Source organism: Brevibacillus brevis (assembly GCF_001039275.2).
Classification (GTDB): domain Bacteria; phylum Bacillota; class Bacilli; order Brevibacillales; family Brevibacillaceae; genus Brevibacillus; species Brevibacillus brevis_C.
Genome location: NZ_CP030117.1, coordinates 4,430,172 through 4,870,000 on the forward strand (window position 1 = coordinate 4,430,172; position 439,829 = coordinate 4,870,000).

A 439,829-nucleotide genomic window follows, 5' to 3' on the forward strand; every position below is an offset into this window, starting at 1 on the left:
CAAAAGCCGTCATTGCCAAGGTATACGAAGCTGGGGGAAATCCGTTTGTCCAACTGATCGACCAATCCGTTCAGCGCGAACTCTTGATGGGTGCCAACGAAACACAATTGGGTATCATGCGTGAAGCAGATGTGGCTTTCATGAAGCAAATGGATTGCTACATTGGCATCCGCGGTGGCGATAACATTAGTGAGCTCTCTGATGTGCCTGGAGATAAAATGCAGCTACACTCCAAGCTGCTAGCCCGTCCTGTACTGGACATTCGCGTACCACATACCAAATGGGTCGTGCTTCGCTATCCAAATGCATCCATGGCTCAGTTGGCTAATATGAGCACCGCTGCTTTCGAAGATTTCTATTTCAAAGTGTGCACGCTTGATTACGGCAAAATGGATAAAGCCATGGACAGCTTGGTCGAGCTGATGGAGAAAACCGACAAGGTACGTATCGTAGGGCCAGGCACCGATCTGACCTTCTCCATCAAAGATATTCCGGCAATCAAATGTGCAGGTGAAGCCAACATCCCTGACGGAGAAGTATTCACTGCTCCTGTCCGTGATTCCGTCAACGGTACGATCGCGTACAACACGCCATCTCCTTACCAAGGCTTTACCTACGACAATATCAAGCTGACCTTCAAGGATGGCAAAATCATCGAAGCAACTGCAAACGATACAGAGAAGATTAATGAAATCTTTGATACCGATGAAGGTGCTCGTTTCGTTGGGGAATTCGCGATTGGCGTGAATCCGTACATCCAAAACCCAATGAAAGACATCCTCTTCGACGAAAAAATCGATGGAAGCTTCCACTTTACACCAGGACAGGCATACGATGAAGCGTTTAACGGAAACAAATCCTCCGTGCACTGGGACTTGGTTATGATTCAACGCCCTGAGTGGGGCGGTGGAGAAATTTGGTTTGACGATCGCCTGATCCGTAAAGACGGACGTTTCGTTGTTCCTGAGCTCGAATGCCTCAATCCAGAAAATCTTAAATAAATGAAAAAAACGAAGGGCTCATTGTTCACAAGACATGAGCCCTTCGCTTTATGTGGTTAAACGGAATAAGCTGGTTGTTTCAACAAGGAAGTCATTTTTTGTTCCATAAAGGAAATCGTTGACTCCAGATGATGAATGGTATACTCCCAGCAAAAACGTTGATATTCGTCAAAATTCACTTCCAGCTTTTTATAAGAGGCCTTACTTTGTTGGAGCAATTGACGTTGCGTATCCAAACAGCCCTCTAGTAAATCCTTTTGCTCGTCGAACGTGCGGCTCTTGCCGAAGAAAATCTTAACCAGCATGTCTGAACGCAATACTGGCGGCAAGATAGGCGTCTGTATTTCTTGACGGAAAGATTGTTTTCCGGCTTCTGTAATACGGTACAAAATCTTGTTCGGCTTGCCAGACTGAATGATTTCTTGCTTCGTTACGAAGCCTTCTTCCTCCAGTTTGCGCAATGCTGGATAAATAGCACCAAAGCTAGCGTCATAAAAGAATCCAATACTGTTTGTAAACGCTTGCTTAATATCGTAGCCACTCATTTCCCCATAGCTCAAGAAACCCAGTATGATCGTTTTTACATCCATCTCGTTGCATCCTCCGTTACCGTTCTTTTTCTCTCTCTAGCGGCTAGGACTTAGCCTTTATGTTCAAAATATTCTTTAACTACATGTTATTATAAATGCATTCAAATAATTATACCAATGCTATTTCTTTATTATATCAATCAAAATTAATGATATATCCATACACTCGACTAGAAATTGGGCGTCCCTTCCCTCTCCACTCCCCATAAGATGATACATACCTATCTGCTGTAGGGGGAGAGATCGGTGAAAAGTAAAAAATGGTCCCAATATACGCGGGTAAAGTACCCTGTGAGCAGCAGCAGTCTGCACCCATTCAATTTCTTCGTTCCCATTGTCGAGCGCGTTCAAGAGGGAGTAGTCTCCATCGTAACCGAGGATACTCCCCATTCCAAAGACGTGGATTCGTTAATTCGCAGCCTCATTGATCATGAAGATAATTCTCCACCCATGGAACGAAGCTTTGGCTCCGGATTTCTTTTTCATCCGAAAGGGTATATCTTGACGAGCGAGCATGTCATCGGCAAATCCAAGAACATTTTCGTGAAGCTATATAACGGTAGAGTGTTTGAAGCCAAGCGCATTATAGCTGATCGAGTCCGGGATTACGCCGTCATCAAAATTGATGCAGACTGCAAGCTATATCCGCTGCCACTAGGCAACTCCTCTCATACAAAAGTAGGAGAATGGGTCATTAGCGTCGGTTCTCCACCTGTGTTCAAAGAGACAAAAAACGAGCCTAGTTCCGGGCCAAATACAGCGCAAATTGAACGGGACGAGCTATCGCCTTCTTGTATAGCGCTATGTCACCCATTTGGCGAAATACCTCTCTCCCCGGCTTGGGGTTCACCTCGATTAACCACGCACGTCCGTCCACATCCACCCCAATGTCCAGTCCGAATTCCATCATGCGGCCGAAATAGTCCTCTAGCGTGTTTGCTACATCGAGCGCAAGCCGATAACATTCCTGTTTGATCAGCTCTCCCCGCTCCCCTCCAAATCGTCTGGACATAAACCATTCAAAGGGAATCGCTTTGCCTCCCCCATGCAAATTGGAAGTAGCACTGCCGTTCTCTCCCATACGTACTGCGCAGCCTGTCACTGCCCACTCCCCATGCTCGTCTTTTTGAATCAATAGCCGTACATCGACGACATGTTTGCGTAGCAGTCCCAGGTCCAATCCTTGCTGCACCAGGAAATTACCATCGCGAATGCGCTGTTTCTCCACCCACGTTTGAACCCATTTTTCCACGCCTTCCACTGTATCAATCCGAGCCGCATGATATTTATGCTTTTTGTCACGTCCAGAGAGGCTATACTTCTTACCGCTGCTCTTCACTCTAAGGATACTTCTTCCCCCTGTACCATTGCCTGGCTTAATATAGACGAGCCCATGGCGTGCGAGCATGTTTCGGACCAAGCCTTTTTCGTAAACATGCGTCTCCGGAATCCAGTGTTTGACTCGTTCATCCGAGGCGAGCAGATTCGTTACTCTCCATTTCTTACTGAACGGACTGTTCGCAAAGAAAAACAGATCGCTATTTCGCAGCCGGATATACTCCTTTACCCTGCGGCGGTACCGATCGATTACAACTTCTGGCCAAGGGAATGATTTACTCATCCAGCCTCCGTCCGGTTTGGGGATGAAACCTTTGATCTTTCTGGCAGGAACATTGACGTCCTGATGCGAAAACAGGTAGATTTCTGCGCCTAGCTTTCGCCCTGTTTGAACCAGCCTTCGCAAATAATCTGGTTCCTCAAAGCGTACACCCTCCCGCCAGGTTAAAATGCCGATTACCCGTTTTGGAAGCATCGTAACACCCTCTTCGCTTCTTTTCTTTCGCGATTAGTGTATGTGTGGACACCTTATAGGGAAACATTTGTCCATAAAAACGGGCTTGACTTCTCCGCCATTGACAAAGTGTCATTCCAACTTTTCGTTACTTACTTTTTTCAAGCTAATCTGTTAGAATAAAGGGCAACAATAAATGCTGCTAGATAGAGGTGACGCCGATATGAGTCAAGATTTTGCTGGCGAACACATGTGTCCAAAATATGAATGTGCAATGAACGTCCTTGGAAAACGCTGGACCGGCCTGATTATTCATGTGTTGCTACGTGGAACTGTACGATTCAAAGATATCCGCGAAATGGTTCCGCATATGAGCGATAAAATGCTCTCTGAAAGGCTGAAAGAGCTGGAGGAGCTCGAGATTTTGGAGCGCAAAGTGTATCCGGAGATCCCGGTTCGCATTGAGTACGAATTGACCGAAAAAGGAAAAGATCTGCGTCCTGTCATTGATTCCATTCACGAATGGGGCCAAAAATGGATGTAGCATAACCCCACTTGTCCAAGACGGATAAGCGGGGTTTTTTATTTGCGGTCAGGCATAAGCTCCTCCCTTTTGCTGTACACTCTAGCAACCCATGGTGAAGGGAGGACGGGTGATGCGAACGGCCGTCTACATTCGTGTCAGTACGGAGGATCAGGCACGCGAAGGATTTTCGATCCCCGCCCAAAGGGAAAAGCTGCTGGCGTATGTTCACTCCCAAGGATGGGAAGTCCATGCAGTCTACGCGGATGAAGGCGTGAGTGCCAAAGATACGAATCGCCCCGCACTCGGTCAGCTTCTCCAGGATATCCGAACAGGTGAAATCGATGTCGTCCTCGTCTATCGACTTGATCGACTCACTCGCTCTGTCCTTGATCTGTATCAGCTCCTGCAGGAGTTCGATCGACATGCGGTACACTTTAAAAGCTGCACAGAGGTATACGATACGACTACGGCAATCGGGCGACTGTTTATTACCTTAGTGGCAGCCCTCGCACAATGGGAACGGGAAAACTTGGCAGAACGGGTCAAGCTGGGAATGAGCCAGATGGCAAGAGAACGAAAACGACCAGGAGGACCTGCACCGTATGGATACAATCTGGTGCGAGGAGCCTTGGTCGTGAATCAAAGGGAAGCTGCTGGCGTACGCAGCATGTTCGAGCGCTATGATCGAGGTGAATCCCCTCGCCAAATCGCTGAATGGGCGAATCATTCTGGATTGCGCGGGAAAAATGGTGCTTCATGGAGTGCTAGTGCCGTACTTCGCTTGTTAAAAAATCCGGTCTATCATGGTGCGTTGCGCTGGAATTACACCGACGCTGATCAACAACGCAATGACCCTGAGGAATGGATTGTCGAAGAGGCGACTCACCCCGCTATCATCGATCAGTCATGTTTCTCGCGGGTGCAGGAGCGGATGAGTGCTCGCGGCACAAGCCATCCTCGCGTTCTGAGCTCCCGCTATCTCTTTTCAGGATTGCTGTACTGCTCGCGTTGCGGTTCCTCCATGCGTGGGAAAACAACCACAATCACAGGAAAAGGAGAAAAACGTTACACGCACCGCTACTATTTATGTAAAAATAAGCTGGCTGGTACGTGTAATGCTCCCGCCATACGTGAGGATCGCTTGGAAAAAGCCATTGTGCACGAGCTGATGCAGCATTCGCCTGAGTCAATCGCTGCGTTGAAGGAAGTGTATCAGACTGTATTACAGGCGAATTCCCGTGCTCCCGCGAAAGAAACCGAGCAACAGCTGCAAATTCGGAGGCAGCGCTGGGAGCAAGCTTATGAAGAGGGATTCCTTACTCTCCCTGCCTTACGAGAGAAAATCAGTGCGTTAGAGCTGACTGCAAAAGAACAGGAACGGACTTACTCTTCATTTTCAAAAGAACAGCCGCTTGATCTAGAAGCGCTTTCCAATTGGAATCTCATTTGGACGCATGCAAATGAAAATGAACGGCGATTTCTCGTATGCACGCTCATCCAACGTGTTGACGCGGAAGCAATAGACCACGCTGCCTCTGGTCAGAAAAATCGAGAGGTCTGCCTATATCTGTTGTTATTTCACTAAAATTACCCCTGATTTTGCCTGTATGACGACAGGTGGTTCCCCACTTGGTTTGGAAAATTCTGTGACAGCGGGGATCATTAGTGCCAAAAACCGCCGCTTACAGGTTGCGAAGCGAATGTACGAAGAAATTTTTCAGACGGATGCTGCGATTAACCCAGGAAATAGCGGAGGTCCACTCATTAATTTGAATGGGGAAGTCGTTGGTCTCAATGCATTCATCATTCAATCGAGCCAATGCTTGGGCTTCGCCATCGGGATTGACGCCCTTAAAATGCAACTGGAGCAATACGTATTTAAGTGAGAAGCAAACGATTCAACAAAAAAACCCCGTCTAGGAGGACGGGGATTGCTTCTCTAATGCAATAAGATATACATTTGGACCTTCTGTGTTGATTTGTTCTTCTGCCTGTTTTAATTGTTGCAGCTGAGCGGCCGTAAGCTGTGCGATAGGCAGTTCACTCAAACGATTCTGTTCCATACGCGTCATTCCTCCGTTGTGTCAGACTCACGATCGTAGTCTGCCCAGCTTGGAGAATATGTATTTACGCAGTGAGATCAAAAGCTTTGGCAATCGCAGAACACGAACGCTTGCAGAAAACGATGGGCAGCTCGCGATCTTTGGCTTGGTTTTTCACCGTTTTGGCCAAGTTGTGATTGACGAAATCAGTCAACACCAAAATCATGTGGATACCAGCCGGAATTTTCACTCCCGTTTGCGAGCTTTTCCGTCCAGTTACGTGGTGAATATCCTTGAAGCCTTGCCCTTGCAGAAATTCGATAATATTGCCCAGGCGATCTCCGCCAATTACTAAAATAGATGACATAACTTGTTACCTCCTTAAATTTAGGTGCTTGCAGGATTTATGTTTTCTTCTCAGAATGCGCTAATTGATAATGAATATCACTCTTATTGATAAATATTATCATTCCCAATTGCCTTTGACAATACTCTCCATGATAACTTTTTTGTCAAAAAACAAAACTAGAAACGAAGCCGATAGGCAAAGCCACGGCGCTCTAGCGTTTCTGCCCCCTTTTCCAAATTGCACCGCGCCATATTCTTCGTAATCATAGGAAAATGTACATAGGTGTTGCCCGGGTGTTTTTTCCAACGGTATAATGAAAAAATAGATTGTGAATGAGGAGGTGGCGTAGGGTGCAAGAAATTACACAGCTGCACGCCATTTTTGATCGCACTAGAGGTTATATCAACAGCTTCATGGGCGTTATCCAGCCGATTATCGACGCGGCCACGGACGAGCATACTCGTCTTTACTACCATCATATTTTGGAAGAAGAAGAACAGCGTATGGGTCGCTTGCAGGAATTGGTTCCCTACCTGGAGAAACTGTCCTCAGGAAAAAGCCTGGATCAGCTCAGTGATCGCGACCTCTCGCAAATGCTGTCTGATGTGAATCTGGAACGTTTTGGACTGCACAATTTCCGCGAGCATCTGGAGCTGTCTCTGTATGAATTCAAGGATGACGAAACACGTCAGCTCCTGGATGGCATGCGTGAAAAGACGCATACAGACTATTTGACAGTCAAAGAGATCATGGCAAACATGAGCCAACGATTCTCTGATGCGGCTCATCCTGATCTCACTGATCACGATGAGGGGCACGACATTCACCAGGTAGATCATTTGAAAGCTTCGGCTTCCGCTCCTCACGGTGTTGCTTCCGTGATCAAGCATTCCGCCCCTGCAGTTTCTGGCAAAAAAGGGCTGACAGTTGGCAGCTTGAAAGGAATGTAAAGAACCGGAAATCCTGAAATGACATGGAGGTTACACGATGGACAAGCTTCGTAAATACCCAGACTCTCCCTTGACGACTGAAGAATGGAACCAACTGGACGCAACTGTCGTTGACATGGCTCGCCGCCAACTGGTAGGACGGCGTTTTATCGATATTTATGGACCATTGGGTGAAGGTATCCAAACCATTACCAACGATGTATATGAGGAATCCCGTTTTGGCGGTCTCTCCCTCCGTGGAGAATCACTGGAGATGACACAGCCTAGCCGCCGTGTCAGCATGACGATTCCGATCCTGTACAAGGATTTCATGCTCTACTGGCGCGATGTTGCCCAAGCACGCACACTGGGCATGCCTTTGGACATGAGTGCGGCTGCAAACGCAGCTGCTGGTGGTGCATTGATGGAAGACGATCTGATCTTCAACGGTGCTGCGGAATTCGACCTACCAGGCCTGATGAACGTAAAAGGCCGCCTCACTCATCTGAAGAGCGATTGGATGGAATCTGGCAATGCATTTGCCGATATCGTGGAAGCGCGCAATAAGCTGTTAAAAATGGGCCACAGCGGTCCGTATGCACTGGTTGTTTCTCCTGAGCTCTACTCTCTCTTGCATCGCGTGCACAAAGGCACCAACGTGCTTGAGATCGAGCATGTTCGCAATCTCGTTACAGATGGTGTCTTCCAATCTCCTACCATTAAAGGCCGTTCCGGTGTATTGGTAGCGACTGGCCGCCACAATCTCGACCTGGCGATTGCAGAAGACTTCGACTCCGCATTCCTCGGAGACGAGCAAATGAACAGTCTGTTCCGTGTCTATGAGTGCGTTGTATTGCGCATCAAGCGTCCAAGCGCCATTTGCACCTTGGAAGAAACAGAAGAATAGGAAGCTCTTTGACACACCCATTAACGACTCTCGTTATGGGTGTGTTTTTTCGTCCTTGAAATATGTAACAGATCACTTATAATAAGAACGTACGTTCCAAAATTTCAAAACAATCTGACACAAATGTCGTTGGGGGGCTTTTTATGAGATGCGAGGTCAATGGCGTCAACCTTTATTACGAGGAGATCGGAAGCGGTTTTCCTATCGTGTTGATTCACGGTTTTTCACTAGATCACCGTTGTATGACAGGTTGTCTGGAGCCAATTTTTGAGAAACGTCCGGGATACCGACGACTTTACATAGACCTGCCTGGAATGGGACAAACGGAAAACTACGAACATATCCACACCACGGACGATATTTTAGAGGTTGTCCTCGCGTTCATCGATCAACTCATTCCAGGTGAGCCCTTTTTCCTTGCAGGTGAATCATACGGCGGATATCTTGCACGAGCGGTTATCGAGAAGCACCGGGATCAAGTGAAGGGCGCCCTTTTCATCTGCCCGAACATCATTCCTGATAAACAGATGCGCACACTGCCGGATAAACCCCTCTTAGTAAAGGAGCCTTCTCTCTGGGAGCAGTTGAGTGAGGCGGAACGAGTGGAGTTTGAGTCGATGGCGGTAGTCGCTACCGATTATACGTGGAACCGCTATAAAAAAGAGATTGTCGACGGCTACATGCTGTCCGACCCTTCTTTCCTCAGTAAAATCAGACAGTCATACGGCGTGTCCTTCCCATTGGATACGGCCCCCTTCCCCCACCCGAGTCTTTTTGTTGTGGGCAAACAAGATCATTCAGTCGGCTATCGCGATATTTGGGATATCATCGAAGGCTATCCCCGCTCTTCATTTGCCGCACTCGATTGTGCCGGACACAACTTGCAGATTGAGCAGCCGCTTCTGTTTTCAGAACTTGTGAATGAATGGCTGGATCGGGCCCAAAGAGAGCTCTCCCTGTAAACATGCATGAAAAAAGACAACCAGCTCCATGAGAATGGTTGTCTTTTTCTTCCATTAAACATTTGTCACCAGAGATTCGCTGTACGCATGGAATGCTTTGCCCAGTCGTGAAATGGCAAGCTCTGTGTCTTCCCGGTTCAGAAGTGTATAGTTCAAGCGCATCGTATTGAATTGCGGCTCTGCTGCATAAAACGGCTTTCCTGGTACGAATGCCACGCCTTCCTGTACGGAGCGGGCCAGCAGCTTCTCTGCATCAACGTGCTCTGGAAGATTCACCCAGAGGAACATCCCGCCCCTTGGTTTTTCCCACTGTACACCCTCCCAGTTTTGCGCAACCAAGAGCTCATGCATCCATTCCATGCGCGCCTTGTAGGACTCGCGGATTTTCTCAATGTGACTCTCCAGATCAAAGCGGGACAAAAGCTCATACAAAGCGTACTGATCGATTGTGCTCGACTGCAAATCAACAGCTTGCTTCGCCTTCACCATCATTTGAATCACGCGTGTATCTCCAATGGCCCATCCGGTACGCAAGCCTGGCGCGACAATTTTGGAAAAGGTACTGGTGTACACCACACAGGAATCAGTCGGATGCTCATCCAGTGAGAAAATCGAGCGATACGGTGCTTCCCCATCGAATTGGATCTCTCCATATGGATCGTCTTCCAGAATGAGAATGTTTTGGGCCTTACATTGACGAAGCAATCCGAGACGGCGTTCGAGGCTCCATACCTTTCCTGTCGGATTGGCAAAGGTAGGAATGACGTACACCATTTTCGGACGATATTGGGCTATTTTTTTCGCCAGATCGTCCAGATCCATCCCATCGGCATCACCGTCTACGGGAATCGCTTTGATTCCCCGAAATTGGAACAACTGAACGGCTGCCAAATAAGTAGGGTTTTCTACGAGAACGACATCGCCTTCGTCTAAATATACACGGCACAACAAGTCTACTGCTTGCTGAGAGCCCGTAGTGATGATCATATTATCTGCACCGACGTTCATATGCTTTTGCTTCATGCGGGATGCAATCCACTCACGAAGCGGCAAGTAACCATCAGTCAATCCGTACTGAAGAGCTTTTGCTCCTTGTTCGAATGCGCGGTTGAACGCTTCGCGCATCTCTGCGATTGGAAAAGAATCCTCTGCTGGCAGTCCACCTGCGAGCGAGAGCACTTGATTGCCTTGGGTCAGCTTCAAGATTTCCCGGACAGCCGAGGAGGATAGTGCTTCAACAGATTTTGAAAATGAGTACTCCATGTTCCGTTCCCCCTTGATTTTGCTTATCCTTGTTTTATCACTCTCCCTCTCGTAAGTCCAATCCTTGGTAGCTATGAGCGGATAGGTTTTGACTATGTCGAGCGGTTGTTCAATCGTTAGTCTTGACACACTTCATGCAAAAAACCCCTCTTCGTATCAAACGAAAAGGGGTCCATATGTATGGGCTATATCTTCCTAGGCGATTCGGAACACACGTGGTTTCTCTGTGTGTGGGAGGAAAGAGAGGTCTACATGCGCGGACGCTTCTTCCATACCAATATCGCTTGCCAACAGTAACGCCTCTTCCTGGAAGGTCGGCGTACAGCTGCCTTCATTCAGTTCACAGAGACGCTTCAATCGCTTCAGTCTCTCTGCGGACTTCTCCACTCTCATGCATTCGTTCGTCAGCTCACAAACGTTAACGTGACGAGCATCAGCGATCATGCTGATATCATTCACATGGACAATCAGTCTTTTGCCTTCTTCTGTTACAAATCCGATCGAGCAAAAATGCGCACCTGACATTTCCAACCGAGTGAGAACAGCATTGGCGTAAACTTCTCCAGTCCGCAAGCGAATCTGGCCAGCTTCAATGGCTCCGCCGATTTTCCGCTCGTTGGCGATCACCGTATACATATCCGTGTAACCGTTAATCTGATAGCGCATGGTACCCTCCCGCTCTCGCTGAGACTAATTATCATTAACAACAATGACATCGTATAATGAAAATCATTATCTGTCAATAATGAGAATGATTTTTATTCTAGAAGAAAAAAACCACTCTCCATTTATATGGTAGTGTGGCCAATTTGACTCGCTTTCATTTGGTTTTCGTAAATAACCCTAACCGCTCAATCCGTTGGACCGCTTCTGCGAGACGATCTTCATTGGATAACAAAGCCGCTCTCACATAGCCCTCACCTGTCGGACCAAAGCCATTTCCCGGCGCTACGACAACATGCGCTTTTTCCAAAAGCAGGTCAGAGAACTCCACGGATGTGAAGCCGCTTGGAACAGGAAGCCAAGCAAAAAACGAACCTTGTGATGGTGGAGCCTGCCAGCCAATCCGATGCAGATTGGAGTACAAGGCATTGCGGCGGCTTTCGTAGACAGCGACGAGGTCGCGAACGCACTGCTGCGACTCCGTCATCGCTTTGGCTGCCGCCATCTGTACCGCTCCGAACAGACTGACGAAGTAATGGTCCTGAATGAGATTGATCAGACGAACCAGCTCGCGATTCCCTACCATGGCACCAACACGCCAGCCTGCCATGTTGTACGTTTTAGACAACGTATAGAATTCTACGCCCACTTCTTTTGCTCCCGGAACCTGCATGAAGCTGACCGGCTTTTTCCCGTCATAGCTGATCGCCCCGTAGGCGAAGTCGTGGCAGACGACGATTTCATGTTTTCGCGCAAAACGAATCGTTTCCTCATAAAACTCGAGTGGTGCGTTGACTGCTGTCGGATTGTTCGGATAGTTGAGAAACATCAGTTTCGCTCGATCCAAATCAGCTTGGGAGAGCTGGCTGTAGTCTGGCAAGAAGTCATTTTCCGCCTTCAGCGGCATCATGACCATCCGTCCGTTTACGACAGCAACCCCCGACCAATAATCCGGATAGCCTGGATCTGGAACCAGTGCAACATCGCCTGCGTTCATGAGTACTTGGCAAATCTCTACGAGTCCGGTTTTGCTGCCGAACAATATCGCTACTTCTTCCTCCGGATCGAGGTCCACATCAAATTCTTGCTTATACCAATGAGCCACTGCCTGCTTCAGTTCCACGCGTCCCTGAAAAGGCGGATATTTGTGATGGAGTGGTTGTGCCGCTTGTGCCTGTAATTCCTCAATAATGTGCGGCGGTGTCGGCAAATCGGGATTGCCCTGCCCCAGGTTAATGACGTCATGGCCTTGCGCTATGACCTTGTTTACTTTTGCCACCAGGGTCGCAAAAAACTGGGTAGGGAGTCGATCAATCATGTCGGAGGGTTGAATGCGCATCTTTCTTCCATTCCTTTCTTGGGGCCCAATACAGTAAAACCCCCTTTTTCCATACAGAAAAAGGGGGAGATCAGCTTGGTCACGTCCTTATCTGTCAGGAAAAAAATCCTGCTGGAATTGGCACAGCATCTGTCCATCACATGGAACAGATCCGCTGCCGGGCTTCATAGGGCCAGTCCCTCCACCTCTCTGAATAAGTCAAACACACGGAATATACTGTTTTTTCGTCTATATCATACTACTTGAGCACGTATACCGTGTCAAGATGCTTGATTCTGTACGGGTACTTGATGCCTTCTTTTTTGAAAAGAGGTGTGGAAGGCAAAGAATGCGACAGACACCAACGACAAGCCTGCCATCACGAACAATAGTCCCTGCGCATGAATCGATTGGAAAATGAATGCGCCAAGCAATGGTCCGAGCATCCGTCCAGCTGATCCAGTCCCTGCAATCAGCCCTTGAATGAAGCCTTCTCGTCCCTCTGGCGTAAACTGTGCAGCAACAGCCGGCACCGCTGGCCACACGAGCATTTCTCCCAGCGTCATGATGAACATGCCTGCCACAAAGCCTGCATAAGCCGTTGATTGAGACAAAATCAGCATCGACAAGGCAAAAATATAAGCGCCCAAGAGCATTTGTGCCTTTAGCGTACGGGCAAAGCGTCGAATGACCCACGCAATCAACGGCTGACCGAACAGGATCAAGCCGCCATTCAGCGTCCACAACAGACTGTATTGACGGAGTGTAATGCCCAGGGATTGCATGTAAGTCGACAGCACCGTCGTCCACTGTACATAGACAATCCAGCTAATTAATAGCCCCCCGCATAATAGCAGCAAAGCCCCCCATACCACCTTTGACTCTTGCTGTGGTTGTCGCAGCACATCACCAGTTGCTTGCTCAGGCATGCTTTGTCCAGTCGTCGAGTTTTGGCTTTGTTGTTCCACCATTTTTAACTGACGCGGCAAAATGAGCATGAACATGGCGAGAACGACCACTTGCGAAATGGCATTACCGAAAAACGTCCAGGCAAATGACACACTTGCCAAGAAGCCGCCCAACGCAGAACCGGCAGCTACCCCCACATTGAGGGAGACATAAATCAGATTGATTCCTTTCCGTCCTCCGTCCGGCCATAACACTACGGCCAGTGCATTCATCACAGGAGAAAGTGTTCCGTAAAAAAGTCCATTCAGCAGAAGCAAGGCAACATAAATCGTAAAATCTTGCGTAACACCTAAGCCGATCGATATCAGAATAACGCCAATGGAACCGACAATGATGGTGCGCATTTTGCCCCAGCGGTCAAACATCATCCCGCCGACAATACTCCCGATCAAGAATGCGCCTTGATTTAAAAGCAACAAGAAGCCGGCTACAGTCAGCGGCTTTCCGAGATGGTTGTGAATATAGATCGTAACTAGCGGCCAAATACACGCCATTCCGGTAGAAAAAATGACGGCAGCAATCGCCAATAAACGAATGCTGCTCGGATAGGATTCCCACTTTTGCCTCATGCCTTACTTCTCTCCCCGATGGAAATCGCCGCTTTTTCCGCCTGTTTTGGATTGCAGACTGGTTGGACCGATTATCATTTCTTTATCCATGGCTTTGCACATGTCATACACCGTCAAAGCCGCTACGCTGACAGCGGTCAACGCCTCCATCTCGACGCCTGTTTTCCCTGTCGTCTTCACGGTTCCTGTAATCGCAAGCGTCGTTTCATCTACAAAAGCAAATTGTATGTCGATGCCAGTCAATGGCAGCGGATGACACATCGGGATGATTTCCCACGTCTTTTTGGCAGCCATGACACCTGCTACCTGCGCAACGGCGAGTACATCGCCCTTTTCGATTCGACCTTCGCGGATTCGGGCGAGGGTTTCGGGTTTCATGCTGATTTGGCTCTCGGCTACAGCCACCCGTTTTGTGACGTCCTTTTCAGACACGTCCACCATCCGCGCTCGATTTTGTTCATTAAAATGTGTTAATTGATCAGTCATACTCGCATCGTTCCTCCTCTATCTCCTCCTACCTTACTCCCGCCGCTGGATAAAAGCAATGGGAATGTAGAGGACTTGTTTCGTTATCTTGCTCATCCACTCCTTAAAACGTACGAAGAGCAGGTGCTGGAGGTTATACTGTGCGTACACAGCTCAAAGGAGGCGTATGGAAATGGAAACGATGAAGGATCAGACGGTACGTTGGTCAATGCTTGTGCATGGTGATTGGACCATTTATTTGGCTGCTACGGCTGCCGGACTTTGTTATGTTGGCTCGGTCAACCAGCCTTTTGCCGAATTGGAATCGTGGGTTAGAAAGCATCGCCCACAAAGTGCATTGGTGCAAGACGATCAATGGCTAAAGCCTTTTACAACAGAACTGATGGAATATTTGCAGGGAACGCGCGAGCATTTTCCCATGGATTGCGACCTGTCTGGAACGCCTTTTCAGCTCGCTGTCTGGGAGGCACTGCGCCAAATCCCATACGGTCAAACGGCATCGTACACCGACATTGCGAACATCATTGAAAAGCCTGCTGCTGTTCGTGCTGTCGGTGCCGCAATCGGTGCCAATCCGGTTCTCATTACAATCCCTTGCCACCGCGTTGTCGGTAAAAACGGTTCACTAACTGGCTATCGTGGTGGACTGCCCATGAAGACAACTCTGCTTGATTTGGAGAAAAAGACGAATCGGAGTGTGAAGCATGGCTAAATCGGTGACAGAAAGGATCGCTGCACTTGACTGGCATTCCATACAACAGGAGCTGGACGAACAAGGGTATGCTGCTTTTCCTTCCTTAATAAGTGCAGATGCGTGCAAAGAATTAATCGCTACGTATGGACAGGATGACCTTTTTCGCAATACGATCCAGATGGCACGGTACCGTTTCGGTGAAGGGGAGTATCGTTATTATCAGGCGCCCCTTCCCTCGCTCTTGCAGGAGCTTCGCGAAGGCTTCTATCCGATGCTTGCGCAGACTGCGAATCGGTGGCTGGAAATGCTTGGACGCGAAGCCATCTATCCTGCCACCCTCCCTGAATTTTTGGCGCAATGTCACGATCAGGGTCAGCTACGCTCCACTCCATTGATTTTGAAATACGAAACGGGCGGCTACAATTGTTTACACCAGGATATGTACGGGGAGGTGTTCTTCCCGTTTCAAGTGGTTTTTGCCTTGAATCAGAAGGAGACGGACTACAGGGGCGGAGAATTTCTGCTGATGGAGCAACGACCGCGCGCGCAGAGCCGGGGACATGTGATAACCTTGGAGCAAGGCGCTGGCCTGATTTTCCCGACATCCTATCGTCCTGTGCAGGGAACACGAGGCTACTATAAAAACACGCTGCGCCACGGTGTCAGCACGATTACCTCGGGCACGCGCTACAGCCTCGGGATTATTTTTCATGATGCAAAGTGAGGAACGCCCAATATGAAAAGCATCCTTTCCTATAAAATGCCGAAAACCCTCCTCAATAAAGGAAGCGGATTTCTTGCGGATTACACCCATTCACTCAATCCGTATACGGGCTGTTCTTTCGCCTGCTCCTATTGCTATGTTCGGCAAATGCCTGTCTCTTTGTTTCGCAACGAGCAATGGGGCACGTGGGTTGACATTAAGCAGCAAGCTGCCGACTTATTGCGCAAGGAGCTAATGCGGGCAAAGAAAAAAGGAAAGGTGACCATCTTCATGTCTTCGAGTACAGACCCTTATCAGCCCGTCGAACAAACGGAAAAGGTAACGAGGTCTTTACTCGAAGTCATGGTAGAGAATCCACCCGATTTTTTGCTGGTGCAGACGAGAAGCCCCTTGGTTTGGCGGGATGCCGATTTGTTGCTCCTGCTGGGGGATCGCGTCCGCGTCAGCATGACTGTCGAGACCGATTTGGAGGAGATTCGCAGGCACTTTAGCCCACAGGCTCCCCCCATTCAAGCGAGACTCAAAACACTCCAGCGTTTGGCGGAAGCAGGCATCCCTACACAAGCAACAATTGCCCCTGTTTTACCTAGCAGTGAGTCATTCCCGGAGATTTTGCGCCCCTTGGTCACACGTGTCTGTGTCGACGATTTTTATATGGGAGATGGCAGCGGCGGTAACCGAACGAAAAGAAACGGCATACCCGCACTCTATGAAGAGCTTGGACTGGAACAATGGTATGATCCTTCCGCCTATCGAATCGTCTATGATCGGCTAGTACGTATTTTCCCCCCGGATCAGATCTATTTGAGTCAGGAAGGCTTCGCCCCTTAGAAGTAACCGCTGATTGTAACACCCCATTCATTGGCAACTTTGATCGGTTTATGATATCGTCTAGCCTAGAGAGTAGTATCATCCAGGGAAATGAGGAATTATCTTGACCATTACGATCTTGTTATTTGCCGGACTCGCTGAACGTGCGAATGCCCGGGAAGTACAGTTGACCCTATCTGAAGGCGCGACCGTTAGCGATCTTCTGCAAGCAGTGGAAAAAGAATATCCTGCGCTCTCTGCGCTTTTAGGCAGTTGCTTTGTCTCCATCAATCATGAATATGCAGTGAAAAATCAGATCATTTCAGCCGAAGACGAGATTGCCCTCTTACCTCCTGTAAGCGGCGGAGAAGAAGACCCGCGCTTTGCCATTACCGAGGAGCCAATTTCTGCGGACAAGCTCGTTCGTCTGGTGAGCAACCCGCATGCAGGCGCAATCCTTACTTTTGTCGGAACTGTTCGGGAATTTACCCATGGTCAGCGCACCGTGTATTTGTCCTATGAAGCTTATGCCCCTATGGCTGTTGAAAAAATGAAGCAGGTCGCAGCAGAGATCGAGGAACGCTGGCCGGGAGCGCAAGTCGCGATGCACCATCGTATCGGTCATTTGGCTGTGGAAGAGATTGCGGTTGTTTGTGCCGTTGCAACAGCGCATCGCAATGAATCATTTGAAGCAGGCCGTTATGCCATCGAGCGACTTAAACAGATCGTCCCCATTTGGAAAAAAGAAATGTGGGAAGATGGCAGCGAATGGAAGGGACATCAGCAAGGACCATGGAATCCGCTTGCGATGCCAGAAGGAAAGGTGGAGTAACGCCTTGGATACTCGCTATTCCCGTCAGATATTGTTTCATCCAATCGGGCGCAGTGGACAAGAAAAGCTCGGGCAAAGCCGTGTAGCGATCATCGGCATGGGAGCGCTCGGAACCGTTCTTTCCAATCATATGGTCCGTGCTGGAGTAGGTTTTGTCCGCATCATTGACCGCGACTTCGTCGAGCCGAGCAACTTACAGCGTCAAATGCTCTACGACGAATCCGATGCAGCCGAACATTTGCCAAAAGCAATCGCCGCTCACGCCAAGCTGACAAAGATCAACTCAGCCGTCACCATCGATCCGATTGTTGCAGACCTCACCGCTTACAATGCGGAGGAATTGCTGGCAGATGTCGATCTTGTTCTGGATGCGACGGATAATTTTCAGGTGAGATATCTCGTGAACGATGTTTGCGTTAAACATAGCATCCCGTGGGTATACGGTGGCGCCGTGAGTGCGACCGGAACATTTACCGCGATTCGACCGGGGATCACACCTTGCTTGCGCTGTCTTTTCCCTGAAGCGCCAAACCCGGGTGAGATGCCTACGTGTGACACGGCTGGCGTCATCGGACCAATCATTCACATCGTCGCCTCCTATCAGGCAACCGAAGCATTCAAGCTGTTAGTAGGCGCAACGGATGAGCTAAATCCGAATCTGGAGCACTTTGAGATTTGGCATAACCGCCATCAGCAAATCAAGGTGGTCAATGCCCGCCGAGACGACTGTCCGACATGTGGGCACAAGCAATTTTCGTTTTTGCAGCCGGATACCCAGGATGGACAAGCCGTTTCGCTTTGCGGTCGAGACACCGTACAAATCTCGCCCGCCACTGCAATGACACTTGATTTGAATGCATTGGCTGATCGACTTTCCCCTTTGGGACAAATCGAGCAAAACAAGTTTTTACTGCGTTTCCGTGTTGATACGTACACGCTCGTCATTTTCCCGGATGGTCGCGTACTCGTGCAAGGCACAGATGACATCAGCCTGGCACGTTCGCTCCATGCCAAATATATCGGCGCGTAACTGGTTACTCGTCATGAAAAAAGCTGTCCCAGACCGTCAACCCGGACGAAGGGGCAGCTTTTTTATGCTGATTGAACAAATGTAATCGTAATCGTGGTACCTTTCCCGACTTCACTCTCAACGGCGATTGTGGCATGATGCAAATCGATTATTTTTTTCACGATTGCCAGGCCCAGGCCACTACCCGAATTGGCTCGGTTCCGCGATGGGTCCGCCTTGAAAAATCTTTCGAAAATGCGCTCCCGATTTTCTTTGGATATCCCGATTCCCGAGTCGATTATTTTCACGAGCACTTCTCCGTTTACCGTCTCCAGCTTTACGCTAATTTTCCCGCCTGCCTCCGTGAATTTGATGCTGTTACCAAGCAAGTTGGTCCAGACTTGACTCAGCATATCTTCGTCGGCGACGATTTCAACTTTTTCCAAGTCTATGTCCATTTCAATCTCTTTCGCCATCCATTGCGGCTCGCATGCGAGGATGATTGCGCGTAGCTGCGTGTCCAACCGATACGGCTTCCGCTCCAACTCATGCTGGATGCCCTCTAACGCAGTGAGCTTAAGCAGGTTGTCACTGATCTTGGACAACCGTTTGCTTTCCGACTCGATAATCTCCAAGTAACGATGACGCTCTTCTGGGCTTAGTCTTTCATTATGCAGAGCCCGAGCAAACCCGCTGATCGACGTCAAAGGCGATTGAATTTCGTGGGAAACATTGGAGATGAACTCCTGCCGCAGCTTCTCCATTTCATTTAATTGCTCCGCCACGTGGTTAATGCCATCCACCAACTCCCCCCATTCGTGCGCCAGCTTGATATCGAGATTGACCCGAAAATCCCCCATGGCAATCCGTCTGAGCGCATCAATCAATGGTTGAAACCTGCCTCGATGCCTTGGCATGGTGAAAAAAGAAATAATCATGCCTACCCCAATGAACAATATGCAGTTCAAAACAGAATGGACCAACACTTTTACAAAATCATTGGGATGATAGTCCATATAGCCATAAAAGAGCGAGGTAATCGCGTATGCACCCAATCCGCACAAGGCAAAAACAGCACATATGCCCACCACGCCTACGAGTTTCAGCAAAGCATGGGAGTGTTTTTGTCGCCTCATTTTCATACGACAATCTCCAAACGATAACCAAGTCCCCGGACCGTCCGGATCAAAAAGCCGTACATCGCTTCCGGAAAACGTTCCCGCAATCGGTTGATATGCACGTCTACCGTACGCTCATTTCCTTCAAAATCATAGCCCCATATTTGTTCGATCAGCTGCTCGCGGGAAATGGTCTGCCCGGGATAGCTTGCGAGTTTGAACAACAGCTCGAACTCCTTGAGTGGAATGGTCCATGTTTTCGTCCCACTGGCGACTGCAAACGTTTTACGATCAAGTAGCAGCCGCCCTGCTTGAACCTGATGCGAAGCGGCAATCCGGTAACGCTTGAGCAGCGCTTTTACCCGGACGACCAGCTCCTGCGGATCAAACGGCTTCACCAAATAATCATCTGTCCCTAGCTCGAAGCCTTTGATTTTTTGCGACGTCTCACCCTTTGCAGTCAGCATGAGCAAGGGAAAATCATAATACTTGCGAAGCTTTCGACACAGCTCCCAGCCGTCCATGTTCGGCATCATGATGTCAAGAATCACCAGTTGTGCGGCAACCGACTCCAATTTGTCCAGTGCCTCCTGTCCGTCTGCGGCTTCCACTATCGTAAGCCTTCATTGCGCAAGAAGACGCTGACGAGCTCGCGAATATGCGGATCGTCGTCGACTACCATAATCGTGGTCACGTTCTACACCCTCTCTTTTACGAGCAATTGCTGACTAGCCAATTCCCGGTACATTCCATGTGTTTGAAAAAGCTCTTCATGTGTACCCATTCCTGTGATTTTTCCCTTTTCCAAAAAGATGATTTGATCTGCTTCCACCACGGTCGACAACCGATGGGCAATCACGAGGGTGGTGCGTCCCTTCATTAAATTTTGCAACGCCTTCTGGACGATCATCTCGGAATTACTGTCCAAGCTAGAGGTCGCTTCATCCAACATCAAGATTTGCGGGTCCCGAAGCAGTGCTCGGGCAATGCCGATTCGTTGGCGCTGTCCTCCCGATAGCTTCATGCCTCGCTCCCCTACTTCTGTCTCATAGCCATTCGGCAATTCTTCAATAAATTGATCCGCATAGGCCATCTCTGCCGCTTGCTTCAGTTCCTCGTCACTAATCGTCCGTGAAATCCCGTAGCAAATATTTTCTCGGATGGTTCCGGCAATCAATGGACTTTCCTGGGACACGTAGCCGATTTGGCTTCTCCACGACTTCAAGGAAAAATCTGTGATGGGATCATTGCCCAGCCTAATTTCTCCACTCAGTGGCTGGTAATACCTTTCAACCAGGGAAAACAACGTCGTCTTGCCGCTGCCGCTCGGTCCGACAATCGCATTTACTTTTCCGGCCCCTATTGTAAAGCTGACATCATCGAGTATCGTTTCCCCGTTCTCATACGCGAAGCCCACATGGTTCAAATGAATGGGCAGGCCTGCATTTTCAAGCGTCCGTCCTGTCAAAAGATCTTCTTCTTCGGCGTCCAGTGTCGCAATGATTCTTTCAGTTGCCCCCATGGCTTTTTGCAAGGAGGTGAAAAACTGTGTGAATTGCCCCAGCGGTATGACAATTTGCACCAGATACAAAATAAATGCGACCAGCTCACCAGCTGTCAATGCTCCCGTGGACACGCGCATGCCACCATAGCCGATCACAACCACGAGCAGCACCATCAGGATAAAGGACATTAACGGTCCAATGACCGCTTGGACTCTTCCTTCTCTCAGCCCGAATCGGAATAGATTCCCGATTGCCTTTGTTCCCATTCCCAGTTCGTGGGTTTCGGCATTGGAAGATTTGACGAGCCGCATCTCTTGGAGCACTTGATTCATAATCGTCGTAAAGCTGGCGGTCTCATCTTGCAGACCTTTCGAAATTTTGTACATTTGACTGCCAAGCGGTATGAGAATCCCGATGCACAGCGGCACAGCAACGAGCATGGTTAACGTCATTTGCCAATCGAGGTAGAGCAAAGTCACCACAGAACCAATGATCGTGATTAATCCTGTGAAAAAGCTGGACAGATGATCACTAATCAGGCTTTTCACGACACCTGTATCGTTGGTCATTCGACTGATCGTCTCACCAGTCCGGTTGCTATCATAATAAGAGATCGGCAGGATGAGCAGCTTTTTCCAGAGTCTTTCACGGAGTGAGGCCACCACACTCTCGCCGACATGATTTAATAAGTAGATGGACAGCCCTCCCGCAATGGCCTGTGCGATAAAGGCAACAATCAAAAGAATGATTTGTGGTGTCGTGATCGTAGATAGGGAAAAGCTGTCCACCAAATCCTTCGTAAACAGCGGAATCACTAAGCTCACCAGCGTGGTGGCGATGCTCATGAACAACGCGACACCGATTTTTAGCTTGGATGGCTTTGTTTCCCTTATTAATCGAAAGAAAGGCCGCCAGTTTCCCCATTTCGCTACACTATTGGTTTGTTCCATTCGTTCATTTCTCCCCTTTTTCCTCCACTCATTCACTTCCAAGTGATAAGATACTGCATGAATGTAAACGAAATATAAACGGGATAATATTGAAGTGCGTGCAATTTTCTTCTTTCTAGTAAGAAGACGTTCGTGATCCAATTTTCTTTACCTATGATTTTTGTATATAAATGATGAATTTGGGGTAGAAGCCGGGAAACAAATCGTATATAATAGGTTCGTAATGAAGAAACGAAACAAAGTTTCATCAGATGAAACTCCAAGTTATTATAGGGAGGTTGTATACATTGGCTAACAAAGATGCTTACAAAGTAAAGTCTTCCCTGCAAGTAGGCGACAAGTCTTTTGCTTACTATCGCCTGCAAGGGTTGGAAGAACAAGGATTGGGCGATGTTTCCAAACTGCCGTTCTCCATTAAAGTTCTGCTCGAGGCTGCTGTCCGTCAGTTCGACGGCCGCGCGATCACGAAAGAACACGTACAACAATTGGCGACCTGGACAAAAGGCCGCGACGAAAACCAAGAAGTACCTCTCATGCCAGCTCGTATCGTTCTTCAAGACTTCACCGGTGTACCGGCTGTAGTTGACTTGGCAGCGATGCGCATTGCGATGAAGCGCGCTGGTGGAGATCCAAAACGAATCAACCCGTTGGTTCCAGTTGACCTCGTTATCGACCACTCCGTCATGGTTGACGATTTCGGTAACGCGTCCGCTCTGGACAACAACATGAAATTGGAATTCGAACGCAACCAAGAGCGCTACCGCTTCCTGCGTTGGGCACAAACTGCGTTTGACAACTTCCGTGCGGTTCCTCCAGCTACTGGTATCGTTCACCAAGTAAACTTGGAGTACCTCGCAACTGTAATCGCTACTCGTGAAGTAGATGGCGAATTGGTTGCTTTCCCTGACTCTCTCGTAGGTACTGACTCCCACACCACTATGATCAACGGTCTTGGTGTTCTTGGATGGGGTGTTGGTGGTATCGAGGCAGAAGCAGGAATGCTCGGCCAACCTCTGTATTTCGTAACCCCAGAAGTAGTTGGTTTCAAACTGACTGGCACACTGAATGCTGGTGCAACTGCAACTGACCTCGCTCTGACTGTTACACAAATGCTGCGTAAAAAAGGCGTTGTAGGTAAATTCGTGGAGTTCTACGGACCAGGCCTGTCCAACATCTCGCTGGCTGACCGCGCTACCGTAGCAAACATGGCACCTGAGTACGGCGCTACAATGGGCTTCTTCCCAGTAGATGCTGAGACACTCAACTACATGCGTCAAACCGGTCGCGAAGAAGACCTCATCTCCTTGGTTGAAACTTACACCAAAGCACAAGGCCTCTTCCGTACTGACGAGACTGTTGACCCAGTATTCTCCGAAACATTGGAACTGGATCTGTCCACTGTCGTACCTAGCTTGGCTGGTCCAAAACGTCCTCAAGACCGCGTAGAACTGACTGCTATGAAGGAATCCTTCAATAACAGCCTCCGTACGCCGATCGACAAAGGCGGATTTGGTCTCTCTGAAGAGAAAATCGCAGCTAGCGCACCAGTTGCTTATGCAAACGGTGAAAAAGCTACGCTGAAAACTGGTTCGGTTGTAATCGCAGCGATCACTTCCTGTACCAATACATCAAATCCTAGCGTAATGCTGGGTGCAGGTATCCTGGCGAAAAAAGCTGTGGAAAAAGGCCTGAAAAAGCCTGCTTTCGTAAAAAGCTCCCTGGCTCCAGGTTCCCGCGTAGTTACACAATACCTGACTGACGCTGGTCTGATCGACTCCTTGGATGCTATCGGATTCAACGTAGTAGGTTATGGTTGCACCACTTGCATCGGTAACTCCGGTCCATTGCCAGAGGAAACCAGCAAAGCTATCGCAGACGAAGATCTGACAGTTGCAGCGGTACTCTCCGGTAACCGTAACTTCGAAGGTCGTATCCATGCACAGGTAAAAGCGAACTACCTCGCTTCTCCTCCATTGGTTATCGCCTATGCACTGGCAGGTACTGTAGATATCGACCTGGCTACAGAGCCAATCGGCACTGGCAAAGACGGTCAACCTGTATTCTTGAAAGACATCTGGCCAACTCCACAAGAGATCGCAGCTGCAATGGACAAAGCGATGAATCCTGCTCTGTTCCGCGCTGAGTACGGCCAAGTGTTCACGCAAAACGAAGCTTGGAATAAAATCGACGTTCCAACTGGCGACCTGTACGAGTGGGATGAAAAATCCACGTACATCCAAGAGCCGCCATTCTTCCAAAACCTGGCTGGAGAAATCGCTAAAATCGCAGACATCAAAGCAGCGAACACCATCGCACTCTTCGGTGATTCTGTGACAACTGACCATATCTCCCCAGCTGGTAACATCTCGCCAACTAGCCCAGCAGGTCTGTATCTGCAAGCAAACGGCGTAGAACGCAAAGACTTCAACTCCTACGGTGCTCGTCGTGGTAGCCACGATGTAATGATGCGCGGTACATTTGCAAACATCCGTATCCGCAACCAAGTAGCTCCTGGAACTGAAGGTGGCGTAACCAAATACTTGCCAACTGACGAAGTAATGTCCATCTACGATGCTTCCATGAAGTATCAAGCAGACGGTACTCCACTCGTTGTACTGGCTGGTAAAGAGTACGGTACTGGTTCTTCCCGTGACTGGGCAGCAAAAGGTACATTCCTCTTGGGTATCAAAGCGGTTATCGCTGAGAGCTTCGAGCGTATCCACCGTGCTAACCTGGTTGGTATGGGCGTTCTGCCTCTGCAATTCGCTGGTGACCAAAGCTGGAAGTCCCTTGGCATCGACGGTACTGAGTCCTTCAACATTGTGGGCCTCTCCGATGATGTTCAACCTGGCCAACGCGTAAAAGTAGAAGCGACGAAGAAAGACGGCAGCACTTTCGAATTCGAAGTAATCGTGCGCCTCGATTCCATGGTAGACGTAGACTACTACCGCAATGGTGGTATCCTGCAAACGGTTCTGCGTCAATTGCTGGATGAAGGTAAACCAGTAACTGCGTAAGCAAACGAATAAAAAATAAGTTCGTATCAGCACCCACCCAACGAAAAGAGCAGACTCCGAGTATTCGGCAGTCTGCTCTTTTTTTACGTTTCCAGCCAGACGCATGATTGTCGTTGTGGTTGTCGTTTGCAGGATCAGCGATGGCCTGCTTTTTGTTTTCTCTTCCTGATGGGCCACGCTTAAGTGGGAGATGCGGTGAATACGCATGGAAGAGGGAAGTGTTTCCCAGAAAAAGGGAGGAATTCGTGATGAAACAGTTGTTTCGCGAAACCTGGATTGAGGTAAATCTCGATGCCATCAAGAAAAACATTCGGGCGATACGCCAGCATATTCCTGAACAGACGAAAATCATGGCGGTTGTAAAAGCGAATGCCTATGGACATGGTTCTGTCGGAGTAGCACGCCATGCCCTCGAGTACGGGGCTACTTCCCTCGCAGTCGCCATCCTGGAAGAAGGCATCGTCTTACGAAAGGCGGGCATTGTAGCACCTATACTCGTGCTGGGATTCACTCCCCTTTCACGTATCAAAGAGGCGGTCGCCTGGAATATTGAGCTGTCCGCGTTTCAGGCCGATTGGATCAAAAAAGCAGATAAAATTGTCAAATCAACGGCTTTCTCCAATCGTCTAAATATCCATATCAATGTAGACACCGGCATGGGCCGATTGGGCGTACGAACAAAATCTGGGTTGCTTTCAGTCGTAAAAGCGTTAACGTCAAGCTCTTCCCTTGCATGGACCGGAATCTTCACTCATTTTTCCACTGCGGATGAGCCTGATCAGAGATTGACCAAAGCGCAACACGAGTTATTTGTTCAGTATCTTCGCTATCTGAAGGAAAAAGGGTTCGAGCTTCCGACTGTACACATGTGCAACACCGCTGCTACCATTGCTTTTCCCGAATTCAGTGCCGATATGATCCGCCTCGGAATCGGCATGTACGGGCTGTATCCATCCGCTTATATCCGACAACTCAATCGTGTGAAGCTCGTTCCGGCTCTCAGCTTGAAATCGCGCTTCTCCTATGTAAAGACAATGCTGACGCCACCGTTTACCATCAGTTATGGTGCTACATACATAGCAAAGCGCGGAGAGGTCATCGGGACGATTCCAATCGGTTATGCCGACGGTTATTCGCGCGCACTCTCTAACCGTGGATTCGTCCTCTATCGAAGCAGACGGTTGCCGATCGCGGGGCGAGTGACGATGGATCAGATGATGGTCAGCTTGGGAGAAGGCGGGAATGGAAAGCAAGGCGATGAGGTCGTGATTTACGGAAAGCAAGGAAACCTCGAGATTCCTGTCGATGAGATTGCCGAAATGCTCGGGACGATCAACTATGAAGTCGTTGCCACCCTCAGTAATCGCATCCCTCGCTTGTTTTTGGAAAAAGGGGTCGTTGTAGAGATCTCTCATCTGTTGCCGGAAGGTTAAATGGGGCAGGCTTGGAGAATAATTTTTCCGCGAAAACAAAAAATAAGGAAAACCAAATTCGCAAAAAAAAGGAATGGAAACATGAAGTTGCGATTCACATACACCATCCTTCTCCTGTTGGCGCTGAGTCTGACTGTGATCAGCTGCAAGCCAGACTCAGCTTCCCAAATTCGTCCGCATAGCCTTAAGACTCAACCCTTAGCTGAGAGAAATGAATCACAAAAGCCTGTCCTGCTCATTCTCATTGATTCGTTAATGGACAAACCACTGCAAGAAGCAATCCGGCAAGGCCGAGCTCCCGCTTTGGGTTATTTGCTTGCAAACGGGCGCTATTACCCGCAAGTTGTGAGCTCATTTCCCACCATGTCGGTAACCATCGACAGCACCCTCCTTACAGGGACGTATGCCAATGAGCATCATGTACCGGGATTATCCTGGTTCAGCAACAAGGAAAAGCGGATGATTTATTACGGGTATGGTCCCAAAGAGGGGCTCAAGATCGATCAGCCACAAGTGCTGCTAGATATCCTTCATCAATTAAACCTAGCCCAGCTCAATCCGCATACGAAAACCATCCATGAAGAATTGGCGGAAAAAGGCAAGGATACCGCCTCCATCAATGCGATTCTATGGCGAGGAAAAACGCCGCACTCCTTACAAATCCCCCGTCTCATTGATTTCGGCACACGTTTGCCGAGCGAGATAAATGTGACCGGACCCAAACTGATGTCGTATGCGGCATTTGCCCAGCTTGATCCGAATCAAAAGAGTGAAAAGCGCATTTGGCGAAAATACGGGATGAATGATGAGTTTTCCGCGCAGGAGGCTGCCTATCTCATCGCCCACAAGAAGCTCCCCCCTCTAACCATCACCTACTTGCCGGAAAATGATATGGAAGTACATAAGAAAGGACCCGCTACGATCGAAGGGATTGAAAAAGCGGATAAGGCACTTCAAGGCGTACTCGATGCATTTGGCTCGTGGGATAAGGCAATCAAAGAAGCGCGGTGGATCGTCATGGGGGACAGTGGCCAGAGCGCTGTTCTGGATGATCGCAAGGCCGCTACCATTGACTTGCGCAGCTTATTGACCGACTATCAAATAGCCAAAATCAGTAAGCCTGTCACCCCTGCTGACCAAGTCGTGATTTCGACCAACGAACGAATGGCCTATATTTATGCCTTAGACTCGCGTATTCCGTTATCCGATATTGTAAAACGCTTGCAACGTGAACCTAAGCTGGACATCATTGCGCGTAAGGAAGACGAAAAGATTGTCGTAACAGCAGGCAAAATCAGCCGACAGTTTTCCTACCAGCCAAACGGTGCCTATACTGATCCATATGGTCAAACATGGACCTTCAATGGTGATCCGCGTCTGCTCGATATGACCATCAAGAACAACCGGATCACGTATGGGAAATACCCGGACGTTTTGGCGAGGCTCTACGGTGCGCTGAATTCGCATGAAGGCAGATATGTGGTCGTTACTGTTCGGCCTGGGCATGAGCTCATTACGGAAAGTTCTCCAACCCATATCGGCGGAGCGGCACACGGTTCCTTGCACGAGGTGGACTCACTCGTTCCACTGGTAGTAACCGGGACCACCACGGGGCCGAAAACTTTGCGTATCGTTGACTTGAAAGACTGGCTGCTGCGCCTGACAACCGAATGAGTGAGGCAACTATTTACTGATGAGGAGGAATGATGCATGGATCAACGGAGCTTTGAACAAATTTATGAAGACTACAAAAATGCTGGAGAACAACAGGCGATCCAGGAAAACGATGATAACAGTCCACTGACGAATACAGGAAAAGAGCAAATCGTGGCCGTCAGAAAAAACGACGATGGAGACTTGATCGCCTTTAAAACAGACTCCGGTCGTGAGCTCGACTATATCACTGCACTCAACGACGCAAAGGCTGGCAAGCTGGCTCATGTAGACGTGTTTCATAAGTATGGGAGAGACATTCTGCGGAGTGAGCCAGACGGGATCAAGGAAAACAATTTGGATCGTCTTCCTGACTTTTGACGGCAAAAAGGTCGCCCACAGCAGAAACGGGGCGACCTTTTTGTATCGACGCGTATTGGATTAGTGGATAAACTTTCCGGTAATCGATTCTCTCGTAGCAGCTACTTCTTTTGGCGTTCCACTCGCAACCACGTTCCCTCCAGAGGTCCCCCCTCCTGGTCCCATATCAATCACCCAATCAGAAGCAGCGATCAGTTCTGTGTTGTGCTCGACCATAATCACGGTATTTCCAGCGTCGACCAATTTGCTCAAGAGTACATGGAGCTTCTCGACGTCAATCGGATGCAATCCTGTCGATGGCTCATCCAGTAGATACAGCGTATGCCCTGTCGAAGATGCACTCAGTTCCCTAGCCAGCTTCAACCGTTGTCCTTCACCACCAGACAAGGTCGTCACGGACTGTCCCCATTGCAAGTAGCCGAGCCCTACTTCACACAGCAGGATCAGCAATTGCCTCATCTTCTTTTGCTCGTTGAACAGGGAGAGGCTCTCCTCCATACTAAGCATCAAGATATCGGAAATGGTATAGCCTTGGTACGTTACCTCCAAGACCTCTGGACGAAATCGTTTTCCGCGGCAATCCGGGCAGACGACCTGCAAGTTGGATAGAAAATGCATGTCCACTTCCACTCGCCCTAGTCCCTCGCAGCGCTCACATCTTCCGCCCGGCGTATTGAATGAAAAGTGCTTGGCATCCAAACCACGCTTTTTGGCTGCTGGCAAGGCAGCGTATATTTTCCGCAACAGCGTATACAAGTCGACGTACGTGGAGACATTGGAGCGTTGCATGCGTGATAGCGGCGACTGATCCACTGTAATGACGCTTTGAATGGCTTCGAGTCCCGTAATCGCACGGCATCCTGCTGCTTTTCCGGTGCGCTTCTCGGCAGCCGCTGCCAGCAAATCGTAGACGAGTGTCGACTTACCCGAGCCAGAGACACCTGAGACTGCTACCAGCCTTCCCAGTGGGAACGATACCGTCACATCGCGCAAATTGTGCAACGTTGCCCCTTCAATCGTGATCCACTCACCTGTTCCGTTGCGCTCTTTGGACGACAGTACTCTCTGTTCTTTCAAGTAGCGGCCTGTGACAGAATGCGGTTGGTTCAGCAATTCTTTCAGCGAACCTTGCCCGACGATTTCGCCGCCAAAACGTCCTGCTCCTGGCCCCACATCAATCACGTGATCCGCTTCTTGAATGACTCGTTGGTCATGCTCGATGAGCAGCACCGTGTTGCCCAAATCACGCAGCTCCTTCATGACCTTCACGAGTCCATCCGTGTCCTTTGGATGTAGACCTGAGGTTGGTTCATCCAGCAAATAAAGAACGCCAGTCAAGCCAGAGCCGAGAATGGAAGCGAGCCGCAATCGCTGTGCTTCACCGCCAGAAAGGGAGATGGCCTGTCGATCGAGGGTCAAGTAGCCCAGCCCCACATGGATGACGCGCCTGATCTTGATGAGCAAATCATGTAGAACAGCCTCCAAAATCGAGTCTCCTTCACGGGCAGCTCGTACATGCACACTCTCCACCCAGTCCCCCAGCTCCTCCAACGAGCTCTTCGATAGGCTCGGCAGCGTCCTGCCTTCGACTGTAACGAGCCGACTCTCCTCCTTTAACCTCTCACCATGGCAGTCGTGACAAGGTTGGGTCAGAAAGTAAGCAGCTTCGCCAGATTGTCCATCTTTTTCTCTATATCGTTGCCACATGCCTGTGATGACACCTTTGAACCTTCCCTTTCCTACCGTTTTCGGGGGCTGAACAGAAGGGAAGTGTTTAGAAAACTCCTCGCTCTCCACGCCATATTTGAGCAGATCCCACTGCGCTTCGTTGTACGCGTTCAATGGCAGATTCATCGGCAAGCCGTAGTGTTTTCCTGCCGCCGCAAGCACGCTAGCCTGATATTCATTAATCGCCTCGTACCAAAAAGTAATAGCTCCTTCCCGAATGCTCTTTGTTTCATCAAACACGGCTTCCACATCAATATCGACGACCGTTCCCAATCCACTGCAAGTCGGGCAAGCACCTTGGGGGGTATTAAACGAAAAATCTGCTTTGGTCAGAGGGAGATGGACATAGGCACATACCGGGCACGTGACGTCTTCTGTTTCTCCTCCATTGGCAGGAGGTGCTATTGGTGCGTGACACTTCTGGCATCGTCTCTCCCCCTTCTTTTCATACACTGTCCGCAGATAGGTATACATGTCTGTGACGGTTCCAACTGTCGATCTGGGATTACGGTTGGTCACATGTTGACTGATCGCAATGGAGGGAGACAGTCCTTCGATCGAATCCACACGAGGCTTCGCTAGTGATTCAGATGACATTCCACTGGACTCCATATATTGTCGTTGGCATTCTCGTTGCAGAATATCAAGTGCTAGCGTCGATTTACCCGATCCAGATGGTCCGGTTACCACTACGAGACGATGCTTGGGAATCTCGAGAGAAATGTTTTTCAAGTTGTTTTCTCTTGCTCCCCGAATGCGAATCAAGTCTTTCATGCAAAAAACCTCCTTCATGATTGAAATGTCAGTCCCTTTCAATAACGAAGACTGACCTGCATGATCAACTTTACAACATTCATGCAAGTGCCAAGGTTATTGCAAAAATGCCCCTTTGACTACTGTTAGAAACACGAAGCATTACGTCATGGAGCTTTAATGTTTTTCTCGAACAAAACGGCCCTCTTCTTCCTTAGAGCTTGCAACAGTTGGACGATTGGTCCAATGCTGCATCGCTCTAAAAGGAAGAAAGGGCCGCTAGTTTGCAACAAAAATATAATAGCTTCTGAGGTATCTTCTCTTATTGTGTAGGAGTAGGAACCGCTGGCTCATTCTCACCGCCCAAACGGCGGCGTGCCGTCTCCCTTTTTCCCACTGCCGGTAGATGCTCACCTGCCTTGGCCAATCCCCAGACAGGCATATTTCCGTAAAGACATTCGTATTTTCCCGCATCGACCAAGTACGTCTCGTGAAAAATCCCCACCGTTCCATCCGTTCCAACCGCTTGGTTGAACTTCCTCCACGCGCTCAGATGATTGTGGCTTTTTCTTGAATAATTTTCCAGATGCTCATAGGACCGCCAGTACTGGATTTGAGTGATTTCACGCAGATTAAAATGCGAAGTGTGACCTAACAATCCGAGCTCCGGGTGCTGATACAATTCTCGCATCATGCCTCCCATGGCGTTGGCTACTGGCATCCACTTGTGAACCGCAAGCATACGGTTGATTCGCATCCCGATGATAAATACGACGAAAGGTCCTTCCATTTGTGCTGTAAAACGCCCCGGAACTACTTTTGCCATCCGACTCCCCTACCTTATCAAAGAATTGAGGTGCAGCTCGTAACACGCCATATAATCAGACACATGAAACAAATGTGCCGTCAGATAAGCTCCGTAAAACATCGAGAATAACAGAATTACGGCCTTCTCCTCCGACAGATGAAGGGCAAGCTGACCATCTTCGGCCGCTTCTTGCACGCACTTTTGCAATATTTGATGCAGATTAGTAGCTCTAATCTCTTCTCTCTCCTCTTCCTTGGGGAAGCGCAAATACAATTCAGCATCAGATAAGAGTGGAACACACGGGTGCATTTTTTGCTCGGCTAAAAAGCTGATAAGGCTAAGCATGATTCCTGGTTGCTTCTGGCTATCGCGCGTAACCTTGGCAAAAATATGCCGCACGCCTTCCCAGCCCCTCTTGCCAGTACTCCGCAACTCAACAAAGCACTCTGCTTGCCATATGCTCATGTAATAAATCAAGAGCTCTTCCTTTTGCGGGAAAAATTTAAAGAATGTGACCTTCGACACCTCTGCTCGTTCACAAATGTCATCCACCAGTACATTCCGGAAGCTCCCGTCGCCTATTAGCTCCAGGGCAGCGTCCAGAAGGGCGAATTTGGTTTTTGCTTTCTTTTTCTCGCGTAGTGATAATGCTTCTGCCATCTTGTACTCCTTTTTCCATATTTCTACTTGTGTTTATCATAGTATATAAGTTAACTTAAGTAAAGTTTATTATTTGAGTAAGAAAAAAACAGCTCTCCTATTCAAAAAAATGAAAACTTTAATCAAATGACTCCGTATAAAATAGGAAAACAGCCAAGGCTAATTGGAGGGCGAAGAGATGAAAGCGATCGTATACGAGCAATACGGGCCGCCCCATGTCCTACAGCTCCGGGATGTCGCCAAACCGGTACCGAAGGACGACGAGGTATTAATCAAAGTCTATGCTGCAACTGCCGCAGCGGGGGATTGGCGTTTACGCAAGGCAGATCCTTTCCTGGCACGTCTGTTTAATGGTCTGTGGAAGCCGAGGAAAATCAAGATTCTCGGCTTCGAATTAGCCGGGGTTGTCGAATCAACGGGCAGTGGTGTTTCTCAGTTTAAACCGGGGGATGCCGTCTATGCTGCCTGCGGAAACGGCTTCGGCGCGTATGCCGAATACAAATGCTTACCTGAGAACGGTTGTATTACACTGAAGCCTGCGAACATGACGTTTGAGGAAGCAGCCGCGGTTCCGGTCGGTGCCTATACTGCCTTGCAATTTCTCCGGAAGGGCAATATCCAGCACGGCAGGCGTGTGCTCATATACGGTGCTTCTGGCAGTGTCGGGACGTATGCGGTACAGCTCGCCAAGCATTTCGGTGCGGAAGTGACCGGAGTATGCAGCACATCGAATGTGGAGCTGGTAAGATCGTTGGGGGCCGACCGAATCATCGATTATACAAAAGAAAACTTCGAGGACGAGACTGCGGTCTACGATATCATTTTCGATACGGTCGGAAAGAGTCCGTTTCAGGCATGCATCGAGCGACTGACACCGAACGGTTACTACCTGCGAGCGGTCCATTTCAGCCCTTTGCCAATCGTTCGCGGGTTATGGACGAACATGACGAGTGGTAAGAAGGTGATTGGTGGAACCGCGAACGAAAAAGCGGACGACTTGAGGTATGTAAAGGAGCTAATCGAGGCCGGCAAGCTGCGTGCCGTCATCGATCGCATTTATCCGCTAGAGCAAGCAGCGGAGGCCCACTCTTATGTGGAGCTGGGGCATAAGAAAGGCAACGTGGTGTTAACCGTGCGCCAATGATTACGCATCGATCGTTCAATAAATAAAGCCAACCAAAACACATTCTCTTTGTGTTTTGATTGGCTTCTTCGTTATTTCATCATTTTGCCCATCCGATAGGCTGCTTCCATGATGTAAGGTGCGTATTGGCTCATTTTTTCAGGAGTCAGGCGGTTAGAAGGACCTGACGCCGCAATAGACGCTACCAATTGTCCGTTGCGGTTGAATATCGGGACGGCAACGGCTGCCGTCCCCAGCTCCCGTTCCTCCACACTTGTCGCGAAGCCTTGCTTCCTGATTTGATCCAATTGCTCAATAAAAGACTCCTTGTTCACATAGTCAGGCCAATTCGGGTCGCTGATAACTTCCTGCAAAATGAAAGGCTCTGCATATGCAACAAGTACTTTGCTGGATGCCCCCACCGTGAGTGGCATACGCGCCCCGATTGGCGCCACCCTGCGAATCGGTTGCTTGCTCTGGACTGCCTGTACGCGTATCCGCTCGTTTCCATCTCGTACGTACAAACTGATCGTTTCCTCCACCAAATCCCGCAGTCGCTCCATCTCTGGCAGTAGCAATATGGCTGGATCATCGTTTTGCGACAAATTGGCGGATAACTCCCAAACCCGAAACCCAAGTCGATACTTCTCTGTCTGAACATCTCGTATCAGAAATCCTTTGTTCTCTAGCGTTGCCAGCAAACGATGCACGGTACTTTTATGCAAGGAGAGTCGACTCGCTATCTCACTCAGGCCTAGATCCGTAGCGTCCGTAAAACAGAGCAGGATATCCAAAGCCCGATCGACTGCTCGAACGTTTGCTTTTTGTTCTTCTTCCATAAGTGTTTGACACCTGCTTCCTACTTTGTTCCGATCGTTTCATCTGATGAAACGAATATGCTACTTTTCAGTATACGAAAAAATAAAGCATAGTAAAGAGCGAATCCGAGGTCCGCACAAAGACAGGAATGAAAAAAGGGTAGCCGACCTGTTGCGGCTCCCCGTTTATGCGTTATCCGTGTCCCTTTAAAAATCAAAATCATCTGGGTCTGGCCCAAAACGCTTGTTGTCATTTAGGGCAGTGATTTTTTCTACATCCTCTGCACTGAGGGTGAAGTCAAAAACATCTGCGTTCTGGCGAATCCGCTCTGGTGTGATCGACTTAGGAATCGTGACCACTTGGTTTTCCAAATCCCAGCGAAGCACAATTTGTGCAGGCGACTTGCCATATTTTTGTCCCAATTCTACCAAGAGAGGATGATCGAGATTTCCTTGCATCAACGGGCTCCATGCTTCTAGTTGAATTTGGTGCTCTTTGCAATACGCATGCAATTCTTTTTGAGTAAGCAATGGATGATACTCGACTTGGTTGACAACTGGAATGATCTCGCTATGTTGGCGTAAATCCTCGAGGTGGTGGCTATGAAAATTACTGACGCCAATCGCACGTACATATCCATCGCGGTACAGCTTTTCCAAGGCCCTCCATGTATCGACATACTTGTCTTTTACGGGCCAGTGAATCAGGTACAAATCCAGCGTATCGGTACCCAATTTTTTCATACTTTCATCAAAAGCCTTCAGCGTTGACTCGTAGCCTTGATCCGCATTCCACACCTTTGTCGTGATGAACAATTGATCGCGATCAATCCCGGCTTGACGGATTCCTTCGCCTACTCCGGCTTCGTTGCCGTAGATAGCTGCCGTGTCTATACTGCGATAACCCGCCTCAATCGCGGATCGGACGGCCAACGTTTCGTTTCCGTCTTTTGCCTTCCAGACCCCCAGACCCAGCCAGGGCATCTTCACCCCGTTGTTCAAAACGGAATGATCTGTGATATGTGTTGCCATTGGATCTCCTCCCGTCTTACGCTGATATGTACTTACATTCAGATAGTGTAGCATATTTACAAAATGAGGAAAACCTTGCTACTCTTGCGAATCTTGAAACACCACGTCCTCTGTCCCTGCTGCCAGCGGTTTGATCGCCCACCATCTGATCCTTACCCGATCTGTCTGAACAGGTCCCTTCACCTGAACACCGATCCGAAACGTTCCTTTCTGCGGATAAACGATGACCCCTACGGCAAAATGCGCTGCATCTGTCGCATACTCCGAATCATCAAACACACTGCTATGCCCGTACATCACTTGCTCATGTTGGGAAAGCAACTCATCGATCACATCTGCATGAAAATCCTCGATTCCTGCACTGACATACACGTTGCCTTTCCCGAGGGAGTGCTTGAGCTCCTCCGAAAAATAACGATTGCCGATCTTGACCCCAAACGGCCAGTTGGACAAGTACGGCTCAATCGGTATTTCTACCACACCTGTTGCTACTTGTTCATTTGCCTTTCCAGGCCGGGGCAGTCCAAGCTCAAACTGGTAGACAGACGCCAGATTATCGTAGCTCACATCGAACTGCGGCTTATCACCTGCCGCTATTTCTTTCACGCGCGTGGTCACCCGAAAGGAATCTGCATGGGAGCCTTGCTCGACTGGGTTTCCCTTCTGCGCACGCAACGCAAGCTTTTGCAAAAGTGCTGGTGTATACACGTACTCCCCAAACGGAACAGGAACAACCTTCTCAATCACATAGGTCGCATTCATTTGCAGCAAGCATACTTTTGCCAAATAAAGAAAAGGCTGTTCGTTCGCATGTGTCACCTGATCCAGCTTGCGACTGTAGTAATCGGACACGAGCCGCTCTACCAGATCGTCTGACGTGATTTCGATTTTCCCTACAGAAACGAGATCGGTATGCAGCAAGCGATCGCCGAGTCGAACCTCTGCCTTGCCACCCAGCACTGCCAGCTCTACCGTACCGCGATCCCGGCCAGCCTTGATCGGAATGGAGACGACATAATCCGTCTCTCTTGCGTCAACAGGCTCTATGAAGGATACACTACCATCACTGCTTTCCATGACTGTCAGCCCTGGTGCATCCAGCTTGTATTGGAACTGCACGCGTGACGTTTGTACCGTCTTCTCGATGTGCAACTGCAATGAAAATACTTCACCTGGATTGACGTATCGTGGGGTAGCCTGCCAAATGCGCACCTGTGGATCTGCATAGAGCAGCACTCTTTGCTCTACCAGTTGCACCCCTTCGATGGAAGCAGGATGTGGTGCCTCCTCTTTGATAAAAAGCCGATATCCTTCTGCCACTCGGTTGTATTCAGCCATTTCCTGCTCGACGGTTTCAGAGACGGAGAAGACCTGTTCCTTGCCTTTTTCATCATAGGCTAAGCAGACGTACACATTTTTCGCATAGTCGTTGTTGCTAAAGCCTTCCATCATGGACAGCTTCAGCTTCACAGGCTCAGGAAGCACGATTTCCCTCCCGAGATAATCTAGAGCGACTCCAGCTTCAACCGAAATCTGCTTTTCGTCCACAGCGATCACCTGCAAACCGCATACCACTCCACCCCCGTGAAGCAATCGATTGGTGAGTCGGCGTTTGTCATTGAAATAGCGCTGTTCTGATTCGAAATCTCTGACGGTCAACAGCTTCCCTTTGAAATACACATTCCGTTCATGTGGAAAATAACGCAGATTCTTCATCTCGAACACCTCACTTTGCGTAAAAATCTCGGCTTCTTACTCCAGCTCTGCATCCAGGCCAATCCTGGTGTCATAATCGATTCGTCTGCTGCGGTCGTTCCCGCTTAGCACCGTGTTGTGTGGCATGGATAAATTTTGATCAAGTGTAAGGAACGATGGCTCCGTCAAATAAGAATTAATCCCCACGTAGCTATGGATGTCGGCGTAGATGCCCGGGCGCAGAACGATGAGCTTTGCCTCTGTAAAAGCAGGCTTTTGATCTTCCAAAATCTTTTGCAGAACCGACTGCTCCCGTTCTGTTTTCGCGCATTCCTGCGAAACGATCAGGCAAAATTGGTACGGATGATCCATGTACAAGGAAGAGATCAGCTCGTGCAGCTCCGGGATCGCCTTCATGTCCCTGATTTGAAAATACTCAACGATCATCGGGCGCTCCCCGGTATACAGCTCTACCATCTTTTCCAAGCCCGCACGAGTGCCCCGCTCTGCATACAGCTCCGGTGCGCGACGAATCAGCTCTCGTCGCTGTACCTCTGTCCAATGCTCGTCCCTGCCCATCCCCAACCAGGAAGCGAGCCAAGGGACGAACTCTCCAGGTGTCGTATCAGGATCGAACAACCGCGAGATGGTACCAATCTGTTCCTCCAGCTCCAAGTAAAACGTCCCAAAAAGGGAGAGGAAACGCTCCAAAAAATCAGCACTGGCAGGATCACTTTGATAAGTCGCTGGTAGATAACGCAAAAAGGTGTCGCGCGGCGAGTAAATCCGCATTTGCCTGAGCAACGGGGAATGGCGGTCAGTACCGAGCCATTCGATTTTGAGCCATAAATAACGGCCTTTTGCTGAATGAAACAACGCATCTGAGGCGTTGATTACCGGCTCCGACCATAGATTGGCCGTCCTTTGCAGCTTGGTTTTCCAGTCCATGTCGTCTGCCAGCAAAAAATCATCCAGATTGTGGACGGCTCCATGAATCACATGCTCTTTTCGATCAGAAGAAAACGTCGAGATGAGTAATTGCGTTTCTTCCGGTATGTCTGCATCCAGCTTGATTTTATGCCACACCGTCTCAAATTCCGCGCTATCCAATGCACGAGAGAAGTAGATGCCCATCGGTATTCCCGTCTCATCCAGGTTCGACGTTCGCGAGACGAGTCTCAACATGGTCAGAACATTTTTCTGTGCGTCCCAAACATACAGCTGCTGTTGATTGTCAAAAACGAGCTTGTCTGCACGTCCGTGATAGTTGGTCAATGGCGCAAGTGCTTCTCCCGTCGGTTGAAAACGCAAAATGAATCGGGTATGATCATGAGCCGAATCGATGGAACGACTATCACCTACGTAGAGAATAGGACCTGAACCCACTGCAAATCCCGTGGGCTTGGTTCCTGGCGGGATCGCCAGCGTGCACACATCGGAGCCTTCCGAAGAGAACCGAAACACTTGATTCGTCTGTGTCCAAAATAGATAGACCTTGCCTGCTTCGGCAACGGAGAGGCGAAACAACCTCCTTCGCCTGATCTCACAAAGGGTCGCTGTCTCTGTTACTTTCAATTCCGTATGTGTGTATGTAGCGTCAATCTTACCTGCCCGATTCAATCGAAGGACGACGACTTGTGTTCCCGCCGCGATTTCCTTCCGTTCGTCGTCTCGATCCACGCCCACGGGTGTCGTGATGTAAAGATGTCCTTCTTCATCCAACCCTGCATCCAAAGGAAAAAGCTGCTGTCCCTCCCCCTCCTCCCAGCTCCAAACGCACTGGCCGTTGGCTATGGAATACGCTCCGACTTTTCTCCTCGCTTCGGCGTCGATAATGTACACGTATTCATCGTTAGCGACGAGAAACGAGTCTTTGGAAAACAGCCCGCGTCCAGCGCGAAACACAGTCTCCTTGAAGTTGTTGCTGTCATCATAATGCGTGATATGACCGCTTTCGTCCAACCAAAGCAACGAGCCAACCCGTGCAATGGCAAAATCCAAGAGGCGAGAGTGATGTGTCGTCCCAGCCAGATGCACATGATCGATCACATATTCGGGCGATTTGTTCAGCGCGATCCCCTCGTTGGAGACGTGAAGGTTATACCAGACCCCCCGCTGCCAATCGGACGGATTGTTCAGGGAAAAGAAACGATTCATTGTATCCACGCCCACTCCTCCGTTTGTTCCCGTCTATCTTTCTCTATCCACAATGAGCTCCAGAACATGCTCTCCTGAGTACACCAGCGCATGAAGTGGTATCTGAATATCTCCCCCTTCATCCCTGATGATGCCTGTGCCCTCCGCGGAAACCCACAAATCCGTCACGTACAGCACACCCTCGATCTGGTTTAATACCTCGTAGAGATCGCTTTTATAAACAGGCCGTCCAAATTCCCATCCTTTTCCTTGAAAAGTCGAAGAATCTTGGACATTCAATGGTGTTAAATACTGCTTCAGTGCCTGTAGCACGATCTGCTTTTTGTCTGCAAACGCAGGCTCTACCACGATTGTGGAGAAAACGGTCACTTTGATATAGGCGGGAGCGGCCACATGGACTTCTGTCGTCAGCAGCCTTCGCTGTTCCAATTGGTGGCGAACGGTCCTTAAGGAGCCTTCACTTGGCAGTGGTGTCGGCTGGTCGCTGAACGGGACGATGACGACGGTCATTTGAGCGGCTGCACTTTGCTCGGATACTCCCATTTCCCCTACTTTATACAGGGGGATTGCCTTCGCGCGGGCCACTCGCAACCCGGGAGTCGCTAGCGCAATGGCCTCATAATCTTCTGCTGTAATGGCCCGCTGTGGTTTTTTCCATTCCATTCTCATCCTGCGTTTGGCTTGATCGATCGTTTCGCGCTCGCTTCCCCCACTGGCTGGACGGGGATTGGTCACCTGCGCGTGGGTTCGCTGCCGGGCAAGCGGGAGGAACCGAGTAATTTGGCCACCCTGTACATTCCCCTTCGCACCTTGGCCTGTCTGACAAGATATGATCCGAATGCCCGCCATGCCTTCCAGCCTTTCAGGAATGGCTCCGTGCTCATTGTTACCAAACGCAATTTCTGCTCCGTCCGCATCATACAGTATAAAATGGCGATCCTTTGGCCCCGATCGGTCAAAATCAGTGACCAGCGACCAGTCTTCCCAGACCGGAAACGGACTGCCTTCGACCTGACGTGCCACCTGAATGACAAACGTTTCTGGCAAGATCGATTGGACATTCAGCCGAAACACTTGATGTGGCAATCCACTGCTTACTCCAAGCAACCGCTGCCCTGCAAAGTCACTCCGATAGGCGATGACCCGAATATTTCTGCGGCCCTCAGGCATTGCACTCCCAAACCGAATCATCGTTGCGCCCTGTTCTGGGTCCCGCGAAACGCGATATGAAAATACACCTGTATCAGCTTGGTCTGGTTCATCTTGATTCCATCCACTTTGCCAATCATGCCCCTGTTTGCATTGAACCTCTACTGTGCCTTCATATGGTAACGAGCTTACAAGGACGATCTGCTGATCCACTTGACCCGTTCCATCGTACTCCCACACTTGGCTGAAGGTTTCGCGTTGGATGGCGTTCACGGTGTTTAGCTCGATTTTTTCCATGCGTGGAGCCAATTCGAATCGACCTGCACGCAATGTCGCACAGAGCCAGAATCGAGGCCGATCATTGGCGGGGTAAAGCATGATTGGCTTCATTGTCCCTTCCAGCTCAATTAGGACTCGTCCCGAAAAGGAGAGATTCATCGTTTCATCCGAGACCCGTGGCAACGGACTCCAACCTGTTTCTTTCATGACTTCGTTCTGTCCATAATACTCCCACTCGAGAGTGGCCGATGGAACGAAAAGCGATGTGGGCGTAAGCGGGACGATTGGGACAGGATAGTCTTCAAACAGGCGCAAACCGATGGAGACTGCCCTCCCCACTGGCAATGGCCGATCAAAGCCTAAATAAATCTTGTTCCCTATCTTTGGTTCCTGACCAAATGCGTAGTAGGAAACACCGTTATGCGCATTGGATGAACTCACATCGGTCGTCCCGCTTTCTGTATGAACCAGAACACGCTCCAGGCTGGCTGGTACCAGAACAAGCGAATGTTCCGTCTCGAAAGGAAGATTCCCCGCGAACAATCTCGTCTTCTCCGGAAGGATCGCTTCTTCTGACACGTCGAAAAACGTTACATCCGTCGTCGCACATGACTGGTTCTTTGGGTGTACACCCATGAGCTGCAAAAATTTGCGTTCGTTCTTTTCTGTGATCCGGTTGAGATAGTATTGCTGCATTTCCATCAACCACGCGAACATCTCCAAAAGCGTAATGCCCGGATCGTGATGACGGTGATCACCCCACTCTGGCTGCAGCTTGGGGATCGCGTTTTTTGCTTGTTCGACGATCTCCTCAAAGTGGCGATCATCCAGATTCTTGGATGGAAGCATAGCGCGCACTTCCTTTTTCAATGTTTGGGTGGGGAGAAAGCCTGGCCTTCGTGAACGCGGACGCTGATTCGATGGGCTCCCTCTGTGACAATCCCATGTACGATCGTTTCGTATTCAGAAGCGAGTATTTCCTTTCGTTGCCCATTTTCCGTTCGAAATACGGCCAAGGTCAGATGATCCACAAAGCGGACGCCCTTTACGGATTTCAACAACGCAAATAAGAGCGAAGGATGCACACGCTGGCCTATTTCCCAACCCCCACCGTGCAGATTTCCTGTTATCGGGTCAAGGAATCGTGCGAGCTTGCCGAGTGTCTCCAGCTCCACCTCAACGATTTCGTCCAAAGCCCCCACTGCCAGCTCTGCCGTCACTGCAATTTCCAAGTAGACAGGCTCCCTGACATGAATCCGCTCGGGAGAGGCTACCGTCGCTGCCGCATGTGTAAGCAAGTAGTTCGTGACAGAACGCCGAAGCTCCAAAAATTGCGTACCGGAGCAGCCCGCTGCGGGTAATACGATCACAGTGACATGCCCTGCTTCTCTTTGCAGGCGGCTGTTCCGATTCGGCAAACACTTCACTTTGGGTATCTCCGGATGCGCTTCACGGACGAGCCATTCGAAATCTTCAGCCGTCACAGCTCGATAGCGATGCTTGATTGTTTGAGGACCGCGCTGTAAGGCTTCCGTCAGCAACTCCCGATCACTTCCCCCAATCGCAGGCACCGGATTGCTGACAGCTTGGACAAATGGAATCGATTGTTCCAGTTGATTCAACTGCCCAGCAGGAAGATTCCCTGCTGTTCCCCCTCCAACCTTATACGTCACCCTCACGGAACCGAGTCCGGATTGAGGAAGCTCCCTCCCGTGTCGACCATCGCCAAACAAAATTTTTCCGGTAGCGCTCTCCAAGCAGTAATGGCGATCATCCGGGCCAGAATCGTGCAGATGCTCTACTCGCTTCCAGAGAACCCAGCATTTTTGCTCGTTTCCCTCAGAATCATAAAGAAGTTCCACCCGATTTTCTGGATGTTCCAACCAGCTCTTTCGTTCACTCGGTAAAAAGAAGCCTGTTTCATCTACCCATACCTCTTCGCCCATGACGGGAGGGCGGATGAGTCTGTACTCGGCTTGTGGCCCCTCTGTTATCCGCTCTGCCATTTCATTGCGAATCGTCTCCTGTTGAATGGCTCGTATCGTATTCGGATAAAAGCCGCTTAGCACAGGAAGTCTTGCATCCAAAGCGCCTCCTCCAAGACGATTGTCTACGTTGACGGCGCGAATCCAATAACGCTCCCGCTCAAACATTTTGCTTTTTTCCATATCAAAAGGACCAGCGAATCGGACGGTACCACTTTCCGTAAAACCAGCGGTCTGATCAATCGTTTGCAGCTTGGCCCACGACGTTGTTCCTGTTTCTTTGCGCTTGTATTCCCATTGCACAACCGGAGTAGCACCCAGGGATTCTTCCATAGGTAGAAAAGAAAAGTAGAAAGAGAGCGGTCCTTGTAAAGGCGGCTGCTCAAATCCAAAGTAGACGGCGGGATGCAGGCATTCGGACGGCCAAAACGGCTGGAAGCTAGCCTGATGATGGCCTGTACTGACAGGGTGCTGCCAATCCAAGTCGTTCTGTATGAGAATCACTTCCGGTTGTTGCAGCGACTCTCGGTACGAGTAGGTCAGGCGCATGTCTTCCAGCCATGGGGCCATGTATACAGGATTCGGGCCATATAAGCCTTCCACCTGAAGAATTCTCACACGAATCCAATAACCTAACTGTGATTGGACGGTTGTCGGCTGCAAATCATCTGGACACGTAAAGGCAACCTCAATCTCTTCATCCGAATCGCTGCCAGCAAACAGCTTCTCACGATCCTCTCCTGACAGGAGCACTATCCATCCGCTGCCATTCCAGTATTCCCATACCACCTTGCTGACCGTGACGGGTGTCGTCGCAGGAGGGTCAAAGGAAGATTCCTTCATGATCCATTTCCATTTCGGTTCCGGTTGTGAGAGATGCGTAGCGGGATAAGGCACCGTTTTCATCCGAAAACGCAGGGCGACTGTACTACCAGGCTTCGTCAACGCCTCTTCACAGGACAAAAAAAACATGCCATACGGTGCGAGCTGCTCGCCAAATGCAAGGCAACCACTCCCGGAAACCTGCACATCATTGGAAAAAAGCATGTCGGGTGCAAGGCCGTTCGAATCGTCTGTTGGCAAAAAATCCGTCTTCATCTGGATTTGGGTCAGAGAGGTGCTCCCGCCATTTTTCATCCATTCATGAATCCTATCTGGCTTCACTCTACAACGGAGCCAACGATTTTCGATTCCTTGCACTTGGCTAGACTCCCATTTTTTCCGCTGCTTTTTTTCCAAGCGCAGTCGATTTTGATCAGCCTCGATCTTGTCGAACAAAACCCATTCGCCCTCTGAAAGATACGTCCACTCGACCAGCTCTGGATTCGCCAGCTTCTCTGTCAGCAAGGATTCCAAATAGCGTTCCTGATTGGAAACCATCGTGAGCTGGATCGAAGCACGATCTCCTAAACAAAACAAGTCCTCATGTCCCAAATACCAGCAATGCTCCTGATGATTAGGCAAAGCCTTGCAGTCCAAGAGAGAGAGGGGGGCATTTGTTCCAAGCCAACTCGTTACATCTGTTAAAAAGTCTCGACTGCCATTGGAAAACAACAGATCTGTCGGGAGAGAGGGGGTAGCCAGCATAGGCTGATCTGTTTCGAAAACCACTTCATCGCCAAGGGCAGACTTCCCCGAAACTTTTGTGCCCGCCGGAATCCAAACTGGCTTTTGCACACCTGTACTCAATTCAAATGTCAAGAAGGTTTCTGCCGGTCGTGCCTGAGCCATTCCGACACCGAGCATATTGAGAAAAGCGATAAAATTTCGCTCGGGCACTTGGTTCAAACGCTCACGATTATTCATCAGCATGTCTGCGAAAAGGAGAAATAAAGCCGTACCCGCATCAGGATCTTCTGGAGTGAATCGCCACTCCGGGGTATAGAATGGCACCATTTCGCGCATTTTTCGGATGACTGCTTGCATGTCCCGCGGATCGACCAAAGGTGGTTTCACGTTACCCACCTCCCTTCCTTTTTTCTTCACGCGGCTGGGACTCTTGCGCTATCCACGTGGACCGAGACGATGGACAGGATACAACAACTGATAGCCTTTGTTTGTCGCACGTACCGTATAGCTGATCGTAACGTTCACCATTTCAGAATGAGTCTTGTCGACCTTGGCCTCCACCTGCACATCCCGCACACGCGGTTCCCAGATCATGATCGCTTCTGCGATGTCCGACTGGAGCAAAGCCAGGCTCGTTCCGTCCGTACCATCAAACATGAAGCCTTGCAATCCGCTCCCGAATTTCGGTCGCATCACACGCTCTCCCTTTGCTGTGGAAAGAATGATGCGAATGGCTTCTGCGATGTCATCCTCGTAATCGGACAAACGAATACGACCTGTAGCCTGATCCACCTGAATAGGGAACTTCCATCCTTTTTCACCGAATGGCTGCTGCATGGAATCCCCCCATGAATTAATTCAATTTGATCACCGAACCGTTGACGGCAACAATTCCGTCAGATTTGATGTTTAGGGACGCTCCTGCTTTAATCGACATGGCTCCCTGCGCCTCCAGATTCAACTGCGTGGACTTGATTGTCAGCGATGTGTCTGACTGAATGGTTACTTGCCCTTTTGCATTCAACGTGATCGTACTTGAGCCGCTCTTCACCGTAACCTCGCCCGTGCTGCCGCCTTTGATGGAGATTTGGTTGTTTCCACCGCTCTCCGTAAGCACAATGCTTTCATCCTTGTCCGACAGCTCCACCTGTTGTCCTTTTTTCGTGGCAATCGTGATCTTCCCGTCATTCGGATCATCGCCAAAAATCACTTCGTGGCCTGCACGGGTCGTGATTTTTCGGATGTTGTTTTTTTCTGCCATTTCCGGACCTTTGTTTTCCTGATTCCAGAGCATCCCGATTACAAACGGCTCGCGTACATCTCCCCAGTGAAACGCGACCAGCACCTCGTCGCCTACCTCTGGAATAAACAGGCTGCCGCGATCTTTTCCTGCAAAAAGCGTGGCGATTCGCACCCAATCCGTCTCCCGCTCATTATCAACCAGAGGCAGCTTCAGCTTCACACGAGAGAGCTTTTCCGGGTCTTCATTGTTCGTTACAATACCGACAATGACACCGTGGATTCTTGCCCGTTCTTCTTCTGTTATTTCATCCTGGTAGAACCAATGATCAAAGCTCATATCGTATTTCCCTTCACATGAAACGTCGTAACATAGCCAGATGCCACATCGATGGTATGTGTGACAGATGTGATGTAATAAGGCTGACTCAGCTTTTTCCCCATGCCCTCTAGCATGATATAGCGGCCAGCACGAATTTCTGGCAGACCGACTGCCTCACAGTTGCCATCGAGAAGGTTCATGGCGAGTTGATTCAAGCGTGCTTTGGCAACTGCTTTTATTTCCTCAGGTGAGTCCAGCTTTTTCGTAGACTCGTATTTATCAAAATAATCACCGATTGCTTTCAGCAGATCAGCGCTTGTCTTCGAATTGGTCCCGAGCTTCCCGATATCTGTGCTTGTTGCTTTTGCTTCCTGGAGCACCGTTGTTTTGTCATTGTCTACCCATCTCACCGTATAGGAGGAAGCTTGGGAAGCAATGTTGACATCAACGGAAAAGCTGCGCAAGGAAACTCCCCAGACCAAGGTGAGGACCGGCGTCATGTTGCTCAGTGGCTTACGGAAATATAAGTTCTTCCCAACGATAAAAAAGTCGTAGTTACAAATTTTTGCAAGACGATTTAAAAACTGAAAGTCAGTCTCGGAGACCGTCTTTGTAATGGTCTCGATTGTATGAACCGTATCATCCACATGTGTCGACAAGCCGTATTTCTGTCCCAGCTCTTTCACGACATCGCTGTATTTCTTTTTATTCCAGGAAGTAGACTTGTTATCGACCATAAGCAGGAACGATTTATCCATCCCTTTTACCGTAATGGTTGGCGTCTCCTCACAGGCAAACGAAACGGCAGTAATATGCCCGTAAAAGAGGCTGGATAACTCGGTTCCATAGCCCAACTGAATCTCGATTTCGTTGCCAGGAACCAAATAATCATCTGCCCAGCGAAATTCCCACTTTACCGTATCAAAAGCATTGATTACCGAAAACGAGAACGTATCCGCTTTGCCTTCCAAGCTGGAATTGATCGTCGCTTTGGTAATGGCGACACCTACTTGGCTGATCAGTTTTTTCCCTCCAACGAGTATTTCCAAGGCTGGGGAATGAAAGTTGTTGTACGTTTGGCGCAGGTCATCGAAGGTATGGCGGTCTGTCGTCAATTTCAATTCGCTCATGCTTTGTCACCTCACAAGTGGCACATGCAGGGTACTAGCCGGTTTTAGCAGTCTGGGATTGTCGATCTGATTGGCGTTCGCAATGTTTCGCCATTTCGACGCATCACTGTACGAGTGATACGCCATCAAATACAACTGGTCTCCTTGATTGACTGTTTGTTGTGCGACCTTTTCTCTTGCAGCCCCGATATCGTCCGTAGACTTTTTCACGCTCGTGCCTTTAAAGGTGACGCCTAACGTAGCTCTTACCGGTGTCCCTTGGTCGAGAAACATCGTAAACCGCTGCGAAACCTTCTCGACAACACCGGTGAATTGAAAGCTGTCCCAGACGAATTTGCAAAGGGGTGGCGTACTGATTTTCTTTTCTACGGCCATCAATCCCAGCACCTGATTCGTGAAGGCACGCACATCCACTCCAGCCTCGTATGTATCAAAAAACAAGTCGACCGATAATGTCTCGATATCACCGCTCGTGAACATTCCGACTGGTACCGATTGCCCCAATATCTTTTGCCAAGAGTAGTTATTGGAAGCATCTACCTTGTATTCCGAAGGGTTAAAGAGAACGGAAATACTCTCCTTGAAGTCTCCTTGCCCGTTGCGATCCACTAAAATCTTGGCCTTTTTCTCCTGACCCATCATTGGCTTTTGCCTCTCTTTACCGAAGAAATAGTCGTCTGTGAATGCGGCGATTCCTGCTTATAGACCTCGTCGCTGCCGCTCTTGAGTAAGGCGCTTATCCAGCTCCTTCATCATTTTATCCATCAATCGATCTACCTCTTGTGGGGATAACGACGTCTGATTGCCAGCCCTCTCTTGGACGTGTAGATCGACTTGTCGTTGGAGTGGAAGTGTTGTCGTCTGCTGCACGGCGGTTTCTTGAGACTGGTTGCTTTTTCGCAGATAATCCATGGATGGCGGTGACTGAACGGTAGCAGCAGGGCTTTCGTGACTGTCCACTGTACGTAACGCTTGTCGATGAATATGGGTTGTGTTTTCAGACAGGGAGCGCTGCTCGGATTCTCCAGGCGCTCTTTGAGCTTGTTGCATTCGTTGCAGGAGTGGAGGCTGCATTGTCATGGCAACCATTGACTTTGGAACAAGTGTTAGGGATGTGTTTTTTTCCGCCTGTTTCACTTTTTCCGTGGCCATTGGTGTTGACCCCAGATTGAATAGCCTTGGTCTTTGCAGGGGGGTGAGTCGAGCGTCTTGAATCTCGACCTCCTGTGCCTCATTAGGAGTTAGCTGTTTAATCGTCTGTGCCTTCGAATTGACTGTCAGAATCTGCTCATGGTTGCTTTGTTGAAAACGGCTGCGGCTACTACGCTGTCGTGAATGCAATCTATCCAAGACAAAATCAATGGATTTTTCTCTCGCAAATGAACCAGATTTGATTGGACGGTGGTGAGAAAATGGCTCCAAGCTGTTGACTCGACCTTTTTGTGGTAGTCGCTCTGCTGCACGTTTGCTTCTGTTCTCGTGAACGGAACTGTCGAGCATCCCTATGCTTTGACCATGCACATGGCTAGGGAGTGGTCCCCATCGTTTCTGAACAACCATTTGTGTATCGTGTCGGTTCAGAACAGCCGAGAGTGAGTGATGGTTATTTTGGACATATGCTGCCGTCCGAAAATCAGTCTGGATAGCCTTTCTGATTTGCTCCATGACTTGAAGATAAGCGTGAGCACGTAGGGCAACTGAGCTTGTCCAAAAGCTGGTGGTCTGCTGCAAGAAGCGGGAGCGGCTTTCACGGGATTGACGGCTTTCTCGTAATGAATTGCTATCGCCCATGCGAGACCTTGACTGATCATTCGATTGCTTTTCACTGCTCGGGGGAGCTTTCCCACTTGTGCTTGTTGCGCCTATCTTTGCAAACTCGCTCATCGCTGCGAGCTTCGCGCTTTTTTGTAAGAGGATCGTGAGTCCTAGTTCCGCACTCCATCCAGCAGCTATCCGTCGCATTGATTTTCTATCAGAGGCGTTCTCTGTGATAGACAACGGCTTCACAGACGTGTCGTACAATCGCTGATGATCGGCTTCTCCAAGTCCAATCCACTCTGTGGCACGACGTATTGCAGAATCAAAGCGGTTCTGCCTGAGGAATACGGCTTCCCGCTCATGGCGATGAGTATGAACGAATGCTCGACTTGTACTCTGTTCATTTTTTAGGAAGACGGTGTTCCGTATTGGACGATGCTCATGCTCGTGTACCATCGAGATCGTCGCTATTCGTTCGAGCAGGCTGAACTTTTCTTGATTCTTGGAGAAAGAGAAAGCAAAATCTGTCTGCTTGTCCTTCCCACCCTGAAGCAATAGTAGCTGACGTACCAACTCGTATGACATCTGTATAAGGTGCATATTTTGCAGAAAATGAATGGTTGGCTGGGAAAATGGTTGAGAGATGCCTTGGGATGCGCTCTCTTTGGTCAGAACATTCCGCAGGTGCATCAACCATCTACTAGGCGTATTTAATGCCGCAGGATACGGAGATTGGTTCTCCGGCTCATTCAGAAGGTTCCTTGCATGAGTGCTAATAGCCAGGAGCTCCCTTGCTCTGAGCTGTTCTGCCACCAACTGTTGAAGATGCACCCACGCCATCACAGACTTCTCGTTCGTCTCTTGACGGGTAGAACTTGCGATACGATTTTGTAGCTTCTGCCAGTGTTGGCGATTCGTATGGAAGACAGGCACGAAGCGATTCCATACAAACCGTGCAGTACTAGCTATACCGGCTGGCTCACGCTCGATTTCGTTATGAGTTTCAAGATATTCGTTGATCCAAGGCTGGTTCAACCATCCTCGTTTTTCAAAGAAAACAGGAGCATTGGCTGACTGGAAGCTCTGTATCCAATAAGCAGCGATCGACTTCCTGACAACTGACTGCGAGAGAAGCGGAACTATTCGGGAGATGGGGTGTAAAACGTGTAACGCCAAACCCGTCCACCACTCATGCTGTAGCATGTCAAACTGCTGATACGAAGCACGCGAGGCAACCTGGATCATGCTCCTTTTGCCCGGATGAGTTTGCCCATGGTTTGATCTCAAGCGAATGGACTGCTCCCACTGCTCCCTGACAATCTCGTTCAACCTAAGTTCCTGTAATGTCAACTGATTCCTTGTTGCGATGGATTCGGAAGAAAGCAGTTGCAAAGGGTGAAATGTAATGCTACTCAGTTGCTCCTGCTCTACCCGAGATGCAAGCACAGTTGCTTGTCGCTCTCGACTTATGACAAGCTGGCGCAACCAATACATCAAAGTGCTCGACTGTTCTTCCCGCCCGCTCTCTATCTGCTTCAACCTCTGTCGAGAACCAAGCACTGCTAGCCCACGTTCTCCTTCTGCCGTCGAAAACTGTTGAGCTAAATGGACCAGTTGTTTGTTCCTATTGGCATCCGCTCGATGAAGCATGCCAGGCAATACGGACGAGAACACCTTCGAAGCCTCAATGCTTTGAAGTATCTTCCGTTCCAATGAGCTAGAAGAGACTTCAGACAGCGTTTCTAGCATCCACTCGCTTTTCGCTTGCGGATGTTGACGGCTACTCGCGAAAACAATTGGCTGTAAAACACGTGGCCGTAGATTCGTGGTCATCATCCTAGGCAGCCAAGTTGCTCGACTTTCCCGCCAGTACAGACTCAAATTTCCCCACCAACGCCCCCAAAGCTCAGTCTGCTGGGAAGCTACAGACCAACGTGTACTTTCATGAATGATTTGGCTTTCGATTTGTCTTGCGAATTCTCTGCCGTCCATTCCGACTTTCTCTGTCCATACCGAGCGATCCAAAGGTAAGCTTGTAGCCCGTCCTTCTGCTCTTTTTAGCAAAACAGGAAAAGACCACGTCCCAACCTTTGATTCCATCCCTCTACCGATCAACTGCAAAAAGTCGCGAACCCCAAACCGTTCGAATCGGCTAGCTGCAAAACCCGTCGCTCCGACACGTGAAATCGAGATCGCAGCTACTCTTGTCGCTGATTCGAGCCGTATCCGCTCACGTGCTTTTTGCATGGTCTTGAGTCCACCAGGCTCACCAATTCGCGCCGTGTGTACCAAAAATCCCGGCGAACCATAGGAAGTCCCAAGCGTCCAAAATCTTTCACGTACGGCTTCCTTGTTGTCTGAAACTAGTGCTTTCAAAAGAGGCGAAGCAAAATCGACCGTGCTTATCTGCTCGCTGAACCGTCCCAGTGGTTGTGATTTTTCAAGTAAGCTTGCTCGCTGAACCGAAGACTGAACATAACTGGACGAGCGATATCTATCTCTTCCATTCGAGACAACGGTGATCCGAGGCAGGTAGACCTTCTCGATTAATTTGGATGACTCCCACTTCCGCAAAAGCTCATGCATCAAAGTAGCTGGTCGTACTTTTCGTCCTGGTCCCGATGCTTGGATGATCACCGCACGCTCTTTTGTCCCTGGGACGCCAGCCTGGCCGTTCGGCAGCATTTCTCGATTCAATCCGAGGTAGGAGTCCACTTGTACCTGCATGTGTACATGAATAAAGGCTTGATGAAAGTGGTTTTCCTGCCCTCCGATACTCGGCGAAAAATCACGATGGATCAAAGCAAGGTAGGCGGGATCTCGACCTTCCTCGTGCCGATACTTCTGCATGATGCTTTGTGCAAAGCCTTGGCTGGACGCCCTTGGCAGCAGTGATGGACGACGCGAAGGTAGGAGCGCCTTGATCGTTATCATCGTTTCTTTTGCTCCTTGCAGACGGGATAAGGCTTAAAAATACGCTTTTAAGCCGTGGTGCACGATTTCCAATGTCTCAATGGCCACTTCTCCATGCGTGGCCCGGAACTCCGGTCCAACCCACTTAACCGGATACGCCCCTTCAAATGCCCAAGCCCCCACGTCATTTCCGTTTGGGTCCATAAGAATGATCGCCCCCTGCTTGCGCTTGCGCTTTTCTGGCGGGCCAAAGTGGAAGTCCTCATACCATCGCCACAGCTCGTTTGATCTCACAAATCCTCGTTTGAAGACCAGGTTGGGAAACTTGCTGCGTTTCGGCAGCTTGTGGACGAAATGATTCACGCCGCCCTCCTGGTACTCCTCCAGCTCTGTTTCGACGGCCAAACCGGACACTTCACTAAATCCAGCGACCCAGATGCCATCCATCTCCAATCCAAACGGAAGAAAGTCCACACGAAATCGGAGGTTGGTGTAATACGGATTCTCATTGGCGAACACCTGAATCACCTCCGCTTAAACACATCAAAAACATTTTCGGGTTCGTCATTTTGCTTGCGATTGATCGCGGATATCTCCTCGCACCAGCGGCGCCGTTCCTTGTGTTCCATCGACATGATCTCGTCGTGAGGCCAGTGAAAATAGTAGGCGATGAAGGCGGCTTCTTCATAGATCTTGTCGACGGGGTATCCACTCATACTCCCTCCAGCGCCCCTGAAAAAGCCATGTCTACCTGAAATTCATGCTCGCATTTCGGGCAAGATGTCTTGAACATCGAGCTGTCCAATTCATTGATCTGTCGGTACAAGTTTTGCAGATACGCGAGATCCGCCGTAAATAGCCGTTCTACCACTCTTGTGTCAATTCCCCGTACATCTCCCAGCTTCGTAATCACTCTCGTCAGCAAAATAATCGTCAAGTAGCCGGGATTTTGCTGGACACGCGGATCACGCATCGGCAAAATTTCGTCGGCAGCCGTCGCCAAGCGCATGACTCCCCGCTTGTGCAGGTTTCCTTCTTCATCCACATAGCCGCGCGGGAGCTCAAATTCGTATTCCGTTTTAAATGCCATGGTGTCATCCTCCTCATCACCCTAGGCCAGCAAGAGTGACAAAGAAAAGCCTTTTCCTTGCCACTCTTTGGCGTCGGGATCTTCTATTATTTCGTACGTGTCATTCCTTCGTGGGCAATTTCCAACTGTTCAATCGCTACCTCTGAGGACGTACCGTTAAAATCAGGAGCCGTGTATTTGGTCGGCCATGCTTCAATGACCTTCCATGTAGCGACATCATCCCCGGCCTCATTGATAGCAATGATCGTTACCGTTTTTCGTGCGACCTTGCCCTGGATGGTGTCCTGCATCCAGTTGTACAAATCCATCGAATCCGTCACGCCCCATTTCAGCGTGATATTTCCGTACTTCGCCAAGCCCGGGAGCTTGCGCGGTGTAATCACTTCATTGCCTTCGCGATACTCGACTACGTCCACAGACGCATCAAAGCCCGATACCTCACTGAAGCCTGCCTGCTGAATGCCGTCCATCTCTACCCGATACCGAAACTTGCGGTATGGATCCTTGCGATCTGCCATACTGTACCCCTTTCTTCACACTGTTTTTCCTCGTGAATTATTACTGATCAGATGTTTTTTGCGTAATACGGAAGATGACGAACTCTGCTGGTTTGACAGGTGCTACACCAATCACGCAGATCAATCTGCCATTGTCGATATCATCCTGCGTCATCGTGCTTCTTCCGATTTGGATGTAAAAGGCTTCCTGCGGGCTTGAGCCCATCAATGCGCCATCTCGCCAGACACGCGTCAGGAAAGAATCGATCGTGCGTTGGACGCGGGCCCACAGCCTCTCGTCATTTGGTTCAAATACCACCCAGTTTGTCCCGTTTTTGATCGATTCTTCGAGGAAAATGAACAGACGGCGCACGTTTATGTACTTCCATAGCCCATTGGATGACATCGTCCGTGCACCCCAGACGCGAATTCCTTGACCTGTAAATGCGCGAATCAGGTTGACTCCCTTCGGATTCAAAATATCCTGCTCGCCCGTATTGTACTGGCAATCCAGTCCTGTGCAGCCGCGCACGACCTCGTTTGCCGGGGCCTTGTGGACGCCGCGGGTATTGTCCGAGCGCGCATAAATACCAGCCATGGAGCCTGATGGCGGAATGTAGATGTTACGCTTGTCCAGCGGATCGAACACTTGGAGCCAAGGATTGTAGATGGCTGCGTATTGCGTATCGAAAATATTGCGATGCGTCAACACATCGCTTACTTTTTTCTTGTCGCGTGGGATATCGAGGATGGCGAAGCGGCTTTTCAAGTTTTCACAATGAGCCACAAGCGCGAGCTGCACATTCGGGTCTGTCACGCCAGGAATGGCCATAATGCTCACTTCGTCATTATCGATGAAGGCTTGGATTCCGGTACGTTTGCCGGGTCCATGATCCTCCCCCATGTATTCGCCCGCTGACAGATTGGCGACAGAACCGTCACTGCCCCCTGCCAAAGAGATTTGATACAGACCGAATTCCGTCTTTCCGCCCTCGGATTGGGTTTCTTCCGCCATCCCTGAAATGACGGTAAAAGGCGGTATGACTTCCGGGCTCGCTGGGGCAGCTCCCGCTTCGACCTCTACGATATTGCTCTTGGACAACAGCTTGCTGACATGATTAGCAGCAGAAACATTGAGCGAGCATTTGTCGAACTCTTCTGCCTCATCGTTGTAGAAAACTTGCACCGTGAATTCGCATGTGGACAAAATTTTGACCGGCAGCAGATTGTTATCGATGACGTCTCCTGTAAGCACAACTGACAGCTCGATCACATTGTCTTGGGATGAAACCACTTCACTGTACTGTTTGGTTTCACCGTCATAGAAAGAAACGACATCACCTGGTTGAAAGCCTGCACTGTTTTTCACACGGTACTTAGGAGCTTCGCCTAGCTGCTCGTAAATCTGCGTTTTTGCCTTGCTCGACGGAATCAAATGAACGCGAATCTGATTTCCCCATGCCCCCGGATTTTTGGCAGTAATCCGAAGGACAGCCCCTTCGCTGTTGCCTTCATTGGAAGCCGGCTTCGCATCTGCTGGCGCTACCCGCATCACATAGCAACGAGAGCCTCCATTCAGAAAGAAGTGATCCACCGCATAGGCGAGATAGCGGTATTCGCCAAACGCATTCTCAGACAAATAGGAACCGAACAATTTGCGGAAATCATTAACACCTGTAATCAGCTCAGGCAATCCCGCAACGGGTCCTTTTTGCGCCAACCCGATAAAGCCGGCCGTGCTCGTACTCGCTCCCTCCATGGGAACGGGGCCACTATCAAATTCCTCGACATACACCCCTGGTGATAAGTACTCTGGCATCGTAACCTGATTGGAGAGTTCCGCATGTATCAGCAGCAGAAACCTGCAATCAGTCCCTCCCTCCGAATAATTTCATCACTTGCTTTACCACTTATAAAAATGCCGTTTTGATACGTGAGTCTTGCTCTATAATCAGGCAGCAGGATGTCATGGACCAAAGCCAAACAACTGCCGGATCACCCTATTTGGGTCTGTTCAATTGGATGATACCTATGGATTGGGTCGTACCGGCTTGAATGGAAAGCTCGGCAAAACCAGCGGCTTCTTCCCGCCGCACTTCAATTTTTATACCAGCATGAGTTTTTTCCAGAAACAATGGAAGGGCAACTACGAATTCCCCTCTGTCGTCGCAATACGTTTCGAGCAGTGGGAGTAAGACAGTGCCTCTTGGGTAGGCAAAAGAAAGAGGTTCGGTCAAGGGATAAACCCGACCTTTTGGGGGACTTGCAAAACGAATGATCGTCCCTTTACATGTGGGTGTTTCGAGAAGAAAAGCGTCAGCCAAATCGACTTGACCCTTTTTACTGGCTACGATTAGCTCCGTAGCCTCTTTGTCTGCGTCCTCGGCCAATCTCACCGGGGCATCTCGCTCATAAGAGATGACAGCTTGCACATAGGCACCGCCAACTGGGGAACCATCCTCCACACAAGCTCTCCCTCGAATAAGGGAGTCTCCTGCCCGAAATGGATAGGCTGGACTCGGATGCAAGTAGATGACTGACTCCGTGTAAGATGTGCGCCCAGTGATCACGGAAAAGGACACGGAGCGATCGATATACTCCCGGCTGCTTATGGTGAGCGTGTAAATCCCATCAGGCAAGTCAGAAAAGATATACCATCCGTCCCCTTTGCATACGGGGACTTGTGGATGATTTGCCAAGCGAACAGACAAGCTCGATCGAAAAGGGGCTCCTCTTGTATACATGTCCACCAGACGGACGGCATACGAGAAGACGGAACGAATACGCACCCGGAAATGCTGATCCATTAACCATGACCTTCCCCTCGTATGCGAATATCTCGTTCCAGTACACGCTTCGTTGAACGAACTCGGGTTGAATCGATGTGAACCGGCCCTACCGAGTAGCCGATGGATAGCTTGTACGGAACATGTGGAAAGAGTTGGATGAGTTTATCAACGGGAGGCTGCTCCACGACGACACGAAGCTCTGTATCCATGTTGGCAAGGGAGCCTTGAAGCTGATCGCCACGCAAAATGGCGTTGTCGTAGAGAACCTGCATGGCACGCCCGAGGATGCGATGCTCGTCCAGCATGCGGGTATGCTGTTCTGCTGGGGAATGGGCGGTCAATATGTAGGATAGATTGACCGTCATTGGGGGATATCGCAGCTGATCAGTACCTTCACTGATCATCATGTGCTGCCTCTCCTGACTTTCCCGGATTTCGTATAAAAACAAGGCTAACGCTAAATCTCCTGACTGAGCAGGCGAGCTTAGACCAATCAACTCCGGTTGGCTAATCGGCTCCGGCGTCATCTCTTTTCGCAAAAGAGCGAGCAGCGACTCCCCTACTTCAGCAATGGCGGTGTACTGGCTGATCCCCGTTCACCTCGACATTATTTGACAGAATATCCCTATCATAACATTGAAATTAATGGTTTTACATGAATTTTTATCTATTTTTGTAAAATTATATATTCCCCTCGATACGCACTACCCGTTGGCATACTCCCCCAAATCCTCTTTCAATAGCAGCTTACCCGTCTTTTTTAACTCCTGCTTTGCAGCCGCAATCAAATGACTCATGGAAACAGGCGTGCCTTCCGATGCAGCCAAGAAAGAGGCAGCGAGAACCACATTTTTGATCCCGCCCCCAGCAATGTGCAGCTTCGACGCGAGAAACTCAAAATCGATGTCAGCAGCTCGCGGCGTATCGGCCGGGAATATGCTGCGCCATATTTCTTCGCGATAGAACGGTTCGGGAAAAGGAAACTTCACCACGTAGTTGATTCTGCGCATGAAGGCCTCGTCAAAATTTTGCAGGAGATTCGTCGCCAAAATGGAGACCCCCTCGTACTCCTCCATCTTTTGCAGCAAGTAGGCCGTTTCCACATTCGCGTATTTGTCATGCGAATCTTTCACTTCTGAGCGCTTGCCAAAGAGGGCATCGGCTTCATCGAAGAAGAGGATGGCATTGCCGATTCTCGCTTCCGAGAAGATGTGGTGGAGGTTTTTTTCCGTCTCCCCAATGTACTTGCTAATCACTTGCGACAGGTCTATTTTAAAAAGCTCCAGACCCAGTTCGTTCGCCACGACTTCCGCCGACATCGTCTTGCCCGTACCCGGAGGACCTGCAAACAACATGCTGACGCCCTTGCCATAAGAGAGCTTTCGTCCAAAGCCCCACTCTCCCAAAACGACATTTCGATAGGTCACCTGATTGCAGGCGTTCCGCAACAAAGTCAGTTGCTCCTCTGGCAAAATCAGATCTTCCCAGCTGTATTTGGGTCTCAAGCGCGTGGCATGCTTTTCTAGCGCATGTCTCATTTGCAGGAAGCAAGCTTCGTGGAGATGCGTTTTCGTAATGATCCTGTCTTTCGTCTGCATCGCCATCTCATTTGCTCTGTGAAGCGCCTGGTTGATTTGCCCGGCATTCAGCTTGAATTTTCCAGCCAAAACACCTGCGTCAATCTCTTGAGAAAAGCTCATGCCTGCACTGCCCGTCTCCCATAATCGCCTCCTTTCCGTTTCATCTGGATTAGCCACCTCCATTTCCAGCCAAATCCGCTTCCCCAGAGCATTTTCCGGCTTCCATTGACTTTTCGCCACGATGGCAATCGGGCCTAAAAAGCTTTCGAGTTCATCCATCACCAGTTGCTTGCGCCCAGCTGTTTGTACCTCTTCTGTCAGAAAAACCTCGAAATGATGCAAGCACAGCACACCCCGACGCAACTGCACCTCCCGCAAGACCTGCTGTAATCTTCGTGAAAAAGCTTCCTCCCGGATCAAGCGCTCTGCATCGACGAACAGCACTGGTCGCCTGACGCGATGAAACAGATGCTTGACTCGATGCCTTTTGCCAACGCCAGTTGGACCATGCAAATGCAGGAGAAGCTGCTCTGAATCTGCTCCTGCCGTTTCCCACAATGTTTCAAAACGCTCCTGCAAATGAATCGCGTTCTCTCCTACCAACGGTTCCAGCTCTTGATCTGGCAAGCTCCAGGATAGCCACGGCGGCAGACTGGCATCACCTCCATTCCTTGTCGTCAAAAAGTGCAGCATACGTTCATCCAGCTTTAACGGCCGAGAGAGCCAAGATCCGCTGCCCCCCATGTCCCCCTCTGTAAAAAGCAGTAGTCGGCCCAGCTTGCTTTTTTGCGCAAACGCTGTCCAGGCCTCTATTCTCTCTGTGGCTGTCCGGCAAAATAGCTGTATCGCCAATTCGGGAGTAGGTGACTTGCACGTAATATCATCGAGGAGGTAGCCAAACAGTTTTTCGTACTTCCGATCCAGTTCGACTGCCAGGCAAAGAAATAAACATCCCAACTCGAAGCGGTTGAGTGAAAAAGCGTCTGCTACTGCCAGAATCGGTATGCTGCCCGCTTCTTGCATGTGCAGGGCATCCAATCGTTCCTCGCATGCTGCCACCCGCTCTGTGAAAGCCTCCCATAGCTGCGTTGCTGGCGGGGCTGCCTCAAGCAATTGCACGACTTCTTCCTCTGTGACAATCACCCCCCTCATTTGATCAAGCGGATAATCATCCCCCTGCTGTGCTCGTACAGCCAGCAAGCGCATCAGATGAATATCCAGCCATTGAAGCATCTCTTCGTAATAGTTCCACTGGTTGTGATTCGGTTCGGGACTCGTCATTTCGCTTTTTCACCGCTCCTACGATATTTTCAACTCGCCAGACCAATCTCGTTCGGCCCCTTTTTGGGCGTATTCGTCACATAGGTAGAAATACTGTCGCGCCGCCTGATCCCAGCGGTTTTGCTTGATGACGGACAGAAAAGCGGAGCGCGCATCGTGAAACCTCCCATTTTGATACATCGCAATCGCCTGCTCAAACAATTCCTTCGTCTCATCCTTGTGCGCACGAATCTGGTCAGCATCCCCCTCGTATACGTCGTACAAATGCATCGGCTGAGCCTCTCCCTCGATGTGTACCCAGCCTAAATCACGATATCGGTACGGCGTGCTCTCTCCCATCTCGGCAAACAGCGAATCGGACATCAGGATGCAGGCCCCGAGCGTTTCCGCCATCTTTTCCATTTTCTCCACCACGCGGACGTGATCCGATATGATCGCAGCCTCCAGACGCGTCGCCTCACCTATAATTCCGAGCATGAGCGGACCGTGATGCAGAGCAACCCGCAATTCAATCGGATCGTACCCTTTTTCCGCCCGTTGCTCGTTATAGTCCGCTAACGTACGGCGCATTTGTACGGCCGCATCCAGCGCGTCTTTCGCCTCTTTTGGATAAACAGCAAGCACGCCGGGATCGAGATATTCGGTAATCATCCCTTGATTTTCGTTCACAATCGGAGCAAACCGCTTGAGAAACGCATTGATGACGCGGAAGGTCGTCTCTGGTCGCAGACGATGAGAGATGGCTTGAAACGATTGAAGACTCATGCGCATGACGGCCATTTCCCGCTCCACCTGATCACCCAGCTCCACGTCGAGTATGCTTTCCTTCCCAAGAAAATGGATAAACTGCTGCGGTACAAAGCGATTGTTCGCCTCGCTCATCCTCGTAATATTCGAGATGTACTGACGAATGCGCTTTGCCATTTGGTTGAAGCTTTCTGCCAGCTTTTGAATTTCATCCATGGAGCGAACCCTGGCCACCACACTGTAGTCGCCTTTTCCCATATCAGAGACGTTCGTTTGCAGATTGCGGATGTTTCGGTATGTCAGCCACGAGAAAAGGAAGAATAGACTCGCACAAATTGACCAGACCAGCGCAGCTCCACGGCCGAGCTCACGGGACATTTCGTTGTGCTGTATGCGGACCCCGTTCATTTCTCTGCCCAGCTCCAACACACCCGATAGCTTGCCTGCGGAGTTGTAGATCGGGGCCATCGCGTACATCCAGTAGCCTGTCCGATCCTGGGCTTTACCCGAGACGATCTCCCGTTTCATGACCACACTGCGGAACTCGTCATCAATGGACACATTTTCAAACACTTCTGCGCTGTCATTGTCATCCATCATGAGAAACAATTCGCCATCTTTGTATTTATAAATCGTTTTGTACAGCCCCCTGTTCACATTCACATCATCTGGGACCTCCAGTTTTTTCAGGTTGGCCTGTACGGCTTGATAGTCCGCATTCATGTAATCAATCGCTCCATTGATTCCATCCAGCTTGTCCCCTTCGATCAGCGTAGAAATAACATAGGCTTGGAGACGAAGATCGGTTTGATTCTCCTGCTCCATAAACGAGAAGGTCAGCTTCGTTCCCTCCAGTTGAAGGAATACAGGGACAACAATAAGTGGGGCTATCACAATCGTTTGCTTGATAATCAACGGAATCCGGAAGAGGCGAAACAGCAGAAACTGAATGACACAGAACAGGAGAATTTCCACACCCAATCCTGCCCACCAGGTCCATTCCTTCAAGCGGTCTTTTTCGGATACAGACGGGGACGTGAGCTTGGTCATTACATTTCCCTGTTGATCCAGGAAGGCGAGTTGACTATCTGTGGCGACTACGATCTCATATTGGGGAGTTACAGCAAACGCCGTTAAGGCACTGCTATCGCTCGACTTGATCTCCTCGAATGTTTTGGAAGGCACCATCAAGGCGATTTCATCTGGGTGTGCGGGATCGAAGCGTTCAATGACATTTTGATCAGAATTGTAGAAAAGAAGACGACCTGCTGGCCCCACTTTGACATGATCGGGGACGGTACGATTCTTTTCCGAGCGTTCGGAGTGAATGTAGAGCGGACCTTTTACTTGTGCTTCCCTGCTTCCTTGGGGAACATCGACCTGGAAAAACTCTCCACGCTTGGTAGTGACATAGGTATGCCGTGGGTCTACTCCTGTGATTTCATTGACGTATACTTCATTAGGCAATTGGATTTGATAGAGTTGTGTGGGGGATGAATCAGAGGGTACAAATTGATAGGCAATTACTTCAGGATGTTGATAAACATAAAAATAAAGGCGATCTTTCTCGACTTGCAGGGAGCGTACCTTGCCAATTCGCTTGTACGAGCTGTTCGCTCCGTATGCATCTTCATACACGACTTGTACAATTTCTCCATCTGGCGCCATTCGCACGATTCTCTCGGATACGGTCCGCAAGCCAAAGCTATCCAGCTTTGTAATCAACACGTATGCATATCCTTCTTCGTCGATGGCTACCTCTGTGAAATTTTCCAAGCCCTCTTCTGGATTTTGCTCCAGTACTTGCTGATACCTTAGCGTCCGATCGGGGTACAGGCTAGTCAGCTTTTGGTGTCCATCCGTTATGAGGACGACATCCTTTTCACGATTGACCGCGATGCTGTCGATCCCTTGAAACGGTTCGTCCTGCTTCCCGCTCCTATCCATGTTCCAAGCGAGCAGCAAGCCGATCCCAACAAATACAATCAGCAGTCCGGTCAACCAGGAAACCTTCTTGTTATTTCCCATTGTTTGCGGTTCTCCCATCTCTCGAAAACGTATTTTCGAAAATGATACCAAGCAACATTATACTAAAAATTACAAATTTCGCTATACATCTTCTCTATTTGACATTTATACTACTATACAGATTGATTTTCAATATCTTACCAGATGACTTATGAAAAGGAGTTGGCTTCATGGGACAACTCGTCTGCGGAGGAGCCATGCTACAGTGCAGCTTCGGTGCTGCTCCCAGCTCACTCATGGTGCTCCCGGTGAATCGCGTCACAACCAGTATGCCGATCGCAAACATTATGGACAATAAACCAATGGTAAACGTCCTTCCATTCGGGATGTGCAATACGATGTCCAACCCTCAGGTCGCAGCAGCCACAGCGGCGAAGCTGGGCGTTTTCACTCCGGTCCCCTGTGTTCCTGTCACCGCCGCCCCTTGGGTTCCTGGCTCCCCTACTGTTCTCGTGGCCAACATGCCCGCCCTCAATCAAACCTCCAAGCTCATGTGTAGCTGGGGTGGCGTCATTCAGATCACGAACCCCGGACAAGCGACGATTCAGGTTCCCTGACAAATAGGGAGGAAACATATGGACAAACAACTCCAAAAGCTAACGGAACAAACCATTGTAGAACCACTCACCAATCCGCTCAAAAAATGGGTGCAGGATTGGATCAAAAAAGGAGCCGCCCTCCCCAAGCAAGCCCTCGATTGGATCAAGAACGGCATTGCCGGACTGTTCACCAAAAAAGAAACTTCACTCAACGATTACGTGCATATCGGCCGTTTTTACATCGCCAAACGCTTTCTCATTTTGACAGGACTACTGCTCCTTGTCCTGGCCTACTTCCTGTTCATCAATCCTCCCGATGCGCTTAACCGCTTTTTGCAACGTCCTATCGTCATTCATCTAAAAACTCCCAATCAACAAATTTCCGACACGGGTCTGGCGATCATCTACAACCCGGAAGGCACGATGATCTATTCTGGCCAGCTCGTGGATGGTCTCTATGACGGAAAAGGCGAGCTCTATGACGACAAAGGGAAGCTCATTTACAATGGCGAGTTCAAAAGTGGCACTCCGCAAGGCTTAGGCAAAGGATACCGGAAAGGCGTTCTCGTCTATCAAGGCGGATTTGAAAATGGCGTTTACGCTGGTCAGGGGGCGTTGTACAACGACAACCAGCAAGTCGTTTTTCAGGGAGAATTCAAAAATGGGAAGCTGGATGGAGCCGGTCAGGAATTGTACACAAACGGCGCAAGCAAATACGAGGGGGCCTTTAAAAACGGCGTGTACAACGGAGCTGGCCGACTTTTTACAAAGGATGGAAAGCTGCTTTATGACGGACTGTTTGACAATGGCTTCTACGGCGGCGAAGGTACTGATTACTACGAAAACGGGCTCGTGCAATATAAAGGGCAATTTTTGGACGGCAGATACAACGGGGCCGGGAGTCTTTTTGATCGGGATGGCAAGCTCGTGTATGAAGGTCATTTTCGAAATGGGCACTTCAATGGAGCCGGAACCAAATTCTCCACCAGTGGCAGCATCGTCTATCAAGGTGATTTTTTGCTGGGCGTGTATCACGGGCAGGGCGAGCTGAGAGATGCAAGTGGCGTAACGCTGTATAAAGGCGGTTTTGCAGAAGGGCATTATCACGGAACGGGAGAGCTTCGTTCTGCCGAAGACGCTCTGTTGTATCAAGGGCAATTTCGGGCAGGTGCCTACGACGGCATCGGGGTACTCTACGACAAGGAAGGCTTGCCGCTGTACAAGGGGTACTTCCGTGAAGGTCGTATTTATTTGCCAGGATTCATTGGCATCTCCAGAAGCAAGCTGGAAGAGATTATGGGCAAGCCCGACGATGACGCGCCGAAGGAAGTCGAAGATGCTGTCCCTCCTCCTGCCGATCAAAAAGCACCCGAAGTTCCACCAGCGAAGGATACCACCTTATCGCCGCAAAAACTTGCGTATCGTGAAATGAACATGGCTTTTACACTTGAACCAGCGCCAGGACACCCTAGCAAGCAGATTGTCACTGCCGTCCACGTCTATCACCCACAGGTCATCTCGATCGTCAAAGAAGATCGGAACGAGCTCGACAGCAAATCTGCCATTTTGCCCAAGACGTCGACCACGTACACGAATCGTACCGGAGCAATCATGAGCGATTTGGTCGACCCGTATCTGTATCTCTATTTCTATCAAGCACAGCAAAAGGAACCCGTTCAATTGGACGTGACAAAAGCAGAGGGGGTGTAAAAATGCGACGCTATGCATCTAGCAAGCCGTCTATGGATGCGACTCACGAAAAACCGAAAGCACCTGTTTCCAAGCACATGCTCCAACCGAGCCAGGTCCAAAGAAAGGCGAGTCACTCTTCCCACATCCTTTCTCTGCAAAAGACTCTTGGTAATCAGGCGGTGCAACGCATGTTATCAAGGACTCCCTTGCAAAAATCGGAGAATCTCTCTTCCGACAGCGGTCGCTCACTCCCCGATTCCGTCCAAGCAAAAATGGAGCAGGCATTCCACACTGATTTTTCAGAGGTACAGATTCATCCAGAATCGTCTGTCGCCTCCCAAATCGGAGCTGTTGCCTTCGCCCAAGGGAATGACATTCACTTCGCTCCCGGCACCTATCAGCCGGAAACGCAAAGCGGTCAGCAGCTACTCGGTCACGAGCTGACACATGTGGTCCAGCAACGACAAGGGCGGGTAAAGGCGAACGTTCTGGATGCTAGCCTGCCCATCAATGACGATCCCTCTCTCGAAGCTGAAGCTGATCGCTATGGGTCACTGGCAGCCACAGGTACCATGACAGATGGCACAGGTACGGATGCTACTCGTTCTGTATCATCCCCGATTATCCAAGGCACTTGGGACGAAGCCTTGTTAGATGCACGCAGAATGTGGAAGAAACATGTGGCGAAAACCAATGATTTGCATGAAGGAACAATCAATGAACTTTTTGACCAGACAAACTACTTGTCTTACTTTGACAAAGTGCGGTACAGCTACAGTCTGCACTCCAAAATTTCCGACATTTTCTCGGTTACAGGCGGGAACTATACAGAGTTGGAAGAAGCACAGCGTCTTTTCGGAAAGGAGATCACGCCCTATTTCGGTCAAGATAAGGATAACGATCCTGACATCGATTACACCTATTTGGAGAAGCAGGACAACGATGACGACGCGGGAGTCCACATGATGGACGAGGATAATTCCAGCAATTTATACAAGAATAAACGCGTTGCTACGGAGATCAAGACGATCAGCTCCCATGATGATTTACAAATTAACGCCCGCATTCACGAAGCAATCGTTCAATTGGACAAACGGCGTGATACGGATCAATTCGATGAATATGTGATCGTCATTCAAAAGTACCATCCTGAAAACCCTTGGCCTTACACAACCGCTGAAAATAGAGCCGCTCAAGAGCTAGGCGATCTCAAGCAAAGAGTTATTCAAAGACTGAGTAACATGTACAATCTCCCGAACTATAATATCAAGGTCATTTTCCGCGGCATCACCAAAGGTACACCCACAGGTGGAACAGGTGGCGTAAATCCCGCATTCATTATCCCTGAACACATCCGCTATTCGAATATGCAAGCGTATTCGCTGGAGTGTTACTACTTGGGTGAAATCGGTGCAGGGTGGCTGGTTGATGATCCTGTTCGCGAATAACATGACAAAAAGGCAGCCACGCTGAATGGATGGCTGCCTTTTCTCTTTGACATGATTAGTACAACCGCTTCGTATAGCTGTCTTGCAAGCCCTCTGCCACTTCTTTTGCCGTCACACCGGGAAGCTTCACATGGTCCGCCAGCATTTGCGCCACATTAGGAGTCGTCCCCTCTGCTGGCCATGACTCCGGCTTCCATAGACCGGAGCGCATAAATGCCTTCGCACAGTGGACGAAGCACTCCTCTACCTTTACGCCGATCCCAAGCGTAGGCACCTTTCCGTTTACCGCCATCTTCGCCAGTATTTCTTCATCGCGAATAATGCAAGCCTTGCCGTTCACGCGGAACGTCTCTTCCAGCGTAGGAATCAAAAAGATAAGCCCAATATGCGGGTTGACCAAAATGTTCGTGATGGAGTCCATCCGCTTGTTTCCCGGGCGCTCAGGGATGACGAGATGGTGATCATCGATGACATGCACAAAGCCAGGCGCATCTCCACGTGGCGAAGCATCGCAATGGCCATCTTTGTCTGCTGTGGCCAAGATGAGAAATGGCGATTGGGCAATATAATTGCGGCTATGGTCATCTAGCTGGGTTATCGCCTTGTTCTGTACGAGACGACTTGGCTCTCCGACCATTTCGCGCAGTTGCTGCTCTGACGTGACCACGTCACGGAATATTCCGAATCCTGACATGACTACCCCTTCTTTCCTCTGCTTGTTCGAACCTGCCACCATCATACCACTTTTCTTGCTTATGGTAGAAGCAGGAAAGCTAGAGGGGTCACAAGCAGCAGGGTTAGAATCGTACGCTCTACCCAAATCACCAGAAGCTTTGGAATACTAATCGGAATCTCCGTGGACAAAATGCAAGGAATTGTCGCTGAAAAGAACAGAATGGAAGAAACCGAAACGACCGCAATCACAAACTTGGTGACTAGCGGTGCCTTCACTACAAGCAGAGCTGGCAAAAACATCTCGGCAATTTCGATCGCTGACGCTTTTGCAGCCAGCATCGGCTCTGGAATTTGCAAGAGCCATGTAATCGGATAAAACAAGTAACCAAGCCAGTCAAACAAAGGGGTAAATTCGGCCAGCACCAACCCGAGTAAACCGACCGACATGATGGACGGGAGAATACTCATGGTCATGATGAAGCCATCCCGCAAGTTCTCCCAAATGTTCCGTGTTAGCGGCAGCGCCTTTTCCGCCGCTTCCATCGCTTCCGTCCACGCCTGGCGCAACCGCTTTTCCTTGATTACTTTTTCAGGATCTCCGTCGTCCTGGTAATACGCATCGCTCATGCTGGACAGCGGCCAAATACGCACCGTCACTGCGGTTACGAGAAATGTCACTACGAGCGACACCCAGAAGTAGAGATTCCAGTAATTCATCAAATCCAATGTTTTCGCAATGACGATCATAAATGTCGCAGAAACGGTGGAAAAGCCTGTTGCAATAATGGCTGCTTCTTTAATCGTATACTTGCCTTCTTTGAATACCCGATTCGTGATCAAAAGACCGATCGAATAGCTTCCCACAAAGGAAGCCACCGCATCTACGGCAGAGCGGCCAGGTGTTTTCCAAATCGGGCGCATGATCGGTTGTACCAGTACACCGATAAATTCCAAAAGCCCGTAGCCAACCAGCAGAGCCAAGAACACGGAGCCGATCGGAACCACCATACCTACGGGAATCACCAGTTTTTCGAAGAGAAATGGCCCCATATCCTTGTCCAGCAGCCATGCAGGCCCCGCCTGAAAATAGATCAATAGAGCGATAGGTACTCCCAGTACTTTTAGCGCGGAAAAGACAAGGTTTACTTTGCTCTGCTTCCAACTGCCCGTTACAAACGGATAAATGGCCCCAAGCACAATTACAAGCAAGGCATATACCGGTATCGCACTCGGCATGATTTGCCGAACCCATGTCACGATATGATCCAGCATAATCGAGCTCGTGTTATGAATCGTAACAGGGATAAAAAAGACGAAAATGCCAATGAGACTAAAAACAAAAAACTTCCAAGCATGTGTGGTGGATACGGCTTGCTGCCTAGGATGCGGTGCAAGATTGCTGTTCGAAATATTGCCCATACATGTCCCCCCATTTCAAAGACAAGCCGGTCTCCCCCACTTCTATCCGTTTTCTTTTGCTCTCTTTCGTATTACGCCAGTCTGCCCCCAGCGACGACAATATTTCCGTTTTTGATTACCGTGTTTACGTGGTTGATTCCATACCGATATTGCAAGGTCATGAAATCAGGAACGTCAAAAATCGTGACATCTGCTTTTTTTCCAATCTCAAGACTGCCGACTTCATTGGCGCAGCGGATTGCGTGAGCAGCATTGATGGTAGCTGCCGTCAGCACCTCGGCTGGCGTCATCCCCATTTTCAGACACCCCAGATTCATGATGAGTGGGAGCGAAACCGTTGGAGACGAGCCCGGATTGCAGTCTGTCGAAATCGCGACAGCCACGCCACGATCAATCATTTTCCTGCCATTTGCAGACTCTGCCATCAGGAAAAACGCCGTTCCGGGCAGTAACACAGCGATGACACCCGCTTCTGCCATCTGTTCAATCCCCTTGTCGGAGGCGCGCAGCAAATGATCCGCAGATACCGCGCCAACCGAAGCTGCCAGCTCTGCTCCTTCATAGGGTTCGATTTCGTCCGCATGAATCTTCGGCAGCAACCCATGACGGACCCCTGCTTCGAGAATGCGTCGGGACTGTTCCGGGGTAAACACACCTCTTTCGCAAAACACATCATTAAAAACAGCCAGCTTGCGACGGGCGACCTCTGGGATCATTTCCTCGATGACCACGTCTACAAATGCATCCGGGTTTTCCTTGTATTCGCGCGGCACCGCATGTGCACCCATGAAAGTACTGACGATGTCGATGGAATGTTCCTCATGCAACTGCTTAGCGACCTCGAGCTGCTTTAGCTCATCCTCCAATGTCAGGCCGTAGCCGCTTTTCGCCTCGACGGTTGTGACCCCATGCAGCAGAAATTGGTCGAGACGCTGCTTACTCTGGGCAAACAACTCTTCGTGGGTAGCTGCACGTGTCGCTGCGGTAGTCGAGTGAATTCCGCCGCCATTGTTCATAATCTCCATATAGGTCGCACCGTTTAGCCGCATGTTAAACTCGTTTTGCCGACTGCCCGCGTGCACCAGATGTGTATGCGGATCAATCAGCCCTGGCGTGACCAGCTTACCCGAAGCATCGATGATTTGCGCCTCATGCACACGGTCTCGATAGGAAAGCGCCAGCTCTTCATCTGTTCCTACACGCTGGATAACGCCGTCTTCTAACCAGATGCTTCCGTCCTCGATGATCGACAGCTCGTTCATTTGCGCTCCTACTACAGGGGAAGAGGAGCCGCCAGCCAGCGTGGCAAGCTGACTGGCGTGGCGAATCCATACAGGTTTAGTCATGGCTCTTACTCCTTCATCATCGGAATGTGGACGCCTTTTTCCTTGGCTGTTTGAATCGCGAGGTCGTACCCTGCATCGACATGTCGGACGATGCCCATGCCTGGATCTGTCGTGAGAACGCGCTCCAGACGACGTGCTGCTTCTGGTGTTCCGTCAGCCACTATGACCATTCCAGCGTGGAGAGAGTAGCCCATGCCAACGCCGCCACCATGGTGTACCGATACCCAGCTCGCTCCGCCTACCGCATTGATCATGGCATTGAGAATCGGCCAGTCTGCAACCGCATCGCTGCCGTCCTTCATCGCTTCTGTCTCACGGTTTGGCGAAGCGACAGAACCGGAGTCCAGATGATCACGTCCAATGACGATAGGGGCCGATAGCTCACCGCGCGCCACCATCTCATTGATGATTTGACCAAAACGGGCACGCTCACCATAGCCTAGCCAGCAAATGCGGGAAGGCAGTCCCTGAAACTGAATGCGCTCCTGCGCCATACGAATCCAGTTGCACAGATGCGTGTTGTAGGAAAACTCGCGCAGAATGACTTCGTCTGTCTTGTAAATATCCTCAGGGTCACCGGACAGTGCTACCCAACGGAACGGCCCCTTGCCCTCACAAAATTGCGGACGGATGTAGGCTGGCACGAAGCCAGGGAAGCGGAATGCATCCTCCACACCTTCGTTTTTTGCCACCTGCCTGATGTTATTGCCATAGTCGAAAGTAACGGCTCCTTTTTCCTGCATGGCGAGCATGGCGCGAACGTGTTCAGCGATGCTTGCTTTTGCGCGAGATTCGTACGCTTTCGGATCGCGTGTCCGCAGTTCGGCTGCTTGCTCCAGTGACATGCCGATGGGAATGTAGCCGTTGAGCGGATCATGCGAGGAGGTCTGATCCGTCAGCACATCCGGGATAAAGTCGCGAGCCAGCATGGCATTCAGCACTTCAGGTGCATTGCCTAACAGCCCGATGGAAATGCCTTTTTTGTCGCGTTTCGCTTCTTCCGCCAAACGGATCGCTTCGTCCAGACTTTCTGTCATCACATCCAGGTATTTCGTGTCCAGTCTGCGTTGGATACGGGTCGGGTCCACCTCGATATTGATGCTGACACCACCATTGAGCGATACGGCCAACGGTTGCGCACCACCCATGCCCCCCAAGCCTGCAGTCACGGTAATCGTTCCGGTCAGCGTGCCTTCAAAATGCTGGCGTGCCAGTTCTGCAAACGTCTCGTACGTTCCTTGCACGATGCCCTGGCTGCCAATGTAAATCCAGCTTCCCGCTGTCATTTGTCCGTACATCATCAAACCCTTTTTGTCCAGCTCGTGGAAATGCTCCCAATTCGCCCAGGCAGGCACCAGATTCGAGTTAGCCAACAGTACACGCGGCGCATCCGTATGCGACTTGAATACAGCAACCGGTTTCCCGGACTGGATGAGGAGTGTTTCATCACTCTCTAATGTTTGCAATGTTTTGACAATCGCATCGAAGCATTCCCAGTTCCGTGCCGCCTTGCCAATTCCGCCGTATACGACCAAATCCTCTGTACGCTCCGCTACATCAGGATTGAGGTTGTTCAAAAGCATGCGCAACGCCGCTTCCTGCACCCATCCCTTTGTGTGTAATTGGGTACCCGAAAAGGCTTGGATCATTTGCTCAACGGATTGTGTCGTCGTCATCATTCCCACCTGCTTTTCTAAAAGGATGTATTTCTTAGCTCCATTGTAAAAAAGCAAGGAAAGACAAAAAAGGCACCGCGCTTTCGATTTGGTGCCTCTATTTTCGATTCATTTGCAACCGCATTCATGGTTTGACGAAAAAATCTGTCTTTTCTTTCGATTTCTATCTTTTCTTCTGATTTCGTAACAAACGTGGAGTTGTCCCTGTCTTTTCCTTAAAAATTTTACTGAAATAATTGGCGTTAATGAATCCACATCGCTCTGCCACCTCTTGGACAGACAAGGATGTCTCGAGAAGCAATCGGCGTGCTTCTTTTACTCGCAAGGATGTGAGTATCTGGCGAAAAGAGCTTCCTTGCTTTTGTGCGAGCAGTGTACTGAAATAGGAAGGGCTGCGGTCGATATAGCGCGCGACTTCCTCCAAGCGCAGTGCAGGATCGGTGTAACGCCCTTCTATATAACGAATCGCCTGTTCCACGACATCTACGCGGGACTCGTCGACGGAATGATGGGCGGCATCAAGAAGCTGATTAATGAACAGCAGCAGTTCCACGACGATCCGATACAAAATCGGCGAGTAAAGAATCGTTTCGAAAACCCGGTGATACTCCTCTTCCAAAGATGCGGAGTCCAGACCTCGTGATATCATGTAGCGCCTGACTTGGGCCAAAATACTTGTCAGCCGAATACGCAACAGTCCCGGCTCCGGAAAAGGCTCTTCCTTGTAAAAGAAATGTGTATACAGCCACTGCTTCAACTCTTCCCGATTGCCTTCATCCAGCATTTCAACCCACGTGCGCTGTTCGGCTGGCGTCAAAAATGGGTCTATCATCGTCCAATTCACACGATGATCCACGACCGTCACTTGCCGATATCCTTTGAAAAAGCGGACTTGCAGGGCTTGGCTCGCTTCCGCATACGATTCGTTCAAGCTCTGCTCATGGTTGCTTGCGTCATACATAACCAAAAAGAGCGGCGCATCATTGTTTGCTTCCCAATCCATCAGCAAGCGCTTGCCCATTTGGTGGAGCGTAGAAGGCGAGACCGCAGCATCCACTGGAAATACCCCCACAATGGCCTCCCCTAGCGGCAAAAGATCGGGCTTGTCGCGAAACGGATATTCCTCAAAAAAGCGCAGCAGTTCCGGATGCCTTTTCGGCTCCTCCAGTTGAGCCAGCATGAGTGAATAAGACTTGGCTTGTGCATGCCCGGGGAAAAACAGGTCAAGATACGTGACGTCCCTAGCATTGTCCGATCCCGTTCCCTTCTCTTCGCTCATTCGCTTTCGATCCAAGCGCTCCTGGCAGCATCTCGTCAGGATTCTCCTGATGTATTCCGGTGTCTGTGGCTTCAACCATAGATCGCGTGCCAAAAGTCCAATCCCCTGCATTGCCCGCTCAAACGTCGCCTCTGATGTGGTCACCACAACGGTCGGACGATACTGGTCCACCAAAAGCTTCAGCCGGTCCCACTGCCCGCGCCCGATCATGTCCAGTTCAATACAAAGCACTTCGGGTGTATGCGCTTCCAACATTTCGAAAACGTCTTCCATGGTCCCGGCACTATGCACCTTGTCATACGGAATGGCATAGCTGTTGACGAGCCATCCGATCCCGATTCGTTCGTTCTGGTCCCGATCCGCTATCAAAATGCTGGGCATAAGCCGTCCTCCTCGACCATTACCTAATTAAATAGCAAAAGAAATACCAGCCTAAAGAGAATGGGGCTGGTATTAGTTTACCATATTGACTGCTATCAGTCCGTCTTCAAAAGTCTTACATGGGTCTTCCACTCATCGGGATCTGGAGGTGGCATGATCTTGGCGTCTTGCCAGTCAGTTGGTTTCGCGTTCGGGATGAAATGATAGTGGGACCCCGCATTTGAGTTACTTGAAGAGTGTGCACTTACAGTAGTTGCACAAACAAGCATCCCTATTAATAAAAGCTTGGTGAAGATAAACTGTTTTTTCAAGGACTACACCTCTTCCCCTTCGTATTCATTACCCGTAAGACGGGGACAGAAGAGTTTTGTTTCATCGAAAAAAAGGTTGCCCATAAATGGACAACCTTTTCTCCTTCACGTTTTACTTCTTGAGAGGATTTTCGATCATGGTTCCCATCACATGATCCAGCGGAATAAAGCCAATATCGCGGGAATCTGTGCTGTTATTCCGGTTATCCCCCATGACATAAACATGATCGGCTGGAACCGTGATCTTTCCGTCCGCTACGTATTCCATCGTTTCTTTGATGTATGGTTCGTTTAATGCCTCACCGTTTCGATATACCTTGTTGTCTTTGAACTCTAGTACGTCGCCTGGTCTTCCAATGACCCGCTTCACATACATCGTGTGGTCATCGCCCTGACCTGTGACCAGCGATACCAATGGATGCCCCACGATATCGTCCATCAAAGTACGGTCACGCTCTACCCGACTGTCAATCACGACAATATCGCCGTAATCTGGCAAATAAGAAAACGTGTGTGATAGTTTTGACACATATATGCGCTGCTCGTCTTGTAAGGTAGGGTCCATGGAATGCCCATCAACCTTGAACGGTTGAAATACAAAGATTCCGAGGACAAGAGCGAAAACGACAGCAAAAGTTATCGATCGAATCCATCCTAAAACTTCTCTCATTTTCTTTTGGCACTCCTTCCTTTTACCATTCTATTTTCCTGTATCGAAACCATCATAACACATTATCCGCCCAATCCCAAAAAATCGGCCAGACGCATAGATCAGGTGAGACCGTACTCGCGCAGTTTCCGAAACAGCGTTGCCCGACTTATCCCTAATAGCGCAGCTGCTTCTTCTTTTCGTCCGTTTCTATCCCGGATTTGTTGCATCGCGGTATTGATTGCTGCCCGTTCCAATTCTTTCAGCATCAGTCCTTGCTTTTGCCAGTCGAATAGCCCCTGACTTTCTTTTACGGAATGTAGGGAAGATTCTCGTAGAATTCCCGTTCGAATGGGCAAGCTCGACGGCTGAACCCAAGAAGTTGCTTCCATATTGACCGCGTACTCGATTACATTTTCCAGCTCTCGGACATTTCCTCTCCAGTCGTGATGAAACAGGACGTTTTGCGTCTCTTGGGAAAAGCCGTGCATCTTCTTCCCCGCTCGATTCACATGCGCCAAAAGGATATCGTTTGCCAAAGGCAGTATATCCTCTCTACGTTCTCGCAGCGAAGGCAAGTAAATGGGAATCACATGCAATCGATAGTACAGATCCAACCGAAACAACCCCGCGTCTACCCGCTCCTGCAAATCCAGATGGGTCGCTGCAATGATCCTTGCTGTTAAGCGTATGGGCTTGCCGTTACCTCCGATTCGGAACAGTTCCTTTTCTTGCAACACGCGCAGCAGCTTGCTCTGTAAATGCATAGGCATATCCCCGATTTCATCGAGAAACAGTGTGCCTTTTCCTGCGACCTCGAATAATCCCGGTTTTCCACCTTTTCGCGCTCCTGTGAATGAGCCTTCCTCATAACCGAACAATTCGCTTTCTATTAAATGCTCAGGAATTGCCGCGCAATTAATCGAGAGGAACGGTTCGTCTCGGCGCGGGCTTGCCTGATGTATGGCTTTGGCAAAGAGCTCCTTGCCAGTACCACTTTCACCTTGGAGCAGGACAGTCGAATCACTGGCTGCCACACGTTTTGCCACTTCCTTTGCCTGTACGATCGCAGGACTGTTTCCACCGATCATCTGAAAAGGGTCTGGCTCCGAGTATCCACTCACCTGCCTTGCAATTTGCACGACTTCCTGTACATCATCAAGCGTAATCACCCATTCTTTGACCGTTCCTGCCAGTAGAATGGGCTTGATAGCAAACAAAAATGTCTTGTCTTCCTGCCCGATGGACAAAACGACCTGCTTTGGTGCAGATTGCGCGGCATCAGCACGGCGAATAGCATCTATCCATTCTGCTGTTTGACTGTCGTTGTGATCGAGCTGCAAATATAGCCGGGCACGCTGGTTCGCCTGTATGATCCGATTGTCTTGATCGACGAGAAGCATGGCCTTGTCCATTTCATCCATGACGACACGCAGCTTTTCTACCGTATGCATCTGCTCGACGTACAAATAGTGCTCTTTTAGCTTAATGGCAATCAGCTCGGCCATTTTTTGCAAATAGGTCAATATCGCATCCACATCCGCAAACAACCGCTCACGCTGCTCCTCATCGAAAGCGAGCAGGCCGATCACACCTATATTTTCATTGTCTAGTTGTATCGGGCAACAAATCTCTCCCGTCTCCTTGCAATTTCCATAATGTATACAGGGACGGCACCGCTCATCCTGCCCCGGATGCATAATCACAACAGGATGCCCGGCGAGCAACGACTCCCGGTATATATGGTCCTCTCCTGCCATCGTCCGCAAAACGCCAGCCTCATTCTTCCCCGTCCCTGCGATCCGTAAAAACTGACTGTCCGCAATCTCTACCTCTACGCGCAGAACGGATGCAACAGCCGAAGCAATCTGTTGCACACTTTCTTGAATATCTCGCAAGGGCATCTGGCTTCCCCTCCCGTCAATCTCTTGCCTCCATTATAGCGCATCACAGGAGAAGCCTGCCCTTATGCATTTTTTACCTACAAAAATCACAAATCGTCTCCACCAAGATGGCACTCATGTCTACTATGCTATCCACCTCTACGTATTCGACTGCCGCATGCAGGCCAGCTCCTGCTGGTCCAAACAAAACAGTAGGGATTCCTGCTTCCTGCAATAATGCTGCATCCGTCCATCCCGAGAATCCGCATACATCGGGTGTTTTTCCCATCACGCTCTTACACGCCGCCTGAAGGGCTACATAAACGGGTTCATCCAGCCCGACTTCAAACGGCTCTCTCAAAAATGACAGCTCGGCGCTTGCTTGGAACGTCTCATCTTCAGTGTGCAGCTTCTGTAGTAATGCTTTTATTTCATTTGTAACGTCTGCCTCTGTTTCGCCCGGCAACGTCCTTCTCTCCCAGTCGATACGGCAATAGTCTGGGTAGGTGGATAGCTCTGTTCCGCCCTGAATGAGTGAAGCATGGACAGATGCCGCACCGAGTATCGGATGAACTGGACCTTGAGCCAACCTGTCCGAGAGACGCTCCAGCTCTTGCAGGACTCTGCCCGCCCGAACGATTGCATCAATCCCTTCTGCTGGACGACTTCCGTGAGCTGCCTTCCCCAGCACCTCGCATTTGACCCAGGCAAATCCTCTGTGAACGACGCCAATCGCCAGATCGGAAGGCTCACAGCATATCGCCGCATCTGCTTTGTAAGCCTTTACCAGCTCCTCCGTGCCGATGCTTTTATATTCCTCGTCAGCGACAAAAGTCAAAATGACATCTCCTGCCAACGGAACCTTTGCTTGTGCGATTGCCTCTACTGCGGCGATCATGGCCCCCAGACTTCCCTTCATGTCCTGACTGCCTCTGCCGAAAATTTTGTTGTCCATAAGGGTAGGCTCAAACGGGGGAATCTCCATGCGTTTGACGCTTACCGTATCCATATGTCCATTGAGCATCAAGGATTTGCCGCCGCCTGTCCCCCGTAGGATCCCGACGACATTGACCGCTGTGTCGTTAATAGGTGTGACATGGACCTCCAATCCAGCCGCCTCCAAACGCTCGCGAATAAAAGCCGCGATCGCTTTTTCGCCCGGTCCATCCTCATCCAGATACGGGTTCACCGAATCAATCCGAATCAAATCCTGCACCAATGAAATCAGTTCGTCTCGATTGATCGTCACGTTCATTTTGTCATATCCTCCTCTTGTCGACATGCGCCTTCCCAGATGATACGTCTGTAGATATCCCGATCCGTATCCCCTTCCGTACTAAAGCACAAAACAATGGAATTTTCATTCAAGCCAAGCTGCTCACGCTGTTGATGATACATGGGCTTGCTCATTAAGGCAGCGAGTAGTCCTACCCCGACTGCTCCACTTTCCCCGCTCACAATGGAAGGGTCGGTTCCAGTCGGTGCCGCAAGTATACGCATGCCGTTTGCCGCCACGTAATCGGCACAGCTGACGAAGAAGTCTGCATGCTCCCGCAAGATTTCCCATGCCATCGGATTCGGTTCTCCACATGCCAGACCTGCCATGATGGTTCCGAGTTCGCCCGAAGCTGCATGTGGTTGCCCGTCATTTTCTTCTGCTGAAAGGACCATGCAATTGGCGCTATGCGGCTCGACGATCACGGTTGTCAGGTCTTTGTTTGCTTGCGCCGCTACGAAATGTCCCAAGACTGCGGCGGCCATGGAACCGACACCTGCCTGCAAGAACAGGTGTGTCGGCTGTTTGGCGTCGATGAGAGCTGAGAGTTGTTCCATGGCCTCTGCTGCCATTGTTGTATAGCCCTGCATGATCCACGCGGGAATGGTCGTGAAGCCTTCCCATGCCGTATCTTGAATCACTTGCCAACCACGTTCTTTGGCCATTTGTTCAGAAAGACGCACGGCTTCATCGTAGTTTCCATTGATGACGTGAGCCTGTGCGCCGGCCTCGCGTATCGCATCTACCCGTTGCTGGGCGGAGCCTTTAGGCAAATACACAACGGCATGCTGTCCGAGCGCCTTGGCAGCCCACGCAACTGCCCGTCCGTGATTGCCATCTGTCGCAGTGACGAAGGTGACTTCTCCGATTCGCTCTCTCATTTCTTGGGAGCACAATGCTTCAAAGGTCATCTCTTCTGTCGATTTCCCCAGCTTATCGCACAAGAAACGAGCCATCGCGTAAGAAGCTCCCAAAACCTTGAAGGCATTGAGCCCAAATCGTTTGGATTCATCTTTTACCAGGACCTGTCCTACTCCCAGCTCATGTGCTAACGCAGGCAATATAACGAGGGGAGTCGGCTCGTAGTTTGCGAGAGATTGGTGAAAAGCTTTGGCAAAACGGGTTTCTTTTTCGGTCAAATAGGTGGGAATGCGAGAGCTCTCGCTATTTTTTCTCTTATTTTTTACGACGTAGATTGGGGGTTGATGACGTTTTTCCATCAGATGTGTTCCTCCTCGGGTGGTTTCATCCTTATTGATAGAGCAAGGATCGTGCCAACGGTAATGAGGCGCGGATGGCTTATTGTTTCGGTGGTAACCGTATCAAAATGAGATTGAATTGTATCAATTTGATACTTTAAGTCTTGTTTTGATACTCGCCATACCAACTACTGTGGTGGGAGGAAACAGGAGAAAACGCTCCAGCTTCTTGGGTCACCAGCTAGGGGGATTGACTGTACGTCTCCATGGAAAAAGCGAAACCGCGTCCAAAGTAGGGACTCAGGGATGCTTTTCAGAGGTGGACGCTTAAAGGCGTGTTTCGCTTTTTCCATTGCGCCTCGGTAGGTGCCCCAAAGATCTTCGCTTATTTCTCCTGTTTCCTTACGAGCGAATGGGTTTTCAAGTGGCTTTTAAAGATTGAAAACAAACAGTCAGTCCTAGCGACTTTCGAAGTCCAACCTAGCTTCGCAGTGATTTGCGGGCAAAAGAAATACAACGTGCTCACCGCTACGTAGCGGCTACCCCTTTTGCATTTCCCCGCAAATTACTGCGGAGCGGTCAGTCCCCACATCCTAGCAGGACGTAGCCCGGAGCGTAGACTGGAAATATTCTTCTCTCCACCGCGGCCCCGTTAACAAGAATAACCACCTGCATAACTCTCACAGGTGGCATCATGAGCGATAGAAGAACTCTATGCGTTATTCTCTTCATCCTCAGCGGAAGGCCATCCACCCCATAGGTGGTTCACATGCCCATCTGGATCACGAAATCTAAAGCTGTAACCTCCGCCTCGCTTATACGTCATTTCACTTACTTCGATTCCTTTGCTTTTTAACTCCTCATAAACCTCATGGATTTGGTCTACCTGCAAGGAGATGATTGGCTGGGCTTGTCCTGACATATCAGTAAAGTCCAAACGCGGAACTTCTGGACAACGAATGAGCCCGAGACCTACTCCGCCTACGTTCAACCAAGCCTCATTGTCTCCGGGTGAAAATTCAAAAGTAAACGGAATGCCGAGTACATCGCGGTACCACTTTACGGATACCTCCAAGTTTTTGACAGGCAGCTGTACAACCGCAAAATTACGCACATGGATACTCATTTGTGTTCGCTCCTTTATTTCAAATATGTACTTTACCCTCATGAACGAAAGAAAAGAACAAAAAGAAACGGGTACCTCTACCATTTCTGAAAAAAATGCAGCAAATGTCCATCCGGGTCACGAACAGCAAAGAAAAGGCGATCGCCTGCTACCGAAACCTTTTCCACGCTCACGCCCTGTTCGGCGAGGCGCAGATACGTTTGACAAATCGCATAAGCATCCCCCGCACGAAAGGCAGCCAAAAATTGCTCGAACCCTTCTTTTGATACAAATCCGGACGAATCACGACGTCCAGCTTTGTCGATTTTCTTTTTGCTGGATGGGCTTTCATCCTGTCTGGATTGCTCAGCCAACACGAGCAAGCGCTGGCGAGCCCTCTTCACCCCTTCTTTCACTGCCCCTACTGTCGTATGTAGCAATGTGGCTGTTTCCTGCGCCGTAAACGAAAAAATGTCCATCATGAGAATCAGCACCATCTGTCTGGCATTTAGACGATTAGCCAGTTGCTCGAACATCTCTCTCTGCACAAACGTATCGGATACAGTGGATTGATGCAGATAGTTCGCTTCATCAAACAGGACGGGATGCTCATTCGCCTTTACTTTTCGGCAATGATCGATCCAAGCATTCGTGGCAATTTGCCTCAAAAATGCCTTGGTTAGTTCTCTGTCTGGAGCCTTCTGTAGGGAACGATACACCTTCGTCAATGTTTCTTGCAGGAGATCCTGCGCATCCCAGTCGTTTTTCGTGAGGGACAAGCAATGCTTTTGGATATCCGCAAGAAAAGGTTTTACACGCAAAAAGGAAGCCTCATCCTCATCCGCCCCCATACGATCCCTCCGAAACTTTTTCGACTATTCATACTTATTTTCAAAAAAATAAAGAACGCTGTCAACAAAGACCATGTAAAAATAGGAAAGCGACCGTCCAGAACGGATTTTTCCCGCTCAGGACAGTCGCTGCTTTATTTCCTGCCAATCAACACAACCAAGTCTATCGTCATGTCCACTCCTGCCAAGTCAGACACCCGGCTCAACTGCTCAGGTGTCGCCCCCCACGCCAACGGAGTCATCTGGAGCAAAGAGGAAAGATTTCCTTCATCCAGTCGGAACTGATACTGAACCCGTTCCTTGCCGATTAGCTGGAAGCTGGCTTTGAAGTGCTCGATCGTACGATGATTCGCATATTTTGTTTTGGGTGACTCTTGATACAAGACTTCTCGTAGCTCTCGCAAATAGTTGGCCTCTGGAATGACTTTGATCATTCGTCCATCATCAGCCAGGAGTCTATGAAACTCATCCGTATTGGACGGAGATAACAGATTTAAAATGGAGTGGAACTGTCTGTCGGCAAACGGCGCCTTCGTCAAATCACCGACGCACCAAACTACTTCTGGATCGTTCTTTGCCGCAAGCATAACTCCCTCTTTCGCGAGATCGACACCCACTCCGATAAAGGAGGCTCCGCTTGTTTGCATCACCCTCTGCCGAACCTGCGTCAGATGATAGCCCTCGCCACATCCTGCATCCAGTACGTACATCCGGCTTTCCTCAGGTTCTGTCGTGTGCAGGATGACTTCACTCAACACGTCATACAATGGATCAAAAAAACCTTGCTCCATTATCGCCCTTCTCGCTGCAAACAATTGCCTGTCATACTTTGTTTTGTAGGTTCGCGCAGCCAAGTGAACATAGCCGTGCTTGGATAAATCAAAGCAATGATGATTATTGCATACCAAGCTGGTTGCAGGTACGTTTTGCATAGCCGCCTGGCAAATTGGACAACGAAAAATCCCCACATGCTGGGAGATAGCTGTAGACATCAAAAAAAGCACCCCATTCATTCGTATTTCGGTGAATGAAAAAAGGCACAGTCAAATAAACCCCAAGCATTTTCAAAAAAATGCGGGATTACGTTGATCTGTACCTCACATTACCGAAGACGAATGAACTGGATGATCATGGTCTGTAACACTCCTGCTTTTTGATGAAGTCGGCATCACGTGGACGCTCAACTACAATTGTAGCACATTTCAGCAATCTACAGGGAGGATACAATAGGGGGCAGGTTCGCAGTCTTTGTCATGTTTTTAGCTTCCCTGCCCATTCCCGCTCCAAAAGGAATTTTTTGCCCTCACTCCAGTAGCATGACCTCATCGTATTTCATCAGAATGCTACCTTCCTTGTACTCCCCCACTTTTGGCATATTCACCAGACCCTTTATGTTTTGGAGAAGCGCACACACACTGTTCACTCCGCTTTCGTGAGCATGCGGATACCCGCCGCCAAAACGGGGATTGATCTCCGACACAACGTACTGATCTCCCACCAAAAAACAATCGATGTCAATAGGCCCACGCGGCTCTAGGACACGAATGAGTTCCTTCGCTAATGACAGCAAACGCGGATCTTTTACCGCGAGGGAGCGATCCGTCTCCCCTGCCCGCATTCGCAGCTTTTTGCGGGTAAAAAGTGTCACCAGCTCCCCCGAGATCAAATCCACATAGCCATCCACTCCGTACTCCTCTGCCTGTAAGAACGGTTGAATGACGACATCCTCCGTTTTTTCCATGAGCACGGACAATTCTTGATCATTCTCCACACGTGTGATACCCAAACTGGCACTTCCATACCGTGGCTTGACGATTAATGGATACGTAATCTGCCCTGCCAAAAGTGCTGCTTGTACCTCGTCCATTTTTGTAAAAGTGGGAATGGCGGGAATCTGGTGCGCGGACAAAAAATCATACGTAGCCAGCTTATCCAGGCACATCTCGATTACATCCCGGCTGGACACGATCACCTCGATGCCCTGCATGTAGAAACGATCCGCATGCGCAGCCAACAGTGTTAGCTCTGGGTCTATTAAAGAGAGGATTGCCTTGATCTCGTACCGTTGGCACATTTGCAGCAGGGCATCGAGATAACCAGGATCATCGATACGCGGCACCTGCTCATGATGATGGGCAGCGTACAGGGCCGGGGCCGTCAGATCGCAGTCGACTGCTATGATTTTGCCAGTGTCACCCCATTCGCGTACAAAATAGTGGAGCAGCTTGACTCGTCTGCCTACACTAGTCACAAGTACGTTCATTCAGTTCATTACCCCCTGCTTGTCAACCTGAAAACAATAAACCGATTCGGGAATGAATTGTTGGAGAGTCTCTTTTCCCCTCACAACGACCGCTTCCTTTCCGTCGATAGCGAGAACCGGCGGCCTCTCGCGAATAAATGGTGGATTAAAGACGAGCGTATACGCCCCTACGTGTCCGAAGACAAAATAATCCCCGATATCAGGCAATGGCCCCGTGTAGCCTTGAAGCAAATAATCTTTTTCCATGCATGTATACCCGACGACATGGTAGCTCGCTTCGGCAACCGACTTGCGGTTGCACACAAGTCGGGCTGGCAATAGGTGCGCGTGCATCGTCGGCTTAACATTGTGAATGCTTCCATCCACGAGAACAAACCGCTCTCCTCTGTTTTCTTTTACATCGATGACTTGGCAAACGAAATCAAGGGCATCTGCCACGAGTGAAATACCTGGCTCCAGAATCAGCAGCGGCGCATGATCCAGCTCTGCCAGCTCCTCCTTCACGACAGACGTAATCGCTTCGGCGTACTCTTCAAAGGTGGGTACAGCCGTCATCCCGAACGTGGTCGGGAGCTCGCCATAGAATCCGCCTCCAATATCGATAAAAGCAAGCCGCTCGCCCAAATGCTCCTTCCCCAATCGGCATAGATGGCGCGTAATTTGGCGATACACACCCACACTGCGATTGGTGGAAAAGTGTCCATGTAACCCGACTACATGCACATTCGGGACGACAGCCAACTGGCTCAGGGCTTTTTCCAAATTGCCGTTTTCGACGCAAAAACCAAATCGGCTGACCTCGTACCCATTTTGCAGAGGACTCACTCCACCCCTGGCCAAATCCACATTAATCCGCAGCCCGATCCGAAACGTATGCTCGGGATACTGCTTGGCATAGGCCACCACCCACGGTATTTCCGAAAAAGAATCCAGATTGATCAGGCTCCCCTGCTCCAAGGCAAGGAAAATGTCCTCTTCCGTTTTGAGCGGGCCGTTAAAAATGATCGACGCAGGATCGACGCCGAGTTTTCGTGCCAATTCGTACTCCATTCGCGAAACGACTTCTGCATGCGCCCCTAACTGATGCAGCTTTTGGCATAAAAACGGCAAGTAATTGGTCTTATACGAATACGCCACGATTACATGCTCATAGCGTCGAGTAAAAGCCCGTTGGAAACGACGATAGTTCTCGGCGAGCTTTACTGTGTCCAGTACGTAAAAAGAAGACAAGCAGAGACTGCGCCATTTTTCTATCTGCTCATAACTATACATGGCGCACCCCCTGTTGCTGGTTCAGGAGGCAATTCGTGATAACACCGATGACTCGCTCCTGCTGTTCAGCGATCAAGCTGGAACCGGACGGCAAGCAAACACCTTGGGCAAATAGCCGATCGGATACACTCTCATCGGGCTGGTGCGGATAATATTGGCACTGCGCGAACAACGGTTGCAGATGCATCGGCTTCCACACGGGACGGGCTTCGATATTTTCTTTGCCCAGTGCATCGATCAGTTGTGCAGCAGAGAGTGTTGTGTCGGCTGGATTCAGTGTCAGCACGGTCAGCCATCTGGTGGATCGCCCTGTCGCCGGCTCAGGCATGAACGAAATACCAGGCAATGGTCCAAGGGCTTGTTCATAACGCTTGTAAATCCCTCGCCTCGCCTCGATTCGCTCCTCCAAAACGCGTAGCTGCCCCCGGCCAATTGCCGCCAGTACGTTGCTCAATCGATAATTGTAGCCCATCTCTTCATGCTGGTAATGCCTGGCTGGCTCCTTCGCCTGCGTTGACCAGAAGCGTGCCTTTTCGATCGTCTCAACGTCATCGGAGACGAGCATTCCACCACCTGAAGTCGTCATGATTTTATTGCCATTAAACGAAAAGGTCCCAACATGCCCAAAGGCACCGCTCATTCTCCCTTTGTATACAGCCCCTAACGATTCTGCCGCATCCTCCACCACGCGCACCCCATACTGCTCACAAAGCGCCATCAACGGCCCCATATCTGCGCTCTGCCCATATAAATTGACGATGACGACCGCCTTGGGCAACTTGTCCGCTGCTGCCGCTTCCCGCAGGGCTCGCTCTAATGCCAGCGGAGACATATTCCAAGACCCTTCCTCGGAATCAATGAATACTGGAGTCGCTCCCTGATACAGAATCGGATTGGCACTGGCGACGAAGGTGAAGCTGGAGCAGAACACCGTATCACCCGGAGCGACGCCTGCTAGCCTTAGCCCGAGATGGATAGCAGCTGTACCAGAGGACACAGCCAGTGCAGCTTTTACGCCCACATACTGGGCAATCTCTCGCTCAAAAGCATCGACGTGTTCCCCCAACGGTGCGATCCAATTGGAGGCAAAGGCGTCTGCCACCAAGTCCCGCTCGTCCTCCCCCATATGTGGCGGTGATAAAAAGATCCGCTGCTGCGCACTCATTTCGACGTCCCCCCATTGCGATAGGCAGGAAAAAAATCTTGCTCACCAGCCTGATCGACTTGTAATTTCTGGCACAAAGCCAAATACACTTCCTCATCGTGAACTTTCTTGCCCATCCAGTAAGGAAAATGATTGCCATTTGCAAACGAGGACTTGAAACGGAACAAACCATCTCCATCCAGATTCCCTCCTCCAAGGAGAAGCAGCTTTGCTCCATCCAGCTTTGCCTGCTGGATCATGGCGTCGAAGAGGAGGTGATTGACGCCAAGCGCCATGTCTTCCGTATGGGATGCTCCTAGCTGATAATGGGCGAATTGATTTCCACTGAGCAAAAGCACGCCCGCCACCGGCCGTTCCTCATGCATGGCAAGCAGAAGCCGCGGCTTGCACAGCGCTGTTTTTTTCATGAGTCCCACAAAAAATTCCGGTGCATAGTAGTAGATCGCCGCGGCTTGATTGCGATCCATCGTCTCCCGATGTAGCTGGATAAAAGAAGGAAGCCAATCGGTTCCGCCCAATGTAATCCGGATGTCGTTTGCCACTGCCTTCCTCATATTTCGTCCGACGTTTTGCGTATAGCGGGCGCGAATGTAGGCAAGTGTGGGGCGCAAATCCACCGCCGTTACCATCCTCACCAGATCCAGTCGCATTTGACCCGCGAATAGCTCCGCATTCCCCAGCAACGGATGAAAGCGAACCGTTTCCGTCAGATAGTTCTTGTACCGACAGTAGACGTGGAATTGCTCCTGGAACAATTGGGCAGCCGTCTGACCCCCCACAACAAACGGCCCTCCGTATCCTATCGAAACCAAATCGGCATAGCCGGGAATCCACTCATCCAGACGTCTGACCAAATACGGGTAGAAAACCTCATTCTCCCCACTCTTGAAAAAAACAGCTTCTGGCGTGCCCTGTTCCATTTTCGCGTATAGCTGTACGTATTCTTTCGTGTAGGACACATCTAATTTTAAAAACCTTCGCAAATATTCGGTCCAATCATCCTGTTCCGAAAGTACGATCAGGCTCACATGCTTCCCTCCCAGCGCGCTCTCTGTTTTCACTCCCTCTGAAGTCTTCTACCGTGACGCTGCCCTGCTGATTTATGCCTGTCGATTGAAAAACGCGCTTGATCGTCAGACCGATAATCCGCATATCCAGAAAAAAGCTGCCATTTTCTACATACCAGACGTCCAGCTCGAACTTTTGCTCCCAGTCAATCGCATTTCTCCCATTGACCTGCGCCCAGCCTGTAATCCCCGGCTTTACGTCATGTCGCTTCAACTGCCGCGGCGTGTACAGGGGCAAGTACTCCATTAGTAGCGGTCTCGGCCCTACGAGGCTCATTTCACCACGAAGCACATTCCACAATTGCGGCAGTTCATCCAGGCTATACTTGCGCAAAAGTGTTCCGAAAGATCCCAGTCGCTCCTCGTCAGAGAGAAGCCCTCCACTCTCATCGCGTTCATTAGTCATCGTGCGAAATTTATAGATGAAAAATGGTTTTCCGTGCAAACCTGGTCGCTCTTGTACAAACAAAACCGGAGACCCCAGCTTCCAACGGATGAGCAGACTCACCAGCAAAATCAGCGGGGACAGAATAACGAGCATCAGGAAGGAAACGCAACGATCAAACAAGGACTTCATGCCGCACCTCCTGTTGATTCCACTTCGCTGCCGCTTCCTCCATACTGAGGCTCTGCATGCCGTACCTCTCGCGTAACATGGTGTAATGCTGGAGTATTTCCTCCAAAAAGGACAGATTCTCTTCGATGTGGTTCCCAAAATTCTCCGGATGCCACCACAGATGATACAAGCGTTTGTGCTCCGCAGTATGAGTGAGGTCGCATTTGATTCTCTTCATGCGCCATTTTTCCAACCGCTGTAGCCGAGGAGAATAAGGACGCAAAAACCGGCTGGATGCAACATCGACCATTCCCTCTGGACTGCGCTGCAATGATTCATAGTTGTTATGACCAGAGAGATTTACATACGCATCCATGAGTCGCATGGCTCGTTTGAACAATGTCTCTTCGGCAGCCCCTCTTGTGTGATACATCCAAGACTGCTCGTTGCCCCGATAGGAACGGAACCCCTTTTTCTTGCACAAAGATAAGTAGGCAGACTGCACCTGATTTCGTGGAAAAACGATGCTGGAAGGGGAGTATCCTTTTTTGCGCGTCACTTTATGAAAAGAATCAAGGTCAGCAGCAAAAGCTTCGGGAGTCTGCCCCGGCTCTAGACAGTAATAGTGGGAAAGGGTGTGGCTTCCGATGAATTGATGCGGGTAAGAGGATATCAGCTTAATTAAGGAAGGAGCAAAATGATACGGATCGACCTGCTCATGCTCTCCAATCGCATCTGTGTCCAAATAGGGGTAGGGTGACAGTTTTTCATCGGAATACGCCGGGAGATGCCGTGGGACGACGCCTGCTAGCTCCTTGCGCGACTCGCAAAACAAAAAACCGACAGTAGCCCAGGTGACGTGCATTTCATACTTGGCAAACAGCTCCAAAAGTGCGGGGATCACTTGACGAACACCTAACAAATTTTGCTCATAGGACTGAATGGTTCTCTTGTCTCGGACGCCCCAGTAAAGTTCAAAGTCTAGGGAAATGACGAATGCTCCCGTCTTGTCCAATCTTCTCCGCTGCCTCCTTTCTCCTGCCCTCTTTCTTCTCGTACCTGACCAGTCAGTTGGGCAAATAATGTCGCTTGCTTCGCAAGGACCGTTCGCTCATCGAAGTGCTCGAGCGCGATGCTGCGGCTATTCTGCCCGAATGCTTCCCTGAGTCTGGAATCGACTACGAGCTTTTTTAAGGCTGTATACAAGGGACATACCTGTTTCGGTTCTACTAAAAATCCGTTGACACCGTCCCTGACTTCCTCCCGACATCCACGGATATTCGTGGCGACAATCGGTTTTGCCATCGCCATCGCCTCAATGATGGAGCGAGGCAGCCCTTCGCGGTGAGAGGGAAGAACAAAAATATCGCTTGTGGCCATCAGCTCCGGAATGTCAGTGCGGAATCCAGCCAAAATGATTTGCGGATGCTGTCGGCAAAGCTCCTCGAAGTCTTGACCTCGCTGATCGCGTTCACTGGAGGACACGTCCCCCACCAACAAGAGGCGCAGGCGCGGAAATTCACCCGCCAGCTTGCGAAAGGCTTCCAGCAGCTCAAAAATTCCTTTCTCCGAAACCATGCGTCCTACATAGGTGATCACCACATGATCATCTCGCAGCCCCAGTGAGGACTTGATAGTCTGGACCTTTTCTCTCGTTACGTGTCGCGGGTGAAAGCGTTCTGTGAGATCAACGCCATTGCCAATGTGCAGAATCCGCTCCGTCTGGGAGGAGAAGCCATCCTTCACGCTCAACTCATAATCCTCTCGACTCTGAAGGAAAAGATAGTCGGTCATATGCCGGGCAAACCATTTTTCCAGCGTGTAGTACATCTGATACGTACTTTTGCTCATGCCCTCATGAAAGAAGTAGCCGTGCGCTGTATAAATGACATGCGGTACTCTTGCCAGCCTTGCTGCCACGCGCGCGAGAACAGCGGCAATCGGCGTATGAACATGCACGACATCATACTTCTCCCTTTTCAACAGCCGATACAATGCCCAAATTGTCACCAAATTGGAAATCGGGTCGATCTTTCGCTTAATCGGGATTCTTCTGAGCGTCAATCCCTTTGCTGTTAGCACATCAAAGCGCCCCGTATCCGAACACGCAGTATGCACCTCGTAGCCTTCACCCATCAGCTTTTCAATCAAGGGAAACAATAAACTTTCTACAGAGCGGTCAATTGCGCATACTTGCAAGATTTTTTTCAAGCAGATCACCGCCATTTTTGGTCTGACGCGTATTGATTTCGGCTGTCACGAAATACAGCGCGAGCATGATCCAGAAAAACGTTTCGCGAATTCCGTTATGAGTGAGTCCGTACAAAATTTGGAAGATAAGTGGATACCAAGCAACCAATCGATGCCCACGGGCCGCCCCATAAATCACGAGAATGAACAACACTGTGCCCATTACGCCGTAGGAAAAGAACAGATTGGCTAAGGTAGAATGGAGTTCCAACGAAATGCTGCTGTTAAATCGCTCGTACATCCCTTCCCCTGCTCCGAACAAAATGTACTCCGGATGGTTGGCAATCCGGTCATAGCCCCGCGCTGCCAAATTGTCATCCGAATCTTCGCCGAGTGTTACCATTCGTTCTTCAATTTGCGTGTAAATAGAAGCATCGCTCAGCACGTTTTCGTTGGTGTACAAATAGATGAAGAAAACAGTGAAGGACGAAACGAGCACGCATAGCAGATTCATCCAGAACAAGCCCGTTCGTTCTTTGATGGAGAGGAGCAAAAAAACGAGGTACATCCCTACAGCACTAATGATCGCTGCTTTGGACAAGGACGCTGCAATGATGCTGAACGCCGTGCCGATAGCAATAAAGAGAGGAATGGTCTTCACAGACACGAAGCGAGCGCACAGCAGGCATATCCCCATGCACAAAAGCCCAAAATAGCCGAGCTGGTTCGGATTGTTGAAGAACAAGGATTGCCTGAACTCTCCGCTATCCGGTGACAGTCCTGACACGAGAATGAATGCCTGAACGAGCAAGGAGGTGGACGTAGCCAAAAAGACCCATTTGACGTACTCTTGAGGGTTGCGCCTGAACAAAATAGTCAAGGCAAGCATCACGGCTCCGTTGTACAAATACCACTTGGTCGAGCTGAATACATCCATTTCCCCACCGAGTGCAATCGTCCATATGCCATTCACCATCATAATGTCGTACAAAAACAGAAGGGTAAGGAAGAGAAAAAGCCCGAGTCTGCGGTTGACCCGACCCAGCCGAAACAAGAAGCTGTAGGCGATCAAGATAAGCATGATAAAATCGGCGATTTGCGGATTGCCACTTGGGAAGAAGTAGAAGGGCTTAAGCACCACATATAGCAAAAGCAGGACCTTGTCCGGTGAGAGTTTCTCCTTGATCATCATTTACCTGTGCGCCAGTTGGTTGGTGAATTGCAGGATTCGCCGATAATCCTCCCACGTATCAACCTCTGCCCAAAACAATCCCGGTGGTATTTGTGCGACATACACATTCCTTTCGCCCAAAAAAGAATAGAGAACATTTTCCCACCACAAATCATACTGTTTCTCCTGAATCAACCTTTGTAAGCGCGGCAAAAATATCGGCAGAAAACTCTCTTGCAGTTTGGCAATTCCAACGTATTCGCCAGTTGTCTCTTCCAGTGAGAGCTCCTTTCCATGGCGGAGCAGCAATCCGTTTTCATAGCCAAATTTATAATCCCCCTCAAAACGACGGACTGGATCAGCAAACATGACGGGACACGCGGTCTCTTGCAACACGACTTCCAGTACCTTCGATTCAAAGTAAACGTCGGCGTTCAACAGCAAGCAGTCGCTTCCTTGCAAAAACTCGCGGGCGAACCAGAGGGACACCATACTATTCGTCCGATCATAAAAAGGATTGTGATAAAAACGAATAGGTTCATCTCTGAGCAACTGGGTAATCACGTTAGCTTGATAGCCCACCACCATCGCGATCTCTTCAATTCCGTGGCGCCTTAGCTCCGTTATCGTATTTTCAATGAGTGATTGGCTTCCGATATCAACTGTACATTTGGGAATTCCATCAATGTGCTCGTTAATTCGTGACCCGAGACCTGCTGCCATGAGTAGTGCCTTCATCCGACTCCCCTCCTTCTTTCAGAGATGGCATGACGTATTTGATGTTCAGCTTCAGCTTGTACATCGATCTGGCCAGTCCGACGAACAGGTGGTAGAAGGTCCATAGGAGCAAAAATAGCATCTGACCGCTGATTGCCCACAGAAATGCGGTAACAAGCACGCCCAATTGATAGCCCGTTTGGGTAAGAAAAAGGAAGACCAAAGCATCGATCGATTTGCTGCGCTTTCTCATAGAGACTGTTTCGTGAGAGATTTTCCCTTGACTAAAGACGAGATCGGAGCCATTGGTCGCCAAAATCTCTGCAAAAATCGTGAGCAGAATCAAATAGAGCAGCCACGGACCCCATATCGCGTGATGATTCATGATGCCGTATATCACACCGAATGACACCAGGTAGAGCGCATAGTTGAGCCCGATGTCCAGCCATTCTCCTCCCTTGCTCTTCTGGTTGCGCATGCGAGCTACTTCCCCATCGACGCAATCCGCCAAGTAGCACACCTGACAGAAGAAGCAGCCGAGCAGAAAGGATGCCGCCGTTCCGTACATAAATGCTGCTGCGCTAAGGAGTCCGGCGATAATGCCCCCGATTGTAATTGCGTTGGGGGATATTTGTGTTTTGCGGGTCAGCAATAAGCTCACGTAGATGGAGATGCGACGTGTGAAGTAGTACGACCAAAATTCCTCTCTGCTCCACGGCTTCTGCACCTGCACACGGCAATGGCGTGTCTCTTCACTATCCCAAAACATAGACGGATACAGCTCATCCTTCACGGTAAGCCACCTTCTTCATGACCTCGTCTCCTGGAGCGAGACGGAATATTTTTCGGATAAAAACGGGATATACCACGTACGAAAGCCAAAATATTTGGATGCCCAATACGAAGCACAAAGATCTCGACAGATCAGGCTGATTGAAGTAGCAATGGCGGCCCCAATAATTCCATACAGCGGAATGAGACAAGCGTTTCCGATTATGTTTAGTGCAGCTGAACAGACAAGAATATTGCGGGCCGTTTTTTGATGCCCGGTCATCGTCAATAAGGGGATAACACTGCCTGTGCAAAAATTGACAAACTGCCCCATGCACAGGATTACAAGGACGAGGCTCTCGCTCGCAAACTCTTCGCCAAAAAAAGTGAGCAATGGAACGGCACATATCGCCACTAGCAGATTGAGAGGAGCAGAGGTGAAGAAAATGAGCCGATTGGCAAACGCAATCATCTTTTTCAAGCCGTCCATATCATTACGTGCGTACAGCTCAGAGAACTTCGGAGAGAGGATCGTATTGATAGAAATCAGTGCAAAGCCCGTCACCATTGCCAGACGAATGACCACACTGTATACTCCGACTGTTTTTGCATCCGTAAAAATGCCCAGCATGATCATATCTGTCCACGTCATGATCAATTCCATCGACGCACTGAGATACATCGGGAGTGCGACTGCAATAATTTCCCTCAACCCAACACCAGGCTCTCCCGCAGTCGGCTGTACACTGTTACGGAAACCTCTGCTCGTCGCATACCACTGCCCCATCCCATAGACGGCATTCAAAATAACAGCAGCTGCGAGCAGTTGAATCAAGAGCATCGTACTGGGTTCAAAAAAAGGAATGGCGATGAAAAGAAACGCCAAGTGCAGAAAACGCATACCGACGATATCGACAGTGATCGAGATGACAACCCGATGAAGTGCCCGAAATGCAGATGCATACAGCCTTGCGAGTGACACAAACGGGAGCATCCACGCGACGACTCGCAGTGCCTCTGCTGGCAGCTCCCCTGCAAACACGTAGGCAGACACCTGCTCTGAGAACACATGCAAAAGTACCCCAAGCACAATCGAAATCAGTGTCGCCCACAGCACTACTTTGTTGAATACTTCGGAAATCTGATAAAGCGAGCCTTTCGCGCGAAACTCCGAGAGAAAGCGGATGATGGCTGTATCTGTCCCCAAAACGGCCAGCACCATTCCAATGTTCATCAGGGTGATCGTCAGCGAATAGATGCCCAGGCTCTCGGCTCCATACTCTCTGGCAATGTAGAACTGCAAAAGATAGAGCAGTACGAAGCCAAGGAGCCGAAACAAAAACGTGAAGGCCGAGCCGCGAATCACTTCGTGAACATCGCGATCGTTATGCAGACGGTTCCATTGTCGTTGCCAAGCTAATTTGAGGGCATGCATGCTTACAAACGCCCCGCTTTCCGCTATGCGTTGTACCCATATCCGTAGTAGCCTTCTCTCTTCCCTACCTTTTTGTTGTTGAGAACAACACCGAGCAGATTGGCGCCTGCCGCTTTTAACTGCTCTACCGCCTTGACGGCAGAATCCCGCTTCGTCTTGCTTGCATCCACCACCATGACACAGCCGTCCATTTCCCTCGCCAGCACCATTGCATCGCTTACGATTAATGGCGGGCTGTCAACAATCACAAAGTCATAGTTCTGGCGCAGGTATGCCATCAATTCCAAGAGCCGTGGCGTCCCGAGCATTTCCGCTGGATTATGCGGGATTGGCCCTGCCGTAATGATCGACAGCTCTGATACGCCAGATGGTTGGATGATATCGGGAATCTGGCACATATCCGAAAAGTAAGAACTGATCCCGTACAGATTCGGCATATCAAAGGTGAAATGTACGCGCGGATTGCGCAAGTCAAAATCAAGTAGCACCGTTTTTTTGTGATCCTTTGCCATCATTAAGGACAGATTGGCAGCGGTGATCGTTTTTCCCTCAGAAGCCCCTGGACTGGTGACTAAAATCGTTTGCATCAGCTTGTCGCCCATGGAAAACTGAATGTTTAAGCGAAGGGTACGGTAGCCTTCTACCAGCGGTGACAGTGGCTCCCAATGGGCGATCAGCTTTTGGTAACGATCATCAGGCTTCTGCCTTCTCATACTCATTCCTCACTTCCTCCACCTTGGGCTGGCGAAATGCCTTCCGCGTTTTTTTGTCAATCACCGCAATGGTTGCCAGTACAGGTAAGCCTAAATACTCCTCCACTTCTTTTTCCGATTGAAGTCGGGTATCCATCTGTACAAGCAAGAAGACGACGACCATAGACGTTGCCAACCCGAGGACAAAGGCGATCACCGAATTGAGGATCGGTTTTGGGCTTACTGGAATGGCCGCCGGATTGTTTCGGGCTTCCGCCAAAATATGCACGTTGTTCATGCTAAGCATTTTGACGACTTCTCCCTGAAAGGTCGTCGCGATTGTATTGGCAATGAGCACAGCTCTGCCCTGATCCGGGTCTTCTACCGTAATGGAAATGACCTGCGAGTCCTTGACTGGCTCCACCTTCGTCTGAAGCAGCAGATCCTCCATCGTAGCGCCGGCCCCGATCACTTCGAGCACGCGTTCCATTACCCGCGGACTTTCAATAATCACGCGATAGGTCTCAATTAATTTCAGATTGGAATCAATTTCCGCGACAGATAGCATGCTCTCTACGGTTGAATCCAGCGAGCGATTCACTAATATTTCCGTCTTAGCCTGATAAATCGGTGTCAGTAAATAGAAGCTCACGAGCGCTGTTCCGATGGTGCACAAAGAGGTAATCAAAAGGATCAGCTTCCATCGCTTCAACAACATCAGGAGTATTTCACGAAAATTAAGCTCCTCATTCATCCTGCTTCCCCCTTTGCCCCGCTATGCTGTCACTTCCTTCTTTCGGCAGTTGTACGGGAGGTTCGATTTGTTTTTGAAAAGTTGAAAGACTCTCAGTCAACCTCTCACGCTCTTGCGGGCTGACGATATAGTAGTAGATTCCATTGATCATTTGACCCTTTCCTTCCAAACGAATCGTCTCGACGGAGGTAACTGCCGTGCTGTAGCTTAGGGCAAGCTGCTTCATCACATCAAAGGTCATGTTCGTTTTCACGTATTTCCCCATCGTCGTAAGCACATCATTCAATCGAGTAGGCGATGCAAGGGTTACACCTTTATCCAGCAATGCCTTGATGATTTCTTGCTGTCTTTCGTTGCGACCGAGGTCGCCTCTCGGATCTTCGTAGCGCATGCGAGCGTAGACCAAGGCTTGCTTCCCGTCTAACTGGATGGGACCGACCGGAAAGGTGTAATCGGCATAAGTAAAGGCTAGCTTGTTGTTGACCTCCACTCCACCCAGTGCATCGATCACACCTGCGAATCCTTCCATATTCGCAGTCACCACGTAATCAATGGGAAATTGAAGAAACTGTTCCACGGTGTCTACTGCCTGCTGCACGCCGCCGAATGCATAGGCGTGATTGATCTTATCTTGGGTACCTTTGTGAGCCATAGCGGTTCGCGTATCACGTGGTATGCTGATGAGCAACGCCGATTTCGTTTTCGGGTTGACGGAGAGTACGAGGATCACATCAGAGCGCCCCTTGTCATTCTCTCGTTCATCAACGCCAAGAAGCAGCAGGGTGATTGGTTCTTTGGGCAAGATAGCGGAGTGCTCCACTTCAGCCGCAGGTGGTGTAGTTTCTTCTGGGGAATTCACGGTCGGCGATTGCCTCACTGATGCTGGTTCAGTTGCTACAGGTACCTCGACAGATTTCTGTGTGCGGATAGGGAGGTACATTTTGCTTGCCGTTTCTTTTAACGACAGATAGACGTACACACCATAACCACTCAAACTGATGAGACAAATCAACCCTCCCCATACAAACAGCCGCTTCCACTTTATCGTGGCGATCTTTTCCTTCCATTGGCTGACGCTCATCCGATCGCCACTTGATAAGGGACTGGCGTAGACTCTTCCTTCACGTAAGAAGTGGAATGATAGCCTGGAACGATCCCTTGCAAAATCTCGATGATGGATTGTTTGTCCTCCAGCGTCGCTCCCTTGTCTGCAATTTGCTCCAATCGGGCGATCCCTGCCAAGAGTTCATTCCAGGAAAAATCGAGCGGCTTCCCAATGAAGATCCGATTATGGCAAGTAGACGACAAGCCTTCTTCCGCCGTTAAAATTTCTTCGTACAACTTCTCCCCCGAACGAATTCCCGTGAATACAACCGGAATATCCTTCCCGGGCTCCAAGCCTGCCAAGCGAATCAGGTCGAGGGCCATATCGACAATTTTGACCGGTTTCCCCATATCGAGGATGAATATCTCCCCTCCCTGAGCGAGTGCTCCCGCCTGGATGACGAGCTGGGCCGCCTCAGGAATGGTCATAAAGAATCTCTCCATATCTGGATGTGTAATGGTAATCGGTCCACCTGCCCGGATTTGATTGAGAAAAACGGGAACGACACTCCCCCTGCTCCCCAGGACATTTCCAAAACGAACAGCCGCAAACCGGGTAAGTCCGAAATGGTTATAGCCCTGGATTAGAAGCTCAGCGATCCTTTTCGTAGCACCCATCACACTGGTTGGATTCACTGCCTTGTCCGTCGAGATCAGGATGAAATGAGAGACGCTAGTTTCCAGCGCGCATTCCGCAACGTTTTTCGTACCCAGAATGTTATTCTTCAAAGCCTCACACGGGTTGTTCTCCATTAACGGTACATGCTTGTGAGCTGCCGCATGAAAAACAACGGCGGGACGATACTCATGCATAATCGATGCAATTCTTTTTCTGTCACGTATATCCGCAATCAGGCTGACCGTCTCCTGCTCAGGACACAAACGCGAGAGCTCCAGGCTCATTTCAAAAATGCCGTTCTCTTCGTTCCCCAAGAGAAGAAGTTTCCTTGGGCCAAATCTAGCTATTTGTCTGCAAAGCTCGGACCCAATCGAGCCGCCCGCTCCTGTCACAAGTACAACTTGCTGCCGCAAGTACCCCGTAATCTCTTCCAGATTTAGCTGAACAGGCTCCCTCCCCAATAAATCCTCCAACGCTACATCCCGAATCATGTTCATCGTGATTTTTCCACTAATGATGTCTGCTACATGCGGCAAAATTTTGACGCTCGCTCTCGTCGTTTTGCAAATGTCGAAAATCTCCTTAATCGTCTGCCGGGAAGCCGATGGCATGGCAATTACGATGTCTGATATGGAAAGTCGTTGCACCACGCGGGCGATGTCAGCCCGATTCCCCACAACGGGCAGGCCGTACACACGCAGATTTTGTTTGCTGGACTCATCATCGATAAAGGCAACGGGACGCAGCTCCGACAAAGGCGAGGTTTTCATCTCTCTGGCTACGAGCACACCTGCGCTACCTGCCCCGATAATTAATGTGCGCCTGCGATCCTGCGTTCTTTTCTCTCGCTCTTCATACCACCACTTCCATACAAACCGAGAGCCTGTGATCCCGAGCAAAACAAAGGCTAGCGTCATGAGAAAAAGTGAGGTGGGAAATCGGATGGACCAACCAAGCAGGTACGTCATTTTCAGTACGAGGTAGAGAGCCAAGATGGAAATGCTCGTGGCTGAAATAATCGAGACCAGTTCACGAACACTGACATAGCGGTATACAGGTCGATAAAGTTGAGCAAAGTGCATGCCTGTCACGACGAACAGTACGTGGCCCATCATCAAATACATAGGTTGATATTCGCTTATCTCTGTGAAAGAAAAATCAAATCGAACCAGGCAGGCCAACCAGACAGCCAAGCTGATAATTCCTGCGTCCGATAAGCTTAACCAGAATCTTCTCTTCCGGTAGCTCATATTCATCCGCTCCAGGTGATCGTTATTCAAAGAATGGTCATCATAAACGCCACAGACTAATTTCTGCCGGGCATGTTTCGCGGTTTAGCACGCTTTTCACGTCTGCGATGACACCTTGCCCCTGATACAAGAGCCCTGCAAGCTCCTCCCATCCCAGGTGCAGATATTGCTCATGAGGGACGGCCAATACGATTCCGTGGGCAGGCTGCAGGTCTTCCCACTCTCGCAATTGAATCCCGTATTCCTCTCTCGTTCGCTCTGGACAAGCCAATTCATCTGTCACTTGGACCTCTACCCCGAACTCCTTCAGTTCCTGAATAATGTCGATGACCCGACTATTGCGAATGTCCGACACGTTTTCTTTAAAGGTGATGCCCATGATCGTAATTCGCGAGCCTTGAATCGCAATATTTTGCCAGATCATTTGCTTCACGAGTGAGGTCGCGACGAACTTGCCCATACCGTCATTGATCCGTCGTCCAGCCAGTATGACCTGCGGATGATAACCAACACTCTCCGCCTTGTATGTCAAATAGTACGGATCGACGCCAATGCAATGACCACCGACGAGTCCTGGAGAGAACGGAAGGAAGTTCCATTTTGTTCGAGCGGCCTCGAGCACATCTGCCGTAGAAATGCCCAAGCGGTCAAAAATAATCGAAAGCTCATTGATCAAGGCGATATTGATGTCGCGTTGCGTGTTCTCAATCACCTTGGCTGCCTCTGCCACCTGAATCGAGGGAGCTTTGTGAATACCTGCCTCTACTATCAACCCGTACATCTCGGCAATCGTTTCACATGTCTGGCGATCTTGCCCTGAAACGACCTTGACGATCTGGGACAATCTCCGTTCCTGATCCCCCGGATTAATTCGTTCAGGTGAGTAGCCGACGAAAAAATCAGTCCCCGCCAGCTTTCCAGACGCTTGTTCCAATACAGGAATACAAATCTCTTCTGTTGCCCCTGGATAGACTGTCGATTCATAGACGACGATGGTTCCTGAAGCGAGATGTTGCCCAACGCTTTCAGAAGCGAGAATGAGTGCCCGCATATCGGGCCGTTTCGCAGAATCGACAGGAGTGGGTACCGTGATGATGATAAAATCGCACGCTGCGAGACTTGCGGGGTCATCTGTATACGTGATGTTGGCTCGCTTTAGCTCATCCGTCGACATCTCTCCCGTTTCATCCATTCCGCCCTCCAGACTGCGTATGCGACTTTCGTCTATGTCAAAACCAACTACTGGAAGCACTTGCCCAAAAGCAATCGCGACAGGCAGTCCTACATACCCAAGACCTACTACTCCCACTTTATTACGCATGAGCGACACCATAATAGCTGACGTACCAGTCTACAAAGCGAGCTATCCCCACATCGACTGGTGTTTTCGGCCGAAAGCCTGTCGCCTCAAACAGAGCTTCCACTGACGCATAGGTAGCAGGAACATCCCCCGGCTGGATGGGCAAATAGTCGCGAATAGCCTTTTTACCCAGCTTCTCTTCCAGAATCGAGAGAAACGTAAGTAAATCGATCGGCTGGTGATTCCCGATGTTGAACACCTCATGCGGCGCCTTGTCCCCCTCCCTTTGGGGAATTCGATTCATCAGTCGCAGCATCCCTTCGACGATATCGTCCACATACGTAAAGTCCCTTGTCATGTTGCCGTAGTTGAAAATGCGGACAGGCTCTCCCGACAAAATCGCCTTGGTAAACGTATAGAGCGCCATATCGGGTCGGCCCCAAGGCCCATATACCGTAAAGAAGCGAAGTCCCGTTGCAGGCAAGCCGTATAAATGACTATAGGTATAGGCCATCAGTTCATTGGCTTTTTTCGTTGCTGCGTACAAGCTGACCGGCTCATCTACGGGATCGTACTCCGCAAATGGTAGCTTGGTATTCCCTCCGTAGACGGAGCTTGAGGATGCGTAGAGCAAATGCTTGACTCTCGACCGTCGGCACCCTTCCAAAATGTGTAGAAACCCGGTGATATTGGAAGTCGTATAGGCATGAGGATTTTCCAGACTGTACCTGACACCCGCTTGAGCGGCCAAGTGAATGACAATCTCCGGCTTCATTTCTCGGAACAACTCGTCCATTTTGCTCTGATCTGCAATATCCGCTTTGATAAAACGAAAGGTTGGATACGCTTGGAGGATTTCCAGTCGTTTGCTCTTCAAGACCGGGTCGTAATACTCATTGCAATTATCTACCCCCCACACCGTCTGTCCTTGTTCCAAAAGCCGTCGTGTAACATGAAAACCGATAAAACCAGCTGATCCTGTCACCAAAATCGACATACTATCCACCTCTTTGCTTATTCATACGGAGGTTCTAGGACAAATATGCCAGTGGTTGCCCAAAGTTTATGGAACACATTTTTGCGTAGTCCATGCCCTTTTTACTAAATGGTTGTCAACATTTGAGAAATGGTTGAATGAAATGAAAAGAAGACAATCTTGTCTACCCATTTCTTGGAGGAGAATGCTTTTATGTGGATTGATGTAAAAACGTACGGAGCAAAGGGGGATGGAGTGACCGACGATACCCAAGCAATCCAGGCTGGCTTGACTGCTGCTCTAAACCTGCAAATTCCATTATTTTTCCCGGCTGGCACCTATGTCATTGAACCAAACAACCTGGAGGTCATCCTAGGGGCAGGAAAAAGCCTAGTGATGCAGGGAATCGGTCCTTTTTCCGTGTTAAAAAGGAAAGCCAATTCAACAGCAGCAGATTGGCGCTGGCTGTTCTCGATTACGTCCACGGGTGGTGATGCTGATTCCTTTGTAGTCAACAATCTAAAGATTGATTCCAATGCCCGGGCAAACCCGCTGCCTCCCGATCCTTACGATTACGAGCATAGCGCCGACTTCTACATTCGTGGTGCCGGTCCTAGCAGCTATATCAATTACGTAGCGTTACGACAAGTATGGTGTACGGATGGAGTCGCCGACCATTTTTACTTTGCCGGGGAAACGAACTGCTATGTCCGCACTGTGCAAGTTACCGATTTTTATAGCGATAACCGCAAGAGAACACGCTCAGATATTACAGTCACAGGTGGCCTGGAACGTCTAAATGCAGCGAATGTAGCGTGTGATCGTTTTGAGGTCGAGCTCAATAAAGGTTACGATGGAGCCACACCCATGCTCGTAAACCTGAGCAATATCTCTTGCCGTCAACAGCTCGACTTGGAGGGAGATCTGTCCTCCCCGATGGTCGTGCAAGGTAGTCAGCTCGTTTCGCTCGCCAGCTTCAGTCTCACTGGCATGACAGGCTGTATCAGCTCCTCGGTTTTCTATACGGCACCTGATCAGAAAAATCGGGTGAACTTTATGAAAAACATGACCTTCAGCAACTGTCGCTGGGTATTGCATACGACCGCACAAGGAGGTACAAAGACGGTTGGTACCGGTCTGACCGTGGATTACTCGGATGTAGGTCTTGTATTTGATGGCTGTAGCTTCGAGGCCAATGATACGGCGACTTCCATCGGCGGCTACGCCTTGAGCTTGGAGCCATGGGATGTGCTCGCCGAGAGACAAGTTACCGTGAGAAACTGTTCGTTTGACCCTCGGCTGATCCAAAACATTTCGTTGAACCGCTGCGGAAATGTCTCCCTCATAAACAACCGTTATTCCGGTTCTGATCATGCGATCATGCTCTACGGCACCGGAACGTACCCATTGGTAGTCACCGTGGATGGAGGCGACTTCAGCCAGGTTACTGGAAAAATGTTTTATCACAAGTCTTCGGATAAAATAACCCTCTCCATGAAAAACCTCCCTGTTCCTGTTTCCCTCACTAGCGGCTACAAATCCGAAAACTCTTCCTTTATCCCAACTGTTTCGATCAACGAACGTGTGGTGTATGTCGCAGCAGCTCCCAGTGCCTCCGTCAAATACGGCGGTCTCAAAGGCGATACACTACGCTTGATCACTCCTGTAAACAATCAACCATGCGAATGGATTGCGACTACGACAAATAAGACTGCCTGCACCTGGCTAGCGACCAAAACGGCCAAAAGCTAAGGGGAATGAAAAACATCCATCTTGCCCCTCGTTGTGGGATAGATGGATGTTTGTTATTAGGCAATACGCTCCAAATCCGGATTGTACCGTTTCACATAGGTATAAATTTCTTCCCCAAGCAATTGTGTTCTCACAAGCTCATCTGCCTGTTCACTCAAATGCTGGGTGAGTTGATTGGTTCCATTTTCGATGCGTCTTTTGGCAGCCTCAGGCAGTGTCAATACATGCGGTACGAGCAATTGCAGGTACCAAACGCCCTTTTCTTCCTCGGAGACATCGATCTCCAGTTCCATATCCGAACTGTCGAAATCGTACAGCTGGTTAAAGAGCGCTTCCCTTTTTTCCAGCGTCATTGCGGTAATGTCGATTTTTTCCACGCTCAAATAATACTCTTCATTGAACAAGACAATTTTGTCGTCAATCTCCTGATACTTTTTCGCCAGCGGATTCATCGTCATCGTTCCTTTCCCTCTCACATCTATTCCTATAGCATACTACCTTACTGAATATTTAGGCAACTCGTCCGTGTAGAAAGGGCCTTGCTCTATGCAAGACCCTCGTTTTTTACAGGAGTGTCGACCCCTCCACTACGGCTTGTGCGTCCTCCTTGGAAATAAGGACGGCGCGAGCCTTACCGCCGCTTTGTCCTGCGACGTACCCATCTGCCTCCATCATTTCGATGAGACGGGCAGCACGGTTATATCCAACGCGGAAACGGCGTTGCAATCCAGATGCAGAAGCTTGTCCCTGATCAGCCACGAACACGAGCGCTTCCAGATACAACGGATCATCTCCGCTGTCAAACGATGCAACCTGCTGCTCCAAATCTTCTTTGCTGAAAATGTAGGCAGGCTTTCTTTGCTTTTTAATCATGTGCGTAATTCGCTCAATCTCGTCATCCGAAACGAAGTTCCCTTGCAGACGAACCGGAGTCGTGCCGCTCTCAAGGAATAGCATGTCCCCTCTACCCAACAGTCGTTCTGCCCCAGACTGATCGAGAATCGTACGCGAGTCAACTTGGGAGAACACGGCAAAAGCAAGACGAGTCGGTACGTTTGCCTTGATGTTTCCAGTAATGACATCCACGGATGGGCGCTGTGTCGCCAGAAGCAAATGAATACCACAAGCACGTGCCTTCTGAGCGATCCGGATAATGCAATCCTCCACATCCTGCGGCGAGACCATCATCAGGTCAGCCAACTCATCAATGATGATCACGATATAAGGTAGCTGATCATCTGTTGTCTGATTGTAACGGTCGATATCACGAACACCCGCATCTACGAATAGCGCATAGCGCTTCTCCATTTCTTCCACAGCCCACTTGAGAGAAGCTGTTGCCTGCTTGGCCTCCGTCACGACAGGCGTAACCAGATGCGGCAGATGATTGTAAGGGGCGAGCTCTACCATTTTCGGATCGATCAAGAGCAATCGCACCTGCTCAGGAGTCGCCTTGTAAAGCAGACTGACGATGATAGAGTTGATGCAGACACTTTTACCCGAGCCTGTCGAGCCGGCAATCAAACCGTGCGGCATCTTTTTAATATCCGCAATAATCGGCTCTCCGCCAATGTCCATACCGAGTGCGACCGCCAACGGGGATGAATGCTCCTGAAACTTGTCTGAGCTGATAATCTTTTCGATTAATACAGGCTGGCTGGACATATTCGGGACTTCGATTCCGATGGCATTGCGTCCTGGAATCGGTGCCTCGATGCGGATGTCTTTTGCAGCCAAATTCAGCTTGATATCGTCAATCAATCCCGTAATCTTGTTCACTTTTACCCCGGGAGCCGGTTGCAATTCAAAGCGTGTCACGGATGGGCCTTTGACAATCCCTACCACCTGAGCGCTGACATTGAAGTTCGCAAGCGTCTCTTCCAATAACAGCTTTTGAATTTGGGTATGCTCATCGTCGTCATCGCTGACCGGCGGGCTCGGATTCAGCAGTCCCAAATCCGGCAAGGCGTATGGCGGCTGTGCAGACTCTGCTCCTTGGTCAGCTTCAGTGGACGGGGCTTTTACCTGAACAGCAGGCTGCCTAGTTATCGATGCCTGAGACATGTTCACGGACTGTGCAGCGGATGAAGCAGAGACAGGGACATGTACGGTTTCTGGTACGGTTTCTGCAACAGATTCTACAACTGGTTCTACAATCGGTTCCACAACTGGTTGAGCAATGGATTCATGCTCAGTTGGTTCTGATTGCTCTGTTTGCTCTGGCGTCTCTTCGTAACCCGCTCCTGCTGAACTGAGCTCTTGTGGTGAATCAACTTCTGCTCTCTCTAGCAAACGGCTAATTGCAGTTGCATAGGCAGGCTCTTCGACGCCATCGCCCTCTAGCTCCGTTTCGACTGCTTGATTCTCCTCCCCAACAGAAGGAGACTGTATGTTATCGCCATCATTCTCGCTCTCCACCTGCACAACCGCACTGCTTGTAGTGATTAATCTATGCTCGGCTTCCTCATGGGCTAGCCGCTCTTCCATCGGTAGAGTGTCGTCTGCCGATTCTGGTTGCCCAATAGACTCCGATCCCTCTTCTCCGGCATTCACGCTCGCCAATGGTTCTGCAAGTCCTATCTCTTCAGTTTGTGCCTGTTCTTCCTCATGCTCTTCTACTACCGTCTCATCCATTTGTACGGAAGCAGCTACCTCTTGTTCGGAATCTAGTGCTTCTGCGACAGCAGAATCCGAAGCAGTCGCTTCTCTTTCGTTATGTACAGATTCATCTTCAACAACAACATGCTGCGGTTCATTTTGCTCAACAGTAGCAGTCTCTTGCTCCTCTGGAAAATACCGCTCGCTCATTTCTTGTTCCCACTGCTTCACTTGCTGCAAATGTTCTTCTTGCTCCAGACGCGGATAAATGATTCCCGCAGTCGTATGAATCCGATGCTCTGCCTCGCGCGTCGCCGGAGTTATCTTCCCATAAACCGGGGAAACAATTTCAGACGGCTGGTAAACACGCTTTTCTTCTGGAGAAAAAACGGGCCTCGTTACTTTTTCCGCTTCTTTTTGCTGCGGCATACGGTTTGGACGCTGCGGTATCTCGATGTTGTTTTTGACAAGTTCAGGTTTCTTTTTCTCGAAAACAGGCTCTGACTTTGTTTCCAGCACGCGTTCATTTGCTGGCCGCACCGTTTCACGCTTGGATTCGAATCGCTCACGAGGTGCCTGCTGGCGACTGCGTTCATTCGATTCGGCAGGAGTTACGCTTTGATTACGCTTCTTCTCCAAATAGTCATCCGGGACAACTGGAAAACGAAATTGACGGTCTCTTCTTTGACGCACATTGTCTTCTATATCTCGATTGTTTACCCGTTCTTTTGGGTATATACTTTTTGTTTTCGCCTGAGGCTGACGGGGAGCGGGATTACCTATTGGGTTACTGGTACCTGCTGGACGTCCTTCTTCCTCTATTTCTTCTTCTCTTTCTCCCTGAAAAAAGTTCATCAGCTTTTGAAGCCACGACCACATGTTGCAACGCCCTTTCTTCACTAACCATCTTTTCCCCTTCATCTTACCACGAAAAGGGGGCAGAATTAGCTGGATTGTGATTTTTTTCCGTTTTTGCGAAACCTTTTCTCTATTTGCGCGTAGAACAAAGGGGGAATAAAAAATAATATACATAGGGGAGGAACACATCATGTGGAAAAAAGGTAGCGCCCTTCTGGTAGCAGGTACAGTACTGCTGACCGGTTGTGCAGGCGAGGCATCCCTGGTGCGTGATTCTATCGTAGCGACAATTGACAAGCCAAACTATGATTTTGAAGGCTCCTTGAAGCTGACAGGCGACGTTGAGAAATTGCCTGAAGCTTTCGGAGAACCGGCCGACAAAGAAGGACAGGCGTTGTTGTCCGCTTTGAAAGCAGGCGTAACAGTAAAAGGCTCCCAGCTGGATCTGGACACTGTGAAGTTTGAAGTAGAAGTAAAAGACGACAAGCTCCTGCGCGACAACAAGCTCTGGACAGGTGACAAAAAAGCATCTGTTGAAACGATCGTTGACGAAGACAAAGTCTACGTGAAGTCTCCACTGGACAGCAAATACCTGGTAATCGATTCGAACGCATCCAATCCTTTCATGGCTGGGGTTGACTCCGATGCTGCTAACGCTGCAAAGCTGAAAGACTACCAAGACAAAATGAACGACCTTACTTTCAACTTTGTTAAAAAGTATGTAAGTAAATACGGCTATACATTGGCAGACGCGAAAAACCATGGCAAACAATCCGTTACATTGCCGAACGGCGAAAAAGTAGAAGCGACTCACGTAACTGTAAAAATCGACGCAAAAGAATTGGTAAAAATGTTCTTCTTCACAGCTAACGATGCAGTAGCTAGCAAAGAAGTAAAAGATTTTGCGATCGATATGATGGTACTGACCACTTCCATGACAGAAGATCTGTACCCAGAACTGGGCAAGAAAACTACAGAAGCTGAGAAGCGCGCAAATGCAGAAGCAATGATCAACGAAAGCATGGCTGAAGCGAAAAAATGGCTGGATGAAACAGGTAAAACATACACACCTGAAAAAATCGTAGAAGAAATGAAAAAAGAAGGCTTCCACAAGCTCGCTTGGAACCTCGACTTCTACATCGACAGCAACAAAATGCCTGTGAAACAAACAAGCGATCTGAGCGTAACTTTCCAAGCTCCTGAAATGAAGCAAGCTGTAACAATTGGTCTGGCTGCTGATCAATATGCATACAACTTCGGAAAAGCAACCAAGTTCAATGCACCAGCAAAAGATGCTGGTCTGACAGTAGAACAGCTGGTGAAAGATGAAAAAGCAATCAACAGCTTTAGCGACAAAGGCTTTGTTCGTCCAATCGCTGAGAGCATGGTTGATCAACAAAAATGGATGGAAGAATTGACTGAGGATTTGGAAGTTGAAGAAGCAACGACCACTACGAAGTAATATTTTTCCTCACGAAAAAAGCACGGCGCCACTCGCGTCGTGCTTTTTTACCTACCCATAAAACTAGAGAATCTGGTGCTCCTCCAGGTATGTAAGGACAATCTGGACAGATTCTTCAATCGTCTGCTCGTCGCTCTCAATGACCAGTTCCGCTTGAAGAGGCTCTTCATACGGCGCCGAAATCCCCGTAAACTGACCAATCTCTCCGCTTCTCGCTTTTTGGTACAATCCCTTCACATCCCGGCGCTCACACTCATCCAATGAACATTTTACATATACCTCGATGAATTCTCCCGCTTCTACGAGATTACGCGCAAGCTCCCGGTCCTCCCGATAAGGAGAGATAAATGCCGTCAAGGTAATCACACCTGCATCTACGAATAGCTTCGCGACCTCGCCAATTCGGCGAATATTTTCTTGTCTGTCCTCAGCCCCAAACCCCAATCCGCGGTTTAAGCCGTGACGTATATTGTCACCATCCAGTACGTAACTGGCTAGCCCTCTTTGATGCAGTTCGTGTTCGACTGCATTGGCCAACGTCGATTTGCCAGCACCTGACAGCCCCGTAAACCATAAGACACAGCTTTTGTGGCCTGCACGCTTCTGACGGTCTTCTTTGGTTACCGTCGTCTGATGCCATACGATATTCGCGGTGCCCTCTCTACTCATCGTCTCTCTCCTCTCCTATAACCGCATTCTTCTAGCCGATTATACGGACACTGGTCGCAGCCCTTCGATCAGTACCTGCGCGACCTCAGGACGGCTAAATTGAGGTGGCGGAGCCTCCCCGCGCGCAAGCATTTCCCTCACCTTTGTCCCGGACAGCGCGACATGGTGCTCACTATCATGCGGGCACGTTTTGGTAGAAGCCATGTTTTCGCAGCTCCTGCAATAAAAGCTGTTCTCAAAAAATAACGGCGTAATCCCTAGCTCCTCTGGCTGGAACTGGCGGAAAATATGCTGGGCATCGTAAGTCCCGTAGTAGTTGCCAACACCTGCGTGGTCCCGGCCTACAATAAAATGAGTGCAGCCGTAATTCTTCCTTACCAATGCGTGAAAAATCGCTTCCCTCGGTCCTGCGTAACGCATGGCAGCCGGGAACACAGCCAACTCTACCCGGGTAGCCGGATAGTATTTTTCCAGCAATACCTGATAACTGTTCATCCGCACATCAGCAGGGACGTCATCTGCCTTCGTTTCGCCCACGAGAGGATTCAAAAAGAGACCATCGACGATTTCGAGAGCTGACTTCTGGATGTATTCATGTGCGCGGTGGACTGGGTTGCGTGTCTGAAAGCCGACAATCGTTTTCCAGCCCTTTTCGGCAAATCGTTCTCTCGTTTGTGCCGGATCGAAGTGATAGCTAGCAAAGCGACCTTTTTCGGTGCGCTTTACCAACGTAATTGGGCCAGCCAAATAAACGGCGGGACGCTCCAGCAGCTTTTTCACCCCGGGATGATTCGTATCGTCAGTGCCATAAACGAGCCGAGCTTCCCGCTCCTTGTCGGGTGAATAAATATCGGAGATCGCAAGAATGCCATAAACCGTACCTTGATGGCTCAACCGTACCTTGTCTCCGATCTGCAAGGCTCCTGCGACTGTGGTCGAGACCGGAAGCGTGATCGGAATGCTCCAAACGGTACCATCTGCCAGTCTCATCTGCTCTACGACAGAAATATAATCCGCCCGATTCAAAAACCCCGCAAGCGGACTGTAGCCCCCAATCCCGATTAATTCCAGATCTGCGAGTGCAAATGCATCTATCTCTACCTCATGCGTAGTCACCGACAGGTCTACCTGTGGATCAAATCGGTTTACCAGCTCTCCCCCGTGAGGTTTCCCACTCATATTAAAAGCCCCTCCTATCCTTGGTTTGTTCTTCTCTTTTTCGTTACCTAGCGAGATGCAGGCCACATTCCGTTTTCCCCGCTTGTGCCCAGCGCCCTGCTCTCGAATCTTCGCCCTCTTTTACAGGACGAGTACAAGGAGCGCAGCCGATGCTCGGATAGCTCTGGTCGTGAAGGGGGTTGTACGGCAATTCAAATGTCCGAATGTACTGCCATACTTCCTCCGACTTCCAATGAATGAGCGGGCAAATTTTTAGCGACTGGAATTTTTCATCGCGATTAACAAACTCGACATCCGCTCTCGTGGCCGACTGCTCTCTGCGTAGTCCTGACATCCAGGCAACCGCTCCGGTCAGCACACTTTCCATCGGCTGCACTTTGCGGATATGGCAGCACATATCCGGCTGCCTGCTCCACAATTCATCGCCATGGAGGTCTGCCTGCTGTGCCAGCGTGATGTCCGGCTGCTTGACCGTTATCCGCAGCGCGGGATACCTCGCTCTCACCTGTTCAATCAAGCTATACGTCTCGGAAAAGTGGAGATTGGTATCCAAAAAAGTGACCTTGGCATCCTTTTTCACATCGCTGATCATATCGAGCAGCACCATGGCCTCGGCCCCAAAGCTACACGAATAAATCAAATCATCTGAAAACGTTTTATAGGCCCATTTGATTACATCTATGGTGTCGCCCTTTGCGAGACTATTATTGATGGAAGCAAGTTGTTCCTTTGTAGCTGACGCATAATTCAGCTGGCTCATGTGCCCCCTCCTTGATCATTCAGCGTACGATCCTTTCTGCGAAGCAGTCGTCGACAAGACAAGTGTCTGCCCATGCTTGGCATGCTCGCGCCACGCCATGAGCTCATTTGTATGGCTGCTTACGGATTGCCAGCCCATTTCTCTCGCCGCATCTGCTGCTTCCTTTCCGACACATACGATCCGTGTCCTTGACCAGGCATCGCCAGCGAATTGCGCCAGCGCAAAGAGCGTATGGGCGTCATCCGTCGCTAGCCAGTCAAATGACAATTCTGCCTTTTTCGAATCGAGGTGCCTCTGCTCCCATTCGAGCATACCCGCTTGGATCACTTGAATCACCTTGCCGTGGTCCAACATGATTCTTTGCGGCTTTCTTGCCCCTGCGTACAGCACCTTCTCTTCCTTTTCCAAGGCAAGCAGCTCGGGGAATGCCAGCAGAGGTGTGTTTTCATCCAGCACCAAGTCCGGATATATCCCCCGTTTCTCAAAAGCCTCAAAAGCCCGTTGTCCACAAACAGCCAGCTTGCTCGTCAAGCGCCGTACATCATAACGCTGTTGTCGCAAGGCAGAAGTAAAAAAGGATACTTGCTGCTCATTCTCGAAGACGAGCCAACGATAAGTAGCAAGCTCTGCCAATGGTGTGTCAAACGTGCAGCGTTCGATCAAAGGAATCGGCATGACTTCGGCTCCCAACTGCTCCAAGGCAATCACGAGCTCGCTATTTCCTTCCTCGCTTGCTCTTCTTGCAACAGCTACTCGTTGACCGAACAAAGGGCGCGATTCGTACCAGTTCAGCGATTCCCGCAGACGTACGACCTCACCCACGATAATGATAGCGGGTGCGGCAAAACGAGCCTGCTCGACTTCCTTATCTATCGTCCCAAGCTTGCCGATCAACGTCTCCTGTTCACGCACCGTCCCCCAGCGTACGAGAGCAACGGGCGTATGGGCGTCTTTTCCATGTGCAAGAAGGCGCTCCCTGATGCGAGACAGATTTTTCACACCCATGTAGATGACCAATGTTTCCATCGAGGCGAGGGCTGCCCAGTCCGGCTCCTTTCCCGCATTTTTTTCACACAAGTGACCAGTGACAAAAGCGACGGAAGAATTGTAGTCACGATGCGTCAGCGGAATACCCGCATAGAGCGGAGCGGCCATCCCGGAAGTAATCCCTGGGACGATCTCAAACGGAATAGAATGATCGCGGCACATCTGCGCTTCCTCTCCTACCCGCCCGAACATGCTCGGGTCCCCGCCTTTCAGTCGAACGACGCATTTCCCCTTTTGAGCTTCCCGGATGAGCAGGAGGTTGATCTCTTCTTGCGGCAATGTATGATGATCGGCCTCTTTCCCGCAATAGATGAGGGTGGCTCCCTTTTTTGCGTACGAGAGAAGCTGCGGGCTTGCCAGGCGATCGTACACAATCACATCCGCAAGACGAAGTGACTCCATGCCGCGAATCGTCAGTAGCTTGGGGTCACCAGGCCCTGCTCCGACAAAGACGACTCTGCCTGTGTTCATTCCAAATTCGTCCTCCTTGCTGCTTTGTTCCTTCACAGGAAGAGTCTTGGCCGTTTTAAGTAAATGTAGAGGTTTCCACTACGTACCCGACTCCTTGGCGTCCGAGCGGCTTCTTTTCCACCAGGCTCAGCTCCTTGATACGAGGTGGCGTTATCGTATGTCGCAAGAGATTGTTCTCGGCTGAAGAGAAGGCTCGCTCATCCGTTTTTGCGATCACCACAACTGTCAGTAACCGCCCTTCCTCTAGCACAGCTTCCAGCTTGTAAAGGTAGCTCTCTGCTTGTTCCTCTCCCATGACATGTCCCCCCTGACCAGGCTATACCCGCACGAGCATTACGCTGGTTGCAGAATGGCGTCAACCTGTCCTTGGATATGGGAAAGTCCTACCCGCTCCACGTAGCGCCAGTATGGTTCGCCTTCCTGACGATCCGCCTTGTACAATGTGACCAATTGGGCAAGGAACGGACCGAGTCTATCCACAGTAATCCGCGCGTTAAGCTTGCGGTTGAATTGCGGCTCCTCCAGTGTCCCGCCAACGTAGATGTCAAACGCCTCTACCATCCCGTTCGATGTCTTGACCAATGCGCCTTGCAGGCCGATATCCGCAATTTGACGCTGACCACAAGAATTCGGGCAACCAATCATATGAATGCGCAGCGGTGTTTCGAGAACGACTGTATCATCCAAATATTGAGCTAGTGAACGCATCCGCTCCTTGGTCTCCACGATAGCCAGATTGCAATATTCCGTACCTGTGCATGATACGGCATACCCGACAAACGTATTGGGCTGCCATTTGAAGCGGTTCACAATCATCGGCTCTTCGCGGAAAGCTGCGACCTTCGCTTCGGGAATGTTGCGAATCAGGACATTTTGCGTGTTACAGGTGCCAATCGTCCCATCGCCATATTCGTCTGCCAGACGTGCAAGTTCATTTAGCTCCCCTGCATTCATCCGCCCAACGGGAACAGACAAGCCTGCGTAGTATAGTCCTGCTTGGCGCTGCTCGTGAATGCCGTAAAAATATCCACCATTCCAGCCCGAGGTTAAATCGATACCACCCGGCTCAAGCTCGCCCACCAGCTCCAGTAATTGCTCCGTGAACTTTTCCGGTCCCCAGTCAGCGACCAAGAACTTAAGACGTGCATGCGTACGTTTTTGACGGTAGCCGAAATCGCGGAACAAAGTCGTAACTCCTGCCGTTACTTTGACGACCTCTTCTGGTCGCACGAACACATCCAGTTGCTTCGCCAAGTATGGCTTCGCTGACAAGCCTCCACCTACCCATACATGAAAGCCGATTACTTCCTCGCCAGCCATGACTTTTTTGGCCGGAGTGAAAGCCAGATCGTTAATTTGCGCATGCGCGGCGTTATGGATATTGGCAGAAACTGATATTTTGTACTTGCGTGGCAGATTGGAGAAGTCACGATTGAGCAAGAAGAATTTTTCTAACTCCGCTACGATGGGACGTGTATCCAGCACTTCATGCGGATCAATACCTGCCAGTGGGTTCCCCATGATTTGCCGTGGACAGTCTCCACATGCTTCAAAAGAGGATAGCCCCGCTGATGCGAGCCGATCAAAAATGTCAGCGAGTGATTCTACCGTAAGCCAGTGAAATTGCACGGCCTGACGTGTGGTCACATCCACCAGATCACGTCCATAAATTTCCGCGATTTTGGCGAGCACCCGAGCTTGTTCACTGCTCAAAATGCCTCCAGGTATGCGAACGCGCATCATGAAGTGGCCGTCCTTTGGTCGCTGCTGATAAACGCCTGCCCACTTAAATCGATCCATATCAGAAGATTCAATCGATGCGAAGCCTTCTTTGGAATAGGTGTTTACGATCGTTTCGATGACATCCAGTCCGTCTTTTTCCAGCTTCGTAAACTCCATTTTGTTGAGGGATGGATCAGCAGCCCACTTCCACTGCTTTCTCTCTGCCATGCTCGTACATGCTCCTTTGTGTGAAGATGTCAGTTACCAATGCCATTCGAATCGATTGGCTCATCCAGTCTGCAATCAATGGGTGGGGCAAGTACGCGCTGCCTTCATAGCGATAAGCCAACCCCGCAAGCCGTTTTGGGATTGCTTGTCGCGTGAAGTAGCCCTGGCTGACGAACAGAGGAAGCACGAGGACATCCCCTTTTTGTGCCAGTGAACAAGCTTGATCGTACAGGGTATCGGGCCTCAGTGTCGCATATCCGGCAGCGGCAAATTGGTAGCGGTTTTGCAAGCGGAATGTCAGGCGCAAGAGCAGCTTTTCCCAGCGCTCATGGCATCCAGGCAAGTCACTGCCGTGCCCGACGAGCAACAAAGCCTCCTGACTAGGCAAGCGTGATAGACCTGCGATTCGCTCTGCTACGATCTGCTCGACGTTTCCGTGATCCTCCAATGGCGGACACCAGAGAATTCTTGCCTGAACCGGAACGCGAATCAGGTCAGTCTCTCCTGGCGGCCATGGGTCTAGTCCAAGCATCGCGCGGATTTCCCCTACATGATTACTTCCTGCTGTAGCGAATAGCGGGACGACGACAATCGTTGTCGCTCCTGATGCTTCCAGACGTTTTACCTCGTCGCTGATGCTTCGTCCTTCCACTCCTCCCAAGTAAGCTACCCGAATTGGCAAATCAGTGCGGCACTGCCAAACGGCTGATTCCACCAACGCCAACCAGTCAGGATCGGGTGAACCGTGAGCAATTACCAAAACCGCTGTTTTCGCCATCGGATAATCCCCTTATCCAAACTTATTTTGTAATTCATATATGTTTACTCGGAATTATAATTGGGATGGATTGCTCCGTCAATAACAAAATCAATATTCCACTTGAACATAATAAAAAAGCAACCGCTATCTCGTGCGGCTGCTTGCAGCGTTTGTTATTTTGTTGTAAATACATCTTTTAAAAAATTCGAAACCTGAGAACGTGCTTGAACCCCTTTATCCATAATCCCAGCCAGCCAAAAGAATCCATGGATCATTCCCTCATAGCACTTATATTCTACAGGAACTCCAGCTTCCCTCAGACGCTTGGCATATTCCGCACCATCGTCTCTTAAAGGATCGTATTCTGCTGTAATAATAAGTGTCGGTGGTAAATTCTCCAAGTCATTGTTCAATAAAGCTGAAGCAAATATATTGTATCTGTTAATTTCGTTACCTAAATAGTTTTGAGCTGCCCAGAAAACTCCCTTAGTCGTAAGCAAATAACCTTCGGCATTGTCACGGTATGATTGTGCCTTGTCGAAAGTCAAAGTAAGATCAAGGTTCGGATAAACTAATACCTGAGCCGCTAATGAGAGATTGTTATACTTTTGTGCCATCGTGGCAACTCCAGCAGCAAGATTTCCGCCTGCGCTGTCCCCACCAATTGCTATTCTTGTTTTATCTGCATTCAGCATGGAACAATTTTCAGCTACCCATTTGGTAGCTTCATAACAATCCTCTAGAGGAATCGGGAATTTATGAGTAAAAGCTTTGCGATACTCAACTGAAACAACAATACACTCAGCTTCATGTGCTATGTTTCGGCATAAGGTATCCACTTCATTAATGTCTCCTGCCACCCATCCACCACCATGCAAATAAACAAAAACAGGTAATGAATCTCTTTCATTTGGCGTATAAACTCGAACCTTGATATCACCGTTCTTTACAGGAATTTGAAAATCCTCTACTTTCGATACAGCTTTTGGTTCCCCATGCTCTCCATGAAGGGAAGTAACATCATTCACTCGTGTAAGATACGTTTTAGCTTGTGGATCTAAGGTCATAAATTAGTCCTCCTAAATTTTTTTATCAAATCTCGATCTGAAAATAGCGACGAGCCGTTTCCTCAATCTCGTGTTCTTCCAGTTTTTGTTTTGTTTTCTCTTTGCCGTTAACGATGATTAACGTATTTCCTAACAAGGTGATACGTCCATTTTCCGTCACTCTGGAAAGGAAATACATCTTGTTGAACATGGATTCAGGAGATGTTTCCGTTAGAACACAGATTGGATGGATGTTCTCTAAATTCCATTGACGGGAAGGTGTATCAAATCGATATTGATTTTCCCACTCCTCGTCGGTCTTCTTTTGCAAATAGTAAAGGGACTGGGTCTCATCCTTGTATACGCGGTAAACTCCATCACTATCAATAACCTCACCGCCACTCATTGGAACAGGGAGTCGTGGCGAATTACCGCCCATGCCTACATCCACCAAGTATTCCTCGTTATCTAGCGGTACGATGTTGAACAAATGGGCGTTTTCAAGAGCCCAGACCCCATTTCCTACATAGACGGTTCCTGCCATCAGATAAGGCGCAAATCCCAGTTCTTTTAGCAGAAAATAAAATATTCCGTTTAACTCGTAGCACACTCCACCCTTTTTAGCATGGACAATTTTTTGATAGAGGTCTTCTTCACGCAAAGATAGAGGTTTTTTTGCGAGAATGTCGAGATTCTCAAAGTGAACGTTGAGTGCATGCTGTTTTTGGAGATGGGATAAATAGACGAGATTCCGCTCTCCTTTTCTTTCAGCCTGAATGTGGTCTAAATATTTTTGGGTGTCCATGATGTCATTCACCTCATTTTTATACTTAATCATTTAAAATGTTTTCGTTTACGCTTTTATTATAAAGTTGATCATTGATAAATAAAAATATATATTTATTTATCATATTAATAACATTGGATATATCAATTCGAGGTGGGAACAAAAGATGGAATTGCTCCAACTCAAGTATTTTCAAACAGTTGCTCGTACGGAACATATGACAAGAGCAGCACAGGAATTGCGCATAGCCCAACCAGCTCTCAGTGTTACCATCGCACGTTTAGAGGAAGAATTAGGGGTACCGTTATTTGATCGTGTCGGGCGACAAATCCGCCTGAATGTTTTCGGAAAAGCTTTTCTGAACAAGGTGGATATAGCTCTTGGAGCCTTAGACGATGGAAAACGCGAAATTTCAGACCTGGCTGGATTGGAACGTGGAAGTGTTTTGTTGGCTACGACAACCTTGAATCGGGTATCTGAATTGCTAGCACCTTTTCTATCCTTATATCCCCATATCAGCTTTCGCATCACCCAAGCAACGACAGAGGAATTGAAGGTTCAACTGCTCGAAAAAGGGGAAATCGACTTTTGCCTCACTTCTTCCTCGATTGATCGGCCGGGAATCTGCAATCTATCCTTATTGACGGAAGAAATCGTACTGGCAGTGCCAAGTGCGCATCGTCTCGCAGGCCGCCATCGAATCCACCTCAGCGAAGTAGCAAATGATCCGTTCATCAGTCTAAAACCGGGGTATAGCTTCCGTGAGATCACCGATGCTTTCTGTCGAGAGGCTGGTTTTAGACCCAATATCGTATGTGAAGGGGACGAACCTGCAGCCATCAGCGGCTTGGTACGAGCTGGCCTTGGTGTTGCATTTTTACCAATTGCCGCCAAAAAGGAATTACCACCGCTTACGCTCCTTCATATTGAGGAGCCTGTTTGCCAATGGACTCCTCATTTGGTTTGGCATGAAAAGCACTACTTGTCACTTGCTGCACAGACCTTTCGTGAATTTGTTGTACAGCATTACGCTCTCGAAAAAATCACATAAAAAAGCTGCCAGGCCTAATGCCTGACAGCTCTCCCCTTATTCCTCACTCTTTTTCCTCGTTCGACGATACAGCAAATCCATACTTTCCTTGAGTGTCTCATACTCGCGCTCGGTCAAGTTTTCGATCTGTTGGATATTGGCGATCGTCTGCTTTTTGATCTCTTCGGTTAAGCGATCTTTCTCATCCTGGCTTTTGCTTTCATGTGTCTCTGTCCAGTGCGTAGCAAAATTCGCCGTCAAAGCTCCCAGCATCCCGATCCCCGTTATCATCAAGATCGTCGCCATGATCCTTCCACCTGCCGTCACAGGCGAAATATCACCGTAGCCGACTGTCGTGGTTGTCACTATCGACCACCACAACGCATCAGAGAAGCTTTTGATATTCTCGTTTACACCATATTCGAGCAAATAAATAGCAGTCGAGCTCCACAGCATAATGATCGTGACGACACCAAATACTTGACGCATCGGGCCTGATCGAATGATTCCCAGTAAAAATGGCGAAGCACGCACGATGCGCACCAGCCGAAGCACGCGCATGATTCTGGCTAAATACAAATAAGAGTCCAATGGAATCATTGCGATCAGATCGAACCAGTTAGCAAAAACGAATTTTCGCTTGTCTTTCGCCCTCCATAGCCGGAACAGATACTCGGCAATCAGCAGGATGATCAGCCCATTGTCTACCTTGTCCATCAATTCATCAGTCAGCAGAGGATGATTAGAGAAGTCTGCGAACAACAGGATCGCATACGTAATCACGAGCATAATGATAAAAATCTCATACATGACGCGCCAGAACAAAAAGACTCCTCCCTGTGCTCATAAGTGCTTGTTCAAAATATGATCTGTTCCGCATCGAAAAAGAGGCGAGAACCTGAAGCGGGAGGAGCCAAATGTAGAGAACCTACACGAGCACCAGACTTCGAAGGTGAACGCCTCTTTCCATGCTTAGTAGCTGATCAGCGCAGCCATCAACAAGCCCGCAGCAATACTCAACCGCGAAGCGAAAATACCGACGGATACGTTCCCGTTCGGAATTTCAGACACGACTTTAAATGGTGTGACCCATTCGAACAAATAAAAAATGATGACTTGAAATACCATTCCTACAATACCCCAGATGACCAAATCCCACAAGTTAACGGAGTGGTATACAGCCGAAGCGAGGACGATTGCCAAACCGATGATTTTCCCTCCCAAATCGTGCGAGGCTGCTTTTGCCGCTGCCATTTTCTTCGGATCATCAGTCTGTGCTCCCTGCTTGATCAGATCAAACTCCTTGTAAGGAGTCGTAATCGTAAATACAAAAATCCCCACAGCCAATATCGGAATGGTCACTGCCAAATACGCTAAAAAGTTTAATACGTAATCCAATTGTCCCAACATGTAAGTTGTCCTCTCCTTTCGCTACTTGTCTATGCCGACCGGCAAATAATATGACAGGTTGTTTGTAATCGGTCCCCCGACACGGGCTACAATTGCTGATGCCTCAGTGCCGATCCAAAAGGACCCCCAGAGCAGCCGTCCAGCATAAGCTCCCTTCATCGTCTGAACCGTTATCTCTGGAAGCTCCACCCGTTTCTGATAAACCATCGGCTGCTCCCAGTAAAACTCTTCCTGATCCTTCTCTTGCAGCGTACCATCTGATGCAAACAGCATGACACCGCCACCTTCCCGTCCAAAAATCGGCTTCGTGACGTAGTCCTCCCTGCCTGCAAATCGATTTTCAAAATAAGTCGGCAGCATGTAAGCTTCGATGATCGCGTGTTCCTCTTCAGTGAAAAATTCATTCGCCTCATGCAAGTTCCAGATGAGCGCCTGCAAAGCCTTCGTCTGAATGAGAAACGCAGAAGGAGGATTAATAATGGCCAGCTTTTTGCGGGCAATCAACGAAAGCACATGCTCACCAGTCGGGTAGCCATCTTCATCCTGTTCTACCGCCAGCTTTTCCAAAGCATGCAGACGGTACAGCACATCAACTGGCAGTAGCTCCTCATTCTCCTTTACATAGAGACGATCTTGCCAAACACGCAAATGCTCCAAAGCGGCAAACCGGGCAGAAAGACCCGATTGGTTCAGTAAGTACACGGTCGTTCCCTTGTCTTCCTCATGCCAGTCGAGCGAGCTAAACCAGACAGAATCCGTGTCATAGCCCTGTGCCTGATACGCGTCGATCACCTTGCTGAACGCTGACCGCAACTGCTGCTCCATCCCTTCATTCGGGTCCTCACGCAGGAAATGACGACAAGCACGACCGTTCACATAAAAAGCCTCGACGATTCCTGTAGGGGTATCACTGTTGCACTCAAGCATCTTCAAACCTTCTGTCGTCTGGGCAAAATCAAAGCGTCCTATCACAGTCGGCACTGTTTGGGAAACGACGACCCTGACTGCCTGCAATGCCTGCTTTGGCACTCCTAGTTCCAACAACAGGGAGTCCTCTGCTCGCTGCAATACCGGGACGACCTTTGTAAAGATTTGCCCAAGCCGCTCGGTTGCCTTCTTGATTTCCTCACGAAAGGAGGAAGGGATCAGGTGGATATCATAAAGCGCATACTCCTCTCCATACATCCAATCCCAGGTAAAAACGCCCTCTTCCCGCATCGGGCCATACAGTGCCTCTCGTTCTCGTCGGTTATGGTCTTCCACTTCCCTCACCTCACCCGGAGCTGGAATAGCCCGAGCTGCCGATACCGCCCTTGGAGCTGCTCGTGCTTATCCCACTCGATACTCCGGATTTGCCCTTGTAAGACCTGTAAGTAGAGCTCGAACCCCCACTGCTACTGCTATCGTCACAATAGCCGTCATTGTCGTTATCGTAGCAATCATCATCATAGTCATCCCCGGAAGAACAACCGCTGATCGCAAGTGCGGCTGCGACGAACAGACCGACTACTTTCTTCGATTTCGTTTGTGCCATTTTTCTTCCTCCTACACTGGCTTCGCGTAGTAAACATAAACCTGCCGATCTTCATCCACCTCGGCTGATGTCTTCTCCCATTCGCGTCCATTCACGTACAAATAGTCGCTTTGCAAATGCAAGAGAGCATCGTCATCGTCCTTGAAGTAAAACGTGTGTACGAGCGGATAAACGCTTGCATTTTCTTGATATTCACGCATTTCGATCTGGATGCTGCCCCAGCGTGCAGTCACAGCCTCCGCGTAATCGACAGCCTGCTCTTCTGTTGAGCGCTTGACGTAAATGACATACGTGCCGTTCTCGATTGCACAGGACGTCTTTTCATAAACGACATGCCCCTTCACCAAATAATCGCAAGCGAAACGCAAGGAGACCTCATCTTTGTTCACGTTGTCGTAGTAAAACTGAACAGGGTATCCTCTCGCCTCATCCAGCAGCCGATATTCCATTCGTGCCATTTTTCTCACCTCTTTTACCTATCACAGAATAGCAAATCATTCGCAACAATTTTATACGTGCGCTGAAACATTTGGTTGCCAATAAATGAAAAGAAATCCAGCAGAGCCATAAACCGCTACATTAGTCCTGCTTCTTTTGTACCCGTTACTGTCGAATCATACTGCGAATCGTTTCATGCAAAGGTCCGTTGCTCGCCACTAATGAAGGAGTGTGATCTTGCTGGAATGGCTCATGCTGATACGGTTTTCCAGACCAGTCCGTAATCGTTGCACCCGCCTCCTTGGCGATGACAATTCCGGCGGCCACATCCATAATATTGGATCGTTGCATCACGATATAATCGAGCCATCCGTTTGCCAACAAGCACCAGTCCAGTGCAGGCGCAATATTTCGCATGAGACGCTTGGTCTGGAATACAAACGGTTCCGTAAACGCCATCTCTTCTTCCTTCGTTACCGTGTCGCGTCCACGGATGTATGTACCGACTGCACGAGTGAGGTCTTGGCGGTGATTGACATTCAATCGTTTTCCGTTCAAATAGGCTCCTTTCCCTTTCTCCGCCCAAAACATTTGACCCGCTACCGGATTGTAGACGACGCCTAGCACCAGCTCGCCCTTGTGCTGCAACGCAATCGAGATCGAGAAATACGGGTAGCCGATAAAATAGTTATTCGTTCCATCTAAAGGATCGATAATCCACAGATACTCTTCCTCGCGGGAAACCATTCCGACCTCTTCTGAAAAAATGGTATGTGTCGGGAAGTGGCGATGCAGTACCTCAATGATGCGCTGTTCACTGCCTTTATCCTCTGGCAGCTTCACGTCGTTATGCAATTCCTCATCGGGCACGAGCTGTTCGAGAAAACGTTCCTTCAAAAACGCTCCCGCGACACTTGCTGCTTCTTTTGCAATTTCGATCATGACATTTCGCTCCTTTATTACGTTTGGAACACTTTTTTGAACAACCTTCCACTTGCACTTGCCTAGGAAACATTACTAATATAGAAAGACACCCGAAGGAGGGGGGATAAACATGAACACCGACTTCATTCGGCTGAAAAATATGGAAGGTGAACTCAAATTCACCCAAATGAACAATAGCTACGGCTTCTCTGTCACCACAAAGGAGCTCGTTTTTTTCAAGCCACACATGACCTACCATTTGTTTTTGCAGGATATCATCAGCATGGTTCCGCTGAAGCTGGACGCTAGCCCTGTCACGTTTCGGCATCAGAGTGAAACGGTTCACGCCTCGTTTGGTTCCGATTACTACAAGCTGACCGTCAAGTGGGCGCGGATTGTTTCGCGGTCCGGTATCGTCGAAAAAGAAGACATGGAGTTTATCGTGCCGCTTTCCACCAAAATGCTCACGTATATTTCGGAATACAGCGGTCTTGTTATCATCAAATAGCACCGTCAACCCTCGTTCTCACCTGTTTGGTGTAGAGCAAGGGTTTTTTATTTCCGATCATTTTTGGATAGCACAATGAACGTTCCTGTACCGTGGGCGATCCGCCTATCCCGATCATCGTAAACACTACCCTCCATGACGACCAGCGTGTTTCCGCGGTGTAAAAAGCTCGCTTCTGCGCGAAGCCGCTCCCCGATTCCCGGAAGTAAATAATTGATCTTTAGCTCTGTCGTCACTGCATACTGATTGGGTGGCAAGGACCGATTGATCAAGGAGCCCATCGTTGAATCGATCAAGGTCGCGAGAATTCCTCCATGAACAACTCGCCCTGAATTGTGCATAAAAGGGGTCAGAGGCAATTCGAAGCGATACGACTGTCTTTCTTCGTCTATGAATTCTCCCTTTAACCCAAGAAATCCAGAGATAAACGCGCTATTCCGTTCCCGCTTTTGATGAATGGCAGCAACAGCCAGCTCGAGAATGCGGCGCTCCTCTTCATTCCCGTCCGACCAGATGTTTTTTAATTCATCTAACATTTTGTTCACTCCAACCGAAATAGAATCGATTCTTCTATTTTATCCCAAACAAGCTGATTTCGCTATGATTCCTAAGCTTATGGCAATCGAGAGCAGCTGTCCGAATCATTCGAGACTGAGCAAATGTTCAGACTTTTACAGTTGTTTCTGTTATTAAAAATTGATAAGATAGTTCAAAATATAAGACAGGCATTTCCGCATTGGAAGGGAGTTTTTCAAATTGGCCAGACAACGAAGTGACATGATCAAAAAAGGATTCGACCGCGCACCACACCGCAGCTTGCTCCGTGCAGCAGGTGTAAAGGATGAGGATTTCGATAAACCGTTTATCGCCATTTGCAACTCGTACATCGACATTATTCCAGGTCACGTGCACTTGCAGGAGTTTGGAAAGCTGGTCAAAGAAGCCGTTCGTGCTGCTGGCATGGTTCCATTCGAATTCAATACGATTGGTGTTGACGACGGAATCGCTATGGGACATATCGGGATGCGCTACTCCCTCCCGAGCCGCGAGATCATCGCAGACAGCTTGGAAACCGTTGTTGCTGCTCACTGGTTTGACGGCATGATCTGTATTCCGAACTGTGACAAGATCACGCCTGGGATGATCATGGGTGCACTTCGTGTCAACATTCCAACCGTCTTTGTAACCGGTGGTCCTATGAAAGCCGGAAAAACGAGTGATGGCCGCTCCATCTCACTTTCCTCCGTATTCGAGGGTGTCGGAGCTCACCAAGCAGGCTTGATCAACGACCAGCAACTCGAAGAGCTGGAGCAATATGGATGCCCGACTTGCGGTTCCTGTTCCGGTATGTTTACAGCAAACTCGATGAACTGTCTGCTTGAAGCCATCGGTTTGGCTCTGCCTGGCAACGGTACCGTACTCGCTGTCTCTCCTGAACGTCGCGAGCTGGTGCAATCATCTGCTGAAAAACTGAAAAATCTGATTGAACGCGACATTAAGCCACGCGACATCGTGACACTCGAGGCAATCGACGATGCATTCGCACTTGACATGGCGATGGGTGGGTCAACCAATACCGTTCTCCATACACTGGCTATCGCACAAGAAGCAGGCATCGAATACCCGATCGAGCGCATCAACGAAGTAGCGAAGCGTATTCCACATATTTGCAAGCTGGCGCCTTCCTCCGACTATCATATCGAGGATTGCCACGAGGCAGGCGGCGTATCAGCAGTTTTGAAAGAAATCGCGAAAAAAGCAGGCGCGATCCATCCAGACCGTATCACTGTCACGGGCAAAACCCTTGGCGAAAACATCGCTGACGCCGAAATCCAAAATGATCAAGTCATTCGTCGTCTGGACAACCCGTACAGCGCTTCTGGCGGTCTCGCTGTTCTGTTCGGCAACCTGGCGGAGCAAGGCTCGATCATCAAAACAGGCGGTGTCGATCCTTCTATTAAAAAGCACGAAGGTCCAGCCATCTGCTTCGACTCCCAAGAGGAGGCTCTGGCAGGAATCGCTGCTGGCAAAATCAAATCCGGTCATGTTGTCGTCATCCGCTACGAGGGACCTAAAGGCGGCCCAGGTATGCCAGAAATGCTAGCTCCTACCTCACAAATCGTGGGTATGGGCCTCGGTAAAGAAGTCGCTCTCGTTACAGACGGACGCTTCTCCGGTGCATCTCGCGGGATCAGTATCGGCCACGTGTCTCCAGAAGCCGCAGAAGGCGGTCCAATTGCCTTCGTACAGGACGGAGATATCATCTCGATTGACCTCGAGGAGCGCACGATCGAGCTACACGTGGATGAAGCCGAGCTGGCTCGCCGCAAAGAAGACTGGAAAGAATTCGAGCCAAAAGTAAAAACAGGCTATCTGGCTCGTTACTCCAAGCTGGTAACGAATGCGAGCATGGGTGGTATTTTGAAAATCTAGTGTTGCAAGTAAAGGCAAAACCCTTCCTTTGTGAATCACCGTCACTCAGGAAGGGTTTTTGTATTGACTTTTCCATCTATTCCCTCATACAATCAAGTTAATAAATTTTAACTGGTTAAAAGGATTGTGATGAATATTGGAGCAAAAGTCGATTTTTATCATCGAAAACTATGATCAGCTAAAAGTGATCAGTGACCCGTTACGCACAAAAATGCTGATGCGTCTGGTGGAAAAGCCGCACACAGGGCAACAGCTTTCCCAGCTTTTTGGACTGTCCCGTGCGAAGATTCTGTACCACCTGCGTGAGCTGGAGAAGCATGGCATCATCCAGTTGGTTAAAAAGGAAGAAAAGGGCGGCAACATTCTCAAGTACTATCAGGCGGTGGCAAGAGGCTTCATACCTGCTGATCATCTGCTCACGTATACGGAGTCGAAGGAGGCTACCAGACAATCCTATGTCGAAGTGTTGCAACGGGCGAAAACAAGAGCGCTCAGTGCTCCTGAAAAAGCCTTTGCACTGACGTCAACGGAAGTCGAGAAATGGCCGCGCATCTCCCTACAGTCTGAAGTCAGAGTCAGCGAGAAGGCGTTTGTGTCCTTTTTGCAAAAATACCGGAGCCTACTCCACGAATTGCAGCAAAGCTCCCTGGATGACCCCTCTTCGCAGCAAGATTACTACCTAATGATTACGGGATTTCAAATTGATGAACCGTTATTCAAAAAGGATGGACAGGCAAGTATATGAAAAACCTATTCGAGTAGGTTTTTCTTTCGGACACGCGGTTAATATTTTTTAACCGGTTAATATTAAGGAGAGTGAATTTTCATGGAAGCTGTCCCCAAGCAAACTAACCTTCCGTCGGCGGATACATCCCGCTTGTTTTCGAAACCTTTTACCCTTCTTTGGATGTCCGCCCTTTGTTCCGGACTCAGTATCTCACTCTTTCTTTTCTCGCAAACTTGGTATATCATCCAGGTTTTATCTCAGGAGGCCTCATTAGGCATCGTATTTATGGCGGCAACCATTCCCAGGATCGTCTTCATGCTGATAGGCGGAACGCTCGCTGATCGGATGAGCAAAAAGAGTATCCTGTCAATCACGAGCATGTTGAAAGCATTTTTGATGCTGTTGCTTGGAGGAATCATCTTGTGGGGGTATTCCTCGCTTGCCCTGTTTGTTTGTTTCGCTTTCTTCTTCGGTACCATTGATGCCTTTTATTGGCCCGCTCAAAATTCGTTCATACCGTCAATCGTACCCTCTTCTTCCCTTTTGCGTGCGAATTCTGTGCTGCAAACGACAAGCCAAACCTCACAGCTGCTCGGTCCTGTTCTTGCCGGTTTTGTGATTGAGTGGGGAAGTTACCCCGTTTTATACGGCTTTGTGGGGTTACTTCTTCTCGTTGCAAGTGTATCTGCATGGTGCATGCCGAAACAGGAACAAGCTGTTCTTTCCAAGCCACAGCAAAGGCTCAAGGAATCTATACAGGAAAGCTTCTGTTATGTCAAACAATCGGATTTCCTTCCCTTGCTATTGACCTCCATCATCTGCCTGAACGTATTTTTGATGGGCCCCTTATACATCGGTTTGCCGATTTTTGTAGATCAGGTGTTAGCTGGTTCTACCCTACAGTACAGCTTTTTGGAAGGGGCACTCGCTTTTGGCATGCTTGCCGGGGCAATCGTGCTCGCACTCACGACACTGGGTCAAAACAGGTTGCAGATCACCTTTCTTTTCATGATGATGCAAGCGCTTGTCTTCTTTGCTTTTAGTCTCACTCAACAGTTCTGGCTCAGCTTGCTTATTCTATTTACGCTCGGCGTCACGTTTTCTCTCATTAATATTCCGATTCTCTCTCTTGTGCAGGAAAAGGTACCACAAGCCTCGTTGGGGAAAGTCATGAGTTTGGTCTCGCTTTCCTCTCTTGGTTTGCAGCCGATTTCACAGGCGCTGACGAGTCTTTTGATCGCATGCGGACTAACGGCCAAGGAGGTTATGCTGCTTGCCTCCATCCCTCTCTTCATTGCTTCCTGTTTCTTTTATTGGCGGCAAAAGAACGCACGGCCTGCAAAGAGATCCGATTGCGTTTTGCGCGAAAGCAAAAAGGGATGATCTGCAATGGATCATCCCTTTTCTTTCGTATTTACAAGACTTTCCTGTTCACTCATCGCAACTTTACCGCGTGCGAGACGTATTAGTAAGTAGAGAGCCAGACGAGTAGTTTACAAGACTCGCCGTGCCGAAACGAAGCGTTTCTCCCAGGACGTACCCTTAAAGGTCGAATACGTCACTCCCGGTTTTCCATATGTATGTAAGAGTTTGTTGTTGCCTGCATAAATCGCCACGTGTGTAATCCGTTTGGACGTCGTCGTTGTACTCGCCTTGAAGAACACCAGGTCTCCTTTTTTCAGGTTCGACTTGGACACACTCGTTCCTACCTTGGCTTGATCGCGAGAAGTGCGTGGCAAGCTCTTGCCGACTGCGACTTTAAAAACGCGCTTTGTAAAGGAAGAGCAATCAAATACGGCTGTGGTATTACTGCTCGCACCGAATTTATAAGGAGTACCCATATACTTTCTTCCCGTGGCAATGACCTTGTCCGCCTTGGATTGCGTCCACGCTGCCTCGGCTACATTTTGCTCTCCCGGCAGTGGAGCGACAATCGTTGTGACTCCCAATGCTACTCCCATTACGATTCCTATGAGGGCTTTTTGTAATTTCATGCTGTTCATCCTCCCTTTTCTTTTGAAAAAAGATCCCTGCTCAACAAGGGACCATTTTATGCAAAGTTTGGCTGACCTCTCACTTGTTCTCTACTTTACCAAAGCTCACACTCTATGAAATTACCAAAAACTTACCAAAAACTATTTTTCCAACTGGATACGATTACCGCTTGACGCCTTCACGCTTGATTTAACAGGCATTCCTCAAATTTTCAGTCTATTTCCTTACCAGAATGTCCCTCGCAAATTGGCAAAATTTATCCAGCCCCCTTTTGTTAAAACCCGCGTTCCATGCGACTTTTGTCCTAGATCCATTTACAAAAATCCCCTTTTGCCTCCCTTTTCACGTAATCTGCATTTGGAATCTCGCTTCCCTTTCTTCTCTCTCTACTTGCAACTAGCAGGGAGTCATCGTAAAGTAGATAGGAGTTCGTTTTGAAGGAGGCACATATGCGACTGCGTAACATTCCAGGTGCCGAAGCGGCCCTGAGAGAATATCCTACGTTCGTAGACAATCCCCTTTCCTATAAAGGAAATTGGAAGGAACGCTTCGGGAATAACAATCCGATTCACGTGGAGATCGGCTGCGGAAAAGGACGTTTCATTAATACATTGGCCGAGCGTCACCCTGACATCAATTTCATTGCGGTTGAACTGAAGGCGGAGGTCGTTCTGCGCGCTGTCCAGCGTACGGAGTACAAAGCTGTTCCGAATCTGGCTTTTGTCCAGTTCGACGCTTCCAAGTTGACCGAGTTGTTTGCCGATCACGAAATTTCTCGCATCTATCTGAACTTTAGTGATCCGTGGCCAAAAACCCGTCATGCGAAACGCCGTCTTACTTACAAAAGCTTCTTGAACACCTATCGTCAGGTGCTTGTGGCAGACGGTGAGCTTCATATGAAGACAGATAATGAGAACCTTTTTGAGTTTTCACTCAACCAATTCGCTGCGGAGCGCTTCCAGATGCGCAATATCACCTTTGACCTGCACCAGTCCAAGCTGGCAGCAGATAATGTGATGACGGAGTATGAGGAACGCTTTTCTTCTCGTGGGCAGCGCATTTATCGGGTGGAAGCGAGCTGTGTGATTAAGTAAATCTAAAATCCTATTGGTTTGAGTCAACATAGGGGAGGAGAAGAAAAAGCACAGTTCTCTTCGACTCTGACACGCCCGCATGGGGGATTTCACTGTCCGTCTCCACTTCCAAAAGGGGACCGTCGAGCCAAAGCCACCCTACGGGCGGAAGTTTCTCAGGGAAGAAGTGTTCGACAAGCGTGGTCCCCTTTTGGAAGTTCCGACTGGGTAGGCGTTGTCAAGGTCTGCGAGCCCTGCGCTTTTTCTTCTCGCTAGCTTTGTTGGTTCATCGGAACTTTCTAAATACTTGTCAAAAATCATAAGTACAAAAAAGACCCTCCACGCACTCAAGTAAGCTTTGGAACTTACTTGATGACGTGGAGGGTTTTTTATTCTTTTTGCCGCCCGACGCTCTTGTATACGCGCTCTGGACGTCCGACGACACCGTATGAAAGGTCTGCGATGGCGTCTCCTTTGGCTACCAGATATTCTAGGTATCGCCTTGCTGTTGAACGGCTAATGCCTGTTTCTTTGCTGACCAAATCGGTCGTGGCCTCCTGTGTCTGCATGAGAAAGCCTGAAATCTTGTCCAGAGTAATTTGGTCGATCCCTTTAATTGCCCTTGTCTCGGTAGTCTTCTTTTGGCCAGTCCGGGCAATGAGCTCATCGATTTGGGCTTGACTGATCTGATCGGTGTCTTTTTTCCAATCGCTTACCTTTTGCCTGAACTCCTGATAATTCCGTAACGTTTGTTGCAGACGCGCAAAGATAAGTGGCTTGGTAATAAAATCGAATACGCCATAGCGGATCGCCTCTACAACCGCATCCACTTCTTTGGCAGCAGTGAGCATGATGACATCTGTTGTAGGGAACTGCTCCTTTATGATCGATAAAAAATCGAGGCCGTCCATATCCGGAAAATAAATGTCGAGCAACACAAGATCAGGCTGCAAAATTTCCATTTGGTCCTTGGCTTCTTGCCCATTCGTAGCAATGCCAATCACCTCGTAACCCTCTACTTTTTCCACGAAGCGTCGGTTTACTTCTGCAATTCTCAGGTCGTCTTCAATAATGAGTACCCGTATCACCTCTAACGGCCTCCTTCCGTTCTGCCGTACGTGCATCCTTTGGTATCGTCACAGTAAAAATCGTTCCGCCTACCGGATTTCCCGTATGCGAAATACTGCCGTGTACATGTAAAACAGCATGTTTGACTAAGTGCAGTCCGTAGCCATGATTCTGCTGTTGTTTGGTAGAGAAGCCCAGTTCAAAGATTCGTTCAGCATTTTCTTCGGAGATGCCTGGTCCTCGGTCCTCTACCTCTATGAGCAAGACCTCTTCCATATTGAGCAAAAAGATCGTGATTTCTGGTGCAAAAGCGCCTGGTGCTTTTACAGCATCCATCGCATTATCTATCAAATTGCCAAGAATGACAATCAGTTGCGAGCGATCAATCGAGGCAGGAATGTCACGGAAGTTACTTTCCGGATCAATTTTCAATTCCACTTTGCGTTCGTTGGCTTGATTCAGCTTCCCGAGCAACAAGCCACCTATCAGCGGGTCAGGGACTTCTTGCATAATAAACGTCGTATTGTGGACATGCACATTTAGCTCAGCAGAGATCGTTTCAATGGCTTCCTGGTACGATTCAAGCTGGATGAGGCCTGATATGAGATGCAGTTTGTTGGAATACTCATGCGTCTGGGAACGAAGGACTTCCGCATACTCCTTCACTCGTGACAGCTCCTGTGTGACCTCGAACAGCTCCGACCGATTGCGAAAGCTCGCTACTGCACCCATAACATGGCGCTCCTTATCCATAATCGGGACCCGGTTCACGACTAATACATGCCCGTCCACATTTGTTTCGCGGTCAAATTCGGCTTTCCCTGTCTCAATCACCTCATGAAGGCCCAGCGAACGAACCAGCTCGTCCTGTTTGTCCATGATACTGTCTTTATCCTTCGCTTTCCCCAGCATATGGAGCGCGGTCTGATTTGCGAGCGTGATCGCTCCTTCCTTATTGACTGCCACAATGCCTTCGCGAATCGATTCCAGTACAGCTTGATTTTCCTGATACAATCGCCCGATTTGTTCAGGCTCCAAACCAAATATCGCTTTCTTTACATTTTGTGAAAGAACGAGCGTAGCCACCACACCCAAGAGCAAGGTGACGATGCCGATGACGAAGATTCGATTGCGATACGATTCGATCGTTTCATTTATATCCTCAAACAAAAATCCGACAGAAACGACCCCCATCACCTTTCCTTCCTCATCATAGATTGGAGTCTTTCCTCTGAGTCCGGGGCCAAGCGAACCGACGGTCTCCGAGATGATGGATTGCCCCTCAAATACTGCTTCGTTGTCGCCTCCCACCATCTTTTTGCCAATCTGCTCTGGATCAGGATGTGAATAGCGGATGCTTTGCAAATTTCCTACGGTGATAAATGCCGCATTCGTGTCCACACGTATTTTTTCCACGATTGGATTGATAATCTTGGCAGGATCTTCTGCGTCAAACGCCTGTTTGATCTCGGACATCTGCGCGACGGTCTTGGCGGTATGCAGTGCGCGCGTCCCGATCTCATGCTCCAATACGCCTGCCAGCATCTGTTCAAACATCGTACCGAGTATAACAATCACGCCAAAAAGGAGCGAGCAAATAATCAACATCAGCTTGCTGTGAAAACGCACATCGTTCCCTCCTCTTCTTCTCATTGTATCTCATTTCGCTTGATGACGAAAAAAGAGGCCATGAGCAGGCCTCTTTTTTTATTTCTTCCTTTTTATAGTTGACTAGAACGAGATGACTCCGGTAAGAAGAGCAAGCGCAATCATCACGATCGATGTTCCAAACGCCCATTTCAGGATGAACTTTTGGGTTTCCGCATAATCGACCCCAACCATTCCGATCAACAGGTATTGTGCTGCAAACAACGGGCTGAGTACATGCAGCGGTTGACCCAGGATGGAAGCGCGACCAATTTCCGCCGGATCGATTCCGTAAGCTGCTGCTGCATTCGCCAGGATTGGAACGATCCCGAAGTAATACGCATCGTTCGACATGAAATAGGTGAATGGCATGCTTGTCAGCGCTACGAGCAGAGGCATATGGGAGCCAAGTGAATCTGGAATCCAGGAAACGAGTGTGCTCGCCATCGCATCGATCATTTTCGTTTCGGTCAGGATACCTGTAAAGATTCCCGCAGCGAAAACCATGGACACGGTAGCCAGTGCGTTAGCTGCGTGGGCTGCAATTCGCTCTTTCTGATCTTGCATTTTCGGATAGTTAATAAACAGGGCAATGGCAAAAGCGAGCATGAACATTGTCGGCAATGGCAAGAAGCTCGTAATCAGACCGACCATCAAGGCTGCTGTCAACAACAGATTGAACCAGATCAGTCGCGGACGTTTCAGTGCAGCAGTCTCAGCAGTCTCATCCGTCGCCGCTACTTCCTGTCCTGCAAGCGATTGCAAATCTTCATCTGGTATCTCCATAATCCCCAGACGCTTACGCTCTTGTTTGCCCAGAATACAGGCTACGATCATCACCCACGCAATTCCGCCAATCATCACAGGAATAACAGGGACAAAAATATCGGAAACATCCATATGGAGTACACTCATGACACGGGCTGTCGGTCCACCCCAAGGCGTCATGTTCATGACACCGAGTGCGAGCATCGGCATGACTGCCAAAATCATCGGTCTGATTCCCAGCTTGCGATACAAAGGCAGCATCGCCGTAACGGTAATCATATAAGTCGTGGTTCCATCTCCATCCAGTGCAACCAAGGTAGCGAGAATCGCTGTACCTACAATAACCTTCAGTGGGTCACCCTTCACAATTTTCACGATTTTCTTAATTAATGGATCAAATAGACCTGCATCCATCATGACCCCAAAGTACAGAATGGCGAACAATAGCATAATTCCCGTAGGCGCAATTTTCTTGATGCCTGCAAGCATCATGTCGCCAATTTCTGTACCAAATCCGCTAATCAACGCAAAAACAACAGGAACAACAATTAAAGCAACTAATGCCGAAAGCCGTCTCGACATAATCAAGTACATGAAAACGGCTACCATGAGAAATCCAAGTAATGCCAGCATATCCTAGTTCCCCCTTGCAAGAATGCGCTTACAATGATGTTGTAGCAACCATGACGAATGCGCTTTCATATTGTGCTGTCATTATAACAATGTTCGTAAAAATCCGAATAGAATATGCGCATAAACTGTTTTAACCGCATTTCCTCTATTAACATCATAAAAATCACGAAATGCGCATATGGTGATCTGAGCTTGCATGTACATAAAAAAGAGGCCTTTCGTGAAAGGAAGAAAAGAAAAAGAACGGCATCAATCAGCCGTTCCCTCTTGTTTTTCTTATACATCTCGTTTTTGAAACACTCGAATGGACAGCCCCAACGCTACGACGCCATAAAGAATGGTGTAGATGAGCATGGCAGTACTCGGAGGCGAAGTCGTACCGAAAATGCCTTGCGAAGCAAAGGACAGCGGATCGTCAGCCGAATCAAATAACGAAAGTGTCGCTTGCCTGAACAATGAATCTGCTGGGAAGAGCAGACTGGAAATAATCCCGATGTTGGTAAGCGAGCTATTGCTAAAGACCGCACCGAGCTGCTCGATAAAGCCGCCAACGAAGCTGATCCCGTACAGAATGATCAGGATAATACCACCCGTCACCGTGGTGGTGATACTGCTTAAAAGCATAGCTACACAGACAAGAATGATCGGCATGCTAACGAAGAAAGCAGCTGCTTTCAGGATTTGGCTAGCATCCACCTGAACAGCCAGCATACCTTCCCCCACCCATTGGTTGATCGCCAATAATCCGGTAAACATCAGGAGTGCGTACAACCCCAGCATACTCGCTAACCCGAAAAATTTTCCCAGTACATATTTGTAGCGAGGGAGTGCTCGTGCCAGCCACGTATCGATTTGATGGCTTTCGATTTCAGAGGCAATGCTTCCTACACTGCTCAAAATTGCCAGGAGTGCCGTAATGACAGAGCCAAAGTACAAACCCATGCCCAGCATCTGCGTGGAGAGAACCTGCTTTTCCAACAATCTCTCCACGCCCGCGTCCCCTAACATATCCTTCATTTCTTTAACCGCATAGCCTGTGGCAAGTCCAAACAGCAACAGGAAGCCCAGCGACATGATCAGCGTAATCGTGAAAATACGCTTGGAGATCATTTCTCTATACGTGATTTTGATGATCGGCCACATGTCGTTCCCCCTCCTTTCTTTGTACCCAGTACAGGAATACGTCTTCCAGTGATTGCTGCTTGCGCACGACTTCGTGTACCCCAGCCCCGGATGCAATCAACTGTTGCAACAGAGCGGGTACCCGATCGTCCTGATCCAGCGTCATTAACCATGTATCACGCTCTTCCTCTTGTCTTACGAGACGACTCTCTGTGACGAAGGAAGGAAGCACGTTATGAAGACCTGCACTATCCTTGTCCACTGTCAATTCAATTTGTGGTTGGACGCTGCTCAGCTTTCGCCAGTCGCCATGTACGACCAGCTCACTGCGGTGAATGATCCCGACGTAGTTGCACACGCTCTCCATTTCACTCAGTAGATGACTGTTGAGAAAAATCGTCTTTCCCTGGTCACGCAGCCGCGCAATCAGCTCGCGTACTTCTTTTCGCCCGATTGGATCCAGTGCGGAGGTCGGCTCATCGAGAAAGATCAGCTCTGGATCGGACAAGAGAGCGCAGGCAATCCCGATACGCTGCTGCATGCCTTTGGAATAGCCTCGAATACGTTCACGCTCGCGTCCAGCCATTCCAACCAGCTCAACGACATTTTTTATCACGGAATTGCTCTCGCGATGTGTTAATCCACACAACTCGGCATGATGCTCCAAGAGCTGCTGGCCCGTCAACCAATCTGGATAGCGGAACAGCTCTGGCAAGTACCCCACCTTTTTCCTTGATTCTACACTGCCAATCGGCTGCCCAAGCATAACCGCTTTGCCATTCGTTGGGTGCAATAACCCGAGCATCGTTCGGACAAAGGTACTTTTACCCGCTCCATTTTGCCCGAGGAAACCAAATACGGAGCCGCGCGGTACTTGTAGCGTAATATTTTTGCAGCCAGCTTTCCCGTTATATTGCTTGGTCAACTCCCAGGTCTCTATCACATAATCTGACATCTCTTACCTCACTTTCTCCATTGCAAACGGGACAAAGCAGAGCCCTCCCTTTTCAGGAAAACTCTGCCATTGCCCCACTACTTGTTTACTTATTTCAGTTGATTTGCAAAATCCAACAGCCCATCCGCGTTCTTTTCGCTGCCTTCCAGCATGTGAATCTGTCCATCCTGCTGCCACATCAGATGCGCATTGTATTTACCTGTGATCAGCATTCCGTTTTGACCATTCACTTTTACTTCCTTCATCTTGCTCTCGCCGTCTACCATGTATGGCACAGGGAGGGTATGCTGCCAGTCTTCGATGCTAATCATCTGCCTTTTCACTTGATCTGGAATGAACGGCAGGGCCAAAAGTGTCTCGCGAAGCTGTGCCAGATCGATTCCCTCTGGTGCGCTTAGCTCAGGAGCGCCTACGACAAAGTAGCTAATATTATCTTTTCCGACAAGCATCCTGACCTGCTGCATCTGTGGAATCTTCAAGGAGAAGCGTTTGCCACTCAGCTTTTCATCAAAACGCGCCTCTACCTGCAATTGCGCCAGTAGCTTGTTTGCACGATCAGCATCGATTTCCATGTACATAGTGTAAGGAGAATTGACGTCTACGCTATCCACCGTGACATCTTTCGGCAGCTCAGGCAGCTTCACTCCAGCCTTTACAGCGGCTTCTTTGCTGTTGTAATAATGGTTTCTTTGTTCGAGCTTCTCTTGATCGTTTTCATCGATCCAGATTTTCCCGATCCCATTCAGTTCCATTTCGCCCACATTTCCGTTAGCGATCCATTGTTCGATCTCTTGCAGATCCTCTTGCGTCACTTTGACGAATTCAACTTTATCCATGCGGAAAATGGACAGAAAATCGTTCGCTGCTGCTTGTACTTGGGGGAAGGACAGGGACACAGCCAATACTGCTGCTGCCGAAGCACCTGTCACCCATCTTTTAGTTTGCTTGTTCATCTGATTCCAGCTCCTTCTGATTGTTGCTCGATTGGTTATCGCTTGTCGATCTTGTGCATTTGTGTTCGTCGGTTTCTCGATTGTTTGCGAAAAACGCTGCCACGCTGCTTCCGTATTGACCCTCACATCGTTTGTCTCGGAAAAAGCATGCTCCATCTTCTCACGCGTCCAACTATCCAAAGCGGACAGTTCGTCCAGCTGTGTACGGCAGGTTTCACAGTACTCCAGATGAAGCAGGAATTGCTTACTTTCTTTTGAGCTGCTTTCACCGTCCAAGAACGCCTGGACAAAGCCTGTATCGGCACATTTCATTCCTCTTCCCCCCTCATCCGGCCATAGATGGTACGAAATTTACTTTTCGCTCTCGCGAGGAGTGTTCCCACCGAGCTGATCTGCGTGCCAGTCGCTTTCGCCAACTCCGCATAAGGAAATCCGGAATATTTCATGACCAGCAAGGTTCGCTCCCGCTCGTCTAGCTCCTCTAGCACATCACGGACGACACTCTGGGACTCTTTTGCAAGCCACATCTCTTCTGAAGAAGGGCTGACATGTTCTTGCTCAGATGCACTTCGCTCTTGTCTTGCGTACCTGCGTTTTTCTGAACGAAGATAATTGTACGCTGCGTAGAGTGCGGACTTGGACAGCCATGCCGGGATATGTCCGATCACCGTGCGATCGGTATGGTAAAAGGAGAGAAATACATCCTGTGCAATATCTTCTGCCGTCTGCTGATCTTTCACAATTCGCATGATCTGTCTGACCACAAACGGATAATAGGTCGTAAACAATTCTTGAAAGGAATCTGTATGATCCTCTACTCGAGCACGGTTCATCACCAGGTTTGCTTGCACCTCCACTGGATTCCTCCTTCCTGCGTGCGCTATTGACGAATGCCTCTACTGCTTCGTTCATCTAATAGAAACCGCCAAGGAGATTTTTGTGACAGGAAAAATAAAAATTATTTTTCATCGAAAAATAGATCGGGCTTCTCCAGGAAACGACGCGTCAATTGATAGTGCTCTGTATCCCGATATTTCACCTCTTGAGCGGGCGATTCGTCAAAATTGAGGATAGTCGCTCCGGGATAACCCAACAAAATCGGCGAATGCGTCGCAATAATGAATTGGGCTCCTTCTTCTATCAAATCACGCATGAGATAAAGAAAAGCAATCTGCCGCTTGGGTGAAAGAGCAGCCTCGGGCTCATCCAGCAGGTAGATTCCCCTGCCGTTGAAGCGATTGGCAAACAGCGCGAAAAAAGATTCTCCGTGCGACTGCTCATGCAGCGAGCGTCCACCGTAGTTTTTATAGCTTTCGGAGCCCGTCTGATCTATATGACTGGCAAACTGATAAAAGCTCTCAGCCCGTAAGAAAAAGCCATTCGTTATTTTAGGAAGCCAGGAGAGGCGTATGTAGTCACCCAGACTCGCCTCCGAGCGATGCACTTCATAAAAATTGTTACGCGATCCGCCAGCCGTATGGAAACCACATTGATAGGCAACAGCCTCAAGCAACGTAGATTTACCCGAGCCATTCTCTCCTACAAAAAAAGTGACACTGCTATCAAGCTCGATTGCTTCCAACTTGCGCAAGGAGGGCAGGTGAAAAGGATATTCTTTCGTGTTCGGAAAATCCTCTCTCAGCAGCTTGATCGTTCGTAAATAAACCATTTTTGACCTCCACTCTCATTATTTTCCCGACTCCCGCCGATACATCCTTATAAGGGCGCCTTTTTAAACGCTCATTTATTTGGGGGAGAAGTATCCGTGGACAAGGTTTCCTTTCTTCAGGAAAAAAGTACATTTCATATGAAATATCCGGATCAGAGCGACCTCGCCTTTTACCGGTGGTATACGACTCAGTATCCAAACGAAGCCATCGGCTGGTTTCACCTTGGCCAAGAACGAGAAGCACAAGGCAACTCGGAACAGGCTCTCGAAGCGTACAGACGTGGTCTCGTATCCAAGCAAGGCTCGTATTACAACGAGACGCGTGATGCTTATCAAAGACTGCTGCGGGAGCGACAGCGCAATTCCTTGGGCAATCGAACACGTTTACTCTTGGCTTCGCTCTTGTTTCTCTATTTTCAATTCGCTTTTTCGCCCGGACCGTTGAGAGATGCGTCACCCAAGACAACGCCGCAAGCTGCCAAACAGCCCGTACTGACAACAGCCCAAACGCAGCCACATGTCGAGGTCATCGCAGTCCCTCCTACACTCAGTGCCCGTGAGCTATCTGAACAGGTCCGGCGCTATGTAGAGTCCCGGCGCCCTGCTCTTACGCAGCCTTTTACGGTGATGGTTGTCCCGGAAGTACCTGGTTCGCCGTTGTTCCGTCCCTTGCTGTTTTATCAGCCGCGCGAAGTCCGAGGCATCTTGCGTTACAATCCGACGAGTCGGACTGTTCTCAGTGAAAAATGGTGGGATAAACCTGTGCAGTTGGAACGAGAACCGACACTTGCCACAGGTAAGGCAGAACTCAAGGATGAGCAGCTAACCCTCCAGCATGTACTGATCTTGCGAAACGCCTTGTACCGCTATTATCAGCAAACGGGTACATTGCCTGCCCAACTGTCTGATCTGGCTGGCGCTTATCCAGGCAATTATTTGCCGCAAATTCCAGTACCACCAAAGAGACTTTTGTTAAAAAGCTATCCGTATCATCCCAAAGCCTTCTCGCCAGAGTCCGCATGGGACAGCTTGCGCAATGTGCTGCCGCTTCCCGGCTATCCGGAGCCAGTGGCGCCTTTCGAACCGTTACAGCTTCACTTGACTACCTCGACACATACGATGCAGCTCATCAGCGGTTCCCATCTGGTGCGCAGCTATCCCGTCGCCATAGGCAAAAACGGTTCAACACCCGAAGGCTACTATACCATTCAACAAAAAATCAATCAGCCCCGCGGACATGACAATATTTATGGAACGAGGGGCATGGTCTTTCAGGAGAGCGGGTATGCCATCCACGGGACAAATCATCCCGAGAGCATCGGCTCATCTGTTTCACTCGGATGTGTTCGCTTGTACAATGCCGCTGTCGAGGAGCTGTACACCTTTGTTTCATTGGGGACAGAGTTCATTATCTCCAATGCCCCGTCCTCTGCCCAGCCTTGGAGCAATCCTGTTCCATTCGTTCTCCCGGCTGGCCCTGAGGAAGAGACGCCACAAGTCATTTACAATTGGCTCCATTGATTCTTTGGTTACGTAAAGAAAAGACGTGCGGAACGCCATACCGTTACGCGCTGATTTTTACCAGACGCTTATCAAACGAAAAAAGCCCTTCTATCCCGTTTTTAAAAAAGGGGTAGAAAGGCTTTTTCCTTTGAATGGAGAGATTACTCTGCGTTCACGATCACTTTGTACGGAATCTTCGTGTTGTTATTGTTGTAGACCAACAAGTAATATTTCCCTGGTTTTGCCTCAAATTCTCCCGTCAGTTTCTTACCTGTGTTTTCGGGGTAGGCGAAATACGTTTCGAGATCATCTTCATGAAACACCACCCAGTTTAAGCCTTCGTCCTTCTCGCTGCTCACCGTAACTTGAACGATCCCTTCCTCTTCAACCTGAATGATATACGTGTCCTTGTCATCTATACGATCGGTTTGACCACTTATCTCTTCGCCCAACTGTAGCGCATTCGCGTCATCGAATGAATTGTTCGGCTCCGTTTCGGTTGGTTCTGTTTCTTCTTCTGGCAATTCCGCGGTTACTTTGTATGGAATGGTTTCACCGTTAAAGTTGTACACGGACAAATAATAGGTACCCGGAGTTGCTTCAAACTCACCGGAAAGCGTTTTTCCTGAGGTCTTGGGGTAAGCGAAATAATTATGCAGATCATCCTCGTGGTGAACGACCCAGTTCAAACCAGTATCGTGCTCACTCGTTACGTTGATTTTCACCGTTCCGTTGCTCAATACCTTCAAGGCAAAAATGTCCTTGTCGTCTTGTTTGCTTGTTTGACCACTCAACTCCACATTGCTTTTCAACCGATTTGCCTCTGAAAAGCTGTTGTTTGGCTCTTGTTCCTTTTCCCCAATTTCTCCACCCTGCTCCTCGATCGTAATTGTAATCGATTTCGCAGTAACGGCTCCTTTGTTATCCGTTACTCGTAGCTTCACGGTATATTCTCCCTGATTTTCGTAGACATGCATAGGATTGGGATCACTGCTGCTTTTGCCATCTCCAAATTCCCACAGATAAGATACGATGCTGCCATCCGGATCGGAGCTTCCGTTACTGCTAAACGTCACTTCCTCTTTTACGGCTGCTTTTGCCGGGCCGTTCATGACAATAACAGGCGGCTGATTCTCTCCATTTCCTTGTTCTGGAAGTATCCCGTGGAACGTGACATCATATTCAAACTGATTGGACGCATTTACTCTGTAGTTGGTAAAGTAGGCGGTTACGGTTTTGTAGCCGTTCCATGGATGAGAAGTAAGCGTGGTTAAAAACTCGTCTGTGATGCGACTCATCGTCTCCCAGTCTTGCTTCTCCCCTTCTGCCTGCGTACCCGTGTACGTGCCTGTTAACGTAAAGGTTTGGAAGAACTCTGAACCGTGCCTTTTGGTAGATACATTTTGCAATCCGGTGACATCTTCAATTTCCTGAAAGATTTCTGCACTTGCTTTAAGGTCTGGCGGGACCAGATAGTCGTCCGACACCAGCGGCACGGTCAGATCAGGATAGCTGTCTACCAACGATTCCATGGTACGGTGGTAATCCCGATTCAGCTCTGAATCATTGCTGAGCGTACGGATTAACTGGTCATAACCATCCACGTTATTGGCCTCTATGTAATCCATGATATCATCGAGCTTGTTCCAGTCCTCTTTCATCATGTGATACTGCAAGGCGTATGAATACGTATAAAAGTCCCATGTGCCGTAGCGTGCGTGCAAAGTTTGAGAGGCCGTATACCAATTATTTTGTCCAAAGCGAATCAGATTGTTGACCATGGATTTTCGAGGCAGAACACCTGTTGTTCGCGTGGAGCCTGCAAAGAGCTCCGCTCCGCCTTCTTCAAACCATGACAGTCTCTCATCTCTGTAAATCGGGCCTTCATTCCACAAGCCAGGGATAGCGTAGCGCCCCTGCAAATAGTGCGTGAATTCATGGCGGAACAATTCTTCCAGTGTGTACGTACTCTGCTGCGGTGTTCGCTCGTAGGTGAAGAAGGTTCCTTTCCCCTCGATATACATGCCTCCGTTGTCCGTTTCATAGCCGTACAGGGGGTTGTTCATCTTGTACTCTGAAGGACTATTGTAAAGGACAATGGTCAAAATATCGTCGGGGTTCCCTTCCTCCATCGGTTCATCTCGTCCTGCCATCCGATGAAACTGAGCTTTTACCTCTTTTGCCGCCCAATATAACCGTTTGACTTTTTCTTCTGTGACATCACCGCCTGTTTTCATGACGACGCTCCCGTCATCAAATGTGTACTCTTTGGGCAGATACTTTTCCATCGCATCCTCACGAATCTTGTTGAACTGAATGTCCCTTCCCTGCGCATCTTTTCCGCCATAGACCGTCTGGATCAGCTTCGCTACCTGCATATACTGTAGTCCCACATACGGATAAAGCTCTAACGCTTCTGTGAGGACCTCGTTACCCTTATTCGGATTGGAATGGTATTCTCCCAAATAAGCACTGTGATAAAAACCATTGTCGAGGACCCATTCTTTCGCTTCATCTGTATCGCCATGCAAGGCGAGATTTCCCAGCTCGTTCAGATACGTATCTATTTTGCCGTAAAACTCCTGTTGCTTGGTTGGTTCATCCACTCTCCACATCAGAATATAGCTAAACTGGCTCATGATACGGAAAACAGCATCACCCGCACTCCGCTGCGTAATGAAAGTATCCATTTGTTCTTCATATTGACGGATGATCGGTGCAGCTTTCTCCACGAGGGAAGCGCTTACAAAAGTGTTTCCGATGAGTCCACCAAATGCACCTATCACCTCATTTTGAGCATCTGTCCCTAATTTGAAATTCGGATTGTCTGCAATGGCATGCAGAGCAGGGAACACTTTTTGATGCTCACTTCTCTGATTGAGATAGGATAATTCCTGATGGTAGTACCCGAGGTAATATCCAGAGCGAAGCACCTCAACCAAGGTGTCAATTCCTTTAGAATCGCTGCTGGAGTATTGTGTGCCTCTGACTTGCAATGCGTCAATGATGGCCTGAACGCGCTGACGATCGTTATAAAAGGCATACGAATCGGGGGTAAAGTCGAATAGTTCAGGAATCTGCTCCCAGTTGATCGTCACCAGTACATTGACTAATTCGTCGTAGCTGAGCTTGTTCAAATCTGACATCGTGTACTTTTCGACATTTGCCTCCATGCTCCGCTGCTGTTCGTTAGAAGACTCTTGCTCCTCTACACTCCAGATTGGCTCCACTGGATGCGGATATTCCCCTGCTTCATCACTGGATTGATGCTGAAACGAGGTGATTGGGTCCAGCTTCCTCTCCACAGGTTTTCCTGAAGGCGGAACGTTTTGACTCCCATCCCTAGCGAGCGCACTTGAATAATCTTTGACTGCCAAGGCTTGGACAGGAGTTCCAACCGTCCCCAATAGAAATGATGTCGAGAGAAGGACACCAGCCATTATGCGGCCTGTGTGTGCCGTGTGACGCTTTTTCTTCATGAATGAGCAAACCTCCTTTGAATGGAAACCGCATTTTCGTTTGTTGCGTGGAAGCCGTATTTGGATTGGGCAAGTTCACCTTCTCTCCATTTGGAATGTAATAAAATACACGCTGTTAGAATTGCAATTATGGTGCCAATACATATTACTGAAAAGAAGAAGGAGAATGTATACATTTTTTTACAAAAATTCATGAACATGTATGAAATGTTAGACACTGTGACTATCAAAAGTGAGTTTTGCTTCGCGCACGCAAAAAAGCGCGTTCCCGCAAGTGGGAACGCGCCATGTTTTTACGATCACATTTATTTTTCTTCTTCCAATTCTCTCATCGATTCTTCTTGTTCTTCTTCCGGGTTCCAATAATCGAGCACTTTTCCTTGCAGAACCTTGCCTTGAATGAATTCTACCTGCTGCTCACTGAAATCCTCTGTCCACTCAATACCCAATTGTTCAGCTAGACGTACGACGGTCAGCAATTCTGACCAAGCCACGTAACGTTTGTACCAGAAGAACTGTGGCTGTTCGTTCATGTATGGGTAAAGATCATCGAAATCGGTGTGTTTACAGTCAAGAGCTCGCTCAAAATTCACCTTGGTTTGGCGTAACTGTTCTTTGAAAAATGTGGGTAGATCTCTTTGTGCGTAGCCAGACATGGACTGTCCCCCCTGTCTCCCGATTTATTGGTATTGTACCACGCGAAAGAACCTGTGCAAATAGTCGAATCGGTTTTGAATCGTTCTTGCTGGGCTAATCTTTAGCCGTTTGATGCATCTGGGAACTGGTTCTGCCCCTCCTCTTGTGGAGGTGGCGGTAATTGAATTTCATTGGAGGAACCATTTGTCTGACTAGGATCTGGATTCACAATGTCCGGTGGAACCTCACCTGTTCCCGGATTTGGCGATTGCCCACCATCTCCATTATTTGTATGCTCACCAGCTTCTCCGGTACCTTGGTCAGGTGGATTTTCACCGTTTCCATTTTCGGTACCACCCGGATTCTGCCCCTGATCGTTGCCTTCCTCGTTATGACCAGGATCTCCATTAAGCATATTCTCCAGCTTTTTGGAGTCGATTGGGACTTCTTTTGAAGGTGTGCCTTCCTCGCCTTGTGCATTTCGCGGAACGACTTGATAACGATACTGTTTCGGACTATCCAGGACATCTACATAAGAGGTTTCCTTCATACCCGCAGAGATGAGCTGTCTTTCGCCGTTTTCGCTAATGCGGTACAGATCGTACGTATTGCCGTCAGCTCCACCAATCCAGCTAAGCACGACCATCAATTTATTCGTACTTGGGTCCAATGACATGTCTGCAGCCATTTGGAGCTCTGGTTCTACTTCCACCTCTTTATGTTCTACCGCTCCTGCTGGTCGAACGAAGTCCGATGACGGTACACCTTTTAAGGCTGTTGCCAACACTTTGGAGAACATTTGTGCCGTCATGCTACTTCCTTGATGCATCAAATGCTGTTTGTCCTCCGGATCGAAGCCCATCCAAACGGCACCGACATATTCCGGAGTATATCCAACGAACCAAGCATCCTTGTTTGCTTTACTATCTCCTGCAATCGATTGTGTCGTACCGGTTTTACCTGCAACATGGCGGCCAGAGATACGCGCTGCCTTCCCTGTACCTTCCTGAACCGCTCTCTCCAGCATGGTGTGAATCTCCCAAGCTGCTTCCGGCTTCAGTGCCTCAGTTTGTTTAGGCTTATATTCACGGACAACACCCTCGTCCTTGTTCTCCACCTTCGTGATCGAGTGCGTCTCAGACACTACCCCTCCATTGACAAAAGGCGTGTACGCCTGAGCCATTTCCAACGGGGACGTACCTACACTCAATCCCCCAAGGGCGATTGCCAGGTTTCGATCGTTCGGAGTCAGCTCAATACCGACTTTCTTGAGGTATTCCAAGCTTTCTGGTACACCAATTTCATTTAACAGCCATACCGGCGGGATATTCGCGGAGTCGATCATCGCCCGGTTCATGCTCATTGTTTCCGTGTATCGGTTATTGTAGTTGCGCGGCTCATAGCCATTGAAGCTCTGCCTTTTGTTACTCAACTGCGAATTCGAGTTCCATTTGTTAATATCTTTATTTACCGCCGGAGCGAACACCGCAATCGGCTTAAAGCTGGAGCCCGGCTGACGCTTCATGTCTGTCGCATAGTTAAAGCCTTTTGGCGCATAGTTGCGTCCGCCCATCATCCCGGCAATTCCGCCTGTTTTCGCGTCGATGACAATCATCGATGATTCTACACCGCGCTTGGCGCCGTCTTTCGGGAAGTTTTTGGCATTGGCATATTCCTCTACCATGGCATCCTGTACTTTCGGGTCGAAGGTCGTGTAAATGTTCCAGCCCCCGCGGTACAGTTCTTCTTCTGTCACGCCGAACTTGGCTTCGGATTCTTCTACCATATTGTCAAAAAACGCGCGATAGCCTTTTTTCAAGCTCGCACCCGCTACTTCATGCGGCTCTTTCGGCAACGGCTCTGCTTGAGCTGCCTCTTTTTGCTCATCGGTAATGATTCCTTGCTCATGCATCAGTCGAATGACGGTATCTCGACGCAGTTTCGCCTTTTCTGGATTGTTAAAAGGTGAATAAGTGGTCGGTGCTTTTGGAATAGCTGCCAGCATCGCTGCTTCCGCAACGGTAAAGTTCTCATCGCTTACCGATTTACCGAAGTAGTACTGGGCAGCATCCTCTACCCCAAATTCCCCTTCGCCCAAATAAACGCGGTTCAAGTACATCTCTAAAATTTGATCCTTGGAGTACTTGCGCTCCAAGCCAATCGCGATACTCATTTCTTTTGTTTTACGCCAGAACGTTTGGTCTAGGGTGAGAAAGACGTTTCTTGCCAGCTGTTGGGTAATGGTACTTCCCCCTTCAGCTAACGATCCTTTTTTAATATCATTGACGATGGCGCCACCGATCCGAACCATATCGACGCCCTTGTGTTCGTAAAAGCGCTTATCCTCAACAGCGAGGAAAGCATTGATTAAAGTCTTTGGCATTTCATTAATCGGTTTGTATACACGGTTTTTCTGACGAATCAGACTCGTCATCTCTTTCCCGTTTTTGTCGTATATGACAGTTGGTTCTGCTTTCAAGTCCTGTAGCTTTTGTACGTTTTGCTCAATCATCCGGTCTCCCGCATACAACAGGGCGAAGTAGCCTCCGATCACACTAAGGAAAAGGAATATTGCAAACGATACGGCAATCATCAGCAAGTTGTTCTTTTTCTTCCTGACTTTCTTCTTGGCCTTTGTTGCCATTATTTACCTCCTGATTTTCTCTCTCTCCCCCACATCTTATATAGACGGTCCCATTTCAAAAAAGTTTCTGTTTTGGGTTGTAGTCTATCATTCCATACAAAATTCCGTTTGTCACTGGAAAAGCCTATCTCCTGAAACAGAAGATAGGCTTTTTCCTAAAGGTCTACGATTTATTTCAGCAGTTTTTCTGCTTCAGCCACAACATTTTCTACCGTGAAGCCGTATTCCTTCATGATGCGCTCGCCTGGTGCAGATGCGCCAAACTGATCGATTGCGATGACTGTACCGCTATCGCCAGCGTAACGCTCCCACCCCATTGGAGAGCCCATTTCTACCGCCACGCGTGCTTTTACAGCCGGTGGAATCACAGCGTCGCGATACTCTTTCGGTTGACGCTCGAACAGGTTCCAGCTCGGCATGGAAACAACGCGTGTTTCAATACCTTTCGCGAGGAGTTGCTCACGCGCCTGCATCACGAGGGATACCTCAGAACCCGTTGCCAACAGGATGAGCTGCGGGTTGCCGCTTGGCGCGTCTGCGAGAACATACGCACCTTTGCTCACGCCTTCTGCCGCTTTCTCCATGGTCTCAGGCAGAACTGGCAGGTTTTGACGAGTCAGTACCAGAACGACTGGCTCATCTGTACGGGATACAGCATATTTCCAAGCCTCGTTCGTCTCCACTGCATCAGACGGACGAAGAATGGTCAAGCCTGGCATCGCACGCAAGGAAGCGAGTTGTTCAATCGGCTCATGCGTCGGTCCGTCTTCACCAACTGCGATTGAGTCATGTGTAAATACGTAGACAACTGGCTGCTTCATCAGTGCAGAGAGGCGAATCGCCGGACGCACGTAGTCGGAGAACACGAAGAATGTACCGCCGTATACTTTAACGCCACCGTGGAGAGCCATACCGTTGAGGGCTGCACCCATCGCGAATTCGCGAACACCAAACCAAATGTTACGGCCATCGTAAGAACCTGGCAAGAAGTTGCCCGCTTCTTTAATCACTGTGTTGTTGGAATGTGCCAAGTCAGCAGATCCGCCCAGGAAGAATGGAACGCTGTTTGCCAATGCATTGATCGCATTACCGGAAGCAACGCGTGTCGCCAGCTTTGCACCAGCTTCATACGTTGGCATATGGTTGTCCCAACCAGTAGGCAGATGGCCTTCTTGTGCAGTCGTAAATTGCAGTGCCAGTTCCGGATACGCTTTTGCGTAAGCTGCAAACAGGTCACGCCAAGCAGCTTCTGCTTTTTCTCCAGCGTCAGCCAAGCCAGCATAGAAATCAGTCACTTCTTGTGGTACGTGGAACTCACTTTCATGGTGCCACTCGTAGTTTGCTTTTGTCAGCTTCACTTCGTCTTTTCCAAGCGGAGCGCCGTGAGAAGAGCTGGAGCCGCCTTTGTTCGGGCTTCCGTATCCAATGACGGTTTTTACTTCAATCAAGGTAGGACGATCCAAATCTTTTTTCGCTTCTGCGATAGCCGCGTCAATAGCAGCCAGATCATTGCCGTCTTCTACGCGAATGTATTGCCAACCATACGCTTGGTAGCGACCCGCTACGTTTTCAGAGAAGGAACGGGAAAGCTCGCCATCCAGAGAGATATCGTTCGAATCATAGAGCACGATCATTTTGCCCAGTTTCAGGTGAGCAGCCAGAGAAGAAGCCTCGCTGGATACACCCTCCATCAGGTCACCGTCGCCGCAGATTACGTATGTGTAATGGTCAACGATGTCAAAATTGTCGCGGTTGTAAACAGCTGCCATGTGCTTTTCCGCCATCGCCATACCGACAGCCATCGCGATCCCTTGTCCCAAAGGACCCGTTGTCGCGTCGACACCCGCCGTGTGTCCAAACTCAGGGTGACCAGGTGTTTTGCTGCCCCATTGACGGAAGTTATGTAGGTCTTCCAGTGAAACATCGTATTTCATCAGATGCAACATCGAGTATAATAGCATAGAGCCATGTCCAGCTGAGAGGACAAAACGGTCACGGTCAATCCATTTTGGATTGCTCGGATTTACTTTCATAAAGCGGCTCCACAGTACATGTGCCATAGGAGCTGCACCCATCGGCATTCCCGGGTGACCGGAATTCGCCTTCTCGATGGCATCAATTGCCAGCGTGCGAATGGTATTAATGGATAGCTGATCAACAGACGTTTGCTGAGTCATCTCGCAAAATCCTCCCTGCGTTTTCTAGAAATTACTACCGAGAATCAAGTAAAAACACACTGTGCCATTATAGCATAGTTCCCATTTATAATCATGTTCGCTTTGCATGAATTAAGGAGGTCTTTTTCAATGAATTGGCTGTATCTTACTATCGGGATCGTTTTAGGTGTTGCTGGAATTGGTATGCTGCTCTTTGCCTTGACCAGCTCTCCGATTTTGAAAAAAAACAGAATGGAACGCCGTAGACAAGCTGCCGAGAATCATCGCCCGGAAGAATATCATTAATAGAGGAGAATTCGCATGCAAAAAGAGCGCTTCTCGATGCAGGTAGCCGTTCACCTTTTCCTGGTGAAGGATGCGCAGATCTTGTTATTACGTCGCTACAATACCGGCTACGAAGACGGCAATTACAGTGTTCCCGCTGGACATCTGGATGGGAATGAAGAAGTTAAGACTGCCGCGATCCGCGAGGCCAAAGAAGAATGCGGAATTGACATCGATCCAGCGAGCTTGGAGATGGTAGGCGTCATGCATCGCCGCTCTAATGATGAACGTATCGATTTTTTTGTCGCTGCCACAAAATGGCGCGGAGAAATAGTCAATGCCGAGCCGAATAAATGCGATGAGCTCGTATGGGTGGACATGGATAAATTACCCCCGAACATCATTCCTTATGTGAGACAAGCTCTCTCGAACTTTAGACAAAAGCAGTGGTTTGACAGCTTTGGCTGGGAGCCTGCGCTCGAGTTGAAGAAGTAAAAAAAGCAACCAATCCGCCAAAAGCATTGTGCTCGCTTTGGCAGTTGGTTGCTTTTTTTTACGTTATCCTTCGCTTACCTGTAACAGAAGGTGAACCGCCTTGTTCCAACGCCCACGCAGTCTATTCCTCACCGATTCATCAAGTGTCGGTTCATAGCGACGCCCTACCTTCATTCGCGCTTCCAATTCTTTCACCGACCACCAGCCGCACTCTTCCCCGAGTAGAAACGCAATCCCCATCGCTGTTGTTTCATTGATCTGCGGCACCTCTACCGGAACACCCAGCAGGTCTGCCTGAAACTGCATCAAATACGGATTATCCGTCAAGCCGCCATCTACCCGCAAAACGGAAATCTTTTGTCCGACTGCCTGTTCCATTGTGACAAACACATCCGCTACACGGTGAGCGATCCCTTCCAGCATCGCTTTTGCCAGTAGCGGTCGGTCAGTATGCTGGGAGAGTCCGAGAAACACCCCTCTCGCCTCCGAGTTCCAGTACGGTGTGCCGATCCCATTCAATGCCGGGATAAATAAAAGGTTGGTTGGGGCTTCTCCCTTTTGCAGTTCTTCATACCACTGCTCCGACCATCGTTGCAGCTCGTCTATATCCTGATACAGCCCAAGCTGCTCTTTTCCCCATTCGAGAGCTGACCCCGCCGCATAAACCGCGCCATCAAGCGCATAAGTATGTTGCCCCCCGCGTTTCCAGACGAGCGTCGTCAAAAGTCCGCTCTCTTTCGTAGCAGGCGGCTCGTTTCCGACGTTCATGTAAGCGAAGCAGCCCGTGCCATACGTACATTTGGACATACCCGGCTCAATGCAGAGATGACCGTAAAGGGCCGCTGGTTGATCCACCTGGCTGACGAGAATCGGTGCTTGGATGCCGCAAAATTTATCCGGATTCGTCCTACCAAAAGAACCAACTGTTGGACGAACCTGCGGTAGCCAGTCTTCCTCTATTCCCAAATACCGCAATATTTCCTCATCCCATTTCCCCTGCCGATGAGCAAACAACAGCGTTCGAGCAGCAGTGGAAGCATCGGTTACATACGAGGCGCCTCCTGTCATCTGCCAGATCAGCCAAGAGTCAAGCGTGCTGCAATAAGCCTGCCGCTGTCGGATCTTTTCTTGCACCAGAGGCACTTCCTCCATCATCCACCTGATTTTCGTCGCAGAAAAATATGGGTCAATCAAAAGTCCGGTCTTCTCGGCCACCTTCTGTGCCCATTCGCCATCCTCCTTCCAACGCTCTGCGATTTGATCGGAGCGACGGCAGGACCAGACAACAGCCGGATAAAGCGACTCTCCGCTTACCGAATCCCAAAAGAGGACCGTTTCCCCCTGATTGGCCAGGCCTACCGCTTCCACCTGCTCAGGTTCGGTACGTCCCTTGAGCAGCACGTCGGCCACTCCCATCAAGACCTTTTCCCAGATCTCCTCCGGGTTATGCTCCACCCATCCGGACTGTGGATAATATTGTGCGTGCTTCTGATAGCTTTCAGCAGCAACCCGTCCATGGTGATTTACCAGCAGCACCCTGGTCCCAGTTGTCCCCTGATCAATCGACAGCAAATACTTCTCCATACTGCAGGCTCCTTTTTCATTATTCTAGGCGGAATGATCTTCTTTCTCTTCATCAAATCCGAATGTTCTGTCTTTTATACCGATACGGCCCTCCATAATCCCTTTGCGGAACAGCAGATGATACAAAATGACACCTATAGCCAGCAAGGTAGCTGCCACGATCGCTACGCTATGGAAATTTTCCGGAATGGTCAGGATGCCAATTTCAAAGATCAGCCATGCGATCGCAAGGAAAGTGAGCGGTGTGCGCCACTTGCCCAGGTCAAAGTACTTCGATTTGGGCAGTTCCTTGCGTTTCCATGCATAAGCAGCAATCGTTGTCAGATAGAGAAGGGCTGGCAGTACCGAGGTGGCTCCTACCAGAAGGGTCAGGGAATCGGCGAATAATACAGCGAGAATACCTAGCACTAAAACGAGTAAAACGGCGTTTGTTGGTACCGAAGTCTGAGGTGATACCTTCTTGAAGATGGAGGAAGCGAAGAATACATTGTCACGTGACAACGCATAGATGAGTCGGGAAGCGGAAGCCATGATGATCAAGCCGCACGCGAAGATGGAAATGAGGCAAAGCACCAGAAAGAAGCTGGATACAGCGGAGCCAAGACTTGTTTGCAATATGTACGGAATTGGATTCGCTGCACCGAGCACAGTCGGCAGATCCGTAATGGCAACAGAAATCACGATCAACAGTAAGAAACCAATCACACCACTCAGTAATACGGATAAAATCATGGCACGAGGCACCGTTTTCTTCGCATTGATCGTCTCCTCGGAGAGATTCGCAGCAGCCTCGAAGCCTACCAATGTAAAGGAACCCATCAGGGCAGCCATGATAAAAGCGCCTAGGTACGAACCGTCCGATTGAGTCGCAGCCGTACCGATATCGGTCAGCATGCTCCAATTTGCCCCGTTGTACATCACAACTGCTCCCAGCACCACAACGATCCCAACCATACCGATCACTTCCGTGTACACGGCGATATCATTAATGCGAGTAGCCAGCTTCACTCCATAAATGTTTAATAAAGCTTGTACGACTAGCGTACCAATCACGATCCAGACCAGTGTCTTGGAGCCTGTATCCCAGCCAAACATCTCGGCAATAATGGGAGCCAGCGCATAGTCGACAGTTGGAACTACGATAACGAGAAAGCAAAAGGCAATCCAGCCAGCAAACCAACCCAGCCCCGGGTTGGCAAGACGTGTCACCCATTGATAGGAATAGCCGCTCAATGGAATTCGTCCAGCCAGCTCTGCAAAAATAATGGCTACTAACAAATGCCCAATGGTTACAATCGGCCAGGTCCAGATACCAGCCGGCCCAGCTGTACTAAGCACAAATCCATAATTGCTAAAAATGCCTGTGGTAATGGAAATAAAAGAAAACGCGACGGCAAACGAACTGAACAGTTTTAATGTCCGTCTCAATTCTTGCTTATAATGATACGTTTGCATATCTTGCGAATCATTTGCTTGTACCGATTGTTTCACCATGGATTGCCTCCCTCACCATTTGCTTTACACGGATGTCTTAGCAACGATGACTTGCAATCCTTCCTGAGCGAGTCGCCCAGCAAGAGATTGGGGTAGTTCCTCATCTGTAATGACTACGTCGATGTCGGATAACTCTGCCACCCTCATAAAAGCGGTTACATTTATTTTGGAATGATCAATCAGTACATATGTTTCTTTGGCGTTTGTAAGCATCAACTGCCTGATGTCTGCCTCGCCCACGTGGTAATCCGTAAAACCAGTTTCTGCTGCCAATCCCCCCACACCAATAAACGCTTTGTCCACAAACAAGCCCTCGAGGCTTTTCCTGGCGATCGGACCGGACATGGCCAGATCCCCTGCGCGCAATTCACCTCCACTCATGATCACCTTTGCATCCGGGTGATGAGATAGTTCCAATGCCACCAGTAGCGCATTGGTTATCACCGTAATCCCCTTTTTATGATAAAGGTGTTTGGCGAACAATTGTGTCGTCGTGCCCAAATCAATATAGATTGCGTCACCGTCCTCCACCAAGGAGGCGGCGGCGACCGCAATCGCCTCTTTCTCCGCCAAGTTTAATCCACTCCGCTTGGCATAAGGAGGCTCCACGTTGGTTTTATTCAGAATAGCGCCACCATGCACCTTCTTGAGTAGTCCCTGCTGCTCCATTTCATACAAATCCCGCCTGATTGTTTCGCGTGTCACCGTTAATCGGCTGCATAGCTCTGCAATACGAACGGATTGATTTTCTTGTAGCATTTGCAGGATCAGCTGCTGTCTTTCTTCTTGTAGCATGGATGATCACCATCTTCTCTTAATTGTATATCTCTTGACTAGACTGGAACAGGGTCTGGACGTTCGTCGCAAATTCTTCTGCCTTTTTCTTCACAGTCCCCTTCATTAGTATATCTCCTAACGATGCCAGTCGCCCTGTCATTTGCAAATCCATCTCGTACTGCACTCGCGTGGTTCCCGGCTGCTCCTCTTTTAGCTGAAGGTGCAATTGATTGCGGAACACGCCAGCCAACGCTACCGGTTGTCCGGTCATCTCCACTTGCAGCGCTTCTCCGTCTACCGCTTCTTTTAATTCCCCCGTCACTCGGAATTGAATCGTCATAAACTGTATCTTCACTTCCATGTTCGCTTCATAACTGGTGGGACTGCTCATTTTTACTTCATTGCAGCCTGGTACGCAACCTGACAGCTTTTCAACATCCATAAAGACGGACCATACATCTGCTTTACTTGCCTGAATCGTAAACGAGTCGGATAGCTTCATCGTAAACTCTCCCTTCTGATGCTCGTTTTACAAGAGATGCTTGGCTGTTTCTTTTGCCCATTCCATCGAATTCGTGTGATCATCGTCACCAAGGCAGGTACAACTCCCTGCTGCATAAATATCTGGCAGATTCGTTTTCCCTGTGGCATCTACAATAATCGCATCTTGATGATCTCGCTCGATCGGTGTTCCTTTCAAGAAAAACGTACAAGGCACCCGACCCTTTGCAAAAATGAGCGTATCGCACGCCACTTCGTTTATCTCATCCGTCATCCGATTCCGCAGTTGTACTCCTTCTACCCGAGACAATCCCTTGATAGAGGTAAGCTCCCAATCTAACTCAGCATATTTGACCAGATTGCTCGTCTCTTTTTCCAGAAGGGTCGCTGTACTGCGAGAGATTCTGCCATTCTCGATCAACACAATCTTGCGGCCCGGCTGATATCCTCGCTCTATTAGCTGCATCGCCATCATCGGAGTCATGACTCCTGCCGGACGTGTCCCCGGGATTTTATGCGCTTCACGCGGTTTTTCCAGTGAGCCTGAGGCGATCAGTACCTTTTTTGCCTCAATAGAATAGGTGCCCATCGGCGATTGGACGTACAACTGATGCAATTGACCGTTTCCGCCTGGGAAAAAACCGACGACTGTTGATTGTTCGTGAATCTCGTAGGGAAGCGACGCGGCTTTTTCCAGAAGCTCCCGTTCTGGAGCAAACTCGTCTGAGCTCCAATACGGTAAGGTGAAGCCACCTCTTCTCTTCTGGTAATCGATCATCAGAACAGAGCTAACTCCTCCTTCCCACGCTGAAAGGGCTGCCGTCAATCCCGAGATTCCTGCTCCAATGATCACCAAATCATACCTCATGCCTGCTTCTCTCCTTGTACTACAGCTAGATAAGAGTTTCTTACTCCTTTTAAAGGCTGCTTCCCGGTGTGTTCAGGATAGGTCTCGGCCATAACATCGATGATTTTGGGAATACAGCAGTTTCCTTGGCATTCTCCTAAGGTGGCGCCCGTCCGCCGCTTTACTCCATCAATGGTCTGCGGGGTGAGGACACGCTTCAAGGAATGGACGATCTCACTCCGGGTAATGGAGCGGCACAGACAAATGATTTCTCCTGTTTCCTGCTCCTCCGAAAAAAGATCCGGCAGGGCATGCTGTGACTGTTCGTTTACTAGCAGCTCAAGCCCGGCTTTCTGAAGAGTTTCCGCTACCAGCTCTGCGATGCCAGGAGAAGCAGAGAGTCCGGTGGAACGTATCCCGGCGGCATGAATCATGCGTGGCTGTACAGTGGATGGACGGATGACAAAATCTCCCTCGCTGCAAACTGCCCTGACCCCGGCAAACTGACGAATCGTAGAAAACTTTCGAGAGTCGGGAACCAGTTTCTCACAGCCTGCCAGTACCGTTTCCATGCCTGCCTGTGAGGTGGAACGATCCCATTTGTCTGCTTGATCCTCTGCCGTTGGCCCAAGCAGAAAACCGCCGAACACGACTGGCGAAACCAACACGCCCTTGGAGGTTTTCGTAGGAACAGGCAAGATGATTGAGGAGATGGATACCGCCTCTTCAGTCAGGATAAACTGGCCTTTACGTGGTGAAATCGAGAAGCTCTCATCTCCCACCATCCGGGCAATTTCATCGGACCATAATCCGGCCGCATTCACCGCATAACGGGTCGTAACCGTTTCACCATTTTCCAGCGTAAGGAGCAAGTCCTCTCCATCCGGTACAGTCTCGATGCGGGAGACGCCTTGCCCTAGCACAACCTCCGCACCGTTTAGCACTGCTATCTCTCCGAAGGCTCTGGTGGCCCAGAATGGATCGCAGATCGCTTCACCCGGTACTGCCAATCCGCCTGTTACGTTGGTTGTCACAGCGGGATTCATTTCCAGAATCTCCTCAGCAGACATCCAGTGAACATCTACGTCATTCGCCTTTGCATGGGGAACATAGGTGGTTTCGATGATCTGCTTTTCTTCGTCGTTTGTCGCCACCATGACGGCGCCACATGGAAGGAAGGGGATTCTCAGATTCTCAACCAACATCGGCCATAAGCTGCGGGAGCGGCGAAGGCACTCTGCCTCAACCGTGCCTGGCTTTGCATCAAACCCGGTATGAACAATCCCACTGTTCGCCTTGCTCGTCCCTTCACAAACATCAGGCTGCTTCTCGATTAAAAGCAGTCTCAGTTGATAAAACGAAAGGGCGCGTAATATGGCTGTACCGACTACTCCACCACCAATCACCACAACGTCATACTTATGGTTTTGCATTCTGTTCCACCAGCCTCGGATTTTTGTTTGCAAAATATTGCTTTAGTTTGCTTTATGTAGTATTCATTATATTCCGACTTGTATTTTTCTGTCAATAAATGAACTGCTCCCATCGCATGACAGCAGCAGTTCATCATTTTGCATTTTTTTGCAAACAAACAAGTGGTTAGAGAGTGAAACGATTGATCATTTGCTGTAATTCCTTTGCCATCTGGTTTAGCTGCTCTGCGGATGTAGAGAGCTGGTTCATCGAGATGCGTTGCTCTTCCGTTGAAGCAGCCACACTCGATGCACTTTCGGCAGATTCCTTTGCAATTGAGGACAACTGCAAAATAGATGCCGTCACCTGTTCCGTTGCCGCTGACATTTGCTCCGCAACGGAGGAAATCTCCTGAACCTGATCGGCTACATCCTGGGTAGAATCCATGATCCGGCGGAATGCTTCCCCTGTCTCATGGGCGATCTGGATTCCAGCTTCGACCTCTCGCGTTCCCTCATCCATGGCTTGTACCGCTGAAGTCGTTTCCCGTTGGATTTCGGTAATCAGGTTGGCAATTTGGTTGGCCGAGTCGTTGGACTGCTCTGCCAGCTTGCGCACTTCATCCGCTACCACTGCGAAACCTCTTCCCTGTTCACCTGCACGTGCAGCTTCAATCGCCGCATTGAGTGCCAAAAGATTCGTCTGGGAAGCGATGCTTGCGATTACTTCCACGATCTGTGAGATTTCTGCTGAGCGGCTATCCAGCGAACGAACGACATCGGCAGAATGGCTTACAGATCGGTTGATCGAATCCATCTGTCCTGACACCTTTTCTACGGATTGGTTGCCCGCCACCGCTTCGTTTGCCATATGTTTCGATGACTCGGCCATCGTGGAGGAAGCTTCTGCAATACGTTGAATACCGATCGCCATCTCTTCCATGGCCCGCGCACTTTCTTCGGCACTATGCTGTTGATTCTCCGTGCCGGTTGCTACCTCTTGGAACGATGAGGCAACCTGACCAAAGGCAATTCGTGCTTCGTGGGCCTTCGTTGCGGAGGTTTCCGAGACTGTTCCTACTTGACCGGTATAGCCGTTAATATTTTGCATCATTCCGTGCAGATCTGTAATGAATGCATTAACCGCTGTCGCTACGTCGCCAATCTCATCCTTGCGCCGGATTGAGATCGTCTGGGTTAAATCCTTTTTCTCCACCAAGTTCACGATGCCTGCTTTCAGTTGCAACAGTGGACGTGCTACCTGTCGATTGACAAACCAATACAAGAGCACGAGGAAAATACTGATGGAGACACCAAAAATAATCAGGCTGATGTAAAAATATTGGGTAATCGGTCCGTTAATCTCTGCTGCTGGCATGACAGTAGCTAGCGTCATACCTGTTTCCCCGATTGGAGCGAAGGTGACGTATTGCGTTTGTCCAGCTATGGTTGCTTGCGTCATACCCGTAGCGGTTGCTTCTGTTATTTGATTGGCAATATCCCGCAATCCCGTTTCAGACTCGTCCGTTATTTTCACCTGCAAGTTCTTTTGTGCATCGCGATGAGAAATGTAAATACCCGACTTGGAAACGATAAAACCATAACCTGTTTCGCCAACCTTCAGATTTTCGATGCTTTTGTTAAGCTCCGTAAGCCCGATATCCAATGTCGTCGTACCACTGATCTTTCCTCCCACTTTAATGGGCGCAATTGCTGTAACCATAGGAACTTTGGAAATGGGGTCGGCATACGGTTCTGTCCACACATATGGTTTGTCCACCATCCCCGCCTTGTACCAATCCTGTGCGAGATAATCATAGCTGCCGTCGCTGTAAGCCGGATCGAGCTCTACCTTGTCGTTATTGCGGATAGCATACCTGCCATACAGCTTTTGCGAGCTGTCGAAGCTGTATGGCTCCATCCAAAATCCACCGCCCACAATCAAAGGTTCAGATGCTACGACATCGACCAGCGTCCCTTCCATTTGCTTGATTGTTTCCTTGGAGCCATGCGAGACAGAATAAGTGAGTGTTTCCGAGAGCTTGCCTGTCTTGTCCAGCATCCCATTCAGATAAGCCGCCTCTTTGGCTACCTGCATTTGTAGCTTTGCTTCTACTTCGTTCGAAATAATTTGCTCAAACTGGAGAAAACCAAACACTAGCTGAAGAATAAAAATACCGATGGTGATGGCAGCCAAAATGGTTACCAACACATTTTTTATGCTCCTCATGCAAAAGCCTCCAATCACACAAATTGAAAAAATAGAAATCTATGACACGACGACATTTGGTAATCTACCCTATTATTACCATATGTAAACTTCTTCTTTACAAACTTTTTAAAACATCAGAACATAACGACAATCAATCCACATAACAAAAAGGCGCCTGCCATCCGAAAAGTTCGTGGATAGTAGACGCCGTATTCTAGTAATTCGTATCGATTACGAAACAGGTGGTTGCTTATTCGTTCTCGCTTCTTTCATTTCAGCAAGACGCTGCAATTGGCGAATCATGAGGAACGAAAACACTGCGAAACAAACAATCGTCAACGTAATTTTGCTATATTGATAAACGCCCGCAACCATTATTTCCAGTTGATCGAAGAACCAATAGCCTGCCACTAAGTAATGCAAGGTCCAAACGATACTGCTCGGCAAAAAGAATAGGAGGAACTGCCGAAACGGCATTCGGCTGGCACCGGCGAGGATCGGCACGATATGACGAATAATCGGAAGAAAGATACCAAAAGCAAGCAGCCAGCCCATTGACCCGCGTAATGCATACAGCAAATCAGCACGCAAGCCCAGATTCCGGGTCATCCAGCCAAATGCCTTCGCTCCCAGTAAGTACCCCGTGCAAGAAACGATGAAAAAAACGGGGTATATGACGGCATATGCTGTAAAAAAGTCCGCTCCTGTATTAGCAACCTGCGCCCCCACGGTCATGACCGTAATCTCATCAGGAATAAATTTTCCCAGCATGCCTGTAACCATCTCCCAGAATAGCTCGTAATACCCTGTAAGCTCCACCTGTGCCACCTCCTTTCTCTCTGCACTCTATCCTAACGGGTAAACCTTTCAAAAGAAGACAGAAATCCTTAAGAAAAGGATAAGTATTTCTGAAGAATTTCTTACGAAGTACGCAAAAAAGCTCATTCCTCCAAAATGGAATGAGCCTTTTAAGTTTATCAAGTCATTTCATTGAGGAATCAGGATGATTACCCCTCATTCCAAATATAATCCATTAATTCAAGCGTCAGAGAAGAAGTGATGAAGCCTTCCTCCGCTAGTTTGTGCGCTAAAAAGCTAGTTGCTTCATTTGACCTTTTCATTGACTCTTCTTTAAACTTTATATAAAAGCCACTTCTATCATACTCATAATCTGCTATTTTTAGTTCTTTTAGTAATTCTGCCAAATGAAATCCAGAGACTCCGAATAAAAATAACTCCTCTTTGTAATTGATAAATTCTATGTTGGTAGGAATTGATTGGCTGTAAATTTTAATTATGGTGTCTTTCAAATCATTGACGTTCTGTTTATCCTTCATTTTAGAATACAATTCAAAATCGTTAATGATCATAGAATCAAGTGAAATTTTCTGGCCTCTAGATAATATTTGTTTTTGGGCTTCAGGATCCGCTTCCAGGTTCTCTTTAATAATATGTGTGATCTGACTTAGCTTTAAAATAATGCTATCCATGACAATATAGTCAATATTCATGCCCTTACACATATTCTCGAATACAGGTGAAATATAGATTCCTTCAGTGTACTGCTCTATATTCAGCATTATCTTAATCGATAAGCCATTTGTATTCGCAATGAATTTCAATTGTTTTAGATTCCTAGAAGAATTCAAGTTTTTTTCGTCTATGCAAATGATTTGCTCATTTTCACTACAACTTATCATATCTTTTAAATTCATTCTCGAAAAATCAAGAGTGCTCATTATATCCTCCTATTTAAGGCAATAAAGATTCATGCAATGGGTACGCAGTAATTATATCTTTTATATTCGTTCCATCACCAGCCAAATACATTTCAATGGTCATTCCGTTATCTGCTTGTCCTCTATATCTATTAGTCGGTCTACCTAGGGAATCTAATTGCCTACTCTTATTCATATGAGCCTCCATAATCTTGTCTATTACTTCATCTGGCGTATATTTATTGCTAAAAAAAGATGAATACTCCGTTTTTTCTACTCCATTAATTTTAACTCTTCCTATTTTTGTTCCATATTTATCTGCCTCTCGAACAATTTCAATAATCTCGTTTCCTGGCGGGAGAACTTCGTCGGCATAGTGCCATCCCGATGCTTTAGCGTTTTTGACTTCTCCCTTAAATATATGTTCAGCAGTATTATCTAAAAATTCATATGGCTGCCTAACTTTTGGCATTTGCCATCCATTACCATTACCATTTCCAGTCCCCTTCTTCTTTTTCTTAGCCGCATCGAGTAAATTCCCGATGTTTTTACTTCTCCCAAAAGTTAGTGCTTGCAAAGCAAGCCCACCAACCGCAAGTCCGTCCGCGAGATTGATTTTATCATCCCGCAACGTATTCAAGTCCTCCTGCATCGGCTCAATATAACCTTCCCTCACAAACACGTTAACACCCTTAGGTAAATCCTCTGCCGCCTTTTGCAAACCTTTCGGCAAATCATTTGCGGCTTTCTCCAAAGCTCCTGGCAGCTCACTTGCCGCTTTTTGCATTGCAGCAGGAACATCTCCCAGCTTTGATATTCCTTTGACGAAGTTGTCCCACATGGTTGGCTTTTCCTGTGGCTTCTCGCAAGCTGGTCCTTGTCCAAAACTGGCATCTGAAGCTCCACTGTTAGCTGACGATTGAATCCCTATCGTGACACCACCCAAATCCTGCCCATCGTCTTCAATCTTGATCAGTCCGCAATGGAAACACATATTCGTGGATTTGTTCAGCAATGCGGGGTGTCCGCCGACCATTTTGTCCGCTTTACCATCGATCCATGGCATGGTCATCACAGGTGTGCAAGGCATCGGTGTCAATACACCATTATTAACTGAAGTGGCAGAGGCGACGGTGGGATTCTTCAAGTTGCTGCACTTTCCAAATGGCATGATATTGACGTTAGGAACGAAGTCCATGATGTTCATTTGCGGCTTCCCTTTTACAAAAACACCATGACTGAACGGCATTTTCAGCCGACTTAACTGACTTCCGCTACTGCATGATAAAATGGCGCCAACAACCACATAACTCTTGCGTTCCGCATTCGATTGTTGGACGGAGATACCTTCAATATTGGGCATACAGTCTCCTCCTCTCTGTAAGGTTCCTATACAGATGGAAGATGCTCGTGCTAATAGATGAAGACCAATATCCACTCTATATATAAAAAGGAAATAATGCCCATATGCTAGGTATCGGATACTGGACTGATAATAAAAAATAGGTATAAAGTTGCGAAATTACATTCCACGATAGGGTATCGACCACAAAAAAACGCGTTTACCATCTCCCGCATACACTCGGCTTGGTAAACACGTTCTTACTCTTTATTCTATTCTCTTCCCTCAGCCTTACGCTTGCTGCGCAACGCTGACATGGCTTCAATGAACTCTTCCTTGTCAATGACATTCAGCTCATATAGCTCCCGAATTTCATCTTCTATCAACAGCAAATCCCCTTCAGGATCGCCTGTATAAATAACCAATCCGAAACGGTGCAGAAACGCCTTCAAATCGAATTCATTCGGGTTTATTTTCAATGAGCTCCCTCCAGATCGATTTCCATCCTTGCGAGGACGGCATCGTAATCAAACTCGACAGCAAAGCCGGTAATGACGATGATCTTCGCGTGTGGATACGCTTCTTGCCACGCCTCCTCCTCTTCCGGTTTCAATCCGACGATATACAAAGGGTCCGCGGATAACTGTGGGTGTTCTTGACACAGGCGTAAAAACTCCCTGCATCTCTCCTGTTCGACAGCCGCATTCAGAACGAGGACAGCTCGCTCAATTTCTCCGGACTCTCTTTGTTTAGCCAGCAGCTCAAACGTTTTGACTGAAGGCACAATGGCATTGATCTCAGGAAAACGATCGAGCACTTCATCTAGCCAATCATCTTCTTGCCAGGCCAGGTAGTAAAGCATCGCAGTAGACATGTAACAAACACCTCATGGATATATACTTGACAATATAGGTAGCCATTCTTATTTCTTTTCTATTATAGCACGTCTCGCTATAACTGCCCACGTTGCTAGCTTGACTTCGCCTTTTCCTTCACGTAAGGTGGAAAAAGTAAACAATCCGCTTGAACAGATTTTTGTGCGAAAAGAGGTAGACGTAGTGAATAAGAAGCACCTTGCCCTCTTGTTCTTTATTGCTTTTTTCATCATGCTCGGTTTTGGCATCATTATCCCCATTCTTCCCTTTTTCGCGGAAAAATTGGGTGCGACTTCGTTTCAAATCGGCGTGCTTTTTGCCAGCTACAATATTATGCAGCTGGTGTTTGCACCGATTTGGGGAGCACTTTCAGACAGAATTGGTCGAAAGCCACTCATCTCATTCGGGCTGTTCGGCTTTTCCATCACCTTTATCCTGTTTGGACTAGCTGACAGTTATACAGAAATGCTCCTGTATCGCATTTTGGGTGGGATCGTCTCGGCTGCCGCATTGCCAACCGTAACCGCTATGGTGGCGGATCTCTTCCCTTCAGAGGAACGGGCAAAAGGGATGGGAGTCATTGGCGCCGGGATTGGACTTAGCTTTGTCTTCGGTCCGGTAATTGGTGGACTCCTCAGTGAATTCGGCTTTGCCGTTCCCTTCTACGCTTCGGGTATCGTGGCGTTGCTTACGTTTTTCCTGATCCTGTTTGCCTTGCCAGAGAGCTTGCCGAAAGAAAAACGGGCGAATCTGCAAAAAGAACAGCAACAAAATCCACTTGTCTCTTTGTTTGGTTCCATGTCCTTGCTGTACGGTATTTTGTTCACTGTCTCCTTTGCTTTTTCCGGACTGGAAACGACTTTTGCCCTGTACATAAGTGATTTGTACGGCTTTACCTCCAAAGACCTCGGCTATATGTTTCTCGTCATGGGCTTGATCGCTGCTGCGGTACAAGGCGGGCTCATCGGAAGAATGGTCAAGCAGCTAGGGGAAGCAAGTGTCCTCGTCATTGGGATGATTCTTTACGGTATTGGTTTTTTTGCCATTCCACTGTCGGGTAACTTTTGGGTGCTGGCGCTGATCCTCTCGTTATTCGGAGCGGGTCAAGGGATGATCAGAGCGACAGCTACAGCAATGATCACTCAACGAACCACGCAAGGCCAAGGCGTGACGAGTGGGGCAATTAGCTCGATGGACAGCCTTGGACGCATCTTGGGTCCATTAGCTGGTGGAGCGGTTTACCAAGTCTCGCACAGCGGTCCGTTCTTCCTCGGAGGAGTCTTGATGGTACTTCTCCTCCTCTGGTTCGTCAGCAGCTATCGTCGCCTGCCAGAACCAAGCACACAAGCGCAATCGTAAGCCATACAAAAGGCAGCACCGCCAGCATTCTACACTTTGCTGACGGTGCTATTTTTATTGTTCCTGTAGCTCCATCCAAGCCGAAAAGGTTACCTCTATCTCCTGCTGAACCTGATCGATCGCTTGTTGCCAAGCCACTAACTGCTCGTAATCGGCGCCTTCACTCTGGAGCAAGGACGTCAGTTCACCTTTTCTTCCTTCTAATGAAGCTATTCTTTGTTCAAGCTCTGCCAGCTTATATGGATTCGGACGTTTGGCTGTCGCATTCGTCACGGCCGTCTCTTGGACCTGCTTGACGGCTGGCTGCTTTCGCTCTATATCCTCCGGCCTACTGGCACGAGCAGCGATCCGCTGTTTTTGCTTTTCCCTTGCTTCCTCATAGGAACCCACATCATGAACCAACCGCTTATTTTCTACCCAAAACACACCATCTGCCATCTTTTGCAGGAAATAGCGATCATGCGAGATGATGAACAACGACCCGCGAAAATCCGCCAATGCTTCCTCCAATGTTTCTCGCGCTTCAATATCCAGGTGGTTGGTCGGTTCGTCCAGAATGAGCAGGTTGATTTCTTGATGCATCATTTGGGCCAAGCGCAGTCGCATCCGCTCTCCACCGCTCAACTGCCCGATCCGCTTGAAAACTTGTTCGCCGTAAAACATAAACCGTGCCAGCAAATGTCGTGCTTCTGGCTCCGTCACTCTGGCTACTTCACGGAAAACGTCAATCAGCCGCTGATTTTGATCCCCTTCCAAAGCCTGCTGTGACAAGTAACCTACCTTTACGCTGCTACCAATTTTCAGCGTACCTGCGTCTGGCTCTAACTCACCAAGCAGCATACGAATCAGCGTAGATTTACCGCAGCCATTTGGTCCAAGCAGCGCTTTTCGCTCCCCGTAGCGCAATAAAAAGCTAGCGTCCGCAAACAACTGTTTTCCGCCAAATGTTTTCTGTACCCCTGTCGCTTTCAGCACATCCTGCCCGCTTCGGTCGGTCTTCATAAACTGCAAGCCCATGCGATCCGCTTCCATTTTCGGTCGCTCGATCCGCTCAATTCGCGCCAGCGCTTTTTCCATGCTTTTTGCCCTTCGGTGAAAAGCCTCGTTCGGCGGATTGGAGCGATTGCCCCACTCCTTGAGCCGTTTGATTGTCTCTTTCATTTTCTTGATTTGCTTTTGCTGTTCCTGATAAGCGGCAAACTGGCGTAGCAACCGCTCTTCACGCTCCGTAACGAACGCGCTGTAATTGCCGATATAAAATTCGGCTTCTCCTCCGTCCACATGATAGACAGAAGTGACGACGGCATCCAAAAAATAACGGTCATGGGAGATGATCAGGATCGTGCCCTGATAATTTTTTAAAAACTCCTCCAGCCACTCCATCGACTCCACATCCAGATGGTTGGTCGGCTCATCCAAAAGTAGAACATCGCTTTGTTGGCAGAGTAGCTTGGCAAGGCCAGCCTTTGTCTTTTCCCCACCGCTGAGTTGTGCAAAAGGTGTCGCTAACAATTCTGAACTAACTCCCAAGCCCTGTGTCACCTGGGTCATTTTCGTCTCCCACTGATAGCCATCCAGTTGTTCAAATTCATCTTGCAGCTTTTGATAGCGCAGCATGAGGCGGTTTAGCTCTTGTTCATTCTCGTAAAGCAATCCCATCTGTTGCTCGAGCTCGCGCATCTGCTCTTGCAGCTTGATGACATCGGCAAACGCGCTGGCTACGACATCCGCCCCCGTCCATTCAGCCGGATACTGCGGAGTTTGCGGCAGGTACGCCCATATCGTTCCTTTTGCCCGAAAAAGCTCACCAGAATCGGGGCTTTCAATGCCTGCCAGCAGCTTGAACAACGTGGTTTTGCCTGCTCCATTCGGTCCGACGATCCCGACACGTTCTCCTACTTTGATTTCCAATGTAATATCTTGTAAAACCGGATCTGCTCCGTACGATTTCTGCAATTGCTGTGTCGCGACAATAATCATGATTATTTCCTCCTTGAAAAGTTGGTAACGGTTCAAAACAATGGATTTCCTGGTGGCCCCGGCACAATTTTGGAGACCACACCGCACGTGCGAGTGGACGCAAAAAAGCCGCAGGCCATTACCTGCGGCATCGTGAAAGGGACCGACCTTACGTCAGTTACCCATTATAGACAAGAACAAACCGCCCCTGATCGATGCATGGTACGCCTATGGAAACTCCGTTCAGTTGTATGCGCAAAAAAGGACAGACTGGTCCCGTTGAATGCAAAATCATGCGTCATACTGGAAGTTTCTACCACAAACCATGCTTGCAGAGTTCCGAACACGTACACACACCTCCATTTCTCAAGGGATAGGAAATCACAACCATATCTTACATCAGGCGTCACACAAAAACAAGAGGGCCTGCTACGTGCTCCTCACTAGCAGGCCCTGTACGTCTTTTACCCGATTTTTTTATCGACTGCCGTTGCCTTCTGTGGCAAATAGCGGCTTTTTCGTCTCTGCATCCAGGAAGACAATCGTCGTGTAAGGTGGCAGCTTCACTTTTGCCGCCAAATACGGATAGGAAATCACTTGCGGGTACATTTTACCTGGATCAGGCAGCGTTTGTTTGACATACACAAAAACCTGCTCCCAGCTCTGCTCGACTTTGGTTACTTGCAGTCCGTAGCCAGGGTTCGGTGAGGCCCCGCGTGCGATGACGTAAAGATCTCCCTGCTTGTGAATGCCTTGCTGTTCTTTTACCGAGTCAATAAACGTACGTTCCTGTTCCGTCAGCTTATCGGCGTCGACAAGCGTAAACGCACTCTCTTCCCCAGCCATCACAATTTCCACCGCCTTTTTCTCGGCATTCCACGTGATTTGATGTCCGGCCTGCTCTGCCATCCATCTCAACGGCAGATACACTTGCTTGTCACGCACGATTGCGCCTTGCCCATCTAGCAGCCACTTGCCATTCAACGCTACTTTTCCTGTAACGAGGTGGAACGTCAACGTACCTTTTGCCAGCTTCATTTCTCCATTCGTTGCATCTTGTTTCCAAGTGCCTTCTAAAATCCGGCTCGCATCCTCGGCGGAAACATACGTACGCTGCTGGACGAGAATCGGTGCTTTTGCCAAGGAAGATTGCTCTCCGTTTACCAGTATCGGAGCAGTCGTTGTTTGGGGTGTGCTAGACACTGCCGCCTGCACAGGATAAGCCGCCAACACTTGCAGTGTCAGGGCAACAGCCAAAATCGATTTGCCTTTCATTGTTGTTCCTCCATCCCTCATCATCATTTTCGTCATTCTTTACTTGTTAGACATAGGTTTCCTCTGATTCGTTTCACTATGACTGAGATTGGCGAGAGATTAGTGCAAGAGCCAATTCCCCATGACCAGAACAACCGGGATGGACAAGAGCGCCAGCAAGGTGGAACAAACCGTCGTCATGGCACCCATCTCCTCATCTGCCGCATAGCGCCCGAACAAGATCGAGGCCAATGTCAGGGTGGGCATTGCTACTTGCACAAGGGAAACGCTGACAATATCGCTGTCGATTGAAAAAACGGACAAAAGAACCGCCGTCATCAGCGGGAAAACAACTAATTTAAACGCGAGTGGCATACTCAAAAGCTTCAATGACACTTGCGGTTTGTTGCGCAAAAACATCGGCAAGAGCATACCAATGTACATCATGGCTAACGGAGAGGCGAGTTTGGACAGCGTTCCAAACAGCTGCTTCACAGGCTCAGGCGGTACAAACCCGATGATGGCAGAACCGAGTCCAAATACAATCGCAATCATCGGAATGTTGATGAGTGTCTTGAGCCCTTTCAAGGAGAAGCTTCCTTTTTCCTGAAGCATCATCACGCCTACTGTCCATAGCACGACATCCACGCCTGCGTCGAAAATAGCTGCCAAGAGCGCCCCTTTTGGCCCAAACAAGGCGGCACAAAGCGGCAAACCGATGAAGCCTGTATTCCCCAAGCCGGACAAAAGCGCGATTTCCCGACGTTTTTTCACCGGAAGAGGCAGGGCACGCGCACCTAACCAGCCGATAAAAATGCCCAGGCAGTTCAGGATAATCGAAATGAAGAATATTGCAAAAATTTGGTATAAAATTTGCTGATCAATGGTTGTCTGAAAGATCCCGTCTAAAATAATGCACGGCATGGCTACGTTTACAATAATCGTGATGACGAGCTGGCGGGAGTCCGCAGTCAAGGGTTGCCGGTAGCCGATTAAGCTACCGATCCCAATGATGACGGCCATGATGAGGATGGACTGCTGCAACGTTTGTAGTTCCATGCTGCCCTCCTGCCTACATTTCTACCGGAAGCCATTCGAGTTCGGTCGGCTCCCCTTTTTCACATGTTCTGAGCAAATCTCCGCACAAAGGAACAACCTGCTCAAGCGGAACACACCAGGAAAGGGGAAAGGCAACCTCACTACCCTCGATGACGAGCGTGGACATCACCGCCGATTGCTTGTCTGCCGCAAGGACAAAGTGCTGCTCAACCGGCTCGTGTTCTTTCCATTGCACCAATACTTTGCCGTTGTTCCCGCCTGCCACGACCAAATCCACATGGTCTCCATATGCAGCGTGAACTAACGTCCGCGTTACTCCATCCAATTGAGCGATTTCCTTCAACACTTCATGCCAAGCTACATGCTTTTGCTCCATTCCACTTCCATCTGTATACATACGCCAGTCGTTTAACATGATGATTGACTCCTTTTATCGGTGCGCTCTCCTATGAAGAACAAGCACGTCATTGCTTGTAGGCCTTTCAATTCGTACTAATTGTACGCTTCTTGTCGAGGAACCTCAACCACTACTTCTGCGCCAAGTTTCGTCTCATGCACATACCTCCCACATGAATGGAGAATCTTAAAAGAGAGAAGAAGTGTAAACGTTACTGTAGGGGTGGAGAGGAAACAGGAGAAAACGCTCAGCTTCTAGGTTCACCCGCTGTGGGCTTGACTGCCCGGCTCCATGAAAAAAAGCGAAACCCGCGTCCAAAGTCGTCCATTCAGGAGGCGCCTCAGAGGTGGACGCTAAGAGCTTGTTTCTCTTTTTTTCATTGCGCCTCGGTCGGTGTCCCTAAGATCTTCGCTTATTTCTCCTATTTCCTCTACAAGCTGTCAGTTTGATTCGATTTTTTAATGCCTTAATAGACGGAAGATCGTAATCCGTTACGACAGAGAAGAATATTTCCAGACGTAGCGACTTGTGGAGTCCTACCGAGCTCCGAAGCGATTAGCGGGCAAAAGAAACGCAACGTGCCCACACGACGAAGCGGCTACCACTTTTGCGTTTCCCCGCTAATTGCTTCGGAGCGGACAGTCTCAGCCCCCAGCAGGACGGAGCCTGGAGCCTAGACTGGAAATATTCTTTTCCCCACCGCAGCTACATAGAACCTTGTCCCTTCTAATTCTTAGTAATCAAATGGGATTTAACAATTTAAAGATTGACAAAGGCATGAACGACCACTACTATGTATCCATGAAATCCGATTAACATAAAGGGGATTACAACATGAAAAAAGTCATTCTGTCTACCTTACTATCTTGTCTGCTACTGGGAATGGTTGGATGCAGCACTTCCGGTTCTCCTTCTCAGCCAAATCATACAACCCCGCCTGCTGATCAAGCAGCTTCGCAAAATTTGCTGGAAAAAGTGAAAGCCGAGAAGAAGCTCGTTATTGGTACGGAAGGTACATACTCTCCGTTTACGTACCATGATCAGTCGGGCAAATTGACCGGGTATGATGTGGAGGTTGTCACAGAAGTTGCCAAGCGACTCGGTGTAGAGCCTGTGTTCCAGGAAACCCAGTGGGATGCCATGTTTGCAGGACTCGACTCCAAGCGCTTTGACGTCATTGCCAATCAGGTAGGAATCCGTCCTGACCGTCAGGAAAAGTACGATTTCTCCAAGCCATATACGATTTCCCGTGCGGTTTTGGTCACGCACAAGGACAATAACACCGTCAAAGACTTCAAGGATATCAAAGGGTTAAAAGCCGGACAATCCATGACCAGTAACTACGCTGACCTCGCACGCGCCAATGAGGCGGAAATCGTCGGTGTAGACAACTTCAATCAGGCAATTGACTTGATCGCACAAAAACGAGTGGACGTTGTGCTTAACGATAATTTGTCGGTGCTTGATTTTCTGAAACAAAAGCCGGATACGCCAATCAAAGTCGTGGCAAAAAATGCAGATGGCCAACCAACCGCTTTCATGTTCCGTAAAGGAAGCACAGAACTGACCGACGCGATTAACAAGGTGCTCGATGAGATGCAGCAGGACGGCACCCTTTCCAAAATTTCCATCAAATGGTTCGGCGAGGATATCACGAAGTAATACTTACTCATTGACAAAATTGTCTGTCCCTTTTAGTATGATCCTATTCAATTTCACATCGGTTTAGTGGGGGTTAATTTATGAAAAAACTATTATTTTCCCTTCTCGCTTCCACTCTGTTAGTCGCATTGGCAGGTTGCGGGTCGTCTCCAACGGGACAACCACCGCAAAATAGTGCCGCTCCTGCCCCAACAGAAGAGAAAACAGAACCAAACTTGTTGGAAAAAGTAAAAGCTGACGGTAAAATTCTGATCGGAACGGAGGGCACATACGCGCCGTTTACGTTCCACGATCAGTCTGGCAAGCTGACGGGCTATGATGTTGAAGTCGTGACAGAGGTAGCGAAGCGCATCGGTGTTGCGCCTGTGTTTCAAGAAACACAATGGGATGCGATGTTCGCGGGTCTAGACTCCAAGCGCTTTGATGTGGTAGCGAATCAGGTAGGCATTCGCCCTGATCGTCAGGAAAAATACGACTTCTCCAATCCATATACCGTATCCACAGCGGTCCTCGTCACCCATAAAGACAACACGACCGTAAAAGGCTTCGAGGATATTAAAGGTCTGAGGGCAGCACAAACATTGACGAGCAACCTCACAGATATCGCAAAGAAAAACGGAGCGGAAATTGTCGGTGTGGAAGGCTTTAACCAAGCGATTGACCTGCTTGTTTCCAAGCGTGTAGACATTACGATCAACGATGGGATTTCCCTGTTGGACTTCATGAAGCAAAAGCCTGATGTTCCTATCAAAATAATCGCAAAAGATCCGAACGTAGCGAAAAACGGCTTCCTCTTCCGCAAGGGCAGCACAGAGCTGGTTGATGCATTCAACAAAGCACTGGATGACATGACGAAAGATGGTACCCTCGCAAAAATATCAGAGAAATGGTTTGGTGCAGATGTCTCTAAGTAGCTTCTTTGAAAACCCAGAACGCCTGAACCGATGGATCGATATCGCGCAAAGCTCCTTTCTTCCTCTGTTGAAAGGAGCCTTGCTCTATTCTTTGACAATCGCCATCGCATCCTTTTTCATTGGTCTGATCATTGCGGTTCTCACTGCGCTGGCACGTCTATCCGGCATAAAGCCGCTGATTGCCATCTCGCGCTTTTATGTATCGATTATCCGCGGTACCCCTTTACTGGTCCAATTGTTCATTATTTTTTATGGCTTGCCGAGCATCGGCTTGATGATCGATCCGATACCGTCGGCAATCATCGGCTTCTCTCTCAGCGTCGGTGCCTACTCCTCTGAGGTGGTACGTGCCGCTATCTTGTCCATTCACAAAGGGCAATGGGAAGCAGCCTACTCACTGGGGATGACCTACTGGCAAGCACTGCGCAGAGTCGTGCTCCCACAGGCAGCTCGTGTCTCCATTCCTCCTTTGTCCAACTCGTTTATTAGTTTGGTCAAGGATACTTCCCTGGCTTCGGTCGTTCTGGTACCAGAGATGTTTCGCAAAGCCCAAGAAGTCGTCGCTGCTACATATGAGCCGCTGCTGGTCTATGCGGAAGCGGCCCTTATTTACTGGGTGATTTGCTTCGTACTCTCCATTATTCAGGATCGCATCGAAAACAAGCTGGACCGCTATGTCTAAAAAGCAGGTGAAAACGTATGATTACGATTACGGATGTGCATAAACAATTCAACACCTTACATGTACTCAAAGGCATTTCCCTCTCCGTGGAAAAAGGAAAGGTAGTCGTTATCATCGGTCCTTCAGGCTCCGGGAAAACAACCTTGCTTCGCTGCCTGAATGCACTCGAGGTTCCGACTAGCGGCAGCGTCCAAATCGGCGACGTCAAGCTGGACTTTTCCAAAAAAGTAGAGAGAACGAGCATTCCGAAGCTGCGAAAGCAGACCGGGATGGTGTTTCAAAACTACAATCTATTCCCGCACATGACAGCCGTTGAAAATGTGATGGAGGGACCTGTCACTGTCAAAAAAGAAGACAAAGAAAAAGCACGTGCGAAAGCCGCTGCTCTCCTGACAAAAGTAGGGCTCGGTGACAAGCTCGACCATTATCCAGCGCAGTTGTCTGGTGGACAACAGCAGCGTGTAGGGATTGCTCGGGCACTGGCGATGGACCCGCAAGTCATGCTATTTGACGAGCCTACCTCCGCCCTGGACCCGGAGCTCGTTGGCGAAGTGTTAAAGGTGATGAAAGAGCTTGCCCAGGAAGGGATGACGATGATCGTCGTCACGCATGAGATGGGATTCGCTCGGGAAGTTGCCGACGAGGTTATTTTCATGGACCAAGGCGTCATCGTGGAACGAGATACACCTTCCCATTTGTTCGCAAAACCGCGTGAGGAACGCACACGTCAGTTTTTGCAGCATTTGAAGTAGTGACGAGAAAAAGACTCTGTCTCTTGTATAAGAGCACAGAGTCTTTTCTTTACAAGTACCTTAATCATCAATAAAGCAAATCACTAGGAAAATAATAATGAGAATCCAAATGAACCCGCCACCAAAAAAGCCGAAGCCGCCGCGATCGCAACCCATGATCTTCCTCACCTCTCATAGAAATCAGATGGACGCACCGATCTGCTGGCAAGGATCAGTACACATTCAGCTTATGACAGCCGCATCTCTCCTGTATGGATGCCTGTCTATCCCAGCGATTAAAAAGAAAAAAACGGGTGCTTGCCCTCCGTATATATATAAAGCCTAAAATTAACAAATGCTTCATGTTCTCTCTACTCTTCCTTAACATCAGACAACTATCATGAATGTGTCAGACCCTACGATGGACATTACGTCCTCCATTTCCGCCCGAATAGCCCCCTTCTACATCGGGCGGGCTTTTTTTCTTTGCCGCAAACCTATAAAATATGGATAAATAGACCATTTTCAGCGGAGAGAGGGATCATTTGTGGAAGGCTATAAACAGGCGTTAGCGCAATATATTGACGCTACTAATACACATGACTTTGACAATGTAGAAAAAATGCTTCATCCGAATGCCATTTACTGGTTTTCCAACAAGACTTGTACATCCATGAGTGAGATCCGCGCTTATTTTGAAAATGCATGGCATCTGATCAAGGATGAAGTCTATGCGGCTACGGATGTCCAGTGGATTGCTATCGATCAAAGGTCCGCTAGCTGTGTATATACGTATCAATACCAAGGCTATTACAACGGGGAATTCGTCACGGGAAGTGGTAGAGCCACGAATATTTTTACGAAAACAGAGACAGATGAATGGAAGCTCATTCATGAGCATTTGAGCGGCAAAGTTGAGTAAGCCCAAAAAGAAAAGCCTCACTAGGTAGCAAGGCTTTCTTGGTAAGTCGAGACCCCACGTGCAAGGGGTCTCGTATTGTTTTTTATCGATTAGAAAGGGATTCGTTCTGAATGAATCACATACTGATGCTGTGCAGCCCACTCTTGAAGACCCTCCCAGAATGCTTCGCAAGCGCTAACGATTTTTGCTGGATCAGTCAGATCTCCCGTCATCACCAATCTGGCTACCTGATCGAATCCAGCCGGACGATGCGGCAACTCCAGTGCTTCCGGCAAAACCTTGGCCCCAGTCGAGTAAAGCTGTCGGTTATGCAGCCCGATCAACATCGCACCGTATTGGGCAAACTCCATAGCCAAGTAGGGCAGATAGGTATGCGGGCCGTTTAGATTTACGTTTCGCAACTTACCTATAAACTCGTACATTTCCCCTACGAGAATACCGTTGATTCCCTCTGTGAACTCTTCCTTCGATGGTGATTCTGCTGCTTTTTTGAGCGTTTCAAAAAAGCCCTTCGGATCGTACAGACTCAGCGGAGAAAAGAAGGGGCCATGTGTCAGCGGCCAATCATCCTCGACCGTAGCGGCAATGTTCAGCAAAACATCTGCACTGCACACATTCACTTCAGCCTTCCAAGGTCCTGCTGACCATTCGTAGCTAAATTCTATTTCTTCCCCTGATTCTTCTAGTACACAAAACATCTCGATATCCGAGTAAGGGCCGTCTGTCCCTCGAGAAATGGAACCATACACCCCAATGGCCAGAACCTTTTCTTTGTACACTTCCTGTAATCTCGCAGCAATTTCTTGGCAGGTTTGCAATCGTTCACTTCGAGATATTTGTACAGGTCCATTCATGTTCATTTACGTACATCTCCCTTGATATATTGTGGGGTGAGCTGACACAAATACATGAATGGAGGACCTCGGGATTAACGGGGGACTTTTTTTGGATGCATGTGAACTTCCTCCCATCTAGCAGATCGTAACGTTCGTAATGATAAGCATTTTACCAAAGAAAGGAAAACCTTACGAGTGATTTTTATTCGTGGTGGGAGCATGGGCGTTGTCGATGGCCGATTGAATATATGCTTGTAGCGTATCGATGAAGGTACGAGCGGCGAACCCCATATATTTGTCCTTGCGATAAACCAGACAGATATCTTGGCTGGGTGTCGGATGCAAGAGGTTGATGATCGCAATCTCATCGTCGTTTACGTTTTGCAACAATAAACTAGGCAGGATACAGCCCCCGATCCCCTTTTTTACAAGAGTCAAAAGAGACAGGAGCGTGGTCGTTTCGATATGAGGCTGCAAGCGAAAGCCTTCCTGTATGCAATAGCGATTGATGAGCTGTCTCGCTTGATGATCCGGCGGAAACATCACCATTTTTACATCTTGAAGCTGATCAAACTTGATTGCCTTTTCCTTTGCAAGTGGATGTGCGGGATGAACCGCCAATGCAAACTCTTCGTGAAAAAGCGGAATGACAGTGATTCTCTCATCAGGCTCAGGTAACACAGTCACGCCCAAATCAATCTCACCGGATATGATTTGCTCTACTATTCTTGTAGACTCCATGACGGATAAGGATGTTTTGGGATACAAGCGGTGGAATTCTACAAGCAGAGCATCAAACAACAAATCGGCATCGCCAGGCAGGACACCGATTGTGAGCGTGCCCCCTTCGTTGTTTTTCATGGCTGCAATCGCTTCGCGTGCGTAGTCGATATGGGAAAAAACATGCCGACTCTGTTCCAGCAATACCTTTCCTGCTTCCGTCAGCTTGATTCGCTTCCCTAAGCGGTCAAACAGCGGGACACCCAGCTCACTCTCTAAAAACTTGATTTGCTGGCTGAGATTAGACTGCGAGGTACACAGCTTTTCTGAGGCCCGGGAAAAATGCATTTCCTCACATATTGCCATAAAATACTCCAATTGCCTGAGCTCCATTGCTTCACCTCTTGCGACCATTATCATTTTTACTAATCATTCTAATCAGAAAAGCATGATTGTTGCGATTTCCCCTACGACGTACACTTTAGTTGACGGTAAGATTGCTGTCAATCACAGGAAAATGATAGGGAGGTTTTGTCTCATGTCTCAAAGCATGATCACTACAGCCACATCCGTTCGTCAAATTGGCCTGCAACAGATTCCCATGATTCCTGAGGAGCTATTGGATGTTCAATCCCCCGCTTTTTCAAATACACTTCGCTGGAATATCGGGCATATCGTCTTTTGTTTTCAGCATTTCCTGTCCATCGGCTTGCCTTACCAATCTGACCTGCCCGCTTCTTACGCTACTTTTTTTCAGACAGGAACGAAGCCTTCTGACTGGACGACTGCACCACCCTCGAAAGATGAGCTGTTTCACTACTTGTCTGTACAGCTTGAACGGTTGGCCTCCGTGACCCCTGACGAGCTAGAGGCAGCTTTGCCGGCCCCCATTACAATGGGTCCCTTCCAGTTTACGACGGTAGGAGAAGTCTTTAACTTTGCCGTCATGCACGAGTCCATTCATCTGGGGATCATTTCAAGCATGGTAAAAGTCGCAGGACTGGAAGCAGCCAGATAATCACGAAAAAACGAGACCTTCCCATGGTCTCGTTTTCCCATTACCTCGCGATAAAGTACTCGACGCTTTTTACGTTCGCTAGACTTATTTTCCCCGTTGTCCCTTGTAATTCTCTATCCTCGTCTGCATCCCAACTGGAGTCTCGCTTTCTATCCCACGCAAAGATACGTTCCCAGCTTTCCTCTTTTGAAATCATCCCTTTTCCTTGATGGTAATCTTCATACTCTTGTTCACTGTTAGCTAGGAAGTCATTATTTAATACCATGTGCCATTCATCATAGTCAGATAGTAAAACCGATTGTTCGTCCAATTCAACTTTGATACGGACGAACTTTACACCACTTTCAAAATAGCCTGTACGCCTCAAATCAGGTTTGTTCACCCACAACCATATTGGAGATTCTCCCTCATATTTTGACAATCGCTTCTTCATCTGGTGAATCATCCATTCATATTCTTTAGGGAACATCGCGTACTCTCGTTCCCCTTGCAAATATCCCCGATCTTGAGACATATCCCATACTTCTTGGTTTTGGAGCGTCCAAAAAACTCTCATACCATACACCCTACTCCCATATTTCAAGTAGCGCTCATTAAGCAATGATCAAGCAATAGTGTAACCGAAGTCGTGCAGTCTACACAAAAAAAACGAGACCCTCGAATGGTCTCGTTTTTACATTTATTCGAACCGAGTGAACTTTTCTTCGGCGGGTGTGCGAGTGCGTGCTGCTGGTACATTTTCCTGATCGAAAAAACCGAGGTGCAGGAAACCAACGACTTTCTCTCCTGGTGCAACACCCAAGATGGCGTGTGCCTTCGGGTCCCAGTTGTGCGCGTTTGTTTTCCAGACGACGCCTAATCCACGCTCCCATGCGAGCAACTGGAAGTTTTGAATGAGAGCTGCCGTCGCACTGAAATCTTCTTCCCATTGTTTTTGGCGCGGATCTTCTTTCATGATGACAACCAAATAAGCGGCTGGTTGGTTGTACATGTCTCTGCGCGCCTGATGGGCTTCTGGAGGATAGCAGGTGATCAGCTTCTCTACAAACGCTTCTTTTTTCTCTGACGATACAAACATAAATCTCCATGGCTCACGAATACCATGGTTCGGCGCGTACACTGCGTCATTCAACAGCTCCAGAACAAGCTCTTCGGACACAGTATCTGGTTTATAGTCTTTTTTAATAGAGCGGCGCTCTCGAATGATTTTGGCAATGGACACAACGGTCACCCTCTTCTCTTCGACTTTCACACTTTGATAATGGTTATCACTCTTATTCAGAACATATGTTATCGCGTACACTCGGCAAAATCAAGTAAGAAGTAAACGAAACTGCACACCACGCTTACAGGGATATGGTAAACTTTTGGTCGAGGAGGGATGTAGCTTGGACGGACAGCGCCCAGCTCTCATAAAGCCCGGATTTTTCAGTATCGATGCGCCAGCAGACAGGCGACGCAACGAATTTGATTTTCATAATGAAGCGCTGCTCTTCCATCAGCAGCCAGTCGATTTTGTTTTTTTCGGCGATTCCATCACGCATTGGTGGGATCTCGCTACCTTTTTTGGCCGGTCGGGTCAGACGATCGTCAATCGTGGAATCGGCGGTGACACAACCGAGCAGGCCGGCAGACGTTTTGCCGCGGATGTCCTCCAATTGAAGCCACGTTACGTGGTGATCATGATCGGGATAAACAATACGTGGGCGTTGGATACATTCTTGCCTTCCGACCGACTGACACCGCAAGAGATTTGCCAGCAGGTGACCACTGATGTAGAAGCAATGGTGCATGCGGCTCTCGAGCAAGGCATCCAGCCCATTCTTTGTTCCCTCCTGCCTACATGTATGGACCGATACGCACGCAATCGTGAGCGAAACGAGCTCGTCATCACTATCAATGAACGGTTTCAAGCGATTACTGAACAAACAGACTGTCTCTATGTCGATTATCACTCCCGCATGACGGACGCAGATGGCATTACACTGCGCAAGGAATTGGCCGACGACGGACTTCATCCGCATGTCCTCGGTTACCAGCTCATGGCGACCGTTCTGCGCGATACACTTTCTGCACGTGACATCGCACTTGGCACACCATCATGAATGAAAAAAAGGATGCGGCTTCTTATGCCCATCCTTTTTTGTTGCTTATTCCGGTCGTCGGTCCGTCAGCCAATGCCCACCTGCGATTTTGCCTACTGAAGCCATCAAAACAGACAAATGGGACGTGCCATCAATGCCTAAATATTTATTCATATCATGATCCATCCAGTGACCAATCGTCGTTACCCCAAGCCCCAGTCCGTTTGCTACCAAATGCAGGTTCTGCGACACGTGCCCGGAATCCCACCAAATATAGCGGTACGCACGCTCTTTGTATTTGTCTTTCGTGCGATCCACCATGGCTGTCCAAACAAAATTGACAGCGGCCCGTCTTGTCACTTCTTGTTCTTCCGTGAACAGATAGGCGATCTCGGACGTGTCTTCTCTCTTCAGTCCCTCCAAGCACCAATTCTGTACATCCAGGTGATACAGGCCTTTCTCCAGCCCCTCCACGTTGTTGATCATCAGGTACGTCTCAATCGGATACAGGGCGCCGGCAGACGGCGTTGTGCGTAATTGATAGTCTCCCAGATCATCTGTGATGCCCTGTGTACCCCACAGTAGGAGATTCAATTCGTTAAGCGTCATGGGCTGCTTCAAGAAATTACGCTTGGATCTTCGGTTGGCGAGGACCTCCCACAAATCGACGGACGCCGGAAACTGCGGCTTGCCCAAATCAATGCGAATAAATACCTCTTCATAGCGCAAATACGTCGCCGGTCTTTTCGAAAAATCGTAACGAGAGGCCCAGCCTTTTTCCAGCTCGCCTACTCGGTAAGAGGTCGCCTCGATAAATTCATTTGCAATTCGCTGCCATTCGGGATGCATCTATGTTCCTCCTCGTATGTTCTTGGTGGTGATGTCTTTTACTATACGAAGCTCTTTTCCATTAGTAAAACAATGATTTATAATATTTTTCATAAGATAAAACTAATGAAAGGGAACGAGGAGACATGACGCTTACCCAACTGCAAGTGTTTGTCGCCGCAGCAAAAGCTGGTAGCTTCACGCGGGCAGCAGAAGAAATCGGCTTTACGCAATCCGCCGTCTCGCAAATGATTCAGACCCTGGAAAAAGAGCTAGGCGTCAGCCTTTTTCAGCGAAGTCGCAGCGGAATCACTCCGACGAGCATCGGAGAGCGAATGCTTGCGCACGCTCGCGACATTTTGAACATTACATCCTGCATGACGGAGGAAGCAAACGTGGCCCGCGGGATTTCGTCCGGTACCCTGCGTATTGCCTCGATCCCCAGCGTCGCCTCCCGCTTTTTACCCGGACTTTTGGGCAGCTTTCGCAAGCGGTTTCCGGCCGTGGACATCCTGCTTTTGGAAGGCGATAGCGATGAAATTAGCAACTGGCTGCATAGCTCGGTTGTCGACATTGCCTTTACCGTTATGCCTGATAAAGAAATGCAAACGTTGCCGCTCTTGCAAGACGAAATGATGGTCATTTTGCCAGATACCCATCCTTTGAAGGACAGTCAAACCCTTCGTTTTTCCGAAATCGCGGAGCGTTGTTTTATCATGCCAAAGGATGGCTGTATCCGAAAAATGCTGCAAGAGAATCACATCACCCCAACGGTTACGTTTGAAGTACGTGAGGTGTATACGATTCTGACCATGGTGCAGGAGTATATCGGCGTCACCATTATGCCTGAACTGTACATGCCACCTGTCATCCCCAAAGTCGTAGCGATCCCTCTGTCGCCCCCGATTACAAGGGAAGTGGTGCTCGCAGTGCGCAATTGGCAGTCGATCTCCCCACTCACGGCAGAGTTCGCCGTTCACAGCCAGCAATATGTAAAAGGTATAGACTTCACGCCAACGAGCAAGTAGCCACACGAACAAAGCCCTCGCCTATTGGGATTGGCGGGGCTTTTGGTGTGCGAGAAGCTCGGTTAGCCATTTTTCAAATTTGTTGGCACTCATGATTTCATGGGTAATAAACTCACCCTGATAAAACAAGCCAAAGGTCGTCCATATGACAGGCGCGTTCCGTGCTGCTTCCCTCGTTGTCAGCCTATACGCATGAAAGGGGACACTTTTCGCTTCCGCTACTTTTCTCAGCTCTTCCAAAACACCAACAGCAAATGGACACTGCGCTGTGTAATAAATGGTGACGCCTTTCTCCATTGGAGAAGTCGTTCCTATTTTCTTAAAGGACGGCATAGCAGCTTGTTCATTCCATTTCCATGCCACTAATTGAAAATACGGTTCTGCCTGGTCTGCCAGCTCAAACCCCATATGTTCAAAAAAACGCCTCTCACTCAAATACGGGTACTTGTTTTTCCCAACGATATGAACGATTCCGTCCATACCACGTTTGAACGCATCTTCCTTGCAATGATGCAACAATTGTTTCGCATACCCGTTCTCTTTATATCTGCCAGACACCCACAAGCAGTTGATATACATATAATTGGGCGCTTCAATAGGAACCCATGCCATTTCCGCAGGCAAGTACTCAATAAACACTTTTGCCCGCTCATCCAAGCGATAAAAAACCAATCCTTCATCCATTCGCTCTGTCAGCCACTTCTTCTTTTCAGCTACTGCACTCTCGTATTGTTTTGCACCTAATGCACAGCATATGTGCTCCGTTTCTATGTTCTTTTTCGTGATTTCTATATACCCCATTTTTTATCACCTCCACCTTTCCTCTGACTCTGGATAAAAATGGTTGTTTTTTATTGCGTGCGAATTTAAAGCTCTATTTCACCTGCTCGATCTTGCTCCAGATGAACAAGTGGAACAGGAGAGTAGATAAACGTATCCCCGTCGTTTTCAAGCTTGTACATGATACAAAATAAAGCTGAACCTCTATGATCGCCACTCGGTATGGAGAAAATCATGGCTGGACAGCGCAGCTCAGCAGAATGAACGCTTGCACACAGATCTTTATAAGTCACAACAGCAAGGTTGTCGACATCAGCGAGATGCTGTTGACAATCCCCGATAACTTGCCTGTAATACTCTATATTCTGATTATACTTATTCGCAAAGCTCTGCTTATACTCCTCAATGCTAAGAAAGCAACACTCCCAATCCAAAGGTGGGATACTTAACACATAGCGATAGAACTTCAACTTTCTGATTCCTCCTTTTTTGAAATCGAGCTATTATACGCGATCATTAAAGCATATAGGTATTTTCGGAAGGATCCATCCCGAAGTCTTAGACTCCATTGTGTTATTGAGCTATCGTCCGTTCGTTAAATTACAGCTTTAACTGATGATAAGGCTCACCGTAATGGGTGGACGGTCATTTTCTACTGATATGAAATAAGGCTATCACAACAATAGCTCCATGGCTGCGCGTTCTTTATCCGCAATCTCGAGCAACAGCTTAGACGCGTGCACGAGCTCTTGGTGCTCACCTGTTCTTCCTGCATGGTCGATTGAAGCAGACACGCTAACCCACATTGGTGCGATCTCTGTAAACATAGAGTGGGCTTGTTCGATCCTCGGGTCCTCCAGCCGATCAGCACATTCTCTCAAATAATCCCTATACAGATTCCGAAATAAAGCGCCGCCGGTTCCCGCCCGCTCCATTAGCGTCGCGGTAAGACATAAATCATGTTCGAAATTGTTGCTGCGAGAAGGCCACTTCAAGATTTCATTGCTCATTTTAACAACGCCTCTATTGCCAATATTCTGAATGGGCGGGTTCAGATAGTCATGCGCATTCATGGTCAAGGATTCGCGCATAGCAGAAACAAGCGGAAGCAATGCGTCGTTTGGCTCGATCGTAAAGGAACGATTCCGGGAGCTCATGGGTCCCTTTGCATTTCTGGCAGCGGCCAAGCTTGTCAAACTCGTCTTCACTAGTCCACCCTGTTGTCTGGTGTCCGCCAAGTAGGCGTATTCGTCATCTATACCGTAAAGTACCGCATAGTGACCGGCGAAGTGCACTTTGTTCGTAAAATAATCCAAGTAATAGGCATCTAATTTAAGCCCAACCGGAATCCCGTGTTCGATGCTGCTTCGGACGTTCTGCCACGCCTTATTGACGGACGAGGTTTCTTGATATCTGACGTTCAAGCCGAGTCGTTCGGCGAGATAAGCGGTCAGTTTATCCGGTTTTATCCTTCCTCCGATGAAGGGGAAGTCCATTCCCTTCGAATCCCAGTATATGAATCCAAGACCTTGCCCGAGTCCGAACAAAATCGGTTCAGACAGGTGGACTCCCGCATATTGCATTAAATTGCCCATGGCGGTTGTTTCGCAATGTTCGCCTTGATAAGGGATGAAACCTTCAATAAATTTGACCATGGCTACTTGCCTCCTCCAATAATTCATGTATGAAACGTCTAACGAACGCTTGCTCGCTCTCGATTAAGCTGAATGGATGCAAGAACAACGCCCTTACGTTCAGCGGCAAGCTAGCTCCGCCTTGTGACTCGTACTTCTGTCTTATTTTTATCGAGGCTTGTTCAAGAAAATCCAGTCGTTTCCGTAAAGCAATGACGGCCTCTTCCTTCCCGATATGGGGCAAAGCGGCCAAACCGAGATCGAAGCGATTGTCCCGTTCCCGTGTAGACGACAGACTATCAAGAATTTCATTTCTCAGCTTACGTATACCCACTTCGGTGAGGGCAAACCGGGTCGGCGCTGGCCCCTTGCCGGATTTCTCGTCGGATGTCTCAGGTGAGATCCATCCTTTATCGCTAAGTTTCTTCAATCCTGTATATATCGAGGTTGTACCGATATTCGCCCATTCTTTATAACCTCGCTGTTCGACTAACTTCATAATATCGTATCCGGAAGCTTGACGATGTTCCGCGATCATTTGCAGGAGCATGAATTCGACATTCGATAATGTATGCATAGAGAGACTCCTTATCTTTAGTATTTCATATATGAAATATAACGCAGGTGTAATAAAAATTCAATAACCGAATCAGCTAGAAAACTACAGCTTGAGAATGTTCAAATCAGGAACTGACGAACTTCCGAATGTACCGGTCTAGAGGTTGATAATGAAAGCGCAAGATCTTGAAACGTACATTCCCCTATACTAAAAATGGAAATTAGTTGTAACGAAAAATGGGGGAACGAACATGGGTAACAAGGTGGAAGGATTGTTAACTAACGCAGATTTTCGCAGGCTCTAGATTGGGCAAACTGCATCACAGTTTGGGACTCAGGTTGCATTATTAGGAATGCCATTAGTGGCAGCTCTCTATTTAGGGGCCAGTCCCATGCAAATGGGGTTGCTTGGTTTTGCCGAGTATGCGTCATTCATCATTTTCGGTTTGCTCGCTGGTGTATGGATAGACAGATTTCCCCGGCGACCAATTCTTGTCGCCGCTAACTTTTTCAGGGGTGCATTACTGCTCATTGTGCCACTGACAGCCCTAACTGGATTCCTGAATATGACAGTTCTATATTTGGTTGCCTTCATAGTGGGGATCTGTACTGTCTTTTTTGATGTTGCTTATACATCCTTTTTGCCTTCCATTGTGAGTAAGGAGCAGCTTGTTGATGGGAATAGCAAGCTAGAGACAAGTAAATCTACCGCGCAAATTGCTGGGCCGGGTTTATCAGGTGGACTGGAACAGTTAATAACCGCTCCTTTTGCAATATGGTTCACATCTCCCCACTCACGGCAGAGTTCGCCGTTCACAGCCAGCAATATGTAAAAGGTATAGACTTCACGCCAACGAGCAAGTAGCCACACGAACAAAGCCCTCGCCTATTGGGATTGGCGGGGCTTTTGGTGTGCGAGAAGCTCGGTTAGCCATTTTTCAAATTTGTTGGCACTCATGATTTCATGGGTAATAAATTCACCCTGATAAAACAAGCCAAAGGTCGTCCATATGACAGGCGCGTTCCGTGCTGCTTCCCTCGTTGTCAGCCTATACGCATGAAAGGGGACACTTTTCGCTTCCGCTACTTTTCTCAGCTCTTCCAAAACACCAACAGCAAATGGACACTGCGCTGTGTAATAAATGGTGACGCCTTTCTCCATTGGAGAAGTCGTTCCTGTTTTCTTAAAGGACGGCATAGCAGCTTGTTCATTCCATTTCCATGCCACTAATTGAAAATACGGTTCTGCCTGGTCTGCCAGCTCAAACCCCATATGTTCAAAAAAACGCCTTTCACTCAAATACGGGTACTTGTTTTTCCCAACGATATGAACGATTCCGTCCATACCACGTTTGACCGCATCTTCCTTGCAATGATGCAACAATTGTTTCGCATACCCGTTCTCTTTATATCTGCCAGACACCCACAAGCAGTTGATATACATATAATTGGGCGCTTCAATAGGAACCCATGCCATTTCCGCAGGCAAGTACTCAATAAACACTTTTGCCCGCTCATCCAAGCGATAAAAAACCAATCCTTCATCCATTCGCTCTGTCAGCCATTTCTTCTTCTCGGCTACTGCATGTTCGTATTGTTTTGCACCTAATGCACAGCATATGTGCTCCGTTTCTATATTCTTTTTCGTTATTTCTAAATACCCCATTTTCCTCCATCCCCACCTTTCTTCTGCTTTTATCTACGATCGCGGACGATTTGACCCAGTCTTTCGATGCCAGATTCAAAATCGGCGATCGACGAGTACCCATATGACAGCCGCACATATCCTTCTTGGGTCTCCCCGTAAATCTTGCCCGGATTCAGCAGAATACCCTGGCGTTTGGCTGCTGTAAAGAGCTCCATCATCGAGAGATCTCCTTTCATTTTCAGCCAAATGAAAAATCCTCCGGCAGGCACTTCCCACGTCGCGACTTCACTCATGTGCTTCGTAAGTGCCCGGACAGCAGCCGATCGTCTCGTAACCAATTGCTCTCTGACCTTGTCCATATGACTCTCATACAAGCCACTCGACAGCCACTCCTCCGCCACACGTTGCGATAACGAGCTAACCCCGTAATCCGTCTGCATCTTGATATCGGCCAGACGTTCGATTACTGGCTCAGGCCCCACTACCCAACCAATCCGCAAGCCGGGGGTCAGTGTCTTGGACAGGCTCCCGATGTACAGGACATGTCCGTGTTTATCTCTTGCCTTGAGCGGCAGCGGTGGAGGCTCTTTTGTCCACAGCTCGCGGTAAATGTCATCCTCGATAACCGGCAGACGCTCTTCTTCACATACCCGTAGTAGCTCCAACCGACGTTTTTCTGTCATCAGGATGCCTGTTGGATTATGAAAACAAGGATTGGTGTACAGAATCGCCCCATGCTCCTCTTTTCGCCTCTCATAGATCGCCTGTGCAATCATTCCCTGACGATCCATCGGCAATCCCGCAAGCTCCATCCCCGCCGACTGGAACACATGCAAAGAATTGAGATACGAAGGCTGTTCCAAAAACACGGTTGAACCTCGATGCAGTAACCCAACCGAAATTAATTGGAGTGCCTGCAATGCACCAGACACGATTAAGACAGAAGATGGCGAGGTTGTAATTCCGTGTCGTCCGACATAATCACTGACCGCTTGGCGCAAGGGGAGGTATCCTCTCGGCTCTTCATATCCAAATCCGCTTAGGTTCCTCGTCACCCGCTCCATGACTTGCTTCATCGCTTCGACTGGAAACATGTCTGGGGAGAGCTCTCCTTTGCTCAACTGAATCAGTTCGGTCTGGAATTCACGCTTGTTGATTTCTTGAACCGCCGTCATGCTTGGCTTGTGTAATCCGGATCTGACGTACTCACTCCAATCCGGAGGTGGTGTTGTAGCCAGCAGCGTCCAGGTGTTATTGACGACGACAGTGCCCATCCCCAGCTTTCCCTCAATCAATCCGTCTGCGGTCAACTCCTCCAATGCCGCAATGACCGTGCTCCGATTGACTTCGAACGATTGTGCTAATTCGCGTTGGCTGGGGATTTTGCTGCCAATCGGCCATTCTCCGCTCGAAATTTTTCCTTTGATAAAATCAATAATTTTCCGATATTTCGGCAGCCGTTTCTCTCTGTACAACCTGATCGATCCCCTTCGTCTTCCTCATCTTTCTAGGTAAAAGTGGTTGGTTTTTTTGATAGCCGAGTGGTTGCAGATATTTTACCATTTCTTGATTACCATGGAAAAGATAGAAGAAGCAATGAATAGCTGGTTGGTTTTTCATTTAAAGGAGGGAAGTTATCTTGTTTCATCATGTCAGAAGTCGTATTTTCGCTGCACATGCTATCAGCATCTTGTTATGGGCCTCGGCCTTTGCCGGTATTCGCGTTGGGCTGCAAGCCTACTCGCCGGAGCATCTCTCGCTGCTTCGCTTTCTTATCGGCTCTCTTTTTCTCGGGATACTTGCACTCTTTTTCCGCACCCGTCTGCCGGAGTTAAAGGACGTCCCAGCGATCCTTATGCTTGGGGGCTTGGGTTTTGCCGTTTACCATACAGCGCTCAACTACGGGGAGATGACTGTAAGTGCAGGTGTAGCCAGCCTTTTGGTCACGACGACGCCGATCTTTTCCGCTCTCCTCGCTCTCCTATTTTTCCGGGAGCATTTCGGTGTGAGAGGCTGGTTAGGTGCACTGATCAGTTTTCTCGGAGTCGCCATCTGCACGATTGGTACAGGAGAAACCCTGTCTATATCAGACGGAATATTCTTGATTTTATTAGCAGCCATTAGCGAAAGCATTTACTTTGCGTTTCAGAAGCCATTCGTAGAAAAATACGGCGTTTTCGCATTTACCGCCTACACCTTGTGGGCAGGTACCTTATGTATGCTCTTCTTTTTGCCCGGGCTTGGCACAGCGATAGCCCAAGCGCCATGGGATGTGACACTCAGTGTTGTGTATTTGGGGATTTTCCCTAGCGTTGTTGCTTATTTGTCCCTCGCCTATGTGACTTCTGTCGTTGGTACCTCAGAGGCTACTACCTCCCTTTATATGACGCCAGTGCTCGCTTTTTTGATTGCCTGGATGTGGCTGGGTGAAGGTCCTACGCTTGTGACGATGGCTGGTGGCGTTGTGACGCTTGTCGGTGTCCTGCTTGCAACGATGAAGCCTCGGTTATCCAGAAGGACCGTCAAGCACCAAGGCTTTTAGAAACGCTAGTATTTCCATGCTTGTCACTAGCGGCGCATCGATCGGCATCAAGTGCTTGGAACCTGGAATGACTACCGTCTTGCTTTGCGGATGTCTCGTAACCTTTTGAATGAGAGAGAGCTTTACATCGAGCTTGGGCTCTGTCTCCGCCGGGAGAAACAGAACCGGGCAGCTCATTTGTGCGTAGGCATCTTCATAGTGCAGATCACAGACTGTCTCCATGATTTGAAGGTTAATGGCAGTGGGTATCTGATACGTGATCAAACCATCAGACAGAGGGTAGATCGTCACATGCTGAAACCATTTTTCATAATACGGGTCCCACGGCTGCCAATGCTGCCTCGCGTATGGCGCAAACTCTTCTCGATGCTGAAACGCTGGCACTGCACGCTTGCGATACTGCTCCAAAATTTCAGCTTTTGATCCTTCCCGCTCGCCATTTGGGCCCACGAAATCAATCATGCCTGAATCCAGATTGATCAGTGAACGCACACGGTCAGGGTACCTTGCTGCAAAAAAGGTGGTGAAATCTCCGCCGAGAGAATTGCCAATCAGATGCGCTCTATCTACCCCAGCATGATCGAGAACTGCCCGTATATCCTCGCATTGCGTACTGATATCGTAGCCAGTAGCCGCATGCTCTGACTGGCCATGTCCACGCAGATCCATACAAATGATGTGGAAATCCTCTGAAAAATAAGGTAACATGTCGTTCCAGATAGATGAGGTCCCGCCTTGGGGGTGCAAAAACAAAATCGTTTCACCCTTTCGCGCACCTTCCCATACATGTAACCTTGTCCCCTGCTGATAAACTGTCATTGACTTCACTTTGACTCATCCCTTCATTCGTTTTAGCTAAAGCGAGGAATACGTATGAACCGAACAGGTCGTTTACTAGAACTGCTTGCGCTTTTCCACACTGGAAAAACCTTTACCGTGGGTGATTTAGCCAATACGTTGTCCGTGTCCAAACGAACGATGCTGCGTGACTTGCACTTGCTCAGCGAGGCTGGTGCACCCTTGCAAGCTTCCCCCGGTCCTGGCGGTGGTTACAGACTGATTCGATCCCATCAGCTAGCGCCCCTTGCCCTCACGACAGAGGAAGCCGTTGCTCTGATTTTGTCGTATGAAGCCCTTCTCTCCTACACGGACAAGCCATTTGCAAAAGAAACCTTGTCTGTGATCGCCAAGCTGCTTGCGAGTCTTCCAACAGACGCTTTGACTAGGGTAGAGGAGTTGCGCAAAAAACTGCGGGTGACGAACCCGAGCAGAAGTGTGGAGGCGCCGTTTTTGCGACCGCTCTTGGATGCTGCTCTATCACAACAAGCTGTGGAGATTACGTACGACTCCCTGAACCGACGAAGCACCCGCATCATTCAACCCGATTATTTGTACGCCTTCGATGGCTACTGGTACTGCAAATGCTTTTGCTTTCTCAGGCAATGCACGATCAAGCTGCGCGTTGACCGCATCCAAGCCATGACGATTGTAGATGTCCCATCTGTCGTGCCTGGTCCGCATGTCTCGCAGCATGAAGAACCAGTGCAGCTTCCCCTGCGAATTCGTTTGACGAGAAAAGGCTGCAAACTCGCCGAAATCCACCATCAATTCGGCAATCAGATTACGCTTCTGGCAGATGGCTCTGGCTTCATTACTGATACCATCGCTCCCTCCGACATAGATTGGGTAGCCCGGTTTGTACTTAGTCTGGGAAGAGAAGCGACAGTAGAGGAGCCTGCTGAGCTTATCAATTGGCTACATGAAGAGCTTCATGCTCTGTGTCACTTTTATCCCGGTTGAACACCACTCTGTTCGCTCCTGAAATGAGCATAGCAACAAATGGTGTCAATAGATGTCAGTAATAAGAAAAGCCAGGAAGACCCTCTTCCTGGCTAGTGTCAAATGCCGAGCTCTACCGCCAACACGAGAAACATCGCATGCGACCAAAGGAGCGGCACAGCAGGACGGCCTGCCCTCTCCACCCACATCTCATAATGAGCCGGAGAAAGCAAATGCTCCTGCACTTGTTCAGGCAGTCCGCTCGCTTGGCGCTGGGACACAATCCACACAGCTATCTTTTCAGCTTCTTCACGCTTGCCCGTTTTCACGTAATACCAGCCCAACCACGCGGATAACAGCAGCCACTGCCCTCCGCCGTAATACGTATCGGCTGGATAGCGATGCACCCCGTTTCCTGCGCGCAGCTCCTCTTCTATGGCCTGCACGGTTCGGATCATCAGTGGATCATCGACGTCGAAGATCCCATACGGCAGTGCCAGCCAGAGCATACTTGCATCTACAGAATGGTCCCCGACGGATTTTATTAATCGCCCGTTGGCTATGCCATGCTCGCGTATGAACTGGCGAATGGTCTCTCCTTCTTGAGCGAGTTCGAAAGCTCGGTCGGACAAATAAGGCTCCATCGCCTTGATCCCGGCATAAATGGCTCCTAGCGTCACCGGGTGGATTCGGTCTCCTCCCTCTTCCCAGCAATCAAAGTTCGGGAGCTGCCAGCACGCCATTACATAGTCAATCGTCAGTTCAATAGAAGGCTTCAGCTCGTGAATCAAGTCATGCTCCCCACTCATCCGCACATGCTCAGCCAGCCCCCACAGCCATGTCCCGTAGCCATCGAGCTGAAAGCTTCCCCATTCTCCGGCTACTTCTTCTCCGTCCGCTGTATAGCGGGTATGCAAAAAGCGGTCGTTCCCCGCATCATTTTTATCTAATCCTTTTTTTACTGCCGAAATGGCTGCTCTTGCCTTTGGCTCATGCTTTCGGATCACATCATCGCACCATTGGTAAAACTTGCGGGCGCTCTCATGATTGCCCGTACGGTTCATCGCGTAGGCCGTAAATGTTCCATCGCGGAGCCACGCATACTGATAGTGGGCAAATGCGGGTGAAGCGAGATACGCCCCCGTACTCGCTTGATGCTGAAGGATCAACTTTATACTTTCCTCGATCAGGGTCATGGTTATCCCCCTTTATTCGGACAAGCCGACTTCGTAATAAATACAGTCGCTGCTCGTCTTCCGACTATGTTTTATAGCATATGCAACCGCCGTCCTAATGGAAACCAATCTGCCTAGCAAAAGAAAACCCACTGGATGCGTATGTCCAGCGGGTTCTTGTGACATTTAATTTTGTGAAGGTATATCCGTATGTTCGGATTTCAGGTAATGCTGCAGCTCCTCATAAAAAGTCGGGTTGCAAGCCATCACGCTGCTTTTTTGGTCGTACGGTAGTGGTGTCCCCATCATGGTCGTCACCCGGCCGCCCGCTTCCTCTACAATAATGCGAGCTGCCCCGAAATCCCACGCATTGAGCTGCATACTGACGTAGCCATCCAGTCTTCCCGCAGCCACATACGCCATCTCCAGAGCGGCGCTTCCTAAAAGGCGCATACCGCGAACCTTCCCAGCCAGCTTTTTCACGATCAAGTCGATGCCGATTTGCTCAGCACGCTTGTTCCAAAATACGCTCGTGCACAATAAAGCTTGCTCCAGGCTCACTGCTCGATTCACCTGCAAGGGACGATCATTGAGAAAAGCCCCTTCTCCTTTTACCGCATAAAACAACTCGTCTCTGGAAGGATCGTAAACCGCTCCGACCATTCCCTCTCCCTTATGGTAAACGGCAATGGAAACGGAAAAATTGATTTGCTGATGCACAAAATTGGTCGTGCCATCAATCGGGTCGATGACCCAGAGCGTGTCATACTGCTTGTAATCCTCCGCATGTGCACTCTCTTCTCCAAGAATGCCGTGATCAGGGAAGCGTGCAAGAATCATTTGAATGACGTGATTCTCTACTTCTTTATCTACGGCTGTAACAAGATCGGAGGCTGATGTTTTATACTCGACGGTAAAAGGCTCCTTCATTCGCTTCAGACTCAGCTCACCCGCTGAACGGGCGCATTGCAAAGCAAGCTCCTTGAGAGCCGCCAGTGTTGATGCTTGCACACGTATCGCCACCTAAAACTTGACTTATTTTTTCGCAAAGCACGCCCTTTTCTTTTAGAAAGAGAGGCTTCGACGTTTTATTTGATAATGATGAGACAGCTCGTGCTAAAAAACGGTCATGCTATATGATTTAGTGTACCATACTTTACCTGCTGTTACACCACACGTTAGCCATGGGGAGTGCGCCTGAAATATCGTTGCTGCACCCAGCTCCCGAATGATTGAAAAAGGGTCTCTCCCTCGTCATTTTCTGACCGGGGAGACACCCTTTTTTACATGACCACTTTAGCAGCAGCGCGTTACGCCGCCTTTTTCAAATCGTTCGGTCAATGCGTACATGTAATACTCACGCTCTGTCATCGGAAAGATACCCGGTGCCCCATGTGTCTCATACCAATGAGCGAGATAGCGATCATAGTCTGGCATTCCGAAAATCGTTTTAATAGCAGAGCTCACTTTGCGCATTGCCTTTCGCATGGCTCTCAGCTTGCGCCTCATGCTACGTGATGTCCTTTCCCGTCAAATACATTTCCTTTGGACTTGATGTACGGCGACTCCTGCAACGGATAATGCTTGCCGCGGAGAATATTAATCCATACCCTCGCACCGTCGAGAATGATCCCAATCGTAATGACCATGAAGATTGCACATACCACAGCATCGATCTGGTCGTTGAAGATCATTTTTTGAGCAGCTTCTACTGTTTTTACTCCTTTTGGCAGCGTACCGGCATCCAGAGCCTTTTGGAATGATTCTGCATGCGAGAGGAACCCGATTTTGGGATCAGGATGGAACAGCTTTTGCCAGCCCGCTGTCAGCGTAGCCGTCGTCAGCCAAGCCATCGGTACGAGTGTGATCCAGGAGTAAGCAGCTTTGCCCATTTTGAAAATAATCGTCGTTCCCACTGTAAACGCAATTGCAGCGAGCATCTGGTTGGCGATACCAAAGAGCGGCCACAGAGTGTAAATGCCTCCCAACGGGTCCATGACACCTTGGAGCAGGAAGTATCCCCATCCGATGGTAATGATCCCAGAGCCAATCAGATTACCTGGTAGCCAGTTGACTTCCTTCATTTTCGGAATGACGTTGCCGAGCATGTCTTGTACCATGAATCGTCCGACACGCGTTCCCGCATCGATCGTCGTCAAAATAAAGACAGCCTCAAACAAGATCGCAAAGTGATACCAGAATGCCATTAATGCCTTGCCACCGAGTACACCCGAGAAAATTGTCGCCATCCCGATTGCCAGTGACGGCGCTCCGCCCGTTCGGGAAAGGATCGTCTTTTCCTGAATGTCGTTGGCGAGCGTCGTTAATTGGTCAGGGGTTACGGTATAGCCCCAGCCCGTTATCGTCGTCGCAACCTGGACTGCATCCACGCCAATTGCTGCGGCAGGTGAGTTGATCGCAAAATAGACACCGGGGGTCAACACGCACGCTGCAATCATCGCCATAACCGCGACGCCAGACTCCATCAGCATCCCGCCATAACCGATCAATGGCGCATGCGATTCCTTCGCGATCATCTTCGGCGTCGTTCCGGATGATACGAGTGAATGGAATCCTGATACGGCTCCGCACGCGATGGTAATAAACAAGAAGGGAAACAGATTTCCTGCAAAAACTGGGCCAGTTCCATCAATGAACTTCGTCAGTGCTGGCATTTGCAATGGCGGCAGTGTCAGCACAATTCCCACCGCCAATACCGCAATCGTCCCTACTTTCAAGAACGAGCTGAGATAATCGCGCGGTGCCAATAGCAGCCACACAGGCAAAACAGAGGCAATAAAGCCGTACACAATGATCATCCAGGCAAGCTGGACTTTGGAAAACGTGAAGGCTGGTCCCCATGTTGGCGATGCAGCGACGATTTGACCGAGCCAGAGGGAAAAGAACAAGAGAGCAAGCCCGATAATCGAGCCTTCCAATACCTGCCCGGGTCGTATATACCGCATATACAATCCCATCAATATCGCGATAGGCAGGGTCATGAATATCGTGAAGGTAGCCCACGGTGATTCAGCAAGAGCGTTTACAACCACCATCGCCAAAACAGCAATCAGGATAATCATAATGGCAATAATACCAATCAAAGCGAGTGCTCCGCCAACAGGACCGATCTCTTCCTTGGCGATTTGACCAAGGCTTTTTCCGTTGCGACGCATCGATCCGAACAGAATAATGAAGTCCTGCACCGCCCCACCGATCACGACCCCGACGATAATCCAGATCGTTCCCGGCAAATATCCCATTTGCGCAGCCAACGTAGGACCTACGAGCGGGCCTGCTCCTGCAATCGCAGCGAAATGGTGCCCAAACAACACCCATTTGTTCGTGGGCACGAAGTCTTTGCCGTCGTTGTTCACTTCTGCCGGAGTAGCGCGATTGTCATCGAGTGACATTAGTTTTTTGGCTATGAATTTGCTGTAAAAACGATAAGCTACAGCATAAGTGCAAAATGCGGCTGTCAGTAACCAGAACGAGTTGACTGATTCCCCTTGCCAGAGGGCTATCATCCCGAACCCGACAGCACCCAATGCGGCTATCCCGCCCCAAATCAAGAGGGAAAGAAACCATTTCTTCATCCGAGTCGCCTCCTCCTATTCATCAAATATTCAGGCAATAAACCTTAGAAAAACGTATCACATCGGACAGCTTGCCAACATAAAAAATGGCTGAACCGTACAAAAACAGGCACAAGCTGCACCATCCTCGTTTGAGTGTAAGCGCGTTCAATTTTGGGACGTAGAAAGTCTCCGCCCCGAGTCTGATACAAACTCCCCCACAATATGTTAAAGTTATACATAAATTGGTATGGAATTCAAAAAGGAGAATACGCACATGCGACGAATCGGGGGTTACATCATTATCGGAATCGGAGCGATTTTTGTTCTGGCTACCTACCTGAACGTACCGCTCGCAATGGACTTGCTATGGCCAGTCTTCCTTCTCATCCCAGGAATCGGGTTTCATATTTTCTTTTTTATGAACCCAAAGCCAAATCGTGCTGGATTGCTCGTGCCAGGCGGGATCTTGCTCGTTTATGCCCCACTCTTCTTTTTCAGCCAGCTATTTTTTCACGGGGATATGAGCACGACGTGGCCCTTCTTCCTGATCGGTCCTGCCGTGGGGCTTACCGAGCTGTACATATTCGGCAATCGCAAACCCGCTCTCTTGATCCCCATTGGCATCCTCACCGTTCTTGCCATCGTATTTTTGATTGCGAATCTGGCGTCCACCCAAGTGGGCGGCATCCTCGGCCTGATCCTGATCGTATTGGGCGGGATCATGGTGACACGTAAGAAAAACGATGACTATCCCGTGTAGGCAGTCAAAAAAAACAGACCAATCCTCCCCAAACCGGACGCAGGATTGGTCTGTTTCCTTTAAAACCCCAGTCGTTTCTTCAATTCCTTCACGACATTGCGACTGACAGGCACTTCTGTTTTGCGATGATCCTGCATGACGAGATGAATCGAGCCTTTGAACCAAGGGACGAGCTCTGCCGTTTTGGATAAATTGACAATAAAAGCGCGATGCGTCCGAAAAAATTGCTGACGGGACAGTCTGCTCTCCAGCTCCTGCAACGTAAACGTGGTCGCATATTGCTCACCTGCTGTATAAATGCTCGCATACCTTCCTTCCAAGGTAGCATAGACGATTTCGTTTGGATCAATCAGCATGATTTTGCCATTTTTCTCCACCGGGACACGACGCGGCTGAGTATCGACCAGCACATTTTGCAGAAGGGACTGTAGCCTTTCCTCCAGTAGAGGTGACGTGTCCAATGCAGGCTCAATTTTCCGCCTCATTCTTCGTACCCGATTCATCGTCTTTTCCAGACGCATTTCGCTGAACGGCTTGACGATATAATCGACGGCTTCGGCCTCAAATGCTCGAACCGCATGAAATTCATAAGCACTTGCGAAGATGATGACAGGTGGATTGACCATGGATTCCAGAAGCTCCTGCCCCACATCGACGCCATCCCTGTCCTGCAAATGGATGTCCAAAAAAACCGCATCCGGCTCTGTCTGAAGCACCGCTTCCAACGCCTCTTCCCCGCTGCCCGCCTCTCCTACTACGGACACCTCCGAAAACTGCTCCAGCAAATACCGCAGTTCTTCTCTGGCAGGCGTCTCATCATCGACGATGAACACTTTGAGCACTGACGTTCACCCCTATCGGTAATTGTATGGTGCATGTTGTGCCGCTCCCGCTTTTGCTCTCGATCACGATTCCATACGGTTCTCCGTAGATCGACTGGAGACGGCTTTTTACATTGGCAAGACCGATCCCGGATAATTGCCGCCCTGCACTCTTCTCATCTAGGGCTGGCTCGAATGGGTCCACTTTCATTCCTACTCCATTATCTGCCACTGTCAGTTCGACGGTTTGCTTTTCTTTGCGGCGCGCACGAATCACGACGGTTCCCCCTTCGCGCTTGGGCAACAGCCCGTGCTTGACCGCATTTTCTACCAGCGGCTGCAAAATCAGTCCTGGCACAGTAAACCGCTCTACCCCATCCTCGATGTCGTACTCTACATGGAGCTTGTCCCCGAACCTCGCACGTTCGATAGCCAAATACGCTTCGATATGCTCCAGCTCACGCGCCAAACTGACATATCCGCCAGAGTCATGCAAATTACGCCGGAAGTACTCCCCCAAATGAATCAACAGTTCGCGCGCCTGCTCGGGCCGGAAGCGAATAAAGGAAACGATCGTATTGAGCGCATTAAACAAGAAATGAGGATTGATCTGCGCATGCAAGGCTCTGATTTCTGCATCTGCCAACAGACGGGACTGCTTCTCTAGCTCAGCCAGTTCGAGCTGACTCGATATCAGGTTCCCCAATCCGCGTACGAGTTCCAAGTCCACCGCCGATAGTTTTCGTGAGCGATCCTGATACAGCTTGAGCACGCCCGCCACTTCACGTCTTCGCATCAGGGGGACAAGGATCGCATAGCGCAAGGAACAATTCGTCTCCCTGCATCCAATCTCTTCCTTCGTCTGGGCAATCTTTACTTCTTTTGTTGATAAAACTTCACGGGTCGCCTTGGTCGTTATGCCTTCTCCCACTACGTGATGGGATGAGCCTGCGCCAACATGTGCAAGTACAGAGCGCGTATCGGTAATCGCTACCGCTGCTACACGCGTCGTCCGCAATATTTCCTCCGCTACCTTATGGGCAGAGTCATACGTCAGTCCTTGACGCAAGTAAGACAACGTTTTGTCCGCTACTTGCAGCGTTCGCTGGGCTTGGAGCGCGCCAATCCGATCCTCTTCCTTTTTGGCCAAATCAATAATAATGATCAAAATAGCAATTCCGACCGAATTGACGATAGACATCGGTACACTTATGGCCTGCACCAATGCCAAAGCGTCAGCGTAAGGACGTGCGATGAGCAGAACAATTCCCATTTGCAGCCACTCCGCCAAGAAACCGACGACGAGTGCTGTCGTCCACCCGATTTTTTTGCTGCGGTTACGGCGGAACTGATAAATTAATCCCGCAAACAAGCCCTCGCTTATCGTCGAGATGGCACAAGCCACGTCCGTAAAGCCCCCCAATGAATAACGATGAATCCCCGCAATCAGTCCCGTCATCAGCCCTACCCATGGACCAGCCAGCAAGCCCGCCACGACAGTCCCAATCACGCGTGAATTCGCGATCGCATCCTGATACCAGATGCCATTATATGTACCCAGTATGGAAATAGCAGAAAAAATGACGACCATCAGTGCTTTTTCTCGCCACGTTGCTTGCTGGTTCAATATGCTGCGGAATGCACGTACACGCGTAAACAGCAAGGCCACCACGATCAAAACAGCCGTCCGCTCCGTCAACGGAACCATTAATGCCATGTTCATTTGTTTATCCCACTCCTGTCGCTGCCCGATGGTTCCTGTTCGTTTCTGCAACTAATCAAAATATTCACTTTTCATACCGTATTTCCCTCTTGCTTCTCTTCCTTTCCTAGTGAAAAAGGTTGCCGAAGTGATTTCGACAACCCATGGATACCCGTATCGTTTTAGTATTCGAACTCCAGTATTTTCCCCTTTTCTTTCGGTTCAAATCCTAGCTTTGTTGCCAGTCGCACTGACTCCTCATTGGTTTCCAGCGTGGTCCAGTGCGGGGTCAGCCCATGTTCCATGCAATGCTCCAGGTACGCCACACAAGCTAGCGTAGCAAAGCCCTGGTTCATGTCGGTTTCCTCGTAGGTTTCCACGCTAATTTCATGATCAAGCTCATGGACACAGCAAGACAGGCAAGCACTCACAATCGTATTTCCTTTACATACGCTGAAACCTACACCCCACTGCAAAAAATCATCCACCGAATGATAGAATTCCTCTACAACCTCGATCAGGGTGTTGTCAGGGTCGTCTTCTATGACACCTGCATCGATTCTTTTCAACGTGTATCCTTCAGGCAGAGGGCGATAGCTGATCTTTCGCGCTTGGAATTGCTCGGGATTGAACTGGTAGTAATACTCCCAATCCGTTTCTATCTCTCGATGCGAGATAGCTTTGGTCACTGCCTTTTCCCACGCTTCATCAGGCACAACTGCCAAAAAATGAGTGCCCCCGCATGATTCGGTCGTATATCTGCGTAATTCCCCCTCGATAAAGGCACCCAGATCGGCTGTGAACGCTTCATTGGCAGCATCCCCTACGAAAATACTGATCACGCCGGTTTGATCGACCAATGCTGTCCGGGGCTGCTCCACATCATCTACGTAAATCGCTCCTCGATTTGTCCCATTGATAATCGCATGGATGGTCAAATCGTTCACGTTATCAGGTGACAGCAACGTCCTGATTTTTGCATAATCCTTTGGTTCCAATCGATGAATCATCGCAATTTCGTCCCTTTCTCTCTCTTTTGGACATCTGTGTACTTATGCGGCTGACAGCGGAGCGAAGTCATCCAGATTCAGACTCAGCTTCCGCACAATAGTCGGGTCATCGTCCACGTTCCTTTCCTGGGAGGATTCCAGCTCTTCTGCAAGCAGTACGCGAGCCCGGTGCAGCCGGGATTTCACTGTGCCTTCCGGGACACCTACTCGCATGGCGACTTTTTTGATCGGCAAATCCTCGTAATAGTGAAGCCACACGACGATGCGCAGCTCTTGCTCCAACTTCCATACCGCCTCTGTTAGTTCAATCGCTTCGTAGGGGGCTTGTATGGCTATCTCTTCGATTTGCAGTGAAGACAGCTCTACGGTTCGGCTTCGTTTCTTTTTTCGCAGCCATTGTCTGCATTCGTTTATGAGAATTTGGATCATCCATGTTTTGAAATAAGCAGGCTCTCGCAGCGTTCGGATGGCTCTGAATGCTTTCATCATCGTATCCTGCACCACATCGGCACAATCCTCGTCCCGCCCGATATAGGTTCGTGCCAAGCCATACAAGGTACGCTCGTACATTTGAATGACTCTAGCGAAAGCTTCTACGTTACCGTCCTGTGCAAGCTGAATGTCTTGCTGAACGTCCCTCTTGATGATCACATTGCATAAGCCTCCTTTTATCTCCAATTTTTGGTTCCTATTAGTATAGATGATAGAGTCGAGTAAATGGTTCATGAGTTTTTATTTTTCTGCTTCGCAAATAGAAAAAGACCATCCCTTCCGCTTTTTCAGCCTGAGATGGTCTTGTCATGCTCGTTACATCAATGAATTACAGATTACCTCTGCGCTCCTGCTCGCGCTCCAGCGCCTCGAACAGTGCCTTGAAGTTGCCATTCCCGAAGCCGCGTGCTCCTTTGCGCTGGATAATCTCGATAAACAGCGTTGGACGGTCTACAATCGGCTTGCTGAACAGCTGCAAGAGATAGCCTTCGTCGTCTCTGTCAACCAAGACACCCAGCTTTCTCAGCGCCTCGATGTCTTCGTCGATTTCTCCTACACGCTCTTTCAAATCTTCGTAGTACGCATCTGGTACCATGAGGAAATCTACACCGTTATCACGCAGCTTCGATACAGTGTCGATTATGTCGTTGGTCAGGATCGCAATATGCTGCACACCTGGTCCTTTGTAGAACTCCAAAAACTCCTGAATCTGCGACTTGCGGCGTCCTTCTGCTGGCTCATTGATCGGGAACTTGATGCGTCCTGTTCCGCTTTGCATTACTTTGGACATGAGCGCAGAATACTCCGTCGAGATGTCGTCCTCACTGAAATTTTGTACGGCTGTAAAGCCCATGACCTTTTGGTAGTATTCTACCCACTCATCCATGACCTCGACGTTACCAACAATGTGGTCGATGCCGATGATACCCGTACTCTCCCCTTTGACTGGAGATTGGTAAGCTTTAAAGCCTGGGAAGAATGGGCCGTTGTAATTTTTTCGTTCGATAAAGGAATGAATGTTTTCGCCGTACGTACCGATAATCGCTTTTTTGACCGTCCCGAATTCATCGGTATACTCAGTCGGTTCCATGATCGGAATGGCTCCGCGAGAAACGGCCTCCCGGTAAGCCTGCTCACAATCCTCTACACGCAGGGCAACGTCTTTGACTCCGTCCCCATGCTTTTTCACAAAATCCGCGATCGGGCTGTCAGGCGTAAGCGCCCCACTGATCACGAACGTCATATGCTTCTGCTTCAAAACGTAAGAAACCTTTTCCCGAGAGCCTGTCTCCAAACCCGCATAGGCTACTGCTTCAAATCCAAACGCATTTGTAAAATAGTGCATAGCTTGCTTGGCGTTCCCTGTATAAAACTCCAGATAGTCCCAGTCCTGAATCGGGAAAAAATCGGTATTGCTCATTGCCTACCCCTCCGCTTTCTTGTTCAATTATTGACATTATTTTGTGAATTGGGATTATTTTGTCGTTATCTTGAGAGTACATTGGAAGCGCTTCCTCATGCAAGAACACGGAACAACGCGAAAACGCTCAAACGCTTTCATTTATTAAAGTACACATGCGAATAACAACTGGATACCAAAAAGCCACCGATCAAGTTGACCGATGGCTTTCGCTGCGTTTTCCTACTACTTATGTTTGAAAACAAATTGTTTCAGTTCCGCTAGAGGAGCCGCTCCTACGACTTTGTCGATCAATTCCCCGTTTTTGAGCAAAATGGTCGTTGGCAAACTCATAATGCCATACTGATTGGCAATCTCCGTTTGTTCATCGACATTGACCTTTAGGACTCGCACTTCGCTGCTATGCTCCCCATCAAACGATTCGAGTATCGGTCCAAAAAAACGGCATGGCCCGCACCAAGGTGCCCAAAAATTGACGAGGGTGTAGCCTTCGCTTTTTACATCTTGTTGAAAGGTAGTGTCAGTCGTGTGGCAAATGCTCATTTGTACTTTCCTCCCCTTTTTATGTTGAACAGTTATTCAAAATGACCATTAAAGAGCTTTAATATCCTTAATAGGGACAAAAAAATAACTCGCTGTACTTGGATCATTTCAAACAACTTGTTCACAGACTTATTGTATCTATAATATCCTTTAAAAATTTTTTGTGTCAAGTTGCACCACCCAAAAATGGTCATCGAAAGTTCAGATGCCAGCACGAATCACTCTTCCCCTTGATCATGCTTCGCATTCACTTTATGATGGATGTATTAAGTCCATGATTGAGGTGTCTTATGAAGTATTCACAGGCAACAGACTATGCCCTCCATGCGATGCTCTATCTGGTGGCAGAAGCGCCTGATAAACCCGTTAGTGTTCAGCTTTTGGCAGAGAAGCTAGGCGTTTCACAAACGTACCTGTCCAAAATGCTGACGAAACTGGTCAAGGCTGGGTTGATCCACTCTGTCTCTGGCGCAAATGGCGGATACAAGCTCAAACGCAACCAGGATGATATATCGTTTCTGGATGTTATCCAAGCTATTGAAGGGACAACCTCCTTGTTTGAATGCAGCTTCCATCATGATAGTGCGTGTCTGATTCAACAGGTTGTGGCTGACGCCGAGCAGCAAATGATGCAAACGCTGAAGAATAAAAAAATTGCTGACTTGGTCACACATATCCCCAACCGTTTGACGTAAAACAACTTCCTTGAAAAGCTCCGGCCACCTCGACCGGAGTTTTTCTTCATAACGGTATTGCTCAATCGATGAGAAGGGCGTGAACAAGGATGAGCCAATGGACAGAACAAGCGGCCAAGCAATGGGATCAATTTGCAGAAGACTGGCGAAAACGAAGTGAGCACATGTGGGAAAAAGGTAGCCGCAGCACCATCCTCCCCTATTTTATGAAGCATGTACCTGTCGGATCGGGACCTGTTCTCGATGCAGGCTGTGGTGACGGCTATGCCAGTTGCAAGCTCGCAGAGCACGGCTATCAGGTGAAGGGCATCGACATTGCCGGGGAAATGATTCGCCTCGCTCATGACCGGGTCATTTCCTTCCCAGGCTCTGTTCATTTTCAGACAGGAGACATCAGCAACCTTCCTTTTGCCGATGATTCATTCTCCGGTGTGCTCTCCATTAATGTAGTGGAATTCACGCCAGCTCCGCTCAAGGCACTCTTGGAGCTTCACCGCGTGCTCGCTCCCGGAGGAATTCTCGTCTTGGGAATCCTCGGTCCTACAGCTGGCCCCCGTGCACATAGCTATCGCAGACTATACGAAGAGACGACGATCCAAAATACGATGATGCCCTGGGAAGCCAAACAGTTGGCGAGCGAAAATGGCTTCACATTGCTGGGCGAAGAGCCGGTATACAAGGAAGGAATTACGCCAGATATCGCCGGCCGCCTAAGCGTAGAGCTGCGGGAGGCTGTCAGCTTTTTGACCTTGTTTGCTTTGCGGAAAATAGATTAAATGAACTTGCCGGTACATGCAAAAAACCCGCAGGAAAGCCACTCTGATAAAGTGACCTTCCTACGGGTTACCATTCCATATGTTAACGGTACTGAACATTATTCAGTTGCATCCACATCAATTTACTGTCAATCAACAAGGCAAGCGTCATCTCATCCATCCCGTGTAGTTGACGGTACAAGCGCTGGGTTTCGACCAAGTCATTGTAGGTCAAGAACGGATAGTCCGGTCTGCCGAATGTCCCGTCCGGAAAATAAGCGTAATGCAAATCGCCATTTCCGAGAATCCACTGCGATCCGAGGTTTACCACACCGTAGAGCATGATGTCTGCTAAGTCTTTGTCTACCCGGTCCCCGAATTGCATGTAGCTTTTGTAGAGAAAATTGATTTCCGCCAACTGATGATTCAAAGAAACATGTGTCTGAATCATTGGATTCGTTGCTGTCGCGTAGTCAGAAACCAGCCACCCTTGCTGTACTCCAGCGATGACAAAACGGTTCATGGCTGCGTGATTGTGAAAGTAAGAAGCATATTTTTTCGCCGATTGGCAAAAGTCATTTTCTTGATACTGATCACAGCCCCGCAGCATCAGATCAGCCGCTCCTGTGTTGAATCTCGTATCGTAAAAGCCCTCTGGTATCCCGTAATCGCCGCTTAACCACAAGGAGCGCGGCTGTGTCTTCCAGTACCCCTCAGGCTCCTGCTGCTTCAGGCTCGCTTTCAACATCACATAGCCCATATCCCGGGCAGCCTTGCTTCCACCTGTATATAAAAAGGAGCGAAGGACATAATTTTCAGGAATCCGCCAAAAAGAGGACTCCGAAGTCGGCTCGTACGTTGAAGGACTTTGATAGTAATACCCGTCGTACAGCCATTTTGCCTTTTCCGTTACGTCCAAGTTAAGCCAGACGCTGTCAATTGATTGTTCTCCCCAAGGAACGAGCGGATCTCTCGAATCGAGTGCCCACATTTCGCTGATAAAGCCTGCTTTCATCGGCAGCTTGATCACCAACTCGACACCAGATGATGTCTGTTTTACTTCGATTGGCAGCGCCAATGCCGGCTTTTCCTCAATCGTGGCTCTGCCTTTATCCACGTAGGTTATCGGCTTACCTAACCAAATATACCTGCCCTCCGTCTCTACAAAACCAGAGGCAAGCGGAAGGGTCTGGACCTGATCAAGCGTGACGACCTTCCAATACGGTTTCTTCGACTCATCATAGGCTCGATAGCGAAACATCATGTTCTGACTGTTGCCCTGAATCGGGAGGGTGAAAACGTAGGGCATCATATTGCGCTGACCTGTCAGTTTATGCGCCCAATACGTGACACCATCTGGGAAACGAAATTCTTGTTTTTGGTGCATCGCGCCATTCAAGTGGTCAACAGTTTCTGTTTCTGTTGGTTTTTTCCATTCGTTTGCAGAAAGATTGCTCGGAAAGAAACTACTTACGGCGATGGCCGTCATCAAAAGGAGCATTCTGCTGATTTTTCTGACCATGTCATCCCCCTATTCTATTAAAGGAGAACCGAAAGTCCTACTTTAAAATGAATATTTCGTAGCGATTATTATTTTTATAATAATCTGATAAATTAATCATAGGTGTCTACTTCTATTTCGCAGGAGGGAATTTATGGACAAGAAAGTACGCTACGTTGTTTCTACAGCACTCGTAATATCTCTGTTCACCAGCCCCTCAATCATCCATGCCACTCAAGCTGAACCACAACCCCACATTCCTTATTACGGAATAGGGCCAACCTATGTACAGCCTGCACAGATTGAGAGCTTGTTTCCCAAGCCAACTATCCAGTTTGGGACACCCGGCTTCCAAGAAGGAAAAGAAGCTTTTACGTCCCAGGAAGAAATGATGGCTTACATAAGCAAATTGGCAGCAGGCAACAAGGAAATCAAGCTGCTATCCATCGGCACATCATTGGAAGGTCGTGATATCCCCCTGCTGCTATTCAGCAAAGACCACGGCAAGCTCAAACAAAACAAGGAGAAGCCACTCATCTGGCTACAGGCACAAATCCACGGAAATGAACCCGCCTCTGGTGAATCTGCTCTTGTGATCGCCAAATGGCTGGCAGAAGGAAAACTTGGCGCGGACCTCCTGGATCAAGTAAACGTCGCGATTGTTCCTCGCATCAACCCGGATGGCTCCTACCAGTTCAAACGCTACATCGCGACAGAGCTGGATGCCAACCGCGACTACATGAAGGTAGAATATCCAGAGGTCCAAGCAGTTCACCAAGCTCTCAATGCCTATCAACCTGATGTGGTGCTTGACGCCCACGAATACGGTGTCTCTTCCAGCCAACTTCGCGATGTTGGGGAAAAAGGCGCGATCTCTTCCTACGATGTTCTGATCTCCTCTGCGAAAAACTTGAATATCCCCGCCAGCCTGCGCAAAATGTCAGACAACCTGCTCTTGGCTGACGTTCAAAAAGCACTCGACAAGGAGCAACTTTCTCATCACGCATACTATACGCTTGCAAAAGGCAAGGACGGAAAAGTGACCGCAACAGAAGGCAGCACAGAGACGAGAATCGGACGCAATGCCTTGGGATTGAAAAACACGTTGACCTTTTTGGTGGAAACACGCGGCATCGGCATTGGACGCGCCGATTTTGAGCGCCGTGTATACAGCCAGGCCATGACTCACGCTGCTGTCATCCAATCAACAGCGGCCAACGCCAAAGCAATCAAGTCCGCTGTGACCCAGGCACGCGCAGAAATCACGGAAAAAGGCAAAAAGGCAAACGACAACGACAAACTCGTCATCCTGAGTGAGAATAAGCGAGTACCGGGTCAAACTCTCGATGTGGTCGATCTAGCCACCGCAAAAAAAGTGCCTGCCCCCATCGACTGGGTAAGCTCCACGGATGCCTATCCCGTACTCGAACGCGAGCGCCCCACTGCTTATCTCATGCCTCCTGGCTACCATGAAGTCGCAGCCAAGCTGGAACTGCTCGGTGTTTCAGTAAGCAAGCTATCAAAAGAAACGACCATAGCGGTAGAAAGCTACACCATTTTGGAAAACAAGGTGAATACGATTTACGAGAATGGGCATTTCACCAACCAAGTGACTACAAATGTAACAGAAACAACGAAAACCTTTCCTGCGGGTAGCTACGTGTTCAGCATGGCTCAACCAAACGCCAACTTCATAGCATTGGCCTTGGAACCGGAATCGGTAGACAGCTACGTCACGTTTAACTTCTTGCCCGTTGAAAAGGGCGATGAAGTCCCGGTGTATCGCTATATGCTGGAGCAATCGCTACCTACCATCCAAATGAACTAAAGGAAAAATTCCCCTCTCTAAAGTTAGACTCCTGAGAGGGGAATTTTGTTACAGGTATAGGCTTACTTTATTTCAAACACTTCTTGGGCAAGCCCTGCCAGCTTTTGCGTATTGTCGCTCACTTCGACCATCGTCGCAGAAATTTCCTCCGTAGCGGCTGCCTGACTCTCCATCGTTTGATTAATCAATTCAATCGAATTTTGCAGCAGGGTTATCAAATCCCGGATGGAATCTGTGGTTTGCTTGATTTTGTCTGCATTCGCCCGCGAATCCGTCGCCATATTGCGAACTTCATTTGCAACGACAGCGAACCCTCGCCCTGCATCCCCTACTCGCGCAGCCTCAATGCTCGCATTCAGTCCCAAAATGTTACTTTGATCAGCGATTTTTTTCACGGCGAGCGTAATTTGCTCGATCTCAGTCGTACTTTGGCTCACATCATTGGCTTGCTCTGAGATCGCCTTCATTTGCTCGTTTAAATTCCCGATCTGCACAGCCATCTCATGTGTGGTGGCGCTGACCTGCTCGACGACGCTCGAGAGATTTGCCGCAATTTCATACAGCTCATTGGCTCGCTCCATGCTGGAACCAATGCCGACACCACCGATGACTTTTCCCGTGTGATCATGCAGAGGGATCGCCCTTGCGATGAGAGGAAACCCAAATAATTCCTTGGGGACCATCATCGCCTGCTTGGTGTTTTTTCGAATCGCGTTGGTGATCACATCTCCTTCCTGGAGTGGATCACCCGGCTTGACTTGCAGTGCAAATGTTTGGGCAGGCACATTGCGCAATAGCTTTTCCGTGTCATAGACCCCAATGGTAATGTCATCGGAGAGCAAATCATTTAAATAGGGGGCAACCTTGATGAACGCCTCGAGCAGCTCTGCGTTTTTCCCCTCTTCGGAAGCTTCCGTTTCGTTCCATTCTACGTAACCGTTCATGACCCTCTTCACCTCTATATTTTGCTGGCATTAATACGGAAATTGGCGTTGCTTGTGCTGAACCGATATCCATTTCAGCGTAGTAAACTCTTCTAAGCTCCATTGACCGTTCAAACGTCCCAACCCGGAGTGCTTTTCACCGCCAAACGCCACGATTGGCTCGTCATTGATCGTTCCATCGTTGATGTGAATCATGCCAGTCTCAATTCGTTTGGCCATCTGGGCACCTCTCTCCAGATCGCGTGTATGAATCGCCCCGGACAATCCAAATGGTGTCTCGTTCGCCATGCGAATCGCTTCTTCCTCGGAAGCAAACGACATGATGCAAACAGCCGGACCAAACAGCTCTTTAGAAGCAATCGACATGTCTGTGGTCACTCCTGTCAAAACGATCGGCTCGACCAGGTTGCCCTTTACTTCCCCTTTCAATGCAGGAACGGCTCCTTCCCGTATCGCCTCATCAATCGTTGCCATCAGGTTGGCGACTTGCCGTTGATTGATGAGTGGACCGATTACCGTGTCAGGATCATTTGGGTCGCCTACCTTGAGTCCAGATACTTTTTCCACATACAGATCGAGGAATTTATCGTATACATCTTGGTGAACCAGAACCCTGTTAGCCGACATGCAAATCTGACCTTGGTGGGTAAAGCGGCTGAATACCGCTGCATTAACGGCATACTGGAGATCCGCATCCTCCAAAACGATCAGTGCACTATTGCCGCCCAGCTCCAAAATCGCCTTTTTGAAATGCTTCGCTGCCACTTGCGCGATATGGCTTCCTACTTGGCTAGAGCCTGTAAACGAAAGGATGCGCGGAATCGGGTGGGAGACAAAACCATCGCCAATTTCCGCAATATCCGTCACAACAACGTTGATCAAGCCTTTTGGCAGACCTACTTCTTCAAAAATTTTCGCGATGAGCGTTCCACCCGTGATTGGCGTGTGCTCATGCGGTTTAAGAACGACACCGTTGCCCGCGCCAAGAGCTGGAGCTACGGACTTCATCGACAGATAGAACGGGAAGTTGAACGGACTGATGACACCGACAACGCCTGCGGGAATCCGATACAAGCGATTTTCTTTTCCGTCTACGGGAGAAGGAAGAATTTTTCCTTCCATGCGTACGGGGAACGTAGCCGCCTCGCGAATAATATCCTTCACAAGCCCGATCTCAAAAAACGCCTTTAATCGGGTTCCACCCAATTCACGTATGATGATCTGAATGATTTCTTCTTCATTCTCTTCGATATAGTGAACAGCTCGCTCCAACATTCGGGATTTGGTATAGGCATTCACTTCATCCCACTCTTTTTTCGCGTTGGCTGCCGCCTTGTAAGCCGCGTCGATATCCTCCAGATTTGCCATTTTGAATTCTGCGATGACTTCCCCGTTGTAAGGGTTGATATCTTGCAATGTCTTCGCGCCCAGTCCGTCGCGCCACTCCCCATTAATGTACTGCTTGTCCAGTGTTTGAAGGATTGACATGCTTTAACCTCTCCCTTTTGTAAAGGTAATAGGCCCCTTTCGCCTGAAAGGAGCCGTAAAACTAAAACAGCAAAATACACTGCTAGTCGGCAACCCGGCTGCCATCGTAACTTGTACATTAGGCCCGTGGCTTTGCGTCCCCAATTTTCAATGGGTTTGCCCATTCATAGCGAATGCTGGTAGGATTTTGTCGAAAAAAGGAAAGATATGGAGAATCCTACTTTGATTATAGTACTCCATTTCGAATAGTCAAACGAAAACATGTAAATAATTAGTGAAAGAAAGTGAACAAATACCAAAAAGTCCGCATCGCTTGAATACGGACTCCTGATTCTTTTTCCTTATGATCACAATAACTTTTTGACTTCTTTTACGCTCGTCGCGAGCATTTGCTCTACCGCGTTGGCGTCCCTCACATGCTTGGTCAAGCCTTCATTCAGCTCGTCCAGCAAGCTCTTTGCATCACTTACCTGCTGGGACACATCGTCAGCAAATCGCTTTTGGTGCGCGATGATTTCCATCACACCTGACACTTCGACGTTCAGAGCCTGGAAAGCATTCACGATCTGATCCGTCTTCTCCGCAGCATCCTTGCTGATAGAAAGTCCGTTTTTGATCGCACTGCTGCTTTTTTCACTGTTGGACAACGCTTCTTTTGTTTCTTCCTGAATCTTGCCGATCAATTCTGCAATCGTCTTGGTCGAGTTCGCTGTCATCTCGGCCAGCTTCCGTACCTCATCCGCTACGACAGCAAAGCCTCGGCCTTGTTCACCCGCACGTGCCGCTTCTATCGCTGCATTCAGGGCGAGAAGGTTGGTCTGATTGGCAATGTCGCTGATCACCTTGACGATACTCGTAATTTCCGAAGAGCGCTCTTCCAAGCGGCTCATGGATTTGGACGTATGGACCGATTCTTTGTCGAGCAGACTCATGACTTCCACAACGTCCGTCATAGCCTTTTTGCCTTCATCTGCACGCGCTACCGATTGTTTGCAGATATCTGTCAGGCGCTCTCCTCGATCGGACAATTGGCTCGCAGATTCATCATCCCGCTCGTTAATGACCTGGATATTATCTACGACACGCTTCATTCTCGTCACCAATCGCACCATTTGCTCGGATTCGGCGTTCATCGCTTGTTCCGAAGTGAAGATCGCACCCAACTGTTCGTAAATACCGCGAAGCTCATGTTTCCAAGCGTCTTGCTGTCCTGCCATTGTGGTCGTGGGAGTTGCCACTGTCGTCGCTGCTGTCTCTTTTTCTGCCAGGCCTTTGTCTTTTTTCCAAAACATCCGCTTCTCTCTCCTTTGTACCCATCAATTGTCACCTCGGCGGCTATATACGCGGGACTCGATTATTCCCGGATGTTGTTTCGCCAAGCTCAGCAAGTTTTCCAAGAAATAATAGTGACCCTCCAAGAGCTCCACGTCTTTACGCTCAAATTGCTTCGCCTGCAAATACTGCTGCATTTCCAAAGCATAGCGCTCCAGTTTATCGTGAAAATCGTTGGCACGAAGCATTTGCTCCACTTCTGGATATTCTGTTTTCAGGCGATTCAGCTCGCTGTATACACGCCCACCCTCCAGAATCATCTGGTAGGCCGTACGCTCGAGCGTAGCTGTCGTAGCTGCCTCCTGCTCCTCACGCTCCTCGCGCAAAGCTGCCAAGTACGTGATAAAATGGTAGACAGTTAAAAACAATGGTCCTAAAAACAGAATGATCCCTGCTTTGTACACATGCTGATTGGACAAATTGCTGATGAGCAGGAACAAGTGAAACAAGATCGCACCCAACCATACATAGATGATGATTTGGTGATTGATCTTCCCTGCCTTTTGGTGGCGTGAAAAGGCAAAGGTAAGTCCGAGCAGATAAAAGGCAAGTAACGTAAAGCTGGCAGAAAACAAAGCCATCTCCATATCGATCAGCCAATCTGCGTCGGCGGGTATTTCGATAAAGAATTCAAAAGCGAGCACCAGCAGTGAGAACAGCAACCCCATGATCCAAAACCGGCTTACTTCCGAGTCATTCCTCCGCCGGGAGCGGTAGCGTTTTGCACGGGATCCTTCCATAATGCTCTCACCTCATTCTCTATGATTCGCCATGATTCTATGTTTTCCTTTCACATGGGGCCAAAATCTGACATCGGAGGCTGTTATGACAAAAAATTTACCAACAACATTTACCGAGCGCATGCAAACCATGCTTGGACACGATTATGAGGCATTCGTTTCCTCGTATGATCAGCCTGTGACACACGGCTTGCGGGTCAATCCGTTGAAGGTCGATCGTGACGATTTTTTGAAAATCTCGCCGTTTTCTCTGGAAGCAGTCCCTTGGTGCGAAACCGGTTTTCGCTACAAAGAGCCAGATCGTCCCGGCAAGCATCCTTTTCACTCCGCTGGCATGTACTATTTGCAGGAGCCAAGCGCGATGTCCGCTGCCGAAGCACTCGGCGCACAGCCTGGTGAGCGAATCCTCGACCTGTGTGCAGCGCCAGGGGGAAAATCGACGCAGCTTGCAGCGTTTTTGCGTGGACAAGGAATGCTCGTAGCAAACGAAATCCATCCTGTTCGGGCAAAAGCCTTGTCAGAAAATCTGGAGCGCTGCGGCGTGACCAATGCCGTCGTGACCAATGAAACGCCTGAACGCTTACAGGAGCGATTCCCCCAATTTTTTGACCGAATTTTAGTAGACGCTCCATGCTCTGGCGAAGGAATGTTCCGCAAGCTACCCGAAGCAATCGAAGACTGGAGCCCTGCAAAAGTAACCGAATGCCATGTCATGCAAGGCGATATTCTCGAGGCGGCCGCTGCTATGCTGAAGCCAGGCGGAACGTTGGTCTACTCCACCTGCACATTTGCTCCATTAGAAAATGAGCAGTCACTGGTTAACTTCCTGGGAAGTCACCCGGAATTTGAAATCGTTCCGCTGCCACATGCAGATTGCTTTTCTGCTGGTCAACCCGAGTGGGCGTCGCCGCAAAACGAGCAGCTCACCCAGACAGCCAGATTGTGGCCGCATCGTCTCCAGGGAGAGGGGCATTACCTCGCCAAGCTGCAAAAGAGTGAGACCGCTGAAGTTCATGAACCTTCCGGGAAGCGTAAAGAAAAGCGTGCGGCAAAATCGGCTCCGGCAGGTCGAAAAGAAGCCCTGGCAGCCTGGCGTACGTTCGCGGACGAAGCGCTCCCGGCGCTCTCCCAACCATTCGATGATGAATCAGCTTTTCTTTTGTTCGGCGAGCAGCTTTACTACTCACCTGCTCCCGAGCTCGACTTGGACAAGCTCAAGGTCGCTCGCGTCGGTCTGCACCTAGGAACCGTAAAAAAGAACAGATTTGAACCTGTACACGCCTTGGCACTCGCCCTCTCTCCTGCGGAGGCAGCCCGTGTCGCTTCCTATGGCGCAGACGATCCTGAAATGTTGCGATACTTAAAAGGAGAAGCGCTCACGCGTGACGGTGATAGCGGCTGGACGCTGGTTACTGTAGATGGATTCTCCATCGGTTGGGGCAAGCAATCTGAGGGGCAACTCAAAAATCATTATCCTAAGGGTCTACGCTGGTTGTAGTTTTGCTTCAAAAATAAAAAAAGCTCACAAGGCTACACGAGATGCATTCGTGGCTGCTTGTGGGCTTTTCTCTTTTTCTTATGATCTCCCTCTGCGGGACGGATTGTCTACAACGGTCAAAGAGCCATTTCTAATATAACGCAATATTTTTGAAACAGATATCCCTGTTGCGTTGGCAATTTGCATCGCATTCGAATTCGGATACGTTCTCACGTAATTGCGAATCATCTGGTAGTCTTGTATTTCGTTTTCTCCGCAAACCTGGCAACTGTACTCTCCCCGGCCCATCGGACTGCCGCATTTCAAGCACGTATCCGTCGTCATCACTGGTTCTCCTCACACCCTGTACTATGGTACTTTTACAAGAAAGGGTTCTATCTTCCTATCTATTACCCAAATCACATGGGAGGAAAACACTATTTCTATCGCAATTCCTGTATTCTGTTAAAATTCGATGCCGTCATTCCGAACTCCTTCAAAAAAGCCAGTATAAGGCCTCAAACCGCTTTTTGCAGAAGGACAATCGCAAACCCAATTAGAAAGACTCCACTGAGCCCATGAAAAACGATGAGCCAAACCGGGCGAAAAAATCGAGCCAAATACGCGGCCAACAAAGCTACCAGCCCCAGGAACAATAAAGTCGATAGCAGACAACCTGTCGCAAACAAGAACAACTCTGTTGAATGAACAAAAGTGCCAGATGCCAATAGTGCGCCAAATACTCCCGCCCAAAACAGAACGGTCAAAGGATTCGCGAGTGTCAGAAGCACGCCGTGCCAAAAGCTGTTCGACCCGATGGAGCATGCTGGACTGGTGCTTGTTCACGTTCTCCTCTGCCTTTCATGGCACGCAAGGTTTGAATCCCGAACCAAGTCAAAATCAGGGCACCCATCATCAAAACCATCTGTTTGACCCAATGGATTTGTAACAGCAGTGACAGTCCTCCGATCGCCCCCACCATATAAACCGCATCTGCGAGTGCAACTCCCAGTACCATCATGAGTGCATCCCGTAATCGCCGAGTCATCGCGCGATGCAACACCGCCAGACAAACCGGACCAACGGATAGCTGGAGCATCATCCCAAATAATAGACCGTTCCAGATCGCCACGAGGTTCACATCTCCTCTTTCATGGAAGACAGGACGATCATCGTATTCGTCTTGCTTACACCTTCTACTTGCTTCAATGTTTCCGAAATGAATCGTTCCAGATCGGCTGTCCCTTTTACGGCAACCTTCAATACATAATCGTAAGCTCCCGCAATATGATGGCATTCCAGCACACAATCTGCCTGCATGACCGTTTCACGGAAACCGGCGATATGCTCCGTTTTCTCGATTTGCACCATCACAAACGCAATCAGGTGAAGCCCTAGCTGTTCCCGATCCAGCTTCACCGTGAATTGCCTGATGAGTCCTGTATCCTCCAGCTTGCGTATTCGCTCGGAGACCGCTGGCACGGACAAATGAACCTGCTTGCTGATGTCTGAGCTGGTGATTCGGGCATTTTCCCGCAATAAGCGGAGGATTTGTTCATCAATCCGATCCATAGTGGTGCCCCTCCTTTTTATCATGATTATATCAATTTCTTTAGAACGAAAAGGAGTTTGGCACCAACACCGTATTTTTTAAAGAATTGACGTATTTTCTCTTTTATTTTTTCTGTCAGACGATTGATCCTTGAGCGTTTTCCTAAAATCATGCTGCCGCGAGAGACGAGAAGACATCATACGCCATCTTCCTACGCTGATAGCTGCTCCTTCTTTAAAGTAAACAAACGGATCGCGAGCAGCAGTGACAGCAACGCAATAACAAATCCGTACCAGCCTAGATGCTCCACAGAGGAGTGGCTGATCACCAGTCCCCCAACCCATGATCCCAAAGCGAAGCCAAATTGAATAAAGGATGTATTGATGCTAAGCGCGATATCCGGCGAACGGGGCACCTGCGTAACCAGATAGAGCTGTTGGGCCGGAGATGTTGCCCATGTGGCGAGCATCCATAGCATGATGATCACGATATGGGCCGTTATCACTCCATCCATGACCGAAAGCAAAAGCAGCATACTTGCCTGAAGGGAGAGTCCTACATGAATCGTAAATTTCGGCCCCTTGCGATCTGCGATAACTCCCCCCATTTTTGACCCCATAAAACTGCAAATGCCTGCAAGAAACAGAATCCCAGAAATCTCGGATGCCGAGAGCTTTGCCTTGGTTAGCAGGAAAGGCGCAATATAGGTAAACAATGTGGAATAAGCGCCGATGTACAACAGCGTGATAACAACTGCTGCCAGAATCCTTTTATTTTTTAGAACAGCCAGCTGTGCTCGCGGTGTTACAGCCTCCTGCGCTTTTATAAGCGGGACTTTTTTATAAATGACAAGCAGCGGAACCAAGCTCAGTAGTCCAATAAAAATAAACAGCAGTCTCCAGCCAATCACTTCACTTAAAAAAGTGCCAACCGGGAGGCCAAGTACAAGCGAGCTGCTCAATCCCATCAAAATGATGCCAATTGCTCGTCCACGATTACCTTCTTCAACTAGCCGTGTAGATACCGCCATCGCAACAACTGTAGCAACGCCCCCACTGAGTCCTTGGATCATGCGTGTAACCAGCATCATCTCAAATGAAGGACTTACATAGACCAACCAGTTGCTCAAAATAAAAATGCCAAGCACCATGAGTAATAATTTTTTTCGGTCAAGATGGATCGTAACAGCGATGACAATGGGAGCCCCTACTGCCGCAGAAAGGGCAAATGCAGTAACAAGCAATCCGGCAGACGACGTCGTGACCCCCAGATCAACGGCCACCATTTGAATGATGCCGCTTATCAGATACTCCACCGTCCCAATGAGGAAAACTGCCAAAGCGAGAATATAGACAACCCATTTATTTCCCATGCTCACTTTGCCCCCCTTGGTTCAATTGGAATCTGGATTTCTATGAGCTCAACTCCAGGTTCTTCTGATAGGGGAACGTAGATTTCTCTGCCAGGCTGCTCGCTTCGAATACTGTAACCATGCTGTTCAATCCACGTAGCCAGATCCAGGCAAGCTGATTCTTTAAAGGTCGAATCCGAACGGAATAGGAGCGTAGCCATTGTCTCGGCAGGCAAGACACTTCGTTCCATTTGCTCGGGCAGTTTGACAGATTCTGTTTTAATGGCATAACCCACCCCAAATTCGAAAAGCTGGTCCTTCGTTCCGGTTTCCTTCCATAGCACTGTTTTGGGACCAATCAAGGATGATTTCAGGCTGGCATCAAGCAAACTGTCGAATATTTGAAACAGCCAAGGAATATCTTCAGCAGCACCCAATGCTGAATAGAAAATCAAGTGCAGGCCATCTACCTGCTTTAGAACGACCTCATGCTCCTTTTCGATCCTTCCCTCCCGTTCAACAAGCTGCACCCGTTCTTTAATACGGGCAAGCTTCGACATTTCCATCTCCAACAGAGATTGGATTTCATTTTCTTTGAGCCTCAGCATGCCCCGAATTTGTTCGGCTGGTATATTCTCGTGAAGCAATTGCGCAATCTGCTGCAATGAGAACCCCAATTCTTTGAAGATGACAATTCGATTGATCTGCAAAAGCTGTTCGGCACAGTAATATCGGTACCCGGTCGTATCATCGATTTTTGCTGGTTTTAGAATCCCAATCTGATCATAATAGCGCAACGTTTGCAACGGAATACGACTCAGTCGGGAAAACTCGCTGATTTTGAACAATTCCACACCTTCTCTCCCATTACTTCGATCTGAGTATAAACCTTCTAGTCGAGTATAAAGTCAATAACTTCCTTTCATACAGCAAAGGTGTTTCTACACAAAAAAGCGCCCAGATCCTTTTCGAATCTGGGCAGCCTCTTTATTGCTTATCTTCCTCTTGATTTCCCGGCAGATTGACTAAACGGTCTTCCACCCTTCGCAGAGCGAGCCGCTCCACCTTTTCCTGCTTTTTTCGTATCGGCAGGCTTCGCAGATTTACCCGCTTTGCGTGCTGCAATCGCTTCAGCCTTCTTACGGTTTTTCTCGTACTGCGTTTGCAATTCTCCCAGCTCACGCGCCATCTTCTTTTTGTAGCCTGGCTTTACCTTCGTCTTTTTCTTCAAGGCTTCACGTACAGGAGAGAACTCTTTGTCTTTTTCCTTTTGCTGCTCCTTCACCTGTTGCGCTCGCAGCTCAACAAAATGAGCTTCCCGTTCTTCTGCGCGCTGACGGCGTCCGGCATCCAGATGGCGTCCTGCCTGCAAAATTCTTTCTTCGATCGAAGCCTTCGTCGCTTTGGCAAAACGAGCCATCAAGTTTTTCTGACGAGGAGAAATGAGGGAGATCGCTTTTCCTTTTTGTCCCGCACGACCAGTACGACCGACGCGGTGAATGTAGCTGTCCACGTCATTCGGCAAATCGTAGTTGATGACGTGTGTTACACCTTCTACATCGAGTCCACGAGCAGCGATATCTGTTGCGATCAAGTATTGGAAACGTATCTCACGGAATTGCTTCATCAATTGTTCCCGCTTGTTTTGGGACAAATCACCGTACAAGGCTTTCGCCGAGAGGCCATTTTCCTGCAAGCGGGCTGTAAGCTGTTGCACACGTACTTGGGTATTTGCAAACACAATAGTCAAGAACGGCTGCTCTTGCTCCAGCACATCGACGAGAGCGTCTGTCTTATCGCTCTGGTTGACTACATAGTAAAATTGCTCAATGCGCTCAACCGTTTTTTGCTTGCCCTCGATTTTGATATGCGGTGGCTGCTTCATGAAGCGGTGCGCCAGTCTTTTTACCAGATCAGGCATCGTAGCCGAGAACAACAGCACCTGACGTTGAGAAGGCGTGTGGACGATGACTTGCTCCACGTCCTCCAAGAAGCCCATTTCCATCATTTTATCGGCTTCATCCAGCACGAGTGTAGAGATTCGTCCAAAGTGAAGCGATCCGCGTTTCATATGATCCAGTACACGTCCTGGTGTTCCTACAACAACATGAACCGTTTCTTTCAGCTTGCTCAGTTGTTTGTCAATATCCGTTCCACCGTGCAGAGAGAGTACATTCACATTCAGGTGTTTGCCCAGCTTTTCTACTTCTTTTGCAATCTGAATGGAAAGCTCACGTGTCGGAGTGAGGATGAGCGCTTGAATGTCGCGTTTTCCCTCTTCCAATGCGTTGAGGATCGGCAGCATGAATGCAGCTGTTTTACCCGTACCCGTCTGAGCTTGTCCGATTAGATCCTTGCCTTCCATAATGAGAGGAATGGCTTCCTCTTGAATTTGTGTCGGTTCTTTATAATACAGGTCTTGAATCCCTTGCATCAGCTCCGGACGAAAACCAAAAGACGCAAACGATTTTGCCATAACTTCCACTTCCTTTCACAAACGATCCGATTCGCCACACCATGACTGCATGGACAGTGGATGCGATAAATCCGGCTCTCATCAATCAACATTCATCCTAGGCAGGTTGTTGCCCTTGCGAAATCCTATCCTACCTATACTAAAGGAGTCCTTTCGAAAAAACAACTAAACCGTTCAACTCCCGGGTATTTTTCTTCGAGACTTGCAACAACAAAGCAAGCCTAACTGAAATTTTTGCTGACATCATGTGACCATGTAGCGCTTTCGCTGATCTAATTACTGTCAATGTGAAAAACCAACACAGAAAGGAGTGAAAAAGGTGGATCTAAGAGAACAGGTTCTCCTGGCAAAGCAAGGAGATCGTGAAGCTTTTATCACTGTTGTCAAACACGTTGAGAGCTCCTTGTACCATACGGCTAAATCCATCCTGAAAAAAGAGGAAGATATTGCGGATGCCCTCCAGGAAACCATTTTGAAGGCTTATAAATCTCTGTATTCACTTCGTGAGCCCCATTTTTTCAAAACATGGATGTTCCGAATTTTGATCAACGAATGCAATAAGATACTAGCAAATCGCTCCCGTAACGTTCTACTGGATGAATTCCCTATCCAATTGTCACTCTCACATAAAGACGAACTTATTGACCTGCGGGACGCCGTTGAAAAATTGGATGAGCAGCAGCGCCTTGTTATTGTGCTTCACTATTTTGAAGACCTGCCTTTACGACAAGTAGCAGAGATACTGGAAATTTCGGAGAGTGCCGCAAAAATGCGGCTTAGTCGAGCACGGAACAACTTGATGGAAAAATTAAACACATTCCGGGAAGGGAAGATACATTATGGATCAATCTAAATTTGATTTCGAACTAAAAGAGTACAAACGTACAAAGGATACGACGATGTCACCATTGGTACGGGCTCGACTGGATGAAACATACGCCTCTCTCCCAGAAATGTCTCGCGAACGAAAAGTCCAGCGATTACGCAAAGCACCCTATGTTGCGGCCGCCGCAGTCATTCTAGGTGCAACTGTATTCACTTCCGGATTTATCTCGCCGGTCATGGCGCAATCCATTAAGGAGATCCCATTCGTCGGCAGTCTCTTTAGCTTCATCGAAGCGGACCTCGGCTTACGTGCCGCAGGCGAACAAGGTCTTTCTTCCAAGGTAAACAGGAGTATTTCTCACCAGGACATGAAGCTCGAGGTAACGGAGACGGTCTTCGACGGAACACGTGCTGTCTATCTGCTCAGCGTAACGGCTCCAAACCTGAAGGACGGCATGTTTGATACGGGAAAAGAGGTTGTCAAACTCAGTGACGCTATCGAAAATGTCACTTTTACCATCGATGGAAAAGGTCAAGATGACCCAAGTAGTTTGGTAACTGGCGGTAGTTTTTTCTACACAGCGGGCGAATCACACCCAAACTATCTTATCTTCGAAGAAATTTTGAAGACACCTGGGCACAATTCAACGAGCATGATTCCAGACTCTTTCCAAGCGGAAGTGGTTGTTAAGCTTGCTGGAATTGATCAAGCCTTCAAGCTGGACATTCCCTTCCAAAAAGCGACGAACGACACCCTCCGGCTTAAACCGAATGCTATTCAATCAAACGATGGGATTTCTTTCGAAGTATCCGAGGTCAATGTGACGCCAGTGACGACGCGCTTGTTGTATTCGTTCAAACTGAATGGCAAGACATCAGATCCGTTCATCAGAGCTGCCCTGTTTGACGACCAAGGTCGTCAACTGACATCCCTCCACGGAGAAGGAGAGGTTAAGGATAACACGCTCACATTTGACGCCCGCTATGCTTCTTCACAAGGACAGCCGAAGTATTTCATCATCAAGCCTTTCGTCGTAAAAGATCATTCTGCGGAAACAGTCACAGACGATCAGTTTATTAAGGGTCTGGAAATAAAGGTAGACCTCCCCGAGCAGAACAAGTAACAAAACAAATAACCCTCTCCATCGCAATCATACATGCATGGAGAGGGTTTCGCTTCCCTCATCTATCGAGCAGTTGTTGAACCGTTTCCTTATCGAGCTTCTTGATGATAGCTGTAAGCAACTGGGCAGCCTGCTCGAAATCACGTTTTGACATAATTGCATTATGGCTGTGAATATATCGTGTCGCAAAGCCGACGACAATCGACGGGCAGCCAATGCCGCTTATATGGAATTTCGCTGCATCTGTTCCGCCTCCTGCGAGGGCATCCACCTGTACATGGATGCCGAGCTCCTCTGCTGTGTCGAATACGAGATCGCGCAATCCGGTATGCGGAATCATCGTGGCATCAAATAACATGACGAGCGGACCGTCCCCCACATTGCAGGTCATCGGATACGATTCATTTCCAGGCGTGTCATATGCGAGTCCAACATCGACAGCAAAAGCAATATCCGGTTCTACCAGCCTCGCTACTGTGCCAGCACCCCGGGTCCCAACTTCTTCCTGCACGGTTGCACCGGCGTATACCACATTAGGATGCTCTTCCGTCTGCAATCGTTTCAGCACCTCGATTGCCAGCGCACACCCCGCCCGATTATCAAGCGCCTTTGCGACCCACAGCTCTCCGTCGCGCATCGTCGTAAAATCACTGTCAGGGACAATCCAATCACCTGGGCGAACACCCATTTCCTTCGCATCTGCTTCATCTTTCGCCCCGATGTCAATGTACAGCTCCTTGAGCTTCATGACTTTTTCCCGCTCTTCTTTTTCCAGCGCATGCGGTGCCTTCGAACCAATGAGCCCGAGATACTCACCTTTGCGTGTCTTGACCTTCACACGATGTGAGAGCATATTGTGCGTCCACCATCCGCCAAGCTGGATAAAACGCAAGTACCCTTTTGGCGTGATATTCGTCACCATGAAGCCTACTTCATCCAAATGTCCCGCGAGCAAAATTTTCGGTCCGTTTACTGAGCCCGTCTTCTTCCCGAGAACCCCACCCAGTCGATCCTTTACCAACTCGTCGCTGAGAGGCTGTAAGTACTCCTCCATCTTCACCCTGACTTCGCGCTCGTGCCCAGGTACTCCGTCCGTTTCCGTCAAATCCTTGATCAATTTCGTGAGATCGTCCATCATTTATCTCCTTTTCGATACTGACGTATTCCCGTTATGGTTGCCTACCTCTATTTGTTATTGTTTCCCTAACAAATATCCTGAATGCGCTCGAGTACTTCTTCATGCTGTCGCATTTGATTGGGTGGCCTTCGTAATCCGATGAAAGAGCACGAGACAAATCAGCCCCATCCCTGCAAACATTCCGGTGATCGCAACGTTGGGAACCCACGCACTGGCAAGAATAAACATACCTGCACTGCTCACCCCCACAATGCTAAACAGAGAATGTACAGCCATATACGTACTCCTCGCATGATCTGGCACCATATTGGCGAGTAACGCTTGTTTTACCGGGATGTGCATCACTTCACCCAGAGTCGCGAAGAACATGGCAAAGAGCAGGACAGCAGGGGAGCTGCTGAAGCTAATCCACGCATACCCGCAAAAATACAGGACAAGGCCTGACAGGAGCACCACCCTATCTCTCAAGCTCTTCACTACGCAGGAGATCAAAACCGTCAAGCAAACAACCAGCAACGTGTTCTCTGTTTTTAATAGACCTAACAAGTTCATCCCATCTACCTGGATGCCCAAAAACGGAAATAACTGCTCAGGCTCTGGGATTTCTTTCACTAAACGAAGGCCGATGACATTGGTCAATTGCTCCTCTACAGCAATAATGAGCAAATTCGCTATGGTAAACAGCAGAAAAATCCGGTGCTTGAGCACTTCTTGATAAGCTCCCAGGACATCTGCCATAAAACTCGAAACTTTTTGTCTTTGCTTGCCAGACGCCGAGCATGCACGTTTTTCTGGTACATACGTTTCCTTGATAAACAGGATCGTCATGGCGAACGAAATCGCGATGCTTACAGCCACACCGAGAAATAGCGCAAAATAATGCTCATCGAACAAAAAAGCACCCACCAATCCTCCTATCGCTACCGCCAGATTATTCAACCAATAGGAAGCCGTAAAAATCGCTCTCCGATTCTCGGGCTGACTCACATCAATGACGAGTGCTTGGTAAGCAGGCCCCGACGCCCCCAAACAAAAGTTATGAAACAGAAACAAAATAAATGTCACATAGGGCAACTGGAGCCAAGGCGAGTTAACGAAGGCCACACCAAGAAAGCTGATGAAAATGACCGCCTCACATGCAACGATCACTTTTTTTCGCCCGATCCTGTCCGCCACATATCCCCCTGCAAAAGAGCCTGCGACACTCGCTGCCATCACACCTAAAAACATAAAACCCGTTACAACCGTCCCCAATTGCTTGGAGAAAAAAACAATCAAGTACGGGGTCACAGTCATGCTCGCCATCGTCGTCAAAAATTGTAACATCAGTCTGATCTGGATGTTGCTATCGAACTTCCAAAAACTCATCGTGACCACTCCTCTCTTCTTTAACGATTGATTAATCAATCATTTATAATTCAAAAAAAAGACCGGTGGAGAATGCTAGCGATTCTTCGGTCCAAAAAGCTGGATGGCAACCGGAACGAATTTTTCCCACATGTTGCTTTGTGGCCCATCCGTCAAATTCACACGCAGACCAATTAACAGACTCATGTACGCTGTCGCCACATATTTGGGATCTTGGACATGCAAGAGTCCTTTCTCTTGTCCATTGATCAAGAGCTCGGCAATTTTCGTACGAAAGGTATTGTGAAACGCATCTAGCTCAGCAAAAGAATGGGCAAAACGATTGTAGTAGCCGACTACTTGTACAACCAGACGCAAGTAGGAATCGAACGTAGCGAATCTCTTGATGTGATTGGTCACCATTCTCTCCAATTCCAGTAATGGCTCAGATGCTTGGGGATCAAAGTCAAGCAGTTTGACCGAATGCTCTTGTAATGGCTCCGTGACGGCTGCATGAAAGAGCTGATCCTTGTTTTCAAAGTACGTGAAAACACTGCCAAAGCTCACTCCGGATGCCTTCGCGACTTTTGCAATGGTGGTATCGTCATAGCCGTGCTCGGCAAACAAAAGAACTGCCTGCTGGAGAATCGTTTCCCGCTTTTGCTTCATTTTTAGCACTTGTTCTTCTGAAAGTGGCATGGTGTACAGTCTCCTTGCTAATGAATGATTAATCGATCAATCGTTAATTTGCATTATAGTACTGACTTCCAGCATTTGCAAAGAGTTTTGTCTCTTTCTGATTCAGCCAAAATAAAAACGGCTGGCACTTATGTCCAGCCGTTTGCTATTCCTACTTCGCCAATTCATAGATCGCTTGCGCGTAAATCGCTGTCGCTTTGATCAGATCATCCACGAAAATATATTCATCTCGCTGGTGGGCACTGTCAGGACGCCCTGGGAAAAGCGGTCCGAATGCTACCCCAACATCCAACGAGCGGCCGTAGGTAGCGCCGCCAATTGCAATGATGCCAGCCTCCTCGCCTGTTTGTTCCGTATACACGCGTTGCAGTGTCGTCACCAAAGGATGATTCGGGTCGACGCGGTGTGGTGTCAGATGCTCAGCTACTTCGAGTGTAAATGCCCCTTCACTGAATCGTTCAGCAAGAACGGCCGACCATTTTTCGAAGGCAACAGAATGTGGGTAACGGATATTCAGACGGAAAAGCGCATCCTGCTTTTCGTCGTACTCGATCACACCTGTGTTCAGTGTGAGCGCACCCATTTCTTCATCATCATGGGAGATGCCGAGCGCTTCACCGTAATGCTGCTTGTGCAAATAACGATCAGCCAAGCCTACAAATACAGCTCCGCGTTCATCCAAGGACAAGGAGAGCAAAAAGTGAATGAGCTCGGTACCCGCGTTGACACCTTTGCTCGGGTCCATTCCGTGAACTGAGACGCCCTCCATGTGCAGAACCACGAGGCCATCCTGCTCCTCCGCCCTGCCTTTCAAGCCAGTCGCGTCCAAGTGCTGACGATAATTTTGTGCAATCGCCTCACTATTCAAGCCGATTGGCGCAAGCGTTGCTACGGCCTTGTCTGGAACCATGTTCATCCGCAAGCCAGCTTGTAATGAAACGAGCTTTGCCTCCACATTTTCCGCAGCAGATATTCCAAGGCTTTGGAAGGACGCAAGCGTCTGACGCAACGACAGATCAGTCAAGCCTTTTTCCGCATAGATCAGCGGGAAGTCTGCATCTGGCGTAAAGCCCATTGTCGGCATTTCTTCCGTTTCAAAATACGTGTTCACACACTGCCAGCTCGATTCTTCATCCGTACCGAAAATAAAGCGCACGCGCTTCGACAGCGGCAATCCCAGCTCCATCACAATCTTCGCTGCAAAAATGGCAGCCATCGTTGGTCCCTTGTCATCAATCGCACCACGGGCCACCATGCGTCCATCCACGATCTCGGCTGCATACGGTGGCGTACTCCAGCCATCGCCTTCCGGTACGACATCGACATGGCTCAGAATGCCGATCAATTCCTCGCCCTGCCCGAATTCAGCGTGCCCTGCATAGCCGCGGACGTCTTTGGTTGTCATGCCTGCTTTTTCACACACGTCTAGTGCAAAGTCAAGCGCTTGCCGAATCCCTTCTCCAAAAGGGGCACCTTCTCTGGATGTCTCAGGGTCCAAAACGCTTTTAATCTGCAAAAATTGTTGTGTTGTCGCAATCAGTTCGTCCTTGCGTTTATTTGTTTCTTCCAGCCAATTAACGCTTGTCATTCTCTTCTCCAGTCCTCTCATTCATACTTCCTTCGTCCATTGCCGCATCGACGTCGAGATCCAGCTCCACCAACGATAATAATGACTCCATCGGCACTTCTTTTTTCGTAAATTCTGCTTGGGCGTCTTTAATTTCATCCCGGATGTTGTTCATTTCGCTGTCCAGCTTGTAGGACGCCTTGGCAGCCTCGAACAATCTTTGTCGTATATCGGATGGGATAATTCCCTCGTATTTATAATTCAGCGAGTGCTCAATCGTCGCCCAAAAATTCATTCCCAATGTGCGAATCTGAATTTCAACCGGAATGGTCACTTGCCCACCCGCCATCATGATCGGATACTCCACAGCAAGATGATAACCGCGATATCCGCTTTCTTTTGGGGTGGAGACATAATCCTTCTCCAAATACACACGCATGTCTCCGCGATTGCGGATCATCTCAACGACTGCAGGTATATCATCAATAAACTGGCAAATGACGCGGATGCCCGCGATATCACGAATTTCCCAGCAGATATTCTCATCAATCGGAAACTGCAAGCGGTTTGCCTTGTTGTAAATACTCGGGATCGATTTGACCCTGCCCACCGCAAACTCAATCGGTGAATGCTCCTTGCGTTTGCGCAGCTCATTACGGATATTTTTAATTTTGACTTTGATTTCTTCTACAGCTTGTTCGAACGGTAGCAGATATAGTTCCCAATCTAGTTTGTGCACGCTTACGTCCCTCCGGCTTGAAACTCTCCATCGTCCTTATCATTCAACATTTTGTGTGAGATATCCTTCCAAAATACAAAAAGAGACGGGAGAAAAGGCAGTTGTCACCGGCTTTTGCTCCGTCCCTTTTTTCTTAATTTTCGCGCGAAACAAAGGCTGCAAGTGAGCTTCTCAGCTCTTCTGCTAGAATGGCCAACTGAGTCGCAGCATCAGCAATGAGCTCCATCGCTGCACTCTGCTCCTCTACCGCAGCCGAGATGCTTTGAACACCGGCAGCCGCTTGCATCGATGCAGACGATACTTCCCCAGCGACAACGGCTACCTGTTGGGCATCCGGTGCCATACGCCTGAAGGCTTCACTGACACCGTTAATTTCCTGCGACACCCCGAGGATGTTTTCCTCGATATGCTGGAACATCTCTTGCGATTGATGTGCTGTCTTCATGCCGCGGGCGGTCGTTTGGGCACCCTCGACCATCCTGGCGACCGCTTCCTTTGTATCCTTTTGTACGTCTCCAATCATGCCTACAATCTGCTGGGCAGCATTGTTGGTATCTTCTGCCAGCTTGCGAACTTCTCCTGCGACGACTGCAAATCCCTTGCCATGCTCTCCTGCTCTGGCCGCTTCAATCGCAGCATTCAAGGCTAGCAGATTGGTCTGTCGGGCAATTTCTGTAATGACCGAGATAATTCTCGAAATGTCCTTCGAGCGCCCTTCTAATACATGAATGACATCCGTTGCAGCTTCTACCGAACGATTGATTTCGTCCATGCTGTCCATCACATCTGTGATCGCGCGTCTGCCAGCATGTGCATGCTGCTTCATTTCTTCCGCAGATACGGTCACCCGTTCTACATTTTCCGTTACAACCGCCACATCTTTCGTTAAATCAACAGCCAGATTCAAGGTTTGTCCCATTTTTTCTACCTGACTGTCGGCAGATGCAGCCACTTGATCGACGACGAGGACAATTTGCTGGCTGGAAGCGGCAATCTCACTGGTGTTTCCCTGAATATTACGTACGGCACCGGATACGGAAGCGGCTGCCTGCTGAATCTGAAACAAAATTTTGCGCAGTTGCTTCTGCATCGTAACAAGAGACCCTGCAAGCTCCCCTAGTTCGTCTTTTCGTTTTAATAGCTTGTCAGGTATCTCTCGCGAAAAATCCCCATGCCCAATCCGCTCTGCCACGGCAAGCATGCCGCGAAACGAGCGGCGAAGCCAGTTTGCTGTAAATAACGAGATGATGACGATGAGCAAGAGGACGGCACCATTAAAGGCAATCATGGCATCCCGAATGCGGGTTGGGCCCTCCAGTATTTCGGTCATGTTCATCTCTGCCAAAATCGCCCACGTCTTCTTCCCCACTTTGACCTGATCGTAGGATACGAGTACTTGCTGTCCTAAGTAATCCATGCTTTCGACCGTTCCTTCGGATTGTTGGGTGAGCAAGACTTGATCGACGATGGGTGTATCTACTTTTTGCTGTAACAACGTATTTGGTCCACTACCCAGTTGCGAGCGCATGAGCTTGTCCGGACCGCCCACCAAGTAAATCTTCCCGGTTTCCCCCAGCCCTTCCCGTTGGTTGAATATTCTTGAAATATAATCCATGGATACTTCGACGGCTATTTGCCCAATGATGTAGCCTCGTTCGTAGATCGGCGCTGCAATGTATACCCCTGGCGCCCCTCCAGATGGTTCGTAATTGCCGAGGTCTGACATTTCTGCGCTTTGGGTTTTCCTGACTTGCTGCACAGTCTGGCCAAGTACAGAGTCAGCGTGTGGGCCTGTCAGGAGATTGGTTCCAAAATCGGCCTGCGGCTTTGTCTCATAAACGATGTCCCCTTGTGCATTTAACAAAAAAGCATTTACGAAGCCGTAGCGCGCGACCTCCATCTTCAATTCGTTCGTATACTGCGCTTGCACTTCTTCATAAGCTGGCGATTCCAGGCCTTGCCGCCAGACGTCCTCAAACGAAGAAAGGGCAGACATTACTGTTCCCGATGCAGCCAATGTATCCACGTTCCTGGCTCGCTCGCGAAAGTAATTTTCCACCTGTTCCTTATTGCTGTGACGCAGCGCTTCCAGTGTAGCGGCGCTTCCGTTCAACAATTCCTGCTTGGATTCCTGATAAGCAAATACTCCCGCTGCCGTCAACGGTACACTTCCTGCCAGTAGTAGAACGAGCAATATACGAGCGCCTAGCTTCATGGAAAAGCCCCCCATTTTTGCCAATCTCTTTTTCTGGTATACTTGTAGAATATTGTTTATATTTCTACTATTTATATGAATATAGTACCAGAAAAGAAAAAAGGAAGGCTAGACCAAATGTATCAGGCTGTTTCGAAAATCATAGCAATTTCGTCGCACATCGGCAGTTTGGAGCAGTTAATGCAATCCTTCCAAGCTTTTTGCGGCAGTGTTTCCTTGGCAACCACCCAAAACCCGCACTTTTCAAAAAACACTTGTTGATAGGTCAGCGCCAATACACGTTTAATGCCCAAAAGGCGGCATTGCTCAACCAAATGAAGAACCAGATGTTTTCCAACACCCATCCCCTTCGCTTTTTCCGAGATAGCCAAGGAGCGGATCTCAGCCAGATCCTCCCACAAAATATGTAGGCCTGCGACACCTACGACCGAATCTCCATCATGAGCGACAATAAAGGATTGCAAGTTTTCTAAGAAAGACAGCTTCGTACGTGGCAGCATCAAGCCTTGTTGTGCATATTCATTAACAATCTCCAACATGGCATCCACGTCTTTCATCGTAGCCTGACGTACTGCCAGTGCCTTTGCAACACCCATTTTACTCTCCTCCACCCCATGCATTTCGAGCCTGGTATGATTTAATATTTATTCATTATAGTATATAAATATACATTCGAGCTGCGCAGAAGTCTATCCTTTTTTCACCTAATTTATGCTCAATTGCATGAACTATTCTTTTGTTAGGTAACGGTTGTGTTATAATCAAGCGTACGAGTTCATAAGGAGGTGCTACATACTTGACGACGAGACGGGAACGGAAAAAGCGCGAAACCCGCGAAAAAATCTTCAATGCTGCCATCAAGCTCTTTAAAACGCACGGCTTTGAAGCAACCACAATCGACATGATTTCCGAAGAAGCGGATGTTGCACGCGGTACGATCTTTCTGCATTTCACTTCAAAGGAAGCCATTCTCGCTAACTGGGGATATGAGCGTCTGCATGAAATCGAGGAGCGCCGGGAAGAGTGGGATTATGGTAACGAATGCAAATCGAAGGTGCTCCGGATCTACAAGATCATGAATGAAGTCACCATCACCAATTTCGATTTCATCAAAGTCGTCGTAGAATCCTCGATGAAACATCGGAAAGTGCTTGAGAATGAAAAGAATATGTACTTTGAATTGCGTCAACTGTTCGCTGACTTGATTGAAGAAGCGCAAGAAAAGAATCAATTGAAAAGCAAATTCAACCCTCTTGTCGCTGCGAATATGTTGGAAAATATCTACTATAACGCTCTTTATGATTGGGTACGCAGCGAAGGCGCCTGGGCACTCGAAGAAATCATGGAAGAGAAGGTCTCTATCGTATTCGAAGGGCTGGTCGTGGAATAATCCGACTGACCAGCCCTTCGAATGTGACTACTTGTGATTTATTCGAAATACGCCCATTTGTACTGCGCGTGGCCCAAACCTGAAATGACTACGCCTTTCAACTTGGGGTTCTGTGCATACACCGTAGACTTAAAGTAAAACGGTATGACTGGCATTTCGTCCACCAGGATTTTCTCCGCCTCTTGCAAGATCGCTTTTCGTTTGGCAGCATCCTTCTCCTTGGCAGAAGCCGCCAATAGATCGGCATATTGACGATTCTCCCAACGAGTATGGTTGTTGCCTTCCTTCGTTCGGAATATTTCTAGGAAGTTGATCGGATCGTTGAAATCCCCTGTCCACCCCATCCGTGCTACTTGGTACTTCCCGTTTTTCACGTTTTCATAGTAGACATTCCATTCCTGATTCTCCAGCTTGACGTGCACACCCAAGTTTTTTTGCCACATGTCCTGTACAGCTTGCGCGATTTTGGTCTGTGCTTCCTCCGTATTATAGGATAGTGTAATCGGCGGGAGCTGGTCGACGCTGGCATACCCTTCTTCCTTCATGCCTTCCGCCAACAGCTGCTTGGCTTTTTCTATGTCGTTGTCTGTAAACAAGCCTTGCTCGTTCTCAGCAAACATGGTAGGCGGCACTACGGCTGTCGCAACCAATTCCCCTCCCTGAGTGATGTTCTCCACGATGTCTTTCCGGTTGATCGCGTATGAAAAGGCTTGGCGAATTTTTTTGTTGTGGAAAGGCTTTTGCTCTGTGTTGAATTCATACCAATACGTCCCGGCTTTTGGTGTGATTACCAGCAATCCTTTTTCCTTCAAGGTCGGCATCGCGTCGAGCGGAAGATTGCCTGTCGGGGCACCTGCCCAATCGAGATCGCCACCCTCCAGCATCGACAGCTCTGTATTCGCGTCATTGATCATATTCATTTCGATTTTGGTCAGCTTGACAGCGTCTGCGTCCCAATAATGCTCGTTTTTCACAAGCGTCAGCTTGGTTTTATGCTCCCACGTATCGAGCTTGAACGGTCCATTCGAGGTGTAGGCTGATCCTGCTTCTTTCGCCCAGTCCGGATTGTCTTTCACCACTTTGGTATTTAGCGGAAAGTAGCTGTAAAAAGCCGTCAGCTCCAGAAAAAATGGCGTCGGGTTTTCCAGTTGGACGACCAATGTTTTGTCATCTGTTGCCTTGACCCCGATCTCTTCGGGCTTCGCTTTGCCTGCAAAGGCCGCTTCTGCATTTTTTACATAAAACAGCTGATAGGCATACTGGGAACCGTTTTTGGAATCGAGTGCCCATTTCCAGGCGTTTTCAAAATCGTGCGCGGTCACGGGATCGCCGTTCGACCACTTCGCTTTGTCGCGAATCGTGAAGGTGTACGTCAGCAAATCATCTGATGCCTTGATTTCCTGTGCCATGGCGGGCTGTGGAACGCCCTTGTCGTCAATGCGAGTCAGCCCCTCAAACGTCTGAAAAATAACATTGGATGACCAAACATCCGAAATGAGTCCGGGATGAAGAGAAAGCGGTTCTGTAAAGTTATTCAGTCTGAGTATTTGTTCGGATTGCCCAGATGCACTAGCCGGTGTAGCTTCTGTCGTTGGTTGTGTGGCAGGCTTTGCTGCTTCCTGTGGTTGTCCGCATGCAGCAAGCGCTAAAGCAAAGCCTGCTGCGAAAACAGCTTTTCCTGTTTTTTGCCACCATCGGGTTACGTAACGTTGCATGGTTTATTCCCCTTCGTTCGGGAGCCTTCGCTGTTCTTCACGCTGCTGCCATTCTTTCAGCTCGCTTTTGATTTGGTAGAGCTCTGCACGTGTCTCGAGCTTGAACGCTTTTAATTCACTTCTGATGACAGCCAACTCATGAAAGAGTCGCTCCCACACCTCTTGTTCTTTGTCCATGTTCGCCTCCTTTTTCGGTCGTATACACAGCAGGCAGTTGAATCGTCACCTGCGTTCCGTGCCCGTGTTCACTCTGAAAGTGGATCGTCCCTTGCATCGCCTCGATGATCCGGCAGGTTACCATCAAACCGAGACCTGTCCCTTTTTCCTTTGTAGAATAAAAAGGCAACCCAATCTGTTCAATCTGCTCCGGCGTCATCCCCTCTCCCTCATCCTTGATGGAAATCTCATGATAGTTCCCGGCTGCTTGTACGGTGACGTGCAGTACGCCACCTTGTCCCATCGATTCGATGCCGTTTTTCATCAGATTCATCAATGCTTGCTTGAGCTTAACGGCGTTGCTCTCAACGAATAAGCCCGGTTCGGTCTCACAGGCGATTTCCACTCGGTTCATGACGCTGTAAGAGGACATGATGGCGGTCACTTCTTTCACGGTATGCGCAATCTCCAGTCGCTCCAGCGTCTCAGAATGAGGCTTGGCCAGATTTAAATAGTCGGAAATGATAAATTCAGCCCGATCGAGTTCATTTAGAACCAATCGGATGTATTCAATGTTTTTCGGATTCGTCTCCTCACGCAACAATTGGACAAAGCCTCGTACCACTGTGAGTGGGTTGCGCACTTCATGGGCAACACTAGCGGCCAGCTCACTGATCAGGTTCAGCTTTTCCGAGCGTTCGACCTGCTTGCGGATAATATGAGATTCTCGAATAAACTCGATGAAATAAACGGCTCCACCTTGTACGATCAAAGCGAGGTAGCCGATTTCCACTAGCGGCTCCAAATAATCGTTAATGATGGACAACGAGAACCCTTTCCAGATCAAAACAACCATCCCCCCACCGATGATGGATAGCTGCTTCAAGCAGCCGATCAAGAGAACGACCGCTAGTTTTTTTCGCAAAGAGTAGCCATACCAACGAGTGACCAACAAAAACGGTATGATCGCGTAGACCATCGCTCCAAGAATCGTTATGAGAACGCCATCGCCACCCAAAACGATCCTTACGACAAACATCACCAAAATCGTCAAAATACCCGGGATATACCCGGCGTATAAAATGGTAATAATGATCGGTATCGAGCGTAAATCGTACTCCATACCATTACTGAGTTGTACTGGAAAGCTCATGGCAAAAATGACACTGATCGAGCTACAAACGATAACCATGGATGACTTGACGCTCATCTTGTTCGAGGTTGATCGCCCCAGCCAAACATTTCTATACAGCAAAACAGGGACGATAACGAACAGTAACTGTAGCAAAATGTCTTTGATGATTAACATATATCGGTTCCCCTGGCTCTTAGAATATTTCGATTTTTCTTACAGAATAACATCACAGGTGTCTTTCTGGAAGGCACATTTTCAACATCTGGCAGAAAGGATGTTTTTGTTGCGGTGACCAGCACATTTCCCTATGATGAAGAAGAGCTTGTTTGAAGACCTTGGAGGTAATGACATACACATGCGAAATGGTATAAAGCGTGAAGATATCGAGCTATTGGCACCTGCTGGTAACTGGGATTGTTTGAAGGCAGCCGTGGCCAACGGAGCCAATGCCATCTTTTTTGGGGTAGAAAAGTTCAACGCGCGTGCTCGTGCTGAGAACTTCCAAATGGCAGAACTGCCTGAGATTATGGCTTATTTGCACATGTACGGGGTAAAGGGCTTCCTTACCTTTAATATTCTCGTATTTGAAAATGAACTAGAGGATGCACGCGAGCTGATAGACGCCTGTATTCACGCTGGAGTAGACGCTGTGATCGTTCAAGACCTCGGTCTTGTAAAGATGATCCGCGAGATTTCTCCAGACTTCCCGATTCACGGCTCTACACAAATGACGATCACTTCGCCAGAAGCGGTGGAGTTCACGAAGCCGTTTGATATGGAACGCGTCGTACTCGGTCGTGAAAATTCATTAAAAGAGATCAAAAAAATCGGAGAAAAAGCAAAGCTGCCAATGGAAGTATTCGTCCACGGTGCCTTGTGCGTTTCTTATTCCGGACAATGTCTGACCTCGGAAATGTGGGGTGGACGCTCGGCAAACCGCGGGGAGTGTGCCCAAGCCTGTCGTTTACCGTATGATCTGATGGTAGACGGTGTGCAGAAGGAAATGGGGAATATCGCTTACGTGCTGTCCCCGAAGGACTTGGCTGCTATCGATTTGGTTCCTGAGCTGATCGAGGCTGGCGTGACTTCCTTTAAAATTGAAGGCCGCCTGAAAACACCTGAATACGTGGCAAACGTTGTGAGCAAATACAATGCCGCCATCGAGCGTTATTTTGCCGGACAAGATACGGGACCATCCGAGGTAGAAGTTCGCGAGCTGCAACAAAGCTTCTCTCGCGGGTTTACACACGGATTTTTGACCGGGACAAACAACAAGCAGCTCGTAGATGGTTCGTTCCCGAAAAGCCGCGGTGTGTTTTTGGGAACCGTAAAAAAACTGCTTCCTACCGGCGTACTGGTGGACATCACTGCTCCTGTCAAACGCGGAGACGGAATCGTGTTCGACGCGGGTGACCCCACTCAAAAAGAAGAAGGCGGTCGCATCTACGATATTTTGAGCCGCAGTAAAAAAGTAGAAGGCGAAGTTTCCAAAGGCCTGTACGAAATCGTCATGGGACGCAATGACGTGAATCTGAAGCGTCTCCATGTCGGGGACCGCGTATGGAAGACGAGCGATCCTGAGCTGGATCGTCGCCTGCGCAAAACGTTTGAGACAGAAAAGCCTTATCGCACTTTCCCGCTGTCCGTTCACGTAAGCGGAAAGCTGGGTGAAAAGCTCAGCGTCACTTGGGTGGATAAACAGGCAAATCACGCTGTCAGTGTTCCTTCCGAGGTACTGCTGGAGACTGCTTTGAAGCGTCCTCTGACGAAGGAATTGCTGCACGATCAACTCAGCCGTCTGGGCGGAACTATTTTCCACCTGGAAGCTCACGACCTGACTGTCGATCTCGAAGGGGATCTCATCGTACCTGTCAGTGAGTTGAACCGGATGCGCCGTGACGCAGTCGAGCAGCTCGTGTTCCTGCGTTCCAAGCCGCCGATTTACCATCATCACGATATCAATGTATACGCGGACGTACCAACGAGAAAACCAGTGGAAAAGCCGCTCCTGACAGCGCTGTGCCGCTCGCTTGAGCAATTGGAAGCAGCTGCGCAAACAGATGTGGACTTCCTCTACGCTGACTTTGAATTCGTCAAGCAGTATCCAGAGGGTGTCAAGCTGGCTCATAAGTACGGGAAAAAGATCGGGATTGCTACGATGCGCATTCATATGCCAGATGAAAACGGTGTCCTTGCCCTGATCGCAAAAAGCAAGCCAGATGCTATTCTGGTGCGCAATACGGGAGCACTCTATTACTACTTGTCCCGTCGTGATGAAATCGACATTCCGCTGATTGGCGATTTCTCCTTGAATGTCGCGAACCACAAGGCAGTTGAGCTGTTCCTTGCAACAGGTCTTGAGCGCGTAACGCCATCGTACGATCTGAACATCCAGCAGATGGTCGATCTACTCAGCCGCTCAAACGCTGCGAACATGGAGCTGGTCATCCATCAGCACATGCCGATGTTCCACACCGAGCACTGCGTATACTGCACATTCATGAGTGAAGGTACTGATCATACAAACTGCGGAACTCCATGTGAGACCTCCCGCATTTCTTTGAAAGACCGCGTCGGTTTCTCTCACCCTGTACGTGTGGATACCGGTTGCCGCAATACTGTTTATAACGCGATTGACCAGTCCGGTGCTGAGTACTTGAGTGAGTTCCGCTCTCTGAATGTCGGTAGCTACCGCATCGAGTTTTTGGAAGAAGAGCCAGAGCGCGTGAAAGAAGTAATCAGTCTGTATCGCAAGGCATTACGTGGAGAAGTTAGCGGTACACACGTATGGCGTACCCTGAAGGCAACGAACCAGTTGGGCGTCACACGTGGGCAACTGACGAAATAAATACCAGCTTTGTAGAGAGGAGAGAGTAAGTATGGCTGACCTTAATCAACCGACAGTAGAAAACTTGGCCATTATCATTGAGGGCATCAAAGCAAAGCTGAACATGGCGAATACGGCTGTGATGCGCCCGGAGGATTTCGATCTCGTTCATTACGAGGATTTGCTGTACCTGTACAATATGGTGCAGAAAAAAGCGGCGTTTGGCATCAATGAAATGACCGCCATCGTTGAAGAGCTGGGTGCGATGAGAAAGCAATCCTAGTTTTTGCCCTGATCAAGTAAAGAAGCGTCGCTCCAGTACGTGGAGTGACGCTTTTTTGTGTGGTTTTATTTTTGCAAGGAAATTGTAAACGTATTGAACTTGATGTTCTTTCCATGCTTTTGTATCGTCTCGATTGCCGATGGGATCAGTGTTTCTTTTCCTTCGCCATCTATTTCGACACCGCCACCGTTCGTAGGCAATGACATATATGGCGTGATCGTTAATTCTTTTACATCCGCTGTGACCGGGTCGTAACGTCTTGTACCCGTGAGAAACTCTTTGCCGTCGGACTTTTTACCTTGGCTGCCGCCTGAGTACGCTCCCAGCTCGTTCCCTTTTTCATCAACCACCTTGAATTCCAAATAGCTCGATAAATACCCAATTTCCTCGGTTACTGCCTGGAAACTCACAACCAGCCCTGCTGGACCCATTGTGACATCGGAAACGCTCAGGTTAATGCCTCCAGCTTGTTGCTGGTGATTAATCGGAATGCGTTTCGTATCTGTACGTTCACTGATTGGTAGGGAGAAGCTCCACTTCTTGCCGTCCTCCCCCTGGAAGCTCAGCCCTAGCTTGAATTCCTGAGGCAAGCCATTAATTGCGTCGATATCGACAATTCCGGTCGCAAGCGTCGGAGTGATTTGTGTTTGCTTGCTGCTTCCTGCGTATCCAAACGCTTCCCCGTTCACTGTCAAATCTGGTGAGGAGCCTAAATAATGCTCTCCGACTGCCTCCTTCGTTTCTAATGTGTAACCAATCGTAAAGCGTGTCCCATCATAGTAGACTTCATTGACGGTAATCGCATTGCCGCCCACGTCCTGCGACTCGCCGATGACAGTCGTTAAACCTTTTTCACTCGCTTGCTTCAATCCGCTGTCACCGTAAGTAGCGAATATCGATCCGATCAAAGGCACCTTGGAGACGAGGTTCGCCATCGCTGGTGAGACAGTCGCTGAGCTAAACAAGATACCTACAGCAACAACTGCAGCCCCTGTACTGTACACCAGCTTCCTTTTATTTAGGCGTTTTCTTTGTGGCGATGCTTCTCGAACCGTTTTGGTGATAATGTCGTCCAGCTTCTCTGTAGGGACCGGAATGCGATCTACTTGCTCTTTATAGGCATGATTTTTTTCTCTCATTGAAATACTCCCCTTTCAGCTTCTTCCTTAATACAGTTAGACCTCTGTGTATGTTCGTTTTCACGGTACCTTCCGGGCAATCTAGCAAGGCTGCAATTTGCTTCACAGAATAGTCTTTATAAAATCGCAGCAAGAGAACCGTTACATACTTTTCTTCGAGCTCTTCCATTGCTTCCAAAAGGTCGATTCGTTCTTCCAGCCTTACACCTTCTGTATCTCGCATATTTTCGATCATGTCTTTACTCAGCGAAATTACCTTTCGCTTTTTAGCCAAATAGGCAATCGCCGTGTTGATCAAAATTCGCGTCAGCCATGTCGTAAAATATTGATCGTCCTTTACGGTTGGAATGGAGATCAAAGCCTTATAGACCGTTTCCTGAAAAACCTCCAGCGCATCCTCTTCGTTTCGCGTGTACACGAAAGCCATCTTGTACAGATTTGCTTTTTCCTGATGCATGAGCATTTGGAATGCCTCTGAATCACCAGCCTTGGCGCGTGCAACGAGACCAAGCTTTTTGTTCAATCTGTTCCCCTCCTTTTCTCCCCAGTTAGAGAAATCAGGACTGTAAAACGTTTCACAATTTTTCCGAAATGAAAAAAGCCTGCTCTCATAGTCTACCGGAGACTACGGAAACAGGCTCTATCCGTTACACTTTTTTCAATACGATGACTGCGTTATGACCGCCAAAGCCAAAGGAATTGGACATGCCGATGTCGAGCTTGGCTTTGCGTGCTGTATTTGGCACATAGTCCAGATCGCAGTCCGGGTCTTGCTCCTCCTGATTGATCGTCGGGGGAATGATTCCTTCCTGCAAGCTCTTAATCAGGGCGATCGCCTCCGCCCCCCCTGCTGCACCAAACATATGACCGGTCATCGATTTGTTGGCAGTGACCGGTACACGATACGCATGCTCGCCAAACAGCTTTTTGATTGCCAATGTCTCGGAACGGTCTCCGATTTCTGTACTGGTCGCGTGCGCACTGATGACATCGACGTCTGTCGTTTGCACCCCTGCTTCCTGGAGAGCCCATTTCATCGCACGGTAGGGACCGATTCCTTCTGGATGTGTCGCCACCATATGATAGGCATCTGAGCTTGCCCCATAGCCAATCACCTCGGCATACATCCGGGCGTTTCTTTTCTTGGCGTGTGATTCTGATTCCAATATCACAATCCCGGCACCCTCTGCCATGACAAACCCATCCCGCTTTGCATCAAATGGACGACTCGCTCCTGCTGGATCATCATTTCTCGTGGACAATGCCGTCGCATTGCTAAAGCTGGCGAGAGATATATCCGTCACTGCGGCCTCAGACCCTCCTGCGATGACGACATCCGCCGCGCCCGCCCGAATGAGCCGGAAAGCCTCTCCGATAGACGTATTTCCAATCGAGCAAGCAGTAACAGGGGACATCGTCGGCCCGTACAGACCGTACTTGATGCTGATCATCGCTGCTGCCATGTTGGAGATGAGCATGGGAACCAGCGTCGGGCTGATCCTCTCAGGCCCTCGCTCACGCAGGACATCATGCTGCTCAAGCAGTGTCTTTACCCCACCAATGCCAGAGCCTACATATACCCCGATTCGCTCGCGGTCCAACTCGTCCAACCGAAGCTCTGCATCCTCTAGCGCTTCTTCTACAGCAGCAAGAGCGAACTGGCAAAAGCGATCCATTCGCCGCGCTTCTTTGCGCCCAAAACGCTCCTCCGGATCAAAATCTCGCACCAAACCTGCGATTTTCGTTTTATAGCGTGCTGTATCAAAAGTATCAATAGGTGAGATACCAGACTTCCCTTCCACGAGACTGTTCCAAAACTGATTCACTGTATTCCCTACCGGGGAGATCACACCCATACCTGTAACAACGACTTTTTCCATAGTAAGCCTCCAATTCGAGTGCCTTATGGAGATCATCTTGTCACATGGGTTATCCTATTACAAGTTGTTGTTTATCCTAGTATAATGAGTACTAGTCTAACAAACTGAACCAGTTGAGGAAATGGAGAGTGTACCATGAATCAGCAAACGCGTTTGCAGGCACTGTCTACTTTTTTGAAAGCACAGCGGGCCAAAATCCTGCCACAATCGGTTGGACTGGCTCCCGGGACGCGCAGAAGAACCCCTGGACTGCGAAGAGAAGAAGTTGCACAGCTCGCGGGGGTTAGCTCCACCTGGTATACATGGCTGGAACAAGGCCGCGACATCAAGGTCTCGCCTTCTGTTCTGGACGCAGTAGCGAGAGCCTTGCAGCTTACCGTCGATGAGCGAAAATATTTGTATGCGCTGGCACTGGAGACAGGCACGGGAGTCGGGCAAGACGTGCAAAAAGATGAACCGCCGCAGATCAATCCGGCCCTGAAAAGAATCTTGAAAGAATTGCGCTCGTGTCCAGCCATCATTACAGATCGGCGCAGTCATATTGTCGGCTGGAACGAGGCAGCCGCACATGTCTTTCTCGATTTTGAACAAATCCCTTACGAAGAGCGGAATTTGATCCGTCTTGTGTTTACGCGAAAGGAATTACGACGGCTGGCCGTTAACTGGGAGCATTTCGTCAGCGGCTTTCTTGCGATTTTTCGTGCCAATTACGGTCAGTATGTAGAGGACGAATGGTACGAGCAGTTTTTAAGCGAGATGCGGCAGGTTCATCCCGACTTTCACGACCTGTGGGAGCAAAGCCGCGTCAGCTCAGCCCCGGAGGTTTTACTGGAATTCCGTCATGCAAAGGCAGGGAAAATGCTCTTTCATCTGACTTCACTGCAAGTTTCCGGGAATGCGGATTTGCGGTGCAGCATTTACACGCCTGACCCGAATTCTGCCACGGAAACGAAGCTGCGGCAACTGATTGATCGTCCGGTTTCTTCTGCACAACCGTGACCGAAGGTTTTTCTGGTTTGAGTCAACATAGTGGAGGAAAAGAAAAAGCACAGTTCTCTTCGACTCTGACACGCCTGCATGGGGGATTGACTGGCCGTCTCCACTTCAAAAAGGGGACCGTCGAGCCAAAGCCACCCTACGGGCGGAAGGTTCTCGAGGAAGAAGTGTTCGACAAGCGTGGTCCCCTTTTTGAAGTTCCGACTGGGTAGGCGTTGTCAAGGTCTGCGAGCCCTGTGCTTTTTCTTCTCACCAGCTTTGTTTGTTCATCGTTATTTTCTAAACCTTGTATACCAAAGAAAACCAGCCCAACGGCAAATGCTCGGGCTGGTCTTTTTATTAATGATTCACAATCCCTACGCGCGTCCCCGAGGAAGCAAGGCTTCCGACCTCCTCACAGCCTTCTTTCCACAGCAAGTAACGGATACTGTCTGCCAGCGCTTCCCAGCTCGCCTCGATGACGTTGGTGGAGACGCCTACTGTGCTCCACTTTTCGCCGTTGCTCGAGGATTCGATTAGGACACGTACTTTTGCGGCAGTCGCGCCGTTTTCATCCAAGACACGCACCTTGTAATCTTCTAGCTGCATTTTTGCAATGCACGGGTAGTAGCCTTCCAATGCTTTTCGCATCGCATTGTCCAGTGCGTTCACCGGACCGTTGCCATCTGCGGCTGTATGGACAGATTCCCCGTTCACACGCAGCTTCACAGTCGCCTCCGACGTGATTGATTGGACGGCTGCCTTTTCCAGCATGATTTTGAAGGAGTCCAGCTTGAACAGGTTTTTCAGCTTGCCGGAGGCTTCCAGCAGCATCAGCGTTAGCGAAGCCTCTGCTCCTTCGTATTGATAGCCTTGGAATTCGCGCTCTTTGATGTGTGTAATGATTTCTCTCGCCTTTTCCCGATCCAGCGACAGATCGATCTCCAGCTCTTCCATTTTGGCGAGCAAATTGCTTTGCCCAGCGAGCTCTGAGACGAGTACGCGACGTTTGTTGCCGATGTTTTCCGGCTCGATGTGCTCGTACGTTTTCGGATCGCGCATAACGGCGCTTACGTGAATACCACCCTTGTGAGCAAAAGCACTATACCCGACAAACGGCTGGTTGTTCGGCATCGTCATGTTGGCAATTTCCGCTACATAGCGAGACAGCTGTGTCAACTCCTGCAATTGATCAGTGCTCACACAGTGATAGCCCAGCTTGAGCTGCAAATTCGGAACGACTGAGATCAGGTTGACGTTTCCACAGCGCTCACCGATGCCGTTAATGGTTCCTTGTACTTGCTGTGCGCCCGCCTGAATCGCAGCTAGTGCATTGGCAACTGCCACTCCGCTGTCATTATGCGGATGAATGCCTACAGGCGTCCGCAGATGGCCCACAGTCGTTTTGACAATATCATAGACTTCATGCGGCAGTGTCCCGCCATTTGTATCACAGAGAACGATCCAGTCAGCTCCAGCTTCTTCTGCCGCTTCCAGCACTCGCAATGCGTAACGCGGATTCGCCTTGTAGCCATCGAAGAAATGCTCTGCCAAAAAGAGAGTAGTCAGTCCGTTTTCTTTTAAAAATGCGACCGAATCAGCGACCATGCGCACGTTTTCTTCCAATGTCGTCTTAAGAGCATCCGTCACGTGCAAGTCCCATGATTTCCCGAAGATCGCCGCTGCCGAGGCTCCGCTTAAGATCAACGCTTGCAGATTGTCATCATCGGAAGCAGCTACATTTGGTCTACAGGTACTGCCAAAAGCCGTTACCTTAGCGTGCTGCAACGAAATCTCCCGGATACGCTCAAAAAAAGCCATGTCCTTTGGATTGCTGCCCGGCCAACCACCTTCAATAAAATCAATGCCAAATTGGTCCAGCCGCAGTGCGATCTTTATCTTGTCTTCTACCGACAGGCTGATCCCCTCTCCCTGCGTACCATCTCGCAGGGTCGTATCATACAGATACACCTTGCTATTCATGTTTCTTCTCCACCTGTTCTGTTATTTTTCTGAATAATCACATCTTTCTAACCGTTAGACGATTCCCAGTATACCACAGCCCAAATGGATTGAAAACGCAGGAAAATAGAGGTTTTTTCTATGTCCGTGGGGTGCGGACAAATGCGACTGTTTGCTTGATCGCTACTTCCAGTGGAGCCGATGTACCTGCAAACGGATGACGCGTGTTAAATGTATGATCTCCGCCTTCTATCCAGTGCAGCTCGCTATTTTTGGCAGCCTGATGAATTCTTTTTGCACCCTCTACCAGACGGACATAATCTTTTTCTCCTGTGATGATGCACAGTGGTTGATCCATCGCAGAAACAAGTTCCAGAATATCGTATTTCTGGCGATTGGTGTCCACGTCCTCGATCACGGCTCTCGTGATTGGCATGTCTTGACCAGTCCGCGCATTCGCTATGTAGCCCACGCCCGTCTCTTCTATTTGCTGGCGCAGCTTCTCGTCAAACAAATCGACATGAGCGATTCCGTTCCAGGTCACAATCCCTGCCACATGCGGGTTGTTTGCTCCGAATAGAATCGCGTCACCGCCGCCCTTGCTGTGTCCCAATACGTACAGCTTCGTTTTGTCCACATAATCGGGTACAGGAAGTTCGCCTGACAAAATCCGTTCCGTCAACGCTTGCAAATCAGCCAGTTCACGCGCATACGTATTGCGCCCGAATTTCTCCAGCTCGTCGAACTCCGTCAAGCTCTCCCCTACGCCATTGCAGCTAAAATTAAAGCGAATCGTGGTGATGCCTTGCTTGGCCAGCTCATCGGCTACGTAGGGAAAACTTCCCCAATCCTTGAAGCCTTTAAAACCATGGCAAAACAGCAGTAGTGGCTGTGCCAAGCCTGCCGCTTCCTCCGTATGAATGTCTCCTCGTAGCGTCAACTCCTCGTCGAGTTCGATGGAAAAGGATTGCTTTTGCATGAGCGTTTCACCTCTTGTGCATTTTTTTATTATTATGCCGTGTCCCCCTCTTAAAAGAAACGAAAATGCCAAAAAAAAGACCTTCCTCTTTGGAAGATCCCCTTTAGTTAACTGCGCTGTTTTTATTAATAAGATACAACGCGTACTCCAACGGTCGTCGAACCGCCGTCGCATATCGCTTGTGCTGACGTATCTGCTTGAAAATTTCTCTGCCTGGCTTCGGATTGATTTCAATAATCCAAACCTTCCCGTTAACATCAATCCCCAAGTCAAAACCAAACTCCATCATCAGGCCAAAATGCTCTTCAATGCGTGTGACAGTCTTGATCGCGAGCTCCTTGCATTCCAGTACAATCCGCTCCGCCATTTCCGGACCAAATCGTTTGACCAAAAAGGAAACAGCAGGCAAAGCGGTTCCCCCTCCATGCAAATTCGAGGTGGACGATTGCATTGGCCCAACGCGAATACCCATCCCGGTCAAACACCACTGCCCCTTCCCGTCCTTTTGCACGAGCAGGCGAGCATCTACTGTTCGCTTGGGAACCAGTGACAACCGCAGCCCCTGTTGAAGAAAAAACTGCTCGTTTCCGCTCTTCTCATTCTTCATCCAATGCTCCAGCCGCTCGCACACCTCTGTGAGCGTCGCCATTTTTTCGCAGCTTTTGGCTTGCTGCTTGGTCCTGCCATGCAAAAGGTAACGACCTGCTCGTTTCTCCACACGCAGTATGCTTCTGCCGCCTGTGCCGTTTGTTGGCTTGAGATAAACCAGACGATGATCGGCAAGCATCGTGGCAAGCGTTTTTCTGTCGTAGGGGAGTGTTTCGGGAAGCCACCGCTGTAGCTCTGGATCTTGTATCAAAATCTGATGAACGACATATTTGTTCGAAAAGCGGTTATTCGCATAACGGAACCAGTTTTGCTTGCGAAATGGCAAATAGGCACGATGCTTGGGCAATGGATAGTAGCGATAACGATCGATGACGATGTCGGGCCAGGCAAAACGCTTTCGTCTCCACTTCGTGCCATCTGGTACATAACCGTTAATCCGCTTTTCTTCAAAATGGACATCTTGTGGGCTAAATAAAAAAACCTCTGCCCCCATTTCTCTCCCTGCCTCAACCAGCCTTCGCAAATAGCCAGGCTCGACAAAACCTGATTCTCTTCGGTAGGTCAGTACGCCTATCCGTTTTCTCACCGAAAGGCCACTCCCTCCCTTGTTCGATTTTCTAGCTAGCCTCGTATAGCTTATGGTTGAAAGCAAAAAAAAGCGCCTTTGTCCTATGTAGGCAAAAGCGCATCTTTCATGAATGTTCTTATCGTTGCTGTGTTTCCAAATAGTGGAGCGCTGTTCGTCCCAAGAGCTCGCCTGCGATCAGCATGGCATCCTCGTCGATATCAAAACGGGGATGATGGTGGGGATATGTCGCCAGTTTTTCCGGATTGCCTGCCCCAACGAACAAGTAAGCGCCGGGCACCTTTTCCAAGTAGTACGAAAAGTCCTCGCCCCCCATCAACGGCTTCATCGATTCCACACGGCCAGCTCCAAATGTTGCAATGGCTGCTTCCTGTGCGATCGCTGTTTCCTTTTCATGGTTAATGACGGCTGGATACCCTCGCTCGTAGACAACTGTAGCGCTTCCTCCCATCATGGCAGCCGTCCCCTCCGCAATTTCTGTCAGGCGCTGCTCCGCACGATCGCGGACGTCTGGCAAAAAGGAGCGGACAGTCCCTGTTAAACGACAGCTATCTGCAATGATGTTCGTACTGTCTCCGCCGTGGAACGTCCCCACCGTCACGACCACACTTTCTAACGGGCTAACGTTGCGGCTGGCAATCGTTTGGAGATGACCGACGATTTGTGAACCGATCACAATAGAGTCAACGGTTTCTTCTGGAACAGCACCGTGTCCCCCTTTTCCTTTGATCTCGATGGAAAAGTCGTCCGTATTCGCCATGAGCGGACCTGCACTAATGTACACCTTCCCCACAGGGAACATCGACCAGAGATGAACGCCAAAGATCGCATCGACGCCATCTACAGCACCATCCTGAACCATTTGGGTAGCTCCGCCCGGATTTTCCTCTTCCGCATGCTGAAAGACAAAGCGAATTTCACCGGCAAACTGCTCACGATGTGCTGCCAAAACAGAAGCGAGTCCTAAAAGCTGGGAAGTGTGCGCATCATGACCACACGCATGCATGACACCAGGGACAGTAGATTTATACGGCACTTCTTTTTGATCTTGAATCGGCAGTGCGTCAAAATCCGCACGCAACGCGACGACCTTACCCGGGCGCCCTCCGCGCAAAACGCCGATAACTCCTCTCCCCCCCACACCTGTGCGAACCTCATCAAAGTGAAGTCCTCTCAATATTTCGGCAATGAGAGCTGGAGTCTTCTCCTCTTGAAAGGAAAGCTCGGGATGCTGGTGCAGATGACGCCTCCAGCTAATGATTTGCGGCTCCATCTGCTTGAGTAGCTCTTTTAATTGATCCTGCAAGGCCATGGTTATTACTCCTCCCCCTGGATGCACCATTCTTCTCCCATCATAGCAGAATCATGGGCCAAAAGGGGAGCTTGACTAATCCAGAGCGAGCATGCTGCGTTTTCTCTTCTCAAAAACCGCAAAGCTCGTATAGCCTACCCGCTTCAACTGCACTCGAGCCTCGTCCAACTGCTGACCGACTTGATCAGGGGCAGTAGCGCTAGACGCCAAGGTGATGGGCACCTCATTCTGGAACAAAATTTCCAGAAAACGATAGCTGGGCGAAAATTCCCGGAGCTGACTCGCCAGACCGTAGCCTGTATTGATTTCCGTTGCAATACGCCTGCGTCCAAGAGCTCGGGCCACACGCTGATAATACGGCAATAGGGCAGTTTCATCTGGTCGCACACCAAACGCTTTGATGCCATCGATATGGGCAATCACATCGAATAATTGCGATTCGATCGCCTGCTCCAGCTTATCAAAATAAAGGCTGTACAATCCGATTAGCTCCTGTCTTCCAAAGCGTTCTCGTGCATCCTGGATCGAATAGCCCCAGCCTTCCAGAAAATGCACAGCCCCAATGCACACATCCCAAGGATATTGATTGATGACATGCCGCAGTGTCTCTTCTCCACCTGAAAAATAATCCAGTTCAATCCCGACACGCAGCTCAATTCCATCCTCCGCCCAACGAAGCCGCTCTTTTTGCAGGAAAACAACAAAGCTGTCCAGAGAGTCGTTTGCGACCTGACTCAGCCATTTGCGCTGCGCAATCCCCAAGCGATCAGAACCGATATGCACATGCTGCTCGTAGTACGACCGATACTCAAGAAAACGATATAAGTGCTCGACCACGCATACTTGCTGAATCCCCGCCTGTTTGGCACGTAATCGATACAATTCAAGCCAATCTCGTGAATACGGGCCTTGTTGCAGGCGTTCTGCCAACCCATTGGTCAGCATACTTGCCCATTTTCGGCTCCCCTTTACTTCGGCATGCTCCACGAGGGGGCGCAATGATTCCGCTTGCTTGAGCAACCAGTCCAGTGAATACGGCCCTTCCTCCAGATGGACGTGAAAGTCTACCTTCATCCCGATCACCTCCCTTGGGTTCGTCCCTGCTATTTTCTATCGTTATATATGCGTTTGGCTCCATACATATGTCGAGTATTCACATGACGAATGACCTAGTAGAAGAGGTAAAAAAAGAACAAAAAAATGCCTCAGCAACGAGGCATTCTCGATTATCAACTATTTTTTCGCTCATACACGTAAAACGCATGCGGATGAACGTTCTTCTCATCCACGATACCCTCACGCTTGTCCACCAAGCTGTAAGCGTCGCGATTCCAAGCCGGGAAAAACGTATCGCCCTCTGTTTCCAAATCGATCTCCGTAATATACAGACGATCAACGACATCGAGGAACTGGCGATAAATTTCCGCGCCTCCAAAGATGATGACATCGCCCATTGCGAGCACTTCTTCCTTCGTATGGACAACATCTACACCTTCTGGGTGAAAGTCCTGGCTGCGTGTAAGGACGACATTCTTTCGGTTAGGCAGCGGCTTGCCGATCGATTCGAACGTTTTACGTCCCATTACAATCGTTTTGCCTGTCGTTAATTCCTTCACATTTTTCAAGTCGGCAGGTAAGTGCCACGGCATGTCGCCATCTTTTCCGATGACTTGGTTGCGGGCATAGGCAACAATTAGGCTGATCATACGGCCACCTCACCTTTGATGTGCGGGTGGGATTCGTAGCCGATGATTTCAATATCTTCGTATTTGAAATCAAAAATCGAGGTAACCTCTGGATTGAGTACGAGCTTCGGCAGTGGTTTCGGCTCGCGAGTGAGCTGTAGCTTGACCTGCTCGATATGGTTGAGATACAGATGAGCATCTCCGATCGTATGAACAAAATCGCCCACTTCCAGCCCGGTGACATGCGCCACCATATGCGTCAACAAAGCGTAGGAAGCGATATTAAACGGTACACCCAAAAACGTGTCGCCACTGCGCTGATACAACTGGCAGGACAACTTGCCATTGGCTACGTAAAACTGGAACAACAGGTGACAAGGCGGCAATGCCATTTTATCCAATTCAGCCGGATTCCACGCGCTAACAATCAAGCGGCGAGAGTCTGGATTGCGCTTGATCTCATCAATGACCCATTGAATCTGGTCCACTGTTTTGCCGTCGCGTCCAGTAAAGGAACGCCATTGGCTTCCGTATACCGGGCCCAAATCTCCGTTTTCATCGGCCCATTCGTTCCAGATCCGCACGCCGTTTTCCTGCAAGTAGCGGACATTGGTATCGCCTGATAAAAACCAGAGCAATTCGTGGATGATCGATTTCATATGCAGCTTTTTCGTCGTGACCATGGGAAAGCCTTCACTTAAGTCAAAACGCATCTGATGCCCAAAAACACTGGTCGTTCCGGTGCCTGTCCGATCCTCTTTTGTGACACCCTCATCTAAAATGCGCTGGCACAAATCCAGGTATTGTTTCATCGTCCATCTCTCCTTCCATCTCATCTATTTTACCTGACCCAGACAAAAATGAAAGATCGGAATGTCATGATATAATAAATGGATAAATGTAGAAAGCGGGATTCGTGATGGATGGCATATCTTCTGTGGCTACAAAGCCCTTATATAAACAAATAGCAGAGCAAATCGAGCAAAGAATCAGCAGCGGTGAATTCGGTCCTGGCAGCTATTTGCCCTCGGAACGCACGCTGGCCAAAGAACTGAACGTCAATCGTTCCACTGTCGTCGCGGCGTACGATGAGCTGCAAGCAGCAGGCATGATCGAGCGCATACAAGGAAGCGGCACCATTGTCAGCCAAGATATTTGGGGACTGGCACGGACCCGCGTTCCGAACTGGCGTCATTTGACGGAGTCAGGGTCGTTTCGCCCGAATTTACCGTTGATTCGCAAAATCCGTCGTGAAACACAGGAAAATGACTTGATCGATTTGGCGAGTGGCGAGCTCTCGACCGAGCTCGTCCCCAGTCAAACGCTCCAGCAGCTCATGACCCCCGATGACTTCCCGGCTCATCTCGGCTATGAGCATCCGCAGGGCAATTGGGCTTTGCGAGAGACATTGAGTCTTCATATGAAAGCATGGCGAAGCATCGCAGCACCTGCTACCTCGATCATGATCACTTCAGGAGCGCAGCAGGCCCTTCATCTCGTCGTTCAATGCTTATTAAAGCCAGGGGATGCGGTAGCCATTGAGGAGCCCTCTTACTGTTATTCCTTGCCGCTTTTTCATTCCGCTGGCTTGCGTACGTTCTCGCTGCCTGTTGACCGGGACGGAATCGACCCAAAGCACTTGGCCCAGTTGCACCGCCAGCACCGCATCAAAATGGTATTTCTCAATCCGAATTATCAAAACCCGACAGGGACACTGCTTTCATTGGAGCGGCGCCAGGCATTGCTCGCGTTCTCCTATGAAAACGGGATTCCGATTATCGAGGATGATCCATATAGCTTGACCAGTTTTTCGAGAGAGCCCGTCCCAACCTTAAAATCGCTGGATCAACACGGAACCGTACTCTACATCAGCTCTTTGACCAAAATCGTCGCCTCAGGTCTGCGCATCGGCTGGATCGTCGGGCCCCCTACTGTCATGGAAAGACTAGCAGATGCGAAACAGCAGTTTGATTTTGGACACAGCATTTTTCCGCAATGGCTAGCGAATCGCTTTCTCGGATCGCCTCAGTTTGCGAGCCACATCGATCTTTTGCGAACAGAGCTGTCCTTTCGGCACGATCAGTTAGTCTCATCGCTTCAAGACAAGTTCGGTGATCAAGTAGAAATGGTCGGTTCAGAAGGAGGCATTCACCTGTGGTGTAAATTCAAAGGGGAATGGAGCGGCGAAACTCTTCTCACAGAATCAGTCAAACGGGGAGTTGTCTTCGTTCCGGGACATCTTTTCGGGGCAGAGCAAGGATATGTCCGCTTCACTTTTGGCAGAGCTACCACAGATCAGATCCCTGAGGCAGTTTCGCGCTTAGCGGATGCATTCACGGCAAGTGGATGGGCAAAATAATCCCCAAGTGGATGGCAACTTTTTTGTGCGGTCGTTATATGATCGAAGTAAGCTACCGTATGCATCCTTGCGTATATCTAGCAGGATGACTGTGCCATACAGAAAGGACTGGCTGTTATGAGTATTTTGCCTTTCATTATTGCTATTATCGTACTTGTTCTTATAGGTCTCGTCGTTACGATAAAAATCGGAATTAACCCATCCGAATCCAAAGTGCGGGGCTTTAAACAACGTTCTCGCAATCTGTTGATCATCTACGGCATCATTACGATCGCTCTGGTCATTGCGCTGTCAGTCTTTCTCTACAACAACCTTTGATCACTCCCGAACGCTACGTGACATAAATAAGACGCCGTCTGCCTTGTATAGGTATGACGGCGTTTTTGAATCGAAGGAAGTCCTTCGTCATGTGTTTTTAGAAGATGATACCTCTTTTACACGATTTTCTTCGCTACGTTGGCGGCTTGCAGCCCCCGCTGTCCATTCACAATCTCAAAAACCACCTGCTCGCCTTCCTCCAAATTCCGGTAACCTGACCCCGTAATCGCAGAATAGTGTACGAATACATCAGGTCCTCCATCGCGCTCAATAAACCCATAGCCCTTTTCCTTGCTGAACCATTTTACTTTCCCTTGAATCATTGTGTTTCCTCCCTGTAATCAGTGCAGCTCTTACGCTTACCTCATCATATGCGGATGCGAAGTCAGTGGATATACGGTAAAATAAATAAAGTATGAATCGTCACGCCAGAAAGGAGTGAATCACATGAGAAAAGTATGGATAATTGCATGCGCGTTGCTGCTCACTGCCTGCTCCGAAATATCCGAAGGGGTCCAAACCGCTCAGCAAGCAGTAGAAACAGGTCAACAAGCGATTGAGACAGGTAAACAGGCTGTCGAAGCGGGCCAACAAGTTCTCGAAGCCGGCAAGCAAATGGCTGAGTCTGAAGTCGCCAAACAGCTCCAAACATACCTCCAACAAAAATACGAATCCTCTGAAGCATTGCGTAATGCCATGTTCAGTGGAGATGGGCAGTTGCTCGTAGAAGAATTGCAAAAGACCGAGCTAGCGAACTTCAGCTTTTACAAATCTGACATGTTTGGTGTTGAATATACAGGCACGCTCTCTGCCGATGGTACTTTCAAAGTACTCAAACACGATTTGAACAATCAAAGCGCAGAACCTACTGTCGTAAAGGAATTCAAAGTAACACTCGACGGAAGCGGTCAGGTTCAAGTTCAGTAATTTTGGAAAACATTTCAAGAAAAGCCTGCGATCAATCATCGCGGGCTTTTTTGTGTTATTAAAAAACTTTTTATTGAGGCTCTACAAAATTTTCTGTATTTCCTTATAGATTTTTATAATCGGGCATGATAACGTGTAAGATGTTCATATAAAATTCATAAATACTAAACACAACGAGGTGATGCCCATGAATATGCTGCTCACATCTATTATTGTGTACATGGCAGGTATGCTGTTAATCGGCTATTATGCCTACAAACGTACCTCCAATCTGACAGACTACATGCTCGGGGGTCGGTCGCTCGGTCCAACTGTAACCGCTCTCAGTGCGGGTGCATCTGACATGAGTGGCTGGTTGATGATGGGTCTGCCAGGTGCCATGTTTGCTCAAGGTCTTAGTGCATCCTGGATTGCCATCGGTCTGACTCTCGGGGCTTATGCCAACTGGCTTTATGTCGCTCCCCGCCTTCGTTCGTACACGGAGGTTGCCAACAACTCGATTACGATTCCTGCCTTTTTGGAAAATCGTTTCGGGGACGGGTCTCGGATGCTTCGTCTTGTCTCGGCACTTGTTATTATGATCTTCTTTACCTTTTACGTGTCATCTGGTCTCGTTTCTGGAGGCGTGTTGTTTGAAAACACCTTCCACCTGAGTTATCAAACGGGACTATGGATTGTCGGAGTGGTCACCATCGCCTATACATTGTTTGGCGGCTTCCTCGCTGTAAGCTGGACGGACGCTGTACAAGGACTCATTATGGTCATCGCGCTTATTCTCGTCCCGCTCGTGACCGTTCTTACAACTGGCGGATTGGGAGAAACATTTACGGAAATTCACGCTGTCGATCCCTCTTTGCTCGATATTTTTAAAGGGACGAGCCTGCTCGGCATCATTTCCCTGTTTGCGTGGGGTCTCGGCTATTTCGGACAACCGCATATTATCGTTCGCTTTATGGCGATCACGTCCACGAGCGAGATTAAAAAAGCACGCAGCATCGGTATGGGCTGGATGATTTTCTCCGTCGTTGGCGCCATGCTGACAGGACTGGTCGGTATCGCCCTGTACTCCAAGCAAGGCTGGACGTTGAGCGATCCTGAGACGATCTTTATCCAGCTGGGTACGATCCTGTTCCATCCACTGATTACTGGCTTTTTGCTGGCGGCGATTTTGGCAGCGATTATGAGTACGATTTCCTCTCAGTTGCTCGTCACGTCCAGCTCCTTGACTGAGGATATATACAAAACCTTTTTCAAGCGTTCTGCAACCGACAAAGAACTGGTCACCTTTGGCCGCATGTCCGTCTTGCTTGTCTCTGTCGTCGCCTTTTTGCTCGCCTTGAACAAAAATGACACGATCCTGGATCTTGTCGGATATGCGTGGGCCGGATTCGGCGCTTCGTTTGGTCCTGTCATTCTGCTCTCCCTCTATTGGAAGCGCATGAACAAATGGGGTGCTCTCGCGGGTATGGTCGCTGGCGCATTTACCGTTATCATCTGGACTCGCTTTGATGTGCTGAAGGACTTCCTCTACGAAATGGTTCCTGGCTTTGCCATTAGCCTGCTCGCCATCGTGATTGTGAGCCATTTGACCAGCAAACCTTCGAATGAGGTAACCGCTCAGTTTGATGAGTACCAGAAAAGCATGAAATAATTCTTGCTAATAAAAGCCAAGCAGCCTATGCGCTGGACAACTTCCCTGTCCCATGCCATAGGCTGCTTTTTTCTGTTGAAACGATTTGGCCCTCTCATCGTAAATGATCATAACAATCGAAAAAGGAAGGACAAAAAACAAATGATGATGATGTCTGGCTTGATTATTGGGGTATCCCTTTTGATTATTGGCATGCTTGGAATGGCTTGCTACCGCTTTTTTATCCAAAAGAAACCCGTCGAGCATTACTACACCCCGCTAGATCGCGTGTTCGGGCAAACGTCAGTTGAATTCCATGAGCAAAAGCTAGAAAAGAAAGAAGCAGAGGAAGAAGAAGGTGATGACAAGGATAAGAACGAGAAGATCCGGCAAAAGCGTAGATCATAATGAAAACCAAGCTTCTGCCAAACGACTGATTCCTACCGCAATGTCTTGTTCCTCCACTCCACCAAATCCAACGATGATGCGCGGCCGTGTATTCGTCGGATCATTGGCCCAGTTATGGCCGCTCGGATAAACGCGAACATCGGCCGCACACCCCAGCTCGATCAGCTCCCTCTCCGTTCGGGAAGTATCCACCTCCAGCAAAATATGCAGCCCTGCTGACTGTCCCAATACTCGTACTTCCGGGGGCATGAAGGTCTGTATCGCCCGAAGCAATGCATCGTGCTTGCGGTGATAGACGGTGCGCATTTTTCGGACATGCTTTTCCCAGTACCCCTTTTGCATGAACAACTGCATGGTCCGTTGCAAATGACGGGAAACCGGCGAAGGATACGCCTGGAATGCTTCCCAATATCGCTCGAGCAATTGCTTCGGGAGCACCGTGTAATCCAAGCGAAGTGCTGGAGAAAATGCTTTGGAAAAATTGCCGATATAAACAACACATCCGTCCCGATCCATCCCTTGCAAAGATGGCGTAGGGTGTACATTGTAGCGAAATTCACCATCGTAATCATTTTCGATGATGATTCCGTTCCTTCTCTTTGCCCATTGCAGCAATTGCTGACGCTGACCGACTGGCGTGACCATCCCATACGGAAATTGATGGGCAGGCGTCGTGTACACGACCGTTGCTTTGCTTTTTTCCAAGGCTTCAATGGACAACCCATCTTCCCCAAGCGGGATGGACACGACCTCATAGCCGTGATGGGAAAAGACGATTCGTGCATCTGCATAGCCAGGCTCCTCGATCGCAACCACACGATGCCGATCGGCCAAGAGCAGACATAAAAAGCTGAGAGCCTGCTGTAATCCGGTGCCGATGATGATTTGCTCAGGCCGACAAATGAGCGTACGTGCTCTGCGCAAATATTTACTGAGCTCCGCTCTCAGCTCCCACTCTCCTTGATCATCACCGTAAAAAGAAAAATCCTCCGGATAGACAGACAGCGCTTCCAGCATACACGAGCGCCAAGCTCCGTAAGGAAACGACTTCGTATCAATGACAGAACCATGAAAGTTGTAACGACAAGTGAGATGACCCCCTTTTTTCTTTTTCAAGATCGACGAACACAAGGCAATCTCCTCATCCTGATCCACTGGCTCTGACCATCTCTCGATCTCGGCAGCGTAAAAGCCGCTCCGCTCCCGGCTCACAATGTAGCCTTCTGCGAGCAGTTGCTGATAGGCTGCCTCAATCGTATTTTTTCCGACGCCACTTGCTTTCATCAACTGACGGATCGACGGCATCTTTGTTCCGGATGGTATCTCTCCTGATGCAATCCGTTTGCTCAATTGCTTGTATAGCTGCTGATACAGAGGTTCTTTGCTCTGTGCATCCATAATCGGCATGTACTCCATCAGCGGCCCTCCAATCTGTTCCCATCCAACCCTCCCAAACTGTCACTACATATAGGAGCAGTTCTCTTTTACAATGATTGTACCAGATTCACCCACGCGAAAGGAGAACAAGTCATGCGTATTCATTTGCAAGGAGAAAAGGTCGTTCTGCGAGATATTCGAGCAGAAGATATAGATACGATCTACTATTGGAAGTATGAAGCAATGGATCGGGAACATCTCAATTGGAATGGCCCCTACAAACCGCTTGATCCGTACACAAAAGAAGAGTATCGTGCCCTCCCACGCTACCAGGAGTCTCTCGCTCTCGTTGGGACAGATGCACCAAGAACTGAGCTGATGATTGAGATTGACGGCGAGCTAAAAGGTAGTGTCGGTCGCTACTGGATATCCGAGGAGACGAACTGGTGCGAAATCGGAATCGTCATTTACGACTCCCGCTACTGGCAGAATGGTTATGGTCGGGAAGCGTTTCGGATGTGGATCGACTACTTGTTTACCCACATGGATACGGTCCGTTTAGGCATTGGTACGTGGTCAGGCAACGAACGGATGATCAAGCTGGCTGCTCACATGGGAATGGTCGAAGAAGCGCGGGTACGCAAAGCTAGGATTGTTCGCGGTGAATATTACGATGCGATTAAGATGGGGATTTTGCGAGAGGAATGGGAGAATCGGAAATAATAAAGGGCAATCCCTGGTCTAAACAAGACGTAGGGACTGCCCTTTTTACTTGTAGAAAAATTGATTACTCCAACTCAGCCGCCACACGACTCACTTTTGCAGCCAGCTCGTCGAGATCGATGTTCATCTCAAGAGCCGCAAACAGACCTGTGAAATATTCGTTGATCTGGTCGATGACGCGATTGCGCTCACTCGCCACCAGCTCTTGGAATAGCGCAGAAAACTGCTCATCCAACTGCTTGTTTCCGATTTCTACATACGCGCTCACTGGATCTTGCATGCGCTTCTCCAGTTCTTCACGCATTTTCGCTTTGCCATCCTGCTCGAAAAAGTCTTTGGTGTTTTTGAACAAGGAAATCGCTGATGCAAATGCAGATTCGGCTACAGGCAGTTCATCAGCAAAGGACAGTGTTTCCACCTGCCGCTGCTGATAAGGCGCCAAGGTCAAACCTGCTGCATAGCCTTGTGCATCCTTTTGCCACGCCGCAACAAGTGTTGTCCCCTGCTTGTTCGTGAATTTCTCCAAACGAAGGGTAGTCGCTCTCAGCTCCTGCGCCAAGTCGTAGCTGATCGAACGCAGAAGATCAGTCAAGCACCCTTGCAGTGCTTGCTTCATGTTGCGTCCATCGTCCTTGATGACAGCCGGGTTAAAAGCAAAATTGAACAGCTCATTGAAACGGAAGAACAGGCGCTGGCGAACGTAGTAGAGCAGCTCCTCGCGCTCTTTTGCCAAGTCGCGCTCGAACGAAGCGGTAGATAGTGCTTCAACCGCTGACAGAGCCTGTGTCTTAGCGTTGCTTGCTGCTTCTTTGCGCAACAGACGCTCGTCTTCCCCGGACTGTGCCATACGCATGAATTCTGTCATGGTATCATGGGCGCGACGGATTTCACCGATTGCAGCATTCACAGCAATTTGCGTCAGTTCTTCAATCGTAAAGCGGAGGAACTCTGCTTCGAACGATGCCATTCCAGAGAACTTGAATGCTTCATCTGCCGGCATCAGCGGCTCGCCTTCAGCCGTATTCGTGCGCTGGCGGTATACTTTCTCCGCAGAAGCTGCCAGTTTGCCTTTTTCATGCATCCGTGCCAACAGAGCAGTCTGGCTGGACACCGGATAAATACGTGGAAGGCGAATTCCGCACGAGAGGAGGTTTTTCTCTACGTGGGTAATCACGCCCTGCAATTCCTCATCGTTTGCTGCGAGGTCACAAGCATTGACGATAAAGAACATTTTGTCCATTTCAAACGTATCCTTTACCCGTCCCATTTGCAGCAAAAACTCACGGTCTGCCTGTGAAAACGCGTGGTTGTAATAGGTCACAAACAGCACGGCATCCGCGTTTTTCATGTATTCAAACGCCACACCTGTATGACGTGCATTGATGGAATCCGCACCAGGCGTATCGACGAGAACGATGCCCTGGTCGGTCAGCGGGCAGGAATAGAACAGCTCGATATATTCCGCAAAACAAGCTTTTTCTTCCTTGGCTACAAAGCCTTTGAATGCCTGCATATCCACGAGCAGTTCTCCACCCAGATGAGCAGCCATTTCTGGCAAGCCTTTTGTAACAGCTTTCAAAAAGGTGTAGTGAGGTTTTGCCGTAGGCGGGATTTGGGCCACGTCGATCTTGCCCAGCTCAGCCAATGCGCCATCCAGATCAGATGCAATCAGCCCAAACACAGCGAGTGAACGGATAACATCCTGCTCGATTGCTTCGCGCTCCTTCAAAACGACACGCACAGTTCCATGCGGGCGCTCATCTGTAGGCGGCATAATTTTGTTGATCGCCGCAGTCGTCGGATTCGGCGATACAGGGAGTACGAGATCGCCCATCAAGGCGTTGGCAAACGAGGATTTTCCTGCGCTAAAAGCACCAAACAATGCAACAGTAAAACGATTGGCGGTCAGGCGATCTGCTCGATCCAGCATCGCCTGTGCCTGTGCTTGCATCCCCGGTACGGAAACGACTTCTTCACTTGCGCGTCGCAGACGCTCTGCTGCCGTAATTAGTTTGTCTCGTAGTTGATTCATGCTACTTGTTCTCCTCCACGCATAATCGCCAACAGACGACCCTTGGTTTCTTCTTCTCTCGCTGCCAGTCCTGCCAGCTTTTGATGCAGTGCTGCCATTTCACGCAATACGCCAAGGCGCTCACCTTGAGCCGCACTGTCTACACGCACCTGCTCTTTGATCATCTCAACCACTTGTGCAATGAAGGACAGGCCCACGCGTCTGTACTCCAGCTTCATCCCGTTGGAAATATCCGCACAGTAGTTCAGGACGTACTCACTTGAAGCAGCACCCTCTTTGATGTGCTTGCTCAGGAACTCGCCCGTAATCTCGATCTTGGTAGCGTGAACGCTGGCGTGATATTCTTCGCTCCGCAAATCAAATACTTGCGGCTGCTTGCCGAGCCATTCTTTGAAATGGAAGTCGAGATTTCCCGCCACTTTTTCGCGGAACTCAACGAGAAGGGCTTCTTCGCGACGTGCGCGTTCTTCCTCTGTCTTCTTGCCTGCAAACAACAACCCCACCTTGAAGCCTGGCTTGCGGCTCTCCAAGTAGCTTCGTGCTGCTTCGTTCGTGCTGAAATAAGTCAAACGAGCATTGTCCAAAAGTACACTCAGCTCTTTTTCCATCTGCATTCGGGCATCCTCTGCACGCTGCTCTAGAGTCGCTGCTGCCGCTTCCTCCTGCTCAAGCGCTTCCTGAACAACTGCTGCATTACGACTGTCGATGCCTTCCACTTCGAGACCATCCAGCTGGGCTTCCCACTGCTGGCGTTGATCTGCCTGGCTTGTTCTTACTACTTGGATGTGTTCGTCGATCAAATGCTCGGCAGCACTGCGAACGCTCGTGCCAACCAGCTTTTCACGATCAGCGATCAACTGCGCAAGCATGCCCTTAAATTCCTCATACATGTTCTCAGGATGATCGGGTTCTGCAAGCGACGTGTAAAAAATACCATCCGGATGAATGTTCCAGGTCGCGAATGCTTCCTCGACACTTTCCTTATAGCTATCGAAATCCAATTCGAAATCAATATGTTTATCGATCATGTTCACAACCAGATAGACTGGCTTGCCACGGTCCTTCAACGTCTTTGTAAAGTTGAAGTTCTCTTCGGCTTGAACATGGTTATAATCCATCATATAAATGACGACGTCCGCCAAATGCAGCGCAGATTCCGTAGCGATTTTGTGTGCCGCATCCGTGGAGTCAATGCCCGGTGTATCGAGCAAGCTGGCGTATTCGTCAAGGAATGTTCCCGGGTAGGAAACCTCTACGGATTCAACCGTATCTCCGTCAACAGCAAACTGCTTGAGCTTCTCCATCTCCGTATCTGGATCAAAAGTAAGGACACCGTTGTTCATGGTGAAGACGCGAGCCGCTTTTTCTCCGCCCCGAATCTTGACGACATTCGCACTAGTCGGAATCGGATTGGACGGCAGCAAATTGACACCCAGAAGCGTGTTAATCATCGTTGATTTTCCAGCGGAAAAATGTCCGCAAAACGCAATATTCAACTCAGCGCGCTTGGTTTTCGCGGCCAGTTGAATGAGCTTGTGTGGCGTGGTTTCGTCTCCCTGCGATTTCATTTCTTCCGCGAGTTCTTCCCATGTATGTGCCAGTCGGGAAAAGTCCGTTTCCCGGATCAATACTTGACTGTCAAGCACTTCTATTCCACCCTTCTCCATCATTCCTACTCTCTCTACTAATACCCAGTTCAAAAAGTCGTCTTTTCAGCATCGAGAAAGTGGCGAGAACCTGAAGAAGGAGGAGCGGAGTGTAGGGGACCTACATGAGCACCGGACTTCGATGGTGAACGCCAGTTTCGATGTCGAATAAGCTTTCATGACTACTTCATGATCAAAAGACGATTTTTTGAACTACCTTATTCCTACACTCTATTCTACCATGCCGAATGTAACATAGGTCACAGATGAGTTCAATTCAAAACTATGAAAGATTTAGCATTCGCCTGTTCTTCCGCATAATTTTCCTCTCATCTGGAAAAAATCGCACTAACATGATATTCGCTTTCTGAACGGGAGGAACTTCAAATGATGCGCAGATTTTTGTCCCAGCGTCGCCAAAAGAAAACTCCCTCTCTTATTGCGCAACGTTTGCAGCAGCGAAATGATCCTGCGCTTACGCTATCGACCAGTTTGCAGCAAAACATGGAGACGTTCAAGACCGTGCTGGGCAGCCCGCACGATTTGTTAATTCGTTCCTTTACGATCGGCAACACCAATCATTCCTGTGCCGTTATTGCGATTGATGGATTGGCGAACTGCGATATGCTGGATACGCAAGTCCTCGGGCAAATCCAGTTGATGATCTCGACTGCTTCCAAAGTAGTACCGACTGAGCCAGATGAGATTGTCCGGATGCTCTATGAGGAAGTCCTTGCTGTCGTTGAAATATCGAAAGCAACGGATTTGACAAAAATACTCGAAGGCATTCTTTCCGGGGATACAGCGCTTCTGGTAGATGAATCGACCGAAGTCATTATTATCGACAGCAAGGGATGGAAAACTCGGGCCATTGAGGAGCCGGTCTCCGAAGGCTTGGTGCGAGGTCCGCGCGATGGCTTTACGGAGAGTATCCGGGACAACACCGTTCACATACGCAGACGTATCAAAGACCCGAACCTGCGCTTTGAAGGGTCCATCATAGGTAGACGCAGCCGAACAGATGTGATCATCGCTTACATTGAAAACATCGCTGATCCGGAACTACTGAATGAGGTGAGACGGCGAATCTCCACAATCGATGTCGACGAGCTAGAAGAGTCCGGTTTTATCGAGCAATGGATTGAAGATGATTTTCTGTCGCCTTTTCCGCAAATCCATAACACGGAGCGTCCCGATAAAGTGAGTGCAGCATTGTTTCAAGGCCGCATCGCGATATTGGTGGACGGGACTCCCATGGTGCTCATTTTGCCTGTGACGATTGGCCTGCTCCTGCATTCACCAGAGGATTACTACGAGCGGTGGATTGTCGGTTCATTAGCGAGGCTGTTACGCTATTTGGCTGCATTTCTGGCCGTCTATTCGCCCGCTTTCTATATCGCCCTCGTCACCTTTCACCCTGGCTTGATTCCGTCTGATCTCGCCTTTTCGATTGCCGCCACACGTGATGGAGTTCCATTTCCAGCATTCGTAGAAGCGATCATGATGGTGACGACGATGGAGCTGTTGCAGGAAGCCGGGTTACGCTTACCGAAACCGATCGGCCAGACCATCGGAATCGTCGGTGGTCTCGTCATCGGTGACGCAGCGGTTTCTGCGGGCATCGTCAGTCCTGTCATGGTTATTGTCGTCGCCCTCACTGCCATCGCTTCTTTTGCCATCCCTTCTTATCACCTTGCCATTGCCTTTCGAATGATCCGTTTTTTCGCCATGTTTATGGCAGCCATTTTTGGTATTTATGGCGTGGTGTTGAGCTTGATTGCCATTATGATTCATTTATCCAATCTGACTAGCATCGGGTACCCTTATTTGGCTCCTCTTGCCCCACAGATGCCGAGGGATTGGAAGGATATGATTTTACGCGCACCTGTTACCTTCTTGAAAACCCGACCAGATGCCCTTCACACGAAAGATGAAAACAGAATGAGTACAGGAGGGTCGTAAGTGAGTGCACAAACCTTGGCGGAGAAAATGATCAGCAAAAATCATATGGGGATTAACATTGCCTCAGTCACAATCGGCGTCGGCATCCTGACTTTTCCCCGCTCCTTAGCCAAGGCAACCGGAGCATTCGATGGATGGATTTCCGTCGTGATCAGCGGTCTTTGTGCGTGCTTGGTTGGCTGGCTGCTTGCCAAGCTGGCAGCCCGGTTTCCGAGACAAACCTTCTTTGAATACAGCTCGATCATCGTGAGCAAACCGATCGCCTACATCCTGACCTTACTCGTCTGTATTTACACGATGCTGTTTGTCTCGTTTGAAATCAGGGCAATCGGAAACATCGCCAAGCAGTACCTGTTCTACAATACCCCGGTGGAAATGATCACGCTCTCCTTTCTCTTGATTGTTCAGTATTCTGTGGTTGGATCACGTATTGCCATGCTTCGGCTTAACTTGCTGTTTTTACCTGTGGTGCTTGTCGTCATGTTCGTCGTCCTGCTGTTTACTACCCAGTTGTTTGAGATCGAAAATATTCGCCCCTTCTTTTCTTCTGACTGGCGTTCTCTCTTGGAAGGCTCCAGAGTGGTCGGACTGTCTTACTCTGGATTTGAGATTATCCTTTTTTACACCATGCTAATGAAACAGCCTCAGGAAGGTGCAAAGGCCGTGGCGTTAGGTCTCTCGATCCCCATTCTGCTCTACATGACCATCTACATGTTCGCCATCGGTGTATTCTCTGCGGAGGTTGCGACGAACTTGACCTATCCAACCATCGAGCTGGCAAAAGAAGTCGAAATCCCCGGCGGATTTTTTGAACGGGTGGAGTCCATTTTCTTTACCATCTGGATCATGACGATCTTCAACACATGTGCAATGTGGCTCGATATTACCGTGCTCAACTTGTCGTCCATGTTCCACAAGGTACACAAAACGATTTGGGTGCTCATTCTTTCTCCCATGATTTATTTTGTCGCGATGCTCCCGCAAAACCTGGTTGATTTCTTCACGTTTGCAGATAACATCACTTATTTCGGAATGATCGTCGTCTATTTATGTCCGATTTTGCTGCTCCTCATCGCTTTCATACGAGGTGTAAAGGGTCATGAATAGACAACTCACTGCTTTCTGCATCTTCCTGCTTCTTTCGACTTTGCTGGCTGGATGCTGGGATCAGGTTCAAATTGAGGAGCGAGGATTTGTCGTGGGCGTAGCGATTGATAAACCTCGTACGAATGAAGCCGAGCAGCAAGCCAAACAAGAGGCTCCAGACAAACCTCAAGTAAAAGAACGCTTTCTCGTCACACATCAATTCGTCGTCCCCGGTGGATTGATCTCCGGCGGCCAAGGAAGCGGCGGTGGTCAAAACACAGCGAATGAGGCTTACCTCAACCTCATATCCGAGGGAGATTCTCTTTTCGAGATTTCCCGCGAATTAGCTACCCGGACCAGCAGAACTCCGTTTTATCAACACATGAAGATCCTGATCGTCTCCGAAGACATCTCCCGTACGAAAAACGGTTTTGCCAGAGCACTCGATTTCTATTTGCGAGATCCAGATTCCAGACGAAGCAGCAAAGTATTTATCTCAAATGGCCTCGCCAAAGAAGTACTGGAAGTCAAACCGAAAACAGAAAAGCTACCCGCTATTTACGTTAACTCGATTGGAGAAAACGTCAATAAAAATTCCCGCATGCTTCCAGAAGTTCGATTGGGTGATGTCCACGAGGAGCTTCTCAGTTCATACAGTTTTGTGGTCCCGCGCATTAGAGCAGAAAAGCAGGAGGTAAAATTAGCAGGCTCCGCTGTTTTTACCCACGACAATCAGTTGATTGGTTTTCTCGGGGAAGAAGAGACGGAGGGACTGAATTTTCTCACCGGAAAAGTTAAGGGAGGTATGGTAAAAGGCAAGTTTAAAAACAATCTTGTCTCGATGAACATTCAAGGGATCAAGCATGGCATTAAAGCAGATTTACGCGATCAGCAGCACATGAAATTCACGATAAATATCGAATGTGAAGGCACATTAGCGGAGTCTTACGCCACAATCGATTCCTTGAATAACACGGCAATGGGGAAGCTTGAACAAGTGTTTGCCGAAGAAATCGAGCGAATGAGTAATGATACCGTCAAGAAGGTCCATAAGCAGATGAAAGTGGATGTCATCAAGCTTGGCAGCTATCTGAAGCAGCATCATTTTTCGCTGTGGAAAAAGATTCGGCAGGATTGGGAAACAGGGCAGCATCTGTATGAAAAAAGTGAAATAACCGTTCAAGCAAAGGTCTATTTACGCAATATCGGCGCGATCAACCGTACCGAACGCCAAAATAACAGGTGATCCCATGTTCAAATTTTTAGGTGTAGTCCCTCCTTATTTGACCCTCACAGGGACGATCTTGGCGTTTTTGATTCCCTATCTTTTTTTTAAAATCAATAACAAAATTCATGAGTTAGGCGATCCGCCTTGGAAGAAACGGAATAACTCCAATTCGTAGCAAAAGCGTTCTCAACATAAAAAGCAAGGGCCTACTCAGCATAACGAGCCAGCCCTTGCTTATTTCACTTGCCATTAAAAAAAACTTCATACGTTACACGACTATAACTATTTTGCAGATTTTCGAGTCCTTGGATTTCATTTTCTAGAATTTCTAATTCTTTCAAGAGTACTTCCATGCGTTCTTTTGCTTGTATCTTTTTATTTTCTTGATCATCTCTTTTCAATTTCTTTTTGGGGCCTTTTATTTGTTTATCCAAACTCTCCTCTTCAACTCTAAGCTCGTCAACCCTCGCTTTCAGACCTACCAATCTCCGATATTCTATTATCGATTTACTCATGCAATCTTCAAATTTCTCTTTATATACAGGATAGTTTGTATCTACGACTTGCTTGTATAACCGTCTACTTTCTCGGTGATCTTTTATTTTTAAGAGGGTCCGTTTCAGTTCCATTAGCGATAGGATATACTCTTCAATCTGTACCGGACTTGCCTCTTTATTAATTTTCGTGGTTAGTTCGTTCCATGTTTCCTTTCCCAACTCTAAGATTTTCAATTCTTCACGTTGAACGGAAAACAACTCTAACCATTCTTCATTCGCATCACGCAGCTTCTGATATTCGTTTTTGATCTGACAATTATGTAATCGGGTGATAAAGAATCCTTTTTTTGTATCCCCAATCTGCCTATTGATTTCTCTTTTAGGAAGCAGCTCAAATTCTTCTGGTTGTTTTACGTCTTCAATGGCTTCAATATCATGGATCAGGTGTTTGTTTTGCTCCAGCATTTTTTCTGCCTTTTCTAAACTGCTCGCAGAGTTTGCAGCCCGTCCTTTTCGAACATCACCATAGAAGGCTGTTTTCTTGCCTTCCTCTCCCTTCCAATCGATCGGATTCTTATTCTTTTTTCGATCAGTCGGCAGTGCTTGATGCATGGAAAAGTGAATATTTTTCACCCAGTGAAGATCATTAAACTCTTCGGAATCTTTGTCAAAAAGGGACTTGTCGTCTTTCTCATCTGCTAGCCATAGATTGTATCTAGCAGTGGTCTCTGCTTTTGCAGAATCCAAATTCGTTTCGTCCATGGTTTGCGAATATTGATCATAAGAAGCTGTCCCGTTTGTTGGAGAACCAAATTGCCCATCATTGATCATCAACGCTTTCGCATCCCATTTAAACGGAATTCTTACAGGAAGCTGAATTTCCCAAGGTTTATCCGAGTCGATTTCTTTCAATATGCCCCGTTTCTTCAATTGATCCTGATCCACGGAAAAGTTATATTGATCGTATTGCAATTCAACGGTGTACTCATACTTTGTTCCAACCCTTGCCCCACGCAGCATAACCTCGATGGTATTATTATAAGATTCCTGATTATTTTTCTTATCTTGTGGAGCAACATTCCATTGCTGGTCTGCTTGTTCTCCCCGCAGAATCTGATAGCCTACCAAATGGCCCCCATTATAACTGGCCACTCGGTGCTTATCATTCCCATCACGTATGAGCGATTCTTCATAACCAAGATTCCCGATAGCCGGTACTAGCCCAGACGGGTCACGTTCAGAATTCCAGCCGTTTTTTGTGATATCAGCGGTAACAGAATGGGGTCGATCGCATGTATCTCCCAATTCTTTTGTAAAATGGAAAATGGATGAATTCAAATTTTCTTCCCCGTACACTTCCTTTAGCAGTCCCCAAAAGGTAGGGAGCCCTTTATCCGCTTTCACATCCGTAAATTTCCCGTCATCTCCAACGGCATTTTCGAAATCCTTTTTTCCGTATCTATCTGGCTTGTCCGCTTTCATTTTATTGAGACTGTCTGGATCGAGTTTCCTTTGGATGACAGGCATGGAAGGTTGCCTTTGATTTTGCAGAAGCTTCGTCATTGCCTTGTTTCCTACTTTTTTGGCGAGTTGTAAAACGGGTGGCATATTTCGGTGGGAATTGGGTGGGAAAAGCTTATTTTCAGGTAGATGTGCGTTGCTAGCCATCATTTCATTTCCTGGTGGGACTTGATCCCGATTTTTGAACACCTGATCATCCTCCTACTAGAATGAAAATTCTTTCTTTTATGATAGGACTTGCCCGTTTACCCGAGCAAGCCCACTATTATTTTCCCTATTGTTGTGCCAGCAAATCAGCAAACGCTTTGGCGTACGCAGGTAGATCAGGCGGTCTACGGGACCCAACAATGTGACCGTCTACCACAACCTCTTCATCGACCCAAATCGCGCCTGCATTCTCCATATCATCTTTAATGCCTGGCGTCGATGTCGTGGTTACCCCGCGTAGAATTTTTGCAGAAGCAAGCACCCACCCCGCATGGCAAATATGTCCAATCGGTTTTTTCGCCTCGTGCATCGCAACCACAAACGACAGCACTTCCGGATAGCGGCGCAGCTTGTCAGGTGCCCATCCTCCTGGAACGAGTACGCCTGCATAGTCGGCAGGATTGACCTCTGCCATCGCTTTGTCAGCCTCACACGGTACACCGTACTTCCCTATGTAGACGTGATTCGCCTTCGGGCCGACGAAATGGACGGTAGCACCTTCCTCTCTCAATCTCATCACCGGATACCAGAGCTCGAGATCCTCAAATTCACTTTCAACGAAACAAACCACTTGTTTTCCTGCAAGTCTCAACGTTCTCGCCTCCTTTTCCTTCTATACTACGTTATTGTAGCAGGTACAAAAGGAAAAGACAGCAGATAGGAATCGTAAAAAATCTTTGTGTGCTAAGAAAGTATACGCTGTTATATTGTCTTTAAAAACCTGTTACAATCCAACAATTCCATTGTCACACATAGAATAATTGACGTTATAAAAATACTGTACTATATTGTTCTTGTGGTCTGTTTCAAGCGCAAGTCAGATTTCCCTCACGTATTTCCCAATCCATATAAACAGAATCGGAAGGAAGATTTGTATGTCTAACCATGTACCGATCGTTCCATCACTAAGTGATAGCGGCAATCACTATTATCAAACCTATGAAGAAAGCCTTGCTCTTTGGCCAGTTCATTACGAAACATTTTATGTATCTACCCGTTTCGGTCAAACGCATATTATTGCAAGTGGACCAAAGAATGCACCACCACTCGTATTGCTGCACGGAGCAATGTTTAGTTCCACCATGTGGTATCCAAACATTGCTGATTGGAGCAGCGAATACCGAACATATGCAATTGATATCATGGGTGATAAGAACAAAAGTATCCCTGTGGATTTAAACGGTACGAGAACGGGTTACGCCGATTGGCTTCTTGAAGTGTTTGATAATCTGGGTATCAAAAAAGCTTACTTGCTTGGACTTTCGCTTGGTGGGCTTCATGTTATGAATTTTGTTTTGCGTGCGGCCGAGAGAGTAGAAAAGGCAGTTTTACTTAGTCCTGCGGAAACTTTCGTATCATTTCATCCAAATTTCTACAAATACGCACTTGGCCTTTTTGTACCTAACGGAGTTGAGAATTTTTTAAAATGGATGATGGGGGATCGTTACGTATTACATCCAAATTTTGCAAAGCAGTTTCATGCAGGCATTATGTGGCAGGATGAATTAAGAAATCAAAAACCTAAAGCTGATGGATTCCCATATGTTTTTACTGACGACGAATTAAAATCAGTAAAAGTTCCGATTCTCTTATTACTGAGCGAGTACGAAGTCATTTATGACCCGCAATCTGCCTTACATCGTGCTTTGTCTTTTGTTCCCGGTATCGAAGCGGAAATCGTAAATAATGCTGGCCACGTTTTGTCGATGGAACAGCCAGAATACGTTAATGGACGTGTATTGAGTTTTTTAGATAAATGAAAATTGAATTCATAGGTGTATGAAGGACCCGTATACACATAAGTGAGAGTATCTCCATCCAGTCGATACTTCGTAAACCGAATAAAAAAAAGTGAGAAACAGGCCTACTCACTGTTCCCCACCTTATAACGAAAACCATATGTATAGATTGCTGGTGCCGGTAGAGGGACTTGAACCCCCACGGTTTCCCTCACGATTTTGAGTCGCGCGCGTCTGCCAATTCCGCCATACCGGCCTATTCAAATGAAAACATGGTCGGGAAGACAGGATTCGAACCTGCGACCCCTTGGTCCCAAGCCAAGTACTCTACCAAGCTGAGCTACTTCCCGATTGCCAGCCATATCGGAGCTTCTCTCATTCGACAATTTCCGATAAGTATTGCAACACTTACATACTATACAGGCAAATTGAACCAATAGCAATACCGGATTTTTTTGGAATATAGTCATTTTTTCCTAGTTTTTAACTTCTCTCTACATGGTGTACAGATTTTTCCACAGGGTATTTGTCGTTTCAGGAAATCCTGCGGAAGGTTAAACGGATAGTCCAGCGGATGACGTCCGACAACGATCCAACGCCCATTCGGAAGCTTTTTCAACTGGTACACACGGAAAAATCGATCACTTGGATCGAAGGCAAACCATACCACAAGCGTCGCACATCTGCTACCCGAAGACAGGACCTTTGATTTTACAATTGGCGGTGCCCCTATCGTATCACCTACAGGAATCGCGAGTCGTCCGTTTATTCGCCGCAAATCAAGATTGCCGATCACTCGATTTGCCAGACAAGGAGTCATGAATTTTTGCAAGAAACGGCGAATTTTCAATTTGGAATGAAACCGCTTTGGCAAAAGGATTCCGCGATCCCCCACCCGCTTATGGGCCGAAAAGATAATCGTAAAGAACGCTTGCTCTGCCAATCGAATGACTTGCACCCATTGCTTTTTCATATAACGTCCCTCCCCCTGTCAGACTATGCATCGCGGGAGAAAAACGGTTGGACGCGTATCCGCATACATAAACCGTAGCGTGCGGGGCAAATTAATACGGTGTTCCCATTATCAAAACCCGCAGGAGGTATATCATGCCGAGCCAAATTAACACCGACTCGCTTAAAAAAGCAGAGGTAGCCACTACGCTGGCAAAAAATATGATTACGCAAGCGATCGAGCAATCTGCAGCGAATCCACAGCTCGCCGAAGAAGCCCTGAAGCAAGCGTCTCAGGAAATTGCCCAAGCCCAAACGATGGTATCCCAAGTCCAATCCACGCTGCAATCCCAAGCGCAAGCTCAACAAAGCAAATCCTAAACGAAATGCAGGCAGACCCGCACTATACTGGTGGTTTGCCTGTTTTCCCCATACAATAGCAATAGTTGAAGATTATTGCTAAAAAGGTGGGGGACGTATTGCCGCAACTTCAAGGATTGAATCATTTGCTTTTCTCTGTCTCTGATCTGGAGAAATCTTTTTGTTTTTACCGGGATATACTGCATGCCAAACCACTTGTACGAGGTCGCAAGCTGGCTTACTTTGACCTGAATGGCTATTGGTTAGCGCTGAATGAGGAACCAGACATCCCTCGCAATGAAATTGCTCACTCCTATACACACATGGCCTTCACTATCACAGAAGAGTCATTTGATGAGTGGTGTGCTCATTTGGAAAAGCATGGCGTTACCATTTTGCATGGACGGGATCGTTCGGAGCGAGATAAACGCTCCATTTATTTCACCGACCCTGATGGACATAAGTTCGAATTACATACAGGCACTCTCCAGGACCGTCTCACCTATTACCGGGACGAAAAGCATCACATGACCTTTTTTGAATAATCGATGGTGTTGCCCATTTCTTAATATACTTTTCACAAAATCACAATAGTTCCAAAGATTCAACTCCATTCGTAAATGCTATAATCTATAAAGCACTTATGGCCTATTCCTTTAATGAATAGGCCCGTTTTTCGTAAAAATTTGGAGGGATTTTATGTTTGGTAAGCGTGGCGCTCAAACTGTTACCGCCTCAATTCAAAAAAGCGATGTCCAAATGCCCGATCAGCTACAAGGAAAAGTGCATTTTTTGCAAATGAATCAGACAGACCTTGATCGGTTGAAACAAATTGAACCACTCTTAACAGAACACCTAGAGGCTATTACAGAGCGTCATTACCACATGCTTCGCCAATACTCCCATCTTATGCAGATCATCGAAACGCATACGACGGTTGATCGATTGGCCGTATCCTTTCGTCACTATTTGCAATCGCTTCCACATGCCAAGCTAGACGACGCCTATGTAGCCGGACGTAAGAAAATCGGAGAGGTCCACAGCAAGATTGGACTTGCGCCAGAATGGTATACGGGCTCTTACTTGCGGGTCTATGAGTATTTGATTCCCGCAATCGTCAACACCTATTCGAAACGTCCTCAAGAACTTTCTTCCGTCCTGTTGGCACTCATGAAGATCATCACGCTTGATTCGCAAATCGTCCTCCAATCGTATCAGGAGGACAATGATTTCAAAGTCATTGATCGTCTGGGCGAAGTTCTGGAGTTAGTGATTCAGATCGATAAATTCAAGCATGTGCTGGATACGATTGAGGATACGACTGAGGAAGCCGGCAATGTGGGCTCTGCTGCCGAGCAACTAAGCGAATCTGTGCAAAAAGTGGCTCAATCAGCCGTCTCTGTCGCAGAGAGTGCTTCCACTACCATCGAGCAAGCGACGATGGGCAAGGATATTATCCAAGAGTCATTGACCAGCTTTCTTTCCATGGCAGATGAATTCCAAGAGATGCAAACAAAAATTTCACAGCTAATGACATCCATTGCAGAAGTTTCCCAGGTCGTCCAAGTCATACGCAATATTGCGGATCAAACCAATCTTCTTGCATTGAATGCGTCAATTGAGGCAGCGCGAGCCAACGAACACGGCCGCGGCTTTGCTATCGTGGCAGATGAAGTACGGAAGCTCGCCGAACAGACCAAGCAATCCGTGCAAAGCATTACAGCCACAATCAACAATGTCCAGAATGAAGCTGTCCAGGTAAAAGAAACGGCCACTCTCATGAGCGACCATTTTAACGATAAAGTGATTCAGACACGTGATGCGATTGGGATATTAGGAGATATTGTGCAAAATATTGAGACTGTCGGGCATGCTACCGGACATATCGCAGCATTGGCACAAGAACAGTCTGCTGCCACCGATGATATTTCGATGCGCATATCGCAAGTCCAGACGAATATGGAGCAGGTCTCTTCGCACGTCTCGAATGTAGGTAAAAACGTCTATGATGTTGGCGCCGGCATTAACAGCCTGCACAAGTTGAGCATCACGCAAACGAGCCACTTAAAGACTAAGCATTACTTGCGAATCGTCAAAACCGACCATCTCTTATGGAGATGGTGGCTGTACAACTTCATGCTTGGCTATCACCACATTGATGAAAAAGAACTCGTCGACCATCATCAATGCCGCTTGGGGATTTGGTATGACGAGGCCCTGAACAATCCTTCCGTGAGCACCTTGCCCTCTTTCAAGCAATTGGATGCGCCTCATCGACAGTTCCATGAAACGGTTCGGCGAATTTACCACCTCGTCAAGCAAGGAAAACTAGAGGAAGCAGAAGCTGCGTTTGATACGTTAGAAGAAATCTCACAACGCATTCTCCACGTACTGGATCAGTTAGCCAACGAAGTTTCCTAATGCTATTATCTATTCGTCTTTTTCTTGCCCCGCTGCCTTTTGGAGGCAGCTTTTTTTGTTTGGACACGGTTTAACTCAGTGGCGGACAATGGTCTAGTACGAGCGTTGTTTCGCCTGACTCCTTTGGCTTTGGCAACTGATTTGCCAGTTCTCCCTGCTGATCTTGCTACTCCGACGCCAAACGCTTGCAATGCCCAGATCACAGGATACGAAATCGAGAGTCTGCCATTGGATGAACCAGCAAAATTCACTGCTGCAGCATAGTTGCCCGCAGTCAGCCAAACAGAGCCAGAATCTCCAGGCAAGGAGACGGGAACTGTACTTCTGATGACCGTCTGATTCAAAAAACGGATGGTCCCCAGTCCTCCGTAGTTCCCGTAACTGACATCAATATCGGTGTGGATCGATTCAACCGTTCCCCATGCCAGCCCCGATGAACGGCCCACTTTTTTCAATCTGCGCCCGATGCCATACGAACGAATCACTCCTGGTACTCTACCCACTGTTGCATAACGAGGGGCAAGGAGTCGATTGGAAATAGGGATACTAATCGCTGCATCCATTCGATTAGCTGCATTTCTCCGAAGCCGAACAAAGCGATACAAGCGCCCGATTCGGTCTCTTCCTGAACGGCCGCCGTCTGCTCCACCAGGCTGGATGGTCTCGGTATAGCCACTCGTATTGTTACGATTCAGGACGTGATTGTTGCTCAACACGAACCGTTGGCCTCCTCGGGCAACGATTAACCCAGCCGTTCCGGACGCTCCTGGGTAGCCGATGCTATATCCCGCAATCACAGGTCTGATTCTGCTGCGATAATTCGTTGCAGAGGGACGTACAGCAGGATGACAATGGCATCGTCCAGAGGTGACAGTTCGAACGGGAACGGATACATGAGTTGGAGTTGTCGCCACCTGCCTTTTGACAAGGACGCAGCTCGGGCAGCTCTTCTTCACGGCGGCACTTGCATTGACCGTATACATCACAATGCAGGCGCCGCCTTTTTTGTTTTTTCCGTTTGCGTAGCCAATCCCGATGCCAATTACGCCCGGCATCCGCTTCCACCTTTTGACCAAATGATTCTTGGCCAGGAGCGCTTCCTGAAAGGTTGCCATAGCACCCCTTCCTTTCTGGAGGTAGTTTGTTTTACATGGTCATCGTATGTAAAACTTGGCCAGCACTGTTGGACGCTTGTCATTGCGGGGAAGCCTTTTTTACGGATGGGAAAAAACCTCTTGTTCGAGCTGTAGTGGTGGGAGGAAACAGGAGAAAACGCTCCAGCTTCTTGGGCCTCCCGCTGTGGGATTGACTGCCCGACTCCATGAAAAAAAGCGAAACCCGCGTCCAAAGTCGTCCATTCAGGAGGCATCTCAGAGGTGGACGCTAAGAGCTTGTTTCTCTTTTTTTCATTGCGCCTCGGTCGGTGTCCCAAAGATCTTCGCTTATTTCTCCTGTTTCCTCTACGAGCTTTCCGTTTGATCCGATTTTTAAATCCCCTAAAAGATTGAAGAATCTCATCTGTTACGCCAGAGAAGAATATTTCCAGACGTAGCGACTTGTGAAGTCCTACCGAGCGGAGAAGGGATTCGCGGGCAAAAGAAACGCAACCGTGCTCGCGCTACGAAGCGGCTACCACTTTTGCGTTTCCCCGCGAATCCCTTCGGAGCGGACAGTCCCAGCCCCCAGCAGGACGGAGCCTGGAGCCTAGACTGGAAATATTCTTCTCTCCACCGCAGCCACGATAAAAGTAAACCGCCACCTCCTGTCTAACCAGGAAATGGCGGTTCATTATCTGATGATGTTAAGACGCTTCCGAAACAGTTACATTTGCTGGAGTAGTCTGAGATGCTTTTTTATTCGTATGAACCAGCAAGATGTTCAAGATGACGGCTGTCAAAGAACCTGTCACGATACCATTTTGCAGCATCATTTTTGCCAACGTAGGCAGTTGATCAAACATCGTAGGAACCGCAGCAGAGCCTAGTCCAACAGCGATACTGCAAGCAGCGATCAGCAGATTTTCGTTTTTGTTCAGATCAACCTGCGAGAGAATATTGATACCAGATGCAACAACCATCCCAAACATGGCAATCATCGCTCCACCCAATACCGCGTTAGGAATAACCGTTGTCAAAGCAGCCAGCTTCGGCAGTAAGCCGAGAACAACGAGGATTCCACCGGCACCAATCATCACATCACGCGATTTAATGCCAGTCAAGGAAACCAGACCAACGTTTTGCGAAAAAGCTGTGTAAGGGAATGCGTTGAAAATGCCACCAAGTACAATTGCGACCCCTTCCCCGCGCAATCCTTTGACTACATCTTGATCTGTTACTTTTGTATCCGTCACTTTACCAAGCGCAAAGTAAACGCCTGTGGACTCAGCCATGCTGATGATGTTGACGAGAATCATGGTAACAATGGCCACAATACTGAACTGTGGTGTACCGAAGTAAAACGGTTCAACCACACTAAACCAAGATGCTTCCACAACATTCGCAAAGCTGACCATCCCCATCATGTAAGCAACAGCCGTACCGACAATCAAGCCGAGCAATACCGAAATCGCACGAATAAATCCGGTAAAGAAACGATTAATAAGCAAAATAATAACCAGCGTTCCTAAAGCCAAAAGCAAATTGTGCGGTTGTCCAAAGTCCGGCATGCCTTGTCCGCCAGCCGCGTTGTTCATCGCAACGGGAATGAGCGACAGTCCAATGATCGTAACGACCGAACCTTGAACAACGGTTGGGAAAAAGCGCAGCAGCTTACCAAACAGTGGAGCTGCCAAGACAACGAATATACCCGATATGATGATGGCACCATAGGCGGTCGCTAGATTACTCGTAGACGCAATCGCGATAATGGGCCCTACTGCTGTAAACGTACAGCCTAGCACAACAGGAAGGCGTATCCCTGTATAACGTGTGCCAAGGACTTGCAAGAGCGTCGCGATTCCGCATGTAAAAAGGTCGGCAGCAATCAAATAAGCGATTTGCGTAGGAGTCAGATTCAAAGCACCACCGATAATCAACGGTACGACGACGGCTCCTGCATACATGGCAAGAATGTGCTGTAAGCCCAAAGTAACAATCTTATGTTTGGCTAGCATGAGTGAACCCTTACCTCCTATTCATTTTTTGATTATACGCGTGCAGGCTCTTCTTCCATAAAGTGAATGCCTTCTGGTGACATTGATTCAATACGTGCCAATGATTCGATTCGCACGCCAGCTTGCTCCAAAAGACCGCGGCCTTCCTGGAAGCTTTTTTCAATAACAGCGCCAACTCCGACGAGATGAGCACCAGCATCTTTGACAATATTCGTAAGCCCCACCAGAGCAGCTCCCGTAGCCAAGAAGTCATCGACAATCAATACGCGGTCTTCTTTGGACAAATACTGACGGGATACACTGATTTGATACGTTTCCTGACGGGTAAAGGAATGAACAGGAGCAGAGTATACTTCCTCTGTCAGCGTGACAGCTTTTTTCTTTTTCGCGTAAATAAAGGGAACACCCAACGCAAAAGAAGTCGCCATAGCGAAATGAATTCCACTTGCCTCAATCGTCACGACTTTTGTGATTTTTTCACCAGCGAACAGCTCGGCAAAGCGCTGTCCGATCTTCATCGTCAATTGTGGATCTACCTGGTGGTTCAAAAACGCATCCACCTTCAAAACGGATGCCGACAGTACCTTGCCGTCCTGTACGATGCGCTCTTGTAATTCTTTCATCAATTCTTCCTCCTCGGATATGGTTCCGGCCACTTTTTATACCTGTGGCCTGCTGAAATATAGAAAGCCCAGAGCGGACAGTGTCACAAGCGGGCTACGTAACAAACCAACGCCAAGTGAAACTGTCCCTCTGGGCTTTTATCCCTTAGGTGTGACACATCCATGGTGCCTGCGTCGCTCGGACCAGCTTTCTTCCAACCCTATTCTTGGAATAGGAAAGAAAGAGACGGAACCCTAGACGCACTTTCACTCGTAGTCAGGTGATTTACGGTCACCTGGTAGAAACGGTTGGGCCTTATTCCCAAAATTATACGAGCTACCTATTTATTTCGAAGAGTAATAACGAGTATTGACCAAATCTATCATAACTCCCGTGTTGTGAGCAAGCGTTAATTTTTGAAAGTAAAAGGAAGCGCTTACTTGTCCAAATAAAGGAAAGAGCCCTGATTTCTCAAGGGCTCTCGTACTTATCTCTTCGGCTTTTTCTGCCGCATCTGAACGTTGATCTTCTTCCATTTATCCCTTTCAGCGGCTGCAAGCCTTGCATCTTCTTTACGTGCCAAATGGGCCAATTCGCGCTGAAGCTTTAGATAACTGTCAAAGCGTGCCTTTTCCAATGATCCAGCTTGAATGGCAGCTTGAACAGCACAGCCAGGCTCGCGCATATGCTTGCAATCATTGAAACGGCATGTTTCCGCAACGGACTCGATATCGTCAAAAGCACCGCGGAAACCTTCATCTGCCTCCCAAAGCTGCAACTCCCTCATGCCCGGTGTATCGATCATCAGAGCACCACTTGGCAATCGGAAGAGTTCGCGGTGTGTCGTCGTATGGCGGCCACGGTCATCACCTTCACGCACGCCACTGACTTTTTGCATCTCCGCTCCGCTCAATTTATTGATCAACGTGGATTTGCCAACACCAGAGGAACCCATCAAAGCAATCGTCTGGCCCTCGCCCAGATAAGGCGCGAGTTGATCCAGTCCTTCTCCCTGCTCAGCACTGACTACGTGAACAGGTACTCCGATTGCGACTGATTCTATCTCTGCCATGCATGCATCCAGATCGTCACACAAATCCGCTTTGGAAAGCACAATCACCGGATTGGCTCCACTTTCCCACGCAAGAATGAGATAGCGTTCTATTCTGCGCAGATTTAAATCATTATTTAAGGAGTTCACGAGAAAAACGGTATCCACGTTAGCGGCCACAATCTGCTCTTCCACAGTATCCCCGGCTACTTTGCGGGAGAACTTGCTTTTACGTGGAAGGAGGCCGTGGATGGAGGCTTTCTTTTCCTCTGGACGAGCACTGATCACTACCCAGTCCCCGACAGCCGGAAAATCTTCTCGTCCGATAGCTTCATAGCGAAGCTTACCCGTTACTTCGCCCAAGAGTTCGCCATGCTCACTCCACAGACGATAAATACGTTTATGTTCGAGTGTGATACGTCCCACACTGTAGCCTTGCTCGGCATAAGGGGCAAAATGGTTAGCAAAATACTCATTCCAGCCCATAGATTGCAATACTTGTTGATTGGTTAGTTGATTCACTGCGGATTCCCCCTGCAATTGGTTAAATATATGGCTATCAGCCAGAACCAGTCACAGTCGAATCCTCATTTGGTGAACGGTATTACTGTTCGCTTGAAAGGAGGATTCCTGTGACCCCGACTACGACACTCTGAACAAATTTGATGGCTACCATAAAACATCTCTCCTTTAGCAAACCTACCATTCAGGTTTGGAATCATATTTCCCAGTTATTGTACCATAATGAAACAAAATGCAACAGCGTCAATCTCCCCCGCCGCCGCCTCCTCCGCTATCTCCGCCACCACCACTGTCTCCACCACTTCCGCTATCGCTTCCGCTGTCATAGCTGTCCCAGCGATCGCCTGAGTCGTGATTTCGATGATGGTGATTGTGGTTGCTGTCTACATAGAAGGCTCCGCCCCCACTGTCTGAAGAGGAATGAGAGCGCCCACTTCCGCCTTTTGCAGCTTTGGACGCCAAGACAAATACTACGATCAAAAACATGATGACGATGACAATGAAGAACTCCATTGTTTGTCCCCGCCCTTCCGCTTTTTTGAAGTTGTTTACCTAATTTAGTATAACATAGTATGGCTGGAATCGGCTGGGGGCGTAGAGAGTGATTCCTTTTCAACCGGCAAAATGTCCAGACACAGGTGCGATCGCCAAAATGTTATCCAACATAAACACACGATACGCCTTCCTCATATAACAGTATGCTTTCAAGCTCCCTTTGTTCACATCGATTTGCACCACACGGATCGTACGCCTGCTGGTCTCTCCATCCTTCTTCAAATAGATGATCTCCACTGCTTGCTGCCGCGCTGCGTACCTTCTCAACTCCAGAATCATCAGGCTGTCACCACCACAAAATGTGTCTTCTTGTTGTTGAGATCATCATACCAAAAGAGAACAGCCGTTCGCAAGTTTTCCTTTTCGAGGCCCCTGTCCAGAGATGGTACGTAGTGCCGAAGAACTGGCGTTTTCAACCGATTAATCCAGATCGCTAGCCCAACTAACTAGCTCTTCATCTTCAAGATCGTATGGATTCTTGTAAATATTAGAGTAATAGTACTCTGCTTCTAGTACGTCTCTAATTTTATTGAACGTATGATTGGTTGCATTAAATCCATTACTGATTGGAGCAGTAAATGCGAGTGAACCATTATGAAATCCATCTAGAGAGCCTGAAAGTTCTTTTTTGACGATAGTTTCAACTGCTTCTATCTTTTCTTTGATAGGCTGCTCTTTGTAAATTTGAATACAGAAATTTCCACCATGCTTTATTAATTCAAAATCTCCGTTGGGATGGAGTTTTATTGTATCTCCTTTCGCAAGACCTAGAGCTAGCCCAGGAGATGCACATAATTTGAATTTTTGATCGCTTAGGTATTCTGCAGGAAGCTCTTCTAAAACTGTTCCCTGTGAACTTGTGCCAGCAAAAACCTTAATCAATGTTAATTGATCTTCCATATGATGCTCCACACCTATCTCTTTTTTGTGACATACATCAGTAGCTGCTACCTCAGCTTTCCGACTAATGAACGAGTAACCCAATCCGCCAAAAAAGGCATGTACCCTAAAAATGGACACATGCCTATGATTGTTACAACTCAGCGCCTTCTAAGCGCACGTCCGAACACAATGAGAATCGGGGCCAACAAGATGGCCGCCGCAACCAACGAAGCGCGAATCGAAAAACGGGTCCCGATCCATCCGACAGCCGGACCACCTGCCGTTTGTCCCAACGCATTGGACTGGCCCATCATCGACAGAACCGTCGCTCGCACACTGCTCTCAATGTTCAGATTCAGCCATGTATCATACAGCGGACTGCTTAATGACTGGATCACACCGATCAACAGCAATGCTACTAACGCCCAGCTAAAGCTAGGGGAAAAGGCAAACGCAATCATTGCTGCAATTTTGAGCCCCGTCAACATGAACATGCCCACAAGGACAACCCTCTCATTGTTCACATCCAGCCTTTTTTCGACAATACCTACAACGATGAGGCCGAGTAAGCTTGCGAGTGCGGCAATGATCCCGAACCACATTGGCATCGAAATAGCAGCGAGCTCTGGAAAGCCAATTTCAGCGATCAAATGCGCTTCCCACAAACGGTCATACCCTTCAGAAGCTGCACCCGTAAATAGCGTCACGAACAAGATCAGCATCAGAATCGGCTGACTGCGAATCACTTTGGCCCCAGAAGCCCACGTCTGAATCATTTCCTGCACGTGGGAAGCACCACGCTCACGTGGAACAAAACCGGTCTCCTTCATGAACAGAATCAGAAAGACACCAAGCCCCAGATACATGAGGCCTCCTATGAGGTAAGGCAAATGAGGAGCGAGTGTTGCCAATGCCACACTAAGTACAATCCCGAGCAGATTTCCCATCAAGGAGTAGCGCTTGGCCTTCATGAAAATCGTACCGATCTTCTCTTCTCCGACCTCATCCACAATCCATGCAGTATCCGCTCCACTGATAAACGTATACCCGAGACCACTGATGACTTGCGAAAACAACACCAAACCGAAGACAGAAATCAATGGTACCCAAGCATCAAGCGCGGGAACGATCCCCTGCATCGCAAATCCGATTCCCAGCAAAAACATCCCGATAATGACGGAGCGACGGCGACTGTACGTATCCGCCACTACACCTGTTATCCCTTCAAACACCAACACGGATAACTCCAATACCGTCCCAATCAATAGCAATTCAAACGGGTTAAAGCCAAGTGTCACAATATAGTAAAGCGCATAGGTCGTGAACATGGTCGTATTGGCCAGGGAAGTCAAAAAACTTTTGATCGTATATACTTTTGTCGCATTCATGAACATGGAAGCAGTATCCACCTTTTTTTAGGCAGATGACGCGTTCCGTTTTCACATACTGATCGTTACTCTACAATCCTCTACTGTGTAAAATGCGTACGCGTCATGCTGCCACTCTTATTTTTCCTTCCTGTGTACTTGCTTGCTCTGCATAGTGTTTTTAACATGTGATATACACCTCCGAAAGTAATTATAGCTATTATAAAATCATTTCAATTCCCACACAATGGAAAAAAGCTGGGCAGCATGATTGGATACACTGCACAGCTTTTTTATGAAGCACTTACGCTTTTTTTCTAAACAGACCAACGATGGAGATCAACAACGCCAAACCAGAAAGTACTAATGGCAAGGTATTGTTGCTGCCTGCACTCGCTGCTTCCCCGGCAGGAGCGGTTGCCGGCTTTTGTTCTTGTCCATGCTCATGCCCCGCTTCGCCTACACCAGCCTTAATGGTAGTGACAGACGCTGGCGTTTTGGAATCCTTGTCCCCTGTCCATTCCACAACCTCGCCATTTGCGTAGGTCTGATAAGCCTTCCAAGCCACTTGGCCCTCTTCTTTCGGGTTTGCCCCGACAAACGTAAACTCTTGGAATTCATGTGCCTTAATTCCGCCTTCTGTTGCGGTCCACACAAGCGCTGTGTTCACACCGTCTTTATCTTTTTCGAACTCGTAGGTCCAGCCCGGAATCGGTTGTACGGAATTTACCTTCACACCTGCTGGGAATTCCAGCTTCACTTTTGTTGTGTTAACGTCTTTTTCTACTGGGACACGCACCGTGTATTTTTCATAGGAGCCTGTAGTAGCCTCTTTCGGATACACGTTCACATGTGCTTGTGCTGCTGTCGCCAACGTCAAAACTGCACCTGCTACCAGGACACTGCTCATCCATTTTTTCATTTTCATCATATGAAATCCTCCCTAGTTTGAAACTGTTTGAATCACTGCCTGATTATTTGTCGTAGCTGTCGGGTAGTTGATCTGGCTCATCCAAAGTCCAGCCAGAATAGCGATAATCCCGAATACAATCTCCCAACGCAAGTAAGCGGGCTGCAAGGAATTTTTCGTCCGCCAACGTCTGGTTTGCCTAAAGGCTAGAAGTAGCATGAGGCAAACACTTGCTATTTTTCCATATAACAGATAGCTCCATGCCGTTGCACTCTGGATAATATTCATGACATCTGTCTGCACGATGAGCATGACAACACCCGTCACGACGGCAAGCACCGCCGCCACAGCAACTGTCTGCAAGAAGAACCTCTTGAACGACTCCTGTCCTCGTTCAGCCGCTTTGACTGTAAGAAGCAAGTACACAAGTGCCCCCATCCACACGGCGACCGTCAACACATGCAACAGTCTCAGCAAAATGGACAGCCAGACAGGAGCAATGCCCCATGCATGACCACCAAAAGCTTGTGCGCTAATCACGATCACCCAGATTCCCACATACCATCCGGACACCATATTGGGGATCGCGATCAATAACAGTAGTACAAAGGACACCAGCAGCATGATCGCAAACGGAGACTGACTGAGCAAGTTCCCGTCCATCTGCCATAGTGCTTGCGTAAGTGATACAGCGGTTAACGATTCGTCATACAAGAACCACAAAAATATAAGTCCGATGATCGCCAAACTCCATCCGATTTGTCTGCCAATCCCGATGAGCTGGGCAAGGGAAGGCAAGCCATGACGCTGTGCTGCCCACGCTACCAGATAAAAGCCCCCACCTATGAGGATAATTCCTTGTGCCAAATAGCGGTACATGATCAAGTAGCTTGAATCTGCTTTTTGCTCATTTGGCGGAACCACGACCGCACTTTTTTGTCCGATGGAAAACGTGAGCTTCTCTTCGATCGGATGTCCGTCCTCGGAAACGACAGATACGATAACCGAATACGTCCCTTCAGCCAAATCGCTTGGCAGTTTCGCATTCAACTGCGAGGCATCACCTGGCTGCAATGTCGGCCGCTCTAGTTTTATTTCCTTGCCATCCCAGTCAAATAGACGCACGTTAACAAGATCGGGCTCCAATGTTTCGGTAAACCGCGCAGATATTTGTCCTGGATTCGCCTTCAGTACCTCACCATCTTGCGGTGAGCTGCTCATCAAGCCAGCATGGGCGTAAGCAGTTGTCATACCCGTTGTCAGGACAAGTAAGAAGGCGAGCAAAAACACAACCGCATAATGTCTGATGTTGTATGTCACCCTATCACCTGCTTCCTTATTTCGTCCTTAATCCTATCAAAATAGTACGAGAATCTATATGGCTCCATCGGGCTATCTGATGTGGCAAAGTGTTGAAAACAAAAAAAGGCATGAGCGGTAATTCTCTCCGATCCACGCCTTTTCAAACTGTATTAGGATGATCTTACCGTGCTTTGTGCGAGAAATTCCAGGACGAGTTGGTTGAATACCTCTGGTTGATCCATCGGTGGGATATGGGCTGAGTCAGGCAGGATGACTTTTTGTGCGCCTGTAATTCGTTCAGTCAACACATCGGCGATCTGTAGAAAATCGGGATAATCCCGTGCTCCTGCAAGAACGAGTGTTGGGGCTTTGATGTTTTCCAAACGCTCGATTGGTGAGGGAGATAACGTTTCCAATCCAACGCCAAACTCTGGCAACGAAAAGGCGTGTCTGTTGATTTCTTTAAAGCGGTTTCGTGCTTCGAGAGCTTGCTCATTTACCGGCTGACCAGGTCCGTCAAACCACATTTGTGTCGTCATTTCCAACGCTTCCTCTGTCGTGCCGCGCTGACATACTTGATTGAACCGTTCCACATCATGTAGCCTTTGTTCACTTCTTGGGTGACCAAACAAGCCGGATGCGACGAGAATCAAGTTGCTCACCATCTGCGGATAAGCAAGGGCGAACTCCTGCGCGACCATTCCCCCAAACGAAAGCCCAGCCACATGCGCTTTTTCAATACCAAGCCCCAGCAGAACTGCTTTCACGTCGTCATACAAGGTAAAAGGAACGTCAGTCGCCAGTGTTTTACCGAACCCGCGGATATCAAAGCGAACAACCTTATACGTCTGTGCGAATGCTTGTATCTGGTCATCCCATAGCCTTGTATCCAGATTGAAGCCGTGGATCAATAAGAGCGGTTCGCCTTCCCCTGCTACTTCATAGTAAATACGTGCGCCATTGGCTTCGAGAAAGCCAGTTTGTACAGCCTGCCTGTTTTCCATTTTTTCTCACCTCCCCCTCACTATCTCACCCCGGATTGTCGCTTGTCTATGTATTTTTTGTTCCTTTTATCCAATGACGCCTGTACGTAAAATCTTGATCTCGACATCTAGATCAAATTTCGCCCTTTTCATGATTTCCCGACATTCATCTTTACTCAATTTCTTCTTCCCGCTCTTTTGACTGGCTATATTGTAGATTTCCCCAAATCCTACCGGGTCTACATCGTGCTTTCTGAACTTCTCCAGTAAATGTTCCGTCTCTTTTTTAACCGCCAGTTCGATTGCTTTTTGTACCTTATTCAACTGCTCAGGCTTTGATAAATCGATTTTTTCAGCCATTTCCTGAATCTGCGCTGCCATTTTAACCTTCACAGAAAATCTTGGTTTCTCCAAATCCAGAACTTTTATTTGCTTTTTGCTTGAGATATGTTCAATTACAGTAAAAAGACGCTTTTTATCGAGGGCAATGTTTATTTCCAATTCCCCCTTATTGTAACGCTCCCGTAATATCTTGAGGAAAAACCCCTCCCTTGATGTAATCTCTGCCACCAGTTTTTCATCGCGAAATAATCCAATTTGATTAATATGCAATTCATTCTTTACTCTTTCGATATAAGGCATCACGGGATCTTTCCCGACGGCATAATAATCTTTCATGTACTCATGAAGTTTCGAGGAGATCATATTCTCTCCTTCGACGTTTTGCCGTATGGCTTGATACAGGTAAATTCCAATGTTGCTGTTCTCGGGATAGCGATGTGTCAAAATATCATATGCTCGTCCTTTGGCTACCGTTAAATAGACATTGCTACCAATGGAGGCATCACGCGTTAAGTTTTCTACAAGAGAAAGGATTCCTCTACGTGCTAATTCATCGTGATAGACCACGACGCGTATTTGACCGGCTACAATTTTTTTGGAAGACTCCCTGTTCTGTGAAACGGTAAGTCCTTTACTTGTATGCGCTGTGCCAGAAATCACAGTGACCAACTCACGTGCCTCCGGGTCAATTTGATAAAATACCGTGGTACCTAGCAGCTTTCCATCTTTACTAAGATCGTACCCTACGGCAACCGCCAGTCCCAATTTTTCTAATACGTGCTGCTCCCCACAGCCGTTCAATAACACGACCACTACTAAGTAGGAAACAAGCAATCGTAACCTTTTCATGTCCGGACCGCTCCCCTCCGAAACAGCCGAATTACTACATAAAGCACGATGGGATAAACAAAAATGATATAGAAGCCGACACCACCGAAAATATCCGTGATGAGATTAATCGACTGACGTGTTTCCAAAAAATTGCTAGCAAAAAACATGACACCAACAATCCCAATAAGTGCCATTCTCTCCTTGAGCCCACTAATATGGTGAAGCCCCCGCATGGCTACCCATAGGTTCATCAGCAAATTATCTAGCATGATAAGCATCCACAGTGAGATGGACACAAACTCAAAACGCTCCAAAAACGGAAACTCTACAATTTTCATCATCATTAGCGTCGCCCAGATAAGTTGCTTAAGCTGTTCCCCTTGAAAGTACAAGAGTGTAACTAGCATGACTACCACATACAAGCAGGTGGTCATAAACAACCCACCATGTACATAACGCGATAGCAATTCCTTTTCCTTCACAAACGGATAGATGAACAAAATAATCTCAAATCCGATGATGGAAAAAGACATCTTCTTCGCACCGTCAAAAAGCTGTCCAATGTCATGGTGAAATACTGGCTGCAATAAATGAAAATCGGCGTATTGCATGGGATAAACCATGAGCAGTAGCTGCCAAACCGTCAACCCGACAGAAAAAAAGCTAATGCCAGCCAACACCCGAATGCCACCCGTCACTCCATAAACGGCCAGGCAAAGCAAGGAGGCATTTAATAACCAGGAAGGCACTTCCGGAAACATCCATGACTGAATAATCTCGATGTACCCTCTCAAGATCGTTAAGGCAGAGCCCATGATATATACGATAAAGATGAAATTAAGAACGCGTGCTGGCCATTTTCCAAATACACATTGATGAATGTCATACAAATCCATGTCTTTGTATTTCGCTAATATTTTTAGCATGAACCACGCAGCTATATGGGTCATAATGCCTGCTAGTATGACCGCAATCCAGGCGTCTTGTTGCACCCTATCATAAATAAAGCGTTGTACCCCCGCTATGCCGATTCCCACCTGATTGCTATGAACCATAAATAGCGCGAGCGATACGCTGATAGCCATATGACTATTTCGACGAAAAGTGGACTGTGACATTCACATTCAACACCTAACTACTGAACTGGCCTTTTTTCGAATTCATCAGGCATACGGGTATTGTCAGGAGAACGTGTCAAAACCGGACGCTTGCTGAGAGAGGAAAAAGGAAACCGGATCAGACTGTTTTTAAAATCCTGCAAGCGAAAAGGAAAGAAGGGTAGAAAAAACGGACGTCCCAGACTTGATTGACGTAAGATGTGTATTAATAAAAAAGACGCGCCAAGCATAATACCAAAACCTCCCCAAATCCCAGCTAACAGGATAATCGGAAAGCGGAGGATACGTACTGCCGTACTCATCATGTAGGAAGGAAAAGTAAATGAAGCTAATGCACTGAGTGCCACAATCATGATCAAGATGTTACTGGTAAAACCCGCTGCAACGGCTGCCTGTCCAATTACGATACCGCCGACGATCCCTATCGTTTGCCCAACTTTGAAAGGAAGTCTTGCTCCAGCCTCCCGCAAGAATTCAATAATCATCTCAAGCAGCAAAGCTTCAAATAATGGAGGAAAAGGTACCTTGGAACGAGACTTTACGAGCGATACAAGGAGAGCAGATGGAATCATTTCATAATGGAACGTAAGTGCTGCCACATAAGTAGCTGTAAAAAACAAAGAGACAAAAAGGGCCGAGAAACGTAACAATCGAATGAAGGAAGCCATTTGCCACCGGATATAGAGATCTTCATTGGCCTTGAAAAAGTCCACGAAGGAACTGGGACCGACAATAGCAAATGGGCTCCCCTCCACAAACACGACAATCTTTCCTTCCAACAGGGCTTCACTCACATGATCAGGTCGTTCTGTTAGGATTAACTGCGGAAAAATAGAGAACGTATTGTCATCAATCAGTTGAACCAATTTTCCACTGTCAATCACGCCGTCTATATCTAGATCGCTTATACGCTGAATGACGGTTTGAACATTTTCAGGAGCAGCCAGTTCCTCCATATAACATATTTCCACATTCGTCATGCTACGTTTCCCAATCGTAATGGATACGTTGGTAAGCAAATCAGTCGACAGATATCCCTGTAGAACCCCTAAGTTGGTTTCCAATGATTCGCTAAAAGCAACCTGGGGACCGAAAATTTGGGTTTCGACCTGAGCCTCTCCCAAAGAACGACTCGGTATTTTTGCTACGTAGAGAAGAAGCCCCCACGCCATTCCTTCCATTTGAAGGTAAATCCATCCCCTCACGAGATACTCGCTGACTTGTCTGTACTCCATAGTTTTGGTGACATGAGCAATAGGAACATTCTCCAAAATCGTATCAGGAACGAGCTTTTCCTCAGGTAACCTTTCCAAATAGGGAAGCAACGCCTGTTGGAGAATTACCTTATCAACTAGATAGGGTAGGTAGGCTAGCAACAAGCTATTGGTCCCACAAGAAAGGTTACGAAACACCAATCGCGGATTTCGCATGTGATCCCATAATATTTCTCGCGTCTCGCTAACGGATTCAGAAATCATGTTGGTTGTCATCTTATGTTTACCCCAATATATGGTGTCCCCTTATTATTTTTCCAATGTCCTCGCTCTATTCCCTTTCCAGCCGAAGAGTAAGCTCCCAGACAAAATGAAAACAAAAAAACCGAGACGGAAATACTCCATCTCGGTTCGTTTACCACTATTTATCTGCCGCTCTTCATTTCAGTCCAGTAGCGGTCGTATTGCTGCAAGGTTTCTCCTACATCCACCAGCCACTCCGCACGGGCAATGTCTGCTGTATCCAGGAAGACCATCTTGTTGGAACGATATTCTTCACTGTGCAGTGGGTACGCTTTTTCGTTCGGGTTGCTGTAGCCGATAGACTCGTAGTTTTTCACACTGACCTCTGGGTCCATCAGGTAGTTGATGAACTTCTCAGCCATTTCCTTGTTTTTAGCTCCTTTTGGAATTGCCAGCGTGTCTGCCCAGATCGTTGCGCCCTCTTTCGGAATGACGTACTCCACATCTGGATTTTGTGCGTGAATGAAAGCGGCGTCACCGGACCATACCGTTCCAATCCATGCTTCCTCAGCAATCATCTTTTGCTTGATGTTGTCCGTATCAAAGGCAACAACATTCGGTACTACCTTTTTCAAATCAGCAAAGGACTTTTCCAGTTCCTCTGTGTTCGTCGTGCTATTGGAGAAGCCGTTCTTGATCAGTGCCATTCCCATAACCTCACGCGGGTCGTTCAGCATGATGACACGGCCCTTGTAAGCTTCATTCCACAGATCGTTCCAGCTTGTCGGGGTTTCTTTTACATATTTCTTGTTGTAAGCGATCCCGGTAATTCCCCATGTATATACGAGTGAATACTTGTTTTCTTTGTCAAAAGGAGGTGTCTTGAACGTAGACACGATATTGCCCATGTTCGGGATATTGGCTTTGTTCAACTCTTCCAGGAGGCCCAACTGAATCATAGTGCCTACCATGTAGTCGGAAGGTTGAATCAGGTCGTAGCCGGATGCACCCGCTTGAATTTTTGCCAGCATTTCTTCGTTGCTGCCGTATACATCATAGTTAACCTTGACGTTGAATTTTTGCTCAAAATCTTTGATGACGTCTGGGTCAAAGTTGTCTGCCCAGCTATAAATATTCAATACTTGTTGCTCTTGCTCAGATGACGATGAGCAGCCTACAGCAGTCACCGCAAGCACGGCGGTCAAAGCGCCGATCATCAAGGACTTGAAACGTTTCATTTTTTCCTCTCAACCTCCAAATCAGTTATAGGATTGCTTTTATGAAATCTCCATGATGTATCTAAAGGATGGATTGATTATTTTTCGAGTCTTTTCGGCGGAAAATCTCGGCTACCACAACCAAAAGGACTGTACTCACGATCAAAAGTGTCGAGAGTGCATTCACTTCTGGCGAGACGCCTCGTTTGACCAACCCGTAAATATAGAGTGGTAATGTGGTCGAATTCGGACCAGCCACGAAGAACGAAATAATGAAATCGTCCAGCGACAGGGTAAACGCCATCAGGAAGCCTGCGATAATCCCTGGCATGATCAGAGGCAGCGTCACATAGCGCAATGTCTCCCATGGAGTTGCTCCCAAATCTTGAGATGCTTCTTCCAGTTCTTTGCCCATATCAGCCAAACGGCCAGAGATAATGACCATCACATACGGCATGCTAAACGTAACGTGAGCCAGGATCAGGGTCACTTTCCCCAGCTCCATCTGTACCTGGCTAAACAGCACGAGCAAAGCCAACCCCATCATGATCTCCGGGATGACGATCGGCAAGTACATCAGCCCGTTGAAGATGTTGCTCCAACGAATCGAATAATGCTTGACCGCCAATGCGGCAGCCGTACCCAAAACCGTTGCAATAACGCTGCTGATAACCCCAATCGTCAAGCTGTTCATCAGCGCTTGCATGACCTGCCTGTTTTCAAACAAAGAAACGTACCACTTCCACGTAAAACCAGTCCACGTAGCGTTGATCCGTGAATCATTGAACGAATAAAGGACAAGGATCAAGATTGGCAGATACAAAAAGACCAGCATCAGCCACGAGTATCCAGATAGTGCGTTTCGACGTAATGTTTTCATGCTGATCCCTCCTTTGTCTCGCTCGCTTTGGTAGCGCGGAAATAAAGAAGAATCAACAGCATGGACAATAGCATCAGCACGATGGACAAGGCAGAACCAAACGGCCAGTCACGCGCAGACAAAAATTGATTTTGAATGACGTTTCCGATCAGAGCCGATTTCGCTCCTCCCATGACATCCGGAACGACGAACATCCCGATAGATGAAACAAATACGAGGATCGAGCCAGTGACGACACCTGTCTTGGTCATCGGCAGAGTCACATGCCAAAAAGCTTTCCAAGGCGTTGCACCCAGGTCATACGCTGCTTCCAGCTTACGACGATCCATCTGCTCCAGCGACACATAAATCGGCAGTACCATAAACGGCAAGAGTGTGTACACCATCCCGAGCAGGACAGAACCCGAATTGTACAAAAGCGGCAGCGGCTCCGAAATAATGCCCAGCGATTGCAGGAACGTATTGATTACACCTTGCGAACGCAGGATGATTACCCACGCATAGGATCGGACCAAGAAGTTGATCCAAAACGGAATCATCACGAGCAAAAGCCATATTTGCTGCGTCGATTTTTCCAGCCGTGAAATGTAATACGCTAAGGGATAGCCGCACAAGATCGAAAATACCGTTGTTAGAACCGCCACGACCAGCGTATCCCCAAAAATTTGACCATACAGCGGATCGAAAATACGGATGTAATTGTTCAGCGTAAACTCATAGACAACTTGCCCGTACGTGCCTCTTTTGAGGAAAGACAATATGGCGATCATAAGCATAGGCAGGACGAAAAGCGCACCCATCCACAAAAGGGCGGGAAGCGCGAGCAGTTTTACCGGCTTCTTGTTTAACAAGGAAGAATCACCTCGTCCGTCTGTGCCCAGCCAATGGCCACTTGATCTCCCACCTGCCAGTCCAGACCGTCACCTGCGTACTGGTGTGCCATTACGGTCATATCCTGCCCCTCGAGGCGGATAAATACCTTGCGCAAATTGCCGAGGAACACCGCGTCAGCAATAGTGCCCAGCTTCTTGTGCTTGTCCTTGTCGGAGTCAACCGGGTACAACTTGATCTTTTCTGGACGCACGGCTGCATTCGTTCCGTTTTCCCGGAAAATGTTGTTTTCCCCAATAAAGGTAGCCACAAACAGGGTTTGCGGGGAGTTGTAAATCTCTGCTGGAGAAGCAATCTGTTCAATTCGTCCCTTGTTCATAACCGCGATGCGATCGGACATCGCCATCGCTTCTTCTTGGTCATGGGTGACGTAAATGAACGTTATCCCTAAGTTTTTCTGCAAGTTTTTCAGTTCGAGCTGCAAGCTTTTTCGCAATTGATAGTCCAAAGCACCTAGAGGCTCGTCCAGAAGCAGAACGCGTGGGTTGTTAATAATCGCCCGTGCGATTGCTACGCGTTGCTGTTGTCCGCCAGACAGCTGCTTAGGCGTGCGCTTCCGCAATTCTGTCAGTTGGACGTACTGAAGTACTTCCTCCAAACGCTTTTGTTGTTCAGCTGCGTTCACTTTTTTCATTTTCAAACCAAACAGGATGTTTTGCTCCACGGTCATGTGTGGAAACAAAGCATATTGCTGGAACACCATGTTCATATCGCGCTGATACGGTGGCACATGGCTGAGTGGTTTTTCGTCAAGGAAAATTTCCCCAGTCGTTGGCTGCTCAAAGCCAGCAATCATTCGCAGCAGTGTCGTTTTCCCACAGCCACTGGGGCCGAGTAACGTCAAAAACTCCCCTTCTTCAATGGAGAGAGAAAAAGAGGGGACGACGACAGTATCTGCAAATCTCTTTTCAATCGAATCCAGATGTATAATTTTTTTCATTCCGTCATCTCACCATATGTCATTATACTCACAATCTAGGTAACTATATCGTGTATGATACGATTTGTAAACAGTTTCACGAACGATTCCTCCACAAAAACAAACAGAGCCAATGAATAAACATTCGCTCTGTTGCGTATCCCTTTTATTTTCTCATACAGAAGTGGATTTCGGTTGAGACGTGCGATTCTGGTTTTTGGATCTTGCCCCTAGGAAATTCGTCCCAATCACCCCGATAATAATCATCACCGCGCCAATAAGATGGTAGTATGCCAGTTGTTCCTGCAAAAAGATGACGCCTGCCACGATGGTCACCAATGTAGACAAATTGTTAAACACGCTGAGTTTGGATGCTTCCATCTTGGACAAGGCAAAGTTGGTCATAAAAGACGTCATGAGCGAGGACAGTATCCCCAAAAATACAATCGAAATGATAAACGCCGAGCTGGCGAAAGGGGCAAAATACGTCGACAAGGTTCCCTCTGCACTATGGCGAATGACTGACCAGCCATTAAAAAACAAAAATCCGAGCAACGCCACCATATACGTCATGTCTATATAATGAAAGGACTTTGTCATTTTCCTCGCCAGAACACTATACCCCGCTAAAGAAAACGCGGATAACAGGATGAGAATGGTACCGATACTACTCCCTGAGCCTGCGTTTACACCCAGCCCCTTCATTGCAAAAATGTACACGACGCCTCCTACGGATAAAAGCGTGGACAGCTTTTGCAGCCACGTAGAAGACTCTCCCAAAAAGAATGCCGCCATGATCATAGTAAAAATCGGAACGGTTGCTTGAATAATCCCTGCTTCAGAGGAAGTGGTATACACCAGTCCAAACGCCTGAAGGGTAAAGAACAGCACGGGGTACAGCATGGCGAGCGGTATAATCGTGAGCATGTCTTTTGGCTTGATGGACAGCTTGATCCACCCAAACACGATCGGAATGGATGCAGCGATAAATGCCACGGTAAAACGGTGTGCCAAAGTATCAACCGGGTTGGTTACAGCGAGTGCCATTTTCAGAAACAAAAACGACAAGCCGGTAATCCCTGCATTCAGTAATGCCGCAAGAATCGCTTTTTGTTGGTCTTTCATCGTATGTATCTCTCCTACTGGGGACTTTTTACAGACGGCCGTCTTAGGTTAATAGTAATAGGGGATTAATCGTGCTACAATGCAAAAAAGGAGTAACTGTACCGATACAAATCCGGTAGTAAGGGAATGTTTTGGATGCACAAATATTTGCAGCTTCAAAATGAACTCGAAACATTGATTGAAAGCCTCTCCTATCGAGACGGAGACCGGCTTCCCTCCATTCGGGAGCTCGCATCTCGCTACCAATGCAGCAAGAGCACTGTCATCCGCACTTTGAATGAGCTCGAAAAGCGTCACCTCATCTACTCAGTCGACCGAAGCGGTTACTACGTCGTGAAAAAACAAAAGAAGATACAACCCGCAGATACGTCCATGATCGATTTTGCGACCTCTGCTCCCGATCCTGACCTTTTTCCTTATGTCGACTTTCAACACTGCATCAATAAAGCGATTGAAACCTATAAAAACGATCTTTTCATATATGGAACTACACAAGGCTTGCCATCGCTCATTGCCGTCATCGCCAAGCTGCTTGGGAACCATCAGGTTTTTACGGACCCGGGTAATATTTTCATTACCTCCGGTGTCCAACAAGCTCTATCCTTGCTGTGCAGTCTTCCTTTTCCAAATGGCAAGGAAACGATTCTGATTGAGCAGCCCAGCTACCACCTTTTCATTGAAAGTTTGCAAGTACGCAAGCACCCTGTCGTCGGGATCAAACGCACTGCCCAAGGAATCGATTTAGAAGAGCTGGAGTCTATTTTCCGAAAGGGAGAGATCAAGTTTTTCTATACGATGCCTCGCTATCATAGTCCGCTCGGTACGACGTACAGTCGAAAGGATAAACAGCGTATTGTGGAGCTTGCCCAACAGTATGACGTCTATATCGTAGAAGACGATTACATGGCAGACCTTGAGCATGACAGCAAAGCTGATCCCCTCTTTACCTATGATCGCTTTTCTCGCACCATCTATTTAAAAAGCTATTCCAAAATTATTTTTCCCGGGCTGCGTTTGGGTGTAGCCGTTATACCTGACGCGCTTAAGGATTCCTTCAACCAGCACAAGCGACTCATGGATATCGACAGCTCCATGCTCTCTCAAGCTGCGTTGGAAATTTACCTAAAAAGCGGAATGTTCGAGCGTCACAAGCAAAAAATACGCAGTTCCTATCAACGGCGATCCAACCTGCTAATGGCGTCCTTGAACCATTTTGCGGCGAATGAAGAGAATCTGTTCAGCTTTCAGCCCTTTGCGTATCCGGGGATTCATACGCACATTGTTTTGAACGATTCCACCCCGGTCTCTGCTGTTATCAGCCAGCTCAAAAAACGCTCGATCCTTGTGGATGCTACTGACAAAAATTACTTGATGGGCTTTCCGCAAGAAAATATGTTGAAGCTGAATGTGTCCTATGCCAAGGAAGCAGTGATTGAGCAAGGGATTGAGGTGTTGATGGATGTGTTACGCCGCATGCACCGATAACCTATCCGCCTTACGTCGTAGATAAAATCCGGCGAGAGTGCGTTATTGGACAACAACGAAATCTCGATAATGGAAGTATTGGTTCCAAAATGTTGAGTAACCAGAAAACGATCTACATCGTATTATCAGATACAGAAACATGATTTCCCCCGAGGCTTCGTTGGTATTGTTTCAAAATGCATCGATTGCGGTATATCGTTATATAGTAAGTGAATCCCAATCCAAAAAAATTCGTTCCATAGTCGGCCAGTTTGAAGTAGAATCGCATCTATACACATATAATTTGTTGGGCTTACTCGGTGTGATGCTGAACATTCCAATAAAGCGTAAAAACCTGGTACGATCCGACTCGATTAAGTTGATGACTGGCAGTTAACGATAGAATGACAAAGGAGAAATAGATGTTTCAGAACATTTTAGATTTCTTAATGGAATACGGCTATTTGGGAATGTTCATCCATTCTTTTGCAGACGCAGTCATCTTTCCCGTTCCTGCCTTCTTTCTTCAAGTACCACTCAGCCTCGTTGATCCTTCGCAGGCCTTGTGGATTGCAACGGTAGGCTACATCGCTTGTCTGTTAGGGACACCCGTCGGTTATTTTATTGGTAAAGTACTAGGCAAATCCGTTCTCTACAAAATCCTCAAGAAGGAATGGATTGATTCTGCCACAGCGATGTTCCAAAAGAAAGGCGAAGTCGCGATCTTCATCGGTTCGTTTACCCCCATTCCGTTTAAAGTGTTTACAATCATGTCGGGTTGCTTGAAATTCCCGTTGTGGAAATTGATTGGGTACGCGGCAATTGGACGGGCAGTCAAATTTTACGCAGTCGGATTTTTGTTTTATTTTTACGGCAAAATGGCGGAAAATATGGTCCATAACGTTTCTCTCTATATCTTTCTCACCGTTGTGCCGCTCATCTTGGTCGGGCTATGGGTGAAGAAAATCATCGCCAAGCGCCGCCAAGTGAAAATGGAAAGCGCTGGAGTCAGCAACGGCGTCAATGAGAAAGTCATGAATAAATAAAGACGATCATAAAAAGCAAAGAAACCCCAGATCGGGGTTTCTTTTTTTACGACGGTTATCCTTTTTTCACTCGAATGACATCATCCTCAACATCAATGACCATAGCTGTCACATCGTCTTCTTCCATCACCAAATCTGCAATGCCATCCTCGACATATTGCTGAATCACGCGTCGCAATGGACGTGCCCCAAAGGAAGGGTTGTAGCCCAACTCAGCCAGCTTTTCTTTTGCGGCATCTGTCACGGTGATCTCCATTCCTTGCTCAAACAGATTGCCCCTCACATCTTGCAGCAGCAGATCGACGATTTTGACCAAATCCTGTTTTTCCAGATGGGCAAAGGAAATGATCGAGTCGAAGCGGTTCAGGAACTCCGGCTTGAAGTACGCCCCGAGAGAATCCAGCACGGTAGCAGGCTCGGGCGCTTTTGCTCCAAAGCCGACGGAGATTTTTCGCTCGCTCACACCTGCATTGCTCGTAGCAATGATGACCGTCTCTTTAAAATTCACCGTACGACCCTGACTGTCTGTCAGACGACCATCCTCCAGAATTTGCAGGAACATGTGCATCACGTCCGGGTGTGCTTTTTCGATCTCATCCAGCAGGATAATGCTGTACGGGTTGCGGCGTACGCGCTCTGTTAGCTGACCTGCTTCTTCATGACCGACGTAGCCAGGAGGAGAACCGATCAATTTGGATACCGAGTGCTTCTCCATGTACTCGCTCATATCGAGGCGGATCATGGAATCACGGGTCCCAAACAGCTCCTCTGCCAATGCTTTGGACAGCTCTGTCTTCCCTACGCCAGTCGGACCGACGAACAGGAAGGAAGCGATCGGTCTGTTTTTCGGTTTCAGACCTGCCCGACTGCGTCGAATCGCCTTCGCTACTTGAGTGACCGCCTCGGATTGACCAATGACTTTTGCTTCCAAATGTGCGGCCAGGTTTTTCATTTTCATCTGCTCATCACTTTGCAGCTTGGTAACCGGAATCCCAGTCTTTTGCTCGATCAAGGCTTGGATGTCCGTGACGTCAACCTGAACGCGTTGCTCCTTGCCTTCGATTTGATCCAGCTTCTCTAAAATACCCGCTTCCTCGTCTCTCAGACGGGCAGCTCGTTCGTATGCTTCTTGCTCCGTCGCTTCCTTTTTCTCCTGATTGATTTGTGCCAGCCGCTCATGCAGCTCTGCCGTATCAACCGCGGAGGATCTCAGATTCAAGCGAGAGCCCACTTCATCCATGAGATCAATCGCCTTGTCAGGCAAGAATCGATCCTGGATGTAACGATGGGAGTATTCCACGGAAGCACGAATGACATCATCCGAGTAAGCAACTTGGTGGAATGCTTCGTATTTCGGACGCAATCCTTTTAAAATCTCGATGGCTTGTTCTACGGTTGGTTCCTTGACCATAACTGGCTGCAGGCGGCGCTCCAGAGCAGCGTCTTTTTCAATCACGCGATACTCTTTTAACGTTGTTGCCCCAACCAGTTGCAACTCACCGCGAGCTAGCGCAGGCTTCAGAATGTTCCCTGCATCCATGGATCCCTCCGCAGAGCCTGCTCCCACCAAGAGATGAATCTCATCCACAAACAGGATGACATTTTTGCGTTTTTGCAGCTCGGCAATCACTTGCTTCATTTTTTCCTCGAACTGTCCGCGAATTCCCGTCCCTGCAACCAGAGAGGCGACATCTAAAATGTACACCTGCTTGTTTTTCAGCTTGGTCGGTACTTGCCCTTCCGTAATACGCAGGGCGAGGCCTTCCGCAATCGCCGTCTTCCCGACTCCTGGCTCTCCGATCAGAACTGGATTGTTTTTGTTACGTCGGTTCAAAATCTCAATGACACGCTCAATTTCCTGTTCGCGTCCAATCACAGGGTCAATCAGTCCTGCACGTGCCGCATCGTTTAGATTACGACCCAGGTCATCGAGGATGCCTCCACCACGCTCTGGTGCTTGTGGCTGCGGTTGGCTGGAAGATTTGCCAGCGTTCATCGAACCTTGAGCAAAGCCTTGCAGGAACTCATCCAGTCCAGAGAAGGAGGAGAACGGACTAAAGCCCATGCCCACTCCCATTTTGTTGGTCAGCTTTGTCTGGCAGTCTTTGCACAGATCGTATTTCTGTTGCTGATTTTGTAAGCGTATATGAACAGTCACAGTTGCTTCTCGTTGTTTACAGATTTCACAATGCATATTCAATCCCCCCAAAAGCGTTGTTTTGGAATTCAGAAGGTCTTCGATTTTTGATCTTTGACCTTTCCTGACCTTCGATGACTTTATTATAGTTTGACCTTCTTTGACTTTCAAGAGGGATTGTATGGTTTTTTACACTTTGCCCTTTCGCAGATAAGGAACGATCGAAAGTAACCCTATACCAGCTAAACAAGCACCTACCCACAATGGTGATACAAGCCCGTAGCCACTGCTGATCCCGATCCCACCTAAGGAAGACCCAATCGCAACACCCAATGTAATAAAGGAAGTATGCACAGTGTTTACCATCGTCCCACTGCCTGCTGTATTCATAACTCGTGCGATCATGGCCGGATTCATCGCAACACCCGTCAATCCAATCAGAACAATGGACAGCACAGCGATCCATATATTTTCGGCTCCTACGGCAAACAGAACCAATGCCGCTAAGAGTATGCTTAATCCCGTTACAAGGATTCGCATGGTAAAACGATCAGCAAGTCTGCCAATCACAATATTTCCGATCACCGTCGCGATCCCATAAAGGGCAAGCAAATACGGGATACTCGCATCCGAAAATGCCGTTACATCCGTAAGAATCGGAGTAAAATAACTAAACGCTGCGAAGGTACCGCCAATGATCAGCATACTCGTTGCATACGCGGCCCAAAGATGCGGATTATGAAAGCTGCCAAGCTCATCCGCTACGTTTATCTGGTCTTTTTGTGCAGAGGAAGGGAGCAACCATTGAATCAAGATCCCTGATAGCAATACGACAACGGCCACAGCCCAAAAGCTCATTCTCCAGCCGAAAAATTGTGCAATCACGGTTGTCAGAGGAAGTCCGATGACAGTAGCTATCATTAGGCCAGCCAAAACAATCGAAGCGGCCTTTCCCCGTGAATGAGAGGGAACCAGGCTGGCTGAAATACTGACGGAGATGCCAAACGCTGCGGATGAAGCAATACCCGTTAGGATACGCGCAAGCATCATTGACTCGTAATTCCAAGCCAATGCTCCCAACGATTGGCCAAGGAAGAAGACGGCAACCAAAGAAAGCAGCGCTTGTTTTCGGCGAATGTGCAAGAGAGTTGCTGTTAGGATGGGGCCCCCTATCACCATTGCTCCTGCATACGCTGTAATGAAATACCCGATGGAGGGGATCGTCACATCGAAATCATCGGCAAGCTCATTCATCATCCCAGCCACCATAAATTCAGAAGTCGTCATCGCAAAAATCGCTACCGCTAACAAATAAATCATCGACGGCATGAAGAAACACTCCTCGCTTATTATTGTAACACTCGGTACAAAAATCACTCAAAAAAAGAGCGCTTTACGCGCCGAAGATAGATTCCATGGTGCCATTCATGATTTGTTCAGCCAATGCCCGATTTTGTGTGGATGTATTCAACACACGGAAGCCATAGTAACTACTTAAAAATAGGCTAGCCAAATCCACAGCAGATCGTTTTTTGGCGATTTCGCCCGTTCGCAAGCCTTCTTCCATCACTTGTTCCATCGTTTGCTTCAAAAGTTCAACATGTCTGGAGACGATTTCTTCAATCTTGGGATCGTCTTTTGCCCGTTCCAATCCCGCATTGATCAGCAAACATCCCTTTGGATTCGTTGATTCAAAGTCTTCCACCAATGCCCAAGCTAAAAAGTTTTGCAACCGTTCTTTCACGGAACCCGGGCTTTCCAATAATGCCCGCTGTTCTTGAATCCCAGTATCGTGATAGTGTTCCACCACCGCTAGATAAAGGTCCTGTTTGCTGCCAAACGTATTGTACAAGCTACCTTTCCCTAGTCCAGTATCACTGCATAAATCATGCGTAGAACAACCATTGTAGCCTTTTGACCAAAACGTTTTCATGGCCACATCTACGATGGACGTGTAATCAAAATCACGAGGTCTGCCACGTTTACTCAACGGAATCCTCCTTTCGTTTCCAACTGTTATGGAAATCTTACACATTATGTACCGTTCGGTCAACAAATGAAATATCTGCAACTGTAAACCATGCCTATAGAAAAAGCCCATTTTGAAAATCATCTCTCAAAACAGGCTTGATCTTTGATTATATCCTCTCTAAATCTGTTACTGTTTTTTCGTTTACTTGATCTCCAGTATTGAGCGTCGTCTTTGGTTCAAGCAATAATACATGAACCTCTTCCTCTGCAACTGGCATATGCTCTACACCTTTTGGAACAATGAGAAATTCGCCTTCGTTTACCCAAACATCTTTATCGCGAAATTTAATAAGCAGCTTCCCTTTCACAACGAAAAACATCTCATCCTCATTTTCATGCTGATGCCAGACAAACTCACCTTTCAATTTCGCCAGCTTTACATAGGAGTCATTGATTTCGCCTGCAATTTTGGGATTCCAATACTCATGGAATAACGCAAACTTTTCAGCTACATTGACCTTCTCCATCATTCTCCCCCATTAAAAAGAGTATGCTTGTACTTCATCGAAAGTAGGCAGGGATGGTTGAGCACCGTTCCTTGTAACGACAATCGCTGCTACTTTGCTGGCAAAAGTGGCCGCTTCCGTTTCTGTCATTCCTTGTGTGATTCCAACGGCAAAAGCTGCTGTAAAGGAATCGCCTGCCGCAGTTGTATCCACTGGCTCTACGCGGAAAGCCGGGATATGGGTCGCCTCATCGGCGGTTACTAACAGAGCCCCCTTTTCCCCCAATGTCACGATGACGCGCTTTGGTCCAGCAGACAATAGCTTTTTGGCTGCTGTATGTACTTCGTCTATCGTAGATACAGGCATTCCTGTGAGAATAGAAAGCTCTGTTTCATTTGGGGTTAAGGTATGTACATGGGTTAATAGCTCACTGGATAGCTCACGTGCCGGTGCCGGATTTAAAATGACCAGTTTACCGAGTCGGGCAGCCTCTTTGACTGTATATTCCACGACGTGCATCGGGATTTCCAGTTGGAGTAATACGACGTCGCTTTCCTTTAAAATAGACAGATTGTCTGCAAGATGCTCGGTGCTGACGAGCCCATTCGCACCCGGAACGAGCACGATGTTATTTTCCCCATCATCACTTACATTGATAAAAGCCATGCCTGTCGTACCCGAGCATTTGATCCCCTCTATGTGAACGTGCGCATCCGTTAGCCCTCCCAGCATGACCCGGCCATTCTCATCTTCTCCTACCATTCCAATCATGGAGACATGTGCACCCAGGCGAGACGCGGCTACTGCCTGATTCGCTCCCTTTCCTCCCGGGATCAGCTCGAAGTGATGGCTTGCGATCGTTTCTCCTGCTTTGGGCAAATGATGTACATGGGTTACAAGATCCATATTGATGCTTCCTACTACTGCGATTTTCACGACGAACCCTCCTCGTTCCTTCCCGAACATGATCATTCGGTCGGTTACAAAATAGTGCTTTTCATCCGAGAAGTCAACGTATTTTCTCAAGATTGTTCCTAAGACTTGGATCGCAATGCTTCCATTGGTTATAATGAACAAATCTTCTATCATCCGGAGGTAAACAGATGGAGCCGATTATCCACCATCCTTGGAACATTGATGAGCAAGACGCCATCAACTTGCAGCGACAACTAGCCCAGCAAGTAAAAAAAGAAGATCAACTAGCGGACGTACGCTTTATCGCCGGAGTCGATGTCGCCTATCATGCCGAGTCCGATTTGTTAGTCGCTGGTGTCGTCATCCTCGACGCCACTTCCCTGCAAGTCGTCGAGTCTGTCGTCATTCAAGACACCGTCGAATTCCCGTATATTCCCGGATTGTTTTCTTTTCGAGAGCTGCCGCCGTTGGTGAGTGCATTCAAGGAGCTAAAAACAACCCCGCAGCTCGTCGTCTGCGATGGACAAGGAATCGCTCACCCGCGAAGATTCGGACTAGCCAGTCATTTGGGTGTCCTGTTTGACATTCCTACCATTGGCTGTGGAAAAACGAGACTGCTCGGTGAACACGAAGAACCCGCACAGGAAAGAGGTGCGTATTCCCCTTTGATCGATCAGGGTGAAATCATCGGTGGAGTCTTGCGCACACAACCGAATATCAAACCGATATTCGTCTCGATCGGACACGGAATTTCTTTGCCAACTGCATGCGCATGGATCACCAAGCTCTCTCCCAAATATCGTTTGCCCGAAACGACGCGGCAAGCGGATCAGCTCGTGAATAAAGTATTGGCGGAGTTAAATAGCGGCCGCTAATGAAGTGTCGGCCATACATTTTCATCGTGCTCGTCCAAAACTGCTTCGATCTGCTCTCCTTGGAAAACGACAATGTAGCCTCGTGGCAAAGCCAATGCTTGCAAGAGAGACGGACGTAGCTTTAGCAGTTGGTAAACGTAGTATGACTCTAGCTGGTCACTATCTACTTCACCTTCCACAGGCCCAAGATACCACCCGGAGTCACCTTTTCGAACATCTTCTGCACGCTGTAAATAGACATGGTCTTGTTCAAATGCACCTTTTGCCACCACAATTTTATCTTGGAACAAAGCAGCTTCCCCTTCTGCTCGCACGGTTTTTAAACAGTTGTTTTGCGCCATTTGCACGACCAAGGACACAGACAGGTCAGAAGTTGTTTCGGAAAAAGGATTCGTGTCGTAGTTGGGTGCGACGATCTCCATATACCCATCCCGTTCGAAAACCATAAGAATGGTCCAGCCTACCTGAATTTTCGCACCGTTCTTGATAGGACCAATCTCGCCTTCAACATCGGAGAATACGTCCAACAGAAAGTCTGCTTGCTTCACCAAAAACTCTTTGCAGGTCACGACAAACGTGCGGTTATGAATCTGTTTGGAGCGTTGGCAGAGTCGGGACTCTTTCTCATCTGACATGGACCTCTTCCTTTCTGTGTGATCGGAATTGCTGCTATCTTCAGGATATCACGAATAGAGGAAAAGCTCCGTTACACTTTTGCTACAAGGAATAGGTAATAACTGGCTGATGAATGCGTAGCAAAGCTCGGCTTGGCAGGTGGGCTACAACGTTTTTTGTTGGATTTGTTCGACACAGTCTTTGATCGTATCAATGACGACTCCGGGCTCGGTAAATTGAGGAAAATGTCCACTGTTTTTAGCGAGGATATGTTTGCTGGTGCTTGATAATGAAAGCAGTTCCAACTGATGCTCGATTCGTTTTTTGCGTACTTCTTCTGGCATCATACGATTTTCTTTTCCACCTGTAATCACATAAACAGGGATGTCGGGAAAAGAATCGATTACATGGATTTGTTCCACTGTTTTTTTGACAAAATGAACTTCATTGAATGGTTTATGGGGAGACCAGGAATCAAACATGGAGAGTATTTTGTTAATGGTTTTGACTACCTTACCTTGATATTTCTCAAGGCCGATATCTTTCGGATGGCTGGATTCTAAAAAGACAACGCCAGCTACTTCGTCGGGGTAACACCGGGCATATAAATTTGCATATAATCCCCCTAATGAATGTCCGACTAGCAAAAATGGGGGTTCAAAACCTACTAACGTTAATGCCTCCCGTAACGTTTCTACAATCGTGAGTCCGTCTTGGGGTTCTTGCGGCTTATCACTACCCGAAACACCAAGACGATTATAGGAAAAGACAGATGACGTCTCTGAAAGATCCGGTTGTATTTTCATCCAGCCTTCTATCGGTCCTGAGCCACCGTTAATGAGAACGATATTGGGTTGGCCGTTTCCGCTCCAATGATATTGGATCTTCCCTCTTGAAGTACTTACTTTCGATATCTCTATTGCCAATGTACGACACCTCACTTGTAAGGTCTGGATTTCACTGTAGTAATACGTGATGAACAAATGAGGGTTTCTATTTTTTAGGAATGATTCTTGTACGGAGGAAAAAGCACGTCAAAAAAGCAAAGCTGGTATAAAAAACAAGGCATATTCCTCCTCGGTAATTCGAGTTGGAATATGCCTGATCGACGTACTAGCATCGTCCCTTATTGCCCTTCCATGGCGAGTAAAATAAACGTGATAATGGCGATTATCGTACCAAAGACGAAGTATAAACCCAAAAGAATGGCCATTAACAACAAGGTAGCTTTTGACCAGTTTTTACGATTCAGATTCCCGTCTGAACCAAAAGCCCAGACAAATAACAAAACAATATTCGCGATCGGAATCATCATGAACAACGAGACGAGTATCCAATCTTTCATCGTCATGACCTTTTCGTTTTCCGCTACGCTTCCTTCCACATACGTTTGGTGATCCATTCTACACCCTCCATGTTTTTTGCCAATCCACCGTTCTCGCTATTGTTCAACCGCTGCTCCAATGAATGCCAAGATCAGAATCAAAAAGAAGACACTCAAGTACAAACCGATGCAAACACCTATGATCAGCAAGTTCGCTTTGGCCCAGTTCTTTCTGTTTAGATTGCCTTCACTGCCAAATGCCCAAACAAAATACATCACGAGATTGACCACGGGCACCATCATAATTAAAAAAGTAATCATCCATTCCTTGACCGACATAACCCGCTCGTTTTCAGGCACGTTCACTTGCCATTGCTGTTGATGTTGCTGCTGTTCCAATTGGAAACCTCCCTGTTCTGTCATGATAAAATGTTCTCTACCCGCAGCGTGCGAATCAACGCTTGGGCCAAAGGCTGCCACACGAGCATTCCCCAGACTCAAAATGAAAGCTCCCGAGTAGTGCCCGCCCGTTTACCGAGGTCGCGAACAAGATTTGCTAGTAGGTTTTGTCCTCGAACGGGATGATAAATTCGCTGCAAGCAACTCTGCATCCTTCCAGACTCCCCACGATATACGGCTCCAAGATACCTTGAACTTTAAAGAATTGATGTGCCTTTATCTTATCGGTATCTAATACAAGTCTCTTTACCGTTCCTTTCAAATGAACCTCGAGAACGGATATCGGCGGGAGTTGCTCGAAGGCGTTTTCCTTTTGCAGCCCCAGACCCGATGGTACGACCTTTTGAGCATTTCGACCATCATCTGCTAACAAATAATAATCGCGCATGTAATCCCGCCTCCTTTATTCCGTTTTCCACTCAATCTGCTGCCTCTGTGCTACACTCAATGCAAAGCGTTCACGGTCCTTCTCGAAAAAAACGGCATTTCGCATATTCGCTCCATGAAAATTCGCATGATACAGACGAGAATGGCGAAAATCCGCTCCTTCCAAATCAGCATATGCAAATTGGACACCGAGTAAGCCCGGTACACGATGCAGCTCGTCCACACTAACTCCTTGTCCCTCGGCATAAGAGAAGATAGCTCCGCTCAAGTCAGCATGACGAAAATCGGCATCACAAAGAAGCGAATGGCTGAAATCAGTGCGTTGAAATAGGAGGAAGAGAACCTATATGCCGTGCTCTGATCCTGCTGATCATCCATGTCCAGCTTGGCCCGCGCATTGTCCTTGTGAATGGATTCACCTTTCCAAATAAGACCATTATTTTATACACAATCTTACAATCGGTATTATTCAATGGGTCGTTAGTCCTGGATGATATGATTTTGAGGCAAGGAGAGGGGCTTTTTCGCCTCGACTATTCCTGCTATTTGCACTTTGGTTACCATTTATAAGATGATAAAGGAATTAATAGAAATCAAACAAGGGAGAGAAGCTAGGTGAACATAAAGAAAAATCAATTATATGTAGAATTGGAAATAGCGAATTGGGACAACACAGACCTTACATCCACGCTAGATGAAATGTGCTACTCTCATAAAGAGTATGAAAACGATGTAATCGAGGTACATCAAGTTGTCGATCTGGGAAAGCATAAAGGCAAGTCGAGATACTTAATTACCATCAATATTACGCGAGATTTGGATAATCTCGGGGAAGAAATTGATAACCCTTATATCGTCAAAGGCCCTTGAATTTGGTTCAAGGGCCTTTCCTATTTACTCATAACGGCTTCCTGCAATTAAAATGGTAGCAAACAAATTCCAGTCTACATCTTCAAGATCAGCTAACATATTATCACAATCTTCAATCCATGACTCCATCCCACTCAGGAACTCTTCCAGGGACATATTCGCCCACTCTTTTTTATTTTGCTGATAATCCTTAATCAAATGAGAAATGAATTGAACCATATCCTCCCTACTCTCAACCGTATCCGCTCTCTCTAGAATATCCATGCGAAACTCATCCTCCCCCTATGTCTTTATCTTCTATTTTAATATAGTTGTTCCAAAGGAATTTGACGAATTGGGGAATGAAAAAAGCCCGCTGGCGTGCAACGGACTTTCTGTCTCTTATGTGAGAGGGAACATCTGTCTAGTAACAGGATTCGGGCTGTCACTATTCTCGTAGACGTTCCTTATTGAATAATCTCGGAAATCGCTTGCTTTTGCTCCAAAATCTCGCTTTGTACCTCGATCAGTTCTTTCAACAGATCAGCAGCCTCTTGCAAGGATGTCGCTGCTTTTTCCTTGTCACCAGCCTTGAATACTTCTTTTGCTTCTTGCACTGTGTTCTTCTCATTTGTTTTCAGTTCTTTTGCTTGCTCTTTGTTCACTTTCTTTTCTGTACGGATTGGCTTCAATTGTTGGTTCATCTCTTTAAAAGACGCTTTTTTCTCTTTTACCTGAGTCAATTCTGTTTGGATATGCACCAGTTTTTCTTCGATGGCGGTATGGTTCGCGGCGATTTCAGCCTTGATGCTCGCTACCTTTTCTTTATCCTTTGCTTTCTTCGCTTCTTTCAGTTCAGCCGATAGCGCCTTGTTCTCTTCGCGGAGTGGCTTTGTCTCTGCCAGCGCGCTTTTCACAGTTTCACGTACTTCTGGCGTCACATCGCCCCAAAGAATGTCCCATGCTTGTTTGTTGGTCTGAGTTTGAGCCTTCAGTTTATCTTGGAGAGCTTTTTGCTCCACTTGCAATGCTTTTAGCGCTTGAACTTCAGGCAAGCTGCTCCACCCTGCTTCTTTTCCTTCTTTCTCCGCCGCAAAAACTCCTACCGCACTGGTTGCCAACAAGCACGCTGCGATTACAGATACGGAAAGCATTTTTTTCATGTGTGAACACTCCCTGTCTCCTATTGTTTCTTGCAAACAAATCGTACCGTATGAGCGTCAGGAATGTTCGGGATAACCTCGTGAAAAGTAAGGGGAAAGTGTGGGATTTGGGGAAAACGCAAAAGCCCAGGTAAGACCTAGGCTGATCAGGATTGTTACTCATTGGAACCTATTCGATATACCTTTCTTGGTGTAATCTAGTTCCACTTTTCATTTAAAAGGTTAAATGGCAACATCCTGGTAGCCGACTTCCGTTATTTCTTCATTTAAAATCCGAAGTCCTAGACCATTTTCTTCGTCCCAGGCGCAGTCGAAGAGTAATCCGATATCTCGCCCTTCAAAAATATCTCCATAGGGAACAACAATTTCAAGCAAAACGACCCTTTCGAGTAGTTGGTCTTGTGTTTCAATTAGGGGATAATCTTCCTGGTACTCTATATCATACCCGAGCTCATGCCGCTTTTGCATGTAGTAGTCGAGGATCGCTTGCAAAACTCTCTGTTGTATGTGCTCCCAATTTTGCATGAGTGATTGATAAGCCATGTATTGTTCTTCATCAAATTTACCGTCTTCCTCACCCTTCACCGTGAGTGTTATCTCGGTTTCTTTCCCGCAAAAATGAATGGTCATGTGCTTTGACCAAACAAGAAAGTATGAAAGTTCACCAAAAACCGGATCATTTATGATCATGACACAATCTCCTTCCCTGCTGTTTTTCCTCATCATGCTGACAATATTACTCGCTTGAGGTATAAGTAGTACTTATTATACTTTCATTATTAATCTTAATCGGTACCATCATAAGCATCTCCAAGAGACTCAAAATCCTCTTCATACCAATACCATGTTATGCCCTCACCTTTTGTCTCTATAAGTCTATTCATTAAGTCCGTATTTGGAGATACAATGTCTACACCAAAATCTTCATCTTTAAATAATTCAATTCCCCCGCAAAGTTCATAGAACTCTTTCACGTCATCTGGTAATATGTGTGGGTCTTCGATCTTAGGTAAACCTATAGATGGATGTATAATGCAATTATCAAAACCTTTTATTTTGTCGATCATTTCTTTGATATTCATTAATTACTCCCTCCATTTTAGTCTAAATCATATAATGATTTTCTAAGTTTATCTGAATAGTCTCCTTACAATAGTTTCAAAGGAAAGTTCTTCTACAATATCTCCTATTACAAGATTGAACGGTCCTCTTCAAGCAACCTTCTCATTGTTTTAAATGTTTTTTGCATACACTTTTTACCTCTCCACGGTTATTTTAATTCTGGAATCAAAAGGTACGCTCTTCATTTGATTTGCAATATTCTGTTGTAAACCAATCCATTATTGTTATGTTTCGTACTCCATTCCCCTCCATTTGCATTAGTCAACCACATTTTGTGTCGTCTTACCATTCTAGGTCGGTGAGGCTGTCCCCTATTCTACTTAATAGGTGTACATAGCTTGTAATAAATTTCCCACAAATTATGTGTGATCAATGTGAATTCTATGTTGTCCGCAGTTAATACACTGAAACAAATATATTCCTGAATCCTCACTTACTTGGTCCAAAGTATCAATTCCATAATTTTTCTTTATTGTTAATAATTCTTCATCTCGTAAATCTATCTTCATTGCTGATAGCTCACTTTTATTCACGTATCCGATAAAAGCACAAAATTCATCGCAGTGGCTTAGCCATTGTGGTTCCTGCCATGAAATGTAACCAGGGGTACGAAAGAGTAACTCCACTAGTTTATCATCCTCAAACTGTTCAACCTCATCGTATCCCATAAAATACATATACTCATTGGATTCGTCATCATAAGTCATAGACAATAACTTATCTTTATATTCTACTGCTGCCTGTAAGACACCATTATGTTGCTTAGTAGCAGTTCCTTCATAAATGCACCATGGGCAAACATTTTCGACTTCGTCTATTGAATAAAATGGTCCCATGTAGATATAATCCGTTTCTTTATTACAAATACTGCAATTTTGTACAGGTACCTTTTTGAATACTCCAATATTGTACACATTTGGTTGATACTTAAATATTGGTAGGTTATTCATATAAAATATTCCTCCGAATTAGAAGAAGCATATTTAGTATTCAATAAAGTACTAACGAGTATGAAATAGCCTTGCTAAGGTTACAACCTTAACAAGGCTATATTAACTAACTTTAACTTTTTTCCTAATCATTCATTCATAAGTATCAAGTTATCACTTTTTCTCTACCTATATAATCAAGAAATCCTCCTCAACATTTTCGTATTTTTCATCTGATAGATTCACTAAAAATTCACTAAAGGAAACAGCTATTTCTGGAAGACATTGTTCGATTAGAGAATAGGACAAATAATATCCTCATCATCTACAATCTCTATAAATCCGTCTTCGTTTGCCGACTCAATAATCTCCTCTAGTGGTTCAAATTCTTTTATCAACTTCCTACTCAATTCTGCTCCCCTCCAATTCTGTGAGCTTTGCTCGTTGTGACTCCAATAGCTGTTCCGTTTCCTGTATTTGTTCCTTTGCCCGTTGTATCATTAGTACAGCTTCTCGTTCTGTTTCTTTCAGTTCTATCTGTTGACGGGCTAACACGTTTTCGTTGTGCTGGACAGTCTTTCGCAATCCAGATGCTTCCCGTTCCAAGCTATCTATGCGGCGAAGTATTTCCAGTCTGGAATGCCCGTCCTTCTGATCTGCTAGATGGTTATAATAGTCAGCCTGTTCCAGTAGCTTGCTTATTTCTGTTGCTACTTGAGGGTCGGTACTACCAGATCGTCTTAACTCGTCCGCCTGTTGCCGTAACGCTCGTGCTTTCTGACAGTAACCTCTCACTTCCTCTACGATTGCCTGATACTCTGTTTGTGCCTGAGCAATCAAACCCAATGTTTCCTCTACTACCTGTTCACGTTTTGCCATTCGTTTCATCCTCCTTTGATTTTGAGCATGCAAAAAAAGCTCATTCCTACTCATAAAACAAGTGGGAAAGAGCTTTTAAAAGTTTATCAAGTGTTTGAATTGTTTAGTGTTTGATTTGTTGGTTGTATTGTACGATCTTATTGTTGGGAGTGTAAACAAGATTTACACAAAAAGTGTCCAAAGCTTATCTCAAATTCTTTTCCATCTCTCTTGTCATTTCTGTTTTTTTATTTCTGGAGAAAAAAATCACTCGTATCTACTTCCTACAAATAAAATTGTAGCTATTGAATTCCAATTTATATTTTCCGAAAACTCTTCCTTTGATTCTTCAATTAGTTCGTATCTATCCTCAACCCATGATGCAATTCCATTAAGGTAATCTGTAAGGTCTGTATTTGCCCACTGGCTTGGATTTTGCTCTAAATCTTCAGCTAATGCATAAATAAAACTTATGAAACCTTCCACGTCTTTTACATTTGCCAATTTATCATGAATATTCAAAGTTAAGTCCTCCTATTCGATAACTTCCTTCAAGCCCTTGCCAATTTTTAAAGCAATAGATTTGCCATCGACCCTTGTAGAAAATTTCCATGCATCCTGATAAACTTCTGCTTTAGAAGCCCACTGAACTGGAATTTTGTCTAAATCGGCAAGTCTAGCAGCCCCTAACCTTCTATGGTCGAGTGTCCATATGTTCCCCTTCCCGTCCTGCCAGACTCTTATCGGGTTTAATTCAAATATTTTAGAAGGGTTTTCTGAAAATGCCTTAGCATTATCAAGTACCGTATACTGACCAGTTTTATTACTGATAGAACTTTGCATGAATCTGATTTCTTTAGGATTAAGTGTTTTACTTCTGTTTCCAACACTTTCAATCATCCCACCAAATTCATCTGTTATTCGTTTAATGCCTAATTCACGTTCTGTATCATAATCAAACTCAAACTTTGATTTCGAAGATTTACCCGTCCCCTCTTTACACTTCATCAACCCCAACGGATCAATGAACCCAATTGGATCCCCATTCACATAAGCAAAACGGTTAAACGTCTGCCCGTCCGTCATATCCCCTTGGAGCACATCTCGATTCAGGAACCGCTTCAACCCCGGATGGTAATATCGCGCCCGCATGTAGTACAACCCATTCGGATCGGTCATGACTCCATCGCGGCCGTTGTAGCAAAACGGCTGTTTCGTCCTGCCCTCGTGTACTTCCAGTTCCCCGTACAATCCGTAGGTATAACGGTCTGTGACTCGACCATGCTCGTCGGTCAACAGGGTCGTGCTTCCGCGCGTATCCGCGTGATAGGACAAATAATCGCCTTGCGCATCCTCACGACCAATGAGGCCCAGTCCATATACATAATACGCTCTGGCGGTTCCACTTTCCTCCAGCTCCATAAGAACCTGAGTCAAATCGGCGTTTTGGTCAACCACATACCGTGTCGTCTTACCGTTCCAGGTCATGGGGGTGCGGACGTATTCTGCATCGTAGGTGTAGCGAGCTTGTCCGGCGCGAACAAGACGATTGCGGACATCGTACGCATACGTTTCTGGCTGTTGCTTACCCGGGAGCAGCAGAAGGTTGCCGTCCTCGTCATACTGAACCGGTTGACCATCTACTGTGTCCAGTCGGTTGTCCTTGGCGTACGTCATCGCCGTAGCAAGACTCGAAGCTGAATCCCCAATAGCGGTAATATTCCCGCCCTGGTCATAGGTATAGAGAATCTTTCGCCCTGCCATGGCTCCGCTCGTCAGACGCCGCAGGGCATCATAGGTATACTGCTTTTCTTCCTCTTGGATGATCTGCCCGAGCTCGTTGTACACAAACCGATATTGCTGGAGCATGACACCTTGCGCATTTTGATCCCAAAGACGCAGAAGCTGTCCGGCTGCGTCATAGTGACGCTGCTCTACCGTGCCGTTCGGTCGCTCTGTACGGATGAGGCGGTAATTTTCATCATACGTATACCTTGTAATACGACCTGCCCAGTCTGTGACCATGGTCAATTGACCTGCGAGATCGTAGGTATAGCGAACCGTCTTGCCATCTGGATAGACGAGCGTTGCTAGTCTGCCTCCCGCATCGTAGGTGTACTGTAGTGTATTCCCATACTGATCTGTGCTGGAGACGATTCGTCCCAAAAGATCGTAGGAACGGCGCTTGGTGTCTTTTCCATCTTCTTTGACACTTACCACGCGACCCTCGGCGTCGAAAGCCCTGCGAACAGTCCCCGCTTCGTCTTGCTGCTCAATGAGCTGTCCGGCTGCGTTACGTTCAGATAAAAGCAAACCACTGGCATCGTAGGAGAGGGTGGTGGTGGCATTGCCATCCGTATAGCTCGTTAGTCTGCCTTCTCCGTCGTATTGCTGCTTTTAATATTAGAAAAACACGAATTAAGTAGTCTAACTCTAATCCAGAAAAAATGCCTCGTTAAAGGTCTATGAACCTTAACAAGGCGATTGTTTCACATGATTATAAGCTAAGAATAAAGCTATATTTAATTTTTTTATGTTAATAAACTAAACCTCGATAAATTTAAATCCTTTTAAGTTATTTTCTTCTACTATTTCTTTTATTTCATCTGAGACAAAAGTTTCTGTTCCATATACACGTTCATTTAAAAAAACCTTAAAAATATTGTACCCATCAATAACTTCAGGTTTAAAAGCATATTTTTCGAAACCCACTACCAAACCCGAAGGGAGTTTTCGTAGCAAAGCACTTTCATAATCAACTGCTTGTAAAATACTTAAGACGTGAAGTACATAATACTTTCCTTCTTTATGCTGTAGTGGAAGAAACTCTACGCAACTTGATAGCTTCGATTCCAGTACTTTTTTAGCCTTCTCACTCATTACCATTGCTTTTGAGTATCCCCAAAAATGAGGCAGGTCACTCAACTCCCCTTCCTCAATCGTATAGACTTGAACTTCTCCCCAATTCTGTTGAAGTGGTGTTAAAGATTCAAATTTCCCAAAATACCTTTCCTGGTCATCTTCAAAATTAACAAGTTGAAGAGAATTATATCCTTTGACATCACTTTCAATCTTCCATATTCTCACCTAATTCTTCTCCTTTCAATTTAACGGTAAAGTACCGTTAAGTAATTTGCCTCTTATTGTATTTATAGTGTGAACTATGTCAGCCTGAGTACCACCCATTTGCTCGGTCTCTTGTAATGCTTTGGTTACATATTTAATATAGTCAGGTCCATGATTTCCAATATGCAGAGCTTCATCACCCACATATTTAGACGGTTTATTAGGTAAGAAGACTCCATTCGCTGCTGAGTTAAAATCAATACCATACCTTTTTAAAATCTGTTGAGCATCATAAGCCCTAGGGTCATTCCACGGAATAATATGATGTGCTGCATTTGGATAAGGAGGTGTTTCAACCCCAGCTGCTTTAAGTTCATTTCTTAAAATTGTTGAAGCACTGTCTGATGGATTGTGGGTACCATATACTTTTGTTTTATTGCTTACTTTAGTTGCATATCCTTGCGAAGTAAATACACTAGCTCCCTTTTCACAATCCTTCATTAATCCTAACGGATCAATATATCGTATAGGGTCCCCGTTCACATAAGCAAAGCGGTTAAACGTCTGCCCGTCCGTCATATCTCCTTGGAGCACATCTCGGTTCAGGAACCGCTTTAACCCCGGATGGTAATACCGCGCCCGCATGTAATACAACCCATTCGGGTCGGTCATGACTCCATCGCGACCGTTGTAGCAAAACGGCTGTTTTGTCCTGCCCTCGTGTACTTCCAGTTCCCCGTACAATCCGTAGGTATAACGGTCTGTGACTCGACCATGCTCGTCGGTCAAAAGGGTCGTACTGCCGCGCATATCCGCATGATAGGACAAATAATCGCCTTGCGCATCTTCACGACCAATGAGCCCCAGTCCATATACATAATACGCTTTTACGGCTCCATTTTCCTCCAGTTCCATAAGAACCTGAGTCAGGTCAGCGTTTTGGTCGACCGCGTACCGTGTCGTCTTACCGTTCCATGTCATGGAGGTACGCACGTATTCGGCATCATAGGTGTAGCGAGCTTGTCCGGCACGTACGAGACGATTGCGGGCATCATACGCATACGTTTCTGGCTGTTGCTTGCCTGGTAGTAACAGCAGATTGCCGTCCTCGTCATACTGAACCTGTTGACCATCTACGGTATCCAGTCGGTTGTCCTTGGCGTACGTCATCGCCGTAGCAAGACGCGAACCTGAATCCCCGATCGCGGTAATATTCCCGCCCTGGTCATAGGTATAGAGAATCTTTCGTCCTGCCATGGCTCCGCTCGTCAGGCGCCGCAGGGCATCATAGGTGTACTGCTTTTCTTCCTCTTGGATGATCTGTCCGAGCTCGTTGTACACAAACCGATATTGCTGGAGCATGACACCTTGCGCATTTTGATCCCAAAGACGAAGAAGCTGCCCAGCTGCGTCATAGTGACGCTGCTCTACCGTGCCGTTCGGTCGCTCTGTACGGATGAGGCGATAATTTTCATCGTAGGTGTAGCGTGTAACACGACCTGCCCAGTCTGTTACAGTGGTCAGTTGACCCATAAGATCGTAGGTATAGCAAACCCTCTTGCCATCTGGATAGGTGAGCGTTGCCAATCTACCTCCGACATCATAGGTATATTGCACAGTATACCCGTTTTGATCTGTGCTGGAGACAATTCGATCCAAAAGATCGTAGGTGCGGCGCTTGGTCTCTTTTCCATCTTCCGTGACACGGACTACTCGACCCTCAGCATCAAAAGTCCTTCGGACGGTACCAGCTTCGTCCTTCTGCTCAATGAGCTGTCCGGCTGCATCGTAGTGATAAGTTGTTTCCTGACCACGTGCATTAGTTTTGTCAGCGAGCAATCCGCGCTTGTCATACCGGTAGGTCATTCCTTCTCGAGTTGAGTTGCGTTCGGATAAAAGCATACCACTGGCATCGTAGGTGAGGGTGGTGACATTACCATTGGCATCCATATAACTAGTCAGACGGCCCTCTGCGTCGTACTGCTGCTTGTATAACGCTGTTTCGTTTTCCAGTACCTCGATCAGTCTTGCGGCTGCGTCGTAGGCGAATCTGGTTTTCTGACCAACAGCATTGGTCATACCAATGACTTGGTGAAGTTTATTAAATTGGTATTGATTTGTTCGTCCAAGTGCATCTATATGAGAGAGAACATTGCCTACTCCATCATAAATAAGGCCACTAACCTTCTGTCCGGTTGCATCATAGACAGCCTTTAATCGCCCAGCAGCATCATATTCATACCGCTGACGGTTCCCAAAAGGATCAATAACAGATGTAATTCGACCCATCGTATCTCGTTCGAGATTGGTTTTTACCCCTGATCGGTTAACTACTGCAATAACTTGCCATTCCCGGTCGTATAGATATTGAATTCGTTCTCCTAATGCGTTTGTGACTGTTTCGATCTTTCCAGTTATGGTGTAAGTTAGCTCAGTTGCTGTTCCTAACGGATAAACTTCCTTTATTCGCCTATCATGTGAATCGTAAAAAAACTTCTGAATTCTTCCAATGGGATCCGTTGTGCTTACTAGATTATCATTTGAATCAAAAGAACGCTCAATGGTTCCTCCAAATGCGTCCGTAAAACTTACCATACGCCCAGTATTATCGTAACCAACACGGATTTTTCGGCCCTCTCCATCCTGAACCGAAACAATTCGTCCATATCCATCATATTGATAGGTTGTCTTTGCACCTGAAAAATTGATATAAGTGGTTTTTTGCCCATACTCGTTATAATCGATCCGAGAGGTGCAACCATCTGGTCGGGTAATACTGATCAAACGCTCATGTTCATCATAAGCGTAAAAAGTCACTCCACTTTCCGCATCTTCTTCTGCGACCAAGAGGTCATTTTCGTTATACGTATACGTACTCGTATTGCCAAGAGGATCTACGACTTTTACCTTGTTCCCGCGATTATCATAAATATATGTGGTTGTCTCACCAGCTCCATTTGTCTCAGAAGTAGTTTGTCCCCACTCATTATAGGAGTACTTAGTAATAGTCCCATCCTTCTCAGTTTTCTCCAATAAATTACCATTATTGTCATGGATCATGACCTCGGTATTCCCATTGCCATCTGTGAAAGTTGTAACCATTTTCCCAGGTCGACTCTCGGTATCATATTGAATATAACCAGGAATACCTGCTGCATCTGTCTGACAGATTATGCGCCCTTCCTCGTCAAAGGTATTAACATAGAGTTGAGTACCGTCCAAAAATAGTTTTTCCAACTGACCGTCAGCTGTGTATCTCAAGTCACTAGTAATTCCTTTAGGATCAGTAAAGCTAGTCAAATGGCAAGAGGAATCGTATACGAAACTAAGGTACCGAGTCCCATCCGACAAGCGAGACAACAATCCTTTACTATCATACTCCAGAGAAAACGCTCGACGACTCCGCTCTTCTGTCAAGCGATTCAGCCTGCCATGCTGGTCATAGCTGAAGAGCAGCGACATTCCGGCAGCCACCGTATGGCGAAGTGCTTGTCCATTTCTGGCAAAATCGTACGTCTCTCTCGTTTCCTTGACCCACAGCGTATAGCCGTCTTGTCTTTCCCGCAGTTCGTCAAAAAAGACATCCGCATCGCTGGATCGGTATAATCCGCCCTGAACACGGGTAAAGGTATTGGCGCGGCTAGCATTCCACCAAACTGTAATTTCTTCGCGTGTCTCATCCAGGAATTCCAGGCGCATTTCATAATTGTGTGTCCATGCTTTGCCCAGTGCGCCCTCTTGCAAAAGCAGGGAGTTGTAATGCAGCTCAAACGTCCACGTCTCGGCGCCATACAGCTTGAGGGCAGGATGAACGATAAACTGCGCTCCAGTACCGCCATGGACCGGGTCTTTGATGCAGCTTTTCGGTTTTACTTTTTTGACGTTCATCTTTCTTAACTTGTCTGGTTTCTTGTGCTTCCCTTTGATTCTTTTCCGAGCCCAGGCCATTCCCGTTACGGTCGAGAAGACACCGTCCGTCGCATAATCTAATGCCTCAGATCCCGCTTCCTTGAGCACTTCTTTCACAACAGGCTTCTGCATGAACTTGCCGACCATGCTCTTCTTCAGCTTCTGCACAGCAGCAAGCTTGTCCATACTCTCCTGAATATTCCGCGCAGCAGTGACGACCTTGCCTTTCACTGCGCTTGCTGCATTGGCCGTCGCCTTGACCGCTTTTGATACACCCAGTGCTTTGTCCGCTGCCTTGACCGCTTTCGTTGCCTTGGACATCGCTTTTGTTGCCTTCACTGCTTTCGTCGTCAACTTTGCCGCAGTGACTGCCGTACCCGCACCAGGAATCGCGGCTGCAAGGGACATAGCGGCACCAGCATAATCGCCACGTGCGACGGATATCCCCGCATTGACGACGTCTGCCACTTCCCCGATGACAGGGATCATCCCGACGATATCGAGTCCAAGCTGTAAGCTATCGAGGAAGCCCCATCCAGACTTCTCCTCTTCCTGCTCCTCTTCAACGACTTCTTCCTCTTCCTCCTCCTGCGGCAAATCCTCCACAACCACAGGCGCCTTCGTCAGCCCGACCATCTCAATCTTCGGCGCTTGAAGATCCACTTCCCCGTCCAAAATCATGCTGCTGGTGCTGCACATGAGGTAAATGGCTTCCTTGGCCTTGATCTCAACCTTGGTGTCTGACGTAATCTCCATATCCTTTTCCGAGGAAAATACGATCGGATGCATGCTGTGAATCTCGATGCCGTCTTCTTCATGCAGCTTGATAAAAATATTGCCTTCCTTGCTCTCCTTGGCAGTAAGAACGAGCTCCTTGCCGCCCATCATCAGCTCTTTGCCAAAGTTGGTTCCCCAGTACTTGATGCCGGGATTGCCCGTTTTCGCGGTGCTGCCTCCACCTTTTCGCACGGAGCTGACTGCCATAGCGCCTTCTTCATCTGGCGTGGAGAAGTATAGCTTGACGGAGTCGCCCATTTGCGGCATGCAGTGAAAGCCGCTGTTGCCCTCTGCCGAGTAGACCGTGGCATACGGGAACCAGCTCGCTTCTGCCTTGGGCTGCTTCGGATCGATGTCGAGGTGGATTTTGACGGTGTCCTTCTGGATGTCGATGATCTTGCCTTCCAGAGCAGCGCCGCATATGTCATCGTTGCGAATAGGGTTTTGACGGACGCCTGCTTCGGGCATGAGTTGATAGGTGTGAATGAGAAGGGCATGGTCGATCCTCGTTGTTGAACCGGCGACGACCAGCTCTTTGCCTTGGTAGTTCACGCGGTCTCCGAGCTGGAGGACCTGTCCGCTTTCTACTTCATAGGTGAGAAAATCGTTTTCCGACATACCTGCCGCGTAGCCGTTTTCTGTCGTTTCCATAAAGGGAGACAGCCTTTTGCTGATAGTGTAGCTGGCGTCTGTCAATTGGGCGGTACGTCCCTCGGGCAAGCCGAACCAAAACTTTGGCTTATCCGCGACAGCCTCGGCGACGAGAATAGAGCCGAAGCGAGAGGCCAGTCGCTTTAAAAACTGCCAATCTGTCTCCTGATACTGGATGGCGACGGTCCCAAGCGGCGCTCCGTTCGAAGCATGGTCCAAATAATCCGAGCCAGGATAGTCCTTTGTGATTTCATCCAGCAGACTGGCATACGTCATTTGTTTATGCTGAAAAGAGCGCATCTTGCGCTGTCCGTCCATTCGCTGTGTGTGCGAGACCGCTTCCAGCTCCAAATGGTACACACCTCGAACGAAGTTCACACTGACGGAATCCACGAGTCCTTTGAACAATGTCTTCATAAGTGAACCGTTTTCCACCAAATTCAGCGCGACTGTATCCTCGCTCGTCGCCATCTCAATGTAACGGTCGCTTTTTTCCTCCGGGATGATTGCGGTGACGAACAGTCTGGCGTGCTCATTAACTTTCTTCACGATTCTGACATCTTGCAGGCTTTGGATTTCAAAGGGTGAGACCAACTGAATATTTTCGTATCCAGCCAGCTTCTCTGTCGTATTCATACAATCCCCCTCACTATTGCTCCTGTCCGTCGTCTTCGATGCGAATGCAGCCTCCATATATGCACATGTTCGTGCTGGTGTTTAACAGGGCGGGATGGTTTTCCACGAGTACATCTGCTTTGCCATCGATCCAGGGCATAGTGACCACAGGAACGCATGGCATCGGCTTGAGTACACCGTTGTTGGCAGCAGTAGCAGCCGCGACGGTTGGATTTTTCTCGCATTTGCATTTGCCAAACGGCATGATGTTCACTTGCGGCATATAGTCATTCACGTTCATTTGTGCCTGGTTGCGAATGTACACGCCATGACTAAACGGCGTTTTCAGCTTGTTCTTCTGGCTCCCGTAGTCGCACGTGAGAATTGCTCCCGCCACGACGTAGCTTTTCTTCGGAGCCGACGAAGGTACAACATCGACATCTTCAATCATGGGCATGACTCATTCTCCTCCCTGCTTGCTCTGCTTTTTTCAAGCGGATACCGAAAAAGTCCCTGCGCAGCAAAGCTTCCGCCAGCCGCAAATCGATGATGATATACGGTTCACGAATCCCTTCGATTTGAAAAATCGTATGACGTCCAATCTTTTCTGGATCGAGAACCAGCCGTTTGAGTGAGCCGTCCTTGTGAAACTCGCTTTGCTCTGACAGGCAGTTCACACGCGGCAGGATCATCATCCAGTACAAATCCTGCTTGATCCGCTCCCTGTCTACGAGCACGACAGATTTGACAAACAGCTTCGGCGCGAACTTGTGGATGATTGTCTTTAAACGGTTGGAATAGAGCGGGATCGGTCTGTCGAGAAAATCCAGGTAGTCGTTTTCTTTCTTTTGCTTGATGTCGAACTGAATGACGGCCTCGTCCAACTCGTCCTGATATTCTGTGGTGAGCCACTCCTGCCGGATGACGTCAAAAACGCCTGTTGGCTCTACTGCACTCGCGATTCGCTCGTCCTGTGACAAGATGAAATAATTCATACCTGACTCCCCTCTCGCCAAACGACATGTCGCTCCTGAAGTTCGTCCAACAGAATGGACCCCCTGGCCTCCTCCGAGAATACAGCTCTCTCGAGAAGCGCTCCGCTAAAATTCGCACCGGTCAAAATCGCATCTGTAAAGTCTGCTCCGCGCAGATCTGCTCCGGTAAAATCAGTCCCGGTCAAGTCCGCCCCGATGAACAAGACGCCATCAAAACCGGGCATCTCCCACGCATCTGGTTCCAACAGACCCCTTGGCCCGGATGCTTCACGAAAGCTCGCACCTAGCAGATTCGCCCCGGTAAAATCCGCTCCATGAATGAGACTGTCGCCGAAATCAACCGCTTTTAGCTGCGCACGATGCCATCTCGTTCCGACCAAAACACTTTCGCGAAGGGTCGCTTTCGTTAGCTGACTGTCAGAGAGGTCCGAATAACGTAAATCAAGACCATCGAATTGCCCTTGTCCCAGATCGAGGCCAGCCAAAACCTTGTAGCCGTATTCCAGCTCTTGCTTTTCTTCCAGCCAAGCACGGATCATCTCGGAATCTTTGTGGCGAGTATCCAGACAGTACACGATCTCGCTTTGATCCAGATACTCTCCGACACGCACCTCCAACTCCAGCTCCTTGTCCACCTGTTGAAAGACTTCCAACTGAACAGCCTGCACCATGGCATAACGGATCAAGTGAACGACATATTGATGAAACTTCTCTGCCTCCACGAGCTTGATCCGTTCGATATCGGGAAGTCTTACGTGTCCGGCATACGCTCTGGCAGCCTCGTTCCATTCGATTGCGAGTCGATCCAAAAAGTGATACGCCCAGCTCGCATCATAGCTGGTTTGACACTCCACCGGATCGAAAAACCAACTGCTATCCGTAGCTTCCAGCAAATACTGATTGCTTCCCTCCAGAAGCTCCGTCCGCAGCATGGAATAGGTCAAGTACGCCAGTTTGCCCTTTGCCCCTTGCTCCTGCTTATCAACCACGCGTTGACATATTGCTTCAAATGAACGGAGAAATTCTTTTGCGAGCCTTTCTTTATTCGCCTGATAGTAAGCATCCAAGGCATGCAGGCTGGCGATGGTTCTCTTCGGCACCTCGTGCTCCTTGAAATGCTGCAAGGCTTCCTCTCTTTCCATGCCAATCCCCCCTTCTTCTCACCGTTTTTGCATACACCAAACACACGGTTACCCGCGTGGCAACCATGTGTGTCAATTGGTTTTGAGCTCCTGCCCGACGATGCTTGTATTTCCGTCCATCTTGATGTTGCTCTCTTTGCAGGTGAGACTGATCTCCTCTTTCGCCGAGATGATCACCTTCGTGGCTGAGTCCATCAAAATGTCCTTTTCGGAGACAACCTTGATATTTTTCTTGCTGAAAATCTGGATGCCGTCCGCGTCGGTCATGCGAATGAGGATTTCCCCGTCCTTTGCGCTAAGCAATACCTCTGATGGGCTGAACATCAGTTCTTTTCCGTTAGCCGTTCGGAAGTATTTGATATCGGGATTCCCGAGCTTGTTCGTTTCGCCCTCGTCTGAATTTTTCCGGACAGAGCTGATCGCAATCCCGTCACTTTCCTTGTTGCTCGGAAAATAGACGCGGACGTAGTCATCGAGCTCCGGCATGCAATACCAACCGCTGTTTCCTTCGGCTGTATAAACCGAGGAATACGGGAACCAGTGCGCCTCGCTCTTGCTTTGGCTCTCATCGATATCGAGGTGGATTTTGACGTTGTCTTTTGAGACCTCAATGACTTTTCCCTGCACCGATGCCCCTACGATGAGCGAATTGTGGAGCGGCTTTTGGCTCATTCCTTTTTTGGACGCGAGCAAATACTTGTGCTTGAGCAAGCCTTTCTTCATCTCGGTATAGGCCTCATGCACATACAAGCTCTTCCCTTTGAAATCCACACCGTTGCCCAAATCGAGAACGCGATCCGTCTCGACCTCGTAAAAGATGTAGTCATTTTCATCCACGCCCTTGACCCCGTTTTCCGAGGAATGGCGGTATTCACTCAAATTTTTACGCACCCGATAGTGAAAATCGTCCAGCTTACCTTTCGAGGCACCCTCTGGCACACCAAAGCTGAACTTCGGCTTTTCAAAGACGGATGCTGGCATCAGTCCGGTCTGAAAACGCGAAGCAAGCCGCTTAAGAAATTGCCAATCCGTCTCCTGATACTGCATGGTAAAGGAACCAAGCTTCCCACCATTGGAGGCCATGTCCATAATGTCCATGCCTGGATATTCACCTGCGATTGTTTTCAAAAGGGCACCGTAGGTCATGGCTTTGTTTTGAAATGAACGGCTCTTGCGCTTCACGTCGAGATTGTACGTAGGCGAGACCGCTTCGACGTACAAATAATAGACGTCTCGGACGGCTTTGATGCCTATCTCCAGAACGATCCCCGCAAAAAGCGGCGTGGCGTTGCCTTCGTTATCCACCTGGCTGATTTCGATCGGGGTCTGTGCTTCTGTCATTTCTACATAGCTGTCCTTCAATTCTTCTGGTACGATCCCCGTAAATGTCAGGCGAGCGTGCTCATTAATCTTTTTCGTAATCGTCAGTTCTACCAGATGCGTCAATTGATAAGGAGAGATTTGCAAATTGTTGTAGGCAATGACAGGAAGACTCATATTTTCCCTTCTCCCTTCCCATTTTCATCCGAATTGGTGGATACAAGCGTCAAGGAATCCATAATCCCCCAGCCTACTGGCTTCCAATCTGACAGCTCCTGCTCCGTGCAATTAAACGTGCAGAGAAGAGCGCGTCCCTGTAGGGAGACAAAGCTGATCAGGTTGTAAATGTCCGTATCCAATGCTGGTGCAACAAACTCGAAAAATCCAACGCTGGCCCCGGCAATCTCACGTATTCCTTCCTCCTGCCAACGAGCGAGCGGCTGTGTTCTTCGCAAAACCTGCTTCATGACATCCATGAAGGCTTTCAACTGCGCAGGAGAATCGGTCAGCTTGCTCTCGGTATAGGTAAAAGCCAGGTTAATTGACGCTGTTTCGTTGGTAAAAATCAGGGAAGGCCTACGTTCTGATGGATACTTCAAAGCTGCTACTTCTGGACTCATGATGGAAAATGTCTTCGGGAGTCGAATCTGTACGAGATCGTCGAGGACGCGCTTGTCCTCCATGGGAATTCTCTCTTCACCGACTGTAATAAATGTTTTGTTCACTACATCCAGTCGATTTTTGCCCTTTGGACCAAAACGTATTGCTGCTGGCTGTGCATCCTCACCGGAAAGCTCATTCAACATGCCGATAATGCTTTCATCCATACGCGCCATTTCCATTCACCATCCTCTCGTTAATCAACAATAACCCGCTGACGCCCGCCTGTTTTCCATTCCGTTTTTGAGGACTTTCCGCCACTCTTGGCGTCATCCAATATGCGTGCGAGGTATTTGAGAATCTGCAGGTTCGTGTACTCGCGGTAACCAGTCCCCAGTCTGTTGCCTATATAATGAAGAATGAGCCCCCGCTCTACTCTGTCCCCATTCAAGCACTGCATGGCAAAGGTGAGATCATACGGGTGATTGGTGACAGTTTTCAGCATTTCATTCGCAAAATACCGCAGGATGTAGGGAGCAAGGGTTGGCTCGTCTCTCCCAGCATGTTCGACATGCACGATATTCCATGTATTGAATTCAGTCGCCATATCGGCTAAGTCTTGATAATCGCCGCGTAGCCTTGCCCCTTGCTTGAGCTTGAAGCGACCCAACTCTCTTTCATCCTGTCGTGACTCTATGTCCTGATCGAGAACATAAGACGTCTCGTAAACGTAATAGTCGGTCAACGAAGTCTCCTCTTGAAAGCGAATCTTGAGTACCGTCTCCATACCTGTGGCCTCATAAGGAACACGCTCTTCCCGTTCGAACAAGTAAATCCGCCCTTGATGCTTGACGATCCCTCTGCCGACAGTGAGGTGCCCTTCGCCGATCGTTACATCCACCCCGGAAACAATGCCGTCTGTATAATCCTGAAAGTATAAATCTACAAAATGTCGCGGGTAATCACGCAGATTTTCAAGCATCTCTCGCTTGAGAATTCGCCCTTTATGAAAATTGGGATAGAGATGGGAAAACACCGCTGTTCCCCCTTCCTGTTCATTTAAGCTGCCTGGTTATTTGCTCATTTCATCCCGTCAAAGAAATCCAGCTCGGACAAGTCACTCTCAAAAGCAAAGAAAACCTTTTTCCCCAAAGCAAGCTGTTCATTCAGACGAGCTACTGGCACGACATGGAATCCCCACTCGCTGCCACTCGCAAACACGAAGTATTTCGACTCGCCATTTTGAATCGAGTCAGTCTCATCCTGCGGGATATGTGTACCGTACTTGCCCGCAATGTCCTCATACAGCACCGTTTTGTATTGAGCAGGATCATCCATGTACAAGTACCGCTGGCGCAGTTGTCCATCATTTTCCTTGAGATAAAACTCAACCTCGCTCACTCCGTAGGGACGCGAGATAGATCCATGCACGAGACTCAGCTTTTCCTGACTATGAATGAGTACCCTCTCTTGCTTGTTATGAGTGAAGGCGGTCACGGAATACGGGACGATCGGTGCATGATTCGTAATCTGCGCTTCGATGAAACCTGCCTTTTTGGCACTTTGATAGCGCAGTGCTCCACGCAAGCAAGACAGCTTCAGGTCTGGCACCTTGCCCGCCTCCTCCGACTTTTGCCTGAACTCGATACTGCGTCCAGGGACGAACTCTTTGAGTGCTTCACGGAAAACATCAATCCGGCACGACTGCCCAGTCAGCTTGATGATCGAGAAGTCAGCCAGCCTTCCCTGTTGGTAAAAATCGTCCAAGAAGTCTCGCAAAATCTCGTAAATATCCGCCTTGATCAGGTGATTGATCTCTTTGGCGTTGAAGACGACATCAGGAAAATCAAACACATCCCGGAAGCGACCATCCTCCCGTATCGACAACACCCATCGCTCGACTGCCGTCAGCTTTAGATCAGGCTCTTGACGATTTTCCGTATCGGATGTGAAGCGATTGCGCAGAATGCCGGTCTGGCGGAAAAATTCTTTTTTCATATGGTCAGCGAGGTCCCACAAAAAGTGAAAATTGTTGCGGACACGCTGATACTCGTCCCGGCTCTTGTTCTCGTATTCCTTGTAGCGAGTCGGCAAAATCGCCTCAGCTTCCCGATACCTCGCCTCGAAGCGTTCATAGATGGAGTCGACGCCGTATTCATCCACGTACCGGAAAATTTCCGATCCAGGGATATCGATGATCTGGTCGATGTCGGTCACTTGCCGCCCTTTTCCGTAATAGTCCGCGAAGACGATTTTCATAAATTGCATGATGCGATACGTAATGTTATTGCCACCAAAATTGGTATCGCCGTTTTCATAGGTCGTATTGATATCGATACGGTAGGAGATATGTCCGTCCTCGATCCGGAAATGGCACGATGACAGATCCGTCGTTCCTCCGCCGCAATCGATGACGAGCGCTTGATACGTCTCCCCGTCCAGAAAGCTGTTTTTGTCAATTTGATCCGCAATCGTATTAAACAGGACGGCCATTCCTTCATCGAGGGCGTGCTCTGATTCGATGCGATACTCAGGCAAAATCTCGGTGAACATCTCAAGAAACTGCGTTTTCAGCTTGACTGGACTTGTGATATGCAGATGACGAAAGCGGCATTTGAACTGATGCTCGGCCATTTGAATAACGTGAAGAAGGTACTGACGCAGGATGTCGCTTCGTTTCACAGTCGCGGTATTTCCTTGGCTGTCCATGACCTCTTCGATCTTTTGATAGCTGTTCACCCAGCGTTTGATGCCTTGAAACACCGTCGCGTTCGTGCTGTATCCGTTCTTTTTCATGTGCCGCAGTGCTTCATAACCGATGTGAAAGCGAACGTCATGCGGGGAGGAGCAATCCGCCACGCTGACAGCCGTCGGCAGCACCTCGATCCATTCCTCGTTTTTTTGCGTCGTATCGGGGAAAGAAACGTAATTGATCGCATTCAAGCGTATGCGTCCATTCAACAAGTCGTTGCTAGAAGGGGAGCTCACATACTGATGATCGAGAAAAGCACCCGCTGTCGTCGAGGAGGTACCAAAATCAATTGCGAGAACGGCATCTGTTTCTTCCAATTCCCTGATTTCGAGGTCAGTCACCGGTACTTTGTAGTAGTGGAGATTGACAGGCGGCAACGGATGGTCCTGGTGATACGCCTTGTACAAATACTCCGAATCCTGCTTGCGGAAAAAGAGCAGGCTGTAGTTTTGATTGACGGTCTTTCTCAATGGAGCATCTTGGTGAGCGTGCAGCCTAAAATGCCCTGCTCTCCTATCGTCTTTGTCCTTGCGCAGATGCAGAATGCCGCATAGCTCCATATGGTCATTCACCAAAAGCACATTGGATTCAGACAAGCCTTGCGAGGATTCGACGCGATAGTTGTCCAGCCTGTCAATGGCAAGACCCGTGTACAAGTACATCTTCGCTGGAATTTTGATCGCATCTACACCTGGCATCGGTGTGTTTAAATATTTGTGGAGTACGGCTTCTAGGCGTTCAACACCACCTGGAACAGCACGCTCAATCAGGAGGTTTTCTTCTGCGCCTCGAAAACGCAGAATCGTGTGCAGCAGTCCTTCCCGATCGAGATTGTTCACGACAGAGCGGACCAGCTTTTCCTTGTAACAAATATTGCGGAGCTGAAAGGTCGTCATCTCCATCAGCTCGTCCCGTGTGTAGGTCGCTTCGCCTGATTGATTGCGTTGATTTCCATCCCCGCTGCCTTTTTGGAGATGAAGCTTATATGAATAGGTAGACATCCCAACTCTCCTCTCTCCCGACCTTTGTTGGGGTCAATCGGTCAAACCTCTAGTACAGTGCAACACTGTCGATTTGCATCGTTTCCTCGACATCCAAGATGCCGAAATGATTTCGCCAATAAATCTCTGTATGGAACCGAACCGGAAGAAAAATATCCTTGATTAAAGCGAGCTTGGCATGTGCGGTTTCACTCTCCGACTGCCCGACGTAAATCAGTAGCTCATCTTTTTCTTCGCAATTGGCGTAAATGGTAGAGTGAGAGAAAATTTTGCGCATCGTATCCTTGAGCAGGTACACCGCTTCGCCTGTCTCATACAAGCGCAAAATATTGCCGGCGATAATCTCTCGCTCCTCTTTGGTAAAAAGGCGGATATTTTCCTGTACCCGACTGCCGAACAGCCCCGCTTCCAAGTCGCGCAACACAAAGCGGATGTGGTATTCACGCTTATTCATCCCTTGCGACAGATCAATCTCCGCCAGCAAATGGATGATGATATCAAACAAGGTATGCCGAAGCTCTGCATCATCCGAGTAATTGGCGTCAAAAAGGTCACGGAAAATATCGTCGAAGCGGTAGTACGGATTCACTTCTACTGTCTTGTCCACCGTTTTGGCGTTGATGGCCTCATGACTCAGCTCCATGTAGGGCGAATACACTTTGGCAGCCTTGAACTGGATGTCTTTTTTGGCGATCCCGGCGCGTTTTGCACGAATAATCAAATCCCAGATGTAATTCAAGCCCATTCTCCTTCACACTTGTATTCCGGAAAATACATCTGAACCTCGGACACGAGGAAGCTCATCATGTCTTGAAGAAGAAAGCTGTTCGCCCCGCGTCTCCGAAAGCCGAGAGCCATGATCTTCTTGTCGTTTTCTACCCGGACGTTATCGCTAATGAACGGATTCAAGCCGTACGTAGCGGGAGGCCGATTGTTTTTGTCCCGGATTTCTACATTCACTAGCTCTAGCTGCTCGGCGGCCTCAAAGGAATGGACGATTCGGATAATCTCTCCTTTGGCTCGTACGGTCATTGCCTGCTTCCGGGCATAGCTCCCGATGAAGCTGTTTTTGCGTCGATTGGACACTAATTCGTAGTCGAGTCTTCCAATTCGGGTCGTGACAGGCTGCGTGATTTTGCATACGTTCCAAACTCCCGATTTCTCCTGAGGAGAGACAATCGTCAGTTCTTCCGGTGATCGCTTGATGTAGCGAATCAGCTCCTCATCTCCATCCACCAAATATCCGTGCTCACTGCCCGTCTTACGTAACGACAGGACATGCTCGAAGTTCACCCGGTCAATGGCAGGTACGGGAAACCCGATGTTTTTTAAAGCCAAACGCTCGATGTTCCACAACGGGATAACATCCAGCTTTTTGTAAGGCTCCCACTCATCTAGGGTAATCGACATTTCCAATATCTCTTCGTCTTCTGTAAACGTGCCCTCACAGGCAACCAGAATGACATCGAAAAACTTGCTGGCGTAAGGGTGATTCACCGTTTTCCACGGCATCCCGTTCTTTTGAAACATGTTGTACAGCTTTTCCAGCTCATCCATATAGACACGACTTTGTTGCAGGCGCACTTCGATTGGATAGTGATTGCCTGCCGTGTTCAGACGCCCCTTGAAGGTTCGCTTGCTCATCATCAGCGCCTGTATCTTGTCGTACTCACACTCTAAAAAAATCGTCATCATGACCGCTTCTTCCTGGTTGCTGAGCTTGACCGCCAACTCTTTGCGATCACATATCTTCTTTTCCTCATCGCCAGGGATCATCGGGTACAAGTACTCGTGGATCGGATCAAAGTCATCGCGATGACAGAGGGTCACGTAGATGTCATGCTTATCTTCCTTGTCCTCGATCTCGGTAAAAACACGCTCCTCCAGCTTTTTCTGCATCTCCTCCTGATACTCGACCAGGTTGAGGAAGACACCGTTCATGATCTGCTTGAGCAACCTGCGCTGCTCCAGCTCCTCCATTTTGTTCAAACGATCCAGTACGATCTCTTTCATGGCGTTTTCGCTGCCTCCTCCTGTGTCGGATTGGCTATAGCTGGTGGATTAGCTTGCGGTGGCTGAACTGGCTGAGTCGCCGGAGCTGTCGTGGCTGGCGGAACTGCTTGATTGGACGGCACTACTTGAGGTGCCGGAACTGGCTGATACGTTGGAGCCACCGGATTGACTGGGACTGTCTGGTTAACCGGGGCCGTTTGATTTACAGGAGCTGTCTGGTTACCTGGTGCGGTTTGATTAACTGGGGCCGTTTGATTCACCTGAGCTGCCGGTGGTTGACTCGCAGCACCCGTCCCTTGCACAGGCGGCTGACCTGCTGGCGCACCTGCCGAAGGCGGAGCAGCAGGAGGGTTCAGCTTCTCCTCTGCCTTTGTCACCTTGCGCTCCATCGCCAAAACTTTTTCCAGCACACCAATCTCCTGATAAATTTCCTGCGCCATCGTATACGATTGGATCGCTCCCTCGAAGTCTTGCGCCGCATAGCTCTCGTCGCCTTGCTTTTCCAGCTTGTCGCCGTCGAGCGTCTTCTTTTCCTTATCGATGCCGGTCTTTTTGGAAGCTACCTCGTCCAGCTTGGTGCGAAGCTCCTTTTCTCCTGTTACAAAAGACGTTTCCAACGCCAGCTTGCGAGCCTTTTGGTAATAGGCCTCCGCACCAGCGTAATCCTGCGCCTCAAACAAGAGATCTCCTTCCTTTTTCCACTGCATGACGAGCACATACGATTGCGTCTTTTCTTTTTTCTCCAAAATCTCCGGTTCGTTAAAATCATCGCGCCCTTTCATTTCTTTGAGCGCCTTGTCGTACTTATCCAATGCTTTGGCGTACTGCTCATCCTTTACAGCCGTATCTCCATCCACGATCAACTGAGTAATGCGGATCTTTTTGGCCAAGAGAGCAGCCTGAACTTTGTTTTTCACGATATTTGCGGCATTTCGGGCATCGCTGTACGCTTTGAGTGCCTTCGGATAATCGCCCTCCGCAATGAAAGCGTCTCCGGCTGTTTCATGCTCGAACATCCCTGTCGCAGCATCCGCGATGCGTTCCGCTTCCTTCATCTTGTACAGCAGAGCTCCGCCTCCAGCCAAGGCAAGCACGAGAAGGATGAGTGCCACCCTTTTGATAATCCGCCATTTTTTTTGCGGGTCTGTCTTGAAAATTTTGTTCGCAAAAATAGCGGCTGCCGTGTAGTTTTGAACGACATGCTCTTGCTTGCTCAAAAGCACGTCCTCCAGCGTATCGATCCAGGTTTCAGGATCTGTCGCTTCTTGAAGCCCGTCCTGCATTTCGGCCGGATTCACCTTCTCCCACAGACCAGGGGTGGCAAGCAGAAAAACATCACCGTCATAGAGCGGGAGCTTCTTGGAAACAAACGGACGAAATTCATTGGGTGTCCCCAAATAGCTCAGGAGATTATGTCGCTCCTCGTGCTGATCAAGCGTATCCTCTGCGATCTCCTCCCCATCCACCATCTGTTGGGCAAGACTCTGATCCTTGCTCTGCCATTGCAATCGGCCATTCCGAAACTGATACAGTCGGGTGTTACCAGCGACCCCGTACCTCACTCTGGCATAGTCCGTTACGATTACGGTCAAGCTCGCTTTTAGTCTGACGCGATGGCTCTCCGCTTGCAGGACACGATGGGCCTCCTGCAAATAGCGGCGAATGCGATAACGTGAAATGGACGGCTTCTGCAAAAAGTAGCCCAGCACGCTTTTCGCCGCCAACTCCGCGCTTTCTACTTCCTGATCGTTGTCCAATCCGCGGGCGATTACCCAGCACGCGATATCATCCAGCTCGGCGTAGGCAAAGTAATCCTTGTTGCGAACGAAGCTGCCTGATTCGGATAGAAACCCGGTAATGAATTCACTGTTGTCCTTTCTCATTCGTACTACCCGCTCCCCCGTTACCAGCCTTTTTCCAGGATGAGAATGGTTGCGTTGTCCTGATTGGCTTTTTGCTTGCTTTCCACCGCTTCAATGATTTGGTCAGCCGCGTCATGGGCAGCGATATTTTGAAACAAAATCTGCTCCAGCTCCATCTCGGTTAACGTATCGTAGACACCGTCACTACACAGAATGACCTTGTCTCCCTTCTCAAGAGGAAACGGCTCACGGCCAATTTCGATATTTTGAAAACTCTCGTAGCCCAAGTAGTTGATTAGCTGTTTTTTCTGTGGATGCTCCAACGCCTCGTCCTTCGTAATCTCACCGGACAGAAAACGCGCCTCCAGCACCGACTCATAAATGTCTTTTTGATTGATCGGGATGAATTCTCCATTCCGGAAAACGGTAATGATACTGTCTCCAACCGCTCCCCAATACAGCTTGTCCTCTACGATTACGCCAGCTACCAGTGTTGTCCCACCCCGACTTCCTCTCAGTGCCTGCAAAATCTCCGAATTGGCAAGGGAAGCAGCCCGTGAAAAGAAGAGGGACGTATGCTTCGGGTTGTCCAGCTTTGTAAACTCGCGGATAAATGTAGTCACGGCAAGCGTTGAAGCAAGTCTGCCGTTAGCCAGTCCACTGATTCCATCAGCCAAGACCGCAATCGTCCCATGAGATGATGTAGCTGTCGAAAAGTAATCATCCTGTTCTTCTCGCCTGCCGATCGTCTGTCCATTTCCGATCTGGATGACGGGATTCTTTTCTTGCCGGATCAAAGCTGCACGCAGACGAAACAAAAGAGTAATGGCAATGATCACGCCAAGGACGACCAGATACGGGATTGCGCCCTGTTGAAACATGCTCATCATTCCTTGCCTTTGTTGGAGTTGTCCCACTCGAAGTGAACACCGCACAGCGGGATGAAAATAAAGGTACTCTTTCCGAGCTGGAGTACATCGTAAGCAGTGAGCTCGACTGGTGTATACACTGCTTCATTGTTATGATAGGCAAGCCCCGACGCATCGCCCGGGAGCAAGTAAAAGTTGCGTTTTTTCGGATCGTAGACAATCACCGCATGATTGCGACGAGAGATCGTGTTGTCTCCGACGATTCGGATATGCATATCCTCTGCACGACCAATGAAGTTCTTCTCCGCCATAATGCGGTAATCTTGACCTTGTTGCGGCCCCTCAATGCATACCAGCCATCCGGTAACAGGTTCGATCCCTTCTGTTTCCCCCAGGTACGGCATCGTCTTATCGTCGTCCGCCACTCTTGCTGGTGCTTTGTTGTCCGGTTTTGCCCCAGGCTCGACGACCATACTGCAATAAGGGCAGGTGCTTCCGTGTTTTCTGGTACTAAACATGTGACCATTCGCGCATCTTGTCAAACTCATTCTTCTGCTCCCCCGTTTCGTTCCGTGCAAGGACGATATGTATGTGTGTAAAAGTGATGTTTACCCCGTTGTTATTTCAACAACAAGCGGGTATTGGCTATGTAAATGATGTCGCCAGCCTTCACTTTATGCGGCTGTTCAATCTCCAGCTTGCTCTTGTCACGTTTGTTCGGCTGCTTGATGCCTGTGCCGTTTTTGGAATGAATATCCTCGATGAACCAGTCTCCAGACGCTTGATTCAGAACCGCATGCTGCTTGCTGATCAAGGCGGCATATTCCGCGTCGGCCAAATCGATGTCGACCTCGTTTTGCGCGGAGCTTTTCCCGATCAAAAGGGATGTCTCCCCTTGGATGAACCACTCCTTCACGCTCTCTCCCTCTTCATCTAACAGAACCAGTTTGGTGACGCCATCCTCTTTCTTTGGCTCCGGTTCGTCGGGGCTTCCGAACTTGACGATAATGACCCCGAACAAAAAGAGTCCGAAGGCAATTCCCGTAATAATTTTCAGAGTGTTGCTGTCCGTATAACCAAAGACATAAATGAGTGCACTAATCACAAGAATGGAAATCAGCAGCTCTATGAGCTTCACTCTGATGGACTTTTGGTACCCTTTTTTCTTCGCCACATCTTTACCCCCAATCCACTACCTATGTATGCTCGTGATCAAAAGATGATTTTTTGAACTCTTTTTAAGCAAAATGCTCCGAGCTTTGGACGAATGGTGTATGTATAGACATCCATCCAAAGACAGGAGCAGGTTGCAACTACCTCTATGTCATGAAAGAGCTGTCATCCAAGCCCGATTTTTCCCTCTTATTTTTTCTTCATGCGGAAAAACTGTTCAAACATATCCGTCGTATCCAGTGGATTTTTCTTTTCGGATTTCATGGTGTTTGGATTAATCTCGCCTGTCTTCGGATGAAAACCAAAAAATCGTTCGAAGGTGCTCCCCAAATCTTCGAAGTTCACACCCGTTGCAGTCTGTGCTTGCTGTTTGCTTTGCCCTTGTTTTGTGCTGCCTGTATGACTAGTCTGTTGTTGCTTCTTCTGCTGAAAAGCTTCGTAACGCGCATCGTACGCCTCGCGCAAGGCAGGGTCCTGCAATGTCTGATAGGCCTCGGTAATTTCTTTAAAGATTCGCTCTGACTCACTGCTCCCGGCATTGACATCCGGATGATGCTGCTTTGCCAGTTGACGGTATGCTTTTTTGATGTCATTCGTGGAAGCTTGTTTGGTTAGCCCCAGAATCTCGTAATAATTTTTCATGCATGCACCCTCTGTCTGGCAATGATTTTGGTTATTTTGTAGAGCCGTACCTCGAACACGGCTTTCGAGATACGGCTCTTCCTACCTTACTTCATGCAAAACCTAAACAGCGTAGCCGCCTTCGATTTTGGTGAGTTCGGTTTTGTCTTTCTTTTGCTTGATGAAGATGCTGAATGTTCCTACACCCTCGGTATCACCAAAGCTCTCGTTGTAATCCACTACGAATGCGTTCGGGAAGTAGATTTTGCGGATCACTTGATCAGCAGCGATTACTTCCAGTGTTACTTTGCGGTAGCAATCCGCTTTTTCTGCTGGTACCAAAGACCAGAGAGCCAGCTTCATGGTGTCATCCGCACTGTCACCATCTGTTGCAGTGATGATTTTGCCAGTCAGTTTCAGTGTTGCACCCACATCTGTGGAACGCGCGTTGGAATCGTCTGGCGTGTCAGTGTCGTACTTTACTGTCTGAATGTTGTCCATGCCCAGCTCAATTGTTTCAGAACCTTCTACTTTGAGTCGAAAACCCATGAATAAAACCTCCTTGGAATGAAATCTTGCTCTCGAATTACCTGATTGGCTTCGAGGCTTATGTGTAAGGGTGCGTTTTGGGAAACACACCTCTAACCACCTGCGTAATGTGTCAAAAAGTTTCATAAACAGCTCTCCAGGGGATCAATGCTATGCTTTGACCGGAGTCGTTCCTTTGGTGATGGTGACCTCCAGGTTTTTCACATTGCCGTTGAACACCAGATCGATATGGCACAGATTGCTCTTGTCATCGATGATGTAGCTCATGTCATCTCCATCGTGAATGATAGAGTTCACGAAGCCGCGTGTGCCCAGCCATTTGCTTTTTTGGCTGCTCGGATTGTTACTGAAGAACTTCACGATGTTGTCATGTTTGAAATCACCCGTCTGGAAGCGGAGAATCCGCTCGATATAGGTGCTGACCAGTGTTTTGTAGATGGAATCAAAGCCGTCCTCTGCCATGGCGAGGCTGCGTGCCTTGTACACTGTAATGCGCTTGATATCTTTGCCTTGGATTTGTGCATTTTCCGAAGAGAAGACGAATCCAAAGTTTTTACGGTTGATGGAGTCTTTGATGTTGTTGGTAAAGCCAGAGATTTCTTTGGCCATTGTGGTGACAGCGCGGAGTCCATTTTCACCTGCTTCGATGTCAAAGCGCACACCTGGATATTCGCGGCTAACCACTTTGAAGGTCTCGCGCAAGTACTCTGGACACTGGTACGCTGCCACGATACCAGCAGCTACATAGCTGGCACCGACATAAACACCCTCGATCCACAGCTTCAGGATGTCTTCTTTTTCCTGGGACAGCTTCACGCCGTCTTCGGTTTGCAGCATTCTGCTGTCGATGACAACTCCTGATTTATCTTTCGGAATAATCGTGAAGTTCGGAATGCACGGGATAGCGAATTCACTAAATTCTTTGCGCACCAGGATTCCGCACTTGTCGATGTATTTATCAATGCCCGCTGTCGCCATGCTGTTGAAGGTCGTTTCTTCACCTGTACTGAAGCTGAAGAACACTTGTACCTTGAAGTCCTTGACGACTTGGAGCAGCATGGTGAGCGATTCCATCGTATTGCCGTCCTGCTTGACGACTTTTTCGTTCCCACGGAAACGCTCGCGAGTCACTTGTGCTTTTCCGGCGGAATCCATATCAACCGATGGAACGATTCCGAACCAGATTGTATCCGTGAAGTCGTTTTTCGCGTTAACCGTGTTCAGGTAAGTCTCCAGACGTGGAATGTTGCTGGACTTCACGAGCATGTCGAGCTTCGTATTCGTGATCAGCATCGCTGGCTGCATGCCTTTGTTCTTGGTCACGTACTGATCGAAGAACATCTTCACGCCCAAAATCTTCTCAACCAAAGGCTTCACTGTTTTTACGAAGTCGTCCTTGGCGTTTTTGTAAAACTCCAGATACGTATTGTAGTTCTGTACTTCTGTCTCAATGTTGACTTCGGTATGTACCGTCGGCAGCGGGCAGAAGGTGCGCACCACGAGATCTTTTACATAGGTGGATGGCGTCTCTGTGATCGACTCGTAATCCTCTTCGAAAACGTTCATCAGTCCGTTTCCGCTGTTTTCATCGAGAACCATCAGCTCGCGGCTGTCACTCTTCGGTGCCTCGATGATCTTCAGTTCTCCGTCTTCCCCAATCGTCAGCATCCCGATCTGAATCGCTTCTGATTGGTTCTCTTCTTGTGCGCCGCCCAAGAGCAGGCGTGTTTTGATATCTTCAATCGCCAGCGGCAGCATTGCCATGACGTTGTTGTAGTTTTTGCTGGCATCTTCGAACATCGTGTTCAGCTTGTCACCGAGATCGAGCTTCTTCGGATCGCCATCATCGAGCTTTTCATAATGGCCGTACAAGTAGTGAATCTCTTTGCGCACCTGACGGATGTCATCCATCACTTTTTTCGGGGAAATCATATCGAGCAAATTCTCGAATTTGAAATCCACATTGGTGATTCCTTGGCTGCGCTTCGTATCAATCAGGGTAAAGAGCATTTTCAAGAAGTCGTTGCTCTGATCGATCTTGATCTCGGAAATCGCATCCTCTGCAATTCCATCAGGCTTTTTCAAGGTGTACATCACTTTTTGGTTTGCTGCATTGTAGAACGAATACACACTCGGGGAGAACTTGTCCAAAAACTCATCAAAGCTGCGCACGAGGAGATGCTCGTTGATCTCCTTGATTTTGTCATCGCTGAGACTGTCGATGCCTTTTACATCTCCAACAATGGTGATGAGGTCCAATTTTTCCGGGTTGATCTCTTCGAACAGCATGGTTCGGTTGGTCTGGTTAATAATGTCCATAAATGGCCCCTTTCTGTTGTCTGCATAACCACTTAGTCCTACTTGATAAATGATGAGTCCTACTTCACGAATAAGGATACAAATCGTGACATTTATACCAAAAACAAACAAAAAATCTTGCCTCTAAATTAAACTTTGCTCGCATTATTTGTCAACATTCCGCCGATTGTGACAAATTTCCTATACCTATGTGACCATTCTCAGTATTTAGACCCATTTTATTCCACAAATCTTCCTTTTCTTGGATTCCCGTTTTATGCTGAAGACACCGAGTCTCCTTTCCTAGGTCTTCGGAAAAGAAGGGTTAAGCCTCGCCTTGTCCCCTCTCTTACTAGAAAAGAAGCACAAGGACTGATAGATGATTCTCCCTAGTTGCCGCTGGGGAGTATTATGCATTCACCTCATATTTACAAAAATGGGTGTTATTAACTTTTATATACATCGGCAATAGGAAACCGATCTTTTATACGAACAAACATTTATAGGTAAATCGTCCCATTTTAGTAAGTCATGAACTTTTTAAAATTTTTTTCAGAAAAAAGGTGAATGTATGTACAAAAATCGTCAGTCAGCCCTCTCTCTGCCGCCACTTTTTCGAATGGTGGTCATCGGACTGCTCCTCCCCATGCTCTTCTTGTCCGCCCCTCTTGCTGCGGGGGCAAATGGAACAGCAGATGCGGGAGTAGACGCGGTCTTTGTCGTTGATACGAGTAATTCCATGAACAAAACGGACCCCGGCAAAACAGCCGCAGAGGTCATGAGTATGTTCATTGATATGAGCGAAGCCACCCGTACCCGCATTGGCTTTGTCGCCTATAATGATCGGATTGTACAAGCTCAGTCTCCAGCAAGCATGGCCGAAGCAAGAAATCGGGAACAGCTCAAGCGAACCATTCAAGGGTTGCGTTACTCCGGGTATTCGGATTTGGGGCTCGGTTTGCGCAGAGGGGCAGAGATGATAGAAAAAGCAAAGGACCCGGCTCGCAAGCCATTTTTGATCCTTCTCTCAGACGGAGGAACAGATTTGCGGCAAAATGCGGGTGGCAGGAGTGTGGCAGCATCCAACAAGGATGCGGAAACAGCTATCTCGAAAGCAAAAGCGCAAGGCTATCCGATCTATACGATTGGCCTCAATAGCGATGGCTCCGTCCAAAAGGATCAATTGAAAAAAATCGCAGAGGCAACAGGCGGAACTTCCTTTGTCACACAAAGTACGGATGACCTGCCCGAAATCTTCAATCAGATTTTTGCCAAGCATATTCAATCGCAGCTCGTGTCGGTGGCAGCGATGACAGCTACCGGTGGTTTGCAGGAAGTGACCGTGACCATTCCTAACTCCAGTATGCAGGAAGCGAACATCATCCTGTTGTCCAACAATCCGCTGCTGGAATCGCAAGTGTACTATCAATCGCAAAATGTTCATTTTATGAAATCGAAAAAATATTCGCTGATGAAAATCGAAAAGCCGAAGAAGGGGAACTATCTCGTTAAATTTAGAGGCAAACCCGGGGATTTGGTGAAAATCAATTTACTGGGGAATTACAGCTTGATGGCGGGTGTAGAGGTCAAGCCTGAACCTGTTATCAAGGGGAATCCTGCTACGTTTACTACCTATCTCCACCACCTGGAAGGGGGCAAACGACTGGATGACAAGGATGTGTACGCATCCATGCAAGCAGAACTGATCGTAAACGATCTCGCGGGGAAAAAAGAAGAAAAGGTCCCGATGAAGAATCTTGGTGATAGCTTTACGGTCGACTACGTCTTCCCTCACACGGGCAAGTACGAGTGGAAAATCTTTATGAACGGCCCGGACTTTTATCGCGAGACGGCTTCGAGCGTTTTTGATATGACGAATATCGCGCCAGTTGCTGCCTCGGTCAATACCTTGACGATCGAGAAGGAAAACGGCGAGCAGGCTATCGATTTGGGTTCGTTCTTCACAGATGCCAATAACGACAAGCTGACCTATACCATTGTCACCGCTGATCCAGACGAACGATTTGTCGCTACGATCCAAGACGCGGCTCTGAAGCTGTCACCAGAGAAAAGCGGCACATTAGAAATCACCATTACCGCCACGGATGCGGAAGGAGCAAGCGTCACAGGCCCGCTCGTCATTACCGTGCATTCGGTATGGGATCGCTACATTACCATCGGCATAATTGTGTTGCTCGTAGCAGCGATCGGCTACGGTGTTTACCTGCTTACACGTCCTAAACCAGCCTTTGTAGGTCGTCTGGAGGGGTATTTCCTGCACACGGCAAGCGGCCACGACATACCAGTCAAGTTTTGGCCTCTCGCCTCCTTTGGCAAGAAACAACGGATCACATTGCAGGAGCTGTTCACCAGTTTGGATGTGAATGAGCATTTACCCGAAGCGCAGAAGATTTACTTCCAGCCTGGAAAAAATCAGACGTTGCTCTTGGTCAACCATAGTCACTGCACAGTTGAGCGGGGCAAGGAAACCATGCCCCGACATAAAAAGCTCGTCCTCCAATACAATGACAAGGTGTATGTGACCTTCGAGGATCGGATGACGGAGATCGAAATTCGCTTTAAGAAATCGTCTAATGAGGAAGCTTCCTAAGAGAGAAGCGCGTCTTTCCTTTCCAAATCAGATGCTCTGCACGAATTGCTGTCGCAAACAGCTTGAGTGTGGGGCATCTTTTTTTCGAGTCGACAGCCAATCCCCACATGATGACATTCGCCAGCAGCAGCGGAACCTCAGGGTTGATCGTTCGAAGCGATGGCAAGCGATCCTCAATGACTCTTGCCGCCACATCAACGGGACGCTCTTTGGTCAGGCAGTAATACAGCGTGGCAGCCAAGCTATAAATATCCGAGATGACTCCTTGCTTGGATTGACCCGAGTAAAACTCAAGCGGTGAATACCCTTCTGTCGTCACAATCGGCTTGGGTTCATCACTCACAAAATAAATCGCCGAGCCAAAATCAATCAGCACAGGCTGGCCAGCTTCGGTAACCAGGATGTTTTTGGGCTTGATATCGCGATGAATGATGCCTTTTTTGTGCAAATAGTCTAATCCGTCAAATATCGGAAGTACCGTCTGATGCAAAAATGCTCCCAGATCAAGCTCTGCTTGTGCTAATACATACGCATCCAGCGTCTTCCCTTTGCAATAGTCCACGACGAGATAACCTGTGCCATTTTCGGCAAAATGGTCGATGTATCCGATGATATTTTCATGATTCAGTTCTTTGTGTAGAGACGCCTCTTGCCAAAAGCCGTCTAGCAGCATGTCGAATTTGGTTTTTAACGATGGTCTGCGACAAATGACCTTCACGTGATCCAAATCTCGCATCGCCAATGCTTGAGGGAAAAACTCTTTGAGAATGAGTGTCCGCTTGCTTTTCATATGGTAGACCACATACACATTCGACAGCTCACTTGTGGAAATGATCTTTTTGATCCGATAAGCTTTTTGCAGGATCGTGCCTTTTTTCAGACCTCTTTCCCGTTCTACCTGTCCCATGTCATGGCCTCCCCTATCTTTCCTCTCAAAAAATGATAACGAAAGATGGGGGATTATGGCAATATAAAGAAAAAGGATGGAGAGGGGAATGATTGATCATGGCACATTTGGAATCGTTGTTTCACGTACAAGTTCCCGTGAAAAATTTGGAAGAGGCCATTGTCTGGTACTGCAATCACCTTGGCTTTTCCTTACAGGCGCGGTATCGTACTTCCGCTTTTCTTGCCCTGTCTGCCGGACCCACCTTGATGATATGGGAAACGGATGAAGAGACGTCCACAACCTTTACCGTTGATCATCAACCCATGCCTGTCTTTTTGTACACCACTTCCGATGTGCATGCACTCCATGATTATTTGCAGGCCCATGAAGTCTCGATTACCCACTACCAAAACGATGGCTTCGGATGGGTGCTCAAGTTTTTTGACCCGAGCGGAAACATGTGGGGCGTCATTCAAAAGAACAACTAGTCAGTTGGATATGGAAAACAAGAGATCACACCCTATTCAAATCATAACTTGGGAAGATTTCTCACAGCTTTTTCTTTGCTGTTGCCGCTGCTCCCATAAGTATTGGCCGCGTTGATAAAACGGAAGCGCGATAAAGGTCAACAGCATAAGGATCGCGAAAATGAGCGGCCCTTGTCCAAAGCCGAGTACCTGGAGCAACACCCCGCCGATCCAGGCACACACACTCTGTCCCAGGAAGGCAAAACCGCTGGCTCCGTAATACGCTCCACGTAAATGCTGGGGGGCGATTTCCCCGATCAGGATATCTCCGACGACAAAGCACAAGATTTCGCCGATCGTAAATACCACCATCGACACGGATAGCCAAAACAAATTCGTAAATAGCCCGAAACCGAACAGCCCTAATCCAAACAAGAGACAGCCCACCTTCAACGCGGTCATCGATGAGTACCGCTTCATAAACTTGGCGAGCGGATATTGAAGTGCTAAAACCGAGATGGTATTCACTACAAATAAAAAGGAATACGCCTCTATTCGATCATGCCCAATGTACTGCGAGAGTGTGGTGTCCAGATGTGAGTAGGCACCAGCAACGAACAAATTCCCGAGCAACAAGTAAAGAAATACTTTGTCTGTAAAAACAATGCGTGCCATCTGATTCATAGTGACCGGATCAGCAGCCGCGTCCTTCTTCAGCTGTTCCTTGAACATGACCATAAATACCACCAACACAACTGCGTACACAGCAAAAATGATGGCTGTGACGAGGAACGGTAGCAAGGACGTGCTCCCTGCACCCAGTTGCAAGCCGATTAATGGACCGATTGCTCCGCCCAGGTTGATCGCAAAATACCTGGCGTTAAAAACCGCTGCCCGCTGATCATCCGACGTGACATCCGCCAGCAGGGCGCGTGCTGTAGGCTCAAATACGTTTCGAAAAAGACCGTTACAGGCACTTAAAACAAAGAACATCCACGTCTCCGTCGCAAAAACATACCCGATCAAGACGATGCTCCACGCTCCCATCGCAGTAATCATCACAGGATATCTGCCCAATCGGTCAGACAGTGCTCCCCCAGCAAAGCTGCTAATCGTCCCAACCAGCAAGCTGAGTGCGAGGATCGAGCCAACGATCGCCGGATCAATTCCTTTTACCTTTCCTAAATAAATGCCCAAAAACGGCAGCGTCATAAAAAAGCCTGTGCGTGACAAAAATGTTCCGATAATGACTCCCCATGCCACTGGATGAAATCTCATTCTCCCCATCTCTCTTTCCCATTCCCGTTTGTTATCTCTCGTGTTATCTTCAGTATATGGAACTAGAAAAAGGGGAAAAAGGGTTCGATTTGATTGAATCCGATCACCTTTTCGAACATGCATTTTTAACTGAGAAATGAGGGCCTGCATGGTTACCGTTCTGCATTTTTTAGAGCTTCGCTCGTTTTTTCATCAAGAAGAAATCGGGAAACCATTCCCTGTCACTATCGAAAAGCTGGCTGGGATTTGGCACTGTACGCCTCGTTACGCCAAGCTGATTGTCCGTAAGCTAGTCGAGCTGGGGTGGGTCGAATGGAAGGCGGGACGCGGGCGAGGGAATGTCTCGGTCATGACGCTTCATGCTGATTCCGATGAAATTCTTCTGGCCGAGGTCAAGCTGCAAATAGACAAGGGCGACATCAAAGAAGCAATGGAGCTCATGAATCGCTACGGCAAAACAGCCGTCAAAGACCAGATCATGGATTGGCTCTCGGAAGGAATGGGCTTCTCCAGCGACTCTGTATCGAACCGTTCCCAAGATATCCTGCGCTTTCCCGTTTACCGCAGGATTGTGACGCTGGACCCTGGTCTGGTTTATTACCACTTCGATGCACATCTCGCGGGCCAAATTTTCAATACGCTCGTTCGTTACGATCTGAATAGTCGTTCGATTTTGCCTTCCATCGCCCACTCTTGGGAAAGCAGTCCAGATGCCACAGCATGGACCTTTTATTTGAAAAAGAACGTGCTGTTTCATCACGGACGGGAACTATCTGCTCATGACGTCGTTTTTTCCCTGAATCGGCTTCGCTTGCATCCAGACACGTATGAAGCAAGCTGGATGTTTCGTGACATAGATCAGCTTATAGCCATTGACAACAGAACTGTGCGCATCCAGCTTAAAGAACCCAATTACTTGCTTCTGAGGCTGTTGGCGACGATACCCGCAAGCATTGTTCCAGAAGAAATCGTTCGGCAGGATGAGAAAGGCTTTGGAGAAAAGCCAATTGGAACAGGACCCTTTCAGCTGGTCCGACTTAACGAGGGGATCTGTATTCTAGAAGCATTTCCTGCTCATTTTCTGGGGAGACCGCAGTTGGATCGTGTGGAAATTTTGATTTTTCCCGAGTTGGACATGGGGTGCCTAAAAGAACCAAATTGGGCGTCTGTAATGGTGTCGCACGGTGTCCAGTCGAAAGCACTAGCATTGAAGGAAGCCGTCATTCAGGATGGTCAGGACTGGTGCGATACGGAGGCGTTTTTTTCGTGCTGTAATTTGCTTGTTTTTAACCAGTGGGAGAGCGGTCCACACAATCATTTCAAGTTCCGTCAGGCGCTTGATAAGCTGATTGATCGCGATCAAATGATTGCCGATTTGGGCGGTGATCGCATCTATCCCGCAAAAGGCTTCCGCACGTATCACCCTGTTTTAAGGGAGGTAAGAGCGAAAGAGAACGAGCAGCCCTGCCATGCCGAAATCATGTCCCTGCTACAGGAAAGCAACTATCAGGGAGAAACATTGCGTCTCGTGACCACAGCCTACCATGAAGAAGATGCGCTATGGATTCAACAACGATGCCGCGAGTATGGCATTCATCTGGAAGTCGCTGTGAGAGAACCATGGGAATTTTCGAATCGCGACTGTTTGCCCGAACATGACTGCCAGTTGTACGGCAATGTGTTTAGCAGCGATCAAATTAGCGAGCTGGAGATGTATTTGCAAAGAAATTACTTTCTCCCCGCATTTGATGAATCGTTGGCTTTTGCCATCAACGAGGAGATTTGCCTGACGTTTCAGGAGCCAGACAGGCTTGCGCGGGAGCACCATCTCGCCAGGATTGAGGCCATGATTAAAGAAAACTATGCTGTTTTGTATCTCGTTCAGAAAAAGACCCTTACGTCGTTCCACAAGTCTCTACGAGGCGTGTCGATCAATTCGTCGGGCTGGCTGGACTTTCATAAGATCTGGTTTCAGCCGGAGTCGTTGCACCAGCAGTTGTAAGAAGGAGCTGTGGAGGGGGAAGAAGTGCATTTCCAGTTTACGCTTCGGCCTCCGCCCTGCTGTGGGTATAACTGGCCGCTCCGAAATAAATGGCGGGCTCCAGAGGCTCTTGGACTGGAAATACACTTCTTCCCACGCGGCTTTTGTAAAAAAAGGTGATGCTAGAAGCCATTCTTCGAAGGATTATGAAAGCATCCCTGAGTTGACCTCTAAAAATGGGGTAAAACCAGGAAGAAAACGAAAGCTGTACGGAAGTCCGGTCACATGTTTGGAAGGAGACCGCCCGTACGAAGTGAGGTTACAGGCGACTGGAAAACATGTGACAGGGGTTCGCCCCGACCACAGCCGTCCGGGGACATCTTTATTCTTTCATGCTAAAAAAGCAATCCAAGAGCGAGCCTTGGACTGCTTTTTTATTTAGAAACTATTTTGACTGGTGATAGACTTCTTTACCCGCAACAAACGTCATGGTCACGTCAAATTGTGAATTCAATACCGTAATATCTGCATCATACCCTACCGCCAAACGTCCTTTTCGCTCGCCGATGCCAAGGATGCTTGCTGGTGTCAGGGAAGCCATTTCCACTGCATCTGGCAAAGAGACACCACTCAGCGTCACCATATTGCCGACCGCCCGATTCAGCGTCAAAATGCTTCCGGCAAGCGTCCCATCAGCGAGCTTCGCCTGATTATCTTGAACGTGAACCTCTTGTCCACCGAGGTCGTACGTCCCTTCGCCCATCGCGGCTGCACGCATGGAATCGCTGACGAGGGCGAGACGTTCTGCCGTTTTGACCCGATACAAAATCTTCATGACTGCTGGATGCACATGGATGCCATCTGCGATCAGCTCTGTGCTCAACTGCTCATGATACATCGCGGCGCCAACTACGCCCGGCTCCCGATGATGCAGCCCTGTCATGGCATTGAAGCAATGGGTAAAATGGCGTACGCCCGCATCCACCGCTTCCGTCGCCTGAGCGAACGTAGCGCCTGTATGTCCAGCAGACACGATGACATCGCGTTCTTTTAACCAGGCAATCGCTTCAAGTGCTTCCGGTTGTTCAGGCGCAATCGTCACGACCTTGATCAGACCTTCTGATAGTCCGTAGAGCTTTTGCACTGCATCGAGCTTGGGTATCGCGATGTTTTCTTCTTTTTGCGCTCCCTTGTAACGAGGATTGATCCACGGACCTTCCAGATGGATGCCGATCGCTTGTGCCCCCGGAAGCCCTTCCCTGCTGTTCTGAGCGATGTTTACCAGTACCTTCTCTAATTGATCATAAGGAGCCGTCATCGTCGTCGCCAAAAACGACGTCACTCCATGCCGCGCGAGTGCAGTCGAGATGGCCTGAAGTGATTCCGGTGTCCCGTCCATCGTGTCGTATCCGTCAATCCCATGCATGTGCATATCGACGAAGCCAGGGCAAATCCAGCCATCCTCTACTGTCATCACATGATCTGGCAAAGCTTTTCCATACGCATCAGCCTTGCCAGCATAGGAGATCGTTCCATTTCCCACGACGACGAGACCATTATGCAATTCATGTCCATCTGCGACAAGGTTACCCTTGAGAGCGTATTCCTGATTCAATTTGATTTCCTCCGTCTTTCGCGTGGCTTTCTCTGCACGTTTTTATTCTACTGAGGTTGCCCCAGATTGCTGCAAATCCTCGTCGTTTCCGCTGCCAGCTTTTCAACCAGCTCACCCGCGCTAATTTCTTGGCTAAGTGGAGCTGCCTGCCCCGCCCACATCGACATGTACGCACTTTGCTGCTGCTTGCCCGCAGCGGCTCGAATGTCTTTGGTCAGGGCATTTTGTACCGGATAGGTCGGAAGCTCAGGATCAAGCGGGGCGAGTGTTGTCATAAACTCATTTTGAATGCCCCTTGCCCATTTTCCAGAGAAAGCACGTGTCATCACGATGGACTCTTCTTTCGTCTCCAAAATGGCCTTCTTGTGCAGGGCATGTGCTCCGCTCTCCTTGCAGGTCAGAAAAGCCGTTCCGAGCTGAGCCGCCTGTGCCCCTAGCGCGAGTGCTGCTGCGATCCCTCGCCCATCCATGATCCCTCCAGCCGCGATTACGGGAATCTTGACCCGATCCACGATTTGCGGGACGAGCGCCATTGTTCCAATCATATTGCTTGGTGAATCCGGCAAAAAGGACCCTCGGTGCCCGCCTGCTTCGCTGCCTTGGGCGGCAATCATATCGACTCCGCTCGCTTCCAATGCAATCGCTTCGCGAACGGTTGTCGCTGTTCCGATGACAGTGATTCCCCGCTGCTTCAACTCTGCCATCAAGCGATGATCCAGAACACCAAAGGTAAAGCTGAAAACAGCGGGATGTTCCTCCAAGACAACAGCCATCTGCTCAGCAAACGGCTCTGTAAATTGCGTCACCTGCGGATTGTGCGGGATGCCCAATCGATCTCGCACATCATTCATGGCCTGGGCAACGCCTTCTGCGATCGGCTGATCCGCATCGAAATCTTCGGGAATAAACAGATTCACGCCAAACGGTTTGTCTGTTAACGCCCGAATGGACTTGATCGCCCCACGAATCTGCTCAGGAGACATATATGCGGCACCGAGCGTTCCGAGTCCCCCCGCTTCTGAGACAGCGGCTACCAGGGCAGGTGTGGTCGCTCCCCCTGCCATTGGCGCCTGAATAATCGGCCATTTCAAATGGAAACGCGAAGTGATAGGATTGTTTGTCCACATGGTTTTCCCACTCCTCTATATTGGTTTACTTGGTTGATTGGTCGTCGCTGCGAATCCATTCCAGAAACTGAGCCAACACCCGGGCGGTTAACCCCCAGATGACACGCCCGTCCACCTCGTAAAACAAATGCTCGACCGTCCCTTTTCGCCACGGATATCGCTTGCCACCCGGGATCAGATGATAAGGAAAATCCTCTTCGGGCTCGGTCATGACAGAGGAAAGATACTTCGCTGGCTGCGTTGCCAACAGACGATCGAGTGGAAGGATAAAGACCTCTCCGACCTCGTCTGGATTCGGCTTCATATCAGGAATTCCTTCCACGTATCCAATAAAGGGCGTAATGATAGAGGAGCCTGGCCCAATCACCTGATCGAGCTCGCCTACATAATGAATCTGCTCAAGTGGAATACCCAGCTCCTCGCTTGTTTCCCGAGCAGCCGTCGCCCAACGAGATTCGTCGCTCTTCTCAGCTCGCCCTCCCGGAAAACATACCTCATTAGCCTGTCGCCGCATGGTACTGGCTCTTTTTTCAAATAAAATGCCTGTCTGGTTGTCAGCCATGTTGACGAGTGGGAGCAAGACACTGTATGCGCCGATCGTCCCTCGTTCACGTTCTTGCAATCTCTTGGAAATCTCCTTGATAGCAGGAGCAAGGGAAGCCGCCCCTGATTCTAGTGGTAGGTACTGGGAAACCTCGATCAAATTATGGTCCGGATCACGGAAATACACCGAACGAATCGGCCCGATGGCGCCTGTTTTTGGAACAGGTCCTTCCACCAAATGGACGCCGCATGCATGAATATGCTGAATGACTTGCTCCAGTGAAAGCGATGTGACAAGACACAGATCAGCGGAGCCTGCGACTGGATGCATCGCTTTTGGCTCCCGTTCTTGTCCGAGTTGATGCAAATTGATTTTTTGCTGGCCGAAGTGCAGAGCCTTCCTGCCGTCGCCAAAGGTTACAACCTTCATTCCCAGGACTTTTTCGTAAAAGTGACAGGTTGCTTCGATGTCTTTTACCGTCAAAACCAAGTGGTCTAATCGATCGATCATATGCCTTACTCCTTCTCGTCCCGATACATGCTCATGCTGTTATTATAGCAAACACAAGGCGGTTGCTTCTTCTCCCCATTGTCCTCCAACATTTCCCTCTTTTCAATTCCCAAATTGCCTCATCCCCACTTCTCCCTATACAAAAACGAGCGTCTTCCTCGTACCTAAACGGGAAAACGCTCGCCAAATCCACTATTTGCAAAAACTATGCTTTTGAACGTGCCAGCAAGTACAAGAAATACGGAGCACCGATAACGGCTACCACGATACCAGTCGGAATCTCTGACGGCTGCATGATCCAGCGTCCGATAGTATCAGCCACGATAACCAATAGCGCACCCGTCAGCGCTGATGTAGGCAAAAGCATCTCATGCTTTGGCCCCACTAGTCTGCGGGCCAAATGCGGACCGATCAACCCGACAAAACCGATGCCTCCGCTCACTGCCACGCAGGCAGCGGCAAGCCCGACTGCGGCAGCCAGCAGCTTCAATTGCTCTTTGGCAACGGGTGCACCCAAGCCTTTCGCCAACTCTTCTCCCAAATTGAGCACGTTCATAACACGTGCTTTGTAAAAAACATAGGGGATTAAAATGGCGATCCAAGGCAGCAACGAAAGAACGAACTTCCAGTTGGTCCCCCAAATACTACCCGCGAGCCAAGTCGCCACAAACTGGTATTTGTCCGGACTCAGCTTCAGCGTCAAGACGATCATCGCAGCACTCATCCCAGCCGCCACGGCAATCCCCGTCAATACGATACGGGTCGGAGACAATCCCTTGTGCCTTTTATAGGACAATGCGAAGATCAGCGCTGCTGTCACGCTGGCTCCAATCAACGCCAACACTGGCAGCAAAAAAACAGGTGCCGCAGACGTTGATGGGTAAAACGAAATGAACAACATCACCATCAAGCCAGCACCAGCGTTGATCCCTAAAATACCAGGTTCGGCCAACGCGTTGCGAGAAATCCCTTGAATAATACACCCGGATACGGCAAGTCCTGCCCCGATCAAGAGGGAAATAACAATCCGCGGCAGGCGGAATTCAAACAAGATCAAGCTTTGTTTGTCTGTTCCTGAACCGATTAGCGTCAGCAGGAGATCGCTTGGTGACAACCGTATGTAGCCTGTGTTCATACTGATGATAAACGCGATAACAATGAGGATAGCGAGTATCGTCATAACCGCAAAAGCTCTATTTCTTTTACGCGTTTGGTAATGGGAAACAATATGCTGCATGATTACATCTCCCTTCTTTCTTTACGCGCCAAGTAAAGGAAGAACGGTACACCGATAAGCGCAATAAGTGCCCCTAACGGCGTCTCATACGGCGGATTTACCATTCTTGCGGCCAAATCGGCGAAAACAACGAGCAGGCTGCCTAAAATGGCCGAGCAAGGAATGATCCATCGGTAGTCGACCCCAACCAAAAAGCGGGTCAAATGCGGAACAATCAATCCAACAAAGCCTACAGCCCCAACAACGGCGACTGCTGATCCAGCCAAAATCAGGACGATGATCATGCCTGCCAGTTTCACTAACGCCGTGCGCTGCCCCAATCCTTTCGCTACATCTTCTCCAAGACTGAGCATCGTAATGGAACGCGACAGCATCATCGCTCCAATAAGGGCTACGAGAATCCACGGAAACATGACTTCAAGCTGAAACCACTTGGTTCCCGCCACACCGCCTGCATACCAGAAGGCCAAATCTTGTCCGATTTTAAAGTAAAGGGCAATCCCTTCGCTTAACGCAGACAATAGTGCGGTCAATGCGGCTCCCGCCAAAACGAGGCGCACCGGAGTTAAGCCGCCTTTTGCCAAGGAACCAATCCCGTAAACCATACCGGCCCCAACGCCAGCGCCCAAAAAGCTGTAGAGAATCAGATACATGAACGGCAGACCCGGGAAAAAAGCGAAGCAGAGAGCCAAAACAAATCCGGCACCTGCATTCAACCCAAGCAATCCGGAATCTGCCAGCGGGTTGCGTGTCATCCCTTGCATAATCGCACCTGCAACAGCGAGGCTGGCCCCGACCATTGCACCGCCGAGCAGACGCGGCAAACGAATCTCCTGAATAATTTGGTGTTGCGTAATATCAGGATTAAATTGAAAAATAGCTTCCCATACGACAGCAAAGTGGATGTCGGCTGCTCCAAATGACACAGACAAAAACATCCCCAGTATTAATGCGAAAACCCCGCCAGTCAAAATGAGCGTCGCTGCCCAAGGGCGAGAGCGAAACGCAACCGGCTTTCCGTTATTCCCCTCTTTCAGAGAATGTGCGTGTTGACTCATACGTGCCACCTTTTTTTCGTTAGTTTGGAGCTGAGTTGCTTTTGTTGATATTGATTCTTATTATCATAAAAGAATTTTAGGCGATGCATGAAAACTGTGTCAATGGACAATCGCGAACTTGTCTTTGTACATTTACGCTAATACTTTTAGGACTTCATCGACCTTTTTTCCGTTGGCGATCACACCGTGATTCATCCAGGTCATGAAATCCACCTGATACGCCCGATTGCTTTGGACAGCAGGAAGCGCTTGCCACACGGGATGGTTGAGCTGTAGCTGTTCGGCACCTGGTTTTCCCTCATGCCATTTGTCAAAGGCGAAAAAAATATGATCAGCATCCAGCGTAGACAGCTCTTCCCACGATACCCCTTCTCTCACCTGCTTGGCAAATTGTTTTATTACGAAAGGAGCCGGCTCCATTTCCAAATCTTGAAACAACACCTGCGATGTGTAGTTTTTCTCCACGAGGATTTGATCAGCCGAGATGCGCAAGAAGGCTATCTTCTGCCCTTTGAGACTGCGTCCTATCACATTTTTGGCAGCTCTTACTTTTTGTTCATACTGCTCGATTGACTGCTCTGCCAATTCGCTTCGGCCCAACCGATCACCGAGGGTACGCAATGTTTTTCGCCACTCAGGACCGAACTGCCGAATCACGCATGTAACGGCAATCCGGGCACATTTGGCATACACATCCGCCTTCCAGCCTGTACACTCCCGAAGCATAATGACATCTGGGGCACGACTGGACAAGAGCTGCACGTCATCTGTCAACACATCGTACGTCGGTACATCATGTAGGCCCAAATAGTCCTGCTTGCCCCAATATGTATGCGCCCATTGAACGACGGGTCGAATGCCAAGGGCCAGCAAATAATCCTCCATATAAAGAGAGACGACTCGTAAATCATCCCGATGGATGTTGCGATATTTACCTGGCGCTAGCCCTACACGCTGCTTGAAACGACGATTGAAGTAATACTCACTGTTGAAACCGACGTTTTGGGCAATCTCGTTGATCCGATCACCTGTCATGAGCAGGAGTTGCTTCGCCCGATTGATCCGCAGTTGATTCATGTAATCGAGCGGTATCTCTCCCGTCATTTCCTTGAAGAGCTGCGTATACCGCCAACGTGGAACATTCGCTTCCTGTGCTAGCTGGTCTACGGTCAGCGCCTCTTGATAGTGCTCCTCTACATACGCAATTGAACGTTCAACAGCCCGCCTCGGGTCCAAACTTGTTTTGCCTGGTACATTTTGGAGGGCCAAAACGCATAGCAATTCCTCAAACCGCACGTGATTATAGAATCGTTGCAGCGCCTCCGTGGCATCCCGATGCTTGTAAATCTCCGCAATCAATTCAACGACACGTGAAAAAGGAGTACAGGTCAACTCCCCCATACAGAAAAAAGCCTCGGAAGCTTGCTCCTCCATCGGAGCTCCCGTGTGGACGACACGAAAAGTCAGATAATAGTAGTCGAGAACGTGACTCGTGCAACTGATCCAAACGTTCTGACGCGGTGCTGCAATCCAGCAACGCTCCCGAGAGAACCGATATGTCGATGATTCGATTTCAATGAGCCCCTCTCCGTCTGTTGCTACAATCATCGCGTAGTCTTCCGGCTCTTGATAGTCCTGCCATCTTTCCACATTTACTTTTTGCATGGACGTCATTGCGAAAAATGATGGTGGAGATAGCTTGGCCCTGGATGCTTCGTTATTCATCTCCCTCACCCTTTTCGTGAGAATGATTATCATTTACTATTATAATGAGTAAACATCCCGACGACAAGCTCCACAAATGAAAAAGAAAGCGCATCAATCAAAATGACGCGCTTTCTCTCTTGAACTCGATTACTTTACAAACGCTTTGACCAAATCGTCTGCCTTCTTCATATTGGCCAGCATGGCACCAGATTGCCAATGTGTCCGCTCCATTGGGTAGACATGACCTTTTTTCACAGCAGGAACCGATTTCCAGATCGGGCTCTCCAAAATCTTGAGCGCATCCTTGTTTTCTTCCGAAGTCCACGTACCGTTCGACGGGAACACAATGATATGGTCTGCATCAATAGCCGGGATAGCTTCTTCTGATAACACCACGTGCGTTTCTTGATTTTTGGCAGCAGAATACGGCGTAAGTCCCAGCTCCTTATAGAGCATGCCTGTGTAAACATTGCTATCTCCGAAAAGGGCCAAATTCGGCTTATTTCCCACGTTCAAACGAATGACGGCCACCGTTTCGTTGCCAATTGCCTTTTCAAGCTTTGCCTTGGTATCCGCAATTTTCTCATTGTACTTTTGGATCGCTTCGTCTGCTTTTTCTGGAACACCTAGGACCTCGGCGATTTTCTTGAGTCTTCCAATCGTGTCGTTACGGAGTTCATCCGGTAGCTTGTACGTAGGGGCTACCTTGCTGAATTCCTCGTATTTCTTGGGATCAGCGTAGCCATCCACAATGATGATATCCGGGTTGGCTGCAAGTAACGCTTCAATACTTCCTGTAATATCAAAAAGCGGCACGTCCAGACCGAGGTAATCCTGTTTGCCCCACGCCGGGTGATACCACTGGACAACGGGAGTCACACCCAGTGCTGTCAAGAAGTCCTCCTGATAAATCGCCGCTACCCGCTCTGGCTTTACCGGAATCTCTACATCGCCATAGGCGTCTTTCACCACTTTGGTTTTCGCAGCCTTGTTCTCCGTCGATGCTGGTTGCTCTGTCGATGCTTTCTGCTCAGTGGATGTTGGCTCCGCTGCTTTTTCTGTACACGCAGTTAACACGAGCATCATGATCAACATTAATGCTATCATTGCCACTCCTGCATTCCGAACCGTTCTGACCATCTTTCTACCCTCTCTCGCATCTGTTGATGATTATCGAATTGATATTCATTCTCACTATTTGCATTCTGATCATATTTGTTTCCTCTCTATCTGACAATGCATTTTCTCCACTATTTTTTGTCCAAACTCTACAACGGTCCGTGTGAAATCCTTCCCTTTGTACAAAATCAATGATGGGTATCTGACGTTTGTCCATTGAGCTGGTAAGCTATATCTGATAATGATTATCATTGAAAACAAACAGATTCAAACGACTACTGGAGGAAAATGAAAATGAACCAAATGCGCAGTATAAGCGGAACGCTAGGAATCTTCGTACTGGCTGGCAGCTTGCTCATCGGATGCAGTCCATCTGCTTCTCAGACAACGAGCGAAGCGAACAGCGCGGCAAGTCAGAAAAACCAGACGCGACCATATACGGATTATCTCGGGCATGCAGGCAACATCCCGGTCTCTCCCGCACGAATCATCTATTCCGGTGAGACATTTGGCGATATGCTCGCGTTGGGCGTGAAGCCGATTGGGGGATTCGGGTACGCCAACCAAATCTTTGAAGACCAACTGCACGATGTCGAGAATGTCGGTTTTCCCATTAATCTCGAAAAGGTTCTGGAATTACAGCCCGACCTGATTATCCATGCAAATACCGAAGAAAAAGAATATGAACAGCTAGCCAAAATCGCCCCTACCGTCATTTTTGATACATTCGCGCCTTTGGAAGAACGGATGACCCAGCTCGGTGATATTCTTGGGAAACCGGAAGCAGCTACCAAATGGCTTGATGATTACAAGCGTAAATCGGAGGAGATGTGGAAGAAGCTGAAGGAGTCTGGCATCATGAAAGAAGGAGAAACCGCCTCTGTCTTTACCTATTATCCGGGTGATCGGCTATTTGTCATGGCAAGAACAGGGCTTTCCCAAGTCCTCTACGATACAAATGGATTCAAGCCCACCGCGCCCATTCAGGAAATACTCGATGCACAAAAAGGATTTGAACTCATCTCTGTAGAACGTTTGCCCGAAATAGCGGGAGATCGTATTTTCATTCTGAATACTTCGAGTGAGGAAGCTGAGAAATCAACGCAGGAGCTGCTAAAATCACGCATCTGGAGAGACCTGCCTGCTGTTAAAAACGGATCTGTCTACTTTATCGACATCGAAAAATCTAGCAGTGATGCCACAACAAGAGAATGGCTCCTACAAAAGATTCCTGAGATCCTAACGAAGTAATGAAACACGAGAAGCTTTTCAACAATGATTGAAAAGCTTCTTTCTTTTGTATACAAATGATAAAATGAATGATAATGATTCTCACAAAAAAGGATGGTACAACCGATGCTGCATTCTATACCACCTCAGCCCCTGCTCGGTTCCCTTCATTTTCAGTTGTGTAAAGTAGAGCGGACGGCTAGTCCTTTCCCCACTCCCTTCCATACCCTGCTCTTCTTCACAAAAGGTTACGGCAGCCTCCGTATTCACGACCAAACGATTTCACCTTTGGCAGGAAAGTGTTTTTTGCTATCACCGTCTACTCCTTTTGCTATCGAATCCTTGTACGATAGCGCGATTGATTGCTACCAAATTTCGTTTACCGTCATCCAGTTCGATGCAGACAATAGGCCCCAATCTTACCCATACGCACTGCTAGGTGGCCGTATCGAGCTGTCCGCTCACCCCTCTTCCCGGCTTTTGCGCTTATGTGACGCTTTGCTTTTGGGCCGTTCCACTTCTTCTGAAATGGACAGCTTTTGGCAGCAATTGCGGTTCCAGAAGCTGCTCGGTTTTTTGCTGGAGCAAAATCTCTCTCCTGACATGACCCCTAGCAAGAGCAAAGAGGTCGAGAACAGCATTCGTTATATCCAGCAAAATTATCAAGAGAACATAACGGTCAAGCAGTTGGCACAACTGGCCAATGTGCCATCGTGGCAGTACACGCTGCTCTTTCGCCAGTTGACGGGTAAAAAGCCTTTGGAATATGTGACCGAGCAGCGTATTCATCATGCGAAAAAGCTCTTGAAAAGCTCGAACGATTCATTGCGGGACATCGCCTCACAGGTCGGCTTCACGGATGAGTATTATTTCAATCGTCGCTTTCGAAAGTCGACCGGTTATACGCCAAGGCAATATTCCAGGCTGACTCACCGCATGGAGCTCGTGCAGGACTGGGCCGGTCATGAGGTAGAGATCCCCCTTCAGCCACAACGTATCATTTATATTGGGGAGACGTTTAATGATTTGCTCGCGCTCCAGGTGGAAAATATCATCGGTGGGAATTTTACCTGGATGGAACGAACGATCTACCGAGACAGGGTAAGACACATGCAGGATATCGCCTTTCCCGTTGACTATGATCATTTGACGACATTGAAGCCAGATCTAATCATTTTCGCGAACGCGGAAGAAGACAAATACAAGCAGATGAGCCGGATTGCCCCAACGCTCGCCTTTCATTCATTTGCTTCGCTGGAGGAACGGTTACATACACTCGGAGATTGGCTGGGGAAAAAGGATGAGGCGCGAGAATGGCTCAGGAAATATCACACGAATGCTACTACTATGTGGAATCAGCTACGCTCCGAGCTTGTGCCGGGTGAGACTGCATCCGTCTTTATCCATGAGCATGGCGGACGTCTGTTCGTAATGGGCACTTCAGGACTTTCCTCCGCCCTTTACCATCCAAACGGTTTTTCTTCTGTGGATAAAATTCAAGAAGTACTGCAAGCTGGCTACGGTTTTATCGAAATTCGAGAGGAGGACATCCCCCTGTACGCAGGTGATCGGATTTTTATGCTGCTGTCCGAAGACCCCGAATCGCGTCAGGCTACCGCCGCATTCATACAAAGTGAAAGGTGGCACAGTCTGCCTGCCGTTCAAAACGGCTATGTCTATTTTGTAGAAGCGCAAAAATGGAATTACGGCGCTGCTCTTACCAGAGAGAGATTGCTGCATATGCTGCCACGTTTGCTGCGCCATTCTTCCTGAAGCAAACAGGCCAGCTTCCCTGTCGTGGGGAATCGCTGGCCTGCTCACTACTACTCCTCTGCTACCATCCATGCTACATTTTTTGCTTGGAGTCCTTTATTCCATTCTGCTGGTGCTGCCGTATCGCTGATCACGATGTCAACCTCTCCCAAGTCTGCGATCTTGCACAATGTGCTGACCCCGATTTTGGAGTGGTCCGCTAGCACAATACTTTCATTGGCATTTTCGATGAAACAACGGGCGAGTTCCGTTCGATCCGGCTCATAGCAGGTCAAGCCTTTTTGGAGCAAGATGCCGTCTGCCGCGATAAACGCCTTGTCCACATAAAATTGTTTCATCATCTTCTCTGCATAGGTCCCGCTTACCCGATGATGCTTGGCGCTCACCTTTCCACCCAGGAAGTAGATGTCTGCCGCAAGCATTCCATTGTTTTGGTACTCGATTAATCGATTCAGCGCTGTGATCGAGCTAGTGAGGATCGTCAAATCTTTTTTCGTCTCGAGAAAGCTGATCATTTGCAAAGTCGTTGTCCCTTCATCGATGACAATGGTATCGCTGTCTTGCACCAAGTCCGCCGCCAGCCGCCCAATTCGTTTCTTTTCTTCCGCTCGCAAGACTTCACGGGCAAAATGAGAGGGCTCAGAGCGCTCCACTGTCAGCTTTACTGCCCCGCCATAAACGCGCTTCAGTTTTTTCTCCGCCTCCAGCTCTTCCAAATACCTGCGGATCGACTCAGACGAGACTTGCAGCTTTTTGACCAGTTCATTGGTCCGCACCTTGCCATTGGAATTGATCAACTGCAAAATGATTTGCTTACGCTCTTCCCCGAACAACGACACGCCGAATGTCCCCCTATATCGTACTTTACGTCATTTCGATCTTCTCGCCATGGATGTAAATCTGACGTTTTGTCAGCTCGTGAAAAATCACAGCCGGATCAAATGCTTCTTCTGGTGTTATGACGCCAACAGCTTTTACGTTTCCTTTTGCGATCTGCTCAGTCGCAATCGCCAGCGGGATTCCTACGTTGCGGGTATAGGCGCGCAGCCCAGCCCAGTCAGCTACAGAGCCGTCTGATGCCGGATGTGTATGGTACAGGACGTGTCCGACTTTGCGACCGTCCTTGGTACCTGTTACCTCGACATGAAGCGAATACCCGTATAATGCCGTCTCTTTTCCCTCTCTAGAATTGTAGAGGTATTGGGAGATACAATCAAGGATTCCCACCTTTGTTTCCCCTACCATGATGGGGTCGTTCCGCAAAAAGCCATAATCATAGAGGGCTTTGACCAGCTCCATGTTTTGCTTCGGCCATGTTCCCCGCACCTCGATCAGCTTTACCCCTTTTGGAGACAAAGCCTGTGCGAGCGTTTTTGTCTCTGCATGTGGAATGATGTACTGAATTGTTTTTCCATACGGCTCAGGAAGCTTTATTTCGCGTGGGCGAGCAAATGGCGGGACTTGAATGAACGCGCCATTTTCATAGACGACGCGCCCTGGCAAATCTGGATCATACTCATAGGTCGTCGTCTCTGTGATCGATTTGGAAAAGGCAATCGGGCGAAAGGAGCCGTGGCTGACGCGGACTTCGTCGACTTCATCGAGCTGGTTCGCTGCATGTATCGCCATCATTTGGGTCAGTCCAGGCGTCATGCCAAAGCCAGGCAGGCAGGTCTTCCCATGAGCGCGGAAGATCGCATCCGATGCGTTTTCTTCCCCAAACCCGTTCAAATTGATGCCATGGCAGCCAGCCTCCGCAATCGCAGCAGTAGACAGACCGTTCAGTGTGATGGTGGTTCCGTCCATGACGATGTCGTATCCGCGCATTTTTTGGACCGTATCCGCATGATCGCGTACATTTACCGGTACAAAATCTACGCGTGGATCGTTCAGCCACTCGACTACCTTGCGACCTTCTTCTTCATTAAAATCGCCGATCGTAATCTGCTCAAAATCCGAATGCATCACGAGATCGAGCACAGCTTCCCGACAAATATTTCCCGCTCCACCCAAGCAAAACACTTTCATCACGCTAGCCTCCTATTATTTACTCCAGCCAGAAACGATTGTTTTCCATTGCTGCGATTAATCTCTCGATATCCTCTGGGTAAACCTCTCCGATATTGCCAATCCGAAACGTGTCCGCTTGCGAGATTTTGCCCGGATAAATGACGAAGCCTGCCTGCTTTAGCCGCTCATACAGTTGTGCGAAAGTGAATGCTTCGCTATCAGGAAAATAAAAGGAAGTGATGAAGGGCGATTGCGATTCTTTTGGCAACAGGATGCGAAAACCGTTGCGCTCCATGCCTTCTGCGAGTAGCTGCTGATTTCGCTGGTAACGCTCGTACCGTTTTTCAACTCCCCCTTCTGCCTCAAGCTCTATCAGGGCTTGATAAAAGGCGCGCACGACATGAGTCGGAGAAGTATAGCGCCACTTTCCGTTTTGCTCCTCCATCGTCTTCCACTGGCTATACAAATCGAGGGACAACGTACGTGCAATCCCCTTGCATTCGATGAGCGCAGACGTTTTGGCAATGACAAAGCCGAAGCCAGGCACACCTTGGATGCATTTGTTTGCGCTTGAGATCAGGAAGTCGATTGAGAGCGCTGCTGCGTCCATTGGAATGCCACCGAAGCTGCTCATCGCATCTACGATATAGACTTTTCCGTACTTCTTGGCGACTTCTCCAATTTCTTTGATGGGATTGAGCATGCCCGTAGTTGTTTCTGAATGCACGACAGCCACATGCGTGATCGTTGCATCCGCCTCTAATCTCTGCTCCAATGCCTCTGCATCGGCTTTTGTCACTTCGCCAAAATCAATGACCTCCGTCGCGATTCCATGGACTTGTGCCATTTCCACGATCCGATCCCCGTAGGCGCCATTCGTCAAGACGAGCAGCTTGCCGTCTGCGGGAATCGCACTGCTCACCACCGCTTCCACACAAAAGGTCCCGCTGCCTTGCATCAAAACGCTCGTATACTCCTCTACCTGCGAGGTTGCCAATCGGACGAGCTTCTGACGGATTGCCTGTACCAGTTCATTGTAATCACGATCCCACGTGCACCAATCTCGGAGCATTGCTTCGCGAACGGTTGTGGAAGTGGTCAATGGTCCGGGGGTGAGCAACAAGTACGGATTATCGGTTGATCTTGTCTGATTCATGGTCTCTCTCCTCCTGCATGACGCATCTCGATCTTTTTCAGCACCTCATCCAAGCATCCGATCTCCTCGATCACGTAGTGCGCACCCGCCGCCATCAGTCGTTCTGTTGCGATAGCCAGCCTTTTATCCAGCTCTTCCTGTGGCATACTCGTCACTTCCTCCAAGGACAGGCCAAGCTCGCTTCCACCCTTCAGAACGCCAACGGTCCACATCCCGGCGTTTCTTCCTTCTTTCATATCGCTTGTCGTATCACCGACTTTGACCATCTCGTTCATTGGATATACGTCCAGCAGGATCGCATTTTGATAGCACATCCATGGATATGGACGTCCAGCAGGCACTTCACTTGGAGTGACAAGTGCATCTGGTTCGTAGCCCTGTTGTTTAGCCGATGCTGCAACGACGTTCATCATTTCCCTCGTGTAGCCTGTGGTCGATCCGATTTTGATTCCTTGCTCGCGCAGTCGCCCTACCAATTCCATTGCTCCCGGAACAGGAGTGGCATACTCGTGCAGCGTCGCCATCAGCATCGGTTCGAAGTCCGCGTACAATTCGTCCACATCCGCTTCATTCGGAAGTCGACCGTAACGCTCTTGCCATAGCGCTGCTACCCGCTCCATTTTGCACAGCGCCTGGATATGATCGCGCTTGAGCATCCCCATCGGTTCGCGCGCTTCTGCTGCTGTCAGCTTAATCCCCCGTTTTTTGAACACCTGCAAAAAGACAGCTAAAGGAGCGAAACATCCGTAATCTACCATCGTTCCTGCCCAATCAAATACGACTGCTTTCATGCTTTATGCCACCTGACCTTTCTCTTGGTAGGACCCTGTTGTTCGCTTGCGAAGTTTGGATGCGATCCATTCTGCACCAGCACGTGCGATGATGTTGAGGAAGACGATCAATACCGACATCGCTGCTGCTGGAGCCACATCCCCTGCGTCATCCATATTGACGATGGAGACAGATGCCAACTTGAAATCCGCTGCGTACAGAAAAACAACTGCCGAGATCGTCACCATCGAGTTGATGAAAAAGTACACCGCCATCTCGACAATCGCCGGCATACAGACGGGAATCGTGACGCGCCACAATAGCTTTGTCTGCGAGACCCCCATGGACTCTGCCGCTTGCTCGAACTCGGGATCGAGCTTTTTCAACGCGCTCGTTGCTGTGATAAAGCCGACTGCGAAAAAATGAATGACGTTTGCCAAAATCAAAATCCAGATCGTTCCGTACATGCTGTGAAATGGATTCGACGGATTATTGAAGAAGAAAATGTACGCTAGCCCAATGACCATCCCCGGCAATGCCAGCGGGAGAATCGACAGGAAGTATCCAGCTTGGCGAAGCCCCTTCCACACTTGGGATTTTTCAATCGTGTACGCGGTAATAAACGTGACCGCCGTCCCGATCACTGCCGTCAGTAAGGCGACGAGAATGCTGTTCCACAGTGGCTCAATCCCTTCTCCGGCTACGTTGGAAAAGTCATAATGATCCAAGCCGAAAGTCAGATTGTACGGCCATACTTTGATGAAAGAAGCCAGTACCACCGCAGCCATGAGAAGCAGCAAAAATCCGCTGACACTCACACAAAGGATGAAGTAAAACAAGTCGCGCAAACGATTTTCTTTGATTCGATACGGCTTGGATTTGGCTGTTACAGCCGCGTGCTGCTTCCGCTCAACAATCCGGTCCACGACAAACGCCACGAGAGCGGGAATGATCAAAAGCAGCCCAACTGTTGCGCCCATCGTCATATTTTGCTGACCGATAACCTGCTTGTAGACATCTGTTGCCAGTACGGAAAACTGTCCGCCGACAACCTTTGGTGCTCCGAAGTCAGTAAACGAGAGAGTAAAACAGACAAAGCAGGCGCTGACGATACCGTATTTCACGCTGGGAATCGTCACTACAAAAAACTTGCGCCAATGGTTCGCCCCGAGCGTATCTGCCGCTTCGTACAATTGATAGTCGGCAAAAGCAAGGGAAACAGCGAGAATCAAATACGCTTGCGGGAATACATAAACGATCTCCGCCAAAATAATCCCCACCGGGCCGTACAGATCGATGTCCCATTGAACCGGGAGCAATCCGAAGATCCCTGTCGTCACCAGCCCTTGATTCCCAAAAAAGGTAAGTCAGGGCGATTCCGTGCATCATCGTGGGCGCAAACAGCGGCAGCAGCGCGATCGCCCGAAAGGCTCGTTTTCCGCGAATCCCGCTACGCGTCAAGGCATACGCGAACAGAAAAGCGAGTGTGACTGCGATCAGCGTCGTCATCGCAGAAATATACAAGGTGTTATTCAGCGACCCAGCCAATGCTGGGGTGGAAAAGTACGTAACGAAATTGTCCAGGCCGATGAACTGACCGTTCTTGTTATAGAATGCTTTGGAAAACAACTGGCCAAGTGGCAACAGAACACTCGCTGACAATACAAGTACGACGAGAGCGATGAGCCACTTTTGCATGGCTTTTCCATCGAAGATCGATGTCATTTCCTTCATGCTGCTCACCCCTGTTCCTCTATGGCTGGCGCATGCTCAAAGGTCAGCAAATTCTCCAGCGGAAACTCCAACCACACCTTTTTGCCTCGGGCAATTCCAAGTCTTTGTGCCTCGGCCGCTATCAAATCGATTGTCAGAAGCTCTTTTTTTATCTGGCCTTCCTCTTGCCATTCCAGAAAGATTCGGTAAAAAGCACCGCGAAATTCTATCTCAGAAATTGTCGCAGGTATGGCGCATTCGGATTCTTGCTGCAAAAGCCGCACATGCTCCGGTCTGATCGCAAGTAAGCGATTCGGATCAGATTGTGCCTTCTCAAAGCGACTGTACTCAAAAAAGTTGATCGCTCCGATAAAATCAGCAACAAACGGAGTGGCTGGTTTGTTATAGATCTCCTCGGGTGTGCCTACCTGAACGACCTCGCCGTGATCCATGACGACGATCTTGTCAGCCATGGTCAATGCCTCATCCTGGTCATGGGTGACCATCACTGTTGTCATGCCGTACTGCTCATGCAAACGCCGAATCTCCCGGCGCAGCTTTTGTCTTACCTTTGCATCTAATGCGGATAGTGGTTCATCTAAAAGCAGGACATCCGGCGATAGTGCAATCGCTCGCGCCAAGGCAATTCGCTGCTGTTGACCGCCTGAGAGCTGACTGGGATATTTGGCGGCGGCATGAGACAAATCCACCATGTCTAGCGCCTCTTCTACTTTGGCTGCGATCTCTTTTTTCGCTAGCTTCTTTTCTTGCAGGCCAAAGGCAATGTTTTCAGCAGCCGTCAAATTGGGAAACAAGGCGTACGACTGGAACATCATCGCAATGTTTCGTTTTGCTGGTGGCAGGGAAGTAATCTCCCTGCCTCCCAGGATCATCTTGCCTGTCGTCGGCTGCTCCAATCCAGCCAGCATTCTCAGTAATGTCGTTTTACCGCAGCCACTGGGACCGAGCAGACAAACAAATTCATTCTTGTCAATTTCGATGGAAATGTGCTCCAATGCGGCAAACAAACCAAAGCGTTTACTGACCCCTTGAATGGATAGATAGGATTGTGTCATGCTGTTCTCCTCGCTGCTTACTTGGGTTCGCTCTTAGTCGCGTATCGTTTTTCCCACTCCGCCAAAACGTTGTCTCGATTTTGTGCAGCTTGATTCAGGTCGAGCTTGATCAATTGTTTGATCGGATCTACTGCGTAGCCTTCTGGGAGTGTCGCGCCTTCTTGCTTGACACTGACGATAGCAAAGTTCTGATTATAGGCTTTCATGACTTCATCGGAGATGGCCCAGTCCAAGAACAGCTTGGATTCTGGTTTGATCGCACTCTTTTTGATTAAGGCATTCGCCTCTACATCCCAACCCGAGCCTTCTGTTGGAAAGACGACTTCAACGGGTGCGCCTTTTTTCTTCTCGGTAATCGAACGGTAGCCAAAGGAAATACCGATTGGATATTCGCCCGATGCAGCCATTTTCGCTGGCTTCGAGCCGGAATGCGTGTAGATGGCCATATTTTCATGCAGCTTGTCGAGGTACGCCCAGCCTTCTTTCTCCCCTTTTAGTTGCATGATTCCGTTAATGGTGAGAAGCCCAGTTCCCGAGGACGCTGGATTTGGCATCACGATCAATCCTTTGTACTCCGGCTTGATCAGGTCTTCGTATGAGCGCGGAATAGGCAAATTGCGTTTTTCGAGCTCTTTGGTATTGACCGCTACCGCAGTCTCCCACGCATCGATTCCTACCCAGCTTGCAGGTTCCTTGGAATCCTTAAACTCCGGGGAAACCTTCTCGATTCCTTTTGGCGAATAGCCTTCAAGCATGCCTTGCTGTTCGAGTACAAGCAGGCTTGTCGCTGCTGTTCCCCATACGACGTCCGCTTGTGGATTGTCTTTTTCCGCCAGCAGCTTTGCTGTGATGATCCCTGTAGAATCGCGGACGATATTGACCTTTACATCTGGATATTTCGCTTTAAAGGATTCCAAATACGTTTTGATCTGGTCATCCTCCAGAGCTGTATAAACCGTAATCTCTCCTGAGGCGTTTGTACTTTCCTTTGTGGAAGCTTGTGTGTTTGGTTGTGATACTGGTGCTTGTCCACACCCTGCTAAAAACGCGATTGATAGAACGGAAGCAAGTAAAGGATAATGCCATTTCTTCATGAGAACCTCTCCTCTTTGCGGAATGTTCATTTCTTGGTTCCTACGAAACCAATCTTACGGGGAAAATATTAAGCGGATATGAACGTAACGTAAATTGATTGTTTTTATGTGTGTTTGATTGTGTTTTGTTGGTTTCAAAAGATTCCTTTAGAGAGTAGAAGACACAACTGGGTAATAAAGGGAAAACAAGGTGTATGTCGAAGTTACAAATGCCTCATTTTTATCATGCAAAGGGGGATATGAGTATGAACTTGAAGGTGGAACCGTTAGACTTGCAAATGGCGGATATATCAAGATCTAGATGGCAGGAGGTTAAAGCTGAGGAACTTGACATGGAAAATGTCAGCTTGGCGAAGACCAGAATGAATAACGTAAATATAAGTCAAATGACTTTGAATGATGTGAATATGAGTGGAATCAAAATCTCTAACACAAACTTGTCAGGTGCAGGCATTCAGCATGCGAATTTCAGCCACGCTGTTATTGACCACGTCCATTTGTTTGGAACAGAATTTCACAATGTGGTTCTTCCTATGGAGGGAGACGGAACTTATAATCCCGATGGGCAATACAAACCCGTAAGTTTTCATAGCTGTAATCTTTCAAATGGGCAATTCAGAAAGTACGTATGCACAAAAAAAGACTCAGTCATCCATTCTAGTAGCAAATGGGATGAGCTCAGTCTTTTATTTTTTCCTATCATCTACTGCAAAGCAGCCTCCACAGCCGCTTCTGCATGAATCGCAGTCGTATCAAATACCGGGACCGTGCAATCTTGGGCTGTGATCAATAGACCGATTTCCGTGCAACCGAGGATGACTGCCTCAGCCCCTTCCTCGACCAATCGCTCAATGATCGCCTGGTAGGTACGTTTGGATTCTTCGCGAATGACCCCGACACACAGCTCATGATAAATGATGTCATGGACGAGTTTTCGCTCTTGTTCATCTGGCAGCAGTACCTCTAATCCATGAACATCACGCAGACGTCCTGTATAGAAATCCTGCTCCATCGTAAATCTCGTTGCAAGCAGTGCTACTCGCTTGTGCCCGTGGTTTTTGATCGCTTGGGCTGTCGCATCCGCGATATGCAGAAATGGCAAGCTGGTCGCTTCCTCGATAGCATACGCCAGCTTGTGCATCGTATTTGTACAGAGAACGATCAGGTCGGCTCCTGCCGCTTCCAGACTTTTCGCGGCACTTGCCATCCGCTCGCCTGCTTCTTCCCATCGTCCTTCTCGTTGCATTTCTTCGATCTCAGCAAAATCAACGGAATACAGGATGCTTTTTGCCGAATGCAAACCGCCCAGCCTCTCCTTGACGGTTTCATTGATCAAACGATAGTAGACCAAGGAGGACTCCCAGCTCATGCCGCCAATTAATCCGATTGTTTTCATCGTTCTCTACTCTCCTTTGTCGTGATCGTTGTCATTTGCGTTTTCCATCCCGCCTAACGAAAACGGGTCTGTAGCCGTTCATGCGCCTTTTTCGTACGCAACGAAGTATCCAACGGAATCCCTCGTCCTAGCGCGTCCGCTTCTGTTAACAAGGTTTCTTTTACACCATCCGCATTCAGTCCTAATGCCAGAGCCATCTTTTTGTAAAAAGAATAATAGCTCTCTTTCTGTGCTGGACCGAGATGAAGCGTTCCGAGGTAAGAGCCGTGAAGCAATTCGTGGATGGCCTTCCCCACGTCTTCCACATGGACAAACGTCTTGTACAAATTACCTGACCGGCTTACTTCTCTACCAGCTTTCAGGTCTGCACACATCGAAGCGACACGTTTATCCCATTGTCCAACCACATTACGACCATAAATCGGGCCTACTCGCACGATGACATGATTGGGATGCCGCTCTCGAATGCGTGCTTCCCCTCGTATTTTGGCATTCGAATAAGCAGCTAACGGATTTCTCTCATCTAATGGCTCAGGCGGATCTTCTTCCCGATAAGAGCCTGTTCCTCGTCCGAAAATGCCGTCTGTGGAAATGAAAATCAATTTGCTCTTTTCCGGCAACTGAGAAAGCAGACCATCCAGGCCTTTTTCTATTAGCTCTCGTTCATCTGTTGCACTCATCAACGCCCAAATGACAACATGTGGTGAAAACTCTTGCAGTATCGTTGAAAAAGAAGGGGTGTCAGTTACATCGACCCGAAGCAATTGATGGATAGCTTGTGCAGAATAGCATGTACCCATCAGATTAATGGCATTATCCCGCAAAAGCTCCTGATAGATTTGACTTCCCAAGTAGCCGCTAGCCCCGAGCAACAATACGCGGCATTTCTCCATGGTATGTCCCCCCTCCACCCCTTACCATTTCGATTATGATCTACTATACCACTATCTCCCATCTAGAGCGACACAGGCTGTACTCGAAGAACTTGAAATAGATCTCGTAACGATGGGTGTTCTGCGAAAATGGACAGGCGAGTCTACAATTGTTTTTCTCTGCACCAACGTGTCAAGGGTTCGCTTCGCCTTACGCCCCTTGACCTTGTTAAAATTTATCCAACAGGGTCCTCTACTCTATTCAACTAAGTTTCCATGAAATTTACTTCTTAAGATGTTGTGTAAAGTATCCCTAGAAGTAAAAACTTAAAGCAATAAAAAACGCCAATCCAATAATGGTTGGCGTCTTAGCGTATATTTTCGTTAAAATGCTGGCGGTCCCCCTTTTACAGTTTGTTATTCCTTAGGCATTTCGTTAAAGAAAGCTACATCATCGACTGCCAGCCTCACCGTCGGATGACCGGGCTTCGACGCCTTGCCGATGGCGATCAGTATAATCGGAATGTAGCGTTCTGATACGCGGAAAGCTTCCATGAACTTTTGTTTGTCGTAGCCGCCAATCGGTACCGTGTCGTATCCTTTAGCCCGGGCGACAAGCATGAGTTGCATCGATACTAGCCCGCCGTCAGTATAAGCGATTTGGCGGATGGCCTCGGGCGGCATGCTCGAATACATGCCGGTATAGTGTTCAACCATCGATTTTGCCGTATCCGCAGGCATGAAGCCCGCATCGACCGCTTGACCGTAAATCTTCTCGGCCATCCGGATGTTCTCAAGGTCTCCTAGAACGGCGATGACAGCCGAAGCTTCGACCACTTGTTGTTGATTGAATGCGATCGGAAGCAGCTTCTGCTTCAGCTCCGGCGTGTCGATAACGAGAAACCGCCACGGCTGCAGGTTAGCCGCTGAAGGAGCCAACGTGGCTTGCCGCAGTATTTCGGCCAATTCCTCCCGCGAAATTTTGACCTCGGGATTATAACTACGAACCGACCGGCGTTCTTGAATAACATCGAAAAAAGGTTGGTGCTCGATCGTTTGCGATGGTTGTGAAATGGACATGGTGCTCTCCTCCTTCTGGTTTGGAAAAACTGCATGCAGTTTTTCGTTCAAATACAACAATAGTTATTTAAACAACACTTGTTGTATTTGTAGGTTATAATAACAACTGATTGATCCGCAATCATCAATAACCGTAAACCGTTGTATAGACAACACCATCTCTATAATGTCGTTTTATTGGGGGAGATTGTAACCATGAGAATAAAAAAGAATGAAGCTGATCCTCGTGTGATACGTACACGGCGACTCCTTCAAGACGCTTTTGCTTCATTAATTCAAGAAAAAGACTTTGAATCGATAACCGTTAGGGATATTGCAGAGCGGGCTACTGTTAACAGAGCGACTTTTTATGCGCACTTTGTAGATAAATTCGAACTTCTTGAGGCCAAACTAACGGAATCATTTATGACGATCATAAATCATAGAATAAGCGGTCACGAAGTATTAAATGAAGAAACCATTCAGAGTATTTTTCTGGGTGTATGCGATTTTCACATGAGTCTAAGCACTATGTGCCAAAGAAGCTATAAATCGCTTGGTCCTGTATTCGAAATTCAAATAAAGGAAAAAATTCAAGCGACACTTCATTCCTTTATAGACAAAGACAAGATGCTCTCGAGTCCAAACGCGCAATTCTTAATAAATACCGCTTCTATCATGTTAAGTTGGGGGATGTATGGGGCGGCTTACGCTTGGAACAATGAGGGGCGGCTAATGAGTGCGGAAACATTCGTTAAACAGACCATGCCCTTAGTGATGAACGGAGCCAAAGAACTGCTGAGATAGGTCCTGTCGCTATTGCTCTATCCAACCCGTTCAGATGTTATAAAAACCATGAAATTCTTCGTATTTGTGCGGAGCCGCCTCCACCTGAATTGCCTAAATCGGTTGAGTTTGAAACCGTCAGGCCATTGCACGTATTCGGACATGCAAAAACCGCAGCCTTCACTGTGTCGATCTTCGCCGTGAAGTTGCGGTTATAAGGATTTTTGTAGGTAGCTATCACAAAATCAAATGTACCCATCCAACGAATCGGATCATTGGGAGGCAGCCCCTACCATAAACCATTCGAGAGCTTCTGAAAATGCATGAGGAAGCTCTGACACCTGGAGGAAGGTACACATCTCGCTTACGATCCGTTCTCTGTTTTGCCCGTATTGCTCTGTGAGCAGAGCTAGCTGCTCCCAATCTCTAAGTTCCTTTTGAAAGGCAGCTCGATCCAATGGCCGGCCGTGCGATTCCACGAAAAGGGTTGCTTCAGACTGGTACGCTTGCTTCAATACGCGCAGAAAACGGGAGGCTGTATAACTGCGCGGTCCGCCATAGACAGAGGGACCCAAAGCATCTCCCAGGAACAGCGTTTGATCCTCTTTTACGTACACATAGCACGAATCTTCCGAATGATCTCCTCCGACACGGTTCACCTGACATGTCACGCCACCAAGGTCAATCGTGATCGATTCATCGAATAGGATATCCGGCTCGACTATTCGGATCAAGTCCCGGTTCATTCCGTACTCTTTTCTGATGTTCGCCATCGTGCTGGGATTGATGATCTTCTCCTTACAGAGCTGTTCCATGACTTCATCCGACCATTCCAGCCCCATCAGTTTGCTCAATGAATGTGCGGTTTTTGCCTGTGCGATGGTAGGTAAATCCCATGCTGACATTCCGAATGTATGATCCCAGTGCCAATGAGTCAGTATGAGCAGATCTGGAAGACGAACGCCCAGCCTTTGCAACTCCTGACGAAACAACGCGGCATGCGCCGGTGAATTTCCAGCATCAATCAAGAGGGTTTTTCTGGCCCCTGTAATGGCTGCTAGGATGGGGCGATCCGTGTCATGACTTGCATGCATAATCAAGATATGCTCGGTAATCTGTTCGATCGTGGACATTTCCTTCTCCCCTTTCCAAATACGCCAATGTAATTTTCTCTCTACAGAATGACTCAGCAATATTTTCCATGTTATCACACAACACTTCCCCCTCGCACAAACAAAAAACGCCCGTGCTACCAGGCGGTTTTGTAGATATCCCGTGAATTACCCGTACGTTAGTTGTCATTCGGCACTGGGTGGAGGGTAAAAGAAAAACCTTGAGGAAGTGGTTTCCCCAAGGTCAAATATTGCACTAATTTAAAAATCGTAAAAGTTTAGAAATGGTCATTGTATAACTCTTGCTGCTGTTCCTCTGCAATGGTCTGTAGGTCATATGCGTTAATGCGAAATAACTGATAATCGCCCATCTCCGTTTTTTTTGCGGCGAGCTTACTTAGAAATTTCGGGGAGCCTTCGTTTTCTTCATCGTAAACTAACAAGATACCGTCTGAATTGGATAGCAAGAATTTGTCTTTCTCTCCAAGCTGCCAAACTCCCTGATAAGGTGTTTGATAGACACTATTGATATAGTCGGCTTGCGTCACAATATTTCGGTAGTAATCCTGGGTTTCTTCTTTCCACTTTTCCTCTTGATGCAAAAACGGAGTAATTACCGCCAGTTTTAGATGTGGATACTCCTTTTTCAATTCCAGAACAGTTTCGGCTGTCCACATTTCTACCCCGAGTTGACCTGATATGATGACCCATTCCAAATCTTCCTCAAGGAATCTTACGAGTTCTCGCTTTAATGCTTTCTTAATAATAGCTAACCCCGGATTTTTTTCATTGAAAATGCCAAGCTCGTGAGCCTTGTATCCTGAAACAAATAAACGTTTTAACATGTTGCCACCTCTAGTTCAAAAGAACTCTAGCAAAAGATAGATTTCTTTTCACTCGCTGTCTATACATTCGTGTTCCGTCTCATATTTTTCTTATATTATCACAAATTGAAACGACTCAGGATAGATGATTCGTTTGCTTCACATTTTAAACACCCGTGAACTACCATCCGGTATCGGGTGTATTCCTCTTCGGTGTTATTCGCCCACCAGACAGGATAAAAAATACGAACGCTCATCATAAAACCCGAAGCACACGTTAAGTCATTGCTGTTCATCATGCATCCCACACTGACGCAACGAAAAATTTTACCAAGCACAATACATACGCTGATTGAATATGATTGTTATGTGAAACAGTCAGTGTGTACGCTCGCTGGATTTCTTTGGACTAAAGGGTGAAACTTAAGAAATAGTAGTTTACAGTCTCACCTCACACCGATATGTAAGAGCAACTACTTGTTAGGTGGGGGGAAGAGTAGATGGATTCTTCAGCAAATGGCGAAAAAAAGAAGCAGTCTACCAATGGTTCATCAAATAACGAAAAAAAGAAGCAGTCTACTAACGGTTCATCAAATAACGAAAAAAAGAAGCAGTCTACTAACGGTTCATCAAATAACGAAAAAAAGAAGCCAACAACCAATAATCAATCGGCCTTACAATGCCTAACGGGCCCAAATTTAGAAATCCTCGTGGCTGTTCTTCTTTTAACTGGAAAGTTAAGAGTGGATTCTGTTCAATTGTTTAGACAAGCTACAATGATTGTCGGCTTAACAGGAGAGTTCATTACACTTAGCGATCTCAACAATAAAAACGTCGATAATATGCTGAAATTTCTTAATGACAACGGGAACATGACCGTAGATGATATCATTTCGGCTCTTAAAAAGAAAATGAATAACTAATGAGTTTTTAAGAAAGGAATGAGGTGAATTCGATAATGAAAAATTTTGATGGTGCAAGTTTTTCAGAATCAGTATTATTCATTATTTTACTTGCATTGCTGCTATTTGGTTCAACTGATATTGCTGGTCTTTCCGCTCAGCCTACAAAGGCCTAGAGAACGTTGTATACCCACATTCCCCCCGTGCCTTCTCCTTTAAAACTGGTGGGACTAAAAAAGCGACCGTGTTTAGCGGAAAGTTTATAGGCACTTCGAAAAGTTTAAGCATGCAAAAAGCCGGATTACCGCGGGGTAATTCGGCTTTATAACTATCACGAGTTCTAAGCCACGGACATATGTTTCATGTAAGGCAATCCTTTCTGGATTTCCCCTCCCGAATAAATTCATTCTACCTACTCTTTGACCTTACTTGATAATAGTGTTGTGGCTTTACGAATTCTGTACGGGATATTTTAACTCATGTAGCATTGCATGGTCAGTATCATCGAGGACAGATTAACTCACGACTTCGAGCAGTTGGTATTGAACCAGTTAATGTTGACTTTATTACATTTGTGAGATAAATGATTCGGGTTCTCACCAGCTTTGTTGGTTCATCGGTACCTTATAAACGTAGAATGATCATTGTGATTGTTCTTTCAAGATGTCACAACAGTTATCTCAGAACGAATAACCGCCTATCGAAAGGATACGGGCTTTCGCACACACCAAACTTATAAATTCCTATCTGCTGAAAAAGGGCCCTTATAAGGCCCTTTTTTCATGCTCCGAACATCCGTATTTGTCGTCTGCTATTTAGTCTTTGTTCAGCCGATGAAAGTGGGTAAACAACTGATCGCAGTCCTCACGCTTCTCCACTTTGATCATGTTCAAAACACTCTTATCCTTACCGGAAAAATAGTCGCGAAGATGCTTATCCGAAAAACCGTTCTCATGTGCATCCTCCGCAGTCGAGCAGTAATGAACGACCTTGATGCCAGACCAAATGATGGCACCAACGCACATCGGGCAAGGCTCGCAAGTCGCATAAATTTCGCAGCCTGTCAAATCCATCGTGCCCAGCGTCTTGCACGCTTCGCGAATGGCTACCATCTCTGCGTGCTGAGACGGGTCCATATCTGCCATCATGCGATTGCTGCAAACGGCGATGATCTCGTCCCCTTTCACGACAACCGCTCCAAAAGGTCCGCCGAGCTTGTTGTTTATGCCTTCCATCGTTTTTTTCACTGCCAGCTTCATGTAATCCATTGCCTTGCATCCTCCCTTAAGAGGCCTTTATTTTACGATGTGTGTCCCTGCTTTGTTCGTAATCGCATCCTTTAAGCTCTCCGGGTTCGTAATGATTACGCTTGAACCGTTTTTCTCCAAAAAGCTCAGGCTGGCCTCAATTTTTGGCAGCATGCTGCCTTTTGCGAAATGCTCTTCACGAACGTATTGCTTTGTTTCCTCTACCGTAATGCGCTCCAGTGCCTTTTGATTCGGCTTGCCGAAGTTAATGCATACCTGCGGAACACCTGTCGTGATGATCAATGTCTGTGCATCGATTTGCTCTGCCAGCAAGCTGGTTGCAAAATCTTTGTCGATGACAGCATCAATCCCATCGTACGTATTTTCACCCGATTTCACAACCGGAATACCGCCGCCGCCAACAGCGACTACCACATATCCCGCTTCGATCAACGATTTGATTGCGTCTTTTTCCACGATATCGATTGGCTTTGGAGAAGGAACCACTCTTCTGTAGCCGCGACCAGAATCCTCGATAAATACCCAGTCCGGATGCTCTTTGCGCATCTCTTCCGCCTGCTCCAGCGTGAAGAAGGAGCCGACTGGCTTCGTTGGATTTTCGAAGTTCGGATCATCCTTGCTGACTTCTACCTGTGTGATGACGCTCGCAACCTTTTTGTTGATTCCTCTTTTGGCAAATTCGTTGGTGAGTGCTTGCTGGATTTGGTAGCCGATTCCGCCTTGCGTATCCGCCACGCAATTGACCAGCGGGATCGTAGGCATTCCGGACACTTCATTGGCGATTTCGCATCTTTGCAAAGCAAATCCAACCTGCGGTCCGTTGCCGTGCGTAACGACAACGTTGTACCCTTCTTGCACCATATCTGCAATATTTGCTGCGGTTTCACATACGGCTTCATACTGGTCTTGAATCGTGTTGCGACCATTATCCTTAACTAATGAGTTGCCGCCGATTGCAACAATAACGAGTTTTTCCACTGGGCACTTCTCCCTTTGTTAAGATACTTTTGCAGTTGTTTCACTCTGCGTGATCGTGCTTGGCTTGTTCCATTTATAGCACAGCGCATACAAAACGCTGGATATGATCGACCCGCTAAGGAATGCGGACTTGCTGATGTTTGCCAATAGTGGCACATTTGGCAAGAAAGAGCCGGATAGCGTAATCAAGAAGCTGACGATCAATACGCCGCATGCCACCATATTAATGCCGTTTTTGTATTCTCCGTTTTCACCTGGTTTTACGTAGATCGCAGATAAATCTAGCTTTCTCTTTCTTTCAATGAAGAAGCTGACTAGCATGATCCCCGTAATTGGACCGTACATGGAGCCGATAAAACTATAGAACATATACAGCGCGGCCGTACCATTCACCAGCTTCCAAGGTAAAATGACAGTCCCCAATACAGCGGTCAAGATAGCCGCTGATTTCACTGTAAACATTTTCGGAAGAAGCGCTGTCATTTGCAGTCCAGATGGAAGCAAATTTCCAAACACAACATAGCTCGTCGAACCTATATTCAGTGCCAGCAACAAGATAATGACGGCAACAGGATTCCCAATTTGATCAATGGCAGCGACGACATTAAAGTCTTTGATGCCAAACGCAATTTGCGTTCCAACCAACAATCCTACACACGTAATTCCAAACAGGATGTAGGATGCAATCATTCCAAGCGGCAGACCAATCATCGGAGCTTTCGGGTGTTTTGCCCTTTGCGTAAGGTCTGCAATATTTACAATCGGGCCACCCCAGTTCGATACCAATGCACTTACACATGCGATAAATACAAGCCAATTCTCCATCGGTTTGGCAGGAGCATAAGCAAAGATTGGACCAAATCCGCCAGCAACGCTGATCGCCCAAATCGCTGCACCTACAATGAAAATATAGATGATCGGTGAAGACCATTTACTAAACAGACTGAGAATTTTCATTCCACCTAAAAATAATCCAACTGTAATGACCCAGAGGATCACATAAGAAAGCATGGTCGGGAAATCTAATCCGAGAAAATCAAAGCCTGGAACCATATTCATATAGCCAGGGAATATTTTCTCAAAAATGACATTAAAGGATTGTGCGCCAATAATTGTTTTTGTCCCAAAAAACACAACCCCAGCGATAAGCCCACGACATATAGCAGGAATGATCGAGCCTTTTACACCAAAGGAGCTGCGCAACAGCATCGAATAGCCAATCCCGTACTTCTGTCCTGCATAGCCATTCAACACATAGCCAGCCGAAACAATCAAGGCAGCAATCATGACTGCCCACAAGACTTGCGGAACGGATAATCCGAGGACAAAGAATCCGGCTACCGTCATGTACGACATGAGATTATGCACAGCGCCCATCCATACGGTCACGTAGTTAAAGGTGCCCCAATCTCGATTTTCGGAAGTCTTTGGCAAAATATCGTCCGCGTATCCATAGGACTTGAATTCTTCATATGATTCCTTTACGTTTGCCTGTCCCATGTTCATTCACCTTCCTCATTCAACCCAGCTTTCGCAACCTTCTTTTGCTGCGAAAGCTGAGTCACCTAGGATGAAAAGCTATTCGCTAATCGTTTCCGTCACTGCGAGCAATGCCTTTTCAAAAGCTTCCATTGGCGGATACGTAATGCCCGCACCGATCATGCCGATGCCTGCGTCTTTATGCGCAATGGCGGTGTTGATAATCGGCAGAATGCCTGTTTGGATCACCTGACGAATATCGATTCCTGTCGGTACTCCGCTAAAGTCCAAGAGTGGAATCGTGACGTTTGGATTTTCTGCTGTCGTGATTTCTTTCATCGTGGTGGAGAATCCGATCGCTTCTTCAACCGTTCCGCCTACGAGCGCGACAATCGCTGGAGCTGCTGCCATCGCGAAGCCACCGATCCCATATGTTTCGGTGATCGCACTGTCCCCGATATCCAAGCCGGAATCCTCTGGCTTGTAGCCGGCAAACATCGGACCGATTACCTTTTGTGCTGGTCCAGTAAACCATGTGTTGCCAGCCATACCGCTTACACGGATACCGAACTCTACGCCATTGCGCGCCATTGTGGTGACAATCGTGCTGTTCTCGATTCCATGTGCTGCATCCAGCGCGCATTTGCACATCGCCATCCATGTCGGACCAGAGAAGTAATCGCTGCTCGCTACGAAATCGAATACTTCGCGCTTTTGTTCTTTTGTGAATTCTGTCTCCAAAATGTACGGAGTCAGCGCTTGAATCAACAAGCTCGTACCTGCATTGTTGCGGTTGTGGCATTCGTCACCCATGTGCAGTGCTTGCGCCAGCATGAGACGCAGATCGATTTCACCTGCAATTTTCATCGCATCACGCAGCATCGGTCCCAATACATCGCGCATCCAGTTCAGACGAGCGATGACACTTTCATCGTTGGCACCCATGCGCAAAATTTTAGCCATTTGCTCACTGAGGTTGGTATAAGCGACGTTGCCATACGTTTTGTTTTTCACCACATGCATGAACATCGAAGCAGATGTGACACCTGCCATGGAACCTACGCAGTTGTGTTCGTGGCATGGAGAGAACGTGATCGCGCCAGACGCAGCTACCTGTTCAGCTTCCTCGATGTCTTTTGCCAAGCCCTCGAATACAATTGCGCCAGTTACGGCACCTTTCATCGCGCCGCACATTTTGTCCCATGTAATAGGTGGACCTGCGTGCAGAATCGTGGTTTTGGTCATGCCCGGTACTACATTGATCGCTTGGTCGAAGCCAACGAGCATCGGCTGGGAGTTGATGATACGCTCTACCGCCAGCTTGTTTGCCGCAGCGATTTTCTCAGCGACAGCAACGTTTTCCAGTCTGTCGAGAGCGTTGATCAGCTCAGGCTTTCCGCCGCCTGGTGGCTTCCAATCCAGATGAGACGCATTCGCATTTTGCTTGATGATATCGTCTTTGAAAAACTCGATCCCTACGTTGATCGCATGAATTTTCCCGTTAAACAGCTCGTTGATTTTGCTCATGATTATTCCCCTTTCGCAACAAATTCTCTAGCCAGAAGACCTGCATTCGTGCTGCTGCTTGCAATCGTTACGCCCGCATCCATCAGCTTCTTCACTTGTTCATCGAAGTTCGGTGTATCGAGGTCGGTTCCCAGCACGTAGCCCAGGATTTCCAGATGTCTGCCTTCCTTGGCAGCCTGCGCCTTTGCTTCGATGATCGCTGGCAGCATCACGCCTACTGGATCTTCGTGGGAACCGAAGCCCAAGATGAAGTCCATCAGAATGACCCCAACGGAAGGATCTTTTGCTTCTTCCAAAAATCTTGCGATGCGCGTGGAAGGATCGATCATCGGATGCGGCTTGCCATTTGTAAAGTCGTCATCACCCATGTCGAGGAAAGTGTGAGCCTTGCTCTCATGGATGTTTTTCAGCTTGTAATCTGCTTTCTTTTGGATGTTGCTGTATACGTCTTCATACTTGTCCATTGCGAGGTACATGGCTTCGTCGCACAGCGTACCACCACAGAACAGCCCGCGAACGTATTTTTGTTCAGGTGTCAGCTTTGCCCGGACTTCTTCAATCAGCGGCCAGTTGAGTGCGCGCTTGTTAAGCTCGTCTTCGTTGGCACCAGCCAGCACAACTGCTTTGATGGCTGCTTCCTTGCTCGTCTTGGCAAAATGTCCGCCTGCCTCGAGAACTGCTGTCTCTTCTCCACCAATGAAGTACACAACCACAGGTTTTTTGCAGCTTTTCACTTGTGCCAACACTTTTTCCTGAACACTTGGTGCCGGCGGCTTGGAAATGAGCACGATGACCTTTGTCGCCTCATCCTCTTCCAGTGCTTTGATTCCGTCGAGCATCATGATGCCGCCGACTTGCTCGGAGAGGTCGCGACCGCCTGTACCGATCAGCTGCGTGATACCGCCGCCGAAGTCGTGAATACGCACGCTTACCTCCTGGCTGCCTGTACCAGATGCACCTACGATCCCGATGTTGCCTTTTCTCACGGCGTTTCCGAAGCAAAGGGCCACATTGCCGATAATCGCTGTACCGCAGTCAGGTCCCATCATCAAGAGGCCTTTTTCATGCGCGAATTGCTTGAGGGCGATTTCTTCCTCGATGCTTACATTGTCGCTGAACAGCATGACGTGCAAATCGTTTTCCAATGCTTTTCTCGCTTCTCTCGCAGCGAATGCACCGTTTACCGAAATGACAGCGAGGTTTGCCTCTGGAATGCTGGCTGCCGCTGAATCAATCGTGGAGTATTTGATCTCCGTTGCTGATTTGCTGCCGCCTTTTTTCTTGAACAGTTCTTCGATAGCCATGAGAGCGCTCTCGCACAGCTCGTCTGTCGCTGCCTTCACCACGATCATCAAGTCACTCGTTTTCGCTGCTTCCAGCTCAGGTGTGAGCAAGCCTACGTTTTTCAATACCTCTTTGTTCATGTCGGTGCCCATCGCGATAACCGCTTGTTCGACACCTTCAATTTGATTCGCTTTTGTGGATAGAGACATCAGGGATACCGAGTCAAAATACGTGCTTTGCTTGATTACGACTTTGGTAGACATACATTACCTCCAGCTTCTAGATTTCGTTCCAAACCACATAGGATACCAAGCAGGATATCCGTACCCGACGACGAGCCGATCCCGATGATTTTGTCTAACGCAGGGACAAGCTCTTCCATGGAGCCGGACACCATGCATGAAAGTAAGTTATTTAGTGACTCTCTTACTTGTCCATGGGCTGCTTTTTTCAGCGTGATCGCACTGATTTCGTTCGTTAATGCTTGGGACGAACGGATGATTTCATCGAAAAATGGGCATGCCAAACAAGAGGAAATGTTTCGCATTTTGTATACACTGCACAATCCCACTAAAAAATCGTCACCTGAGGGTGTTAACCCCGGCCCCAGTCCGATAAGACTTATCGCATGCTGAGTAGCTGACCCTATGCGGTTGTTCGCCAGATCGTCGGAAAGCATACCTGCACGCTGAATCAGCATACGGGACATCTCTTTCTCAAACGGACTGGCAGGTTGGGAGGACATTTTCATGCCCCCCGTCTTGCCGTATACGTCCACGTAGTTTTTCGTGAACGCCACATTTCTGCGCAATACATCTATGCCTTCTATGTCACAAGGATAGGAAGGAAGCTCACCTTCCCACTTTGTTGCTTGCTGAATCCATATTCGCAAATCCGTTCCAATAACGAGCGTGCTATCTTCCGTAATGACCGGAGTGTTAACGGACAGCCCCAGCTCCGAAAAGCCTTTAACATCAATGATGAGCGTGTTCGGTGCATTGTCTAGCTGATGGTTGCCAATGGTGTACAATTCCCCGTTTTCGCTGCATGTCAAATTGATCGTTCGCTCAAAAATACTGTGTACGGTCCCGCTAAAGTTTGCTCGTGCCAAACGCTCAAGGAAACCAGCATCGCCAGACAACGCCTGGATGTACATGGGACGCTTTACTTTGCTCCTGCTTCCAGCAAGATTTTTTCGATCTCGGTGTAGCCTTTTCTTCTCGCAAGCTCAAGCGGTGTTACGCCGTATTTATCTACCATGTGCACATTGCAGCCATGCTCAATCAACAGCTTGATGATCGTTTGTTGCTTCTCGCCGCCATCACCTAAGATGATCGCTTCAATGAGTGGTGTCCAACCCACAAAATTGGTATGGTTTACGTTGATGTCAGTCGTCGTTACGAGCTCACGTACGATGTCCACATGACCTTTTTCGCAAGCAGGTGTAATCCCTACTCCTCCAAAACGAGTCAACAGCTCCAGATTTGTTCCTGCCTTGATCATCATTTTGACAAGCTCCAGCTTACCGTTGATGCAACCGAACAAGAACGGGTTGAAGCATGTTTCATCCTGCAAATCTACATCTGCACCCGCTTCTACCAAAAACGATACCGCTTCCAATTTGTCGTTCATGGCAGCAGTCAGAATCGCTGTACGCTTTTGTCTGTTTCTTGCGTTAATATCTACGCCCTGCTCCAGATGCTTTTTCAGTGCTTCGATATTTCCCTCAGCCGCTGCCTCGAGAAATGCTTGTACTACGCTTTTGTCTGTCATAGTAAGCCCTCCATGATCTCGTGATGGAACAACCCGCCAAGATTGGCTAAGCGCTTGCTCTTTAAAAAAACAATTAGACAAGCACCCGTACTTACATCATTATTTTAGACAGGGTGATTGGAATCGTCATTGTGTATGGAAACTAAAAAAATCGAGGCTCACTTGTGCACATTGCACAATTACAGGAATCCTTTTGTGGCAAAGGAGTGAACAGGGTGCTGACCATCAAAGATTTGCTTACCATTCAATCCATAGACGGCATCAAAATCATCGCCGGAGAGCAAGGCATCAATAACGTCGTCTCCATCGTCAATATCATGGAGAACCCGGATGCTTTTGACTGGCTGTCTTCCAATGAATTACTGCTCTCCACCGGATATATTTTCAAGGACAATCCCGAGCTGCAAAATAAAATCATCAAGGAGCTGGCGGAAATCAACTGCTCCGGTCTCTGCATCAAGATGCACCGCTATTTCGATCAAATCCCGCAAAACATGATTGATCATGCCAACAAGTATGGGCTCCCACTCTTGGCCCTGCCGTTTGAATATACGCTGTCTAAAGTGATTGCCATTATTAACGAGAAAGCCTCCGGGCGCTATGATTTGTTGAACCGCAAAACATTGGACATGCATAATGCCCTGTTTCGCATTGCGCTGGAAGGTGGCGGACTGGATCGGATCGCTTCCGAGCTGTCTGAGACGATCAACAATCCAATCCTTATTCTGGATCAGGACTGGCATCTCTTGCATTACACGGAAATCTGGCACAATCCGATTCCACTTGACTCCTGCCTGACCTTAAGCAAAAACAGGCCTGTTTTTACCCGTGACTTCACCGAGTCCGTCCCCAAAAATATTAGCCAGATCAAAAAGTCGATCAAGCGTATCTACCATGCGAAAGATGATGAGATTAAATGCAGAATTCTACCCGTTGCTGTAGCCAATCACATCTACGGATACATCGTCGTCTGGCAAACCGTTTGGGAGCTTACGGAATTTGACTATATCGTACTGGAACAGGCGTCCACCATCGTGGCGCTGGAGCGGATCAAGGCGAGGGAAATCGAGGAAGTGAAGCTGAAGATCAGACAAGACTTTTTCGATGACTTACTCACTGGTAAAATCACTTCGGCTGACTCGCTGCAAACCTTATGCGATTTGCACGGACTGCAATCGAGCTACATGTATTTTTGTATGGTTATTAATATCGAGCCGGTTGAGCTGGAAAATTTGGAGGATATTATCGATCGCAAGTACGAGCTGGATCGGATCGCCAAAAAATGCGTGGATCTTGTGTACGATTACGCGAGCAAAGCACCGGGAGAGGTGACCTGCTTTTATCGGAACAATCGGATCATCATTCTCATCGGGCAAAATGAACATCGCCCTGTGGTGTCTGCAAGTGAAGCGAAGCAATTCGCCAATGAGCTGTACAGCGCTCTCGTGGACAAAATCAAGAAAACCTTGTTCTTTATTGGGGTAGGACGCCAATATAAAAACATCGCTTCGCTTCATAAAAGTTTTTCCGAAGCACATGAAGCGATCCGCCTGATGCAGAAGTTCAACAGCAAGGGCGACGTCTCTCATTTCGATGATTACTCCGTCTATCATTTCCTGGATTCCAACATTAAGGACATTGAACTGGAAGACTTCTTTTTAAAGCGTTTGGGGAAACTCTACGAGCATGATCAAGAGTTCGGCACGAGCCTCATGGTAACCTTGGACAATTACTTTCTGTACAATCAAAACGTCAGTGAAGCGGCGAAAGCGATGTTCATTCACCGCAATACGTTTATTTACCGGATCGAGAAGATCAAAGAGATTTTGAACATGGATTTGAAAAACTCGGAGGAGCTGCTTCAAATCCAACTGGCGCTCAAGATCGGCAAGCTTTTGCACAAGGAGTAGAGCTCGTAAGAGTAGGAGCTTGTCGAAGATTTCGCTTGAATACAAAAAGAGCCTTTTTAAAGAGGCTCTTTTTCCTTCATTATTACTACTTTTTAGTTATGAATATATTTTTCAAAGACTTTACCAAAGTCTTTAACGACATACTTGTATCGGATGTCTTCCAGCCAATCGAAGGTGTATTGGTTGATGGACTTGAATTGTGAAGCTACGTCTGCTTGCTGGCCTGTTACGCGACCCAGTGTGCTTTGGGCGACGTGGAGGCTTTCTTTTGCATGCTGGAGCGCAAGTTCGTTATCGTGCATAATCGATGCGATCTTCACAAGAGCTTTGTAGAGGTCTTTTAGCTCCTCCAAATGCTTTTTGTTTACATCGATCGAGTAGTGCTCACTGCCCATCGTGAACTTGATTTCGACATCCAAATCGACGGTTCCGGCTGTTTCCAAATACACGTCAGAGATCGGGTGTGTATGGTAGGAATAGCGGCGCAGCATGCGCTTTTTGCTAGTGGCACTCGTTCCATCCAGATGAACCAGCCCCAGATTGGTGAAGCAATACTCGTCGGACTTTGATTTGATCAAAAAGTAAATTTTTTCATTATCCTCGTGCATGATGTAATCATCAGCGTCCACCTTGTCGTAATCCGCTGGCTTTACCACGATTCCCACATTGCTCAAGCCAAGTGCGTCTGCCGCAAGCTTTCCAAACATTATGAAACAGCTCCCCTCGATATGTACGTCTAACCTTACCATTTATACGTGCGTGGGGGGACTTAGTTGCAAACAACTACTGTGATTCACCCAGTTTTTTAAGAAGGCCTGCTTGATTACAGCCAGGTCGTCTTTTCTTCCGCTGCCACCCGACTGGTCTCAGGAGCATCTGCCTCAGGATAGCCAATGAACAGTGTGCCCACGACCTTTTTATTTTCAGGCGATCCGAGGAATTGCAGCAAGCGCTCGTCGCGAACCAAGCCGACTCCTCTCGTGCGCCATACCATGCCCAGTCCCAGTTCCTTCGCTGCCAGCCACATAGAGTGAATCGCGCAGCAAACCGCGTATTCGTTATCCTCTGAGGATGCTTCATCCCCTGGGATTACATCAGCGGTGGCGACAATGACGAGCGGTGTTTTTTCCAGGACGGCTAAGGAATCCTGCACGAGATTCGGCTTGGTCGGAAAACGCTCCAGCAAAAATTGCTTCGCGATTTCCTCGAACCGCAGCTTCGCTTCTCCTCTGATCACGTAAAAATGCCACGGCTGACGCAAGCGGTCGTTCGGCGCTAACACTGCGCAATCTAGCAACGCTCGGATTTTTTCGGTTTCTACTTCTTTTGGAATATAGTTACGCACGGCTCTTCTGCTTTTAAGTGCCTCTAGTACGGACATGCTGGGTTCCTCCTCGGTTGTACCATTTTCTTGCCAATCTCAATCATTATATCGTATAGGCATCCTTCAACGGGAATGAATCGCCAAATGTGCTTGATGTTCGTCTTCGATTGCCACGTAGATGTCGTATTGCTTATGGTCTTCTACTTGGGGCATCATCCCCATGTCTCCCCCTAAATGACGAAGCGCATGAGAGTGAATACGTGTCCGAAAACGGATGCCATGAGCGTCCAGTTTATATGCCGCACGCACGTATTCTTGATGACCAATCGCAGTGTAGATCAAGGACTTGTACTTGGAAAAAAGAGTGAGAAAAAAGTTCATAAACTGCTCCACTCTCCTTCTTTTTTGTAGTATATTCCAATTATTGCGGAAATGAGAGGGGCTTTCTACTATGAGTCGAAAAAAAGTATTCACCGGTTCGCCTTGGGAGCCTGTCGTGGGCTATTGCCGCGCAATCCGAATAGGAGACCGGATTGAAATGGCTGGCACCACTGCTATGAAGGACGGAGAAGTCGTTGGTGTAGGCGATGCCTATGAACAGACAAGGTTTATCCTGGAGACGATTGAAAAAGCATTGCGAGAATTAGATGCTGATTTGTCTCATGTGGTCAGAACGCGGATGTTTGTAACGGATATCAGCAAGTGGGAAGAGATCGGAAAAGCACATGGGGAGTTTTTCCGCGAGATTCAGCCAGTCGCTACGATGGTTGAGATCAAGGCATTGATTGACCCGCGTCTGCTTGTTGAAATTGAAGTGGAAGCCATTGTTTAGCATGCTGGTTAGTTGGAAGCGGACCGACGAGTTATTCTGTCGATCCGCTTTTTGCTTTTTCTACGATTGGGTAAGCTCCTCAGGGATATCAAGACCTGCCTTTTCCGCTTCTTCAATATGCTTTTTCACCAGGAGCTCGTCCGCAAATTGTGCTTCGTTCCGGTAAATCCTTGCCAGCTCGATATGCGCATGCGGGTAGTCTCTTTCCAAAGCAGCGTGAAAATAAGTGATGGCGGCCTCGATATTTTTGGCTGTGCCGTAACCATTATAGTAGAAGATTCCCAAATTATAGGCACTGATATCGCCGCCTGCTTCGTAATCCTGGTAATAATAATGCAGCGCCTTTTCGTAGTCTCCTTTTGAATCGTTCAGATAGCCAAGCCACTCAAAAACCGGCGAGCCCAATAACTCCCCCTGTTCATAATGCCAGAGGGCCTTGTCCAAATCTTGCGGCACCAGCTCCCCGTCATAATAGATGGCACCAAGATTGTTGTGAGCCAGCGCATGACCGTGTTCTGCCGCCTTCCCCATCCAGTACATTGCCTGATCGGCATCTGGCTCCGTGCCTATCCCGTGTCGATAGCAGCAGCCCAAACCGTTCATAGCGTAGTGGTTGCCTGCCATCGCCCCAACTTCGTACCAGTAAAAAGCTTTATCAGCATCCTCGAAGCCTTCTAGACTGTAATACATATGGGCAAGGTTGTTCATAGATGGAGGATAGCCCTTTTCGGCAGCAAGCGTATCGTACAGAATGGCTTTCTCATAATCACCTGCTTCATACGCTTCCATGCCCAGGTTGTACAATGTTTCTACCGGTGTATACTGATCTACGCTGTCACCATCGGATTGCTCCCCTTTGGCATAAGCCAGCAGTCGCTTGCGAACCTCGGCATCAAAATAATAGCTGTAATACCGATCTTCGACATCCTCTAGCACGAGCGCTTTATCTGCCCTCGACAGCCCGTACTCGCTTACTAAATAAACGTCGTGGCCCTTGAAGGCATAAGCATAGCCCTCAACCAATGCCTTTTTCACCACCAGATCGAATTCGAAATCACTCCGTTGTTTTTCCAGCGAAAAGGCAATGCTCCATAATCCATTTCTCTTCAAAGCATACGCATCCTGATGCAGCCAACAAATACTTTCATAATCGTCCAAAGGGAATAACCATGCTGGCTGATCGGCATCCCCATGAAAAACGCCTAGCTTTCCATCTTTTTTCGCAAGCACTTGATCGCCCTGCCCTGATTCTGTATACACCTGCAAATCAATCAGTTCATCGTATTCGTACGGCAACAGAAGACTCTCCTGCTGCTTGCCATAAGCGGCGTACTTCTTCCCCTTGCGCAGAACGAGCAGATTCGGAAAATGGGTTTGCCGATTCAGTTTATCGAAGCCAGATGCGCCGATAGTGCCGTCTTTTTTGTACAAGGTGCTGTGAGATGCATCCTTGTGCGGTTTGACGAGGGTAAGCCCTTCGCCGATATGTTCGACCGCCGTCAGCGGGAAGTCCCCGATGTATTTCCAATATTCGTTAAAGATTTTCCGGTTTTTCCTGCCTTTGACCGCCGTATGGTAAAAGCCGTCCCCACACTTGAAAGCTTCTTCGTGCTCAAAATCTATCGTTACAGAACCAGCTTCGTCTAGCACGCCCCACTTTCCGTCTTTCTTTGCCGTATAAAATCGTTGGCAATCAAGCGGTTCCAATTCTTCATAGTGGGTCGGGACAATCATTTTGCCTTCCAGATTGATCAGACCATATCGATCGTTTCGTTTGACAATGGCACCAGCCGAGCCGTATTCAAAATCGTAGGCATCCTCCCACTCCAATGGAATGACGATTCTCCCGGATTTATGTACATAGCCATAGCTGCCATCTCGGGCGACCACGGCGAGATCTTCGGAAGCGAAATCGTAAAAGGCATCGAACTGAGGGGCGAGCAATACGTTTCCCTCTTCGTCTTTGAGGCCGAACAAGCCGTCTTCCTCAAAAATCTCCACGTCGGGGTGTTCTTCATAAGGCTGCCAGATGTGTCCCCAGCCGTATTGGTAATCCTCATAATTGAGCAGCTCGGCAAAAGTACGAAAGCCCGGGTTCACGTCCATCAATTCGGAGTAGTTCAACAGCGAGATGTCATCGTTGTCCATTGCCTTCGTAATCATCTCGTTGTTATAAGCAATATTGGCGCGCAAAGTTTCTGCCTGCTCTTCATGAGGGATGTCATCCATATTGAATACGTCCCAGGCATCGATGTGAAAATACGGAAGCTTTCGTTTTTCCAGATAGCTCAGAAGCTGATTTCTCGCTTCCGAAAATGCTTCCTTGTTACGGATTAACCCTTCCTGTCTCTCCAGGAAATCGTAAAATCGCCTCACGTTTTCGATGCCAGCTTGCGCGTCGTAATAGAGTCCGGAATTGTCCGGCTCGGTATGGTTGTTGTAGTTGTTTCCAGCGATCGAACCACCTTCTATGAAAAGCGGTTGCAAGAGTAGGGGAACCTCATAGCCCCATTCCACCATCATCGTGTCGTCGTCTTGTGCTTGAGAAGGTTCACTGACGTTATATACATAGACTCTGTGTGACATGTCTTCTCTCCCTTTGATTTCCAATTGCACTTGATCACATTTAAGCAAATCTAGCAGGACAAAACAATCCGACTGATGGGCTATCCATTGAAAAAGGCTGACTAGCAAAAATCATGCTGGTCAGCCTTTCTACTTTTTAGATTACAGGTCAATGACAGGAATACTCCCACCCACACTAACCGGTTCAATCACCTTGCCCGCAGACCGCACCAAAGTAAAATACTCATAGCAGCCGATGACCCCAAAATCCCCATCGATAACTCCCGGATAAGCGCGATTCACGGAATACTCCTGACTTAAGTGAGCCTTCAGCGCCTCTCCTTTTTGCATCCGATAGCCCGAAATATCGACCTTGCCTGTAATCGGAACTGCTGGCTTTGGACCATGATCCGGGCAATGATCGTAGTAGTGCGGGATCGAAACATAGTACAGATCAGGATATTCTGCCGGAGTCAAGCATGCCTCCGCTTGTTCGACCGCTCGCGTCGTCGCCTCGCACGTGACGATATGATCGGGATGACCCGTTACCCCGTCAGGCGGAAACGTAACGACGACATGGGGCTTCCATTCCTCTATCGCTTCCCGAATCTTACCCGCCAGCTCATCCAGATCGGCATTTTGCAAGGAACCATCCGCGTACCGGAACAAGTCGAGACGACTGATTCCGAGCACTTCCGCTGCTGTTTTCAGCTCTAGCTCTCGATGTTTTGCCAGCTTTTCTCTGCAATCGATATCGAATGGACCGCTGCGTCCTTTGCAGCCGGAGGTAATGCACAAATAACACGTTTCATATCCAGCGTCCTTGCACTTTGCCAACGTTCCCCCGCAGGCAAAAGATTCATCGTCAGGATGGGGAAAGACAACCATTACTCTTTTCATTACTGGCACCTCACTTGCCGCTCGATTGGCGTTCTAAATAAGCCAATCCTTTTGCTATGACACCGTAAATCGGATCGTTTTTCGCATTTTCGATGACGACCTGCGCAGCATACTCTCGGACGCGCTCTACGACTATCTCTCGCACGCGATCATCGTTTTGCAAAACACCTCCCTGCATGATCATCTGAAACGGCTTGGCTTTCATTTGCAACGTATCTATGACAGCCCGAGCAGCATCGAAAAGCTCTTCGCCTGCGACCTGCAAAATAGCTGCTGCCACCTTGTCTCCGTCAAGTGCCGCTCGACTGACCAACGGCGACAGCTCTCCTACCTTCTCTACAGAATAATGCTCACTGTACGTCCAGTTAAACAATTCATCTACGCGTCCCAGTCCAACGTGCGGGAGGAGCAGCTCCTTCAATACGGTCGGCTCACCGCGGCCATCCGCTGCTTTTAATACCGCCATAATCGCTTGCTTGCCGATCCAGTAGCCGCTGCCCTCGTCACCAACCCGATGCCCCCAGCCTCCTGCTCGCGCCGTTTCCTGTTCATCGTTTACACCAAAAGCAATGGAGCCTGTGCCTGCGATGACCAGAATGCCGGGTTTGCCTCCGGTCGCACCGAGCAATGCCGCAAACCCGTCGTTTTCCACAATCAACTGCTGGACGCGAATACCGAGCTGGTGCAGCACCTTGCTCACCATCCGCGAGATCACCTGACGATCATACTCTGTGTCCAGGCCAGCGATCCCGAACACCGCGCACTCGATTTCCCATTCGATTGGTCCATCCAGCGTCGGAGTGCCGCTCATAAAGGGGGGAACTGTTTGACGAGCGATCGCATCGTCCAGAGCTTGGCTGATTGCTACAACCAACTCACGAGCTGCCGCTTCCTCCCCGATCCCTTGATAATTGCATGAACCGGAGCGTCCTGCACCGATTTCATTTCTGGAGCGGTCCACCAGTACCGCCAGACACTTGGTGCCCCCTCCGTCCACTGCCAGAAGAGGTATTCGCACCACTGCCATTACCCCACACTCCATTCGGCTGTCATCTGATCAAGCCCTTTCATCACATTGGCAATCGCCTGCTTTTTCTGTGCCAACCATTCTGTTTCCTGCTGGAGAACTGTTTGACGAACGGCGATCATACGCTTCATTTCTTCCGGATTGGGGCCACCAGGTAGCTTGCGGATCATTACGAAATGAACCGGGTCAAGCGCCAGTCTGAGCTCTTCTGCTGTGAGCGACAGCTCCCGCCCGATTACTTCCACGGCTGCACGGTTTACCAGCTCCAAGCTGATTTGGTTCGCAGCGAGCTGCTCGCTCATCGCTTCTTTTACCACACGACTCACGATGTGATGCGATTTGCGGAACGAAAGTTGATCCGTGCGCACCAATGTATCCGCCAGCTCCGTGACGGTTGCAAAGCTACCCTTTGCCCGCTCCAAAAGGACGTCCTTGTTCACTTCCATCGTACCCACAACACTCGCCATCAAACGATACATCTGCTCGAGTACTCCCATGCTCCGCCACGCGTATGGCTGCATGTCATCCTCGGTATCCACGATATCGCCAAAAGGGGTATTGTGCATCATCGAAAGCACTGTCGTCGCATTTCCTGCTGCACTGGACAACAGAGAGCGCATATGCTCAAAGGAAACCGGATTGCGCTTTTGCGGCATGATGGAGCTGATCTGCACGTATGGACTCGCGACTTTTAACCCCGCGAACTCTTGTGTGCACCACAGCAGCATATCTTGAACCGTACGCCCCAAATTAATCGCTGCCAATTGAACGGCTGTCGCTACTTCCCCCAAATAATCTGCGCCGCAGACTGCATCATAGGAATTTTCCACCAGCTCATCAAATCCGAGCAATTCGCGCATCCGCTCCCGGCTGATCGCAAAGCCAGAAGTCGTCAAGGCTGCTGCTCCCATTGGTGAGCGATTGACTGTGTGATAGGCCTGGATCAGTCGCTTGATATCACGGCTGAGCATGTCAGTAGCCGCCATGATGTAATGCGCCATTGTCGTCGGCTGTGCCTGCTGTGTATGTGTGTAGCCAATCATGATCGTATCCACATGCTCATTTGCAAAGAGGAGCAAATGCTCTTTCAGATAGAGGGCAGAAGCCAAGGTTACCAACAGTTTTTCACGCAGCACCATGCGGTATATGGTAATCCCCATGTCGTTGCGGCTGCGAGCCAGATGCAGATTTCCTGCCACATCAGGAGCCAGTTCCAGTAAACGGCTCTCTACCTGAAAGAACAAATCTTCAAACTGTCCGGTGTAATGCGATTGGCGCAGCTCTTCCATTTCGATCCCACACAGTGCACCAGCAATTCTTTTGGCCTCATCGTCTGTGAGCAATTCTTGTTCACGAAGCATGATCAAATGCGCCTTGTTGATCGCCATCATCGGATGCAGCAGATGCTGCTTCGCTTCATTGAATGCAGGCTCCAAGACTGCCTCCACGTATGTCTTGCCAGGGAAACTGGCTCCCTCCTGTTGAAAAATTCGCTCTCTGTAATTCATCTTTCTTGCATCTCCTTCCCTACCCGTTCGTATGCTGCTTCTATTTTTGCGTCTGATCTTCTTTTAGGAGGGGGGCGACCGCCGAACGATCGCCTTCCCTTCTATTATGTTTACTGCTGTGGGCTGATCATGTTGACAAACAATCGGATCGCACCCGGTACGAGTGATGGAATTTCGCGATACCATACGAGCGAGCTGTAGGTATATGTTCCTTTTCCATACTTGGTAGTGAGGTACGTACCTGTAAATTCCTTCTCGCCTTCGTCTCCATTGGAGATGAGCTCTGTGTATTCCTTGCCCCACTCGGATGGATTATAAGCGGAACGATCCTGAATCCAGTTGTCCCAATCTTCCTCCGTGATTTTGTTTGGCGAATGGAACAAAGCATGATCAGGCGCCAGTACTGTTACTTTGGAGTTTTCGTCTGTGACACGCCATTGAATTAGCGGAGCACCGATTTTGATCGGATAAGGTGCCAGCTCGGGCTTCCATTTATCCTCTGGCTTGTGGTATTGCACGACCAGATTTCCGCCGTTTTCCACGTATTTCAGCAAGCGTGCATTCGAAGGAATCAGCTCAGGTCGGAAACCATAAGCACGAATACCCAGCACGATCGTATCGTATTGATCCAGATCACCAGACTCGATGTCTTTTGCCGACAGATTGGTCACATCGACTCCCAATTGGGACAAATACTGATCGATATTGTCAAAGCCACTGGATACGTAACCGACCTTCAATCCTTCCGGCATCTTCAGGTCAAAAGCCTGGATGGCAAGCGTCGCTGGTTGGACAAAGTAAGTCGTACCGATATGCGGGTAACGGATGACCTGGGCCCCGTGTCGGCTCTCTTTACCACTGCCAGACGCTACTGCTGTCACCGTATACTTATCCGGTTGGACCGAAGCATTTGCTTTGACCGTAAAGGCAACCGACTTTGTTTCTCCCTTGGCCCCAAAGGCGAGCGGTGCTGCTTGTGGTTCTACACTCCAGCCTTTTGGTACGTCGAGAGAGATGTTGGTTTTCGCTGCACCTGGATTGTAGTTTTTCACCGTAACCTTGACCGGGATTGGCTCCTCTGGCTTCTGCGTATTCAAAACCGTCGCATTTGGACTCAGCACCATAGAAAAAGATGGAAGAACTGCAATGGCATCTGCTGGTGTCACATGGCTATTCGCCGTCGAGCCTGCAAAGCTGTAGCTGACGTCTGCCGTAATGGCGAAAGCGGCATACGGTTGGAACAGAGCAGCATCAGAAGGTACTGTGACATCAAATGTCGTTTTTACTGTCTGATTGTAGCCGAGCGATGAGAAGCTGGTGGTCGATTGTGGCTTGGCTTGCCAGCCTTTTGGTACATTCAGCGCGAGATTGAGCTTCCCGACTTTTGCTTGGCCGCCGTTGTAAGCCGTGACCGTTACTTTCGTTGTTTGGCCTGCTACCAGCTCAGTTGTCTCAGGCTTTACTTTGGTTACGAGCGAGAGCGCTTCTGCACTCGCCTTGTTCAGTTGGGATTTCTTCACTCCCAACCGATGGCGCAAGTCTGTTTTCGTGTCAGTTGGCAGGGAGGACGCTTCGACTACTGCCGTCGCTTTTTCCACATCCGCCAGCATTTCATGCGCTTCCTTGGCTACTGAGGCAAAGCTTGGGTATGCAGCAATGACCTCTGCGGCATCCTTTTGCAGCTTTTTCAGTTCACCCGCGACTTTTTCCCCGCCAGACTGGCTGGCCACTTCCTTGGCTAAATCGTCAAACGAATAGGAAATTCCCTCAAAAAAGTCTGCTTCCTTGTCTTTTGTCTCTACGATGGCTTGATCGAGCTTGTAATAATTGAAGCTTGGCCCTTCGTCATAGTGGCGTCCCATCCCCTGGCTCTTGTGCATGAAACGGGATTCTTCGCCGAGTTGGACGTAAGAGGCACCATAAATTTCGTCATAGTCGCCAACAGGCACCTTGACCGAGTAATCCTGTTCCTTTGCAGGCAGATACAGCTTCTTCACCTGCCAAGGAGCCAAGCCTTCTTTTGCATGCTGTGGAAAAACGTTTGGATCTGCGGCATCCTTGAATGCCCGCACCGTAATGACATTAATCGCGCGATGATGACCGTGAGTCGAAGGTTCGTTCAAAAATGCGGGAATCACGACATCGGGTCTCAGTGTCCGGATACGGCGGATGAGCTTTTCGTACGCGACATCCTCTCCCCATTTTTGCAAGGTTTCATCCGGGCTTTTGGAAAAGCCGAAGTCAAAAATAGGGTCATCGATCTTTTCACTGAGGTTCTCCAGATGGATGTTCGTGATTTTGGAAGCTTCCTGCAATTCGCGGGTACGAATGATCCCCAGCGCATTACCCAGCTCGCTGCCTATCTCGTTCTGTCCTCCCTCGCCTCGGTTCGCAATGACACTGGATGTGTCCACCCCTTTGCCAAGCGACAAATACGCGAGCATCGAACTGTGCTCATCGTCCGGATGTGCTCCGGTGTTCATCGCACTGGCAATCGTGGTGAGCGGCTTGATGGCTTTCCACAGGTCGACACCCCCGCGGTCTGCATGGGCGGTCTCGGGTGCTACCGGCATAATCAGACTTGTGGCTAGCACCGCAGCAGTCGTAATCGTGTACAGCTTGGCAAGTTTCCCCTTACTCAATGAACGTTCCTCCATTCCATTTTCAGATTGATGTCTATATCAATCATGGCGGTCTGTACGTTTGCATGTCATTGATGTAGCCATGGATCGACCCACGGTAGGCCCGGAGTGGATGGGGCATTACTGCTTCTGACTGATCATGTTGACGAACAAGCGAAAAGCACCAGGGACTAGCTGTGGAATCTCGCGGAACCAGGCAAGCGAGCTGTAGGTGTACGTCCCTTTTCCATAGTGCGCCGTGAGAAAAATGCCGCGGAACTCCGGTTCTCCCGGATCACTAGTCGCAATCAGCTCGGTATACTCGCTTCCCCAGCGAGAAGGATTGTAGATGGAGCGCTCCTGCACCCATCCATCCCAGTCTGCTTGGGTAATCACGTTTGGCTCCTGAAACATCGGATGGTCAGGGGCCAGCATACGGACGTCTGATTGCTCATTGGTCACCCGCCAATCGATCAACGATTCGCCGATAAAAATAGGGTATGGTGCCAAGTGCGGTTTCCATTTGTCCTCCGGCTTGTGGTATTGAACGACGAGATTTCCGCCGTTTTCTACATAGTGCAAAAGACGCTGGTTGCTCTCGATTAATTCGCGGCGGAATCCGTATGCGCGAATGCCGAGAACAATCGTGTCGTACCGGGACAAATCGCCCGACTGTATTTCGTTTGCGTCGAGATTGAGGCAATTCACCCCAACCGCGCGCAAGTATTTATCCATATTGTCAAAGCCGCTGGATACGTAGCCGATCCGTTGATTTTTCGGGATGGCCAGGTCAAAGGCTTGAACAGTCAGCGTAGCGGGCCGGATGAAATACGTGCGGCCGACATGCGGGTATTCAATGACCTGCACATCTTGCGCAATCTCTGTCACACCGTCTGTCCCCGCGACCGTAGCGCTGATCTGATATTTGCCATTCGTCACCTGCGGTGTGGTATGAACAGTAAACGCGATTGTTTTCGTTTCGCTGCGGAAAGAAAACGGCACATCGACAAAGGCTGGCTCCGCTGTCCAGCCTTCCGGGACAACGAGAGCGACCTTGGCTGTAGAGCTTCCCGGACGGTACTGTTTCAGTGTTACCTTAACCGGGATCGTCTCATCCGTATGCAGCGTGTTTCGCACCACATCTGACGGAGTAAGCGTCACGGCATACGGCGGAAGCACAGCTACACGACTATCCGGTTCCACGCGAATCGTACTGGCTGTATCGAAGGCGAAATAGAGCACCTCGACATCGAGCACAGGAGTCTTGTATGGATGGAACAGCTCTGTCTGGGCCGGAATCGATACCTCAAATACGGTGCACACCGTCTGATTGTAAGCAAGTCGTGGAAAAGCCGTTGGCGTGAGCGGTTTCGCCGTCCATCCAGCGGGGACACGCATACGCAGTTGCACATGCTCAACCTCAAGCGAGCCGCCGTTGTAAGCCGTTACGGTAACCGTTGTCGTCTGGCCTGCCACCCACTCGCCTGTCTCCGGCTTGATTTTCACGACCAAAGACAGAGCCTCCGCACTGGCACGGTTTAGCTGCGCTTCCTTGAGTCCTAGCCGATACAATAAATCAATCTTTGTGTCTTGATCGAGTGGAGCCTTGCCTACTTCTTGTTGTGCAGTCGCAAGCAAAGCCTTCATGCGGTGAACCCTTTGTGCCACCTCAGCAAAACGCGGGTAGGCATTCAATACATCTGTAGCCGCATCGTGCATACGGTGAAGCACTTCCGCGAGTTCTTGCCCGCCTTTTGCAGCGATGTTCTGCGCCAGATCAGCAAAACTGACGGGAAGTCCGGAAAAAAAGTCGCGCTCTTTTTCCGGTGCCGGAGTAACAGATGCATCCAAGCGGTAGTAATTGTAGGTCGGGCCTTCGTCGTAATGAACCCCCATCCCCTGTGTCTTATGCATAAACCTCGATCGCTCACCAAGCTGAACATAGGATGACCCGTAGATTTGGTCGTATTCCCCTACGGGTACAGCGACGTGATAATCATCGTTGTCCATAATAGGCAAATACAGCTTTTTCATTTGCCACGGCAAAAGTCCAGCTTGCCTATGTTCCGGGAAGATCTGTGGATCGGCTGCTTCGTGGAAAGCTCGCTGTGTCAGTAACGTAATCGCCCGGTGATGTCCGTGTGTCGTCGGTTCATTTTCAAAGCAAGCAATGACGACATCGGGACGCAGCTCTCTGATTTTTCGAATCAACCGCTCGTACACGACCTCTTCGCCCCATTTGCGGAAGGTTTCTTCGGCGCATTTGGAGAACCCGAAATCGTGAATGGGATCATCCAGCTCTTCGCTTAAGATGCCAAGCGTCACATTGCTAAGAGATGAGGCTTCTTCCAGCTCGCGCGTGCGGATAATCCCAAGCGCAGTGCCTTGCTCGCAGCCGATTTCGTTTTGGCCGCCTTCCCCTCTCGTCGCGATCACACTCGTGGTATACACACCTCTCCCCAGCGCTAAGTAAGCGAGCATGGCACTGTGCTCATCGTCCGGATGGGCACCTGTGTTCATGGCACTGGCAATGGTAGCGAGCGGCTTAATCGCTTTCCACAGATCGAGCAGTCCGTGTTCCCCCTGCATGGTGCGAGCAGATGCGGGAATAGGCGGGCAGGGCAATTTGGTCGGCTGTACCATCGGTGATTTCTTGTCCATCGATTCACTGACATCCACGTGAAGATCCCCCTTTTTCACGATGGCATCCAGCTTTACACGGCAGTTCCCGCTTTATCTCCGGTCAATTTTCTGGAGATGAACAACACGATGATGATGACCACGATTTGCAAGACACCATAGGCGCAAGCGGTGCCGAATTCATTACTGTACATGCGTTGGAATACCGCGACAGACAATGGCGTCGTCTTCGGCGTAAAAATCAGAATCGAAGCTACGAACTCCCCGATACACTGAACGAATGCCAAAAGCGTACCTGCGAGAATTCCACCCCAAGCCATCGGGAACACGACACGTCTGAAACTGTACCACCAGGAAGCACCCAGATTCCGCGCAGCCTCCTCGACAGATGGGTCCATCTGCATCAAAGTCGCATTGGTAGAGCGAAACACAAGTGGCAGATGTCGGACAAAATACGCCAACGGGATAATCCAGAATGTTCCGATCAAAACCTGACCAAAGCTGAATGCATTCGGCTCACTGAACGCTGCAATCAGGTTGATCGCCACAACTGTCCCTGGCAATGCCCATGGCAGCATGATCAACACATCCAGAAGCGTTTTCCCGCGAAACTTGAGGCGAACCATGGCATATGCCGCAGCTACACCGAAAATGACGATCCCGATTACCGCGATAGCAGACAACTGCAAGCTGTTCAGAATCGGACGCCATGTCTTGCTATCCGTGAACAAATCCATGTAATGCGATAGGGTATACTCCGGAGGTAATATTTGCACCGTCCAGGTACCATCCACCGAGAAGGAGATGAGTACCAATACGAGAATTGGCAGCATCAGAATGACTGTACCGATAAAAGACAGCACAATCGTGGTATAGCGTCCCGCTTTGCTCTTAATCTCGGTACGATGCACGCTGACCCCTTTGCTCAAGTTCTGGTAGTTGCGCGCGCCTTGGTACCAACGCATGATCAAAAGAAAAGCCACAGAAACAATTGAAAGAATCGTAGACTGTGTCGCAGCCATGTCCAAATCTCCATTGGTGCGAGACAGATAGATTTGCATCGTCATCGTCCGGTCAATGCCGAAAATGAGCGGTGCCGTATAAGAAGCCATCGAAATCATGAAAACCAACAGAGAAGACGCGACCATGGCTGGCGTGAGCATCGGCAAAATAATGCGCCGCCAAACGGTAAAGCGATTCGCTCCAAGACTGGCTGCCGCCTCTTCCAAGGAAGGGTCGAGTCCCTTGATTGCTGCCGTTGCTGTCATGAAGAAATAGGTGTACATCGTAAACGTATGAACGACGACCACACCCCAAATTCCTTTTAACGAGAAAGGAACCTGGGCAAGCCCGAACAGCTCTTTGATCGCCCGTGGAATGATTCCGCTCTCTCCGTACAAAAAGGTAAACGAGAGAACGCCAATGAGTGGAGGCAATGCCATCGGAACCAAAGCCAGCACTGAAAGTATTTTTCGTCCAGGAAAATCATAGCGTTCCAATAAAAACGCCATCGCGACACCAACAATTCCGCACGTAACAACACTCAGAACCGATATGTAGATACTGTTCCACAACGCTTCCAGGTTAGCGGTATGCTCCAGACTGAAGAAGCGAATGTAGTTTTTCCACGTAATTTCTTCATCGATTTTGATACTCGCAACGAACGTTTCGAACAATGGATAAATGACATAAGCCAACAATATTAAAAAGAGTGGCGATACCAGCACGTAGACGAAGGCGGGTGAAGCGGTGATGGACTTTCGTCTGGCTGCTGTCGGCGCTTGCTGCAACTCTGCTCTCAAAAGCTTCTTCCCCCTTATCCGGCAAAATAAATGCTCTCTTTCGGTATATGTAGGCCGATGGCATCGCCGCGCTGTTTAATCGGTCGTCCCAGGTTGATGGACATGCTGCGCAAGCTCTCCGTTCCTACTTCCGTGACGTAATTGACACACGCCCCTGTAAATTCAGACATAACAACAGAGCCTGTCACTACATTTTGTCCTTCATTTCCTGTACTCTCCAGAACGGATTCAGGACGAATGGACATGGTTACTTTCTCCCCAACTGACAACTGTGCACGTGGAGAGGCATTTTCCTTAAATCCGCTTAGCATTTGTCCAGAAGCCGTGCGAACCAGCACTTCATCGCCGTCAAACCCTGTAACTGTCCCTTCCCACAGATTCGTCTCGCCGATAAAAGACGCGACAAAACGGTTTACAGGACGATGGTAAATCTCATGCGGTGTTCCGATCTGCTGCACTTCTCCGCTCTGCATGACCATAATCCGGTCTGACATCGACATCGCTTCTGCCTGATCGTGTGTAACGTAAATCGTCGTAATCCCCAGCTCCAACTGGAGTCTCTTGATCTCGAAGCGCGTCTCTTCTCGAAGCTTCGCATCCAGATTGGACAGCGGCTCATCCAACAGCAGAATCTGCGGCTCGATGACCAGCGCCCGTGCCAGTGCTACCCGTTGCTGTTGTCCCCCAGAAAGCTGATCAATACGGCGTTCGCCATAGCCTTCCAGACGGACCAGCTTCATGATCCGTTCTACACGCTCTTTTGCATCGGTTTTGTTGACTTTCCGAACCTGCAAGCCAAACGCGATATTTTCAAAAACAGTCATGTGCGGGAACAACGCGTAGTTTTGAAATACCATCCCGGTATTGCGTTTATGGGGAGGAAGAGATGTGACCTCCTGTGATCCAAAGCGGATATGGCCTTCCGTTGGATAATAAAAGCCGGCAATCATGCGCAGGGTAGTCGTTTTGCCGCAGCCACTCGGACCGAGAAAAGTAAAAAACTCTCCTGATTCGATATGAATGTGAACATCTTCGACCCCTTTTGCTTGGCCAAACCTTTTGTGAACGTGATCAAGTGTTACGCTGCTCATCGGGTTGTGTTTCCTCCTTCATCGCAAGTCATTTCAAGCTGCGTCCGTATAAAAACAACTTCTATATGTGACTAGACGGAAAGGACAACTCCTTCCCGCCTAGCTGCTTTTAAAAAACCCTTCCTTACTTCTTGCCTTTCCCCTTGATGTTCTCATCCCAATGCTGCATCCACTCTTTTTCTTTTTCAGCCATGACAGCCCAATCGAGTTCCATCGGCTTCAGCTCGAGATTTTTCATGAAGTCTGGCAATTCGTCCTTGCTGATGTCTGTACGAGATGGGAACTGGAAGCGCTCTTTCGCCAATTGGGCAGCTATTTCAGGACTCATCAAGAATTCCATGAACTTTTTCGCTGCGTCCAGGTTTTTCGCGCCTTTTACCAGAGCCACGCCATCTACCAGAATCGGTGCCCCGCTCTTCGGATAAATGAAGTCATACGGATGGTTGTTCTTTTTGCTTTGGATCAGAACGTCTTGGAGATTCCACAGGGAGATGACCCCCTCTTGACGATCCAGCTTCAGATACAGGTTTGTCGGGTCTTGCGTGTACTCTTTTGTATTGGCATCGAGCTTGGTCAGCCATTCAAAACCTTTTTCAGGAGTATCCGCCCCTTGACGGAAGATCATTGCGGAATAAATGGTACGCATCGTGCCGGACGGCAGTACGTTTCGGATCACGATCTTGTCTTTGAATTTCGGATCGATCAATTCATCCCAATCTTGCGGTGCTTCTTCTGGCTTCAGCACCTGCGAGTTGTACATGATAACCTCTGGCAAAAGCATTTCGCCGTACCAGCGATCTTGCGGATCTTTGTACAAATCCGGAACCTTGTCTGCAAAAGTCGGCTTGTAAGGCTCAAGCAGATCTTCATTGGCTGCTGTCGCTAGAGCAGATTGGGTACCGCCCCACCAGAAGTCAGCCTGCGGGTTCGCTTTCTCTGCACGAACGCGCTCCAAAATTTGTTGCGCACCCATTTCAAGTGTTTCCACTTCAATGTTCGGGTACTTTTCTTTGAATTTTGGCAATACGATTTCAAAAATGTTTTTGTCCCGTCCGGTGTAAATCACCAGTCTTTGTGGGTCACCCGATGAATCAGCAGGTTGAGCAGCCGTACCCGATTGGCCGCCTGCGCTGTTGTCGGCAGGCTTTGCTTCCTGTCCTCCAGTGCCGCACGCAGCCACAGTCAGAGCCAAGGAGCTGACAAATACGCCCTTCATCCATGTTTTCAGCTTGCTAGTTGTCTTCTTCAAAACGAACTCCCCCTCTTGTTCTTCTCACTCTTTGTCAAGCAGTCGTGTGAAAGGAAACGCTTCCAAAACACTGTGGACAGCACCAATCAAACCAGCTCGTTCCCCCAGACTCGCTTTTTCGAGATTAGGTACCTCGGGCACCCATTCTCTCAGCCATTCGTGAATTTGCTTCACCCCTTCACCATCGACGTGGACCATCTCCCCGCTCAGGATCAATATTTCCGGGTTCAAAATACTGATGATGTTCGCCATTCCGTACGCCCAATGTCGATACACATCTGCAAGAAGCTCCTTTGCATCTGCATTTTGTTTGGCGTGCCGGATCAGCTCTTCTATGACACTCGACCCTTCCTGAAGGTCAGAGAGAAATCCCTTAGCCTGCTCTTGGATGCCCGGAATCGAATAATGCGTCTCAAACACCCCTGACGCGCCATTCGGGCGATTATGTACCGGGCCGATCATCATGAAGCCGATTTCTCCTGCTGCCTCACGACTCCCCCGATAAAACTGTCCATCCAAAATGATCCCGGCCCCAATCCCCGTTCCTACGTACATGTAGACGACGTTGGTATGGCCGACCCCTGCTCCACGGACGTACTCGCCCAGTGTCATCATATTCACGTCATTGTCGATAATGACGGGCAGTCCGAGTCGCGCTTCGATGGTCTGCTGAATCGGTGAACCCATCCAGCCTGTGCTGGGTGAAAAGCTGACGGTTCCACTGCCACGCTGTGTGACCCCTTGCAAACCGACGCCCATTCCGAGCAGGCGCTCTCGCGGGATGCCGCTTTCACGCAACAAACGATCAAGTCCAGCGGCCAAATCTTCGATGACGGTTTCACCATTCGCTGGTTGTGCCAGCCGTTTTCGATAGCGAGCCAAGAACTCACCTTTCATATCTGCGATGGCCATGTCCAGGGTAGATCCTTCAAAAATCGCGCCGGCAATGGCGTAGGCCTGGTAGTTGTACTCCAACAAAATCGGCTTGCGGCCGCCTTTGGAATCGCCCATTCCTACTTCTTGCAGGAGTCCTTCCTGGATCATTTCATCTACGAGTGCGGAAACACATGGACGGCTGAGCTGTGTCTGTTTGGATATATCCGCGCGGGAAATTTGCCCGTGCAAGACGACCTGCTGCAGTACTTCTTCTTTATTCAGTTTTTTCACGAGTTTGCTATTACCTGTTTTTTTGGGAGCTTGCACGCTTCATCGATCACCGCCACACAGTTAGTTAACATTACTAACAAAGATAACCAAATTATAGACACGGCGACCATCAATAGTCAAACAATTTACATTTGTCTTTCAGATATTTTTTGGATTTTTTAGTGTATATACCCATTGTTAAATAATACTAAAAAACGCTGTCGTCACGCTGTAGTGCTGGGGAGGAAACAGAAGAAAACGCTCAGATTCTTGTCCCACCCGCTGTGGGATTCACTGCCCGCCTCCATGCAAAAAGCGAAACCGCGTCCAAAGTGGTCCATTCAGGATGTGTTTCAGAGGTGGACGCTTAAGAGCGTGTTTCGCTTTTTGCATTCCGTCTCGGTCGGTGTACCAAAGATCTTCGCTTATTTCTCCTGTTTCCTCTACGAGCTTTCCGTGTCTAAACAGGGTTTAAAAGCATTAAAAGATTGAAGATTGTACTCCGTCACGACAGAGAAGAATATTTCCAGACGTAGCGACTTGTGGAGTCCTACCGAGCGGAGAAGGGATTCGCGGGCAAAAGAAACGCAACGTGCCTGGGCTAGGTAGCGGCTACCACTTTTGCGTTTCCCCGCGAATCCCTTCGGAGCGGACAGTCTCAACCCTCAGCGGGACGGAGCCTGGAGCCTAGACTGGAAATATTCTTCTCCCCACCGCAGCCACTGTCATTCAGATATATAAAAAAGCACATCACCCTCTACAGGGGAATGTGCTTGGAACACTACTCTTCTTTTCCTGACAATCAGACGTCCTCTATTCGTCTATGTATCCAGCGATTCCTTTTTTAATCAAGTATTCCATCTCTACATCCAGGATCTTCTCGACAGTGATCTCATCCAGCTTTACATCTGACTTACTCATGACGTAATCTACGAGATCATCAAAATCAACGTCAACATCACCTTTTGCATCCGTCTTCGCACTGTTCATGTACGCTTGCTCATGCTTGAGTACGATCTTGATTTTTTCCGGGTCTACTTTTGTTTTCGTAGCTACATGCGAAACGAGTTCGGTTTCGTTTACTTGCTTACTCATTTGTTGTCATCTCCTATTTCTCTTACCTTCTGTCATTTTACAATATCATTGCCGTTACACACAAAAATGAAAGAAATCAAGATTATATCACGCAAACAATCCTCGCTCTAGAGGTGCAAGAAGAAAATATTGTTTCCATGTGACAATTTGCCCCACATTCAAATTGTATAAACGTCAGACTCAGACAATAAAAACGAAAAAGAAGCTGGGAAAAACGAAACCTTCTTTCCCAGCTTCCTTACTTTTAAGGGACTTCTTAGAGAACCCCTTGTCATGACTACTCTTCTCTTACGGATAACCAGACGTCTTTGACGAGCTCCATAAAGGTCTGGATTGCGGGTTCTTCTCTTCGGCGACCCAGACAGACCAGCGATGTTTCTGCTTTCTTGGAAAAGCTGTACAGCTCGATTAGTTCTCCTTTTTGAAGCTCCTTTTCCACGAGAACCTTACTGAGCAGGGCTATCCCTGTTTGATTCAGGACTGACCGTTTGATCGTTTCTTCGCTGCTACATTTAATGACAGAGGGTGGGATGTAGTTTAACTCCAACAGGCATTGGGTAATAAATTCATCGAGATTGCATCCCTCCTGATAGGACAAAAAAGGAAAGGTCACGAGTGCATCTGCCAGTGTTTTGTCCTTCATCAAATCAGGAGAAGCAATCAAAGTGAATTGTTCTAAGTCCACGACACTGGAATGAATACCTGGTTGCGAGGTGGTGCCCGCAATGATGCCAATATCCGCCTCGTGGGCTTGGATTTTTTTCAAAGTCTCCTGACTGGTGCATGAAATCACCTGCAGATTAACCTGTGGATGTGTCTCCACATATGCTTTCAGAATTTGGGGCATGTATTGGATGCAATAAAACTCCGGGGCCGCCACGACCAGCGGTCCTACAGGCATGTCTAAGTAATTAAGTCCCTCCGCCATGTGCTGGAGCACGTAGAAAAGCTGATCCGTATGCTGTTTCACTATTTTTCCGGCCGGTGTCAAAAACGTGCGCTTGCCTACCCGATTGAGCAAAGGATGGCCCAGCTCCCGCTCCAATGCTTGAATCTGGAGTGTAATCGTAGGCTGGCTGTATCCGAGTTGCTCAGCAGCTTTCGTCAAGTTCAGATGCTCGGCAACGACCTGAAATGTCTTCAGATTACGTAACTCCATGATTGATTAACCACTCCCTCACCGAACGACACCCATTCTTCGTGTAAGTGCGTGTTCAAAAAGTCAGCTTTTTGAACAACCTCTGTTAGAAAAAGTGTAGCCGAGAGTGGCTCTATGTTCAACCGATACCCTATACGTGCTTCCCTATAATCTCCGCCAGCTTGCGAGCATCTACATTACTGTCGCTCACGATCGTCAGTACCTTTTTGCCAGAATGCCCGAACACCAGGATAAGGTGTCTCTTTTCTTCCACCGAAGTCTCCTACTTTATCCCTTATTTGCGCGACTCCAAAAACTCCGATACTTTTGATAAACCTGTTTGAAGCACTTCTGTCGAGCAGGCGTACCCGATGCGTAACCAGCCTTCCATGTCGAAGCAACTGCCTGGTGTCAAAAACGCCCCTGTCGTTTTAAACAGGTCCATGCAAAACGTTTCCGAAGGGATATCCAGCTCGTACTTGAGCATCGCGGTTGTTCCTGCCTGCGGCTTGACGTAAGAGACCAACGGCTCCTTTGCTACCCACTCATCGAGAATTTGCAGGTTGTCCCGCACGATCTTCAGGTTGCGTTCCATGATCTTTTCGCGGTTTTTCAGTGCATGGACAGCCAGCATGTCATCCAGCATCCCGCAGCTTATGGTGGTGTAATCGCGGTGCGTAAAGCAGCTCTTGATCACATCCTGAGGTGCTGCAATCCATCCCAGGCGCAAGCCCGCCAATGAAAACACTTTGGACATGCTGCTTGTCGCAATCCCTTTTTCGTACAAGTCCACGATAGATGGCACCACAACCTCCGGGTCTTGATGCAAATTTCGATACACCTCGTCACACAGCAGGTAGGCACCAACGGAGCGGGCAATCTCTACGATTTCTCGCAGCAATCCTTCACCCATCAAAGCTCCAGATGGATTGTTCGGATTGTTGATACAGATCAGCTTGGTCTTGTCTGTAACAAGCGAGCGCAACTCATCCAGATCAGGCAGAAAATCATTTTCCGGCAAAAGTCTGAGCAGCTTGACCTGCGCTCCGAACGACTCCGGTACCGAATAAATTTGCTGATACGTCGGATGGACTGTAATTACTTCGTCACCAGGCGCAACGAGCGAGAACAAGGTGAGAAAATTCGCTCCGATCGCCCCGTTCATCGCCAAAATGTTCTCCGGCTTCATCGTTTGATACATACTCGCGACGAGGCTGCGGAATTCCGGCGAACCCTCGATATGCCCGTACGTCAGCTTCTTCTGGGCCATCTCGCGGAAAAAATCTTCCGGCTCATCGGAAAGGCGAATCAACTCTTCTACGGTCAGCGAATCGACGCATGTTTCCGCAATATTGTAAACAGCCTCCATCTCGTAGGCGTTCATCCATTCTTCTACTTTAAAAGGTGCAATTCTCATCGTCGTTCCTCTCCTTATCCTGTCCTTTCATCCTTACAGATCAACGATCGTACCTACACCGCGCTTATCCGCCACACTCAAAATGTGTGCAGCTGTCAGTAAATCCTGAAACGCGATCCCGGTGCTGTCAAAAATCGTGATTTCTTCTGCATGTTGTCGTCCTCGGGCATGACCAGGGATGACATATCCGATCTCTGCTGCGATATCGCGTTCTGTTATCAGGCCCTTTTTTACAGCTACCTTCGTCTCTCCCACACGTACAGCCTGTCCTACATCATCAACGAAGACGCGCGCTTTTGCAAAAAGCCGTTCATCGATTTCCTGTTTACCTTCCATGTCTGCCCCTATGCAGGTAATATGTGTCCCTGGCTTCACCCACTCCGCTTGGATCATCGGTTCACGTGAAGAGGTTGCCGTGATGATAATATCTGCTTGTCTAGTCGCTTCTTCGAGGTTGTCCACGGCAATAAACTGCACGTCACAACGCTTGGCATAACACTCGTATTCTTCTCCTGCATATTTGGAGACAAATCTGATCAAGAGGTTCTCTTTGATTTTGGCGACAAAGCTTTGCGCCTTTTCTGGTGATCGCGGATTGCAAATATACACCCGCTTGATCTCTGTCATCGTCATCAGTGTCGCCATGATTTGAAAAGGAGCCTGGTGTCCCGTCCCGACAATGAGCAGGTTCTCCGATTCGGGACGTGCCAAATACTTTGCACCGATTCCACCAGCCGCTCCCGTACGCATGCAAGTAATATGCTCTCCACTCAAAATCCCCTGGGGTACCCCAGTTTGGCTGTCCAATACCATCACCGTACCCACTAATTGTGGCAGGCCTTTCTTGTCATTGTCACCGAACCACGAGACGAGCTTGAGTCCAAATATATCGGCTTGGGGCAAATGACCTGATTTAATATCCATGTCGGCTCTACCCTCTACGAACTCATGAAAAATGAGGGGAAACAACGTCGCCTGCTGACTTGATTTCATTTGATAGGCTTGCTCGACCACTTCAATCACGCTGGCCATATCCAGCACATCTTCCGTGGTTTCCTGATTTATCACGCGAAATGGAAACATGTCTGTCTTCCCTCCCCACTGTTTCTTTCACACTAACACAGTTTTTCGAGGTGAAAAAATTGAAAGATCCAATGGTTCCTATTAAAAAAAGCAAACCCTCCACCAACAGATGCTGGAATGGAGGGTTTGCTCATGCTCCGCCGATTCTTGCCGAAATCGTCGTAGCTTGGCGTTTCACTTTTTCGATGAGTAGGGGCAATCGATCTTCTGTCACCCGAAAGCACGGGGCGTTGATCGAGATCGCTCCGACGAGTTGATTTCCGTAGCCGATGATGGGAGCAGCAACAGCCATGGTGCCTTCCGTCTTCTCCTCGTAGCTGATCGCATAGCCACTTTTCTTGGCTTCACTCAACTGCTCCAAAAATGACGGCTGCTTGTCTGGCGCAAGCTGGGCGGAAACGACTTTTGTAATCGCATCCTGCTTTAAATACGCGAGAATGATTTTGCTAGGGGCGCCGATTGTGAGAGGAATCCGCTCCCCCAGGTTCTCGTCTATGCGTATTTTCAGTGGACTTTCTACTTTTTCGATCGGCATCGAATCTGCCCCCGCCAATACGTTGAGGAAGATACTCTCCTCGACTTCATTCGCCAGCTCCTCCATGAAAGGTCTCGCTACAGCCCGCAGGTTCAGCTTTTCATGCAGGATAAAACCGATTTCCATCCATGTATATCCCGGCTTGTAATGCTTGGTGACTGGGTCCTGCTCAACCAATCCGAACTGGATCATGGATTCGAGAAAACGGTGGAGCGTACTGATTGGTAGACCCGTTGCGCTCGCCAGCTCCGAAATCGGCCAAGCATGTTTTTCGTCTGAAATCAGTACCCGAATAATTTTCATCGCCCGTTCGACTGATTGAACCATCCTTCTTTCGTCCTCCATGACAAAAAGTTACGCTGCCACACTCGTGTTATCTTTCGCTTGTTTATTGGGGGCTTCTCCTTTGGCAAGCCTTGCTTCCAGCTTGTTCACGAAATACGAGAAGATCATGATCAGCACGAGATAGTACAAACCGACGACCATGTACGTCTCCAGCTGCTTGTAGTTGGAAGCTGCTTCACCGAGACCAGTTCCCCATAAATCCTGCATCCCTACGTAGGCGACCAGCGATGAATCCTTCAACCCGATAATAAATTGATTGCCAAGCGATGGGATCGCCCGACGGAACGCCTGTGGCAAAATGATTCGGCGCATTGCCAACGGGTACGACATACCCAGTGACCTGGACGCCTCCATTTGCCCGCGGTCGATGGACTGGATAGAGCCTCGGAAGATTTCCGCAATATACGCACCGTTATGAACTGCCAGCGCGATGGCCCCTGCCCAAAACTGCGATAGCGTGACCATATTCGCCAAGCCGAAGTACAGAATACAAATTTGCACAATCAAAGGCGTTCCGCGAATGACGGTAATGTAGGTGTGCGCGATGTAGTTCAATGCTTTGGAATCGGATATCCGGAAAAAGGCAATGACAAGACCTACCACACAACCGAGCATGAGGGCAACTGCCGTCAACTGAACCGTGAGCCATGTCGCTTTTAGAAAAAGGGGATAACTGGATAGGAAAATATCAATAATCACGTTCAATCCTCCTCACATGAAGCGTTAAAAAGGGGGGCGTCCATCACGGACACCCCGTTGCCCACTTACTGTTTTTGCAGGATATTGCGGCCAAACCATTTTTGGCTGATCTTTTCATAGGTGCCGTCTTTAACGATTTCGTCCAGCGCCTTGTTGATCCGTTCCACTGCCTCCTGGTCACCCAAGCGCACAGCAATCGCTTGCTCGTCAAAGCTGAGCGGTTCGCCTACATCAATCACTTTTCCGCCGCCTTCTTTAATGAAACGCAAGCCAACTACCTGGTCGGTAATCACTGCATCGAGACGTCCTGTCGGCAGGTCGAGCAAAGCGGTGATATCGCTATCATATTGAGTGATTTTGTCTTCATCGGTCAGTTTTTTCGCCCAATCCAAGTAGTTGGATGCTTTCACGACGCCGATTTTCTTGCCTTTCAAATCCTCTTTGCTCTTGATCGTTGTATTGCCCTCTTGCACGAAAATTTGCGAACCGGAACGGTAGTATGGATTGGTGAACAGAACAGCTTTTTGACGTTCAGGTGTGACAGTCAAGCTCCCAATGACAGCGTCGTATTTTTTCGCGTCCAGACCAGGGATGATCGTTTCGAATGGATTGGTGATCGGCACTGCGTTCATGCCCATTTTTTCTGCCAGCGCTTGTCCGATCTCTACGTCAAAACCAGTCAGTTGCCCGTTTTCCTTGAAGCTAAACGGCTTGTACACGCCACTCATCGCGTACGTAAAATCTTTCTTTCCACCGTCTCCAGAAGCTTGTCCACCTGCTGCCGGTGCACTTTCCTGAGATCCACAAGCAGAGAGCAACAACGAGCCCATCAGAACAGTAGACAACAAAATCCCGGACCATTTTGCACGTTTTTTCATTGGTGATTCCCCCTGTTTTTCATCTCTATATTTAGTCGATTTTAACGGATGCTGCCTAAAAACTGCTTGGTACGATCATGCTGCGGGTTTTCAAAAAATTCTTTCGGTGGTCCCTGCTCCAGAATTTGCCCATCGTGCATGAACACCGCCCGATCTGCTACCTCACGAGCGAATCCCATTTCATGTGTCACGACAATCATCGTCATTCCTTCTTTGGCGAGCTGCTTCATAACCTGTAGCACTTCACCAACGAGCTCGGGATCGAGTGCCGAGGTAGGCTCATCAAAAAGCATGATCTTCGGTTTCATTGCAAGTGCCCGGGCAATGGCAACCCGCTGCTTTTGTCCACCGGAGAGCATGTCCGGGTAGACATCGGCTTTATCCTGCATATTCACTTTTTTCAGGAGCTCGTACGCTAATTGTTTGGCTTCTGCTGCATTCATCCCTTTGACGTGAACAGGTGCCTCGATCAAGTTTTCCAAAACGGTCTTGTGCGGAAACAGATTGAAGTGCTGAAAAACCATACCGACCTCGGCGCGGAACTGATTGAGATTCGTCTTGTGTGGATCAATCTGCTGACCACCGATTCGAATCTCTCCGCTGTCATAAAACTCCAGAAAATTCAAACATCGGAGCAAAGTACTTTTGCCTGAACCACTGGCTCCAAGTAAGACGACAACTTCCTTTTCTTCCACCGTGAGCGTAACGCCCTTCAACACGGTTAACGGGCCAAAAGATTTGACAAGTTGCTTAACCTCAATCATCCTGCTATCCCCCATTTATCTCCCGGATGAAATGCGTATTAGTTTTTCCGAATACCGGAAATGATTTCTGATTTAAATTATAATTATATATTTTCTGATATTCAAGAAAAATATGTTTTATTGAATAAATATTCACGATAGGACTATGGAATAGTTTTCCTTCTCGCGTGGAATGAATAAACGGGAGTGTTTTATACATCAAGGAGGATCGTGATGAAAGTAGCAACGTACTTCTATGTAGGACTCATCATCATTTTTCTGCTCTCCGCCTGTTCGCTGCCAGGTCCACAAGCAGCGCCACCGCCACAGCATGCGACTCCATCTGACCCTGAGCCGGAAGTCAAAAGACCGACAACAGAGGATATCAAAAGTCGAACTATAAACAATCAGTTCACGGTGCCGATCCCGATCACCGAGACATTTACGTTTACCATTCCTCCTTCTTGGACAGGAAATTACATCGTGGAGGAGTTCTCATCGACGAGGAAGCGTCCCCCTCGCCAACAGCCACTGGAGGGCAAGCTGGATGTGCCGACGAAATACGAAGCGCATTTTATGTTCGCTCCCAATCAGCGAAAAGAGGAGCAGTCCTCACTCCTCACCATTTTTGTCATGACGGTACCTCATTGGAATCACCTGTCCAAAATGGAAGGACCTCCGCTGGGTGATGTGCTGGCACAAACACATGGGCTCGTCTACGCTGTCTCCTTACCCCAGTCCAATCCGTATGACCCCGCAACTCCAGACGGCAAGCTGTATGGGCAAATGGTCATGTCGCTTGATCAGGTAAAAAATGCGTTCTCCGTTCAGTAAATAGAAAAAAGTAGTTGGCAGCGCAACGTCTGCTCTCAACCACTTTTTCGCGTAAAGACAAATAGCTTCCCATCTGCGTTCAACACTTGTGTCCCTTGGGCAAGCTCGATCCAAGACCGCTCCCAGTGTACATGCCCACAACAGACGAGTACGGGAGGATGCTGCTGCAAGCACTCACGAATTTCAGGCAAGCCTTGCAGATCCAATGAAGGCTCATCTGGTCCTTGATGAAGCAACAAAATGTCAGGCTGCTTGCGAAGCAGCTCCCGCATCCCTTTCAGGAACTCCTTCCTTTCCCTCCGATTCGGTTTATCCACACGACCTACGATTCCGCCCAGGCCTGCAATACGGAGCTGGCTGACTTGCACCATTTCAGGATCATTGATTACGGTGATGCCTGCCATTCCTTGAAGCTCTGCGAATGAACCCGAGTCAAACAAATCGTGATTGCCAACAACCCCGACCACAATTCCAAACTCGCGTTGAAAAGCCTGCCATACGGAGGAGGAATCGCCGCTACTTCCCCGTTTCCATGGATCGGCATACAAGTCTCCGCATAACAAGACCAGAACGCGTTCCCTTGAAATGGTTGGCTTTTCAATTTCGAGTAACAGTGAAACCATCTCTGGCAACGCTTCGCCAAGCAGTACCTGCTGCCCGTGCCAAGACTCTATCACCCCTTGCAGATCGGAAGTAATGATGATCGCATCATAAGCATCGGGAATATTCGCCATTTCCCCAAAAAAGATTGGCAACTTGTTCAGAACAACCCCTTTGCCATTCGCGCCCGCTGCTAGATAGGGAACCTTTTCGACGGGTTCTTCTCCAATTTTGGTGATCTGGATCACGAACGCAACTGCTCCCTGACTGCCATCAATGCAAAACCGAGCAGATTTTCTCCCCGCCACTTTTCGGGCTGTTCCGCATGCGGATGATCGTGGGCCATCCCGATCCCCCATATTCGGTCATAAGGACTCGCTTCGACAATGATGCGGTCACCTGTGTCCAAGAGGTATGCTTTCAAATCGGCATGCTGGCTGAATTTTAACAGGTTTGCCTGGCGAACGATCGCCGTTTTGTTCGCATTCCACACAGCCTCGTCAAAGGAATGAACCTTTCGTCCCAATTCCTTCGCTTGTTTTGGATGGCTTTTCCTGAGTATTTCATCACGAATGGCAAGATCACCGAACAGTTCAGCCTTTTTCGCCATCATGTAATGCTCAGCGGTCAAGTACGTGATGCCATCCTCTACAAAAGCAGCAGGATACCATTGGCTGAAGCATGATTTGTCGATAGTGCCTGATTCCTTCTGTGTATGTCCCCAAAAGAACAAGTATTTCACTCTGGTCTTTTGCGACTCTTTGATTACGCTTTGGACGTCATGTATGTGCTCCATTGTTGTATCCCCATCTTTCTTTTATAGACAATCCCATGTATACGAAGCCTTTGAAAAATCCAGACGAAGCAGATCCTCCCGGCGAATGAAGAAGTTGCCCACTCCGCTATCTCCCCACGAGACATAATAATCGTAGTTGTCGCCTTCCATATCCAGTTGAAGGAGCAGCTCCCACCCATTCTGATTCACATTTTCTTGGGTAAAGTAGGGATATCCACCGATCCGAGACCCGCTTGCATCGGCGAGGTCCCAATATTTCGAGTAAGCCACTTCATCCTCATTGCTAGGAAGCTGAAAATTCACCGCCTGTGGATCTCGATAAGGGACGTACTGCGACTCTAGTTTTCCTGTCAGCTTGTATGGTCCGCCCAAAACGGGACTGTACAAGTCGGGGTCCTCTGGTTGGAAGGGGTCTATTTCCTGTGTGTCAAAGACCTCTTCAAAATGAAGCACTTGAAAGGATTGGTCGATCAATCCGAACGTATCATCCTCCTTGACAAAAAAACTGGTCAATCCACGAGCGGGATAGCCATCGAGTCGCGGTATTTGCGCCCAGTTGATTTGTGCGAGAAACAAGTAGTCTTTCCCTTCTTCATCCTGTGGGTATGGCATTTGTGGCGGCAGCCAAGGCTTACCGCCAACCTTACTATCCGTTAAGGTAGCCGCTTCTTTTTTCAGCGTGAGCTTGATGGATGACTTTGCGGATTTTTGGATGTGTTCCAAAAACTCTGGGGTCCATTGGTTATTGGCATCTAAGAAGTTCATGAAAATCACCTCGGATATTGAAACATATGGAAAATGGTTACATTCATTTTATCTGAACCATCTACCTATCCGCAAATTTCTTACATCACTTGCGCAGCAGGATGCCAGCCTGTGGTAGACCGAGCCAGAAGCCCGATACAGGCATGGCAATCGCCCCGACCACGCATATCCCAAGTATCGTCCACCCGAAGGCAACCGGCGGCTCCATTCCCTTCTTTTTCATCAGCCAATCCGCCATATATCCGAGCAAAATCAGCAAGAAGCCCCACATCATAAACCAGAAAGCAGCATCTTCCTCTCGCCCTACCGCATTCCAAAAGCCGTTTGCGACGATCTGCTGAAGTGGCTCCGCGTAGAAAAAGAGTCCGACAACCGTATGAAGCAGTCCTGTCAGGATAAGAGTGAAACCCATTTGGCGCTTGATCCCATTTACCATTTCATTTCTCTCCTCTCACATTGGCCTATTCCTTGGAAATGTTGATTTTATGAGCTCTCGGACGTTCCTGTTCATCCTGTAACGCATCGATAACACTGTCTATCACTGACCGCGATGCGAGTAGCCATTCCTTGCAGGCATTTTTCACATGTCGCTCGGTTCCATGCTGTTCCATGTTCCCGATAATCGTCAGCACTTTATTCAATCCAGTACGTCTCAATGCTGGGCAGCCCCTTCCCTTGCGCTAAAACGAATGATCAGCCGATCTTCCGCATATTTCGCTCCCGTAACCTGTCGTCCCATTAATACGCGTGGTAAGATGACTTTTCGCTTGTAGGCCCCCGCATTTACGGTCAATTCATCCCCTGTTTGCGTTAAATCCAAGGCTGCTTTATCCACAAAAGGAATCATCAGCTCCAACTGCAGCTCGCCGTCCACTTCTCGAATCAGTTCCGTCCTGCCCTGATAAAGCTTGGCGGATGGGTCTTCTTTTCCAAAAACGATATCAGCCAATTCTTCTAGAACAGGCAGCCCAATCACTTCTTTTGGCATCATCGGTGCTTTCAAAATCGGGAGCGGTTGAAAGTTTTCCACGATTTCGTTCTCATACTTTCGTTGCAGCTCTCGCCAGTGGGCAAAAAACCCCTCTCCCGCTTCATCCGGAAGCACTCGATTCACGATGATGGCATCGGTATTGAATCCGAACAAATTTAAGTACGTAAACGAGCGCTTTGCTTCCGCAAGCACCATTTTTTCCGGGTTTACGACGATCCTCACTGATGTAATCTCCGGGTCCAAAACAATGCGTTGCATGTCCTCCAGCCCCCGAGCGAGCTGCTCGACGCTGTCTAGCACATCATCAGAAGGAAGCTCTACTTTGTTGACAATCTTGGCCACTGGGCGAACCAGTTTGATCAGCTTGCGCTCCGTCGGAAAAATTTTCTCCAACCACCAATTCAATACGTTCGGATAACTGAGCAGGCGCAGTGTTTCTCCGGTTGGGGCACAGTCTACTACCAGGACGTCGAATTGCCCACTCATGGCGTGTTCCTTGATCTGTAGCAAACTGAACAATTCCTCCATGCCAGGAAAAACGAGCATCTCCTCCGTTGTAATATCAGTCAACTGTGCTTTGTCGAGCAATGTTGTCAGCCATCCCTGTACTGCCCCCCAGTTGCGCTCGGTTTCCCGCAAGCTGTTTACTTCCTGGCCCCATAAATTTTCGCTGATTGGTACGGGGTCTGGTCCGATCACAGTCCCCAATGAATCAGCCAAACTGTGTGCGGCATCCGTACTGAGAACGAGCGTCCTCTTTCCCTGCTTTGCCAGCTTAACAGCCGTTGCTGCTGCAACACTCGTCTTCCCAACCCCACCTTTGCCGGTGTAAATGATGATTCTCATCTCAACTCTCTCCTTCACGATCCATTTAATACGATTTCGTAGTAATTAGACAAAAAAAGAAGCAGGCTCGAACCGACTATTCCTCAATGTTGATCTTGATGGAACGAACCTTTGTTTCACGAGGCTTGACAGGCCCTCCGTCCTGAAATACCTTGGCTGCCTTGAGTAAAAGGGTGGTGAATTGCTCCATTTCTTCCGGCGTAAATGCTTTCTGAAGCCTGCCCAGCATCGTCAGCATCATTTGCTCAGATTCTTTTGCGAGCTGTTTGCCTGGTTGTGTCAGTGTGACGAGCTTCACCCGTTGATCCTCTACAGAGGTAGCCCTTGCGATATAGCCCTTGCGTTCAAGCCGTTTCGCGATGCTGGTCATCGAACTAAGCGGCGCCCCCATCTCTTGCGCCAGCTCTGACATAGTCAAATCTCCGCGGAACAGCAAAATGAGGAGTGTCGACAAATCGGAGCGAGTCAGTTTTTCTTCCAGCTGCATCGTATCGGACATAAAGGCGAACGGACGTAAGCCGGTTTTCAGAAAGAGGTCATATAGTTGATGCATACCGGCGACTCCTTTTAGTACGATATCGTAGTAATTTCCTCTTCAATTTATTACATATTTTAGGGAATGTCAACAGGTGTAAAAAGTATACCATGCTGGGCTGACGTACATATTAAAGCTGTTGGGTATGACAGGAGGAATTAAAATGAATAAACAGCGCGCGAAAGAAATAGCCGCTTCACCCGTTATGGCGAATGTTACCTGCGATGGAATACCCGTATACATCCAGCACATCGATGATGACAACGACATGGCGAGGATTTACCCGCTCAACAAGCCGGATCAGGAGATGAGTGTTCCTGTAGCCAGCTTGCGGGAGCACAGTGAGTACTGATTTTTGCTACGACAATGTATAAGGGGGACCTGTAGCAAATCTACAGATCCCCCTTGTCTTCTTTTTTCATTGTACAAATAGACTTACAGCAAGCCTTGGATGAACGGCTGTTCCAAATTCTCGATCATTTTTTTCTGACTCGCCGCCAATTTTGCTGCGATCTGCTCCCTACGCGCGATGGCCTCCCAGGTGCAAGAAAGAATTCGTTCACCTAATTGTGGCTCGTCTGTTGGCACGAGGAGCTCCGGCAGATCCAGTGAATAAGCGAAGTCGATGCCCTTCACGCGATACGCCAAGCAAACGAACGGAATACCGGCAGCGGCACTCAGCACATTGGCGTGCAGCTTAAAATTGATCGTCGCCTGAAAGCCTTTCATCAGTTGCAGCATTTGCGTATGATCGTGCAGCTCCAGGTCGAGAATCGTATGAGCTGGATCGTCGATTTTTTTGTACAGTCTTTTTATGGCTTCCCGATCCGGTCCCCACATGGTGAGCAAGTGGATATCGTAGCCTGCCTTAATCAGCTTCTTGGCTGCATATACCAGTGAATCCTCTACTGCGGTCTCGTTTTTCCCATAAATTCGGTTATAGGACGTACCCCAGTTGATGCCAATCGTGAATCGCTTGCTTTTATCTGCCACTGTTGGCAATGATGCGGGAATAAGCAGCATCCCCGGGTCTCCGCTAATCACTGCCCTTTCTCCCACTCCCGCTTGCTGGAGGTATTGGAGTGTAAGTGGTCCGCGTACACCAAAAAACGTGGCGTGCTCGGCGATTTTTTGCAGCATGTGGCTCATTTTATCTTGGCCCGTAATCAGCTTGTTCGTCAATCTGCCGGAAGAATCCAGCTCGACTTGATCTTGTGAGTCAAACCCGCTTCCCCAGACCCATAGATTTTTTCTCTGTTCAACAGCACGATAAGCTACATCCACATACCCCGGGATAAGAAGCGATCCTCCCCCCAAAACGACGGTGTCATACTCGCTTACATCCTTCAGATCAACCCCGGGCAGGGAAGGAATGACCTTGTATTGTGTAGGATCGAGGTATTTGCATGACAAATTGTAAAAGGCATGCCACATCAGCTCATCGCCCAAATTGTTGAACCCTAACCAGCCAACGTACAAAATCTTTTTCATGCTTGTCGCCTCTCCTCCATTCTTTATTTGCGCATAGATGGTAAGCAAGGAGTCACATTTTTGCGTGATATGAAAATGGTTTTGAACCCACGCTCTTCCTTTACCTCCTATTTCCTTCAATTGACTCCGGTCGCTACATGCTTGACGCAGAGCACTGTCAATCAACGAAGGAGACGGCTTTTGCACAGAGGAGTGGTCACCGAAGTAGCAATCCCAAGCCAAATCGTAGGACGAAGGTTCGACCAAACCGACATAGCCATGATTACCGATTGCAAGCACAGGCTTTCCGCACGCCATCGCTTCGAGTGCGACTCTCCCTGTTCCAATCACCAAATCACTGATGGCGTAATACGGCCGGACATCGGTTTGCTCCCCCACAATGTGAATATAGGGCTGCCCTGCGGCTTTATTCAGCACTTTTGCCAGCTCATGAACATGAATGGCCTGGGCACCCGAACCCACCACCACGATATGCAGGTTGGGAATTTCACTCCGAAGTGTTTTCGTTGCCCGCAACACCATGTTGCACACCGTCGCTTTTTGCCAAGCCAACCTGCTGACATACGTAACCACTGTGGCATCAGGCGGCAATGACGGCACATCAGCCCTACTTGCAATGCCAGACTGAAACTCTTCCATATCGACCCCATTGGAAATGAGGGTGGTTTTTACCCCTCGCTTTTGCCAGAATAGTTGGACAGGTTTACTTACACTGATAACGGCTGAGCAGAGCTGGGCTACTTTTATCGCCTCATCCTTTGGGTAGTACGTTCCATGCAAGGTGAACACGACAGGAATGCCGAGCTCATTGGCTGCCGTAGCGGCAAGAAGGCCTGATGGCGTCTGATGCACATGGACGATGGTAATACAATGCTTTTTCATACATGCACGGTAACACTCGATCAGATGCTGTCTGCGTGCCTGGAGCGGCTCACGTGCGGATTCGATCGGTTCAACCAAAAAGCCTGCATCAACAAATTCCTGGTAGAAGGGGCCGTTGCCACCTGCATAAAACAGTTGGACGCCTTTTTTCCTCAATGCTTTACCCATGCTAAGAACATGTGTCTCCGTTCCGCCTGTCCTCAAATTGTCCAGCACCATCAATATCCGATCATTACTGCTAGTCAACTTTTTATCCTCCCTTCTTCCGATAATAGTGGGCCGAACGCTGCTCAGCGTGGGTGCGGTAATAATACAATGCTTCTGCGATATTGTTCACGCCTGCTCTCGCATTCAAAGCTTTGGCGATAAATTCGTAGTCTTCTGCACCCTCAATCCGGCGTGTCGGGCCACCAATCTGGTCAAACAATCTTCCTCGAAACATGCAGGTTCCGTGACAGACGCAGTGTCCCCCGTTTCCGTATACTTTGCGAATGTCATCGCCGTACTTGATCCATCCAGCGAGCTGCTTTTTTTCCGGATTGTCGGACGAAAACGCATAGTAATTCGTACCGACCAAATCGACCTGGGGATGATTTTTCAAGTATTCAACCTGCCGCGAAAGACGCAGGATATGGGAGAAATCATCCGAGTCCTGAATCGCAATGAACTCGCCATGGCTTAGGTAATGCCCGACGTTGATGGCACCCGCAAAGCCAATATTGCGAGGGAGCTCATGAATCAGCACCTGATTCTCTCTTGGAAAAAACCTTTTACTCTCTTCCAGCCATTCTCTGGCCACTTGTACGGAATGATCTGTCGATGCATCATCGACCAGGATAATCTCCCAATTTTCATAGGTTTGCTGAAGGATGCTGTCCAAGCATTCACGTATATAAGCAGCCCTGTTGAAATTGGTAATGACAACACTTACCAGACCTTCTATTCGCTCTATTGCCAATTGAATTTCCTCCTTCCAGTCTTCTTGTTTTCACATCGCATCCTCGCTACCGTCCGTTCGCCAGAAACTGCAAGGCTTCCACGTGGTCACCTGCAATCTGTTCGACGGCAGGGGGCATTCCGGAGCTGGCGAAGTGTTTTTCTGGCCGGAGTCGGTTGGAGGTGAAGCTGTTCACCTGATGAACCAATTCCATCTTTACACCTGCCTGTGCGTATATTGCTTGTGCTTTTGGGGGACAAAGCAGTATGTCCCACCCGAGCGGAGCAACCGCTTCCCTGCGTAAGGCAAAGGGGACAGTCACCATAGATCCGATACCCAAATCCTTACGATTCAAAGCCACGTTGAGAGCTTGGCGACAAGCCACAAAGACATTGTCCACGCAAGGCTGATTCAAAAATACAGAAACATCATTCAGGGCCACATCCACGCCACACTCGCAAGCGAGAACAAATGGGTATAGATCATGAGCGGTCATAATCGTATCCGCATCGATAAACAGCAGAATGTCGCCTTTTGACAGACTTGCCCCAATTGCTCGTCCTGTGTCAACGCCCAATGGATATGGGAACTCTACGGTCGTCACTCCGCATTCACGAGCAAGCCGTGCTGTCTGATCAACCGAGCCATTGACGACCACAATAATTTCAACTGGCTCCAACCGAAGAACTTCACGGATCACTTGCTGGATCGTCGCTGCCTCGTTCAGGGCTGGAATAATTACAGATACTGTTTTCCCACTGTAAAGAGTTGATTGTCGCAAAGGCCATTTCCCTACCTGCGTAACGGGCATACCACTGTTTTTACCACTCGCATTCTCTGCTATATCTCTTCGCCTGCCTCCATCGGACAGTCCGCCGCGAAAAGGAAGACGCGAGACGAGATCAAGCTGTTCGGCAATCACCAGCTTTTCATATAAAGAGAGCTCTTTGAGCAACGAACCGTGAAGCTGTGGCAAAAACATCCGTTCTTCCGTCCCCGTTCCAATGGCTTGCGCGATAATGGACAGTCCACTCACAACTGCCCGCTTGTGCGCTTGAGCAGGCTGTGCCAATTGTTCCACTCCGATTTTGGAAAGTGCCTCTCTGGTCATGGCGTGAGGGGTGTCCAGCAAGGAAGCTTCACGCAGGTCAGAGCGACCGAAGAGGTTATTTACCAGCAAGGAAAAACTGTGGATGGGCCGTGGCTTTGTCATCCTCCTGTTCCGAGGATCATGCTGGGACAAAACGACCTGTGCATTTCCATATAAAATCGGGAACAAAAATCGCTGCAATCCAGACAGCGAATCGACTTGTTCTTCGCCGAGAAAAAGCAGAACACTCCCTCTTGCATGCTTGGCAGCCTCTCTCCGCCAAGCGAACAGATTCCCAACTGCTTCTGCAAGAACGACGCGCACACCGGAGCCAAGTTCCAAAGTCCTTTTCGAAATCACGATAATCTCCAGAGGTGCAAGCTGTTTACATGCGGCAATCAGCTTTGGCAGATGATCTGTGCCATGCATGGCAGGAATGAGAATGGATAGGGGCACGAGGCCCCTTCTCCTTTGCTGCCCCACCATTAGACGACGCGCACATACGTGATACGATCCAGTTGAAATACCACTGTTTGACCACCGCCATAGCCTGGCTCACTTGCTGCACGCACGGTTAATGTCGAATTGGTCACGCCGAGCAACTCACCGGAAGTCACATCGAATCCAGTTACAACCTGTACACTATCACCTATAAACGTTCTCAATTTCTGTACATAGTTCATTTGTCTTCTCCTCCTTACACCGCATGGACATAATTAATTTGCGTGAAACGAATCAGCACACGTGTGCCGCTTGACTCTATAATTTCAGCATAGTCCCAGCCAACCTCATCCAGGACCCCAGTAACACTTCCTGCATCTGTTCCCAGCTCGACGGTTTCATGCAAATAGCGCAGCAGCACTTTCCGAAAAGAATCGCGTTGCAAATCACTGTGGTTTTCTTGCAGAAATGCGGCGAATTCTTCTGTATACAGCTCTTTGCGAAGCGAACAGCGAACAGCTTCTTCCTTGTCAGTTTCGACTTCTTCGTCTCTTTGGTCTTTTCCCCAAATGAGACCACGCAGCCCCCGAAAATACTCTTTCAACTCTTTTTCATTCACAATTATTTTCATCTGGTCACTCTCATCTCCTTGATCCTACTCTTTTGATTTTTTTTCGCCGCTTGTACACGGTATACAAGTAAGTTCAAAAACGTACTAGGACAACGGTGCATTTTTTTGATTTTAATGAAAAGTTCACCGAGTTTTTACCGAAAAACAAAAAAAGACTGCGAAAAGTATTCGCAGTCCTTCCTCGATATTCTACAACTCTTTCATTGTTACGTACTGTTGTTTGTCTAACTCCTTGCCGCCTGAGCCTTTTCGTCCCTGTTTTTGCCTAACTCATGCTTGATGAACAAATAGCTCTCAATCTCTCGAAGGAGGTAGAACAGCGAGGCACGCGTCTCGAATTCCTCTCGCGTTCGCGGCAAATCTGCTGCCTTGATCTCCTCTTGCATCACGCGCAACTGGTCGATAAAGCGGTAGGCAGTATTGCCCGGATGTACCGAGTCGCTGATTCGCTCAAGAAAATCTGCAATCCGATGGCTCTCTGTTACCTGATGATCCAAGGAAGAGACGATCGGCATCATGCGTTCCAATAGCTCGAACTGCTTTTGTCGCATCACAAAATACTCGTAGTACGAATCGTTGCGGCGGCCCAATCGATTGCCAACATCTCGCGAGGCTAAGCGAATTGCCGTTTCCAATACCCCTGTTGTCTCAATTAATTCTTTCCCGTCCCAATCACTTTCGCCGTGACGCAAGTAGTAGCAGAACTCCCGCAAGATTTTGCTGAACAGCTTCTCCACCTTTACTTGCATCCCTTTTAGCTCTTTATCGAGACTCGGCATGTACAGATTGACCAGTAGGGCTACGCCCACACCGATGACGAGCAATGCGACCTCATTCAGCAAGAGCATCCCGTCGATTCTCTTGGAAGAATACAGATGCATGAGCACAACCATGCTGTTGACGAAGCCTTCCTGAATGCCAAAACGCACCGCGAGCGGCAAGAAGAGCAAAATGAAAAGGAGAATGGCAATCGGCGTATAGCCCATAAGGGAAAACAGGCAGACACCGATTCCCAGACCCAATAAACTGGCGAGAATCCGATTCCACGCTGTCTGAAACGATTGCTTCACTGTTACCTGAATACACAAGATCGTAATGATCCCCGCAGAAGAAGCATACATCAAGCCCAGCTGCTGGGCGATCAGAATCGAGATAGCCGTTCCAATGGCTGTTTTTAGCGTACGATAACCAATTTTAAACTTGAGAAAGCCCAGTCTTGTTCCCCTCCGCTGTCAAAAATGCTTTCCTGTTTACTTTAACAAAAAGTGTCCGGGAACCAAAGACAAGAGTTCGTAAATTTTCACAGGAATGTCGGCGCGGGAGTTGTCTTGCAAATTAATGCCGCTCCTGCTGCTGGTCGTAAATCATTTTGAGCAATTCAGCGATTTGTGCACGGGTAACGGTTGCATCCGGTTCGAAATTCGTTGCTGATTTTCCCTTGAAGAGATCGTGAGCAGAGAGAAGAGTAGCGGCTGGTATATGCTGCGGTTGCAAGTCCTGGTAAGGAGACTTGAATAGTTCAGGCTTGTCCAGAAGGTTATTGTATCCCAACATCCTCGCTACCATATCGGCTACTTCTGCGCGTGTAATCATTCGGTCTGGCTCAAAATTTTTGCCTGACTTTGGAATCAGCTTGTACTCAACGTTTTTTTGAATGGCAGCGTAGCTTGGATGTGAGGAAGGTACGTCAGCAAAATCATGAATGAACCGTTCTTCATCGCTGTCGAAGGAAGGTCGCAGATTTCGGAATTCCCTCTCATCTGCCATCTGGGCCATAATCATGGCCATCTCCCCACGTGAAACCTCTTTTTCAGGTCCTAACTGGCCGTCTATAACCGTCATCCACCCCCTGCGAAGCGCAAATTCAAGCTCTGCCTGTTGCGGATGCTCATCGATGTCGCTCGGTGCTTGCTTTTTTTGCGCTTCAACAAAGCTGTACCATTCACCGGTACCTGCTTTTACAATCCCGTTATCGCCAACGTACCGATAGACAAGAAACGGTTCAGACTGCTTCGCCGATTTCCACTCTGGAACAGGCTGATGGTAGGCAAGCTGAAACTTTTGCTGCTCTTTGATTACAGCTTTCGCTTTTTGTTGTTCAATATGCTGTACTTTTGCCTTGGGCAGTAGCCGTGTTTCCAATCGAGACCTTTTGTTCAGTGACTCAGCTACCCCTGTCTCCGGATTGACCTCGACTCTGAATGTTTCATCTTCAACCGGGATACCATTGACCAACATGCCGAATTGAATATTGTAATGCTCCCCATTATCGGCATAGCTTTGCAGAGTCTCCTTCGAAGGTTCCTCCTCTATGAGATAAATTTCTCCCAGTTGATCGTCCAAGAGCGATTTTACAAGTTCCGTAGCACTTTCTTCGGCTTGCTCCCACGTGGTGACCATCTTTTTGGGAGTTTCTTCAAATTTACCATTTGGATTTACTTGATAACCGACCAATTCTCCCCGATCATTAATATCCACTTCCACCTCGTCTGATTTTTTTCCTCCATTTTGTGGCATGAAATCAAAACTCCAGTGGCGTTCAGAGATTCCACCTGGTCCTGAACTCGAGCCCCCGCCGCTGCTGCCGTCAAAACGATAGTTGCCAGGCAGCCTTTTCACGTATTGTTCTGCAAGTTTTTGTGCCTCTTCTTTTGTAATCAGCCGTTTTTCTGGTGTTTCTTTGGAGATCGTATCCCCCAATGGCTTGATTGTTTTTTTGCTTGCTGCTTTTCCAAATAAATTGATGACTTCTCCAGTCGTTGCCTCGACCAGTTGCGGGTCCTCATTCTGGAACCCGTAGACGAGCTCGTAAGTGCCAGGTCCCTGCTGATAGTTATCCGTCATCCCTGCCAAATCCTTGTACACAAGGGATGGGCTTGCTTTCTCCTCCCATTTTTTCTCTGCTTCGGCTATCTCTATGACTTTCGTTGCTTCCGGGAGCTTTCCGTCGTACCATTCCCGGTGAAAGCTGATGACTTCCCCACTCCTGTCCAAGATGATTTGAAAACCATTTCCCAGAAAAGGGATCTCGTTGACCATGCGAGTAAAACGGACAACTTGTCCCTGATTTCTGAAATAATAATCGTCTTGTCCCGCGTATTCATTCGGTTTGGATAAACGACTCCGCTCCTCTTCGGTTGTCACTTTTTTCAGAAACTGTGTCGCTGCTCCCATTGCCTGTTCTTCCGTAAGCTTATTTTTTGTGCCTCCGAGTTGTTCGTCATCTAAATAGTTGGAATAACGAGACAATTGTCCAGAAACAGCGTCAATCGTCACATAAATACTTCCGACCTTGTTTTTTTCCCAAGTGAGATTCCAATAGGATCGTCCTGAATAATAGTAATCATCGTCCGGATTTGTCATTCTGGCGCTTCTCAGCTTATAGCCCCCCGGAATTGTCACCCACTTTTGGGCATATTTAATTGCCTCTTCCTGCGAAAGCATTTTCTCGGCTGCACGCACGATGGGTGCAAGGCCCTCGACACCTGCTGTTGCGAATACAGACGACATCAGAATGGACGATGACACGCCTAGTGAAAGTCCCCACGATGTAGCACGTCTCAACACGGATCAACCTCTCCTCTCTTGTTATCGCAATATAACCTTATTTTACCATTAAAGAGAAGATATGTAGTCCCAAAAAAAGATCCGCCCATGCGACTATCTCGCACAGCGGATCTTTTGGGCTTATTGATTATACTTCCAGCTTTTTCGCCAGTGTTTCTACGTTCAATACGTTTCCTACGAGGAAGTTGCCGAATTCACCGAAGCGTGCGCTCACTTCGTCAAAGCGCATTTCGTAAACGATATGCTTGAATTCCAGCGGATCGTTGGCAAACAGGGTAACACCCCACTCCCAATCGTCGAAACCAACGGAGCCACCGATGATTTGCTTCACGCGGCCAGCGTAGGAGCGACCGATCAAGCCGTGGGAGCGCATCATTTCTTGGCGCTCCTGCATGGAGAGCATGTACCAGTTGTCTTGCAAATCACGCTTTTTGTTCATTGGATAGAAGCAAATGTGTTCCCATTTTGGCAGAATCGGATAAAGGCGGTCGCGCACGTGCGGATTCGCTTTTGGATCTTCGCCTGGGTTATGTACATAGTTGCTCAGCTCTACTACGGATACATACGAATAAGGAGCTTCTGTATAGGCAGCAAAGCGTGTTTTGTTGAACGCTGTTTTGATCTCATCGAGTTCTTGCATAGTTGGACGCAGGAACATGAACACGAGGTCTGCTTTGTGTCCGAGGATGGAGTAGACAGCCGTGCTGCCTTGGTTCTCGCCCTCATTCGCTTCCCATGTGCGGATCAATGCATTCAGCTCGTCCAACGCTTCTTGGCGTTCTGCTGCGGACGCTGCTTTCCACTTTTCCCAATTGATGGTGCGAAAATTATGATACGTATACCAACCTTCTAATGTAAGCAACGCTTCGTTTGCGCTCATTCCCAATCAGCTCCTTTGAAAAATCTGGTGACATTCTTGCAACATTCCCAGTATAGCATAAGGAACAAGTGCGTATTCGGAACAGATTCGTGAACAAGCAAATTGAAAACCAAGCGGTGCATTAGCTGCCGCTTGGTTTCGTTCCTGCCAGTACGGAGGTTGTCAGCTTGCTCGCTGCTTCCTGATCTACAATGACTGTTACATCCCGATGCAATTGCAATAAGGAAGCTGGTACATCTGCTGTGGAATCACCCTCCAGCATCAATCGCACTGCCTCCGCCTTTGCCTCTCCACTTGCGAGAAGTACGACTTTTTTAGCGCCAAGAATCGTCTTGATCCCCATGGAAACAGCCTGAGTCGGAACCTGGTCCACACTATCAAAATAGCGGGCATTTGCTTCGATCGTGCTGTCAGTGAGCTGGACCACGCGTGTCAATGAGTCGGCAGGGGAGCCAGGCTCGTTGAAGCCAATATGGCCATTATTGCCGATCCCCAGCACCTGGATGTCGATCCCCCCTGCCAAACGAATCGCTTCCTCATAGCGGGCACACTCTGCCAAATGATCTGTCGTATTCCCAACTGGCACATGTGTTTTCTCCTCAGGAATATTGATGTGATTGAACAAGTTTTCTTGCATATACGAGCGATAGCTCTGCGGATGCGTCGAGGAAAGTCCGACGTATTCATCCAGATTAAAGCTGCTCGCTTGCGAAAAATCGATGTTCTCTGCTTGCGACAGCTTGATCAGCTCACGGTACATCCCTACTGGTGTGCCTCCAGTTGCAAGGCCAAAGACGGTCTTCGGATTTGCTTTTACTTCGCTTACGAGCATTTCAGCAGCTTTTCTGCTGAGCTCCGTGTAATCTTTCACAATCACGAGCTTCATTACCAACCACTCCTATTCAATATAAGATACCTCTTAATACTTTCTCTCTAGGACAGCCTTCGCTGTTCTCTCTTTATATAAAAGGGCCTTTTCCTTGTTGCGCATCGTGATTGTCGTACTAATGACATCCAGTACATGCAACTGTGCAATTTTTGCTGCGAGAGAGCCGCCCTGCAACGGACCTTCTTGCGCTGCGGTCAGAAGTGTAATGTCCGCTACATTCGTAATCGGTGAGCGTCGATAGTGCGTCAGGCAAATGCAAGTTGCGCCTGCCTGCTTGGCGACTTTCAATGAATCAATCGTGTCTTTCGTACTGCCTGATACAGACAACCCGATTGCGACATCCCCCGGTCCCAGAGTCGCTGCAGCCATCGCTTGCAGATGCGATTCATTAAAAGCGTCCACTCGAAGCCCGATCCGCAAAAACGTGTACTTGGCATCCTGGGCTGTTACCGCTGACGTGCCTACCCCGTAAAAATGGATCGTGTTTGCTTTTTGCAATAGGTCTACACAGCGCTCCAACTGTTCGATCTGAAACAGAGCCGAGGTATCCCCGATCGCCTGTTGATTAGTTGCTGTTACTTTGTGCGTGATAATCTCCAGTGAATCGTCTTCTCCTACTTCGCCATGCAAGTTTTTGACTGGATTGACCAATTCCTGCGCCAATGCCAGCTTGAATTCCTGATAACCATGAAAGCCTATTTTCCTGCAAAATCGCAAAACGGTCGTCTCACCCACCCCCGCCTTTTCGGCAAGGTCAATCACTGATGAATAAATCACGCTGTCTGTCTGCTGTAAGACGATATGGGCAACCTTTTGCTCCGATTTCGTAAAGGAGGGAAGGAGACTCTGAATATGCAAAAGCGTATTTGTCTTTGTGATGGTAGCTGTCAATGGATGGGACAGCTCCTCTTGCTGTTTCACCATATAGCTCGCTCCCCCTTGAATAAAAGTCAGGATTTTCATAGTTGTTTTTACCCAAAACAAAAAAGCTGTATTTCTACAGCTATTATATCAAAAAAGGAGTTATCCGCCATATTTATATTTTCTAGTGGAGCAATTCTCCAAAACATCAAAATGGGGTAAGCAAAATGGCCGGACATGTTGCGACCCGAAAAAATCCACTCATTGCTGCTGGAAGCAGAACCAGATCGAGCGTCACGATTTCCCCTGCACCCAACGTCACTGTTCCTCTCGCTTCTCCACTCCCCATCGCATTGGCTACAACCAAGTAGGTGCCTGGAGCAAGACCAGTGACCTTGTACCTGCCGAAGCTGTCTGTTTGGACGACCACAGTCGCCCTATTTGGTTGATTCACCGTTTGCACATACACGGTCGCTCCAGCAACTGGCAAGCCTGTCAAACCGGATCGAACCGTTCCTTGTATCGTACCTGCTTGAGAAAGGCGGATGATAATAAAGATCGTTTGGTTCGGCAAAGCGACTGCTTCTGCCTGACCGGTACCAATGCCCGGGATGGTCCCGATAACGGTATACGTGCCGGGAGCCACATTAACAAAATGGAATGTTCCATCCGGCTCAGCCAAAATATTTTGCAGGCGAATCTGGTCTGCATGAAATAACGACAATTGAATATTGTTTCCGCTTGCTTGCGTGCCATCCGGCAAGAGGACGATCCCTGATATGGTTCCCACGATTGGCAGCAGCTCGACCGTTGTTACCGTCGTCTGCCCGTTTAGGACTGTAACTGTGCTGTAATGCGTGCCAAAGCCATCTGCACTTGCTATGACATTGTAAACTCCCGCCGTCAAGCCATTCACCTGGAATTGCCCGCTCTGATTTGTTACGGTGTTGGCAATAAATTGGCCACTGGCAAACAGTTGCACATTAACAGCCGCTCCAGTGATAGGGAGTCCCGTCAACTGATTGGTCACCTGCCCAAAAATGTTGCCCGACAGAGCAGACATCGTAAGGATGACTCCGCTTATTGTCTGTCCAGCCGTGACCGTGATGCTTTGTGTTGCGATTGCGTAGCTATCTTCACTTGCACTAATCAGATACGTTCCAGGCGGAAGATTACCAACTGAGAAATTGCCCAGGTCATCTGTAATCGCACTGCCGAACAATGTCCCGTGTGAATCCTTCACCTGTACCAATGCATTGGGAACAACGCCTCCACCAGCAGCCTGTACCTGACCTGTTACAGCAGCCGGAAAAGGGGGGAGCCCCACTTCAATCGTAGTGGTCTGTCCGGAAAAGATCGTCGCACCAACAGGCTGGGTGGTGTAGTTTTGAGCGCTAATCGCAAGTGTATAGGTTAAGGGAGCCAAGCCGTCGATTTTAAACTGACCGAGACCGTCCGTAATCGTCCGAGACAACAAGTTGTTTGTGCCAGGGAAAAAGATCAACACTTCCGCCCCTACCAGTGGCGTACCATCAAGCGCATCCCTGACGGTACCCTGCAAAACACCAGGATTCGGGTCCAGTGGGATATTGACTGTAGCTGTGCCCCCAGGAGCTACATCAAAGGAGACACTCTCCCTCTGATAGCTTTCGTTTCTCGCCAAAAGGGTGTAATTTCCAGCCACAAATCCATCCATGAAGTAAATTCCCTGAGCGTCTGTCTGCGTCGAAAAGAGAATCGTGTTATTGTTGCCCAGCAAGCGAACGAGCGTATTCGGCAAAGGAGTGCTGAGAAGGGCGTCACTAATTTCACCTGTGACATTTGCAGGCAGATTCGGCAAAGAAAAATCAAGACCAGTAGTCGCTCCCAATCCGACCATAGCTGTTGAAGCCTCAGCAGCGAATCCACTAGCACTTGCAATCAGTGTATAGCTCCCCGGGGAAAGTCCACTCACCATATACTGACCCTGCGCATTTGTCAGGACAATAGCCAGTATCGTTCCAGACGGACTTCCTTGTCGAACTGTAATAACCGCACCACCAATCGGTGAGGCCGTACCTTCCTCTCGCACTGTACCAGCTATTCCACCGGGCAACTCGATTAATGCAAAGCTTAATACGGACGCCGCCCCTGCTTGTATCTGTGCGCCAGCTACATCACTTGCATATCCAGTCGCATTGACATTGACGGTGTATCCTCCAGGAGCCAGCCTATCAAGCGAAAAGTTACCAGTTGCATCTGTCAGTACGGAACCCACAGCGGCACGGGTGCTGTCGAAGACGATTACCGTTGCACCAATGATCGGCAAGCCCGTCTCCAGATCAGTCACAACGCCGGATAATCTGCCGGGATTGGGAATTAATGCCTGCTGAAAGTTGGTGGTAATGCCCCCTTGCAAAATAACCGCCTGCGAGACGGATACAAAATTCAGTGCAGAAACAGTAACATTTACGACACCCGGCGGAAGCTTCTCTGCCAAAAAATTGCCTTGATCGTCTGTCAATAATTGAGCAAGCACAACACCATGGGCATCCGTAATGAGCACGGTGCTTCCCGGAATCCCGAATCCCGTCATCTGATTAGTCACTACACCCGAGATAGCCGCAGGCAAGTCAGGTAACGTAACGGTCGTTGGAGTTGCGGTATTCGCCGTCACGATCACGCCAATACTTCCTACGGCATAGCCAGGCGCTGACGCGATAACGGTGTAAACGCCAGGAGAGACACTCCCAATGAAAAATACACCCGATCCATTCGCGAGCAAGCTCTGTTTCACGGCCTGATTGCTATCTATCAGCTTGACGCTGATTTCACTTCCCGTAACAGGTACGCCCAAGCTGTTTATGACACTACCAACGATGGACCCAGGCAAAGGCAAGAGCGCCACACTTGCCCCTGTCGTTTCTCCACTGACTACATTGGCCCCTACTGATTGATCAGCATAGCTAGGCGCACTTACCGTGACGGTATAAGCGCCCGGCAACAGATGTTGAATCAAATAGCTGCCCGTCTGGTCGGTACTTGCTGTAGCCACTACATTTCCGTTACTTATCGAACGAATCAGTACAACGGCGCCTGCAATGAATACCGCGGGATTCGTCGCGTCCGTCACCTGTCCACTAATCCCGCCTGCATTCGCCTCAAGAGTAAAGTCTACTCCGGTCTTGTTTTCACCGGGTCCAAGTGTAACACCAACCGAGCCTGTAACATATTCAGGGGCACTTGCCACCACGACAACTGATCCGGCAGGCAGGTTGCCAATTGTATAGGCCCCGTTTGAATCCGTATAGCCGAAGCCTATTGTCGTCTCATTCAAATCCAGGACACGGACAACGGCATTGACAATCGGCTGCATACCCGTGTCTTGCACCGTTCCAGAAATACTGCCCGGATTCGGAATAAGCGTAAAGGAAACGTTGGCCGTCTGCCCAGGCTGTACGATCTCCCCAACAGATTGAACAGCGTTGCCAGGAGCGGTAGCTAGAAGGATATAAGAGCCTGGTGCGATCCCTGAAAATGAAAATGCCCCATTCCCATCTGCGACGACTGTGCCTCTCAACAGGTTATTGATATCAAACAATTGAATGGTGGTTCCCGGTACGATAGGTGCTACTGTCCCGCTAATAAAACCGAAATCCTGATTGAGCTGAAGTTGGACTGGAGTCGTTGTATTCGCGAGCACAAGGGCTCCGACATGATTGGACTGAAAGCCATCCGCTGAAGCACTGATGACGTATTGACCTTGCGTCAAGCCCGTGATAACAAAGCTTCCTTGACTATCGCTGTATACCGAATGCACGACGGAGCCATTGAAATCGAGTGCATTTACTTGTGCACCGGTAATCGGTTGTAACGTCCCTGCAGCAAGCACCTGTCCTTGGATCTCACCCGGACTGGCAAACAACGCCAAGCTGACAGGCGTATTTGTGTTGGCAAGTACAGTAGCGGAAGCACTGTTCGTTTCATAATTGGTTGCACGGGCGGTAATGGTATAAACGCCTGGTGCAAGCCCTGTGATCCCGTAATTGCCAGACAGATCGCTATTTGCATGGGCGACGATTGCCCCTGCTTGGTTCAACACGCTAACCACGATCGAAGCACCTGCTATCGGCAGACCCGAGGTAGCATCAAAAATCGAACCTGATATGCTTCCAGGCAAGTCTGCTAGCTGTACATTCACCATTGTTGTCGTCAATGAGGTAACGATTGCCCCTGTGATCACTGTCGTTTGATTCGGAGCAGATCCGATGACTACGTACGCCTGCGGTAGTAGATTAGGTACTACATACTGTCCGTTCCCATCCGTCAATACAGTAGCGACAACAGCACCTGCTGCCGTATTTTCCCTAATGATGACAGTGGCACCCTGAATTGGCTGATTGCCGCTGTCGACCACCTGTCCTGCGATTGATCCCGGAGAAGCTTGCAGGACAAAAGCAAGGGACGATATTTCCTGAGGAAGCACAGTTGCCCCCAACACAACAGTAGAATAACCAGAAGCCGAAGCGGTTACGGTATACGTGCCTGGGGCCAAGTGCGGGAAGGAAAAAGTGCCAGCGCTGTCGGTAATGGTCTGCACCACAGGAATAGTACCCTTCATAACAATGACAGTGGCATTACCAAGCGGATTGCTCCCTGTGTCCGAGACAGTCCCATTCAATACCCCTGCCAGTTTTTCCAATTCGAGGTCAACCGGTGTAGTAGCTCCAGCATTGATCTCGATCCCAACTGTTTGGCCCGCATACCCCTCTGCCGCAACCGTAAGGACATAGGTTTCCGGACCTAGCAAGGATAAAGCGTAGTCTCCATTCGCGTCGGTTAATGTCTCTCCTACAGCAATTCCCGAACGAGTGACCACCTTGATACTCGCATTCGGGATTCCCTCACCCGTTTGCGCATCGGAAATGGTTCCACTTACCGTTCCAAATGCAGTCGTCAATGAAAAATCAAGTACTTTGGCATCGCCCGCTTGCAGACTGATTCCAGCTAATTGTGTGGAAAAGCCTGCGGCACTGACACGAATTTGATAAACACCTTCTGCGAGCTTTGTCAGCAGATACGTACCAGCTCCATCTGTTGTCGTTTCCGTCAGCGTAATACCTGTCTGGTTCAGCACTTCCACCAATGCCCCGGCAATCGGTATGCCACCCGGACCTGTCACCAGACCCGAGAGCTGGGCAACCGATGTTTGGAGTACTACATTTTGTGTAGTCGCCTGGGCTCGAATGACATTGATTGCGACTGTGGCTGGCCGGAATGTATCCGCACTGACTGCAAGGGTGTAGGAACCCGGCACGACATTGGTAAACTGATAGGTCCCCCCTCCCCCAGTCACTGCCTGGTTTACGGTCACGCCTGTCGTATTAATGAGCTTTACCACTGCCCCCGAGATGGGTGCCAACCCGGTATCTGTTATCGTTCCATTCACCTGACCCGGACTCGGAGGAAGCAAAATGTCTGCTCTTGTGGTCTGCCCTGCCAAAACGCTCACGAACTGGATTTTGGGGTCATAAGTTGGCGCGGTCACCGACACAGAATACAGACCAGGAGCCAATCCAACAAACGAATAGGCACCATCTGTGTCTGTTGTCGTCGTTCCGATTAGTACAGGAATCGAATCATACAGCGCGACCTGCGCACCTGCTACAGGCAAGTTCGTGGACTGGTCAAGCACCACACCAGCAACACTTCCAGCCAAGTTAACCGTGATGACAATATTATCCTGAACAGGAGAAAGCGTCCTGCCAGAAAAGCTGTCTACGCCTGTGACTGTCGCTGTGTTTAAACGCCGCGTTCCGCCTGGAGAGACCGCGAAAACCCCATTGACCGTAAATGACAAACTGGCAGTAGATCCAGCGGCCAAATTGCCGATCGTCCAGCTTAGTACCTTCGTGAGGGGATTGTAGATGACAGATCCGATATTGGTTGCGTTTACCGTAAAAGCCGTAACCTGATCCAGCTCGATCAAGTCGTTGACAACGACTGTCGTTGCTTGGCTCTTCCCGGTATTGGTGACAATGATCGATCCCGCCCATTGCGACAGTTGTCCTGTGGTAACGACGGCTGGTCCTGCTGTTACCTGCTTATCAATGGCAAGGCTGGCTCGAACGTCTCCTGTCGCCACCGTAGTCGTATTGCTCAAGGAATTGACAAAGCTTAAGCCTTCACTGGTCCGCAGAGAGTCCTTGTTGTAATTGTTGTCATTGGCAGAGGTAAAAGGAAGGAAACGAAGGGAGGTAAGAGAAGTAACACCAATCGTTGAAAAAAAGGTAGCAGCCGGCATGACGAGGTCAATGAAGTAATCAGGAGTACCGCTAAAATTTGAACCGTCATTGGTCAGCCGCACACGAGCCGTGTCAAAATTGATAATTGGCGCTTGCCAGTTCGGCGCTCCACTGCCGTTTGTCCCCTCCGCTTGATCCGTCCACGAATTGAATTCAACTACCGTGTTTTGAATCAAGGCAATCTGGTTGCGCAAACCTTGCACCCCCAGCATCCACTGATACGTGCCAGCGACTCCGGTTGTATTGATCAAGTAGCCCCAGGCATAGTTTTGAAAGCCTGTTTTTTGCGAATTTCTTGGGTCTTCGTTGACTCTCATCCGAAAATAGAGATACGTTCCATCGTAAGCCAAAAAGGCAACCGGAAACGTAGAGTTTCCTACCAAGTCGACAGAACCGGGACTTTCATCGTTCGGGACGTCCCCAAATGGACTTCCGCCGAGGGTAAACGGGATGAATTGACTGTCAGAAGGATAGGCCATTTTTCTTCCTCACCTCTCCCCTCTAACATATGTGCATAGAGTGATATGGCCCCCGCCCTTCCGTTGCTAATTGGCTTGTCCGTGCCCGTCCAAACAAAAAAAGGGCTTTCACCCGCAAATATTTCTTGCGAGGAAACCCTCTTCCTTCCTTTATGGCCTACCTTACATAAATACGCGATAGCCAAGCAGAATAACCAGCACCAAAACGACAATACAGCCGATGAAGAAGCCGATGCTGCCTTCTTGTCGCTTTGCTTTGCCCAAGGACATTTCCATCAAACCGAAGGCAATAACTGCGATGATGCCCTTCACGTAGTAATAGAAATCCGTTGCGTGACCCACGAAAAGCATCCAAGCTCCCGATACAAGAATGATGACCATCATGAGTCTGAGCAGCATATGTACGATCTTGCCTGCTTTTGCTTTACCCACGCGATACAGGATGTAGGCAACGATCAAGAGCACGAACGCAACTTCCCAGCTACCCACATGCGCTTCAATTAACGCTTTGTACGGCAAAAAATTCAACCCCTTTACTCCTAAATTCAATCTTGTCCATTATACCAGAAGAAGGGGAAAAATGCTGATGTCCCAATGCGTGGCAGTATTGTGACCAGGCTTTTTGGGGGATGAACAAGAGGCTACCTGTGATCGGCAACCTCTTGTTTCTAGCAAACGATCCTATCGCAGCAAAAATCCGTCTTTCAGCGGGTCCGAAGGGTCAACGACAAATTGATGCAGACCTGTGATGAACGCCTTGCCTTCTATGCTCGGGATGACAGCCGGATAACTCCCCACCTGCGTGGTTGCTACCACCTTGCCGATAAACTGGCTCCCGACAATTCCTTCATGCACAAACGATTCTCCAGCAGCCAGCTTCCCTCGTGCATGCAAGGTGGCTACGCGAGCCGCAGTACCTGTACCACATGGGGAGCGGTCGATCTGCTTATCGGCGAAAATTGTCACGTTGCGCAGGTCTGATCCTTCCACTCTCGGCTTATCCGAGATAATCACCCCGTAAATTCCTTTGAGCTCAGGCTCCAACGGATGAACCACCTCCATTTTCGCCTCGATTTGATCCTTGATTCGTCTGCCCCACTCTTGCAGCTCGGCCAATTGTTCGATATCCACCTGAACCCCGATATCTTCTGCCTGTACGACTGCATAGAATGCTCCTCCAAAAGAAATGTCCACTGAAAAAGCACGTCCGCCCCATTCAATAGGAACATCTTGTGCCAAGACAAAGGAAGGGACATTTTCAAACGAGACGGAATGGACCAGCGATTCTTTCACAGTGGCGTGTGCAATAATTCTTCCTGCCGGACTGTCAATCACAATAGGCTCTGTTGGAACTTCCAGCCGAAGTACTCCCGTCTCAATGGCAGCCGTCACTACCGCAATGACTCCATGTCCGCACATGGTACTGTAGCCCTCGTTATGCATGAACAGCACTCCAAATGCCGCATCTGGGCTAACGGGCTCTGTCATGACACAGCCGTACATACCATGATGCCCGCGCGGTTCATACATGAGTACCCGCCGGATATGATCCAGCTCCTCCCGAAAGTATCGTCGCTTCTCCAGAATCGTCTCGCCCGCGAGCGGTGGGATGCCGCCTGTTATGATGCGCAGCGGCTCCCCCCCGGTATGGGCCTCTATCGTCGTAAACAACTGATTGATGTGCATAACATCCTCACCTTTTTATGCGATTGGCGAAAAGCTCGATGGATCACCACGCGTATTTGATCGCGCATGTTTTCGTCGTACTGTAGAAATCAAGCGCCGCCTGCCCCTGCTCCCGTGTATGTGAGCTGGATAGCTTCATGCCACCAAATGGAGCCTGGTATTCCACACCCGCCGTCTCCTGATTGACCCGAACCATCCCCGCCTGCGCCACATCTAAGAAGCGATGGGCACTCGCCAAATCTCGGGTGAACAGCGAAGCGCTCAGTCCGTATACAGACTGGTTGCACAGCTCCACCGCCTCGTCAAAACCGTCAGCTGTCAAAAGCACAGCCAATGGTCCGAACACTTCCTCCTGAACGAGCCGATGATTGGCAGCGACACCCTCGACAATTTGAGGGCGGATGTAATAGCCTTGCTCCTCTTTTGCATATGATGGGCTTTGGGCAATGACTGTCGCTTCCTCATTAGCCAATGCGATGAACTTCCCAACCGTCTCATACTGTGCAGCCGAGGCAACAGGACCCAAATACGCTTCCAGATCGCTGGCATCTCCTACCCGGCACATCTCCATAGCCGATTGCAGCCGCTCGACCAGTGGCTGGTAAATCGCCTTCTCTACAATGATCCTGCTGGTAGCCGTACATTTTTGACCAGCCGAACGAAACGCGCCGCTGAGCAAAATCGGAACGGTTTTATCCAGATCCGCATCAGCCAAAACGACTGCCGCATTTTTTCCGCCCATTTCAGTCTGATATTTCATATTGCGACCCGCGCACGCGATGGCAATCTGTCTGCCTGTTTCCGATGAGCCTGTAAAGCTGACCGCATCGACTTCGGCTTCATTCGTGAGGGTATTGCCGATCTCGCGGCCCTTGCCAATCACCAGATTCAGCACACCCGCAGGCAGCTTCGTTTCCGCAAATATTTCAGCTAGTCGTGTCGCTGTAAGAGAACCATTTTCCGCCGGCTTCCAGATGACTGTGTTCCCGCAAATGAGTGCAGGAGCGATCTTCCAGATAGGGATCGCAACGGGGAAGTTCCATGGTGTGATGACCGCCACGACTCCGAGCGGGACACGACGGCTGTATTGCAAAACGTTCGTATCTGAAGAAGGAATCAGGTTGCCGTTGGAACGCATCCCTTCTCCGGCATAATAGCGTAACAGACTGACCCCGCGTGCCACTTCTCCGCGCATCTCGCCAAGCTGCTTGCCCATTTCCCGGCTTGCCAGTTGTGCCAAGCTGTCTGCATTTGCCTCCAAGGCGGCAGCCATTTGAAAAAGGATTTCGCCACGAGCTGCACCCGTTTGTTTTGCCCAGCCGATCTGTGCCGCATGAGCTGCCTGTTCAGCCGCAAAAACGTGTGACCGATCAGACAGGTGCAGAACGCCGACTTCTTCTGTGATACACGACGGGTTTTTGACCGTTAGTTCCTTCCCTGACGGCGTCATCCATTCGCCGCCAATCCAGTTTTTGCTGTGCATCCTGCCCGTCCCCCCTTACCGTCCGCTTGCAGCGCCGACAGCGTAGTCAAACGCCTTTTTAATGCCTGCGTAGTATTCTTCAGACAGCGGCAAACGCGGCGGACGAGTCGGCCCTACTGGGAAATTCGCCAGCTCCATCATGTATTTAATCGACTGTACCAATTGTGGACTCGCATCGTAGTGGAACAGTGGCAACAAACGACGATAAAGCGCTTGTGCTTCACTGAGCTTGCCTGCCCGTGCCAGACGGAACAGCTCTACTCCTTCTTTTGGCAGCGCATTCGGCACACCCGAAATCCAGCCTGTTGCCCCGATCAAGCCGCCCTCCATGACGAGATCATCTACACCAACCATCACTTCCAAGTCCGTCTGGGCGAGAATGTCCTGTATGCGGCGTACATCACCGGAGAATTCTTTCACAGCGACGATATTTTCGAACTTCGCCAGTCTTGCCAAAATGTCCGGTGTCAGGTCGATTTTGTAGTCGTGAGGATTGTTATAAGCAATAATCGGCAGCCCGACAGTGTTCAGTGCCTCGTAGTGGGCAAACACTTCATTTTCCAATGGCTTGTAGTTAATCGGGGGCAAGGCCATCACGCCTGCTGCTCCCGCATCCTTGGAGAATTGCACCCATTCCACTGCTTGACGAGTAGACGGAGCAGCAGAGCCTACGACCACCGGTACTCGACCTTTTGCGGCAGCGATCACGGTATGAATGACTTTTGCCCGCTCTTCTCCTGTCATTGTTGCGTATTCTCCCAGCGAACCGGATGGAACCAATCCGTCTACGCCCTCCTGAATCAACCAGTCACACAATTCTGCCAAACGTTTGTAATCCACCTCATAATCGTTTGTAAACGGCGTGACAATCGCCACGTACACCCCTTCAAATCTTGCCATTTTCATTCTCCTCTCCCATTTGGGTTTTGTTTTAATGATCCGTTGCGGCTGGGATGAGTAAAAAGCCATTCGCCAACTCGTCTTCCGGATTGTAAAAAATCGTATGCTTGCCCATCAGCCAGGCCGAGCCTGCAATTCGGGTGATGACAGCAGGCAGCCCCCCTTCCTCCGTCACCTCCAGCACTCTTCCTGTAAACAGAGAACCGACGATGCTCTCATGCACAAACGGTTCGTCTATCCCGATCTCCCCTTTAGCAAACAGGGTCGCCAGCTTGGCGGAAGTGCCGGTTCCACATGGCGATCGATCTATTCCGCCCGGGGGTACGACGACGGTATTTTTCGCATCCGCTCCCGGATTGTCAGGGGACGTATAGAACTCCACGTGGGTCAATCCGCGTATAAACGGCTTCTCTGGATGAACGATCTCCATGACCTGATTAATCGCTTTTCGAATCGTGACAGCCGTATCGACAATGGTGGATGCATGGGCTGGCGTCAGTTCGAGATTGAGCTTGCGTGCATCTGTGATGGCATAAAAGTTTCCACCGTACGCAATATCGCAGGTCACCGCGCCAATCCCTTCTACTTCTACAGTCACATCTTTTTCATAGAGGAAGGCTGGAATGTTCACAAACGATACTTCCTTGGCTTTCCCTCCCTCTACCTGTATGTCTACCACGACCAGTCCTGCTGGCGTATCGAGCGTAAGCTTTGTCACCGGCTCAGTCACAGGAATCATGCCTGTCTCCACCAGCGCGGTACATAGACCGATCGTATCGTGACCGCACATCGGCAAGTATCCGCCTGTCTCGATATAAATCACGCCTACATCTGCATCCGGATGGCATGGGTCAACGATCAAGGCCCCAGACATCACATCATGCCCGCGCGGCTCATACATCAAAAACGTGCGAATCCAGTCGTACTCGGCCTTCATCTGGAGCATTTTTTCTCCCATCGTGCCTCCGGTAAGCTTTGGCAGACCACTGATTACCGTGCGGGTAGGGTTTCCCCCGGTATGCGTGTCAATGGTGGTAAACACCCTCGTTGCTTTCATGGATGCAACACTCCTTTTTTCGTAAACCGGTCCAATCGCAGCGGCTCTGTCGGAATGATCGTGTCTGTCTGATCGACTAGCATCTCGGACACCAGCTTGCCTGTGACCGCAGCCAGACTGATTCCATCTCCTTCATGACCTGCCGCGATGAAGTAACCGGGAACTTCCTCTACGCGAGAAATAATCGGCAAGTGATCCTCTGTCCACGGGCGTAAACCGCAATACGTGCGGATGATAGCGAAGTCGGCGATCTTCGGATAAAAGCGCAGTGCCCTTCTCGCCATGCACCTGACGACATTCAGATCAATCCGCGTATCGAAGCCTACAAACTGACGACTGGAGCCAATCAAGAAGTTCTGGCTTTCTGTCGGTTCAAAAACGAGCGCGACTCCGTACTTCTCTGTCTCCTCGTCTACTTGTCGCACGCCGCCAAACTTCGAAATGAGATAGCCGAACTCCATCACCTTTCGTACGCCGACAGGCATCTGTCTCGAGGCGACGATCAAATGCCCTTTGCGCGGAACGATCGGAATATCCACCCCGACCATTTCGCCAATGACTGGCGCCCACACCCCCGCCGCGTTGACGACCTGCTTGGCTGTCATGCTGCCTGTTCCAAGCCCGATGTGAAACGTTCCCGTCGCCTGATCACGTCTGAGCGACTTGACCTCAGTACGGCGCATGATCCTCGCTCCATGCTTTTTCGCTCCTTCAAACAGGGCAAAGGTCAGCATATACGGATTGACGGTAGAATCGGTGGCGCACTCCAAGCCTCCCAGCAAGTCGTCGGCAAAGTAAGGCGACTCCTGCCGAATATCCGCCCGGTCCAGCATCCGAAACGGCAAACCTGCTTCTTTTTGCCGTCGCACCCATTCATGAGCGGCTTCCATCTCAGCCTCAGATTCGCAGACGAGAATACTCCCCGGTGCCCGATATTCAAACGTATGGTCCAGCTCCCGGCTTAGCTGATCAACGAGCATCTGGCTTTTCAGAGACATCTGACTGTCAAAGCCGGGGTCCTTGTCAATCGCCAAAATATTCCCGTCACAGCGCGAGGACGTCCCTGATGCCAGCTCGCCTTTTTCCAGGACAACGACATCCAATCCAGCCTTCGCAGCGTAATACGCAATCGCCGCACCGATGATGCCACCGCCGATTACCGCAATCTGCACATGGGTTTGTACTGTCATGCTGATTCTCCTCAAATGCGTTTTCTGCTACTCTCTTCCTCTTTTTTGCAAAAGCCATGCCAATCGTTCCAAGCGAGATTTCCAAAATATTTCGTCTAAATTCTTTGACAACTGAGAGAGCGAATGTATAATAAATGAGAAAATGTTCAAAATTTTATACACTTGAACAACCTCTTTTAAAAGGGATGATCGAGTTGAATCACAAACTTCCTGCCTTAACCGAGTTGATCCAGACAAACATGCGGATTTTCAACGATCAAGAACTTCTCCCTCCTCCATTGGACGAAACGATTCCTGTTTTTGCCCAGCATCAAACCGGCTGGCATGTCGCCGATTCCACCCATTTAACCACCCATTTGACGATCGATTGTACACAAGCCCCTTGGGAATCAACTGCTGTGATGACACTGGATTCAACATTGGCCGACGCCATCCGTCTGTTCGCTACTCACAACTATCTCCTGATCGAAAAACAGCCTGGAGTCCCTGTCGGCTACCTTCATCGAGGTGCAGTCATACAAGCGATTTTTGCCTCGTACGAGATCTTGGAAGCGTATTTCGAGACGATGATCAAAACCATGGATGCATCCATATCCGTCATTGATGAAAAAGCACGTGTGATGGTTTGGACAGAAGGCGCTGAACGAATCTTTTCCTTGAAAGCAAAAGAAACGATTGGTCGCCCGATCACCGAATTTTTCCCGCTCGAAATGCTCGAAACACTCAAATCTCTGCAAAGTGGACAGTCTCTCTACCGTCATCAGCATCAGCCGCGGGAGGATCTCGTCGTGCTCATCAATACCAATCCGATCTATTTGCATGACAAAATCATCGGTGCTGTCGCGGCGGAAACCGACATCACGAGCCAGGTCCGACTAAACCAGGAGCTGTTGAACGCCAATAAAAAAGTGAATCATTTGCAGCAGGAAATGGCGAAGCTCAGTCCGACCCATGATCCATTTGCACAGATCAAGGGAACGAGTCTCCCCATTCGCCATGTCAAGTCCATGATCCAAAAGCTCAGCGCTACACAAGCAACCGTCTTGATCACAGGGGAAAGCGGCGTCGGCAAGGAGCTTTTCGCCAAAGCCGTGCATGATGTACGGGAAGGCTCCAATGCGCCCTTTATCGCCATCAACTGCGGTGCGATTTCGCCTACTTTGTTTGAAAGCGAGCTGTTCGGGTACGAAAAAGGTGCCTTTTCTGGTGCGGATCAAAAAGGGAAAAAAGGAATGATTGAGCTGGCACGTGGAGGAACGCTGTTTCTCGACGAGGTTGGAGAGATGCCGCTCGATATGCAAGTGAAGCTGCTTCGTGTGCTTCAAGAGAAAAAGTATTATTCGGTCGGAGGGACCAAGCAGATTGAGGCGGACTTCCGCGTAGTTGCCGCCACGAATAAAAATTTGGAGGAGTTAGTGAAGGAAGGGAAGTTTCGTCAAGACCTGTTCTATCGGCTCAATGTTGTGACGCTGAAAATTCCTCCGCTTCGCGAACGCATTGAAGATACGATTGAGCTCGCCCACTTTTTTCTCTATGAATTCTCTTTACGTTACAACCGACCCATTCATGCCATCTCGCAAAATGTGATGCAAAACCTGCTCCAATATGACTGGCCAGGCAACATTCGCGAGCTGCGAAATGCCATTGAACGATTGGTGGTATTTGCGACAGACGGAATTATTAAAGAAGAGGATTTGCCGTATTCCTTGCAAGGTCAGACGAAACAGGTCCCGATTGAGCTCCCTCCCGATCTTTTTTCGTTGCAAGAAGAAATCGAAGCGCATGAGCGCCGCGTCATTTTGCGAGCCATCGAGCTGGAAAACGGCAACAAGCAAGCCGCTGCGAAAAGACTTGGCATATCGCGGGCCACTCTCTATAACAAATTGGGGAAGTAAAAAATGTTGTCCTTTAACGGTTGTGCATGGGGGAGCCCTGCCACATGTTTTCCAGTCGCCTGTATCCTCTCTTCGTTCGGGCGGTCTCCTTCCAAACATGTGACAGGGCTTTCGAGCGGTAAGTGTTCATCCGACTTTTCAAACCTTTCTTAGGGTTAATCAAGGTAGATCCTTTGACTAGCGATCATCTTGAATTATCGACTGTGAAGTATGTGTGGTTCATTTGGAAATTTAATGCTCGCGTCTATTCCTTCTTGGATCGACTTGCAATCATTTTTCAGCAAAGCCGCGTAGGAAGAAGCGGATTTCCAGTCCAAGCGCCTCTGGAGCCCATCCCAGCGTAGGAATGAATGGCGGGGAATTTCAGCTTCACTTATGGAATACTTCTTCGAAACTGCTACGTTTGAAGCGCTCCCGCCGTTCATTCCAGAGCGTCCAGTCAATCCCCTTGCGGGGCGTAGGCCGAAGCGTAGACTGGAAATACGCTTCTTCCCTCCACTACAGCCGCTTCTTACACGCCAAAAACGCACGCCAACGCGAACAAAAATCTGGAAACCTTCGCCCCTCTTTGGGCGGCAACACCTCAGACAAAATACGGATCAATTCCATGGTTGATTCCTCCTTTGTCGTCAGGCACGTAAAGCCGTGCAGTCGGCCTACGCACCCAAATACGCCTTGACGATCGAATCATCGGCCCTGAGAACGTCCGCCTTATTTTCCATGACGATGCGCCCTGTCTCCATTACATAGCCGCGATGAGCAAGCTTCAACGCTGCCTTGGCATTTTGTTCGATCAAAAGGATCGTCGTTCCTTGCCTGTTTATTTCTCTGATGATATTCATGATCTCAGCCACAATAATCGGGGCGAGCCCCATCGACGGCTCATCTAGCATCAAGAGCTTTGGACGTGCCATGAGACCGCGGCAGATTGCGAGCATTTGCTGCTCGCCTCCACTCAACGTACCTCCCATTTGTTCACTTCGCTCCCTCAATCGGGGGAACAGCGCGAAAGCCTGCTCAATCCCCTCTGCGATGACCGCCTTCTCTTTTCTCTGTGTAAAACCGCCTAGCTCCAAATTTTCACGCACAGTCAAGCCAGCAAAAATACGCCTGCCTTCTGGTACATGGATGATGCCTGCCTCGACAATTTGGTGAGGAGCACAGCCTACGAGACTCTGTCCATGAAGCAAGACATCTCCACGGCTTGGTCGAACGATTCCAGAAATCGTTTTGAGTGTCGTGCTCTTGCCAGCACCATTGCTGCCTAGTAAAGCGACAATCTCTCCTTCATGCACGTGCAGGTCGATGCCTTTCAGCGCTTCAATTTTCCCGTAAAACAAATGAATGCCGCGGATTGTCAAAAGTGGTGTCATATCGCCTCCTCCTCCTTTCCCAGGTAGGCTTCTACGACACGCGGATTGCTGAGCACATCCTCGGGAGTTCCCTCTGCGATCTTCTGTCCGTAGTCGAGGACGATTACTTTTTCCGAGATTTTTTTGATCAAACCGATATCGTGCTCGATGATCAGCACTGTCAACTTGTAGTGAGTGCGTATTCGCTTGATCAAAGCAATCAGGTCTTCCTTCTCCTCAAAATTCAGCCCCGCAGCAGGCTCATCGAGGAGCAACACTCGCGGCTTGGTAGCCAGGGCCCGTGCGATTTCCAAATAACGCTGAGCGCCATACGGCAAGTTTTTGGCAATACGCCAGCAAGAGTCTTCCATCCCCACGAAACGAAGACAGTCCCTTGCCGTATCCTCGATCAACTGTTCCTCCAGGCGCTGTGCCCTTGTCTGCCAGAGTGCTCCCCAGACGGTTTGGCTCGTGCGGCTATGCATGCCTGATTTGACATTATCCAAGACCGTCAAATTCGGAAACAGCCGCAAGTTTTGAAACGTTCGCGCCATGCCGAGCCGTGTGATTTGGCTTGGCTTTTTTCCCACGAGCTGGTTTCCTTCAAGGATGATCTGCCCCGCAGTCGGACGGTAAAATCCGGTGATCATGTTGAAGACGGAGGTTTTCCCCGCTCCATTTGGGCCAATGATACTGCTGATCGAGCCTGGACTGATAACAAAAGACAAATCGTTTACCGCAGTCAGACCGCCGAATTTAAGCGTTACATTTTTCACTGTCAAGCTTGACGTCATTACCGCTGCCCCCTTCCGTAACCTCCTCGGTCTCGCCACGACTAGCGCCTCGTTTCATCTCATAGCGGGCAGGCCACAGTCCTTGGGGGCGAAACAGCATCATCGCGACCAGCGCGGCACCGAAGATCAAATACCGCCAATCTTCCACTGAGCGTAGCAGCTCCGGTAACGCTATGACCAGCACTGCACCCAAGACGACGCCGGGAATGCTGCCCAAGCCTCCCAATACCACTGCCAAAAGAATCATAATGGACTGGGTAAAGCTAAAGCTGAGCGGCGCAATCGCACTCATTTTGACAGCAAAAACAGAACCAGCCAAACTCCCGATGACAGCACCGATCGAATACGCCAGCAGCTTCATATTAATCCGGTTAATGCCCATCGCCTCTGCAGCATCCTCGTCCTCGCGGATATACATCCACGCCCTGCCGATGCGGGATGTGCCCAACCGTTTTACAGCCACGACCGTCACAACCGCAATGATCAAGATCAAGTAGTAAAAGTCGATTTGGCCGCCAAGAACATAACCCCCAATAGAAGGACGCGGGATTCCATAAATGCCTGAAGCTGATCCGGTAATAGTAAGATTAATCGCTAAAATACGAATGATTTCCCCAAAGCCGAGGGTGACGATTGCCAAGTAGTCACTGCGCAGCCGAAGTGTTGGCGCCCCGATGATCACACCCACAATAGCCGCAAATATCATGGCCACAGGCAAGGTCAGCCAAAACGACCATTGATAGACCGTCATCAGAATGCCTGTCGTATAAGCGCCTACGGCAAAAAAGGCGGCGTAGCCCAAGTCGAGTAATCCGGCAAAGCCGACTACCACATTCAGCCCCTGGGCCAAGACAACGTAGAACAAGGCAAGTGTCGCAACATCCAGCCAGTAGTTATTGGACAAAAACGGCAGTACACACGCGACGGCGAGCAACAGGACAACAGCGATTATTTTTCGAGATGGGTTCATCCGCTACATCCTCTCTGTCACTTTCTCACCCATGATGCCCGTTGGCTTCAATACGAGAATCAAGATCAACAGGGAAAACGCCACGACGTCCTTCCATGAACCGCCGAACATAAATGTTCCGGCCGTCTCCATCATCCCGAGCAGCAGCCCGCCCAGCATCGCTCCTGGAATGCTGCCGATTCCCCCCAACACCGCTGCCGTAAACGCCTTGAGCCCAATGATAAAGCCCATCATGAAATTGACGGTTCCGTAGTAAGCACCTGCCATCGTACCTGCACCTGCTGCCAACGAAGCACCGATGAAAAAGGTCAAGCCAATGACTTTATGCACATGGATGCCCATTAAATGACAAGCCGTCTGATCGAGCGCAATCGCCCGCATAGCCTTGCCGTACAGCGAGCGATTGATGAACAGATGCAAGCCCAGCATCAAAAGCGCCGCGATGATGACTAGACCGATTTGGACATACGTGATTTTGGCTCCAAGCAGACTAATGCCGTCGTGAGAAAGCTGCAAGGGATACACTTGATACTGCGCCCCCCAAACAATCATCGAGCCGTTTTCCAAAAAGAGCGAGACACCAATTGCCGTAATCAGGATAGAGAGCCGTGGAGCCAACAGGAGCGGCCGATAAGCCACCCTCTCGATCCCCATCCCGAAGACGCCGACAATCACCATCGTCAGCAATAAGACAATCAATATTCCCATCAAGCCTGCCCCGGAAGAGTCTCCTCCGAGCACGCTGAGCAAGGTATAGCCGACAAATGCACCGAGCATGTACAAATCGCCATGCGCGAAGTTGAGCAGCTTGATAATGCCAAAAACCATCGTGTAGCCCAAAGCGATCAAACTGTAAAAAGCACCGATGACCAGTCCGTCCGCCAGTGTTTGGACGAGAATATCCATTTCTCCACCCTCCTTTGAGGCAATGATTGACGTATGCCCTACTTCGCTAACATGAACTTGCCACCCGTCACTTTCAAAACGGCGAAGTTGGAGGTATCCAGTGTATTTTGGGCGTTGAACGAGATCGTTTGTCCGAGCGCCTTGAAATCCTTTGTTTCTTTGATCGCTTTTTTGATGGCGTCATGATCAGTCGAGTTCGCCCGCCCGATCGCATCTGCCAGCAGATTGACCGCATTGTAACTCAACGCTGAGAAAGGCCCCGGTGCCAAGTTGTTGTACGCCTGCTTGTACGCACAAGTGAACGCTTCTGCCCCCTCGATGAATTCCGCTGTAGGGGTCGCGGTAATCAATAGCCCTTCCGCATTGTCTGCACCAGCAATCTTGATAACGTCCTCACTGAATGAGCCATCGCCTGCGAGGAATAGACCGGATACGCCTTTTTGCTTGAATTGCTTGACCATGAGTCCGCCAGCCGCATAATAACCGGTAAAATAAGTCGCGTCCGGCTGGAGGCCTTTTATTTTTGTAACCAGCGCACTGAAATCTTTTTCTTCGGGATTGATTGCTTCGTATGCAATGACGGTTCCGCCGGATTTTTCAACGGATGCTTTGGCAAAATCGGCCAGGTCTTTGGCGTAGGCAGAATTGTCATGGATGAGCACAACTTTTTTCGCTTGGTTCGCTGCCATGTAATCTGCTGCGGTTTGAGCTTGATCTGGGGTTAGGCCATTGATCAAAAAGAGGGTGTCATAGCCTTGAGCGGGCAATTTGGCGGAATTGGCTGCGGGAACGATCATGGGAATGTTGGCATTTTTGAATACACCCGATGAGGGTAGTGTCGCACCTGAGCAGTAGCCACCGACGACAGCTACTACGTTTTGAGAGACTAGCTTATTGGCTGCTGTCGTCGCCATTTGTGGATCGCAGCCATCATCAGCCACTTCAATCTTTAATTTTTTCCCAAGAACTCCACCGCTGTCGTTTATTTTTTTGACAGCCATTTCGATTGCGTTTTGCATGTCTTTTCCATCCGTTGCATTGTTACCAGTTACTGGTAAAACCACACCAACGAGTATCTCCCTAGCGTCTGCACCTCCAGTAGAAGCTCCTTGATTGGCACATCCCGCTATAGCCAGCGACAGAGTCAACGTCGCCGCGACTATCACGCTTCCCCATTTTTTCATAGCCCATCCCCCATTCGAATATTATTCGATTGATGCCCATTTCCAGTCGATTGCGCCTAGTCCATCCTGGAAGATTCCTTTTACCTTGTCATTCTTCACCCATGTATGCGTATAGAAGTAGATCGGCATTATCGGCATTTCGTCCATCATGATTTGCTCGGCTTCACGCAAAATCGCCTGGCGCTTTTCCGGATCACTCTCGGTGGCCGACTGATTCAGCAGCTCTTTGAATCTCGGATTCTCCCAACGCGTATCATTGTTTCCTCCGTCCTTTTCCTTGAACAGCTCCAGGAAGTTGATCGGATCGTTGAAGTCACCAGACCAGCCGAGACGACCGACCTGATAGTTGCCCTCGTGCATGGTCTCGAGGTACACCTTCCATTCCTGATTTTCCAGCTTCACATCTGCACCAAGGTTTTGGCGCCATTGGTCCTGAATCGCTTCTGCGATCTTTTTATGCCCTTCGGACGTGTTGTAGCTGAGCTTGATTGGCGGAAGTTTAGAGAGGCCCAGCTCTTTCATTCCTTCTTCTAACAGCTTTTTGGCCGTTTCTTGATCATTGTCTTTGAAATAACCGTCCGTATTGAGTCCCATTGTCGGAGGAACTGCCGCCATCGCTGGCTGCTGATTCGCTTGGAGTACGTTGTCGATCAAGATTTGACGGTTAATGGCGTAGGCAAAAGCTTTACGAATCTTCACGTTATTGAACGGAGGTTTCTCAGTATTGAACTTGTACCAGTACGTAGCACCGACAGGCTTCACTTGCAGCTTTCCACTGTCTTTAAGCGCTGGCATCGCATCTGTTGGCAATGAGCTTAACGGACTGCCTGCCCAATCAATCTCGCCGTTTTCGAACATGGACAGCTCTGTGTTTTCATCCTCCACCATCGAGAACTCGATCTTGTCCAGCTTGACACTATCTTTGTCCCAGTAGTTGTCGTTTTTCACGAGTACCATTTTGCTTTTGTGTTCCCAAGACTCCATTTTGAATGGACCATTTCCTACGTGTGTTTTAGCTTCTCCAGCCCATTTTTCATCTGCCTCGACTACCTTTTTATTTACCGGGAAATAAGTTTGGAAGGCAGTTAGCTCCAGAAAAAACGGGGTTGGATTCGTCAACTCTACTTGGAGGGTCTTGTCATCCAATGCTTTTACGCCGACATCATCCAAGCTGCCAGTCCCTTTGTTAGCCTTCTCTGCATTCTTGATGTAATAGAGCTGGTAGGCGTAATTGGACGCTGTCTTCGGATCAAGAGCTCGCTTCCACGCGTATTCGAAATCGTGCGCAGTTACCGATTCTCCGTTGCTCCACTTGGAGTCTCTCAGCTTGAAGGTGTATGTTTTCATATCACTCGATACTTCAATCTTCTCGGCTACTGCTTCCTCGGGTTTGCCCGAAGGCCCGATACGTGTCAATCCATCAAAAACTGCTTTGACGATGGCAGCAGAGGTCGTGTCTTCCGCAAGCCCAGGATCACCTGTAGGTGGTTCGGAGTGAAGATTCCAGCGAAGAACTTGTTCTTTTGCTGGTTCTTTAGTTGTGGTGGCAGGTGCTGGCTGCGAGCTCGACTGTCCACTCTGTGTTGCTTGCTCGGCTGGCTTCGCTGCTGGCTGTCCTCCTCCACATCCTGCCAACGCTAATCCCATGACTGCCAGGCTACTCATTACCGCAAACATACTTTTTTTCATTTGATCAACCCCCATTATTCTGTCGTTAAGAGATGGTTTTCAGAATTATCAGAATGCAAGAGGTGTGCCAAAATTGAAGGCGGCAGTGGCAAAGTTCTAGAGACGGTTGTTGTAAATTTTCTTGTACACTGTAGTGCTTTTTGTGTTTCAAATCTTAGACACCGCTGTTAAACAAAAAAAGCCCCAGCCCATTTACTCGGCCAAGACTTTTGACTCTCCATTTACAAAATGATCAATTCACGCGGTGAATGTGTCAGCACCTCATTGCCACTCTCTGTGACAACCAGATCGTCTTCGATACGGACTCCACCAAGCTCTGGGATATAAATCCCCGGCTCCACGGTCAAAATCATGCCTTCTTGGAGAACAGCGGTGCAACGAGTAGACATAAATGGCTCCTCATGAATATCGAGGCCCACTCCATGTCCCATCCCATGTCCAAATCGCTCGCCATAGCCGTGCTCCGTGATGTAGTCCCGTGCGAAGGCGTCTGCCTCTTTCCCGGTAATGCCAGGACGAATGCCTGCAACAGCCCGATTGCGTGCTTCCAGAACGATCTCGTAGATGGCTTTGAGCTGTTCATCAGGAGTGCCAACAGCAACCGTACGGGTAATATCAGAGCGATACCCTTGGTACAATGCGCCAAAGTCTAACGTGACCATATCTCCCGCTTCAATCATTTTTTCACTCGCTACACCATGTGGAAGTGCGGAACGATAACCAGAAGCAATAATGATGTCAAAAGCAGAGCCCGACGCCCCTTCCTTTCGCATGAACATTTCCAATTCATTAGACACGGCAAGCTCTTTGATACCAGGGCGCAGAAAAGAAGTAATATGGGAAAATGCCGCATCGGCGATTTGTGCAGCCGTTCGGATGATCGCCAGTTCTTCCTTTGTCTTAATCATCCGCAAACCCTCAATGACACCTGACGTCGGAATGAAGGCTGATTGGACGGCCTCGATGTATTTGCGATGCAGAGCAAACGAGACATTCTCCTCCTCAAAGCCAAGATGGGTGATCCCCATCGCTTTCGACTGGCGCGCTACTTCACTGTATACGGATTCTTTTGTCGGCAAATAAACGATCTCAAAGCCTGTTGCTTGTGCTTGCGCTTGGGCTGTGTAACGGAAATCTGTGAAGAGCTTGGCCTGGTCCCTTGAAATGAGGACAACTCCGTATGTACCTGTAAAGTTTGTGAGGTATCGGCGGTTTTGTCCATTGGTGATCAACATCCCGTCGATCCCAAGTGAATCGAATTGCTCACGCAGTCTTGTTACTTTTTCCATCTCTGTCATCCCTCTTTTGTTTGTCGTGATTGATCAAGTTCTTTGAGAATATTCAGCAAGTATTGTGCCAGCCAGGACGATCTCACTCGCTTCTCCATGGCACGACACTTGCATTTTTATCAAGCAAGAATGAAAGGAGGCTTCATCATGGAATCGCATCCATTGATTATCTGCCGTTGTGAAGAAGTAACTCTCGCTGAATTGGTAGAGACCGCTCAAAGCTACCAATGTACCGCACGCGAGCTAAAGCTACGGACCAGAGCCGGCATGGGCTGCTGCGGTGGGAGAACCTGCCGCACATTGATCGATCAGGTCATTCAGCAAGTAACTGGCCAAGCGCCTTCTCATACTGTACCTCTTGGATACCAACCGCCTATTCGTTCTGTCTCATTTCAAACGCTCGGGGGGCAACGGGCATGAGTCAACGAATTGATCACCATCCAGTCCTCGGTTCACTCGGGGACAGAAAGCAGCTTCCTTTTTATTATAACGGCTCTGTCTATACGGCTTACGAAGGCGAAACGATTGCGGGAGCCCTATTGGCCGCAGGGGTACGTACGCTTCGGGTGCATGAGGAAAAAGGAACTCCGCGAGGAATTTACTGCAATATCGGTCACTGCTATGAATGTCGCGTCCATGTAGATGGTGTCCCTACCGTGCGTGCTTGTATGACGCTTGTGCAGGAAGGCATGCAAGTGAATGCGGGTTCTATCCTTCCTACTCCCTTGAAAAAAGGAGGACATGGTGCATGATCGACCTTCTTATCATCGGGGCTGGACCTGCGGGTTTATCCGCAGCAATTGCAAGTGCCAAACAGGGATTGGCTGTTCGTGTAGTCGATGAGTTTTATCGCCCTGGAGGCCGCTTGCTTGGACAGCTTCACGAAGAACCGGACGGTGTATGGTGGAATGGACTGGATGAGGCTGCTCGTCTCACGCAAGAAGCGATTGAGCTTGGCGTAGAGATCCGTTGTGGCGTTTCCGTGTTCCATTTGACCCACTCTCAAGATGGCTGGATTGTTTCTACCACAGTGGGGGAAATGATAGCCCCGTTGCTCCTGATCGCAACGGGAGCTTCTGAAGCAGCCGTACCCGTGCCAGGCTGGACGTTACCTGGCGTGATGTCCATTGGAGCGGCTCAAGTCATGACAAATGTGCAGCGCGTGCGAGTAGGACAACGCGGGGTAGTCATTGGAATCAATATCTTATCGGTGGCGATATCCCGGGAATTGCAGTTGGCCGGGATTACGGTGGATCGAATGATTCTCCCACCTAGTACAACTGTCAGTGGCACTGCGTGGCAACCACAAGCGGTGATGCAATCCTTATTGCGCGTCGCCCATCTGGCCCCTTCTCTGTTGATTCGTATGGGGAGCAAAATGATGGGAAATTCATGGATGCAAAAGCTGG

392 protein-coding genes, 2 tRNA genes, 7 pseudogenes and 3 riboswitches (2 of these 404 cut by a window edge) are annotated in these 439,829 nt (G+C 48.7%); of the genes and pseudogenes, 89 read left to right on the forward strand and 312 right to left on the reverse strand.

The window, feature by feature from the left end:
- Positions 1–1,001, forward strand: partial view of an aminopeptidase gene (locus AB432_RS21480; RefSeq protein ID WP_048034002.1) — the 3' portion only. The gene continues 112 nt to the left of window position 1, outside the view; 1,001 of the gene's 1,113 nt are visible here — the last part of the coding sequence; the start codon falls outside the window, past its left edge; the stop codon is at positions 999–1,001.
- Between the two features lie 56 nt (positions 1,002–1,057).
- Here the strand turns inward: AB432_RS21480 and AB432_RS21485 are convergent, their stop codons facing one another.
- Positions 1,058–1,591, reverse strand: coding sequence for a PadR family transcriptional regulator (locus AB432_RS21485; RefSeq protein ID WP_048034003.1), 534 nt, complete (start codon positions 1,589–1,591; stop codon positions 1,058–1,060).
- A 450-nt stretch (positions 1,592–2,041) separates the two neighbouring features.
- Between AB432_RS21485 and AB432_RS31155 the strand changes: the two are divergent.
- Positions 2,042–2,299, forward strand: a pseudogene (locus AB432_RS31155) (S1C family serine protease); the annotation flags it as partial.
- 31 nt (positions 2,300–2,330) lie between these two features.
- Here AB432_RS31155 and AB432_RS21495 read toward each other — a convergent pair.
- Complete coding sequence (locus AB432_RS21495) at positions 2,331–3,404, reverse strand: YheC/YheD family endospore coat-associated protein (protein ID WP_048034005.1); 1,074 nt, start codon at positions 3,402–3,404, stop codon at positions 2,331–2,333.
- 202 nt (positions 3,405–3,606) lie between these two features.
- Between AB432_RS21495 and AB432_RS21500 the strand changes: the two genes are divergently transcribed.
- From AB432_RS21500 to AB432_RS21510, 3 genes are all read left to right on the forward strand, one after another.
- Entirely contained in the window at positions 3,607–3,927 is a 321-nt protein-coding gene (locus tag AB432_RS21500; RefSeq protein ID WP_048034006.1) for a winged helix-turn-helix transcriptional regulator, read from the forward strand.
- A gap of 112 nt (positions 3,928–4,039) precedes the next feature.
- Entirely contained in the window at positions 4,040–5,494 is a 1,455-nt protein-coding gene (locus AB432_RS21505) for a recombinase family protein (RefSeq protein WP_048034007.1), read from the forward strand.
- 22 nt (positions 5,495–5,516) lie between these two features.
- Complete coding sequence (locus AB432_RS21510) at positions 5,517–5,795, forward strand: S1C family serine protease (RefSeq protein WP_048034008.1); 279 nt, start codon at positions 5,517–5,519, stop codon at positions 5,793–5,795.
- A gap of 30 nt (positions 5,796–5,825) precedes the next feature.
- On the opposite strand, the gene AB432_RS30890 is transcribed toward AB432_RS21510, so the two are convergent.
- Entirely contained in the window at positions 5,826–5,972 is a 147-nt protein-coding gene (locus tag AB432_RS30890; protein ID WP_017250462.1) for a hypothetical protein, read from the reverse strand.
- 64 nt (positions 5,973–6,036) lie between these two features.
- Positions 6,037–6,318 (reverse strand): DUF2325 domain-containing protein, encoded by a 282-nt coding sequence (locus tag AB432_RS21515; protein ID WP_007721245.1) that lies wholly within the window; start codon positions 6,316–6,318, stop codon positions 6,037–6,039.
- 332 nt (positions 6,319–6,650) lie between these two features.
- Between AB432_RS21515 and AB432_RS21520 the strand changes: the two genes are divergently transcribed.
- From AB432_RS21520 to AB432_RS21530, 3 genes are all read left to right on the forward strand, one after another.
- A complete protein-coding gene (locus tag AB432_RS21520) occupies positions 6,651–7,250 on the forward strand; it encodes an IMEF encapsulin system ferritin-like cargo protein (protein ID WP_048034009.1) in 600 nt (199 codons plus the stop codon).
- Positions 7,251–7,287: 37 nt separating this feature from the next.
- Positions 7,288–8,136 carry a family 1 encapsulin nanocompartment shell protein gene (locus tag AB432_RS21525; protein WP_007721249.1) on the forward strand — a complete coding sequence of 283 codons (849 nt, stop codon included), beginning with the start codon at positions 7,288–7,290 and terminating at the stop codon, positions 8,134–8,136.
- A gap of 143 nt (positions 8,137–8,279) precedes the next feature.
- Positions 8,280–9,098 carry an alpha/beta fold hydrolase gene (locus AB432_RS21530; RefSeq protein ID WP_048034010.1) on the forward strand — a complete coding sequence of 273 codons (819 nt, stop codon included), beginning with the start codon at positions 8,280–8,282 and terminating at the stop codon, positions 9,096–9,098.
- A 54-nt stretch (positions 9,099–9,152) separates the two neighbouring features.
- Here the strand turns inward: AB432_RS21530 and AB432_RS21535 are convergent, their stop codons facing one another.
- From AB432_RS21535 to moaC, 5 genes are all read right to left on the reverse strand, one after another.
- Positions 9,153–10,361 (reverse strand): aminotransferase-like domain-containing protein, encoded by a 1,209-nt coding sequence (locus tag AB432_RS21535; RefSeq protein ID WP_048034011.1) that lies wholly within the window; start codon positions 10,359–10,361, stop codon positions 9,153–9,155.
- Between the two features lie 195 nt (positions 10,362–10,556).
- Positions 10,557–11,027: a hypothetical protein gene (locus tag AB432_RS21540; RefSeq protein WP_047071893.1), complete on the reverse strand. Its 471-nt coding sequence runs from the start codon at positions 11,025–11,027 to the stop codon at positions 10,557–10,559.
- A 154-nt stretch (positions 11,028–11,181) separates the two neighbouring features.
- Positions 11,182–12,363 carry a pyridoxal phosphate-dependent aminotransferase gene (locus AB432_RS21545; protein WP_048034012.1) on the reverse strand — a complete coding sequence of 394 codons (1,182 nt, stop codon included), beginning with the start codon at positions 12,361–12,363 and terminating at the stop codon, positions 11,182–11,184.
- Between the two features lie 84 nt (positions 12,364–12,447).
- Positions 12,448–12,563: riboswitch (SAM riboswitch) on the reverse strand.
- Positions 12,564–12,623: 60 nt separating this feature from the next.
- Positions 12,624–13,880 carry an MFS transporter gene (locus AB432_RS21550; RefSeq protein ID WP_048034013.1) on the reverse strand — a complete coding sequence of 419 codons (1,257 nt, stop codon included), beginning with the start codon at positions 13,878–13,880 and terminating at the stop codon, positions 12,624–12,626.
- Positions 13,881–13,883: 3 nt separating this feature from the next.
- Complete coding sequence (gene moaC / locus AB432_RS21555; RefSeq protein ID WP_047071888.1) at positions 13,884–14,366, reverse strand: cyclic pyranopterin monophosphate synthase MoaC; 483 nt, start codon at positions 14,364–14,366, stop codon at positions 13,884–13,886.
- A gap of 172 nt (positions 14,367–14,538) precedes the next feature.
- Here moaC and AB432_RS21560 point away from each other — a divergent pair, with 172 nt between their 5' ends.
- The 5 genes from AB432_RS21560 (at position 14,539) to AB432_RS21580 (ending at position 18,456) form a co-directional block, all read left to right on the forward strand.
- Positions 14,539–15,078, forward strand: a complete 540-nt coding sequence (locus AB432_RS21560; RefSeq protein WP_048034014.1) for a methylated-DNA--[protein]-cysteine S-methyltransferase — start codon at positions 14,539–14,541, stop codon at positions 15,076–15,078.
- A complete protein-coding gene (locus AB432_RS21565) occupies positions 15,071–15,784 on the forward strand; it encodes a 2OG-Fe(II) oxygenase (RefSeq protein WP_048034015.1) in 714 nt (237 codons plus the stop codon). The genes AB432_RS21560 and AB432_RS21565 overlap by 8 nt, the downstream gene beginning before the upstream one ends.
- A 12-nt stretch (positions 15,785–15,796) precedes the next feature.
- Positions 15,797–16,615 (forward strand): SPL family radical SAM protein, encoded by an 819-nt coding sequence (locus AB432_RS21570; protein WP_048034016.1) that lies wholly within the window; start codon positions 15,797–15,799, stop codon positions 16,613–16,615.
- A 103-nt stretch (positions 16,616–16,718) separates the two neighbouring features.
- Positions 16,719–17,426 carry a molybdenum cofactor biosynthesis protein gene (locus AB432_RS21575; protein WP_048034017.1) on the forward strand — a complete coding sequence of 236 codons (708 nt, stop codon included), beginning with the start codon at positions 16,719–16,721 and terminating at the stop codon, positions 17,424–17,426.
- Between the two features lie 4 nt (positions 17,427–17,430).
- Positions 17,431–18,456 carry a ThiF family adenylyltransferase gene (locus tag AB432_RS21580; RefSeq protein WP_048034018.1) on the forward strand — a complete coding sequence of 342 codons (1,026 nt, stop codon included), beginning with the start codon at positions 17,431–17,433 and terminating at the stop codon, positions 18,454–18,456.
- Positions 18,457–18,518: 62 nt separating this feature from the next.
- On the opposite strand, the gene AB432_RS21585 is transcribed toward AB432_RS21580, so the two are convergent.
- The 3 genes and pseudogenes from AB432_RS21585 to AB432_RS21595 form a co-directional block, all read right to left on the reverse strand.
- The gene (locus tag AB432_RS21585) at positions 18,519–19,577 is read right to left on the reverse strand and encodes a sensor histidine kinase (protein WP_048034019.1); all 1,059 of its coding nucleotides are present in this window, start codon (positions 19,575–19,577) and stop codon (positions 18,519–18,521) included.
- Positions 19,574–20,235 (reverse strand): annotated as a pseudogene (locus AB432_RS21590) (response regulator transcription factor). The gene AB432_RS21585 and the pseudogene AB432_RS21590 overlap by 4 nt, the downstream one beginning before the upstream one ends.
- A gap of 15 nt (positions 20,236–20,250) precedes the next feature.
- Positions 20,251–22,008, reverse strand: coding sequence for an ABC transporter ATP-binding protein (locus AB432_RS21595; protein WP_048034020.1), 1,758 nt, complete (start codon positions 22,006–22,008; stop codon positions 20,251–20,253).
- 287 nt (positions 22,009–22,295) lie between these two features.
- On the opposite strand from AB432_RS21595, the gene acnA reads away from it, so the two are divergent.
- The 4 genes from acnA (at position 22,296) to AB432_RS21615 (ending at position 28,492) form a co-directional block, all read left to right on the forward strand.
- Entirely contained in the window at positions 22,296–25,025 is a 2,730-nt protein-coding gene (gene acnA / locus AB432_RS21600; protein WP_048034021.1) for an aconitate hydratase AcnA, read from the forward strand.
- A 248-nt stretch (positions 25,026–25,273) separates the two neighbouring features.
- The gene (gene alr, locus AB432_RS21605) at positions 25,274–26,458 is read left to right on the forward strand and encodes an alanine racemase (protein ID WP_048034022.1); all 1,185 of its coding nucleotides are present in this window, start codon (positions 25,274–25,276) and stop codon (positions 26,456–26,458) included.
- 81 nt (positions 26,459–26,539) lie between these two features.
- Positions 26,540–28,132: an alkaline phosphatase family protein gene (locus AB432_RS21610; protein WP_048035912.1), complete on the forward strand. Its 1,593-nt coding sequence runs from the start codon at positions 26,540–26,542 to the stop codon at positions 28,130–28,132.
- Between the two features lie 36 nt (positions 28,133–28,168).
- Positions 28,169–28,492 (forward strand): DUF3892 domain-containing protein, encoded by a 324-nt coding sequence (locus AB432_RS21615; protein WP_048034023.1) that lies wholly within the window; start codon positions 28,169–28,171, stop codon positions 28,490–28,492.
- A 60-nt stretch (positions 28,493–28,552) separates the two neighbouring features.
- Here AB432_RS21615 and uvrA read toward each other — a convergent pair whose 3' ends face one another.
- The 3 genes from uvrA to AB432_RS21630 form a co-directional block, all read right to left on the reverse strand.
- Complete coding sequence (uvrA, locus tag AB432_RS21620; protein ID WP_048034024.1) at positions 28,553–30,994, reverse strand: excinuclease ABC subunit UvrA; 2,442 nt, start codon at positions 30,992–30,994, stop codon at positions 28,553–28,555.
- A 301-nt stretch (positions 30,995–31,295) separates the two neighbouring features.
- Positions 31,296–31,799, reverse strand: coding sequence for a DUF4188 domain-containing protein (locus AB432_RS21625; protein WP_048034025.1), 504 nt, complete (start codon positions 31,797–31,799; stop codon positions 31,296–31,298).
- Positions 31,800–31,808: 9 nt separating this feature from the next.
- Positions 31,809–32,441, reverse strand: a complete 633-nt coding sequence (locus tag AB432_RS21630; RefSeq protein ID WP_048034026.1) for a TetR/AcrR family transcriptional regulator — start codon at positions 32,439–32,441, stop codon at positions 31,809–31,811.
- Positions 32,442–32,619: 178 nt separating this feature from the next.
- Here AB432_RS21630 and AB432_RS21635 point away from each other — a divergent pair, with 178 nt between their 5' ends.
- A complete protein-coding gene (locus AB432_RS21635; protein WP_048034027.1) occupies positions 32,620–33,585 on the forward strand; it encodes an NAD(P)-dependent alcohol dehydrogenase in 966 nt (321 codons plus the stop codon).
- 71 nt (positions 33,586–33,656) lie between these two features.
- On the opposite strand, the gene AB432_RS21640 is transcribed toward AB432_RS21635, so the two are convergent.
- From AB432_RS21640 to AB432_RS21735, 20 genes are all read right to left on the reverse strand, one after another.
- Positions 33,657–34,403, reverse strand: a complete 747-nt coding sequence (locus AB432_RS21640; RefSeq protein ID WP_017250488.1) for an IclR family transcriptional regulator — start codon at positions 34,401–34,403, stop codon at positions 33,657–33,659.
- A gap of 186 nt (positions 34,404–34,589) precedes the next feature.
- Positions 34,590–35,414 (reverse strand): aldo/keto reductase, encoded by an 825-nt coding sequence (locus AB432_RS21645; protein WP_048034028.1) that lies wholly within the window; start codon positions 35,412–35,414, stop codon positions 34,590–34,592.
- A 78-nt stretch (positions 35,415–35,492) separates the two neighbouring features.
- On the reverse strand, positions 35,493–37,130 hold the full coding sequence (locus AB432_RS21650) for a hypothetical protein (RefSeq protein WP_048034029.1): 1,638 nt from the start codon (positions 37,128–37,130) through the stop codon (positions 35,493–35,495).
- A 36-nt stretch (positions 37,131–37,166) separates the two neighbouring features.
- Positions 37,167–39,266, reverse strand: coding sequence for a phage tail protein (locus tag AB432_RS21655; RefSeq protein WP_235617751.1), 2,100 nt, complete (start codon positions 39,264–39,266; stop codon positions 37,167–37,169).
- Between the two features lie 33 nt (positions 39,267–39,299).
- Positions 39,300–41,543, reverse strand: coding sequence for a putative baseplate assembly protein (locus AB432_RS21660; protein WP_048034031.1), 2,244 nt, complete (start codon positions 41,541–41,543; stop codon positions 39,300–39,302).
- 17 nt (positions 41,544–41,560) lie between these two features.
- The gene (locus AB432_RS21665; RefSeq protein WP_048034032.1) at positions 41,561–44,635 is read right to left on the reverse strand and encodes a putative baseplate assembly protein; all 3,075 of its coding nucleotides are present in this window, start codon (positions 44,633–44,635) and stop codon (positions 41,561–41,563) included.
- Between the two features lie 48 nt (positions 44,636–44,683).
- On the reverse strand, positions 44,684–45,085 hold the full coding sequence (locus tag AB432_RS21670; protein ID WP_048034033.1) for a GPW/gp25 family protein: 402 nt from the start codon (positions 45,083–45,085) through the stop codon (positions 44,684–44,686).
- A 16-nt stretch (positions 45,086–45,101) separates the two neighbouring features.
- Positions 45,102–45,827, reverse strand: coding sequence for a phage baseplate assembly protein V (locus tag AB432_RS21675; protein WP_048034034.1), 726 nt, complete (start codon positions 45,825–45,827; stop codon positions 45,102–45,104).
- The gene (locus AB432_RS21680; protein WP_048034035.1) at positions 45,824–46,939 is read right to left on the reverse strand and encodes a phage late control D family protein; all 1,116 of its coding nucleotides are present in this window, start codon (positions 46,937–46,939) and stop codon (positions 45,824–45,826) included. Before AB432_RS21680 ends, AB432_RS21675 begins: the two co-directional genes overlap by 4 nt.
- A gap of 6 nt (positions 46,940–46,945) precedes the next feature.
- Positions 46,946–47,581 carry a CIS tube protein gene (locus AB432_RS21685; protein ID WP_048034036.1) on the reverse strand — a complete coding sequence of 212 codons (636 nt, stop codon included), beginning with the start codon at positions 47,579–47,581 and terminating at the stop codon, positions 46,946–46,948.
- Positions 47,582–47,638: 57 nt separating this feature from the next.
- Positions 47,639–51,631: a hypothetical protein gene (locus tag AB432_RS21690; RefSeq protein ID WP_048034037.1), complete on the reverse strand. Its 3,993-nt coding sequence runs from the start codon at positions 51,629–51,631 to the stop codon at positions 47,639–47,641.
- Positions 51,632–51,664: 33 nt separating this feature from the next.
- The gene (locus AB432_RS21695) at positions 51,665–52,129 is read right to left on the reverse strand and encodes a phage tail protein (protein WP_048034038.1); all 465 of its coding nucleotides are present in this window, start codon (positions 52,127–52,129) and stop codon (positions 51,665–51,667) included.
- A 5-nt stretch (positions 52,130–52,134) separates the two neighbouring features.
- Positions 52,135–52,326 carry a DUF6760 family protein gene (locus AB432_RS21700; protein ID WP_007721336.1) on the reverse strand — a complete coding sequence of 64 codons (192 nt, stop codon included), beginning with the start codon at positions 52,324–52,326 and terminating at the stop codon, positions 52,135–52,137.
- A complete protein-coding gene (locus AB432_RS21705) occupies positions 52,323–52,700 on the reverse strand; it encodes a hypothetical protein (protein ID WP_007721338.1) in 378 nt (125 codons plus the stop codon). Before AB432_RS21705 ends, AB432_RS21700 begins: the two co-directional genes overlap by 4 nt.
- A gap of 86 nt (positions 52,701–52,786) precedes the next feature.
- Positions 52,787–53,218 (reverse strand): phage tail protein, encoded by a 432-nt coding sequence (locus AB432_RS21710; protein WP_007721341.1) that lies wholly within the window; start codon positions 53,216–53,218, stop codon positions 52,787–52,789.
- Between the two features lie 40 nt (positions 53,219–53,258).
- The gene (locus AB432_RS21715; protein ID WP_048034039.1) at positions 53,259–55,016 is read right to left on the reverse strand and encodes a phage tail sheath subtilisin-like domain-containing protein; all 1,758 of its coding nucleotides are present in this window, start codon (positions 55,014–55,016) and stop codon (positions 53,259–53,261) included.
- A 181-nt stretch (positions 55,017–55,197) separates the two neighbouring features.
- Positions 55,198–56,004, reverse strand: a complete 807-nt coding sequence (locus tag AB432_RS21720; protein WP_048034040.1) for a hypothetical protein — start codon at positions 56,002–56,004, stop codon at positions 55,198–55,200.
- Complete coding sequence (locus tag AB432_RS21725; RefSeq protein WP_113732283.1) at positions 56,004–56,576, reverse strand: Pvc16 family protein; 573 nt, start codon at positions 56,574–56,576, stop codon at positions 56,004–56,006. The genes AB432_RS21720 and AB432_RS21725 overlap by 1 nt, the downstream gene beginning before the upstream one ends.
- A 114-nt stretch (positions 56,577–56,690) precedes the next feature.
- On the reverse strand, positions 56,691–58,847 hold the full coding sequence (locus AB432_RS21730) for an ATP-binding protein (RefSeq protein WP_048034041.1): 2,157 nt from the start codon (positions 58,845–58,847) through the stop codon (positions 56,691–56,693).
- An 18-nt stretch (positions 58,848–58,865) separates the two neighbouring features.
- Positions 58,866–61,622 (reverse strand): adenylate/guanylate cyclase domain-containing protein, encoded by a 2,757-nt coding sequence (locus AB432_RS21735; RefSeq protein WP_048034042.1) that lies wholly within the window; start codon positions 61,620–61,622, stop codon positions 58,866–58,868.
- Between the two features lie 170 nt (positions 61,623–61,792).
- On the opposite strand from AB432_RS21735, the gene AB432_RS21740 reads away from it, so the two are divergent.
- The 3 genes from AB432_RS21740 to AB432_RS21750 are packed head-to-tail and all read left to right on the forward strand — an operon-like array spanning position 61,793 to position 65,301.
- Positions 61,793–62,179, forward strand: a complete 387-nt coding sequence (locus tag AB432_RS21740) for a DUF4280 domain-containing protein (RefSeq protein WP_007721356.1) — start codon at positions 61,793–61,795, stop codon at positions 62,177–62,179.
- 18 nt (positions 62,180–62,197) lie between these two features.
- A complete protein-coding gene (locus tag AB432_RS21745; protein WP_048034043.1) occupies positions 62,198–63,871 on the forward strand; it encodes an MORN repeat-containing protein in 1,674 nt (557 codons plus the stop codon).
- A gap of 2 nt (positions 63,872–63,873) precedes the next feature.
- Positions 63,874–65,301, forward strand: coding sequence for an eCIS core domain-containing protein (locus AB432_RS21750; RefSeq protein WP_048034044.1), 1,428 nt, complete (start codon positions 63,874–63,876; stop codon positions 65,299–65,301).
- 55 nt (positions 65,302–65,356) lie between these two features.
- Here the strand turns inward: AB432_RS21750 and AB432_RS21755 are convergent, their stop codons facing one another.
- The 29 genes from AB432_RS21755 to AB432_RS21910 form a co-directional block, all read right to left on the reverse strand.
- On the reverse strand, positions 65,357–65,995 hold the full coding sequence (locus AB432_RS21755) for a pyridoxamine 5'-phosphate oxidase family protein (RefSeq protein WP_048034045.1): 639 nt from the start codon (positions 65,993–65,995) through the stop codon (positions 65,357–65,359).
- Positions 65,996–66,054: 59 nt separating this feature from the next.
- Positions 66,055–67,395, reverse strand: a complete 1,341-nt coding sequence (locus tag AB432_RS21760) for a YjiH family protein (RefSeq protein ID WP_048034046.1) — start codon at positions 67,393–67,395, stop codon at positions 66,055–66,057.
- Between the two features lie 71 nt (positions 67,396–67,466).
- Complete coding sequence (hutI, locus tag AB432_RS21765) at positions 67,467–68,741, reverse strand: imidazolonepropionase (protein ID WP_048034047.1); 1,275 nt, start codon at positions 68,739–68,741, stop codon at positions 67,467–67,469.
- Positions 68,742–68,746: 5 nt separating this feature from the next.
- Positions 68,747–70,417: a urocanate hydratase gene (hutU, locus tag AB432_RS21770; RefSeq protein WP_048034048.1), complete on the reverse strand. Its 1,671-nt coding sequence runs from the start codon at positions 70,415–70,417 to the stop codon at positions 68,747–68,749.
- Between the two features lie 163 nt (positions 70,418–70,580).
- On the reverse strand, positions 70,581–72,077 hold the full coding sequence (locus tag AB432_RS21775) for a helix-turn-helix domain-containing protein (protein ID WP_048034049.1): 1,497 nt from the start codon (positions 72,075–72,077) through the stop codon (positions 70,581–70,583).
- 423 nt (positions 72,078–72,500) lie between these two features.
- Positions 72,501–73,058, reverse strand: a complete 558-nt coding sequence (gene lepB, locus AB432_RS21785; protein ID WP_048034051.1) for a signal peptidase I — start codon at positions 73,056–73,058, stop codon at positions 72,501–72,503.
- Positions 73,059–73,159: 101 nt separating this feature from the next.
- Positions 73,160–74,941 (reverse strand): sigma-54-dependent Fis family transcriptional regulator, encoded by a 1,782-nt coding sequence (locus AB432_RS21790; RefSeq protein WP_048034052.1) that lies wholly within the window; start codon positions 74,939–74,941, stop codon positions 73,160–73,162.
- Between the two features lie 73 nt (positions 74,942–75,014).
- Positions 75,015–76,175, reverse strand: a complete 1,161-nt coding sequence (locus AB432_RS21795; RefSeq protein ID WP_048034053.1) for an ArgE/DapE family deacylase — start codon at positions 76,173–76,175, stop codon at positions 75,015–75,017.
- Positions 76,172–77,416, reverse strand: coding sequence for a diaminopropionate ammonia-lyase (gene dpaL / locus AB432_RS21800; protein ID WP_048034054.1), 1,245 nt, complete (start codon positions 77,414–77,416; stop codon positions 76,172–76,174). The genes AB432_RS21795 and dpaL overlap by 4 nt, the downstream gene beginning before the upstream one ends.
- Before the next feature lie 691 nt (positions 77,417–78,107).
- Positions 78,108–78,521, reverse strand: coding sequence for a VOC family protein (locus tag AB432_RS21815; protein WP_048034056.1), 414 nt, complete (start codon positions 78,519–78,521; stop codon positions 78,108–78,110).
- Between the two features lie 77 nt (positions 78,522–78,598).
- Entirely contained in the window at positions 78,599–79,351 is a 753-nt protein-coding gene (locus AB432_RS21820) for an RNA polymerase sigma factor (protein ID WP_048034057.1), read from the reverse strand.
- A 134-nt stretch (positions 79,352–79,485) separates the two neighbouring features.
- A complete protein-coding gene (locus AB432_RS21825) occupies positions 79,486–80,343 on the reverse strand; it encodes a putative RNA methyltransferase (RefSeq protein WP_048034058.1) in 858 nt (285 codons plus the stop codon).
- Between the two features lie 311 nt (positions 80,344–80,654).
- A complete protein-coding gene (locus AB432_RS21830; protein ID WP_048034059.1) occupies positions 80,655–81,614 on the reverse strand; it encodes an ATP-grasp domain-containing protein in 960 nt (319 codons plus the stop codon).
- On the reverse strand, positions 81,615–82,886 hold the full coding sequence (locus AB432_RS21835; RefSeq protein WP_048034060.1) for a type III PLP-dependent enzyme domain-containing protein: 1,272 nt from the start codon (positions 82,884–82,886) through the stop codon (positions 81,615–81,617).
- Entirely contained in the window at positions 82,879–84,051 is a 1,173-nt protein-coding gene (locus AB432_RS21840; RefSeq protein WP_048034061.1) for a DegT/DnrJ/EryC1/StrS family aminotransferase, read from the reverse strand. Before AB432_RS21840 ends, AB432_RS21835 begins: the two co-directional genes overlap by 8 nt.
- The gene (locus tag AB432_RS21845; RefSeq protein WP_048034062.1) at positions 84,048–85,079 is read right to left on the reverse strand and encodes a GNAT family N-acetyltransferase; all 1,032 of its coding nucleotides are present in this window, start codon (positions 85,077–85,079) and stop codon (positions 84,048–84,050) included. The genes AB432_RS21840 and AB432_RS21845 overlap by 4 nt, the downstream gene beginning before the upstream one ends.
- Positions 85,048–85,695, reverse strand: a complete 648-nt coding sequence (locus tag AB432_RS21850) for a sugar transferase (RefSeq protein WP_048034063.1) — start codon at positions 85,693–85,695, stop codon at positions 85,048–85,050. The genes AB432_RS21845 and AB432_RS21850 overlap by 32 nt, the downstream gene beginning before the upstream one ends.
- A complete protein-coding gene (locus AB432_RS21855) occupies positions 85,679–86,689 on the reverse strand; it encodes a polysaccharide deacetylase family protein (RefSeq protein ID WP_048034064.1) in 1,011 nt (336 codons plus the stop codon). Before AB432_RS21855 ends, AB432_RS21850 begins: the two co-directional genes overlap by 17 nt.
- On the reverse strand, positions 86,656–87,894 hold the full coding sequence (locus tag AB432_RS21860) for a glycosyltransferase family 4 protein (RefSeq protein WP_235617522.1): 1,239 nt from the start codon (positions 87,892–87,894) through the stop codon (positions 86,656–86,658). The genes AB432_RS21855 and AB432_RS21860 overlap by 34 nt, the downstream gene beginning before the upstream one ends.
- Positions 87,854–89,056, reverse strand: a complete 1,203-nt coding sequence (locus AB432_RS21865; RefSeq protein ID WP_048034066.1) for an O-antigen ligase family protein — start codon at positions 89,054–89,056, stop codon at positions 87,854–87,856. Before AB432_RS21865 ends, AB432_RS21860 begins: the two co-directional genes overlap by 41 nt.
- Entirely contained in the window at positions 89,057–89,773 is a 717-nt protein-coding gene (locus AB432_RS21870; RefSeq protein ID WP_048034067.1) for a phosphocholine cytidylyltransferase family protein, read from the reverse strand. It lies immediately after the preceding gene.
- Entirely contained in the window at positions 89,730–90,545 is an 816-nt protein-coding gene (locus AB432_RS21875) for a CDP-alcohol phosphatidyltransferase family protein (protein WP_048034068.1), read from the reverse strand. Before AB432_RS21875 ends, AB432_RS21870 begins: the two co-directional genes overlap by 44 nt.
- A 15-nt stretch (positions 90,546–90,560) precedes the next feature.
- Positions 90,561–91,958, reverse strand: a complete 1,398-nt coding sequence (locus AB432_RS21880; protein WP_048034069.1) for a flippase — start codon at positions 91,956–91,958, stop codon at positions 90,561–90,563.
- Positions 91,959–91,981: 23 nt separating this feature from the next.
- Positions 91,982–92,677: a CpsD/CapB family tyrosine-protein kinase gene (locus tag AB432_RS21885; protein WP_048034070.1), complete on the reverse strand. Its 696-nt coding sequence runs from the start codon at positions 92,675–92,677 to the stop codon at positions 91,982–91,984.
- Entirely contained in the window at positions 92,652–93,404 is a 753-nt protein-coding gene (locus AB432_RS21890) for a YveK family protein (protein ID WP_048034071.1), read from the reverse strand. The genes AB432_RS21885 and AB432_RS21890 overlap by 26 nt, the downstream gene beginning before the upstream one ends.
- A complete protein-coding gene (locus tag AB432_RS21895) occupies positions 93,397–94,485 on the reverse strand; it encodes an LCP family glycopolymer transferase (RefSeq protein ID WP_048034072.1) in 1,089 nt (362 codons plus the stop codon). The genes AB432_RS21890 and AB432_RS21895 overlap by 8 nt, the downstream gene beginning before the upstream one ends.
- Positions 94,482–96,377 carry a polysaccharide biosynthesis protein gene (locus AB432_RS21900; protein WP_048034073.1) on the reverse strand — a complete coding sequence of 632 codons (1,896 nt, stop codon included), beginning with the start codon at positions 96,375–96,377 and terminating at the stop codon, positions 94,482–94,484. Before AB432_RS21900 ends, AB432_RS21895 begins: the two co-directional genes overlap by 4 nt.
- 40 nt (positions 96,378–96,417) lie before the next feature.
- Positions 96,418–97,698: a nucleotide sugar dehydrogenase gene (locus tag AB432_RS21905; RefSeq protein WP_235617523.1), complete on the reverse strand. Its 1,281-nt coding sequence runs from the start codon at positions 97,696–97,698 to the stop codon at positions 96,418–96,420.
- Positions 97,691–98,674, reverse strand: a complete 984-nt coding sequence (locus AB432_RS21910; protein ID WP_048034075.1) for an NAD-dependent epimerase — start codon at positions 98,672–98,674, stop codon at positions 97,691–97,693. Before AB432_RS21910 ends, AB432_RS21905 begins: the two co-directional genes overlap by 8 nt.
- A gap of 192 nt (positions 98,675–98,866) precedes the next feature.
- Between AB432_RS21910 and AB432_RS21915 the strand changes: the two genes are divergently transcribed.
- The gene (locus AB432_RS21915) at positions 98,867–100,405 is read left to right on the forward strand and encodes a glycosyl hydrolase family 28-related protein (RefSeq protein WP_048034076.1); all 1,539 of its coding nucleotides are present in this window, start codon (positions 98,867–98,869) and stop codon (positions 100,403–100,405) included.
- Positions 100,406–100,461: 56 nt separating this feature from the next.
- Here the strand turns inward: AB432_RS21915 and AB432_RS21920 are convergent, their stop codons facing one another.
- The gene (locus tag AB432_RS21920) at positions 100,462–100,857 is read right to left on the reverse strand and encodes a hypothetical protein (RefSeq protein WP_048035913.1); all 396 of its coding nucleotides are present in this window, start codon (positions 100,855–100,857) and stop codon (positions 100,462–100,464) included.
- 112 nt (positions 100,858–100,969) lie between these two features.
- Complete coding sequence (locus AB432_RS21925) at positions 100,970–103,924, reverse strand: DNA translocase FtsK (RefSeq protein ID WP_419178449.1); 2,955 nt, start codon at positions 103,922–103,924, stop codon at positions 100,970–100,972.
- Between the two features lie 127 nt (positions 103,925–104,051).
- Between AB432_RS21925 and AB432_RS21930 the strand changes: the two genes are divergently transcribed.
- The gene (locus AB432_RS21930) at positions 104,052–105,323 is read left to right on the forward strand and encodes a hypothetical protein (protein WP_048034077.1); all 1,272 of its coding nucleotides are present in this window, start codon (positions 104,052–104,054) and stop codon (positions 105,321–105,323) included.
- A gap of 63 nt (positions 105,324–105,386) precedes the next feature.
- Here AB432_RS21930 and cysC read toward each other — a convergent pair whose 3' ends face one another.
- The 9 genes from cysC to AB432_RS21975 all read right to left on the reverse strand — a co-directional run bounded on the left by cysC (position 105,387) and on the right by AB432_RS21975 (position 114,010).
- Positions 105,387–105,992 carry an adenylyl-sulfate kinase gene (cysC, locus tag AB432_RS21935; protein ID WP_048034078.1) on the reverse strand — a complete coding sequence of 202 codons (606 nt, stop codon included), beginning with the start codon at positions 105,990–105,992 and terminating at the stop codon, positions 105,387–105,389.
- Positions 105,993–106,031: 39 nt separating this feature from the next.
- Entirely contained in the window at positions 106,032–107,171 is a 1,140-nt protein-coding gene (gene sat / locus AB432_RS21940; RefSeq protein ID WP_048034079.1) for a sulfate adenylyltransferase, read from the reverse strand.
- Positions 107,172–107,214: 43 nt separating this feature from the next.
- Positions 107,215–107,931, reverse strand: coding sequence for a phosphoadenylyl-sulfate reductase (locus AB432_RS21945; RefSeq protein ID WP_048034080.1), 717 nt, complete (start codon positions 107,929–107,931; stop codon positions 107,215–107,217).
- 15 nt (positions 107,932–107,946) lie between these two features.
- Entirely contained in the window at positions 107,947–109,449 is a 1,503-nt protein-coding gene (cobA, locus tag AB432_RS21950; protein ID WP_048034081.1) for a uroporphyrinogen-III C-methyltransferase, read from the reverse strand.
- 55 nt (positions 109,450–109,504) lie between these two features.
- Positions 109,505–109,744, reverse strand: a complete 240-nt coding sequence (locus AB432_RS21955) for a DUF3906 family protein (protein WP_048034082.1) — start codon at positions 109,742–109,744, stop codon at positions 109,505–109,507.
- 38 nt (positions 109,745–109,782) lie between these two features.
- Positions 109,783–111,399 (reverse strand): nitrite/sulfite reductase, encoded by a 1,617-nt coding sequence (locus tag AB432_RS21960; RefSeq protein ID WP_048034083.1) that lies wholly within the window; start codon positions 111,397–111,399, stop codon positions 109,783–109,785.
- Positions 111,365–112,177 carry a sirohydrochlorin chelatase gene (locus AB432_RS21965; protein ID WP_048034084.1) on the reverse strand — a complete coding sequence of 271 codons (813 nt, stop codon included), beginning with the start codon at positions 112,175–112,177 and terminating at the stop codon, positions 111,365–111,367. Before AB432_RS21965 ends, AB432_RS21960 begins: the two co-directional genes overlap by 35 nt.
- Positions 112,178–112,332: 155 nt before the next feature.
- Positions 112,333–113,226 (reverse strand): alpha/beta hydrolase, encoded by an 894-nt coding sequence (locus AB432_RS21970; RefSeq protein WP_048034085.1) that lies wholly within the window; start codon positions 113,224–113,226, stop codon positions 112,333–112,335.
- 25 nt (positions 113,227–113,251) lie between these two features.
- Complete coding sequence (locus AB432_RS21975) at positions 113,252–114,010, reverse strand: arylamine N-acetyltransferase family protein (protein ID WP_048034086.1); 759 nt, start codon at positions 114,008–114,010, stop codon at positions 113,252–113,254.
- A gap of 148 nt (positions 114,011–114,158) precedes the next feature.
- On the opposite strand from AB432_RS21975, the gene AB432_RS21980 reads away from it, so the two are divergent.
- Positions 114,159–115,043: a LysR family transcriptional regulator gene (locus tag AB432_RS21980; RefSeq protein WP_048034087.1), complete on the forward strand. Its 885-nt coding sequence runs from the start codon at positions 114,159–114,161 to the stop codon at positions 115,041–115,043.
- Between the two features lie 36 nt (positions 115,044–115,079).
- Here the strand turns inward: AB432_RS21980 and AB432_RS21985 are convergent, their stop codons facing one another.
- The 6 genes from AB432_RS21985 to AB432_RS22010 all read right to left on the reverse strand — a co-directional run bounded on the left by AB432_RS21985 (position 115,080) and on the right by AB432_RS22010 (position 119,346).
- On the reverse strand, positions 115,080–115,847 hold the full coding sequence (locus tag AB432_RS21985; protein WP_048034088.1) for a potassium channel family protein: 768 nt from the start codon (positions 115,845–115,847) through the stop codon (positions 115,080–115,082).
- A 147-nt stretch (positions 115,848–115,994) separates the two neighbouring features.
- A complete protein-coding gene (locus AB432_RS21990; protein ID WP_048034089.1) occupies positions 115,995–116,432 on the reverse strand; it encodes a DUF350 domain-containing protein in 438 nt (145 codons plus the stop codon).
- 21 nt (positions 116,433–116,453) lie between these two features.
- The gene (locus tag AB432_RS21995; protein ID WP_048034090.1) at positions 116,454–117,695 is read right to left on the reverse strand and encodes a glutathionylspermidine synthase family protein; all 1,242 of its coding nucleotides are present in this window, start codon (positions 117,693–117,695) and stop codon (positions 116,454–116,456) included.
- Between the two features lie 10 nt (positions 117,696–117,705).
- On the reverse strand, positions 117,706–117,966 hold the full coding sequence (locus tag AB432_RS22000) for a hypothetical protein (protein WP_048034091.1): 261 nt from the start codon (positions 117,964–117,966) through the stop codon (positions 117,706–117,708).
- Between the two features lie 11 nt (positions 117,967–117,977).
- Complete coding sequence (locus AB432_RS22005; RefSeq protein WP_048034092.1) at positions 117,978–118,424, reverse strand: hypothetical protein; 447 nt, start codon at positions 118,422–118,424, stop codon at positions 117,978–117,980.
- Positions 118,425–118,569: 145 nt separating this feature from the next.
- On the reverse strand, positions 118,570–119,346 hold the full coding sequence (locus tag AB432_RS22010; protein WP_048034093.1) for an inositol monophosphatase family protein: 777 nt from the start codon (positions 119,344–119,346) through the stop codon (positions 118,570–118,572).
- A gap of 112 nt (positions 119,347–119,458) precedes the next feature.
- On the opposite strand from AB432_RS22010, the gene AB432_RS22015 reads away from it, so the two are divergent.
- Positions 119,459–119,836, forward strand: coding sequence for a hypothetical protein (locus tag AB432_RS22015; RefSeq protein WP_048034094.1), 378 nt, complete (start codon positions 119,459–119,461; stop codon positions 119,834–119,836).
- Between the two features lie 47 nt (positions 119,837–119,883).
- On the opposite strand, the gene AB432_RS22020 is transcribed toward AB432_RS22015, so the two are convergent.
- Positions 119,884–120,372 carry a PaaI family thioesterase gene (locus tag AB432_RS22020; protein WP_048034095.1) on the reverse strand — a complete coding sequence of 163 codons (489 nt, stop codon included), beginning with the start codon at positions 120,370–120,372 and terminating at the stop codon, positions 119,884–119,886.
- A 220-nt stretch (positions 120,373–120,592) separates the two neighbouring features.
- Here AB432_RS22020 and ilvD point away from each other — a divergent pair, with 220 nt between their 5' ends.
- The 3 genes from ilvD to AB432_RS22035 all read left to right on the forward strand — a co-directional run bounded on the left by ilvD (position 120,593) and on the right by AB432_RS22035 (position 124,379).
- Positions 120,593–122,269, forward strand: a complete 1,677-nt coding sequence (gene ilvD, locus AB432_RS22025; RefSeq protein ID WP_048034096.1) for a dihydroxy-acid dehydratase — start codon at positions 120,593–120,595, stop codon at positions 122,267–122,269.
- A 136-nt stretch (positions 122,270–122,405) separates the two neighbouring features.
- Positions 122,406–123,014, forward strand: coding sequence for an ArsR/SmtB family transcription factor (locus tag AB432_RS22030; protein WP_048034097.1), 609 nt, complete (start codon positions 122,406–122,408; stop codon positions 123,012–123,014).
- Positions 123,015–123,095: 81 nt separating this feature from the next.
- Positions 123,096–124,379 (forward strand): MFS transporter, encoded by a 1,284-nt coding sequence (locus tag AB432_RS22035; protein ID WP_048034098.1) that lies wholly within the window; start codon positions 123,096–123,098, stop codon positions 124,377–124,379.
- A 110-nt stretch (positions 124,380–124,489) separates the two neighbouring features.
- Here AB432_RS22035 and AB432_RS22040 read toward each other — a convergent pair whose 3' ends face one another.
- Positions 124,490–124,990 carry a C40 family peptidase gene (locus tag AB432_RS22040; protein ID WP_048034099.1) on the reverse strand — a complete coding sequence of 167 codons (501 nt, stop codon included), beginning with the start codon at positions 124,988–124,990 and terminating at the stop codon, positions 124,490–124,492.
- A 450-nt stretch (positions 124,991–125,440) separates the two neighbouring features.
- Between AB432_RS22040 and trmB the strand changes: the two genes are divergently transcribed.
- Positions 125,441–126,085, forward strand: coding sequence for a tRNA (guanosine(46)-N7)-methyltransferase TrmB (gene trmB, locus AB432_RS22050; protein WP_048034100.1), 645 nt, complete (start codon positions 125,441–125,443; stop codon positions 126,083–126,085).
- 368 nt (positions 126,086–126,453) lie between these two features.
- Here the strand turns inward: trmB and AB432_RS22060 are convergent, their stop codons facing one another.
- The 8 genes from AB432_RS22060 to AB432_RS22095 form a co-directional block, all read right to left on the reverse strand.
- Positions 126,454–127,152 (reverse strand): DUF977 family protein, encoded by a 699-nt coding sequence (locus AB432_RS22060; protein WP_082195975.1) that lies wholly within the window; start codon positions 127,150–127,152, stop codon positions 126,454–126,456.
- Complete coding sequence (locus tag AB432_RS22065; RefSeq protein WP_082195976.1) at positions 127,130–128,785, reverse strand: ATP-binding protein; 1,656 nt, start codon at positions 128,783–128,785, stop codon at positions 127,130–127,132. The genes AB432_RS22060 and AB432_RS22065 overlap by 23 nt, the downstream gene beginning before the upstream one ends.
- A 78-nt stretch (positions 128,786–128,863) precedes the next feature.
- Positions 128,864–130,180 (reverse strand): CitMHS family transporter, encoded by a 1,317-nt coding sequence (locus AB432_RS22070; RefSeq protein WP_048034103.1) that lies wholly within the window; start codon positions 130,178–130,180, stop codon positions 128,864–128,866.
- Between the two features lie 276 nt (positions 130,181–130,456).
- A complete protein-coding gene (locus AB432_RS22075; protein WP_048034104.1) occupies positions 130,457–131,323 on the reverse strand; it encodes an ABC transporter permease subunit in 867 nt (288 codons plus the stop codon).
- Positions 131,295–132,257, reverse strand: a complete 963-nt coding sequence (locus tag AB432_RS22080; protein WP_048034105.1) for an ABC transporter ATP-binding protein — start codon at positions 132,255–132,257, stop codon at positions 131,295–131,297. The genes AB432_RS22075 and AB432_RS22080 overlap by 29 nt, the downstream gene beginning before the upstream one ends.
- A gap of 89 nt (positions 132,258–132,346) precedes the next feature.
- Positions 132,347–133,522, reverse strand: coding sequence for an anti-sigma factor family protein (locus AB432_RS22085; RefSeq protein WP_048034106.1), 1,176 nt, complete (start codon positions 133,520–133,522; stop codon positions 132,347–132,349).
- Positions 133,519–134,067 (reverse strand): RNA polymerase sigma factor SigX, encoded by a 549-nt coding sequence (locus AB432_RS22090; RefSeq protein ID WP_053079612.1) that lies wholly within the window; start codon positions 134,065–134,067, stop codon positions 133,519–133,521. Before AB432_RS22090 ends, AB432_RS22085 begins: the two co-directional genes overlap by 4 nt.
- Positions 134,068–134,168: 101 nt before the next feature.
- On the reverse strand, positions 134,169–134,879 hold the full coding sequence (locus tag AB432_RS22095) for an AAA family ATPase (protein WP_048034107.1): 711 nt from the start codon (positions 134,877–134,879) through the stop codon (positions 134,169–134,171).
- A gap of 96 nt (positions 134,880–134,975) precedes the next feature.
- Between AB432_RS22095 and AB432_RS22100 the strand changes: the two genes are divergently transcribed.
- Entirely contained in the window at positions 134,976–136,400 is a 1,425-nt protein-coding gene (locus AB432_RS22100) for a L,D-transpeptidase family protein (protein ID WP_048034108.1), read from the forward strand.
- A 143-nt stretch (positions 136,401–136,543) separates the two neighbouring features.
- Here the strand turns inward: AB432_RS22100 and AB432_RS22105 are convergent, their stop codons facing one another.
- From AB432_RS22105 to tkt, 4 genes are all read right to left on the reverse strand, one after another.
- Positions 136,544–139,861: a collagenase gene (locus tag AB432_RS22105; RefSeq protein WP_048034109.1), complete on the reverse strand. Its 3,318-nt coding sequence runs from the start codon at positions 139,859–139,861 to the stop codon at positions 136,544–136,546.
- Between the two features lie 305 nt (positions 139,862–140,166).
- A complete protein-coding gene (locus AB432_RS22110) occupies positions 140,167–140,517 on the reverse strand; it encodes a hypothetical protein (protein WP_007721499.1) in 351 nt (116 codons plus the stop codon).
- A 101-nt stretch (positions 140,518–140,618) separates the two neighbouring features.
- Positions 140,619–143,141 carry a PBP1A family penicillin-binding protein gene (locus AB432_RS22115; protein WP_048034110.1) on the reverse strand — a complete coding sequence of 841 codons (2,523 nt, stop codon included), beginning with the start codon at positions 143,139–143,141 and terminating at the stop codon, positions 140,619–140,621.
- Positions 143,142–143,311: 170 nt separating this feature from the next.
- The gene (gene tkt / locus AB432_RS22120; protein WP_048034111.1) at positions 143,312–145,318 is read right to left on the reverse strand and encodes a transketolase; all 2,007 of its coding nucleotides are present in this window, start codon (positions 145,316–145,318) and stop codon (positions 143,312–143,314) included.
- Positions 145,319–145,447: 129 nt separating this feature from the next.
- Between tkt and AB432_RS22125 the strand changes: the two genes are divergently transcribed.
- Both AB432_RS22125 and AB432_RS22130 read left to right on the forward strand, forming a co-directional pair.
- Positions 145,448–145,603: a hypothetical protein gene (locus AB432_RS22125; RefSeq protein ID WP_235617525.1), complete on the forward strand. Its 156-nt coding sequence runs from the start codon at positions 145,448–145,450 to the stop codon at positions 145,601–145,603.
- 15 nt (positions 145,604–145,618) lie between these two features.
- Positions 145,619–146,077 (forward strand): NUDIX hydrolase, encoded by a 459-nt coding sequence (locus AB432_RS22130; protein WP_048034113.1) that lies wholly within the window; start codon positions 145,619–145,621, stop codon positions 146,075–146,077.
- A 63-nt stretch (positions 146,078–146,140) separates the two neighbouring features.
- On the opposite strand, the gene AB432_RS22135 is transcribed toward AB432_RS22130, so the two are convergent.
- From AB432_RS22135 to AB432_RS22190, 13 genes and pseudogenes are all read right to left on the reverse strand, one after another.
- Positions 146,141–147,661 (reverse strand): FGGY family carbohydrate kinase, encoded by a 1,521-nt coding sequence (locus tag AB432_RS22135; protein ID WP_048034114.1) that lies wholly within the window; start codon positions 147,659–147,661, stop codon positions 146,141–146,143.
- Positions 147,662–147,685: 24 nt separating this feature from the next.
- Positions 147,686–149,155: an amino acid permease gene (locus AB432_RS22140; protein ID WP_048034115.1), complete on the reverse strand. Its 1,470-nt coding sequence runs from the start codon at positions 149,153–149,155 to the stop codon at positions 147,686–147,688.
- Positions 149,156–149,179: 24 nt separating this feature from the next.
- Positions 149,180–149,950 carry a DeoR/GlpR family DNA-binding transcription regulator gene (locus tag AB432_RS22145; protein ID WP_048034116.1) on the reverse strand — a complete coding sequence of 257 codons (771 nt, stop codon included), beginning with the start codon at positions 149,948–149,950 and terminating at the stop codon, positions 149,180–149,182.
- A gap of 19 nt (positions 149,951–149,969) precedes the next feature.
- Positions 149,970–150,434, reverse strand: coding sequence for an SRPBCC family protein (locus tag AB432_RS22150; RefSeq protein WP_048034117.1), 465 nt, complete (start codon positions 150,432–150,434; stop codon positions 149,970–149,972).
- A 27-nt stretch (positions 150,435–150,461) separates the two neighbouring features.
- Entirely contained in the window at positions 150,462–151,301 is an 840-nt protein-coding gene (locus AB432_RS22155; protein ID WP_048034118.1) for an NAD(P)/FAD-dependent oxidoreductase, read from the reverse strand.
- Positions 151,298–152,713: an NAD(P)/FAD-dependent oxidoreductase gene (locus tag AB432_RS22160; RefSeq protein WP_048034119.1), complete on the reverse strand. Its 1,416-nt coding sequence runs from the start codon at positions 152,711–152,713 to the stop codon at positions 151,298–151,300. The genes AB432_RS22155 and AB432_RS22160 overlap by 4 nt, the downstream gene beginning before the upstream one ends.
- A gap of 166 nt (positions 152,714–152,879) precedes the next feature.
- Entirely contained in the window at positions 152,880–154,922 is a 2,043-nt protein-coding gene (locus AB432_RS22165; protein ID WP_048034120.1) for a methyl-accepting chemotaxis protein, read from the reverse strand.
- Positions 154,923–155,135: 213 nt separating this feature from the next.
- A complete protein-coding gene (locus AB432_RS22170) occupies positions 155,136–155,723 on the reverse strand; it encodes a DedA family protein (RefSeq protein ID WP_048034121.1) in 588 nt (195 codons plus the stop codon).
- A gap of 188 nt (positions 155,724–155,911) precedes the next feature.
- A complete protein-coding gene (locus tag AB432_RS22175; RefSeq protein WP_048034122.1) occupies positions 155,912–156,643 on the reverse strand; it encodes a hypothetical protein in 732 nt (243 codons plus the stop codon).
- Between the two features lie 13 nt (positions 156,644–156,656).
- Positions 156,657–157,463 carry an EndoU domain-containing protein gene (locus AB432_RS31435; protein ID WP_327378074.1) on the reverse strand — a complete coding sequence of 269 codons (807 nt, stop codon included), beginning with the start codon at positions 157,461–157,463 and terminating at the stop codon, positions 156,657–156,659.
- Between the two features lie 102 nt (positions 157,464–157,565).
- Positions 157,566–157,985, reverse strand: a pseudogene (locus AB432_RS31165) (DUF4280 domain-containing protein); the annotation flags it as partial.
- Positions 157,986–158,236: 251 nt separating this feature from the next.
- Positions 158,237–158,443: a YqgQ family protein gene (locus AB432_RS22185; protein WP_015892550.1), complete on the reverse strand. Its 207-nt coding sequence runs from the start codon at positions 158,441–158,443 to the stop codon at positions 158,237–158,239.
- Positions 158,440–158,838, reverse strand: a complete 399-nt coding sequence (locus AB432_RS22190) for a hypothetical protein (protein ID WP_048034123.1) — start codon at positions 158,836–158,838, stop codon at positions 158,440–158,442. Before AB432_RS22190 ends, AB432_RS22185 begins: the two co-directional genes overlap by 4 nt.
- 22 nt (positions 158,839–158,860) lie before the next feature.
- On the opposite strand from AB432_RS22190, the gene AB432_RS22195 reads away from it, so the two are divergent.
- On the forward strand, positions 158,861–160,198 hold the full coding sequence (locus tag AB432_RS22195; protein WP_082195978.1) for an MFS transporter: 1,338 nt from the start codon (positions 158,861–158,863) through the stop codon (positions 160,196–160,198).
- A 54-nt stretch (positions 160,199–160,252) separates the two neighbouring features.
- Here AB432_RS22195 and abc-f read toward each other — a convergent pair whose 3' ends face one another.
- From abc-f to AB432_RS22215, 4 genes are all read right to left on the reverse strand, one after another.
- Positions 160,253–162,178: a ribosomal protection-like ABC-F family protein gene (gene abc-f, locus AB432_RS22200; RefSeq protein WP_048034125.1), complete on the reverse strand. Its 1,926-nt coding sequence runs from the start codon at positions 162,176–162,178 to the stop codon at positions 160,253–160,255.
- A gap of 456 nt (positions 162,179–162,634) precedes the next feature.
- On the reverse strand, positions 162,635–163,432 hold the full coding sequence (locus AB432_RS22205) for a stalk domain-containing protein (RefSeq protein WP_048034126.1): 798 nt from the start codon (positions 163,430–163,432) through the stop codon (positions 162,635–162,637).
- A 99-nt stretch (positions 163,433–163,531) separates the two neighbouring features.
- Positions 163,532–164,470 (reverse strand): AEC family transporter, encoded by a 939-nt coding sequence (locus AB432_RS22210; RefSeq protein WP_048034127.1) that lies wholly within the window; start codon positions 164,468–164,470, stop codon positions 163,532–163,534.
- 13 nt (positions 164,471–164,483) lie between these two features.
- Entirely contained in the window at positions 164,484–164,885 is a 402-nt protein-coding gene (locus tag AB432_RS22215; protein ID WP_017250604.1) for a hypothetical protein, read from the reverse strand.
- An 816-nt stretch (positions 164,886–165,701) separates the two neighbouring features.
- Between AB432_RS22215 and AB432_RS22225 the strand changes: the two genes are divergently transcribed.
- From AB432_RS22225 to AB432_RS22245, 5 genes are all read left to right on the forward strand, one after another.
- Positions 165,702–166,529, forward strand: a complete 828-nt coding sequence (locus AB432_RS22225) for an amino acid ABC transporter substrate-binding protein (protein WP_048034128.1) — start codon at positions 165,702–165,704, stop codon at positions 166,527–166,529.
- A gap of 80 nt (positions 166,530–166,609) precedes the next feature.
- Positions 166,610–167,443: an amino acid ABC transporter substrate-binding protein gene (locus AB432_RS22230; RefSeq protein WP_048034129.1), complete on the forward strand. Its 834-nt coding sequence runs from the start codon at positions 166,610–166,612 to the stop codon at positions 167,441–167,443.
- Positions 167,430–168,125 (forward strand): amino acid ABC transporter permease, encoded by a 696-nt coding sequence (locus AB432_RS22235; protein ID WP_048034130.1) that lies wholly within the window; start codon positions 167,430–167,432, stop codon positions 168,123–168,125. The genes AB432_RS22230 and AB432_RS22235 overlap by 14 nt, the downstream gene beginning before the upstream one ends.
- 17 nt (positions 168,126–168,142) lie before the next feature.
- The gene (locus tag AB432_RS22240) at positions 168,143–168,877 is read left to right on the forward strand and encodes an amino acid ABC transporter ATP-binding protein (RefSeq protein WP_048034131.1); all 735 of its coding nucleotides are present in this window, start codon (positions 168,143–168,145) and stop codon (positions 168,875–168,877) included.
- 526 nt (positions 168,878–169,403) lie between these two features.
- Positions 169,404–169,778 carry a YybH family protein gene (locus AB432_RS22245; RefSeq protein WP_048034132.1) on the forward strand — a complete coding sequence of 125 codons (375 nt, stop codon included), beginning with the start codon at positions 169,404–169,406 and terminating at the stop codon, positions 169,776–169,778.
- 89 nt (positions 169,779–169,867) lie between these two features.
- On the opposite strand, the gene AB432_RS22250 is transcribed toward AB432_RS22245, so the two are convergent.
- Both AB432_RS22250 and AB432_RS22255 read right to left on the reverse strand, forming a co-directional pair.
- Positions 169,868–170,638 (reverse strand): ANT(4')-I family aminoglycoside nucleotidyltransferase, encoded by a 771-nt coding sequence (locus AB432_RS22250; RefSeq protein ID WP_048034133.1) that lies wholly within the window; start codon positions 170,636–170,638, stop codon positions 169,868–169,870.
- A gap of 165 nt (positions 170,639–170,803) precedes the next feature.
- Positions 170,804–171,727 (reverse strand): LysR family transcriptional regulator, encoded by a 924-nt coding sequence (locus AB432_RS22255; protein ID WP_048034134.1) that lies wholly within the window; start codon positions 171,725–171,727, stop codon positions 170,804–170,806.
- 145 nt (positions 171,728–171,872) lie between these two features.
- Here AB432_RS22255 and AB432_RS22260 point away from each other — a divergent pair, with 145 nt between their 5' ends.
- Positions 171,873–172,352: a DinB family protein gene (locus AB432_RS22260; RefSeq protein ID WP_048034135.1), complete on the forward strand. Its 480-nt coding sequence runs from the start codon at positions 171,873–171,875 to the stop codon at positions 172,350–172,352.
- 40 nt (positions 172,353–172,392) lie between these two features.
- Here the strand turns inward: AB432_RS22260 and AB432_RS22265 are convergent, their stop codons facing one another.
- Together AB432_RS22265 and AB432_RS22270 are read right to left on the reverse strand one after the other, a co-directional pair.
- Positions 172,393–172,908: a DUF3841 domain-containing protein gene (locus AB432_RS22265; protein ID WP_048034136.1), complete on the reverse strand. Its 516-nt coding sequence runs from the start codon at positions 172,906–172,908 to the stop codon at positions 172,393–172,395.
- A 123-nt stretch (positions 172,909–173,031) separates the two neighbouring features.
- Positions 173,032–173,583, reverse strand: coding sequence for a nitroreductase family protein (locus AB432_RS22270; RefSeq protein ID WP_173629349.1), 552 nt, complete (start codon positions 173,581–173,583; stop codon positions 173,032–173,034).
- Positions 173,584–173,740: 157 nt separating this feature from the next.
- On the opposite strand from AB432_RS22270, the gene AB432_RS22275 reads away from it, so the two are divergent.
- Entirely contained in the window at positions 173,741–174,457 is a 717-nt protein-coding gene (locus AB432_RS22275; protein WP_048034138.1) for a GDSL-type esterase/lipase family protein, read from the forward strand.
- A 45-nt stretch (positions 174,458–174,502) separates the two neighbouring features.
- On the opposite strand, the gene AB432_RS22280 is transcribed toward AB432_RS22275, so the two are convergent.
- Positions 174,503–175,285, reverse strand: a complete 783-nt coding sequence (locus tag AB432_RS22280) for a SagB/ThcOx family dehydrogenase (RefSeq protein ID WP_048034139.1) — start codon at positions 175,283–175,285, stop codon at positions 174,503–174,505.
- A gap of 125 nt (positions 175,286–175,410) precedes the next feature.
- Between AB432_RS22280 and AB432_RS22285 the strand changes: the two genes are divergently transcribed.
- Positions 175,411–176,292 (forward strand): LysR family transcriptional regulator, encoded by an 882-nt coding sequence (locus tag AB432_RS22285; RefSeq protein WP_048034140.1) that lies wholly within the window; start codon positions 175,411–175,413, stop codon positions 176,290–176,292.
- 21 nt (positions 176,293–176,313) lie between these two features.
- Here the strand turns inward: AB432_RS22285 and AB432_RS22290 are convergent, their stop codons facing one another.
- The 4 genes from AB432_RS22290 to AB432_RS22305 all read right to left on the reverse strand — a co-directional run bounded on the left by AB432_RS22290 (position 176,314) and on the right by AB432_RS22305 (position 179,283).
- Positions 176,314–177,093 (reverse strand): GNAT family N-acetyltransferase, encoded by a 780-nt coding sequence (locus tag AB432_RS22290; protein WP_048034141.1) that lies wholly within the window; start codon positions 177,091–177,093, stop codon positions 176,314–176,316.
- Positions 177,094–177,158: 65 nt separating this feature from the next.
- Positions 177,159–177,542, reverse strand: a complete 384-nt coding sequence (locus AB432_RS22295; RefSeq protein ID WP_048034142.1) for a hypothetical protein — start codon at positions 177,540–177,542, stop codon at positions 177,159–177,161.
- Between the two features lie 204 nt (positions 177,543–177,746).
- Entirely contained in the window at positions 177,747–178,727 is a 981-nt protein-coding gene (locus AB432_RS22300; RefSeq protein WP_048034143.1) for a BtrH N-terminal domain-containing protein, read from the reverse strand.
- On the reverse strand, positions 178,711–179,283 hold the full coding sequence (locus AB432_RS22305; RefSeq protein WP_048034144.1) for a PadR family transcriptional regulator: 573 nt from the start codon (positions 179,281–179,283) through the stop codon (positions 178,711–178,713). Before AB432_RS22305 ends, AB432_RS22300 begins: the two co-directional genes overlap by 17 nt.
- Positions 179,284–179,569: 286 nt before the next feature.
- Between AB432_RS22305 and AB432_RS22310 the strand changes: the two genes are divergently transcribed.
- A complete protein-coding gene (locus AB432_RS22310) occupies positions 179,570–180,097 on the forward strand; it encodes an MFS transporter (protein ID WP_268811858.1) in 528 nt (175 codons plus the stop codon).
- A 53-nt stretch (positions 180,098–180,150) separates the two neighbouring features.
- Here AB432_RS22310 and AB432_RS22315 read toward each other — a convergent pair whose 3' ends face one another.
- Together AB432_RS22315 and AB432_RS22320 are read right to left on the reverse strand one after the other, a co-directional pair.
- Complete coding sequence (locus tag AB432_RS22315) at positions 180,151–180,930, reverse strand: GNAT family N-acetyltransferase (RefSeq protein WP_048034145.1); 780 nt, start codon at positions 180,928–180,930, stop codon at positions 180,151–180,153.
- 29 nt (positions 180,931–180,959) lie between these two features.
- Positions 180,960–182,387, reverse strand: coding sequence for an aminotransferase-like domain-containing protein (locus AB432_RS22320; RefSeq protein ID WP_048034146.1), 1,428 nt, complete (start codon positions 182,385–182,387; stop codon positions 180,960–180,962).
- A 164-nt stretch (positions 182,388–182,551) separates the two neighbouring features.
- Between AB432_RS22320 and AB432_RS22325 the strand changes: the two genes are divergently transcribed.
- Positions 182,552–183,454 (forward strand): DMT family transporter, encoded by a 903-nt coding sequence (locus tag AB432_RS22325; RefSeq protein ID WP_048034147.1) that lies wholly within the window; start codon positions 182,552–182,554, stop codon positions 183,452–183,454.
- Here AB432_RS22325 and AB432_RS22330 read toward each other — a convergent pair.
- The gene (locus AB432_RS22330) at positions 183,419–184,273 is read right to left on the reverse strand and encodes an alpha/beta fold hydrolase (protein WP_053079613.1); all 855 of its coding nucleotides are present in this window, start codon (positions 184,271–184,273) and stop codon (positions 183,419–183,421) included. The genes AB432_RS22325 and AB432_RS22330 overlap by 36 nt on opposite strands.
- Before the next feature lie 54 nt (positions 184,274–184,327).
- On the opposite strand from AB432_RS22330, the gene AB432_RS22335 reads away from it, so the two are divergent.
- Entirely contained in the window at positions 184,328–185,254 is a 927-nt protein-coding gene (locus AB432_RS22335) for a helix-turn-helix transcriptional regulator (protein ID WP_053079614.1), read from the forward strand.
- Positions 185,255–185,352: 98 nt separating this feature from the next.
- Here the strand turns inward: AB432_RS22335 and AB432_RS22340 are convergent, their stop codons facing one another.
- The 4 genes from AB432_RS22340 to AB432_RS22355 form a co-directional block, all read right to left on the reverse strand.
- Positions 185,353–186,429 (reverse strand): glycoside hydrolase family 15 protein, encoded by a 1,077-nt coding sequence (locus AB432_RS22340; RefSeq protein WP_048034148.1) that lies wholly within the window; start codon positions 186,427–186,429, stop codon positions 185,353–185,355.
- A 165-nt stretch (positions 186,430–186,594) separates the two neighbouring features.
- Entirely contained in the window at positions 186,595–187,419 is an 825-nt protein-coding gene (locus AB432_RS22345; protein ID WP_048034149.1) for an inositol monophosphatase family protein, read from the reverse strand.
- 285 nt (positions 187,420–187,704) lie between these two features.
- Positions 187,705–187,917 carry a CstA-like transporter-associated (seleno)protein gene (locus AB432_RS22350; protein ID WP_017250626.1) on the reverse strand — a complete coding sequence of 71 codons (213 nt, stop codon included), beginning with the start codon at positions 187,915–187,917 and terminating at the stop codon, positions 187,705–187,707.
- Positions 187,914–190,004 carry a carbon starvation CstA family protein gene (locus tag AB432_RS22355; protein WP_048034150.1) on the reverse strand — a complete coding sequence of 697 codons (2,091 nt, stop codon included), beginning with the start codon at positions 190,002–190,004 and terminating at the stop codon, positions 187,914–187,916. The genes AB432_RS22350 and AB432_RS22355 overlap by 4 nt, the downstream gene beginning before the upstream one ends.
- 256 nt (positions 190,005–190,260) lie before the next feature.
- On the opposite strand from AB432_RS22355, the gene AB432_RS22360 reads away from it, so the two are divergent.
- Positions 190,261–190,746 carry a hypothetical protein gene (locus tag AB432_RS22360; RefSeq protein ID WP_048034151.1) on the forward strand — a complete coding sequence of 162 codons (486 nt, stop codon included), beginning with the start codon at positions 190,261–190,263 and terminating at the stop codon, positions 190,744–190,746.
- 59 nt (positions 190,747–190,805) lie between these two features.
- Here AB432_RS22360 and AB432_RS22365 read toward each other — a convergent pair whose 3' ends face one another.
- From AB432_RS22365 to trxA, 6 genes are all read right to left on the reverse strand, one after another.
- The gene (locus AB432_RS22365) at positions 190,806–191,588 is read right to left on the reverse strand and encodes a LytR/AlgR family response regulator transcription factor (protein WP_048034152.1); all 783 of its coding nucleotides are present in this window, start codon (positions 191,586–191,588) and stop codon (positions 190,806–190,808) included.
- On the reverse strand, positions 191,563–193,290 hold the full coding sequence (locus tag AB432_RS22370; RefSeq protein WP_048034153.1) for a sensor histidine kinase: 1,728 nt from the start codon (positions 193,288–193,290) through the stop codon (positions 191,563–191,565). The genes AB432_RS22365 and AB432_RS22370 overlap by 26 nt, the downstream gene beginning before the upstream one ends.
- Before the next feature lie 161 nt (positions 193,291–193,451).
- The gene (locus AB432_RS22375) at positions 193,452–194,279 is read right to left on the reverse strand and encodes a GNAT family N-acetyltransferase (protein ID WP_048034154.1); all 828 of its coding nucleotides are present in this window, start codon (positions 194,277–194,279) and stop codon (positions 193,452–193,454) included.
- Between the two features lie 42 nt (positions 194,280–194,321).
- Complete coding sequence (locus tag AB432_RS22380; RefSeq protein WP_048034155.1) at positions 194,322–194,930, reverse strand: RNA polymerase sigma factor; 609 nt, start codon at positions 194,928–194,930, stop codon at positions 194,322–194,324.
- Between the two features lie 169 nt (positions 194,931–195,099).
- The gene (hppD, locus tag AB432_RS22385) at positions 195,100–196,191 is read right to left on the reverse strand and encodes a 4-hydroxyphenylpyruvate dioxygenase (RefSeq protein ID WP_048034156.1); all 1,092 of its coding nucleotides are present in this window, start codon (positions 196,189–196,191) and stop codon (positions 195,100–195,102) included.
- Between the two features lie 225 nt (positions 196,192–196,416).
- Positions 196,417–196,734, reverse strand: a complete 318-nt coding sequence (trxA, locus tag AB432_RS22390; RefSeq protein ID WP_048034157.1) for a thioredoxin — start codon at positions 196,732–196,734, stop codon at positions 196,417–196,419.
- A 290-nt stretch (positions 196,735–197,024) separates the two neighbouring features.
- On the opposite strand from trxA, the gene AB432_RS22400 reads away from it, so the two are divergent.
- Together AB432_RS22400 and AB432_RS22405 are read left to right on the forward strand one after the other, a co-directional pair.
- The gene (locus AB432_RS22400; protein WP_048034159.1) at positions 197,025–197,429 is read left to right on the forward strand and encodes an RrF2 family transcriptional regulator; all 405 of its coding nucleotides are present in this window, start codon (positions 197,025–197,027) and stop codon (positions 197,427–197,429) included.
- Positions 197,430–197,518: 89 nt separating this feature from the next.
- Positions 197,519–198,205, forward strand: a complete 687-nt coding sequence (locus AB432_RS22405; protein ID WP_048034160.1) for a class I SAM-dependent methyltransferase — start codon at positions 197,519–197,521, stop codon at positions 198,203–198,205.
- An 82-nt stretch (positions 198,206–198,287) separates the two neighbouring features.
- On the opposite strand, the gene AB432_RS22410 is transcribed toward AB432_RS22405, so the two are convergent.
- Positions 198,288–199,706, reverse strand: coding sequence for a hypothetical protein (locus AB432_RS22410; protein ID WP_048034161.1), 1,419 nt, complete (start codon positions 199,704–199,706; stop codon positions 198,288–198,290).
- A gap of 133 nt (positions 199,707–199,839) precedes the next feature.
- Between AB432_RS22410 and AB432_RS22415 the strand changes: the two genes are divergently transcribed.
- Positions 199,840–201,513 (forward strand): M14 family metallopeptidase, encoded by a 1,674-nt coding sequence (locus AB432_RS22415; protein ID WP_048034162.1) that lies wholly within the window; start codon positions 199,840–199,842, stop codon positions 201,511–201,513.
- A gap of 62 nt (positions 201,514–201,575) precedes the next feature.
- Here AB432_RS22415 and AB432_RS22420 read toward each other — a convergent pair whose 3' ends face one another.
- The 4 genes from AB432_RS22420 to AB432_RS22435 form a co-directional block, all read right to left on the reverse strand.
- On the reverse strand, positions 201,576–202,457 hold the full coding sequence (locus AB432_RS22420) for a methyl-accepting chemotaxis protein (RefSeq protein ID WP_048034163.1): 882 nt from the start codon (positions 202,455–202,457) through the stop codon (positions 201,576–201,578).
- A gap of 30 nt (positions 202,458–202,487) precedes the next feature.
- Positions 202,488–203,945, reverse strand: a complete 1,458-nt coding sequence (locus tag AB432_RS22425) for a benzaldehyde dehydrogenase (protein WP_048034164.1) — start codon at positions 203,943–203,945, stop codon at positions 202,488–202,490.
- A gap of 85 nt (positions 203,946–204,030) precedes the next feature.
- Positions 204,031–204,116: riboswitch (cyclic di-GMP riboswitch) on the reverse strand.
- A gap of 176 nt (positions 204,117–204,292) precedes the next feature.
- A complete protein-coding gene (locus AB432_RS22430) occupies positions 204,293–205,237 on the reverse strand; it encodes a methyl-accepting chemotaxis protein (RefSeq protein WP_048034165.1) in 945 nt (314 codons plus the stop codon).
- Between the two features lie 24 nt (positions 205,238–205,261).
- Entirely contained in the window at positions 205,262–206,017 is a 756-nt protein-coding gene (locus tag AB432_RS22435; protein ID WP_048034166.1) for a hypothetical protein, read from the reverse strand.
- 85 nt (positions 206,018–206,102) lie between these two features.
- Between AB432_RS22435 and AB432_RS22440 the strand changes: the two genes are divergently transcribed.
- Entirely contained in the window at positions 206,103–207,515 is a 1,413-nt protein-coding gene (locus tag AB432_RS22440; RefSeq protein WP_048034167.1) for an RsmF rRNA methyltransferase first C-terminal domain-containing protein, read from the forward strand.
- Between the two features lie 78 nt (positions 207,516–207,593).
- On the opposite strand, the gene AB432_RS22445 is transcribed toward AB432_RS22440, so the two are convergent.
- The 6 genes and pseudogenes from AB432_RS22445 to AB432_RS22470 form a co-directional block, all read right to left on the reverse strand.
- Entirely contained in the window at positions 207,594–207,839 is a 246-nt protein-coding gene (locus tag AB432_RS22445; RefSeq protein WP_048034168.1) for a hypothetical protein, read from the reverse strand.
- Positions 207,840–208,012: 173 nt separating this feature from the next.
- Positions 208,013–208,596, reverse strand: a pseudogene (locus AB432_RS31550) (LysE family translocator).
- A 35-nt stretch (positions 208,597–208,631) separates the two neighbouring features.
- Entirely contained in the window at positions 208,632–209,066 is a 435-nt protein-coding gene (locus AB432_RS22455) for an Lrp/AsnC family transcriptional regulator (RefSeq protein WP_048034169.1), read from the reverse strand.
- A gap of 191 nt (positions 209,067–209,257) precedes the next feature.
- Positions 209,258–210,418, reverse strand: a complete 1,161-nt coding sequence (locus AB432_RS22460; protein ID WP_048034170.1) for an MFS transporter — start codon at positions 210,416–210,418, stop codon at positions 209,258–209,260.
- A gap of 2 nt (positions 210,419–210,420) precedes the next feature.
- Entirely contained in the window at positions 210,421–211,245 is an 825-nt protein-coding gene (locus AB432_RS22465) for a MerR family transcriptional regulator (protein WP_048035919.1), read from the reverse strand.
- 146 nt (positions 211,246–211,391) lie between these two features.
- Positions 211,392–212,873, reverse strand: a complete 1,482-nt coding sequence (locus tag AB432_RS22470; RefSeq protein WP_048034171.1) for a DEAD/DEAH box helicase — start codon at positions 212,871–212,873, stop codon at positions 211,392–211,394.
- 319 nt (positions 212,874–213,192) lie between these two features.
- Between AB432_RS22470 and AB432_RS22475 the strand changes: the two genes are divergently transcribed.
- Together AB432_RS22475 and AB432_RS22480 are read left to right on the forward strand one after the other, a co-directional pair.
- The gene (locus tag AB432_RS22475) at positions 213,193–213,726 is read left to right on the forward strand and encodes an RNA polymerase sigma factor (RefSeq protein WP_048034172.1); all 534 of its coding nucleotides are present in this window, start codon (positions 213,193–213,195) and stop codon (positions 213,724–213,726) included.
- A complete protein-coding gene (locus AB432_RS22480; protein WP_048034173.1) occupies positions 213,713–214,822 on the forward strand; it encodes a DUF4179 domain-containing protein in 1,110 nt (369 codons plus the stop codon). The genes AB432_RS22475 and AB432_RS22480 overlap by 14 nt, the downstream gene beginning before the upstream one ends.
- A 58-nt stretch (positions 214,823–214,880) precedes the next feature.
- Here AB432_RS22480 and AB432_RS22485 read toward each other — a convergent pair whose 3' ends face one another.
- The 7 genes from AB432_RS22485 to AB432_RS22515 form a co-directional block, all read right to left on the reverse strand.
- Positions 214,881–215,957 (reverse strand): M42 family metallopeptidase, encoded by a 1,077-nt coding sequence (locus tag AB432_RS22485; protein WP_048034174.1) that lies wholly within the window; start codon positions 215,955–215,957, stop codon positions 214,881–214,883.
- A 102-nt stretch (positions 215,958–216,059) separates the two neighbouring features.
- Positions 216,060–217,328 (reverse strand): MFS transporter, encoded by a 1,269-nt coding sequence (locus tag AB432_RS22490; protein ID WP_048034175.1) that lies wholly within the window; start codon positions 217,326–217,328, stop codon positions 216,060–216,062.
- 75 nt (positions 217,329–217,403) lie between these two features.
- Positions 217,404–218,006, reverse strand: a complete 603-nt coding sequence (locus AB432_RS22495; RefSeq protein ID WP_048034176.1) for a TetR/AcrR family transcriptional regulator — start codon at positions 218,004–218,006, stop codon at positions 217,404–217,406.
- A gap of 151 nt (positions 218,007–218,157) precedes the next feature.
- Positions 218,158–219,594, reverse strand: coding sequence for a dipeptidase PepV (gene pepV / locus AB432_RS22500; RefSeq protein WP_048034177.1), 1,437 nt, complete (start codon positions 219,592–219,594; stop codon positions 218,158–218,160).
- On the reverse strand, positions 219,581–220,312 hold the full coding sequence (locus AB432_RS22505) for a GTP pyrophosphokinase (RefSeq protein WP_017250656.1): 732 nt from the start codon (positions 220,310–220,312) through the stop codon (positions 219,581–219,583). Before AB432_RS22505 ends, pepV begins: the two co-directional genes overlap by 14 nt.
- Before the next feature lie 133 nt (positions 220,313–220,445).
- A complete protein-coding gene (locus AB432_RS22510; RefSeq protein ID WP_048035920.1) occupies positions 220,446–222,527 on the reverse strand; it encodes a methyl-accepting chemotaxis protein in 2,082 nt (693 codons plus the stop codon).
- Between the two features lie 122 nt (positions 222,528–222,649).
- A complete protein-coding gene (locus AB432_RS22515) occupies positions 222,650–223,123 on the reverse strand; it encodes an N-acetyltransferase (protein ID WP_007722846.1) in 474 nt (157 codons plus the stop codon).
- A 200-nt stretch (positions 223,124–223,323) separates the two neighbouring features.
- Between AB432_RS22515 and AB432_RS22520 the strand changes: the two genes are divergently transcribed.
- On the forward strand, positions 223,324–223,917 hold the full coding sequence (locus AB432_RS22520; protein ID WP_017250658.1) for a TetR/AcrR family transcriptional regulator: 594 nt from the start codon (positions 223,324–223,326) through the stop codon (positions 223,915–223,917).
- A gap of 38 nt (positions 223,918–223,955) precedes the next feature.
- Here AB432_RS22520 and AB432_RS22525 read toward each other — a convergent pair whose 3' ends face one another.
- From AB432_RS22525 to AB432_RS22530, 3 genes are read right to left on the reverse strand one after another with little or no spacing between them, the layout of a single operon-like run.
- Complete coding sequence (locus tag AB432_RS22525; RefSeq protein ID WP_048034178.1) at positions 223,956–225,632, reverse strand: peptide ABC transporter substrate-binding protein; 1,677 nt, start codon at positions 225,630–225,632, stop codon at positions 223,956–223,958.
- Positions 225,633–225,635: 3 nt separating this feature from the next.
- The gene (locus AB432_RS30895; RefSeq protein WP_173629375.1) at positions 225,636–225,809 is read right to left on the reverse strand and encodes a hypothetical protein; all 174 of its coding nucleotides are present in this window, start codon (positions 225,807–225,809) and stop codon (positions 225,636–225,638) included.
- Positions 225,769–227,097, reverse strand: a complete 1,329-nt coding sequence (locus AB432_RS22530) for an ATP-binding protein (protein WP_048034179.1) — start codon at positions 227,095–227,097, stop codon at positions 225,769–225,771. Before AB432_RS22530 ends, AB432_RS30895 begins: the two co-directional genes overlap by 41 nt.
- Positions 227,098–227,278: 181 nt before the next feature.
- On the opposite strand from AB432_RS22530, the gene AB432_RS22535 reads away from it, so the two are divergent.
- Positions 227,279–229,771: a U32 family peptidase gene (locus AB432_RS22535; RefSeq protein ID WP_048034180.1), complete on the forward strand. Its 2,493-nt coding sequence runs from the start codon at positions 227,279–227,281 to the stop codon at positions 229,769–229,771.
- A 31-nt stretch (positions 229,772–229,802) separates the two neighbouring features.
- Positions 229,803–230,033, forward strand: coding sequence for a DUF1128 domain-containing protein (locus AB432_RS22540; protein WP_015892616.1), 231 nt, complete (start codon positions 229,803–229,805; stop codon positions 230,031–230,033).
- Between the two features lie 65 nt (positions 230,034–230,098).
- Here AB432_RS22540 and AB432_RS22545 read toward each other — a convergent pair whose 3' ends face one another.
- The 3 genes from AB432_RS22545 to fabF all read right to left on the reverse strand — a co-directional run bounded on the left by AB432_RS22545 (position 230,099) and on the right by fabF (position 233,052).
- Complete coding sequence (locus tag AB432_RS22545; protein WP_048034181.1) at positions 230,099–231,172, reverse strand: DUF4179 domain-containing protein; 1,074 nt, start codon at positions 231,170–231,172, stop codon at positions 230,099–230,101.
- Positions 231,147–231,695 carry a sigma-70 family RNA polymerase sigma factor gene (locus AB432_RS22550; RefSeq protein WP_082195980.1) on the reverse strand — a complete coding sequence of 183 codons (549 nt, stop codon included), beginning with the start codon at positions 231,693–231,695 and terminating at the stop codon, positions 231,147–231,149. Before AB432_RS22550 ends, AB432_RS22545 begins: the two co-directional genes overlap by 26 nt.
- 124 nt (positions 231,696–231,819) lie before the next feature.
- The gene (gene fabF / locus AB432_RS22555) at positions 231,820–233,052 is read right to left on the reverse strand and encodes a beta-ketoacyl-ACP synthase II (protein WP_048034182.1); all 1,233 of its coding nucleotides are present in this window, start codon (positions 233,050–233,052) and stop codon (positions 231,820–231,822) included.
- Positions 233,053–233,187: 135 nt separating this feature from the next.
- On the opposite strand from fabF, the gene AB432_RS22560 reads away from it, so the two are divergent.
- Positions 233,188–234,051 (forward strand): helix-turn-helix transcriptional regulator, encoded by an 864-nt coding sequence (locus AB432_RS22560; protein WP_048034183.1) that lies wholly within the window; start codon positions 233,188–233,190, stop codon positions 234,049–234,051.
- Between the two features lie 336 nt (positions 234,052–234,387).
- On the opposite strand, the gene cimA is transcribed toward AB432_RS22560, so the two are convergent.
- The 7 genes from cimA to AB432_RS22600 form a co-directional block, all read right to left on the reverse strand.
- A complete protein-coding gene (cimA, locus tag AB432_RS22570; RefSeq protein WP_048034184.1) occupies positions 234,388–236,010 on the reverse strand; it encodes a citramalate synthase in 1,623 nt (540 codons plus the stop codon).
- 118 nt (positions 236,011–236,128) lie between these two features.
- Positions 236,129–236,968, reverse strand: coding sequence for an alpha/beta hydrolase (locus AB432_RS22575; protein WP_048034185.1), 840 nt, complete (start codon positions 236,966–236,968; stop codon positions 236,129–236,131).
- A gap of 103 nt (positions 236,969–237,071) precedes the next feature.
- The gene (locus AB432_RS22580; protein WP_048034186.1) at positions 237,072–238,163 is read right to left on the reverse strand and encodes a YheC/YheD family endospore coat-associated protein; all 1,092 of its coding nucleotides are present in this window, start codon (positions 238,161–238,163) and stop codon (positions 237,072–237,074) included.
- Between the two features lie 118 nt (positions 238,164–238,281).
- Entirely contained in the window at positions 238,282–239,475 is a 1,194-nt protein-coding gene (locus AB432_RS22585) for a M20 metallopeptidase family protein (protein ID WP_048034187.1), read from the reverse strand.
- A 75-nt stretch (positions 239,476–239,550) separates the two neighbouring features.
- Entirely contained in the window at positions 239,551–240,549 is a 999-nt protein-coding gene (locus AB432_RS22590) for a histidinol phosphate phosphatase domain-containing protein (protein WP_048034188.1), read from the reverse strand.
- A gap of 155 nt (positions 240,550–240,704) precedes the next feature.
- Complete coding sequence (locus AB432_RS22595) at positions 240,705–241,181, reverse strand: dihydrofolate reductase (RefSeq protein ID WP_048034189.1); 477 nt, start codon at positions 241,179–241,181, stop codon at positions 240,705–240,707.
- Positions 241,178–241,972 carry a thymidylate synthase gene (locus AB432_RS22600; protein ID WP_048034190.1) on the reverse strand — a complete coding sequence of 265 codons (795 nt, stop codon included), beginning with the start codon at positions 241,970–241,972 and terminating at the stop codon, positions 241,178–241,180. Before AB432_RS22600 ends, AB432_RS22595 begins: the two co-directional genes overlap by 4 nt.
- Positions 241,973–242,079: 107 nt before the next feature.
- Between AB432_RS22600 and AB432_RS22605 the strand changes: the two genes are divergently transcribed.
- Both AB432_RS22605 and AB432_RS22610 read left to right on the forward strand, forming a co-directional pair.
- The gene (locus AB432_RS22605; protein ID WP_048034191.1) at positions 242,080–243,519 is read left to right on the forward strand and encodes a MocR-like pyridoxine biosynthesis transcription factor PdxR; all 1,440 of its coding nucleotides are present in this window, start codon (positions 242,080–242,082) and stop codon (positions 243,517–243,519) included.
- A gap of 117 nt (positions 243,520–243,636) precedes the next feature.
- Positions 243,637–243,837, forward strand: coding sequence for a hypothetical protein (locus AB432_RS22610; RefSeq protein ID WP_007728714.1), 201 nt, complete (start codon positions 243,637–243,639; stop codon positions 243,835–243,837).
- A 116-nt stretch (positions 243,838–243,953) separates the two neighbouring features.
- On the opposite strand, the gene AB432_RS22615 is transcribed toward AB432_RS22610, so the two are convergent.
- Complete coding sequence (locus AB432_RS22615; protein ID WP_048034192.1) at positions 243,954–244,160, reverse strand: cold-shock protein; 207 nt, start codon at positions 244,158–244,160, stop codon at positions 243,954–243,956.
- A gap of 124 nt (positions 244,161–244,284) precedes the next feature.
- On the opposite strand from AB432_RS22615, the gene AB432_RS22620 reads away from it, so the two are divergent.
- The 3 genes from AB432_RS22620 to AB432_RS22630 all read left to right on the forward strand — a co-directional run bounded on the left by AB432_RS22620 (position 244,285) and on the right by AB432_RS22630 (position 246,802).
- Positions 244,285–244,764, forward strand: a complete 480-nt coding sequence (locus AB432_RS22620; RefSeq protein WP_048034193.1) for an outer membrane protein assembly factor BamD — start codon at positions 244,285–244,287, stop codon at positions 244,762–244,764.
- Positions 244,765–244,951: 187 nt separating this feature from the next.
- Positions 244,952–246,415 (forward strand): sodium/proline symporter PutP, encoded by a 1,464-nt coding sequence (putP, locus tag AB432_RS22625; protein ID WP_201265899.1) that lies wholly within the window; start codon positions 244,952–244,954, stop codon positions 246,413–246,415.
- Positions 246,416–246,490: 75 nt separating this feature from the next.
- Positions 246,491–246,802 carry a DUF3951 domain-containing protein gene (locus tag AB432_RS22630; protein WP_235617529.1) on the forward strand — a complete coding sequence of 104 codons (312 nt, stop codon included), beginning with the start codon at positions 246,491–246,493 and terminating at the stop codon, positions 246,800–246,802.
- Here AB432_RS22630 and AB432_RS22635 read toward each other — a convergent pair.
- Positions 246,797–248,218 (reverse strand): MocR-like pyridoxine biosynthesis transcription factor PdxR, encoded by a 1,422-nt coding sequence (locus AB432_RS22635; RefSeq protein ID WP_048034196.1) that lies wholly within the window; start codon positions 248,216–248,218, stop codon positions 246,797–246,799. The two genes, AB432_RS22630 and AB432_RS22635, sit on opposite strands and share 6 nt — an antisense overlap.
- A 114-nt stretch (positions 248,219–248,332) precedes the next feature.
- On the opposite strand from AB432_RS22635, the gene AB432_RS22640 reads away from it, so the two are divergent.
- Positions 248,333–248,902, forward strand: a complete 570-nt coding sequence (locus tag AB432_RS22640; RefSeq protein ID WP_048034197.1) for a GNAT family N-acetyltransferase — start codon at positions 248,333–248,335, stop codon at positions 248,900–248,902.
- A 64-nt stretch (positions 248,903–248,966) separates the two neighbouring features.
- Here AB432_RS22640 and AB432_RS22645 read toward each other — a convergent pair whose 3' ends face one another.
- Positions 248,967–250,934, reverse strand: coding sequence for a dynamin family protein (locus AB432_RS22645; protein ID WP_048034198.1), 1,968 nt, complete (start codon positions 250,932–250,934; stop codon positions 248,967–248,969).
- Positions 250,931–252,634, reverse strand: coding sequence for a dynamin family protein (locus AB432_RS22650; protein ID WP_235617530.1), 1,704 nt, complete (start codon positions 252,632–252,634; stop codon positions 250,931–250,933). The genes AB432_RS22645 and AB432_RS22650 overlap by 4 nt, the downstream gene beginning before the upstream one ends.
- Before the next feature lie 333 nt (positions 252,635–252,967).
- On the opposite strand from AB432_RS22650, the gene AB432_RS22655 reads away from it, so the two are divergent.
- Genes AB432_RS22655 through AB432_RS22665 form a run of 3 tightly spaced genes read left to right on the forward strand, consistent with a single transcriptional unit; the run spans position 252,968 to position 256,874 of the window.
- Positions 252,968–254,542: a spore germination protein gene (locus tag AB432_RS22655; RefSeq protein ID WP_048034200.1), complete on the forward strand. Its 1,575-nt coding sequence runs from the start codon at positions 252,968–252,970 to the stop codon at positions 254,540–254,542.
- Entirely contained in the window at positions 254,543–255,649 is a 1,107-nt protein-coding gene (locus tag AB432_RS22660) for a GerAB/ArcD/ProY family transporter (RefSeq protein ID WP_048034201.1), read from the forward strand. It begins immediately after the preceding gene.
- Entirely contained in the window at positions 255,642–256,874 is a 1,233-nt protein-coding gene (locus tag AB432_RS22665; protein WP_048034202.1) for a Ger(x)C family spore germination protein, read from the forward strand. The genes AB432_RS22660 and AB432_RS22665 overlap by 8 nt, the downstream gene beginning before the upstream one ends.
- A gap of 221 nt (positions 256,875–257,095) precedes the next feature.
- Here the strand turns inward: AB432_RS22665 and AB432_RS22670 are convergent, their stop codons facing one another.
- Both AB432_RS22670 and AB432_RS22675 read right to left on the reverse strand, forming a co-directional pair.
- The gene (locus AB432_RS22670; protein ID WP_048034203.1) at positions 257,096–259,063 is read right to left on the reverse strand and encodes a coiled-coil domain-containing protein; all 1,968 of its coding nucleotides are present in this window, start codon (positions 259,061–259,063) and stop codon (positions 257,096–257,098) included.
- A gap of 85 nt (positions 259,064–259,148) precedes the next feature.
- Positions 259,149–259,673, reverse strand: a complete 525-nt coding sequence (locus AB432_RS22675; protein ID WP_017250689.1) for a type 1 glutamine amidotransferase domain-containing protein — start codon at positions 259,671–259,673, stop codon at positions 259,149–259,151.
- Positions 259,674–259,956: 283 nt separating this feature from the next.
- Here AB432_RS22675 and AB432_RS22680 point away from each other — a divergent pair, with 283 nt between their 5' ends.
- On the forward strand, positions 259,957–260,841 hold the full coding sequence (locus AB432_RS22680; protein ID WP_048034204.1) for a carboxylesterase: 885 nt from the start codon (positions 259,957–259,959) through the stop codon (positions 260,839–260,841).
- Positions 260,842–260,993: 152 nt separating this feature from the next.
- On the opposite strand, the gene AB432_RS22685 is transcribed toward AB432_RS22680, so the two are convergent.
- The 3 genes from AB432_RS22685 to AB432_RS22695 form a co-directional block, all read right to left on the reverse strand.
- A tRNA-Leu gene (locus AB432_RS22685) sits at positions 260,994–261,076 on the reverse strand.
- A 17-nt stretch (positions 261,077–261,093) separates the two neighbouring features.
- Positions 261,094–261,170 (reverse strand) — tRNA-Pro (locus tag AB432_RS22690).
- Positions 261,171–261,286: 116 nt separating this feature from the next.
- Entirely contained in the window at positions 261,287–261,793 is a 507-nt protein-coding gene (locus AB432_RS22695; RefSeq protein WP_048034205.1) for a hypothetical protein, read from the reverse strand.
- A 134-nt stretch (positions 261,794–261,927) separates the two neighbouring features.
- On the opposite strand from AB432_RS22695, the gene AB432_RS22700 reads away from it, so the two are divergent.
- From AB432_RS22700 to AB432_RS22710, 3 genes are all read left to right on the forward strand, one after another.
- Positions 261,928–262,152: a hypothetical protein gene (locus tag AB432_RS22700; protein WP_048034206.1), complete on the forward strand. Its 225-nt coding sequence runs from the start codon at positions 261,928–261,930 to the stop codon at positions 262,150–262,152.
- Positions 262,153–262,250: 98 nt separating this feature from the next.
- On the forward strand, positions 262,251–262,676 hold the full coding sequence (gene fosB, locus AB432_RS22705; protein WP_048034207.1) for a metallothiol transferase FosB: 426 nt from the start codon (positions 262,251–262,253) through the stop codon (positions 262,674–262,676).
- Between the two features lie 154 nt (positions 262,677–262,830).
- Positions 262,831–264,552 (forward strand): protoglobin domain-containing protein, encoded by a 1,722-nt coding sequence (locus AB432_RS22710; RefSeq protein WP_048034208.1) that lies wholly within the window; start codon positions 262,831–262,833, stop codon positions 264,550–264,552.
- 5 nt (positions 264,553–264,557) lie between these two features.
- Here the strand turns inward: AB432_RS22710 and AB432_RS22715 are convergent, their stop codons facing one another.
- The 19 genes from AB432_RS22715 to AB432_RS22805 form a co-directional block, all read right to left on the reverse strand.
- Positions 264,558–265,667 carry a chymotrypsin family serine protease gene (locus AB432_RS22715; protein WP_048034209.1) on the reverse strand — a complete coding sequence of 370 codons (1,110 nt, stop codon included), beginning with the start codon at positions 265,665–265,667 and terminating at the stop codon, positions 264,558–264,560.
- 686 nt (positions 265,668–266,353) lie between these two features.
- Positions 266,354–267,664: a nucleobase:cation symporter-2 family protein gene (locus tag AB432_RS22720; protein WP_048034210.1), complete on the reverse strand. Its 1,311-nt coding sequence runs from the start codon at positions 267,662–267,664 to the stop codon at positions 266,354–266,356.
- A 32-nt stretch (positions 267,665–267,696) separates the two neighbouring features.
- Positions 267,697–268,287, reverse strand: coding sequence for a xanthine phosphoribosyltransferase (locus AB432_RS22725; RefSeq protein WP_048034211.1), 591 nt, complete (start codon positions 268,285–268,287; stop codon positions 267,697–267,699).
- 233 nt (positions 268,288–268,520) lie between these two features.
- Positions 268,521–268,622: riboswitch (purine riboswitch) on the reverse strand.
- A 132-nt stretch (positions 268,623–268,754) separates the two neighbouring features.
- Positions 268,755–269,840 (reverse strand): ribosome small subunit-dependent GTPase A, encoded by a 1,086-nt coding sequence (gene rsgA, locus AB432_RS22730; RefSeq protein WP_082195982.1) that lies wholly within the window; start codon positions 269,838–269,840, stop codon positions 268,755–268,757.
- A 243-nt stretch (positions 269,841–270,083) separates the two neighbouring features.
- Positions 270,084–270,353 (reverse strand): hypothetical protein, encoded by a 270-nt coding sequence (locus AB432_RS22735; RefSeq protein WP_048034212.1) that lies wholly within the window; start codon positions 270,351–270,353, stop codon positions 270,084–270,086.
- A gap of 99 nt (positions 270,354–270,452) precedes the next feature.
- The gene (locus tag AB432_RS22740) at positions 270,453–270,674 is read right to left on the reverse strand and encodes a WYL domain-containing protein (protein ID WP_048034213.1); all 222 of its coding nucleotides are present in this window, start codon (positions 270,672–270,674) and stop codon (positions 270,453–270,455) included.
- Positions 270,675–270,815: 141 nt separating this feature from the next.
- On the reverse strand, positions 270,816–271,295 hold the full coding sequence (locus tag AB432_RS22745; RefSeq protein WP_048035923.1) for a DUF4265 domain-containing protein: 480 nt from the start codon (positions 271,293–271,295) through the stop codon (positions 270,816–270,818).
- A gap of 140 nt (positions 271,296–271,435) precedes the next feature.
- Complete coding sequence (locus AB432_RS22750) at positions 271,436–272,671, reverse strand: MFS transporter (protein ID WP_048034214.1); 1,236 nt, start codon at positions 272,669–272,671, stop codon at positions 271,436–271,438.
- Positions 272,672–272,948: 277 nt separating this feature from the next.
- A complete protein-coding gene (locus AB432_RS22755; protein WP_047071547.1) occupies positions 272,949–273,572 on the reverse strand; it encodes a YcnI family copper-binding membrane protein in 624 nt (207 codons plus the stop codon).
- Positions 273,573–273,587: 15 nt separating this feature from the next.
- Positions 273,588–274,874 (reverse strand): copper resistance CopC/CopD family protein, encoded by a 1,287-nt coding sequence (locus AB432_RS22760; RefSeq protein WP_048034215.1) that lies wholly within the window; start codon positions 274,872–274,874, stop codon positions 273,588–273,590.
- 152 nt (positions 274,875–275,026) lie between these two features.
- Positions 275,027–275,860, reverse strand: a complete 834-nt coding sequence (locus AB432_RS22765; protein WP_048034216.1) for an alpha/beta fold hydrolase — start codon at positions 275,858–275,860, stop codon at positions 275,027–275,029.
- Between the two features lie 66 nt (positions 275,861–275,926).
- Positions 275,927–277,030 carry a Ger(x)C family spore germination protein gene (locus AB432_RS22770; RefSeq protein ID WP_048034217.1) on the reverse strand — a complete coding sequence of 368 codons (1,104 nt, stop codon included), beginning with the start codon at positions 277,028–277,030 and terminating at the stop codon, positions 275,927–275,929.
- Positions 277,027–278,130, reverse strand: a complete 1,104-nt coding sequence (locus AB432_RS22775; protein ID WP_053079615.1) for a GerAB/ArcD/ProY family transporter — start codon at positions 278,128–278,130, stop codon at positions 277,027–277,029. The genes AB432_RS22770 and AB432_RS22775 overlap by 4 nt, the downstream gene beginning before the upstream one ends.
- Positions 278,131–278,147: 17 nt before the next feature.
- Positions 278,148–279,620 carry a spore germination protein gene (locus AB432_RS22780; RefSeq protein WP_048034218.1) on the reverse strand — a complete coding sequence of 491 codons (1,473 nt, stop codon included), beginning with the start codon at positions 279,618–279,620 and terminating at the stop codon, positions 278,148–278,150.
- A 149-nt stretch (positions 279,621–279,769) separates the two neighbouring features.
- Positions 279,770–280,825 (reverse strand): ABC transporter substrate-binding protein, encoded by a 1,056-nt coding sequence (locus tag AB432_RS22785; RefSeq protein ID WP_048034219.1) that lies wholly within the window; start codon positions 280,823–280,825, stop codon positions 279,770–279,772.
- A gap of 61 nt (positions 280,826–280,886) precedes the next feature.
- Positions 280,887–281,684 (reverse strand): ABC transporter permease, encoded by a 798-nt coding sequence (locus tag AB432_RS22790; protein ID WP_048034220.1) that lies wholly within the window; start codon positions 281,682–281,684, stop codon positions 280,887–280,889.
- Complete coding sequence (locus tag AB432_RS22795) at positions 281,681–282,484, reverse strand: ABC transporter permease (RefSeq protein WP_048035925.1); 804 nt, start codon at positions 282,482–282,484, stop codon at positions 281,681–281,683. The genes AB432_RS22790 and AB432_RS22795 overlap by 4 nt, the downstream gene beginning before the upstream one ends.
- A 44-nt stretch (positions 282,485–282,528) precedes the next feature.
- On the reverse strand, positions 282,529–283,515 hold the full coding sequence (locus AB432_RS22800) for an ABC transporter ATP-binding protein (protein ID WP_016743157.1): 987 nt from the start codon (positions 283,513–283,515) through the stop codon (positions 282,529–282,531).
- Between the two features lie 153 nt (positions 283,516–283,668).
- Positions 283,669–284,619 (reverse strand): DMT family transporter, encoded by a 951-nt coding sequence (locus AB432_RS22805; RefSeq protein WP_048034221.1) that lies wholly within the window; start codon positions 284,617–284,619, stop codon positions 283,669–283,671.
- A 135-nt stretch (positions 284,620–284,754) separates the two neighbouring features.
- On the opposite strand from AB432_RS22805, the gene AB432_RS22810 reads away from it, so the two are divergent.
- Together AB432_RS22810 and AB432_RS22815 are read left to right on the forward strand one after the other, a co-directional pair.
- Positions 284,755–286,104 carry an aminotransferase-like domain-containing protein gene (locus tag AB432_RS22810; protein ID WP_048035926.1) on the forward strand — a complete coding sequence of 450 codons (1,350 nt, stop codon included), beginning with the start codon at positions 284,755–284,757 and terminating at the stop codon, positions 286,102–286,104.
- 401 nt (positions 286,105–286,505) lie between these two features.
- Positions 286,506–287,129: a YqaA family protein gene (locus AB432_RS22815; protein ID WP_048034222.1), complete on the forward strand. Its 624-nt coding sequence runs from the start codon at positions 286,506–286,508 to the stop codon at positions 287,127–287,129.
- A gap of 55 nt (positions 287,130–287,184) precedes the next feature.
- Here the strand turns inward: AB432_RS22815 and AB432_RS22820 are convergent, their stop codons facing one another.
- The 5 genes from AB432_RS22820 to rbsK form a co-directional block, all read right to left on the reverse strand.
- Complete coding sequence (locus tag AB432_RS22820) at positions 287,185–289,323, reverse strand: ATP-dependent Clp protease ATP-binding subunit (protein ID WP_048034223.1); 2,139 nt, start codon at positions 289,321–289,323, stop codon at positions 287,185–287,187.
- 132 nt (positions 289,324–289,455) lie between these two features.
- Positions 289,456–290,595: an MFS transporter gene (locus tag AB432_RS22825; RefSeq protein ID WP_048034224.1), complete on the reverse strand. Its 1,140-nt coding sequence runs from the start codon at positions 290,593–290,595 to the stop codon at positions 289,456–289,458.
- 64 nt (positions 290,596–290,659) lie between these two features.
- The gene (locus tag AB432_RS22830) at positions 290,660–291,256 is read right to left on the reverse strand and encodes a TetR/AcrR family transcriptional regulator (RefSeq protein ID WP_048034225.1); all 597 of its coding nucleotides are present in this window, start codon (positions 291,254–291,256) and stop codon (positions 290,660–290,662) included.
- Between the two features lie 148 nt (positions 291,257–291,404).
- Complete coding sequence (locus AB432_RS22835; RefSeq protein WP_201265900.1) at positions 291,405–291,767, reverse strand: cupin domain-containing protein; 363 nt, start codon at positions 291,765–291,767, stop codon at positions 291,405–291,407.
- Between the two features lie 9 nt (positions 291,768–291,776).
- The gene (gene rbsK / locus AB432_RS22840) at positions 291,777–292,679 is read right to left on the reverse strand and encodes a ribokinase (RefSeq protein WP_048035927.1); all 903 of its coding nucleotides are present in this window, start codon (positions 292,677–292,679) and stop codon (positions 291,777–291,779) included.
- A gap of 167 nt (positions 292,680–292,846) precedes the next feature.
- Between rbsK and nfi the strand changes: the two genes are divergently transcribed.
- Entirely contained in the window at positions 292,847–293,533 is a 687-nt protein-coding gene (gene nfi / locus AB432_RS22845; protein ID WP_048034227.1) for a deoxyribonuclease V, read from the forward strand.
- Here the strand turns inward: nfi and AB432_RS22850 are convergent.
- The 7 genes and pseudogenes from AB432_RS22850 to AB432_RS31350 form a co-directional block, all read right to left on the reverse strand.
- Positions 293,530–294,168 carry an immunity protein Imm33 domain-containing protein gene (locus AB432_RS22850; protein ID WP_048034228.1) on the reverse strand — a complete coding sequence of 213 codons (639 nt, stop codon included), beginning with the start codon at positions 294,166–294,168 and terminating at the stop codon, positions 293,530–293,532. The genes nfi and AB432_RS22850 overlap by 4 nt on opposite strands.
- 144 nt (positions 294,169–294,312) lie before the next feature.
- On the reverse strand, positions 294,313–295,074 hold the full coding sequence (locus AB432_RS22855; protein ID WP_048034229.1) for an alpha/beta fold hydrolase: 762 nt from the start codon (positions 295,072–295,074) through the stop codon (positions 294,313–294,315).
- Between the two features lie 200 nt (positions 295,075–295,274).
- Positions 295,275–295,550, reverse strand: coding sequence for a hypothetical protein (locus AB432_RS22860; protein WP_048034230.1), 276 nt, complete (start codon positions 295,548–295,550; stop codon positions 295,275–295,277).
- 39 nt (positions 295,551–295,589) lie between these two features.
- The gene (locus AB432_RS22865) at positions 295,590–295,973 is read right to left on the reverse strand and encodes a hypothetical protein (RefSeq protein ID WP_235617531.1); all 384 of its coding nucleotides are present in this window, start codon (positions 295,971–295,973) and stop codon (positions 295,590–295,592) included.
- 55 nt (positions 295,974–296,028) lie between these two features.
- Positions 296,029–296,319, reverse strand: a complete 291-nt coding sequence (locus tag AB432_RS22870; protein ID WP_048034231.1) for a hypothetical protein — start codon at positions 296,317–296,319, stop codon at positions 296,029–296,031.
- 15 nt (positions 296,320–296,334) lie between these two features.
- Complete coding sequence (locus tag AB432_RS22875) at positions 296,335–296,541, reverse strand: pentapeptide repeat-containing protein (protein ID WP_048034232.1); 207 nt, start codon at positions 296,539–296,541, stop codon at positions 296,335–296,337.
- A 30-nt stretch (positions 296,542–296,571) separates the two neighbouring features.
- Positions 296,572–296,634, reverse strand: a pseudogene (locus AB432_RS31350) (pentapeptide repeat-containing protein); the annotation flags it as partial.
- Positions 296,635–296,933: 299 nt separating this feature from the next.
- Here AB432_RS31350 and AB432_RS22880 point away from each other — a divergent pair.
- Positions 296,934–297,188 carry a hypothetical protein gene (locus tag AB432_RS22880; protein ID WP_048034233.1) on the forward strand — a complete coding sequence of 85 codons (255 nt, stop codon included), beginning with the start codon at positions 296,934–296,936 and terminating at the stop codon, positions 297,186–297,188.
- A gap of 24 nt (positions 297,189–297,212) precedes the next feature.
- Here AB432_RS22880 and AB432_RS22885 read toward each other — a convergent pair whose 3' ends face one another.
- The 26 genes from AB432_RS22885 to AB432_RS23010 all read right to left on the reverse strand — a co-directional run bounded on the left by AB432_RS22885 (position 297,213) and on the right by AB432_RS23010 (position 327,473).
- Positions 297,213–297,452: a DUF7660 family protein gene (locus AB432_RS22885; protein ID WP_048034234.1), complete on the reverse strand. Its 240-nt coding sequence runs from the start codon at positions 297,450–297,452 to the stop codon at positions 297,213–297,215.
- 182 nt (positions 297,453–297,634) lie between these two features.
- Positions 297,635–298,330 carry a hypothetical protein gene (locus tag AB432_RS22890; protein WP_048034235.1) on the reverse strand — a complete coding sequence of 232 codons (696 nt, stop codon included), beginning with the start codon at positions 298,328–298,330 and terminating at the stop codon, positions 297,635–297,637.
- A 222-nt stretch (positions 298,331–298,552) separates the two neighbouring features.
- Positions 298,553–299,020, reverse strand: coding sequence for a DUF6985 domain-containing protein (locus tag AB432_RS22895; RefSeq protein WP_048034236.1), 468 nt, complete (start codon positions 299,018–299,020; stop codon positions 298,553–298,555).
- Between the two features lie 95 nt (positions 299,021–299,115).
- Entirely contained in the window at positions 299,116–299,412 is a 297-nt protein-coding gene (locus tag AB432_RS22900) for a hypothetical protein (RefSeq protein ID WP_048034237.1), read from the reverse strand.
- 399 nt (positions 299,413–299,811) lie between these two features.
- The gene (locus AB432_RS22905) at positions 299,812–300,402 is read right to left on the reverse strand and encodes a CbrC family protein (RefSeq protein ID WP_048034238.1); all 591 of its coding nucleotides are present in this window, start codon (positions 300,400–300,402) and stop codon (positions 299,812–299,814) included.
- A gap of 381 nt (positions 300,403–300,783) precedes the next feature.
- On the reverse strand, positions 300,784–301,260 hold the full coding sequence (locus AB432_RS22910; RefSeq protein ID WP_048034239.1) for a hypothetical protein: 477 nt from the start codon (positions 301,258–301,260) through the stop codon (positions 300,784–300,786).
- Positions 301,261–301,506: 246 nt separating this feature from the next.
- Positions 301,507–301,761: a DUF7660 family protein gene (locus tag AB432_RS22915; protein WP_048034240.1), complete on the reverse strand. Its 255-nt coding sequence runs from the start codon at positions 301,759–301,761 to the stop codon at positions 301,507–301,509.
- A 12-nt stretch (positions 301,762–301,773) separates the two neighbouring features.
- Positions 301,774–303,552, reverse strand: coding sequence for an RHS repeat domain-containing protein (locus AB432_RS31355; protein ID WP_048034241.1), 1,779 nt, complete (start codon positions 303,550–303,552; stop codon positions 301,774–301,776).
- A 231-nt stretch (positions 303,553–303,783) separates the two neighbouring features.
- Positions 303,784–304,326 (reverse strand): imm11 family protein, encoded by a 543-nt coding sequence (locus AB432_RS22925; protein WP_048034242.1) that lies wholly within the window; start codon positions 304,324–304,326, stop codon positions 303,784–303,786.
- 15 nt (positions 304,327–304,341) lie between these two features.
- Complete coding sequence (locus AB432_RS22930; protein ID WP_082195984.1) at positions 304,342–310,278, reverse strand: AHH domain-containing protein; 5,937 nt, start codon at positions 310,276–310,278, stop codon at positions 304,342–304,344.
- 13 nt (positions 310,279–310,291) lie between these two features.
- Positions 310,292–310,714 (reverse strand): DUF4280 domain-containing protein, encoded by a 423-nt coding sequence (locus AB432_RS22935; RefSeq protein ID WP_048034243.1) that lies wholly within the window; start codon positions 310,712–310,714, stop codon positions 310,292–310,294.
- On the reverse strand, positions 310,701–311,252 hold the full coding sequence (locus tag AB432_RS22940) for an imm11 family protein (RefSeq protein WP_048034244.1): 552 nt from the start codon (positions 311,250–311,252) through the stop codon (positions 310,701–310,703). Before AB432_RS22940 ends, AB432_RS22935 begins: the two co-directional genes overlap by 14 nt.
- Positions 311,249–312,394, reverse strand: coding sequence for a pentapeptide repeat-containing protein (locus AB432_RS22945; RefSeq protein WP_048034245.1), 1,146 nt, complete (start codon positions 312,392–312,394; stop codon positions 311,249–311,251). Before AB432_RS22945 ends, AB432_RS22940 begins: the two co-directional genes overlap by 4 nt.
- A gap of 72 nt (positions 312,395–312,466) precedes the next feature.
- A complete protein-coding gene (locus tag AB432_RS22950) occupies positions 312,467–313,891 on the reverse strand; it encodes a contractile injection system protein, VgrG/Pvc8 family (protein WP_048034246.1) in 1,425 nt (474 codons plus the stop codon).
- Positions 313,888–314,556, reverse strand: a complete 669-nt coding sequence (locus tag AB432_RS22955; RefSeq protein ID WP_048034247.1) for a hypothetical protein — start codon at positions 314,554–314,556, stop codon at positions 313,888–313,890. Before AB432_RS22955 ends, AB432_RS22950 begins: the two co-directional genes overlap by 4 nt.
- Positions 314,557–314,570: 14 nt before the next feature.
- Positions 314,571–315,350: a hypothetical protein gene (locus tag AB432_RS22960; protein WP_048034248.1), complete on the reverse strand. Its 780-nt coding sequence runs from the start codon at positions 315,348–315,350 to the stop codon at positions 314,571–314,573.
- A gap of 44 nt (positions 315,351–315,394) precedes the next feature.
- The gene (locus tag AB432_RS22965; RefSeq protein WP_048034249.1) at positions 315,395–318,067 is read right to left on the reverse strand and encodes an acetate and sugar kinases/Hsc70/actin family protein; all 2,673 of its coding nucleotides are present in this window, start codon (positions 318,065–318,067) and stop codon (positions 315,395–315,397) included.
- A gap of 49 nt (positions 318,068–318,116) precedes the next feature.
- The gene (locus AB432_RS22970) at positions 318,117–318,812 is read right to left on the reverse strand and encodes a hypothetical protein (RefSeq protein ID WP_048034250.1); all 696 of its coding nucleotides are present in this window, start codon (positions 318,810–318,812) and stop codon (positions 318,117–318,119) included.
- Complete coding sequence (locus AB432_RS22975) at positions 318,803–320,080, reverse strand: hypothetical protein (protein WP_048034251.1); 1,278 nt, start codon at positions 320,078–320,080, stop codon at positions 318,803–318,805. Before AB432_RS22975 ends, AB432_RS22970 begins: the two co-directional genes overlap by 10 nt.
- Positions 320,077–321,963 carry a PP2C family protein-serine/threonine phosphatase gene (locus tag AB432_RS22980; protein WP_048034252.1) on the reverse strand — a complete coding sequence of 629 codons (1,887 nt, stop codon included), beginning with the start codon at positions 321,961–321,963 and terminating at the stop codon, positions 320,077–320,079. Before AB432_RS22980 ends, AB432_RS22975 begins: the two co-directional genes overlap by 4 nt.
- A 20-nt stretch (positions 321,964–321,983) precedes the next feature.
- Positions 321,984–322,823: a PP2C family protein-serine/threonine phosphatase gene (locus tag AB432_RS22985; protein ID WP_048034253.1), complete on the reverse strand. Its 840-nt coding sequence runs from the start codon at positions 322,821–322,823 to the stop codon at positions 321,984–321,986.
- Between the two features lie 5 nt (positions 322,824–322,828).
- Positions 322,829–323,359: an FHA domain-containing protein gene (locus tag AB432_RS22990; protein ID WP_017252081.1), complete on the reverse strand. Its 531-nt coding sequence runs from the start codon at positions 323,357–323,359 to the stop codon at positions 322,829–322,831.
- Between the two features lie 71 nt (positions 323,360–323,430).
- Positions 323,431–323,985 carry an FHA domain-containing protein gene (locus AB432_RS22995; protein ID WP_048034254.1) on the reverse strand — a complete coding sequence of 185 codons (555 nt, stop codon included), beginning with the start codon at positions 323,983–323,985 and terminating at the stop codon, positions 323,431–323,433.
- Between the two features lie 188 nt (positions 323,986–324,173).
- Positions 324,174–324,626, reverse strand: coding sequence for a J domain-containing protein (locus AB432_RS23000; protein WP_048034255.1), 453 nt, complete (start codon positions 324,624–324,626; stop codon positions 324,174–324,176).
- 102 nt (positions 324,627–324,728) lie between these two features.
- Entirely contained in the window at positions 324,729–325,154 is a 426-nt protein-coding gene (locus AB432_RS23005) for a hypothetical protein (protein WP_007728098.1), read from the reverse strand.
- 150 nt (positions 325,155–325,304) lie between these two features.
- Positions 325,305–327,473: a hypothetical protein gene (locus AB432_RS23010; protein ID WP_048035930.1), complete on the reverse strand. Its 2,169-nt coding sequence runs from the start codon at positions 327,471–327,473 to the stop codon at positions 325,305–325,307.
- 550 nt (positions 327,474–328,023) lie between these two features.
- Here AB432_RS23010 and AB432_RS23015 point away from each other — a divergent pair.
- A complete protein-coding gene (locus tag AB432_RS23015; protein ID WP_048034256.1) occupies positions 328,024–330,063 on the forward strand; it encodes a VWA domain-containing protein in 2,040 nt (679 codons plus the stop codon).
- Here AB432_RS23015 and AB432_RS23020 read toward each other — a convergent pair.
- Complete coding sequence (locus AB432_RS23020; protein ID WP_048034257.1) at positions 330,044–330,970, reverse strand: serine/threonine protein kinase; 927 nt, start codon at positions 330,968–330,970, stop codon at positions 330,044–330,046. The genes AB432_RS23015 and AB432_RS23020 overlap by 20 nt on opposite strands.
- Positions 330,971–331,068: 98 nt before the next feature.
- Here AB432_RS23020 and AB432_RS23025 point away from each other — a divergent pair, with 98 nt between their 5' ends.
- Positions 331,069–331,440 (forward strand): VOC family protein, encoded by a 372-nt coding sequence (locus AB432_RS23025; protein ID WP_048034258.1) that lies wholly within the window; start codon positions 331,069–331,071, stop codon positions 331,438–331,440.
- Positions 331,441–331,476: 36 nt separating this feature from the next.
- On the opposite strand, the gene AB432_RS23030 is transcribed toward AB432_RS23025, so the two are convergent.
- Entirely contained in the window at positions 331,477–332,697 is a 1,221-nt protein-coding gene (locus tag AB432_RS23030; protein WP_048034259.1) for an MDR family MFS transporter, read from the reverse strand.
- A gap of 148 nt (positions 332,698–332,845) precedes the next feature.
- Between AB432_RS23030 and AB432_RS23035 the strand changes: the two genes are divergently transcribed.
- Positions 332,846–334,699, forward strand: a complete 1,854-nt coding sequence (locus AB432_RS23035) for an SgrR family transcriptional regulator (protein WP_048034260.1) — start codon at positions 332,846–332,848, stop codon at positions 334,697–334,699.
- A gap of 424 nt (positions 334,700–335,123) precedes the next feature.
- Here the strand turns inward: AB432_RS23035 and nagA are convergent, their stop codons facing one another.
- The 7 genes from nagA to AB432_RS23070 all read right to left on the reverse strand — a co-directional run bounded on the left by nagA (position 335,124) and on the right by AB432_RS23070 (position 343,616).
- Positions 335,124–336,293 carry an N-acetylglucosamine-6-phosphate deacetylase gene (gene nagA / locus AB432_RS23040; RefSeq protein ID WP_048034261.1) on the reverse strand — a complete coding sequence of 390 codons (1,170 nt, stop codon included), beginning with the start codon at positions 336,291–336,293 and terminating at the stop codon, positions 335,124–335,126.
- A 47-nt stretch (positions 336,294–336,340) separates the two neighbouring features.
- On the reverse strand, positions 336,341–337,420 hold the full coding sequence (locus AB432_RS23045; RefSeq protein WP_048034262.1) for an NAD(P)H-dependent flavin oxidoreductase: 1,080 nt from the start codon (positions 337,418–337,420) through the stop codon (positions 336,341–336,343).
- Positions 337,421–337,445: 25 nt separating this feature from the next.
- On the reverse strand, positions 337,446–338,474 hold the full coding sequence (locus AB432_RS23050; protein ID WP_053079616.1) for a VOC family protein: 1,029 nt from the start codon (positions 338,472–338,474) through the stop codon (positions 337,446–337,448).
- Positions 338,475–338,679: 205 nt separating this feature from the next.
- Complete coding sequence (locus AB432_RS23055; RefSeq protein ID WP_048034263.1) at positions 338,680–339,711, reverse strand: FecCD family ABC transporter permease; 1,032 nt, start codon at positions 339,709–339,711, stop codon at positions 338,680–338,682.
- 2 nt (positions 339,712–339,713) lie between these two features.
- The gene (locus tag AB432_RS23060; protein ID WP_048034264.1) at positions 339,714–340,769 is read right to left on the reverse strand and encodes a FecCD family ABC transporter permease; all 1,056 of its coding nucleotides are present in this window, start codon (positions 340,767–340,769) and stop codon (positions 339,714–339,716) included.
- Between the two features lie 132 nt (positions 340,770–340,901).
- The gene (locus AB432_RS23065) at positions 340,902–342,434 is read right to left on the reverse strand and encodes an AraC family transcriptional regulator (RefSeq protein ID WP_235617533.1); all 1,533 of its coding nucleotides are present in this window, start codon (positions 342,432–342,434) and stop codon (positions 340,902–340,904) included.
- A 189-nt stretch (positions 342,435–342,623) separates the two neighbouring features.
- Positions 342,624–343,616, reverse strand: a complete 993-nt coding sequence (locus AB432_RS23070; protein ID WP_048034266.1) for an ABC transporter substrate-binding protein — start codon at positions 343,614–343,616, stop codon at positions 342,624–342,626.
- A 273-nt stretch (positions 343,617–343,889) separates the two neighbouring features.
- Between AB432_RS23070 and AB432_RS23075 the strand changes: the two genes are divergently transcribed.
- Both AB432_RS23075 and AB432_RS23080 read left to right on the forward strand, forming a co-directional pair.
- Positions 343,890–344,846 carry an ABC transporter substrate-binding protein gene (locus AB432_RS23075; RefSeq protein ID WP_048034267.1) on the forward strand — a complete coding sequence of 319 codons (957 nt, stop codon included), beginning with the start codon at positions 343,890–343,892 and terminating at the stop codon, positions 344,844–344,846.
- A gap of 105 nt (positions 344,847–344,951) precedes the next feature.
- The gene (locus AB432_RS23080; RefSeq protein ID WP_053079617.1) at positions 344,952–346,598 is read left to right on the forward strand and encodes a helix-turn-helix domain-containing protein; all 1,647 of its coding nucleotides are present in this window, start codon (positions 344,952–344,954) and stop codon (positions 346,596–346,598) included.
- A gap of 50 nt (positions 346,599–346,648) precedes the next feature.
- On the opposite strand, the gene AB432_RS23085 is transcribed toward AB432_RS23080, so the two are convergent.
- From AB432_RS23085 to AB432_RS23115, 7 genes and pseudogenes are all read right to left on the reverse strand, one after another.
- On the reverse strand, positions 346,649–347,437 hold the full coding sequence (locus AB432_RS23085; RefSeq protein WP_048034268.1) for a DeoR/GlpR family DNA-binding transcription regulator: 789 nt from the start codon (positions 347,435–347,437) through the stop codon (positions 346,649–346,651).
- Between the two features lie 25 nt (positions 347,438–347,462).
- Positions 347,463–348,626, reverse strand: coding sequence for a saccharopine dehydrogenase family protein (locus AB432_RS23090; RefSeq protein WP_048034269.1), 1,164 nt, complete (start codon positions 348,624–348,626; stop codon positions 347,463–347,465).
- Positions 348,627–348,645: 19 nt separating this feature from the next.
- The gene (gene phnW / locus AB432_RS23095; protein ID WP_048034270.1) at positions 348,646–349,764 is read right to left on the reverse strand and encodes a 2-aminoethylphosphonate--pyruvate transaminase; all 1,119 of its coding nucleotides are present in this window, start codon (positions 349,762–349,764) and stop codon (positions 348,646–348,648) included.
- Positions 349,761–350,555 carry a phosphonoacetaldehyde hydrolase gene (gene phnX, locus AB432_RS23100; RefSeq protein ID WP_048034271.1) on the reverse strand — a complete coding sequence of 265 codons (795 nt, stop codon included), beginning with the start codon at positions 350,553–350,555 and terminating at the stop codon, positions 349,761–349,763. Before phnX ends, phnW begins: the two co-directional genes overlap by 4 nt.
- A 3-nt stretch (positions 350,556–350,558) precedes the next feature.
- Positions 350,559–352,269, reverse strand: a pseudogene (locus AB432_RS23105) (putative 2-aminoethylphosphonate ABC transporter permease subunit).
- A 5-nt stretch (positions 352,270–352,274) separates the two neighbouring features.
- A complete protein-coding gene (locus AB432_RS23110) occupies positions 352,275–353,324 on the reverse strand; it encodes a putative 2-aminoethylphosphonate ABC transporter ATP-binding protein (RefSeq protein ID WP_048034272.1) in 1,050 nt (349 codons plus the stop codon).
- Positions 353,325–353,341: 17 nt separating this feature from the next.
- Positions 353,342–354,418 (reverse strand): putative 2-aminoethylphosphonate ABC transporter substrate-binding protein, encoded by a 1,077-nt coding sequence (locus AB432_RS23115; protein ID WP_048034273.1) that lies wholly within the window; start codon positions 354,416–354,418, stop codon positions 353,342–353,344.
- A 245-nt stretch (positions 354,419–354,663) separates the two neighbouring features.
- On the opposite strand from AB432_RS23115, the gene AB432_RS23120 reads away from it, so the two are divergent.
- Positions 354,664–355,158: a pentapeptide repeat-containing protein gene (locus AB432_RS23120; RefSeq protein ID WP_235617534.1), complete on the forward strand. Its 495-nt coding sequence runs from the start codon at positions 354,664–354,666 to the stop codon at positions 355,156–355,158.
- Here the strand turns inward: AB432_RS23120 and AB432_RS23125 are convergent.
- The 3 genes from AB432_RS23125 to AB432_RS23135 form a co-directional block, all read right to left on the reverse strand.
- Entirely contained in the window at positions 355,122–355,814 is a 693-nt protein-coding gene (locus AB432_RS23125) for an aspartate/glutamate racemase family protein (RefSeq protein ID WP_048034274.1), read from the reverse strand. The two genes, AB432_RS23120 and AB432_RS23125, sit on opposite strands and share 37 nt — an antisense overlap.
- Before the next feature lie 53 nt (positions 355,815–355,867).
- Positions 355,868–356,707, reverse strand: a complete 840-nt coding sequence (locus AB432_RS23130) for a sugar nucleotide-binding protein (protein WP_048034275.1) — start codon at positions 356,705–356,707, stop codon at positions 355,868–355,870.
- A gap of 396 nt (positions 356,708–357,103) precedes the next feature.
- Positions 357,104–357,766 (reverse strand): nitroreductase family protein, encoded by a 663-nt coding sequence (locus AB432_RS23135; protein WP_048034276.1) that lies wholly within the window; start codon positions 357,764–357,766, stop codon positions 357,104–357,106.
- A gap of 195 nt (positions 357,767–357,961) precedes the next feature.
- Here AB432_RS23135 and AB432_RS23140 point away from each other — a divergent pair, with 195 nt between their 5' ends.
- Positions 357,962–358,552 carry a TetR/AcrR family transcriptional regulator gene (locus AB432_RS23140; protein WP_048034277.1) on the forward strand — a complete coding sequence of 197 codons (591 nt, stop codon included), beginning with the start codon at positions 357,962–357,964 and terminating at the stop codon, positions 358,550–358,552.
- Positions 358,553–358,803: 251 nt separating this feature from the next.
- Here the strand turns inward: AB432_RS23140 and AB432_RS23145 are convergent, their stop codons facing one another.
- A complete protein-coding gene (locus AB432_RS23145) occupies positions 358,804–359,664 on the reverse strand; it encodes an MBL fold metallo-hydrolase (protein WP_048035935.1) in 861 nt (286 codons plus the stop codon).
- 257 nt (positions 359,665–359,921) lie between these two features.
- Positions 359,922–360,488, reverse strand: a complete 567-nt coding sequence (locus tag AB432_RS23150; protein ID WP_048034278.1) for an SLOG family protein — start codon at positions 360,486–360,488, stop codon at positions 359,922–359,924.
- Between the two features lie 479 nt (positions 360,489–360,967).
- Here AB432_RS23150 and AB432_RS23155 point away from each other — a divergent pair, with 479 nt between their 5' ends.
- Positions 360,968–361,390, forward strand: a complete 423-nt coding sequence (locus AB432_RS23155; RefSeq protein WP_048034279.1) for a hypothetical protein — start codon at positions 360,968–360,970, stop codon at positions 361,388–361,390.
- Positions 361,391–361,817: 427 nt separating this feature from the next.
- Positions 361,818–361,952 (forward strand): annotated as a pseudogene (locus tag AB432_RS23160) (DinB family protein); the annotation flags it as partial.
- 232 nt (positions 361,953–362,184) lie between these two features.
- Here the strand turns inward: AB432_RS23160 and AB432_RS23165 are convergent.
- From AB432_RS23165 to AB432_RS23195, 7 genes are all read right to left on the reverse strand, one after another.
- Complete coding sequence (locus tag AB432_RS23165) at positions 362,185–362,637, reverse strand: nucleoside deaminase (RefSeq protein ID WP_048034280.1); 453 nt, start codon at positions 362,635–362,637, stop codon at positions 362,185–362,187.
- A 27-nt stretch (positions 362,638–362,664) separates the two neighbouring features.
- A complete protein-coding gene (gene arcC / locus AB432_RS23170; protein ID WP_048034281.1) occupies positions 362,665–363,615 on the reverse strand; it encodes a carbamate kinase in 951 nt (316 codons plus the stop codon).
- Between the two features lie 18 nt (positions 363,616–363,633).
- On the reverse strand, positions 363,634–365,115 hold the full coding sequence (locus AB432_RS23175) for a cytosine permease (protein ID WP_048034282.1): 1,482 nt from the start codon (positions 365,113–365,115) through the stop codon (positions 363,634–363,636).
- A 78-nt stretch (positions 365,116–365,193) separates the two neighbouring features.
- Positions 365,194–366,621 carry a YlbE family protein gene (locus AB432_RS23180; RefSeq protein WP_048034283.1) on the reverse strand — a complete coding sequence of 476 codons (1,428 nt, stop codon included), beginning with the start codon at positions 366,619–366,621 and terminating at the stop codon, positions 365,194–365,196.
- A 2-nt stretch (positions 366,622–366,623) separates the two neighbouring features.
- Entirely contained in the window at positions 366,624–368,168 is a 1,545-nt protein-coding gene (gene fdrA / locus AB432_RS23185) for an acyl-CoA synthetase FdrA (protein ID WP_048034284.1), read from the reverse strand.
- Positions 368,150–369,016 (reverse strand): oxamate carbamoyltransferase subunit AllH family protein, encoded by an 867-nt coding sequence (locus AB432_RS23190; RefSeq protein ID WP_235617535.1) that lies wholly within the window; start codon positions 369,014–369,016, stop codon positions 368,150–368,152. Before AB432_RS23190 ends, fdrA begins: the two co-directional genes overlap by 19 nt.
- Before the next feature lie 53 nt (positions 369,017–369,069).
- Complete coding sequence (locus AB432_RS23195; RefSeq protein ID WP_047071401.1) at positions 369,070–369,678, reverse strand: ankyrin repeat domain-containing protein; 609 nt, start codon at positions 369,676–369,678, stop codon at positions 369,070–369,072.
- A gap of 215 nt (positions 369,679–369,893) precedes the next feature.
- On the opposite strand from AB432_RS23195, the gene AB432_RS23200 reads away from it, so the two are divergent.
- A complete protein-coding gene (locus tag AB432_RS23200) occupies positions 369,894–371,588 on the forward strand; it encodes a PucR family transcriptional regulator (protein WP_048034286.1) in 1,695 nt (564 codons plus the stop codon).
- 92 nt (positions 371,589–371,680) lie between these two features.
- Here AB432_RS23200 and AB432_RS23205 read toward each other — a convergent pair whose 3' ends face one another.
- The 3 genes from AB432_RS23205 to AB432_RS23215 form a co-directional block, all read right to left on the reverse strand.
- Positions 371,681–372,295, reverse strand: a complete 615-nt coding sequence (locus AB432_RS23205) for a PH domain-containing protein (protein WP_048034287.1) — start codon at positions 372,293–372,295, stop codon at positions 371,681–371,683.
- A 116-nt stretch (positions 372,296–372,411) separates the two neighbouring features.
- Positions 372,412–372,969 (reverse strand): nitroreductase family protein, encoded by a 558-nt coding sequence (locus AB432_RS23210; protein WP_048034288.1) that lies wholly within the window; start codon positions 372,967–372,969, stop codon positions 372,412–372,414.
- Between the two features lie 66 nt (positions 372,970–373,035).
- A complete protein-coding gene (locus AB432_RS23215) occupies positions 373,036–373,293 on the reverse strand; it encodes a hypothetical protein (RefSeq protein ID WP_048034289.1) in 258 nt (85 codons plus the stop codon).
- 70 nt (positions 373,294–373,363) lie between these two features.
- Here AB432_RS23215 and AB432_RS23220 point away from each other — a divergent pair, with 70 nt between their 5' ends.
- Complete coding sequence (locus AB432_RS23220) at positions 373,364–373,744, forward strand: RidA family protein (protein WP_048034290.1); 381 nt, start codon at positions 373,364–373,366, stop codon at positions 373,742–373,744.
- Positions 373,745–373,804: 60 nt separating this feature from the next.
- Here AB432_RS23220 and AB432_RS23225 read toward each other — a convergent pair whose 3' ends face one another.
- From AB432_RS23225 to AB432_RS23315, 19 genes are all read right to left on the reverse strand, one after another.
- On the reverse strand, positions 373,805–376,330 hold the full coding sequence (locus tag AB432_RS23225; protein WP_048034291.1) for an SEL1-like repeat protein: 2,526 nt from the start codon (positions 376,328–376,330) through the stop codon (positions 373,805–373,807).
- A gap of 141 nt (positions 376,331–376,471) precedes the next feature.
- On the reverse strand, positions 376,472–377,209 hold the full coding sequence (locus tag AB432_RS23230; RefSeq protein WP_048034292.1) for a PIG-L deacetylase family protein: 738 nt from the start codon (positions 377,207–377,209) through the stop codon (positions 376,472–376,474).
- Between the two features lie 10 nt (positions 377,210–377,219).
- Positions 377,220–378,236: an N-acetylglucosamine kinase gene (locus AB432_RS23235; RefSeq protein WP_048034293.1), complete on the reverse strand. Its 1,017-nt coding sequence runs from the start codon at positions 378,234–378,236 to the stop codon at positions 377,220–377,222.
- Entirely contained in the window at positions 378,236–379,744 is a 1,509-nt protein-coding gene (argH, locus tag AB432_RS23240) for an argininosuccinate lyase (RefSeq protein WP_048034294.1), read from the reverse strand. The genes AB432_RS23235 and argH overlap by 1 nt, the downstream gene beginning before the upstream one ends.
- A 110-nt stretch (positions 379,745–379,854) precedes the next feature.
- A complete protein-coding gene (locus AB432_RS23245) occupies positions 379,855–382,386 on the reverse strand; it encodes an NEW3 domain-containing protein (RefSeq protein ID WP_082195985.1) in 2,532 nt (843 codons plus the stop codon).
- A 120-nt stretch (positions 382,387–382,506) separates the two neighbouring features.
- The gene (locus tag AB432_RS23250; RefSeq protein WP_048035936.1) at positions 382,507–385,026 is read right to left on the reverse strand and encodes an NEW3 domain-containing protein; all 2,520 of its coding nucleotides are present in this window, start codon (positions 385,024–385,026) and stop codon (positions 382,507–382,509) included.
- A gap of 53 nt (positions 385,027–385,079) precedes the next feature.
- Entirely contained in the window at positions 385,080–386,807 is a 1,728-nt protein-coding gene (locus AB432_RS23255; RefSeq protein WP_048034296.1) for an ABC transporter permease, read from the reverse strand.
- A 14-nt stretch (positions 386,808–386,821) separates the two neighbouring features.
- Positions 386,822–387,898, reverse strand: coding sequence for an ABC transporter ATP-binding protein (locus AB432_RS23260; protein ID WP_048034297.1), 1,077 nt, complete (start codon positions 387,896–387,898; stop codon positions 386,822–386,824).
- 124 nt (positions 387,899–388,022) lie between these two features.
- Positions 388,023–389,147: an extracellular solute-binding protein gene (locus AB432_RS23265; protein ID WP_048034298.1), complete on the reverse strand. Its 1,125-nt coding sequence runs from the start codon at positions 389,145–389,147 to the stop codon at positions 388,023–388,025.
- Between the two features lie 24 nt (positions 389,148–389,171).
- Positions 389,172–390,350, reverse strand: coding sequence for an ROK family protein (locus tag AB432_RS23270; RefSeq protein ID WP_048034299.1), 1,179 nt, complete (start codon positions 390,348–390,350; stop codon positions 389,172–389,174).
- A 756-nt stretch (positions 390,351–391,106) separates the two neighbouring features.
- The gene (locus AB432_RS23280) at positions 391,107–391,388 is read right to left on the reverse strand and encodes a hypothetical protein (RefSeq protein WP_048034300.1); all 282 of its coding nucleotides are present in this window, start codon (positions 391,386–391,388) and stop codon (positions 391,107–391,109) included.
- A 277-nt stretch (positions 391,389–391,665) separates the two neighbouring features.
- Positions 391,666–392,547 carry a LysR family transcriptional regulator gene (locus tag AB432_RS23285; RefSeq protein WP_048034301.1) on the reverse strand — a complete coding sequence of 294 codons (882 nt, stop codon included), beginning with the start codon at positions 392,545–392,547 and terminating at the stop codon, positions 391,666–391,668.
- 130 nt (positions 392,548–392,677) lie between these two features.
- Positions 392,678–392,800: a hypothetical protein gene (locus tag AB432_RS31365; protein WP_256434961.1), complete on the reverse strand. Its 123-nt coding sequence runs from the start codon at positions 392,798–392,800 to the stop codon at positions 392,678–392,680.
- Positions 392,801–392,821: 21 nt separating this feature from the next.
- Positions 392,822–393,943: an aminotransferase gene (locus AB432_RS23290; protein WP_048034302.1), complete on the reverse strand. Its 1,122-nt coding sequence runs from the start codon at positions 393,941–393,943 to the stop codon at positions 392,822–392,824.
- A 33-nt stretch (positions 393,944–393,976) separates the two neighbouring features.
- Positions 393,977–395,026 carry an ornithine cyclodeaminase family protein gene (locus AB432_RS23295; protein ID WP_048034303.1) on the reverse strand — a complete coding sequence of 350 codons (1,050 nt, stop codon included), beginning with the start codon at positions 395,024–395,026 and terminating at the stop codon, positions 393,977–393,979.
- Between the two features lie 130 nt (positions 395,027–395,156).
- Positions 395,157–395,888 carry an IclR family transcriptional regulator gene (locus AB432_RS23300; RefSeq protein ID WP_048034304.1) on the reverse strand — a complete coding sequence of 244 codons (732 nt, stop codon included), beginning with the start codon at positions 395,886–395,888 and terminating at the stop codon, positions 395,157–395,159.
- A 27-nt stretch (positions 395,889–395,915) separates the two neighbouring features.
- Positions 395,916–396,605 carry an amino acid ABC transporter permease gene (locus AB432_RS23305; protein WP_048034305.1) on the reverse strand — a complete coding sequence of 230 codons (690 nt, stop codon included), beginning with the start codon at positions 396,603–396,605 and terminating at the stop codon, positions 395,916–395,918.
- A 65-nt stretch (positions 396,606–396,670) separates the two neighbouring features.
- On the reverse strand, positions 396,671–397,483 hold the full coding sequence (locus AB432_RS23310) for an ABC transporter substrate-binding protein (RefSeq protein ID WP_048034306.1): 813 nt from the start codon (positions 397,481–397,483) through the stop codon (positions 396,671–396,673).
- A 41-nt stretch (positions 397,484–397,524) separates the two neighbouring features.
- Positions 397,525–398,247 carry an amino acid ABC transporter ATP-binding protein gene (locus tag AB432_RS23315; protein WP_048034307.1) on the reverse strand — a complete coding sequence of 241 codons (723 nt, stop codon included), beginning with the start codon at positions 398,245–398,247 and terminating at the stop codon, positions 397,525–397,527.
- A gap of 213 nt (positions 398,248–398,460) precedes the next feature.
- On the opposite strand from AB432_RS23315, the gene AB432_RS23320 reads away from it, so the two are divergent.
- Positions 398,461–399,060: a hypothetical protein gene (locus tag AB432_RS23320; RefSeq protein WP_048034308.1), complete on the forward strand. Its 600-nt coding sequence runs from the start codon at positions 398,461–398,463 to the stop codon at positions 399,058–399,060.
- Between the two features lie 35 nt (positions 399,061–399,095).
- On the opposite strand, the gene AB432_RS23325 is transcribed toward AB432_RS23320, so the two are convergent.
- The 7 genes from AB432_RS23325 to AB432_RS23355 form a co-directional block, all read right to left on the reverse strand.
- Positions 399,096–399,908, reverse strand: coding sequence for a metallophosphoesterase family protein (locus AB432_RS23325; RefSeq protein ID WP_053079619.1), 813 nt, complete (start codon positions 399,906–399,908; stop codon positions 399,096–399,098).
- Complete coding sequence (locus AB432_RS23330; protein WP_048034309.1) at positions 399,905–400,456, reverse strand: riboflavin biosynthesis intermediates N-glycosidase; 552 nt, start codon at positions 400,454–400,456, stop codon at positions 399,905–399,907. The genes AB432_RS23325 and AB432_RS23330 overlap by 4 nt, the downstream gene beginning before the upstream one ends.
- Before the next feature lie 21 nt (positions 400,457–400,477).
- Positions 400,478–401,221 (reverse strand): YwqG family protein, encoded by a 744-nt coding sequence (locus AB432_RS23335; RefSeq protein ID WP_053079620.1) that lies wholly within the window; start codon positions 401,219–401,221, stop codon positions 400,478–400,480.
- A gap of 85 nt (positions 401,222–401,306) precedes the next feature.
- The gene (locus AB432_RS23340) at positions 401,307–401,657 is read right to left on the reverse strand and encodes a DUF6463 family protein (protein ID WP_048034310.1); all 351 of its coding nucleotides are present in this window, start codon (positions 401,655–401,657) and stop codon (positions 401,307–401,309) included.
- Positions 401,658–401,682: 25 nt separating this feature from the next.
- Complete coding sequence (locus AB432_RS23345) at positions 401,683–401,877, reverse strand: hypothetical protein (RefSeq protein ID WP_048034311.1); 195 nt, start codon at positions 401,875–401,877, stop codon at positions 401,683–401,685.
- Positions 401,874–403,058 (reverse strand): ArsA family ATPase, encoded by a 1,185-nt coding sequence (locus AB432_RS23350; RefSeq protein WP_048034312.1) that lies wholly within the window; start codon positions 403,056–403,058, stop codon positions 401,874–401,876. The genes AB432_RS23345 and AB432_RS23350 overlap by 4 nt, the downstream gene beginning before the upstream one ends.
- Before the next feature lie 76 nt (positions 403,059–403,134).
- The gene (locus AB432_RS23355) at positions 403,135–403,611 is read right to left on the reverse strand and encodes a MarR family winged helix-turn-helix transcriptional regulator (RefSeq protein WP_048034313.1); all 477 of its coding nucleotides are present in this window, start codon (positions 403,609–403,611) and stop codon (positions 403,135–403,137) included.
- 145 nt (positions 403,612–403,756) lie between these two features.
- Between AB432_RS23355 and AB432_RS23360 the strand changes: the two genes are divergently transcribed.
- Entirely contained in the window at positions 403,757–403,945 is a 189-nt protein-coding gene (locus AB432_RS23360) for an H-type small acid-soluble spore protein (RefSeq protein WP_048034314.1), read from the forward strand.
- Positions 403,946–404,028: 83 nt separating this feature from the next.
- Here AB432_RS23360 and AB432_RS23365 read toward each other — a convergent pair whose 3' ends face one another.
- The 17 genes from AB432_RS23365 to AB432_RS23445 form a co-directional block, all read right to left on the reverse strand.
- Entirely contained in the window at positions 404,029–406,212 is a 2,184-nt protein-coding gene (locus tag AB432_RS23365; protein WP_048034315.1) for a polysaccharide pyruvyl transferase family protein, read from the reverse strand.
- 4 nt (positions 406,213–406,216) lie between these two features.
- Positions 406,217–406,924, reverse strand: a complete 708-nt coding sequence (locus AB432_RS23370; protein ID WP_048034316.1) for a glycosyltransferase family 2 protein — start codon at positions 406,922–406,924, stop codon at positions 406,217–406,219.
- Positions 406,925–406,970: 46 nt separating this feature from the next.
- Complete coding sequence (locus AB432_RS23375) at positions 406,971–408,449, reverse strand: glycosyltransferase (RefSeq protein ID WP_235617536.1); 1,479 nt, start codon at positions 408,447–408,449, stop codon at positions 406,971–406,973.
- Positions 408,450–408,478: 29 nt separating this feature from the next.
- Entirely contained in the window at positions 408,479–408,676 is a 198-nt protein-coding gene (locus AB432_RS23380; protein ID WP_048034317.1) for a hypothetical protein, read from the reverse strand.
- A gap of 14 nt (positions 408,677–408,690) precedes the next feature.
- A complete protein-coding gene (locus tag AB432_RS23385) occupies positions 408,691–409,065 on the reverse strand; it encodes a hypothetical protein (RefSeq protein WP_048034318.1) in 375 nt (124 codons plus the stop codon).
- A gap of 224 nt (positions 409,066–409,289) precedes the next feature.
- Positions 409,290–410,279 carry an aromatic acid exporter family protein gene (locus AB432_RS23390; RefSeq protein WP_082195987.1) on the reverse strand — a complete coding sequence of 330 codons (990 nt, stop codon included), beginning with the start codon at positions 410,277–410,279 and terminating at the stop codon, positions 409,290–409,292.
- Between the two features lie 121 nt (positions 410,280–410,400).
- Positions 410,401–412,632, reverse strand: coding sequence for a YcdB/YcdC domain-containing protein (locus AB432_RS23395; protein ID WP_053079621.1), 2,232 nt, complete (start codon positions 412,630–412,632; stop codon positions 410,401–410,403).
- Positions 412,633–412,759: 127 nt separating this feature from the next.
- Positions 412,760–413,512 (reverse strand): hydrogen peroxide-dependent heme synthase, encoded by a 753-nt coding sequence (gene hemQ / locus AB432_RS23400; RefSeq protein ID WP_007715842.1) that lies wholly within the window; start codon positions 413,510–413,512, stop codon positions 412,760–412,762.
- Between the two features lie 121 nt (positions 413,513–413,633).
- A complete protein-coding gene (gene nagB, locus AB432_RS23405) occupies positions 413,634–414,398 on the reverse strand; it encodes a glucosamine-6-phosphate deaminase (protein ID WP_048034320.1) in 765 nt (254 codons plus the stop codon).
- 33 nt (positions 414,399–414,431) lie between these two features.
- The gene (locus tag AB432_RS23410) at positions 414,432–415,325 is read right to left on the reverse strand and encodes a MurR/RpiR family transcriptional regulator (protein ID WP_048034321.1); all 894 of its coding nucleotides are present in this window, start codon (positions 415,323–415,325) and stop codon (positions 414,432–414,434) included.
- 145 nt (positions 415,326–415,470) lie between these two features.
- Complete coding sequence (locus tag AB432_RS23415; protein WP_048034322.1) at positions 415,471–422,025, reverse strand: carboxypeptidase regulatory-like domain-containing protein; 6,555 nt, start codon at positions 422,023–422,025, stop codon at positions 415,471–415,473.
- A gap of 162 nt (positions 422,026–422,187) precedes the next feature.
- Complete coding sequence (locus tag AB432_RS23420; protein ID WP_007715853.1) at positions 422,188–422,553, reverse strand: YisL family protein; 366 nt, start codon at positions 422,551–422,553, stop codon at positions 422,188–422,190.
- A 153-nt stretch (positions 422,554–422,706) separates the two neighbouring features.
- Complete coding sequence (locus AB432_RS23425; protein WP_048034323.1) at positions 422,707–423,711, reverse strand: proline racemase family protein; 1,005 nt, start codon at positions 423,709–423,711, stop codon at positions 422,707–422,709.
- 43 nt (positions 423,712–423,754) lie between these two features.
- The gene (locus AB432_RS23430; protein WP_048034324.1) at positions 423,755–425,194 is read right to left on the reverse strand and encodes an aldehyde dehydrogenase family protein; all 1,440 of its coding nucleotides are present in this window, start codon (positions 425,192–425,194) and stop codon (positions 423,755–423,757) included.
- Between the two features lie 15 nt (positions 425,195–425,209).
- Entirely contained in the window at positions 425,210–426,094 is an 885-nt protein-coding gene (locus AB432_RS23435) for a dihydrodipicolinate synthase family protein (protein ID WP_048034325.1), read from the reverse strand.
- A gap of 31 nt (positions 426,095–426,125) precedes the next feature.
- Positions 426,126–427,151: a 4-hydroxyproline epimerase gene (locus AB432_RS23440; RefSeq protein ID WP_048034326.1), complete on the reverse strand. Its 1,026-nt coding sequence runs from the start codon at positions 427,149–427,151 to the stop codon at positions 426,126–426,128.
- Complete coding sequence (locus AB432_RS23445; RefSeq protein ID WP_048034327.1) at positions 427,148–428,341, reverse strand: NAD(P)/FAD-dependent oxidoreductase; 1,194 nt, start codon at positions 428,339–428,341, stop codon at positions 427,148–427,150. Before AB432_RS23445 ends, AB432_RS23440 begins: the two co-directional genes overlap by 4 nt.
- A gap of 134 nt (positions 428,342–428,475) precedes the next feature.
- On the opposite strand from AB432_RS23445, the gene AB432_RS23450 reads away from it, so the two are divergent.
- Positions 428,476–430,236 carry a sigma-54 interaction domain-containing protein gene (locus AB432_RS23450; RefSeq protein WP_048034328.1) on the forward strand — a complete coding sequence of 587 codons (1,761 nt, stop codon included), beginning with the start codon at positions 428,476–428,478 and terminating at the stop codon, positions 430,234–430,236.
- 656 nt (positions 430,237–430,892) lie between these two features.
- Here the strand turns inward: AB432_RS23450 and AB432_RS23460 are convergent.
- From AB432_RS23460 to AB432_RS23490, 7 genes are all read right to left on the reverse strand, one after another.
- Positions 430,893–431,609 carry an ABC transporter ATP-binding protein gene (locus tag AB432_RS23460; RefSeq protein ID WP_048034329.1) on the reverse strand — a complete coding sequence of 239 codons (717 nt, stop codon included), beginning with the start codon at positions 431,607–431,609 and terminating at the stop codon, positions 430,893–430,895.
- Positions 431,606–432,382 carry an ABC transporter ATP-binding protein gene (locus AB432_RS23465; protein ID WP_048034330.1) on the reverse strand — a complete coding sequence of 259 codons (777 nt, stop codon included), beginning with the start codon at positions 432,380–432,382 and terminating at the stop codon, positions 431,606–431,608. The genes AB432_RS23460 and AB432_RS23465 overlap by 4 nt, the downstream gene beginning before the upstream one ends.
- Positions 432,345–433,352 (reverse strand): branched-chain amino acid ABC transporter permease, encoded by a 1,008-nt coding sequence (locus AB432_RS23470; protein WP_048034331.1) that lies wholly within the window; start codon positions 433,350–433,352, stop codon positions 432,345–432,347. Before AB432_RS23470 ends, AB432_RS23465 begins: the two co-directional genes overlap by 38 nt.
- Positions 433,353–433,355: 3 nt before the next feature.
- The gene (locus AB432_RS23475; protein WP_048034332.1) at positions 433,356–434,258 is read right to left on the reverse strand and encodes a branched-chain amino acid ABC transporter permease; all 903 of its coding nucleotides are present in this window, start codon (positions 434,256–434,258) and stop codon (positions 433,356–433,358) included.
- Positions 434,259–434,296: 38 nt separating this feature from the next.
- Positions 434,297–435,442 (reverse strand): branched-chain amino acid ABC transporter substrate-binding protein, encoded by a 1,146-nt coding sequence (locus AB432_RS23480; RefSeq protein ID WP_048034333.1) that lies wholly within the window; start codon positions 435,440–435,442, stop codon positions 434,297–434,299.
- Between the two features lie 21 nt (positions 435,443–435,463).
- Positions 435,464–437,131, reverse strand: coding sequence for a peptide ABC transporter substrate-binding protein (locus tag AB432_RS23485; RefSeq protein WP_048034334.1), 1,668 nt, complete (start codon positions 437,129–437,131; stop codon positions 435,464–435,466).
- Positions 437,132–437,352: 221 nt separating this feature from the next.
- Positions 437,353–438,420 carry a M24 family metallopeptidase gene (locus tag AB432_RS23490; protein ID WP_048034335.1) on the reverse strand — a complete coding sequence of 356 codons (1,068 nt, stop codon included), beginning with the start codon at positions 438,418–438,420 and terminating at the stop codon, positions 437,353–437,355.
- 147 nt (positions 438,421–438,567) lie between these two features.
- On the opposite strand from AB432_RS23490, the gene AB432_RS23495 reads away from it, so the two are divergent.
- The 3 genes in view from AB432_RS23495 to AB432_RS23505 are tightly spaced (each overlapping or abutting the next) and all read left to right on the forward strand, a layout consistent with a single transcriptional unit that may run on beyond the window.
- Complete coding sequence (locus AB432_RS23495) at positions 438,568–438,840, forward strand: (2Fe-2S)-binding protein (RefSeq protein WP_048034336.1); 273 nt, start codon at positions 438,568–438,570, stop codon at positions 438,838–438,840.
- Positions 438,837–439,172 carry a (2Fe-2S)-binding protein gene (locus tag AB432_RS23500; RefSeq protein WP_017252217.1) on the forward strand — a complete coding sequence of 112 codons (336 nt, stop codon included), beginning with the start codon at positions 438,837–438,839 and terminating at the stop codon, positions 439,170–439,172. The genes AB432_RS23495 and AB432_RS23500 overlap by 4 nt, the downstream gene beginning before the upstream one ends.
- A protein-coding gene (locus tag AB432_RS23505) for an NAD(P)/FAD-dependent oxidoreductase (protein WP_048034337.1) crosses the window boundary here: on the forward strand, positions 439,169–439,829 show its 5' portion. 545 nt of this gene lie beyond the right edge of the window; only the first 661 of its 1,206 coding nucleotides appear in the window; it begins with the start codon at positions 439,169–439,171; the stop codon falls past the right edge of the window. The genes AB432_RS23500 and AB432_RS23505 overlap by 4 nt, the downstream gene beginning before the upstream one ends.

Bases quoted from the DNA above. Each gene is read 5' to 3' on its own strand.
- AB432_RS21485 (WP_048034003.1), bottom strand. From the start codon at position 1,591: ATGGATGTAAAAACGATCATACTGGGTTTCTTGAGCTATGGGGAAATG.
- AB432_RS21495 (WP_048034005.1), bottom strand. From the start codon at position 3,404: ATGCTTCCAAAACGGGTAATCGGCATTTTAACCTGGCGGGAGGGTGTA.
- AB432_RS21500 (WP_048034006.1), top strand. From the start codon at position 3,607: ATGAGTCAAGATTTTGCTGGCGAACACATGTGTCCAAAATATGAATGT.
- AB432_RS21505 (WP_048034007.1), top strand. From the start codon at position 4,040: ATGCGAACGGCCGTCTACATTCGTGTCAGTACGGAGGATCAGGCACGC.
- AB432_RS21510 (WP_048034008.1), top strand. From the start codon at position 5,517: ATGACGACAGGTGGTTCCCCACTTGGTTTGGAAAATTCTGTGACAGCG.
- AB432_RS30890 (WP_017250462.1), bottom strand. From the start codon at position 5,972: ATGGAACAGAATCGTTTGAGTGAACTGCCTATCGCACAGCTTACGGCC.
- AB432_RS21515 (WP_007721245.1), bottom strand. From the start codon at position 6,318: ATGTCATCTATTTTAGTAATTGGCGGAGATCGCCTGGGCAATATTATC.
- AB432_RS21525 (WP_007721249.1), top strand. From the start codon at position 7,288: ATGGACAAGCTTCGTAAATACCCAGACTCTCCCTTGACGACTGAAGAA.
- AB432_RS21530 (WP_048034010.1), top strand. From the start codon at position 8,280: ATGAGATGCGAGGTCAATGGCGTCAACCTTTATTACGAGGAGATCGGA.
- AB432_RS21535 (WP_048034011.1), bottom strand. From the start codon at position 10,361: ATGGAGTACTCATTTTCAAAATCTGTTGAAGCACTATCCTCCTCGGCT.
- AB432_RS21540 (WP_047071893.1), bottom strand. From the start codon at position 11,027: ATGCGCTATCAGATTAACGGTTACACGGATATGTATACGGTGATCGCC.
- AB432_RS21545 (WP_048034012.1), bottom strand. From the start codon at position 12,363: ATGCGCATTCAACCCTCCGACATGATTGATCGACTCCCTACCCAGTTT.
- AB432_RS21550 (WP_048034013.1), bottom strand. From the start codon at position 13,880: ATGAGGCAAAAGTGGGAATCCTATCCGAGCAGCATTCGTTTATTGGCG.
- moaC (WP_047071888.1), bottom strand. From the start codon at position 14,366: ATGACTGATCAATTAACACATTTTAATGAACAAAATCGAGCGCGGATG.
- AB432_RS21560 (WP_048034014.1), top strand. From the start codon at position 14,539: ATGGAAACGATGAAGGATCAGACGGTACGTTGGTCAATGCTTGTGCAT.
- AB432_RS21565 (WP_048034015.1), top strand. From the start codon at position 15,071: ATGGCTAAATCGGTGACAGAAAGGATCGCTGCACTTGACTGGCATTCC.
- AB432_RS21570 (WP_048034016.1), top strand. From the start codon at position 15,797: ATGAAAAGCATCCTTTCCTATAAAATGCCGAAAACCCTCCTCAATAAA.
- AB432_RS21585 (WP_048034019.1), bottom strand. From the start codon at position 19,577: ATGAAAATGAGGCGACAAAAACACTCCCATGCTTTGCTGAAACTCGTA.
- AB432_RS21595 (WP_048034020.1), bottom strand. From the start codon at position 22,008: ATGGAACAAACCAATAGTGTAGCGAAATGGGGAAACTGGCGGCCTTTC.
- alr (WP_048034022.1), top strand. From the start codon at position 25,274: ATGAAACAGTTGTTTCGCGAAACCTGGATTGAGGTAAATCTCGATGCC.
- AB432_RS21610 (WP_048035912.1), top strand. From the start codon at position 26,540: ATGAAGTTGCGATTCACATACACCATCCTTCTCCTGTTGGCGCTGAGT.
- AB432_RS21615 (WP_048034023.1), top strand. From the start codon at position 28,169: ATGGATCAACGGAGCTTTGAACAAATTTATGAAGACTACAAAAATGCT.
- uvrA (WP_048034024.1), bottom strand. From the start codon at position 30,994: ATGAAAGACTTGATTCGCATTCGGGGAGCAAGAGAAAACAACTTGAAA.
- AB432_RS21625 (WP_048034025.1), bottom strand. From the start codon at position 31,799: ATGGCAAAAGTAGTTCCGGGGCGTTTTACAGCACAAATGGAAGGACCT.
- AB432_RS21630 (WP_048034026.1), bottom strand. From the start codon at position 32,441: ATGGCAGAAGCATTATCACTACGCGAGAAAAAGAAAGCAAAAACCAAA.
- AB432_RS21635 (WP_048034027.1), top strand. From the start codon at position 32,620: ATGAAAGCGATCGTATACGAGCAATACGGGCCGCCCCATGTCCTACAG.
- AB432_RS21640 (WP_017250488.1), bottom strand. From the start codon at position 34,403: ATGGAAGAAGAACAAAAAGCAAACGTTCGAGCAGTCGATCGGGCTTTG.
- AB432_RS21645 (WP_048034028.1), bottom strand. From the start codon at position 35,414: ATGGCAACACATATCACAGATCATTCCGTTTTGAACAACGGGGTGAAG.
- AB432_RS21650 (WP_048034029.1), bottom strand. From the start codon at position 37,130: ATGAAGAATCTGCGTTATTTTCCACATGAACGGAATGTGTATTTCAAA.
- AB432_RS21655 (WP_235617751.1), bottom strand. From the start codon at position 39,266: ATGAATCGTTTCTTTTCCCTGAACAATCCGTCCGATTGGCAGCGGGGG.
- AB432_RS21660 (WP_048034031.1), bottom strand. From the start codon at position 41,543: ATGCTTCCATCCAAGAATCTGGATGATCGCCACTTTGAGGAGATCGTC.
- AB432_RS21670 (WP_048034033.1), bottom strand. From the start codon at position 45,085: ATGCAGCAGCCATTCGGTGAAAAAGGATGGAAGTTCCCTATTCAGGTG.
- AB432_RS21675 (WP_048034034.1), bottom strand. From the start codon at position 45,827: ATGAGCTTTGATCATTGGTTCTACCAGGATGAAATAACAGAAGAAGAA.
- AB432_RS21680 (WP_048034035.1), bottom strand. From the start codon at position 46,939: ATGAGCGAATTGAAATTGACGACAGACCGCCATACCTTCGATGACCTG.
- AB432_RS21685 (WP_048034036.1), bottom strand. From the start codon at position 47,581: ATGATGGGTCAGGAGAAAAAGGCCAAGATTTTAGTGGATCGCAACGGG.
- AB432_RS21690 (WP_048034037.1), bottom strand. From the start codon at position 51,631: ATGATAACGATCAAGGCGCTCCTACCTTCGCGTCGTCCATCACTGCTG.
- AB432_RS21700 (WP_007721336.1), bottom strand. From the start codon at position 52,326: ATGAGTGGATACCCCGTCGACAAGATCTATGAAGAAGCCGCCTTCATC.
- AB432_RS21705 (WP_007721338.1), bottom strand. From the start codon at position 52,700: ATGGCATTTAAAACGGAATACGAATTTGAGCTCCCGCGCGGCTATGTG.
- AB432_RS21710 (WP_007721341.1), bottom strand. From the start codon at position 53,218: ATGGCAGATCGCAAGGATCCATACCGCAAGTTTCGGTATCGGGTAGAG.
- AB432_RS21715 (WP_048034039.1), bottom strand. From the start codon at position 55,016: ATGCCAGAGTACTTATCACCAGGGGTGTATGTCGAGGAATTTGATAGT.
- AB432_RS21720 (WP_048034040.1), bottom strand. From the start codon at position 56,004: ATGGATCAGCATTTCCGGGTGCGTATTCGTTCCGTCTTCTCGTATGCC.
- AB432_RS21730 (WP_048034041.1), bottom strand. From the start codon at position 58,847: ATGACGAGTCCCGAACCGAATCACAACCAGTGGAACTATTACGAAGAG.
- AB432_RS21735 (WP_048034042.1), bottom strand. From the start codon at position 61,622: ATGGGAAATAACAAGAAGGTTTCCTGGTTGACCGGACTGCTGATTGTA.
- AB432_RS21740 (WP_007721356.1), top strand. From the start codon at position 61,793: ATGGGACAACTCGTCTGCGGAGGAGCCATGCTACAGTGCAGCTTCGGT.
- AB432_RS21745 (WP_048034043.1), top strand. From the start codon at position 62,198: ATGGACAAACAACTCCAAAAGCTAACGGAACAAACCATTGTAGAACCA.
- AB432_RS21750 (WP_048034044.1), top strand. From the start codon at position 63,874: ATGCGACGCTATGCATCTAGCAAGCCGTCTATGGATGCGACTCACGAA.
- AB432_RS21755 (WP_048034045.1), bottom strand. From the start codon at position 65,995: ATGTCAGGATTCGGAATATTCCGTGACGTGGTCACGTCAGAGCAGCAA.
- AB432_RS21760 (WP_048034046.1), bottom strand. From the start codon at position 67,395: ATGGGCAATATTTCGAACAGCAATCTTGCACCGCATCCTAGGCAGCAA.
- hutI (WP_048034047.1), bottom strand. From the start codon at position 68,741: ATGACTAAACCTGTATGGATTCGCCACGCCAGTCAGCTTGCCACGCTG.
- hutU (WP_048034048.1), bottom strand. From the start codon at position 70,417: ATGACGACGACACAATCCGTTGAGCAAATGATCCAAGCCTTTTCGGGT.
- AB432_RS21775 (WP_048034049.1), bottom strand. From the start codon at position 72,077: ATGCCCAGCATTTTGATAGCGGATCGGGACCAGAACGAACGAATCGGG.
- lepB (WP_048034051.1), bottom strand. From the start codon at position 73,058: ATGAGAGAAGTTTTAGGATGGATTCGATCGATAACTTTTGCTGTCGTT.
- AB432_RS21790 (WP_048034052.1), bottom strand. From the start codon at position 74,941: ATGCCCTTGCGAGATATTCAAGAAAGTGTGCAACAGATTGCTTCGGCT.
- AB432_RS21795 (WP_048034053.1), bottom strand. From the start codon at position 76,175: ATGAACGTGACGATCAATCGAGACGAACTGATTTCATTGGTGCAGGAT.
- dpaL (WP_048034054.1), bottom strand. From the start codon at position 77,416: ATGGAAAAACGTCATCAACCCCCAATCTACGTCGTAAAAAATAAGAGA.
- AB432_RS21815 (WP_048034056.1), bottom strand. From the start codon at position 78,521: ATGAGTATCCATGTGCGTAATTTTGCGGTTGTACAGCTGCCTGTCAAA.
- AB432_RS21820 (WP_048034057.1), bottom strand. From the start codon at position 79,351: ATGGGGGCGGATGAGGATGAGGCTTCCTTTTTGCGTGTAAAACCTTTT.
- AB432_RS21825 (WP_048034058.1), bottom strand. From the start codon at position 80,343: ATGTCTACAGCTATCTCCCAGCATGTGGGGATTTTTCGTTGTCCAATT.
- AB432_RS21830 (WP_048034059.1), bottom strand. From the start codon at position 81,614: ATGAACGTACTTGTGACTAGTGTAGGCAGACGAGTCAAGCTGCTCCAC.
- AB432_RS21835 (WP_048034060.1), bottom strand. From the start codon at position 82,886: ATGTATAGTTATGAGCAGATAGAAAAATGGCGCAGTCTCTGCTTGTCT.
- AB432_RS21840 (WP_048034061.1), bottom strand. From the start codon at position 84,051: ATGAGTGCGCAGCAGCGGATCTTTTTATCACCGCCACATATGGGGGAG.
- AB432_RS21850 (WP_048034063.1), bottom strand. From the start codon at position 85,695: ATGAAGTCCTTGTTTGATCGTTGCGTTTCCTTCCTGATGCTCGTTATT.
- AB432_RS21865 (WP_048034066.1), bottom strand. From the start codon at position 89,056: ATGATGATCAAGGAGAAACTCTCACCGGACAAGGTCCTGCTTTTGCTA.
- AB432_RS21870 (WP_048034067.1), bottom strand. From the start codon at position 89,773: ATGAAGGCACTACTCATGGCAGCAGGTCTCGGGTCACGAATTAACGAG.
- AB432_RS21880 (WP_048034069.1), bottom strand. From the start codon at position 91,958: ATGCATGCCCTCAAATTAGCTTGGCAACGACAATGGAACCGTCTGCAT.
- AB432_RS21885 (WP_048034070.1), bottom strand. From the start codon at position 92,677: ATGAGTATGAGAAGGCAGAAGCCTGATGATCGTTACCAAAAGCTGATC.
- AB432_RS21890 (WP_048034071.1), bottom strand. From the start codon at position 93,404: ATGAATGAGGAGCTTAATTTTCGTGAAATACTCCTGATGTTGTTGAAG.
- AB432_RS21895 (WP_048034072.1), bottom strand. From the start codon at position 94,485: ATGAGCGTCAGCCAATGGAAGGAAAAGATCGCCACGATAAAGTGGAAG.
- AB432_RS21900 (WP_048034073.1), bottom strand. From the start codon at position 96,377: ATGAGCTACCGGAAGAGAAGATTCTGGTTAAGCTTATCGGACGCAGGA.
- AB432_RS21905 (WP_235617523.1), bottom strand. From the start codon at position 97,698: ATGCGTAATAAAGTGGGAGTAGTAGGTCTTGGGTATGTAGGACTGCCT.
- AB432_RS21910 (WP_048034075.1), bottom strand. From the start codon at position 98,674: ATGTCGATTTTGGTGACAGGATCAGCTGGTTTTATCGGTTTTCATGTT.
- AB432_RS21915 (WP_048034076.1), top strand. From the start codon at position 98,867: ATGTGGATTGATGTAAAAACGTACGGAGCAAAGGGGGATGGAGTGACC.
- AB432_RS21920 (WP_048035913.1), bottom strand. From the start codon at position 100,857: ATGAATCCGCTGGCGAAAAAGTATCAGGAGATTGACGACAAAATTGTC.
- AB432_RS21925 (WP_419178449.1), bottom strand. From the start codon at position 103,924: ATGAAGGGGAAAAGATGGTTAGTGAAGAAAGGGCGTTGCAACATGTGG.
- AB432_RS21930 (WP_048034077.1), top strand. From the start codon at position 104,052: ATGTGGAAAAAAGGTAGCGCCCTTCTGGTAGCAGGTACAGTACTGCTG.
- cysC (WP_048034078.1), bottom strand. From the start codon at position 105,992: ATGAGTAGAGAGGGCACCGCGAATATCGTATGGCATCAGACGACGGTA.
- sat (WP_048034079.1), bottom strand. From the start codon at position 107,171: ATGAGTGGGAAACCTCACGGGGGAGAGCTGGTAAACCGATTTGATCCA.
- AB432_RS21945 (WP_048034080.1), bottom strand. From the start codon at position 107,931: ATGAGCCAGCTGAATTATGCGTCAGCTACAAAGGAACAACTTGCTTCC.
- cobA (WP_048034081.1), bottom strand. From the start codon at position 109,449: ATGAACACAGGCAGAGTCGTCTTTGTCGGAGCAGGGCCTGGTGACCCC.
- AB432_RS21955 (WP_048034082.1), bottom strand. From the start codon at position 109,744: ATGGGAGAGGAACAAGCAGAGAGCTACCTTTACAAGCTGGAAGCTGTG.
- AB432_RS21960 (WP_048034083.1), bottom strand. From the start codon at position 111,399: ATGGCAGAGAGAAAGCAGTGGAAGTGGGCTGCTGATCCATCCCTCAAC.
- AB432_RS21965 (WP_048034084.1), bottom strand. From the start codon at position 112,177: ATGGCGAAAACAGCGGTTTTGGTAATTGCTCACGGTTCACCCGATCCT.
- AB432_RS21970 (WP_048034085.1), bottom strand. From the start codon at position 113,226: ATGACCTTAGATCCACAAGCTAAAACGTATCTTACACGAGTGAATGAT.
- AB432_RS21975 (WP_048034086.1), bottom strand. From the start codon at position 114,010: ATGGACACCCAAAAATATTTAGACCACATTCAGGCTGAAAGAAAAGGA.
- AB432_RS21980 (WP_048034087.1), top strand. From the start codon at position 114,159: ATGGAATTGCTCCAACTCAAGTATTTTCAAACAGTTGCTCGTACGGAA.
- AB432_RS21990 (WP_048034089.1), bottom strand. From the start codon at position 116,432: ATGTTGGGACAATTGGATTACGTATTAAACTTTTTAGCGTATTTGGCA.
- AB432_RS22000 (WP_048034091.1), bottom strand. From the start codon at position 117,966: ATGGCACAAACGAAATCGAAGAAAGTAGTCGGTCTGTTCGTCGCAGCC.
- AB432_RS22005 (WP_048034092.1), bottom strand. From the start codon at position 118,424: ATGGCACGAATGGAATATCGGCTGCTGGATGAGGCGAGAGGATACCCT.
- AB432_RS22010 (WP_048034093.1), bottom strand. From the start codon at position 119,346: ATGATCGAAATTGCAAAAGAAGCAGCAAGTGTCGCGGGAGCGTTTTTG.
- AB432_RS22015 (WP_048034094.1), top strand. From the start codon at position 119,459: ATGAACACCGACTTCATTCGGCTGAAAAATATGGAAGGTGAACTCAAA.
- AB432_RS22020 (WP_048034095.1), bottom strand. From the start codon at position 120,372: ATGTTAGATGAATTAAAAAACATCTGGTCGGACGGGAATGAAGAGGAG.
- AB432_RS22035 (WP_048034098.1), top strand. From the start codon at position 123,096: ATGGAAGCTGTCCCCAAGCAAACTAACCTTCCGTCGGCGGATACATCC.
- AB432_RS22040 (WP_048034099.1), bottom strand. From the start codon at position 124,990: ATGAAATTACAAAAAGCCCTCATAGGAATCGTAATGGGAGTAGCATTG.
- trmB (WP_048034100.1), top strand. From the start codon at position 125,441: ATGCGACTGCGTAACATTCCAGGTGCCGAAGCGGCCCTGAGAGAATAT.
- AB432_RS22065 (WP_082195976.1), bottom strand. From the start codon at position 128,785: ATGAGAAGAAGAGGAGGGAACGATGTGCGTTTTCACAGCAAGCTGATG.
- AB432_RS22070 (WP_048034103.1), bottom strand. From the start codon at position 130,180: ATGCTGGCATTACTTGGATTTCTCATGGTAGCCGTTTTCATGTACTTG.
- AB432_RS22075 (WP_048034104.1), bottom strand. From the start codon at position 131,323: ATGTGGCCGATCATCAAAATCACGTATAGAGAAATGATCTCCAAGCGT.
- AB432_RS22080 (WP_048034105.1), bottom strand. From the start codon at position 132,257: ATGTCAGATTATGTGATAGAGACCTGGGAGTTGACCAAGCAATATAAC.
- AB432_RS22085 (WP_048034106.1), bottom strand. From the start codon at position 133,522: ATGAAATGTGCCGATACAGGCTTTGTCCAGGCGTTCTTGGACGGTGAA.
- AB432_RS22095 (WP_048034107.1), bottom strand. From the start codon at position 134,879: ATGGTTTATTTACGAACGATCAAGCTGCTGAGAGAGGATTTTCCGAAC.
- AB432_RS22105 (WP_048034109.1), bottom strand. From the start codon at position 139,861: ATGAAGAAAAAGCGTCACACGGCACACACAGGCCGCATAATGGCTGGT.
- AB432_RS22110 (WP_007721499.1), bottom strand. From the start codon at position 140,517: ATGTCTGGCTACGCACAAAGAGATCTACCCACATTTTTCAAAGAACAG.
- AB432_RS22115 (WP_048034110.1), bottom strand. From the start codon at position 143,141: ATGGCAACAAAGGCCAAGAAGAAAGTCAGGAAGAAAAAGAACAACTTG.
- tkt (WP_048034111.1), bottom strand. From the start codon at position 145,318: ATGACTCAGCAAACGTCTGTTGATCAGCTATCCATTAATACCATTCGC.
- AB432_RS22125 (WP_235617525.1), top strand. From the start codon at position 145,448: ATGAATTGGCTGTATCTTACTATCGGGATCGTTTTAGGTGTTGCTGGA.
- AB432_RS22130 (WP_048034113.1), top strand. From the start codon at position 145,619: ATGCAAAAAGAGCGCTTCTCGATGCAGGTAGCCGTTCACCTTTTCCTG.
- AB432_RS22135 (WP_048034114.1), bottom strand. From the start codon at position 147,661: ATGGAGAAGTATTTGCTGTCGATTGATCAGGGGACAACTGGGACCAGG.
- AB432_RS22140 (WP_048034115.1), bottom strand. From the start codon at position 149,155: ATGGTGAAACAATCGGTACAAGCAAATGATTCGCAAGATATGCAAACG.
- AB432_RS22145 (WP_048034116.1), bottom strand. From the start codon at position 149,950: ATGCTACAAGAAGAAAGACAGCAGCTGATCCTGCAAATGCTACAAGAA.
- AB432_RS22150 (WP_048034117.1), bottom strand. From the start codon at position 150,434: ATGAAGCTATCCGACTCGTTTACGATTCAGGCAAGTAAAGCAGATGTA.
- AB432_RS22155 (WP_048034118.1), bottom strand. From the start codon at position 151,301: ATGAGGTATGATTTGGTGATCATTGGAGCAGGAATCTCGGGATTGACG.
- AB432_RS22160 (WP_048034119.1), bottom strand. From the start codon at position 152,713: ATGCAAAACCATAAGTATGACGTTGTGGTGATTGGTGGTGGAGTAGTC.
- AB432_RS22165 (WP_048034120.1), bottom strand. From the start codon at position 154,922: ATGAGGAGCATAAAAAATGTGTTGGTAACCATTTTGGCTGCCATCACC.
- AB432_RS22175 (WP_048034122.1), bottom strand. From the start codon at position 156,643: ATGAGCACTCTTGATTTTTCGAGAATGAATTTAAAAGATATGATAAGT.
- AB432_RS31435 (WP_327378074.1), bottom strand. From the start codon at position 157,463: ATGTGGGACAACTTCGTCAAAGGAATATCAAAGCTGGGAGATGTTCCT.
- AB432_RS22190 (WP_048034123.1), bottom strand. From the start codon at position 158,838: ATGTCTACTGCGATGCTTTACTACCTGGCCTGGCAAGAAGATGATTGG.
- abc-f (WP_048034125.1), bottom strand. From the start codon at position 162,178: ATGATTATTGTCGCGACACAGCAATTGCAGAAATCGTACGGAGCAGAT.
- AB432_RS22205 (WP_048034126.1), bottom strand. From the start codon at position 163,432: ATGAAAGGCAAATCGATTTTGGCTGTTGCCCTGACACTGCAAGTGTTG.
- AB432_RS22210 (WP_048034127.1), bottom strand. From the start codon at position 164,470: ATGGAACTACAAACGTTGCAGCAGTCCATCCTCATCATGGCCGTCATC.
- AB432_RS22215 (WP_017250604.1), bottom strand. From the start codon at position 164,885: ATGTTAAACGACTGGCGTATGTATACAGATGGAAGTGGAATGGAGCAA.
- AB432_RS22225 (WP_048034128.1), top strand. From the start codon at position 165,702: ATGAAAAAAGTCATTCTGTCTACCTTACTATCTTGTCTGCTACTGGGA.
- AB432_RS22230 (WP_048034129.1), top strand. From the start codon at position 166,610: ATGAAAAAACTATTATTTTCCCTTCTCGCTTCCACTCTGTTAGTCGCA.
- AB432_RS22235 (WP_048034130.1), top strand. From the start codon at position 167,430: ATGTCTCTAAGTAGCTTCTTTGAAAACCCAGAACGCCTGAACCGATGG.
- AB432_RS22240 (WP_048034131.1), top strand. From the start codon at position 168,143: ATGATTACGATTACGGATGTGCATAAACAATTCAACACCTTACATGTA.
- AB432_RS22250 (WP_048034133.1), bottom strand. From the start codon at position 170,638: ATGAACATGAATGGACCTGTACAAATATCTCGAAGTGAACGATTGCAA.
- AB432_RS22255 (WP_048034134.1), bottom strand. From the start codon at position 171,727: ATGGAGCTCAGGCAATTGGAGTATTTTATGGCAATATGTGAGGAAATG.
- AB432_RS22260 (WP_048034135.1), top strand. From the start codon at position 171,873: ATGTCTCAAAGCATGATCACTACAGCCACATCCGTTCGTCAAATTGGC.
- AB432_RS22265 (WP_048034136.1), bottom strand. From the start codon at position 172,908: ATGAGAGTTTTTTGGACGCTCCAAAACCAAGAAGTATGGGATATGTCT.
- AB432_RS22280 (WP_048034139.1), bottom strand. From the start codon at position 175,285: ATGCATCCCGAATGGCAGCGAATTGCAAATGAATTTATCGAGGCGACC.
- AB432_RS22285 (WP_048034140.1), top strand. From the start codon at position 175,411: ATGACGCTTACCCAACTGCAAGTGTTTGTCGCCGCAGCAAAAGCTGGT.
- AB432_RS22290 (WP_048034141.1), bottom strand. From the start codon at position 177,093: ATGGGGTATATAGAAATCACGAAAAAGAACATAGAAACGGAGCACATA.
- AB432_RS22300 (WP_048034143.1), bottom strand. From the start codon at position 178,727: ATGGTCAAATTTATTGAAGGTTTCATCCCTTATCAAGGCGAACATTGC.
- AB432_RS22305 (WP_048034144.1), bottom strand. From the start codon at position 179,283: ATGCATACATTATCGAATGTCGAATTCATGCTCCTGCAAATGATCGCG.
- AB432_RS22315 (WP_048034145.1), bottom strand. From the start codon at position 180,930: ATGGGGTATTTAGAAATAACGAAAAAGAATATAGAAACGGAGCACATA.
- AB432_RS22330 (WP_053079613.1), bottom strand. From the start codon at position 184,273: ATGACAGTTTATCAGCAGGGGACAAGGTTACATGTATGGGAAGGTGCG.
- AB432_RS22335 (WP_053079614.1), top strand. From the start codon at position 184,328: ATGAACCGAACAGGTCGTTTACTAGAACTGCTTGCGCTTTTCCACACT.
- AB432_RS22340 (WP_048034148.1), bottom strand. From the start codon at position 186,429: ATGACCCTGATCGAGGAAAGTATAAAGTTGATCCTTCAGCATCAAGCG.
- AB432_RS22350 (WP_017250626.1), bottom strand. From the start codon at position 187,917: ATGAGGCGCAAGCTGAGAGCCATGCGAAAGGCAATGCGCAAAGTGAGC.
- AB432_RS22355 (WP_048034150.1), bottom strand. From the start codon at position 190,004: ATGAAGAAATGGTTTCTTTCCCTCTTGATTTGGGGCGGGATAGCCGCA.
- AB432_RS22360 (WP_048034151.1), top strand. From the start codon at position 190,261: ATGCGACGAATCGGGGGTTACATCATTATCGGAATCGGAGCGATTTTT.
- AB432_RS22370 (WP_048034153.1), bottom strand. From the start codon at position 193,290: ATGAACATGGCATTAATGGTTCCGTTGACGGAGCGGACGGCTGTTTTG.
- AB432_RS22375 (WP_048034154.1), bottom strand. From the start codon at position 194,279: ATGATTCATCGATTGGAACCAAAGGATTATGCAAAAATCAGGACGTTG.
- hppD (WP_048034156.1), bottom strand. From the start codon at position 196,191: ATGAGCAATACCGATTTTTTCCCGATTCAGGACTGGGACTATCTGGAG.
- trxA (WP_048034157.1), bottom strand. From the start codon at position 196,734: ATGAGCATTTGCCACACGACTGACACTACCTTTCAACAAGATGTAAAA.
- AB432_RS22400 (WP_048034159.1), top strand. From the start codon at position 197,025: ATGAAGTATTCACAGGCAACAGACTATGCCCTCCATGCGATGCTCTAT.
- AB432_RS22405 (WP_048034160.1), top strand. From the start codon at position 197,519: ATGAGCCAATGGACAGAACAAGCGGCCAAGCAATGGGATCAATTTGCA.
- AB432_RS22410 (WP_048034161.1), bottom strand. From the start codon at position 199,706: ATGGTCAGAAAAATCAGCAGAATGCTCCTTTTGATGACGGCCATCGCC.
- AB432_RS22415 (WP_048034162.1), top strand. From the start codon at position 199,840: ATGGACAAGAAAGTACGCTACGTTGTTTCTACAGCACTCGTAATATCT.
- AB432_RS22420 (WP_048034163.1), bottom strand. From the start codon at position 202,457: ATGAACGGTTACGTAGAATGGAACGAAACGGAAGCTTCCGAAGAGGGG.
- AB432_RS22425 (WP_048034164.1), bottom strand. From the start codon at position 203,945: ATGTCAATCCTTCAAACACTGGACAAGCAGTACATTAATGGGGAGTGG.
- AB432_RS22430 (WP_048034165.1), bottom strand. From the start codon at position 205,237: ATGTTTTGGAAAAAAGACAAAGGCCTGGCAGAAAAAGAGACAGCAGCG.
- AB432_RS22435 (WP_048034166.1), bottom strand. From the start codon at position 206,017: ATGGAAGGATCCCGTGCAAAACGCTACCGCTCCCGGCGGAGGAATGAC.
- AB432_RS22440 (WP_048034167.1), top strand. From the start codon at position 206,103: ATGACAAAAAATTTACCAACAACATTTACCGAGCGCATGCAAACCATG.
- AB432_RS22445 (WP_048034168.1), bottom strand. From the start codon at position 207,839: ATGACGACGGATACGTGCTTGAAATGCGGCAGTCCGATGGGCCGGGGA.
- AB432_RS22455 (WP_048034169.1), bottom strand. From the start codon at position 209,066: ATGGATCGGATTGATGAACAAATCCTCCGCTTATTGCGGGAAAATGCC.
- AB432_RS22460 (WP_048034170.1), bottom strand. From the start codon at position 210,418: ATGGGAAATAAATGGGTTGTCTATATTCTCGCTTTGGCAGTTTTCCTC.
- AB432_RS22470 (WP_048034171.1), bottom strand. From the start codon at position 212,873: ATGGCAAAATCGTTTGCGTCTTTTGGTTTTCGTCCGGAGCTGATGCAA.
- AB432_RS22480 (WP_048034173.1), top strand. From the start codon at position 213,713: ATGGATCAATCTAAATTTGATTTCGAACTAAAAGAGTACAAACGTACA.
- AB432_RS22485 (WP_048034174.1), bottom strand. From the start codon at position 215,957: ATGGACGATCTCACGAAATTGATCAAGGATTTGACGGAAACGGACGGA.
- AB432_RS22490 (WP_048034175.1), bottom strand. From the start codon at position 217,328: ATGAGTTTTTGGAAGTTCGATAGCAACATCCAGATCAGACTGATGTTA.
- AB432_RS22495 (WP_048034176.1), bottom strand. From the start codon at position 218,006: ATGCCACTTTCAGAAGAACAAGTGCTAAAAATGAAGCAAAAGCGGGAA.
- pepV (WP_048034177.1), bottom strand. From the start codon at position 219,594: ATGACAAGCGTTAATTGGCTGGAAGAAACAAATAAACGCAAGGACGAA.
- AB432_RS22510 (WP_048035920.1), bottom strand. From the start codon at position 222,527: ATGAAGCTAGGCGCTCGTATATTGCTCGTTCTACTACTGGCAGGAAGT.
- AB432_RS22515 (WP_007722846.1), bottom strand. From the start codon at position 223,123: ATGGGTGTTGCAAAGGCACTGGCAGTACGTCAGGCTACGATGAAAGAC.
- AB432_RS22525 (WP_048034178.1), bottom strand. From the start codon at position 225,632: ATGCAACGTTACGTAACCCGATGGTGGCAAAAAACAGGAAAAGCTGTT.
- AB432_RS30895 (WP_173629375.1), bottom strand. From the start codon at position 225,809: ATGGACAAAGAACAAGAGGTGTGGGAGCGACTCTTTCATGAGTTGGCT.
- AB432_RS22530 (WP_048034179.1), bottom strand. From the start codon at position 227,097: ATGTTAATCATCAAAGACATTTTGCTACAGTTACTGTTCGTTATCGTC.
- AB432_RS22535 (WP_048034180.1), top strand. From the start codon at position 227,279: ATGCGAAATGGTATAAAGCGTGAAGATATCGAGCTATTGGCACCTGCT.
- AB432_RS22540 (WP_015892616.1), top strand. From the start codon at position 229,803: ATGGCTGACCTTAATCAACCGACAGTAGAAAACTTGGCCATTATCATT.
- AB432_RS22545 (WP_048034181.1), bottom strand. From the start codon at position 231,172: ATGAGAGAAAAAAATCATGCCTATAAAGAGCAAGTAGATCGCATTCCG.
- fabF (WP_048034182.1), bottom strand. From the start codon at position 233,052: ATGGAAAAAGTCGTTGTTACAGGTATGGGTGTGATCTCCCCGGTAGGG.
- AB432_RS22560 (WP_048034183.1), top strand. From the start codon at position 233,188: ATGAATCAGCAAACGCGTTTGCAGGCACTGTCTACTTTTTTGAAAGCA.
- cimA (WP_048034184.1), bottom strand. From the start codon at position 236,010: ATGAATAGCAAGGTGTATCTGTATGATACGACCCTGCGAGATGGTACG.
- AB432_RS22575 (WP_048034185.1), bottom strand. From the start codon at position 236,968: ATGCAAAAGCAATCCTTTTCCATCGAACTCGACGAGGAGTTGACGCTA.
- AB432_RS22585 (WP_048034187.1), bottom strand. From the start codon at position 239,475: ATGGCCTTGCAGGATCAATTAAAAGAGCTACTCAAGCAGATGGAGCCG.
- AB432_RS22590 (WP_048034188.1), bottom strand. From the start codon at position 240,549: ATGAAGGTAGACTTTCACGTCCATCTGGAGGAAGGGCCGTATTCACTG.
- AB432_RS22595 (WP_048034189.1), bottom strand. From the start codon at position 241,181: ATGATCAGCCTAATTGTTGCCTATGCCCGCAACCAAGTCATCGGAAAA.
- AB432_RS22600 (WP_048034190.1), bottom strand. From the start codon at position 241,972: ATGAAACAATACCTGGATTTGTGCCAGCGCATTTTAGATGAGGGTGTC.
- AB432_RS22605 (WP_048034191.1), top strand. From the start codon at position 242,080: ATGGATGGCATATCTTCTGTGGCTACAAAGCCCTTATATAAACAAATA.
- AB432_RS22610 (WP_007728714.1), top strand. From the start codon at position 243,637: ATGAGTATTTTGCCTTTCATTATTGCTATTATCGTACTTGTTCTTATA.
- AB432_RS22615 (WP_048034192.1), bottom strand. From the start codon at position 244,160: ATGATTCAAGGGAAAGTAAAATGGTTCAGCAAGGAAAAGGGCTATGGG.
- AB432_RS22620 (WP_048034193.1), top strand. From the start codon at position 244,285: ATGAGAAAAGTATGGATAATTGCATGCGCGTTGCTGCTCACTGCCTGC.
- putP (WP_201265899.1), top strand. From the start codon at position 244,952: ATGAATATGCTGCTCACATCTATTATTGTGTACATGGCAGGTATGCTG.
- AB432_RS22635 (WP_048034196.1), bottom strand. From the start codon at position 248,218: ATGGAGTACATGCCGATTATGGATGCACAGAGCAAAGAACCTCTGTAT.
- AB432_RS22640 (WP_048034197.1), top strand. From the start codon at position 248,333: ATGCGTATTCATTTGCAAGGAGAAAAGGTCGTTCTGCGAGATATTCGA.
- AB432_RS22645 (WP_048034198.1), bottom strand. From the start codon at position 250,934: ATGAATCAACTACGAGACAAACTAATTACGGCAGCAGAGCGTCTGCGA.
- AB432_RS22655 (WP_048034200.1), top strand. From the start codon at position 252,968: ATGATGCGCAGATTTTTGTCCCAGCGTCGCCAAAAGAAAACTCCCTCT.
- AB432_RS22665 (WP_048034202.1), top strand. From the start codon at position 255,642: ATGAATAGACAACTCACTGCTTTCTGCATCTTCCTGCTTCTTTCGACT.
- AB432_RS22680 (WP_048034204.1), top strand. From the start codon at position 259,957: ATGTCTAACCATGTACCGATCGTTCCATCACTAAGTGATAGCGGCAAT.
- AB432_RS22695 (WP_048034205.1), bottom strand. From the start codon at position 261,793: ATGAAAAAGCAATGGGTGCAAGTCATTCGATTGGCAGAGCAAGCGTTC.
- AB432_RS22700 (WP_048034206.1), top strand. From the start codon at position 261,928: ATGCCGAGCCAAATTAACACCGACTCGCTTAAAAAAGCAGAGGTAGCC.
- AB432_RS22710 (WP_048034208.1), top strand. From the start codon at position 262,831: ATGTTTGGTAAGCGTGGCGCTCAAACTGTTACCGCCTCAATTCAAAAA.
- AB432_RS22715 (WP_048034209.1), bottom strand. From the start codon at position 265,667: ATGGCAACCTTTCAGGAAGCGCTCCTGGCCAAGAATCATTTGGTCAAA.
- AB432_RS22720 (WP_048034210.1), bottom strand. From the start codon at position 267,664: ATGCTAGCCAAACATAAGATTGTTACTTTGGGCTTACAGCACATTCTT.
- AB432_RS22725 (WP_048034211.1), bottom strand. From the start codon at position 268,287: ATGAAAGAATTACAAGAGCGCATCGTACAGGACGGCAAGGTACTGTCG.
- AB432_RS22735 (WP_048034212.1), bottom strand. From the start codon at position 270,353: ATGGAGTTCTTCATTGTCATCGTCATCATGTTTTTGATCGTAGTATTT.
- AB432_RS22740 (WP_048034213.1), bottom strand. From the start codon at position 270,674: ATGATTCTGGAGTTGAGAAGGTACGCAGCGCGGCAGCAAGCAGTGGAG.
- AB432_RS22745 (WP_048035923.1), bottom strand. From the start codon at position 271,295: ATGGAAGATCAATTAACATTGATTAAGGTTTTTGCTGGCACAAGTTCA.
- AB432_RS22750 (WP_048034214.1), bottom strand. From the start codon at position 272,671: ATGTTCATGAATGCGACAAAAGTATATACGATCAAAAGTTTTTTGACT.
- AB432_RS22755 (WP_047071547.1), bottom strand. From the start codon at position 273,572: ATGAAAATGAAAAAATGGATGAGCAGTGTCCTGGTAGCAGGTGCAGTT.
- AB432_RS22765 (WP_048034216.1), bottom strand. From the start codon at position 275,860: ATGGAAAACAGGCAGGCTGTACAAACTGGCTTTCTCGAAGCCAATGGC.
- AB432_RS22770 (WP_048034217.1), bottom strand. From the start codon at position 277,030: ATGAAAAGGTTACGATTGCTTGTTTCCTACTTAGTAGTGGTCGTGTTA.
- AB432_RS22775 (WP_053079615.1), bottom strand. From the start codon at position 278,130: ATGTCACAGTCCACTTTTCGTCGAAATAGTCATATGGCTATCAGCGTA.
- AB432_RS22780 (WP_048034218.1), bottom strand. From the start codon at position 279,620: ATGACAACCAACATGATTTCTGAATCCGTTAGCGAGACGCGAGAAATA.
- AB432_RS22785 (WP_048034219.1), bottom strand. From the start codon at position 280,825: ATGAAACGTTTCAAGTCCTTGATGATCGGCGCTTTGACCGCCGTGCTT.
- AB432_RS22790 (WP_048034220.1), bottom strand. From the start codon at position 281,684: ATGAAAACATTACGTCGAAACGCACTATCTGGATACTCGTGGCTGATG.
- AB432_RS22795 (WP_048035925.1), bottom strand. From the start codon at position 282,484: ATGGGTGCGCTTTTCGTCCTGCCTATGCTTATGATCGCCATATTGTCT.
- AB432_RS22800 (WP_016743157.1), bottom strand. From the start codon at position 283,515: ATGAAAAAAATTATACATCTGGATTCGATTGAAAAGAGATTTGCAGAT.
- AB432_RS22805 (WP_048034221.1), bottom strand. From the start codon at position 284,619: ATGAAAGACCAACAAAAAGCGATTCTTGCGGCATTACTGAATGCAGGG.
- AB432_RS22810 (WP_048035926.1), top strand. From the start codon at position 284,755: ATGCACAAATATTTGCAGCTTCAAAATGAACTCGAAACATTGATTGAA.
- AB432_RS22815 (WP_048034222.1), top strand. From the start codon at position 286,506: ATGTTTCAGAACATTTTAGATTTCTTAATGGAATACGGCTATTTGGGA.
- AB432_RS22820 (WP_048034223.1), bottom strand. From the start codon at position 289,323: ATGCATTGTGAAATCTGTAAACAACGAGAAGCAACTGTGACTGTTCAT.
- AB432_RS22825 (WP_048034224.1), bottom strand. From the start codon at position 290,595: ATGCCGTCGATGATTTATTTGTTAGCGGTAGCGATTTTTGCGATGACG.
- AB432_RS22835 (WP_201265900.1), bottom strand. From the start codon at position 291,767: ATGATGGAGAAGGTCAATGTAGCTGAAAAGTTTGCGTTATTCCATGAG.
- nfi (WP_048034227.1), top strand. From the start codon at position 292,847: ATGGAGCCGATTATCCACCATCCTTGGAACATTGATGAGCAAGACGCC.
- AB432_RS22850 (WP_048034228.1), bottom strand. From the start codon at position 294,168: ATGTCAGATGAGAAAGAGTCCCGACTCTGCCAACGCTCCAAACAGATT.
- AB432_RS22860 (WP_048034230.1), bottom strand. From the start codon at position 295,550: ATGGATCACCAAACGTATGTGGAAGGAAGCGTAGCGGAAAACGAAAAG.
- AB432_RS22870 (WP_048034231.1), bottom strand. From the start codon at position 296,319: ATGCGCGATTATTATTTGTTAGCAGATGATGGTCGAAATGCTCAAAAG.
- AB432_RS22885 (WP_048034234.1), bottom strand. From the start codon at position 297,452: ATGGATATTCTAGAGAGAGCGGATACGGTTGAGAGTAGGGAGGATATG.
- AB432_RS22890 (WP_048034235.1), bottom strand. From the start codon at position 298,330: ATGAAAAAAATGCTTTCCGTATCTGTAATCGCAGCGTGCTTGTTGGCA.
- AB432_RS22895 (WP_048034236.1), bottom strand. From the start codon at position 299,020: ATGATCATAAATGATCCGGTTTTTGGTGAACTTTCATACTTTCTTGTT.
- AB432_RS22900 (WP_048034237.1), bottom strand. From the start codon at position 299,412: ATGAATATCAAAGAAATGATCGACAAAATAAAAGGTTTTGATAATTGC.
- AB432_RS22905 (WP_048034238.1), bottom strand. From the start codon at position 300,402: ATGAATAACCTACCAATATTTAAGTATCAACCAAATGTGTACAATATT.
- AB432_RS22910 (WP_048034239.1), bottom strand. From the start codon at position 301,260: ATGGCAAAACGTGAACAGGTAGTAGAGGAAACATTGGGTTTGATTGCT.
- AB432_RS22930 (WP_082195984.1), bottom strand. From the start codon at position 310,278: ATGAATACGACAGAGAAGCTGGCTGGATACGAAAATATTCAGTTGGTC.
- AB432_RS22935 (WP_048034243.1), bottom strand. From the start codon at position 310,714: ATGCCCATGATTGAAGATGTCGATGTTGTACCTTCGTCGGCTCCGAAG.
- AB432_RS22940 (WP_048034244.1), bottom strand. From the start codon at position 311,252: ATGAATTATTTCATCTTGTCACAGGACGAGCGAATCGCGAGTGCAGTA.
- AB432_RS22945 (WP_048034245.1), bottom strand. From the start codon at position 312,394: ATGGAAAGAGAGGAAGCCTTGCAGCATTTCAAGGAGCACGAGGTGCCG.
- AB432_RS22950 (WP_048034246.1), bottom strand. From the start codon at position 313,891: ATGAGTCTTCCTGTCATTGCCTACAACAATTTGCAAATCTCTCCTTAT.
- AB432_RS22955 (WP_048034247.1), bottom strand. From the start codon at position 314,556: ATGGAAATGGCGCGTATGGATGAAAGCATTATCGGCATGTTGAATGAG.
- AB432_RS22965 (WP_048034249.1), bottom strand. From the start codon at position 318,067: ATGTCTACCTATTCATATAAGCTTCATCTCCAAAAAGGCAGCGGGGAT.
- AB432_RS22970 (WP_048034250.1), bottom strand. From the start codon at position 318,812: ATGGGCTTGAATTACATCTGGGATTTGATTATTCGTGCAAAACGCGCC.
- AB432_RS22975 (WP_048034251.1), bottom strand. From the start codon at position 320,080: ATGAAAGAGATCGTACTGGATCGTTTGAACAAAATGGAGGAGCTGGAG.
- AB432_RS22980 (WP_048034252.1), bottom strand. From the start codon at position 321,963: ATGAGAAAGGACAACAGTGAATTCATTACCGGGTTTCTATCCGAATCA.
- AB432_RS22985 (WP_048034253.1), bottom strand. From the start codon at position 322,823: ATGTTTCAACAGGGCGCAATCCCGTATCTGGTCGTCCTTGGCGTGATC.
- AB432_RS22990 (WP_017252081.1), bottom strand. From the start codon at position 323,359: ATGAGTTTGACAAGATGCGCGAATGGTCACATGTTTAGTACCAGAAAA.
- AB432_RS23000 (WP_048034255.1), bottom strand. From the start codon at position 324,626: ATGAAAAATTATTACGAGATTCTGGGGCTAACCAAACAAGCTTCCACG.
- AB432_RS23005 (WP_007728098.1), bottom strand. From the start codon at position 325,154: ATGGGTTTTCGACTCAAAGTAGAAGGTTCTGAAACAATTGAGCTGGGC.
- AB432_RS23010 (WP_048035930.1), bottom strand. From the start codon at position 327,473: ATGGACATTATTAACCAGACCAACCGAACCATGCTGTTCGAAGAGATC.
- AB432_RS23015 (WP_048034256.1), top strand. From the start codon at position 328,024: ATGTACAAAAATCGTCAGTCAGCCCTCTCTCTGCCGCCACTTTTTCGA.
- AB432_RS23020 (WP_048034257.1), bottom strand. From the start codon at position 330,970: ATGGGACAGGTAGAACGGGAAAGAGGTCTGAAAAAAGGCACGATCCTG.
- AB432_RS23025 (WP_048034258.1), top strand. From the start codon at position 331,069: ATGGCACATTTGGAATCGTTGTTTCACGTACAAGTTCCCGTGAAAAAT.
- AB432_RS23030 (WP_048034259.1), bottom strand. From the start codon at position 332,697: ATGAGATTTCATCCAGTGGCATGGGGAGTCATTATCGGAACATTTTTG.
- AB432_RS23035 (WP_048034260.1), top strand. From the start codon at position 332,846: ATGGTTACCGTTCTGCATTTTTTAGAGCTTCGCTCGTTTTTTCATCAA.
- AB432_RS23045 (WP_048034262.1), bottom strand. From the start codon at position 337,420: ATGTGGACAAACAATCCTATCACTTCGCGTTTCCATTTGAAATGGCCG.
- AB432_RS23050 (WP_053079616.1), bottom strand. From the start codon at position 338,474: ATGATCGATCGATTAGACCACTTGGTTTTGACGGTAAAAGACATCGAA.
- AB432_RS23055 (WP_048034263.1), bottom strand. From the start codon at position 339,711: ATGCAGCATATTGTTTCCCATTACCAAACGCGTAAAAGAAATAGAGCT.
- AB432_RS23060 (WP_048034264.1), bottom strand. From the start codon at position 340,769: ATGAGTCAACACGCACATTCTCTGAAAGAGGGGAATAACGGAAAGCCG.
- AB432_RS23065 (WP_235617533.1), bottom strand. From the start codon at position 342,434: ATGCAAAAAGTAAATGTGGAAAGATGGCAGGACTATCAAGAGCCGGAA.
- AB432_RS23070 (WP_048034266.1), bottom strand. From the start codon at position 343,616: ATGGTCAGAACGGTTCGGAATGCAGGAGTGGCAATGATAGCATTAATG.
- AB432_RS23075 (WP_048034267.1), top strand. From the start codon at position 343,890: ATGAACCAAATGCGCAGTATAAGCGGAACGCTAGGAATCTTCGTACTG.
- AB432_RS23080 (WP_053079617.1), top strand. From the start codon at position 344,952: ATGCTGCATTCTATACCACCTCAGCCCCTGCTCGGTTCCCTTCATTTT.
- AB432_RS23090 (WP_048034269.1), bottom strand. From the start codon at position 348,626: ATGAAAGTGTTTTGCTTGGGTGGAGCGGGAAATATTTGTCGGGAAGCT.
- phnW (WP_048034270.1), bottom strand. From the start codon at position 349,764: ATGAATCAGACAAGATCAACCGATAATCCGTACTTGTTGCTCACCCCC.
- phnX (WP_048034271.1), bottom strand. From the start codon at position 350,555: ATGAAAGCAGTCGTATTTGATTGGGCAGGAACGATGGTAGATTACGGA.
- AB432_RS23110 (WP_048034272.1), bottom strand. From the start codon at position 353,324: ATGACACAATCCTATCTATCCATTCAAGGGGTCAGTAAACGCTTTGGT.
- AB432_RS23115 (WP_048034273.1), bottom strand. From the start codon at position 354,418: ATGAAGAAATGGCATTATCCTTTACTTGCTTCCGTTCTATCAATCGCG.
- AB432_RS23120 (WP_235617534.1), top strand. From the start codon at position 354,664: ATGAACTTGAAGGTGGAACCGTTAGACTTGCAAATGGCGGATATATCA.
- AB432_RS23125 (WP_048034274.1), bottom strand. From the start codon at position 355,814: ATGAAAACAATCGGATTAATTGGCGGCATGAGCTGGGAGTCCTCCTTG.
- AB432_RS23130 (WP_048034275.1), bottom strand. From the start codon at position 356,707: ATGGAGAAATGCCGCGTATTGTTGCTCGGGGCTAGCGGCTACTTGGGA.
- AB432_RS23135 (WP_048034276.1), bottom strand. From the start codon at position 357,766: ATGTCCATTTCACAACCATCGCAAACGATCGAGCACCAACCTTTTTTC.
- AB432_RS23140 (WP_048034277.1), top strand. From the start codon at position 357,962: ATGAGAATAAAAAAGAATGAAGCTGATCCTCGTGTGATACGTACACGG.
- AB432_RS23145 (WP_048035935.1), bottom strand. From the start codon at position 359,664: ATGTCCACGATCGAACAGATTACCGAGCATATCTTGATTATGCATGCA.
- AB432_RS23150 (WP_048034278.1), bottom strand. From the start codon at position 360,488: ATGTTAAAACGTTTATTTGTTTCAGGATACAAGGCTCACGAGCTTGGC.
- AB432_RS23155 (WP_048034279.1), top strand. From the start codon at position 360,968: ATGGATTCTTCAGCAAATGGCGAAAAAAAGAAGCAGTCTACCAATGGT.
- AB432_RS23165 (WP_048034280.1), bottom strand. From the start codon at position 362,637: ATGGATTACATGAAGCTGGCAGTGAAAAAAACGATGGAAGGCATAAAC.
- AB432_RS23175 (WP_048034282.1), bottom strand. From the start codon at position 365,115: ATGGGACAGGCAAACGTAAAGGAATCATATGAAGAATTCAAGTCCTAT.
- AB432_RS23180 (WP_048034283.1), bottom strand. From the start codon at position 366,621: ATGAGCAAAATCAACGAGCTGTTTAACGGGAAAATTCATGCGATCAAC.
- fdrA (WP_048034284.1), bottom strand. From the start codon at position 368,168: ATGTCTACCAAAGTCGTAATCAAGCAAAGCACGTATTTTGACTCGGTA.
- AB432_RS23195 (WP_047071401.1), bottom strand. From the start codon at position 369,678: ATGACAGACAAAAGCGTAGTACAAGCATTTCTCGAGGCAGCGGCTGAG.
- AB432_RS23205 (WP_048034287.1), bottom strand. From the start codon at position 372,295: ATGTTTGGAAAGCTTGCGGCAGACGCACTTGGCTTGAGCAATGTGGGA.
- AB432_RS23210 (WP_048034288.1), bottom strand. From the start codon at position 372,969: ATGTCCGTACTAGAGGCACTTAAAAGCAGAAGAGCCGTGCGTAACTAT.
- AB432_RS23215 (WP_048034289.1), bottom strand. From the start codon at position 373,293: ATGAACTTTTTTCTCACTCTTTTTTCCAAGTACAAGTCCTTGATCTAC.
- AB432_RS23220 (WP_048034290.1), top strand. From the start codon at position 373,364: ATGAGTCGAAAAAAAGTATTCACCGGTTCGCCTTGGGAGCCTGTCGTG.
- AB432_RS23225 (WP_048034291.1), bottom strand. From the start codon at position 376,330: ATGTCACACAGAGTCTATGTATATAACGTCAGTGAACCTTCTCAAGCA.
- AB432_RS23230 (WP_048034292.1), bottom strand. From the start codon at position 377,209: ATGAAAAGAGTAATGGTTGTCTTTCCCCATCCTGACGATGAATCTTTT.
- AB432_RS23235 (WP_048034293.1), bottom strand. From the start codon at position 378,236: ATGGCAGTGGTGCGAATACCTCTTCTGGCAGTGGACGGAGGGGGCACC.
- argH (WP_048034294.1), bottom strand. From the start codon at position 379,744: ATGAATTACAGAGAGCGAATTTTTCAACAGGAGGGAGCCAGTTTCCCT.
- AB432_RS23250 (WP_048035936.1), bottom strand. From the start codon at position 385,026: ATGGACAAGAAATCACCGATGGTACAGCCGACCAAATTGCCCTGCCCG.
- AB432_RS23260 (WP_048034297.1), bottom strand. From the start codon at position 387,898: ATGAGCAGCGTAACACTTGATCACGTTCACAAAAGGTTTGGCCAAGCA.
- AB432_RS23280 (WP_048034300.1), bottom strand. From the start codon at position 391,388: ATGAGTAAGCAAGTAAACGAAACCGAACTCGTTTCGCATGTAGCTACG.
- AB432_RS23285 (WP_048034301.1), bottom strand. From the start codon at position 392,547: ATGGAGTTACGTAATCTGAAGACATTTCAGGTCGTTGCCGAGCATCTG.
- AB432_RS23290 (WP_048034302.1), bottom strand. From the start codon at position 393,943: ATGAGAATTGCACCTTTTAAAGTAGAAGAATGGATGAACGCCTACGAG.
- AB432_RS23295 (WP_048034303.1), bottom strand. From the start codon at position 395,026: ATGTTTCCATTTCGCGTGATAAATCAGGAAACCACGGAAGATGTGCTG.
- AB432_RS23300 (WP_048034304.1), bottom strand. From the start codon at position 395,888: ATGGTTCAATCAGTCGAACGGGCGATGAAAATTATTCGGGTACTGATT.
- AB432_RS23310 (WP_048034306.1), bottom strand. From the start codon at position 397,483: ATGAAAAAACGTGCAAAATGGTCCGGGATTTTGTTGTCTACTGTTCTG.
- AB432_RS23315 (WP_048034307.1), bottom strand. From the start codon at position 398,247: ATGATTGAGGTTAAGCAACTTGTCAAATCTTTTGGCCCGTTAACCGTG.
- AB432_RS23320 (WP_048034308.1), top strand. From the start codon at position 398,461: ATGAAAGTAGCAACGTACTTCTATGTAGGACTCATCATCATTTTTCTG.
- AB432_RS23330 (WP_048034309.1), bottom strand. From the start codon at position 400,456: ATGGAGCACATACATGACGTCCAAAGCGTAATCAAAGAGTCGCAAAAG.
- AB432_RS23335 (WP_053079620.1), bottom strand. From the start codon at position 401,221: ATGAACTTCTTAGATGCCAATAACCAATGGACCCCAGAGTTTTTGGAA.
- AB432_RS23340 (WP_048034310.1), bottom strand. From the start codon at position 401,657: ATGGTAAATGGGATCAAGCGCCAAATGGGTTTCACTCTTATCCTGACA.
- AB432_RS23350 (WP_048034312.1), bottom strand. From the start codon at position 403,058: ATGAGAATCATCATTTACACCGGCAAAGGTGGGGTTGGGAAGACGAGT.
- AB432_RS23355 (WP_048034313.1), bottom strand. From the start codon at position 403,611: ATGCATCAACTATATGACCTCTTTCTGAAAACCGGCTTACGTCCGTTC.
- AB432_RS23360 (WP_048034314.1), top strand. From the start codon at position 403,757: ATGAATAAACAGCGCGCGAAAGAAATAGCCGCTTCACCCGTTATGGCG.
- AB432_RS23380 (WP_048034317.1), bottom strand. From the start codon at position 408,676: ATGAACTATGTACAGAAATTGAGAACGTTTATAGGTGATAGTGTACAG.
- AB432_RS23385 (WP_048034318.1), bottom strand. From the start codon at position 409,065: ATGAAAATAATTGTGAATGAAAAAGAGTTGAAAGAGTATTTTCGGGGG.
- hemQ (WP_007715842.1), bottom strand. From the start codon at position 413,512: ATGAGCGCAAACGAAGCGTTGCTTACATTAGAAGGTTGGTATACGTAT.
- nagB (WP_048034320.1), bottom strand. From the start codon at position 414,398: ATGAAGCTCGTGATTGTGAAAGATTACACGGAGCTCAGCAGAAAAGCT.
- AB432_RS23410 (WP_048034321.1), bottom strand. From the start codon at position 415,325: ATGGTGAAACAGCAAGAGGAGCTGTCCCATCCATTGACAGCTACCATC.
- AB432_RS23415 (WP_048034322.1), bottom strand. From the start codon at position 422,025: ATGGCCTATCCTTCTGACAGTCAATTCATCCCGTTTACCCTCGGCGGA.
- AB432_RS23425 (WP_048034323.1), bottom strand. From the start codon at position 423,711: ATGCACATCAATCAGTTGTTTACGACGATAGAGGCCCATACCGGGGGG.
- AB432_RS23430 (WP_048034324.1), bottom strand. From the start codon at position 425,194: ATGCACAGCAAAAACTGGATTGGCGGCGAATGGATGACGCCGTCAGGG.
- AB432_RS23435 (WP_048034325.1), bottom strand. From the start codon at position 426,094: ATGGCAAGATTTGAAGGGGTGTACGTGGCGATTGTCACGCCGTTTACA.
- AB432_RS23440 (WP_048034326.1), bottom strand. From the start codon at position 427,151: ATGAAAGCAACGAGGGTGTTTACCACCATTGACACGCATACCGGGGGA.
- AB432_RS23445 (WP_048034327.1), bottom strand. From the start codon at position 428,341: ATGACAGTACAAACCCATGTGCAGATTGCGGTAATCGGCGGTGGCATC.
- AB432_RS23450 (WP_048034328.1), top strand. From the start codon at position 428,476: ATGAGAAAATGTTCAAAATTTTATACACTTGAACAACCTCTTTTAAAA.
- AB432_RS23460 (WP_048034329.1), bottom strand. From the start codon at position 431,609: ATGACACCACTTTTGACAATCCGCGGCATTCATTTGTTTTACGGGAAA.
- AB432_RS23465 (WP_048034330.1), bottom strand. From the start codon at position 432,382: ATGACGTCAAGCTTGACAGTGAAAAATGTAACGCTTAAATTCGGCGGT.
- AB432_RS23470 (WP_048034331.1), bottom strand. From the start codon at position 433,352: ATGAACCCATCTCGAAAAATAATCGCTGTTGTCCTGTTGCTCGCCGTC.
- AB432_RS23475 (WP_048034332.1), bottom strand. From the start codon at position 434,258: ATGGATATTCTCGTCCAAACACTGGCGGACGGACTGGTCATCGGTGCT.
- AB432_RS23480 (WP_048034333.1), bottom strand. From the start codon at position 435,442: ATGAAAAAATGGGGAAGCGTGATAGTCGCGGCGACGTTGACTCTGTCG.
- AB432_RS23485 (WP_048034334.1), bottom strand. From the start codon at position 437,131: ATGAAAAAAAGTATGTTTGCGGTAATGAGTAGCCTGGCAGTCATGGGA.
- AB432_RS23490 (WP_048034335.1), bottom strand. From the start codon at position 438,420: ATGGAAAAAGTAACAAGACTGCGTGAGCAATTCGATTCACTTGGGATC.
- AB432_RS23495 (WP_048034336.1), top strand. From the start codon at position 438,568: ATGGAATCGCATCCATTGATTATCTGCCGTTGTGAAGAAGTAACTCTC.
- AB432_RS23500 (WP_017252217.1), top strand. From the start codon at position 438,837: ATGAGTCAACGAATTGATCACCATCCAGTCCTCGGTTCACTCGGGGAC.